This is a genomic window from Paenibacillus sp. FSL P4-0127, assembly GCF_038007325.1.
In the GTDB taxonomy this organism is placed as follows: Bacteria; Bacillota; Bacilli; order Paenibacillales; family Paenibacillaceae; genus Fontibacillus; species Fontibacillus macerans.
Genome location: NZ_JBBOWY010000001.1, coordinates 4642660 through 5104032 on the forward strand (window position 1 = coordinate 4642660; position 461373 = coordinate 5104032).

Annotated in this window: 385 protein-coding genes, 6 pseudogenes and 2 riboswitches (2 of these 393 cut by a window edge); of the genes and pseudogenes, 96 read left to right on the forward strand and 295 right to left on the reverse strand. The window is 51.8% G+C overall.

Going from position 1 to position 461373, the window contains the following annotated elements; translation table 11 throughout:
* The 11 genes from NYE74_RS20980 to NYE74_RS21030 all read right to left on the reverse strand — a co-directional run.
* Positions 1–2093 carry the 5' portion of an ABC transporter permease gene (locus tag NYE74_RS20980; RefSeq protein WP_036623288.1) on the reverse strand. 214 nt of this gene lie to the left of the window's left edge, so the window shows 2093 of its 2307 coding nt (coding positions 1–2093); its start codon is at positions 2091–2093; its stop codon lies off the left edge, out of view.
* Positions 2090–2773 (reverse strand): ABC transporter ATP-binding protein, encoded by a 684-nt coding sequence (locus tag NYE74_RS20985; protein ID WP_124332198.1) that lies wholly within the window; start codon positions 2771–2773, stop codon positions 2090–2092. The genes NYE74_RS20980 and NYE74_RS20985 overlap by 4 nt, the downstream gene beginning before the upstream one ends.
* A 64-nt stretch (positions 2774–2837) precedes the next feature.
* Complete coding sequence (locus tag NYE74_RS20990; RefSeq protein WP_124332199.1) at positions 2838–3875, reverse strand: sensor histidine kinase; 1038 nt, start codon at positions 3873–3875, stop codon at positions 2838–2840.
* A 9-nt stretch (positions 3876–3884) separates the two neighbouring features.
* Positions 3885–4571: a response regulator transcription factor gene (locus NYE74_RS20995; protein WP_124332200.1), complete on the reverse strand. Its 687-nt coding sequence runs from the start codon at positions 4569–4571 to the stop codon at positions 3885–3887.
* Positions 4572–5183: 612 nt separating this feature from the next.
* Complete coding sequence (locus NYE74_RS21000) at positions 5184–6167, reverse strand: hypothetical protein (protein WP_155620609.1); 984 nt, start codon at positions 6165–6167, stop codon at positions 5184–5186.
* 316 nt (positions 6168–6483) lie between these two features.
* On the reverse strand, positions 6484–6729 hold the full coding sequence (locus NYE74_RS21005) for an RNA polymerase sigma factor (RefSeq protein WP_155620608.1): 246 nt from the start codon (positions 6727–6729) through the stop codon (positions 6484–6486).
* A gap of 492 nt (positions 6730–7221) precedes the next feature.
* Positions 7222–7617 (reverse strand): DUF6979 family protein, encoded by a 396-nt coding sequence (locus NYE74_RS21010; protein WP_155620607.1) that lies wholly within the window; start codon positions 7615–7617, stop codon positions 7222–7224.
* A 40-nt stretch (positions 7618–7657) separates the two neighbouring features.
* Positions 7658–8338 carry a serine/threonine protein kinase gene (locus NYE74_RS21015; RefSeq protein WP_155620606.1) on the reverse strand — a complete coding sequence of 227 codons (681 nt, stop codon included), beginning with the start codon at positions 8336–8338 and terminating at the stop codon, positions 7658–7660.
* Between the two features lie 317 nt (positions 8339–8655).
* A complete protein-coding gene (locus NYE74_RS21020) occupies positions 8656–9129 on the reverse strand; it encodes an NUDIX domain-containing protein (protein WP_155620605.1) in 474 nt (157 codons plus the stop codon).
* A 144-nt stretch (positions 9130–9273) separates the two neighbouring features.
* Positions 9274–9759 carry a hypothetical protein gene (locus NYE74_RS21025; RefSeq protein ID WP_155620604.1) on the reverse strand — a complete coding sequence of 162 codons (486 nt, stop codon included), beginning with the start codon at positions 9757–9759 and terminating at the stop codon, positions 9274–9276.
* A gap of 110 nt (positions 9760–9869) precedes the next feature.
* Positions 9870–10175 carry a hypothetical protein gene (locus NYE74_RS21030; RefSeq protein WP_155620603.1) on the reverse strand — a complete coding sequence of 102 codons (306 nt, stop codon included), beginning with the start codon at positions 10173–10175 and terminating at the stop codon, positions 9870–9872.
* A 1029-nt stretch (positions 10176–11204) separates the two neighbouring features.
* Between NYE74_RS21030 and NYE74_RS21035 the strand changes: the two genes are divergently transcribed.
* The gene (locus tag NYE74_RS21035) at positions 11205–11432 is read left to right on the forward strand and encodes a hypothetical protein (RefSeq protein WP_155620602.1); all 228 of its coding nucleotides are present in this window, start codon (positions 11205–11207) and stop codon (positions 11430–11432) included.
* Between the two features lie 585 nt (positions 11433–12017).
* Here NYE74_RS21035 and NYE74_RS21040 read toward each other — a convergent pair.
* From NYE74_RS21040 to NYE74_RS21055, 4 genes are all read right to left on the reverse strand, one after another.
* Positions 12018–12644 carry a class I SAM-dependent methyltransferase gene (locus tag NYE74_RS21040; protein WP_316561530.1) on the reverse strand — a complete coding sequence of 209 codons (627 nt, stop codon included), beginning with the start codon at positions 12642–12644 and terminating at the stop codon, positions 12018–12020.
* Positions 12645–12992: 348 nt separating this feature from the next.
* Positions 12993–13091: a putative holin-like toxin gene (locus NYE74_RS21045; protein ID WP_230877161.1), complete on the reverse strand. Its 99-nt coding sequence runs from the start codon at positions 13089–13091 to the stop codon at positions 12993–12995.
* Between the two features lie 182 nt (positions 13092–13273).
* Positions 13274–13693: a hypothetical protein gene (locus NYE74_RS21050; protein ID WP_230877160.1), complete on the reverse strand. Its 420-nt coding sequence runs from the start codon at positions 13691–13693 to the stop codon at positions 13274–13276.
* A 280-nt stretch (positions 13694–13973) separates the two neighbouring features.
* Positions 13974–15140, reverse strand: coding sequence for a serine hydrolase domain-containing protein (locus NYE74_RS21055; RefSeq protein ID WP_240751716.1), 1167 nt, complete (start codon positions 15138–15140; stop codon positions 13974–13976).
* 170 nt (positions 15141–15310) lie between these two features.
* Between NYE74_RS21055 and NYE74_RS21060 the strand changes: the two genes are divergently transcribed.
* Positions 15311–15754, forward strand: a complete 444-nt coding sequence (locus tag NYE74_RS21060; RefSeq protein WP_155620600.1) for an Lrp/AsnC family transcriptional regulator — start codon at positions 15311–15313, stop codon at positions 15752–15754.
* A gap of 87 nt (positions 15755–15841) precedes the next feature.
* Here the strand turns inward: NYE74_RS21060 and NYE74_RS21065 are convergent.
* The 4 genes and pseudogenes from NYE74_RS21065 to NYE74_RS21080 form a co-directional block, all read right to left on the reverse strand.
* Positions 15842–17040, reverse strand: a pseudogene (locus NYE74_RS21065) (MFS transporter).
* A gap of 376 nt (positions 17041–17416) precedes the next feature.
* Positions 17417–18160, reverse strand: a complete 744-nt coding sequence (locus tag NYE74_RS21070; RefSeq protein WP_155620599.1) for an SDR family oxidoreductase — start codon at positions 18158–18160, stop codon at positions 17417–17419.
* Between the two features lie 282 nt (positions 18161–18442).
* The gene (locus tag NYE74_RS21075; protein WP_155620598.1) at positions 18443–18820 is read right to left on the reverse strand and encodes a MerR family transcriptional regulator; all 378 of its coding nucleotides are present in this window, start codon (positions 18818–18820) and stop codon (positions 18443–18445) included.
* Between the two features lie 194 nt (positions 18821–19014).
* On the reverse strand, positions 19015–19590 hold the full coding sequence (locus NYE74_RS21080) for a TetR/AcrR family transcriptional regulator (RefSeq protein WP_155620597.1): 576 nt from the start codon (positions 19588–19590) through the stop codon (positions 19015–19017).
* Positions 19591–19735: 145 nt separating this feature from the next.
* Here NYE74_RS21080 and NYE74_RS21085 point away from each other — a divergent pair, with 145 nt between their 5' ends.
* A complete protein-coding gene (locus tag NYE74_RS21085) occupies positions 19736–20539 on the forward strand; it encodes an SDR family NAD(P)-dependent oxidoreductase (protein WP_155620596.1) in 804 nt (267 codons plus the stop codon).
* A gap of 464 nt (positions 20540–21003) precedes the next feature.
* Here NYE74_RS21085 and NYE74_RS21090 read toward each other — a convergent pair whose 3' ends face one another.
* The 30 genes from NYE74_RS21090 to NYE74_RS21235 all read right to left on the reverse strand — a co-directional run bounded on the left by NYE74_RS21090 (position 21004) and on the right by NYE74_RS21235 (position 58278).
* The gene (locus NYE74_RS21090) at positions 21004–21282 is read right to left on the reverse strand and encodes a hypothetical protein (RefSeq protein WP_316561529.1); all 279 of its coding nucleotides are present in this window, start codon (positions 21280–21282) and stop codon (positions 21004–21006) included.
* Between the two features lie 293 nt (positions 21283–21575).
* Positions 21576–21962, reverse strand: a complete 387-nt coding sequence (locus NYE74_RS21095; RefSeq protein ID WP_155620595.1) for a hypothetical protein — start codon at positions 21960–21962, stop codon at positions 21576–21578.
* A 55-nt stretch (positions 21963–22017) separates the two neighbouring features.
* Positions 22018–23184, reverse strand: a complete 1167-nt coding sequence (locus NYE74_RS21100) for a hypothetical protein (protein ID WP_155620594.1) — start codon at positions 23182–23184, stop codon at positions 22018–22020.
* A gap of 500 nt (positions 23185–23684) precedes the next feature.
* Positions 23685–24116, reverse strand: coding sequence for a hypothetical protein (locus tag NYE74_RS21105; RefSeq protein ID WP_155620593.1), 432 nt, complete (start codon positions 24114–24116; stop codon positions 23685–23687).
* Between the two features lie 81 nt (positions 24117–24197).
* Complete coding sequence (locus NYE74_RS21110; RefSeq protein ID WP_196427533.1) at positions 24198–24962, reverse strand: DUF4367 domain-containing protein; 765 nt, start codon at positions 24960–24962, stop codon at positions 24198–24200.
* Positions 24950–25525 carry an RNA polymerase sigma factor gene (locus NYE74_RS21115; protein WP_196427532.1) on the reverse strand — a complete coding sequence of 192 codons (576 nt, stop codon included), beginning with the start codon at positions 25523–25525 and terminating at the stop codon, positions 24950–24952. Before NYE74_RS21115 ends, NYE74_RS21110 begins: the two co-directional genes overlap by 13 nt.
* Before the next feature lie 573 nt (positions 25526–26098).
* Complete coding sequence (locus NYE74_RS21120) at positions 26099–26431, reverse strand: hypothetical protein (RefSeq protein ID WP_155620590.1); 333 nt, start codon at positions 26429–26431, stop codon at positions 26099–26101.
* On the reverse strand, positions 26431–28380 hold the full coding sequence (locus tag NYE74_RS21125) for a peptidoglycan-binding domain-containing protein (RefSeq protein WP_341005169.1): 1950 nt from the start codon (positions 28378–28380) through the stop codon (positions 26431–26433). The genes NYE74_RS21120 and NYE74_RS21125 overlap by 1 nt, the downstream gene beginning before the upstream one ends.
* A 151-nt stretch (positions 28381–28531) precedes the next feature.
* Complete coding sequence (locus tag NYE74_RS21130) at positions 28532–29347, reverse strand: hypothetical protein (protein WP_341005170.1); 816 nt, start codon at positions 29345–29347, stop codon at positions 28532–28534.
* Positions 29348–29544: 197 nt separating this feature from the next.
* Complete coding sequence (locus tag NYE74_RS21135) at positions 29545–29937, reverse strand: aspartyl protease family protein (protein WP_155620989.1); 393 nt, start codon at positions 29935–29937, stop codon at positions 29545–29547.
* Positions 29938–29939: 2 nt separating this feature from the next.
* Positions 29940–30179, reverse strand: a complete 240-nt coding sequence (locus NYE74_RS21140) for a hypothetical protein (protein WP_036623350.1) — start codon at positions 30177–30179, stop codon at positions 29940–29942.
* A gap of 590 nt (positions 30180–30769) precedes the next feature.
* Positions 30770–31486, reverse strand: a complete 717-nt coding sequence (locus NYE74_RS21145; RefSeq protein WP_155620990.1) for an NAD(P)-dependent oxidoreductase — start codon at positions 31484–31486, stop codon at positions 30770–30772.
* Positions 31487–31535: 49 nt separating this feature from the next.
* A complete protein-coding gene (locus NYE74_RS21150) occupies positions 31536–32201 on the reverse strand; it encodes a DUF4386 domain-containing protein (protein WP_316561646.1) in 666 nt (221 codons plus the stop codon).
* Positions 32202–32351: 150 nt separating this feature from the next.
* Positions 32352–34988 (reverse strand): LuxR C-terminal-related transcriptional regulator, encoded by a 2637-nt coding sequence (locus NYE74_RS21155; protein ID WP_155620993.1) that lies wholly within the window; start codon positions 34986–34988, stop codon positions 32352–32354.
* Positions 34989–34995: 7 nt separating this feature from the next.
* Complete coding sequence (locus NYE74_RS21160; protein WP_196427569.1) at positions 34996–35202, reverse strand: hypothetical protein; 207 nt, start codon at positions 35200–35202, stop codon at positions 34996–34998.
* A 213-nt stretch (positions 35203–35415) separates the two neighbouring features.
* Positions 35416–36648, reverse strand: a complete 1233-nt coding sequence (locus NYE74_RS21165) for a cache domain-containing sensor histidine kinase (RefSeq protein WP_196427570.1) — start codon at positions 36646–36648, stop codon at positions 35416–35418.
* Positions 36649–36855: 207 nt separating this feature from the next.
* Positions 36856–37269: a hypothetical protein gene (locus tag NYE74_RS21170; RefSeq protein WP_155620994.1), complete on the reverse strand. Its 414-nt coding sequence runs from the start codon at positions 37267–37269 to the stop codon at positions 36856–36858.
* Positions 37256–40795 (reverse strand): PIN domain-containing protein, encoded by a 3540-nt coding sequence (locus NYE74_RS21175; RefSeq protein WP_155620995.1) that lies wholly within the window; start codon positions 40793–40795, stop codon positions 37256–37258. Before NYE74_RS21175 ends, NYE74_RS21170 begins: the two co-directional genes overlap by 14 nt.
* A 600-nt stretch (positions 40796–41395) precedes the next feature.
* Positions 41396–42343 carry an IS110 family transposase gene (locus tag NYE74_RS21180; RefSeq protein WP_249732660.1) on the reverse strand — a complete coding sequence of 316 codons (948 nt, stop codon included), beginning with the start codon at positions 42341–42343 and terminating at the stop codon, positions 41396–41398.
* A 266-nt stretch (positions 42344–42609) separates the two neighbouring features.
* A complete protein-coding gene (locus NYE74_RS21185; RefSeq protein ID WP_230877218.1) occupies positions 42610–44556 on the reverse strand; it encodes a hypothetical protein in 1947 nt (648 codons plus the stop codon).
* A 115-nt stretch (positions 44557–44671) separates the two neighbouring features.
* On the reverse strand, positions 44672–45433 hold the full coding sequence (locus NYE74_RS21190) for an HNH endonuclease signature motif containing protein (RefSeq protein WP_155620996.1): 762 nt from the start codon (positions 45431–45433) through the stop codon (positions 44672–44674).
* Between the two features lie 129 nt (positions 45434–45562).
* Entirely contained in the window at positions 45563–46201 is a 639-nt protein-coding gene (locus NYE74_RS21195) for a hypothetical protein (RefSeq protein ID WP_155620997.1), read from the reverse strand.
* 201 nt (positions 46202–46402) lie between these two features.
* A complete protein-coding gene (locus NYE74_RS21200; RefSeq protein WP_155620998.1) occupies positions 46403–47539 on the reverse strand; it encodes an SIR2 family protein in 1137 nt (378 codons plus the stop codon).
* A gap of 520 nt (positions 47540–48059) precedes the next feature.
* Positions 48060–50045 carry an RNA-directed DNA polymerase gene (locus NYE74_RS21205; RefSeq protein ID WP_341005171.1) on the reverse strand — a complete coding sequence of 662 codons (1986 nt, stop codon included), beginning with the start codon at positions 50043–50045 and terminating at the stop codon, positions 48060–48062.
* Between the two features lie 397 nt (positions 50046–50442).
* A complete protein-coding gene (locus tag NYE74_RS21210) occupies positions 50443–50736 on the reverse strand; it encodes a DUF6809 family protein (RefSeq protein ID WP_240751710.1) in 294 nt (97 codons plus the stop codon).
* A 603-nt stretch (positions 50737–51339) separates the two neighbouring features.
* On the reverse strand, positions 51340–52731 hold the full coding sequence (locus tag NYE74_RS21215) for an ABC transporter substrate-binding protein (RefSeq protein ID WP_155621000.1): 1392 nt from the start codon (positions 52729–52731) through the stop codon (positions 51340–51342).
* Positions 52732–53032: 301 nt separating this feature from the next.
* Positions 53033–54655: a response regulator transcription factor gene (locus NYE74_RS21220; RefSeq protein WP_155621001.1), complete on the reverse strand. Its 1623-nt coding sequence runs from the start codon at positions 54653–54655 to the stop codon at positions 53033–53035.
* Positions 54618–56399, reverse strand: a complete 1782-nt coding sequence (locus NYE74_RS21225; RefSeq protein WP_155621002.1) for a sensor histidine kinase — start codon at positions 56397–56399, stop codon at positions 54618–54620. Before NYE74_RS21225 ends, NYE74_RS21220 begins: the two co-directional genes overlap by 38 nt.
* 82 nt (positions 56400–56481) lie before the next feature.
* Positions 56482–57357 (reverse strand): carbohydrate ABC transporter permease, encoded by an 876-nt coding sequence (locus tag NYE74_RS21230; RefSeq protein ID WP_155621032.1) that lies wholly within the window; start codon positions 57355–57357, stop codon positions 56482–56484.
* Between the two features lie 24 nt (positions 57358–57381).
* Positions 57382–58278, reverse strand: coding sequence for a carbohydrate ABC transporter permease (locus tag NYE74_RS21235; protein ID WP_330164923.1), 897 nt, complete (start codon positions 58276–58278; stop codon positions 57382–57384).
* A 257-nt stretch (positions 58279–58535) separates the two neighbouring features.
* Between NYE74_RS21235 and NYE74_RS21240 the strand changes: the two genes are divergently transcribed.
* Positions 58536–61337, forward strand: coding sequence for a heparinase II/III domain-containing protein (locus NYE74_RS21240; protein ID WP_240751709.1), 2802 nt, complete (start codon positions 58536–58538; stop codon positions 61335–61337).
* Positions 61338–61420: 83 nt separating this feature from the next.
* Positions 61421–61741, forward strand: coding sequence for a cupin domain-containing protein (locus tag NYE74_RS21245; RefSeq protein WP_316561156.1), 321 nt, complete (start codon positions 61421–61423; stop codon positions 61739–61741).
* 148 nt (positions 61742–61889) lie between these two features.
* Here the strand turns inward: NYE74_RS21245 and NYE74_RS21250 are convergent, their stop codons facing one another.
* The 3 genes from NYE74_RS21250 to NYE74_RS21260 all read right to left on the reverse strand — a co-directional run bounded on the left by NYE74_RS21250 (position 61890) and on the right by NYE74_RS21260 (position 64755).
* Positions 61890–62882: an NADP-dependent oxidoreductase gene (locus NYE74_RS21250; RefSeq protein ID WP_316561155.1), complete on the reverse strand. Its 993-nt coding sequence runs from the start codon at positions 62880–62882 to the stop codon at positions 61890–61892.
* A 160-nt stretch (positions 62883–63042) separates the two neighbouring features.
* Entirely contained in the window at positions 63043–63972 is a 930-nt protein-coding gene (locus NYE74_RS21255) for an oxidoreductase (RefSeq protein ID WP_316561154.1), read from the reverse strand.
* Positions 63973–63996: 24 nt separating this feature from the next.
* Positions 63997–64755: an SDR family oxidoreductase gene (locus tag NYE74_RS21260; protein ID WP_036623533.1), complete on the reverse strand. Its 759-nt coding sequence runs from the start codon at positions 64753–64755 to the stop codon at positions 63997–63999.
* Between the two features lie 353 nt (positions 64756–65108).
* On the opposite strand from NYE74_RS21260, the gene NYE74_RS21265 reads away from it, so the two are divergent.
* The 4 genes from NYE74_RS21265 (at position 65109) to NYE74_RS21280 (ending at position 68754) form a co-directional block, all read left to right on the forward strand.
* Positions 65109–65693: a TetR/AcrR family transcriptional regulator gene (locus NYE74_RS21265; protein ID WP_036623535.1), complete on the forward strand. Its 585-nt coding sequence runs from the start codon at positions 65109–65111 to the stop codon at positions 65691–65693.
* A 568-nt stretch (positions 65694–66261) separates the two neighbouring features.
* Complete coding sequence (locus NYE74_RS21270; protein WP_051985485.1) at positions 66262–66981, forward strand: ABC transporter ATP-binding protein; 720 nt, start codon at positions 66262–66264, stop codon at positions 66979–66981.
* Positions 66978–67709: a hypothetical protein gene (locus NYE74_RS21275; RefSeq protein WP_036623536.1), complete on the forward strand. Its 732-nt coding sequence runs from the start codon at positions 66978–66980 to the stop codon at positions 67707–67709. The genes NYE74_RS21270 and NYE74_RS21275 overlap by 4 nt, the downstream gene beginning before the upstream one ends.
* A 121-nt stretch (positions 67710–67830) precedes the next feature.
* A complete protein-coding gene (locus NYE74_RS21280; RefSeq protein WP_036623538.1) occupies positions 67831–68754 on the forward strand; it encodes a copper amine oxidase N-terminal domain-containing protein in 924 nt (307 codons plus the stop codon).
* Between the two features lie 62 nt (positions 68755–68816).
* Here the strand turns inward: NYE74_RS21280 and NYE74_RS21285 are convergent, their stop codons facing one another.
* From NYE74_RS21285 to NYE74_RS21305, 5 genes are all read right to left on the reverse strand, one after another.
* Positions 68817–70250, reverse strand: a complete 1434-nt coding sequence (locus NYE74_RS21285) for a DHA2 family efflux MFS transporter permease subunit (RefSeq protein ID WP_316561152.1) — start codon at positions 70248–70250, stop codon at positions 68817–68819.
* Between the two features lie 333 nt (positions 70251–70583).
* On the reverse strand, positions 70584–72518 hold the full coding sequence (locus NYE74_RS21290; RefSeq protein ID WP_036623541.1) for an ABC transporter permease: 1935 nt from the start codon (positions 72516–72518) through the stop codon (positions 70584–70586).
* Complete coding sequence (locus tag NYE74_RS21295) at positions 72493–73263, reverse strand: ABC transporter ATP-binding protein (protein WP_036623543.1); 771 nt, start codon at positions 73261–73263, stop codon at positions 72493–72495. Before NYE74_RS21295 ends, NYE74_RS21290 begins: the two co-directional genes overlap by 26 nt.
* Before the next feature lie 171 nt (positions 73264–73434).
* Complete coding sequence (locus NYE74_RS21300; RefSeq protein ID WP_036623544.1) at positions 73435–74439, reverse strand: sensor histidine kinase; 1005 nt, start codon at positions 74437–74439, stop codon at positions 73435–73437.
* On the reverse strand, positions 74436–75152 hold the full coding sequence (locus tag NYE74_RS21305) for a response regulator transcription factor (protein ID WP_036623546.1): 717 nt from the start codon (positions 75150–75152) through the stop codon (positions 74436–74438). Before NYE74_RS21305 ends, NYE74_RS21300 begins: the two co-directional genes overlap by 4 nt.
* Before the next feature lie 139 nt (positions 75153–75291).
* On the opposite strand from NYE74_RS21305, the gene NYE74_RS21310 reads away from it, so the two are divergent.
* A complete protein-coding gene (locus NYE74_RS21310; protein WP_036623547.1) occupies positions 75292–76419 on the forward strand; it encodes an ankyrin repeat domain-containing protein in 1128 nt (375 codons plus the stop codon).
* A gap of 61 nt (positions 76420–76480) precedes the next feature.
* Here the strand turns inward: NYE74_RS21310 and NYE74_RS21315 are convergent, their stop codons facing one another.
* A complete protein-coding gene (locus NYE74_RS21315) occupies positions 76481–77446 on the reverse strand; it encodes an aldo/keto reductase (RefSeq protein WP_036623550.1) in 966 nt (321 codons plus the stop codon).
* Between the two features lie 119 nt (positions 77447–77565).
* Complete coding sequence (locus tag NYE74_RS21320; RefSeq protein WP_051985486.1) at positions 77566–78408, reverse strand: helix-turn-helix transcriptional regulator; 843 nt, start codon at positions 78406–78408, stop codon at positions 77566–77568.
* Between the two features lie 218 nt (positions 78409–78626).
* Between NYE74_RS21320 and NYE74_RS21325 the strand changes: the two genes are divergently transcribed.
* Positions 78627–80915, forward strand: coding sequence for a hypothetical protein (locus NYE74_RS21325; protein WP_051985487.1), 2289 nt, complete (start codon positions 78627–78629; stop codon positions 80913–80915).
* A gap of 231 nt (positions 80916–81146) precedes the next feature.
* Positions 81147–81416 (forward strand): CD3324 family protein, encoded by a 270-nt coding sequence (locus NYE74_RS21330; protein ID WP_036623552.1) that lies wholly within the window; start codon positions 81147–81149, stop codon positions 81414–81416.
* A 48-nt stretch (positions 81417–81464) separates the two neighbouring features.
* Here the strand turns inward: NYE74_RS21330 and NYE74_RS21335 are convergent, their stop codons facing one another.
* The 8 genes from NYE74_RS21335 to NYE74_RS21370 all read right to left on the reverse strand — a co-directional run bounded on the left by NYE74_RS21335 (position 81465) and on the right by NYE74_RS21370 (position 91617).
* On the reverse strand, positions 81465–82436 hold the full coding sequence (locus NYE74_RS21335; RefSeq protein WP_036623553.1) for an alpha/beta hydrolase fold domain-containing protein: 972 nt from the start codon (positions 82434–82436) through the stop codon (positions 81465–81467).
* Positions 82437–82627: 191 nt separating this feature from the next.
* On the reverse strand, positions 82628–83785 hold the full coding sequence (locus NYE74_RS21340) for a glycoside hydrolase family 172 protein (RefSeq protein ID WP_036623555.1): 1158 nt from the start codon (positions 83783–83785) through the stop codon (positions 82628–82630).
* A gap of 30 nt (positions 83786–83815) precedes the next feature.
* Entirely contained in the window at positions 83816–84649 is an 834-nt protein-coding gene (locus tag NYE74_RS21345) for a carbohydrate ABC transporter permease (protein WP_036623557.1), read from the reverse strand.
* Complete coding sequence (locus tag NYE74_RS21350) at positions 84646–85581, reverse strand: carbohydrate ABC transporter permease (protein WP_124333493.1); 936 nt, start codon at positions 85579–85581, stop codon at positions 84646–84648. Before NYE74_RS21350 ends, NYE74_RS21345 begins: the two co-directional genes overlap by 4 nt.
* Before the next feature lie 91 nt (positions 85582–85672).
* The gene (locus NYE74_RS21355; RefSeq protein ID WP_124333492.1) at positions 85673–87088 is read right to left on the reverse strand and encodes an ABC transporter substrate-binding protein; all 1416 of its coding nucleotides are present in this window, start codon (positions 87086–87088) and stop codon (positions 85673–85675) included.
* Positions 87089–87276: 188 nt separating this feature from the next.
* Entirely contained in the window at positions 87277–89058 is a 1782-nt protein-coding gene (locus NYE74_RS21360; protein WP_316561008.1) for a cache domain-containing sensor histidine kinase, read from the reverse strand.
* A gap of 8 nt (positions 89059–89066) precedes the next feature.
* Positions 89067–90674: a response regulator gene (locus tag NYE74_RS21365; protein ID WP_316561007.1), complete on the reverse strand. Its 1608-nt coding sequence runs from the start codon at positions 90672–90674 to the stop codon at positions 89067–89069.
* A 61-nt stretch (positions 90675–90735) separates the two neighbouring features.
* Complete coding sequence (locus NYE74_RS21370) at positions 90736–91617, reverse strand: ROK family protein (RefSeq protein WP_124333489.1); 882 nt, start codon at positions 91615–91617, stop codon at positions 90736–90738.
* A gap of 198 nt (positions 91618–91815) precedes the next feature.
* On the opposite strand from NYE74_RS21370, the gene NYE74_RS21375 reads away from it, so the two are divergent.
* The 6 genes from NYE74_RS21375 (at position 91816) to NYE74_RS21400 (ending at position 98832) form a co-directional block, all read left to right on the forward strand.
* Positions 91816–93285: a glycoside hydrolase family 32 protein gene (locus NYE74_RS21375; protein ID WP_036623569.1), complete on the forward strand. Its 1470-nt coding sequence runs from the start codon at positions 91816–91818 to the stop codon at positions 93283–93285.
* A gap of 219 nt (positions 93286–93504) precedes the next feature.
* A complete protein-coding gene (locus NYE74_RS21380) occupies positions 93505–94854 on the forward strand; it encodes an ABC transporter substrate-binding protein (protein ID WP_051985488.1) in 1350 nt (449 codons plus the stop codon).
* 103 nt (positions 94855–94957) lie between these two features.
* Positions 94958–95833: a carbohydrate ABC transporter permease gene (locus NYE74_RS21385; RefSeq protein WP_036623571.1), complete on the forward strand. Its 876-nt coding sequence runs from the start codon at positions 94958–94960 to the stop codon at positions 95831–95833.
* 3 nt (positions 95834–95836) lie between these two features.
* Positions 95837–96670, forward strand: a complete 834-nt coding sequence (locus tag NYE74_RS21390) for a carbohydrate ABC transporter permease (protein ID WP_036623573.1) — start codon at positions 95837–95839, stop codon at positions 96668–96670.
* Positions 96671–96699: 29 nt separating this feature from the next.
* Entirely contained in the window at positions 96700–97788 is a 1089-nt protein-coding gene (locus tag NYE74_RS21395) for a glycoside hydrolase family 172 protein (RefSeq protein WP_082207809.1), read from the forward strand.
* Positions 97789–97833: 45 nt separating this feature from the next.
* Positions 97834–98832: a LacI family DNA-binding transcriptional regulator gene (locus tag NYE74_RS21400; protein WP_124333488.1), complete on the forward strand. Its 999-nt coding sequence runs from the start codon at positions 97834–97836 to the stop codon at positions 98830–98832.
* 120 nt (positions 98833–98952) lie between these two features.
* Here NYE74_RS21400 and NYE74_RS21405 read toward each other — a convergent pair whose 3' ends face one another.
* From NYE74_RS21405 to NYE74_RS21450, 11 genes are all read right to left on the reverse strand, one after another.
* Positions 98953–99819, reverse strand: a complete 867-nt coding sequence (locus NYE74_RS21405) for a DegV family protein (RefSeq protein WP_270619632.1) — start codon at positions 99817–99819, stop codon at positions 98953–98955.
* A 163-nt stretch (positions 99820–99982) separates the two neighbouring features.
* Positions 99983–100078, reverse strand: coding sequence for a hypothetical protein (locus tag NYE74_RS33375; protein ID WP_164815198.1), 96 nt, complete (start codon positions 100076–100078; stop codon positions 99983–99985).
* A gap of 57 nt (positions 100079–100135) precedes the next feature.
* Positions 100136–100582 carry a hypothetical protein gene (locus NYE74_RS21410; protein ID WP_051985489.1) on the reverse strand — a complete coding sequence of 149 codons (447 nt, stop codon included), beginning with the start codon at positions 100580–100582 and terminating at the stop codon, positions 100136–100138.
* 235 nt (positions 100583–100817) lie between these two features.
* The gene (locus tag NYE74_RS21415) at positions 100818–103112 is read right to left on the reverse strand and encodes a GH32 C-terminal domain-containing protein (protein WP_124333487.1); all 2295 of its coding nucleotides are present in this window, start codon (positions 103110–103112) and stop codon (positions 100818–100820) included.
* On the reverse strand, positions 103109–104662 hold the full coding sequence (locus tag NYE74_RS21420; RefSeq protein ID WP_036623582.1) for a glycoside hydrolase family 32 protein: 1554 nt from the start codon (positions 104660–104662) through the stop codon (positions 103109–103111). Before NYE74_RS21420 ends, NYE74_RS21415 begins: the two co-directional genes overlap by 4 nt.
* Before the next feature lie 23 nt (positions 104663–104685).
* Complete coding sequence (locus NYE74_RS21425; protein ID WP_036623584.1) at positions 104686–106311, reverse strand: ABC transporter substrate-binding protein; 1626 nt, start codon at positions 106309–106311, stop codon at positions 104686–104688.
* 128 nt (positions 106312–106439) lie between these two features.
* Entirely contained in the window at positions 106440–107336 is an 897-nt protein-coding gene (locus NYE74_RS21430) for a carbohydrate ABC transporter permease (protein ID WP_316561006.1), read from the reverse strand.
* Positions 107337–107349: 13 nt separating this feature from the next.
* The gene (locus NYE74_RS21435) at positions 107350–108300 is read right to left on the reverse strand and encodes an ABC transporter permease (RefSeq protein ID WP_316561005.1); all 951 of its coding nucleotides are present in this window, start codon (positions 108298–108300) and stop codon (positions 107350–107352) included.
* Between the two features lie 159 nt (positions 108301–108459).
* Complete coding sequence (locus NYE74_RS21440) at positions 108460–109428, reverse strand: LacI family DNA-binding transcriptional regulator (protein WP_036623590.1); 969 nt, start codon at positions 109426–109428, stop codon at positions 108460–108462.
* Between the two features lie 180 nt (positions 109429–109608).
* On the reverse strand, positions 109609–110385 hold the full coding sequence (locus NYE74_RS21445; RefSeq protein WP_036623592.1) for an AraC family transcriptional regulator: 777 nt from the start codon (positions 110383–110385) through the stop codon (positions 109609–109611).
* A gap of 16 nt (positions 110386–110401) precedes the next feature.
* The gene (locus tag NYE74_RS21450) at positions 110402–110986 is read right to left on the reverse strand and encodes a LysE family translocator (RefSeq protein ID WP_036623594.1); all 585 of its coding nucleotides are present in this window, start codon (positions 110984–110986) and stop codon (positions 110402–110404) included.
* A 321-nt stretch (positions 110987–111307) separates the two neighbouring features.
* On the opposite strand from NYE74_RS21450, the gene NYE74_RS21455 reads away from it, so the two are divergent.
* Positions 111308–113113: a rhamnogalacturonan lyase gene (locus tag NYE74_RS21455; protein ID WP_051985876.1), complete on the forward strand. Its 1806-nt coding sequence runs from the start codon at positions 111308–111310 to the stop codon at positions 113111–113113.
* A 54-nt stretch (positions 113114–113167) separates the two neighbouring features.
* Here the strand turns inward: NYE74_RS21455 and NYE74_RS21460 are convergent, their stop codons facing one another.
* From NYE74_RS21460 to NYE74_RS21470, 3 genes are all read right to left on the reverse strand, one after another.
* On the reverse strand, positions 113168–113728 hold the full coding sequence (locus tag NYE74_RS21460; RefSeq protein WP_036623596.1) for a hypothetical protein: 561 nt from the start codon (positions 113726–113728) through the stop codon (positions 113168–113170).
* 375 nt (positions 113729–114103) lie between these two features.
* The gene (locus tag NYE74_RS21465) at positions 114104–114400 is read right to left on the reverse strand and encodes an aspartyl protease family protein (protein ID WP_036623598.1); all 297 of its coding nucleotides are present in this window, start codon (positions 114398–114400) and stop codon (positions 114104–114106) included.
* A 338-nt stretch (positions 114401–114738) separates the two neighbouring features.
* Positions 114739–115164, reverse strand: coding sequence for a hypothetical protein (locus NYE74_RS21470; RefSeq protein ID WP_051985491.1), 426 nt, complete (start codon positions 115162–115164; stop codon positions 114739–114741).
* A gap of 246 nt (positions 115165–115410) precedes the next feature.
* Here NYE74_RS21470 and NYE74_RS21475 point away from each other — a divergent pair, with 246 nt between their 5' ends.
* Positions 115411–115974, forward strand: coding sequence for an NAD(P)H-dependent oxidoreductase (locus NYE74_RS21475; protein ID WP_036623602.1), 564 nt, complete (start codon positions 115411–115413; stop codon positions 115972–115974).
* Between the two features lie 271 nt (positions 115975–116245).
* Here NYE74_RS21475 and NYE74_RS21480 read toward each other — a convergent pair whose 3' ends face one another.
* The 5 genes from NYE74_RS21480 to NYE74_RS21500 form a co-directional block, all read right to left on the reverse strand.
* On the reverse strand, positions 116246–116635 hold the full coding sequence (locus NYE74_RS21480; protein WP_036623604.1) for a winged helix-turn-helix transcriptional regulator: 390 nt from the start codon (positions 116633–116635) through the stop codon (positions 116246–116248).
* 241 nt (positions 116636–116876) lie between these two features.
* Positions 116877–118637, reverse strand: coding sequence for a dihydroxyacetone kinase subunit DhaK (dhaK, locus tag NYE74_RS21485; RefSeq protein WP_124333484.1), 1761 nt, complete (start codon positions 118635–118637; stop codon positions 116877–116879).
* A 114-nt stretch (positions 118638–118751) separates the two neighbouring features.
* The gene (locus tag NYE74_RS21490) at positions 118752–120059 is read right to left on the reverse strand and encodes a hypothetical protein (protein WP_155621023.1); all 1308 of its coding nucleotides are present in this window, start codon (positions 120057–120059) and stop codon (positions 118752–118754) included.
* Positions 120052–120609, reverse strand: coding sequence for an RNA polymerase sigma factor (locus tag NYE74_RS21495; RefSeq protein WP_036628284.1), 558 nt, complete (start codon positions 120607–120609; stop codon positions 120052–120054). The genes NYE74_RS21490 and NYE74_RS21495 overlap by 8 nt, the downstream gene beginning before the upstream one ends.
* Positions 120610–120687: 78 nt before the next feature.
* Positions 120688–121269 (reverse strand): TetR/AcrR family transcriptional regulator, encoded by a 582-nt coding sequence (locus NYE74_RS21500; RefSeq protein ID WP_036623611.1) that lies wholly within the window; start codon positions 121267–121269, stop codon positions 120688–120690.
* A gap of 172 nt (positions 121270–121441) precedes the next feature.
* On the opposite strand from NYE74_RS21500, the gene NYE74_RS21505 reads away from it, so the two are divergent.
* The gene (locus NYE74_RS21505; RefSeq protein WP_316560869.1) at positions 121442–122374 is read left to right on the forward strand and encodes a ketopantoate reductase family protein; all 933 of its coding nucleotides are present in this window, start codon (positions 121442–121444) and stop codon (positions 122372–122374) included.
* A gap of 79 nt (positions 122375–122453) precedes the next feature.
* Complete coding sequence (locus tag NYE74_RS21510; RefSeq protein ID WP_124333481.1) at positions 122454–123179, forward strand: type II toxin-antitoxin system prevent-host-death family antitoxin; 726 nt, start codon at positions 122454–122456, stop codon at positions 123177–123179.
* A 34-nt stretch (positions 123180–123213) separates the two neighbouring features.
* Here NYE74_RS21510 and sstT read toward each other — a convergent pair whose 3' ends face one another.
* The 11 genes and pseudogenes from sstT to NYE74_RS21565 all read right to left on the reverse strand — a co-directional run bounded on the left by sstT (position 123214) and on the right by NYE74_RS21565 (position 133572).
* Positions 123214–124464, reverse strand: a complete 1251-nt coding sequence (gene sstT / locus NYE74_RS21515) for a serine/threonine transporter SstT (protein ID WP_036623617.1) — start codon at positions 124462–124464, stop codon at positions 123214–123216.
* Positions 124465–124653: 189 nt separating this feature from the next.
* The gene (locus NYE74_RS21520) at positions 124654–125775 is read right to left on the reverse strand and encodes an NAD(P)/FAD-dependent oxidoreductase (RefSeq protein ID WP_036623619.1); all 1122 of its coding nucleotides are present in this window, start codon (positions 125773–125775) and stop codon (positions 124654–124656) included.
* 19 nt (positions 125776–125794) lie between these two features.
* A complete protein-coding gene (locus tag NYE74_RS21525) occupies positions 125795–126586 on the reverse strand; it encodes a hypothetical protein (RefSeq protein WP_213510521.1) in 792 nt (263 codons plus the stop codon).
* A gap of 551 nt (positions 126587–127137) precedes the next feature.
* On the reverse strand, positions 127138–127542 hold the full coding sequence (locus NYE74_RS21530; RefSeq protein WP_036623623.1) for a DUF4085 family protein: 405 nt from the start codon (positions 127540–127542) through the stop codon (positions 127138–127140).
* A 315-nt stretch (positions 127543–127857) separates the two neighbouring features.
* Positions 127858–128108, reverse strand: a pseudogene (locus NYE74_RS21535) (transposase); the annotation flags it as partial.
* Positions 128109–128470: 362 nt separating this feature from the next.
* Positions 128471–128643: pseudogene (locus NYE74_RS21540) on the reverse strand (helix-turn-helix transcriptional regulator); the annotation flags it as partial.
* 136 nt (positions 128644–128779) lie between these two features.
* A complete protein-coding gene (locus tag NYE74_RS21545) occupies positions 128780–129448 on the reverse strand; it encodes an NAD(P)H-dependent oxidoreductase (protein ID WP_036623626.1) in 669 nt (222 codons plus the stop codon).
* Positions 129449–130077: 629 nt separating this feature from the next.
* Positions 130078–130947: an ABC transporter permease subunit gene (locus NYE74_RS21550; protein ID WP_036623632.1), complete on the reverse strand. Its 870-nt coding sequence runs from the start codon at positions 130945–130947 to the stop codon at positions 130078–130080.
* Positions 130944–131927, reverse strand: coding sequence for an ABC transporter ATP-binding protein (locus NYE74_RS21555; protein ID WP_124333478.1), 984 nt, complete (start codon positions 131925–131927; stop codon positions 130944–130946). The genes NYE74_RS21550 and NYE74_RS21555 overlap by 4 nt, the downstream gene beginning before the upstream one ends.
* Positions 131924–133030 (reverse strand): hypothetical protein, encoded by a 1107-nt coding sequence (locus NYE74_RS21560; protein ID WP_051985492.1) that lies wholly within the window; start codon positions 133028–133030, stop codon positions 131924–131926. The genes NYE74_RS21555 and NYE74_RS21560 overlap by 4 nt, the downstream gene beginning before the upstream one ends.
* A 23-nt stretch (positions 133031–133053) precedes the next feature.
* Positions 133054–133572: a sigma-70 family RNA polymerase sigma factor gene (locus tag NYE74_RS21565; RefSeq protein WP_036623638.1), complete on the reverse strand. Its 519-nt coding sequence runs from the start codon at positions 133570–133572 to the stop codon at positions 133054–133056.
* A 706-nt stretch (positions 133573–134278) separates the two neighbouring features.
* On the opposite strand from NYE74_RS21565, the gene NYE74_RS21570 reads away from it, so the two are divergent.
* Complete coding sequence (locus tag NYE74_RS21570; protein WP_036623643.1) at positions 134279–134590, forward strand: YbjQ family protein; 312 nt, start codon at positions 134279–134281, stop codon at positions 134588–134590.
* Positions 134591–134975: 385 nt separating this feature from the next.
* Here NYE74_RS21570 and NYE74_RS21575 read toward each other — a convergent pair whose 3' ends face one another.
* The 6 genes from NYE74_RS21575 to NYE74_RS21600 all read right to left on the reverse strand — a co-directional run bounded on the left by NYE74_RS21575 (position 134976) and on the right by NYE74_RS21600 (position 143721).
* On the reverse strand, positions 134976–135563 hold the full coding sequence (locus NYE74_RS21575; protein WP_036623645.1) for a hydrolase: 588 nt from the start codon (positions 135561–135563) through the stop codon (positions 134976–134978).
* A gap of 29 nt (positions 135564–135592) precedes the next feature.
* The gene (locus NYE74_RS21580; protein WP_278739849.1) at positions 135593–136804 is read right to left on the reverse strand and encodes a multidrug efflux MFS transporter; all 1212 of its coding nucleotides are present in this window, start codon (positions 136802–136804) and stop codon (positions 135593–135595) included.
* Positions 136805–136925: 121 nt separating this feature from the next.
* A complete protein-coding gene (locus tag NYE74_RS21585; RefSeq protein WP_036623649.1) occupies positions 136926–137756 on the reverse strand; it encodes an AraC family transcriptional regulator in 831 nt (276 codons plus the stop codon).
* A gap of 82 nt (positions 137757–137838) precedes the next feature.
* A complete protein-coding gene (locus NYE74_RS21590; protein WP_316560868.1) occupies positions 137839–141975 on the reverse strand; it encodes a discoidin domain-containing protein in 4137 nt (1378 codons plus the stop codon).
* Positions 141976–142674: 699 nt separating this feature from the next.
* Entirely contained in the window at positions 142675–143352 is a 678-nt protein-coding gene (locus NYE74_RS21595) for a VOC family protein (protein ID WP_124333476.1), read from the reverse strand.
* A 54-nt stretch (positions 143353–143406) separates the two neighbouring features.
* Positions 143407–143721 (reverse strand): thioredoxin family protein, encoded by a 315-nt coding sequence (locus NYE74_RS21600; RefSeq protein WP_036623653.1) that lies wholly within the window; start codon positions 143719–143721, stop codon positions 143407–143409.
* A gap of 154 nt (positions 143722–143875) precedes the next feature.
* Here NYE74_RS21600 and NYE74_RS21605 point away from each other — a divergent pair, with 154 nt between their 5' ends.
* Together NYE74_RS21605 and NYE74_RS21610 are read left to right on the forward strand one after the other, a co-directional pair.
* A complete protein-coding gene (locus NYE74_RS21605) occupies positions 143876–144202 on the forward strand; it encodes a YnfA family protein (protein WP_036623656.1) in 327 nt (108 codons plus the stop codon).
* A 162-nt stretch (positions 144203–144364) separates the two neighbouring features.
* The gene (locus NYE74_RS21610; protein WP_124333475.1) at positions 144365–145366 is read left to right on the forward strand and encodes a serine hydrolase domain-containing protein; all 1002 of its coding nucleotides are present in this window, start codon (positions 144365–144367) and stop codon (positions 145364–145366) included.
* Between the two features lie 715 nt (positions 145367–146081).
* On the opposite strand, the gene NYE74_RS21615 is transcribed toward NYE74_RS21610, so the two are convergent.
* Positions 146082–146711, reverse strand: coding sequence for a YfbR-like 5'-deoxynucleotidase (locus NYE74_RS21615; protein WP_036623657.1), 630 nt, complete (start codon positions 146709–146711; stop codon positions 146082–146084).
* A 157-nt stretch (positions 146712–146868) separates the two neighbouring features.
* Positions 146869–150402 carry an S-layer homology domain-containing protein gene (locus NYE74_RS21620; RefSeq protein WP_124333707.1) on the reverse strand — a complete coding sequence of 1178 codons (3534 nt, stop codon included), beginning with the start codon at positions 150400–150402 and terminating at the stop codon, positions 146869–146871.
* A gap of 395 nt (positions 150403–150797) precedes the next feature.
* Here NYE74_RS21620 and NYE74_RS21625 point away from each other — a divergent pair, with 395 nt between their 5' ends.
* Entirely contained in the window at positions 150798–151283 is a 486-nt protein-coding gene (locus tag NYE74_RS21625) for a hypothetical protein (protein ID WP_036623659.1), read from the forward strand.
* Positions 151284–151692: 409 nt separating this feature from the next.
* Complete coding sequence (locus NYE74_RS21630) at positions 151693–151905, forward strand: hypothetical protein (protein WP_036623661.1); 213 nt, start codon at positions 151693–151695, stop codon at positions 151903–151905.
* 133 nt (positions 151906–152038) lie between these two features.
* On the opposite strand, the gene NYE74_RS21635 is transcribed toward NYE74_RS21630, so the two are convergent.
* The 13 genes from NYE74_RS21635 to NYE74_RS21695 form a co-directional block, all read right to left on the reverse strand.
* The gene (locus tag NYE74_RS21635; RefSeq protein ID WP_341005172.1) at positions 152039–153364 is read right to left on the reverse strand and encodes a gluconate:H+ symporter; all 1326 of its coding nucleotides are present in this window, start codon (positions 153362–153364) and stop codon (positions 152039–152041) included.
* Positions 153365–153787: 423 nt separating this feature from the next.
* The gene (locus tag NYE74_RS21640; RefSeq protein ID WP_036623664.1) at positions 153788–154939 is read right to left on the reverse strand and encodes a CdaR family transcriptional regulator; all 1152 of its coding nucleotides are present in this window, start codon (positions 154937–154939) and stop codon (positions 153788–153790) included.
* A gap of 118 nt (positions 154940–155057) precedes the next feature.
* Positions 155058–155966 (reverse strand): 4-hydroxy-tetrahydrodipicolinate synthase, encoded by a 909-nt coding sequence (gene dapA / locus NYE74_RS21645; RefSeq protein WP_036623666.1) that lies wholly within the window; start codon positions 155964–155966, stop codon positions 155058–155060.
* Positions 155967–155986: 20 nt separating this feature from the next.
* Positions 155987–156910: a 2-hydroxy-3-oxopropionate reductase gene (garR, locus tag NYE74_RS21650; RefSeq protein WP_124333706.1), complete on the reverse strand. Its 924-nt coding sequence runs from the start codon at positions 156908–156910 to the stop codon at positions 155987–155989.
* A 50-nt stretch (positions 156911–156960) separates the two neighbouring features.
* The gene (gudD, locus tag NYE74_RS21655) at positions 156961–158328 is read right to left on the reverse strand and encodes a glucarate dehydratase (protein ID WP_036623668.1); all 1368 of its coding nucleotides are present in this window, start codon (positions 158326–158328) and stop codon (positions 156961–156963) included.
* Positions 158329–158349: 21 nt separating this feature from the next.
* Entirely contained in the window at positions 158350–159534 is a 1185-nt protein-coding gene (locus tag NYE74_RS21660; RefSeq protein WP_240751682.1) for a glycerate kinase, read from the reverse strand.
* A gap of 370 nt (positions 159535–159904) precedes the next feature.
* On the reverse strand, positions 159905–161437 hold the full coding sequence (gene garD / locus NYE74_RS21665) for a galactarate dehydratase (protein WP_036623672.1): 1533 nt from the start codon (positions 161435–161437) through the stop codon (positions 159905–159907).
* A 364-nt stretch (positions 161438–161801) separates the two neighbouring features.
* Positions 161802–162710 (reverse strand): aldo/keto reductase, encoded by a 909-nt coding sequence (locus NYE74_RS21670; RefSeq protein WP_082207815.1) that lies wholly within the window; start codon positions 162708–162710, stop codon positions 161802–161804.
* A gap of 360 nt (positions 162711–163070) precedes the next feature.
* Complete coding sequence (gene ybaK / locus NYE74_RS21675) at positions 163071–163562, reverse strand: Cys-tRNA(Pro) deacylase (protein ID WP_036623674.1); 492 nt, start codon at positions 163560–163562, stop codon at positions 163071–163073.
* A 129-nt stretch (positions 163563–163691) separates the two neighbouring features.
* Positions 163692–164201: a MepB family protein gene (locus NYE74_RS21680; protein WP_036623676.1), complete on the reverse strand. Its 510-nt coding sequence runs from the start codon at positions 164199–164201 to the stop codon at positions 163692–163694.
* Between the two features lie 594 nt (positions 164202–164795).
* The gene (locus NYE74_RS21685) at positions 164796–165710 is read right to left on the reverse strand and encodes a transposase (RefSeq protein WP_115311196.1); all 915 of its coding nucleotides are present in this window, start codon (positions 165708–165710) and stop codon (positions 164796–164798) included.
* Between the two features lie 432 nt (positions 165711–166142).
* Positions 166143–166730 (reverse strand): nitroreductase family protein, encoded by a 588-nt coding sequence (locus NYE74_RS21690; protein WP_036623680.1) that lies wholly within the window; start codon positions 166728–166730, stop codon positions 166143–166145.
* A gap of 18 nt (positions 166731–166748) precedes the next feature.
* Positions 166749–167555, reverse strand: a complete 807-nt coding sequence (locus NYE74_RS21695; protein WP_124333704.1) for a fumarylacetoacetate hydrolase family protein — start codon at positions 167553–167555, stop codon at positions 166749–166751.
* Between the two features lie 142 nt (positions 167556–167697).
* Between NYE74_RS21695 and NYE74_RS21700 the strand changes: the two genes are divergently transcribed.
* The gene (locus NYE74_RS21700; protein ID WP_036623684.1) at positions 167698–168816 is read left to right on the forward strand and encodes a DNA alkylation repair protein; all 1119 of its coding nucleotides are present in this window, start codon (positions 167698–167700) and stop codon (positions 168814–168816) included.
* Between the two features lie 14 nt (positions 168817–168830).
* Here the strand turns inward: NYE74_RS21700 and NYE74_RS21705 are convergent, their stop codons facing one another.
* Complete coding sequence (locus NYE74_RS21705) at positions 168831–169541, reverse strand: FadR/GntR family transcriptional regulator (RefSeq protein ID WP_051985495.1); 711 nt, start codon at positions 169539–169541, stop codon at positions 168831–168833.
* 170 nt (positions 169542–169711) lie between these two features.
* Between NYE74_RS21705 and NYE74_RS21710 the strand changes: the two genes are divergently transcribed.
* The 4 genes from NYE74_RS21710 (at position 169712) to NYE74_RS21725 (ending at position 173580) form a co-directional block, all read left to right on the forward strand.
* Positions 169712–171124, forward strand: coding sequence for an FAD-binding oxidoreductase (locus NYE74_RS21710; RefSeq protein ID WP_316561707.1), 1413 nt, complete (start codon positions 169712–169714; stop codon positions 171122–171124).
* Between the two features lie 101 nt (positions 171125–171225).
* Positions 171226–172479: a (Fe-S)-binding protein gene (locus NYE74_RS21715; RefSeq protein ID WP_316561708.1), complete on the forward strand. Its 1254-nt coding sequence runs from the start codon at positions 171226–171228 to the stop codon at positions 172477–172479.
* 132 nt (positions 172480–172611) lie between these two features.
* Positions 172612–173007 (forward strand): DUF2871 domain-containing protein, encoded by a 396-nt coding sequence (locus NYE74_RS21720; protein WP_036623689.1) that lies wholly within the window; start codon positions 172612–172614, stop codon positions 173005–173007.
* 450 nt (positions 173008–173457) lie between these two features.
* A complete protein-coding gene (locus NYE74_RS21725; protein WP_265416210.1) occupies positions 173458–173580 on the forward strand; it encodes a hypothetical protein in 123 nt (40 codons plus the stop codon).
* Between the two features lie 564 nt (positions 173581–174144).
* Here NYE74_RS21725 and NYE74_RS21730 read toward each other — a convergent pair.
* From NYE74_RS21730 to NYE74_RS21765, 8 genes and pseudogenes are all read right to left on the reverse strand, one after another.
* On the reverse strand, positions 174145–175302 hold the full coding sequence (locus NYE74_RS21730; RefSeq protein WP_036628299.1) for an exo-beta-N-acetylmuramidase NamZ family protein: 1158 nt from the start codon (positions 175300–175302) through the stop codon (positions 174145–174147).
* Positions 175303–175455: 153 nt separating this feature from the next.
* Positions 175456–176037, reverse strand: a pseudogene (locus NYE74_RS21735) (PIG-L deacetylase family protein); the annotation flags it as partial.
* 200 nt (positions 176038–176237) lie between these two features.
* Positions 176238–176606 carry a hypothetical protein gene (locus NYE74_RS21740; RefSeq protein WP_170180020.1) on the reverse strand — a complete coding sequence of 123 codons (369 nt, stop codon included), beginning with the start codon at positions 176604–176606 and terminating at the stop codon, positions 176238–176240.
* Positions 176607–176648: 42 nt separating this feature from the next.
* On the reverse strand, positions 176649–177509 hold the full coding sequence (locus tag NYE74_RS21745) for a carbohydrate ABC transporter permease (protein WP_036623691.1): 861 nt from the start codon (positions 177507–177509) through the stop codon (positions 176649–176651).
* 22 nt (positions 177510–177531) lie between these two features.
* Entirely contained in the window at positions 177532–178449 is a 918-nt protein-coding gene (locus NYE74_RS21750; RefSeq protein ID WP_316560955.1) for a carbohydrate ABC transporter permease, read from the reverse strand.
* An 81-nt stretch (positions 178450–178530) separates the two neighbouring features.
* Positions 178531–179979 carry an ABC transporter substrate-binding protein gene (locus tag NYE74_RS21755; protein ID WP_124332938.1) on the reverse strand — a complete coding sequence of 483 codons (1449 nt, stop codon included), beginning with the start codon at positions 179977–179979 and terminating at the stop codon, positions 178531–178533.
* Between the two features lie 395 nt (positions 179980–180374).
* Complete coding sequence (locus NYE74_RS21760; RefSeq protein WP_036623697.1) at positions 180375–181238, reverse strand: MurR/RpiR family transcriptional regulator; 864 nt, start codon at positions 181236–181238, stop codon at positions 180375–180377.
* A gap of 122 nt (positions 181239–181360) precedes the next feature.
* Entirely contained in the window at positions 181361–182392 is a 1032-nt protein-coding gene (locus tag NYE74_RS21765) for a nitroreductase family protein (protein ID WP_036623699.1), read from the reverse strand.
* A 289-nt stretch (positions 182393–182681) separates the two neighbouring features.
* Between NYE74_RS21765 and NYE74_RS21770 the strand changes: the two genes are divergently transcribed.
* Entirely contained in the window at positions 182682–183377 is a 696-nt protein-coding gene (locus NYE74_RS21770) for a L,D-transpeptidase family protein (protein WP_124332937.1), read from the forward strand.
* Between the two features lie 64 nt (positions 183378–183441).
* On the opposite strand, the gene NYE74_RS21775 is transcribed toward NYE74_RS21770, so the two are convergent.
* From NYE74_RS21775 to NYE74_RS21785, 3 genes are all read right to left on the reverse strand, one after another.
* Entirely contained in the window at positions 183442–184464 is a 1023-nt protein-coding gene (locus tag NYE74_RS21775) for an HD-GYP domain-containing protein (protein ID WP_036623701.1), read from the reverse strand.
* 120 nt (positions 184465–184584) lie between these two features.
* A complete protein-coding gene (locus NYE74_RS21780) occupies positions 184585–184731 on the reverse strand; it encodes a hypothetical protein (protein ID WP_164815299.1) in 147 nt (48 codons plus the stop codon).
* Between the two features lie 16 nt (positions 184732–184747).
* A complete protein-coding gene (locus tag NYE74_RS21785) occupies positions 184748–185047 on the reverse strand; it encodes a Ger(x)C family spore germination C-terminal domain-containing protein (RefSeq protein WP_164815298.1) in 300 nt (99 codons plus the stop codon).
* Positions 185048–185345: 298 nt separating this feature from the next.
* Between NYE74_RS21785 and NYE74_RS21790 the strand changes: the two genes are divergently transcribed.
* The 4 genes from NYE74_RS21790 to NYE74_RS21805 are packed head-to-tail and all read left to right on the forward strand — an operon-like array spanning position 185346 to position 189490.
* A complete protein-coding gene (locus NYE74_RS21790; protein WP_036623705.1) occupies positions 185346–186941 on the forward strand; it encodes a spore germination protein in 1596 nt (531 codons plus the stop codon).
* A gap of 5 nt (positions 186942–186946) precedes the next feature.
* Positions 186947–188131, forward strand: a complete 1185-nt coding sequence (locus NYE74_RS21795; protein WP_036623707.1) for a Ger(x)C family spore germination protein — start codon at positions 186947–186949, stop codon at positions 188129–188131.
* 15 nt (positions 188132–188146) lie between these two features.
* Positions 188147–188362, forward strand: coding sequence for a hypothetical protein (locus tag NYE74_RS21800; protein WP_036623709.1), 216 nt, complete (start codon positions 188147–188149; stop codon positions 188360–188362).
* Positions 188363–188383: 21 nt separating this feature from the next.
* A complete protein-coding gene (locus NYE74_RS21805; protein WP_036623712.1) occupies positions 188384–189490 on the forward strand; it encodes a GerAB/ArcD/ProY family transporter in 1107 nt (368 codons plus the stop codon).
* An 8-nt stretch (positions 189491–189498) separates the two neighbouring features.
* Here NYE74_RS21805 and NYE74_RS21810 read toward each other — a convergent pair whose 3' ends face one another.
* Complete coding sequence (locus tag NYE74_RS21810; protein WP_036623713.1) at positions 189499–190278, reverse strand: ABC transporter ATP-binding protein; 780 nt, start codon at positions 190276–190278, stop codon at positions 189499–189501.
* A 185-nt stretch (positions 190279–190463) separates the two neighbouring features.
* Here NYE74_RS21810 and NYE74_RS21815 point away from each other — a divergent pair, with 185 nt between their 5' ends.
* Entirely contained in the window at positions 190464–191369 is a 906-nt protein-coding gene (locus tag NYE74_RS21815) for a GNAT family N-acetyltransferase (RefSeq protein ID WP_036623714.1), read from the forward strand.
* A 417-nt stretch (positions 191370–191786) separates the two neighbouring features.
* On the opposite strand, the gene NYE74_RS21820 is transcribed toward NYE74_RS21815, so the two are convergent.
* Positions 191787–193541 carry an ABC transporter ATP-binding protein gene (locus NYE74_RS21820; RefSeq protein ID WP_124332935.1) on the reverse strand — a complete coding sequence of 585 codons (1755 nt, stop codon included), beginning with the start codon at positions 193539–193541 and terminating at the stop codon, positions 191787–191789.
* Positions 193542–193778: 237 nt separating this feature from the next.
* On the opposite strand from NYE74_RS21820, the gene NYE74_RS21825 reads away from it, so the two are divergent.
* Together NYE74_RS21825 and NYE74_RS21830 are read left to right on the forward strand one after the other, a co-directional pair.
* The gene (locus NYE74_RS21825) at positions 193779–194642 is read left to right on the forward strand and encodes a class I SAM-dependent methyltransferase (protein ID WP_124332934.1); all 864 of its coding nucleotides are present in this window, start codon (positions 193779–193781) and stop codon (positions 194640–194642) included.
* 6 nt (positions 194643–194648) lie between these two features.
* Positions 194649–195413, forward strand: coding sequence for an RluA family pseudouridine synthase (locus NYE74_RS21830; protein ID WP_036628302.1), 765 nt, complete (start codon positions 194649–194651; stop codon positions 195411–195413).
* A gap of 162 nt (positions 195414–195575) precedes the next feature.
* Here NYE74_RS21830 and NYE74_RS21835 read toward each other — a convergent pair whose 3' ends face one another.
* Positions 195576–195986 (reverse strand): MarR family winged helix-turn-helix transcriptional regulator, encoded by a 411-nt coding sequence (locus NYE74_RS21835; protein WP_036628303.1) that lies wholly within the window; start codon positions 195984–195986, stop codon positions 195576–195578.
* 507 nt (positions 195987–196493) lie between these two features.
* Positions 196494–197561: a branched-chain amino acid aminotransferase gene (locus NYE74_RS21840; RefSeq protein ID WP_155620661.1), complete on the reverse strand. Its 1068-nt coding sequence runs from the start codon at positions 197559–197561 to the stop codon at positions 196494–196496.
* A gap of 134 nt (positions 197562–197695) precedes the next feature.
* Here NYE74_RS21840 and NYE74_RS21845 point away from each other — a divergent pair, with 134 nt between their 5' ends.
* Positions 197696–198613 carry a LysR family transcriptional regulator gene (locus NYE74_RS21845; protein ID WP_036623717.1) on the forward strand — a complete coding sequence of 306 codons (918 nt, stop codon included), beginning with the start codon at positions 197696–197698 and terminating at the stop codon, positions 198611–198613.
* Positions 198614–199348: 735 nt separating this feature from the next.
* On the opposite strand, the gene gyrA is transcribed toward NYE74_RS21845, so the two are convergent.
* The 9 genes from gyrA to NYE74_RS21890 all read right to left on the reverse strand — a co-directional run bounded on the left by gyrA (position 199349) and on the right by NYE74_RS21890 (position 211295).
* Positions 199349–201787: a DNA gyrase subunit A gene (gene gyrA / locus NYE74_RS21850; protein WP_036623718.1), complete on the reverse strand. Its 2439-nt coding sequence runs from the start codon at positions 201785–201787 to the stop codon at positions 199349–199351.
* 13 nt (positions 201788–201800) lie between these two features.
* Positions 201801–203786, reverse strand: coding sequence for a DNA topoisomerase IV subunit B (gene parE / locus NYE74_RS21855; RefSeq protein ID WP_036623719.1), 1986 nt, complete (start codon positions 203784–203786; stop codon positions 201801–201803).
* Between the two features lie 139 nt (positions 203787–203925).
* Complete coding sequence (locus tag NYE74_RS21860; protein ID WP_316560956.1) at positions 203926–204915, reverse strand: ABC transporter permease; 990 nt, start codon at positions 204913–204915, stop codon at positions 203926–203928.
* The gene (locus NYE74_RS21865) at positions 204908–205891 is read right to left on the reverse strand and encodes an ABC transporter ATP-binding protein (protein WP_082207819.1); all 984 of its coding nucleotides are present in this window, start codon (positions 205889–205891) and stop codon (positions 204908–204910) included. The genes NYE74_RS21860 and NYE74_RS21865 overlap by 8 nt, the downstream gene beginning before the upstream one ends.
* A 28-nt stretch (positions 205892–205919) precedes the next feature.
* Positions 205920–206726 (reverse strand): GDSL-type esterase/lipase family protein, encoded by an 807-nt coding sequence (locus NYE74_RS21870; RefSeq protein ID WP_124332932.1) that lies wholly within the window; start codon positions 206724–206726, stop codon positions 205920–205922.
* A gap of 297 nt (positions 206727–207023) precedes the next feature.
* On the reverse strand, positions 207024–207530 hold the full coding sequence (locus NYE74_RS21875; RefSeq protein ID WP_036623722.1) for a DUF4178 domain-containing protein: 507 nt from the start codon (positions 207528–207530) through the stop codon (positions 207024–207026).
* Positions 207531–207564: 34 nt separating this feature from the next.
* Positions 207565–208236, reverse strand: a complete 672-nt coding sequence (locus NYE74_RS21880) for a PspA/IM30 family protein (RefSeq protein WP_036623723.1) — start codon at positions 208234–208236, stop codon at positions 207565–207567.
* 150 nt (positions 208237–208386) lie between these two features.
* A complete protein-coding gene (gene dhaK / locus NYE74_RS21885; RefSeq protein WP_036623724.1) occupies positions 208387–210156 on the reverse strand; it encodes a dihydroxyacetone kinase subunit DhaK in 1770 nt (589 codons plus the stop codon).
* Complete coding sequence (locus tag NYE74_RS21890) at positions 210153–211295, reverse strand: glycerol dehydrogenase (RefSeq protein ID WP_036623725.1); 1143 nt, start codon at positions 211293–211295, stop codon at positions 210153–210155. The genes dhaK (NYE74_RS21885) and NYE74_RS21890 overlap by 4 nt, the downstream gene beginning before the upstream one ends.
* 177 nt (positions 211296–211472) lie before the next feature.
* Between NYE74_RS21890 and NYE74_RS21895 the strand changes: the two genes are divergently transcribed.
* Positions 211473–212510, forward strand: a complete 1038-nt coding sequence (locus NYE74_RS21895) for a PocR ligand-binding domain-containing protein (RefSeq protein WP_036623726.1) — start codon at positions 211473–211475, stop codon at positions 212508–212510.
* Positions 212511–212531: 21 nt separating this feature from the next.
* On the opposite strand, the gene NYE74_RS21900 is transcribed toward NYE74_RS21895, so the two are convergent.
* The 9 genes from NYE74_RS21900 to NYE74_RS21940 form a co-directional block, all read right to left on the reverse strand.
* A complete protein-coding gene (locus NYE74_RS21900) occupies positions 212532–213050 on the reverse strand; it encodes a CAP domain-containing protein (protein WP_036623727.1) in 519 nt (172 codons plus the stop codon).
* Between the two features lie 607 nt (positions 213051–213657).
* The gene (locus NYE74_RS21905) at positions 213658–214626 is read right to left on the reverse strand and encodes an IS1595 family transposase (protein ID WP_341005173.1); all 969 of its coding nucleotides are present in this window, start codon (positions 214624–214626) and stop codon (positions 213658–213660) included.
* 513 nt (positions 214627–215139) lie between these two features.
* Positions 215140–216150: a galactose/methyl galactoside ABC transporter permease MglC gene (gene mglC, locus NYE74_RS21910; RefSeq protein WP_036623729.1), complete on the reverse strand. Its 1011-nt coding sequence runs from the start codon at positions 216148–216150 to the stop codon at positions 215140–215142.
* A 24-nt stretch (positions 216151–216174) separates the two neighbouring features.
* Positions 216175–217686, reverse strand: a complete 1512-nt coding sequence (locus NYE74_RS21915; protein WP_036623730.1) for a sugar ABC transporter ATP-binding protein — start codon at positions 217684–217686, stop codon at positions 216175–216177.
* A 166-nt stretch (positions 217687–217852) separates the two neighbouring features.
* The gene (locus NYE74_RS21920; RefSeq protein WP_036623731.1) at positions 217853–218896 is read right to left on the reverse strand and encodes a galactose ABC transporter substrate-binding protein; all 1044 of its coding nucleotides are present in this window, start codon (positions 218894–218896) and stop codon (positions 217853–217855) included.
* 207 nt (positions 218897–219103) lie between these two features.
* Entirely contained in the window at positions 219104–219922 is an 819-nt protein-coding gene (locus NYE74_RS21925) for an MBL fold metallo-hydrolase (protein WP_051985499.1), read from the reverse strand.
* Positions 219923–220025: 103 nt separating this feature from the next.
* Complete coding sequence (locus NYE74_RS21930) at positions 220026–221006, reverse strand: substrate-binding domain-containing protein (protein ID WP_036623732.1); 981 nt, start codon at positions 221004–221006, stop codon at positions 220026–220028.
* Positions 221003–222793: a sensor histidine kinase gene (locus NYE74_RS21935; RefSeq protein ID WP_036623733.1), complete on the reverse strand. Its 1791-nt coding sequence runs from the start codon at positions 222791–222793 to the stop codon at positions 221003–221005. The genes NYE74_RS21930 and NYE74_RS21935 overlap by 4 nt, the downstream gene beginning before the upstream one ends.
* Entirely contained in the window at positions 222790–224463 is a 1674-nt protein-coding gene (locus tag NYE74_RS21940) for a response regulator (RefSeq protein WP_124332931.1), read from the reverse strand. The genes NYE74_RS21935 and NYE74_RS21940 overlap by 4 nt, the downstream gene beginning before the upstream one ends.
* Before the next feature lie 257 nt (positions 224464–224720).
* Here NYE74_RS21940 and NYE74_RS21945 point away from each other — a divergent pair, with 257 nt between their 5' ends.
* On the forward strand, positions 224721–225311 hold the full coding sequence (locus NYE74_RS21945; RefSeq protein WP_316561612.1) for a hypothetical protein: 591 nt from the start codon (positions 224721–224723) through the stop codon (positions 225309–225311).
* Positions 225312–225746: 435 nt separating this feature from the next.
* Here NYE74_RS21945 and NYE74_RS21950 read toward each other — a convergent pair whose 3' ends face one another.
* From NYE74_RS21950 to NYE74_RS22015, 14 genes are all read right to left on the reverse strand, one after another.
* Positions 225747–226451 carry an ABC transporter ATP-binding protein gene (locus NYE74_RS21950; protein ID WP_124332930.1) on the reverse strand — a complete coding sequence of 235 codons (705 nt, stop codon included), beginning with the start codon at positions 226449–226451 and terminating at the stop codon, positions 225747–225749.
* Positions 226448–227248: an ABC transporter ATP-binding protein gene (locus NYE74_RS21955; RefSeq protein WP_036623738.1), complete on the reverse strand. Its 801-nt coding sequence runs from the start codon at positions 227246–227248 to the stop codon at positions 226448–226450. The genes NYE74_RS21950 and NYE74_RS21955 overlap by 4 nt, the downstream gene beginning before the upstream one ends.
* The gene (locus tag NYE74_RS21960; RefSeq protein WP_124332944.1) at positions 227245–228531 is read right to left on the reverse strand and encodes a branched-chain amino acid ABC transporter permease; all 1287 of its coding nucleotides are present in this window, start codon (positions 228529–228531) and stop codon (positions 227245–227247) included. Before NYE74_RS21960 ends, NYE74_RS21955 begins: the two co-directional genes overlap by 4 nt.
* A 19-nt stretch (positions 228532–228550) precedes the next feature.
* Positions 228551–229534 carry a branched-chain amino acid ABC transporter permease gene (locus NYE74_RS21965; RefSeq protein ID WP_124332929.1) on the reverse strand — a complete coding sequence of 328 codons (984 nt, stop codon included), beginning with the start codon at positions 229532–229534 and terminating at the stop codon, positions 228551–228553.
* A gap of 36 nt (positions 229535–229570) precedes the next feature.
* Positions 229571–230818 (reverse strand): branched-chain amino acid ABC transporter substrate-binding protein, encoded by a 1248-nt coding sequence (locus tag NYE74_RS21970; protein ID WP_124332928.1) that lies wholly within the window; start codon positions 230816–230818, stop codon positions 229571–229573.
* Between the two features lie 748 nt (positions 230819–231566).
* Positions 231567–232481, reverse strand: coding sequence for a transposase (locus NYE74_RS21975; RefSeq protein ID WP_124332927.1), 915 nt, complete (start codon positions 232479–232481; stop codon positions 231567–231569).
* A gap of 523 nt (positions 232482–233004) precedes the next feature.
* Complete coding sequence (locus NYE74_RS21980) at positions 233005–233460, reverse strand: GNAT family N-acetyltransferase (protein WP_036623741.1); 456 nt, start codon at positions 233458–233460, stop codon at positions 233005–233007.
* Positions 233457–234644 (reverse strand): formate-dependent phosphoribosylglycinamide formyltransferase, encoded by a 1188-nt coding sequence (purT, locus tag NYE74_RS21985; RefSeq protein ID WP_124332926.1) that lies wholly within the window; start codon positions 234642–234644, stop codon positions 233457–233459. The genes NYE74_RS21980 and purT overlap by 4 nt, the downstream gene beginning before the upstream one ends.
* A gap of 435 nt (positions 234645–235079) precedes the next feature.
* On the reverse strand, positions 235080–238736 hold the full coding sequence (locus NYE74_RS21990; protein ID WP_213510533.1) for a dynamin family protein: 3657 nt from the start codon (positions 238734–238736) through the stop codon (positions 235080–235082).
* Between the two features lie 196 nt (positions 238737–238932).
* Positions 238933–240207: an S-layer homology domain-containing protein gene (locus tag NYE74_RS21995; protein ID WP_155621411.1), complete on the reverse strand. Its 1275-nt coding sequence runs from the start codon at positions 240205–240207 to the stop codon at positions 238933–238935.
* A gap of 27 nt (positions 240208–240234) precedes the next feature.
* A complete protein-coding gene (locus NYE74_RS22000) occupies positions 240235–240582 on the reverse strand; it encodes a hypothetical protein (RefSeq protein WP_124332923.1) in 348 nt (115 codons plus the stop codon).
* 93 nt (positions 240583–240675) lie between these two features.
* Positions 240676–241260: an RBBP9/YdeN family alpha/beta hydrolase gene (locus NYE74_RS22005; RefSeq protein WP_124332922.1), complete on the reverse strand. Its 585-nt coding sequence runs from the start codon at positions 241258–241260 to the stop codon at positions 240676–240678.
* Between the two features lie 20 nt (positions 241261–241280).
* A complete protein-coding gene (locus NYE74_RS22010) occupies positions 241281–242543 on the reverse strand; it encodes a hypothetical protein (protein ID WP_155621412.1) in 1263 nt (420 codons plus the stop codon).
* The gene (locus tag NYE74_RS22015) at positions 242476–243489 is read right to left on the reverse strand and encodes a hypothetical protein (protein ID WP_155621413.1); all 1014 of its coding nucleotides are present in this window, start codon (positions 243487–243489) and stop codon (positions 242476–242478) included. Before NYE74_RS22015 ends, NYE74_RS22010 begins: the two co-directional genes overlap by 68 nt.
* A 232-nt stretch (positions 243490–243721) precedes the next feature.
* On the opposite strand from NYE74_RS22015, the gene NYE74_RS22020 reads away from it, so the two are divergent.
* Entirely contained in the window at positions 243722–244111 is a 390-nt protein-coding gene (locus NYE74_RS22020; RefSeq protein ID WP_036623747.1) for a hypothetical protein, read from the forward strand.
* A 204-nt stretch (positions 244112–244315) separates the two neighbouring features.
* Here the strand turns inward: NYE74_RS22020 and NYE74_RS22025 are convergent, their stop codons facing one another.
* The 3 genes from NYE74_RS22025 to NYE74_RS22035 are packed head-to-tail and all read right to left on the reverse strand — an operon-like array spanning position 244316 to position 247587.
* Positions 244316–245509 carry a hypothetical protein gene (locus tag NYE74_RS22025; RefSeq protein WP_155621415.1) on the reverse strand — a complete coding sequence of 398 codons (1194 nt, stop codon included), beginning with the start codon at positions 245507–245509 and terminating at the stop codon, positions 244316–244318.
* A 49-nt stretch (positions 245510–245558) separates the two neighbouring features.
* Positions 245559–246533, reverse strand: coding sequence for an aldo/keto reductase (locus NYE74_RS22030; protein WP_341005174.1), 975 nt, complete (start codon positions 246531–246533; stop codon positions 245559–245561).
* A gap of 34 nt (positions 246534–246567) precedes the next feature.
* Positions 246568–247587, reverse strand: a complete 1020-nt coding sequence (locus NYE74_RS22035) for a helix-turn-helix transcriptional regulator (RefSeq protein ID WP_155621416.1) — start codon at positions 247585–247587, stop codon at positions 246568–246570.
* A gap of 190 nt (positions 247588–247777) precedes the next feature.
* On the opposite strand from NYE74_RS22035, the gene modA reads away from it, so the two are divergent.
* From modA to NYE74_RS22050, 3 genes are all read left to right on the forward strand, one after another.
* Positions 247778–248626: a molybdate ABC transporter substrate-binding protein gene (gene modA, locus NYE74_RS22040; protein ID WP_124332919.1), complete on the forward strand. Its 849-nt coding sequence runs from the start codon at positions 247778–247780 to the stop codon at positions 248624–248626.
* Positions 248627–248635: 9 nt separating this feature from the next.
* Positions 248636–249310 (forward strand): molybdate ABC transporter permease subunit, encoded by a 675-nt coding sequence (modB, locus tag NYE74_RS22045; protein ID WP_155621417.1) that lies wholly within the window; start codon positions 248636–248638, stop codon positions 249308–249310.
* A gap of 415 nt (positions 249311–249725) precedes the next feature.
* On the forward strand, positions 249726–250844 hold the full coding sequence (locus tag NYE74_RS22050; protein WP_036623922.1) for an IS110 family transposase: 1119 nt from the start codon (positions 249726–249728) through the stop codon (positions 250842–250844).
* Positions 250845–251657: 813 nt separating this feature from the next.
* Here the strand turns inward: NYE74_RS22050 and NYE74_RS22055 are convergent.
* The 11 genes from NYE74_RS22055 to nifB form a co-directional block, all read right to left on the reverse strand.
* Positions 251658–252605, reverse strand: a complete 948-nt coding sequence (locus tag NYE74_RS22055; RefSeq protein WP_249732660.1) for an IS110 family transposase — start codon at positions 252603–252605, stop codon at positions 251658–251660.
* 409 nt (positions 252606–253014) lie between these two features.
* Positions 253015–254142 (reverse strand): homocitrate synthase/isopropylmalate synthase family protein, encoded by a 1128-nt coding sequence (locus tag NYE74_RS22060; RefSeq protein WP_124332917.1) that lies wholly within the window; start codon positions 254140–254142, stop codon positions 253015–253017.
* An 87-nt stretch (positions 254143–254229) separates the two neighbouring features.
* Positions 254230–255030, reverse strand: a complete 801-nt coding sequence (locus NYE74_RS22065; protein ID WP_227872897.1) for a HesA/MoeB/ThiF family protein — start codon at positions 255028–255030, stop codon at positions 254230–254232.
* A 41-nt stretch (positions 255031–255071) separates the two neighbouring features.
* Positions 255072–255671 carry a DUF269 domain-containing protein gene (locus NYE74_RS22070; protein WP_316561729.1) on the reverse strand — a complete coding sequence of 200 codons (600 nt, stop codon included), beginning with the start codon at positions 255669–255671 and terminating at the stop codon, positions 255072–255074.
* Positions 255672–255687: 16 nt separating this feature from the next.
* Positions 255688–256098: a NifB/NifX family molybdenum-iron cluster-binding protein gene (locus tag NYE74_RS22075; protein WP_124332915.1), complete on the reverse strand. Its 411-nt coding sequence runs from the start codon at positions 256096–256098 to the stop codon at positions 255688–255690.
* Positions 256073–257398: a nitrogenase iron-molybdenum cofactor biosynthesis protein NifN gene (gene nifN / locus NYE74_RS22080; RefSeq protein WP_124332914.1), complete on the reverse strand. Its 1326-nt coding sequence runs from the start codon at positions 257396–257398 to the stop codon at positions 256073–256075. Before nifN ends, NYE74_RS22075 begins: the two co-directional genes overlap by 26 nt.
* Positions 257388–258755 carry a nitrogenase iron-molybdenum cofactor biosynthesis protein NifE gene (nifE, locus tag NYE74_RS22085; RefSeq protein ID WP_227872896.1) on the reverse strand — a complete coding sequence of 456 codons (1368 nt, stop codon included), beginning with the start codon at positions 258753–258755 and terminating at the stop codon, positions 257388–257390. The genes nifN and nifE overlap by 11 nt, the downstream gene beginning before the upstream one ends.
* 80 nt (positions 258756–258835) lie before the next feature.
* Positions 258836–260368, reverse strand: coding sequence for a nitrogenase molybdenum-iron protein subunit beta (gene nifK, locus NYE74_RS22090; protein ID WP_124332913.1), 1533 nt, complete (start codon positions 260366–260368; stop codon positions 258836–258838).
* Entirely contained in the window at positions 260365–261819 is a 1455-nt protein-coding gene (gene nifD, locus NYE74_RS22095) for a nitrogenase molybdenum-iron protein alpha chain (RefSeq protein ID WP_155621420.1), read from the reverse strand. The genes nifK and nifD overlap by 4 nt, the downstream gene beginning before the upstream one ends.
* 58 nt (positions 261820–261877) lie before the next feature.
* Positions 261878–262741 (reverse strand): nitrogenase iron protein, encoded by an 864-nt coding sequence (nifH, locus tag NYE74_RS22100; protein WP_124332911.1) that lies wholly within the window; start codon positions 262739–262741, stop codon positions 261878–261880.
* Entirely contained in the window at positions 262738–264174 is a 1437-nt protein-coding gene (gene nifB, locus NYE74_RS22105) for a nitrogenase cofactor biosynthesis protein NifB (protein WP_124332910.1), read from the reverse strand. Before nifB ends, nifH begins: the two co-directional genes overlap by 4 nt.
* A gap of 361 nt (positions 264175–264535) precedes the next feature.
* Between nifB and NYE74_RS22110 the strand changes: the two genes are divergently transcribed.
* The gene (locus tag NYE74_RS22110) at positions 264536–264754 is read left to right on the forward strand and encodes a hypothetical protein (RefSeq protein WP_036623761.1); all 219 of its coding nucleotides are present in this window, start codon (positions 264536–264538) and stop codon (positions 264752–264754) included.
* 270 nt (positions 264755–265024) lie between these two features.
* On the opposite strand, the gene NYE74_RS22115 is transcribed toward NYE74_RS22110, so the two are convergent.
* The 9 genes from NYE74_RS22115 to leuC all read right to left on the reverse strand — a co-directional run bounded on the left by NYE74_RS22115 (position 265025) and on the right by leuC (position 275707).
* Positions 265025–265303, reverse strand: coding sequence for a hypothetical protein (locus tag NYE74_RS22115; RefSeq protein ID WP_036623762.1), 279 nt, complete (start codon positions 265301–265303; stop codon positions 265025–265027).
* A gap of 39 nt (positions 265304–265342) precedes the next feature.
* Positions 265343–266014, reverse strand: coding sequence for an endonuclease III (gene nth, locus NYE74_RS22120; protein ID WP_036623763.1), 672 nt, complete (start codon positions 266012–266014; stop codon positions 265343–265345).
* A gap of 178 nt (positions 266015–266192) precedes the next feature.
* A complete protein-coding gene (locus NYE74_RS22125; RefSeq protein WP_213511105.1) occupies positions 266193–268511 on the reverse strand; it encodes an S-layer homology domain-containing protein in 2319 nt (772 codons plus the stop codon).
* A 72-nt stretch (positions 268512–268583) separates the two neighbouring features.
* On the reverse strand, positions 268584–269186 hold the full coding sequence (locus NYE74_RS22130) for a GerMN domain-containing protein (protein WP_036623764.1): 603 nt from the start codon (positions 269184–269186) through the stop codon (positions 268584–268586).
* Positions 269187–269207: 21 nt separating this feature from the next.
* A complete protein-coding gene (locus NYE74_RS22135) occupies positions 269208–270656 on the reverse strand; it encodes an N-acetylmuramoyl-L-alanine amidase family protein (protein ID WP_036623765.1) in 1449 nt (482 codons plus the stop codon).
* Positions 270657–270981: 325 nt separating this feature from the next.
* Positions 270982–271608 (reverse strand): GerMN domain-containing protein, encoded by a 627-nt coding sequence (locus NYE74_RS22140; protein ID WP_124332909.1) that lies wholly within the window; start codon positions 271606–271608, stop codon positions 270982–270984.
* A 38-nt stretch (positions 271609–271646) separates the two neighbouring features.
* Positions 271647–273185: an N-acetylmuramoyl-L-alanine amidase family protein gene (locus tag NYE74_RS22145; protein ID WP_341005175.1), complete on the reverse strand. Its 1539-nt coding sequence runs from the start codon at positions 273183–273185 to the stop codon at positions 271647–271649.
* A 479-nt stretch (positions 273186–273664) separates the two neighbouring features.
* Complete coding sequence (leuD, locus tag NYE74_RS22150) at positions 273665–274255, reverse strand: 3-isopropylmalate dehydratase small subunit (protein WP_036623768.1); 591 nt, start codon at positions 274253–274255, stop codon at positions 273665–273667.
* Between the two features lie 27 nt (positions 274256–274282).
* Positions 274283–275707 (reverse strand): 3-isopropylmalate dehydratase large subunit, encoded by a 1425-nt coding sequence (gene leuC / locus NYE74_RS22155; protein WP_036623769.1) that lies wholly within the window; start codon positions 275705–275707, stop codon positions 274283–274285.
* Positions 275708–276438: 731 nt separating this feature from the next.
* Here leuC and NYE74_RS22160 point away from each other — a divergent pair.
* From NYE74_RS22160 to NYE74_RS22170, 3 genes are read left to right on the forward strand one after another with little or no spacing between them, the layout of a single operon-like run.
* Positions 276439–277917, forward strand: a complete 1479-nt coding sequence (locus NYE74_RS22160; RefSeq protein ID WP_316561177.1) for a spore germination protein — start codon at positions 276439–276441, stop codon at positions 277915–277917.
* A 4-nt stretch (positions 277918–277921) separates the two neighbouring features.
* On the forward strand, positions 277922–279076 hold the full coding sequence (locus tag NYE74_RS22165; protein WP_316561178.1) for a Ger(x)C family spore germination protein: 1155 nt from the start codon (positions 277922–277924) through the stop codon (positions 279074–279076).
* Positions 279073–280185, forward strand: a complete 1113-nt coding sequence (locus tag NYE74_RS22170) for a GerAB/ArcD/ProY family transporter (protein ID WP_036623773.1) — start codon at positions 279073–279075, stop codon at positions 280183–280185. Before NYE74_RS22165 ends, NYE74_RS22170 begins: the two co-directional genes overlap by 4 nt.
* Positions 280186–280196: 11 nt before the next feature.
* Here the strand turns inward: NYE74_RS22170 and NYE74_RS22175 are convergent, their stop codons facing one another.
* Complete coding sequence (locus NYE74_RS22175; protein WP_124332906.1) at positions 280197–281117, reverse strand: AEC family transporter; 921 nt, start codon at positions 281115–281117, stop codon at positions 280197–280199.
* 260 nt (positions 281118–281377) lie between these two features.
* On the reverse strand, positions 281378–281932 hold the full coding sequence (gene lepB, locus NYE74_RS22180; RefSeq protein WP_255310022.1) for a signal peptidase I: 555 nt from the start codon (positions 281930–281932) through the stop codon (positions 281378–281380).
* 174 nt (positions 281933–282106) lie between these two features.
* Here lepB and NYE74_RS22185 point away from each other — a divergent pair, with 174 nt between their 5' ends.
* Positions 282107–283027 (forward strand): LysR family transcriptional regulator, encoded by a 921-nt coding sequence (locus NYE74_RS22185; protein ID WP_036623775.1) that lies wholly within the window; start codon positions 282107–282109, stop codon positions 283025–283027.
* Here the strand turns inward: NYE74_RS22185 and NYE74_RS22190 are convergent.
* From NYE74_RS22190 to NYE74_RS22210, 5 genes are all read right to left on the reverse strand, one after another.
* Positions 283015–283827 (reverse strand): carbon-nitrogen family hydrolase, encoded by an 813-nt coding sequence (locus tag NYE74_RS22190; protein ID WP_155621429.1) that lies wholly within the window; start codon positions 283825–283827, stop codon positions 283015–283017. The genes NYE74_RS22185 and NYE74_RS22190 overlap by 13 nt on opposite strands.
* A 104-nt stretch (positions 283828–283931) precedes the next feature.
* Positions 283932–284891 carry a DUF7916 family protein gene (locus tag NYE74_RS22195; protein ID WP_082207822.1) on the reverse strand — a complete coding sequence of 320 codons (960 nt, stop codon included), beginning with the start codon at positions 284889–284891 and terminating at the stop codon, positions 283932–283934.
* Positions 284892–284950: 59 nt separating this feature from the next.
* Entirely contained in the window at positions 284951–285382 is a 432-nt protein-coding gene (gene rpiB, locus NYE74_RS22200; RefSeq protein ID WP_036623778.1) for a ribose 5-phosphate isomerase B, read from the reverse strand.
* A 28-nt stretch (positions 285383–285410) separates the two neighbouring features.
* Positions 285411–286070, reverse strand: coding sequence for a ribulose-phosphate 3-epimerase (gene rpe, locus NYE74_RS22205; RefSeq protein WP_036623779.1), 660 nt, complete (start codon positions 286068–286070; stop codon positions 285411–285413).
* A gap of 103 nt (positions 286071–286173) precedes the next feature.
* Entirely contained in the window at positions 286174–287187 is a 1014-nt protein-coding gene (locus tag NYE74_RS22210) for a LacI family DNA-binding transcriptional regulator (RefSeq protein ID WP_036623780.1), read from the reverse strand.
* Between the two features lie 461 nt (positions 287188–287648).
* On the opposite strand from NYE74_RS22210, the gene NYE74_RS22215 reads away from it, so the two are divergent.
* Positions 287649–288824 (forward strand): pyridoxal phosphate-dependent aminotransferase, encoded by a 1176-nt coding sequence (locus NYE74_RS22215; RefSeq protein WP_124332941.1) that lies wholly within the window; start codon positions 287649–287651, stop codon positions 288822–288824.
* A 703-nt stretch (positions 288825–289527) separates the two neighbouring features.
* On the opposite strand, the gene NYE74_RS22220 is transcribed toward NYE74_RS22215, so the two are convergent.
* The gene (locus tag NYE74_RS22220) at positions 289528–290646 is read right to left on the reverse strand and encodes an IS110 family transposase (protein ID WP_036623922.1); all 1119 of its coding nucleotides are present in this window, start codon (positions 290644–290646) and stop codon (positions 289528–289530) included.
* Between the two features lie 1056 nt (positions 290647–291702).
* On the opposite strand from NYE74_RS22220, the gene proB reads away from it, so the two are divergent.
* From proB to mtnB, 4 genes are all read left to right on the forward strand, one after another.
* A complete protein-coding gene (gene proB, locus NYE74_RS22225) occupies positions 291703–292809 on the forward strand; it encodes a glutamate 5-kinase (RefSeq protein WP_036623782.1) in 1107 nt (368 codons plus the stop codon).
* A 29-nt stretch (positions 292810–292838) separates the two neighbouring features.
* Entirely contained in the window at positions 292839–294086 is a 1248-nt protein-coding gene (locus NYE74_RS22230; RefSeq protein WP_036623783.1) for a glutamate-5-semialdehyde dehydrogenase, read from the forward strand.
* A gap of 68 nt (positions 294087–294154) precedes the next feature.
* Positions 294155–295015, forward strand: coding sequence for a pyrroline-5-carboxylate reductase (gene proC / locus NYE74_RS22235; RefSeq protein WP_036623784.1), 861 nt, complete (start codon positions 294155–294157; stop codon positions 295013–295015).
* A 39-nt stretch (positions 295016–295054) separates the two neighbouring features.
* Positions 295055–295708 carry a methylthioribulose 1-phosphate dehydratase gene (gene mtnB, locus NYE74_RS22240; RefSeq protein ID WP_316561771.1) on the forward strand — a complete coding sequence of 218 codons (654 nt, stop codon included), beginning with the start codon at positions 295055–295057 and terminating at the stop codon, positions 295706–295708.
* Positions 295709–295816: 108 nt separating this feature from the next.
* On the opposite strand, the gene gcvH is transcribed toward mtnB, so the two are convergent.
* Positions 295817–296212 carry a glycine cleavage system protein GcvH gene (gene gcvH, locus NYE74_RS22245; RefSeq protein ID WP_036623786.1) on the reverse strand — a complete coding sequence of 132 codons (396 nt, stop codon included), beginning with the start codon at positions 296210–296212 and terminating at the stop codon, positions 295817–295819.
* Positions 296213–296410: 198 nt separating this feature from the next.
* Positions 296411–296515: riboswitch (glycine riboswitch) on the forward strand.
* Between the two features lie 3 nt (positions 296516–296518).
* A riboswitch (glycine riboswitch) is annotated at positions 296519–296648 on the forward strand.
* 111 nt (positions 296649–296759) lie between these two features.
* Here gcvH and gcvT point away from each other — a divergent pair.
* The 3 genes from gcvT to gcvPB are packed head-to-tail and all read left to right on the forward strand — an operon-like array spanning position 296760 to position 300955.
* The gene (gene gcvT / locus NYE74_RS22250) at positions 296760–297899 is read left to right on the forward strand and encodes a glycine cleavage system aminomethyltransferase GcvT (RefSeq protein WP_036623787.1); all 1140 of its coding nucleotides are present in this window, start codon (positions 296760–296762) and stop codon (positions 297897–297899) included.
* An 18-nt stretch (positions 297900–297917) separates the two neighbouring features.
* A complete protein-coding gene (gene gcvPA, locus NYE74_RS22255) occupies positions 297918–299282 on the forward strand; it encodes an aminomethyl-transferring glycine dehydrogenase subunit GcvPA (protein WP_036623788.1) in 1365 nt (454 codons plus the stop codon).
* Positions 299270–300955 (forward strand): aminomethyl-transferring glycine dehydrogenase subunit GcvPB, encoded by a 1686-nt coding sequence (gcvPB, locus tag NYE74_RS22260; RefSeq protein WP_036623789.1) that lies wholly within the window; start codon positions 299270–299272, stop codon positions 300953–300955. The genes gcvPA and gcvPB overlap by 13 nt, the downstream gene beginning before the upstream one ends.
* 952 nt (positions 300956–301907) lie before the next feature.
* Here the strand turns inward: gcvPB and NYE74_RS22265 are convergent.
* Genes NYE74_RS22265 through NYE74_RS22305 form a run of 9 tightly spaced genes read right to left on the reverse strand, consistent with a single transcriptional unit; the run spans position 301908 to position 307869 of the window.
* Positions 301908–302606, reverse strand: coding sequence for a YjjG family noncanonical pyrimidine nucleotidase (locus NYE74_RS22265; protein WP_036623790.1), 699 nt, complete (start codon positions 302604–302606; stop codon positions 301908–301910).
* Positions 302603–303523, reverse strand: a complete 921-nt coding sequence (locus NYE74_RS22270; protein WP_124332904.1) for an AraC family transcriptional regulator — start codon at positions 303521–303523, stop codon at positions 302603–302605. The genes NYE74_RS22265 and NYE74_RS22270 overlap by 4 nt, the downstream gene beginning before the upstream one ends.
* A complete protein-coding gene (locus tag NYE74_RS22275) occupies positions 303520–304401 on the reverse strand; it encodes a pentapeptide repeat-containing protein (protein ID WP_036623791.1) in 882 nt (293 codons plus the stop codon). Before NYE74_RS22275 ends, NYE74_RS22270 begins: the two co-directional genes overlap by 4 nt.
* 29 nt (positions 304402–304430) lie before the next feature.
* The gene (locus NYE74_RS22280) at positions 304431–305162 is read right to left on the reverse strand and encodes an SDR family NAD(P)-dependent oxidoreductase (RefSeq protein WP_036623792.1); all 732 of its coding nucleotides are present in this window, start codon (positions 305160–305162) and stop codon (positions 304431–304433) included.
* 39 nt (positions 305163–305201) lie between these two features.
* Positions 305202–305717, reverse strand: a complete 516-nt coding sequence (locus tag NYE74_RS22285) for a hypothetical protein (protein ID WP_051985506.1) — start codon at positions 305715–305717, stop codon at positions 305202–305204.
* 25 nt (positions 305718–305742) lie between these two features.
* Positions 305743–306255 (reverse strand): GNAT family N-acetyltransferase, encoded by a 513-nt coding sequence (locus NYE74_RS22290; protein WP_036623795.1) that lies wholly within the window; start codon positions 306253–306255, stop codon positions 305743–305745.
* Between the two features lie 13 nt (positions 306256–306268).
* On the reverse strand, positions 306269–306727 hold the full coding sequence (locus tag NYE74_RS22295) for a GNAT family N-acetyltransferase (protein WP_155620427.1): 459 nt from the start codon (positions 306725–306727) through the stop codon (positions 306269–306271).
* 33 nt (positions 306728–306760) lie between these two features.
* Positions 306761–307210 (reverse strand): VanZ family protein, encoded by a 450-nt coding sequence (locus NYE74_RS22300; RefSeq protein ID WP_036628324.1) that lies wholly within the window; start codon positions 307208–307210, stop codon positions 306761–306763.
* A 20-nt stretch (positions 307211–307230) separates the two neighbouring features.
* On the reverse strand, positions 307231–307869 hold the full coding sequence (locus tag NYE74_RS22305; protein ID WP_036623796.1) for an NUDIX hydrolase: 639 nt from the start codon (positions 307867–307869) through the stop codon (positions 307231–307233).
* 335 nt (positions 307870–308204) lie between these two features.
* Between NYE74_RS22305 and NYE74_RS22310 the strand changes: the two genes are divergently transcribed.
* Positions 308205–309452, forward strand: coding sequence for an RICIN domain-containing protein (locus NYE74_RS22310; protein WP_036623797.1), 1248 nt, complete (start codon positions 308205–308207; stop codon positions 309450–309452).
* Positions 309453–309575: 123 nt separating this feature from the next.
* Here the strand turns inward: NYE74_RS22310 and NYE74_RS22315 are convergent, their stop codons facing one another.
* The 7 genes from NYE74_RS22315 to NYE74_RS22345 form a co-directional block, all read right to left on the reverse strand.
* Positions 309576–310385: a GNAT family N-acetyltransferase gene (locus tag NYE74_RS22315; RefSeq protein ID WP_036623798.1), complete on the reverse strand. Its 810-nt coding sequence runs from the start codon at positions 310383–310385 to the stop codon at positions 309576–309578.
* A gap of 50 nt (positions 310386–310435) precedes the next feature.
* Positions 310436–310996 carry a GNAT family N-acetyltransferase gene (locus NYE74_RS22320; RefSeq protein ID WP_036623799.1) on the reverse strand — a complete coding sequence of 187 codons (561 nt, stop codon included), beginning with the start codon at positions 310994–310996 and terminating at the stop codon, positions 310436–310438.
* Positions 310997–311051: 55 nt separating this feature from the next.
* Positions 311052–311405: a DUF3139 domain-containing protein gene (locus tag NYE74_RS22325; protein ID WP_036623800.1), complete on the reverse strand. Its 354-nt coding sequence runs from the start codon at positions 311403–311405 to the stop codon at positions 311052–311054.
* A gap of 10 nt (positions 311406–311415) precedes the next feature.
* Complete coding sequence (locus NYE74_RS22330) at positions 311416–311823, reverse strand: hypothetical protein (protein WP_124332903.1); 408 nt, start codon at positions 311821–311823, stop codon at positions 311416–311418.
* Positions 311824–312348: 525 nt separating this feature from the next.
* Positions 312349–313881 carry a YcdB/YcdC domain-containing protein gene (locus NYE74_RS22335; protein WP_051985508.1) on the reverse strand — a complete coding sequence of 511 codons (1533 nt, stop codon included), beginning with the start codon at positions 313879–313881 and terminating at the stop codon, positions 312349–312351.
* 16 nt (positions 313882–313897) lie between these two features.
* Positions 313898–314473 carry a DUF1572 family protein gene (locus NYE74_RS22340; protein WP_036623801.1) on the reverse strand — a complete coding sequence of 192 codons (576 nt, stop codon included), beginning with the start codon at positions 314471–314473 and terminating at the stop codon, positions 313898–313900.
* A 126-nt stretch (positions 314474–314599) separates the two neighbouring features.
* On the reverse strand, positions 314600–315127 hold the full coding sequence (locus tag NYE74_RS22345) for a SecY-interacting protein Syd (RefSeq protein WP_036623802.1): 528 nt from the start codon (positions 315125–315127) through the stop codon (positions 314600–314602).
* 418 nt (positions 315128–315545) lie between these two features.
* On the opposite strand from NYE74_RS22345, the gene NYE74_RS22350 reads away from it, so the two are divergent.
* On the forward strand, positions 315546–317870 hold the full coding sequence (locus NYE74_RS22350; protein ID WP_051985509.1) for an Ig-like domain-containing protein: 2325 nt from the start codon (positions 315546–315548) through the stop codon (positions 317868–317870).
* On the opposite strand, the gene NYE74_RS22355 is transcribed toward NYE74_RS22350, so the two are convergent.
* The 5 genes from NYE74_RS22355 to NYE74_RS22375 all read right to left on the reverse strand — a co-directional run bounded on the left by NYE74_RS22355 (position 317845) and on the right by NYE74_RS22375 (position 323775).
* Positions 317845–318831 (reverse strand): dihydrodipicolinate synthase family protein, encoded by a 987-nt coding sequence (locus tag NYE74_RS22355; protein ID WP_051985510.1) that lies wholly within the window; start codon positions 318829–318831, stop codon positions 317845–317847. The two genes, NYE74_RS22350 and NYE74_RS22355, sit on opposite strands and share 26 nt — an antisense overlap.
* A 24-nt stretch (positions 318832–318855) precedes the next feature.
* A complete protein-coding gene (locus tag NYE74_RS22360) occupies positions 318856–320154 on the reverse strand; it encodes a hypothetical protein (RefSeq protein ID WP_036623803.1) in 1299 nt (432 codons plus the stop codon).
* Positions 320155–320257: 103 nt separating this feature from the next.
* Positions 320258–321586 carry a hypothetical protein gene (locus NYE74_RS22365; protein WP_036623804.1) on the reverse strand — a complete coding sequence of 443 codons (1329 nt, stop codon included), beginning with the start codon at positions 321584–321586 and terminating at the stop codon, positions 320258–320260.
* 43 nt (positions 321587–321629) lie between these two features.
* Positions 321630–322814 (reverse strand): sugar phosphate isomerase/epimerase family protein, encoded by a 1185-nt coding sequence (locus NYE74_RS22370; protein WP_124332899.1) that lies wholly within the window; start codon positions 322812–322814, stop codon positions 321630–321632.
* Entirely contained in the window at positions 322777–323775 is a 999-nt protein-coding gene (locus NYE74_RS22375) for a Gfo/Idh/MocA family protein (RefSeq protein WP_341005176.1), read from the reverse strand. Before NYE74_RS22375 ends, NYE74_RS22370 begins: the two co-directional genes overlap by 38 nt.
* A 709-nt stretch (positions 323776–324484) precedes the next feature.
* Between NYE74_RS22375 and NYE74_RS22380 the strand changes: the two genes are divergently transcribed.
* Positions 324485–324760, forward strand: coding sequence for a hypothetical protein (locus NYE74_RS22380; protein WP_124332897.1), 276 nt, complete (start codon positions 324485–324487; stop codon positions 324758–324760).
* On the opposite strand, the gene NYE74_RS22385 is transcribed toward NYE74_RS22380, so the two are convergent.
* The 14 genes from NYE74_RS22385 to NYE74_RS22450 all read right to left on the reverse strand — a co-directional run bounded on the left by NYE74_RS22385 (position 324753) and on the right by NYE74_RS22450 (position 343338).
* Positions 324753–325577, reverse strand: a complete 825-nt coding sequence (locus NYE74_RS22385) for a carbohydrate ABC transporter permease (RefSeq protein ID WP_036623806.1) — start codon at positions 325575–325577, stop codon at positions 324753–324755. The two genes, NYE74_RS22380 and NYE74_RS22385, sit on opposite strands and share 8 nt — an antisense overlap.
* A 39-nt stretch (positions 325578–325616) precedes the next feature.
* The gene (locus tag NYE74_RS22390; protein WP_124332896.1) at positions 325617–326576 is read right to left on the reverse strand and encodes a carbohydrate ABC transporter permease; all 960 of its coding nucleotides are present in this window, start codon (positions 326574–326576) and stop codon (positions 325617–325619) included.
* 20 nt (positions 326577–326596) lie between these two features.
* The gene (locus NYE74_RS22395) at positions 326597–328021 is read right to left on the reverse strand and encodes an extracellular solute-binding protein (protein ID WP_371860969.1); all 1425 of its coding nucleotides are present in this window, start codon (positions 328019–328021) and stop codon (positions 326597–326599) included.
* 129 nt (positions 328022–328150) lie between these two features.
* Complete coding sequence (locus NYE74_RS22400; RefSeq protein ID WP_227877117.1) at positions 328151–330238, reverse strand: alginate lyase family protein; 2088 nt, start codon at positions 330236–330238, stop codon at positions 328151–328153.
* Positions 330239–330292: 54 nt separating this feature from the next.
* Entirely contained in the window at positions 330293–331486 is a 1194-nt protein-coding gene (locus NYE74_RS22405) for a dihydrodipicolinate synthase family protein (RefSeq protein ID WP_227872894.1), read from the reverse strand.
* A complete protein-coding gene (locus NYE74_RS22410; RefSeq protein ID WP_036623809.1) occupies positions 331486–332502 on the reverse strand; it encodes an NAD-dependent epimerase/dehydratase family protein in 1017 nt (338 codons plus the stop codon). Before NYE74_RS22410 ends, NYE74_RS22405 begins: the two co-directional genes overlap by 1 nt.
* Positions 332503–333189: 687 nt before the next feature.
* Positions 333190–334080, reverse strand: coding sequence for a PhzF family phenazine biosynthesis protein (locus tag NYE74_RS22415; RefSeq protein ID WP_124332895.1), 891 nt, complete (start codon positions 334078–334080; stop codon positions 333190–333192).
* 24 nt (positions 334081–334104) lie between these two features.
* Positions 334105–334650, reverse strand: a complete 546-nt coding sequence (locus NYE74_RS22420; protein ID WP_124332894.1) for a GrpB family protein — start codon at positions 334648–334650, stop codon at positions 334105–334107.
* Positions 334651–335043: 393 nt separating this feature from the next.
* Positions 335044–335982: a toxin Cry1Ac domain D-VI-related protein gene (locus NYE74_RS22425; RefSeq protein ID WP_036623812.1), complete on the reverse strand. Its 939-nt coding sequence runs from the start codon at positions 335980–335982 to the stop codon at positions 335044–335046.
* Positions 335983–336342: 360 nt separating this feature from the next.
* Entirely contained in the window at positions 336343–337506 is a 1164-nt protein-coding gene (locus tag NYE74_RS22430) for an NAD(P)-dependent malic enzyme (RefSeq protein ID WP_227872901.1), read from the reverse strand.
* A gap of 336 nt (positions 337507–337842) precedes the next feature.
* Positions 337843–339198, reverse strand: a complete 1356-nt coding sequence (locus NYE74_RS22435; protein WP_124332893.1) for a 2-hydroxycarboxylate transporter family protein — start codon at positions 339196–339198, stop codon at positions 337843–337845.
* Positions 339199–339356: 158 nt separating this feature from the next.
* Positions 339357–340067: a response regulator gene (locus NYE74_RS22440; protein WP_036623815.1), complete on the reverse strand. Its 711-nt coding sequence runs from the start codon at positions 340065–340067 to the stop codon at positions 339357–339359.
* Complete coding sequence (dcuS, locus tag NYE74_RS22445; RefSeq protein ID WP_082207825.1) at positions 340064–341662, reverse strand: DcuS/MalK family sensor histidine kinase; 1599 nt, start codon at positions 341660–341662, stop codon at positions 340064–340066. Before dcuS ends, NYE74_RS22440 begins: the two co-directional genes overlap by 4 nt.
* Before the next feature lie 98 nt (positions 341663–341760).
* On the reverse strand, positions 341761–343338 hold the full coding sequence (locus NYE74_RS22450; RefSeq protein WP_036623816.1) for a sensor domain-containing diguanylate cyclase: 1578 nt from the start codon (positions 343336–343338) through the stop codon (positions 341761–341763).
* A 185-nt stretch (positions 343339–343523) separates the two neighbouring features.
* Here NYE74_RS22450 and NYE74_RS22455 point away from each other — a divergent pair, with 185 nt between their 5' ends.
* A complete protein-coding gene (locus NYE74_RS22455) occupies positions 343524–344345 on the forward strand; it encodes a class I SAM-dependent methyltransferase (RefSeq protein WP_036623817.1) in 822 nt (273 codons plus the stop codon).
* A 5-nt stretch (positions 344346–344350) separates the two neighbouring features.
* On the opposite strand, the gene NYE74_RS33380 is transcribed toward NYE74_RS22455, so the two are convergent.
* The 6 genes from NYE74_RS33380 to glpX form a co-directional block, all read right to left on the reverse strand.
* Complete coding sequence (locus NYE74_RS33380; RefSeq protein ID WP_371860971.1) at positions 344351–344530, reverse strand: SecDF P1 head subdomain-containing protein; 180 nt, start codon at positions 344528–344530, stop codon at positions 344351–344353.
* 442 nt (positions 344531–344972) lie between these two features.
* Entirely contained in the window at positions 344973–345494 is a 522-nt protein-coding gene (locus tag NYE74_RS22460; RefSeq protein WP_036623818.1) for a hypothetical protein, read from the reverse strand.
* 24 nt (positions 345495–345518) lie between these two features.
* The gene (locus NYE74_RS22465) at positions 345519–345986 is read right to left on the reverse strand and encodes a YdbC family protein (RefSeq protein WP_124332892.1); all 468 of its coding nucleotides are present in this window, start codon (positions 345984–345986) and stop codon (positions 345519–345521) included.
* An 8-nt stretch (positions 345987–345994) separates the two neighbouring features.
* Positions 345995–346552, reverse strand: a complete 558-nt coding sequence (locus NYE74_RS22470) for a GNAT family N-acetyltransferase (protein ID WP_230877126.1) — start codon at positions 346550–346552, stop codon at positions 345995–345997.
* Positions 346553–346645: 93 nt separating this feature from the next.
* A complete protein-coding gene (locus NYE74_RS22475) occupies positions 346646–346813 on the reverse strand; it encodes a hypothetical protein (RefSeq protein ID WP_155620417.1) in 168 nt (55 codons plus the stop codon).
* 84 nt (positions 346814–346897) lie between these two features.
* Positions 346898–347890, reverse strand: a complete 993-nt coding sequence (gene glpX, locus NYE74_RS22480) for a class II fructose-bisphosphatase (protein ID WP_341005177.1) — start codon at positions 347888–347890, stop codon at positions 346898–346900.
* 338 nt (positions 347891–348228) lie between these two features.
* Here glpX and NYE74_RS22485 point away from each other — a divergent pair, with 338 nt between their 5' ends.
* Both NYE74_RS22485 and NYE74_RS22490 read left to right on the forward strand, forming a co-directional pair.
* A complete protein-coding gene (locus NYE74_RS22485; RefSeq protein ID WP_036623819.1) occupies positions 348229–348465 on the forward strand; it encodes an RNA chaperone Hfq in 237 nt (78 codons plus the stop codon).
* A 28-nt stretch (positions 348466–348493) separates the two neighbouring features.
* Positions 348494–349099, forward strand: coding sequence for a pentapeptide repeat-containing protein (locus tag NYE74_RS22490; protein ID WP_036623820.1), 606 nt, complete (start codon positions 348494–348496; stop codon positions 349097–349099).
* A 51-nt stretch (positions 349100–349150) separates the two neighbouring features.
* Here the strand turns inward: NYE74_RS22490 and NYE74_RS22495 are convergent, their stop codons facing one another.
* From NYE74_RS22495 to NYE74_RS22535, 9 genes are all read right to left on the reverse strand, one after another.
* Entirely contained in the window at positions 349151–349624 is a 474-nt protein-coding gene (locus NYE74_RS22495) for a hypothetical protein (protein WP_036623821.1), read from the reverse strand.
* 7 nt (positions 349625–349631) lie between these two features.
* The gene (locus NYE74_RS22500) at positions 349632–350696 is read right to left on the reverse strand and encodes a suppressor of fused domain protein (RefSeq protein ID WP_036623822.1); all 1065 of its coding nucleotides are present in this window, start codon (positions 350694–350696) and stop codon (positions 349632–349634) included.
* Between the two features lie 362 nt (positions 350697–351058).
* The gene (locus tag NYE74_RS22505) at positions 351059–351706 is read right to left on the reverse strand and encodes an RNA ligase family protein (RefSeq protein ID WP_036623823.1); all 648 of its coding nucleotides are present in this window, start codon (positions 351704–351706) and stop codon (positions 351059–351061) included.
* Between the two features lie 18 nt (positions 351707–351724).
* Positions 351725–352684, reverse strand: a complete 960-nt coding sequence (locus NYE74_RS22510) for an AAA family ATPase (protein WP_124332890.1) — start codon at positions 352682–352684, stop codon at positions 351725–351727.
* A 160-nt stretch (positions 352685–352844) separates the two neighbouring features.
* Positions 352845–353627 carry an ABC transporter ATP-binding protein gene (locus NYE74_RS22515; RefSeq protein WP_036623825.1) on the reverse strand — a complete coding sequence of 261 codons (783 nt, stop codon included), beginning with the start codon at positions 353625–353627 and terminating at the stop codon, positions 352845–352847.
* 12 nt (positions 353628–353639) lie between these two features.
* Positions 353640–354869 carry an MFS transporter gene (locus tag NYE74_RS22520; protein ID WP_316560908.1) on the reverse strand — a complete coding sequence of 410 codons (1230 nt, stop codon included), beginning with the start codon at positions 354867–354869 and terminating at the stop codon, positions 353640–353642.
* 58 nt (positions 354870–354927) lie between these two features.
* A complete protein-coding gene (locus NYE74_RS22525; RefSeq protein WP_036623827.1) occupies positions 354928–355614 on the reverse strand; it encodes a FadR/GntR family transcriptional regulator in 687 nt (228 codons plus the stop codon).
* 65 nt (positions 355615–355679) lie between these two features.
* Positions 355680–355850, reverse strand: a complete 171-nt coding sequence (locus NYE74_RS22530; RefSeq protein WP_082207826.1) for a helix-turn-helix domain-containing protein — start codon at positions 355848–355850, stop codon at positions 355680–355682.
* A gap of 36 nt (positions 355851–355886) precedes the next feature.
* Complete coding sequence (locus NYE74_RS22535) at positions 355887–356078, reverse strand: hypothetical protein (RefSeq protein ID WP_124332889.1); 192 nt, start codon at positions 356076–356078, stop codon at positions 355887–355889.
* Between the two features lie 89 nt (positions 356079–356167).
* Here NYE74_RS22535 and NYE74_RS22540 point away from each other — a divergent pair, with 89 nt between their 5' ends.
* The 4 genes from NYE74_RS22540 to NYE74_RS22555 all read left to right on the forward strand — a co-directional run bounded on the left by NYE74_RS22540 (position 356168) and on the right by NYE74_RS22555 (position 361428).
* Complete coding sequence (locus NYE74_RS22540) at positions 356168–356746, forward strand: NAD(P)H-dependent oxidoreductase (protein ID WP_036623829.1); 579 nt, start codon at positions 356168–356170, stop codon at positions 356744–356746.
* A gap of 111 nt (positions 356747–356857) precedes the next feature.
* Positions 356858–357859 (forward strand): LacI family DNA-binding transcriptional regulator, encoded by a 1002-nt coding sequence (locus NYE74_RS22545; RefSeq protein ID WP_036623830.1) that lies wholly within the window; start codon positions 356858–356860, stop codon positions 357857–357859.
* A gap of 140 nt (positions 357860–357999) precedes the next feature.
* Positions 358000–359475 carry a glycoside hydrolase family 32 protein gene (locus NYE74_RS22550; RefSeq protein ID WP_341005178.1) on the forward strand — a complete coding sequence of 492 codons (1476 nt, stop codon included), beginning with the start codon at positions 358000–358002 and terminating at the stop codon, positions 359473–359475.
* Between the two features lie 24 nt (positions 359476–359499).
* Positions 359500–361428: a sucrose-specific PTS transporter subunit IIBC gene (locus NYE74_RS22555; protein WP_341005179.1), complete on the forward strand. Its 1929-nt coding sequence runs from the start codon at positions 359500–359502 to the stop codon at positions 361426–361428.
* Between the two features lie 30 nt (positions 361429–361458).
* Here NYE74_RS22555 and NYE74_RS22560 read toward each other — a convergent pair whose 3' ends face one another.
* The 6 genes from NYE74_RS22560 to NYE74_RS22585 form a co-directional block, all read right to left on the reverse strand.
* Positions 361459–362499, reverse strand: coding sequence for a glycoside hydrolase family 88/105 protein (locus NYE74_RS22560; RefSeq protein ID WP_124332885.1), 1041 nt, complete (start codon positions 362497–362499; stop codon positions 361459–361461).
* A 117-nt stretch (positions 362500–362616) separates the two neighbouring features.
* Positions 362617–364263: an ABC transporter substrate-binding protein gene (locus NYE74_RS22565; RefSeq protein WP_124332884.1), complete on the reverse strand. Its 1647-nt coding sequence runs from the start codon at positions 364261–364263 to the stop codon at positions 362617–362619.
* Positions 364264–364314: 51 nt separating this feature from the next.
* Positions 364315–365214: a carbohydrate ABC transporter permease gene (locus NYE74_RS22570; protein WP_124332883.1), complete on the reverse strand. Its 900-nt coding sequence runs from the start codon at positions 365212–365214 to the stop codon at positions 364315–364317.
* A 25-nt stretch (positions 365215–365239) separates the two neighbouring features.
* Positions 365240–366202, reverse strand: coding sequence for an ABC transporter permease (locus NYE74_RS22575; protein ID WP_227872892.1), 963 nt, complete (start codon positions 366200–366202; stop codon positions 365240–365242).
* A gap of 235 nt (positions 366203–366437) precedes the next feature.
* Positions 366438–368708, reverse strand: coding sequence for a helix-turn-helix domain-containing protein (locus NYE74_RS22580; RefSeq protein WP_341005180.1), 2271 nt, complete (start codon positions 368706–368708; stop codon positions 366438–366440).
* A 264-nt stretch (positions 368709–368972) separates the two neighbouring features.
* Positions 368973–370481, reverse strand: coding sequence for a malate:quinone oxidoreductase (locus tag NYE74_RS22585; protein ID WP_082207827.1), 1509 nt, complete (start codon positions 370479–370481; stop codon positions 368973–368975).
* 369 nt (positions 370482–370850) lie between these two features.
* Here NYE74_RS22585 and NYE74_RS22590 point away from each other — a divergent pair, with 369 nt between their 5' ends.
* Entirely contained in the window at positions 370851–372047 is a 1197-nt protein-coding gene (locus NYE74_RS22590; RefSeq protein ID WP_115311341.1) for an IS4 family transposase, read from the forward strand.
* A gap of 518 nt (positions 372048–372565) precedes the next feature.
* Here the strand turns inward: NYE74_RS22590 and NYE74_RS22595 are convergent.
* From NYE74_RS22595 to NYE74_RS22630, 8 genes are all read right to left on the reverse strand, one after another.
* The gene (locus NYE74_RS22595) at positions 372566–373759 is read right to left on the reverse strand and encodes an IS4 family transposase (RefSeq protein WP_051985743.1); all 1194 of its coding nucleotides are present in this window, start codon (positions 373757–373759) and stop codon (positions 372566–372568) included.
* Between the two features lie 300 nt (positions 373760–374059).
* Positions 374060–374212, reverse strand: a complete 153-nt coding sequence (locus NYE74_RS22600) for an ATP-grasp domain-containing protein (protein WP_341005181.1) — start codon at positions 374210–374212, stop codon at positions 374060–374062.
* 387 nt (positions 374213–374599) lie between these two features.
* On the reverse strand, positions 374600–375355 hold the full coding sequence (locus NYE74_RS22605) for a lipid II flippase Amj family protein (RefSeq protein WP_051985517.1): 756 nt from the start codon (positions 375353–375355) through the stop codon (positions 374600–374602).
* Positions 375356–375536: 181 nt separating this feature from the next.
* On the reverse strand, positions 375537–376136 hold the full coding sequence (locus NYE74_RS22610; RefSeq protein ID WP_306308149.1) for a GNAT family N-acetyltransferase: 600 nt from the start codon (positions 376134–376136) through the stop codon (positions 375537–375539).
* Between the two features lie 148 nt (positions 376137–376284).
* Positions 376285–377256 carry a glycosyl hydrolase gene (locus tag NYE74_RS22615; protein ID WP_124332881.1) on the reverse strand — a complete coding sequence of 324 codons (972 nt, stop codon included), beginning with the start codon at positions 377254–377256 and terminating at the stop codon, positions 376285–376287.
* 45 nt (positions 377257–377301) lie between these two features.
* The gene (locus tag NYE74_RS22620) at positions 377302–379005 is read right to left on the reverse strand and encodes an ABC transporter substrate-binding protein (protein WP_341005182.1); all 1704 of its coding nucleotides are present in this window, start codon (positions 379003–379005) and stop codon (positions 377302–377304) included.
* Positions 379006–379215: 210 nt separating this feature from the next.
* Positions 379216–380772 carry a response regulator transcription factor gene (locus NYE74_RS22625; protein WP_341005183.1) on the reverse strand — a complete coding sequence of 519 codons (1557 nt, stop codon included), beginning with the start codon at positions 380770–380772 and terminating at the stop codon, positions 379216–379218.
* Positions 380750–382552: a sensor histidine kinase gene (locus NYE74_RS22630; protein WP_036623842.1), complete on the reverse strand. Its 1803-nt coding sequence runs from the start codon at positions 382550–382552 to the stop codon at positions 380750–380752. The genes NYE74_RS22625 and NYE74_RS22630 overlap by 23 nt, the downstream gene beginning before the upstream one ends.
* 590 nt (positions 382553–383142) lie before the next feature.
* Between NYE74_RS22630 and NYE74_RS22635 the strand changes: the two genes are divergently transcribed.
* Entirely contained in the window at positions 383143–384045 is a 903-nt protein-coding gene (locus tag NYE74_RS22635; RefSeq protein ID WP_341005184.1) for an IS1595 family transposase, read from the forward strand.
* Positions 384046–384469: 424 nt separating this feature from the next.
* Here NYE74_RS22635 and NYE74_RS22640 read toward each other — a convergent pair whose 3' ends face one another.
* From NYE74_RS22640 to NYE74_RS22675, 8 genes are all read right to left on the reverse strand, one after another.
* Positions 384470–386014, reverse strand: coding sequence for an alpha-L-rhamnosidase-related protein (locus tag NYE74_RS22640; RefSeq protein ID WP_036623843.1), 1545 nt, complete (start codon positions 386012–386014; stop codon positions 384470–384472).
* A 42-nt stretch (positions 386015–386056) separates the two neighbouring features.
* On the reverse strand, positions 386057–386887 hold the full coding sequence (locus NYE74_RS22645) for a carbohydrate ABC transporter permease (protein ID WP_036628346.1): 831 nt from the start codon (positions 386885–386887) through the stop codon (positions 386057–386059).
* Between the two features lie 2 nt (positions 386888–386889).
* Positions 386890–387753 carry a carbohydrate ABC transporter permease gene (locus tag NYE74_RS22650; RefSeq protein WP_413773851.1) on the reverse strand — a complete coding sequence of 288 codons (864 nt, stop codon included), beginning with the start codon at positions 387751–387753 and terminating at the stop codon, positions 386890–386892.
* 11 nt (positions 387754–387764) lie between these two features.
* A complete protein-coding gene (locus NYE74_RS22655; protein ID WP_341005185.1) occupies positions 387765–389108 on the reverse strand; it encodes an ABC transporter substrate-binding protein in 1344 nt (447 codons plus the stop codon).
* Positions 389109–389247: 139 nt separating this feature from the next.
* Positions 389248–390045 carry a response regulator transcription factor gene (locus tag NYE74_RS22660; RefSeq protein WP_341005186.1) on the reverse strand — a complete coding sequence of 266 codons (798 nt, stop codon included), beginning with the start codon at positions 390043–390045 and terminating at the stop codon, positions 389248–389250.
* On the reverse strand, positions 390038–391810 hold the full coding sequence (locus NYE74_RS22665) for a sensor histidine kinase (protein WP_341005187.1): 1773 nt from the start codon (positions 391808–391810) through the stop codon (positions 390038–390040). Before NYE74_RS22665 ends, NYE74_RS22660 begins: the two co-directional genes overlap by 8 nt.
* Positions 391811–392203: 393 nt before the next feature.
* Positions 392204–395392: a type 2 lanthipeptide synthetase LanM family protein gene (locus NYE74_RS22670; RefSeq protein ID WP_341005188.1), complete on the reverse strand. Its 3189-nt coding sequence runs from the start codon at positions 395390–395392 to the stop codon at positions 392204–392206.
* A gap of 77 nt (positions 395393–395469) precedes the next feature.
* Complete coding sequence (locus NYE74_RS22675; protein WP_036623852.1) at positions 395470–395682, reverse strand: mersacidin/lichenicidin family type 2 lantibiotic; 213 nt, start codon at positions 395680–395682, stop codon at positions 395470–395472.
* 235 nt (positions 395683–395917) lie between these two features.
* Between NYE74_RS22675 and NYE74_RS22680 the strand changes: the two genes are divergently transcribed.
* The 5 genes from NYE74_RS22680 to NYE74_RS22700 all read left to right on the forward strand — a co-directional run bounded on the left by NYE74_RS22680 (position 395918) and on the right by NYE74_RS22700 (position 401361).
* The gene (locus NYE74_RS22680; protein WP_036623854.1) at positions 395918–396193 is read left to right on the forward strand and encodes a response regulator transcription factor; all 276 of its coding nucleotides are present in this window, start codon (positions 395918–395920) and stop codon (positions 396191–396193) included.
* Positions 396194–396215: 22 nt separating this feature from the next.
* Complete coding sequence (locus NYE74_RS22685) at positions 396216–398297, forward strand: peptidase domain-containing ABC transporter (protein ID WP_249732626.1); 2082 nt, start codon at positions 396216–396218, stop codon at positions 398295–398297.
* Between the two features lie 16 nt (positions 398298–398313).
* The gene (locus NYE74_RS22690) at positions 398314–399615 is read left to right on the forward strand and encodes a hypothetical protein (RefSeq protein ID WP_036623856.1); all 1302 of its coding nucleotides are present in this window, start codon (positions 398314–398316) and stop codon (positions 399613–399615) included.
* A 16-nt stretch (positions 399616–399631) separates the two neighbouring features.
* Positions 399632–400348 (forward strand): ABC transporter ATP-binding protein, encoded by a 717-nt coding sequence (locus NYE74_RS22695; protein WP_036623858.1) that lies wholly within the window; start codon positions 399632–399634, stop codon positions 400346–400348.
* Between the two features lie 95 nt (positions 400349–400443).
* Entirely contained in the window at positions 400444–401361 is a 918-nt protein-coding gene (locus NYE74_RS22700) for a hypothetical protein (protein ID WP_036623859.1), read from the forward strand.
* A gap of 71 nt (positions 401362–401432) precedes the next feature.
* Here NYE74_RS22700 and NYE74_RS22705 read toward each other — a convergent pair whose 3' ends face one another.
* The 6 genes from NYE74_RS22705 to NYE74_RS22730 all read right to left on the reverse strand — a co-directional run bounded on the left by NYE74_RS22705 (position 401433) and on the right by NYE74_RS22730 (position 408933).
* Positions 401433–402983: an MFS transporter gene (locus NYE74_RS22705; protein ID WP_036623862.1), complete on the reverse strand. Its 1551-nt coding sequence runs from the start codon at positions 402981–402983 to the stop codon at positions 401433–401435.
* A gap of 37 nt (positions 402984–403020) precedes the next feature.
* Positions 403021–404121 (reverse strand): beta-galactosidase BglB, encoded by a 1101-nt coding sequence (gene bglB, locus NYE74_RS22710; protein ID WP_115311201.1) that lies wholly within the window; start codon positions 404119–404121, stop codon positions 403021–403023.
* 141 nt (positions 404122–404262) lie between these two features.
* Complete coding sequence (locus NYE74_RS22715; protein WP_115311202.1) at positions 404263–405555, reverse strand: ABC transporter substrate-binding protein; 1293 nt, start codon at positions 405553–405555, stop codon at positions 404263–404265.
* 3 nt (positions 405556–405558) lie between these two features.
* Positions 405559–406797, reverse strand: a complete 1239-nt coding sequence (locus tag NYE74_RS22720; RefSeq protein ID WP_124332872.1) for a response regulator — start codon at positions 406795–406797, stop codon at positions 405559–405561.
* Positions 406798–406801: 4 nt separating this feature from the next.
* Positions 406802–408559: a sensor histidine kinase gene (locus NYE74_RS22725; RefSeq protein ID WP_036623868.1), complete on the reverse strand. Its 1758-nt coding sequence runs from the start codon at positions 408557–408559 to the stop codon at positions 406802–406804.
* A gap of 110 nt (positions 408560–408669) precedes the next feature.
* Positions 408670–408933 carry an oligopeptide/dipeptide ABC transporter ATP-binding protein gene (locus NYE74_RS22730; protein ID WP_341005189.1) on the reverse strand — a complete coding sequence of 88 codons (264 nt, stop codon included), beginning with the start codon at positions 408931–408933 and terminating at the stop codon, positions 408670–408672.
* A 119-nt stretch (positions 408934–409052) separates the two neighbouring features.
* Here NYE74_RS22730 and NYE74_RS22735 point away from each other — a divergent pair, with 119 nt between their 5' ends.
* The 3 genes from NYE74_RS22735 to NYE74_RS22745 all read left to right on the forward strand — a co-directional run bounded on the left by NYE74_RS22735 (position 409053) and on the right by NYE74_RS22745 (position 413153).
* A complete protein-coding gene (locus tag NYE74_RS22735) occupies positions 409053–410828 on the forward strand; it encodes a DEAD/DEAH box helicase (protein ID WP_036623872.1) in 1776 nt (591 codons plus the stop codon).
* Between the two features lie 5 nt (positions 410829–410833).
* On the forward strand, positions 410834–411946 hold the full coding sequence (locus NYE74_RS22740; protein WP_341005190.1) for a YqhG family protein: 1113 nt from the start codon (positions 410834–410836) through the stop codon (positions 411944–411946).
* Positions 411947–412106: 160 nt separating this feature from the next.
* Positions 412107–413153, forward strand: coding sequence for a hypothetical protein (locus NYE74_RS22745; RefSeq protein WP_036623875.1), 1047 nt, complete (start codon positions 412107–412109; stop codon positions 413151–413153).
* A gap of 357 nt (positions 413154–413510) precedes the next feature.
* On the opposite strand, the pseudogene NYE74_RS22750 reads toward NYE74_RS22745, so the two are convergent.
* Positions 413511–413783: pseudogene (locus NYE74_RS22750) on the reverse strand (sigma factor-like helix-turn-helix DNA-binding protein); the annotation flags it as partial.
* A gap of 22 nt (positions 413784–413805) precedes the next feature.
* On the opposite strand from NYE74_RS22750, the gene NYE74_RS22755 reads away from it, so the two are divergent.
* Positions 413806–413952 (forward strand): hypothetical protein, encoded by a 147-nt coding sequence (locus NYE74_RS22755; protein ID WP_164815232.1) that lies wholly within the window; start codon positions 413806–413808, stop codon positions 413950–413952.
* Positions 413953–413988: 36 nt separating this feature from the next.
* On the opposite strand, the gene NYE74_RS22760 is transcribed toward NYE74_RS22755, so the two are convergent.
* Positions 413989–414204, reverse strand: a complete 216-nt coding sequence (locus NYE74_RS22760; RefSeq protein ID WP_036623880.1) for a YqzE family protein — start codon at positions 414202–414204, stop codon at positions 413989–413991.
* Positions 414205–414360: 156 nt separating this feature from the next.
* Here NYE74_RS22760 and NYE74_RS22765 point away from each other — a divergent pair, with 156 nt between their 5' ends.
* Positions 414361–415059, forward strand: coding sequence for an N-acetylmuramoyl-L-alanine amidase family protein (locus tag NYE74_RS22765; RefSeq protein WP_036623881.1), 699 nt, complete (start codon positions 414361–414363; stop codon positions 415057–415059).
* A 126-nt stretch (positions 415060–415185) separates the two neighbouring features.
* Positions 415186–417225, forward strand: a complete 2040-nt coding sequence (locus NYE74_RS22770) for a methyl-accepting chemotaxis protein (protein ID WP_036623882.1) — start codon at positions 415186–415188, stop codon at positions 417223–417225.
* A 616-nt stretch (positions 417226–417841) separates the two neighbouring features.
* Here NYE74_RS22770 and NYE74_RS22775 read toward each other — a convergent pair.
* Complete coding sequence (locus tag NYE74_RS22775) at positions 417842–419824, reverse strand: hypothetical protein (RefSeq protein ID WP_213510777.1); 1983 nt, start codon at positions 419822–419824, stop codon at positions 417842–417844.
* Positions 419825–419843: 19 nt separating this feature from the next.
* Positions 419844–421889: a TOMM precursor leader peptide-binding protein gene (locus tag NYE74_RS22780; RefSeq protein ID WP_082207828.1), complete on the reverse strand. Its 2046-nt coding sequence runs from the start codon at positions 421887–421889 to the stop codon at positions 419844–419846.
* 171 nt (positions 421890–422060) lie between these two features.
* Between NYE74_RS22780 and NYE74_RS22785 the strand changes: the two genes are divergently transcribed.
* Complete coding sequence (locus tag NYE74_RS22785; RefSeq protein WP_036623883.1) at positions 422061–422165, forward strand: hypothetical protein; 105 nt, start codon at positions 422061–422063, stop codon at positions 422163–422165.
* Positions 422166–422396: 231 nt separating this feature from the next.
* Here the strand turns inward: NYE74_RS22785 and NYE74_RS22790 are convergent, their stop codons facing one another.
* Complete coding sequence (locus NYE74_RS22790; RefSeq protein WP_124332869.1) at positions 422397–423839, reverse strand: glycoside hydrolase family 1 protein; 1443 nt, start codon at positions 423837–423839, stop codon at positions 422397–422399.
* 125 nt (positions 423840–423964) lie between these two features.
* Between NYE74_RS22790 and NYE74_RS22795 the strand changes: the two genes are divergently transcribed.
* Positions 423965–424933 carry a LacI family DNA-binding transcriptional regulator gene (locus NYE74_RS22795; protein WP_036623885.1) on the forward strand — a complete coding sequence of 323 codons (969 nt, stop codon included), beginning with the start codon at positions 423965–423967 and terminating at the stop codon, positions 424931–424933.
* Positions 424934–424987: 54 nt separating this feature from the next.
* On the opposite strand, the gene NYE74_RS22800 is transcribed toward NYE74_RS22795, so the two are convergent.
* Complete coding sequence (locus NYE74_RS22800; RefSeq protein ID WP_036623886.1) at positions 424988–426037, reverse strand: LacI family DNA-binding transcriptional regulator; 1050 nt, start codon at positions 426035–426037, stop codon at positions 424988–424990.
* Positions 426038–426287: 250 nt separating this feature from the next.
* On the opposite strand from NYE74_RS22800, the gene NYE74_RS22805 reads away from it, so the two are divergent.
* The 6 genes from NYE74_RS22805 to glpK all read left to right on the forward strand — a co-directional run bounded on the left by NYE74_RS22805 (position 426288) and on the right by glpK (position 434967).
* Positions 426288–427562: an apiosidase-like domain-containing protein gene (locus tag NYE74_RS22805; protein ID WP_278739411.1), complete on the forward strand. Its 1275-nt coding sequence runs from the start codon at positions 426288–426290 to the stop codon at positions 427560–427562.
* Positions 427563–427639: 77 nt separating this feature from the next.
* Positions 427640–429511 (forward strand): beta-glucoside-specific PTS transporter subunit IIABC, encoded by a 1872-nt coding sequence (locus NYE74_RS22810; RefSeq protein WP_036623888.1) that lies wholly within the window; start codon positions 427640–427642, stop codon positions 429509–429511.
* A 645-nt stretch (positions 429512–430156) separates the two neighbouring features.
* Entirely contained in the window at positions 430157–431620 is a 1464-nt protein-coding gene (locus NYE74_RS22815) for an L-fucose/L-arabinose isomerase family protein (RefSeq protein ID WP_036623889.1), read from the forward strand.
* 53 nt (positions 431621–431673) lie between these two features.
* The gene (locus tag NYE74_RS22820) at positions 431674–432522 is read left to right on the forward strand and encodes a transketolase (protein ID WP_036623890.1); all 849 of its coding nucleotides are present in this window, start codon (positions 431674–431676) and stop codon (positions 432520–432522) included.
* Positions 432522–433460, forward strand: a complete 939-nt coding sequence (locus NYE74_RS22825; RefSeq protein ID WP_036628353.1) for a transketolase family protein — start codon at positions 432522–432524, stop codon at positions 433458–433460. The genes NYE74_RS22820 and NYE74_RS22825 overlap by 1 nt, the downstream gene beginning before the upstream one ends.
* A gap of 10 nt (positions 433461–433470) precedes the next feature.
* Complete coding sequence (glpK, locus tag NYE74_RS22830) at positions 433471–434967, forward strand: glycerol kinase GlpK (protein ID WP_036623891.1); 1497 nt, start codon at positions 433471–433473, stop codon at positions 434965–434967.
* A 136-nt stretch (positions 434968–435103) separates the two neighbouring features.
* On the opposite strand, the gene NYE74_RS22835 is transcribed toward glpK, so the two are convergent.
* Entirely contained in the window at positions 435104–435202 is a 99-nt protein-coding gene (locus tag NYE74_RS22835; protein ID WP_304363942.1) for a DUF2262 domain-containing protein, read from the reverse strand.
* Between the two features lie 301 nt (positions 435203–435503).
* Between NYE74_RS22835 and NYE74_RS22840 the strand changes: the two genes are divergently transcribed.
* Positions 435504–436700: an IS4 family transposase gene (locus NYE74_RS22840; protein ID WP_115311341.1), complete on the forward strand. Its 1197-nt coding sequence runs from the start codon at positions 435504–435506 to the stop codon at positions 436698–436700.
* A 378-nt stretch (positions 436701–437078) separates the two neighbouring features.
* Here NYE74_RS22840 and NYE74_RS22845 read toward each other — a convergent pair whose 3' ends face one another.
* The 6 genes from NYE74_RS22845 to bglX form a co-directional block, all read right to left on the reverse strand.
* Positions 437079–438131 carry an NADH:flavin oxidoreductase gene (locus NYE74_RS22845; RefSeq protein ID WP_036623892.1) on the reverse strand — a complete coding sequence of 351 codons (1053 nt, stop codon included), beginning with the start codon at positions 438129–438131 and terminating at the stop codon, positions 437079–437081.
* A gap of 329 nt (positions 438132–438460) precedes the next feature.
* The gene (locus tag NYE74_RS22850; RefSeq protein WP_316560736.1) at positions 438461–439051 is read right to left on the reverse strand and encodes a TetR/AcrR family transcriptional regulator; all 591 of its coding nucleotides are present in this window, start codon (positions 439049–439051) and stop codon (positions 438461–438463) included.
* Between the two features lie 117 nt (positions 439052–439168).
* Positions 439169–440521, reverse strand: a complete 1353-nt coding sequence (locus NYE74_RS22855; RefSeq protein WP_316560737.1) for a glucoamylase family protein — start codon at positions 440519–440521, stop codon at positions 439169–439171.
* A gap of 168 nt (positions 440522–440689) precedes the next feature.
* On the reverse strand, positions 440690–441655 hold the full coding sequence (locus tag NYE74_RS22860; protein ID WP_036623897.1) for a LacI family DNA-binding transcriptional regulator: 966 nt from the start codon (positions 441653–441655) through the stop codon (positions 440690–440692).
* Between the two features lie 17 nt (positions 441656–441672).
* Entirely contained in the window at positions 441673–445029 is a 3357-nt protein-coding gene (locus NYE74_RS22865) for a GH36-type glycosyl hydrolase domain-containing protein (protein WP_316560739.1), read from the reverse strand.
* 45 nt (positions 445030–445074) lie between these two features.
* Positions 445075–447240 carry a beta-glucosidase BglX gene (bglX, locus tag NYE74_RS22870; RefSeq protein WP_036623900.1) on the reverse strand — a complete coding sequence of 722 codons (2166 nt, stop codon included), beginning with the start codon at positions 447238–447240 and terminating at the stop codon, positions 445075–445077.
* Between the two features lie 468 nt (positions 447241–447708).
* Between bglX and NYE74_RS22875 the strand changes: the two genes are divergently transcribed.
* The 3 genes from NYE74_RS22875 to NYE74_RS22885 all read left to right on the forward strand — a co-directional run bounded on the left by NYE74_RS22875 (position 447709) and on the right by NYE74_RS22885 (position 450807).
* Positions 447709–448959, forward strand: coding sequence for a sugar ABC transporter substrate-binding protein (locus tag NYE74_RS22875; RefSeq protein WP_036623901.1), 1251 nt, complete (start codon positions 447709–447711; stop codon positions 448957–448959).
* A gap of 105 nt (positions 448960–449064) precedes the next feature.
* Positions 449065–449952 carry a carbohydrate ABC transporter permease gene (locus tag NYE74_RS22880; RefSeq protein ID WP_036623902.1) on the forward strand — a complete coding sequence of 296 codons (888 nt, stop codon included), beginning with the start codon at positions 449065–449067 and terminating at the stop codon, positions 449950–449952.
* A gap of 24 nt (positions 449953–449976) precedes the next feature.
* On the forward strand, positions 449977–450807 hold the full coding sequence (locus NYE74_RS22885; RefSeq protein WP_036623903.1) for a carbohydrate ABC transporter permease: 831 nt from the start codon (positions 449977–449979) through the stop codon (positions 450805–450807).
* 55 nt (positions 450808–450862) lie between these two features.
* Here NYE74_RS22885 and NYE74_RS33385 read toward each other — a convergent pair.
* The 4 genes and pseudogenes from NYE74_RS33385 to NYE74_RS22910 all read right to left on the reverse strand — a co-directional run bounded on the left by NYE74_RS33385 (position 450863) and on the right by NYE74_RS22910 (position 457749).
* A pseudogene (locus NYE74_RS33385) lies at positions 450863–451952 on the reverse strand (GerAB/ArcD/ProY family transporter).
* Between the two features lie 207 nt (positions 451953–452159).
* Positions 452160–453446: an MFS transporter gene (locus NYE74_RS22900; RefSeq protein WP_036628354.1), complete on the reverse strand. Its 1287-nt coding sequence runs from the start codon at positions 453444–453446 to the stop codon at positions 452160–452162.
* 414 nt (positions 453447–453860) lie between these two features.
* Positions 453861–456350, reverse strand: a complete 2490-nt coding sequence (locus NYE74_RS22905; protein ID WP_036623904.1) for a glycoside hydrolase family 31 protein — start codon at positions 456348–456350, stop codon at positions 453861–453863.
* Positions 456351–456378: 28 nt separating this feature from the next.
* Positions 456379–457749, reverse strand: coding sequence for an MFS transporter (locus tag NYE74_RS22910; protein WP_036623905.1), 1371 nt, complete (start codon positions 457747–457749; stop codon positions 456379–456381).
* A 403-nt stretch (positions 457750–458152) separates the two neighbouring features.
* Between NYE74_RS22910 and NYE74_RS22915 the strand changes: the two genes are divergently transcribed.
* Positions 458153–459031, forward strand: coding sequence for an AraC family transcriptional regulator (locus NYE74_RS22915; protein WP_036623906.1), 879 nt, complete (start codon positions 458153–458155; stop codon positions 459029–459031).
* A 254-nt stretch (positions 459032–459285) separates the two neighbouring features.
* Here NYE74_RS22915 and NYE74_RS22920 read toward each other — a convergent pair whose 3' ends face one another.
* Both NYE74_RS22920 and NYE74_RS22925 read right to left on the reverse strand, forming a co-directional pair.
* A complete protein-coding gene (locus NYE74_RS22920) occupies positions 459286–460683 on the reverse strand; it encodes an ABC transporter substrate-binding protein (RefSeq protein ID WP_036628355.1) in 1398 nt (465 codons plus the stop codon).
* 35 nt (positions 460684–460718) lie between these two features.
* Positions 460719–461373, reverse strand: partial view of an ABC transporter substrate-binding protein gene (locus NYE74_RS22925; RefSeq protein ID WP_155620398.1) — the 3' end only. Its footprint extends 821 nt past the window's final position; the window shows 655 of its 1476 coding nt (coding positions 822–1476); its start codon lies off the right edge, out of view; its stop codon occupies positions 460719–460721.

Consider the following 461373-nt stretch of genomic DNA (forward strand, 5'->3'; position numbering starts at 1 on the left):
GATATCGCATAAGCGGCGGATTCGGCCGCAACCATCCTTTTCAGCTGCTTGCCGGACATACCTACCGCACGCATCACGCCATAGTTGGCCATGCGGCTGGAAACGCTGGCGTTTACCGTATTCAGGATGTTAATCAGCGCAACCAGCGCAATCACTATCAAGAATCCGTAAACGAATACCGCCATGGCGTAATAGGCCGCGCGGGTTTCGCGGTTGGCCTGCTGCTTATCGAGCAGCCGCATTTGCGGCGTGATCAGGCTTCTGACCTGCTCGGAAATATCTGCATCGACCTGCATATCGATAATGGTGTAGTCCGAGATGCCGGTCAGCGCAGTAAAGGTAGCTTCGGAGCAAATGATCATCGATTCGCCTTTCGCTGCCACAAACGGCGTGTCGGAGAGGATCCCGGCAACCTGCACCTCATAAGCTCCACTGGGCAGCTGAAGGGTGATCGTGTCCCCTACCTTCCATTTCAACTCTTCCGAGTAACTGACGAACACCCCGTTGCCGTTTTGCACCTCACCCCTGCTGCCGGAAATCAGCTTGTCTTCTGCCCATTTAAATTGCGGGTCGTCATACGAAATCAACGTGGCCGTATTGTCGCCCTGCTTCTGGCTAGGCGGAATATCACGGTACACCATCCGTCCATATATATTTTTGATATGCGGAAGCGCCTTGACTTCTTCCATCAGGGTACGGTCAAGCAAGATGGAATCCTTCACGCCCACAATGGAAAGATCAGGCGCGTAAGGCTTCAAAGGCCGTAAAGCATGACCCATGAAGGCGATCAAAACCGAGAAACACAAGAACAGAACGATACTTAGCGCAAAAGAACCCGATATCAGCACCATACTCTTTTTATTGGAAAAAGCGTGCTGGAACCCCATCGCCGTATCCACGCGAAACCATTTGGTGTTCGCCGCTCGGTTGACGGGTTGATGATTCGCATGATTGATATTCCCGGTTACGGCCGCTTGCGGAGATACCTGCGCCGCCTTTTGGGCGGGCGACCTGGAAGCGAGCATGACCACTAAAAACCCGATCGCCGTACCGGCAGTCATAGCGGGCCAACTGACTTGAAACACCGGCATTTCCGGCAAGTACTTATAATTCAAGGCATTCAGGGATAAAACCGCCGCCCACATCACGCAGCAACCGGCCAATAGCCCGATCGGAATCCCTTTTAGGCAATACAGCAGACCCTCTCGCCGGATATACCGTTTGATTTGCTTTTTCGTGGCGCCAAGACAACGCAGCAGGCCGAAAAATTGCGTCCGTTCCAGCACGCTCATGTTAAAGCTGCTGGCGATCATAAACGTAGCGGCCATCGTAATCAGAACAAAAAGAATTCCTGCCGTAAGGTAGAGATCGATCATCGCACTGTCGTCGCTTTGTCCCAGCAAGCCAAGCAGGATCAGGTTCGTGGAGACCTGTTGATCGCCCAGGCCATACTCCGCTTTGATCTCGGATAGCGCCCGGTTAATGTTCACATTGCTTTTAAACTGGATAAAATAGTACTCCTTGGACGGTGGAAGCGCACGAATCCCCTTAGTTGACAGATACAGGCCGTGGGAGTCCGTCCCTTTCAAACTGGAGAAATTGTTGTACGTCCCGGTAATCTTATATTCCCGCTTCTGCCCGTCGCTCAAAGCAATATCTATCGTATCCCCAATGGACAGACCGAATTGCTCAAGGGCCGGCCGGTCCAGCAGAGCCTCCCGTTCGGAAGCCGGATAAGCTCCCTCTTGCACGACCAGATTCATCTGTTCGGCGATATCCTGTTCACCCCCAAGAATAGACAGCCTTTTTCCTTGAAAAACCGTATCCTCGGCCATCCCGATCCAACCCGCTACTTTCACATCGTTCCGGTTTGCGATTTGCCCGGCGGTGCTGTCCGATATCCCCGTAATCGCGGCGTGGTAATTCCCTTTTTGCCGGATGTTCTCGTTGATTTGCGCTTTCACGCTCATGTCGGCCATCCCGAAGACGGCCGCGACCAACATCACCGAGATGGCGATGCAAACCACGGTAAGCCGGTTTTTCTGCTTATGGGCTTTGGCATATTCCGCAACCAGCCCCAGATAGCTTTTCATTCGGCATACACCCCTAAATCGGTAAGCACGCCGTCCGACACTTGCAGCACCCGATCCGCCGTCGCAGCCATGCTCCGGTTATGCGTAATCATGATAATCGTCTGCTGATAGCGTTTGGACGCCGTTTTTAGCAGGGAAATGACTTCGCTGCTGTTTTTGCTGTCCAAATTGCCGGTAGGTTCGTCCGCGAGGATCAGCATGGGGCGGGTAACCAAGGCGCGGCCGATCGCCACGCGCTGTTGCTGGCCGCCGGATAACTGGCGGGGCAGATGCTTGCGCCGGTCCGTTAAGGACAAAACGGCCAGGATTTCCTCCACATACGCTTGATCCGGTTTTTTATAATCGAGCAGCAAGGGAAAGGTGATATTCTGCTCCACATTCAGTTCCGGGATCAGGTTAAACGCCTGAAAGATAAAGCCGATATTCCTGCGGCGGAAAATGGTCAGTTTTTCGTCCTGCATACGAAAAATATCGTTGCCGTCGATCCATACCGTGCCGGACGAGGGCGTATCCAGGGCCCCGATCATGTTCAGCAGCGTACTCTTTCCGGAACCGGACTCCCCGACAACCGCAACAAACTCGCCTTTGGGCACGGTAAAACTTACATTTTTCAAAGCGTTCACGGCCGTTTCGCCGGTTCCATAGGTTTTGCATACGGAATTCACTTCAAGCAAATTCAAATTCGCTCACTCCTTTCTATCACGGAGTTTACTATCCGCGGCTTACGCTCCCATGAATTCCGGCTTACGGTTTCGTAAGGTTGAGAAAACTCATCTCAAAAGCGGCGCCATTCCCAAAAGCACTAGCCACTGTGATGGTGCCGTCATGCGCTTCAACAATAGCCTTGGTCAGCGGCAGGCCCAGGCCGATGCCTTGCGTATTTTTGGAAAAACGGCTGCGATAAAACCGCTTGAAAATATGGTGGATATCTTCCGGGTGGATGCCGCTTCCGTTATCTTTGACCGTGATTTGCGTCATTGAAGGCAACTCGTTCCACTCGATGGTGATATGACCGCCTGCTTCCGTATGGTCGAGGGCGTTTTTCACCACATTGCTTACGGCTTCCAAGATCCAGCCCCGGTCACAAACCAGCTCGGCCTGCGGCGGCCCCGACAAGGTCACGGTCTTCCGCTCCAGATTGACGCGTGTTTCAAAATGCAGCCGGAGGTCATTCAGCATATCGGCGATATTTTCGGGGGACTTTTCAATCTGAATCGAACCGGCATCCCATTTGGTAATCTTCAAAAGGCTCTGGACCAGCGTTTCAATCCGGTCGATTTCCCGTTCCGACTTGATCGCAAATTCGCGTATGGCGGCCGGATCCTCGCTATCGTCCTGTAAAAGTCCGTTGTAGATGTTGAGGGCGGCAAGGGGCGTTTTTAACTGGTGGGAAATATCCGAGATTGTGTCTTTCAAAAACTCTTTGGTCTTCTGCTCCTTGGCGGCATGCGCGTCCAGTGTCGTAGCCAGCGTGTTCACCGCGTGAAACAGCTTATACAGGCTTCCTTCGCTGTCGCATTCGATCCGTGCATGGGTATGGCCCGTTAGGAAACGGGAGATTTTAGAGATGGCCTCCTCCATCAAGCGGTCCTGTCTTCTAAAATACAAGAAGCAGCTAGCCAATACACCTGCGGCGATCAACAGCGAGAGCAAGAAAAGGCCCAGATGAAGAGAGCCGCTGGACGGCCAGATCAACAGCTGGGACAAACCCATAAACGAAAACAAGATACAGGCTAATGAAATAAACAGCTTTTTAATATCTTGGTTGGTAAAAATGCGCATCGTCCCACCTCAATTCGTCACCTTCCACTTATATCCCATACCTCTGACCGTCAACAGGATTTGCGGATGATTGGGGTCCTCCTCGATCTTCATCCGCAGTCTGCGAATATAAACCGCCAGAGTGTTGTCATCGACATAGTTGCCATGCCCATCCCACAGCTTGTCCAGGATCATTTCTTTGGAAAGAATTTGATTCGGGTGACTCATAAGCAAGCAAAGCAGCTTATACTCCGCAGCCGTCAACGGTAGTAGCATCTCGTCCTTATAAGCTTGTCCCTGCAGCAGCAATACCTTGATGCCATTCGACGCTATTTCCGCATCCGCCGCTGCAAAATCCTTCGCCCTCCGCAGCACAGCATTGATTCTGGACACAAGCACGCCCAATTTAAACGGCTTGGTGATATAATCGTCGCCACCCATATCCAGCCCCATAACCATGTTCACTTCCTCGTCAGAAGCCGTTAGAAAGACAATCGGGACCTTCGAAACCTGCCGGACCTTCCGGCAAACCTCAAACCCGGAACCATCCGGCAAGGTCACATCCAATATCAGCAAATCATATCTTCCGTCCGCAAAAAGAACCTCCGCCTCCTTGACCGTCCGGGCAATATCCAAATCATACCCTTGCTTGTTCAACGAATACGAAAGCCCGTCAATCAGGCTTAAATCATCTTCAAGCAGCAGCAGCTTGTTCATTTTTTCACTTCCCCTTGTCTATCTTAGGAATATCCTATTATGATTCGAGATTGTTGGAAAATTCAAGCACTTCGTTGAAAAGAAAGATGGGCACTGTACGTGCAGTGGTCCATCAAACTTCAATATTTTACGCGTGTTCGATCTCCAGAAAATCCATCCAAACTTGTTCATAATAAACAGGCTTCGCATCCATACTAAAAAAAGTTAAGGAGCTGTAAGCAAAGTGAGTATATTTACGGAAGTTGCCCCAGCAAATCAATTACCGGAAGGAACCGAAATTCAAACCGTTGCCGATGTGATCACCCGGCAACTGCGCCATGGCTGCCCTGCGGGCGCCTAAACTGAAACTAAGGTTATAGATAACCAGTTCACCGTGTGTGAGTTGTTTCCCCTGCCCATCCGGAACGGAAAAACGCCAGAGGTGAACCGCCCCATTTGCACTGACATTCATTAAGATCGATTTCCCGTCCAGGGACCAGTGAGGTGTTACGCCTGGCTGCTTAAGCCCGAGGAAATCTTTAATCGCATAGTCGCCAACCGGATACTTGAACCCTTCGGTAAGTTCCCTGGGCTCTCCCCCTACCTTCTTCGCAGCATGAACTCGTTAAGTTATTAATTTTTCCATCTGAAAAATGAAGGTTTTACCGTCTGGTAAGAATTCGTGTCTACAGACGACTCATCATAATTGCTCCATTCATTTAGATTGAACGATTCATGACCTACCTTTAGATAAGGATACTTATACCATGAATCGTAATAAGACCCAGTAAACTTAACGCCAGGATAGAGTGCAGTCAAGGTCATTCCTATTTTTTCCTGATGATCTTTCAGCTGCTGAAAGATTAATGCTCGCTGTTCCTCAGTAATTGAGTTCCCCTGCTTTAAATCAACATATTTTGAATAATCAAATAATGTGTGGACCCTATAATCATAGGGAAATATAGTTTTCTCATTGCGTATAATTTTAAATTCGAAAGTCATATCGCCTTGAGATGTATTGTACAATCTACTGAAATTTTGTTCCAAAAGCATGCTCAGTTCAGTTTCATCCGGCATAGAGCTAATATTTGAAGGAAGTTGCAGGTGACTGAGATCTACTGTTTTTTCGCTTTCAGGAGTAACCTGCAGTTGGAAATAGGCCAGATTCTTCGAATCTTTTCCTTTATAGGCTAAAAACAATTTATCCGTTGCTACATTTTTAGGTACAGTGTACACAAGCCAACTGGAAGTATCTTTTTTATTATCTATAAAAATATCGAAATGCGGCAAAGGACTTGAGTATAATATCGGTCGTAAATATCTGTCTCCTTCAGCATTGACCAAATTGAAATCATCTTCTGACGGAATATAATTTTGGGAATCGTGATCCAAATCAATCCGAACCAATACTACAATATATTCATTACCATCAGTCGGACGGGAATTGTAGTATCTTGCTTCGGCAACCTTTCTCCATGCCTGATCCCCTCTTAAAACTTTTTCCACCGTGATGCCTATTGATTTTTTATTGTTGGAGCTTAATGTAGCATCAACAGTCACTGTTTGTCCCATAGTAGCAGGGGATTTAGACGGGTTATCTGATGAATCGGCTCCCAAAGCTTCCTCGAGAAACGCAACGATAGCCTCAGCCTGATTTGATTTATCTGCCCAACCTAATTTCTTGTTTAATTCTACTGCTGTTTTGCATCATCTAGATAAGAGTATTTCGTATAGGGTGATACATATGATAAGTCTGTTTGGGGTGCAAGTAGTCTTACAGTTTATAGATACAACCGCATAGGTCCTGTCAGGGGAAATGTCCTCCGAAGAATGTCTGAATTCACTAAGCCCTGCTCCCGAAACGAGGCCGTGCAACGTAAAATAATAGTCTCCGGAAGCTTTGGATTGGTTGATTGAAATAGCCTCTTTGCTTTCAAACGCATCCGCTAACAGCCGATCGCCCAAATGCCCGGCGATCGTGCAGCCGAATTGCAATCGATATGAGAAAAGCTTTGGGATTACGGGACGCATCCATCTTGGGCCGCAGCTTCACGGCCTTAAGAAAAGTTTCCTGATACAAATCGTCTGTATCCTCTTTGTTTCCCGTCAACTTGTAGCAAAAACCGTAAATCGACTTGCCGTGCAGCCTCACGAGCTCGATCAACTCATCAGTATCCAATTACCTTCTCCTTCCCAAATGGCCATTCATCTACATATTGTCATAACCAAGATAATTGGTTCATCTATTTGGTGCATGGTGGGCCCATAACCCTGAACTTAACCCGTGGCAAAGGACACCACTATATTTCGAGATAACCCCGCAGCGTGAATATGACACTATTAGATACTGGCGCCATCACTCCTAAAATAAAAAATGCCCCAAAACTCAACGGGAGTTACGGAGCATTAATGATATCTATTTGTAATAATGCCGACTACACACGGCATAAAGATAAGATAAGTTGGTTTCCGATCTTCTCTCGAAGATTTTACTAATATTCTGACATCCCCATGTTATTGAATACTTGTTCCTAACCCTCTTATCTTCAGTTGATTCAATACTATTATAGCTCCCGAGAATATTCCCGCTAATAACCACGAACCAATGCCTATTCCTCCTGTTGCCTTCATTGCATTTCCCAATTATTAAATAATTCAATCAGCAGAATCATCAGGGTTCATTTATGTATTTCTTCATATAAAGTGCTTTCACAACATCCATTTGGTGATTATGTGACATTCCCCTGCCATTTGTGGCCTTATTCCATAGTTCTTTAAGATCTTCTAATAGATCCGGTTGGGCCTTTATTAACTCTGTCGCCTTGATTGCATAATTTTTGTTTTTGGAGTTTCTTTTTGTATTATAAAGAGCTTTAGAAACCCCCTTGATGTAGCCTTCTTCACATAAACCTAGAAAAGCATTCTTTGGACACCCCTTCTTCTGTCCCCAAGTTCCTGCACCAAACAATTCGGATGTTGCTATATCCCAAGCCTTAGCCGGTGAATTAGTCACTCCTCGATTAAGTAGCTCCGCTGCTTTTACTGCTGCTTGCCCATACTTACTCATACTAATCCTCCCTGAGTTTACTTCGTTTATAAACCCTGTTTTATTTGCGCTCACCAAAGAATAACCCACTCACTCGCTTAGCGAACTCTTCAATGCTGAAGGCGGCCGTATCGATCCGGTTATACCAGTTGGTTACAGTTTCCAGCATCCATAATGGAACCTTTACCCCGCTAATGAGCGGATAAACGTGCTGATACGCCCAGACCAGGTGCTCCCACCTGTTGTCGTTGCCCTCTTTGATATATTCCGAAACATCAAGGACCTTTCCCCTTCCCTCTTGCAGGAGAACATTCTTAAGATGAATATCCCTTGGGTTCAGCCCTTGACTTCGCACGAACCGCCGGGCTTCCTCCACGTCCTGGATGGCTTGCTCGGGAACCGGCACACCGTGCAGAAGACAGTCGTACAACGTCATACCTTGTTCTAAACTTAAAACCAAATAGTTAGGACCAACACCATAACATTGCGGAAAATAATGCGACCCTTTTAACCGATCATAAATCCCTGCCTCGACATCCTTTTTTTCTAAAGCCTGAGCGGCATACACTTTATAAGCGTAATCAGGCGCGGCCGGATCATAAAAAACGGCAGCATCCGTACCGACGCCGATGCAGCGCAAATTTTCCGGAAACCGAATAACGGAAACTGGCTTATTGTTTTCATGACCTTCCAGTACGACAAGCCTTAATGCCTCCTCCGCCCGTTTCCAATCCGAATTCATGGCCACCCACCCCTTTGGTTTCGCCAGGAACCATTTTTTTGTTTAATGAGTGATCGCATATAACGTTACTGTGTTCACGACGTCCCACCGATTAAAGGCTTTGCCAGGAGAGGGCCGCGATAAGGTTAACCGAGTATCTATTCTCAAAGCTCACTCGATTCGCCTTCCGGGAATGCAAATTGATGGTGCTCAAATAACATATGCTTTGCTTCTTAAAATGAGTTAGGCGAAAAATCATCAACCATCCTTTCTTTTAAATCTTTCTCTAATTTGATTTCTTTCTTTATTATAACTCTGTGCTGGGGGACTTCGCCAAATCACCTTACAAAATGCGCTCTTTCTTCTTGACTTGAACTGAATATGTAATCTGGGTACTTGTTTGCGATCAGTGGTATTTGGTCTTCGGGAAAGAACTTGAGTTCCTTCATCTCTTCATTATCTGAGTTTAACTGTCCATCCTTAATCCTGCATTCAAATACAATAGCTAAGTATTCGACTTGGTGACCGTTACCATAAGTAAATCTTTGTTCTTCCCCGCCATATACTCCTATGATTCGCTCCGGTTCAATATCAAGCCCTGTCTCTTCTGATGCTTCTCTGACCATAGCTTGAGCAGGAGTCTCTCCAAGCTCAATTGCGCCAGCAATTAAGCCCCAGTTCTCTTCATTGTGTTTTCTTCCGAAAAGGATCTCACCTTGTTCATTTCTAATAATGCCAGCTACACACGGCATTAAGATAAGTTGATTTCCAATTTTCTCTCGAAGGTTTTTATAATATTCTGACATCCCCATGTAAACGCCTCCTTCATCCTCAATTATGTCGTATATTCACGAAACAACCCAACCTTAGATAGCTTCTATCCTAGGCTGGGTCATTTGTTGTCTGAGCTTCTTCCATGATTATACACCTGACAACCAAAGTGCGGTATCCTGCAATTATCTTCCATCTTCGTATCTTATTAAGGATATTCCTAGCCCTTTCTTCTGTATGCAATAACTGTAGTATTCATTCTTATAATAACATCTTCCCAAATCATATTTATCCCAATCAATTAGCCCTTTTAATAACTCATTCTCCTGGGCGTCCCATTCAAAGTCATTAAACTTAATTGGAAATTCACTATGTGGATTTTCCGTATGAAAATATATTGCATCTGCAGAACCAAATCCTGAATCAAGAATAATCCATGTTTGAAATAGTTTACTTTTGTCCTTTGTAAGAATCTCGATCTTATCTAAAAAATGAAGGTACCATTTAATATGACTCCTTCTATTTTTAGCACTATAGTCAGTAATTCCTTTCCAATCTAAATGTATATGGAAAAAGCTATACCAAGAATCATCATCAAGATAAAGAACAAAATCATCAAGTTTTCTTCCTATAAGCTTATACCTTCTTCTTAATCCTCTATATTTCTTCAAAGCATATCCTCACAGTTCAGCGTTTTTAATATTGCATTGTTTTCAGATAACCCAATACGTGAATATATGGTGTTATGTGAAGTTGCTGACTTCTTTGAAATGCTAAACATTTAATATTTTCTGATTATTTCAAAACGGGGAACTCCCGTTATTTCTTCTATTTTTTTTGGATCCATTTTTAGATGTCTCATTTTTCTTATCAGGTTACCTCTTTCAGTCCAACTTCCAAATAACTTTCCATTAATAAATCCATCTTCTCGAGCTTCCTCAATTTCTTTTGGGATCGTTATTACTTCAGATATGATTTCCCCGCACCATGAATCTAGTCCTTCATCAAACATGATTCTTGCATTTACTTGAATATCTTCTGTATATATGATTACTTCTTCTCCCTCAGAGAGTTTAAAATAATCCATTTCCGCTTTTGATATTCTCAGTCTATTAGGATTGGGTCCATTAAAATCAGTCCAGATTTTTTATTTTCATTTTTTCTCCTTGGTTTTCAGCAATTTACATTACGTTATGGTATTCACGAAACGAACCAGCCCCAGTTTGCTTATCTTGGACTGGGTCGTTTGATGACTGAGCTACTTAACCTCTCGCCTATAGTTTATGTATAATCGTTATAAAAAAATTGCATCTCCAATGAGCTGTACAAATATATATGTGAAAACAGATAGAGCATTATTGCTTCCTATGTGATCTGTACGATTCATATGCATCCCTTTCATATAAGGTTCTTTCCACGAAATCCCCCAAGCCCCGAATCGAGTGAATCTCTGCGTTCATATAATCTTCCATAAAGCTATATTAGACGCAGTGTCCCCTAATCCCTTTTTGCCGATGATGGCCTTTTTATAATTCGGTCCATGGCTTATGTTTTTGGGGTAGGCGACGAGGGTGTGCTATCAATTCGAAATTAGAAATGGTTAATCCTGTTTTTTCTTAAACGAGGCGTCCCAATATCTCCTATTTCTCAAAACATGATATAATTTTTATAAATGAAATACAAAGAACGGGGTGAATTTTAAATGCAGTGGCAAGAGGTCCGTACGATCTTTCCCGATCAATATGTTCTGCTTGAAATTCTCGATTCTCAGACTGAAGATAACATACAATACGTTAAAGATGTCGCTATTGTTCGAGCCATTCAAGACCCTTCTGAGGCAACCAAAGAGCTCTTAAAATGCAAAGATAACAACATCGTTTACCATACGGGCCAAGAGAAAATTACTATCGAGCTGAGAAAACCTCCATTCTATAGAGGCCGATAACATGCTGATCGAATATATCGATAACCTGCTGCAGACCTCTATGACGATTCGCTATAAAGGACGCTCTCTAACTGTCGATCATTTAGTCATTGATACCGGACTGCCCATTCTCTCCTCTCTTCCGATATTGCGGCACAAATCGGGATTCACTTTGAAAATGGAGACAAGCTTGTGCACAGTATTGGAATCGGCGGAGGCGAGTACTCTTTCCGGAAGCTTATCGATCAAGTTCAATTAGGTGATTACATTATGAACAATGCCCATATTGATTTTGGTGTTTTTCATGAGGATATCGATCAAATCAATGGCCTTATTGGGTTGGATGTTTTGAAGAGCGGCAATATGATTATTGACCTGCACCAGATGGAAATGCATCCTGCAACACTTAGTTGTGATTAAAAAAGGGACGCGAATTCTCCCGCGCCCCTTTTACTCAAGAATTATTTTATCAGACCATTAGAAAATGCTAGCCTCTATCAATATTCAGTTTAGACCTCATTTAACTTCTTAATGATCACCTCAGCCAATTGAACAGGAATTTAATCTTTAGCTTCCAAGTAACCATATCTGTCCGTAATTCTCGGAATTGATGTCTGATCCAAACAAATGGGTAATATGTATTCGCCATCTCTGTATTGCCAGTGCATAGCATCTTTTCCCGCAGCGTAAATATATTGTTATCCGAAGTTCAATTCCCCTTGAGTTAACCATTCATCTCTTGATATAACTTTATATCCATAATTGGGGTTATTTTCTGGATCGCTTTTTAACTTCAACAACTAATAAATTTTCGGCAAAATTTCTTCGATGAACTACAATATCAGGATAGACTGAATTATCGATCTTTCATGGGAATTGTTAGAGATAATTACATGATCAAAATAGTAAAGTCTTTTTAATGCATTTTTCAGTCTATTCTCAATGAATGTTTTATTCATCTTCTCACCTCTAATTGAATTCCGGCTAACGTCTTTGTTCAAAAAACTAACTCGTCTTTACAATAATATACCTTAACGCGTACTCCTTTATTTGGTTATCTTTGTAACATAATGTCTCTATTGTTGATCCTGTTTCAATAATATCAAACTCTACAAAATGTCTCCGTAAATCCTCTTCACTAAAGAAATGTGCATATTTATTAGTCTTATATTCGTAGGTACCTTCTTCCAATTGTCTACCTATCCCATTATTTTGGTCTTCATCCGAGAAACAAGTAAAGTACATTAGTCCTGGATGGTTCATTTGCTTCATGCAGTTCTGTATTAATTTATTTCGATCTTGCTGTAAAAATAGATGTAATAAATCAAAGCAATAGATTGCATCATATTTCTTGCTAACTTCTAAATCACTCAAAATAGATCCTTGAATAAAATTTGTGTTCTGATCCCAATTTAATGCAATTTGAATCGCATCATTCGATAATTCAATTCCATCTACTTGAAAAATCGAGGAAAAAGCTTTTGTGTTTCTTCCGTAGCCTGACCCAGGAACTAAAAGAGTTTTAACATTTTGTTTCCTAAATATATCGAGAGCATGGTATGCTGTGGGGCTTGGTTCCCTCCCCCATATCATACCTTCATCTCGATACCTCTTCTCCCAATAATCTTCCACATCGATCACCCTTAATTAATTTATTTTGATCGTCCTTGAGATGATTTTTTATGTACTTTAAGCAATTTCAGGTAAGGCTTCTTACATTCACGACCTCCGAAGGGGTTGTACGCTGAATCCGCATACTCTGCTGGCCGTGAGCTGGCAGACCCGCCTTGTGAATGCTCTTTGTACAAGTCTTTTATTGCTATTCCTGGTTTTCATTAACCTTTAGATATGGTATCATTTGTATAAGAAAACCGAGTGCGGCTAACACTCGCCTATACAATTGGCTTGGATGGGGTTACCCTCTTAAGTCAATAAAGTGATAAAACCCACCTACGGCCGGTAAACCTTAGGGTGGTTTTTTTACTTCCTCTTGTAGTTATTCCCGATGTATGTTAAAAGAAGAGCCACAACAAATGTTGCAAACAGAATCATTATAGTAATTGCTTCTTTCAACTCCATGGTCTCACCTCCTCTCGAAGGGAAACCATGCCCACCCAAGATTCAATTGTGCTTCCTCATTCTACCATATTGCCCCAAGCGACGTGAGTGTAAATCAATTCGAGATTAGAAATGGTTAATCCTTTTCTTCTTCAAGCAGGCCGTTCCGTAATCTCATATTTCTCAAAACATGATATACTTTTTCATTCTGAAGTCACCTTAATGGTCTCATTATCTTGAGTTGTACCATCGCTGCCTAAGGCTTGAACAGTAATGCGATCGTGAAAAGTCCGGTTGCCAAAGTTCCATGTTAAAGACCAGCCGTCACTTCCATCTGTGTCGTACCCAATGAGCTCTCTTTCCCCCAAAGTTTCCGTACCTGTCGGAGTAATCCAAAATAGAACGGTATCGATATTTTTAGCCTTCACATTAATGGTCAGCGTATTCACATCTTCCGGGACAATCCACCAACCGGCATTCTGCTGTAAATCCGTGGATACTTCCAAAATCTCGGCCTTCTCGTCCATGACTTGATATTGTACTGATGCAGTTTGATGATTGTTACATGCGGATAACAGTAAGGTGAATAAAAGACATATACCAGTGATGTTCATTCTCGTCATATTTTCCCTCCATTAAATTTTTAAGAACCGTACAATTATGATATCATCGAAAAACCGTCAAACCTTATAAAAGCGTTTGACGGCTCGCTACAGATAATAACCTGAAATAATCATAGCACGATTCTGGAATGCTGGTTTATTGAACTCGTTTTCCGTTTAGCTGAACGCCGAATTGTATTGCATAGTAAATTTTCATCTCAAATTACTTAGTTAATGTAATCTGACATCCATCCAGGGTCTGCATACTCCGAATATTTGTTCAAGACAACGTCCTTACTCTTTACTGAACTCCTCGAATACCCTTGTAGACAGATTCGCACAGCTCCGTTGTAAACCTGCCTGACATTCCTTCAAGCGCCGTATTGGTGAACGCTACAACACTAAGCTCCTCACTCGGATCAACAAACCAGGAGTGACCATAGGTGCCGCCCATCCGCCAAGTTCCCATTGATTCCGGTGTATTGGCATCCGCTGGGTCTTTAAGCAACGTAAAACCAAGCCCAAAGCCTCTCCCCGGCCAATAGGGCATCACAAGGTTACCAATTTGATTGGTTGTCATTTCCGTGACAAGAGCCTCCGGCAAAATCGGATTTCCTCCCTGGCGCAAAGCTTCCAGCAGTTTAAGAAAGTCTCCTGCGCTGCCAATCATGCCGGCTCCCCCGGAAGGATAAGCTGTCTTATCGGTAAACCTGTTGGGTGAAAGGAGGAATCCTGCCGTCTCCTCCACGAAGGGAACGGTATCAAAATCGTGCAAGCGCCGGGGCTCTCCAACGCTGTCGGCGTAAGCCGCAGTCAATCGGTCCGTGTCTACGGCCTTGAAATCCGTGTCCATCATGGAAAGCGGATGAGTTACAAGCACCCGAACAGCTTCACTTAGCGGCATTCCGGTAACCTTTTCGATGACCGCTCCGAGCACGTCTGTTGCTATGGAATACCTCCACATTTTCCCCGGCTCATATAAAAGCGGGACAGAAGCGAGTCTTTGCAGATTCTCTTCAAGTGTAATTCCCGCCAGATCCATGCCGTCCGATACCCCGGCAAGCTCATAAGTTCCCTTTTCTTCCTGGAAGAAACGGTAGGTTAAGCCGGCGGTATGCGTCATCAGATGGTGAACGGTCATGGAGGCATACTGTCCGTTTGGCAGTTTGGGACGAAAGGCGGGCAACCATTTTTCCACCAGATCGTTTAACTGCAATCTCCCTTGCGAAATTAATACTAAGGCTGCCGTTGACACGATCGGCTTGGTTACCGAAGCATATCTAAACAAAGCATTTTCCTGCATCGGCCGTTTCTGCTCGCGGTCGGCCCAACCAGCAGGCCTGCTGTAAACGAGGCTTCCGCCTAATGCAATTTGGACGACGGTACCCACGATCCTTTTTTCCTCAAGTGTGCGGTCAATTACCTCATTGACGCTTTTATGCAGCAATTCCAGATCTATATTTCTCATGTTCCTCATCCTCTCCTGCTGTAATTTACTTGATTATTTATAGCAAGTGTGTTTATTATATAAATAATTTCTGCTTCCTTACATAAAACAAACAAGTTAGATAAAGAAATTTCCGATGATTCTAAAGGTATTTAAAAGAAATAACTTTTAAATTAAAGGGGGCGATTTCCTTGGACGAAATCGATAAAAACATCCTGCTCCATTTGCAGAACCAGGCGAGATTATCAATGACAGATTTAGGAAAGCTTGTGGGACTGTCTCAGCCAGCCGTAACTGAACGTGTAAAACGCATGGAAGAAAAGGGGGTTATCGAGGAATACCGAACCGTCATTTCTTCGCAAAAAGTGGGTAAGCAATGCACCGCCTATATGCTTGTTCGGACTCGGAATTGCTATCCTTTCCTGGATTTTTGTCGTTCATCGCCGGAGGTCACGGAATGTTATCGGATAAGCGGTGAGCATAATTATTTATTGAAAGTCCTCACGGAAACGACCCAGGAGCTGGAGGAGTTTGAAAACCGGTGCGATCAATACGGAACCTATACGACTCTGATCGTAATGTCTTCACCGATCGCTTATAAAAATCTCATTGGAGAAACGAATTTGCTCGCATAAGATGTAATTCTCTAATCCCCAAAAAATGAATCCGCCTTTGCAGGGGATTCATTTTTTGGCTTATGTTACACATACTCGTGGATTCCTTTAGGAAGGAAAGCCATGCTTTTTAGCTAGCCAAACTGCAAGCAGGGAGGGAAGCAGCAGGATGATTAATGAGCCCGGAAGGAATCCGGCTCCAAGCGCTCGAGAAGAAACCCGCCGATAATGCCTCCTCCGCCGATTGCCACATTCCACGCGGTAACCAGCATCGACTGGGCTATATCTGCACTTTTTCCCGCAGCTTGTGCTATTGCTGTTTGCAGTAAAGTGGCTGCCCCGCCAAACGTAAGCCCCCATGCCGTAACACCAAGAATGATGATTGCGGGCTGATCCATTCCGATCCCCAAGGCTGCAGAAGCCAAAGCAAACCCCGTGATGCTGATTAAAACCAGTATTCTTAGAAAACGGTCAATCAGCATGCCTACCACCCAAATGCCGACAACCGAGGTAATTCCGAAAATAAGAAGAACCAAATCCACTCGCTGAGCAAACGCGGTCTCCGCAAGATACGGTGCAATATAAGTGTACAAAATATTATGAGCTAGTACCCAGGTCAAAACGACGAACAGAATCGGCCGTACACCGGGAATCAGGAAAACCTTGTGAAAAGGGAGCTGATCACCGGCAGGCTCACCGGCATAATCCGGCACCTTCCAGAGCACCCAGCCAATAAGGGCTGCAGTCAGTAGTGAGACAGCTCCGAAAATGAGACGCCACCCTGTATATGTTCCGAAAAACGTACCCAGCGGAACGCCCAGCGCCAATGCCAGCGGGGTGCCAACCATGGCTACGGCCATCGCTCTTCCTTTTAGCGAATCAGGCACCATGCGCCGCGCATAACCGGCCGTCATCCCCCACAGAACACCTGCCGAGACACCTGCGAAGAAACGCGCTGCAAGCGTCAGCACATAAGTAGAAGATAACGCGGTGATGGTGTTAAAAACAAGAAAGCCGATGATGCACAGCAGCAGAAGCGGCCGGCGCCTCCACCCGCGGGTAGCCGTTGTCAAAGGAATGGCGGCCAGAAGAGATCCAACCGCATAGAGAGTGACCAATTGTCCGGCAAGAGCTTCGGTGACCCCAAGATCCTGTGCAATCTGCGGCAGTAATCCAGCAGGCAGGCCTTCCGTAAGAATGCAGATGAAGCCCGCCATGGCTAAGGCCAGCAGCCCGACCCACGGAAGACGTTTGGAAGACGGCACATTTGCTCCGCATTTTCTTATAAGAGCAGTGTTTGAGTTCACGAAAAAATCTCCTTTATTTATTTTTTGCCGCTTAAAAAGCTTTGGCTTTCGTATAAGCATATATAAATAAAACATTTTTTTACATGGATGAATAAAGGAGGATGGAGCGAATTAAGAGGAAAATACTTTTATTCTTATAGAAATTCCGTGATTTTAAAGGCAAAAAGGCAGCATCGTAAGATGCCGCCTAATAAAAATCGTAATTGATGAGCTTCCTTAGGGAGAATTTCATCAAACAACCAGTCACCAATTGATTATCGACGACTGACTGCTTAACTTGCAAGGTGTTTTGATCCACGGGGCTCAGTCTCCAAAAATCTAATCGGTTTTTTAGTGCAAAGTCCTTCCGGGCAAGCTTGAACTACCTGCCCTAATTTTATAAGCTTTGAGACGTGGGGCGGACAATCAGTTCGTTAATGGTTACGTTAGTCGGCTGCTGGATAGCAAACAGTATGGTTCTCGCAATGTCGCTTGGGTCAAGTTGACTCCATTCCTGGCTGCCCAATTTCTCCAATGCCGGATAAATTGAGTTATCGGTTATGGTATCGTACAGTTCGGTCTCCACCGCGCCGGGGGAGATGAGAGTCGTCCGAATATTTTGCGTGTGTCCCAATTCAGTTCGCATACCTTCTGTTAAAATCCGTACAGCATGCTTGGTCGCACTATAAATAGAGCTTGAAGGGAAAATGATATGTCCCGCAATGGACGAGAAATTAATAATATGTCCCTCATTACGATCCTCCATATGTTTGTATACTGCCGCCATCCCATAGAGGACGCCCTTAATATTCACATCGATCATTCTCTCCCATTCGTCAACTTTCAAATTTCTGAAGAACGAAAGAGGCATTATTCCAGCATTATTAATCAAAATGTCGATTTGTCCATAGACTTTAATGGTTTCAGCTGCCAACGCTTCAACGTCAGCGCGCGAAGTGACATCAGTCACCTTGTAGCTGGCTTCGCCTCCAGCGTTACGGATTTCTTCTTGCAGCTGCTGCAATCGGTTTTCCCGGCGAGCGGCAAGCATGACTTTAATGTTGTGTTGAGCGAGAAGCTTGGCCGTAGCCGCTCCCATTCCGCTGCTTGCACCTGTAATGATTGCTACTTTTGTATTCATGTGTACTTCCCCTTTGTCCTTTTATTAGCCACTCATCGCTGGCCTGATTCTAGGTTATCAATTAGAGCTTAATATAAGTCAAGTCTCAATAATTAAATAATTCGCATAGGCAAAACCCCACAAATCCGTGGTGTTTTAGATGATGAAGGATAATAAATGGGGGCAAATGGAAAATGATTATATAAATTATATTAGAGTTTACTCTAATATATGTACCTAAAAAGACACGTCTCCATCCGGGAAACGCGCTCCTCTTTAGAGTGAAATGTTGCAAAATGGTATCTAGGGCAGCATCTTGGCCAATTCTTTTTCCTGCATGTCATAAAGTGCCAGCTTGTAATTGATTTGTTCCAAATATTTAATAGTTTCCGAGAGGTCCTTCTCCACTTTTTCCTTGTGCATAAGCATCATTTGTTTACGTATTTTAAGTGTATTCTCGCCTTCTTGATATAAATCCACATATTTCCTGATTTGGGCAAGTGGCATGCCAGTCGCTCGCAACGCCAAAATAAAATTCAACCAGTCCATACTCTCTTCGTCATACAATCGATTGCCACTCGAATCGCGCTTGACACATGGCAGTATTCCTTCCCGTTCATAAAATCGAAGAGTATATGGGGTAATTCCGGTTTTCTCCGAAATTTCTTTAATCGTGGACATCGTTATCCTCCAGTCATCAAAGTAAACTCTAACCTTTTTCCTTTATTCATTTTCTTATTACTGGCATTAATAACTGATGTTCCTTGCCCTTCGCGCCTGAGCTGAACTTTCCTCTCCCTCTAATTGGGCGGTGTGCGGTACGGAACATATAAGATTAATTATAAACAAATGTTCCCTCGGGCGGGTATTCTGGCTTAAACAAAAATCAAATCTACAAATGAGCTAATTAAACCAGCCGCATCATCTAATTCTTTTTCAGGCTCTTGATGTCCAGTAGAATTAAGTTCAAAAAGACCAATAATAAATGCAGATGCCATGGCTGTTAATTGTTTGGGTGATTTATTAATAGTGTGGTTTTCTTCTTGAGCTTTTTCCAAACACTTATGGATGATCCCAAATACTTCAAAGGCTGAAATGTGTATGTTAGCATATTGATTCTTGTCCCACTGTGTGCGGTACATTAATTGATAATGTTCTTGATTCTTTATCCCAAAATCATAAAAAGTATACAAAAGTTCATAAACAAGTTTTCTAGGATCGTTTATTTTTCCAGTTAATTTGGAAAGGAGACTTTTTAGTGTTTCAAAATTTTCAGCGACAACGGCTGCAAGTAAATCATCTTTATTTTTAAAATATACATAAACCGCACCTCTAGATAAATTCGCTTCTTTTCCAAGATCACGCATACTAACTGAATCAATACCACTTCTATCAATCATTTGTCTTGTTACATCAATGAGCTTTTGTTTTGTATCATTATTGTTTTTCATAGTGTCCTCTTCTTTAAATATATTGATTATAATTTTACAACCCCATGTTGACACCGTCAATGGAAAAGACTACTATGCATTTAAGTTGACACTGTCAACAACGAGATGTACTAATTCTATATCTTTATAAAAGGAGTTTGATATTATGCCTACAATTCTTATAACAGGCGGCCACGGAGGGATCGGGCTCGAATGCTCCAAACAACTCGCTTCTGGCTATCATCTTAACCTAGTTCTAGCAGGACGCAGCTTGGAGAGAATGGAACCCATTGCGCGAGAACTGCGCACGACCTACGGCATCAAAGTGAGTACTATTAAACCGGATACATCCTCTCTAGCTTCAGTAAGGTCAGCCGCTGCTCAGTGTCACACCATGCTCGATAATGGCGAGATCGATTCCCTTCAAGGCATCGTTTGCAATGCGGGAGTATGCCTGGGCGGGCCTGTTTCCTACAGCGTTGACGGCTACGAAGAAACATTCGCAACCAATTACCTCGGACATTTCCTATTGGTTGAATTGCTGTTTGACCGCTTAGCGGACAGTGGGCGCATTGTGTACACGGTAAGTGGAACTCACGATCCTGACACGGCGGACGGAAAAGTGATGGGCATTGCGGAGCCTGACGCGATAGCTCTTGCAAATACCGGTAAAGACGGCAAAAAGCCGATTTCCACAAGCAAGTTCTATCCAACAACAAAGCTATGTATGATACTGCATGCATATGAGTTGGACCGCCGACTAAAAAAGTCAGGCAGTTCGATCGCGTCGATTGCTCGAACGATCTTTCCCAATCAATATGTTCTGCTTGAAATTCTCGACTCCCATACGGAAGATAACATTCAGTACGTTGACGATGTTGCCATTGTTCGGGCCATTCAAAATCCTTCTGAGGCAACCAAAGAGCTCTTAAAATGCAAGAATAATAACATCGTTTACCATACGGGCTAAGAAGAAATTACTATCGAGATGAGAAAGCCTTCATTCTAGAGAGGCCGATAACATGCGGATCGAATATATCGATAACCTGCTGCAAACCTCTATGACGATCCGTAATAAAGGTTGCTCCCTGACTGTCGATCATTTAATCATTGATACCGGTTCCCTCTTTTCCTAGTCGTGGCTACCCTAGCACCCGAATAAAATTGAAGACGCGAATTCGCTCGCGTCCTTTTTAAGCAATTGTCTTTTTGTATTTGAGTCTTACCTATATTCATTCTGAAGTGAATGCGGATAACAGTAAGGTGAATAAAAGACATATACCAGTGATGTTCATTCTCGTCATATTTCCCCTCCGGCTCGCTACTAAAAATAAGTTAGTATTCTCCCACTTGAATATAATCATCACTTTTATCGAAAAAGCTTACTTTCACTAATGAAAATGAAGTCACTATCCATTAACGCCTATCTCAGTTTCACTGTGAAGCAGGGCTCCAGTGAATACCATTCTCTGACTTTTTATATGGTACCACCAGATTCTGTCTTCCCAAGGCCACTCGCCTTTTGGATACAAATAGAGAATGTAGAAACAAATCCTTAAACAGCACTTTTGTTACATCCGGTAGCAGAGCAGAAGTAACTCCGATGAAAAAATAAGGCCAAGCTTTTTGATTTTTACTGAAAAGCAGTGCAAGAACCGCTCCCGCAAAGGCGTGGTGCAAAATATCATTCCAGTTTACCCAGTCTATCGTCACAATCTCCTTAAAGTTATCAATTGTAGAAACAGTTTTCAAAAGATATTACGATTTAGGTAAATAGCATGCAGGAATATCAAGCGATTTGACATAATTTATATAAAAACGATGTTACGGTTGAAAGGAATTTGATAAGCCTAATAAAGCGGAATAAAGATCAAAAAATGCACTGCCCTCAGGCAGTGCATTCAGATGATTAGCTAGACCTGAAAACCGGTTCTTTACCAACAATTCGATTATCGAGGCCCCCCCCCCCTCTTTCCAATCTTAAAAGTGAAAATTGGTTAATTCACCTATAATGTATCCGAAAGTTCATAAATATCTTTAGAATCATTGGTTTGCAGGATAATCTTTTCATCATCCAATATAATGATTGTCGGGGACTGTTGAATATCAAAAATCTCTTTATAATCATACTTTTGCGTCTTGTCATGTACGCTAATAAAAGTCATGTTATTAATGTTCATCGATTTAAGGATTGCTTCGGAATTGATAACATTCAACATTTCATCTATTAATTCTTGATAATCTGTATTCTCGCCGTCCCAAAATACATAAATGTTATAAGATCCTTTTGGGGCAACCATATCTTGAATGACATCTGCTTTGCTTGTAGAGCACGCAGTAAGAGAATTGAGCACAAGAAAAAAGAGAAGTATTAAAAATATAGTCTTTTTCATCGAAATCACCTCAATTGAGAACTAGGGGTCCCATTTAGGACCCCTAGTCATACCTTTATTCACTAACGACAGAAGCAGTAAAATTAGGAATAACAACGTTGTCATGTAGAACAACATCTTGAGCAGGAATATCGCCAAAGTAATACAATGCCCCGATATCAATCTTTGCACTAGTTGATACTTGACAGCTTTTCCCCGCTCCAGTAATCGTTGTAATTCCTTCTAAGTAATATTGATCCAAAATATCCCCATTGTCGTTAATAATATCAAGATATTGATTCTTAATATTCCAATTTGCAGATGTTCCTGGTGATATACTATTATAGGAATTTAGCGGGAAAGTAACTCCTAATGCAAGACCTCTGTAAGAAACTTTAATGGTGACATTTTTGGGATTATTCGGATTGTCGACGGTAGGTTGAGTGGAACCTTTTGGCCCGCTTCCAACAAAAGAGTAAGTAGCGTTTGTTGAAATAATCAACGATTGATTTTTTATAAGTGTTCCACTACGGCCGTTTGGATTAGTCCAAGAATTTAGTGAACCGTACAATGGAACAAACTTGAGTTGCATAACACTACTTCCAGTAGCAATATAATTTGTATTCCAAAAAACACCGCCGTACATATAGTTTCCGTATTTATAGGATTTAACTACTGGTAAATCACCTGCTGCCGTTGGGGTGATAATGGAAGTTGGATCCGGGACGCCTTGAACCATATTTTTTTCCACACCATTTACCAACGTTTTAAGGTCGATAGGCTCGGATGCTGCAAAACGGATATAATCTTTAGTTTCAACAATATCCGTACCCTTATTCGTATCCGTGGTTTCATTCGATTGCGCTTCTTTTCGGTGGGTCAGGATGATGTTTCCGTTTGCATTTTCTTTTTTGTCAAACACCAGACGAATGAAAGCGCTGTTGCTATCATCGATTTGCCCAGTAGCAGAAATAAGAGTTGTTTGGTAGTGATCATCGACCTGTTTCTCGTATTTCATATTTTGAATAGTGTTTCCATCCAAAATGAGGTCGAGATTTTCCTCGTCTTTAATGACAACTTTCAAATCATTGTAAGAAGACGTCTTTTCATAAGTGTCAATATCATATTGATATACATTCCCAAATTCAAAAACATTGGAATCAGCAGGCTCAGCACTTACCGATATCGCACTTGAAAACATCGCTACAGCAACTAAACATGGCAACAAGATTTTTTTGAACACAGCAAAATCTCCTTTTGTTCTTGATTTGGAAAACATCAAATCGGTAAGTTGAAATCTACCCTCCCTTCCGAAATAAAATGTGGGGTTAATAAACAAGCAGAAGAACCCACTCTTGTCATCGCTTGATAAACTTAACCATGATTTGGTTTACCGCTAATAATGACGTTTATTGAAGGAAGAATGTAACACAAAGAGAAAACTTTTAACTTAGTATGTAACCTTGCGCAGAAGTATCTTTCAAAAACTTTGTACCATCCTTAACAGAAGCAGTGACTACAACTCGATACGTGTGACCCGAAGTTACATAATGCTCCTTTTCGAAGTTTGTGAGGATCTCCGGTGTTCTCTGTGTTCTCGTTTTCGATGGCCATAGATTCATGTGTGGTATTTATTTCTTTAATATAAGGTTCAATTTCCATGATATGAGTTGTGGGTATTTCCTTTGCTTGTAATAGGTTAAAATACCTATTTACAATCCAGCTGGAGGAATGTAATCCCTTTCAGTATGTGACCTCAGACGACGTTCTGGTAGCCGTCTCCAGAATTTTATTTCCGTCCTTAATCTTGGCTGTGGAAACAACTCTATACGTGTTACCTGATGTCACATAGTACTCCTCTTCCAGGCTATGTGATCCCTTACCCGTAAAAGACTCACTCCACGATTTAACTACCGACCATCTACTTCCATTTTTACGCTGAAGTTCAATGGATAGAGTCGAATCGTAAGAGTCAGGGTAATATACATTACCACTCGAAACAGCTTTTCCTGTTTTTCCAATAGATAGAGAGGAACTCAGGACAGAGATGTATTGATAGAAAGGAATTACAGCATCCTCCTGAATTGATACATTATCGCCACGAGCCTGGGTAATAGGAACTGCTACAAAAACCAACAAAACCGCCGACAACATTACAATTGTTTTTTTCTTCAACATGCATCCTCCATTCGGTTCTATTCTTTCAACTATATTAAACTCCTAATTCCCTATTATGTAACACATATGGTGAAAAATTCATTTGACCAACGTAACGCTCTCTGCCATTTTAACAAGTTCTTCCTTCCTTAATTGGGGCGAATCGCCCAAGATTAGAAATAATCGACCTTCATTTTGCCATACTAATGTAACTACATTTTTCTTCCGGACAATTAGCCCGTCATGTCCTTGAATCGTTGTATGGCTTAATTCATCAGCTTCTTCCGTATCCACGTTCATACCGCTGTTTTCGTTGTTCTGCTGAAACAAGATATAACCATCGGAATCATTCACATATTCGATAGATTTTATGTTCTGAAGGTTCTTCACTTCTTCGATACGATAACCTTCCGGAACTTCCGTTGGTACATAGGCATTTTCCCAGTTAATTTGAAGATGACTGTCTTTTAAGTGTTGAGTGCCTTGTCCTAATCGAATTTCCGTGTATTCCTCTTGCACTTGAATGAACATATTCAAAACTTTGACTCTTACCGCCTCAACGTTCAAGGCAACAGCGAATAGGAAGACAGCTAATAAGACAGCTACTTTCTTATAACTGGTTGCAAAAAAGCGTATAGTCTGCTTCAAATGATAAAAGGCGAAATGACGATTTAAACGCATGATGAAGCTTAGCTTTGTCTTTTCCGAAAGGAGGTAAAGTGGATTGTTGCTCAATTCCGTATTTTCGTCAAGAAGCATTTTACCTTCCAGTTCGGCAAAACGAATCATGAGCAATTTAATTTTTATTTTCTCATATTCTTCTTCAAGCAATTTGGAATCCATTGGGTTATTTATCTTCGGCACGAAATTTCGGCTCCTTGTGACAGTTTTCGAAAGGCCCGCTGTCTGGCACGCGCAATATACATTCGGACATGCTGGGCAGGAATATCCATAATTTCCGAAACTTCTTGATCGCTCAGTTCCATGATGTATTTGAAATATAATAAATTCCGATCCTTCTCGGACAGTTGGAACAGAGTTTGCTCAAAAGTCTTCATTTTCTCTTCATGCAGGAAATTCTCTTCTGTTGCAGCCTGCAGATCGGGAATGTGATCGGCTATATCATCAGTTAAACCTGAAAAAGAACGTTTGGAACGGCGTGCTTTTTTTCGGATATAGTCCAGACAAACGTGTTTTAACGTATAAACGATATACGATGTCCTTTTGTAACAGTCTAATGATCTCAAAAGAGGAATTTTGGGAATCAATTTCAAATAAGCATCTTGAATGAGATCATCCACAATGCCAAAATCGCCAGTAATGCTATAAGCTCTCTTTTTCATTAAAGGGTAGTACTTTAGATATAAATTCGTTATGTACTCTTTATCGTTTTCGTCTTCTACAATAGCCAAGAATATGAGAGACACTTTGTTCAACTCCTAATCGATCGACTAAATGGAATAAAATCCACCAAATAATGTTTAACAAGAAAGATAATATATCCCATATTAAGATTATACTAGATATAGTCTACATTTTTAACAATATAACTTGTTAGAGTTCAAAAGTATCCATGAAAATCTCGATTAGGCTGTTTTTCCTGACAATGATAGAATTGGCATATGTTCTTAAATAGGAGATGAGGACTTTGAACTGGAATAAGGTCTATTGATGATGTCAAAAACTACGTAAGGGATAATGTGAGCTCCTACTGGGTGAGAAAATTGCACAGATTGCAAAAGCCATTTTCCATTTCGCGAATATTTGCTCTATCGGACCAGGCAGTGCAATCACTCCGTTAATCTCTTCAATTCTACTGCTATCGTTCTCTCTTTATGATTTTGGGCATGTAAAAAAAGCTCATTCCTACTAATGGTTCAAGAGGGAAAGAGCTTTCGAACTTTCGAAAGGTTATCAAGTGTTTGAATCAGTTAGTGTTTGGTTTGTTGGTAATAGTACGATCTTGTTGTTGGAGTTCTAAAGACAGCATCCCAGAAATACTACCCAATAAAAATTATTATTCCATCTCGGTGAGTAAAAGCGATGGGCAATTCAGTCTCAATCAATTCGATTCTTTCAATAATTTTTATCCTCTTTTCCTCAGGTAAGTTCTCCTTCGCCCACTCTTTTATTTTTGATAATTCTTCTAAAACGAATGGAAAATCTTCTTCAACTAATTCGATCCCAACAGAAAATACTTTAGTCCATTTTAACCCTAATTCTTCAATTGCTGGCTCCCAACATTCTTGAAAAAAAGACTCAGTAGCTACAGGAATGAAAAACTTCTCTTCAAATTCATCTTTTGCCTCTAAAACCATAGCACTAATTGACATTACTTTTTCCCTCCAAACAATGCATCAAAAGTGTAATCAGGAAATTCTTTTCTTAATTGTTCCAAGCTATTCTCTACAGCTTGCCTTAATTCAGGAGTATCTCCATCTAATCTGAAAATGAATTTTCGAATGCCTTTAATTTGATCTAATGAAGGTATGTTTGAAGTCCCGTTTTTGGTAGCTCGTGTAGCTGTAGCTTTCACAATATTATTAATTCTTTTTCTTGTTTTATCCAATATTTGTTTATCCGTAAATTGCTGAGGAGTTTGAGCAGGTAATCCAGTTTTAGGATTGATGACATTAAGTCCCTTCGCTGCTTTATCCTCATAGAAAATACCATTTTTCAAATCAATCTCGTCTATTTCGCCAATCGGTTTTCCAGTGTGATCAACAATTTCAACTTCTTTTATTGGCCCAGCTTTAACCGTTCCCTCAGCCACATTACTCGGAGCCGGCGTCTCCAACTTTCTTTGCGTTGCCGGCACCTCATCCACTTCCGAACGCTTCAGCCACCCGGTCAGCCTTTGTCCCGCTGTACTCTTGAGCGCGCCGGAAATGAGCTTAAACGCATAGGTGAAGGTCACATCCCCGGCTCCGGCCATAGCGGTATCCAGAGCGATATTTTGGGCGCGGCCTGTGAGGTCTTGGTCGCCGTCATGCTTGAAGTCGGTTACCGCGTCAGACGCTTCGGTGGCCGTGCCGAAGATCGCTCCCGCCGTCATGGATCTAACCATCGTCGGCGATAGCTTGGAGAGGGCCGCCGGGGTTTTCACTGCCTTCAAATATTTAAAGGGTAAAAAGAACCCGACTACATTCCCGGCAGCTTCGCCAACTCCTTTGCCGTACGGATCGTCCAACGGATTTACGTAACCTTCCGGTTCCGGTCCCATAATCCATTCGGCAAGCAACTCCGGCAATCCTGCCGAGGCCGTATTGATTGCGTTCACCACAGCATTCGATCCGCCGACCATTAGGTTCGCGAAAAAAGGATTGCCGATGCCGCTTCGCTTTTGCCGCATCTCGTTTTCTTCTTTTTTCTCAAGCTCTTTTAGCTCGTTATAGATCCTGTCTTGTTCTTCCTTGGTCAAATCTGCCCAATAGGTCTGCTTCAGCCGCTCCTGAACTTCCGGATCATCGCGGTTTAGCACATCGTCCAGCGAATAGCTTCGCGGATCTACCGACGTGATATAGTATTGCGGCTCGCTCTTGGAATCCTCAACCGGTTCCACTTTCGGCATGTTAAACAGCGCCTGCCAGGTTGCCGGTCCGACTACGCCCTCCAGCCCATTCTGATCCTTCTCGTAAACCTCCCGGAATCCCTCCAACACACGTACGGTAGCTTCATCAAAATAGCCGTTCGCCTCGACCTCAAAACCCAGTTCTTGCAACCGCAGCTGCGCCATTTTCAACGGCTCAGAATAGGCCTGACCGTGCATTTGCACCGTCAGCAGCCCGCTCAGCGTTCCGAACAAGGTCCGCCACACGTTTTCATCCACGATTCCTTGCCGATCGCCGGCATTGTCCAGTCCGTATTTTTCTTTATACCGATTAACTGCTTTCAACGTGGCCGAGTCAAAACACCCGTTCGCTTCCAGTTCATATCCCAGCTCCTGCAACCTTTCCTGTAGCTTCAAGACTTCGTCGCTGTAATGCTCAGGGTCCAGAGTCAGTTCTTTCGTAAGCAGCTCCACAGTGATAGGGAGATAAATCGCTGCCCGGGAGAATAAGGAAAACGCCGAAAACGGCAAAGGAAAGACCGCCGTTTTATTCCCAGAAGTCGTCGGGAGTGCAGCAAATTTATTTAAGGTAACCGGAAGTTTTAACTGCTTCGCCTTCAAAAAGGACTCCTGCTCTTGGCGAGTATACTCGTTCGCCGCCCAGCGCAGCGTTTTCTCTTTCGTGCGCAATTCGTCGCCGATCTCCCGGGACAGCTGCCGAATCCGCTCCATCCGCCGCTCCACTTCAGATATTGCGGAGCGGACTCCCGGCTCGGAATAAGCCGAACTTGTTCTACTGGCTAACTCGGATACCCTTTTTAGCGTAACTGTGACTTGATCTCCGATCCTTTGCTCCAACCGGCGTACTTCGTCTGCGAGCCCGTTAATGCGGGCCGGATCGACCTTCAGTTCCAAGACGTTCCCCTCCTTTCCCCAACATACTTGGAAACGCAAAAAGTTGTTCAAGGGCGGAAAGCGGTTTGCGCCGAAACAAAAGGGCCTGACTTCGCTCCGGCATCATCCCCAGCATCCAGGTTCCTTTTTCTGTTCGCGCACAGGTAAACAGCGCTTCGGCCTCCTCTCCAGAAGCCAAGTGGTATCCGGCAATGACCCGGCAATCGGACTGTGGCCCAAAGGCTTCCGCTAAGTCTTCCGAGGTCTGACGATCTATCCCAAGCTTTTGCCAAAGAACCGTTGCCGCTCCTTGTTCTCCCGCACCTGCAAGCGCCAGAGCATAATTGGCCTCCGCCGCGGGTAGAGGGTAAAATGCCTCCTGCTCACAATCGCTAAGCAAAAACTGCTTCCGGAGCATGGCAATCGCTTCTTCCCGCCCGGTGCAAAGCTGGACCTCGCAAGTCTCTTCCCCAGTTAAGCGCGTGAACATCCCCGCCCGGCAATGGATAAATTCCATGGAGACTGCCCCGTTTTTTTCCACCAAGCAAGCAAACACCTGGTCCGGGAAAGACAAAACTTCCGCAATCGCGGCATAATCATGCTCTATGTATAGTTGGTCCTCATCTTCTTCCGTCAAAATATGTTTGCTCTTCAGCCGGCCGGACACCTTCTCCCATCGTTGGCGGGCCTCCTGCAAATCAAGGCCATCCAGCACATTTTCCAAACCATACAAGGTAGTGGCTCCGGAAAGCAAGCATAGGTAAAACCATTCATCTTGCGACAGCACATAGTTTGTCCTATTCATTCCACATCCCTGGCCATATAGATATTTTATGGAAAAAATACTTCACTACATTCTATCAACCCGCCGCCGGCCTCACAATTCCTTAGTTGGCATAATATCTCACAAATGATCCGTTTCACCTATATAAATGAACAAAAAGTCCGGAGCAGCATGGGGCTGCCCCGGACACATTTATGAGGATAATTTACTAATCTAGGTTAAGAAGCATCCAGTGATAAAGTTAGATGCTTCAAATCGATAACGGCATTTAATTTCATAAGAAGATCAAGTCCGAGCAGTCCGTTGATATGCCCCTGAGGGTCAATAACGCCAAAATCCAGCTTTACATCGTTCAGGCCTACTGCCCCTAGCCTTACCCCGTCAACCTGTTTCATGTAAAAGTTATGCAAACTTCCACCAATACCATAGGAAGAATGGATATAATCATCAAGTTCAGCAGCGATACCGATTGTTTCGACCGCGTCGGGGGAAATGATCGTTTCAGCAGCTCCAGTATCTAAAACAATCCGGTCGATCACCGTAGATCTTCCTCGAAATAAAATCTCTACTGACGTGAACAAAAGGCCGTTTTCAGACACGACGTTTATCATAGCTAACCCCTTAGTCCGAACAATTGTTTGATGGGGACTTCAATTTTCTCTTTACCCGTATGGTAGACGAGAATGTCGTCTTTTGCTCGAACTAACTCTCGTGTGGCTTCTACATTATCATCAAAAGCCTGAATGATTGCCATATCGTCAACATAGCGCACTTGATTTTCAATGCGCCCCTCCAAGATACGGAGTTTAACAAAACGGTTTGGGTACAGCCTACGAACTTCCTCCCACTTCAACGTCTACACCTCCAACCAACTTATTTTGTATCTCCATGATAACACTTCCCCCTAAAGCATGCTATGCAGTATGAACAGTTGAAAAACACCGGAAGGCCAAGGCTCCTACCCTATCATATTGGTTAACACTAATCCGATTGCATCATCTCGAACGTATATTATGAATTTGGAGAACTGCCCCGATCATGTTCATAAGGCTAATTTACTAATCTAGGTTAAGAAGCATCATGTCCCCGATGTTCAACCAGAACACAGACCAAAACCCGATCCAGCCGAAAAGCCCAGGGTTCGCCGGAAGCAAGGCAAGTTGCCCGCACTAGACGATGCGGGGTTCAAATCAGTGGTTGCACCTGAACCTCCAATGACTTCTCTGGAAATAGATCGCCCTTTATTACAAGCACAACTTTTATAATCAGCGCAAAACCAACGGAATCATTAAAATACAGATTAACAGCTGAGAATCATTTATTTATCGATGAAGGTTCCGATAACGTTCTTGGATTCACGAACTTGAGAGGCTTAAAATCCGGATTGGTCAAAATGCGCATCGTCCCAACTCAATCCTTCCTCGATCTTCATGCGCCGCCTCTCTATTTATTATAAATCACCGGAGTTTTGAATTCCCAACATTTCCACAGATTTTCATTTATCGCTAGTTCAGCCATAAAATAACTTACATTGATTCTGCTTGTTTTACCCGCATTGAATATGGGGCTTCTTACCGGAGATTCACAAACTTCATATGGACTTTCTTCATCATGATTGACTAAGGTATCCGGACGTACGGCAACCCATCCGACATTTCCGTCTCCTTTACCCATTTTGGCAATCAAATAATTGGCTGCCTTAACATTATCTCGATGAGGAGGAAGCAAAAGCTTTAGTAAGGATAAGATGATTTTTTCTCCCAGTGAATTTGTCTCTCCCGATAACGTGTTCGTGTAACCTGTTGTACTCATCAGAATGAGTTTCACCCTTTTGTCGGCCCTTTTCGGGACGGTCTCACAGATTCTTTTGATTGCATCAAATACCAAATAACGAGGTTTGCCGAACATCCCTTTGAGCGTAAGATTGTGACCAAGACAGGAGATAATGACATCACAATCACGTAGAAGCTGATTCATTTCAGCGTCATTTAATTCGTTGATATTCCCCTTTACGATTTCCACTAATGGATGTTCTAGCACGTCATTGGGAACAACAGCACTTTTTCGGATGAGAATCCGAGTATGGATTTGTCTTTTGATAAATTGCCTGACGACATGTTTGCCGGTAGCGCCGCTTGCTCCAAGCACTAATACTCTCATACTCCATCTCCGTTTTCATTAGATTTATTTTAGAGGTGGTTCTCACACTTTAACTTAAATTGAATCCTTTGAATATTAGAAGTATCGCGAGAAACATCTCGCAAATAGCTATTGGCGCATTTAGGATAAAGTAGACCGGGCTTGCTAATTTGATGATGTTCAACATCAACAGTAATGTAGCCAGAAGAGTCAAGGTAGACCCGATCATCCCCCATATCGAGAACCACCTTGGGATAAGTCCAATTTTATATAGGCCATAATAGAGGATCAAGCCGCCAATACTCCAGGGCAATATCATCCCTATATGATTCAGAATATCTCTGCCTTGTCTGAGCAATTCAGCGATAACTTCAAAATACGATGAGTCAGCTTGGCCGGCAGCTGCCGAACTCTGACTCAAACCTAATAAAAGAAGCAGAGAGCCTATACCGGCAAAGAGAAAGCCGGAGCCAATCATCCTGAAACCGAAATATCCCACCGCCAGACTTTTATTGTATTTTTTAATGATTGGATATAACAATACGGTTATCGTGACATACACTACAGCCATTGCCGCTTGAAAAAAGGTTGCAATCAAAACTTGCATTTCGATCTCCGACAACTTTACAAGGTAATTGGAACGCTCTAATGCAGGAACAGAGCTAAATATTCCAAAAACAAAACTAAAGATGAGCAGCAGCCCAAGATAGACTGCCGTTTTTCTGTTGGTTTGCATGACTACTCCCCTCTTTTACCTGATGATCAGCCAGAGTGTTTTACGAATAGTATATTGGCTGCAAGGCATGACTGAGTAGATACTAAAGTATGGTTCGAACTAAAAAAGGCCCAAGCCTTGCCTTTAGGCATTGCTTAAGACCGGAGTAAGTTATATCAGTCCGAGCTCTCTGGCACGTGCGATCGCTTCGGTTCGCCGTTTAACCTGCAATTTGTCAAAAATATTGCGATTATACCCCTTCACTGTACTTAAGGCCAGGAAAAGCCGATCACCTATTTCTTGATTGGAGAGGCCTTGGGCAATCAGTTGCAGAACTTCCAGTTCACGCTCGCTTAAGGCATCGATTAAAGGTTCGAAACGGATGGGGGGACTGTGAACAGCGAAATCATTGAGCTTCTGTTCATGATGCATGTTGGACAGTAAAAACCCGGTATAATCCGGCTGGATCCGACGGGTAGCCGCTTCCGTTAACAAATCAAGCATGGGCTTACCTTCGTCAACAAAAAGACGAACGAAGCCCTCATTCTCCGCCAGTGTCAAAGCATCATTTAAGCTTTCAAGCGCCCTGTCCATATTGCCTTGGACCTGAAAGGCTAATGCCAGGAGTACAAGAAACTTAAGTTGTTCGTTCTTCCATTGTTTCGCTTTCGCTTGGTCATACAAAGTACCCAGTATGGCAAGGGCCGCGCTTGCATTCCCTTGGATCATATGGATTCTTGACTGCAGAACAGGCCATTCACTAGTTTCCGGATGCTTTACGACTTCCGGAAAGTTGCCGTGATGAAGAGAAATAAGAAGTTCCAAGTGTTGAACTTCGCCCAAAAGGTGAGTAAAGGATCGTTCTTGCACTTCATGACGAGCTTTAGTTAATAAAGCTTCCGATGCTGAAATATCTTGTCTGGCGAGTTTCAATTTTGCCGCAAATAATTCACTATCGGATAACCTATCCGTATTCTCGATCTGCTTGGCTAACAGGATACTCTGCCCTATATGCTGTTCGGCTGCCTCCAAATCGTTCCATTCATAGAAGATGCGAGCCATGCCTAAATATGCGTCACAAGCGGCCGGCAGTGGCGGTTCGCCAGCTAGTTCAATCACTTGTTTATAGGTTCGCACGGCCAGGTGCAACTGATTGTCGAGCTCCTGGATCTGGCCTGTACCTAAAGTAGCCATAAGCGTAATAATTAAATGTCCCATTCGCTTGCTTATCGATAGTGCTTCAGTGTAAGCTCGTCTGGCCGCTGCGCGATCGCCCTGCAGCTGGTAGGCAACGCCTAACGTCCAGCTTGTCGCCGCGCGCACAGGCAGATTATTCGGATGCAGATGCTCCAGCGCGACGAGGGATTGGGTAATAATGGTATCCGTCTCGTTCCGAATGACTCCAAGCGTGGCCCGGATCGATGCCATATGCCCGATTAGATCATGATCTGCCTCATTGGGATCGATAGGTTTCATGGCCGCTTCGGCAGCGGATAGTTTTTGTTCGATTCCGTCCGATTGGCCGATCATCAATAAGGCGGAGGCATAAATCACCCAGAGCGACGGCCGTTCGTTAAGCGTGGACTCGTCCTGGCGCTTCAGCCAGTTTAATACAGGCTGAGCGGCGCCGCGAAAATGTAGGGGCATTCCCCTTCCTTCGATTAATGTTGCGGCCCGATCCACATCTTGAGCCGCCGCAGCGTGCTGAAAAGCTTCGATCTCAAGGTCATTCTCTTCAAACCAATGGCTTGCCCTGGTATGTAGAACGGCGATCTCCTCGGCCCCGTCCTTGTTGGCATGATACAAACGCTGTCGCAACAAATCGGCAAAAAGATGATGGTAACGGTACCAATGACGCTCGCTATCCAACGGGATAATGAAGAGGTTGGAACGCTCAAGATACGCCAGGATTTCATCTCCTCCCATCCCATTCGGTAGAACGGCATCACAGAGGGAGCCGCAAAATCGATCAAGAATGGAGGTATGAAGCAAGAAGGTCTGAACCTTTTCGGACTGCTGCATTAGGACTTCCTCCATTAAATAATCCAACACAAAACGGTGGCTGCCGGTAAAGGACGAGATGAATTGGGTCGTATTCGAACAGCCCTGCATAGAGATAGCGGCTAATTGCAGCCCGACAATCCACCCTTCTGTGCGTGCCTCCAGAGAAAATACCTCTGCAGATGATAAATTAAGCCCCATGATTTGGTTGAAAAATAACGCCGCTTCTTGCCGGGTGAAACGCAGGTCGTTTCCACGCAATTCGGTCAATTGGTTTCTTGCCCACAATTTGGCGATCGGCAACTGCGGCTCTTCGCGCGTCATGATGATCAAATGCATCTGTAAGGGTTGATGATCGATCAGAAAAGACAGGGCATCATGTACGGTTTGAGATTCAATGACGTGATAGTCATCAAGAACGAGAATAAATGGATCTGAACCGGATGATATTTCATTGACTAAAGTAGTAAGGATGTATTGGATCGGCAACGGTTGCGGAGATTGTAACGCTCTCCATACACCTTGGTCGTTAACATCAACGATGTTCTTTATTGCAGCGATAAGATGAAGGAGAAATCGCCCAGGATCATTATCACCTTCGTCCAGCGATAACCAAGCGGCCCGACGTCTGCAGTCAGCCAGCCACTCGCTGACTAACGTGGTTTTACCATAGCCTGCAGAAGCGGAGATTAGCGTTAGTTTTCCCTGCTGCCCCTCAGACAAGCGTTGGAACAAATGTGAGCGTTGAACCACTTTCGTTCGCGCTGGAGGAATATGCAGCTTTGTGGTTAATATAGGTATGTTCATAAAATTTCTACACCACGCTTTTCATTTTTACGCACCATCGAAACAGCTTCTCAGCAGAAACACCTTGATGCCATTCGACGCCATTTCCACCTCCGCCGCCCTCACCGTCCGAGCAATATCCAAATGAAACCCCTTGCTTCTTCAACGCAAACGAAAGCCCGTCAATCAGGCTCAAATCATCCTCCAACAGCAGGAGCTTGTTCATTTTTTTCACTTCTCTTGTCTATCCTTAGGTATATTATGATTCGAGATGGTGGGGGATTCAAGGAAGGTGCCAAAGGTAGCGGATAAACCCGGGAAGCTTGGAATACAAAGAAACTGTAGGAGGCAGGTATTCATTTTGCCCCGCATACTTCCGACTCTTGGAACTTTTAATAAACGAATGTTGCGCCTACTGGTATGGACCAAGCTGTCGGCTTTGTACTTGTTAAAACTTCCAGAAAAACATCCCCAGCGTATTATACAAGAAATGAGGATTCAACTGAGCCTGGATCGCTTTCAACTCAGCTTCTTTTTCACTAATTTTACGTTCATACACTTCATAAATGAGCTTCTCGATATGGGCCGTCATATTATTAAAGCTGTCCCCGAGATACCCCAATTCATCCTGGGTCCGAATCTGCACACGCGTATCAAACTGGCCTTCCCGCACACGCTTCATGCCGCGCACCAGGTTTCCCAGCGGACGCAGCATCCGGCTAATCCCGGTAATAATGATCGCCAAACAAATTAAACTGGCCAGCGCCGAAACCACCGCCACCTTGAGGATCACTTGGCTTTTGCTTTGGATTTGGGCCAGGGACACCTTACTAACCAAGGTAAATCCGACCTTTTCCGACTTTTGCCTCGTGTATATATAGGAAACCCCGTTCTCTTTACGAACCGAATTACCGATGCCTGGCATCGTCGACAAATCCGGGACCTGCCCGTTAGATCCATTCAACGAATACAAAGGTTTCCCCTCTTGATCATACAAAAACACTTCCACTTGAGTCTCGGTTCGCAGATCTTTCAAATACGCTTCAAACAAGGACGTATTGAACAAAATCAACATCATGCCATAGGTATCCAAATCCATCGACCGCATAAGCCGCCCCGCCAACACCCAATTGGAATTTTCCTGTTGCCGATAGTCCTCCCGGCCAGGCTGGCTCCAAACATATTCCCCGCCCGTCCCCTCCAGCTTACGAATCATTTGCCCGAGATATTCGGGCTTAAGACTATTAAACGAGCCGGCAAAAGAGCCAAGATTAATGACATTTCCTTTCAAATCATAAATCCGAATACCAATCATCTCCGGCGCATCCAGCCGTACCTGATAGATTTGCTCATCCAGCATCTTCTCGATTTTCATCCGTTCATACGAATCCGACCGTTCATTCTGCGCCGAAATCGCCAGACTAACCGACGGATTCAGAGTAATATAGTCTGTAATTCTGTACATATCATTGACCCTCGAATCCAGCCGAGCCAATACCTGCTCCGTCGTCATATAATATTGCCGGCTAACCTCTTCATTAAAAAGCGACAGATGAATACGGTACGTAATCAGCGCAGTCACGCAAGAAATCAATAGATTCGCAGCCGATAAGGAAATGATTAGTTTGGTGCTGAATTTGAATAATTTCTTGTTGAACGGACGGTGTTTCTTAGTCGTCATATTAGTTCCTTCGGTGGAAAAACAGGCAGACTCCGCATTAGCTCCATCTTGCATGTTTGGGCAGCGTTTTCAAATTATGTAGCATTTCGGCTACTAATAGTATACCATAGCTAAGGCAAATGGACGTCTCCTTGATAATGCCATCAAACAGGTTCTTGTCGGAATATCAGTTAACGTTGATGTATTCACGAAACGACCCAGCCATAGCTAGCTCCTCTCTAAAGCTGGGTTATTTGTTGTCAGAGTTTCTTCCATGATTATAGAGGCAACTGTTACGACAATGCCTCCATGGAGAGCTTCTTCTCGCATCTCAAAACGGAAGGGCTCTATCCCTAAGATATCCGAACTATCGAGGAAGCACAAAGGCGAATTGAGACATTTATTCACTTTATAATCATTGCTGTCTGCAACGAAAATTGAAAAAGCTGGCGCCAGTGGAGTAACCGACGCCAGCTTGCCGCTTAGGGGCTTTTTTTCAATGTCCATAAAACGGGAGCTTAACCAGTATCGACCAGCTGTTTTTTGTTTATCATTTAAAATCGTTAAAATCCTTGCTGCATCTAGAGTTAGAAGCTGTTTAGTTTCTGAGGAAGTTAAGGTAAAGAAGTTAAACAATTGCATGTGCTTTAAGCCATTGATTAATATTTTGCACCATCTGCTCCCACTGATGTTGAATAAGCGCACCGAATATCGGTTTTGTAGCTTCAATAAGGTCTTTAGCCACTTTTCTTCTACTTTGCTGATTAGATAATAGGCTGCATAATAGATCAGTTAGTTGTTGCCTACTACTAATAGCGCTTGCTTCTATCCATAGCCATTTTAACAGATGCCCCATTTTTTCTACTTTATAATCGTAATTAATTTCTGTTTTGGAGAAATAGCTTAATAACAACGTAATTTTATTATCTATAATGAAGTTATGTTTCATAAATTGATGGGTGAAAACCTCAATATCTATTGGTAAAAAAGAGTATCCCATCATAATTAATGTAGAATAGTGTTCATAAAACACTGAAGACTCAATTCTTTTTTCTTCTTTCAGCACACGAATAAATTCAAAATTTCCAAAACAGCTTACTCCATGAGACTCTCTGTAGAGTTTAAGTATCAAAAAACTATCAACAAAGAGTGAACAATTCAGTTCTTGCGCCACTTCTACGGTCCTTTTCATTAAGTCATATCTTTCATCATACTCATTATGTTGTGAAAGATGATTACCCACCAAGATACAATTAGCTCTAATCCAGTTAACAACCTCATCGATAACATTTAATGTTTGTCTTACTTCTTCAGAAGAAACCTCTGCTAACATTAATCTACCGTCAGTATATGAAATGGAGCTTGTACCACTATCAGAAATGACTTTTATCTTTCTCCATTCCTCCAATAATTCATTAAATTGCTCTTGATGAATATAAATAATACTGTATTTATTTTGAAAGCTCTCTAGTAATCTAAGATGACGAAGAGTGAAAAGCGAGGAAATATCCGCTAAGACTTTCTCACTTATTTTTGCAGTTCTATATGATAGTTTTAACTCCGCCCACTCACCTGGAGTACTCCATATATTCAGATCAGTTGCATTTACGCAATGTACCCAGGTTTCAAATATTCCTCTATTTAATAAACCCGCCATAGAACTCATTGGAAGTCTATATTTCTGATAGAAATTGCTAAATTCGTCATATTGATCTCTTACTTTTTTAAGTTCACTTATAAGTTCTTGTGATGGATTATTTTCGTCATCAAGAGCTTGAATTTCTTTAAATAGTGGCTCAGCGTAAGGGAATTTTTCTTTAAAGTTGGTAAATATGCTTTGATATGCTTCAATCCATTCTTGATTAGGCTCAGCGATAAACCTACTAAGCTCGGAGAAAGTATGAAAATAAAATCCCCAAACCTCAGAAGAATTATTCCCTTGAATCCAGGCTTTATACGCAAATTCAACTGCTTTTTCAAAATTAAAAGTATCCTTGTAGGCAATGCTAAGCAGATAATAATCCTCTACTGATCCTTTGTTTTCTAGTTGTTTTTCAGCATTAGTAAGACAATTCATACATTCGTCGGTTTTACCCATGCGATAATAACATCTAGCACTTTGTAGAATATAATTTAATTTTTTTGTTTTTCTATACAACGCACTAAAGCTTCTCAATGCTAGGCTATACCACTGAAAATTAAAGTGTATGCCTGCAACAGTATCATGCAGTAATTCAGTTTTTAGAACCATCCCATCATTATATAATTTAACAATTTCCTCGTAGTCACCCAGCATATATAAACTTTTAATCAATCGATTAATTAGAGTTTCATTTATATACCAGAATGGCAGCGTAATTATCAATTCTTTCAATTTTTTGTGGTCATCGTCTGTTCCCCTATTAACTAGGGCAGTGGAAAACTCAATCTTCAAGTCTTGATTTAAATTCAAATCTGGTATAGGGGATTTAAAGTACTGTTCAAAATTCTCGACTGCCTCATCCCAATCATGTATTAAACATGCGTAATACCCATTTATGGCACGTAAACCATTCCACTCAACTAACTCATGCTCAATATTTTTAATATACTTCACTAGCTCGATATGTTGAACATTATAATTAAGAGCATCAAGATATAAAATGTGATATTGGAGCAAGTCCTTTTCATTATCAGAAACCAAGAACTCCTTGTGTTCCGTTAACAGTTCAATCGCTTTTTCAGAAAAGCCAGCTTCTACATAGGACCTTCCAAGTAAAAGTAAGTCGTCCTTAGATAACTTATGCAATTCTGATTTTGTTAAATGACTTATTATAGCTCTCCAATCCCTTGCACAAAAACAACAAGCAATATAACTGTTAATATGCCTCTCATAGTCATCATTAAGAAGTTCAAAAAATAAAATCTGTGCTTTTGAAAACTCGCTAACTCTAAAAAAGAGCGCAGCTTTCAGCTCTTTGAATCTTTGGCTGTATCTAGGCACAAGCTCTTTTCCATCTAATTTTTCAATTATTGGGACGGCTGTGTTGTAAACCCTTTCAATATTAATAATCTCCTTACTTTTCACCTTATTTTCTAAATCACGCATTAAGGCATCCAGCTTTAATAATAGCCATTCGGCCTCATCTGGATTATCGGCTGTATCATCCAAAATACTATTTGTCATTTCAATTACAGCTTCAAAATCCGAAGTCAATAAGAGGACATGCGCTCTTAAAATGCTTAGTTCCAGCTCTGGATGAGAATCAATTAATGAAAGTGCCTGACTGTACTCTTCTTTCTTTAACAGTACGTTGACAAGAGTCTCAATACTTTCTTTTGTTGCTCCTTCAATATTTTTAGCCTCCATTGCAAATCTATAAGCATCATCTAACCTATTTGATAATAACTTCACAAGTGATTGAAGTCGCTTACAACGAGCTGTATTGTCACAATTGTTGATTGACTGTTGAAGATAAGGAATCGCTTCTTCCTGATGAGTAGTGTATAAATAAGTTTGGGCTACAATGGAATTGAGTTCACATATTACTTCTCGTGGTAGATTAGACTGTTGTAATCTTTCTAACGCTCTTTCTCTTGCTGATTCGAGCTTCCCTTCTTTTAATAATTTCTTTAGATCTTCGAAGCCTGGATTTCTTCCCATTAATAATGTTTGCAGATCACTAACAATTTGTAGAGTTTGGTGTGTATTATGCTGAATTGTTAATACTCCACTAGAAATATTCTGTATATCATTTTGAATAATTTCTAAATGACTGAGCGCTTGTAGGAACTCAGGCGACCAATGGATTCTTTTATATTCTTGTATTTTTAATAACACTATTTGAAAGAATGGGGCTAATTTATCTTGAAAGCTTGGAAACCGCTCATAGTAAGGTTCTAAATTTAACTTACTTTTATTAAATTTATCAAAAGTGACCCCTTCTAAAATCCAACGAAAAATCTCATCTCTGTTTGTGGAATCATCTAATAACTCCGAAACAATATTGTCCTCAAGTTCAACATTAGCTTTTGCATCCGCAATTACGGCTTCAAACATGTTGCGTACCATTCTGTGATAATTATCGCGAACAAGCATATCTTTTAGATCGCGATATGCCTTTGAGTTTTTCGTTCTATTTCCAACATACTTTACAAAAGATGTGAACAGTGTTTTAACTATAACCATATACAAAACCCCCTCACTAATCCTAACACTCATCAATGTCATCTACCCATACACGCAATTTGAAGTTAAATTTCACCAAAGCAACAGATTCACAGCATTTAGTATTAAAAAGAGAAAGTCATAACTATTGCCTCTTAATACCATAGTTCATCTTCACTTCTGGATGTAAATAAAGCTTCGTAACATAGAACCAAAAGATTCAAGATGGTGATATACTCTCACATTTATACGAAAAATAACTCAACGCGTTAAAGTGTGGAAGCGCGTCGAAACAAAAAGGGGGGGTGTTTGATTCTTTTTTTTCCATAATATGGGTTTATACTGAATTCAGTTCATGAAGTTCAACTTCATAGCCCATCTGTTTGATTTTTCGAATCCAGTACTCGATGGTTTTTTCACGTTTACCCAAATAGTCTGCGCCCAGTTCCTCGTAAGGCACTTTATCTCGTAGGACGACGTAGATGATCCGTAAGAGTAAATGTGAAACCGCTATAATGGCTTTTTGTTTACCCATTCGTTTGACTAGCCTGTAATATAAAGCGGATATCCGGGAGTCTTTGACCCTTATGGCGGCCCAACCGCATTGACAAAGTACGGATTTTAGTCCCTTATTTCCGCGTTGGTTCTTTTTTCGTTTTTTTTACCGTTACTTTCATGGTTGGCTGGGCATACCCCGGCCCATGAAGAAAGGTGAGCATCGGATGGAAAATGTGACATATCTGTACCCAATTCGGCCACGATGCTCGCCGCTGCATCATGTTTGATCCCAGGAATAGTGTCCAGCAACTCCATTTCCAAGCGATAAGGCATAGTCAGTTGTTCAATTTCTGTTTCCAGTTCTTGAATCTCCTGTTCTAGATACGCAATATGCTCCAGATGTCTTCGAATCATTTTCCGATGATGAAGGCGTAAACGGCCGTTTAGCGCCTCAATAAGTTCGGGAACTTTGCGTTTCAGAGACGACTTCACCATGTCACGAACCTGCCGTTCATTAAGCACTTCACCGTTGACAATGGATTCAAGTAACAATCGGCCGGAAACCCCAAAGACGTCTGACATAAAGGTGGTGAGTTTCAGATTGGCATCTTGCAATATCTTGTGAATCCGGTTCTTCTCTTGGGTCACATTCTGCAGGAGTTTCCGGCGGTATCGAGTGAGGTCACGCAAGTCGCGAATATCTACGCTCGGGACAAAACTTTGCTCGATTAATCCGCTTCGGTGTAACCGGGCGATCCACTCGGCATCGCTATAGTCGGTTTTTTTGCCTGGAACATTCTTGATGCGGGCCGGATTGGCGAGGGTCAACTTACAAGAATCCTCCAGAATGTTCCATACCGGCTTCCAGTATACCCCGGTGCTTTCCATGGCCACATGGGTACATTGTTGATCTTCGAGCCAGTCTTTTAAACGAAGTAGTTCCTTGGTGGTCGTTCCGAATGTCTCGATTTCTTTTGACGGTCTCTTGTCGAGCGGACCGTACAGAAGGCAGGCCACGATATTATCCTGATGGACATCTATACCTGCACATCGTTCCAAAATCGCATCCAAAACGAACAACTCCTTTCTGGATGTTTTAAGCAGATCATGCAACCTTGTATAAAGATGACACTTTATACTCGTACTCGTGGTAACAATCGGCGATTCTCGTGGTTGCAATTGGTCCGATTCTAACACGGAGTGTTTCTCCAAAATGTAATCGACCTATGATCCACCTATAATTATTACCTCATAAAGTGAGTGCGTGTACAACCCATATTTTTCATATATGGCGGTGGCCGCCAGGCCATATTTGATTCTAATGTACCTTAAAATAATCACTCTCTCTTATCTTCTACTTCTTTATATGTACAAAAATCATCATTAATTTTTATAATTGCAATAATAAACAATCTTAAAAATATCAAGTAATTTTGATTATGAATTCTTTCATCCTCACCACTATTTGGCTGAGTATGACTGTATTTATTTCTTAAGTCTAGTCCGTTATTGAATTGTGATTTGTTAAGTGTGTAGTTTATGTAATCTTGTTCCGGTCTCGAAAAAAGAGAACTTTCAATTTCAACCACATTTCTTTTTTCTAAATCATCAATAATTGTTCTACTGAATTTCGAATATTTCCAATAGCTTATTACATCATTCAAATATAAATCCTTAAGTATAAAAATCAGCTGTTTATTGTTAAAAACAACGTATTCGTCTTTATCAACTGACAGATACTTAAGATCTATTAGCCAGTTAACGTTCGAAACATTATAATTGGCGATTTCACTTAGCTTTAATTTTTCATTAAACAGTAATTCAAAAAAATTGTTATATTTTTCTTTAAATTTTCCATGATACCCCAAACCGCTTTGATCTGAAAAAAGTAAAAAGGTTACTGAGTTAAACTCACTACCTGAACCATAGACATATTTTTTGTCAACAATTGATGGAATGTTCTTGTAAATTAGATGTTCAGATCTTATCTCAAGAAGTTCGAAGTCAATATGCCCCTCCTCAACATATAAAGTAAATTGTTTCAATACTGATTCCAATGCTGGCATAATATTGGTACACTTTTCGAGAAAAGTTGAGTTAGCTGAAGGCATAGTTACTTTGAAGTTATGTTCATCAAATTCATTTGCAAGGTAATTTTCAAAAAACCATTCAATAACTTCCTCCAACCTTATACCAATACTAAAGAGATGGCTATAATAACCTGCCATTTGTAGTAATGAGAACGCATCCTTTTGTTCAAATGCAAAACCTTTGTTATAAGCATTTTGGGAAGATGTAAGTAGTAATTGTTCAAATACCCCCATCTCACTCGACTTATTAGCAAGAGTACATCTCATTTGTTTATCTACAAATTCAAATAGAAATATAAAATTATTTAGTAAAGTAGCATAATCGGTATTCCTCTCAATCCACTTGGTACTGTAGCTAGCAGATATTGATTGACCTTCAAAGTTTAGTAGAACCTCTTCATCTTGTGATTTGGAAAAAATGACTGTGGTTTCAATTTCCATACCAGAGTTATCTTTAAAAAATTGCTTTTCTAGCTCTTCTACTTTTCTTTTTGACTTTAATATAGTTTTCGGCGAAATTTCGAGCTTATCCTTATTACTTTGAATATTGGTAATTAGTCGTAGATAATTCAAACTAGGGTCTTCACTGTCAATATAATTACAAATAATCGTCTCTTTGTCTGAATTACTTAATTCTCTCGGAATATATATTGGATCCTTTTCTCGATGATGTTTTATTTCATATTTATCCAGAAGTATTTGGGCAGATGAGGGATTATTAAGCATATATTTTTTAATTAATTCACCAAAGTGATCTGTTATATCCTTACATCTCATTATTTCGCATAACGATCTTTTCGTAACATTTAATAGTTCACGAAATTTTTCATGTGAAATATTTTCATAGACCGATAATTTTTCTAAGAGTTCCCAAAAATCATTTTTGTAGTAAAACTCAACGACATTATAGATACTAATGATGGTATCATCGTTAATTGATGATTTAAAATTTCTAGCTGCAATACCAAAACACTTTTTAACTATTATCTTGAATCGTTCAATAAAATCAGGAGTCCATTCTTCAAAATAAACTTCATTATCAAAATACTTTTTAACATTATATATTTCAATTATGTCGTTAATATCTTCTACTACTTTTTTACCGGTATCATAATCTTTTATTAGATCCTGACATTTTTTTAGATTATATCCATAAGTCAAATCGTTTATTGAGTAAAATTTTACTCTTTCCATTTCTTCTCCTCATTTAATTTAATAAATCGCATTGCTTTCTCATTACATCCTAGTATTCCAACGCTAATAGCCCCAATGATAGCTTATACGTTACTGGATCATTATGTTGACCTATTTACTCCTCAGATTCATCTAAACTTATCTTAAGAATTTCTGTATTATCTTTGTGCCTAATGTATATTATAGCAATTGGAAAATTAGTAGGTTCTCCTCTTCCGCCTTCTAGTATCCGAACTTCTCGTGCTCCAAAAACAAAATAATCATTATCCATTAACTCATTAATTTGTTTTGTTAACTCATAGCTTTGTCTTACTCTCTCACCCGCTTCAAACTCGTTAAGTATCCCCCCTAAATCCTGAATATACTGAAAAAATCCCGAGATTAGTTCAATGTGATTCTCATTTGATAACACATCATGATCAAACTGATAACCCATAGCCCCATCAATAATCGAAATAATATCCTTACCATTAATAAGTCTTGGGAGAACTTCGGGAATATTTTCCTCTATTCTTCTAATTCTAGGTGGTTCAATTTTTTCAGTTTGCTCACTAAGTCTTCTTGCAACCCATTGTTCATGATTTTCTTTCATTTGTTTCAATATATGTTCCGTATAAGTTTCTTGCTGATCATCAATCATTTTATGATGTACACTACATAATAAAATTAGATTCTCATAAGAATCAATCAATTCTTTATCGTAATTTGAATTATATCTCGGGCCATTTACTTGACCTGAAATTATATGACATTCTTCCCCAATGACTGAGGGTGCATCTTGCGTAGTTGCTTCTATAACTAATTCAATTTTACAAATTGAACATCTATTTCCAGACCTCCCCCAGAGAATCTTTCGTGTTTTCTCGGAGATTGACATAATCTAATCACCTTCATAAGAATCAATAGTATTCGCTTAACGTATCGTGTTTCTAACGAAAAAAGGGGTTATATTGCAACAAGCATACGTTCTCTTTGGAAGTAATTATAAAGTTACAAATTTCTTCAGCTACTTAAGAAAGTCGATGATTTTAATATCCTCTAACATTCTCTTTAATTGATTCATTCTTCTAAAGGAAATGTCTACTATTTGTTCAATAATAGGTTTTAACATAAAAAACAAACTAAAAATCATCAAGCACAATGCAACTATTTGTATCATTATTAAAAAACCATTATGATCCTTATCCAGCAACCACTTGATAAATAAACTCAAAATAGGAACAAGTATTACGGTAGTTATTGTATAAAAAGGTCTTAATATATTTTCACTTACTTTTAAATTTGGTAACTCATCATCAATTTGGTTTAATAATTGTTCTATTTGAGAAATACTATTTACATTTCTTTGATTTAGAATTATTCTCAAAACATTAATATCATGTTCATAGTTTTCTTCAGTTGTACCTATATGTTTAACAGCACTTTTTCTCAATTCATAACCAAAGTATGATTCTCCAGAAAATCCACTAACAAGCAATAATATAACAAGCCATGAATTTTCATAAAACAAATAACAAATAAATAAACCGACTGTTATTAGCATCATAAAAGAGAAAATAACCCATACGTACCAGTTTAAAAATTTCGCATATGAAGTAACTCTTACATTCTGCTTTAAATAATCACTATATATTAACCACAACATATACTATCCTCCTTACAGGAATTTCATCTAGCATATAGGCATTCACGAACCCCCTCATCTTATTCGAAGGACCCGCCACGACGTAGTGATCGGATAAAATAACCCCTTTGAATATCCACTTTGTCACCGAACGGCTCGTTAGAGGCCCGATGGGTGAATTGCTATTAGACGATGTTAAAGCCATCATCGAGTTACTTTCGCCTATCTTATCAGTTTGTTAATTTCCTTAGCTTCAGTTCCCTCAACATCATGTATGTTATTAGCTCCACCAAATTCAAAACAATGGTCTGGTATAGCTGGTCTCTTTCTAATTGCCTTACGAACAACTTCCTTAAAAGCTTCCTTATCTTCATTAGAATTTTTATAATCAACGATTAGTAAACCTTTAGTGTAATCTTTTACATTTTTTGTCCAGCGAATAATTAGATCATTAATGTGATCATCCCTGAAACTGTATCCCACAATAAACAACTTGGATGCTTCACCAAAATCACAAATATCTTTTAGTGCCCTATAGTAAAATTCAAACGGATACTGAACAATTTTATCTGATTTGCCTCCACCAGTAATTATTGCCGGAATCAGGGGTAGATTTTCTTCATATATCTCTTTATAAATATCCTCAAACCCAATATCCTCACTTTTTAGTTTTGTCGCTCGGTTTCTCGAATAATCGTAAAAGAGTGATAACGAACCATGAAGATGATGTAATTCTACTTGTCTTTGAGAATCGGAATAGTACCCTTCATTTCTTTTGGGATTGAAGTCGAATTTTGAAACATTAGTATCTTTTAATTTATTTGCAGAAAAACAGAAATCCGTAAAATAATTAGTACCAAGTTTCTCTAAAAGAATTGTTTCGACCAGTAGATCATAATTTAAAGTAAAAACAAAACCCTTGGTACTTTCCCTTAGATTTCTTACAAAAAACTCTGTAAATCCTCCAAGTTTTCTTTCTATTGCATCCAGGTGTACATTCCCGTGAATGATTTCTAAAATTCTTGCTATATATTTTCTGTAAATCTTTTCAATAATTTTTTTATGATTACTTAGTTCAGGATTACTTAAGTTAAAATTTCTTAGGAAAGTTTTCCCTACTTCTGATTCAATGAATGAGTTATATTTCACTAAACTTTCGTAAGCTGATTCTAAATAAGTAAAATTAGATTCAAAATCATCAAATGATAACCCATCTTCTCCACCACATAATTGCATAAGGAAATCTCTATCTTCTTGATCTAGTTCGTCAATAAATCTCGTTGTTATGTTTCTTAGTGCGAATTCAGATGATAGTGCAACAGATAAGCCATTACCAAATAAAAATAATGGTTTTGTCATGTTTTAAATTCCTTTCTCATAACTTGCTTTAATTTCGGTATTCACGAAACGACCCAGCCTTAGATAGCTCTTATCTTAGGCTGGGTCGTTTGTTGTCTGAGCTTTCTTCCATGATTATACATTAAACATAACGGGGTGATAACCTCGATGCTTGAATATAGTATTATAAAGTGGTATAAGATGTTGGAGCCCTTCTTCAAGATACATTTATTTAACAGTTCCAAAAACAATTGTATACTTCCTTTTCTCTGAAGCACTATTTTATATATTTTAACTTTTTTTACTCCCCCTTCTGCACAAGGAAATAAATATAGTACTTTTATATATTTCAAAACCACTTTAGAGAGTCCATTCAAATAAAGAATGTCTTTATAGTTATAAATATCCAAATCAATTTATCATTGCTCTCTGATTTACTAAAATAATCATTGAACTGATTTACCTTTAAATTTTTGCCATTTTCTAGAGAAACTCACATATAAACTTTTATGACTGTAGGTCTATGATATTAAGAAAGTTTTTAATATTCTTCTTTTATTTTCACCCCTCGAACTTTAGAAGCTTTGTTTATATTTGTTGTAAGGAACTCGAATATCCAGTTATTATTACTATTTTGTCTCTCTTCTCTAGGCACTAACTGTGTGCTTACTGTTTCTTCTACTTCTTCGTCTGTGCTTTCTGCCTCTTCTTTTCCTTCGTCTGTACTTACTACTCCTTCTCTTCCTTCGCCTGTGCTCTTTACTTCTTCTCTTCCTTCGTCTGTGGTGCTTTCTGCTTCTTCATTTGTCTTCTCAGCTAAATTTATTTCTTTTTCGACTGTTTCATTCAACTCGTTCATCAATTCATCATCTAAACTAAAAGAGTATTCTTCAATGATTTTCGAAAATAAATCTGTAGCCGATAAATCTTTCAGGTCAGTTCTATGACGTTTAATAGATAAAGAAATAATTGATTTTTTTAATTCTTCTAATACTATTGAGTACGTCGGATCAACAAATGATATTCTGTGATTTAAGAGTTGTACAAAAAACTTATCTTCCTTAACTAGCGGATCATTTTCATCCTTACCTAACCAACGATGAATACAACACTCGTAGTAAAAGAGCCACTGAATATCATAAAGGCTGTCCTCTGTCAAAAGACTTTTATAATATGAAAAATCCAAGTCCCCTTTCAGAAGACTTTTTGAATGCAATATCATTGTCAATATGTTTATTATTGGATTATCACTTCTCAACAAAAGCATACTTACTTCTGCTACTATAGGTATGTTTAATTTTGCAGCAAAACTAAGCGCCCATGATACCTCAAAATCATTTTTCAACTCTATATTATTTTTAATAAGCGTATTGATAAAGTCTTCTATTCTTTCACTTTTCACCGGGTAACCTCTATATTTATAACCTTCAATAGTTTCAAATACAGTAGGGATTATTGAGGAATCTACCAATATAGATTGTAGTAAAAGGGACTCAAAAATATCCCAATTATCTTTATGAATCACTACACTCCTCAACACTTTTACAGCATAGTTTAAGATGCCTTTTTCATCTGTTTGAATCTTATATTTGAAAGCTGAACTAAAAAATTCTTTAATATCAGTATGTTGTAGTTTTGCTGATTGTTTATTATCTTTTACATTTCTTCTAAATTCAAACTTTTTAAAATAGTACAGCCACTCTGGCTCTAAAACTTGAGGTATTTTAACAATTCTGCTTTTTGAATTATTTAGATCTAGTTCATAATTCTTCAAGATTTTATTCAAAATATTTAATGCTCGCTGGGCTTCTTCTGCTGAACTAAAGTAATATTCCATATCGTCTGTATACCTATAACCTACTAAATTATCACCAAATTCTGTTTTAAATTCATCATCAATTGCAGTACCTATTATTTCCTGTATTACCAAGGAAGTCACTGCTCCAATAGGTATCCCTATAGTTTGCCCATCCTGCAAATTTCTTAGCAATTTATCAATTTCATTTCCAAGGAGAGTATCATCTTTTTGTTTTGCTTTCGCTATCTCTTTAGTATGTAACGCCCATGGGATAGAATGTGTATAAATACTTGGATAATATCTTGTTATGTCAGCTTGTAATATATATCTTTTCGAAACGAGATTATGTATTCTTTTGTTAATTTTCTCAGACATGGAAAATTTGGGTATTATATTGTCTTCTGAAATTGCTGGAGTAGTCAAAGAAAATTTTGATTTTAAAAAATGCTGATTTAGACTATCCCAATTCTTTTCGATTGTTTGAGCTAATAATATATAATGTAGCGGATGTGGGACTGCAAGATTCCTTCTGAAGTTTTCCGATTTAGGTGTTGAAAAATCTATCAATTTACACCACTTATTCAAACCCTTCTTAGACAAATTTGACTGAGTTAAATCAAGCTCATCTATACATTCACTTAACTTAGTTGTTTTAAATTCACAGGGAATCTCTTTTGCAAAATATCCCTTCGCTATTATTTTTCTTGCAATTTCATGTCTTTCTGTCATAGTTAGGCTCCTAAAGGAATTTTCTTATACATAATAAACAGGAGAAATGTTAAAATGAATTCTATTCAAATTGCTCTTAATGTTAATTCAAAGTAGATTATGACTAGTTATTGTCTTGCTTTCAAACTGATTTCCTATAACATACACTTCACGAAATTCGTGAATTAACAGAACACAACTAAATATACGAATAATCTTTCAAAAGAACTAGTTTTATTGAACTAATCTTATTCTATTATAAGTTGGAATAATATGCCGAACAAATAATTATTTGCTCGAAAATAAAAAAACTCCCGCTAAAATTAGCGAAAGTTTGAATCTGTATCATATTCACATAACAGCAAGCACATACAGTTCCCAATTTTATTTTTCAAAGCCCCAGCTTCTCTGCCTTCTATCAATCTCCCTTCTCAACCCCCTTTCCCTCCCCACAAAACACCTCCACCATCATCAAAGCCCCCATCCTAAACCCCTGGACAAAAGCCTCACTTGTAAGCATAGAACTAGTTTCCCCGTTCAAATCCAAGATTTCCTCAAGGGCTTTGAAGTCGTTCTCCGAAAAGTTTCGTTTGGCTTCTTCCATCAAATCGGAAATTTTTCTATTGAGCGGGCGATATTCGGGATCTGTGGGGACTATAAACCCTTCGGGATGCAGGTTGCCGTAATATAATTCTTCTATAATATTCTTCACTGGCTCACCCTCTTAATAATTTGTTGGGGTAATGACTCCCCTCAAGGACGAGTTTACCTCAAACGATTGCAGCAAGTTGAATTTTATGCGATATTCGCATATTGTATTTCCGCCCTCTTGATAAGCGATTTGTCCCCACCACAGACATCCATTCGTTAATTTCCATACTTAAAGGTTCAATGATACAATAAAATGTGGAAATCAATGGAGGTGGTCCCCATATCCCTATTAAAAAGAACCACCCTTTGGCTCTCTATCATAAGCATCTTAATATGCTTAAGCGACTACTTAGGAAGCGCCTTAGCCAATATCCTATTGATAAGATTCAACCCACTAATCGATTCCATTAAGTTCACTGAGCCTTTTACAAATTGGATTGTGGATGCCGGTAATACAAAATGGGTGACGAATAGTGCTTTAATCCCCCTACATTTTCCGGCTTATTTGATACACTTTGGGAGCTTCTTTTTCGCGGGGCTTGTTGCGGATTATCTGATTCACATATTGAGAAGAAAAGCAGTTACCGAATAAGCGAAGCGCCTTTGATTATACGAAAAAAGACAAGCCCAAGTTGCTCAATGGGCTTGTCTTCGTATTCCTATCCTACTTCTCCACCAACGACCCCTGCAAATTCGCCGCATTGAAGTTTGGGTCGGCTTCGACCGTGGTATCCCCCGCTGCTTTAGCCTTCTCAAGCGCGGCATTGTAGCGGGCGTTCAAATCGCTCAGTACTTTGTCCAGGTCCTGGCCGTCGAAGATGAACTTGTTGAATACATCGACTTTTTTGGCGCCTTCGACGCGGCCTTCGGTGGCGACCAGCGGGGTGGCGGGGTAGATGCCGTCCAGCGAGGTCGGCAGGAAGTTTTCGATGCCGGCGATGTCCGGGGCATTGGCTTTGGCCGCCACGGATGGGATGACGGAAACGCCGTATCCGCCTTCCTGGTAAGCGACCTGCACGTCGTCGCTGTACATCCATTCGATAAATTTCCAGGCTTCTTCTTTATGCTCGGAGTTTTTGCTCATGGCCAAATAGCTGCCGGCGATAACTTGATCGGCCCCGTTTTGCTGGCCGTCGAGCGTTGGCGGCATCGCCGCGGCCCAGCGGATTTCCGTCGGGAACTGCGTCTTGTACACGCTCGGCTCTACCGAGTGATTGAAGTACATGCCGATCTTGCCTTGCGCGAACTGGGCGCGCAGCGGGTCAATGTCGAGCGATTCGGAGCCGGGCAGCATGCTGCCGTCCGCTTTGATTTGATGCAAGGCCTGCAGCACTTCTTTATACACGGTAAAATCGAATTTGCCGGTTTGGAAGTTGAAGCCTTCGTTGCCCGTGTTCGTGCTCAGCGACACGATCGGGTAAGCGATCCGCTCAAAGCCGCTGGCGCTCTTGAAGTTGCCGGCAAACCCGTAAGCGCCGGTGTCCTTGCCCGCTTCCGTGATCTTTTTGGCGTCCTCGACCATTTCCGCGAGCGTCGTTGGCGGCCCGTCGATCCCTGCTTTTTCAAATAGATCAACGTTATAGATCAGTCTCCAGAATTGGCCGATATTCGGTAGCGTGTAGATTTTTCCGCCGACCATGTTTTTCTCTTCGATCAGGACGTTTTTGAAGTTTTCCTTCATTTCCGGCGAGATGTACTCATCGAACGATTCCAGGTAGCCGCGCTTCACCCAAGTCGGCACATTCCCCGTGTCCACCCGCAAAATGTCCGGCGCCTGGTTGCTGGCAAAAGCGATTTCCACGGACTGCACGTAGTTATCCGCCATCACCTTCATTTCAATGTCGATGTCCGGATTTTGCTCCTCGTATTCTTTGATTTTTTGCTCGATAAAATCGGTGTCGTGACGGTCGATCGTCCAATACGTAAGCTTCGTCTTGCTTCCTTCGGCCCCGGCGTTCGCGGCTGGATCCGCCTTCTCGCCCCCCGAGGAACAGGCCGCCAAGGCTCCTGCCATCAGCAAGGCCAGTCCGGATACGAACCACTTTTTGCGTCTCATACCAATTGCCCCCTTCAGATGATGTAATCGCATTCATTTCTCAATAAAAATATAAATCAACGTCCGCCCATCTCGTGAAGGAAGAAACAACTATTCAAGGGAGAGAAAACCACTTTTTCAGAGGTTGTTCAAAAAGTCGTCTTCCCATGACGAAGCAATTCAAGGAGTGGATTCGACGTCGAATCTTGAATTCAGCCGGGCCTTCCGTTGCTCACGTAGATCTATCTACGCTCCGCTACTCAGTCCCTAGCTTCATCCAACCTTCTCGGTCCTGGAAACCCGACTTTTTGAACTTGCACTTTCACTCCGTTGCACACGCGGCATATTTCATCCGAAACTCCGTCGGCGTCATCCCGGTATGCTTTTTGAACAATTCGGTAAAATACGGACGATCCTCATAGCCTAGCGATCCGGCGATATCCTGCACCTGCATCCCTTCCAGCACTAGTTCCTTCGCTTTCTCCATCCGGCAATGGGTAATATACTGGGCCAAGGTGACGCCCATTTCTTTTTTGAACAAGTTGGAAAAATAGCTCGGGCTCAAGTGCACTGCTTTAGCGCAGTCCGCTACGGACAAATTTTGCTGCAGATGGCTCTGAATGTAGGTAACGCCCCGCTCGACCAGCAGCCGCGATTCGCTCACCTGCCGCTTCCGCAATTGGGCGCAGCCCTGCCGGCAAAAATCCCGGATCAAGCCGCACAGCGCTTCAAACGTGGCCGCCTTGTTCATCTCCGCCAGCTTGCTCTCCAGCTCCTGAATCTCCTCGGCCGAACCTTTTTCCGCAAACACCCGGTGAATCGAATGCGCCAGCTCCAGGCATAACGTTTGTAAAAGCGCAGGGTTCGGATGCTTGCTGGCCGAAATCCATTCGTCCCAGATGCTGTGGAGCTGCTCCTCCGCCTTGTCCACATTCGCCGAACGCAAGCAGAACAACAGCTCCTTCTCCTTGTCATAGGAATACTGCGGCCAGGCCGCGCCCCGGCTGTCCCCCTCCCCGTACAGATACACACTGTTGCCACCGGACAAAAAGGTGTTGGCCAGCGCGGCCAGCGCTTGTGCGTACGCAGCGGACAACTGTGCCGTCTCCTGCACTTCTCCGCCCAAGCCGATCGACACGGTGTAGTCGGTATGTTTGCCGACATTTTCCCGGCATTTCTCCGCCAGCTGCCCGGCATCCAGGGAGGCCGCCGGATTGGCGACGATGACGAATTGGTTGATATTTTCGCGGAACACAATGCCCCTGGTATAGGAAGAGACGGTCTCCTCCAAAATATTCTGCACGGCAAACCGGATCAGCTCCACCTCGTTCACCGGCAATTCCGCCGTCCGCTGCGTAAACCCGTCCATCTCCGCCACCATCACCCAAAAGCCGCTGGGCTCCATCGTAATCCCGTAAAAATCCCACTGCCGGCTCTGGCTCTGCTGCCGGGTGCCATAACGGATGAGCAGCCGCATGAACTCCTGGCGCAGATAGGGCAAGCTTTCCCTTAACTTCCGCTCCATGCCCTGCATGTACTCGGTTTTGCTCCGCTCCCGCTCCAGCGCTTCCTTCGCTTTCAGCACCGTATCCAGCACGCTCGCGGGGGTAAAGGGCTTGACGATAAAATCGAACGCGCCCAATTTGACCGCCTCCTGGGCATAGGCAAAATCGGTATACGCGGTAAAAAAGATTACTTTGACCTCCGGCAGCTCCGGCAAAATCGTCCGCATCATCTCCAGCCCGTCCATCAGCGGCATGCGGATATCCGTCAGCACGATGTCGGGGCGGACCCGGCGCAGGCACTCCAGCCCCTCTTGGCCATTGGCGGCCGTAGCCGCGACCGTCAGGCCGTGCTCCTCCCAGGCAATCCGTGTGGACAGTCCGCGCACGACCGCCGGAATATCATCAATAATGCAGATTTTCATCGGTTCGATTTGATTCATCGCTTATCCCGCTTTCCATTGGAATGGTAATGACGGCCACCGTTTCCTCGGGGCGGCTGCTGAAGCGCAGCCCGGCCTCCCTGCCGTAGTACAGATTTAACCGATTGCAAATATTGGATAACGCATACCCTTTGCCGTCCGCAGGGTGCTGCAGTTTATCGTTCATTTGCTCGGCATCAAACCCAACCCCGTTGTCCGTAACCGTGATGATTAAGCTGCCGCCCCTCGCCTCCGCCGCGACCCTGATCATCCCGGAGTCCCGCTTGTCCTGCAAGCCGTGCAGGATGGAGTTTTCCACGAGCGGCTGAATGATGATTTTTAACACCGGCAAGTTTAGCAGTTCGGGCGGCGCATGGATAGCATATTGAAACAATCCCTCATAACATTGCTGCTGCAGGTTCAAATATTGGCGGGCATGCTCCAGCTCCCGGCCCAGCGTGGTGATTTCCTGTCCCTGGTTGAGCCCCAACTTGAACAACGCGGATAACGAAAGCACCATCTCTTTGACATCCTCGTATTCGTCCATTTCGCATTTCCAGAAAATCGTATTTAACGTGTTATATAAAAAATGCGGATCGATTTGCGCCTGCAGCGCTTTAATTTCCGCCTTCCGCTTCTCTTTCTCCGTCTCCTTCACTTCGCTGATGAGCTGCCCGATGCGGTCGAGCATTTGATTGAACTTCCGCCCGGCTTCGCCGATCTCATCCTGGAACGGACTTACGAACCGCGCCTGCAAATCCTCCTGCTCCACCCGTTTCATCGTTTTTTGCAATTTGAGCAGCGGGGAGAGCAGCAGCCTCGACAAGAAGCGGGCCAGCAGCAGCGCCATCAGGATGCAGCAGGCCATGATCGCCAGCACCAGCCACTTAATCTGGAGCACCGGGCCGAGCAGATCCGTTTTGGACAAATAGCTGACCAAAATCCAGTCCGTGGCAAACGCGGAGGAAGCGTAACTGACCAGCATCGTGCCTTCCGAGCTTTTATATTCGAAGTTCCCGGCTTTATTTTCCCGTAGTTGATTGATGAATTCCGGCGAACGCGTCCATTCCGGCCGTCCCTGATCTCCCAGCACGCTGGCCCCGGCGGTGTTGATCAGCAAAAAATGCGCCGCACCCGGGTTCAGCCCTTCCCGGACCACCTGGCCCAGCATCTTCTCGTCGACGTTGACGATCAGGAACACATCGGGGACATAGCTATCTGTTAGCGCTTGCATGACTAAAGTAACGACTCGGTGACTTCCGACAAACAGCTCGTCCTCATGGCTCTCGATCCACCGGGTGTCGGGATGTTCTTTGATCCGCTGATAAATGGCGGTGGAGGTAAACGGCACGCCTGCTTTGCGGATTTTGCCGCTGGAATAGAAGTCGCCGCCGGGTGTGGTGATCAGGATCGAGTCGATCGAATTTTCCGTCAGCTCGGCTTGCGTAAAAGGCCCTTGAAGCAGCGAAAAATTCGCAAAATACCGACTGCGGTTGTCAGCCTGGATATCGCGAATCGTTTGTTTGTAAGTTTCGCTTAGGGTCATCGTGGACGAGGCCACGACGATCTGCTTCAGCTTCTGATCCAGCACGTTGACGGACTGATTGAGCACGCTGTGGTTCAACTCCACGGAATTGCGCTCCATCGCCCGGGCGGCGATCAAGTAGGAACACAGGCCCGTCACCGCGATACAAAGCACCGTCAGCACAGCAAAAGAGATCCATATCCTTTTTTGCAGCGAAGTCCGGTAAATCCAGGATTTCAATGCCGTCACGCTCCCTCGTAATGTCTGCCCGCCATGATATAAGTTGAACTAATAATTGTACCGGAATGGGGGCAGCCGACGGTCAGCCCTTCACCGAACCCGCCGTCATTTGCATAAACGATTTATTGGCGAACACGTAAACCACCAGCATCGGCAGGATGGACAAGCAGGCACCGGCCAGCATCAGCTGCGGTTGCGCGGCGTCGCCCACGCCGTATTTCAGACTGGCCAGCCCCACCGTTAAGGTTTGCAATTCAGGCTGGGTCATCGTAAACACCAAAGGCAAAATATATTCGTTCCACGCCCCGCGGAAACTCCACAGGCCGGCCACGCCCAACGCCGGGGCCAGCAAAGGCAGAACGATCCGGTAATACGTGCTGTAAAAATTACAGCCGTCAATATAAGCGGCTTCATCCAATTCCTTCGGAATGGCGCGCACAAACCCGATCAGCATAAAAAAGACCGTGGCATGGGCGCTGATCAGCAAAATGATCACGCCCCAAAGCGATTTTTGCAGGTGCAGCGCCACCATTAAATCGAATTGCGGCCGGAGCACCACCGCGCCGATAGAAATAAACAACGTGCAGGATTGCAGCAGCACATAAAACCTTTTCCCGATAAAATCGATTCTCGCCACGGCATACGCGGCCATCGTCCCGATCAGCAGTGTGCCAACCGTCGTAAAAAAGCTGGTAAATACGCTGTTCCAGGTAAACCGGGCGAAATTGGCGACCTCCCAGGCCTGCGCGTAATTGCTGAATTTCCACTCTTTGGGCAGCAAGGTGGAACCCGTGGTCAACTCCAGATTCGACTTTAAGGACCCGAAAAAAGCGAGCAAAATCGGAAATAAAGTGAATGCGGCGACGATCAAAAGAAATATCCATAATAATGTGCTTGATGTTGCCTTGCGCCATGGGATGGCTTTTTTTCTTGGTGCGGCCTTGGACGCCTCTATCATATTCATCGGTTACTCTCCTCTCTGTCAGTAGATTTCGTTCAGTTTTTTCGATAGACGGAAATATAGCAAAGTGATCACCCCGACGATGACCGCCGTGGCAAAACCGACCGCACTGCCGTATCCGAACTGCTGGGCGCTGGCCCCCCCGCTGGAGACCGGGAAAAACAATTTATACAGGTAGAGGTACATGACATTGGTCTTGCCGTAAGGCCCGCCTTCCGTCAGCACCATGATGCTCTCGTACCCTTTCAGCGAAACAGTAATCGCCAGCATAATGATCATTTGCAGCACCGGTCCCAGCATCGGCACGGTAATGCTCCACATTTTGCGGATCGGTCCCGCCCCATCCAGCGAAGCGGCTTCGTACAGGTCTTCGGGGATATTTTGCAGCCCGGCCAGGAACAGCAGCATATAGTTGCCGATCGCCCCCCAAATCGCGATGATAATCGAGGTCAGCAAGGCGTATTTGGGGCCCAGCCAGTCGATGGGGGCCGAAATGATGCCGGAGGCCAGCAGCATCTGATTGATCGTCCCGTTGTACGAGTTGAACACGACGTAGAATACGATCGCCATCACGGAGGCGCTTACAATGGTGGGCAGGAAATACACCGCCCGCAATAGCTGCCTGCCCGCGAACGCCCGGTTCAAAATCACCGCCAGCACAAAAGACAAAGGAATCGTCACCAGCAGTTTCCCGCCGGCATACACCAGCGTATTGACGACCGACTGCCAAAACTCCGTATCGCGCATCAGCCTCGTGAAGTTATCCAGGCCGATAAACAAAGGTTCACCGTACCCCTGATAATCGTAAAACATGTACTTAAGCGCCCAAAAAATCGGGTACACCCCAAACACCAGCGTCAAAATCAAACTCGGCGCGACGAACGTCCAGGCATGGATTTGGCGTTTTGCGTTGTTCACTGTTTTTCCTCCTGTCATCAAGCGTTGCCTTTCTTAATCCTAAGATAAAAGTCCGCAGGCGCAAGCGGTTAGGGAGAAACCCACTGTGTTAAGGGGGGAAAATCACTTTTCAGTCGATTTGTCCCCTCCCCTTCGCTTGTTTCTCCATCCCGGCGGCTGCTTAAATCCAGTTACAATAAGAACGAGAAATGACCATCATTGAACTGGAACTATCCCGTGCCATTCAAAGTTCATCTTTCAGGAGGTTGACGAGGACGATGAAGCCTATCAACGGCAAGGGGGCAGCAGCCTCTTACGGCTTGTACAATGCGGATGAACTGGAAGCCGTGCGAAACCGTATCAGGATGAATCCCGCGCTGCAGCAGGAGTATCTGCGGCAAAAAGAGCTCTCGGAGCGTTATGCCGCCCAAGCCATGACCGCTCCACTTGAAGAGCAAGCCAATTTTCGTACGTATCCGTTTGTGTTTAAGGTGCCTGAGGGAGTCCGGCATGTTTTGGTTTCCATTCATTTCGCCGGAAAAGGGATCGCCCGCATCAGCGACATGAGACTCACGCATTCTCAGCGCGGGTTGCCCGTGGAGCTGGACAACGCGAATTTTGCGCAGGATTTGGCCCACTGGGAGGCGGAAGTGGCGGAAGGCAGCGAGCTGCGGCCGCTCCCCCTGTCCTTGGGCGCGGCGGCGTTACAGCCTTCCGGGGTCACGACGGCCAGCGGCGTGGATACTGTGGCAAGCGGTGTGGACACCACGGCAAGCGGCGTGGACACCATGGCAGGCGGTGTGGACACCACGGCAAAAGCACAGTGCGTTTACGTGGCCAATGCCTTCGCGGATGTGGACACCGTGCTGCATTACGACACGCCGATCCCCGTGCGGGCCGGCGAACATTACAGCGTCCAGATTACGCTGAGTTTGGAAGCTCCCTTAACGGTTGGCGTTTATACGGAGGTTCGTTTCCGGGGGAACGAAGGTCCGCTGGAGCGCGAAGCTTCCCTTTGTTCGCCTCCCTTCAACCGGGCCACGCCAAGCCCTTGGGCTTACTTCCTGGAAGCGGCCGGAGCGGATGCCAACCGGTTCATGGTGGAAGGCGATCTCGCCAGCGCCGAGCGCTGTAAGCAAAAACTGCTGTACATGCTGTGCGATATGATCCAGGGCATGGAGATTTTTAAAGCCACGGGTTGGCATGACGATGATATTTATGGAGCGGTCCATATCGGCAGAGGTTTGGCCGTGCTCTCGGTCATCTATCGTCAGATTGCCCCTTCCGGTGTGTTTGGCCCGGACCCGGACGAGGAAGCGATGTTGCTGGCGTTTTTCCGCTACATCGCCAATTTGATGATGGATACGGGGTATTACCGCTACGACCTTGCGGAATTCCCGGACGAAAAAGGCGGGATGAGAAGCAACTGGAACGCGGACCGGGCCACGGGCCTGGGGGTGTATGCCCTGCTGTTCCCGCAGGAGCCGAAGGCGGAGGAATATCTGGAGCATGCCTTGTCGGTGGTGGATTGGCAGCTCGATCATGTCGTGGACGATTGCGGAGCCTGGCCGGAAAATATCCGCTACCATGGCGCGGTGCTCCATCGCTATTTTCTGTTCTTTGTCCTGCTGAAACGGCTCAAGGGAGCGGATTATTTTCAGCATGAGAAGGTCAAAGGCATGTACCGTTTCCTGATCGGAACGGCCGTGCCCGCGGATCGGATGCAAGCCGGGCCGGACGGCCCCGCCGTCATGCTGACGCCTGCGGTGGGCGATGCCAATGTGCAGGAGCACTGGTTCCGGCTGCTGGGCTATGCGGCTCCTTCTTTCGTGGAGAATGACCCCAAGTTGGCCAAAGACATGATGTGGGCCTGGCGGCGCGGGGGTGCGCCTGTCCGGGATACCGGAGCTTTCCCCTACCCGCTTGCGGCCTTGCTGTTCCCCAAGCCGGATTTGCCGGAAGAAGCACCCGAATTAGGTTCGATTCATTATCCCGGGATGGGATACGTGATCTTTCGCAATCCGCAGGGCCCGAACCGGTATGAACACTACGCGATCTACGAGGCTTCCCCGCTTACGTACCATGCCCATCACGATGAAGGGCATTTCTCGATCTGGAGCAACCAGGTGCCTTTGACGCTCGATTCGGGAACCGGCGGCTACTACAATGGCGACCGGCATTGGTACGTATCCAGCGCGGCCCACAATGTCGTGCAGTTTGCCGGCCCTGCGGGAGAATGGCAGGAAGTCCCGCTGCGCAGTCACTGCGAACAGGTGGTTTTCTCCGCGGAACTGGATTATGTCCGAAGCCGGATCCCTGATCCGAACATCCGCGAATATCATCGGCATTTTGTTTTTATCAAAGCCGGATTGGAGGTCTATCTGGTCTGGGACCACATCGACGGCGAGGCCGGACAGGTATGGAACCTGCACACGCTGAGCACCGAAGCGGATATCGGGGAGCAGCACATCGAAGCCCACGGTTTGGGCGGAATGCACTTAAGCGCCGTTATCGCCGAACCGAAGCGGCCTGTGATCGTTATGGACCAAGGCGCCGTCGCCGGCAACTACCCTCTGTCGGTGCAGCAGCATTTTAAAGTATACGGCCGGGCAAACAACGATTATTTGGTGCTGCTGCATCCCCATGAAGAAGGGGAACTGAGCGTTCATATCGAAGCTATCCAATTGGACAATCCGGCTCGAACCGAAGTCGCCCCATTGGAGGATCAGCTGTCAGCCCAAACTGCCCAATTGGATGATCCGCTGTCAGCCCAAGCTGCCCATTGGGATAACCGGCCGTCGAACCAAACCGAAGCCCCCCATTCCGATCCTCGGCCGCCGCAGGTGCGCTGCTACAAGATCGTCAAACCTGACGGAGCTTGGTGTATCGTTGTAGTGAATGGGTCGAAGCGGACGCAAACTTTAAATCTAGCAGCCTTGGGATCATTGAGATTACTGGGCGGACAGAATCAGGCGAATGGAGAAAACGGAGAAAACGGCGGAAACGGCGGCGAACTTAACGGACAATCGCTGCAAATAGAAGCCAACCGCCTTTGCGTCCTGCTGCCGCAATCCGATTAATTCGAAAAGGGAGCATTTCACACGTCTGCCCCTTTTCCGTTCACATTAGTTCAACTTTTATAAATACGGGAGGAGTTAAATCTATGAGCAATATTGGAGTATGGGAAAATGCCGAACCGGGCGTGAAACGCTGCATTTTAAGAGCCGAGGACAGCCTGATGATGATGGAAGTGCATTTTGCCAAAGGGGCCGAAGGCTACGAGCATAGCCATCCCCACCAGCAGATGAGCTACTGCCTGCGCGGAAGCTTTATTTTCCGCATCGATGGCCGGGAATACTGCATTGGAGCTGGAGACACAATCAATATTCCCGGAAACGCGAAACATGGCGTCACCGCGCTGGAAGAAGACTCCGCCCTGCTGGACGTGTTTACGCCGATTCGCGAGGATTTGGTGAAGAGATAGAATTTTATTGAACAAACTACAAAAATGACCCATACAAAGTGACTTGTATGGGTCATTTATATATCGCCTCGTGAACCAATTGTTACGACGACATACGTCACACCGGACCACCGTGCAGAACCCGCTCGCGGAAGAGCAAGTTTCTACATCAGTCGCCGGCAGGCAGGAGGATCAGTTTGCCGCGGGCGTGTCCGCTCTGGCTGATGTCGAGTGCTCTACGCCAGTCCTCAAGGGCGAAAGTCTGGGCGACCGGAACGGTGAACTTGCCGTCTGCGGCGTACTGGGCGAACTCCCTGAGAACATCATAGCGGAAGGTCTGGTCTTCTCCGGTGCTGGCGCGGACGCCGAGTTCGGCGGCTGCGGCGAAGTCGCTGATGGTTAGAACACGGCGCGGATCACCACCGGCGATCCGGATAAGATCGGGTATTACGCCGCTGACCGGTGCAGTGTCCAGAACCAGGTCCACCGGCTGTCCGGCGAGCTCGGTTACCCGCTCGACCATTCCGTCACCGTACGAAGTCACTGCCGCTCCCAGCGCACGGAGCCGGTCGGCGTAAGTGTTACCGGCGGTAGCGATCACGTTGGCGCCGTGCATGAGGGCGATCTGGACGGCAGCGAAGCCCATCATTGTGCCTGCTCCGTGCACCAGCAGGGTGTGGCCCGGCCTAACACCTAGTGCTTTAAGGTGGTTGTATGCAATTGTGACCGCCATTGGAAGCGCCGCAGCTTGCACGAACTCAAGTCCTGCAGGGATGCGGACCCAATGGTCCATGATCGCCCGATCCGACGCGCCGGCGCTCGGGGCGCCGGCAAAGTCGGTGGTGCCCAGGACGGCGTCACCGATGACGACGTCGGTGACGTCCGCACCGACCGCCTCCACAATCCCGGACAGTTCCAGCCCGATACCGCGGGGCAGATTACCGGGAAATAGCCCTTTGCATATGCCCCAGTCGACCGGATTCAGCCCGCAAGCTCGCACCGTCACGCGAATGCGTCCTGGGCCTGGTTCAGGGACCGCTACCTGTTCCATGCGCAGGACTTCGGCCGGTTCGCCGTAGTCATGGAAGCGGATCGTCCGCATAGTAGCAGGGCTGGATGCTTGATAGTTCACATCTTTGCTCGACGTATCTAAATTCTCCATTTCGATAACCTCCATTTTGTTTTGGAAAATAATGTTTTTTACATCAATTCAAACGGTGTTTCTAGGGATTGATGCATGAAGGCCGTTCATAAATTCTGTTCAAAGGTGATGGCCTGACTAACCGTATGTTGGCCTTATGAGCGAAATCAGGAAGCTTTCTTCACAGTAAATCTTGATTAAATACCGGGGCCGGCGCGAGCGCATACTTCACTTGTGTCAGTTCCTCGGAAACCGTCCACAACCGCCGCGCGACTGCTTCGTCATGCGAGCGCGCACTCGATTCCACCTTCTTGGGGTAGCCGCGCAATTCGAGACTGCTTGGCCCAAAGTAATCTCCACCTCGGACATCTGACGCAGTGGCCGCATAAAGGGTCGGCAAGACACCCATTTTCGAGGTCTGGGCAAAAAGCGGATTCAGGCGCCGCATCATGCTGGAATGCCGCAGCGCATTGGTCGCTGTCCAGCCCGGATGCACAGCTACTGCCAGCGTTGATCGGCCTGCCGCAACAAGCCGGCGCTGCAGCTCGTAGGTGAACAGCAGATTCGCCAGCTTGCTCTGAGCATAGGCGCGCGCTGGCTTGTAATTCCGCTCCAAGTTCAGGTCATCAAAGTGAATGATTCCCGACCGATGCGACAAGCTGCTTACCGTCACAATGCGTGCGCCCGGCGTCGCGTCGAGCCGATCCAGCAGCAAACCGGTCAGCGCAAAGTGCCCCAGGTGATTGATTCCAAATTGCTGCTCGAAGCCCTGCGCTGTCTTCCCGTAAGGCGGCTTCGCCACGCCGCCGTTGTTGATCAGGAGATCAAGCCGATGGTAGTCCTGGCGAAAGGCCGCCGCAAAAGCGCGGACGCTCGCCAGATCGCCCAGATCGAGCGCCATTCCTACGACCTTGCCCGACGGCTTAAGTGCTTTAATTCGGTCAGCGGCAAGGTTGGCATTAGCGATACTGCGGCAGGCCATAATGACCGTCGCCCCTTTGTTGGCTAGCGCCCGCGCCGCTTCCCAACCAATCCCGCTGTTAGATCCGGTTACAATGGCCACTCGTCCGGTCTGATCTGGCATGTGGTCTTCTGTCCATGGTGTTGTCATGTGGTTTCGTCCTTCCTCCCGAACTTAGATCTGAGAGCCGCCTCCGTCCACAGGGAACTCGGCTCCGGTTGTGTAAGTCGCGTCGAACGCAAGGAATGCGACTGCTTTGGCAACCTCGAGGGGGTCACCGAAACGCAGCATTGGGATCTGCTGTCTCATCTGTTCCTTGGTCTGTTCTGCAGCTTCCTTCGGCATCGACTTCTCCATGATGCCGGTGTCGATGGGGCCGGGGCTGACCGCGTTGACACGAATCTTCCGCGGCAACAGCTCGCGGGCCAAACTACGAGTCATGGAGCGCAGCGCTGCTTTACTGGACGCGTACGCACTGATCATCGGGATACCCACTACGTTCGTGATAGAGGTGGTGAGCACCACGCCGCTTCCTGCGTTTAGCAATGGGGCAAGTTTCTGCACGGTGAAGTACGGACCTTTGGCGTTGACTGTAAGTAACTCGTCGTACACTTCTTCGGTCATCGACTCGAAGGGGACAAAGCGCGTGATGCCGGCGTTTACGAACAGGGCATCGATCGTTCCGAACTCGGCCTTTACCCGGTCGGCCAACTCGTCGATATCCGTTAACGACGCGGCGTCGCTTTGCACTGCGACCGCGTTGTTGCCAAGTTGTTCACGAGCTGAGTCAAGCTTAGCCTGGGCACGGCCGGTGATCAGAACGCGTGCTCCTTCATCCGCCAGCAGCTTCGCTGTCGCGAGGCCAAGCCCGCTGCTGCCTCCCGTGATCACTACTTTCTTGCCTGCGTATTTACTTACTGGATTGTTTTCCATTTTCATCTTCCTCCCTTGGTTTATCCGGTATATAATCTTGCTAAACTAACGGTCAATTGTTGGATAAGAAGCCCGTAGATAAATTGCACAAGCAATCACCATAATGGGTATTTACTGCTTTCACAGAACCCATTCTTTCTAGTTTTCTTGTATTGCTTTTGACGGGCGATTGACCCGACAGTGTAGTAAAATCTGCACTGTCTGTGCTAATCTTAGCTTAGCGGTTTGGGCTGCACAACCAATAAACAACCGCATTTGTGGCTTATACAACACACGAGCTTATTTGTTGTCCTTTTGCTTTCCAATAAACGCACGTTAACCAATATAATCTGAGGGAGAGGGAGAAGCGTAACATGCCCACTAATACAAACGATCCCCGTGTAAAACGGACGCGTCAACTGTTGATGCAAGCTTTTATGGAATTGCTTGAGCAGAGGAAGAAGAATGTCTCTTCCATTACCGTACAAGATATTACGTCCTACGCGACCGTAAACCGCTCCACGTTCTATGCGCATTTTGAAGACAAATTCGCATTTCTTGAGAGCTGGATGAGAGATAAATTTCAAAAGAAGCTAAAGGATGAGCTGCCTAATGCTGCTTTATCCGATATAGGGAGCCTCCGAACGCTTATTTTAATCGTTTTCGATTTTCTTTTCTGTACCCGTCCGTATATGACATTTGCTGATCGTCAATATGAAACGCTGTTTGAGGTCGCCATGCAAAAGGAACTAAATGACCTATTATTTACCTGGTTAAGCGAACAAGCGGAACCTTCCGTTTCACGAGAGACGGTGGAGACTACCGCTCTGATAGCAAGCTGGGGCATATTTGGATCGGCCGTCGAATGGAGCAGACATCCGCAAGATAGATCGGCGGAAGACATGGCGCGGGATGTTTTGGAGGTCGTTGCTGCTGGTTTAGCCCCCGTAATAGGGTAATAGTTGTGTCGCGTACAGGCGGCGCGGTTGAATTAGAACGCCGAATAAGATAGGTTTCCATATAATCGAAAAAACGCCCGGGACCGATGATACTTGGTCCGGGCGATACTTCTTAGTTCTTATACCAGTGTAGGCGTTTAAACTCTTCACCATTAATTGCAGATCATACAACTAACTTTATATCCATTTACCCAATGATTCGTTTAATTGCATTTCATACAGCTACTCCTCGTCTCATTGCCTCTTAATCGAAATATAGCGGAGTAATTGCAGGTTTTACACTTAATCAAGTGCTGTGGCGGTATTTCCGGATAAGTAACTGTACATTCTGCAACTATTCCATTCAACAATGGACCAAGAAAGCTTGAGTACGAAGCAGGTACGCTCGGATGGAGCGATCGCTTTCCTACAACTGCCGGAACTGATCCACAAAGTCACCTCGAAAACCGGGAATAGCTTTCCCTTCGGGCAATTCTAATGGATGTGTTCATTGCACTAACAGATTCTTTTGTGGTAATTGTCTGTTATGGGGAAATATCAAATCACAGGAACTAGGAGCGAAATGCAAATGGTACACCCACAAAGTGCCTCAGCAATTGAAAGATACGCTATTCTCGTATCCGGCGCAGGCAAAACTTTAAATGGCCAAAAGATTATAAATAACGTTTCTCTGGCCGTGCCCCGCAACAGCATATACGCCATCATCGGCCCGAACGGAGCAGGGAAAACGACTCTGCTTCGCCTCATGAACGGATTGTTGACCTTGGATGAAGGTACAATCCGTTATGCTAATAATGAGCATCAAATTGCTGTGCTGCTGGAGAACGACTATCTATTCGAAGCCAAAACCGGACGCGAGAACATCAGCGATTTTGGCATCTATTTTTCGCTTGACCCCGCACAAATTTCCGCGTCGCTGCAACGTTACTCCGCCATACTGCAATTGGACTCAGCGCTCGGCAATAAGGTCGCTGCCTACTCAAAGGGTATGAGAAGAAAGCTCTCCCTGTTGATTACATTGCTTAGAAATACACCGATTCTCATGCTGGATGAGTTGACTTCCGGCGTTGATCCCGAATCCAGACGAGTGATGCGCAGCGTGTTGAGCCAACTAAAGGAAGAAGGCCGAACGGTCATCCTTACCTCGCACGATCTGGCCGAGGTTCAGAAGATCAGCGACTGGATTGTAATTATGAAAGCCGGTTCCATCGTGGAAACGATGAATAATCAAGTGTTCGAGGGAGACCTTGAGCAAAGATTTTTTGATGTGCTGGAGGGGATCAAATGATGGGCATTCACCCGATCAATAAGCTCAATTTCAGAGATATCCTAAAAAGTCCTTCCTACCTGGTCATGCTCAACATCATGTTGATCGTACCGTTAAATTCCATGCTGCAAATTCTGAAAACGAACACCGGCCTGATGGAGTTTATCGTTGTCTATGTTTTTTTGATGTTGAATGTCTCCGTCTATTTCTTTTTGAATATGCTGACCATCAGTCTGATTGTGATTTCGGAAAAAAGCTCGGGGCGCTGTGAATATTACCTGGCCAACCAAGTGGATGTTCGCCGGCTTACCGGCATATACAGCCGCTCCTCCTATAGTTTAAACATCGGCCCCATCCTTTTGCTCGACATCCTTATGGCAGGTTTCGCTATGGCCAGCAATGAGACTGTGCTGCTTCATTTGTTCCAAGATGTTTCTTTTGTTTGGTTTGCGGCAACATACCTTCTCTTTACTTATCTCGCTACCAGTACATTGACCTTAATCTCCATGCTTTCTAAATCCCCGGAGCGGATCCGAACCTATCTTTCGGCCAGTTCGTTTTTGTTTATTTTTGCCGCTACGCTTCCCGCTACTTTCATTAAAAAATTTGGTTTCATTATCAATGGCGGCACCATTATTTGGTTTGCCGGCAGCACTCTGCTCGTTCTGGCATTGATTTGTGCCTCCGTACGCATATTCCTGACTAAAAAGCTAAGCAATGAAATCGTTATTCTATCATATAAACAGTAGGTTTGGTTATAAAATAATATCGTCTATCAGGCAACTTTTTCCTCCCCCATTCAATCCGCCTATGTTATATTTAAGAGAATAGTCCTATGATTTTGAAACCAAATACATAAAAGGAGACGTTATGAAAAAAATAGTTTACTTAACGCTTACGGGGTTCCTCGCTGCATTTATCGGTCTTTTCTCTTTCACAGCCCCAACTTCCGCCGCCGCCCCCGCTTCTTACACGCTTTATGTGGACGGCAAACTTTCATCGGCCAAATTCCCGACGGTTGTAGAAAAAAATGTCACCCTCATTCCGTTGAAACCGGTGCTTACCAATCTAGGTTATACCACGACCGTCGATAGCAAGACGAAAGCCGTTACGGCCACGAATTCAGACGGCTCGTCTATCACCGTGAAGACGGGAAGCAAAAAAGCCCAAATCAACGGGTCAGATGCCACCCTCCCTGCCGTGGTCAAGACGATGAACGGAACTACGTATCTTCCTTTATCGGCTATCAAGCAGTTAACCGGAAAACCGATCGGACTGGACGCCTCAAAGGCCATAGCCTGGATCGGGGACAAGCCGGCGAAAACCGTCGCGCTTCCGCCGTGGGGAGCAACCCCGAAACAAATGAAGGCGATCTTCAGCCATAAGCAGCTGATCGAGGAAGGACAAGAGGGCGATATTTATGCCCTATGGTACCAGGAAGCGCCCGATTACACGGATGAAATATACGTGTTTTATAAAAATAAACTGGCCAAATGGATGTATGACCTGCCAGTTCCCAACTATGACGAGGCCGGGTTAATCAGTTATTACGATGGCATGCTCGAAAGCTTAGTTGACAAATACGGGGAACCGGAAACCAATATCGCGGCTGCCGATAAGAACAATCAGCCAATACCTCTGGCTGACGGAGGTTACTTTATGAGCGAGTGGATCATCGGAGGCACAAAAATCACTCTGTTCTTGAAACCGGCAGACGCCGGATACGTCATGAACATACAATATGTGGATACATCCGTAGAATCAAAAGTAAAAGACGCCTTGGATGCGCTTTAATAAAAATGCTAATAAAACGCTGCTGACATTCATTTGTCAGCAGCGTTTTTTTGATTTATCGCTTAATGCGACGGATGCGCCGCTCCGTGCGACACGATGACGCGGCGGATGAACAGCGCCAGCGCCAACCCGATCAGCGTCACGATCATGGCGAATTGGAATACACCGTGCGAGCCCAATGTCATTGCTTTCGCCACCTCGGTGACCTCGTTCGGGGCCGCGGGCGCACCGAGATAGCGCTCCATGCCGTGCGTCAGGATGCTGATTGCGACGGCGGTGCCGACCGCGCCCGCCACCTGCTGCAGCGTGTTCATCACCGCGGTGCCGTGCGGGTAAAGTTCCGGCGGCAGCTGGTTCAAGCCGTTCGTCTGGGCCGGCATGAACACCATCGAAATGCCGATCATCAGGCAAATATGCAGCGCGACGATGAAGAATACCGAGGTCACCGGGGTGACGCCGGAGAAAAACCATAACGCGGCTGCCACGACGACAAGCCCGGGCAGGACAAGCCACTTCGGACCGTACTTGTCGAACAGCTTGCCCATCCGCGGCGACAGGAAGCCGTTCAGCGCGCTGCCCGGCAGCAGCATCAAGCCGGCGGTAAACGGCGAAAGCTTCATGCCCTGCTGCAAGTACATCGGCAAAACAATCATGCTGGACAAGATGATCATCATACAAGTGAGCACCAGCAGCAGCCCGACGATAAACATCGGGTACTTAAACACGCGCAAATTCATCATCGGCTCGCGCATGAACAGCTGGCGAAGCACGAACAGCGCGAGCGCAACGAGACCGATGGCGATCGAGGCGATAACGATCGGGCTGGTCCATCCAGCGTCCCCTTCCCCCGCCTTGCTGAAGCCAAACACGACGCCCCCAAAGCCAAGCGTTGACAGGATGACGGAGAGCAGGTCGATGCGCGGTTTCGTCACTTCGGTGACATTTTCCAGGTACTTCAAACCGACGAGCAAGCCGAGTACCAGGAACGGCAGCGATAGCCAGAAGATGAAATGCCAAGTCAAATATTCGATCAAAAGTCCCGCCACGGTCGGCCCGGTCGCTGGCGCAAACATGATGACGAGACCAACAAAGCCCATCGCCGCGCCGCGTTTTTCCGCCGGATAAACGACTAGAATCGTATTGAACATAAGCGGGATCAAAAGCCCCATGCCGATCGCCTGCAGGACGCGCGCGACCATCAGCATCTCGAAATTGAACGCAAGCGCCGCGATCAAGGTGCCGATAATCGAGCTCGTCACCGAGCCGACAAACAGTTGCCGCGTCGTGAACCATTGCAGCAGCAAACCGGACAGCGGCATGAGAATGCCCAGCGTCAGCAGAAAGCCCGTCGTTAACCACTGCGCCGTCGCCGCCGAAATTTGGAACACTTCCATCAGATTGCTGATGGCGATGTTGAGCGCCGTCTCACTGAACATGCCGATAAAACCGCAGATAAGCAAGGACGCCATGATGGCGCGTGTATTATACTGCTTCATAACTCCTCCTCTTCACTATACGTAGGTGTCTTTATACACGAGGAGTTTGGTGCCCCCGCTATCTGCTTATTATACATAAAAGCGCAGATAACATTTCTTATGGATTGCTGAATTTAAGGTTCAACCTAATCATCAGTGCTTGACAGTCAAGCCCACAACAGACCGTGGCCTGGAGCGAGACTAGCTATCCGGAGGCTTTGCACAATTATCCCGTTTGATCATGTGACTTGGCTTTCTGAACCAAAGGGATAATCGTGCAAAGTGGTTTGGAGAGACCCCCCATCTCCGTCATCATTTATTTTGTCAAGCACTGATTTTCGTCGTGAGCCGAATTTAAACCATCGTTTTATTGACCGCTCTGATATAGCGGGCTCTTACGATCAGAAAATACACGATCTGGACGGCGAGAAAAGCCGCCGAGGCGGTCAGCACAGGGACATAAACAGGACTCTGCGAATTCATCATCTCCATGACCGGCCCGAGCACCACCAGCGACTGAAGCGCCGCCACCGCGATCGGGATAAAAAACAAAACGGCAATCTGAATGGTCGCCGAGACGTTCATCTCCCGGCTGCTGAGCCCGATTTTGGACAGGGAGCGATACAGCGCCGCGTCGGCGGTCAGCTCCGTGTGCAATTTGAAATAGAGAAAGCTCGCCGAGGAGACCGAGAAAATCAGCGCGATAAATACACCGATAAAACTAAAAAGAGAGAAGGTTTGTTTATAGGTGTAATAATCTTCCGCCCGCGATTGCAAGAAACCTTCATGATGTCCGCTTCGGCTCCACTCGGTCAGTTCAAGGCCCAGTTTCGTTTCCGGGTCCTCCTTGCTTGGCAGCTTGCCGGAACCGGGAACCATAAAGACGGTGTTATTTTGCACGTAACCTCCCCCGGCCCGATGTTCCTGCTCCAGCCGCTCGAATACCCCATCCTGGACAACCAGCAGCTTCCCCTTATAGGATAGAAAGGCAGCCGGGTCCGTCCGGGCAACAAAATGGAACGGGTACGCCGATTCCGCAATCCGTACATCCATCGTGTTCCCTTGCGGGGGATAATCACGCTTAGTTTCCGGCGTTTGCACCAGCACCGCTTCGCTTTCGCCGAGCTGTTCCACCGCGTCGATATTCATGACCGATGCCAGGCGGTTAAACTGCGTTTGCGAAATCAGCATAGTCTCCTCTTCCCCCGCCGTGTAGCTGTTGTTTGCGATCAAATCCGCCTTCGCGAGGCGATATTCCAAGCCTGCCGCACGGAGCGCTGTTTCGATGTACGCAAGATCTTCCTCGGCCTTCGTTTTATCCCCGTCGCTGTAAGCCGTGTATCTAAAATTGAACGGGTTCCCCATAAAAGAATCCCTGATCGCCTGCTGGGAAGCCAGAACAAATCCGGTGCTCATGCAGGCCAATGCGACAACGACGGAAACCAGAAACAGCATGCGCGCGTTATCCTTCAATTTATAGCTCATTTCGGAGATCCACAGCAGATTCGTGCCCTTCCAGGCCGTCGCCCGGCTGCGCTGCAGTCTTCGGATGATCCAGACGGACAGCTGGGAATAGAAAAAGTACGTACCGGCGATGCCGCTTACGGCCGCGATCAACAGTCCGGTCTCATCGAGCTTTTTCCCATGAAGAGCCCAATACCCGATCATCAGCAGGGCGATGCCGAACAGGGAAATAAAAACGTTCGCTTTCGGTTCTTTTTTCGGCTTGCTGCTGCCCGTGAGCAAATCCAGAACTTGACGTTTCCGAATAAACATCAGCGTGAACAGAGAGATAAACAGATACAACAGCACAAACGCGCCGGCGGTCAGCAGGATCGCTTTTGCGGGCCAGTAAAAGGGCAAGTCGTCCATATCGATCATCCTGGTGCTGACGAGCAGAAACACTTTGGACAACATTAGTCCCGCCGCGATCCCCGTTACGATGGCCACGGCGCCGATCAGCATATTTTCCAGGAAAATCAGCAGGTTAATCTGCCGGGATTCTGCGCCCAGGATCGTCAGGATGCCGAACTCGCGGTTCCGCGACTTCAGAAAAGCGCTGATGGAATACAACACGAAAAAGAAGGCGAACACATAAACGATGACGGTGGCGATCGTCATGCCGGTCCGGGTCATGTTGCCCATGGGGGAGCCGGCGATGTTCGGGTGATTAATAAAGACGGCGTACGTGAAAAAAATCATGACCATAAACGCGCTGCTCAGCAAATAGGCAACATAAGCGCGGGCATTGCGGCGAACGTTGTTAAACGCGAATTGAGGAAAGTTCACGCGTATCCCCTCCCCAGAACGACAGCGTATCGATGATTTTTTGGAAAAAAGACTGGCGGTTCTCGCCGCGGTGAATTTCCGCCGCCAACTTGCCGTCTTTGATGAAGACGATGCGGTTGCAGTAGCTTGCGGCCACCGGATCATGCGTCACTAGCATCAGCGTCGTCCCGTCCTGTTCGTTAATTTCGGCCAGCGACTCCATGACCGCCCGCGAGGATTGGGAATCCAGCGCCCCGGTCGGCTCGTCCGCCAGCAGCAGCACGGGAGACCCGATAATGGCGCGGGCAATCGCCGTCCGCTGCCGCTGTCCGCCCGAGATTTCGTAGACGCGTTTGTTCAGAATCCCGCCAATGCCAAGTTTGGAGGCCGTCCGGGCCAGCAGCGCCTCCGCTTCTTTCAGCGGACGTCTGTCCAGCGTCAGCGGCAGGACGATATTTTCCGCCACGGTGAGCGTATCGAGCAGATTGAAATCCTGAAACACGAAGCCAAGCTGTTTGCGCCGAAAATGCGCCAACTCTCGTTTTTTCATATTGTACGGGTTGATTCCCCCGATTCTGACTTCGCCCGAGCTCGGCCGGTCGATGGTCGATACCATGTTCAGCAGCGTGGTTTTCCCGCTGCCCGACGGCCCCATGATGCCGACAAACTCCCCCTTACGGATACTCAGATGAATATCGGTAAGGGCCTGCGTGGCCACTTTACCGCTGTAAACTTTGTTTAACGCTTTGACTTCAAGAATATCCAAACTTAAAGCAGCTCCTTTCTGTGCTGTGTGCAAATTATATCCTAACTTTACGCCAGTTCCGCATTAGGCTGCCATCGGTTTAGGTGAACCGAACCTTACATTTGCGATAAGGTTGTGTTCGCCTTTTTGTTCGGATGGCCGTCCATCATAACGGAAGAAGACACACCCCCATTAGGATGTGCCTTCATTGGCGTGCGCTTTGCGCAGGGTCAAGCTAATCGTGGTGCCTTCGCCGGGCGCGGATTTCAGCTCCACCTCATGGCCCAGCTTGCCGGCGATTTCCCGCACGAGATACAGCCCCATGCCGGTTGATTCGCGGTACTGCCTGCCCCGCTCTCCCGTAAAATACGGATGGAACACCCGGCCTATGTCTTCCGGGGCAATCCCAATCCCTTCGTCGCGTATGCGGAGCTTGATGTACTCACCGGCGTCTTCCGCGGTTAAATGCACCGCTTTGCCGGGACCGCCCGAATAGTTCACCGCATTGGTTAAAATCTGGCCCAGCATGAAGCGAAACCACTTGGCATCCGTATACACGCGCACCTCGCTGCCGATCTCGAATTTGGGCGTGATGCCCTTGCGGATGAACAGCGTGCGGTTCTCGGCGACGGCTTCGCCGGCCGCCGCGCGCAGTCCGATGGCTTGGACGGCGAAATCCTGCTCAAAATGCTCCAGCCGTGCGGTATAGAGAACCATGTCTAGTCCTTTGCGGATCCGGTCCAGCTCCTCGCGGATGCTTTCGGCCGGCTCGTTCTCCACTTCGGAGAGCGTCAGCTGAATTACCGAGAGCGGCGTTTTCATCTGATGGACCCAACGGTTCATAAAGGTCAGGTGCTGCTCGGTCCGGCTTTGCTGCCGGTGCAGCTGTTCACGGTACAACCGCTCGTAATGGGCGGTCCGCTCATGGAAGGCTTCCGGCAGCGGAGCCTCCCCCAGCGGCGGATTGAGAAACTCCCCGGACGGCTCCTCCGCCGAAAGCTCCTTGTACATCGCCCGGTGCGTAACATACCGGAACCCCAGGTAGACGGCCAACACCGATCCGCTAAGCAGAACGCCGTACAGGACGACCAGCACCGGCCGCCCTTCGCCCGTCAGCCAGTAGACGAAAGGGACAAGCAGCATTTGCACGGTAAAAAACAGGATGAGCGAGAGCTGATCTCTCCAAAACAGCCTCATGCCGGAGGCTCCTTGGGCGGCTCCTTGTCCGCCGCGATCCGGTAGCCGGCGCCCCGGACCGTTTCGATGAGGTCTCCCGCTCCCAGCTCCCTCAGTTTCCGGCGCACCCTCGTAATATAGACGTTCAGCGTATTGTCGTCGATAAAATGCTGATCCTCCCACATCATATCCAGCAGCCGCTCCCGGCTGACGACCCGGCCGCCTTTTTCCATCAGCATGGCCAGCAGGTCGGCTTCTTTTTGCGTAAAATCAATCGTGTTCCCTTCGTAAGAGGCCATATAACGTTCCGGGTACAGCACGATCCCTGCGTATTCGAGCGTCCGTTCCTGCCCCCGGCCGGAGGCGTAAGCCCCCACGGCGCGGCGAAGCTGGCTGCGGATTTTGGCCATCACAATCTCCATGTCGAACGGTTTCGTTATGTAATCGTCCGCCCCGTTTTCTAGCGCCATGACCTGATCCATCTGACCGTCGCGCGCGGAGATGAAGATGATCGGGCAAAGCGACTTCGCCCGGATTTGCCGGCACCAATAGAAGCCGTCGAATTTCGGCAGGTTAACGTCCAGCAGCACCAAATCGGGCTGCGTTTCCAGGAACGAGTCCAGGACCCGGCTGAAATCCTCCACAACCCGGGCGTCAAAATCATATTTCATCATGGACGAGCCCAGCTTGTCCGCGATTTTCATGTCATCCTCGACAATGAGGATCGTATACACTTTTAATCCCTCTCCTTTCCCGCCGAGCAACTCTGTCTTATTCACTATACCGAACTTTTTTCCTGGCTTCTATATAAAATAAAGCCAAAAATGCCGACATGTTATAGGTGGAAAAATAGAATGCTGGAGTGAGACTACCATGAAACAGTTGCTGGGAGCAGGAGCCGCATTGCTGATCGCCGGCGTGCTGCTGGGAGCGTGCGGCAGCCGTGGGGATATGTCCGGGAACAACCCCCAGGTGGACAAAGCTGCCGCGAAGGAGACTGCAACCAATGCCGCCTCTTCCGATACTAAAGGGGCTGCCGATACTAAAGAACCAAGCGTTGCTCAAGAAAAATGCGAGTCTTTTTATCCGCATGGCGGCGGGGCGTCCGCTGCCGATATCGTGGTGGATGACGAGGGGCCGACGGTGATATTGGCAGCCGAGGATGGGATGCGAACGGAATATGGACTATCCGGCGCGGCGATGAACGCAAGCGTGGAGGCGTTGATGAAGCTTAAGGCCTGCGGAGTGGACTTGAATACGCCGGACGCTCAAGGAGAGACAGCCTTGCTGCTGGCTGTCGGAAGCAAAGCGTATGCATCTGATAGTCAGGAAGCGACCAAGTATGACGTGGTTGTGGATTATTTGCTGGAGCAGAAGGTGAACGTAAATGCCAAATCGAAAGCCGGCCAAACCGCCTATACGGTCGCTTATGCGAATCAAGATCAGCGAAACGTAGAGAGATTGGAGCCCTATGCAACCAGTGAAGAACGCGCCACGGCAAAATTGTATACGGAACTTGGCAACCTGACCTTGAAAGAGGTGAAGCGGTTGGTAGAGCAGGATCACGCCGATGTGAACGCGGGATTCGGCCAGCATGAATTTCCGTCCTTCTTCGCCGCCGTGGAGCTTGGCCGGACGGATGTCGCGGCCTATCTGATCCAGCATGGAGCCGATTTGTCCCTGCGGCCGGGCGATGAAGGCGGGATATCGGTCCTCCATTATGCGGTGTCATTTGGTAACCTGCCGCTAACCAAACTGCTGCTGGAAGGAAATTACGGCTTTGATGTCAATGAGGCGGATGGTTTGGGATGTCCCTTGTTATCCCGGGCTGTAAGCCAGTCGGATTATGAGATGGTCAGCTATCTGATCGGGCAAGGGGCCGAAGTCAACGTGACGTATTCGGACTTTGGAGAAGAACTTACGATTCTGCAAAATGTCGACGAAGATGATCCAAACGGCCTCAAAATCAAGCAACTGCTGATCGAACATGGCGCCAAGTAAATAAATGACAGCCGCTCCGCAAATCTAAACCAGACTTGCGGAAGCGGCTGTCTCGTGTTTATCAAGACTGCAAAAATGACGGGTAACGCGCTCCCGCCGCGGCTCCTTTCGGCGAAATGCGTTCGATTTCCGCCAGTTCCTCCGCGCTGAGCGTCACCTCCAGGGCGCCGAGATTTTCCCGGACCCGGTCCAGCCGCTTCGTGCCGGGAATCGGCACGATCTGATCTCCCTGCGCAAGCAGCCAGGCGAGCGCCAGTTGAGATGCCGTACATCCTTTGCGGGCGGCAAACTTTTCGATGAGAGCCACGACCTCCAGGTTTTTATTGAAGTTTTCGCCCTGAAATCTCGGGTAATAACGGCGGTAATCATCTTCGGGCAGATCGTCGAAGGAGCGGATTTGTCCGGTCAGGAACCCGCGGCCAAGCGGGCTGTACGGCACAAAACCGATGCCGAGTTCACGCAGTACGGGCAGCACCTCATCCTCCACTTCGCGGCTCCACAGCGAATATTCCGTCTCCACCGCGGTAAGCGGGTGCACCGCATGCGCGCGGCGAATTTGCTCGGCGGTCGCTTCCGATAGGCCGATATAGCGTATTTTGCCGACCTGGACCAGCTCCGCCATCGCGCCCACCGTCTCCTCGATCGGCGTATGCGGATCGATGCGGTGCTGGTAATAGAGGTCGATATAATCCACGCCAAGCGCCAGCAGGCTCGCGTCTACCGATTTTTTTACATAGGCGGGGTGTCCGTGTGCTTTCAGATCCGGCGATACAATGCCAAATTTGGTCGCAATTACGGCCTTGTCCCGGCGTCCTTTCAAGGCGCGGCCGACCAGCCGCTCATTGCCGCCGAACTTTCCCTTCATAAATTCCTCTCCGTAAATATCCGCCGTATCGAACAGCGTAACGCCAAGATCCAGCGCGCCGTGTATGGTACGAACCGACTCTTCGTTGTCCGGCATCATCATCGTGCCCAGACCAAGGGCCGACACTTCAAGCCCAAGGCTTCCGAGTTTCCTTTGTGTTATCGTATTTCCCAGCTTAATCCCCTCTTTTCCGCAGCTTTAAAAATGGATCGTTAAAACATGATCTTATTCTAAAACGCGGTTCAAAGCGCAGCCACAGTACGCTTTTACTGGTAATGGCATTAACAGGCTGACACCGGGGTATAAATGCAAAGGTGCAGGTCGGGATGATCCGTCGTAAACGCTAATGAATTAATATCGTAAACAAAAACTTGATTTTCGTCAGATCCACGGTAAAAAACCCGGGTCACCCTCTTCACTTCCACACGATGCAGCTGCCAAAGGTCCGCAAATTCAGCGGATTCCCTGGAGAGCTCGGCCACGAACTGTGCAAACCACGGGTCATGCGCATATTTGTCATAGGAAGTGCGGAAAATCGCCACCGAATGCGCCGCCATCTCTTCCCAGTTGATCAGGCGCTTTCGCATTTCCGGATCGGTGAACAGCAGGGTCATCATATTCCGCTGTCCCTGCGGCTGCGCCGAAAAGTCCGCTATACATTCATCGACCGCCCGGTTCCACACCAACAGCTCGGCCCGGTCATTGCTGATGAAACAAGGAAAAGCCATCGCATCTACAATTTCTTTCCACTGCGGTTTCACTTCCGTCGTAATCTTCGTCACCGCTTCGGGCTCGTTGGCATTCCACAGCTTGAGCAAATGCATATGCTCATCCGGGCTCAGCCTAAGCGCCTTGCCGATGCTTTCGATCACATCCCGGGATACGGCAACTTCCCGACCCTGCTCCAGCCACGTGTAATAGGTTGCGCTAACGCCCGCCAAAATCGCAACCTCTTCACGCCGCAAGCCCGGCGTCCGGCGCTGGCCGTGCGATTTTGGCAAACCCGCCTGTTCCGGCTGCAGCCGGGCCCGGCGCGATTTCAAATAATCGCCCAGCGTTTTGGCGCGGGTGCTGTTCAAGTCCGTGCTTACGAGATTACCGTTAATCCCGTTTTGGTCGAGCATGAGATCCGCCTCTTTCTCTTGACTAGGTTCGTAAACCAAATTGTATCATGGCTTTGTGCACCGACAACAGCGTTAAGGAGAGGGATGTCGCGATGAAAGCGCTATAAAAAATCCCATTTTCAAAAAATTCTCCTATATCTTTAAGCGGTCTGCCCCTAAATAATGAAGGAAAGCGCTGCAGAACGCTAAATTTGGATGTGCAAAGGAGAATGCAGATTATGCCGCAATCGTTTCAATCCATCAGCGAAGCTTTGGCGCAGCCCAAAAGCCGTTACTTTGGCGTCGTCTACGAGAACGGGCGGTTTGCCGCAAATGACGAGTTGAGTTTTTTTGGGCGCAAGCTGCCCGACCCTGAACTGACTTTCGACATTTCCAATAATAAAATACTCGTCAACGTAAACATGAACGGTTCGGTCAAATATGTTACCGTTTATAACGGCCAATATGCCAGCGACAACATTCCCGGTGTCTGGATGTGCAAAGACTTCCGCAAAACGGGGCCGTACGCTTTTGGGTTGAAGCTGGGCGGGCAGGGGGTTGACCTGGGCCGGGACGATCTCCCTTACGCCACCTCCCTGCTTGATAATTTATTCCCCGTTACCGAATACCGGTTCGGGGACGTTCAGGCTACGCTGCTCACCTTCGCCCCCATTTCCGCCGACGGTACGGCGCGCCTGCGGGGAGCGGTTTACGGCCTGCATGTGGAAAATCGGTCCGGCCGGGATGTTTATGGCGAAGTGACGCTGCCGCGCCCGGATACCGAAGAGGAGCGGTTATTCTCCGGGCCGGACTTCTGCATTTATCCCGTGGAAATGGACGATTGGGACGCAGCGAACGCTGCAGTTCCCTTTCATCTTGCTCCAGGGCAGAGCGTTTGGGTGCCGGTCGTAATTTCCCCTCCCGGAGAGCGGACGCTCCGGCTTGTCGAAGAAAGAGGCACACTCTATTGGCTTAACGAGACCTGGGCGTATTTCCGCGGCATGCTTGGGCGGCTGGAGATGAGAGACGACCCGTTCGCGGCGGAATTCCATGAACGGGCGATGCTGCAATGCTTTGGCTCGATCGCCATGGATCACCATGGCGCTGTCGCTGGAGCGAACTGGGGAACATATCCGACGACCGAGTTCACTTGGAATAAGGATATGTACTATTCCTTCCTCCCCTTTGAAACGGCCGAGCCGGAGCTGTTCAAGCAAGGCGTACGGTGGTTTTTGGAGCACGGAGTCCGGCCGCCCGGCAACCGCTATCCCGGCGGTATATCCCATTCGCTTAGCAACTCTTTGTCTTCCGTAGTCATGGCCGGTCTATACTACCGAAGTACTGGAGACAAACGCTTTTTCCTGGACCACCCGGAGATCGATTTAAGCTTTCGCAGGCTGCTGGAGGAGACGCTTCGGACCCGCAAGCAAGACGGTCCATGGCTGTTTCCCTCGGTCTGGCTGTCGGACGCCTATTCGCTCGGCGACTACCACACGGGCTCCAACGTCGTGGCCTGGGCCGCTTTCCGCCATTACGCCCGCATCGTCGGCGAGGTGTTCGGGGATACGGAAACCGCCGAACATTACCGGACCATCGCCGCGCGGATCAAGGACGATTTGCAGCGGCTCAATACGGCGGAGGGCCCTTTCGGCCTCCAGTATACGGAAGGAACCAGCGCCGGAAGCGACACCTTAAAAGACGATGCGAGCAGGTACGCCGGGGGTTACGCGGATTTCGGCATGCAGTTCATCGGCCATTTGACGAAAAGCGGCTCCATCGACCTGTTCCATCATGATGGAGAGGAATCGGATACGATTCTCATGCCGCTGTACGGGTATGCCGCCTATGACGATCCGGCGTACCGGCATTATATGCAATTTTCGCTAAGCCCCCATAATCCGACCTATAATCCGGAATCCAGGGGCATTCAGTGGGGCGATCACGCCGCCTGCACGTTTCCCGGTTACATGAGCGGTATGGGCATGATTACCGACTTCGCCTCCATGTCCGGAACGGACGGCTATTTTACGCAAATCCGCAAGCTGACCGACGCAGACGGCTCGCTCTGGTGGTGGCCTTATCTTAACGGCGCGCGATACGGAGATGTGGTCCGGCACCACAACTGCGGCAAATGCGGCTGGGCATCGGGGGTATTTTCCGGCCTGTTCGTCTCGCAGATTCTGGGAATAGCCTATGATGCTCCCGCGCACCGCTTGTCTTTTCGCCCACTGCGCGCCGCCGGTTCCTTCGCCTGGGAAGGCGTAAGGCTAGGAAGCGGCGCGTTTAACCTCTCCTACCGCCAGGAGGGGAATGTTGCGGAAGCGATCGCGGCCAACATCGGCGCCCGGGCGGTGGCCGTGCTTGTGGAGCTCCCCTGCGAACAAGCCGCAAGTGCCCAGGCGTTCATAAACGGCAAGCCCGCTAGAGACCGCGTGGAAAACGGTTATCACAACGGCTGCGCAACCGTCATTTTCAAAGCAACGATTCAGCCCGGAGAAAGCAAATCCTTTATCATTACCCTCAGATAATAAGATGATTTGCGGCACGGATTTTTGCTATAATGACAATATTAAGGGAGGTGCTTACCATTGGAGAATCTCTTAAGATTGTCCGCTACTTTGTCCACTCATGCAAAGCCTGTTATTAGGAAGGCGATACTTTGCATGGGGCGAAACAACTAGTTCATCGCCGAACAAGCTTTTCTAATATTTTGGCTTTGCACCTTATTTTTTAGAAAACTAAAATAAGGGGCGGGCAAAATGAAATATACGAATGCAACGAAAGTTTTACCCGAAAAGCTGATCGTGGAGATCCAAAAATATGTCCAAGGGGAAACTCTTTACATCCCCAAGCAGACAACGGAATATAAACATTGGGGCAGTTTAAGCGGCGGAAGACGGAGGCTGGACCGGCGAAATGCCGCCATCAGAGCCGCTTTTAGGAATGGCTGCAGTATCGAACGGCTAGCGGACGAATATTACCTTTCAACAGAAACGATCAAAAAAATTGTTTACTCGCATAAAAAATAACAAAAAGCACTGGTGAAAATGTTCCTCATCAGTGCTTTTCATATTATCTCAAAGTAAATCCAGAGCTTTAAGCAAGGCGTATTCGCTTGATTCGGCGCCTTCTCTGGAAAAATGCGCATCCGGAAACATCGGGGACAAATGATGGTACCCGGGGTAGACATGCAATTCCGTTAATACTCCATCAAAGACAAGCTGTTTTGCAAAAAGCAAGGCCTCATCGATGAATAAATCAATAGTGCCTATATTTATATAAGTGGGGGGTAATCCGGCCAACGATGTGGCCCGTGCAGGCACGTAATACTCGCTTACCTCCTCCAGACCCGGTTCATGCCCCAACACCGATTTCCAGCCAAAATAATTGCTTTGTTTGGTCCAAACGAACTCGCCCGCATACGGATGCTCCGGCCCAATACTCGTGCGGTCATCCAGCATCGGCCGCAATAATCTTAGATGATGGACCTCGAATTCCTTCCGATCGCGAATGTATAAGGCTAGACCGGCCGCCAAGCCGCCGCCGGCGCTGCTGCCGCCAAGGGCGACTTTTTGCGTATCGATTCCCAATTCCTCCGCATGGTCAATACACCATTTCAGCCCTGAATAGCAATCCTGCAATTGACTTGGCTGAACATGCTCAGGCGCTAATCGATAATAAACGGATACGCAGCAAAAACCATGCTGTGCGGCCAGCGCCGCATTCCCCGGACGATCCCCGGCCGGACTCCCCAAAACCATGCCCCCGCCATGAATCGAATAATATAACGGCATTTTAGGATGCTTTGGCTGGATTGGCTTAATGATTTCTATTCGAATATCCGGACCGCCAAAATAACTTGGCACCGCCTTTTCTTCCAACGTAACCGGGAACATCTGCGTTACATCCAGTTGCCGCATCATTTGCGCTTGATTCTTTCGCGACTCCATTAGCGTAGATGCAGTGAGATTGGTTGTCGGGATTAAATCAATCGCGCTAACAATTTCCGGATCAACCAGATGTCTGCTTCTGCTTGTTTTCTCTTCCATAGTTAATGACTCCCCGCTTTCCCTCTTTTCAGACACTCCTATTTTAAAACGTGCACAAAGCATCCAAAATATAAACATTGACTTAGAATCATTTTTGCCATAAAAGACTCGGTAAAGCGCTTTGACCCCAGCGAAAAAAACAGCGGCAAGTCCGGGCATTTCCCGGCTTGCCGCTGCTTTTAACTTTTAACTTAGAACGTGCGGTAAAACAACCTGGCGCTTTCCTTCTCCGGAATCGGCAGGCGCTGCGCTACTGGCAGCATCTGCGGAAACGCCTTGTGCGGCTCGCGCTGATACCAGTAAGCGACCGACGCATAGTCGTTCGATTGAGCGTTTCCGTGCCCGTGCTCGATGCTGAAGCGGAGCGACTTGCGGAAGATGATCGGATCAACGATATGAAAGCGGTATTGCGTCATTTTGCCGGAATAATCGTTAAACGAAATCGTGTTGCTCTCTTTCCAAGCATCGCCGTTTTCCCGGATCGGCGCGTACAGCGACAAGCCGTGGTACGGAGCATAATACTTTCCGGCGGGATAGCCCCAGGCGGCGCAGAAATAATCCTCCGTTCCCGTCCCGTGCAGGCGGGGCGGCCACGGTTCGCCGTCGATAAAGAACATATCGTCTCCCTCCCCCGGCCAACTAAAGCCCGGCATCGGATTGAGGTGGTCGATGCTTAAGTTGCAGCCCACATAGTGGCCTTCGCCCACCGCATCCAGCAGCACGTAATTGTCGTCTCCGGTCAGATTTTTCAGCTCATATACTTTTTGGTCGGCATAATTGGCCTTGTCCTGCTGATCGTGTTCCGCTTTCAGCGCGGCCAAGTCCACCAAGCCCTGCGTCGGATTCTCCCTGCGCCACGAGGCGTGGAAATAGAAGCTGTCGTCCGGCACCTCTTTTTCCACATAGTCCACGTAAAAGTACAAGATCATCTCGTCCTCGCACTCATTGACGATTTCGATCCGCGCCCCTTTGCGGAACGGCATTTCAAAAAAGCAGTTCATCGCCGCTTTGTCTTCAATCACGCCTTGAGTCGTAATCATATTGAGTGGCGCGGACACATAGTGGCTGGCCACGCCGTGCCCGACGCCGAAGAAGTCGCCGACCGGCGAGTCCACGCTCGGTTCCTGCTCATCATCCCAAAACATGCGGATCAATACTTTGCGGAACGCGTATTTGTTTTTCGCCGCGATGGTCATCCAAATATGCTGAATCACGCCCGAACCGGCGATTTCCGCAATCGCCGCCGTTTGCCCGGCCCCAATCACAATGAAGTCCCTGTTGCCGCCCGTTTGATCCCAGCTCGACAGCCGCCGGGATGTCCCTTCCTTGCGCAAGTATAACTGGTTCATACCGCTTCCTCCCACTCATTTAAAGTCAATTCAAGCCTTAATCCCCGTTAACGTAATCCCTTCGATGAAATATCGCTGCCCGATGAAAAATACGATTATCGCCGGTAGCAGCACCACGGTGGCCGCCGCCATCATCAGATGCCACTCCGCCGAATACATGCCTTTAAACTGCTGCAGACCGAGAGCCAGCGTATATTTGGTTTCGTCGTTCAAATAAACAAGCGGACCGAGAAAATCGTTCCACGCCGCCAAAAACGAAAACAAACCGACGACAATCAGCGCGGGTTTGGTGAGCGGCAGGATGATCGACCAGAATATCCGTAAATGGCCGGCACCGTCCACGTAAGCCGCTTCATCCAGATCCCGGGGGATGCTGAGGTAGAACTGGCGCAGCAGAAAAATGTTGAACGCGCCGCCGCCAAACCAAGCCGGAGCGATCAGCGGGATAAAGGAATTGGTTAAACCCACTTTGCTCCAGCCGATAAACGTTGGGATCAAGGTGACCGCGTACGGCAGCATCATGCTGGACAGCAGCAGGCTGAACACCAGATTCCTGCCTTTCCAGGCCATCCGCGCGAAGCTGTAGGCGCTGATCGAGCTGGTTACGATGACGCCCAGCACCGAAAAGACGACGATGATCGCGGTGTTCACGAAATACCGGCCAAAAGGCAGGATCGTCAGCGCCTCGCTGTAATTAGAAAATTGCACGGGATTGGGAATCCACACCGGCGGCAGCTCGAAAATTTGCCCCATATTCATCAGCGAACTGCGGACGAGCCACACCAGCGGCAGCAGGCTAAAGATTCCCCCGGCCGCCAGCACCAGGTAGATCAGTCCTTTTTCAAACCAAGCCTTGGCTCTCATCGCGCGCCATCCCCCTCGTAATAAACCCATTTGTTCGATGTCCTGAACACGACGTAGGTCAAAATCATAATGATGGCGAACAGCACCCAGGCGATTGCGCTGGCGCTCCCCATCCGCGAGAACTGAAACGCTTCCCGGTACAAATAAAACACATAGAACAAGCTGGCGTTATTGGGCCCGCCGTTGGTCATGACATAAGCCTGCGAGAACACTTGAAAGCCGTTGATGATGCCCATGATCAGGTTGAAAAAAATCGTCGGCGTCATCAGCGGAATCGTAATATGGCGCAGCTTATCGAGCCGCGTTCCGCCGTCCATCTCGATCGCTTCGTACAGCGATCTGGGAATATCCTGCAGGCCCGCGAGAAAAATAATCATCGTCCCGCCCGTCGTCCACAGGTTCATTAAAGCCAGAGAAGGCACGACCGTTTTCTCGCCGAAAATCCATTGGCTTCCCGGCAGGCCCAGCGAGCGCAGCAGTTCGTTGGCGAGGCCGAGATCGGGATTAAGCAGCCACAGCCAAATAAACGAGATCGCGATGATCGGCACGATCGACGGCAAATAAAAGATCGTGCGGAAGACCGCTTTGCCTTTCACGTTCTGATTCAGCAGTATCGCCAGCAAAAAGGAGTAGATGATGCCGGTCGGTACGCTAAGGATCACGAAATAAAAAGTAACGGCCAGCGATTTGTAAAAATATTGATCCTCGCCGCTGAACATTCGTTTATAATTGTCGAGACCCGTAAAGGTCGGTGAATTCGATCCGGTGTAGTCGGTAAAGCTCATGTACAGGCTGTAAAGCATCGGGCCCAGCGTGAAGATCAGCAGGCCCAGAATCGCCGGCATGGCAAACAGCCAGCCGTAAAGGTCTTTTCGCTTTGTATGGCGCTTGTTCCGCAACCGATTCCCGCTCCGGGAAGAGATGGTTTCCACAAGCAAATCCCCCTCCGTCGAAACGCCCTGGCGGAGGCCGCCGCCGCTGGCAACGTGCTTTACGGCGACGGCGCTTTCGCACAGCGCTTCGTTATTTCAAGTAGGTGCCCTGTACCAGCGGCTTCACTTTCGTCTCCACTTCTTTCATCGCCGCTTCGGCCGTTTTCTCGCCAAGCCACACTTGATCGAGCGCGGCCGATACCGCGGCGTCGATTTCCACGAAGTTTTTGACGTTGTTTTCCGGCGACGGCTCGGCATGCTCATAGGTGGAGCGCATCACGGCATCCTGGAAACCAGCCGGTCTTCCGGGCAGCTCTTCGTTCGCCCACTCGTCGATCAGCTGCGGATCCTCGTACCATTTATTGAGCTGCGGCATCCACAAACCTTGGTGCAAGTCGAGTACGTTTTGCGGATCGGTGAGGAATTTGGAGAACTCCCACGCCTCCTTAGGGTGCTGCGAACTTTTGAAGATGATCAGCGAGCCGCCAAGGAAAAACGTTTTGTAGTCCTTGATGACCGGCAGCACGCCGACGCCCCAGTTAATGTTGGTTTTGCTCAAATCGAGGTGGTTCCAGCTGCCGTCGATGACCATCGCCACTTTTTTGGACTGCAGCGCGGTCGCCGGAGCGGGAATGCTGCTGGCCTGCACCGGCGATGGCGAGACGTGGTGCACGTTAATTAAATCGGCTATTCTCTGCAGCGCTTCGGTCGCCTCCGGTTTGGACAACCCGAATTCCTTGCCGTCCGCCGTCAGATAATCCCCGCCGTTGGAGAGAACCATCGGCATATAAGACGACCAGCCGAGGCTGAGTTTAACGCCGTATTGCTTGATGTTCTTCGGATCGAAGCCCGGATCGTCCGGATGCTTGCCGTTCCGGTCGAGCGTCAGCTTTTTGGCCGCGTCCACGAACTCGTCCCAGGTCCACGCTTCCTCCGCCTTGGTAGGCGGCAGTTCCACTCCCGCTTCCTTGAACATATCCGCGTTGTACATCAAGGAAGGGACGACGGACGCCTGATACGGTCCGGCGCTTTTATCCTTGTCCCAGTTCCACCAGGCATACTCCAGGTAATCCTCTTTCTTGATGCTCGGATCATCTTTCATTAAATCAAAGAAGTTGTAAATCAGACCCTCCTCGCCCATTTTCAGCTTCCAGGCGGCCGAATAGCTGATATCCGGCGCCTCGTTGCCGGCGACCATGGCGTTGAGCTTCTGCAGAAAATCCGTGCCCGGAATATGGATCGGGTTGATGGTGATGTTCGGATGTTTCTGCTCGAAGGCTTTGATCGCCGATTCCACCGCTTTCTTTTCCTCCGGGCTGCCCCAGAACGTGAACTTCAGCGTTACTTTTTCTCCGTTTTTCCCGCCGTCCGCCTTGTTGTTCTCGCCGCCTTGTTGTCCCTGGTTCGCTGGCGAACCGCTTCCCCCCGTTCCGCAAGCGGTTACAAAAAGCGCCAGAATGGTTAGGAAAACAAACAGCGTTTTTAATTTGCCGGATTTTGCTTGCATGTGCTGATCCCCCCGCTTAAAAATGTAAGCGCTGCAGTCGCTTGTTTTTATTGTAGAATCGCCGCTCCCGAAAACCTATGGGACGTTTTTTCGTTTCCTGGACGATTTTTCGATCAATTCAAGATTCGACGTCGATTCCGCTCCCTGAAACTACTTCGTCATGGGAAGACGCTTTTTGAACATCCTCTTTAAGGCTTTCGATACGGGATAACCAGCTTTACCCGCGTCCCCAGCTCGGGAACGGATTCGATGCCGATGCCGTAACGGCTGCCGTAGAGCAGCTTGACCCGCTTATCGACGTTTTTGATCCCAATGTTGGCGGAGTCTTCGGCCAGCACCTCCTTGAGGCGTTCCGGCATAATCCCGCAGCCGTTGTCCTCCACGCAGAACTCGATATCGTCCCCCTGCCGGCGCCCGTAGATCGTAATCAGTCCGCCGCTCTCCATATCCCCGAACCCGTGGATGATCGCATTTTCCACCAGCGGTTGCAGGAACAGTTTCGGCACGCTGGCTTCCTGCAGCTCCGGCGCGATGTCGAAGTCGACCCGGAAACGGTGTTCATAACGGTTGGACATGATGACGATATAATCCTTCAGCCAGCCGATATCCGCGGAAAGCGGCATCGAATCCTTGCGGTTGTCCGTCGTATAATGCAGCATCCGCGACAAGCTGACCAGCATTTTGCTGACCTGCTCTTTCTCCCCGTAAACGGCCATCCAGTTGATGATATTCAGCGTATTGTACAAAAAGTGGGGGTTAAGCTGGACATTCAGCGCCATGATTTCCGTTTCGCGCTCCCTCAGTTTGACGACATAATTTTCTTCGATCAGCTGCTTCACTTTCTCGTTCATGCTGTTGAATTTCATCAGCACATGCCCCAGCTCGTCTTTCCCTTCCACCTTGATTTTGGCGTTGAAATCGCCGCCCCCGACCCGCTTGATCGCAAGCAGCAGCTTGCTGACCGGTGAAGAAATCCGCATGGAAATCAAATAGGCGAACAACAGTGAAAGCAGCAGCAGCGAAGCGCCCAACGTGATGATAAAAAAGGTGATCGTTTGTCCGATATCCTTCGTCAGCGCGCCGGGAGGAATCAGCACGACCGAGGTCCAGCCCGTGATTCCGGACACCGCGTAACAGGCGATCATCCGTTTCCCGTCCACCGTAACGTAGGAAGCTCCGCTGCCGCGGCTCCGCACTTCGGCCAGCCAGGGTAAAGACGGTTTGCTCCCGATAAACTCAGCATTCGCATGGGAAATGATCGTGCCGTCTGCGCTGGCCACCAAAAATGCCGCGCCATCGATCGGAACGCTATCCCGGAAAATATCGGCATAAACATCGTCCCGGAAATTCATCACGAGAATCGGCTTCTCCGTACCTTCCCCAGCCCGCACGATCGCATCATTACGAACGCAGGAAGGATTCATCTGCCGGACGGCGGAAAATAAATAGCGATAATCGATGTCGGCGCCGGCCAAATCCGGCAATTGGTGCATCCGGCTGTACTCATAGGTCGGAATCCAGGCCAGACGCCCCTTTTGCTCCGCCGCCCGCTTGTACAGCTCGGATTCGTAAAAATGATCCGGCGGATACGTATTGCGCGCCTTGCTTCCGTAAACGAAAGCCCGGGTCACAAGCTCCACCGAATACAGATCCCGGGATGGCGAAAAATAACGGTTCAAAATTTGCGTGACCCGTTTATTCGTCTGCAGTAGTTCGCTTTCGGCCGGGGCGGGGCCGTCAAAAATTTGAAACAAGTCGCATTCCACCATCAGGGAGAGGCTGTCGTCCTCGATGATTTTCAGCCGTTCGTCGATGAGTTGATTGTTTTTTTGCACGATTTCCGTCACGTTATCCCGGGCCAGCTTAAGCATGATATTTTTGCTTGCATAAAAGGCTCCCGTTCCCAAGGTGGCCAGAGGCAGCGTGATCAATACAATGTAGGATAAAATCAGCTTGTTTTTCAGTCTCATGGCGCCACCTACAGCAGGTCTTTCTTGCGGAATTCCTCCGGTGAAAAGCCGGTTTCCCGCTTGAAGATCCGGGTAAAATAACCTGCGTCCCTGAAGCCCACGCTTAAGGCAATCTCGGAAATTTTCCGGCTCCCGTCCTTCAGCATTTCCTTGGCTTTCTCCATTCGGAGCCGCAGCAAATATTCGGTAAACGTCAGGGACGTATGTGATTTAAAGAAGCTGCTGAAATAAGCGGGGCTGAAAAAGAACCGCCTGGCCACCGTTTCGAGCGCGAGATCCTCCATGTAATGCTCCGCCAGATAAGCCCGGCACAGCTCGATAATCCGCTCGTTTTTATGGTTTTTCCGGTCCGCGATCCCCTCGATGATCCGGTTCACATAATCGGCCGCTTTCGCCCGGAGTTCATCCAGCGTGGAACAGGCCGGAATCCGAAATTCCATCTCGGACACGATATTGCCCGCTTCCTCCCTCCGCAATGCCGCTTCATTGGCCTTAACCAAGTTGACCAGTACATACAAAATGCTGCGCTTGAACTGGGCGGGAGCAGGATAGCCGCCTTCCAGAAGCCGCCGCACCAGCAAGTCCAACGCCTCCCGCGCCTTGTCCCGATTCCCGCCCGCCACCGCGTCCGCGATGCCGGAATCGTCGGGAACCCATGGCAAAGACGGCTTTTGCGGATTGTAAGCGATTTCATTATGGATGACAAGTTTCCCTTCTCCGCAATAAAACGTAAAGTCCAGCGCATTCAAAGCTTGTGCGAAGGAACGGGGCGCTTCGCGGCGCAGATCATTAACCCCGTCGCCTACGCCGATGGATACGGTAAGTTCGAATTCCATGCGAACCTGTTCGATAAATTGAGTTAACCGCTCAATTTCCTTTTTCATCAGCCATTCCAGGGAATGCGAAGGCGCAATGACGGAGACAAGCATAGGCTCGTCTCCCTCCAGGTAAAAGGAAATGGCCGGGCCGATCGGTTCGGTGACCTGGCGCATCCAGCTCTTGAAGCTGGTTTTGACTTCGGCGAATTCCTCGCCTTGATACATCTGTTCGACCTCGGATTTGGAAAACTTGGAGATCCATACAAATCCGACCTGTCCCTGCGGGACCAAACGTTCAATTTCCCGCAGCTCGTCTTCATTCGCCGCCGACCGCACCCAGCGGCTAAGCAGATGCTGTTCGTACACTGGAATGGCCGAACTCAGCTGCTCCTTCAGGCTCGCTCCATCTTGAAGGCGCATCCGCTCTTGCTCGATGGCGGCGTCCAGCTTGTCCAGCATCTCTGCCATATCACTCAGTTCCAGAGGTTTAAGCAGGTAATCGAACGCGCCGAGCTTCAGGGCCTGTCTGGCATAATCGAAGTGTCCGTACACGCTCAGGATGACGATTTTCATCGGCTCGCTCCGCGCTTTTAACTGCTCGATCATCGTCAGACCGTCCATATTGGGCATGCGAATATCCGTAAATATCATATCAATCCGGTTGTCCAGAGCGACGCGCAAGGCCTCCTCCCCATCCTTGGCCATAAAGATCCGGTAGTCCGGCCGCAGCGTCTTGATCATGTCGGCAATCCCGCGGCGATGCCGCGGCTCGTCATCCGCTACCAGCACATGGAACATCGTATTCCTCCCCTTCCGTGATCAAGTTAGAACCAACTGATACGGCGAAAATATCGTGAACTCATGCCGACAAACCGGCAGCCTCGATGCCAAGCGCCAGCGCCCCGCACAATCCGGCATTGTCGCTAAGGCCCGGCGGTACGATATAGTTGTCCATACCGTCACGGATCGCCGGTGAAGCGACATATCCGTTTAAGATTTGGGTAACCTCCTTGCGGATGAGCGGGAACAATTGCTTCTGATGCATGACCCCGCCGCCAAGAATCACTTTTTTCGGTGATAGCAGCAGAATAACCCCCGAAATGGCCTGCGCCAGATAATAAGCTTCCATCTCCCAAGCCTGATGATTGCCCGGCAGTTCGCTTCCTTTCACACCCCAGCGTTTCTCCAGCGCGGGTCCGCTGGCCATGCCCTCCAGGCAATCGCCATGATAAGGACACAAACCACCGAAGCTATCCTCCGGGTGCCGCCGGATCAAAACATGTCCCCCTTCCGGATGGACCAGTCCGTGGACCAGCTTGCCTTCCGTGTACACTCCGACGCCGACGCCGGTCCCTACCGTATAGTAAACGCAGCTATCCAATCCCTTAGCCGCTCCCCACTTCACCTCGCCGAAAACCGCGGCGTTTACGTCGGTATCAAAACCGATCGGTACCGGGTAATTGTCTTTCATGTACCCGACGATGTCAAAGCCTGACCATCCCGGTTTCGGCGTCGTAGTCACCCTTCCGAAAGTGGGACTGGTACGATCCAGATCAATCGGCCCGAAAGACCCGATTCCGATCGCCTCAACACCTTTGCCGTGAAAAAATAAAACCGCTTGCTCCAGCGTTTTTTCCGGCGCCTCCGTCGGAAAACTGATCCGGTCCAGAATTTCCCCCTTTTCATTCCCGACCCCGCATATGAATTTCGTGCCTCCCGCTTCAATAGCGCCAATTCGCATACTTAAACTCCTCCTCTTAAAACTGCAAGTGCTTTCACAATTATTTTACTATTTTGACAAACGTTTTACCATACTGATTTTAATACCGTGATATCAATTTACATAAATACTATTTATTTAGTAAATGTAAACGTTGACAACTTAAAAACTTATGTTATTATGATTTTGTAAAACGTTTTACTAAATGGAGATGACACGATGAAAAAAGTATTTTACAAACCGCAAGACGGATGGGTCGGCGATGTGATCCCGTTCTATGACAATGGAGAGTACAAACTCTACTATCTCCATGACCAAAGAGCCGGCGGCGATTATGGGAACCATACAACGTGGAACCTGATCACCACCAAAAACGGCCTGGATTTTGAGGATCACGGCGTGGCTTTGCCAAACGGCGGCGAAACCGAGCCGGACCGTAACGCCTATACCGGTTCCGTAATCAAGGATCAAAACGGCATGTACCACCTTTTCTACACCGGGCATAATCCCAACCCTGAGTTTTGCGTGGACGGCAAGCCCTTGCAAGTTGTATTAAAGGCCACCGGAACCGACGGAATCAACTGGACCAAGGACACGAATTTCAAGCTTTATGGAGACGGCGTGATTTACGAGAAGTTCGATTGGCGCGATCCGTTCGTATTTTTCAACGAAAAACGGCGAGAGTACTGGATGCTGGTTACCTCAAGGCTGGTGAATTCCTCGGAAAAGAAAGGAGGGTGCATTGCCCTGCTCACTTCCGATGATCTCGTGCATTGGTGTTATCGGGAGCCGTTTTACAGCCCGGACAAGTACATTACCATGGAATGTCCCGATTATTTTCAAATGGGAGACTGGCATTACTTGGTCTACTCGACGTTCAGCGAAAAGTTCGTAACGCATTACAAAAAAAGCAAAACTACCGAAGGCGTATATACTTCTCCGATCCCGGACACCTTTGACGGCAGAGGATTTTACGCAGCGAAAACGGCCTCGGACGGCCGGCAAAGATATGCTTTCGGCTGGGTGCCTTCCAAGCGGGGGGCAAGCGATTACGGCGATTGGGAATGGGCCGGTACCCTGGTTGTGCACGAGGTGTATCAAAGCGATAACGGCGATTTGCTGGTGAGGATGCCGCAAGCGGTCTATGAGCATTTTAATAGTGAGACGAATCTCATCCCTGAAGCGGAGAAAAACTGCCGCCACGCCGAAAACCAAAGCGGCTTCGAACTGGAATCTCCCGACGGGCTGGCTTACCGCGTTTTCAATGAACTGTCCTCCCAAGTCCTGATCGAAGCCGAGTTTGCGGGCTGGGAAGAGACGAAAGATTTCGGCATCGCGCTGCGCACCGACAAGTTGCTTGACAAAGGTTACTTCATTAAATTCGATCCGTTCCATAACCGGATCGCCTTCGATATGTGGCCGCGAACCAAGCCCGGTTTCTTTCAATGGCAAATTGCCGGCGACAAACCGCAAATGATCGAGCTGGAGCGTCCTTTCCGCTTCGCGGAGCACAACCGGATCAGCATCAAGCTGATTTTGGAGGACGATATTTTGTGCCTTTACGTCAACGACATGGTCGCGATGACCACACGGATCTACAACTTCAAAACCGGGCATCTCGGTTTTTTTGCGAACGAAGGTGCGGTTAAAGTTCAAAACGTTAGGCTCAAGACCAAAATCAATGCTTGACAAAATAAATGATGACGGAGATAAGGGGGTGTTGTCTTTCCAAACCACTTTGCACGATTATCCCTCTGGTTCAGGAAGCCAAGTCACCCGATCAAACGGGATAATCGTGCAAAGCCTCCGAACGGCGAGTCTCGCTCCAGGCCACGGTCTGTTGCCAGCTTGACTGTCAAGCACTGATGATTAACTTTTGAACCAAATTAAAAATGGAGGGGTATTGAAATGGCAAGTAACAGAAATAGGTTAAAGGTCTTCTCTCTTATCGTCATCTCCGCATTGCTTGCAACCGCTCTCGCCGGCTGCGGCGGCTCGGCGGGCAAAAACGCCGGGAGCGGCGCGCAGGATCAGGGAAATTCATCCGAGGCGGGTTCAGGCAAAACGATTACCTGGCTGACGGCCCGGCCGGAGAACGGGGCGATCATTCAAACCGTTCGGGAGCTGGCGGACCGCTATGCGGAAGACCATCCCGGCTTCAAACTGGACATTCAAGTGACGGCGGACAGACCATCCTACTTGACCAAGCTGAGAACGCTCATCGCGTCCGGTGAAGTACCGGAATTTATCGATACGGACGCCGATCCGTACGCCCAGGAACTGGCGGATGCCGGCATGCTGGTCGATATGAAGCAGTTTCTGGAGGAGCAAGGCTTGTACGATCAGTTCTACGAACCGGCGCTGAAATACCAGGAGCTGCCCGACGGACGTCTGTACCTTCTCCCCTTGGAATACCATCTGGAGATGACTTGGTACAACAAGAAAATTTTCGCCGAAAATAACCTGGCCGTACCCAAAACGATCGACGATATGCTTGCGGTCAGCAAGGCGCTTAAAGACAAAGGCATTACCCCGATCGCCGTGGACGGGGTCGATGTCTGGCCTGTACTGCGTTATGCGGCGATGATTCCATTCCGCGCCTCCGGGAACGAATTTGCCCGGAATCTGAGCCAGGGCAAGGCCAAAATGAGCGACGAAACCGGCATGCAAGCGGCGAATTTCGTCGCCAATATCGGCCAATACTTCCAGCAAGGCTTCGCCACCACGGATTACACGACGGCCAAAAACATGTTCCTGAGCGGCGAAGCGGCCATGTACCGGATGGGCACCTGGGAAATTCCGTCTTTCGTGGAAGAAAATCTGCCGGATAACCTGAAGGGAAATGTCGACTATTTCTATCTGCCAACCATGGCGGGCGCCAAAACGCCGGATAACGAGTTTTTCGGAAACAGCGGCATCGGCCTGGCCGCCACGGCCAGCAAGTTCGACGGAACCGCCAAGGACTTCTTAAGCTATGTCCTGAAAAACTACAGCGACGTCTACGTGGCTAAACAGCAAATGTCTCCGCTCAAATTTACGATTGAAGACGAGTCCAAGTTCTCCGAACTGTTCCTGCGGATCAAAAAGGATATGGACAATTACGGTTCGGAGTTTGCCAAGCCTTGGGATACGCTGCTCGACGCCAACACGAACTCCGTCATGAGCGATTTGATCATGAAACTGGCCATGGGAGCCATGACGCCGGAGGAGTTCGCCAAACAAGTCGACGATACCATCGCTCAAAACGCCGGCAACTAGATGCCTGCGTTCAGACAAACTGCTCCCCGCCCGGTCCTCCCAAGGTCCGGGTGGGCAGCTTTCATCCTAAGTTTGTCAATCTAAACTAACGGGGAGATTCTATATGAATGTACTCAAGGACAAAAAGGCATGGCTCATATTTATCACGCCCGCCCTGCTGTTTTATTTGGGAACCGTCTTTGTCCCGATCATTCAGTCGCTGAACTACGGGTTTCAAGATTGGAACGGAATCAAGGACGCCAAGTATATTGGGCTGGGCAATTACATCAAGATGTTCCATGACCCTTATTTCTGGAATTCCGTGCAAAACAACCTGGTGTACGTCGTCATCGTCGTGCTGATGCAAGTGTTCATCGGGCTGTTTTTCGCGCTGCTGCTCTCTTACGTCAAAAAAGGAGCCGGCATTTTCAGAACGTTGTATTATTTGCCGGCCGTTGTGGTCACCGTCGCCATCGCCCAGATGTTCCGCAACTTCTATTCCCTGCAGCCGCTGGGCCTGCTCAACATGTTCCTGGGATGGATCGGGCTCGGCCACTTGCAAAACGCCTGGTTATCCGATCCGCACACCGCGCTGATCGCCGTATCCATTCCCGAAGGCTGGCGCTTTACGGGGATGTACATGGTGATTTTTTACGCGGCGCTGATCGCGATTCCGAAAGAAGTCGAGGAAGCCGCCACCATCGATGGTGTGAACGGCTGGCAGTTGATCCGTTATATCAAATTGCCGAGCATCAAGCATGTGCTGAGCCTGGCTCTCATTATGTGCACCACCGGGGCGCTGCGGGGTTTCGATATCCCGTATATCATCGGTGTCCCGGGTTCGACAACCGAGTTGGTCACAACTTATATGTACAAAAAAGCGTTCTCCACCATCCAATACGGCTACGGCAGCGCGATCGCCGTATTTATCGTCATCGAAAGCCTGCTTGCCGTCCTGATCATCCGGGCCATATTTAATTCCAGGAAAGGAGAAGCGTAACCCATGAAATCCAAAAAAACGGCTTTGTCCTTCCTGCTGTATTTTATTGTGATCGCAATCCTGATCGTGCAAATCTATCCGGTGGTGTGGCTGATGTTGTCCAGCTTCAAATCGAGCATCGAATTGACGACAAAGCCGTTTTCGCTGCCGACGGTATGGTCGTTCGCCAACTATGCCGACGTATTTCGGGAAAGTGACCTGCTGCTGTATATCAAAAACACCGCCATCGTCACCTTCAGCTGTCTGGTGCTGATCATCTTCCTCAGCGCAACGGCGGGCTTTGCCCTCGTCAAAATGAATTTCAAGCTGAATTCGAAGCTGCTGTTGTTCTTTACGGTCGGGATCATGATTCCGATTCAGGTCACTTTGATCCCGCTGTTTATTATGTACAAAGATTTCGGGCTGCTGAACTCGTATCTGGCGCTGATCCTGCCGCAAGTCGGCTTTGCCCTGCCGTTGTCGATTTTGATTTTCACCAGTTTTTACAGCTATGTGCCGAATGAATTGATCGAAGCCGCCGTCATCGACGGATGCAACATTTATCAAGTGTTTTATAAAATCATTTCACCGCTGACCATCAACACGACGGTTACGGTCGCCTCGATCAACTTCATTTTCATTTGGAACGATTTTATTTTTTCCAACACCTTTACGAACGACAAGCAATACAAAACGATCGCCGTCGGGCTTCAGGAATTCATCGGGGCGTTTGGCGCGACGGATTGGGGCCAGACGTTTGCGGCCATCAGCATCAGCATCATCCCGATCATCATCACATACTTGTTCCTGAACAAATACGTGATGGCCGGCGTGTCCGACGGAGCGGTTAAAGGATAAGAGGATAGTAGGATAAGGAGAGATCAACCATGCAATCGATGAACCAATTGTTTGGCAGAATGAACGGAAAAAGCAGAGCGATCACGGCGGAAAATCCGCGCGGCCTGAAAGGCGAAGGCGGGAAAGCCGCCGGCCCCTTGGGCGTCGCCCGGAAGGGCAAAGCCTTTATCCCGCTGGCTCAGGGCGAAACCGCCACGCTCGTTGATATCGAAGGCCCCGGCATCATCCAGCACATCTGGATGACCGTGACCGACCAGACCGAAGCCGGCTGGTTCGTGTTGCGCGACCTGGTGCTGCGGATGTATTGGGACGGTGAAGAATCGCCGTCCGTGGAAGTTCCGCTGGGCGATTTCTTCTGCAACGGCTTCGGGGCCAGAGCGGTCGTCAACTCCATGCCGATTGTGGTCAACCCGGTCGGCGGCATGAACAGTTACTTTGCGATGCCTTTCCAAAAATCCGCCAAAGTAACGGTAACGAATGAGCATCCTCAAGAGATCGAGGCGTTTTTCTACCAGTTTGATTATATGCTGGTCGATGAGCTTGCGGAGGATACGGAATATTTTCACGCCCAGTTCCGCCGGGAAAATCCGACCAAGCTCAAGCAGGATTATACAATTGTAGATGGAATTAAAGGAAGAGGGAAATACATTGGCACCTATATGGCCTGGACCTCGCTGTCCCGATATTGGTACGGCGAAGGGGAAGTGAAATTTTACCTTGATGGCGACCGGGATTGGCCGACGATCTGTGGCACGGGGACCGAGGATTACTTCGGCGGCGCCTGGGGTTTCGTGAAATACGACAACGGCAACCCGGTTGAAGAGCAGACGTACTCCACCCCATTCATGGGTTTCCCGTATTTTGCGGTAAAAGATACGACAAGAGCGCATATTTACGATGGAGCGGCTTGTCCGATGCGCGGCTTCTATCGTTGGCATATACTTGACCCCATTTTGTTTGAAGAAGATTTGCGGGTCACCGTTCAACAGATCGGGCATGACGGAAAAGCGTTGTTCGAAAGAAGCGATGACATAAGCTCCGTATGTTACTGGTACCAGACCGAGCCGCACCAAGCGTTTCCCGCCCTGCCCGGCGTATTGGAAAGACGTCCGCGCTAATCAGGGCGAAATTTTCGCAATTCATATAGAAGCAGGGGTTTAAAAATGGCTAAAAAAAGGGTTACTTTAGTTCAAGTCGCAAAAGACGCGGGCGTATCGCCCGCGACGGTCTCCCATTTTCTGAACGGTAACTTTCAGAAGATGGGCGCGGAGACGAAGGAAAAAATCAGTCTCTCGATCAATAAGTTAGGTTATCAAGTGAACCCGGTGGCCAAAAGCCTTATCACCGGCAGAATGCACACGATCGGGCTCGTCTTGTCCGACAGCACCTATGACGGAGACGGTTACTTTGAGGACTTATACTTCCTCCATTTTGCCAAAGTCATCAAGCAGCAGTTAAAGGCCTTGGGATATAAAATTATCCTGCTCGACTTTGAAGAAATATTCATGAATATCCAGATGGTCGACGGAATCATCGTCAAAGCGACCTTGGACACGGAAAAATTCATGCCCAAATTAATGGACCTCAACGTGCCGGTCATTACGGTAGGACGCCACAACTTATCCTACGGAGCGCATGTGCTGCGCGTCAACGACTATCAGAGCGGTCAAACCGGGGTAAACCATTTGTTATCCCGCGGCTATGACAAGCTGGTCATTTTGACTTATCCGCACGGCCATGTTCCCGGTTTCGACGACCGGCTGAACGGAGCCAGCGAAACCTTGCAGCAAAACGGCAAGCTGCCAACCGTCATCACCGGCGATATGACGGAAACTTTCGGATACGATACCGTGATGAACCTGGCCAAAAGCAACCAGCTGCCGCAAGCTTTGTTTTGTTTAAACGACATCTCCGCCATCGGGGCGTTAAAGGCCTGCAAGGATTTGAACCTGGCCGTCCCGGATCAGCTTGCCGTGCTGGGCGTCGACGATATGCCGACCGTCTCCGAGCTGCTGAGCCTATCGACGATCCGGCACCCCATCAACGAATTGGCCGAGGCCGCTTCCAAGCTGATGATCGAGTCCATTGAAACCGACGGCCAGCGCCTCGAACCTGTCGAAGAAGTGTTCCCGACGGAACTGATGGTTCGGCGCACCAGTTGATATTTGAATACATCTCGGCCAGATCATTCAAAAAAATCGAGCAAGGGATTCAGTTATCCCCTGCTCGATTTTTTTGGCCAGAATTGTATTTCGACAAATATTCGATTGCCAAAATCAACGCTAAACGGAACCTTTCAGCAAATAACTGACCGCGATCGTATTCGGGCCGGTATGCGAACCTATCGCACATCCCCCTTCAATTACAGCCACTTCCTTGAAATGAATATGGTCGAGCAAATGAGAGCGAACCCTTTCTGCCATTTTCTCCGCCAGCGTTTGACCGATGATCACCAGGTTCGGACAAATCCGGTTTTTTTGACTGACTACTTTTTGCAAAATCGGCTCCAGCGCCTTTTCCATTTTACCACGGTATTTTTGAACGGAACGAACCTCGCCCTTAACGATGTTTAAGACTGGACGCACTTTCAGCACATTGCCGATGAGATGTTGTAAACTGGTAACGCGGCCTCCCTTATGCAGATAATCCAACCTATCCACCAGGATTTCGATCTTGACCTTCTCTCTCACATTCTCTATATCCCCGATTACTTCATTTAGGGGCTGCCCGGCTTCAAGCGCACGTGCGGCACGAATAACCAACAAGGCATAGCTGGCCGATAAGTGCATGGAATCCACGATGTGTACCCGTCCGGCCGGGAATTCTCTGGCTGCTATATGTGCGTTTTGATTGGTGGAAGATACCTTGGAAGACATGCTGATATATAAAATATTTTTTCCGGCACTGATCTCTGGCTCGAAAATCCGGTAAAAATCCGCAGGGGACGGAGCAGCAGTTTTGGGAATAGTTCCTTCTTCCTCAACGCGACGGTATAATTCGGCTGTTGTTATCTCCAGGGTATCTTTATAGGTTTGACCCCCCAGGGTCACATAAAGCGGGACGATCCCGATATCGTATTGTTTGATCCAATGATTTGGAAGATCCGATGTGCTGTCGGCTATTAATTTTATGACATTCTTTACGCTCATTACGTTATCCCCTTTCGATACTCGGCCCATACCCTCCTCGACCCTTGTATGTTCATTGTACTCTCGGACGGATAATGATACATCGTCCAAAAGGGTAGGCTCATTCCGTACTTTCGGGCAATAGTCCCTCATATACCATCAGAAAATCCATGTTATGCTCCCTTCAGCCAAGCTTGCCTCGGGGGATATCATACATTCTGGCACTCAACGCTATGTTATCATCTACGTAAATTTCGCAAATCGATCCGTCTATGAACACTTTGATTTCGTAAGGACGATCGGGAATAAGTTCAATCGGACGTTCCAGCTCAACCTCTTAAGGGAACGTTTTTCCGCCTTCTTCCGACTGCATAATCGCCCCCCGGAAGGTTAGGCGATTCCGCTGCGGTTCCAGGGTAACGTAATAGGCCGCATCCAACGTATCTTCCGTGCGCAGCATTAACCCTACACCTTGCGTTTGCCCGGAAAATGAGACGCTGGCGGAAATCTTGCATTGATCCGGCAATTCCTCCCGAGCCGTGCAGCCGGCAAAACCGTACGGGGACTCGCAGGAGAGATTGCGATCCGCAGCGAGCCAATCCCCCGTAATGCCTTGGAAATTTGCCGGAAGCGGATTCTTGAATGCCGCATCGACCGTGTCGGGTACTTTTACGGCAAGGGTACCGTCCGGTCGCTGAACGATTTCATGGACGATCAGGTTCCCGCCCCAATCCCAGGTGTGGTAGTCCTTGCCTCGGGATTTCGGAGGATTCCACCCGAACAAATCGTCGTCTTTCGTGGGATTCCATCCGAATAGATAGCGTTACTCCCCGTCGGACACCGATTTCGCCGCATAGAAGGCCCGGCCGTCGAAGGTATCCGGGGAGTCAGCCACGGTCCCTCCAGGGAACGGCTCATCCGGTAAAACCTACCCAGGCGTTCTCCGGCCGATAGAAAAATTCCCTCATCTTCCTTCCTCCCCAAGTTTCAAGTGATCAAAAGGCGCCGTTGGATTCATGTCAGGCGCTCCCTTCTTGCCAGATCGGCTTCATATCCCATACTTCCAGCGAGGTGACAGTCAGCTTGTCGTCACCCCAGACCTCAAGCCCCATGGCATCCTTACGGCTCGGATACACCCGGGTCGTCAGGCTTTTCAATCCGTTGGCATAGGCTTCGACCATGGAACGGTCCAAATAAAGGTGCAGCTTCAGATTCTCGCCCGGCAACTCCAGCTTGCCGCCCTGGACCCCTCCGCAACTTTCCCCCGGATGCTGCGTCGTTTTCGTCCGATCGACCAAGAGCATCGATTGATTCGCATCATAATACAGCAGCGTTTCCTCTACTCCGTCCGGGGTGCGCCGGACCTTGATTCCGAATTTCCGGGCGCTGCCCGGCTCGATTTCCAATCGAATCTCAAGCATGTCGCCTTGAACCTCCCGGAGCCGTGCATTCGCTTCGGCGAGTGACTTGTCCCGAAGCGATAGACGCTTCTCTCCGCGCAGCGATTGCAATTCCTGGATCGGCTCGATTCCCAGCCGTCCGTCTTCCCGCAAATATACGCTCAGCGGCAAGCCGCCGTTATGGGCCCAACCTGACTGATACTCCAGCTCGGGCGTCCGATCGCCTTGGGCGATTGTAAAGATGATTCTTCTACCGGTTTTCAGATCCACCATTCCGCTCGGGCCGGTAAAGTGGAAATCACCGACGTCAATCAGCTGCGGCTCCTCTTGATCAGGAACGAAGGTCAGATTTTCCTTGTCAAGCTGCCCGATCCAATAGAACACCTCGACATCCGCCCCCTTTCCCACCGGGCTGACCAGCAGAAGATGTTTATTCACCCCTTGCTTGTCGGCACCAAGAGGAAGAAAGACGGGAAGCTCCCATATAGGGCCAAGATAAGGAAACTTCTGCAGATCCGCTTGATAAAACGGCCCTTTGTACGTCCAATTCAACATATCCTTTGAAGCAAACGCCAAGGCCGCTCCGCCTTCACCTTCGATTCCGGATCCGACCAGGGCATACCAGCCGTCATCGTCCTTCCAAACAAAGGGATCGCGGAAATCGCCGAATGCGCCCATGCCCTTTTTCTGCACGATGAGCGGCTCCGGATGTTTGACCCAGCGTACCAGTTCCGAGTCGCCATCCCGGGAGTAGGTGCTTCGGGCCAGCGCCACGCTCTGGTTTGGCGAAGCGCTGTCATTGCCCGCCGTAAAGAACAAGACCGGCAGGCCGTCCGCATCATAGGCCGCGCTTCCCGACCAGATCCCGTCCGGTGCAAGCCCATCCTTCTCCGGCGCGAGCGCCACAGGAAGATCGCGCCAATGCACCAGGTCTTCACTTACCCAATGTCCCCAATGGATCTGATGAAAGAAAGGCCCAAGCGGGTTATGCTGATAAAATAAATGATATTTCCCTTCAAAATAGATCGGCGCATGCGGTTCGTTCATCCAATGGGCCGGCGGGCTGACATGATATTGCGGTCGGTGCCGGTCCGCCAGCAAAGGCGTCCGGTCAAGCTTGATCTCATCGTATTTTAAGGACGGATGGACTCCTCCGTGGGTAGTATCCAACACTTCCCGATAAGCGGCGGCTACCTCCTCCGCGCTTAGGACCCGATTATAGATCTTAAGCTCGTCGATGATTCCGCTAAACATGTGCAGGCTGAATGCTCTCGCCAGCCGGCTGCTGTGATTGTTTTTACCGATGAGCAGGTCCATGTCCACAGCCTCGGCCAAGCGGGAACCGCATGGCACGGGAGCCGAGGCGATTTCGCTGCCGTTCAAATACAGCTTCATTTCGCCCTGGTTTCCATCAAACACCGCACTAACGTAAGACCATTCATTTTTGGGCAGTTCATAGCCGTCAGGGGACCAAAGTTCTTTCCATTCGCCGCTTTCGAGCCCAAGTTGAAAGGACCAAGAGCCGTGACGGAACATGCCAAGCAGATATCCTTGCTTGCTCTCCCCGTTGTAGCGGTTTACGATCGCGGCCAGTTTCCCCCCTTCCCCCCATTCATACGAACGGGGCGCTACCCATACTCCAATGCTCAGCGCTGAAAGATATGCCGGCTCCCCGTCGGAATCGTCCTCATTTAACGAATGGGCAACATAAGTCGAGTAACCGTCGAACAGGAGTCCACTGCCCAATACGCCCTGTCTCCACTGTGGATCACGCGGTTCGGTAAACTCCGCTTGCTTAAATACGTATTGAATATCATCCCGGGTTTGGGATACGCTCTCCAAAGCTTTTGCTCCGGTTCCTTCGTCAAAAGCCCAATACATCATCAGCCCCTGGTTGTCGGGTACTTGGCTCACGCGTCATTCCCCCTTGAAGGCTGCTCAACGGCACCATTAGGAAAAGGAACGGAATTCAGCGTATGGATATGAAGTGATTTCAATATAACCCGTCCCGAATTTGTGCTTATCCCAACACTCTCGATCGGAGCGTCAGGGAAAATCTGATCCGTCAGTACAACCAGTCCTCCATTTGCATACACTTCAACCGCATTGCGATCCAGCCAGATATGAAGCTTGATCTTTCCATTGTCCGGTGCCAGTCCGGCCCCATGCTCGCAAGCGAACGACGGATGGAAATCGGTCAAGCCCGAGTGCGAGCGGTCAATAAATAGCCATTCGCGCTCAGCATCGTAGCCGATCCTTGTTTCGCTTTTCCCGGAGGATTTCAAATGGATATGGACTCCGTTCCCGGACCGGATATCGATGTCCGCTTCAATTTCCAGCAAATCGTAGTTCGTCTGCAGCGTAAACGGCGCCTCCGGCATGACTGTGACATCCTCCCGGCTCATCGATGCTTGGCGCAGCTGTTCGACTTCCCGGACCGGCCTTTGCGTCAGCACCACCCCCTCGTCACGGCTCGTCAACGACAAGACCCGAGGCAACGTCATCGCGCCTCTCCAGGCCCCGGTTGGCGTCTCGCTGGCATATTTCCAGTTGCTCATCCATCCGATGATCACGCGGCGCCCGTCTTGCTCAGGCATATCCGACCAGGTCACCCCCGCATAGTTGTCTCGTCCATAATCCAGCCACAAGATCCGATCCTCAGGATTGTCATTGATGAATGTATTTCCGTCGAACTCACCAATAAAATACTGCGTTCGCGATCCTTCCGGAACGGAAGGATTATCCCCAATGCTGATGATCAGCACCCATTTGGACCGCCCGCTGTCACCCATCGGCAATTCAAAGAGATCCGGGCATTCCCATACACCGTCATGCGATCCTTCCCCTTTGCCGAATTCGCCGGTTAGCGTCCATTCAAGTAAATTTTTCGACCCATAAAAACGAGCATGGTCTCCCGCCACAAGCACCATCACCCACCGCTCGCTTTGCGGGTGCCAGAACACTTTCGGATCTCGAAAGTCAATTAGTTCATCCTCGGCGAGAACCGGGTTCCCCTCATACTTGTGCCAAGTACGGCCTTTATCGCTGCTGTAAGCCAGGCTTTGCCGCTGGCGCGGCTGTCCGGTCTTTGGACAGGTATCCGCATGGGTAAAGATAGCGGCCAATCCATGCGAACCTTCGAACAGTCCGCTGCTGTTGTTCCAGTCCACCACGCAGCAGCCGGAAAAAATAGCCCCGTGCTCATCCGGGAACAAAGCGATCGGCCTATGCTCCCAATGGATCAAATCCGGACTTACCGCATGTCCCCAATGCATCGGCCCCCATTTGTTGCTAAAGGGATGATGCTGATAAAACAGATGATATTCTCCTTCGTAATAGACCAATCCATTTGGATCGTTCATCCAGTAGGATGGAGTTGAAAAATGAAACCCCGGTCTGAATCTATCCTCATGATGCTGCCTATTTGACTCGATCATCGCGTTCATCTTGTCTGTCGTCGGCATATTTCTCCCCACCTATCGATTGTTTAATTACTTTGCAACTGTGCGTTATAGCGGTCCAGCCCCGTTTGATAGATCTCCATCAATTCGTTCAAGCCCATCTTCTCCAGCGTTTTCACATAGCTGTCCCACTGCTCATCCGCTCCGCCCTCAACAATGAATTTGCCTCTTTGGGTATTTACATATTTAATCAATTCGGGCTCGATTCGATTAATTCTGTCCAGTTCATCAGGCTCAAAGAAAATGCTCGGATAGTTTTCCTTTTCCATATAGGGATCGTAGTACTTCTCCAAATCTTTCACGCGCTGCTGAGCCCGCGGCTCCAAATCAACGACTTTCCCCAAGTCTTCAATGGTAATAACGCCGGGGCCGCCTGCGCCGGGAGCCACTTTTTGCCGAAATTCGCCGGCGGAAGTTCCCTCAGGAAGCGGCAGGTTCACCAATTTTCCGTTTCCGTCTTTCTTAAACACCACATCCAAAGGCCCCCAGTGAATCTGCGCTGCCATATAAGGTTCATACTGCTGATCGATCCATCTCATCGTGATTTCCGGATAACGGTTCTCCTTGGTAATCACGAAGGCCCCCCGTGCCGGACCGCCTCCATTGCCGCGGCCGATCAATTGATCCCCTTTCGGTCCCTTGAGCGGAGACAGTAAAGCATAATCCTGGCTTCTCTCTGATCCGACGACCTCTTCGGCTTCCCACCAAATATAGGAGCCAAGCGTTTCGTCCGTTGTTTTGCCTTTGGCCAGATACTGAGCGGCATCCTGGGTGAAAGACTCGGGGTCAATCAAGCCCTGCTTATACCACTTCTCGTGAAAATATTTCAAAGCTTCCTTATATTCGGGTTGTGTAGCGGTAAAGATCACTTTTCCGTCGCGGACGATCCGATGCTCCATGTTATCCGGAAGTCCAAAAGCTCCGAAGATGCCGCCAATGTCCATACACCACTGCATGTGCATGAAGCTTAAAGGAATTTCATCGGCTTTGCCGTTGCCGTTCGGATCCTGCGTTTTAAAGGCAAACAAGGCTTCCGTGTATTCATCCAGCGTTTGCGGCATGTTCAGGCCGAGCTTGTCGAGCCATTTTTTATTGATGACGTGGAAGAAAGGGTTGGTTCCGAGGTTATTCTCCTCCCACGACGGCAGCCCGTAGATGTGTCCGTCCGGCGCCGTGATCGCCGATTTGATGTCAGGGCGTCGTTCGAAAAGCGCTTTCAGATTGGGGGCATATTGATCGATTAAATTCTCCAGCGGAATAATTGTTCCGTCTTTCCCGTAGTTGATCAACTCGTAATCAGAAAATCCGGCGGCGTAAAAGGCGTCAGGCAGATTTCCGCTGGCCAGCAGCAAATTTTTCTTCTCGGCGTAGTCGGTGTCCGGAATGTTCTCCCACTTGATCTTTACGTTGGTTTGCTCTTCGAGACGCTTGAAAATTTCCATCTCGGAATACTCTGGTGCTAAAGCGGCTTTGGGGGATACCATCCTTAAAGTCACCGTTTCATTCACAATTGGCAAACCGGTTTTATTGAAATTCGCGTCCTGATCCGGACTCTCCGCTTGGTTTTTTGAGCCGCCCCCGCCCGAACATCCGCTTAATGCAAACGCTCCGGCCAACAGAAGAATCCCCGCGCTTTTAAATAAAGATTTCATCGTTTACATAACCTCCCTTTTGAACTTTCACCAATTGAATTTCTTTCATGAAACGTCTCCCGGATTGGTCTTATGATGCCTTGCATCGATTTCGCTGCACATCCCCCCTTTCAAGCCCGGGATCCGCATTACCCCTTGATCGAGCCGATCATCACGCCTTTGACAAAGTACTTTTGCAGGAAAGGATACAAAATCAAAAGCGGCAGGCTGGATACAATGATCACACCGTATTTGATCAACTCCGTCACCCGCATCTTCGCCGCGTAGGATTCCACGTCCACCATCATCCCGGAATTGACCTGATTTTGTACGAGAATATTGCGCAGCACTAGCTGTAGCGGGTATTTGGTCTCGTCGTTCAAATAAATCAAAGCATCGAAAAAACCGTTCCAGAAACCGACAACATGATATAGCACCATGACGGCAATGATGGATTTGGACAGGGGCAACACAATGCTCCAAAAAAATCGGGTATTGGAACAACCGTCGATCGAAGCGGCTTCCCACATTTCATCCGGAATGGTCGACTGAAAAAAGGTTCTTACGATAATGACATTAAATATCCCGCCGGCCCCGGGAATGACCAGCGCCCAGATGGTGTTCAGCATATGCAGGTCTTTGATTAACAAATAGGTAGGAATCAACCCGCCGCTAAAAAACATAGTGATCAGCAAAAACCACATGATGGCCGATCTCCCGACCAAATCCTTACGGGCTAACGGGTAAGCCGCAAACACGGTAACGGCTACTCCAATCAAGGTTCCCAACCCTGCGTAAAGCAGTGAGTTGGCATACCCGATCCAGATGGAGAAATCATTGAATATCCGTTCATAGCCATCAAGCGTAAATCCCTTCGGGTACAACCAGACTTCCCCCGAATAAATCAGATTAGGATCGCTAAATGAAGCAATCAGCACAAAATACAGCGGAAATAATACAAGCAGCATCACTAAGGTCAACACAAAATAATTGATGGCGTCAAACCAGACGTCCCCTCTGCTTTTTCTCTTCAATAATCGGTTCAAGTGAATTCCCCCCCTACCACAAGCTGGTTTCCGTCAATTTTCTGGCGACCCGGTTGACGGTGACAATCAGGATGATATTGATCACGGATTTAAACAGTCCAACCGCTGTTGAAAAGCTGTATTGCGCCTTCTGAATCCCCAATTCGTATACATAGGTCGGAATAATATTGGAAGTGGCATAGTTCAGATCGCTTTGCATCAAAAAGGCTTTTTCGAAACCGATGCTCATGATGTTCCCAAGAGCAAGAATCAGCAAGATCACGATCGTCGGCAAAATGCCGGGGATATCCACGTACCATACCCGCTTCCATTTGCTTGCCCCATCCATGATCGCAGCTTCATGAAGCTCAGGGTTGACCCCCGCGAGCGCGGCCAGGTAAATAATCGTGGAGAAGCCGGTCTCTTGCCATATTCCCGACAAAATGTACAGCGGACGGAACCAGCCTTCGTTGGCCATAAACAAAATGGGCTCGCCTCCGAACAAGGTGATGAGGTGGTTCACGATCCCGCTGTTTGGCGATAAGAAAACATTAAGCATGCCGACAAGCACGACGGTAGAGATAAAGTGCGGCGCATAAATGACGGTTTGGATAAATTTCTTGTACCGCTTGCCCAGCATTTGGTTCAGCAGGATCGCAATGATCACCGGCGCCGGAAAGCCGAACACCAGCGACAGAAAACTAAGCGTCAGCGTGTTGCTGATGATCGTCCAGAAGTTATAGGAATCGAAAAAATCAATAAAGTGTTTGAACCCTACCCATTCGCTGCCCCAAATCCCCTGGCTCGGCGAAAAATCCTTAAAGGCGATTTGCACGCCGTACATCGGATAGTACTTGAACACGAGATAGACCAGAAGGATGGGCAGCAGAAACAGATACAATTCGTAGTTGCGTTTAACCTGAACCCAAGTCTTGCGTTTCGCCTGGACTAGGGGTTGATCTACCCCGGAATCGCTTGAATTCACCTTTATGCACCCTTTCTACACAAAATATAGCAATATTGAAACGTTTCCAATTTAATTGAAACGTTTCCAATTTATCAGAAGAAAAACGTCAACCGGCTAACCCGCAAAGTGAATCTGCCGTGCAATGATGTTTTTCTCATGATCTAGAACCGTAAAAAATCAAGTCGTTTCGCCTTGCCTAAATATAACCGGTAAACGATAAACTTCCCGATCCAACGTTTCGCCTTCGATCCTTTTGAAAAGCAGCCTGATCGCCGTACGCGCCATCTCCTCTACCGGCTGCCTGATCGTTGACAATATCGGGTGAAAATAAGGATGATCCTGAATGCCGTCATACCCGATAACTTTTACATCCTCCGGAACGCGAATGCCCCGCCTGCCCGCTCTTTCTATATATTTGGCGGCAAACATATCTGTAATGGCAAAAATGCCGTCCACATCGCGAAACTCATCCAGAAATTGTTCAAAATAGGCATCGTCGTCTACAACGGGGTCCGGCTTCTCATAGACAACATAGTCAACGCCCATTGTTTTCGCCTCATGAACGAAACCCTCTCTCCGATTCATCGTTTCGCTGAAAACGGAAGTGACGCTGCCCAGAAAAGCCGGTTTTCGGACCCCCGCTTTAACCAGCTCCTTTAGCGCCAGACACCCCCCTTCAAAATTATCCGAGGTGACGCATGTGATCTTCTTGTTAAAGTGTCTGTCGATGCTGACAATCGGAATGTCTTTGCTAACATCATTTTCAATATCGTTGTACGTAATGCCGACTATGCCCGCCACTTTGTTTTGCTGCAGCATATCCAGATAATACAATTCCTTTTCGGGTTTGCCGCCGCTGTTGCACAACATGAGCTTATAACCTTCCCGATCCAACTCATCTTCAATGTAATAAGCCAGTTCGGAAAAAAAGGGATGCCAGATGCTCGGGAGCAGCAGGGCTACCATCTTGGATTTGCGCATCTTGAAATTTCGGGCAATCTCGTTCGGGATATAATTCAACTCTTGTATTGCCGCCTCCACTTTTCTGCGTGTCGCGGGTTTTACGGCGCCCGAATTGTTAATGACGCGGGAAACGGTTCCCACGGCTACGCCGGCTAAGTTGGCTACATCTTTAATACTTGACATCTAACCCCCCATTTAAGCTCTTTTATGATACTCATCATAACACCAAATTGGAAACGTTTCAATATTATTTGGAAACGCTTAATAAATTTCCGCCGAAAAAAGGAATATGGAGGCAAGGAAACAAAAACCAATATTACCCGTTATGGAAGCTGTTTGAGAAAAACGAAGTTTATCCACGATCTACCTGATATTCGAAATATATTCCCTGGCCGTTATGCCGTATACGCGTTTAAAATGCTTGTTCAAATGCGATAAATCCACAAACCCGCATGCGGCGACCGCGGCGTAGATATCCTTGTTTTTTTCGATCATCCGCTTGGCGTGCTCCAATTTGCTGTTCAAAAAGAACCGGTACGGAGAGATGCCCGTGTTCGCTTTAAACGCCCGGATAAACTGGAATTTGGTCATTCCCAGCTCCCCGCATAACTCATCAAGTTTCAGCACTTGGTCCAAATTGGCGTAAATCATTTCCTTGGCCCGGATTATGAGGCTGTCCCCTTTACCAAACATCGTACTCATTTCAATTTCGGAAAAATGATCCGCAAGCGCTGCAAGCAGCTCATAACATAGCGCTTCGTCCTGATTGCCGAAAATCGCCCGAACCAGGTTCAATATGCTTTGCTTCAGCCTGCGATTATATACGATCGGGGACGAAAACTTGACGATCTCCTTCAACCCGGCCAGCTCCATAAATAATTTCGGATGGATGTACACCATGACATAATCGATGCCTGTCCTATCCTGGGACCTTCCATCATGCACCTGTTCCGAATGAAAAAGCATCACTCCGTCCCGATAGGACGACTGGAAACTTCCGTCCAAATTGTACTGCTGGACGCCGCGCAAAGTGACGCCAAAAGCGTATTCTTCATGGCTGTGCTTCACGTATTCGAACTCGGACATACTTGCGGACAGCGCGGTGATTCCCGCCGCTTTCTTATATACGAATGTGTCCATCCCAAATCACCCCGTTTTATCTCCATATCCCCAATACCTCTATGGCAGAATAAACCAATAATACCGCTAGAGCAATGTTGGCAACCTTTTGATATTTTTGCAAAAAACGATGCAGCATTCTGCCAAACAACGCCCATGTGACAAATGCCAAAAAAGCAATCACCGTGATCGCCAGCACAAAGGCAAATATACTCAGCGAAGACTTGTAATAGGGCATAACATAGCCGGGGATCACTGACATCGTGAATAACCATATTTTAGGATTTACAAATTGCATGACATATCCGGATCTAAACGTAGCCGCTTGTGCCGCCGTATTCTCCGACAGATTCATTTTGTACACTTGATAAGCAAGGTAGAGCATATATACGCCCCCTATTATCTGCATCACCAGCAAAATTTTCGGCACGATGGTTGCAATTAAGCCGTTTAGAGCGGCGGAGGCGGACAGCAGCATGAAAAAGGCGACAGTCGCCCCCCACATGTATCGAAAAGACTCTTTAAGCCTATTATGATGGGCTATCGATAAGATAGCAATATTCGTCGGCCCCGGCGTAAAAGTGGCAATCACGCAATACGTCAGAAAAGAAATCAAGCTCATCAAGATACCTCCATGCATTTAATACATGCATGTTACACTCTCCGCTTCGTGCCGGTATAGTACGATATTGCAGGGGTAGTAACGCCTCCGCCAGTTCATCTCCCCCGCCCGCTATGTCGTTCGCAAACAGGCCCTCGCCAAATTTTCGCTTGGGGGATCAGGCAACTATTCTATCGGAACGCGGTTTATGAAATAGTTAACGTTGACACCTTTGTTGCAACCTCATGGCTAGTTCAAAAAAACGAACAGGAGGTTTTCGTATTGAGTAAGCGGTTACGCCCTTTTTGGAATCTTGCTCTCGGATTTCTTGTCGGCCTCTCCCTGGTTTGGTCCGCGTGTCTGCCCCTTTCCACCGCGTCGGCCGCAGCCCCCAGGCAAGCGGAAAAGCTTGGCCGGGGACTGGTGGCGGTGAAAGTCGGCGGCGGGGTGTTTGTAAGTTGGCGGCTGCTTGGGACCGAGGAGCTATCTGTGTCATTTAATCTGTACCGTAACGGAACCAAGGTGAATTCCAGCCCGATAACGAACAGCACGAACTATCTTGACGCGGCGGGCACGGCTTCCTCCTCGTATACGGTCCGGGCGATCGTCAACGGAACGGAGCAATCGGCCTCCCCTGCGGCCCGTGTATGGGCCAACAATTATCTTGACGTGCCGATCCAGATTCCGGCCGGCGGCACGACCCCGGACGGCGTCAGCTACACGTATAGCGCCAATGACGCCAGCGCCGGGGACCTGGACGGGGACGGGGAATACGAAATCGTGCTGAAATGGGACCCGTCCAACTCCAAAGACAACTCGCAAAGCGGATACACGGGCAACGTCTACCTCGATGCGTACAAGCTAAACGGCACGCGCCTATGGCGGATCGACCTGGGCAAAAACATCCGCGCCGGCGCTCACTACACGCAGTTTCTCGTATATGATTTCAATGGGGACGGCAAAGCCGAAGTCGTTTGCAAAACCGCGGACGGCACCGTTGACGGGACAGGCGTGACGATTGGGAACGCCGGTGCGGATTACCGCAACTCGAGCGGATACATTTTGTCGGGACCCGAATATCTGACCGTATTTAACGGACAGACGGGCAAAGCTTTAAGCACCATCGACTATGTTCCGCCAAGAGGCAACGTATCCAGTTGGGGCGACAACTACGGCAACCGCGTCGACCGTTTTCTCGCTGGCGTGGCCTATCTGGACGGCGTCCATCCGAGCATCATTATGGCGCGCGGTTATTACACGCGCACGGTCGTGGTCGCCTATAACTGGAACGGCAGCACCTTAACCCGGAAGTGGACGTTTGACAGCAACAGTTCCACCAACCCGGGAACGGCCGGCCAGGGCAACCACAGCTTAAGCGTGGCCGACGTGGACGGCGACGGCAGAGATGAAATCATTTACGGCGCTTTAACCATCGACGATAACGGAGCCAAGCTGTATAACACAGGATTGGGGCATGGAGACGCGCTGCATGTGGGGGATTTGAATCCGAACCGGCCCGGCCTGGAGGTTTTTAAGGTGATGGAAAGCACCAGCGCGCCTTACGGTGCTGCCGTATGGGACGCCGCGACCGGGCAAGTTCTGTGGGGCGTTTATACCGGCAAGGATACCGGGCGGGGCATGTCCGCCGACATCGATCCGAATTATCCGGGGGAAGAAGTATGGGCCAGCGGCGGAGTTGGCTTGTACTCGATTACCGGCAAGAAAATCAGCAGCTCCACGCCTTCGATTAACTTCGGCATCTGGTGGGACGGCGATCTGTCCCGGGAACTGCTCGACGGAGTTAAAATCGACAAATGGAACTACTCCAATAACTCCATGTATAATCTGCTAACCGGATCCGGCGTTGCTTCCAACAATGGCACCAAAGCCACGCCAACCCTGCAGGCCGATCTGTTTGGCGACTGGCGCGAGGAAGTGATCTGGCGCAAATCCGACAACACCGCGCTGCGGATCTATACCACCACGGACATCACCAATTATAAAATTTACACCCTGATGCACGATCCGGTGTACCGGCTCAGCATCGCCTGGCAGAACGTCGCCTATAACCAGCCGCCGCATACAGGGTATTTTCTCGGCAACGGCATGGGCCCGGTCACAAAACCGAATATTTATGTTGTGCCGTAAATAAGCTGAAAAGCCGGGGCGCCACGCGCTCCGGCTTACTTTAAGTTGATTTCCTTATGAAGGGGACAAGGAAACTGTCGCCGGCTCTTGAGCAGCCAGCTCCGGCCGCTTGGCAGGCAACAAATTTTCCACCGCCAAGATTTGATCAAAAAGGCCAAAAACTTCTTCCGTATCGTAAAGATTTTCGAGGACGCTGACTTCCGCCATTAAACGCCCCGAAAGCGTAGCCATGGTGAGCAGCAGAGACTGATTTTTAATCGAAAAATACCTGGAATCCACCATTCCTCCATCATCGGTTCCTTGATAACTCCCAGATTGGACAAGCCGTTTCCCGGGCGCATGCTGCAGCAAGCCGTCGGTTAATCGGCAGCAGATAAATTCGCTTAATGTCATTTTTTCACTTTTGCATTGCCGTAAAATTTCCCTGGTCTCTTCCGGGCTGAAGCAATACGCCTTTTTGACGTGTCTTCCGCCTGGCTCCGGCCTTCTGCCGTGGCTCAGATCCACGGTTTTGCCTCGGCCTCCCGCTTTGCCCGTCACCTTGAACAGAAGTTCTATCACAAAAGGCTGATCGGTATGATTTGCCGCATCTCCTCCTTGCTTAGCGCCGGCCAAAATTTGCCGACCACTCCCTTTCCGTTGCTGAACTGCCAGCAGCCAAGCCCAAGCGGAGACAACATTTAATCGGAGTTGCCCAGCTTGCGCAACTGCAGTGAATCTGTCATCGTTATTAACCATTCCAATAAAAAAGATTTTAATCCAAATAATCCCCTGTTCGTTTGACTATATGGTAAAACCCGTCACCTCCTCCTGGTTTTACTTGACATTTGTATACTTCGGGTCAATGATAGGCACTCGCCAGCCCCCGTTCGGGATTTTTCACCCTAGAGATGGGGACCATGCTGAGCGAACTGCGAAAAGCCGGTGTGCAACCAAGTCGCGCACCGGCTCTCCGCTTTAGAAACAATCAATCCGCCCTCTCGGGCAATCTTATTCCAACTTGTCCAAATCCACAATAAACCCGTTCGTCTTCAAAATATCCAAACCAAGCAAGCCCATCTCATCCATGATCTTGGTATAAAACGGTACGGTCCCACCTATTCCATAAGCTTCGTAAACAGGGTCTCCATTTTCATAAGTAACTCCGATCTGTTCCATGGCATCGGGACTGAATATGGTGTGGGATGAGCCGGTATCCAAGATAACATCTGCTATCTGTATCGTATTTCCGCGATAAGTTACAGAAAGGTTAATCGTCAGAAGATTTCGATGATCATGAATCTTCATAGGTTACGCCGCATCCTGACCAAAGGATCCGTACGCAGATGAATGACGCACTCCTCATTAGAAGTATGATAAACAAGCTGCTGCGGCCCTACGTTAAAGAATTCCCTGTTAGCCTCCCTTTCCGGTATAACCCGAACCGGAGCCATATCCGTTATGATTTTCTTCCCATTTTCCTTCCGAAAATCGAGAATAGACAACAAAACAAATTGATCTGGAAACAGCTCGCGTACTTCTTGCCATTACATTGCAAATCCTCCTTGTTCTAGGATTTACTTAATAGAAATACGATTGCTCTTATTTTATCATGCTAGGGCTGAAAAGGATAAAATGAAACTCAATTAAAACTGTCTTGCATTAACGTTTAGGTCGTATTTGGCCCCAGTTCTATTATAAGTGTAAATCTTCCAATCTCCGCTTAAGCCGTCTGCAGCGAGCTCTTGATAACTTACCGTTTGTTGTTTACCCGGCCCTAATTCATAATCGGTTAGCAACTCAACTCCATTGCGGCTGATTTCCAAGTAAACGGATGAAGTGGAGTTGTTTTTCACCCCAACCTCCATGTTTTTACCGTTTTCCGGTACGGTTGTAAACGTGCCGGTATACCCGCTGCCGCCCGATATATGAACACCATTGATCAGAATTACATCCGACGGACCATTTGCAACCTGATCATCCGCTTCCGTAATGGCAGATGCTGACGCCGCGAAAGTAAGAAACAACATAGCTGCTGTGAGAAAAAATGCAGGAACTTTTACTTTTTTCATACCCTTAATCTCCTGAAATTTCGAATATTCGAATAAATATGTAATATAAAGCCTGCTCCTTATTATACAAAATTCCCTTGAAATAAAATATGACTCAATCCAGAAAATCGGCGGTATACAGTTGGGTGGAGAAGGCCGCGTAACACTCACCTTTTGGTAAGTACCTGTACTAAAAGTGCATACTTACATATTTGCAGCCGGCGCATTATACTCAGGAAATAAATCAATTTTAAGGAGGCCAAAACCTTGAAAACTCTTGTTGTCGTCACCCACCCCAACATAGAATCATCCGTCATCAATAAGCGATGGGTGGAAGAACTTCGCAAATATCCGGAAAAATATACCGTACACGAATTGTATAAGGTTTACCCTAACGGAAACATCGATCCGAAAAAAGAACAACAACTCATCGAATCGCATAGTAACCTTGTGCTGCAGTTCCCCATTTATTGGTTTAATTGCCCGCCTCTCCTTAAACAATGGCTTGACGATGTTTTTGCCTATGGATGGGCTTACGGTTCAAAAGGAGGCGACAAATTAAAGAATCGCAAAATTGCCTTAGCCGTGTCCGCCGGAATCAGAAAAGAAGATTACAGTAAAGACGGGAGATATCGTTACACCCTTGAACAATTACTAGCTCCTTTTGAAACGACCTTCCTATACTGCGACGCGGACTACCGTTCGTTTTTTGCATTTTATGGCCAAGAAAATGCACCCGGCGGAAATGAGCCCGGTGCAGAACACGCGACACTGGTAGACGAGTTGGAAAATAGCGCGCGCGACTACCTGAATTTTATCGACAGCCTATGAGCAAAGACCGCCGGGGAAGTTCGCACCGGCGGTCTTTGGCTGTGTAAATTTTTGCCCCCAATGCGAATTCAGTGGAAAATAAGGGCAAAAAATGTCGCTATTTCGGCGATACTACCCATATGGAGTGCAATAGAGGTAATTTATGTCCTTATTTTCCCCTGTCGCCAGGAAATGTCCGCGTTCCGGACCTTTCACAGGAAAATAAAGACCAAAAATGCCGTTAATGGGGGTGAACAGGCCTAGCTCAGGAAAATAAGTACATAATGTGCCGCTATTTTGAAGCCCGATGCTCGATCGCCGATAGTGCTCCAGTAGCCGGCAAGTCCTTCAAGCTGTTGTTCTCTCCCCACTCGCACATCAGATTTAACAGCGGGAGTAGAGAACGGCCGCGTTCCGTTAAAGAATATTCAACTTTTGGCGGCACTTGGGGAAATTCCTCGCGCTGGATCAGGCCGTCGGCCTCCATCTCTTTTAACATAACACTCAGCGTTTTAAAAGAAATCGTCCCAATCCCGCGCTTCAGTTCATTATGCCGCATCACCTTGTTTTCGGCCAGCCAGTACAAGATGATCATTTTATATTTACCGCCGATTACGGACAACGTGTATCCAAAGCCGGTGTCTTTTAGCGCCACGCCGGATGGAACACAGGTTTCGCGCATCAATTACACTCTCCTTCAGGTAAAGCTTTCGCCTTAGCTTCGCCTTTGATGTTAAAGCGGTGGATGTTCGTTCGTACGCCAAGCGCCCCTAGCCCCGCCGAGTTTCGGGAGTACGCCGGAGCGCGTGGGAGTGCGCGGAGCACCCGGGAGCGCGCGGAGCACCCGGGAGTTGCGCGGGAGTACACGTGAGTACGCCGGAGCGCCCTGCGCAACCGCCCGCTTACTCCCGCGCAACCGCCGCTTACCGCATTGCGCGCGCCAGCTCCGTGAAGATGACGCCAAGCGCGTAGGCGCCGGCATCCGGGTACCCGAGGCTGCGCGCCCCAACTGCGCCGGCCCGCCCCATGCGGGCGACGATCGTCTCGGTGCGCTTCGCCCCCTCAACGGCCGCTTCTGCCGCCTTGGCCGCCGCGCTCTTCAGATCGTCGCCGGCCGCCGCGCTCCGCGCCCACGAGTCCGCGAACGGAACCAGCGCGTCGATCAGCGTCTTGTCGCCGACGACCGCACCACGGCCGAAGGAGCGCTCGCCCGTGGCCTGGATGCCCTCCACGGCCGCCTGCATCATCGCCGCGAACTCCGCGGCCGAGAGCGCCTTGCGGTCGCCGGCGTATCTGCCGGCCGCACGGAACGCCGAGCCCCAGATCGGGCCGGATGCGCCGCCGCAATGCTCCATAATGACCAGCGAGCAGGCCTCCAGGAAGCCGCCGATCGTGCCCGCGTGATGCTCGATAATCTCCGGCCACTCCCGCTTCAATTGCTTGAAGCCTTTGGCCACGCTCATGCCGAAATCACCGTCGCCGGCATGCGCATCAAGCTCGCAGAACGCGACTTCATTTTCAATAATAATCTCGCTCATTTTATCCGTCAGATAAATGATATTGCGCAGCGTAAACGCGTCGTTCCCCACCTCTGCATCCGCCGGATCGGTCTCGCAGCGGAAAGACGGCTCGCGCTGTTCCGCCCCGTCCGTCTCCGCTTCGAGCGGCAGCGGCGCGAACGGACCGCGCACCTGCAGCGCCGGCGTATCGCATTCCGCCTCCAGATACCGCTTCAACTCCTCGTCCAGCCTCATAAGCGTGACCGAAGCGCCGGCCATATCGATGCTGGTCATATAGTTGCCCGCAAACAATTTAAAAATCGACTGGCCCCGGCCGCGGATCTCGCGCACAACCGCGTTCGCCAGCACATAAAGCTCCTGCAGCGGCGAAGCGCCGAATCCGTTCACGAGCACCGCCAGCTCCTCCTTGCCGGAACCGCCGTCCAGGTTCATGTCGCGGTACAAATCGTCAACCATCTTGCGCGCCAATTCGTCCGCCGAAGCGATTTTCTCGCGGCGAATGCCCGGCTCGCCGTGAATGCCGACGCCGTATTCGATCTCTTCCTCCCCGAGCTCAAAAGTCGGTGTACCCTTGGCCGGCACCGTGCATGAGGTCAAGGCGAAGCCGATGGTGCGCGTGCGTTCGATCGCCTTTTGCGCGGCCGCCTTCACTTCGGCCAGCTCCAGCCCCGCTTCAGCGGCGGCGCCGGCGATTTTGTGCACCAGCACCGTCCCGGCCACGCCGCGGCGGCCGACCGTATACAGGCTGTCCTCCACCGCGATATCGTCGTCCACCTTCACATAATCGACCTGGATGCCGTCTTCAGCCGCGAGATGAGCCGCATTTTTGAAATTCATCATATCGCCGCTGTAATTTTTGATGATCAGCAGCACGCCCTTGCTCCCTGCGGAAGCTTTAATTGCCTGATAAACCTGAATCTGCGACGGGGAAGCGAACACATCGCCGCAAACCGCCACATCGAGCATCCCCCGCCCGACGAATCCGGCATGGGCCGGTTCATGGCCGCTGCCCCCGCCGCTGATCAAAGTGACTTTGTCCTGGTTTCGTTGTTTTTTCTTCACGATTTTGTACTTGCTGTCGAATTCCAGTTCGGGATGGACAAGCGCGAGCCCCCGCCCCATTTCCCGAACCAGCGTTTCCGGCTTGTTAATGATCTTCTTCACGTTTCAATCACCCTTTATGCTTGATTTTCTACCGCTACTAAAATGATCAATGAACGACTGAAATAATGGAAAAAGCTGTGGGCCTCGCTTCATTATACAATATAAGGTGTCCTCTCAAAAGTTATCCTCGAACGACGCCTCCGCCACGGTAAACACGGCCCCGTCAAATTTGTAACGCAGCCGGATCGACACCGGGAATTCGGCCGGCGACACCTGGATCGGTACCGACGCGTACAGGGTGTTTCTTTCCACAGAATAGCGGACGATGTTGCCGAGTGCGGGCTGATCCAGCCAAAATCCGGCGTCCTCTTCCTGGTATTCGAACGTGCGCGTTTCGCCGGCCAGCGTAAACCGGTACGTTCGCTTCCCCTCTTCCGCCGTCATGTCCGCAGTTAGCTCGGTTTCGGCCACTAACACCGGATCCGCCGCGGATACATCCGTTAAATTGCTTCTCAGCAGCTTTAGCTCCGATTCGTGAACCCCGGTGCCGTATCCGGTCGTCAAGATCACGGCCAGCACCTGTTCTCCGTCCCCTGCCGGCAGCATCGCCGCTTGCGGATAATAGGATTCATTGCTGACATTACTCCAATCGTCGAACGTTTTTTCCGCAGCCCCATACCTGACATGAATCGGCCGGATCATCCCCTTATCCCTGTGCAAAATTCCCGTTATCTTCAGACCGAGCTCCGCATCCTCCTTCAACACAACGTTTTTCCCCTCGCCGGGACCTGTTGCGGCGCCTTCATCATCCCGCGTCCCGGTTTCGTCCGTGCTTACCAGTTCAATGCGCGAGATTTTTTGCGTATCGGCGCGAATGTATACGTCAATCGTCTCCTGAAATACCGTGGGAATTGAATCTCTTAACCCCAAACGGAGCGAGTACACGGTATGCGCATCCGCGGCACTGATCGAATCGATGTACACTTCATACACCCAAGGACTGGACACGTCATAGCGTTCCAGCGCTTGTTTGACCTCCGGATTTTCCCAAATGTCCGGCGTCGGGCCGCCCCAAACGCCAAGCTGCCGCTGCAAAAGCGCTTTGGCCAGCGTCACGAGCGTGCGGTCGCTGCCCTGCTTGACCGCGTTTTCCGCGGAATTCCACCAGTCGAAATCCCCACCTTGCCCAGGCTCAAAACCGGAGCGGAACGTCCCTCCTCCCTGGGTAACTGGACCCGGGCCATTGTCGGACGAGACGGCCGTAGGCTCCGCCCTGCTGCCGAACCAGATGCCGCCGCCCAGCACCAGGAGCAGCGCCGGAACGATCACCACGACCGCTTGAATCCATGCTTTCCGAGAGCGTTTCTGTAACGCCGATGGCAGCCGCCGCTCGACCCGCTCCATCATGTCGGGCCCAAAACGCCGCTGTTTAAAAGGCGGTCTGGCCAACCTTTGATCCCATTCCGGCTTCCATTCATGCATGATCGTTCACTCCTTTCCATGCGGCGGCAAGCTTCTTTTTGGCCCGGTGAATCCTCGACTTTACCGTACCCGGCGAAAGGCCCGTAATTGCGGATATTTCATCCATGGACAACTGGTGGTGCACGCTTAGCACCAGCGGGTCGCGAAACTTGCCGGGCAGTTTCAAAACTTGCCGCCACAATTCGTCCGCCGCTTCCCGCTCCAAATATTGCGATTCGGCGGATGGCGAAGACGGAGCGGACGCTGTCCCGCCCAGCCCTTCGTCCGGCGAACGTTCCCCAAGCAGCACCGCTTTGCGTAAAAATGCCCGTCTTTGATAGGATAAAGCGGTATTGCGCGCGATTTTCAGCAACCAAGTTTTGACGGAAGCCTCCCCGCGAAAAGAGGCATAATGTTGATACGCTTTAATAAACACATCCTGCGCGACATCGTCCGCCGTATGCGTATTCCTGGTGATGACGTAAGCGTAGTTCCAAACGTCTTCCCCGTACGATTCCATCAGCATCCGAAGGCCCGATACGCTCATCTCCGCAAGATGCTCTAGCTGCATCTCCCTCAAGCTGTTCTCCTCCCCTTTACCCATACAGACTCCTCTAGGGCGGTGGAAGTTCCCAAACTGGCACAAAAATTACGCTTTCGGCTTGGGCTCGGCCAATTGTTCCGGCAAAATCAAATTCCGCTCCAGGATCAGCAGCAATTGCTCCACCATTTCCTCCGGAGTGTAAGGCATTGACCGGACCATCCACCATTCCATCAGACCGGCAACCGCCACCGCCAGAAACTGGACGAGAATCTCCGGGCTGATCCCCGGGCCGATGCCGCAATTTTTGATGATCTCCCCGATCCCCTCCTCCATCATCGCTTTCATCCGGTTTCGGAATGCGGGAACCCCTTTGCTCGTCATGAGCGTGGCATAGATGGAGGCGTTGCGCTGCAAAAATTCAAACGTACGCAGCAGCAAAGCTTTTGCGGACACCTCGCTCGGCTCCCCATCGGGCAGGCAGGTTTCATACAATAGCTGCAAATACGTTTCGATGCATTGATCCAGCAGGGCGTATTTGTCCGTAAAATGCAAATAGACCGTCCCCCGGTTCACGTTGGCCCTGTCCGCGATTTCCTGAATCGTGATCTTTTCAAAGCTTTTTTCCCCCATCAGCATGACAAAAGCTTCCATAATGGCCTGCCTCGTTTTTGCGATTCGTCTGTCCATTGCTCTCTTTGCTCCTCTTATTAGACATTTCCGATAGCATTTGTTGAATACTCAACAGAATCAAAAATATTGCCGATTGCTGCGGTATTTCAACGGATGTTAAGGTAATTGTAATCAACAAACGTTATTTTTTCAACAAGTGTTCATTCATTTTGAAGGTGAGGAGCGAAACATGAGAGTACTGGTTTACGGAGCTGGCGTTTTAGGAAGCTATTTGGCCCATGTGCTTGTGCGCGGGGGCAATCAGGTTACCGTATTGGCTAGAGGGAAACGGGCGGAGGAACTGGAGCGCGATGGCCTCGTCATCCGCCATTACTTTCAGCGGAAAACGACGGTGGATCAGGTGCGCGCCATTCGTGCGCTGGAAGCGGCCGATATTTACGACCTCATTTTTGTCGTCATGAAATATTCGGATTTTCCCGCGGTCCTGCCGATTTTGGCCGCTAACCGGAGCAGCAACATCATCATCGTCGGCAATAACACGGACGCCCGCGACATGCAAAATTACCTGAAAGAGCACAGCAATACGCCCAAAGATATCGCCTTTGGATTTCAACTTAGCGCCGGAAGCAGAGAAAACGGGCAAACCGTCTGTATCCGCGGCGGCGGCGGACAGATGGCGCTTGGCGGATTGGATGGTCCTATCCCCTTTAAAGCCGACCTTGACCTGGCGTTTGCGAATGTGAAATACAAACTCATCTATCACGATAACATCGATGCTTGGCTAAAAAACCATATCGTCCCCATTCTGGCGCTCAATTACCCCGTAATCTTCCATGAGCGCCGGATGAAGAAGATCGCCGGGGACGGCAAGCTGCTGCGGCAGATCATCGCGGCCATGGACGAAGGCTTTCGCGTGCTGGAAGCCCAGGGTTATCCCCTGGTACCGGCCGGGCAAGCTTCATTTATCCGTAAACACCCCACGCTGATGCGCCTGCTTTTAAAAATATACCACCTGCTGCCGGCCAGCCGGCTGGTCGATGGTTCGGCCTACGAAATCGCCGCTTTAAGCAGCGTCTTCCGCGAGTGGAAAAACCGGTCCAACGTCTCCACCCCCAGCTGGGATATCCTCGAAGAGCAATTTCTCGCGAAAGGTCCTTTTTGAATTTAGCTATTTTCCATTGATAATTGCCATAAAGTTAGCTAAAATAAATGCATAAATTAGCTAATCCGAGGTGAGCTTTATGCGCGTTTCTTCCACCGATATGCAGAACAATTTCGGGAAGTATTTAAAGTTTGCGGAGGCGGGTGAGGAAATCATCGTGACGAAGAACGGCAAGGATGTGGCCAAATTGACGGCGTTTGCCGGGGAGGATGACGACCCCTTCCTTAAGGAGGAAGCGGCCAGATACGAAAGCGGCGATTGGGTGACCTATGAGGAGTTCCTCGAGCTGACCGAGACATCGGAACAGCTCTTTGAGCTCATCGACGGCGCCGTGTACAACCTTGCCTCTCCTTCGTACAAGCACCAACACGCGGTGAATGAACTGCATGGTACGTTTTATCTTTGGTTTAAAGGAAAACCTTGTACACCGCTGACATCCCCTTTTGACATTACGCTGAAAAAGTCAAAAACGAATATTTGCGTCGTACAGCCGGATCTGGTCGTCATTTGCGGCAAAGATCAAATCAACCAACGCGGCAAATATATGGGCACGCCGGAACTGGCCGTCGAGGTGCTGTCTCCTTCCACGCGAAGCAAAGACTTGATCCGGAAGCTCGACTTATACCGGAAATGCGGCGTGAAGGAATACTGGATCGTCGATCCGATGAAGGAGCAAGTGACGGTGTTCACTCTGACTGACGGCGAAATCGCGGATGTAGCCTATTATTCGAAATCCGGCGACCCGTACGCGCTCTCGCAGCTTTACGAGGGCTTGCGCGTATCGATGCAGGATCTGTTCGCGTAATCCCCGGCTCATGTCAACAAAAAAGCAGGCGCCCCTAGGCTCCTGCTTTTTTGTCCAGATATGTTTCCATCGTTTTCATGCCCTCTTTGCGTTTTTTGGCATATTCCGCCGTCGCGGTGAACAGCACATCGGAAGATGAATTCAGCGCCGTTTCGAAAGAGTCCTGCAATACGCCGATGATGAAGCCTACACCAACGACCTGCATCGCAATATCGTTCGAAATACCAAACAAGCTGCAGGCCAAAGGTACGAGGAGCAGCGAACCGCCGGCCACGCCGGAGGCGCCTGCGGCAGACATTGCCGACAGTACGCTGAGAATAAGCGCCGTGCCAAAATCCACTTGAATGCCCAACGTGTGAACAGCCGCGAGCGTTAAGACGGAGATCGTCACCGCCGCCCCCGCCATATTAATCGTCGCTCCCAATGGAATGGATACCGAATACGTGTTTTTATCCAGCCCTAGTTTTTCGCATAAGCGCATATTGACCGGAATGTTGGCCGCGGAACTTCTCGTGAAGAATGCCGTTATCCCGCTTTCCTTCAAGCAGCTAATCACGAGGGGGTACGGATTTCTGCGGATGTTCAGATACACGATCAGCGGATTCACCACAAGCGCCATAAACAACATGCATCCAATCAGTACGAGAAGCAGCTTCCCGTAATCGAGCAAGGACGAAATACCGTTTGCGGTGATAGTGTCAAACACAAGTCCCATGATCCCGAACGGCGCCAATTGAATGACCCATCTGACGATTTGCGATACGGCGTCCGAAAATTGGGTGAGCAGGTTTTTCGTAGGATCGCCGGCGCCTTTTAGCGCCACGCCAAGCAGGACCGCCCATGCCAGGATGCCAATATAGTTAGCGTTGATCAGGGCGTTGACCGGGTTGTCCACCACTTTGAACAGTAAGTCCTTTAGCACTTCGACAATGCTGCCGGGCGGAGTCAGGTCCCCGCTGCCCGTAGCAAGCGACAAGCTTACCGGAAAAATGAAACTTACCACAACCGCAATCAATCCTGCCAAAAAAGTGCTTATTCCATAAAGGACGAGGATCGATTTCATGTTCGTTTGGCTGCCCTTCTTATGGTTCGCAATGGCGGCCATGACCAAGAGCAAAACCAATACGGGAGCCACTGCCTTTAAGGCGGATACGAATAACGTGCCGAAAATAGCAATCCCCGCTGCCTTGGGAACGGACAGGGCCAATACAATCCCAACGATAATTCCCAGAAATATTCGTTTTACGAGACTCATTTGATTCCACTTAAGCACTATTGTTTTCATTTTCTCCTCCGGATACCAATGTGAAAAATATAGCCGAGCACTGCCGCGACGCTGTAGCGAGTCATAGCGTTAGTTTATCACGTAATTTGGCGGTTGTGTGCATGTGGAAATATCTGTTTTATTAATTTTCACAAAATAACCATTTATTGGAATGTGATATTTTAAAAATTCCTCCGTCAGCTCGATTACTTATCGGCCTAAGGCATCTTCTACCATGTAATTCGCCAAGTCGATATCGATATCCAATCCAAGAACCAGCTTGGCCAGTTGAAACCCGATATACGGACCCATCGTTAGTCCCGATGCTCCCAAGCCATTGGCCACGTAAATGCCTGTCCAACCGGGCAAAGCGCCGATCACGGGGAGAAAGCCTGGAGTGAACGGACGAAAACCGACCCTCGCCTCCACAAAGCCGCCTTCCGCGAGCCCGGGAGCATGCTGTAGCCCTTTATTCAAGACCTCCTGCAGACCGCCCGCCGTGACGCGCGTGTCGAAGCCTTGCGGATCGTTCTCATGGGTGGCCCCGATCACAATCCGTTGGCCGCCGAAGGCCAATATATACTGATCGCCGGGCGGCATAACGACGGGCCAATGCCCCGTGTCCGCATCCGGCAATGCCAAATGAACGATCTGCGCTTTCTGATAGGTCGCTTTAAAATCTACGCCTAACGGTTTCAGCAGCGGATTGGCCCATGCTCCTGCACAGACCAGAACCGCGTCGGATTCGATCGTTTGATCCTCAACTTGGACCCCGGTAGCGGTTGAACCGGCGAATCGGATCGCGGCGTCTCCGTTCAGCAGCGTGGCGCCAAATCCGATCGCGGCGCGCAGCAGCGCATCCCGCAGAGCGCGTCCGTCGACCCGGGCGGCCCCGCTAATATGCAGAGCGGCATAGTCGTCCGCCAGCGGAGGAAACAACCGCTTCACTTCACCGGGATTCAGCAGCGTGATTTCGCCGATTTCCGGGGCATCCTGCCGGCGTTTGACAGCCAGCTTTTCCAGTTGGACAAGCTTTTCAATCTCCTTATGTAAACGAAGCGCCCCCACCCGGGCATAACCGGTTTCGGTCTCCCCGCCCTGTTCCAGCTCTGCGATCAAAGAGGGGTAAAACCGCGCGCCCTCCTTGGCTAGCCGATACCAGGCTTGGTTGCGCCGCTGCGATATCCAGGGGCAAATGATTCCGGCAGCGGCAGCGGTCGCTTGTCCCGGGTCTTTCCGGTCGACAATGATCACTTCCGCTCCCCTTTTAGCCAATTGATAGGCCGTTGAAGCGCCTAAAATTCCCGCGCCGATGACAATAAACTTTTTCATGGTTCAGCATCCTTTTGTCTTAATTCATGTTGTATTTTTCCTTACGCTGGCTGACCGCAAACAAAACGAACGATAAAATCTGCAAAAGTAACATAGGAATCGCCAACCAGAGGAAAAAAAGCGATACGATCGGCGCCAAAAGCATCACAACGGCTTCCACGCTCCGAACGTAATTAAACGGAACCAGTCTTGAATGGCCTTCCATCAATAAAGAAATGATGGCGGCCACCAGCATCATACTAAATAGAAGTGAAACATAGGCGGCGGTCACGGCCATTCGGCTTAACGCGGTGTCCTGCACCAGGAACGCAGCCAAGTAAAAAAATGCAACCACGCCCACGGCAAACATGAAAATAATCGGCTTCAGCGGGATGAACAGTTTGGAGACCGTCTCGACTACATCCGTAGGCATCGTTAATGGAGACAGTTTTTCCTTGACTCTATCAAGACGATCGATCTCCTTTTGGACAATGGATAGCAGAGTGGTAAGGACAAAAGCATCTTCCTCCGTATAATAATCCCTTAGAATTTGGCGGGCCTCCCCTGTAAAACACGAGCTCGCTTCCCCTAACTTTATGTATAAATGCTGCTTGGCCTGCGAATCTTCCGGTTTGTTGATCGCCTGGGCGATCGCGGCTTCAACCCCGGCGTACAAGTCCATCCGCCTTTGAATCAGCGACAACTTAGCCCGATTGCTCTCTTCCATCATCCCCTTAAATTCTTTATAAAGCCACACAAGGGCCATAAATGCCACAACCAAAGCCAACGCCCAAACGGGAGAATGCTGTAAATAATCTATTAATTTGTCCAACACGAACCAAACACCTCATAATCAGAGTTCTTCTGTCACATTAGCCATTATACTATAATCTGGAAACCTGTCGAACTGAACTTTTTTGGTCGCGTAAAAAATAAAATAGAGCCTCTCAGAACTGAGTCGCCTTGGAACTATCATTTCGGCTATCTAACATTTACCGGAGATTTCCCCCGTCCATGCCCGTCATCTCCTCGGTATAGACGTCAAAGGCTAGCTTCGCGGAATCCGAAGACCAGGAAATATCGGGGATCAGGTCGCTATTGCCGCCAAAAGCTTGATGCCATACGTCCCGATGTTGTGGTTTATCACAGGGTACCTCCCGCGCTCCTGCCACAGGCGCTTTGCCTAAAGACCGGTTGAATTGAATCGGTCCGCTTCGGCTCGCCCTGTTGACTTAAGTATAGATAGAGAATATCTCCGAAAAATATCCGACTTGTAACGATCCTGTAAACTGCAAAAAAACAAGCCCAGGCTCTATTCCAAGTCTGGGCTTACGCCGGCGGTTATAGTCTCCGGCCGTTCCTAAGAATCATTTAGAATTTCTCTTACGTATGTATGTCCAAGCCGCTGGCTACGATGGAGAACTCGTTTAAACCTGTTTCCGGGGACTCCAACAGTAAACAGAGTTCAAACAAGCCGGTTTCCAGCAGATAAACTTCTTCGTACAGACACAAACTACGGACCGGGTCAGCATCGCAACAGAGCGATTTCACCTCCAAAAAAGTGAGACGCGTCTCCTTTTCCTTAAAGCATTCCTGGATTACGATCTCGACGCGGCGATCCGCAGATGAAGTCATCCTTATCAGCTTCGCATTATGAAATCTGATTTTTTCTTTCAATCCTCTAACCGGCATAGGGAGACTTGGCTTTATCGCCTCATAATAGGCTTTATAGTCCTTGCAGCGCCTTTCCCATTCTTCATCCCAACTTTGTTTCCACTCATCGATCAAACCGGCCAAATCCGGCGCGGCAAATCCTGTTCCGTTTCCGGATAAACGAGATAACCGCGTACCTGCATTTGCTCATACATTTCTTTGGTAAAGTATTTCAATGATAATCCTCCTTGCCAACTCCCTCTTCCCTAAAGGCAGGGGATTCTTGGGAGCAGCCAGCTAGCGCCAATTTGTATCCAAAGTTACACCCTCATATTATCACTGCTTGAGGATCGGGAAGTGGGGGGAGAGGAGGCAGATCAACACTCGTTGTCCGGAGACTTTGCACGATTATCCCGTTTGATCAGGTAGCAGAGAGCAAGACAGGAGATTCAGCAGGAACAAATCCAGCGCCTGCAACCACTTCACCAGGGGGAGATGCGTTCCTTCAAAAATCGTGCCGACCAAAGGCTATGTTTGATGCTTGCACTTTCCGCACTCGAACAAGGGGTTATGCCGGGAGTCAGACGGCTGCACCGGGTGTAAGCGCAGCAGGGGCAGACGAAGCCGTTTGGCCACTTCATCGCGATCAGCGCCTCCATGCAGTCCTGCTCGCTTTGGTAACGGCTGCTGAATGGCTGAAGTTCCGTTCCCGTCCCGTATTGACTTCCATATCCGCTCGCCCCCGAATCAAGAACACACGAACATAGGTTCTGTTTATTTTATTATACCAAACACGCGTTCCCTTATCAAACCGAAAATCTCACCTGCACTGCCTCATTTTTTCCCCCTCTCTTTTTCTTCTCTCTTTTTTGAAACCCTTGCTCTAGCCCCCACCCCCTGCTCCCTGAAAGAGAGGGATAATCGTGCAAAGGCAAGCAGTAGGCAGGAACACCAAAGACACGATCCCTTTAGACAGCCCCTCACCTGGCGTCGATTTCTGACACTGCTCGAAACGGCTACGGTGCAAAAGGTAGATATGAGTTTGCGAAAACTCGTGATCATTATATCCGTCCATTATGCCATATCCGCCATTCGTTCCCTGATACGATACGACCGCGGGAAGCCCGCGGCACAAATCACATCGATACCCCGATAAATGGTTCTTTGGGAAACTTAAAACTCTTCAGCCAGCATGGAGGCAGACAAAATTTCGTGATTCAGCAGCTTGTAGATAATCTATCATATCAAACCATCTCTGTGACTATAAACTTGGTAAAGGTATCATTCATGTCCCTACATAATGACGTATAAGAGGAACAACGGTAAAACAAACAGTGCGCACCAAAAGAAAATCGGTACGCACTGTACAGAGTTATTCAACCCAGCGGATCACGTCATCTGCTTCTCTTCTTGTCTTAGGACGCGGAGCTTTGACACGGTACCCGAACGCAGCCATCACGCTGATTCCGTACTGATCGTTTTCCAACATCCCTGCTTCGCGTAAAATGGCGTTCACGCTGTTTATATCGAAGCCTTCGATCGGACAAGAGTCAATGCCGATGAGAGCGGCGCTGGTCATCATGTTGGCGAGAGCAATATAGGTTTGCTTTGAAGCCCAATCAAACAGCGCGCGTTCCGACTCCATCAGCTTGAAATCCTCTTCCTGGAACGACCGGTAACGGCCCATCATGTTTTTGACATTGTCCGCCGGAATTTGTTTGACCCCGGTCATTTGCCGCCAGAAGTAATCGGAATCGTATCTTGCATCCTTGCGTGCTAAAATCAACACAAAATGGCTGGCGGTAAGCAGTTGACCTTGTGCCCCCCAGCTCACGGCACGCAGTTTCTCGCGCAAATCCGGATTCTGGACAACGACAAACTTCCAGGGCTCAAGTCCAACCGAGCTTGGAGAGAGCCGGGCCGTTTCCAGAATGAAATTAAAATCTTCAGCGGAAATTTTCTTTGTCGGATCAAACTCTTTGGTGGCATGTCTAAATTCGAAGGCTGCCAATATATCTTCTTTTTTTATGCTATGGTTCACTGAATCCAACTCCTTTAATATAAATTGGCAATAGTTTATTTATCCTCCAATTAATGGTTGTTCGATAACAAAAATATATCACCTTCACATTTGGTAGTCAATTGATTCGTGCGGGCTTTTTCAGGATAAATATGACTTTCTTAAATATTGGATGACGGAAAAGTTCCAAATGGCTATACGGGATAGACTGCTGGAAGAAACAAGATGCAATGCGGAAAATTTGCGAATCCTTATTCAAACCATATTCGATTTTCTTTTGCGGAGTTTGCAGCCGTTATTCGGGAACTTGAACTCGCTGAAACCTTCGCGTGGAAGGAACTATATGCCGCTCCCGTCACGTTACGTATAAGGAAGAGAGGGAAAGCCCGTGAAATGCAAAAGTACAGTTCATTTCCGGTCAAAAGTTACTTTTTTATCGTATAGCCCTAAATGAGATGTACTTTTGCACTTCAACCGCTCTAAAATGGTAACTTAGGGAAAATAGAATGCACTTTTGCAGTTGAATCCATCAAGCCGTCCTTCTTCCCATTGTCTTCCCATAAAAAACGAACATCTGCCAAAGCTCGTACGGCGTTCAGCACAACTCCCGGAGCTGATTCATAAAGCCGCTGGCCGCACCGAAAGTTGAGTTATAAATCCTTGCGGACAAAACGGCGCAACCCAATCCAAAAGAGCACGGCTGTATAAAATATCGTGTATATTAAAAAGGCTGTCGAAGGAACCTCGCCGATACCGAACGGTCCAGTATCGCCCACCGGTATAAGTCCGCTGATATCCTCAAAGCTGAACAGCACCGCCTGCATTTTCCGCTGCAGCGCGTCGGCCGGCATGATCAACTGCAGAACTCCCGCCACATTATTCAAGGTTTGCAATGGTTCAGGCTTCAGACCGATGGATCCGGCGATTTTACCGATCATGCCGCCAAGCCAGCCCGCCCCGTAGAGCATCGTCATCACCACACCGTTCGCAACGGAGGACAAGTAGCCGGAACCGAACATGGACACGGTTACGAGCAAAGGAACAACCGAGGCAAAAAGCAGGAAAGCCTGAACCAGTACGACCGGGTCACGTGGAATTGCGGCATGGATATCGGTGATCCACAAAATCTGGCTATATAAAATCAAGGCATAAAGCACGCCCAGAGAAACGTAACCGAGCCAGCGGCCTGTATACCATTTCCACCTAGGAATCGGCCGCGGCAGCATCGCCTGCATCACCCCCTGCTCGGCCTCGCCGGCAATCGCGGAAAATGAACTGAAAATAGCCAAAAAGGCGAGCACAAAGCCGGCGAAGAAAAAACCGAGCAACAGAATGAACATCCCGGTCGTAAATTGCTGGATTAGTTCTTCGTTATTATTCGCAACTGCGCTTACGTCACCTCCGATAGCTCCGGCAATAAACCAAAATCCGATCAGAAACACGGCTGTCATCAAAAATGTCAGCAGCAGGACACGTTTGCGCAGCAGCTCCTTCCAGGTCATCGCCCAAATTATTCTCATTCCTGTTCCCCCCTGTGATTGAGCCCGGCGACAGCTTCCATGAACCACTCCTCCAGCCGTTCACGGACTCTGGCGACTTCATACAGCGTCATTCCTTGACCGATCAGCAGCGTATTAATCCAGCCTGCCTGCTCCTCGTTCTCCAGCTCCGCTTCAAGCCATACGGTATCACCCGCACTTCCGGCGCCGGTCAGGCCGGCTTCGCCTTGTTCATCGGCAGCTGCCCGAAAGCTGAAACCTGTCGTTTCATGAAGCCAAGACAGCAAAAAAGGCGAAAATCCGCCGACTTTAAAACGCCAGCAGACTCGCTTCTGAAGTACTTCGGCTACCCGTCCATGACGGAGCACCTGCCCGTTATTCAAGAGCGCCATGCGGTCGCACAGCACTTCCACATCCTCCAGCAGATGGGAGTTCAAGAAAATCGTTTTTCCCTGCTGCTTCAGCTCTTCGAGGATCGCGCGGACATGCATTCTGCCGACGGGATCCATGGCCGACGACGGCTCGTCCAGGAAAACTACCGCCGGATCGTTCACGAGAGCGCAAGCCAGTCCAAGCCGCTGCTGCATGCCTTTGGAATAATGCTTAACCCGGTCCTTCCCCCGTTTGCCCACCCCCACCCTGTGCAGCAGCTCGGGGATTCTCCGGTTCGCCTCCTGATTGTCCAAGCCGCATAGCCGCGCGTGCAGCCGGACGACCTCTTCGCCGGTCAGCCATTCCTGATACCGGTACAGCTCGGGCAAATATCCGATTTGCCGCTTCGCCTCAAGCGTACCAATGGGCGCGCCCATGATGCTCGCCTCGCCGGCCGTCGGATGGATCAGTCCGACCAGCATTTTCACGAACGTGCTTTTCCCGGCACCGTTAGGACCGAGGAAGCCGAAGGCTTCCCCTTTTCCTACAGTGATGGTGACATTCCGGCAGCCGCGCCCATTGCTGTATTCCTTGGTCAACCCGTTAGCGTCGATGGCCGCCTCGGTCATGCCTCCACCAGCTCCTTCAATTTGTTCATGAAATCAGTTTCCGTTGCGTAGGCAGAGCCACCGTCAAAATGGAACAGCTGTCCGTCTTTAATCCAGATGGCCGTACGGTCTGCCGTACTGCTGTACTCGCGTTCTTCAACAAGCACCTTGGTGCCGCCAATCGTGTGTTCATCGGTTTTGGCGCTTTTATCAACGATATACGGCATTGGAATCGATCCGGAAAGGATGCTGCTCTGCTGCAGCTGGTTTTTCAGATCGGCTGGCAAAATCGGAAGCTGCAGAACCGCCTCTAGAGCTTCTTCCACATCAACGGACGGGTCCACCGTAATTTCCGGCGCCTGCATCTGTGCCAGGGACGCCCAGTGCTCCTGATCCGTATTCAAATCGTAAGTTACACTTTCATGAAGGGTTAAGGTGATCGCTTTTCCGTCAATCGATTCCGGCAGCAGCTTCGTTGCGCCCACACGCTGCATGGCCTGATTCACTTCTTCAACATTCATCTTCATTGTGATTTCGTTTGAAGGGCTGATGTAGACTTTCTCTTCGCCGCCTGTCAGATCAGAGGGCAAAAGCTGATACCCCAGCCGGGAAGCCGCCTGCTCACGGGTAAATTCCCCTTGAACGGTTCCTCCCTTGGTTGTAAACTGGCCGAATGTATTGTCCTTGCTGAGCGTTTCGCCCGGAGCCAGCTGATAAAACAGACTTTCAAGCGTATCGCCGTCAACCGTTGCGATCTCCTGCACGCGGAATTGGTTCAAAATCGCCGCTAGCGCGTTATTGCCCATAGGGGTGGCCAGAACGGCGCCGAAGATGACGGCTGCCGCTGCCGCCGCTATCCAATTGCGATTGCGGCTTGCCCGGCGGCGGGAGTTTTTTGCCGGAGCCGGAGCTTCAGTTGTCGGCTGAGATGCCTCATTGGAAGCTGCGGCTGAAACCGCCGGCCCCGGAAGAGCACCGGCTAACTGCAGACCGTTCTGCTTACCCTGCGTGCCCCATGTCTCCCATTTGTCGTTTACCGGCTCCGTTGCCAGTTTCGTTTGCAGCCGTTCCCAGGCTTCGTGTGTTCTTTTATCCTCTCCAGAATTATGCGGGTGGGTCGTCATATTTTTTCAATCCTTTCCGATGGTTAATCCTGCCGGGCCATGGCCTTGGTGGCCGTGGCCTGCAGCTTGCGTGTCGCTCGTTGCAGCAGACTGCCGATCAGCGGCGGCCTGACATTAAGCTCCTGCGCGATCTCCGCGTAGCTGTAGCCCGAATAGCGGAGAAGCAGCGCCTGGCGGTCCCGCTCGGGAAGGCTGTCCAGCCAGGCTCTTACTTCTTCCTGATCCATTTGGCGCATAAGCGCCTCTTCTCCGGATTCCGGAGCAGCCTCCCCCTCGTACATCATTTCCTGCTTGTTTTGCAGCTTTCTCTCTCTTGCTTTCTTCTCCAGGTAATCGTATCCGATTCTTGTCAGTACGCGGTGCAGCCATGCCCCCAAGGCTTCCGGGTTGTCCGGCGGGTTCCTGTACAGCCTGAGGAATACCTCCTGCGCCAAATCGTCGGCGGCGGCTTCATCACGTACGAGGGCGGTCAGTTTTCGGTGTACGGTTGGATAATGCGCAAAAAATATGTTACGGAATGCCGAGGATTCCGGAATACTCATTTTGTGTTTGCCTCCTTTCAGCTGCAGCTATTAGAAAGACGAACCCTTTTTTAATTTTGTAGCAGGATTCAGAAGAATTTTTTCGGGTTAATCATTTTTTAGATTATATAGCAGAGCTTTGTCCACTTGTACCGGTAAAATTGAGCCTGCCCAAATACATTACGGCCGCTGTCTCAAAAGTAGCTAATTTCATAGAAAAAGGGCGATCCCCGAGCCATTTTCTATGACTCTTATGAGACTACCCTGTTACCAATAAGGTTTTCAATTTTTGCTTACTGACTTTTCTTTACTTCGTTATTCTTCTCTATATAGGTCCAAGTATAATATGCAGCCCAAAATAAGAGAGGAGCGAGTAATGCCAGGGGCCTAAATTGTTGAGGTAAATAAATTATAAGGAGTAGTCCAGCTACAAAAAAAGGAGGAAGAAGAATCCAATATTTCTTATTGAACCTTTTTAGCATATTTTGAACTCCTATGATTTACTATTTCCTTTATTTTACCATACTTCTCATTTCGGGGAGCGTAATTTTCAATTTTTTGACGTCGGTGAGATAGGAGTATGCTTCTATACAGATTTGAATATGCTTAATCTGCATTATACAATTGATGAGGGTTTATCCTAAATATCTGTTAGGGTTTACTTTGAAACCGAACCGGCCAGCCTGCGTAACAAACTGGTAAAAGTTCTTTAAGGAGGATAAACGGTATGATTATGACCACAACATCAACGATTGAAGGTTATCCTGTAAGACAGTATCTAGGTATCGTAACCGGCGAAGTAATTATGGGCGCCAACGTGTTCAGAGATTTTCTCGCCTCGATTACGGACGTTGTCGGAGGTCGCTCGGGCGCTTACGAAGGCAAGCTGCAGGAAGCGAGAGAGACCGCACTCGAAGAAATGAGACAACAGGCTTCGCGTCTGGGAGCAACGGGCATTATTGGGATAGACATCGATTATGAAGTCGTCCGCGAAGGAATGCTTATGGTTTCCGTTAGCGGAACAGCAGTGCTTGTGTAACGATGGGGTTTAAACAGCCGGTCATGGTAAATGGCCGGCTTGTTTACGTTCTAAATATTTCGCAAGATGTTCCTGATCCTGATTTCTCTCCCGTATTAGCTTGAGAAATGGTTGCTCATCCAGCGGCTCAAGCTTAACATAAGGACAAAAAATGTCGCTATTTCGGCCATCCCCCCCATTTTGAGTGAAATAGTGGCAAATGATGCTGTTATTTACTCGAATCACAAAGAAATGCCAAAGTTCTGAATCATTTATGGGAAAATAAGGACCAAAAATGCCGCTATTTTTATAGCAGGGGGATCTGCCAGCGGATTGCATCGAAAAAAACGAAAAGCAAACCGCGCCATACGACCTGCAGTTTGCTTTTAAGCAGTTTATATTAGCGTTATTTCATCGCCGCAACGATCTCTTCACTCGTCCGCACCTTGCCGAGCCGCGGGAAAATGTACTTGCACACGTATTCGTGCTCCTCCTGCGTCGATGCCGTCATGGCGTCTTCGGCAAAAATCTGCTGATAGCCGTGCTGGAACGCCTCTCTGGCCGTGGTGTCCACGCCGATCGAGGTGGAGATCCCGCACAGCACGATCGTGTCGATGCCCCGGCGGCGCAGCTGCAGATCCAGGTCCGTGCCGTAGAACGCGCCCCACTGCCGTTTGGTCACAAGGTGTGCGTTTTTCACGCCGGCCAGTTCGGGCACGATCCGTTCCCAGCCCTCGGGATATTGCACGGAGTTAAAACCCATATCCGTCTGCGGCTTCAACGCATCTTTGCCGTCCGTGAACGACAGCCTGACCAGCACGACAAAGCCGCCCTTCTCCGCAAACGCCTGCGCCAGCTTGCCGGCGTTTTGAATCACCTGCCCGCTCGTGTAAGGGGCGCTCTGACGCCCGGCGTGGGCAATGCCCTCCTGCAGATCGATCACCACCAGCGCCGTTTTCTCAACATGAACTTCCGTCACTTTTGCATCTGCCATACTAATTTCCACACTCTCCTGTCTTTTGCTTACTTCGGGACGCCCGTCATTTTGGGCCGGTCCATGGCCCGGTACACTTTAAAATATACCCAAACCGCGTTGATCAACAACAAAGCGCTCGTTGCGATGAATACGTATTCGGCGCCCAGCCAGGCCGCGATCTGTCCGCCCAACACCGAGCCAGCGAACACGCCCAGGTATCCGGCCGCCATACTGAACCCGAACACCCGGCCCGTTAGGGCATCCGGCGTGATTTTTTTGATCAGCGTATTAACCGATGGGCTCAGCCCCGCCGCCGCGACCCCCAGCAAAAACCGCAGCCCCGTCAGCTGCCAGGGGTTCGTGACGAAAGCTTGCGGGATGAACAGGATGCCGGCCGCAAGCAGTGCCGCCAGGATCACTTTGTGCGCCCCCACCCGGTCGGATAGCTTGCCGAGACGCGGCGCAGTCAAAACATTGGCCAGACCCGAAGCCGAAAAAGCGATCCCGGCCATCAGCGCCACATGGCTGGATGTTTGGGAAATCTGCTCAATGTACACCGTGATGATCGGCTCGACCGAATACAAAGCCACGCTTAAGATGAAAAAGGTGACGAACAAGGTTAGGGTCAAGCTTTTTTCGGGAATCCCGCTCCAAATTTCTTTCATTCCCGGGACCTTGTTCTCCGTCCGGACAAAATCCTCCTTGACAAAAAATAACGTCGTCAAAAAGGCGATCAACATCAGCGCGCCGATGAGAAAAAAGTCGTTTTGCATCCCGAAGTTTTCACCGATAAATCCGCCGATCGTCGGCCCCAACAGCGAACCCGCGATATTGGCCGTAGACAGCGTTCCCAAGGCAAACCCGGCGTGCTCCTTATCCGTCTGGGTGGCGATCAGCGTCGTACAGGCGGTGCTGTAACCCGTGATCACCCCCTGCAGCAGGCGAAGCCCGATCAGCACGTACACATTCGGCGCAAATCCCATGCAGCCAATCACGATCGCCATGCCCAGGCTGGCCCGCAGCAGCATCGGCTTGCGTCCGTATTTGTCGGCGGCCAGCCCCCAGATCGGCGAAAAAATCGCCGACACGATAAACGTAATCCCAAAAGCAAGCCCGGAGAATCGGGCGATTTCCCCGGCATCTCCGACGCCAAGCTGCTTGATGTACAGCGGCAAAACCGGCGCGAGCTGGCTCAAGCCAATCCCCGTCACGAACATGCCGAACCAGCACACAAGCAAATTTCTTTTCCAAATCGGCATAAAGCAAGCCTTCTTTCCGCTCGATAACCTGATGACCCGCACACGTGATCCCGTATACGTGAAATGAACAATATTGCAGGATTATTCTAACCAAAGAATTCGCATTTTTCCATGCACAATCTTATAATCCATGGACTATTTTGCCGTGATATTCCGAAGGGCTGATCCCCTCCATCCGCTTAAAAATCCGGCTGAAGTAGAATTCATCCGCAAACCCGAGCTCGCGGGCGACTTCCTTCACTTTTTTGTCCTCCTCGGCAAGCAGCTCCTTGGCTTTATCCACCTTGATTTTGTTGAAATACTCGATCACCGAATATCCCGTCGTGTTCTTGAACGCCCGCGAAAGGTAATACGTGGACAGATGAACCAGTTCGGCCAATTCCCCCAAAGTCACCCGCTGTCCGATATGCAGATGCATGTATTCGATCACTTTTTCAATTTTCAAGCTGACCGCGTGATTTTCGTTTTGCTTCTGCCGATATTGGGAAATTTCGAACAGCAGCTGGAGAAGATAGGCTTTCGAGATCAGCTCATACCCCGGCCGCTTCGAATCCCAGCTATCCACCAGCTTTTTGAAGGTATCCGCGATTTGATAGCCGTTTTTGAGCATCTGCGCATCCTGCAGCGACAGCGAATGGACTTCGTTCCCGACCGACCAGGCGCCGTCATCATAGCGGATGTTCGCATAGCTGAAATGCACGGTCAGGCAGCTTATCGGTTCACGGGCGTCAACCTCGATCGTATGTAAAACATCGGGACGGATGTAGCACAGCGTGCCTTCCTGCACCGTGTGACTTCTGTTGTCCACGATAAAACGGCCTTTTCCTCCGGTCACCAGAATCAGTTCGTGGTGCTGGAGCGTCCGGGTGATCAGGCTCCGCAGTTTCCGCGGATCGTTTGGGGACCGGCTGTTGCAGTAATGGATATAGGGAAAGACGTTTTTCAGATTCATGGCTCCTCCTTGAATTGCCGCTTCGTAATAAAACTCCCGCTCCATGAGCGGTGCACGGAGGCGGGAGTGTCTTGCATGGTATTTAACGGTACAGGTTAAGCTCGGCGATGGACCACCACCACTCCGGCGTATCTTGCGTCAGTTCGATGGTCACAAACCGGGCCGATTGTACCGGAAAGCTCTCCAAAATCTGCGGCGAACGCGATTCTTTTTCCAGAATCAGGTCCCAGGTCTCCCCGTCTTTGGATACGAGCAGCCGAAAGCCGCGGGCGTAGTCATTTTCGCTGCCGCCGGAATCCATGCTGATTTGGCTGAAGTCTTGCACGCTTCCCAAATCGAGCCGAATCCATTGGCCCGCCGTTTGCCCCGCGGAGGAAGTCCAGCGGCTGTTCTTGTCGCCGTCCAACATCGCCATGGCGTCTCCATATGTTGACGTCGTGACGGTCCAGCCCGAGCGGTCCTCCAGCGCGCCCAGATTCGGCAGAGGCGGCTTAGGCGCCGGCGAACCGAAGAGGGCCAGCTTTAACTCGGAGATCGACCACCAGCTGCCCGCCGGCGCCGTCAGGACGATTTTCACGTATCTGGCCTTCTGTTCTTTAAGCGAGACCGCCAGACTTTGCGAATTGCCCGTGCCGCTGGCGGCCGCCTCGTTCCAATCCTCGCCGTCGGCCGATACGTACACCTCGTACCCGTGCGCGTAGTCGCCCCAATTCATGCCGGAATTCATAAACAGTGTATCAAAGACCTGCTCTACGCCCAAATCGATTTGCAGCCAGTCGCCGGCCGCTTGGGTTTGTCCCGAAGACCAGCGTGTCGACAGGTCGCCGTCGATCATGCGGTCAGCCGGTTCGGAACTGGAGGATGCCGTAATCACCCAGCCTGCGCGGTCCAGGTATTGAACGCCCTTCGCGGGGTCCGGACCTTCCACAACCGTGTCCTCCAGCGGGTTGACGGCGACGAGCGCTTTGGGGTATACCATAGCGGAGCCCAATGCACCGTCTTCATTGAAGAAACGGACGGTTTTGGGCGTGTCCCCCGGATTCCAGATCTGCGCGGTGTAGACGCCGTCTTTTTCATAGACCGTTGCCGCCGGATCGTCCGCCCAAATATCCATCGTTCTTGTGCCCGTCGTTACCATGCTGTGAATGAACCAGTAGGCGTTAAAGACTTCGTTTTGCTGCATATTGCTGGTATCCCACTTGGCCAGCGCGCCTTCCGGATCGCTGATCGATTGGAACGGCCAGATGATATGCTCCCAGGTGCGTTCCGGCGTGCCGCCGAGGTCCGCGATCAGACCGGCGTACAAATCCGCCGTTTTCTGCGGATCGCGGCCGTAATAGGTCATCCATTCCGCCGGCGGAAGCCAGTGGATGCCGTAAATATGCTCCGGATCCCCGGAAAAATAAGTACCGTACAAATAGGCGCTGCCGTAGACATGCCCTACCGTCGCATGCTTATAGCCTTCCGCCCAATTGTCGCGGTCATAGTTGAACCAGTACTGCTCGGCGGCTTTTTCCTCGGTCGTAAAGCCCCAGATGCCCGCATCGCGGTAAGCGTCGTTGCCGGTTACCAAGCCCCACATATATTCGCCGACCCAGCTGAACAGCGCTTCCCCGGCCGCTTCCTGGTTGTTGCCGCTGCGGTTGTCGGCGTAGCCGCCGGCCCAGGAGTGACCTTCATAAGGATCGAAGTTGCGAAACCAAGGGAATAACTTGTCCGTTCTCGACGGGTTGGCGTAATCGCGGATCAAAAGCTCCACCATGTCCCCGTAATCCCGCAAAAATTCCTCGTCATACGCGGCGAGAACAGCTGAGGCGAAAATATAATACCCGTACGTAAAATGATGGTCGGTTAATCCGGTATTTACGCCGAATCCGCTGCCGTACGGGAACACGGTCCCCCATGTGTCGTCATAGTGGAAATAGGTCGAATGCGCCTTCTCGTCCGGCGAATACGTGTACCAGTCGGTCAAAATCGTCCGCAGCAAGGCCAGATAATGATCTTTGCGTTCAGTATCGCCGAGCTGGTCGCTGATCAAGACCGCCAGGGCGAGCGGGTGCAGTTTTTTCCCCTGCCAATAAGGTTCATCGACCATCGCTCCGTTCGCCACATCCGCGTCCAGTTGATCGAGATAGGCGGTTAATTGCGCGCGGGAATACGACGGGTCATTAGGCTCCACAAACTGCGGAATGATGCCGTAAAACCGGTCCTGCGTCGAAAACGTATTGCCTTCGCTGACTTTCAGCACACCGCGGATCGAAGGATACGTCAAATCGGTCAGCGGCGTGGCAGCGATCTTCCATTGATGCGGCAGCAGCGCCATCAGCGTCTCCGCAGAAAAGCCCGGCCGTTTCAGCTCGGTGATCGATTCGAAGCGGGTGGTTACGAGCGATTTTGCCTCATCATATTCGTATTCAACCCGCGTATCCGTAACGAAGGCGTACGCATGCCGGTAATAATCGCCCAGTTCCTCCGCAGACGGCAGCGCCGCCAAAGACAGATAGTTTTCGCCTTGTCCCAGCTTGATTTTGATCGTGTTTCCAAGCTTCATAAAGACCGTTCCCTCAGGAGCAAACACCCCGTAGTTGCGCACGAAGGTTTGCGGCACAGGCGCTCTGTCCTTATTGGTCACTTCGATGCCGATATGGTCGGCCGTCAGCATATCCCCGTCATTCAGCAGGATCGGCTGATTGTTGTCATCGTATAACCGGGTGATGACCGGCGATTGGAGGATCACGGCATCCGGGTTCTCGTAGGTATTGAAGAGGAACGGCGCCCCCTTCACAAACGTCGTGGTCATTTTGGCCGTCTCGTCATCGCTCATCACGACGCTCGCGGAAAAATCTCCATAGCCGGAAATTTTCGTGACCACGGCGGCCGGATTGATGTTGGCCGGAGACAGAATCAAATCCGGATCGCCGTCGGCGTCGATCGAGCCGCCGTCCGCTGAAGCATAACCGGCCCCAGGGTTTAAAATGTTCAGTCCCTGCTTGGTATACCGGTTTTTCAGCGGGAGCGTGATCAGGCTGTTGCCGCCGCCCAGGTTTTCGACCAGGATCGATTGCCACCAGTCGTTGGAGGGAATCGGCGCCTCGACGTCCGCGGTGCGGTATTTCGGATTTTTCGGCGCCAGCATCGTCACGTCGTTGATTTCGTAGCTGCCCGCTCCAACCTCCACCGAAGAGACCGCCGGGATGTCCGGAATGTCGTAGGTCGATTTCGGATCGCCTTCGCGGTAAGCGAATACGCCGAACTCGTACAGCGAGTATCCGTTCGTGGAACCGCGTCCGAGTCCCGCCATTTTGACGTAACGGGCCTTCGCATAGACCGGAATCGTCTCCGTTCCTCCCGATCCGGTCAGCTGCCGGTACACGGTGGTCCAGCTTTGGGCGTCATCCGACACCTGGATGTCGTAAGCTCTGCCGTAGGCGGCTTCCCACTTGAACGACACGCTGCCGATTTCGCTGGATTGGCCCAGGTCGACGTAAATCCATTCGTTGTCGGCGTATTTGGACGACCAGCGGGTATCGCCGTTGCCATCGGTGGCATTCTTGGCCAAATAGTTCCGCTCTTCCATCTTGGCTTTGTCTTCGGGCGATCTGCTAGGCTCGTCGATCTCCAGCGAAGACGCCGTAACCGGCTTGCCCAGCGCCAGGTTGACGGCCTCCGGTTTTGGCGGCGGATTGACGCCTCCGGTGCCGAATACGCTGAATTCCCAAATCGATACGCCGTAAGCCTTTTGGGCACGGTCAGTGCTGTAGACGCGGACATAGCGGCCCTGCTCCGCCAGTTTATCCACCTCGGTCAGCCCGCCTTCGCCTGCGGTTGTGGAATAGACCGGTTTCCAGTGGATTTCGTCATCCGATACCTGAAGTTCAAACGACGTGGCATAAGCATTTTCCCATCTTACGATAATCTTCGAGATGGAAGCACGCTTGCCTAAATCGACGTAAATCCATTGCGGGTCCTTTTGCCATACGCTCTCCCAACGGGTATTTTCGTTGCCGTCAACCGCCATATCCGGCGTATTGCCGCCCAGCGACGATGAACTATAGACCGGTCGGTTTAAAGAAAGTAAATAATCTCCCTCTGCGGCATAAGCCGCCGGCACGGAAAACATCGGAACGCTGCTGATCAGCAGCATGACGGTCAACGCGAAATGCACCCAGACCCTGCGAGTCTTGCGAGTCTTCCGCTTGCTCAGGAAAAATCTCCCCATATCCTCTCTCCTTCAATATTGGTCTATGGTGCTGATGTTGATGGAACCAATCAGATCTACGCTACTCGTCTTTTTTTGCGGCCTCCTCTCGCATCTCCAAAATATTTGGTTACACCCCATATTTTGGGATTTGGATAAATATACAAGTGTTTTATCGTCGCACGGTATAATGATATTAATAGAATATGTAAAAACTATCATAAAATAGGCAAAAAGAACTATTCGATTTCACTGATGATACGAACGCAAAAAAAACAGGAGCGTCCCTAACAGCAATGGACGTTCCTGTTTTTTTCATATGACCCTGCAGGTCAGTATCTCTATTCGTTTGGAATCAACGGCTCTGCAACCCGCCCGTTATGAGGTGAAAATGACTAGAATCTAAGGAAGAAAGAAGAGGCGGGAACCTGGAAAATCCCACGAAATGCAAAAGTGCAGGCGGTTTTCGTCGAAATTCCTCGAAACGGGTGGTCCAAGGGTAAAAGTGCAGTTTTATTTCGGGTCAAAAGCTACTTTTATATCGGATAGCCCTAAATGAGATGTAATTTTGCATTTCAATCGCCCCAAAATGGTGATTTACTGGAAATAGAATGCACTTTTGCAGTTGATTCCATAGTATAGTTATCGAGCTTTGTCGCTGACTTGGATAAAATGGCATGGCCCGTTAACGAAGTTAACTTAAAAAAACGCCGATCTGCTTCAAAAAGATTTTCCTGGTTCAAACCGGTTGATGTTTGCAAAACTGAACCGGCCCACCCCGGCCACCGTGACCTCCACAGGATAAAACCGCGCCTTTTTACCGTTAGAAAAAAACCATTCCCGCTGATCCCGGACGACGATCAAAAGCCCCTGTTCGTCCCCTACCGGAGTGAATTCTTCGGAAGCCTCCCGCCAGTTGGGCAGTCCGGCCGCATTCAGCTCGCTTACCAACAGCAGGGTTTCCACGGCCACGATGCCGATCTCGCTAACGCTCATCACGTCGCGAGCCGTAAACGCATGATCAATCCCGCTCGGCAAATTATGCCTGGCGATAAGCTCCACGATGTTGCCGGCCGGGTCTTCAAAATAAACGGAATGGGCGTTCCAGGAGGTGAAAAACACCTCGTCATCGCCCTCCTCCTCAATCAAAAGCACTTGGGAAGCCGCCCAGGCTTTTACTTCGGTAAATTTATTCTCCGGTACATTTAATGCGAAATGATAAAACGGCTGGTCTCCCCCAGCTGCAACTTTGAAGGTGACCAAAGTCGCCCCGGCCCGGATCGTAAAGCTGTCTTCCTCCTGTTCCGCAAGCTCGAAACCGAACCGGTCGCCATAAAACGCTTGCGTCTCCCGGAGTTTTGACGGACTGACTTCAAAGACTACGCGCTCGAAAATCATGCTCCCAACTCCTTTCCCCGGTGCAACTTCAACCTATGCTTGGCCCGCCAGGCTTTATAAGCTTTCCAGATACTCTCTGATTTGCCCCGGAGTTTTGGCGAATTTGCTGTGCAGATGGGCGAGCTTTTCCCCGTTTTTGTAGACGAGCAGGCTCGGGATGCCCCGAACTTGATTCGCTTCGGCAATCGGCTGGAACTCTTCCGCGTCCATGGCATAAAACTCTTTGTCCGGATGCTCCGCGATAATATCGCCGATAAAGCGGTCCAGGTTTTTACAATCCGGGCACCATGTCGTATCGAATTTAATAACGGTAAATTGGTCTCTTTGAGTCAGTTGTTCGAATTGTTCGGCGGATTGTACTCTCTCCATGCGGATCCTCTCCTTTTAAGGCTATAATGATTAAAATTTTATATATGTGTTGTCTCTATTATATACGATTCGGCCGGAATCACCTAGTTTTTGAGAGCCGGGTATCCGCGAACCGTGTTACAATGAGTCAAAAAGGAATGGAGATGCTCATCCGATGATCATCACGATTTTATTGTTTGTGGCCGCGGGTTTGGCGGAAATCGGCGGAGGGTATTTGGTCTGGTTATGGCTGCGTGAATCTAGGCCCCTATGGTACGGCATTGTCGGCGGGCTTATTTTGGTGGCGTACGGCATCATTCCTACGCTGCAGAACTTTCCCTCCTTCGGGCGGGTGTATGCGGCTTATGGAGGCGTGTTTATCGCATTGGCCGTGCTTTGGGGCTGGTGGGTAGACAAAAAAACGCCCGATCTCTACGATTGGGTCGGAGCCGTGATCTGCCTCGTCGGCGTGTCGGTGATGTTGTGGGCGCCACGCCATTGACGGCATGGTTCCGTGATGTGTAATGCCATGATTCTATAAATAGCGTGATACCGTAATGCCTGATAGCAAATCCCCTCGCTGGCCGCGTTATGCATGAAAAGCGGTTTTTGCCGCACCCTAAATTTAGATTACATACCGCATCAGCATAAGGAAGGTTGCCTCATGAATTTATCATCCATCGCTTCGGCCATTGCGCCGGTAAATTTAAGGAGCTGCTTAATCAGCCGGCAGGGCCGGCTGGTGTTCGAACATTACCGGGATCGGCAGACGGCCGGGCAAATCGCCAAAATCAACTCCTGCACCAAAAGCTTCCTGTCCGCGCTAATCTGCATCGCCTTTGACCGGGGGCTGCTGCCTTCGGCGGATACGCCGATAAATGAATTTTTTCCAAAATTGCTGGACGGCGATGCCGATCCCCGCAAACGGCAAATCACCCTGCGGCATCTCCTGACGATGTCGGCGGGGTTCAACTGGACGGAGTTTGGCGGGTTTAATTCGTTCCCGCGCATGACCCGGTCCCCGGATTGGGTGCGGTTCGTGCTTGAGCAGCCGATGTCCGACCGCCCCGGCGACCGGATGGAATACAATTCCGGCGCGTCGCAGCTGCTGACGGCCATTTTGGTCCAAGCCGCGGGGCTGGCGGCCGCCCGCTTTGCCGAGCTGCACCTGTTCGGTCCGCTTGGCATCGAAGAATACGAATGGGAGCAGGATCCGCAAGGCGTGCATACGGGCGGTTTCGGACTGTGGCTCCGCCCCGGCGACATGCTGAAGTTCGGGCAGCTTTATTTGCAAAGGGGAGTCTGGGAAGGCAAGCCGTTGATCTCGCCGGAGCTGGTCTCGCAGTCCGTCAAGCCGGCGATCGGCGTCGAGGCCCCCCGCCGCGGCTGTTATGCCTGGCATTGGTGGACGGATACCTGGCTGCCGGCCGCAAGCCTGGGGGAGGACAACATCACTTCCGCTTCAGATCCCGCGCGGGATGGCGGACGCTTCACCGTTTCCTCCTCCCCCGCTTTCGATTATTTTTACGCTCGCGGCTACGGCGGAAATTTTATTTACGTCATCCCGAGTCTGGAAACGGTCGTGGTGCTGACCGACGACAAGCGCAAAAGAGACCGGCCGCCCGCTGACGTATTCCGGCAATTGATTGCGCAGTATTTGTTATAACTCAACTTTCGCACCAGGAAATTGGCAAATCAGCGTTGACGTAACTGGGCGAAGCGGCTATCCGGATCCTGAGTTGATATGGGGGCTTACTGAGCTTACTGAGCTTACTGAGCTTACTGAGCTTACCTGCTTCTTACTCCAGGGTTTCTTGGTCCATTGTTGAATGGAATAGCTGCAGAATGTGCAGTTACTTATACGGAAATGCTGCCGCAGCGCTTGATTAAGTGTAAAACCGGCAATTACTCCGCTATATTTCGAAAAAGAGGCAAAGAGACGAGGAAGTAGTTGTATGAAATGAAATTAAACGAAGGATTGGGTGAATGGATACCAAAGTTAATTGTATGATTTGCAATTAATGGTCAGGGTAGAGCCGATCAAGCACACTTTTGCCCGCCATCCGACCAGGCGAAATAAATAGGCTTTGGTTCTACAAAAGTTGAGTTATAAATCCTCAATGGGTTCAACGAAATAAAGAAATGCGCGGGTGCGTAAAGAAGCGCGAAAAATCTAACGGTTGTGAGCGGCGCTATTCGGCTAAAAACGAGGGGTTACAAGATGTAACGGTTGCCAGCGAGCCTATTTCCTTTTTTTCGCAGGTAAAGGGGCTGTTTCGCCTAAATAAGCGCGCCTACAACCTTTAGAAAAGAAACCTTCGTTTTTTCGGCCGATTAAGCGCTATGACAACCGTTAGCAAGCGCGATTTCTCAAGCATGCTTCAGCTCTCCAACGCTTCCTGCGTGATCCGCTTGATGTCGATCGGCGACATGCCCCCCTCGTTCACCATGTCGGTTAAAATTTCGCTTAAGAAATAATCGACGCATTTCAGCTTGATGTTTTTGATTTTCATCAAAGCTTCGCGGTACATTTTGACGAACTCTTTTTCCGTATTCCCTCTTTGCATTTCGGCAAACGCCTCGTAGACTTGATCCAGCTTGTCGGCGACCTCCAGAATCAGCCCCTCTACGGAATCGTCCTTGCCTTCGCGCAATTGGTTGCGGAAAATATCCTTAAATTCCTCGGGGATATGTTCTTCAATAAAATGGTGGACCATGCCCTCCTCGACTTGCAGGATCAGATTGCGCAGCTCCTCCGAGGAATGCTTGACCGGCGTTTTAATATCGCCGATAAAAATCTCTCCGTAATCGTGGCTGCTCGTGATCTCGTAAAGCTTCTTCCAATCGATTTGCGCGCCATGGCGTTCTTCGATATCGGCCAGCGTTTTGGCGTACTGCACGACTTTCCAGGAGTGCTCGGCCACGCTGTGTTCCTCGAACTTGAATTTTCCCGGACAGCGATAAATTCGCTCCAATTCGTTCAGCGACCGAAAGTAAGTATGAATGCCCATCTTATCAGCCATCCTTCTCTTTAGATATATAATTCTTAGTATAGACAGAGAATGTTAACGAATAATCAAATCCGGCATGCTTCCAAAAAAAAAGAGCTACGCTCCGGAGACAATTGTATCCCCGGAACATAGCTCCGATATGAATGCATGACATCGATCATGGCCGCTGCCATTTCAAATACGGATAGCCGCCCGCGTCGATTGCCCAGGTCGATGTGAAATTCCAGCCTGAGGACGCAAACGTGGATTGCTGCTGCATTTCCGCCGTTGTTTTCGGCATGCCTTTGCCGGTGTCGGTTTGACCAGTGGCGTCCGAGTCGTAATAAGAGCCGGTGACCGCGCCGCCGTCGGTTGCGCCGATAAGACCGCCAAGCTGAACGGCGTTGCTATAGAAACTTCCGGCAGCATAGGAATTGAGGACTGCTCCTCTGTTTATGCCAAGGAGACCGCCTGCAGTGGAACTTGCTCCCGTTATGTTGGCAAGCGAATAAGAATCGGTGATCGTACCGGAATTAGTACCGACCAGCCCGCCTAAATTGGCGCCGTTGATGAACAGTTCCCCGCTGGAATACGATTCCGTAATGGAGGAGGCGGCTCCGGTTGCGCCAACAAGTCCACCCAAATAGTAAGTTGCGTTAAGATTCACGGCGGTGGCCGAAGACCTGTTAATAGTCCCTGCTGCCATGTTTCCTATGAGACCACCGGCGAACCACAAATTTTCGGATGTTCCATTAATGGTTACATTTTCCGCATGAACTCCGCTTACAGTTCCGGTGTTCATATATCCGACCAACCCGCCAACGTACATATAACCTAAAACGTTCACGTCGCTCAGATTCAGATTCGTGATGGTTGCCCCGTCGATATAACCAAACAATCCTATCGAAGCACCACCAGGACGAAGAGAGGTTAAGCGGCGAATCGTAAATCCTTGGCCGTCCAGGGTCCCCGTAAAACCGGCGTTACTGATACCGATCGGCGTCCATCCCAAGCCGCCGCTGTAGCCGCTAAGATCGATATCGCCGCCCAAAACGAAATGACCGTTTAAATGATATCTGATACTATCCAGTTGGGCCGCCGTGGTAATGACATACGGTGTATCTGCCGTTCCATCGCCCGCGGAAAAAGCTCGGACCGTAATGGGGGAACTTGCGGCCGAAGGCAGCGAACCCGCCGTGAATTGCAGCGTCACCGTAGAGTCGCCGCCCACCAATCCAAGATCGGTAAAAGAGGCCCTGCCGTCTGTCGTTTGAACGGATGTCGTCCCCGTCAACGCGGCAGTCTCTCCGCTTACGCTAACTCCGACGCTCAAGCTGTCTTTGACCGGATTGCCGTAGGCATCCATCACTTCAACGACGGGCTGAACCGCGAAGGTCTCCCCGCTGGCCACGGAACCGCTTGGCTGCGTGGCGATTTGAAGCTGCGCCGCGGCCGCTGGGGCAATCGTTATCGCGAATTCATCCGTCGGGATAACAACGCCTTCTACGGCAAACGCCAACCGCTGTAAATCTGCCTTATTCAAGGCAAAGGTGAAGGTCGCTTCGCCGTCCGTAAACAGAAGGTCCGCTTCTCCCGAAGAACCTGTTAAGATCGTACCGGCCAGCGTGCCGTAACTGCTGTCCAGCGCTTGTTCGACCCCGCTGATCGTAATTTTTTTCGTGCCGGAGAAGCCGGTATCCAAGCTGCCGTCGGATTTTTCGACCCGCAGGGTGAGATTGATTTCCGCGCCGGCAACCGAATCGCCAGGTGTGGCGCTCAGCGCCGCCCGGTATGCCGGCGCGGCTGCCGGCGGAACCGAAACCTTGACCGGAATCCGAACCGACAAACCCTGGTAAAGCGCAAAAATCGAGGACTCGCCTTCGCCAAATGATGTGAAGACCCCGTTTTCAAAGGTTATGATCGTTGGGTCCCAGCTATATAGGACCGCTTCGGTTACATCGGCCTCCGAGCCGTCACTTAGGAGCGCCTTCAGCGTCAAACGGGCCTGCTCGCCTAAGCCGTCAAATTCCAGTTTCTCGGGACTGTACACGAGTTTGGTCACCGTCGGCACGGGAGTTTGCGGAACCGAAACCTTGACCGGAATCCGGACCGTTAGCCCTCCGTATTTTGCGCCGATCCAGGTTTCGCCTTCGCCTTGCGAAGTTGCCGTCCCTTGAGCGACGGTCGCTACCGCTTCATCCTCGCTGTACCAGTCAGCCGTTTCGGTTGCCTTGACCTCCGCTCCGTTGCTCAGCACCGCCGTCAACGCAACGCTGATCTCATGGCCTACACCGTCAAATTCCAGTTTCTCGGGACTATACACGAGTTTGGTCACCGTCGGTTCAGGATCGGGCGGATCGGGCGGGTTCGTCGGTGTCGTTGAACCGCCTCCGCTATGCGACCGTCTGCCGCTTCCCCCCTGCACTTCGTAGCCCAAAATCTTCTGCAGAACCTGACCCGGCCCCTCGAAAGTAACCGGGCTGCTCAATACCGCAACGATGATTTTTGTGCCTTGCGCCAAATAAACCACGTTGTTTATGGCTCCGCTCAGAACTTCAAGCCGGCCGATTTGTCCGGACAACAGCTCCAAGCGAATTCCGGATGCGGCTACCCGGACGGTTTCAGCTTCGCCGCGGAGCTGCACCAGCGATGACTTTGCCGCTTGCGACGCGACATTAATAAGCACAAAACCTTGCCCGCCGCCGCTCATTTCGTGTTCTTCGAGAATCGCTCCCGAAAACAGATCCGTCGTGTCCAAGGTCGTATCGCCGGAGGCCACGATCCGGACTTTGCCGTCCTCTTTGTCTACGACCAGTTGATTTGCCGCCGTATTCCACAGATACACGCTGTTGATTCCACCGCCGATAACGCGAAGTTGTCCCTCGACGGTGACGCCCCACAAATGGACCTCCCCCGAGCCAATGTCCTCCGCTATCGTCAAATTGCCCTTAACGACGGTATTTTGCAGCGTAACCCCATCGGTCCGGATTGCCGCGTCGCCGGAGATTTCCGCCGTTCCCTCAGTAGGGCCATATACGCCGGGCCGATCCATGTCGCCGGATAAGCTTTCGCTTTTCTCGGCCTTTTGGATCGCCGCGAATGTGCGGTCGAGCGTTACGGCCGCCTCAGCGCGGGTGAGCGCTGTTGCTCCGCGGAACGTGCCATCGGAATAGCCGTTCATCCACCCGGCACCCACGACAGCGCCGACGGCATCTTTGCTCCATGCCGGAAGCGAGTCCGTAAACGAAGCCGCCTCAACCGCCGGCTCCAGCTGGCCCAGCCGGCCGAGCATCACGGCCGCTTCGGCTCTCGTAACCGCCGCATTCGGCCGGAGAGTTCCATCAGCGTAGCCGGTGATGTAACCTTGCCGGACCGCGGCGGCGGCAGCGGCGGCGTACCATGCCGCCGGCTTCACGTCGGCAAAAGCCAGCGTTCCCGCTTCGGCGGCCAAACCGAACCGCCCGTTCACCATCGCCATCCACTCCGCCCGCGTGACCGGCTGATCGGGTCTGATCTTCCCGTCCGCAAAGCCGGAGATGAGCCCCTGCTCAAGCCAGCGGGACAAGACTTCTTCGGCCCAATGGCCCTGCAGATCCGCGGGAAGAGCCGAAGCGGCAAGCGCGTGCCCGGAAACGGACAGCGGACTTGCGGGGATCATTAGCAGCACGGCAAGCAGGAACAGCGCTGCTCTATGTTTTATACCAATATTCATCACTTCTCTCCTTTTAGATAACTAGTATCTATTAATAATGACTATCAATAAAAAGTATAAAAAAAGGAGGTGCCAATGGGAACCATTTCCTTAAAAATTGAAACATTTTTGAATCATTCGTTCAACTACGCCGCCGCCCGGTTTTGGAGCAGTCGGCTGACTTTTTCCACAGCTTTTCTGCGGACACTTTCGGCAGTACGGTCTTCACAAAGGCGCACAAGCCTATGCTTGGCGTAAGCGGAGCGGAGCGTTACTATTTTTAACCGGTGTTTTCCTGCTGCTGCAAGCACTTTTTGGTTCAGTGTTGTATAGTATGGGTATTGGCCTATTTTTGATTGCTACAAGGAGTTCGCTAGAGTATCGGTGGATATTCAAGCAAACAAAGGAGGTTATCCATGAAAAAAAGAAACATGATACGCATCGCCATTGCGGCGTTTTGGCTTATCGGAACGTGGGGAATTCTTGCCAGGTACAGGGGGGATGTGCGGGATATTTTATGGATCAACTTGACCGGCTTCTGCGCCGTGCTCCTCTTTTTGAGTTTCCTCTTTACATATATTTTGCGCAGAATGAGGCCGAAGAAAGAAGGCTTTCATAAGATCGAATATTTATTCCCGGCGTTTATCGCCCTGATGTCGCTCTATCCGTTGCTCATGCTGGGCAGCCTCACCGCGGACTTTATTCAAGGTCCCGTGATCAAGGAAGCGGTCATCGCGGACAAATGGGACCCGCGGCGGGGCAGCGATCAAGCGAAAACGACGGACGGTGAAATATTCGATTTCGCCAGTAAAGAGGTAAACCTGGAAATCGGACGCAAATACCGGCTGAAAGTGCTGGACCGGGCAGGAATCATCATTAGCGCGGAAGAATTGCCGAAATGAAGATGGCCCAACAGGCAGCTTTACATCTTCATCCTAACCCGTTCAGCCTGCAAGCCGATATCACTTGGACCGAACGAAGGCCCTTAGGCAAGAATGCGCCGCGGATCGTTAAAGCAAGAGCCCGCCGATCAGCCGGCGGAGCTCATTGGTAAAGTGCCGAGGGAACCTGCCCACAGAACCTCCCCCCCCAAAAAAAAATAAAGGCAAAAAAGTGCGCTATTCCGGCGATATCTGCTCATTTGAGAGAAATAGAGACCATTTATGCCGTTATTTTCCTCACACCACAAGGAAATGCCCCGTTACGGACCATTCAAAGGAAAATAAGTACATAAAATGCCGCTAATATAGCTAACATGCCCGGTCTCCGGATCATAAGCACATAAAGTGCCGCTATTTTGAAGACAGGCGGTTGGCCGTATTCATTGAAGTGTCGCGCAACCCGGACAATGGATACCGGTCATTCAGCCCGGCGCAGATCCGCCGGATTCTTATCATCGGGACGCTGCGCACAGCGGTGTGGTCGCTGGACTTCATCAAGGAAGTGATCCGGGAGCTCGATCACAACAATCTGGAACAGGCGGCGGATGACCAGAAATTCGCTGCAGTACCCGAATGGGGTTAACCGCATGCGCATGCGCGGCATCCACTATGTGGACCGGCTGATCGAACTGACGGAAGCCGGGGAACAAAAGGGAACTTAGGGGCGATCCGCAGAGTCATCAGACCGAAAAAGCCGATCGCCCCGCGGCCGGCGCTTATGGCATCACCGCGTTCAGGGCCAATACCCCCAGCAATCCGCAAACCGCCAGTATGGTCGTATAAACGGACCTTGATTTGATCGCATCCAGCAGCGACAGGTTAAAGTATTCCTTGTACATCCAGAAGCCCGGATCGTTGACATGGGAAAAAATCACGCTGCCCGAGGTCGTAGCCAGCACCATCAGCTCCGGACTTGCCCCGCTCATGCCCAGCAGCGGCAGCACGATGCCGGAAGCCGTCATCACGGTAACCGTGGCCGACCCCAGGGCCAGCCGCAGCACGGCGGCGATAATCCAGGCAAGAATCAGGGGCGAAATGTTAAGGCCGGTCATCATATCCTTGATATAATCGGCAACTCCGCTGTCCACCAGCACCTGCTTGAAGGCGCCCCCGCCGCCGATGACAAACATAATGGTGGCGATCGATTTCAGCGAGGCGCCGACGCTGCCCATAATCTCCTTCATTTTGCGGCCGCGGGCAATGCCGAACGTATAGATGGCGATCAGCACCGAGATCAACAGCGCAATCCCCGATTCCCCAAAGAAAGCGATGATTTTAAAGGCGCCGGAATCCTGCGGCATCGCCATTTTGGCAACGGCCAGCACCGCCATGAGCGCGATCGGCACGAGCGCGGTGAACAGGCTGACGCCAAAGCTCGGCATTTCCTCCTCCGTAAACTCCTTGGTGTTGTACAGTCCCTCCGGAATCGCGGGATTCATGCCGCGGATCAATTTCGTTTTCGAGAAAAATATCCCCGCAATGATCGCCGAAGGAATGGCGATGACCAGCCCAAGCAGCAGCGTCTTGCCCATGCTGGCGCCAAACACGCTGGCCACGGCCGCCGGCCCGGGGTGGGGCGGCAGAAAGCTGTGCGTTGTGGACAAAGCCACCGCCATCGGCAGGCCGATATATAACAGATTTACCTTCATCCGCGAAACAATCGTAAAGACAATCGGAATCAGCAGGATGAAGCCGATTTCAAAAAACAGGGTAACGCCAAGCACAAAAGCGGTAATCAGAATCGCCCATTGCAATCTTTTTTCGCCGAATTTGGCGGTCAGCGTCATGGCGATCCGCTGCGCGGCGCCGCAGTCGGCCATCAGCTTGCCGAGCATCGCGCCAAAGCCGATAATCAGCGCCAGATGGCCAAGCTGCCCGCCGATCCCCTCTTCCACCGAATTCACCACGTCCGACAACGTCAGGCCGTTCAGCAACCCCACCACAATCGCGACAAGCACGAGCGAAATGAAGCCTTCGAGCTTAAAGCCCACCATCAACACAAGCAATAGCGCCACCCCTAGCGCAACGATTAACAACGGCATCGTCTATTCCTCCAATCGTCCATTTTGTGGTTAAGTGAGTTAATCCGGGTTAAGCATGTAAACACTTTCCGGTTTCTGAACACAAACGTATCTCCTCCTTATGCCATCATCGAAACATTTCAGTAAGCGCTTTCAACAAGACGCCTGAACAATGCGCAATTGATAGCTTCCTCTGGTTGTTACTTTTCTCGAAAAATTGCTGTGTTGCGCAAACCTCTTTACGAAATAAGTCTTATCAGGGCCGCTCCAACAAGGTCATCCCGCTCTCCGGTATAGTTAAAATATAGCAGCATGTTCCTTGGTTCACATTGTTTGCCCATCCAAAATCGGCGGCGCATTTCAGCGGGAAAATTGTGCTGCGGAACAAGGGCTTGCGTCGCCGCTCAGGCCGAAACAGCCGCGAGCGGGCCTGAGGCTCTTTCGTTACTCCTGCAGCCGTTCGAAAGTAAGCAGCAGCTTCATTTTGACGAGATCGTTGAATTTGCGGTAATCCAGCTGCAGCAGCTGGGATATTTTATCCAGACGGTAAAACAGGGTGTTTCTATGCACATGCAGCAAGCCCGCGGTTTGCTTCACATTCAGGTCGCAGTCCAGAAACGTGCGCAGCGTCAGCTTGTACTCCTCGTTAAGCGTTTGGGGGAACAACCCGTATTTTTGCAAAAATTCCGTTCGCGCTTCCGGCGGCACCATCTCAAGATAAGGAACGATTCCCCAATCATCGATAAAGCTGGCGCTCTGCGGCTGCCGTCCGAATTTTCGGCTTAAGCGTATGCAGCGGCGAGCTTCGCCGTACGATTGCTTGTACCCCGCAAGACCGCTGCGCGGGCGTCCGACACCGATACAGTAGCGGTAGCCCCGCCGGCGCAGACAAGCTTCAATTTTGCCGACCAGGGGCTGGAGGAAATCGCTTACGGGAATGGCGATAAAAAAAGCACCGTCCTCCACATAGGCGTACAGCGCCTGCACACTGACCATCGCCTTCAAATCGTTCAAGAACTGCTCCTTGCGCTCACCTGTTTTCTGCAGCATCTCCCCGTTTATCGTCTCTTCCGGCCATTTCATCTCTTCGATCTCCACGACCATCACGCTGCGTTCGGCGTTGACGTCGAGTTGCAGCGTACGGGCCGTCATCCGCAGCTTCTTTTCGGAGAATTCATACGGGCTGATCAGCTCCATAATAAAGCTTTCCAGCACCATTTTACGGAAGTGCAGCTGCTTGTTCATATGGATCTGCTGCAGGAGCGCCTCCACGTTCATCTTGATGATCTTTCCGAATCGGTACACCTCGTCGGGATTACCGGTGATCCCGACAACGCCGACAATGTTCTCCTGAAACTCAATCGGCAGGTTGACTCCGGGCTTGGAGCCCGGCAGACTCAGGCATTCCGCTTCGCCGATCAGCACCTGTTTTCTGGAGCCGAGCACCTGCAGCGCGCCTTCATGCAGACTGCCGATCCGCTCCGTTTCTCCGCTGGCGACGATAACCCCTTGGTCGTCCATAATGTTGATATTGAACTCCATGACGGACATCAATTGGACGACGATAGGCAAGGCCAGCTCGGTCGTTATTTTCATTCGAATCCCCTCCAGGCGCAAAAATAGGACAGGCCAACTATTGTTGTTACAATAGCTGGCCCGGCTCCCTGCATGATTCATCATCATTTACAGGTTCCATACCTAAATGTTCGATTTTTCATTGGTCTTGACTTGACCGAATAACCCCAAGCCCTTCCAGAATCGCCCTGAGCTTGCCTTGATTCTCCTCCGAGCAAGAGGTATTGGGCAAAATCGGCTTGCCCGCCTGGAGTCCGATCAAATTGACCGCATCCTTCGTCGCCACCGGGAAGCTTCCGAGGTTCCAGGCCATCCGCAGCGGAGCCAGCCTGTACTGCGCCTCCAGGGCCCCCTGGATGTCGCCCGCCATGAACTTGTCGTAAATTTCCACGACCAGCCGCGGCACCACGTTGGCGGTTGACGCCACGCAGCCGGCGCCCCCGTAGACGAGCGTGCTTAAAATCATGATGTCCCTTCCCGCCAGCACCTTAAATCCCTTGGCTCTGGTGCGGCGGATGAATTCGGCGGTTAGCGTCTGATCGCCGCTGCTGTCCTTGATCCCCACGATATTCGGAATTTCGGCCAGCCGCTCCAGCAGAGCGGGTGTAATGTTGTTGCCGACTTTGTCCGGATTGTTGTACAACAGTACAGGCAATGAGGTTGATTCCGCGATTTTCTTAAAATGGTCAAACAGTTCATCCTGTGTCGGCGTAATAAACATCGGCGGCAGGATCGAGATCGCCCGCGCGCCAAGCTCTCCGTATTTGCGGGCCTGCTTCATGCCCTCCCGCGTAGAGATCGCCGCGATTCCCGCATAGACGGGAACGCGCCCCGCGCTTTGCTCGGCAGTAACCGCCACTACTCGCTGTTGATCCCCCGGGTCCAGCCCGAAAAACTCGCCGTTGCTGCCCAGCGCCAAAATGCCGTGTACGCCTCCTTCGATCACATGATCCACAATACGGCGCAGCCCCTGCTCATCAAGCCGCTCTTCGCCGTCGACCGGCGTGACAATCGGGGGAATCACCCCGCGGATAAAGCTCGTATCCATTTATTCGCTCACCTCACTAATTATCGTTTGACTTCGGTATGGGCCATTTTCTCATAATGGCGGATCAGCGCCCCGTGATCGGCGGTCCCGAGGCCGTCGGCTTTGAGCGCATGCATCATTTCCAGCACGGAGGCCGTCAGCGGCAGCGGCACCCCGATTTCATGGGAAGTGTCCAGCGCGTTGGTCAAATCCTTGATATGCAGGTCAATGCGGAAGCCCGGGTCAAACTTGCGGTCCATCACCAGCGGCGCTTTCGCCTCCATCACCGTGCTTCCCGCCAGGCCGCCGCGGATCGCCTGAAATGCCTGCTCGGGCTCCACGCCGGCCTTGCTTGCCAGCACAAACGCTTCGGACATAGCGGCGATGTTGAGGGCGACGATCACCTGGTTGGACAGCTTGGTGATGTTGCCGGAGCCGACGTCGCCGGTATGCACGACCGAACCGGCCATCGCCTTGAGCAAGTCATAGCTTTGCTCGAATACTTTTTTGTCGCCGCCGACCATGACGGACAAGGTGCCGTCGATCGCCTTCGGCTGGCCGCCGCTGACCGGGGCGTCCAGGAACGGAATGCCCCGCTCAGCCAGCACCGCCCCCACTTCGCGGCTGACCAGCGGCGCGATGGAACTCATGTCGATGACCACGGCCCCCGCTTTAATCCCTTCGATGACGCCGTTTTCGCCAAGCACGACTTCTTTAACGTGCGGAGAATTCGGCAGCATGGTGATAACGGCATCCACCTGCCCGGCCGCTTCTTTGGGAGAAGCGGCCGCCTTCGCTCCGGCCGCTTGCAGTTCCTTCACCGCCTCCGGGTTGCGGTCCATCACCACCAGGCTGTAGCCCGCCTTGATCAGGTTGAGGCTCATCGGCTTACCCATGATGCCCAGTCCGATAAATCCGATTGTCTTCATCTTTGTTTCTCCTCCCGTTTTATAGTCAAGCTTCATAGTCAGCCTTCCTATCAATCAACTTTCCTATCAGTCAGCTATTTTTACAATCATCGCACCAGACAAGGACGCTTGTTGTCGAATTTCCAGCCCGGTACAAGGTACTGCATCGCCGCGGAATCGTCCCGCGCGTTCAAGCCCATGCTGTTGTACAGGTTGTGGGCCTGCTCGATCCGCTCCATATCGATCTCCACGCCAAGCCCCGGCTTCTCCGGCAGTTCGATCATGCCGCCGGCGATTTGGAACGGTTCCTTGGTAAGACGCTCGGCGCCCTCCTGCCAAATCCAATGCGTGTCGATCGCCGTAATTTCGCCCGGAGCCGCCGCGGCCACATGCGTGAACATCGCCAGTGAGATGTCGAAATGGTTATTGGAGTGCGAGCCCCAGGTGAGCCCCCATTCGCGGCACATTTGCGCCACCCGCACCGAGCCCTGCATCGTCCAGAAATGCGGATCGGCCAGCGGGATGTCCACCGACTGCAGCGAGATCGTGTGGGCCATCTGCCGCCAATCCGTGGCGATCATGTTCGTGGCCGTCGGCAGGCCGGTCTGTCTGCGGAATTCAGCCATAATTTCGCGGCCGGAATATTCCCCTTCCGCGCCGCACGGGTCCTCGGCGTAGGCGAGCACATCGTGCAGATCGCGGCATAGGCGCACGGCGTCCTTCAGCAGCCAGCCGCCGTTCGGATCAAGCGTAATGCGCGCATCCGGGAACCGCTCCGCCAGCGCGGTGACGGCCTCGATTTCCTCCTCGCCGCGCAGCACGCCGCCCTTGAGCTTAAAGTCTGCAAAGCCGTATTTGGTGTAAGCGGCTTCGGCCAGCGCCACGATCGCTTGCGGCGTCATCGCTTCTTCATGGCGCAGACGGTACCAGGCCACCTCGCTGTCCGGCTCGGAGGCGTAGGGCAGATCCGTTTTGATGCGGTCTCCCACATAAAACAGATACCCAAGCACATTCACCCGCTTGCGCTGCTGGCCTTCGCCGAGCAACGCGGCGACCGGAACGCCCAGGTACTGGCCAAGCAGATCGAGCAGGGCGGCTTCCACGGCGGTAACGGCGTGAATGGCGACGCGCAGGTCAAAGGTTTGCTGCCCGCGCCCGGCGGCGTCCCGGTCCGCAAACGCCGTCCGCATCCGGGCCAGTATCTGGTTATACGTGCCGATAGACTGCCCGATCACCAGCGCGCGCGCATCCTCCAACGTCCGGCGGATGCTCTCCCCGCCCGGCACCTCGCCGGCCCCGGTATGGCCGGAGCTGTCTTCCAGGATGACGATGTTGCGGGTAAAATAGGGGCCGTGCGCGCCGCTTAAATTCAGCAGCATGCTGTCCCGGCCGGCGACCGGAACCACCCGCATTCCGGTAATGACGGGCGTACCCTGCAGTACCGGATTCTCTTGTTTGGCTGTTTGATTCAACATCTCGATTCTCCTTTCAAGTGATCAGAGCTCCCCCGAAGCGCGCGCTGCCTCTCCCCGGTTTCCGGAGCCGTACCGCTGCGGAATGAGCATGGCGCGCAAAACGGAGGAAACGGCGTGGCGGATGTTGGCCGGCGCCTGGGCGATGGCCTGCTCCAGCGTCATCGGGGCCTGGGTAGCCCCTACCACCACGTCAATGCCGCTGTCGTACATGCCGCGGGCTTCCGCGTCAATTCCGCCCGAGACGCAAATCACCGGCTTGTTGTGCAGCTTGGCCAATTTGGCCACGCCGGCGGGCGTTTTGCCGAACGCCGTCTGGACGTCGGTATGCCCTTCGCCCGTCAGGACGAGATCGGCATCGCGGACCTCCTCCGCAAATCGCGCGGCTTCCATTACAATGTCGATTCCCCGGGCCATGCCCGCGTCCAGGAAGGCGATCAGTCCCGCTCCGAGACCGCCCGCCGCCCCGGCGCCGGCGACGCCGGCGATATCGACGCCAAGCTGCTCGCGGATGATCCCGGCCAGATGCCGCAGGCCGGCGTCAAGCCTGGCGACCATCTCCGGCGTGGCGCCTTTTTGCGGGCCAAAGACGCGCGCGGCTCCCTGCTCCCCGCAAAGCGGATTGGTCACATCGCTGGCGATCGTAATTTCGCAGCCGGCAACGCCGGGATGAAGCCCCGTCGTATCGACCGAAGCGATCCGCTGCAGTTCGCCGCCGCCGAAGCCGATTTCCGCGCCCGCCGCGTCCAGAAAGCGCACGCCCAGCGCCTGGGCCATGCCGACGCCGCCGTCATTGGTGGCGCTGCCCCCGATGCCGATGATCAGCTGCCGGCAGCCGGCGTCCAGCGCGGCCTTGATGAGCTGTCCGGTGCCGTAGGTCGTGGCCGTCAGCGGATTTCTCCGCTCCGCCGGAACCAGCGTCAGCCCCGATGCGGACGCCATTTCAATGACGGCGGCATGCCCCTCGTCGAAGATGCCGTACTCGGCGATCACGGGCTCGCCCTGCGGGCCGACCACCTCCAGTTTTCGGCATTCGCCGCCGACGGCGCTGAGGATCGCTTCCACCGTGCCTTCGCCGCCGTCGGCAATCGGAATTTTACGGATTACCGCTTCGGGCAGCACTTCCAGTACGCCCTGTTCCATACAGTCCGCCACCGCCTTAGAGCTGAGACTGCCTTTATACGAGTCGGGCGCAATCAAAATTTTCATTCCATCACTCCTACCGTCTCTCTTTGCCTGCAACCAAAATCCCCGCGGCAAAAATAAAAAGCCTAAGCTGATGGCGCTTTCATTTTTGCCGCGAACACACGGGACAAACGCTATGTAGCTTCGGATTGGCAACTTGGCTCGGTCCGCACTTGCCGTACTTTGCCGGGAATCCCGGCGCTGCCCGGACCGCCTTGTTTTATCCGCATGACTTCACTATACACTCTTGTACTGTTTTTCACATTGGTCCGCACTCACAAAGTTTTTTCGCTTTTTCCCGGTAAAATTGGGCTTTGGCACAATGCCTCGCCGGCAAAAAATAGGCCGCCTATCCCGGATAGTCGGCCCTGTTCAGGTGAATAAAGACGGCTGTTCATGTAACGGGCGCAGGATTGAACAGGCTGATTGCGTTATGCAGCCCCCAGTGCTCGGCCCAAGTTTGCTTGCGCCCGCTGGCCACGTCCAAAATGAATCTGAAAATCTCCCAGCCGACGTCTTCGATCGTGGCCTCGCCGCCGGCGATCCGCCCCGCATTGATATCGATCAGGTCAGGCCATTGCTCGGCCAATGAGTCGCGGCTCGCCACTTTAATTACAGGCGCCATCGCCAACCCGTAAGGAGTACCCCGGCCGGTCGTAAACACTTGCACATTGATGCCGGAAGCTAGTTGAAGCGTCCCGCACACAAAATCGCTGGCCGGCGTTGCGGCAAAAATCAGCCCTTTTTGCGCCGCCTTTTCACCGGGCGCCAGAACCGCCGTAATCGGGCTGCCGCCGGATTTAACGATCGAACCCAGCGATTTTTCCACAATGTTCGCCAGGCCCCCTTTTTTGTTTCCAGGCGTCGGATTGGCGCTCCGGTCGGCCTGACCGCGCTGCAAGTAGGCGTCGTACCACTCCATCTCACGGATCAGCGCCCGCCCGACCTCCTCGTTTACGGCCCGCGGCGTAAGCAGATGAACGGCGTCGCGAACCTCGGTGACTTCGGAGAACAACACCGTCGCCCCGGCGCGCACCAGCAGATCGGCGGCATAACCGACGGCCGGATTCGCCGTGATGCCGGAGAAGGCGTCGCTTCCGCCGCATTGCAGGCCGACCGTCAAACCGGAAGCAGGACAAGTGACGCGCTTGCGGCGGTTCAATCTCTCCAACCGTGCTTCCGCCATCTCCATAATCGCTTGAACCATAGGAATAAAACCTTGATAATCCTGGAGCGAAACTATTTTGGAAGCGCTGTCTTTATCCGGTATGAGACGATCCGGCTGCAGCTTCTCACAGCCTAAGCCGACAACCAACAGCTCGCCGCCGAAATTCGGATGAGCCGCGATGTTCCGAAGGGTGCGGATCGGAATTTCCGCATCAGAGGCCTGGATCGCCACGCCGCAGCCATACGTATGATGGATCGCCACCACATCGTCTACCTGCGGATATTGGGGCAGCAGTTCTTCCTTAATCCGCTTTACCGCATAATCGAGCACCCCCGACACGCACTGTACGCTCGTCGTGATCCCGAGGATATTTTTAGTGCCGACGCTACCGTCCGGATTGAGGTATCCCTCGAACGTAAAGCCTTCAAGCGGCGGCTGGAGCGGCGGCACTTTGGTGGCGAGCGGCAGCTCGCGGAGCAACGGCGGCGTCGGAAGTTCGATGAACGACTCGCTCACCCAACTGCCTCGCGGGATAGGGCGCACCGCGCAGCCGATAATTTCACCGTAACGAACGACGGCTTCTCCCTGGGCCACATCCGCCAAGGCAACCTTATGCCCTTGGGGGATATACTCCGTTAACCTAAGGCCGCAAGGAAATACGGTGCCCTCGGGCAAACCTCCCGCATTCACAATGATCGCCACATTATCTTTTTCATGAACCTTAATATACAAAGGAGCATCATTGCGTAAATCATTCATCTGAACAGCCTCCTTACTCTTCCGCATGACTTCACTATACTCCTTTGTACTCTTTTTCACATTGGCGCCCAACCCAAAGTTTTGCGGTTTTGACCAACAAAAATTTGGACTTCCGCACAATAATTCGATATCTGCAATTTGCAATCCGCGCCCGCTTAACGTTTATCCTCCCACGTTCTGAAAAAAGAAACTTTTGACCGGAAATGAAATGCATTTTTGCGGTTGAGCCGCCTATTTCGAGGAACCTCGACGAAATTCGCATGCACATTTGCACTTCTTGGGATTTCCCCCTCTTCACCCGCATCTGAATTTTATATCTCAAAAAAAACCGCCAGAGCGGTTTTGGTCCGTCCGACGGTTTTCATTAAATAATATCCAGCGGGACCTTCCGGTCCGGCGGCGGAAAAGCTTCATCGAGCGCGGCGATTTCCTCGTTGCTTAAGGTGATCCGGGCGGCCTGCGCGTTCTCCGTCACATGGCGCACGGTAGAAGCTTTGGGGATGGCGATGACGTTTCCGCCGCGGATGCTCCAGGCGAGCAGAATCTGCAGCGGCGACGCTCCGTGCGCTTCGGCCGCCCGCACCACGGCGGGATGCTCCGTCAGCCCCGTGCGCAGCTCGCCCGCCTGGGCCAGCGGCGAATAGGCCATGATCGGCATGCCGCAATCCCGCTGCCAAGGCAGCAGATCGTATTCGATGCCGCGCGAGCCGAGGTGGTACAGCACCTGATTGACGGCGCAGCGGCTGCCGTCCGCAAGGGCCGCCAGCTCCCGCATATCCGCCGTATCGAAATTGGAAACGCCCCAGCGGATGATTTTCCCCTGCTCGACCAGTCGCTCCATGCATTCCACGGTTTCCTCCAGCGGCACGCGGCCCCGCCAATGCAGCAGGTACAGGTCGAGCCTGTCGGTGCCGAGCCGTTTCAAGCTTTCCTCGCAGCTGCGAAAAATCCTGGTCCGGCCCGCATTGTGCGGATATACCTTGGACACGAGAAACACACTGTCGCGTTTCCCCTTAAGCGCTTCGCCGACGAGCGATTCGGCGCGGCCTTCCCCGTACATCTCCGCCGTGTCGATGAGATTCATGCCCAGCTCTACGCCTGCTTGCAGCGCGGCGATTTCCTCCTGCCTGCGCCGGGGATTGTCGCCGATGCGCCATGTGCCCTGGCCGAGGGCGGCCACTTCCGTACCGTCGGCCAGCCTAACGTGTCCGATGGCTGTCTCCCGGATCAAGCCGGTTTGGTCCCGGCGGCTAATATTTTCGCCTGCGTTCATCTCCGTAACCTCCATTCGCGGGTTGGACCCATTCTATTACTTGCAATAAACTTACCACACGAACTCCTCTCCTGCATTGTGCGGCGGCCCAAAAATGGTCGAATGCTCTTGCATCCCATATGGAAATAAGGTAGCATCCTCATTCTAACCCATTCAGCTTTTCAACGCGGTGGACTTGGACCGAAAAAAATAAGAGCAAAAAATGGCGTTAATTCGGCAATGCCCGTTCATTTGAGAGAAATAGAAGTAATTTATGCCGTTATTTTTCCCCCACCGCAAGAAAATGATAAGAACGTCTATCTCTATCGGCCGCTTCTTTCGGCGTCAAGACATTTTAACAAGGACAAGCGCAGGAAAATGTCAGCTAACCTCTTCCTCCTCCCGGACCAGCGGAACAAACCTACCGTTCACCTGCTCGGCCAGCGAATGCGGATCCAGTTCCATCTGCAGCCCGATTTTGCCGGCGCTGACCAGCATGGTATCCAGGCTTTCGGCCGAGCTGTCCAGGAAGGTGGGATACAGCTTCTTCATCCCTACCGGCGAGCAGCCTCCGCGCACGTAACCGGTCCGCTGCTGCAGGTCCTTTAGCGGCAGCATCTCCACTTTTTTGACCCCGGCGGCTTTGGCCGCCTTTTTTAAATCGAGCTCCGCGGCGACCGGGACGATGAACACAAAAATCGCCGTCCCTTGATGGGCGACCAGCGTTTTATAGACCTTCTCCGGCGGCTTGCCGATTTTGTCCGCGACTGCGGTCCCGTGAATCTGTCCGTCTTCCGGGTCGTACGCGTAAACTTTGTATGGCGTTTTGGATTTATCGAGCAATCGCAAGGCGTTCGTTTTGACGTCTGCCATACTTTTGCCACTCCTTTTTCTCGTTTTCTGTCTCAACTATATATCCTATCACCCTTAGACGCCGATAAACAGGTAACGATCGATTATAGTAGAAGGCTCTGTTAAATTTAAACGTTGGACTTTCCAATTTTAGTTAGAATATAGCTTTAATAGTTCTTGTACTGGAAAACTATTTGTTTTGTTCACCTCAACAAAATATGCTAACTGCCATTTTTGTGTTTCGATAGCTTGTTTGCTAGTGGGATTTTCCCATCTAGGGTATACTCTAATAGCCATTTTTCCTTTTGTAGTGGCTGTTTTAAGGATATTTTGTTTTACAAGAACTTCTTTTGGAAAAACGAATTGTCCAAATTTATTATTACTAGTAAAAGTATTGATAACCAATAAATCAGTAGCCTTTTCATATGAAAAGGCTTGGTTTTTATGATCTCCATCTTTTTCCCAAAAAGCAACAAACTGCCCTATCTTGTTAGGTGTTATTTTTGCGACTCTAAATCTAACCGATTTTGAATTTAGTTGAAACATACCAGCCCCATAATCTGAATTTTGAGCTTCTTCTCGAATAGCACTTATAGTTAAGTGATTTGGTTCATAAAAAATTTTATTTACATATGTTAACTCCTTATAAAATTCATTCACTGCTTTGTACTCCTTATTTTCTATACTACGTAATCCAATGCCTTCTTGAATAGAATGGGCTAATCATAAAATACCGTCAAAATTTTCTTGTTTTATCACGTTTCTGAACTAGCTATCCTGCTTCGTTTGGTAAAGCGAGAGTGACGAGCTTCTACGATCAGACAGAGGTGGTGTTTCATTGTTATAGACCATCAGCCCGACCTAACTCAACTGCCTAACGAATTAAAGTATTCTTTTCTTGGGGTGGGAGGCAGATCAACACTTACTGTCCGGGCGCTTTGCACGATTATCCCGTTTGATCAGGTAGCAGAGAAACAGGCAAGCTCGGGAAAAGGGAATATTTGGTAGAGAGGCGGATAGGTTTGAGATAATTTAGACGGGCTTAGGAAAAGTAATCAGGTTTAGGGGAGGTGAAACAGACCGGACAAGAGATCAAGACAGAAGATCAAGGACAAGACGCGAGGGAAACGAAAAGACCGTGATTATGCTGTAGCCTGAACCCTTCCGTCTGCAGCAACGCCGACACAGTTCATACTAACCCCTACCCATTAAGTTGATCCGCATCAAGTAACCCCCACCGTTCAAACATCACGATCAGGCCGCAGCCGCAAGGGGCTGGTTCGGTTGGCGTGCGATCAGCCGGCGGTAAGGGATCGCGGGAATCGCCACACACATGCGCAGTAACTTCTGCCGCATCGTTTCTTCCGCTCCCGGCAGTCCTCCTTGCAGGCGCAGCCGGCGGCGTCCGGTGTATTCGTTTAGGTACGCCTGCAGATGTTTCAGTCCCAAGGCTCCATACGTACTCTTCAGCGATTCCCACGCCTCTCTCACCACTTTCCGCAAGGGTGCATACAGCCGAAAGGCCAAGGGGAACAACTGTACCGCCGCTGTACGGGTATCCACATGTTCGTTGATGAAAGCGGCGAGTTCGTGACGGTTTGCCCTTTTTTCGCCTCCCCGCTTATTTGGCACCAGGCGGATTTTGACCTGTTCCAGCTCGCCCGACTCCGTGACCGTGCAGCCCGCTACGACCGCCGAGGCGTACGGATGCGAAAGCTGACACCGGGACGGATTACGCCCATACTGATCGCTGTTTACCTTCACGTCTCCGGAGAGCAGCTCCCGGGCATCGAACTCCCCCACGGCATGGCGTATTTTGTGCAGCATCGACCAGGCGGTCTTGTAGGCGACCCGGATCACCTGGCGCAGCCGCATCGCCGAGATGCCGCCCTCAAGCAGGAACAACTCCAGGGCCTGGAACCACTTCACCAGGGGGAGATGCGTTCCTTCAAAAATCGTGCCGACCAAAGGCGATGTTTGATGCTTGCACTTTCCGCACTCGAATAAGGGGATATGCCGGGAGGTCAGACGGCTGCACCGGGTGTGAGCGCAGCGCGGGCAGACGAAGCCGTTTGGCCACTTCATCGCGATTAGCGCCTCCATGCAGGCCTGCTCGCTTTGGTAACGGCTGCTGAATGGTTGAAGTTCCGTTCCCGTATTGATCTCCATGTTGCTCGCCCCCCGAATCAAGAATACATCGAACTTAAATTCCATTTATTTCATTATACCAAACGTACGTTCTCTTATCAAGCCGAAAATCTCACCTGAACCGCCGCATTTTTCCTCATCTTTTTTGTGTTTTTTCTTCTCTTTTTTTGGAACCCTTGACTTGCTCTAGCCCCACCCACTGCTCCCCGCTCCTGAATGATGGGGATAATCGTGCAAAGGCAGGCAAAGACACCAAGACACGAACGCTTTAGATGGTCCCTTTAGACAGCCCCCTCACCTGGCGTCGATTTGTGACACTGATCGAAACGGCTACGGTGCAAAAGGTAGATGCGCTGGCCTTGGTGGATCGTGACGCCTCTATTTTGACAGGGCCTAATAGAAAAACACACCCCCAATAAAGGTGTGTTTTCTATATCGTTTAATTTGCCAGTATTAAAGCGCATCCTTCCCGAAGGAACCTTCAAACAGGGAGTCCTTCAACGGACGGCGGTCGTTCGGTTGTTCGCGCTCCTGCAGGTTGTCCGGAAGCACTTCTTTTTCGCCTTGATATCCGATGGCGATCACGGCTTGAATCGCATAATAGTCAGGCACATTCAGCACTTCGCGGGCTTTTTCTTGATCAAAACCGCCCATCGCATGGGTGATCAAACCTTTGTTATGGGCTTCTAAAGCAAGATACCCCCAAGCGGCGCCCGCATCAAAGGCATGCCACCCGTTGGCTCCCCGCTCGGTCGCCGTTTGGGACAGGATGACGGCCAGGACAGGGGCTTTTGTGCACCATACGAGGTTTCCAGGCAAAATAAAAGAATGGAATTTCTCGCGGTCCTCCGGCGTGCGGGCGATAACAAACCGCCATGGCTGCACGTTCGATGCCGAAGGAGCCCAACGCGCCGCCTCAAACAGGCTGAATAGGACATCCTCGGGGATTTCTTTTTCCAAAAAAGACCGCGGCGACCAACGATTGATAAATTGAGAGGATACTTCAAAACCAGGTTTGCGCAGATCTGCGGCGTTAGCCATTTTGAACACTCCTTAAGTTTAAACTAATTTGTTTTTTAACCGTCCGATGCCTTCAATCGTCACTTCCAGCTCATCTCCGGCCTTCAGCCAGGTCTGGCGGTCCGGCGGATCGCCGAGGATGACGCCTTCGGGCGTTCCGGTAAAAATACAATCGCCCGGCATTAACGTGATGTACCGGGATATGTAGCTGATTAACTCAGCGCAGCCGAATATCATATTTTCCGTATTGCCGGACTGCCTTAACTCTCCGTTCACTCTGCATTCGATGGATAAACGCGCCGGGTCCAATTCATCGCCGGTGACAAGGTACGGTCCGATGGGCGCGAAGGAATCCAGCGTTTTGCCCAGCAGCCATTGGCTCGTTTTCATTTGCAGGTCGCGGGCGGAAATATCGTTTCCGGCGGTGTACCCGTAAACATAGGATAACGCATCCGCTTCGGAGACATTGCGCGCCTCTTTGCCTATAATGATGACAAGCTCGGCTTCATAGTCTACTTGCCGCGCCGTTGCCGGCAGGACGATGTCCTGCTTGTGACCGGCCAAGGCGTTGTTGAATTTACTGAACAGCACGGGCGAATCCGGAACAGCCATGTTGGACTCTTTGACATGGGACAGATAGTTCAGGCCCACGCACAATATTTTCTCCGGATTCAGCACGACGGACGCAAACTCAATTTCATCCTCGTCGACGCGAAAATCGCTTTGTTTATCCTTCCCGTTCACCGCCCTGAGAACAGCGGCAAAACCGCTTAAATTATAGACGGCATCTTCCGTTTTCCAGCCGATGCATAACCCGCCGCCGTTCTTGAACTGCAGCAATTTCATGGTACGTCCTCCGGATTTGTGCAGGCGCGATTCAGGCCTCTCCGGCCTTGCTGCACGTTGTAGACAAGGCTATACTGATACATTAATATTAATCCAGACAGAAATATTTTTCCAGTACTCAAGGAAGAACGGAGATTAACTCATGGCTGATACATTAAAATCGATTTATAATGAAGCGTTTTTGCGGGAATTTGGCGAAAAAGTCCACGCGGCGCACGCTCCGTTCGATCCGGAGAAATTCGTGGCCGATACGATGGATGGGACGTGGGATGCTCTGGAACTGAAAGCCAGAATGCGGAGGATTTCGCTGACGCTGGCCAACCAGCTGCCGGCGCGTTTTGAGGAAGCCGTGTCCGTGCTGTTTGCCATCGACGAATCGTGCGTCGGCTTCCCCTACTTGTTTTTCCCGGATTTCGTGGAAGTGTACGGCAGCGCGGAAGAGGATTGGCCTTTGGCCATGCGGGCGCTGGAGCGGTTCACGCCGAAATCGTCGGCCGAATTTGCCGTCCGCTCATTCCTGCTGCGCGATCCAGAGCGGATGATGGGGCAGATGGCGGCGTGGTCTCAGCATGAGGATGAGCATGTGCGCCGCCTCGCCAGCGAAGGCTGCCGGCCCCGCCTGCCCTGGGGCCAAGCGCTGCCGATGTTCAAGCGCGATCCCGCGCCGATCCTCCCGATCCTTGAGACGCTTAAGGCGGACCCCAGCATGTACGTGCGCAAAAGCGTGGCCAACAACCTGAACGACATCGCCAAAGACCACCCGGAGCTCGTGCTCGAACTTGCCCGGCGCTGGAAAGGCGCGCATCCGCACACCGACTGGATCGTGCGCCATGGCTGCCGCACGCTGATCCGCAAAGGCGGCCCCGCAGCGCTGGAGCTATTTGGTTACGCCGCGCCGTCGGCCGCCAAGCCGGTGGTCTCGTCGGCGTCGCTTACGGTGGAACCGGCCGCGCTACGCATCGGTGACAGCTGCGAGCTCCGCTATGCACTCACCGTGCGCGAAGGCGATCCGGTGAAGGTGCGCGTCGAATACGGCATCGACTTCGTCAAAGCCGGTGGCAAAACATCACGCAAGCTGTTCCTGCTGGCGGACAAAACCGTCCCCGGCGGCGCCTCCATCGGTGGAGCCCGGCGCCATAGTTGGGCGGACCTCACGACCCGCCGCCATTATTCCGGAGCCCACCGGATCACGCTGCTCGTCAACGGCGCCGAAGCCGCCGCCGCGGTGCTGCAGCTGGAAGCCGCAGCGGCAAACGGCTGAACCGATATTACGCCCTAGTCGGTCTGTTCCGCCCCGGGAGCAGCCGAAGCGCCGATCAGCGCGTTTCCGACTTTGGTCAGATGCGCGTTCATGATGTCGACCGCCCCGCGCCGGTCCTGTTCGCGAATCGCCAGGAGCATTTGATAATGCTCCTGGAACAGGCGGTGGGCCGACTCTTTTTCACTAAACAGCCAAAGGCTTCTGCTGTCCCGGATCGTCCGCGTCATCATCGCTGAAATAGTTTCCATCATTTGCTGCAGCAGCGGATTCCGCGTCGCTTTGGCGATGGCGAAATGGAAATTGACGTCGTGCACCCGGCTGGTCTCCTCATTGCCGATCGCTTCTTCCATCAGGCTCACAATCCGGGCGAGCTCGTCCAAATCCGCTTCGCTCCTGTACTCTGCGGCCAATTCAATGCTCCCGATTTCAAGGATTTTCCGTACCTGCAGCAGTTGAACCAACTCCTGGCGGTTGGCGATTTGCCGGGCTTCCATCGTCTCAAGCGCCTGGGCTCTGACGTAAGTCCCCCCGCCCTGTCTCGTCTCGATCAGCCCCCGGGCTTTCAGATGGCTGATCGCTTCGCGGACGGTAGAGCGGCCGACGCGGTAACGCTTCGCCAGGTTTTCGATCGTGTCCAGCTTCTCGCCGGGCTTCACCAGCCCGCTTTCGATGATTCGCTGCAGTTCCTCAATCATAATATCGTAATTTTTTCTGCCCAATTCCATATTTTATTCCCTCTCCAAAATCGGTATGTACACCGAATTGCTTGCTAAATAACAGTCTATACAATTTACGTAAATTATGGTAGATTTATTTTAAATTTTAAATTCATCAGATGACATGATTAGTTTGATCTTACCATATCAAGTTTGTTTTTTGAGGAGGGAATCTTTGGGTGATTGCGCCGGAAATCAAACAGCAACTGAAGCCGATCGTCGGAGAAAAGTGGTTTTTGGATAGCCCCAGCGAACTTTATGCCTATTCTTACGATGCTACCCCGATGTATCAAGCTTTGCCCGATGCGGTGATCATGCCAGCGTCCACCCGGGAAGTGTCGGAGATTCTGAAAATCGCCAACCGCCACAAAATTCCCATCATCCCCCGGGGCTCCGGCACCAATCTGGCGGCCAGCACCATCCCGGTTCAAGGCGGCATCGTCCTGAACATGAACCGGTTCAACCGGATTTATGAAATCGATACCAAAAATTTGACCGCCACCGTTGGCCCCGGCGTCATCACCGCCGATCTGCATCAGGCTGTTGAAGCGCTCGGTTTGTTTTATCCGCCCGATCCGGGCAGCATGAAGATTTCGACGATCGGCGGCAATATGTCGCAGGGCGCCGGGGGCATGCGCGGACTGAAGTACGGCGTGACCAAGGATTACATCATGGGGCTGGAGTACGTGCTGCCCTCGGGTGAAATTCTGCGCTGCGGGGGAAAAAACGTCAAGGATGTCGCCGGCTATGACATGACCCGGCTGCTGGTCGGCTCCGAAGGCACGCTGGCCGTTGTCACGGAAATTACGCTGAAGCTGCTCCCCTTGCCGGAAACGAAGCGGACGCTCGTCGCTTTTTTTACCAATCTGGTTGATGCGGCCAGGACGGTGGAAAAGATCATCGCCGCCAAAATCATCCCGGCAACCGTGGAATTTATGGACCAGGGGACGATGAAGGTCGTCGACGAATACGCGGGCCTGGGCCTGCCGCTTGAGCTGAAATCGATGCTGCTGATCGAACAGGACGGCCCCGAGCAGCTGGCTCTTCGCGATATTGAACGCATCGCCGAAATCGCCCGGGAAAGCGGCGCGGCAAAGGTGGAGGCGGCTAAAACCTCGGAGGAAGGAGCCAAGCTGCTGACCGCGCGCCGCGCCGCGTTATCCGCGTTGTCCCGAATGAAGCCGACCACGATTATGGAGGACGCTACGGTTCCCCGCTCCCGCCTGGCCGAAATGGTCGGCGAAGTGGAGCGGATCGCCGGCAAATACGGGCTGCAGATCTGCACGTTCGGCCATGCCGGCGACGGCAATCTTCATCCCACATGCATGACCGACGAACGGAACCGGGAGGAAATCGAACGCGTGGAAAAAGCGTTTGCGGAGATTTTTCAAGCTTCGATCCGGCTGGGCGGCACGATTACCGGCGAGCATGGCGTCGGCCTGGCCAAGATGAACTATTTGCACCTGAAGGTCGGCGAATCCGGCATCGAACTGATGCGGCGGATCAAGGAAGCTTTCGACCCCAACCATATCATGAATCCGGGGAAAATATTCGCGGCCGCGGAGCGCCGCAGACTGGTGGTGAAAAGATGAGCGCCGAACCGAAAACCCCAAATCGTTCTGCCGCCGACGCCTGCCCTCCGCTGGACGGTCCGGTCAAAACCGCAAACAACGGGCTGCTTGCCCGGTTTGGCATGGACGAAATCCTGAATTGCATGCACTGCGGCTTCTGCTTGCCGACGTGCCCCACGTACGTGCAAACCGGCCTGGAAACATCCAGCCCGCGGGGGCGGATTGCGCTGATGAAAGGCGTGGCCACGGGGCAGCTGCCGGTCGACCGCGAGTTTGAGCGGCACATGAACGCCTGTCTCGGCTGCCGCGCCTGCGAAACGGCCTGTCCGGCCGGCGTGCCTTATGGCGGACTGCTGGAGACGGCGCGGGAAGTCGTGCAAGAAACGAAAAACTTGACCGAAAAGCCCTCCGCGCTGCGAAATCTCGTATTTAAGCATGTGTTTCCGCATCCGCAGCGGGTTAAACGGCTGGGGAATTTGCTGTGGGGCGCGCAGGCGCTTGGGCTGCATTCTTTGGCCGACCGGACGGGACTGATCAAGATTCTGCCGCGGGAAATGGCGGAAATGCAAAGGTCGGTCGGCACCGTTGCTTCCCCTTGGAAACGCAAGCAACGGCCAAAAGCGATGAAAGCGGAAGGTACGAAACTTTATACCGTGGGGCTGTTCACCGGCTGCATCATGGACGTGATGTTCTTCGAAACCAATCAGGCGACCGCCCGGCTGCTTACGAAAGCCGGATGTGACGTCGTATTCATTGAGGAACAGGGCTGCTGCGGCGCCATGCATGCGCATTCCGGGGAAATGAGCGGAGCGAAAGAGCTGGCCAAGCGGAATATCGAGGCTTTTGAGCGGGCCGGCGTCGATTTTGTGATCAACAACGCCGGGGGCTGCGGCGCGGCTTTAAAGGAATACGGCCACTGGTTCAAAGGCGATCCCGCATGGGAGACCAAAGCAAAGCGCTTTGCCGCCAAAAACCGCGATGCGAACGAAATGCTGGCCGTGCTCCCTCCGCTCGCCTTCGGCAAAACGCTGCCGGTAAAAGCGACTTACCAGGACTCCTGCCACCTCGCCCACGGCCAGGGAGTCCGCAACCAGCCGCGCCAGCTGCTGCGCAGCATCCCGGGACTGGAGCTCGTTGAAATGCGGCAGCCCGACAGCTGCTGCGGCTCCGCCGGCACGTACAACCTCACCCAATTCGACATGTCGATGCAAATCCTTGACGATAAAATGGAACAGGTGAAAGAAACCCGCGCTGATTTGATCGTCACCTCCAATCCCGGCTGCCTGCTGCAGATGAAGCAGGGAATCATCCGGGCCGGCCTTCAGGACCGGATGGAGGCGGTGCATATCATGGATCTGCTGGACCGAGCCCTGTAAGGGTCCCATTTCCTCTACCCCCTATCTTCTCCTTTTTTTGTCATAATTCAGCCCGGTTTTCGGCATTTTTACGTGGTATAATTTTCCTTATAGATCATTAGTTAATGCCATGAATAAAGGGGATGGCTGAACATGAAAAAACTCTATTACACTTCCTTCTTCTATGCGGTTTTAGGCTTGTTGGCCGGCGTTTTTTACCGCGAAGCGACCAGGCATAACGGCTTCACCGGCGAGACCGCCTTGGCTCCGCTGCATACCCACATTCTGGTGCTCGGATTTATGTTTTTCCTCGTCGTGTTGGGATTGGGCAAGCTGTTCGGCGTGCACGAAGCGAAGTCGTTTGGAACGTGGCATGTCGTCTATAACCTCGGTTTGCTGATTACTATCGGAACGATGGCCGTCCGCGGCATGCTGCAGGTGCACGACAGCGACATCGCCTTCCTGCCTTACATCGCCGGCCTGGGCCACATGATTCTTGGCGCCGGGATCATCTGGCTGCTGGTTTTGCTCGGCAAACGGATTGATTAGCGCGCCAGACCTCGTAAGTGCAGCCGCTTCTAATGAGAAGAGAAGCGGCTGCAACCGTTTATCATTGTGCATATTGGAAATATCTAACGGTTACAGCGGCCGCTATTTTACTAAAAAAAGCCCTTTTTGCACCGCGGCCGTTTCGAGCAGTGTCACAAACCGACGCCAGGTGAGGGGGCTGTCTAAAGGGACTGTCTAAAGGGTTCGTGTCTTGGTGTCTTTGCCTGCTGCCTGCCTTTGCACGATTATCCCCATTATTCAGGAGCGGGGAGCAGGGGGTGGGCTAGAGCAAGTCAAGGGTTCCAAAAAAAGAAGAAAAAACACAAAAAAGATGAGGAAAAAATGAGGCGGTTCAGGTGAGATTTTCGGCTTGATAAGAGAACGTACGTTTGGTATAATGAAATAAATGGAACTTATGCTCGTATATTCTTGATTCGGGGGCGAGCGTACATGGAGGTCAATGCGGGAACGGAACTTCGGCCATTCAGCAGCCGTTTTAACAGCGAGCAGGCCTATATGGAGGCGCTAATCGCGAGTGTGTGGCGATTCCGGCTATTCCTTACCGCCGGCTGATCGCGCGCCAACCAAACCAACCTCTTGCGGCTGCGGCCTGATCGTGGCGCTTGAAAAGATGAGGGAAGTTTGATGCGGATCAACTTAATGGGTAGGGGTTAGTATGAACTGTGTCGGCGTTGCTGCAGACGGAAGGGTTCAGGCTACAGCATAATCACGGTCTTTTCGTTTCCTTTGCGTCTTGCCCTTGATCTTCTGTCCTGATCTCTTGTTCGGTCTGTTTCACCTCCCCTAAACCTGGTTCCTTCTCTTAAGCCCGTCTAAATTATCTCGAACCTATCTGCTACTCCACCAAATATTTTTTCTCCCAAGCTTGTCTTTCTCTCTGCTACCTGATTAAACGGGATAATCGTGCAAAGTCTCTGGACAGCGAGTGTTGACCTGCCGCCCCTCCCCCCCACTTCCCTCTCCTCAAGCTTTCAACGCCCTTCCGCGTTTCTTGTGCTGATTTTTGCCCCCTATGTGCGAATCGCTACTGTTTTGCTTCTCCGGTAAGCTGCCGGATATTCCGTAAGCAATGCTCATCCGTCCGCCGGGCTCTCTATGCAGCATCGAATTCATGCGCTACTCTCCCCGCCCTCGTGGATATAGATGGTAGTCTTCTTTTATCTTCGCAAAGGCCCGGCTCTCCTCCCGGAACCGTTCCAGCATTTCCGGCAGCGGCGCCGCGCCTTCGCGGTACAGCTTGTCGCCGCACAGCAAATCGATAAATGGCCGGGAATTTTCCTTGACCGGCGGCAAGTAAGCGAAAGCCTCGTAATTGCATTTAATCGTATATAACAGCGTCACTCCGGTTTCCACGGCCTGAAGCGCCCTTGGGTCCGTAACGTACAGCTGCACGCCTCCGCACAATTCCCCGGCAAATTTCGACGCCGCCGGTTGAAAATAAACCGGACGGAACCGTACGCCCGGCAGCCGCTTCGCGTTCATTTCCGCCGCCAAGCCTTCCGGTTCGATGAACGGCGCTCCGATCATTTCGAACGGAAACGTCGTCCCCCGCCCTTCCGACAAAATCGTCCCTTCGAACAGGCAGGTTCCGCCGTACAGCAAAGCGGTTTCAAAGCGGGGAACGTTCAGGGATGGATGTACCCAAATGCGCCCCGTTTCCGGAAACAGCATCCGGGGATCCCAACCTTCGCAAGGCACGATGTACAGCTCGGCCTTCCAGCCCTGCTGCTCGTTGGCCATCGCCGCCACTTCGCCGGCGGTCAGGCCATAACGCACGCACAGCGGGTAATTGCCGACGAACGATTCGTACCCCGGTTTAAGCACGTTGCCTTCCACCGTAACGCCGTCCAGCGGATTGATCCGGTCGAGCACGACGAATTCCTTGCCTGCCTTGGCGCAGTCCTCCAGCGCGTACAGCATCGTATAAATGTAAGTATAATACCTAACGCCAACGTCCTGGATATCGTAGACGACCACATCGACCTCATCCAGCATCTCCGGGGTCATCCGTTTGGAATCTTGGCGGTACAGGCTGTAGACCGTGACCCCGGTATACGGATCTTGATACGTATCCACCGGCGCTCCTGCGGCCAAATCACCGCGCACCCCGTGCTCCGGGGAAAACAAAGCGGCCAGATGAAAATTTTCGTGCAAAATCCGGATCGTGGACACGAACTCCGCCGTCATTCCCGCCGGTGACGTGATCAGCCCGATCCGTTTGCCCCGGAACAAATGGGCATGCGACATGATGCGATCGATCCCGTTGCGAACCATGGCCCCAGCCTCCTCATGGGAATGGATATACACGTACGGCTTATAGCCCACCGCATCCTCCCAGTTTTCCACACATAATACAGCCGGGAAGCGAAATGCGCCGGCAGCTCCCGCTGCAGCGAGCCCAGTCCGGCAAAAAAAGCAGGCGTCGACTACGATCCGGTGCGTGGCCATATGATCTTTGTGCATGCTGTTTTTAAAATGCGTGATAATGATGTTCGGCCGCACCCGGCGGATCACGTCGCAAACCCGGTAGCGCATCTCCTCGCTGTCGGCCAGCTCGCCGTCCGGGATGTCGAAAACGATCGCTTCGCCGCCGAGCATTTCCGCAAATTCGGCCGCCTCCCGCACCTTCTGCTCGCGGTATTCCGCCATATCCCGCCCGACCGGCCCCCCGTTCCCCGCCGTCAGCTCTTCCACAAGCCCATGGCCCTCATGACGCGGATGTACCCCGATTCCGGCGAAAAAGCCCCGCCCGCTCTCCTCCCGGAGCACCGGCACGGCAAAACCGGCGGCTTTCCCTTCACATGCCGCGACCACCAGCGGTGCGCCGCTGGCGGCATACTCCGGAATTTGCCGTCTCCACAGCGGGTTGTCGAAGCCGTCCAACATTTCCGCCAGCCCCTCATGCCTGCCCGGATCGTACATCTCTACCCGGTAGCCCCCCGCCAAAGCCTTCCGCTTCCTGGCGCGGATATCGTCCGGGATCGCAAAGCCGGCAAGCGCCAGGTACATCCCGCATTGCCGCGCCCGCTCCGCGTACCCGTGCCGGAGCAGACAGCCGTGCAGCCTGCTGCCCGCGGGCACGCCGGCGCATTGTTGTGCTCGTGCTGCGGCGTCCCCGGAATGTACCACGGCAGCGGCATCGGATTAAAAAACAGGACATCGGCCTGTTTTTTGCCCAAGGCCTGAAAACGCCGCTCCAGCGTATCCAGCTACTTCCGGTAATGCGCCTCGGTTTGATGATCTTCCGCCAGCACGATGCAGGTAATATACCCCGCCGCCTCGCCCAAAGGGAGATCATCTCCCGTACAGCCGCAGGCAAAGCCCCGAACCCGGCCGGAATCGTCCAGCAAAAGCCGGACCGTTTCCCGGTCAAAATACGGGTTTGACGTAAAAACGCGGTCAAAGCTGCTCTTCGTCAGCTCCTTGTAACCGTCCTTAACCGCTTCCCGGTTCCACAGATCAATCACCTCGGAACGATAGCGGTCTTCCCATGTCACCACCACGAAATCCGCACCTCCGGCCGGCCAGATTTTGTTTCGGTTTTGTTTCGGGGAGGCGCTCCCTCTCACCGCCCGCAACTGAACCTCCCTACCGACACAGAGCGTCTTCCCCTCCATCGATCAGCCTTTCACCGCCCCGACAGTAACGCCTTCCAGAAAGTATTTCTGCAAGCTAAAAAACAAAATGAACATCGGCACCGCGGATATGGCCGCTCCGGCCATCATCGGCGCAAAATACGTCGTGTTGGCGAAGCGGAAATTTTTGAGTCCCACCTGGATCGTCTGCATATCCATCGTATTCGTGACGAGAAACGGCCAGAAGAACGTGTTCCAGCTGTCCATAAAGGTCAGGATGGCCATCACCGCCATCACCGTTTTCGAAAGCGGCATTATGATTTTGGTGAAGATTTGCCATTGGTTGCAGCCCTCCACCTTGGCGCATTCCAGAATTTCGCCCGGAATCGAACTCATGAACTGCTTCGCCAGAAAAATGTTGTACACCGTGACCAGTCCCGGCAAAATCAAAGCGCTGTACGTATTTTCGATACGGAAAATGTTCACGATCAAAATATACAGCGGCACCTGGATCACCTGGTAAGGGATCATCATCGCGCACAGCAGGAGCGAAAACAGCAGCGCTCTGCCGCGGAAGCGGATTTTGGAGAAGGCGTATCCCGCCAGCGTGGCGAATGCGACGTTCGTGACCATGACGCTGGCCGCAACGATCAGCGAATTGAGCAGCCAGCGGTAGGAATGTTCGCTGTACTCGAAGAAAAACCTGTAGGAAGCGAGCGAAATTTTGGCCGGCCACAGCGAGTAGCTTAACGCTCCGGCTTCCACCGGATCGCCGAACGAAGAAATAATCATGAAATAGATCGGAAACAACGTGGCCAGCGCAAAGAGCAGAAGAACCAGCATCAGCAGCGTGTTTCGGACATGCTTTATAGATTTGTTGCCTGTATGGGTGCTGTACAACGCCATGATTTCATCCTCCTCCCGCGCTCTAGTACTCGACGTCGTTGCCCAGGAATTTAAACTGAATGAGGGAAATGCCGGCGATAATGACGGTCAGGATCAGCGATTGCGCCGCCGCTTCGCCGAATTCGAAATACTTGAACGCATTGTTGAAAATGAGCAGGCCCACCATCGTCGTGGCGTTGTCGGGCCCGCCGCCGGTCATCAGATACGCGTTCTGGAACACCTGGAACGACCCGATCACTCCCGTGACGAGCAAAAACAACGTCGTCGGTTTGAGGCAGGGGATCACGATATGCCACAGCTTCTGCAGGAAAGACGCCCCGTCCAGCTCGGCGGCTTCATAATAGCTGCCGTCAATGCCGAGCAGCGCCGCCAAATAAATGATGATGCTCGTGCCGTGACTGGACAGCCAGGCCATAAGCACAAGCGAAAACATCGCCGTGGCGCTGGACCCCAGCCAGTTCTGGTTGGCGATGCCGAACACGCCGAGCAGCCGGTTCAGAATCCCGGAAGGCATCGGATCGAAGATCCACAGCCAGACGACGGAAAGCGCTACGCCGGAGGCGACCGCCGGCAGATAATAGACCGCCTTGAACGCCGTCTGCAAACCTTTTTTCAACGGCAATATCATAATGGCTACGGCAAAGGAGAGGAATAAGGACACGGGTACCGTCAGCACCGTGTAGACGATCGTATTTTTAATCGACTGCCAAAACAACGAATCCCCGAAGGTGGCGGCATAATTGGCAAGCCCCGCAAAGCTGGAACCCAGCGGTTTGTACTCTTGAAAACTGATGATAAAGGCGCTGACGACCGGGTATGCGGTTAACATGGCGTAGACGGCCAGCGCCACGGCGATAAACGCATACGCCCAGGCCCCGTCCCCCTTCATCCTGAGTTTCTTCGCCGTTTTTGCAGGTTTAAGTTTAGCTGCCTGGGCCATAATGTCCGATCTCCTTTTCGCTCAGTATGTAAATGGATCGGATAGCCGATTGATCCGCTCACCCGGCTATCCGCAGCGAGGCTAATCGATGGCAACCCCGTCTTCGCCAAACGTTTTGACCGCTTCGTTCTTGACGGCCTCGTGCATCTCCTCCGGGGTAATCTCGCCGGCCAACAAAGCCTGCAGTTTCGGAACGATCACGGCGTCCTCGATTTTGATGGCCCCAGCGCCCAGCTCGACCGGAATATCCGGGCGGGCCGGCGCGGCATGCAACAGCAGCGTTTGCACGGCCGCTTCATTGTCCGGATTACGGTCGATCGTCATGCTTTTGGCCGCCTCTCTGGCGCTCTTGGTAATATGCGCGGCGAACAGATCGTTGTTCGTGGTGGCCGCCACTTTCCCGCTGGCAAGGAAATAAGCCGCTTTAACGACGTTCGCTTTATGTTCCGGGGTCGGCTCCTTTTTGCCGCGGAAGGTGACGTAGCCGTCGACGACCGTGCTGGATACCGCTTCTTCGCCGAGGAAGCTCGGCACCGGAAGCACGATATAATCCACCGGAATGCTGCCGGCGACCGCGCTGCCGTCGTTCGCTTTGAGCTTCTCGTTGTTTTGCTTCGCCGAGTTTTCGAACGTGGCCAGCCCTTTGCCGGTGATCATCGTCTGCCCGGTCAGGAACATATTCCAGCGTTTGCCGGCGTCAACGGAACTCAGTTCTTTCGGCATCGAACCGTCATCGATCATCTGCCGGATCGCCTTCAGCACTTCCAGGAAGTTTTTGCTCGTGTAAGCGTATTTCAAGTCTTCCGTAAAGGCGCTCTTCATCCCGGCGTTTTTGACCAAAATGCTGAGGTAATCCTTCCCGGTGACGCCGGCGGTCGCGAACACGAAGCCGTAGCGTTTCGCCGCGCCGCCTTCCTTGACGGTTCCTTTTTTGATCGCTTCGCGGAACTCGTCGTACGTCCAGCCGTTTTGCTGCACGTTTTTCCAGTCGATGCCGGCCTCCTCAAGAAACTGCCTGTTGCCGCCGAGCGCGTGCACTTCCATATAGGCGGGGAACCCGTAAAGTCCCTCGCCCTTTTTCATATATTCGAGCGGCACGGGATCATAATCGTCGATCATGTCCTGAGTAACCGTATCCGTAATGTCCATCAGCATCTCCTGCTGTACGTATTTGGAGATCCCGTCGGAACCGATAAAAGCGATGTCCGGGGGACTGCCGGCATTGACCTGCGTATCAAGCTTTTGCGTCATGTCTTCCCAACTGGCCGGTTCAATTTTTAAGGTCAAATTCGGATACAGAGCATTGAAATCTTTTTCCATTTGCGCAAAATTGCTTTGAAAATTGCCGGAAACCGGCGGAAGGAGCGCAGTGATCGTATCCTTCGCTTCCGCAGCCGTCCCGTTCCCCGAATTGCCGGAACTTTCGGAGCCGCTTCCGCTACCTGAGCCGCCGCCGTTACCGCATGCGGTTAATGCCGGCAACGACAGCGCTAAAGCCAATACGGACGCCAGCAGATGCTTTTTTCTCATCGAAAATCCTCCCCTGGGATATCGCGCTAACTCATTTGTGCGCGGATGGCCAATTTCAGATGGCCCTCGCTTTTCTTTTAAGCGCTTGCACGGATTGTTCCGCCAATCATTTTCGTGTTAGGATTTATCCCCTCCATTGTTATTTTCGCGAAATATTTTTCCATGGCGCTTCATTCTCCTCGCAGTTGGTTTCGAGATGCCCGTTTCTTGTGTCCTATATTAAGGCGGAAAATGTGACACCGTCAATAGAATTTGAAATAAAATTTCACTGTGTAATATTTTTTTGTTTTTTTACTCCTATAACCTAACAAAAAAAGACAACTTCACGTAAGGAAACCTCAAGTAAAGTCGTCTTTTAGCAATTCGTGTTGCGGGTCATGTTGCGGGCCCTGCGATTATCTGCGGTGCTTGCCGGCCAAAACGTTATGCGTCTTGGTCAGATATTTCTTGACGATGGCATAGTCCGCGCTGGCTACACCGGCGAACAGCATATCAATGACCGTCAGCATGGCGATTCTCGAGCCCATGGCCCCGCTGCGAATCGTCACCTCCGGCGTGGAGATGCCGAGCAGGATGTCGGCTTTGTCCGCGAGCTCGCTTTTATTGTATTTGGTAATGGCGATCGTTGTCGCTTGGTTCTTGCGGGCGATCTCCAGCGTCTCCAAAATCTCCGCCGTATTGCCCGAATTGGAGACGAAGATGGCGGCATCCCCCCTACCGAGCAGCGTAGCGGCCATCAGCTGGCTGTGCCCGTCGGTATAGGAGTGGCACATTTTGTTGATGCGCGAAAATTTCTGCTCCCCGTCCCGGCATACCAGGCCGGAAGCGCCGATGCCGAAAAACACGATGCGTTCGCTCTCCCGGAGCGCCTGAACGGCTCTGGCAACCTCGCCGCGGTCGAGCACGCTTAACGTATCTTCAATCGACTTCATATTGTTGCGCGAAATGTTGGCGATGATCGTGAAGAGATCGTCCCCCGGCTGAATGTCCGTATATTGATCCTTCTCTTCGTCGTCCATCGAGCCCAGCGCCGCGGAAATGCTGACGATAAAGCTGCGATACCCGTTGTAGCCCATCGTTTTGCAAAAACGGAGCACCGAAGCGTCGCTGGTCTTGCTGAGCTTGGCCAGACTTTTGATCGAGAGATGGGGAATTTCCTCCAAATTGGCCATGATGTATTCGGCCACCATGCGTTCCACCGGGGTCAGATGCTCCTTCATATCCCTGATCTTAATTAGAATATTGTCGTTGATCGCCATGAAAATACCTACTTGTTCTGATTTTTATAGCAAAACTCGCAATCATATATTAAGCGTAAACAACCCAAATTACAAGCTGAAAAAATATAAAATTCTGGAAATCCCCCTGTTTTGCTTCAGCTTTATCCCGGCAATTCAAACCGGATCTCTACGGGAGCAGTGGCGGATGCAGCTTGCGGCGTCCTTTCCGCTATTCCCAGCTCCAGCACCGCCGCAATCCGCTCCTGCGCCTTGACGCCAAAGCTCCGGCACCGCTCCAGATCGTAGATCCACTCGGGCCTGGTTCGGCGTACGCCCCAATTTTTTGCTTTGGCCAGCAGTTGAAAGTTCTGCACCAGACAGCACGCCGCGGCAAAATCCTCTTCCCGTTTGTGCGGGTCCGACTCTTCTTTCACCACGACGAGCAGGCGGGCCGGCATTGTGCGCGGAACGACCGTTTGTGCATGGGCCTCATTCATACCGCCGGTCGCAAAAATAAACCGCCAAGGCTCTCTTAACCGGTCATTCGGCGCCCAAACGGCATCGTTCAGCAATTCCAGTACGTTTTGTTCGGAAATCGGGGGTTGCAGCCCCCTCTCATGAGGCGCGCCGCCAAGAAGGGCAGTCCACTTCTGCTCCGCCGGCGTTCTTTTCCGGGCTCTTGGAGCCTTATCGAAATAACCCATATGTAAAATGCCTGCGAATCTTTCCCCTTCCCGCAACCCTATTTCCTTAAAAAACAGTTCGCTTTGAAATAGCGGGTCCGTATCCCATAACATGCCCAAACCGCGCTCCCAGCCCAGCAATTGAAAGTTTTGCATGACGCCGCAGGCGGCCGCGAAATTTTCGTCGCTTTCCCGCTCATCGGCTCCGGATTCCGCCATTACGATCAGGTGCCCCGGGATATCCGCCACCCTCCTGCTCAGGATATCCAGCATTTTGGAAGGAATCAGCTTGCCGAACCTGCTCTCTTTCGCCTTGGCCAGCATGGTCTCCGCCAAATGCCGGCGCGACTCCGGCGTTCCGATGTAAATGCAGCGCCACCGCGGAGCTCCATCGGTTTCATACAGACCCGCTGCCTGGTTTAATAGGGACTCCACAAGTTCCCGGGATACCGGAGAAACATTGAAATTCCGGATCGTTCTGCGCTCCCGGATCGTTTTCGAAGAAATCATAGTCGTACCCCTTTCGTTTTTTGTTTACTAATTAACAAAATATTTAAAATAAACTTAAGAAACCGTCTAAAACCTGGATTATTTCTTGATATGGTCTGGTAAAAAAATATTATTTCCTCATAAACTAAAATATCACAATTTTCTTGGTTCGGCAAAAATAGAGATCGGATGGCCTGCCGGACAGCCGGCGGTTAGCCGTCCCTTTGCCTCGGAAGACGCGCATAATCCCGGCGATCCCCGCTAACACTACTAACGGTTTTTTTATCAAAATGAATGGTGAATAAAAACGATGAAAAATAAAACATTGTTCATCCGGGCGGCAATTTTAACGTGGCTGCTTGGATTTACGGGAGCTTGCCATGCCGGGCCCGCCGGGGCCGATCCCGCGCTTCCCATCATCAAGGAGGAGGGGATCTATTCGCTCGAGATATATCCCCGGGAGCATCGGTTAATCGTCAAAATCCAAGGCCACAAATATAAAACTTACCCCGTTGCTGTAGGTAATCCGTCTACCCCGACGCCTGTCGGCGAATACCTGGTGACGTATAAAGGCAAAAATTGGGGTCCGGCATTCGGCCCGAGGTGGCTCGGGCTTAACGTTCCTTGGGGATACTACGGAATCCATGGCACGAACCGACCCGACTCCATCGGCCGCCACCTCAGCCACGGCTGTATCCGGATGCGCAATAGAGACGTGCTCGAGCTTTACGATCTAGTCCCGGTCGGGACCAAGGTTACCATATACGGCCATCTTCTCGGAGATATCTCGGAAAATCCGCGGGATTTGGCGGAAAGCGACGTGGGGGGAGACGTGCAGTTGATTCAATCCCGCTTGAAAAGCGCCGGCTATTTCCAAGGGGTGTGCAACGGCCGGTTTCGCGCCGATACAACGGCGGCCTTGAAACGGTTCCAGCGGGATCATCGCTTGATACAAAACGGCGTTGTTTCCAGGAAGGTTTACGAAGCTTTGGGGCTGTGGGAATAATGGGGACAAGTGTGAAAAAAGGCCGCCGCTGGCAATTCAGGGCGGCCTTTGCAATTATGTTTTGTTAAATAAAGACCTGCTCCAGCTCGATCTTCCGTTCTTTCGATAAATCGCGGAAACGCTCCTCATCGATCCGGACCAGCGGCTTGAAAATATCCGCCGGATTGTTCCATACGATCGTGACCGTTTCCCCGTTGCTCAGCCGGGCTTTCTTGCCGATGAAATTAGGAAGCAGATGGCGGGTCAACGCCTGCACCGCTTTTTCGTTCAGCTTGCCGAAACCAAGCTCGTAAGTTTTGCGCAGCACGGTCAGAAGATCTTGCCGCGAATAGCTTCCGTTCGGCTCCGTCATCCCGACGAACACGTCGGCCACGGCGACGATTTCCGCGTACGGATGAATTTCCGCTTTGCCAAGGCCTTGCGGATAACCCGAGCCGTCTTCCCGCTCATGATGCTGAAGCGCCACCAAAGCCGTCTTCTCTTCGCCCGTCGAATTCAGGATAATTTCATAGCCGTAGGACGTGTGGCGCTGCAATTCCTCCAGCTCTTCACCCTCCAGTTCGTGCTCGCGGTTGCGGAGCGACTGCCTGATCCGGCTTTTGCCGATATCGTGCAAATACCCCGCTTTGCTGATCTCGTGGCATTCTTCGGCGGAATAACCGAGCCAGGTTGCTATGTAATAGGATAATAGCCCCACCTGTAAAGAGTGGTTATAGACATTGACATCGTCTTCGGCAAAAGCGATAAGCAGCGAAACGACATCTTTATTGCGGTCAAGCACCTCGAGCATCGGCTCCAAGTGCTGATCGACAAGCGATTGGTTGAACTTGCCCGTCGTCAGCGCCTCCAGGAATATCGATTGGAAGCCTTTCAGCGTAAAATCGAAATTGTCCCTGATCCGCTCGGACTCGGACGCTTCGTTGTCCCGCAGCTCGATATCGACATAGTCGATGCTTTGGCGGATCAGAAGCGCGATTTCCTCGGTGCGAATGCTCGTTCCTTTGGGAAGAACATGCAGTCCGGCCCGGTTAAACACATCCGTTCTGAGCCGGTCTCCTTCCAGAAGCTCCATAACGTGGATTCTCAATTTTTTCCCTCCTTTCCCCGCTCATGAAACGCCGAGTATTTAAACTCAATTAACTTTAATATCGTTCGTGATTAACGTTTCATAAATAGTGCTTTAGGAGGGATTTATAAGAAGATGCCGCTACGGCCGTTGCTTTTTCCAGGGGGGATCCCCGTAGCGGTGAAACGCCCGGTTGACGACATAAACTCCCCAGGGAATCGCGGCCGAAAGAGCTGCGCTGACCCATACATGGACAGACGGCAAACGGTCCAGCACAAAGTGTTGCATGTTCATTTCCCCTTCTCTATTTCGTCTCGATCGTCGAACCAAAAATCCGCACTTTGACCCGTGCTTCCAGCTCGATATCGGCCTGTGAAAAGTAATCCCCCCCCCGGTCCCAATCGTTTTGGAACTTTTTCCACGCCGCGGGATACTCCCGCTTTAAATAGGTCCCAAGACCGATGACGTAGGACTTATATTCGAGCTGGACTTTTTCCCGCGTTCCCTTCATCATGGCGGTCAACCGCTCGGCTGCTTTCCCTTCGATCCCGGCATGCTGGGCCGGGTTCATTAAAGCAAGCCGTTCCCTGCGTCTCCTCGGCATTCCCTTCCATATTGACCTGAATTCTGAAGCGAATATGCTCCGGGTTGGGGACGTCCGCATAAATTCGGCGCCGGGAGCCCTTGATTTCATAAGCCGCGTAATCATTGCGATGCACAGAATGGCGGACTGATCCTCACATCTCTAGTTGACTGAAAATATGTTTGTTACCCTTTATTGCCATGTTGCTCCGAAATTAATCCCTCAAAAAGCGCCGCGGGACTCGCACGGTCAGAATATTTTTCCTTTCTCAAGCAAATCTTAATAGGCAAAATCGGGCTTTAGGAAGGAGGAAACGTCCATGCCGTTTTGGAGAAAATTCCTGCGCACGCTTCACGCCGGGAACGGCAAATCCGCCGGAAATTCGAGGACGGAGCAAAGCCCGCCTGAGGCAAAGGGGATGGCTTCATCCCGCAGTCTTGCGGTCCGGCTCGCCTGGCTTAAGGAAGAGCTGAAAGACTGCTCGGATATTATTTACCGCGAGTTCGTGATCAGCACCGGCCAACGCTGCGCGCTCATCTACGTCCGCGGCATGATCGCCCAGGACACGGCGCAGCACTACATTGTCAGAAGCCTGCAGCGGGAATCCGCGCAATTGAAAGACAGGAACATCTATCAATTCCTGTTCGAGGACGAAGGCCTCACCGTTTCCCAAACCAGTGTGATCCATGACCTGAACCAAGGCATAAATGCGGTAATGGACGCCGGGGCTTTGCTTTTGATCGATGGAGACGCGCGGATGCTGACCTTCTCCATTTCGTCATATCCGACCCGCGCTATTGAGGAGACGCCCAATGAATCGGTCATCCGCGGACCAAGGGAAGCATTCATTGAGGATCTGGAGAAAAATCTGACTTTGCTGCGCAGACGGATCAAACACAAAAATTTCAAAACGCAGGCCGTCACTACGGGGCGGTACACGCAAACCGATATCGTGCTTGCTTATGTTGAAGGTTTATGCAAACCCGAATTGGTCAAAGAAGTGCAGCGGCGCCTGTCGTATCTCAAAATGGACGGCGTGATGAGCTCTTCCTATGTGGAGGAGTGCATTGAAGACAATCCTTATTCTCCCTTCCCGCAAGTGCAATACACGGAGAGGCCCGACGTCGTCAGCGCCGCGCTGCTCGAAGGCCGGATCGCGATTCTTGTAAACGGGTCGCCCATGGTGCTGATGGCCCCGGTCACGTTCCCGATGCTGCTGCAATCGGCCGAAGACTATTACCAACGGTATGTGGCGGCCAACTGGATACGCTGGATCCGTTATTTTTTCGTACTCGTGTCTTTGCTGCTTCCGTCGCTTTATATTGCCATTACGACGTTCCATCCGGAGATGATCCCGGCCCAGCTGTTGATTGCCGTCGCCTCCTCCCGGGAAATCGTCCCCTTCCCGGCGCTGCTCGAAGCTTTTGCCATGGAGCTGGCCTTTGAAGCGCTGCGCGAGGCTTCAATCCGGATCCCGAAATCGATCGGGCAAGCCGTATCCATCATCGGGGCGCTGATCATCGGCACCGCCGCCGTGCAAGCAGGCATCGCCTCCGCGGCCATGGTCATTATCGTATCTCTTACCGGCATCGCTTCCTTCATCATTCCGCACTTTGATCTGGGGCTCGCTTTCCGGCTGCTAAGGTTCCCCATCATGATCCTGGCTTCGTTGTTCGGGCTCTACGGCATCGCTTGCGGAATGATCCTGATCTATATCCATTTGGTGAACCTGCGGTCCTTCGGCGTTCCTTACATGTCGTCCATCGCACCGCTGGTGACCGAAGATCTGGGCGATACGCTCCTCAGGGTGCCCTGGTGGAGAATGTACAAGCGGCCTGTTCAAATCGCGGAGCAAGAAACCCGGCAAAAAAACAATGCCCGCGGCTGGGAAAAGGAAAAAAGTGAACTGGAGTGACAAACATGCGCAGAGCAATATGCACCGCCGCGCTGGCGGTCCTTCTTTTTACAGGCGTTGGCGGCTGTTGGTCTTCCCAGGAGCTGAACAATCGCGCGTTTGCGAATGCCGTTCTCATCGATTTGACCGAAGACGGAGAAATCGAACTGTCCATCGGGTTTCCGCTGCCCAACCGCATGATCCCGGCGCAAGCCGGCGGCTCGGGACAACCCCAAGGCAGTCCGTACACTTTTGTCACCAAACGGGCAAGCAATATCAGCCAAGCTTTGCGGTTGATTCAGGTCGATCTTTCGAGAAATATTTCCTTCGGTCAAACGCGTTCCATCATCGTCGGCAGGAGACTAGCGGAGCAAGGACTCGACAGGGTCGTGGAGTTCGTTTTCCGCCAGCCCTCCTTTCGCCTGAGCGCCAACCTGTTCGTAACGCCCAATAAAGTAACGGAGATTACCAGAATTCCGTTGGCGTTTGAAAGAGTCATCGGCGATATATTGCGAAAATACATCAACAACCACTTCACTTTGGATACGACGGTCAAGGACTATAAGCTCGCTTTGTACCAGGGCGGCGACATTCTTATTCCTTTGCTGACTTTCGGGCAGCAGCCCGAGATCGCCGTGGAGGATCCTAAAAAAGACCGCTGGATGGGTACGGGGGGCGCAGCGATTTTCAGCGGCGGAAAAATGGCAAAAACGGTGCTTTCCGTAAAAGATTTAAGAGGCGCCCTTTGGATCAGCTCACAGCTCAGTACGACCACCATCACCATCGCTTCCCCAAGCGACGGCAAAGAAATCAGCTGCTTCATCGAAGGGATCAAAACAAGCATCAAGCCCAACGTCAAAAACGGGAAAGTCGCTTTTCAAATTACAAGCAGCGCGAAAGCTTTCGTGCAGACCTCCTTGTCGGAAATCGATTTGAAGGACCCGGCCGTTATTCAGCAGTTGGAAAACATTTTACAAAAAGATGTGGAAGAACGCTTGAAAAAGGTGCTCGACAAAACGCGTAAAGCCCGTTCCGATGCGTTTCTGTTTAGCCAATATCTCGATTGGAGATACCCGAAAATATGGAAAAGCATGCGGCCGCAGTGGAAACATTACTATGCGGAAGAACTGCCTATCGAGGTTAAAGTCAAAATCCTGCTGAACCGCACCGGCGGCGTTTACCGTTCGGTGGTTCAAGAAACCCATATATAGCGAGGAAAGCGCCTGATGATCTGGATCGGAACGATGTATTTGCTGATTATGCTGTTCGGTTGGCTTGCGCAGCGCAGACGGGCAGGGTTTAAAACCCGCCTGCTCGTGCTGCTCGTATCGCTCTGTTTTTTCGCTTGCGCGGAAGTGCTGTTCCTGCTGAAAGAACGTTGGAATGTACCGATGTTTATTCAATATGTCAGGGAATCCATCCAAAACTGGATGTTCGGATAATTGCGACAGGAGGCCAGAATCATGCCGAAAAACATAACCTCTTCCCAAATTTTTTCGCTCTATAATTTACAGATTTTCACCACCGTTATCGCTTTTATCATCGGGATCATGATCGCGGGCAGCAAGTATTCCACCCCCGTTGCCGCGTTGGTTGGAGGCCTTCTGGCTCTGGTGCTGGTATACCCCGCCTATAAGGTGGGAGCTTCGCGTCCCGGCGAGTTCCTCGTACAATACGGAAGCGAGCTTGTCGGCCAGCCTTTGCATCTCTGTTTTATGCTTTACATCCTGGTGATCCATATTTTTCTCGCCGCGCTCAATTTAAGGCAACTATCCGACTATTTGCTTTCCGAGTATTTGATCGACACCCCCGGTTGGGCCGTTGTCGGGATCTTCTGCATTTGCGTCGCATACGCCGTGCACTGCGGATTGTATACGATTTTCCTTGCGGCCGAAGGAATATTCCTCGTCACCGCGCTGGCCTTCCTGTCCATCCCGCTGATCGGATTTCAGGAAATGGAGGTGGACATGTTTATCGCCCTGGTGACCCATTTGACGTTGAAGGATTTGTGGGACGGCGTCTATGAAACCATGTCCATTTTCGGCGAGCTGGCCTTCCTGTTTTTGCTGTTCCCTTATTTGAAAAAACCGAGAAAAGTTTACCGGACCTATTTTTTCATCACCTGTACATCACTGGCGATCATCATTACGCATATTATCCCGGTTCTCCTTACCTTCGGCCCGAATCTGGGGGCCAACCTGATGTACCCCGATATGGAACTGGTGCGCTTCATTCGGGTCGGGTCTTTCGTCGACACGATGGACCCGATTCTGATCATACTTTGGCTGACGAGCATTTTCGTTAAAATTTCGTTTATTGTGTTTACGGCGGTAACCTGCCTGTCGCAGCTGACCCGGGTAAATGACCATAAGCCCTTTACGCTGCCCGTGATCGCCTTCATTGCGGTGTTCTCCATATGCATCGCCAGGACCCCGCCCGAGTTATACCGATTTCTGTCCACCGACTGGCCCGCGCTGATGATCTTCGCCGAATTTCTGATTCCGTCGGTTTATTGGCTGGCGGGCATCGCGCGCGGGTCGCTCAAGAAAGCAAAACCCGAAAGCCGTTAACCCGGCTTTTATTTTCTCGACAACCAGGCCCGCTCCTGATTCCAGCTCAAGCTGACCGGAATTTCGAAAAAATCGGACAACAGCGGTTCGGTCAGCACCTCACGGCTGTTGCCTTGCTTAAACACTTCGCCCCGCCGCAGCAGCAAGGTTTTGCTGAAAATCGGCAAAATTTCCTCCGTATGGTGCGTCACATACAGCATGTGCGGCGCCTGCGGTTCGGCGGCCAATTGCGCGATGCTCTCCAGCAGTCCTTCCTTGGAAATAAAGTCGAGTCCGTTCGCCGCTTCATCCAAAATCAGCAGCTTGGGCGAAGCCATCAGCGCCCGGGCGATGAGCAGCTTTTGCTGCTCGCCTTGGGAGCAGGTCTGGTAGGCGCGGCCCTGCAGATGGCGGCAGCGGAGCTGTTCCATCAATGCCGCAGCGCGGTCGTAATCCTCGGCTCCAGGCTTGTCGTACAGACCGATTGAGGCGTATTTGCCGCTGACGACCAGGTCCTCGGCTTTTTGTCCGCCGTGCAGCTTCTCCTGCAGCGAGGAGCTCACCCATCCGATCGATTTGCGCAGCTCTCTGAGGTCGACCTCGCCAAACCGGTGTCCCAAAACGCTGATCGTCCCGGACGACGGCCACAGGTAGCCGCTGATCATATTAAGCAGCGTCGTTTTTCCGGAACCGTTTAAGCCCAGCAGAGCCCAATGCTCGCCTTCCCCGATCGTCCAATCCACCCCGTTCAAAATCGTCTTCCCTTCCCGCTGCCAGGTCACTTGCTTCATTTCGATAATCGAGTTCATACATGAGTTCCTCCCGAGTAGGTTTACAGTACTCTCAAGCTACTCCGGCAGGGAAGGTTTGTCAAGCTCCGCGCCGGCGGACGGCTGCGGAATACGGATTCGCCAGCGTATGGAAATTCGGCATTAGTTCGTGCCTATTTTGCTGAAATCAGCTAGAATACTAGCGAAGGGAAGTGAGATACCATTTGACTCATACATTTACTTGGGACGATGTTGCGGCGCTGCAAAAAAACGTCGAGCAGCGGGACGGCATTTCTTTAAAGCTGAACTGGGACACCCTGCTTGCCGGCAAAGAAGACGACGGTGTGCACTTGGCCGGCTTCAGGGACGGGAAGCTCGTAGCTTTTCTCGGAAAATATTCATTTGGCGGCAGCCTGGAGATTTGCGGCATGGTACATCCGGATTACCGCCGGCAGGGGATTTTTACCGGTTTGCTGGAGCGGGCCCTGGATGCACCGACACGGCAAGCCCACGCGAAAATTTTGCTCAATGCCCCGGGCGATTCGCAAACCGGCAAGCGGTTCCTGGACAGTGTGCGCTGCCGCTTTGCGTTCAGCGAGTATCAAATGAAGCTGGAAGCCCCCGGATTTGCCGGGGAACACGCCGCTCGTACCAATGACTCCGATGTCGTCTCGGTCTCGCTTGCGTCGGCCGGAGAAGCCGGTAAAGCCGATGATGTCTTGATCTCGCTTGCCCCGGCCGGAGAAGGCGATAAAGCGATTTTACAGCAGCTCGATAGCGAAGGGTTCAAGATGGAGCCGGAAGAGGCCCGGCGCTTTTATGAGGAGATGTCCCCCGCGGAATTGGCCCAAAACGAGCTGATTTTACTAGGCGGAGAACCGGCCGGGAAAATCCGGGTTTCCCGCCATGAAGGGGAAGCGTGGATTTACGGGTTCGTCGTCGACGCAAGGCTGCGCGGCCAGGGCATCGGCAGCGCAGCCTTGCGCCACGTCATCAAGCGGGAACAGGCTGCCGGCTACGATGTTTGGCTTGAGGTCGCCTTGGATAACCCAAACGCCAAAAAGCTCTACGAAAACGTCGGCTTCCGCGTTCAGCGGTCCCAGGATTATTACGAATACGCGCGAGCGTAAATCGCTGAAGTCTGAAAAGCCGCCAAAGCAATTAGCTCTGGCGGCTTTTTGATGAGGTACTATGCCTGTCTGCCATTGTTTGCCGCTGTCTGCTGCTGTCTGCTGCTGTCTGTCACTGCCTGCCGCTGTCGCTGCTATCTGTCATTGCTGTCTGCCGGAAATAACGGTAAATTGTGGCGTTAATTTTGGATTTTTGCCCCACCCTCACAAAATAGCGGAATTTTTTATACCTATTTCTGCTAACAGGCAGGGAAATACACCTCTTTGCTCGCATTTTCCAAACATAGCGGTAAAAAATTCCTCTATTATAATAAACTTCTCTTTTTAGAGAAAATAAAGCCATTATTTACCGCTATTTCCGCGGCTTCCGCAAAAATGCAGGCGCGGCCTCCTGGCGAGGCCGCGCTTCATTTCGGCTCAGCCGCGCGAGACCGCCGAAGCCGAAGCCGAGGCATTGATCTCTCCGAACTGGGCCCGGTGCAACCGGCTGTAATGGCCGCCGGCGGCGATCAGCTCGTCATGGCGTCCCTGCTCCGAAATGCCCTCCTCCGTTACCACGACGATGCGGTCGGCATTTTTGATCGTCGCCAGCCGGTGCGCGATGACCAGCGTCGTACGGCCCGCCGACAGTTCGGCCAGCGACTGCTGGATCGCCAGCTCGGTTTCGGTGTCGAGCGCCGACGTCGCTTCGTCGAGGATCAGGATCGGCGGATTTTTCAGGAACATCCGGGCAATCGCGAGCCGCTGCTTTTGTCCGCCGGACAGCTTCACCCCGCGCTCGCCGATCACGGTGTCCATGCCCTCCGGCTGGCCTAGAATAAAATCCTCCAATTGGGCGCGCCGCGCCGCCTCCCAAATTTCCTCCTCGCTAGCCGTGAGCTTGCCGTAGGCGATATTTTCCCGTATCGTGCCGGAGAACAGGTACACTTCCTGCTGCACGATCCCGATATTGCGGCGCAGCGAGGCGAGGCTCAGGCCGCGGATATCCTTGCCGTCAACGGCGATCCTGCCTCCGTCCACTTCGTAGAAGCGCGGCAGCAGGCTGCAGAGCGTCGTTTTGCCCGCGCCCGACGGCCCGACGAAGGCTACCGTTTCCCCGGCCCGGATGGACAGACTGATGCCGTCCAGCACCTTATCCTTGCCTTCATAGGCGAAGGAGACGCGGTCGAATTCGATGTCGCCCTTCAGCTTTCCGGCATCCGCCGCATCCGGGGCATCCGCCACGTCGGGCGCGGTGTCCATAATCTCCACGTACCGTTTGAACCCGGCAATCCCTTTCGGATAACTTTCGATGATCGCGTTGATTTTTTCGATCGGCCGGATAAACACGTTGGCGAGCAGCAGAAATCCGACGAATTCGCCGTAGGACAGCTCTCCGCGGATGACGAACCAGGTGCCGCAGACCATTACGAACAAAGAAACGAGCCGCATCAGCATATAGTTGACCGACAAGCTGCCGGCCATGATCTTGTAAGCACGCAGTTTGGTCGCGCGATAAGCCTGGTTGTTTTCGTTGAACAGCGCCTTTTCGTGCTCTTCGTTGGCAAACGCCTGGACCACGCGGATGCCCCCGATATTCTCCTCCACCCGGGAGTTGAAATCGGCCAAGGCCGAAAACAACCCGCGATACGTTTTGGTCATTTTCCCGTTAAAATAAAGCGCGGCCCAGACGAGCACCGGCACAACCAGAAACGTAAGCACCGCCAGCTTCCAATTGATCGCCAGCATGAGCAGGAACGAGCCGACCAGCGTCATCCCGGCGATAAACAGGTCCTCCGGCCCGTGGTGGGCGACTTCCCCGATATTGTCCAAGTCGTTGGAAATGCGCGACATAAGGTGCCCGGTTTTATGGTTGTCGAAAAAGCGGAAGGACAGCTTTTGCAGGTGGTCGAACATTTTTTTGCGCATATTCGTTTCGATGTTGACCCCGAGCATATGCCCCCAATACGTCACGATATAGTTCAGCACCGTGTTGAGCACGTAGATCCCGAGCAGCGCCGCGGAAGCCCATACGATCAGAGACCAGTCCTTTCCCGGAAGCAGCTTGTCGACGAACTGGTTCACGGCGATCGGAAACCCCAGCTCCAGCAGCCCCGCCACGACCGCGCAGGTGAAATCCAGCAGGAACAGCTTTTTATATGGCTTGTAATACGAAAAAAAACGTCGCAGCATCTTTCTCTCTCCCCTATCAATACTGAATGAATTCAAGACATTCGGCACGGTTCGCCTAATCCGGGGGCACTTGGAAAAAAGAGTATCATAAATAGTCTATAAAATGAAGAAGTTTTCATTGACGCTGGCATGCGGACAGAAAAATAAGGTACAATAACTACCGAATCAACACGTAATAAGGACATGTTTCCCAGGAGGGAAAGCCGCTTAACGGCGGCGGAAGGAAGGATCGTAACCATGTACGTAGCAAATGACTGGAAAGATTATGAAGTGATGGATACCGGAAACGGGGAAAAACTGGAGCGCTGGGGCGACGTGATTTTGCGCCGGCCCGATCCGCAAATCATCTGGCCGATCGAGAGCGAGGACAAACGGTGGCGCGACGTGCACGGCCATTATCACCGCAGTTCCTCCGGCGGCGGCCAGTGGGAAATGAAGAAGCAGATTCCCGACCGCTGGACCGTTTCCTACGATCGGCTGAAATTTTATATTCGCCCCACCAACTTTAAGCATACCGGGCTGTTCCCGGAACAAGCGGCCAACTGGCGCTGGATGATGGACAAGATCGCTGCGGCGGGCCGGCCGATTTCAGTGCTCAATCTGTTTGCTTACACCGGGGGCGCGTCGGTCGCGGCCGCTTCCGCCGGCGCTTCGGTCGTGCACGTCGACGCGGCCAAAGGCATGGTCCAATGGGCCAAAGAGAACCTGGCGCTCTCCGGCCTTGGCGACCGGCCGGTCCGCTTCATTACGGACGACGTGTTCAAGTTCGTGCAGCGGGAGCAGCGGCGCGGCAACCGCTATGACGCGATCATCATGGACCCGCCGTCCTACGGGCGGGGCCCGGGCGGCGAGATGTGGAAGCTGGAGCAAAGCCTGTATCCGTTTGTGGAATCGTGCATGTCGATTTTATCGGACAAACCGCTGTTTTTCCTGATCAACTCTTATACGACCGGGATATCGCCAACCGTGCTGCACAACATCTTATCGATGACCGTGAAGCGCCGGTTCGGCGGGCGGATTTCCGCCGGGGAGCTGGGCCTGCCGATCACCGCATCCGGACTGCATCTGCCCTGCGGCATTCTCGGGCGCTGGGAGGAGTAAACGATGATGGATGCCGGAGCAAAACGGACGACGGGACAGCCGGAGATGGCCATCCTGTTCGAGGACAACCATCTGCTCGGGATCGAAAAACCGGTGAACGTGCCGACCCAGGAGGATGCCAGCGGCGACCCGGATCTTCTGAACCTGCTGAAGGAGGATCTCAAGCGGCGCTACCGGAAGCCCGGCAACGTCTACCTGGGGCTGGTGCACCGGCTGGACCGCCCCGTCGGCGGCGCGATGATCTTCGCCAAGACGTCGAAAGCGGCCTCGCGGCTGGCCGAAGCGGTGCGCAGCCGCCGTTTCAGCAAAACGTACGTGGCCGTCGTGCACGGCACTCCACCGCAGCGCCAGGGGCGTCTGACCGACACGCTGCTGAAGGACGAGCGCACCAATACGGTGGCCGTCGTTCCGGCCGGGACGCCGGGCGGCAAAGAGGCGCGGCTCGATTATAAAGTGCTCGGCGTGTCGGCCGAGGAGCGCCTTAGCCTGGTGCAGGTGGAGCTGCACACCGGCAGGCCGCATCAGATCCGCGTGCAGTTAAGCCGGATCGGCTGCCCGCTGTACGGCGACCAGAAATACGGCGCGGCCTTGAACAAACCCGGCCAGCAAATCGCCTTATGGTCGCTGTATGTGGGTTTTTTGCATCCGGTCGGCAAGCAGCCCGTCGACCTGGTCTCGCTGCCGCCCCGCCAGTATCCCTGGCAGCAGTGGGAGGAGCGCGTATACACCAATCTGGCGGCAATGCTTCAGGCGGGAGATAACGGTTTTTGAGGTTTGGACGGCAACAACAAGACGGCGGGATGTTTGGATTTCCGGTAATCCAAACATCCCGCCTCTATTTGGTTCGCTCCTTGGTTCGCTCCTTGGTTTGCTCCTTGGTTTGGCTCCTTAATTCGCGCCTCGGTTCGCGCCTGATTTGCCGCTGTTATGCCGTTATTTCGTACCGGAAATTTTCCCCAATAAATAAACAAGCAGCTGCTGATTGTGGGTCGAAATGCGGTCAAGCACGCCGCTCAAATAATCGTTCCTAACGGATACGCCGCGCTCTACCTCTTGCTGTCCTTTTTCCGTGATCGATATCCAGACGTTGCGCCGGTCATGTTCATCGCGGTCGCGCCGGATCAATTCGCCCCGTTCCATCCGGTCCAGCAGCATCGTTACCGCCGCCGGCGTCGTCGATAAGTGCGGAATCAAATCGGATGGCTTCAGATTGCCCTGCTGCGTGAGCAGCTCCAGCACGTTTAATTGCGACATCGTCAGCGTCGGAGCCAGTTCCTCCTCCATATGGTCCTGATAATCCTTCACGATGAGATCCAGCAATTTGGCAAATTCAGCGGTATGCAATCCTATCCCTCCCTGCTTCACATCATAAAATAAATTCGCCCTCAAAAGTGGAAATTCCTGCTTGTCCGCTCCGCCGATTCAGATGAACGCCAAAAACGGCCATCCGCGGCCGGCGGCTGCCGGGCGGATGACCGTTTTGATTCGGTTCCTCTCAGAATCATTTCACACTCTTGCCTAACTCACGCCATTTCTTTAGTTCAACTTATATGGCTTAAAACCGAGACCAGTGCTTGACAAAATAAATTATGATAGCGTTCGTGTCCTGGTATCCCTGCATGCTGCTTTGCACAATTATCCCTTTTGTTCAGAGGGTAGAGGGTGGGGGCTAATCACAAACCTATTTTCTTCTCCTGAATTTATCTTCCTCTCTGCTTCCGGATCAAATGGGATAATCGTGCAAAGCGTCCGGACAGCGGATGTTGATCTGCCGATATTTCTTGCCACATCGGTTATCGGCCTCCCTGTCAAGCGCTGATTATTAGGTTGAGCCACTTATATAGATTCGTTTTATTTAACAGCATGTCTCCAGCCGTAAGGATCACGGAACACCCCCCGCTGAATTCCGGTGAGTTCGTTGTACAATTTCTCGGAAAGCGCTCCCGTTTTGCCCCCGGAAATTTCTATTTCACGGTCTTCCCATTTCATCCAGCCGATTGGAGAAATGACCGCCGCCGTCCCTGTCCCAAACGCTTCTTCCAGCTCGCCCCGGCGGCCGGCTTCAAACAGCTCGTCGATGCCGATGCGCCGCTCCTCCACCGGAATCCCCCATTCGCGCAGCAAATGCAGCACCGAATCCCGGGTAATGCCCGCCAGGATGCTTCCGCTCAGTTCCGGTGTAACCACCTTTCCGTTCACTTTAAAAAACACGTTCATGCTGCCGACTTCTTCGATGTATTTTTTCTCCACCCCATCCAGCCAGAGCACCTGCGAAAATCCGAATTGCTTGGCATCCTCCTGGGCTTTGAGCCCGGATGCGTAATTCCCCGACGTCTTGGCCTCGCCGGTGCCTCCGCGCACGGCCCGCACGTATTGATCCTCCACATAAATCCGCACCGGATGGATTCCTTCCGAATAATAGGCCCCGACCGGCGTTAAAATCACGATAAACTGATATTCCCGGGCTGCCCGGACCCCGAGGCCCGCTTCCGTCGCGATCATAAAGGGACGAATGTACAGCGAATTCCCTTCGCCTTCGGGAACCCAGGCCTCATCCAGCTCAATCAGCTTGCAAATCGCCTCCAGGACCGGGCCGGCCTCGAGCCCGGGCATACCCATGCGGACGCACGATGCGTTCATCCGCCGCAAATTCATCTCGGGCCGGAACAAAACAACGTTCCCTTCCGGTGTACGGTACGCCTTCATGCCTTCGAACACTTCCTGACCATAATGAAACACCATCGCCGACGGGTCCAGCGATAGCGGTCCGTAAGGCACGATTCGCAGGTCGTGCCAGCCTTTTTCTTCCGAATAATCCATCAGCAGCATATGATCGGTAAAATACCGGCCAAAACCAAGCTGATCCGCAGGCGGCATCGGTTTTTTGTTTGAATTAAGCGTAATTTTCAACTGATCCATGTTTCGCATCCTCTTTTCTTATCCAATTGTGTTTTATTTACTATAACGATATCCCTTTCATTGATCAATGACATAATATCGATTATAATCATAGAAATTATCTATTATTACGATGAAAAATCGGAGGTTGCATTGTGGAGCATCGTTTGCTGGAATACTTTATCGCCTTGGGGGAAGAGCTGCATTTTACCAAAGCCGCGGACCGGCTCGGCATTAGCCAGCCTACGCTCAGCCACCAAATCCGGCTCCTCGAACAGGAGTTGGGCACTCCTTTGTTTCAACGCTCCGGTAAAAAAAATTACTTGACCCAAGCGGGACAAGTACTAATGGAGCATGCCCGCCGCGTCATTTACGAGCTGGAGCAGGCCAAGCTGGAAATCGGCCAGCTCAGCGGCATGAAGCGCGGCCACTTGAGGATCGGCTGCTCCGGCAACCATCTGCTCGAGAGCAAGCTGATCTCGTTCCATCGGCAGTACCCTGGCATCAAGCTGTCCGTGGTCGAGCTGGCCACCGAGGAAACGCACGCCGGGCTGCTCGGCAATCAGCTTGATCTCGGCGTCGTGTTTCTGCCGCTGGAGGACGAGCAACTCGTGAGCCGGCCGCTGTTCGACGAGGAACTCGTGCTTGTCGCGTCCCGCCGGCATGAACTCGCCGAGCTGCCCGAAGTGCCGCTCGAACAACTGAGCCGCATTCCGCTCATTCTGTTCCCGCCCAAATTTTTCGTGCGCCAGCTGTTTGATGCGGCCTGCGCCGCCAACGGCATCTCCTTGAAGCCGGTGATGGAGCTGTCAACCATGGATTCCCAGGTGCGGATGGCCCGCAGCAATGTCGGCGGAACGATTCTTCCCGCTTCTTACGCCTGGACGCTGGACGGTACCCTCATGGGGAGATTGGGCGACGGCTCCGGCGATGGGTTTGGCGATAGGTTTGGCGATATCGCCATCATTCCGCTTGCCGAGCCGGCTCCGCGCAAACAAGTCGGTTTGGTCTACCGCAAAAATACGTTTATGGACGCCACCCTGGAGGCATTTATCCGGCATCTGAGCGGGTAGGCCGGAACGCTTCACAGCTTCGGGCCGATTCGCCCTATTTGACATCTTAGTTTCTCTTTTTGCACTGGCGTTGCATGAAACTTTTGCTTAAGGTTTCTTTACAAGCGTTGGCTTTCGAATCGATACTGTCCGCCCGCTGGAAATCTAACGGTTGTGAGCGACGCTATTTGCCTGAATCCAAGCAAGGATTACCGGTTTTCAGCGAAATAAGCTCCATGGCAACCGTTACAATTTGAAATCAACCGTATTGGAACTAATAGCGCCTGTGGCAACCGTTAGAATATTGGTGTGCCCCGAAAATGTATTTTGCCAGATTTAAATGCAACGCTAGTGGACTTTTCGGCCTTTTTAGCCAAATAAGAACGCACCTGTGCTTTTAGAATTTGAAACGCTGTCTTTTCGGACCAATAAGGGCGTTCATGCCCGGTAGCCGCCTCCCGGTGCCTGGGCCTGGGTTGGGCGGTGTTGGTTGGAGAAATCCAATAGATTGCCGGAAACCGCTCGCAATTGGGGGCCCCATTGGAAATATCCGATCAGCCGCTATATTTGCCACTAAGTCCTCGATTCTATTGGATAGTTCCAATCACAATATCCGACTTATGGAGCTTGTCCCTTCCACACCGACTGACTGGTTAGCCGCATTCACACCGCAAGGCAAAAAGCTTCGCGCACGTTGCACAGAGAGCACATCCGCGCGCGAAGCTTTTTTTGCCGTTTCTCCAACTGGTTTGCACCTTATTCCTTAATGAAGAAATCGACGATCTCATCGTTTTTGTCGATCGGCGCCAGCGCTTTGCCAATCGATTTCCGGTCGGCGAGCGGTGCGTCTTCCGAACTGAAGTTATGCATTTGGCCTTCCTTCGTCACCGCCGTAAGCGTCGCCGGCTCTTTGCAGTGAATGCCGCCGACCAGCCGGCTGCCGTTCGGCTTGACCCGCTTGCCTTCCTTGAACTCGAACGTCTGCACGCCCTTGCCGCCCCGGCTCTGGAGCGGGTAATCGAGCAGCAGGCTGCGTTTGCCGTAGCCGAGGTCGGAAACGACCAGAATTTCGCCTTCCTCGCCTTCCACCCAAAGGGCGGCGACGACCTCGTCGTCGTCCTTCAGGTTGATGCCGCGCACTCCCGCAGCGACGCGGCCCATCGCATTAACTTCGCTTTCGGCGAACCGGATCGCCATCCCCTGCTTCGTCAGCAGCACAATTTCCTGCCGTCCCCGGCTTACCGTCACGTTCAGCACCTCATCGCCGTCGCCCAGCTTGCAGGCCGCCACCGCGCCGGTGCGTTTCGTTTCGTAATCCTTCAGCTCGGTACGCTTCACCTGGCCGCGCTTTGTCACGAATACCAGGGAGAGCTCCGCATCTTCGTCAAAGCTGCGCAGCGGCACGACGCTGACGATCCGGTCTTCCTTGGCCAGCGGAATGACGTTGACCAGCGCCGTCCCGTTGTCCTTCCATTTGAACTCCGGAATTTGATGGACCGGCAGCAGGAAATACTGTCCCCGCTGCGTGAAGATCAGCAGATTTTGCAGCGTATCGACCTCAAACAGATGTTTGATGTAGTCGCCTTCCTTCACCCCGGAGCCGTCCCGCTCGCCGCCGGAGCGCGTAAAAGAAAGCATGCTGGTCCGCTTGATATAACCTTCGTTCGAGAGCGTGACGAGCACGTCCTCCTGCGCCACCAGCACCTCCAGGTTGACCTTCAGTTCCTCCACTTCGTCCTGGATCACCGAGCGCCGGTCGATTCCGTATTTCTCGCGGATTTCCAGCAGCTCTTTTCTGATCAGCGCGATCAGCTTCTTGTCGCTCTCCAGAATGCCGCGCAGCACCGTGATTTTCTTCTGGATCTCATCCAGCTCTTTCTGCAGCGATGTGATTTCCAGATTGGTTAAACGGTACAGCTGCAAGGTCAAAATCGCGTCCGCCTGGCGCTCCGTAAAGCCAAACATCCACTGCAAATTGTTTTGCGCGTCCTGGCGGTTTTTGGAGGCTTTGATCGCCTCGATCACTTCGTCCAGAATGTTCAGCGCCTTAACGAGGCCTTCGAGCACATGGGCGCGGTCCTCCAGCTTCTCCAGCTCGTATTGCGTGCGGTAGGTTACGACCTCGCGCTGGTGGGCGATGTAGGCTTCCAGCATCGCCTTAAGGCCAAGCTGGCGCGGCGCCCGGTTGACGATCGCCACCATGTTGAAATTGTACGTCACCTGCAGATCGGTTTTCTTCAGCAAATAAGCGAGGATTCCCTGCGCATCCGCGTCCTTCTTCAGCTCCACGACGATGCGCAGCCCGTTCCGGCCGCTTTCGTCGCGGACCTCGGCGATCCCGTCCACCTTTTTCTCCAGCCGGATGTTTTCCATCGCCGACACCAGCCGGGATTTCACAACCTGGTAAGGAATTTCCGTGATGACGATCTGCTGCTTGCCGCCGCGCAGCGTTTCGATCTCCGTTTTCGAGCGCAGATAAATCCGGCCTTTCCCGGTCTCGTAAGCCTCGCGGATGCCCTCTTCGCCCATGATGATTCCGCCGGTCGGGAAATCCGGGCCTTTGATGAACAAACGGATTTCCTCCAGCGTCAGCCCCGGCTTTTCCATCAGTGCAATGCAGGCATCGATCACCTCGCGCAGATTGTGCGTCGGGATTTCCGTCGCAAACCCGGCCGAAATGCCGCTGACCCCGTTGACCAGCAGGTTCGGGAACCGCGACGGCAGCACTACCGGCTCCTTCGCCGTGTTGTCGAAGTTATCCTTGAACGGTACCGTGCGTTTTTCGATATCGCGCAGCATTTCCATGGCGATCGGCGACAATCTCGCTTCGGTGTAACGCATCGCCGCCGCCGGATCATCGTCCTGGGAGCCCCAGTTGCCGTGGCCGTCGATCAGGACATGGCCCATCTTCCACGGCTGCGCCATCCGCACCATGCCCTCGTAAATCGAAGAGTCCCCGTGCGGATGGTAATTCCCCATCACGTCCCCGACCGTTTTGGCCGATTTGCGGTACGGCTTATCCGGCGTATTGCCGGCATCGTACATCGCGTACAAAATCCGCCGCTGCACCGGCTTCAGCCCGTCGCGCACATCGGGGATCGCGCGGTCCTGAATAATATATTTGGAATACCGGCCAAAGCGGTCGCCCACAACCTCTTCCAGAAACGCCGGCAAAAAATTTTCCAGCATGCTCACATCAATTCACCTTCTATTCCTCAAACTCCGTGAAATCCACGTTTTCCACGATCCAGCGCTTGCGCGGATCGACCTTGTCCCCCATCAGCGTAGACACGCGTCGCTCCGCTTTGGCGGCGTCTTCGATCTGCACCTGCAGCATGGTCCGGGTTTCCGGATTCATCGTCGTTTCCCACAGCTGCTCGGGGTTCATTTCCCCCAATCCTTTGTAGCGCTGCAGCTCGAAATTTTTGCCGAATTCCTTCAAATAATTTTGCAGCTGTTCGTCGCTCCAGGCGTACCGCACCGTCTCCAGCTTGCCGGAACGGCGGGTGATTTTGTACAGCGGCGGCTGGGCGATATACACCCGGCCCGCATCGATCAGCGGCTTCATGTACCGGTAAAAGAACGTCAGCAGCAGCACCTGGATATGCGCTCCGTCCGTATCGGCGTCGGTCATGATGATGATCTTGGAATAATTGCTGTCTTCCACGGCAAATTCCGTCCCGATCCCCGCGCCGATCGCGTTAATGATCGCCCGGTACTCGTCGTTTTTCAGGATGTCCGCCAGCTTCGCTTTCTCCGGATTCATCGGCTTGCCCTTCAGCGGCAAGATCGCCTGAATCTTGGAATCGCGTCCCTGCTTCGCCGATCCGCCGGCGGAGTCGCCTTCGACGATAAACAGCTCGGTGCGCGTAAAATCCTTCGATTGCGCCGGCGTCAGCTTGCCGCCGAGGTTCGAGCTCTCGCTCTTCTTCTTTCCCGAGCGCATTTCGTCGCGCGCCTTCCGCGCCGCTTCCCGCGCCTTCGAGGCCTGGATCGCTTTTTTGATCAGCGTCTGGGCGACCTGCGGATTCTCCTCGAGGAACAGCGCCATCTTCTCGCTGACGACGGCGTCGACCGCGCTGCGCGCCGAAGCGCTGCCGAGCTGGTCCTTCGTTTGTCCGACGAACTCGACCTCGGACATCTTCACGCTGATGACGGCCATCATGCCTTCGCGCAAATCGTTGCCCTCGAGGTTTTTCTCCTTCTCTTTGAGCATGCCGTTCTTTCGCGCATACTCATTCATGACCCGGGTATAAGCCGTTTTGAAGCCCGTTTCGTGCGTCCCCCCGCCTCTTGTGGGAATCGAGTTTACAAAAGAGGCCAACGTTTCGGTGTAGCCCGAATTATATTGGAGGGCGACCTCCACCTCGATGTCGTCCCGCTCGGCGTAGAAATGCACGACGTCGTGCAGCACGTCTTTGCCGTCGTTCAGAAACTCGACGAACTGGCTCGCTCCGCCTTCATAAAAAAACTCGTCGAAACGGTCGGACCGCTCATCTTTTAACGTTACCTTCAGGCCCGAGTTGAGAAAAGCGATCTCCTGCAAACGTTCCGCGAGCGTATCGTAATTGAGGCCGATCCCGCCGGTGAACACGCGAATATCCGGCTTGAACGTCACCTTCGTCCCGGTTTTGTTCGTATTGCCGATAACCTCAAGTCCAGTAACCGGTTCGCCGACATGTTCAATTCCTTTATCGTCGACCCAATATTCAAACCGCATCCGGTGGATTTTGCCCTCCCGGTAAATATGAACTTCCAGCCACTCGGACAACGCGTTGGTCACCGATGCGCCAACCCCGTGCAAACCGCCGGACTTCTTGTAACCCGCCCCGCCGAATTTTCCGCCGGCATGCAGTATCGTATAAACGACCTGCGGCGTAGGAATGCCGGTTTTGTGCATCCCGGTCGGGATGCCGCGCCCGTTGTCGACAACGGTCACCGAGCCGTCCTTATGCAGGGTAATGTCGATTTTGGAGCAAAACTTGGCCAGATGCTCGTCGACGGCATTATCCACTATCTCCCATACCAAATGATGAAGACCCGACGAGCTCGTACTGCCAATGTACATACCTGGCCGTTTGCGTACCGCGACAAGCCCTTCGAGCACTTGAATGTCGTCCGCGTCGTATCCCGAAGACGGCTTGCCGGAATTCGGTCCGGCGACGTCCTCGAACAAATCGATTTGTTCCGCCATTCACGCTCCCCCTTTAACTTCTTTATGTAATCTTCTTTTAAGATCAACTTCATGATATTCTTCGTGATCAAAAGATGACTTTCTGAACTGCCTCTTAATGCATGAAATGCAAACAGATGTTTTGTGGTCCTTGTCCATTTTAATTCAACATATCCTGTTTCGTAAAGACGAGGAATGAAACTAGGAGCGCCGCGCCCCCCCAAACGGCAAGTACAATCAGTGAAAATCCGAGCGTCATTCCTTCGATCGGCGCCGGCGTCCCCGACAAATAATTCGTTAAGCCAAGGTTGACCATAAACAGATATTTGGCGCTCGTCCAGGCGGAAGCCATGTTGGATAAAATGTTCCCGGCGATCAGCGCCGCCATCATAATGACGATGCTCGCCGAAGTGCTGCGGACCAGCACCGACACCATAAACGCCAGACAAGCGACCACGACGCTGACGAACCAGATTAATCCGGTCTGCATGAGGATATATTGCCACTGCGGCACCGCGTGTACTCCCGAGATGTCCACCTCCGCGCCGTGCAGCTGAAACCCGGTAAATACGGGCATGGTAAGCCCGGCGTATCCGAAAAACAAGCCGGAGATCAGATAGCAGATGACGCAGGTCGCCACGATGATCAGCGACACGAACATCAGCAGGGCAATCAGTTTGCCGAGCAGGATTTTCCAGCGGCGGATCGGCCGGGTGAGCAGCATTTTAATCGTCCCGCTGGTTCGCTCCGAGGACACGATATCCGACCCGACGCCCATAATCAGCAGCGGAATGAACAGGGCCCCTGCATTGTCCAGAAATTCCCGGGTAAACGTCACCCCGCCGGGCTGCTGCGGATTTACGTCATGCTCCAAATAATATTTCATCTGCTGAATATAGATTTGCCGATATTTTTTCCACTCCTCCGGCACCCGGTCGCTGCCCAGCGAGTTTTGGTTGTCCGTAATCGCCTGCTGCACTTCCCGGCGCCAGTCGCTGCCGTATTTCTCCCGCTTCTCCATGGACTCGCGCAGCTGCGCGTAAGCAAACATCGGCACCAGGACGAGCAGAACGAGCAAAATAACATAAAACCGCTTTTTACGGATCATCTTGATCGTTTCATTTTTCACCAAAGGAAGAATGTTATTCAAAGCTCTCACCTTCCGTCATTTGCAAAAACAGCTGCTCCAGCGTCGGATTGACCTTTTGTACGGCCCGGACCCGCACTCCTTCCCGCACCAATAAAGGCACAAGCTCAGCTGACTTCTCCGGCTGCATCCGGGTGACCAGGGCCGACTTCCCGATCCCCGCGATAATGGCGTCATCGAGCACATGCTCGGCTTCCTCGAAAATATCGACCCCGGCTGCGCGCAGCAGCTTTGCCCCCCGCTCGCGCGGTTCAAGCTCCCAGACGACATAGTTGGTGCTTTCCTGAATCAATTCTTCGACTTTGCCGACCGTCAGCACGCGGCCCCGGCTAATGATCGCCACCCGGTCGCACAACAGCTGAATTTCGCTCAGCAAATGGCTGGACACGAACACGGCCAATCCTTCCGCCGCCAACCGCCGGATAAAATCGCGCATCTCTTTGATCCCTTTAGGATCCAGCCCGTTGGTCGGTTCATCCAAGATAAGCAGCTTCGGCCGCCCCAGCAAAGCCTGGGCGATCCCCAGCCGCTGCCGCATCCCCAGCGAATAGGTCTTCACCTTATCATTGATCCGCCCGTCCAAACCGACGATGCGAACTACCTCGCCGATCCGCCCTGCGTCTACGCCCGGCAACATCCGGGCAAATTGCTCCAGGTTTTCCCGGCCTGTCAAATAGGAATAAACCTCCGGATTCTCCACAATGGAGCCGACATACCGCAGCGCGAGCTCAGGCTCCCGCTGCACATCGTATCCGCAGATGGAAACTTGGCCTGCGGTCGGACGAATCAGGTCGACCAGCATGCGGATCGTCGTCGTTTTCCCGGCGCCGTTCGGACCGAGAAAACCAAAAATCTCCCCCTCTTTAATGTCGAACGTTACCTCATGAACAATCCATTTGCGGCGGATTTTTTTCTTAAGACCCCGTACCGACAGGACCACTTGCCGCTCATCCAACGCCGCTTCCCGATGCTGTGCCATCGCAGTAGCCCCCTTCGTTGATGTCCGTTTATTTTTGCCCGATGCTCTGCACGATCCGTGCGGCGATCGCCTCATAGCCGTCTCCGTTGGGATGAAAATGGTCGCTCGACAAATACCGGGCCGAGTTGTGCGTAAATAAATCATAGGTTGGAATCACCAAAGTTCCATTATAGGGAGCCAACGCTTTTAGCGCCATCTCATTCCAGCGCATAACCGCGTCGTCTCCAAGCTCGCGCATCTCCTTCAGGTCGGAAAACGGGTTGTACAGGCTGACATAAACCAACGTGGCCTGCGGGTTGATTTCATGCAGCTTCCCTACCGCCTCCCGGAAGAAATCCGACGCTTTCGTGATCGAGGCATGCAGTTCCGACGGCGTGGGCAGTTGTTCCCCCGAGGTCAGTTGCTCCGCCCCATTAAACAGATCGTTGCCGCCTATGGACAGCAGGATGATCCCCGACTGTCCCAGCGCGTACCTTACGCCCTGATCATCCAGCGACGCAAGCAGTTCCTCCGTCGACATCCCATTGATCCCGAGATTGTTGATGAGCATGGAGGATGTCCCTTGCTGCTTCAGCAATTCCACCGTTCTGCGGGCAAATCCGTTCCCGGTATCGTCACCGGTGCCCTTCGCCAGCGAATCCCCGATGGCCGTCACATCCCAGCTTCCGGCTGCGGCGGGCTGCTCCGTTTTAGGCGGCACAGCGCTTTCGGGGCCGTTCAAAAACGCCGGCTGGGCGATATCCAATACGGCAAAAAGGAAACCGGACAGCAGCAGCAACGTCGATATGGCGGAAAAAAGTCCGGCGACCCGCCAAATCCGAGAACTCGATCCCATCGATATCCTTCCTCCCGTTTTCGTCATATTCCGTTATTTTAACCTATCCAACTTATGTAAATAACATAAAACTTCTTGTTGGAAGATGCAAATGACCGCGGATCAACATTTATTTTATTTATTTCGAAAAGTATTTTGAGCCTCCAACATGGCTAGAGCCGCTGTGCCTTTCCGTTCAACATCACAGGAAAAGCAAAGCTATGGGTCCCCATTCGGCGATAAAAAAACTGCCGAGATTATACTCGGCAGTCTGGGCAGTGCCTCGCGCACTGCCTGAATTTATGCCTGCTTTAGCCTCTAACTGCCTCGAATGACCTTCACGTCGGCCGGAATCACTTTGGTTCCTTCATACAGCATAAACCGCCCGTTTTGCCATTCGATGCGCAGCAGCTTCCCGTCGTCGGACTGGTACTGCCAGACATGCTGCTCGCCGCCCTGCATAAAAGGGGTTCTGCCGACGACCGCAACGTATCCGCCGTACTCCTCCTCAAGATGATACAGGGTGCCGTCCAGCTCCATTTGCCCCGGGACCTCCGACGGATCGTCGAGGCGACCGTCAATCGGCAGATAGAGCTGATATTGCAGCGTCTCACGCTCCTCGATGAGCAGGTAGCCGATCCGGCTGCCGTCCTGCAGCGTCAAAACGACGGCGTTGCGGCTGCGGTTGTTTACCCGCCCGGTCACTTCATAAGATACGAGCGAAACCTCGCAAATATCTCCCGGAGCCAGCGACAGCATGCTTTTCTCCGCCAGCGGCGGCTCCGGCTTGGCGAACAGATTGCCGATTCTCTTCCAAACGCTCATCTTCGGTCAAGCCTCACTTCTTGGTTCGTCGTCGTTATTTCTTGTCCTCGTATTGCTTCATCAAAGCGGCCAATTCCGCTTCTACCTCGCTGTCTTTGTTCAGGCTGGCGAATTCCTCGTCCAGGGACTTGCCTTTCGAGGCCAGCTCGTTGCTGGCTTCCGCCTGCGCTTCCATCTGCAGCATTTTTTCTTCCATCCGCTTCAGGCCGCTGGCCGCAGTGTCCGAATTAAAACCGCCGATCGCCTTGTTGATTTCGTTCTGGGCTTTGGCCGCGTTATAACGCGCCACCAGCGTTTCGCGTTTATTTTTCATTTCCGTCAACTGTTTGCGCATTTCGTCCAGCTTGGCGCGGAGATTGTCGGCCGCCGCTTTGTTTTGCTCATAGCTGGCTTTGTATTCCGCCGCCTTCGCTTCGGCCGCTTTCTTCTCTTCCAGGGCGCGGCGGGCCAAATCGACGTTTTGCGCCTGGGCCGCCGTGTGGGCTTGCTGGGTACGTTTTTCGACGAGCGCCTGCTGCTCTTCATACAAGCCTTTGAATTTCTTTTCGATGGCGATTTGCGCGGCTACCGCTTTTTCCGCATCCTCCAGGTCCTCCTGCATGTCACGGATATATTGGTCCGTCAGTTTGACCGGATCTTCCGCCTTGTCGATCAGAGCGTTAATATTGGACATCGTCAAGTCGCGCAATCTTTTAAAAATCGACATGGTTAAATTTCCTCCCCAAATGGTTTTGCTTGCTTGATTAATGTTTACGTAGGGCGAAGGAGGAAGGTTTCGCGTTTATTAAAAATTTTTAGCACAGGGATGAAAAAGCCGCCAGAGCGACAGCTCCGACGGTCTTGTTTCGGCAAAACTTCATGCTTGCTTCAGCGCTGCCGCGAGCTCCGTGAAAATAACGCCCAGCGCGTGAGCGCCCGCGTCCGGATAACCGAGGCTGCGTTCGCCTACCGTGCCCGCTCGGCCCATGCGAGCGACGATATCCGCCGTTTGCCGCGCACCGCGCACCGCCGCCTCCGCCGCCTTGGCCGCCGCCGTCACGATATCGTCGCCTTGAGCGGCGCTCTGCGTCCAGGCATCCGCGCACGGCGCGAGCGCATCGATCAGCGTCTTGTCCCCCACGACGGCGCCGCGTCCAAAAGAGCGTTCCCCCGTCGCCTGAACTCCGCGCACCGCCGCCTGCATCAGCTCGGCCATATCGGCCGTGCTCAGCCGGTCTTTGGCGCCGGCCGCTTTGCCGGCCGCCCGGAAGGCCGAGCCCCAAATCGGACCGGAGGCGCCGCCGCAATGCTCCATGATCACCAGGGAGCACGCTTCAAGAAAAGCGCCGATCCGCTCCCCGTGGCCGGCGACGAGCTCTCGCCACTCGCGCTTCAACTGCTTGAAGCCCTTGGCCACGCTCATCCCGAAATCGCCGTCTCCGGCATGGGCGTCGAGCTCGCAGAACGGCACTTCATTTGCAATGATGATTTCGCTCATCTTGTCGACCAGGAAGATCATATTCCGCGCGTCGATCCCGTTGCCGCGAATCAAGGCGGCTTCCGCCGGGGTTTCCGCGATGTAAGAGACCTCCTCCCCGCCGCGCTTCTCCTCAAAGATATCCGCATAATCGACGCCTCCGGCGGGGCCGCTCATTGGAAAGGCCGGCGCTTCGCTCTCCGCGAACAACAAGCGCTTCAATTCAGCGTCCAGCTTCATGATCGAGACGGACGCCCCGGCCATATCGATGCTGGTCATATAATTGCCGACAAAGGTCCGGCAAATGTTCAGGCCAGGCCGCTTGACCAGCTCCCGCGTCACCGCATGATTGAGAATGTACAGCTCCTGCAAAGGCGTGGCCCCGAAGCCGTTGATCAGCAGCGCGATCTCCTGCTCCTGCCCGCCGTCGATGTGCAGATCCTTCAGCAGCGCGGCGACCATCCGCTCAGCCAGCACATCCGCAGATGCGATGCGCTCGCGCTGGATGCCCGGCTCTCCGTGAATGCCGACGCCGAATTCCATCTCGTCCGCGGCGATGTCGAACGTCGGCGTCCCCTTGGCCGGCACGGTGCAGGAGGTCAGGGCGAAGCCGATGCTGCGCACGCTGGAGGCGGCCTTTTCGGCGGCAGCCTTGACTTCCCGCAAACTCCGCCCCTCCTCTGCTGCCGCGCCGGCGATCTTGTGGACCAGCACCGTCCCGGCGACGCCGCGTCGGCCTACCGTGTAAAGACTGTCCTGTACGGCAATGTCGTCCTCGACCCGGACGTATTCCACTTCAATGCCATCCTCGCTCGCCAGAAAGGCGGCATTTTTGAAGTTCATCATATCCCCGCTGTAGTTCTTGATGATCAGCAAAGCTCCCCGCTCGCCGGCCGTCGCCTTGATCGCCTGATAGACCTGGATTTGGGAAGGCGAGGCGAAAACATCGCCGCACACGGCCGCATCCAGCATTCCCCGGCCCACGAATCCGGCGTGGGCGGGCTCATGCCCGCTCCCCCCGCCGCTGATCAGGCTGACTTTGCGCTTGTTGATCCGCTTCTTCTTGATAATCTTATATTTCTTGACGAATTCAAGTTCGGGCTGCGCCAGCGCGATGCCGCCGCACATTTCCGCCACGACCGTCTCAGCCCGGTTGATGATTTTCTTCATCGATGCGCCTCCTTCGCGGCTTTATACTGCTTGCCGATGCGGTCCGCCGTAGCGATCGCCGCAGCCACCTGCTCCACCGTGACCGGGAACGGCATCGAATGGATCGATTCCTCCGGAATGCAGGCCTTCTCGGCGACTTGCCGCAGCTCGTCGTCACTGATCGAAGCGACGCCGATATCCTCCAGGCATACCGGCAAGCCCACGGAGAGACAGAAGTCGAGCACTTGCCGCATCTCTTCATCGGAAGCGTTTTCAAGCACCATTTGGGCCAGCGTCCCGAACGCTACTTTTTCCCCGTGGTAGTAGTGATGTGTTCCCTCCAAAATCGTCAGCCCGTCGTGGATCGCATGGGCGCCGGCCAAGCCGCCGCTTTCGAAGCCGAGACCGGACAGCAGGATGTTCGTCTCCACAATATTCTCCAGCGCTTGCGTCACCTGATTGGCGTCGCAGGCCGCTTTGGCTTTGGCGCCGTCCTTTAGCAGCATTTCGTAGCACAGCGTCGCCAGCGTCAGCGCCGCGTTCGTCCCCACGGCCGGCGGACAAACGCCTTCCCGGGTTCCCATCGGCAAACTGGCATTGACTCGCGAATAAGAGTTGGACGTGGCCCGAGCTTCAAAATAAGTGGACAAAGCGTCGCCCATTCCGGAGACGAGAAAACGAGTCGGCGCCTTGGCGATCACGGTCGTATCCACCAGGACGACGCTCGGGCTTTGCTTGAAATAAGCATAATCGTCGAACGCTCCCTCCGGCGTGTACAGCACGGCGGAATGGCTGGTGGGCGCGTCCGTCGCCGCAATCGTCGGGCAGATGATCAGCGCTTCGCCCTGCGCCACGCATTTCGCGGCATCGATCGCCTTCCCGCCGCCGAGTCCGACCGTGCAAGTGCACCCCTTCTCCTCGGCGATCTGCTGCAGCCGTGCCACTTCCTGGCGCGAACATTCGCCCATAAAACCGCTTTCAACAAACGCAATTCCGAACTGCTTCGCCGTAGCGTCCAGTTTATCTTTCACGCGGGCCACATCGTCGCGATGGGCAATCAACAGCGCGGACGTTCCGAAAGAGCGGACAAAATAGCCGAGTTGAAGCAATTCGTCCTCGCCTTGCACATACTTGGTAGGGCTGATAAACGCTTTTCTCATCTTCTTTTCCTCCTTGGTTGGATCAAAATTGGATTGATGACTTCGATTATAGACGAGAAACCGCAGCTTGATAGGGGAATAACATGACAGGAAATTATAATTCCCAATCGTAAAATTTTGCACTTTCCCGGATAAATGGTATTCTAATGACATAAGTTCACCGGGAGGTGCGAAATCATGATTCAGGAGCATCTGCGCATTCATAAAATCCTTGACATGCAAAAATGGAAGCGGCTTCAAGAGTCGCTGGCGACCGTCACAAACCTGGCCATTCTGACCGTCGATTACAAGGGCAACCCCGTCACGAGCCACAGCGGATGCCGGCCCTTCTGCCAGCAGGTGCGCAAAGACCCGAATCTCCTGCGGTTCTGTCTGAAATGCGACTCCCGCGGGGGACTTGAGTCCGTACGCTCCAACTCGCCTTACGTTTATCTGTGCCACTTCAACATCATCGACATCGCCATCCCGATCTCGGTGGATGACAAATATATCGGCGCGGTGATGGCCGGTCAGGTGAGATTGTCCGATCCGGAAAACGCCCGCGAACTCGAGCAGATTCTGAGTCTGCAGGATTCCGAGCTGTACCGGATCAAACGCGCCGAACTCGGACATTTATACGACGAGCTTCCGGTCATGAGCTACGAGGAGGTCGTCAAAGTTTCCAATATGCTGTTCCTGCTGTGCAACTATATTGTGGAAGAGGCGCTGAACAAGAACCTGCTGATCGAAATGTTCGAAAAAGCGTACGGGCAAGGCGAAACTCTCAACATCTCCACCATTCTGCCCGGCTACTCGATCAAAAATATCGAATCAATCAAAAAAGAGATGACCAACGCCATCGCCGACGCCTATTTGAAAAATGCGGACTCCGAATCCTATGTTTGTGCGAACAAGGCGCTCCAGCCCGCTTTTGCCTACATTTACCGCAACAAAAGCGAGCAGGTCACGCTTAAGCAAATGGCGGAGCTATGCCACCTCAGTCCAAGTTATTTCAGCAGATTGTTCACCAAAGAGACAGGCGAGAATTTCACGACTTATCTGGCCAGATTGAAGATCAGTTGGGCCAAGCAACTGCTGGGGGTCACCGATATGCCCGTAGCCCAGATCAGCGATGAGCTGGGCTTTAATGAACCGGGGTATTTTATCAAAACGTTCAAGAAGTTCGAGGACATCACGCCGGCCCTATACCGAAAATATTACAAACCTCCGGTATAGAGCGGCGACGGGGTATAGCGATCATTTGCCGATAAATTCCTGCACCCAATACCCGTTGTAGTATCCGACGCCGATCAGTTTATAATTCGGGTTCAGTATGTTCGCTTTATGTCCCGGACTGTTCATCCAATCCCTTACGGCTTCCTTTGCCGATCGCTGGCCTTTGGCGATATTTTCTCCGGCATAAAGGAACGTGATATTGGACGCGTCCATCATGTCGAAGGGCGAGCCGTATTTCGGGGAAATATGATCGAAGTAATTGTTTTTGTACATATCGATCGCTTTGGTTTTGGCCATTTTGGTCAAATTGGTATGTATGATGAGCGGTTTCAGCCCCGCCGCGATTCGTTCTTTATTGACAAGCGCCACGACCTGGGACGCGTTTTCCGTTTGTATGCGGGCATAAGCCGCTGCCAATGATTGGTTGTTGGACGCAGCCGCATGAGCCGAGTTGCCGCCTCCGTGAACTGGCCCCAGCAACGTGGTCAGGAGGGAGATAAACAGCCCTGCCGTTACGATTTTTTTGCTCCGTTTGCCCATGACCTAAAACTCCTTCTCAGCCGGATGGGTGCCCGGCTTTTTTCTCTGTTCTTGTCACATTTTAACATATAGCCGGTCCTGATGCGCGTCCAAAACATGGAAAAATTGCTTTTTTGACGCCTATCCAATTAAACGATTGGTTGGGTAAATAGATATAAAGTTAGTTGTATGATTTACACTTTTGCCCGCCATCCGCTGAAGAGGTGTCTGGCTCAACCTTATAACCCTTGCTTGCCAGCCAAGTCGCAAACCGATCGTGGGCAAGAAACGCGGAAGGGCGTTGAAAGCTTGAGGATAGGGAAGTGGGGGGAGGGACGGCAGATCAACACTCACTGTCCGGAGACTTTGCACGATTATCCCGTTTGATCAGGTTACAGAGAGAAAGACAAGCTTGGGATAAAAAATATTTGGTGGGAAAGCAGATAGGTTCGAGATAATTTAGACGGGTTTAGAAGAAGGAATCAGGTTTAGGGGAGGTAAAACAGACCGGACAAGAGATCAAGACAGGAGATCAAGGACAAGACGCGAAGGAAACGAAAAGACCGTGATTTTGCTGTAGCCTGAACCCTTCCATCTGCAGCAACGCTTGAACTGTTCATGCTAATCCCTACCCATTAAGTTGATCCGCATCAAGTAACCCCCACCGTTCAAACATCACGATCAGGCCGCAGCCGCAAGGGGCTGGTTCGGTTGGCGTGCGATCAGCCGGCGGTAAGGGATCGCCGGAATCGCCACACACATGCGCAGTAACTTCTGCCGCATCGTTTCTTCCGCTCCGGGCAGTCCTCCGGGCAGGCGCAGCCGGCGGCGTCCGGTGTATTCGTTCCAGGTACGCCTGCAGATGCTTCAGCCCCAAGGCTCCATACGTACTCTTCAGCGATTCCCACGCCTCTCTCACCACTCTCCGCAAGGGCGCATACAGCCGAAAGGCCTGAGGGAACAACTGTACCGCCGATGTACGGACATCCACATGCCCGTTGATGAACTCGGTTAGCTCTTGACGGTCTGCCCTTTTTTCACCTCCCCGCTTATGCGGCACCAGGCGGATTTTGACCTGCTCCGGCTCGCCCGACTCCGTGACCGTGCAGCCGGCTACGACCGCCGAGGCGTACGGATGCGAAAGCTGACACCGGGACGGATTACGCCCATACTGATCGCTGTTCACCTTCACGTCTCCGGAGAGCAGCTCCCGGGCATCGGACTCCCCCACGGCATGGCGTATTTTGTGCAGCATCGACCAGGCGGTCTTGTAGGTGACCCGGATCACCTTGCTCAGCCGCAGCGCCGAGATGCCGCCCTCCAGCAGGAATAAATCCAGGGCCTCGAACCACTTGAGCAAGGGCAGATGCGTTCCTTCAAAAATCGTACCGACCAAAGGCGATGTTTGATGCTTGCACTTTACGCACTCGAACAAGGGGATATGCCGGGAAGTCAGACGGCTGCACCGGGTGTGAGGGCAGCGCGGGCAGACGAAGCCGTTTGGCCACTTCATCGCGATTAGCGCCTCCATGCAGTCCTGCTCGCTGTTAAAACGGCTGCTGAATGGTTGAAGTTCCGTTCCCGCAATGACTTCCATATCCGCTCGCCCCCGAATCAAGAATACACGAACATAAGTTCCATTTATTTCATTATACCAAACACGCGTTCTCTTATCAAGCCGAAAATCTCACTTGAACCGCCTCATTTTTTCCCATCTTTTTTGTTTATTTCTCCTCTCTTTTTCGGAACCCTTGCTCTCTCCCCCCAACCCCTGTTCCATGAACGAAAGGGATAATCGTGCAAAGGCAGGCAGCAGGCGGGGACACCACGGCACAAACGTTTAAGACATTCCCCTTTAGACAGCCCCCTCACCTGGCGTCGATTTATGATACTGCTCAAAACGTCTACGGTGCAAAAGGTAGATCCGCTGACCCCGCCGGATCGTGACGCCTCTGCATCGTTGACGCTTCCTCCGGCAATGGATGCTGCTTTACCCAGCCACATCAAGGCGAGTCTGCCGATTTTTTGCTGCGAAAGTTGAGTTATAAGTCTATAATCTTCAAAAAAGGACGCCGCTGTGGCGTCCTCAGAGCGTAAAACTATTCAAACGTTACTTCCTGCTTGCGTACTTGCGCATATCGAACGCTACGGCGGCGACGATAATCGCGCCTTTGATGATTTGCTGCCAATAAGGGCCGACGCCGACGAAAGTCAAGCCGTAGTTGATGACGGTAAAAATGAGCACCCCGGCCATGATGCCCGGCACGGTGCCGATCCCGCCGGTAGTCGAAACGCCGCCGACGACGCAGGCCGCGATGGCGTCAAGCTCGTACATGTTCCCGTAGTTGTTCGTCGCGCCGCCGGTTCTCGCCGCTTCCAGCACTCCGGCAAGGCCGTACAGGGCGCCGGCGATCGAGTAGATCAGGATCAGGTTTCTGGCCACGTTGATCCCGGAAACCTTGGCCGCCTGCTCATTGCCGCCGATGGCGTACATGTTTTTGCCGAGCCGCGTTTTATTGAACAGAACCCACACGATAAAGCAGACCGCAATCGCGATCAGGACGATATAAGGAATGGAGGAATTCCCGTTTCCGAACAAGCTTCCCGAACCGATCGTCGTAAAATCGCCGCGCAAACCGCCGATCGGCTGCGACTGGTTCGGCTCCGTGTCGAAATACAGCGAGTTGATCCCGTAAATCGCGACCATGGTGCCGAGCGTGGCGATGAACGGCGGAACCTTGAATTTGGAAACGATGATGCCGTTAATAAGGCCAAAAACTAAACCTACCGCAATCGCGATCAAAACCGGAACGAACAGCGGAAGCTCCGGCAAGTTCGGGAAGAAACGCCGCGCATAATCAGCTTCTTGCAGCATGGAAGCCGACACGACCGCCGTCAAACCGACCATCCGCCCGGCGGACAGGTCCGTCCCCCCGGTTATGAGTATAAAGGCGACGCCGAGCGCGATGATCACCCTGGTCGAGGACTGAATCAAGATGTCGCGCAGGGTATTTAATCCGATAAAGCTGGGGTCATATACGGCAATGCCAATCAATAGTACGGCCAAAACGATATATATCGCGTTTTCGGTCACAAAACCTTGAATTTTTTTCGTATTCATGATTTTCTCCTCCTCCTTTAAGCCTTAATGCTGGGCCGCCAAACGCATAACTTCTTGTTCCGTGGCCTTGTATCCATCCAAAATCCCGGTCAGGCGGCCTTCGGACATAACCATGACACGGTCGGACATCCCCAGCAGTTCGGGCATCTCGGATGAAATCATGATGATGCTTTTGCCTTGCTGCGCCAAATCCGCAATAATGGTGTAAATTTCGTATTTCGCTCCGACGTCGATGCCGCGCGTAGGTTCGTCCAGCAGCAGAATATCCGGTTCGGTGAGCAGCCATCTGGCCAGCAGCACCTTTTGCTGATTTCCCCCGGAGAGGTTCATGATGAGCGTTTTGGACGACGGCGTTTTGGTCCGCAGCTTTTCAACCATCTGGTTAACCTCGGTTTTCTTCCTCCGTTCGTCCAGCAGGCCATAAGGCTTCACGTAACGTCTGAGGTTGGCGATCGCCCCGTTTTCGTGAACGGACAGCACCGGGAAAATCCCCGTCGTGCGGCGTTCCTCGGTCAGCAGGGCCAAACCGTGCTTTTTGGCTTCGCCGGCACTGCGGATTTTCACCTGCTTCCCGTTAATCGAAATCGTACCCGATTTGATCTCGCGAAGCCCAAACAACGCTTCGATCAGTTCGGTCCGCTGCGCCCCGACCAATCCGCCGATGCCGAGAATTTCCCCTTTGCGCAGTTCGAACGAAACGTCCTTGAACGACCTTGGATCGATCGACGTCAAATTTTCCACTTTCATAACGACGCCGTTCGGTACGTTGTGCCGATCCGGAAACCGCTGGGTCAAATCGCGGCCGACCATTTTGGAGATGATCAGGTCGGTGGTCATTTCCGCCGCCGGCCAGGTGCCGATCTTTTTCCCGTCGCGCATGATCGTCACATCGTCGGAGATCCGCAAAATTTCTTCCATTTTATGTGAAATGTAAATGATGGCGACGCCGCGACTCTTCAGGTCGTTAATGATGCGGAACAGATGCTCCACCTCGACGCTGGTCAAGGATGACGTCGGTTCGTCCATCACAATAATTTGCGAATTAAACGATACGGCCTTGGCAATCTCGATCGATTGCACTTTGGAAACCGACAGCTTGCCGACGATCGTATCGGGTTGCAAATCGATATCAAGCTGCTTAAACAGCTCTTCCGTGTCCTTGTACATCTTCTTGTGATCAATGAATTGAAAAGGACCCCATCCTATACGCGGAAAACGGCCAAGCCAAATATTTTCCATCACATTGCGGAAAGGCACCGGATGCAGCTCCTGATGAATCATCGAAACGCCGAGCTTCAAGGCATCGCTGGAATTGCCGATTTCCGCTTTTTGCCCCTTGATAAAAATCTCTCCGCCGTCCGGCTTGTAAATGCCGAACAGGCATTTCATAAGCGTCGATTTGCCCGCCCCGTTTTCGCCCATCAGCGCGTGTACGGTGCCGGGTCTCACCTGCAGCGTTACCCCGTCCAGCGCTTTAACGCCGGGAAATTCCTTGGAGATGCCCTTCATCTCCAGCATAAATTTCGGTTCAGCCATCCTTTATCGCCCCTTTCTATGGTCTAATAAACTTTAGAGGCCAGTTTCGTTTCCTCCGGCATCCTATCCCTGTAAAAAGAACCGGGAGGTTCGCACCGTGTGGCGCTAAAGCCTCCCATGAACCTTATGATGATGAGAAGCGCTGCCCAGCAGGCCGCCGCATAGCTTATTTGAAGTCGGCCGCGTTTTCCTTCGTCACTTTTTGGTACGGAATCCAGACGTATTGATTGTCGGTGATTTCAAATCCGACGGAGTCTTTGTTCACTTCCTCGCCTTTGGCCAGCAGGGAGGCAAGCGTTACGGCGGCTTTACCCTGGTTCTCGGCGTCGTTGAGCACCGTTCCCAGCATCGTGCCTTGTTCAAGCGCCTGAATCGCCGGAGCCGTGGCGTCTACGCCGACAACCGGCATGTACTTGTCGCCCGTGAAGTAGCCGGCCGCTTTCAAAGCTTCGATTGCGCCCAGCGCCATATCGTCGTTGTTGGCCAGCACGGCTTCGATTTTGTCGCCGTTTGCGGCAAGGAACGCGGCCATTTTTTCCTGGCCTTTTACGCGGTCCCACATCGCCGTGTCTTCAGCGACTTTCTCCACTTTGATACCGGCGTCTTCAATCGCCTGCACGGAAAACTGCGTGCGCAGCTCGGCGTCCTGGTGTCCAGGTTCGCCTTTCAGCATGACGTACTGCAGCACGCCGTCGCCGTTTTTGTCGGCTTCAGGATGCGATTTCCAGTAGTCCACGATGATTTGTCCGGACAGGGTGCCGGATTCTTCGGCTTTCGCGCCGACATAATACACTTTGTCCCATTTCTTCATATCTTCCGGCAGCGGCTCGCGGTTCAGGAACACCACCGGCGTATCCTTCGCTTTCGCCTTGTCGATAATGACGCCTGCCGCCGTCCGGTCCACCGGATTGACGATCAGCGCGTTCGTCTTTTTCGTTAGGAACAAATCGATCTTGTCGTTTTGCGTCGGCTGCGAGTTTTGGCTGTCTACGATATCCACCTTTGCGATGCCGTCCGCGTTTTTCTCGATCGCGTTGCGGACGCCGGTCATAAACGTATCGTCAAATTTGTAAATCGCCACGCCGACGTTCGGCGTTGAGCTTCCTCCTCCGTTGCCGCCGCCGCTCGCCGAGCTCCCGCCGTTGGAGCAGCCCGCCATCGTTGCGCCCAGCATGGCCGCAGCCAACATTACCGTAGTCATCTTTTTCATTCGTATCTGACCTCCTGCATCGTTTTGGATTTCTGTAAGTTCTCCCTTGGATACGTTTTCATTATGCAACGGTTTGTGTCGTATTCGAATCTAAAATTCTGAGATGTTCTATAAAAATTCTAATGAGGTTGATGTGGAAAACGAAAAACAGCAAGCCGTTCGGAAGGTTCCGAACGGCTTGCTGCCGATTGTTTCTGCTGCCAAGGGTTAACGCATCCCTTCTGCGGCATATCTTCCCTGCTCGGGGACCGCGAGCTCTTCAAAATGCTCGGCAAGACGCCTCAGCCCGGCGCGCAAGGCTTCCCCGCCAAGCGGCTGCCCATGCCCGGTCACCGCCGACTCCGGCGAGAGCGCCGCCAAGCGCTCCACCGAACGCCCGGCCGCCGGCCAGTCCGGCGTAAAATACATCGGCGGACCGTGCACCTCCACCGTTTGCGCGGCTACGGCCAACGCCGATTCCTGCTTGACGGTGATGAAGGCGTCGCCGGCGATCAGGAATCGGTCCTGCTCGCGGAACAACGCGATGTGCCCCGGACTGTGTCCGGGCGTGTGAATCCATTTCCATTCGGGCATTCCGGGCACTTGGCCATCATCCGGCAATGGATGAACCCGCTCGCCCAAATCGATCGCCCGGTTGGGGTATAACGGAGCTACGCCCGCCATCAGGCCGCCGCCGACGGTAGGGTCGCCCTCCGGGTAATCTTTTCCCCCCGTTAAATAGGGCAGCTCCGCGGGGTGGGCATATACGGGTACATTCCATTTTTGCGCGAGCTCTTTCACGCCCCCGACATGATCGAAATGGCCGTGCGTCAAAACGATGCATGCCGGCGGCCGGTGAAAGACGGACTCGGCTTCCTCCGATAACGCTCCCGTCAAAGGCCCGATTCCGGTATCCACCAGCACCCAATCCCCTTGCTTCGCATTCCCGACGAAACAGACATTAACGATGAGCATGCGGACGCTCCATACATCTTCGGCCACCCGTACCGTATCCACCAATCCCGTGGCCAGCAAACTTCTTTCCATCGCGGATATCCTCCTAGGGCTAATAGTTACGCAGGTAAGGCGCGGTTACCCAGTAATATGCCCCGAGTCCGCCGTTTCCCCTCATTAATATAGAAAAGAAACGTCACTTGACGAAGGGAAACAGCAGCTTTTGATTTTCCGGCCACAGCATATTGTCCAGATCGATCAGCTTGGTGTCGGTCGGCAGTTTGTCTTCCAATTTCTCGCCGTGGGCCGCCTTCACCGCGGCGGTCACGGCCAAATAACCGTTGTTGAACGGATTTTGCACGACCATCGCCTGCACTTTTTCCTCCTGCAGCAGCTCCAGCATTTCCGGCGGATTGTCAAAGGCGATCATCTTTATATGACCGTTTCCCGATTCATCCACCGCTTTGCCCGCTCCGATCGAGGACTCCGCGCTTAGAGAGACGATGCCGTCCAGGCCGGGGAACCGTTTCAGCATATCCACCGTCAGGTTGTACGCCAGCGTTTCGTCCGAGCCGCAATACAAGGTATCAACGACCTTGACCCCGGGAAACCGGGCGACATAGTCGAGGAAGCCCTCCTCCCGCTGACCCGCGTTGCGGGCCCCTTTCACGAAATTGATGATCCCGATTTCACTGTCCGGACCGGTCAGCTCCACCAGGCGTTCCGCCGCCTTCTGGCCCGCTTCATAATTGTTGGTCCCGACGTACGTTTTCACTTTTGTGGACGCCACCTCCGAATCGATGGAGATGACCGGAATATTAAAATAAGATGTCCGGTCCGTCGCCTGTCCCAGCGCCTCATAGTCGGTGGCCGCCAGCACGATCGCGTCCGGCTTGCGCTTGATTGACTCCTCCATCAGCCGGATCTGGCCCTCCACGTCGTTTTCGTTATCCGGGGCAAGAAAATTCAGTTGGACATTATATTCTTTGGCTGCGACCTCCGCCCCCAGCTTCGTCGTCTTCCAATAATCGCCGCGGTCCATTTTGACGATCATATCGACAACGACCGGTTTCCCGTTATCCGGGGGCAAATTCCCGGACCCGGCGCACGAAGACAACAAAACGGCCAGCACAACCTCCAGCATTGCAAATACCGCTTTCGGCATAAGTCTGCTCATGATTCCACCCCGTCCTTTTGCGCATTCTCCGGCTTGACCGCCGGAATCGTAATCGTTGCCAACGTCCCTTCCTCCGGCTCGCTGTCGAACTTTAATCCGTAGCCTGGACCGTAATACAGCACAATCCGCTCCTGCACATTGCGTACGCCGACGCCCGAACCGGATTCGCTGCGCACCGCGCCTTTCATCAGCTTTTCCACCGTTTCCGGCGGCATGCCGACGCCGTTGTCGCGGATGCGGAATACCAGATGTTCCCCCTCCAAACGGGCCTCCACGCCGATAAAACCCGCTTCCGCCGATTTCTCGATGCCATGATGGATCGCATTTTCCACCAGAGGCTGCAGGATCAGCTTTAACGTCCGGCATTCGAGCGCCGCTTCATCGGCCACGATCTCGTACCTGAACTTGTTCTTGAAACGGATCGTCTGGATGATCAGGTAGTGCCGCACATGCTCCAGCTCTTCCTGGACGGAAATGACATGGCTGCCTTGGCTTAAACTGATGCGAAAAAAACGCGACAGCGAGGTAATCGTCGTCACGACTTCCTCGTTCCTTCCCAGCTCCGCCAGGCGCGTTGCCGAATTCAGCGTATTATAGAGGAAATGCGGATTGATTTGCGACTGCAGCACGTCAAGCTCGCTTTTCCGCTTCGCTTCCTGCTCCTGGATGATCTGGTCCATCAGCTCGCGGATCCGCCGCAGCATCAGGTTGAATCTCTTGGACAACTGCTCCACTTCATAAGCCCCGCTCACGTGGACAATCGTGCCGAAATCGCCGCGTTCAACCATCTGCACCGATCTTTCCAGCCTGCGGATCGGCTGTGAAATGCGGGCGGATACGTAGATGTTGATGGCGAGTATGATGATGATCACCGCGGGCAGGAACCAAGTCAAAAAGACGCCAAGCTCCCGCTTCGTCGTCAAAAACTCGTCCGCGTAAGCCACGCCGACGATTTTCCAGCCGGCCGGCTTCACCGTTTGAATCGTAATGATGCGCTGCTCCCCGTCGGATTCGTCGAAATACCGGCCGTAGGCGTAGTTAAGCACCGGCTCCAAATTCTCGTATTTCAATCCGGCATAGATGAGCTGCTGCTGAGGATGGTATACGATATTCCCGACCGCGTCGATAATGTAAGCGTAGCCTTTTTTGCCGAGGCTGACGCGCTGGCTGAGCTGGTCGATGGTGCGGAAATTGATGTCGATGACCAGCACGCCCTGTTTCAGCGAATTCCGGTCCCAGTATTGGACCGTTTTGCTCATCGACACGACCCAACGGTACTCCCATTTAAACAAATTTTGAATATGGGGCGGCGTAAACTGCAGCTTGCCCGGGTTCTCCATCGCGGATTCGAACCACAGCTGCTCCTGAAGCCTCGTATTTTGACGCATCGGAATTTCCGGGACATTGCGCACCAGCTTGCCTTCTTCGGTAAACAGCGCGATCGACACCAGATCCTCCCGCGTATTCAGCACCGTACCGAGCTCGTTCCCGAGCCGCTCGTCCGAAGCAGCTTCGGGCGTTGAAGCGATTTTGTGCTCCGTAAGTTCGAATACATCCTGCATCCCGCTCACGTAGAGCTCCAAATTGGAGTTCACCTGCTCGACGATTTCCTCCAGGCTAAGCTCCACATTCTTTTCGGCGGCGCGGGTAAAACGGTTGTACAGCAAAGTGCTGACCAGCACGACCGTAAGCACCGTAACGATGATGGAGGAAAAGGAGATAAGCGTCTGAATATTCCGGATATGAAAACCCCGAAGCAGCTGTTTGGCCGATTTCCACAGCCTCATGGATTTCTCGCCCCGCCGCGGTATTCTTTGGGGGAGATGCCGAATTTTTTACGGAAGCAAAAGCTGAAATAGTTCGGATCGGAAAAACCGACCCGCTCGGCGATTTCAAACGCCTTCAAATCGGTGGCGGCGAGCAAACGCTGGGCGGCTTCCATCCGCACCCCCAGCAAATAGCTTACAAAGGTCGTTTTCGTTTCCTTTTTGAAAATATTGCTGAAATAACCGGCGCTGATATGCAAATGCCGGCATACTTTGGCGATCGAGAGATCGTGGTCCCCGTAATTGGCCAAAATGTATTCCTTTGCTTCCTCAACCAGCTTGTTATAGCTGGATTGACGGTCCGAAGCGATCGAATGCTTCAGCTTCATGCAAATGTCCAAAAACCAGGCTTTCGCCTCGTCCGCGTGGGCAAATTTGGCAAATGTTCCGAGAAAACCGGGCCCCTCGCCAAACAGCTTGTCCAAATCCGCATGGCTGTCCTTGGCCACTTTGATGACCGCAGTCAACATTTCCAGCAGGTAAACCTGGAAGTCCTGATAGGATACTTTGTTGTCGGCCAATACGCCAAACATGTCCTCAAGGAGCCGCTCCAGCTCCTGATCGCTTCCCACTTTCAGGCAGCGCACCAGTTCCTTCTCTTTCAGTTCATCGACCGCCAGCGGCACGTACTCCCGGGACTCCACATCCTCGATCCAGATCACCTTGTTCCCGCCCAGGATCACCCGGTAATCAAGCGCCTTCAGCGCTTCCTCATAGGAGGTTACGGCATCGTTCAGACGGGCGGCCGCCCGGCCGGCTCCGATCGTGACCGTCAGCTTCAGAAACCGCTCCACACTGAAGCGGATTTCCTCCAGCAGCTGCAGCGTCCGGGCGGCCAGATCCTCGCTGCCCTCATGGCGCCGGATGCTCAGCAGCACCACCTCGTCATGGTGGATAAACGCTTTATCCGCCGGATGCCCTTTTACGATTTCATCGGCGATATTATAGACGGCGAACAACCGCAGTTGGGTATCGTTCGTATCTTTTAAAGATATCGAACCGCTTGCCATGCGGGTTTTATCCCCGCCTCCGTTGCCTGCCGCTTCCTTCCTGCCCGGCGCGGCATCGATGCGAAGAACCGAAACCATGTATTCGCTGCCGTTTAAATCAAGCCCGTAATGCTGGCTTTTTTCCTGGATCTCCGTTTCCCTTAGCCGCCTGGATACGAGCGAGGACAGGAACAGACTTTGGAGCACGGGGAGGTTTTTGCGGTAATGCTCGGTCAGCAGCTGCACGTTTTCCTTTTCGGCGAGCTCCGCGTCGATCTGCTCCTTCACCTTGCGCAAAATATCCGCCAGCTCCGCCGCCGAAAACGGTTTCAAAATATACTCGTCGATGCCGAGCCGGATCGCTTTTTGCGCATATTCGAATTCCTCGTAACCGGTCAGGATAATGATCTTCGTCGCCGGATAATGGCCGCGGATCCACTCGGCTAACTGCAGGCCGTTCATAAACGGCATTTGAATATCGGTAACGACTACATCAGGCACATGCTTCTCGACCATTTCCGCGGCTTCCTTGCCGTTTTCGGCCGTGTCCGCCACCGCAAACCCGACGCTTTCCCAGTCGATCAACTGCAGCAGCCCTTCCCGCACATCCTCTTCGTCATCGGCCAAAATCAACTTGTACATCGGTGGACCATCCTCTTTCATTCTCTTTCATTCTCTTTCATTCTCTTTCATCCTCTTCTTTATCCCTGGAATTCCCCCCGATTTTATCGTATCGCCCGCAAAAAGTAAATGACGCTCCGGTAAACGCGGAAGGACGAGAAGCAAGACCTTAGTCTAGTTTTATTTCCGCCTCCGGTCTGTTTTTGTATTCCCGCAAACGAAGTACCATGATAATATCAAATGGAACTGCAATCAATTCAAATGTTGGTGGTTAAACAATGTCGAATGAAACGCAAATCTACATCTTATTAAGCAATCCGAAAACCTGGGTCGCCAAGATGATCGGCCTTTATACGAGAGCCCCGTTCAATCATGCTTCCATCGCTTTTGACCCCGAGCTCCGCGAAGTTTACAGCTTCGGGCGAAAGCACCCGCTCATTCCGATTTACGGCGGGTTCGTCAAGGAAGACATTCACGGCGGCGTATTCGCAAAAGCAACCTGCGCCTTGTACAGCTGCAAAGTCAGCAAGGAAACCTATATGCACATGCGAAACTACGTGAAAAAATTCGAAGAAAACGGCGAACAGTATAACTATAATTTTCTCGGCCTTTTGGGCGTCATTCTCAACATGGAGCTAGGCGGGGAAAAATCCTATTTTTGCTCCCAGTTCGTCAGCGCCGTGTTTCAGGAAGCCGGCGTCAAGCTGCTCGACAAGTCCGCCGGGTTAACGACCCCGTCCGATCTGTCGACCTGCTCCTTCCTGAAGCTGGTGTTCCGCGGAAACCTGGAAACGTACCGCGAGCTGTACTGCTATTCCCGCAGAACCGCGGCTTCGCTGGAGCAGCATCAATTGTATGCCGCGAATTAATTCTGGCAAGCAAGCGAGCGCATAAGGGAAAAAAATGGCGTTATTTCGGCCGTTTCCCCCATTTCGAGTGAAATAGGGGAAACTTATGTCGCTATTTTTTCAAATCGCAGGGGGATGCCCGCTTTTGGCATCATTCATCGGAAAATAAGGACATAAAATTCCGCTAATGGGGATGAACATGTTCAACTCTGGAAAATAAGACCTTAAAGTTCCGCTATTTTTATAACTTTAATAGCAAAGGGCTGCACTCCCTCCGGCAGCCGGTCACCGGCCGCATATGCTCTGGGGAACGCAGTCCTTTGTTGATTTGCGGCACTTGGCACCGTACGCAAGCTTTACGGCGAAACGGCCGTTTTTGCTTTCCTCGCCGGGAAACGCCGGGAAACGCTTGCCGCCTGAAAGCTTGCTGTGCAGCCATACAGAATCGTCCGCATTTTAGGCCAGGTAAGCCTCCTTAACCTGCTCATTGGATAGCAGCCGCCCGGCTTCATCCTCCAGCAAAATTTCCCCGGTCTGCATCACGTAGCCGCGATGGGCGATCTGCAGCGCCTGAAAAGCGTTTTGCTCCACCAGCAGCACGGTCATGCCTTCCCGGTTCAGCTCCTGGATGATTTCGAAAATCTGCTCCACAATGATCGGGGCCAGCCCCATCGACGGCTCATCAAGCAGCAGGATTTTCGGCTCCATCATCAGCGCCCTGCCGATCGCAAGCATTTGCTGTTCCCCGCCGCTCATCGTTCCGCCCATTTGCCCAAGCCGTTCCTTCAGCCGCGGAAAATAAGCAAACACCCGCTCCATCCGTTGCTTGACCGCCTTTTTATCGCCTACCGAAAAAGCCCCCAGTTCCAAATTTTCCTTCACCGTCAGACGCGGGAAAATGCGCCGCCCCTCCGGCACGTGCGCGATCCCTTTCAGGGCCGCCCGGTGCGGCGGCAGCGAAGACATCTCGCTCCCGGCAAAGCGGATTTCACCGACGGTGTTCACCTGCCCGCAGATCGCCTTCAGCGTCGTCGATTTACCGGCCCCGTTCGAGCCGATCAGCGAGACGATTTCCCCTTCCTCCACCTTAAGAGAGATGCCCTTCAACGCCTCGATGGCGCCGTAATAAGCGCGGACTTCGCCCAGCTCCAAGAGACTCATGAAATCACCTCAAGCCTACGCGCTTCCGGAGCAACCGCGCTTTTTCCCAAATACGCTTCAATCACTTTCGGATGGCTGCGGATCGCCTCGGGGCCGCCTTCGGCAATCTTCATCCCGTAGTCCAGCACCAAAATATGCTCGGACAACTCCATCACCAGCTTCATATCGTGTTCGATCAAAATAATCGTCATCCCGGTATTCTCCTGGATCTGCCGGATCAGCCCGATCAGCTCCGCCGTTTCCCGCGGGTTCATGCCCGCCGCCGGTTCGTCCAGCAGCAGCACCTTCGGCTTTGCCGCCAGCGCCCGGGCGATTTCCAGCCGTCTTTGCGCCCCGTAAGGCAAGCTTCCCGCCTGCTCGTTCAGCAGCTCCGCCAGGCCGACAAATTCCAGCAGCCGGTAAGCCTCAAGCTGAGCCTGCTCCTCTTCCTGACGGAATTTCGGCAAGGAAAGCAAAGTCCCGAGCAACCCCGCTTTCAAATGAATATGCCTGCCGACCATCACGTTTTCGAGTACGGTCATGCTGCCGAACAGGCGGATATTTTGAAACGTCCGGGCGATTCCTTGGCTCGCCACTTGATGCGGTTTGACGCCCACGATCGATTTCCCTTCCAATTCAATCACGCCTTCGTCCGGCGCATAGATGCCCGTAATCATATTGAAAAAAGTCGTTTTTCCGGCCCCGTTCGGCCCGATTACGGCGGATATTTTGCCGCGGGGGAACGAAAAATCAACGCCGTCCACCGCCGTCAGTCCGCCGAAGCGTTTCACGAGACCCTTCACCTTCAAAACGGTCATTTGCCGACACCTCCGCTCTGTTGTTTGCCCTGCTGCCGGAACGAAAGCACAGGAGAAGAACGCTGGCCCCTAAGCCGCTCGCCGTCCACCTTGCGATTTTTGGCCGAAATCAAGCCGTTAGGCCTGAATATCGCGATAAGCACAAGGATGGCGCCGAATATGAGCCGCTGCATTTTGGACGGGGAAATCGAGCTGGGGATGTTGAGCACCCCTTGCAGCGTTAGCTGGTTCAGCCAATTGGTCAGCTCTGTCAGCACCTGCAAATTGAGGATCGTTACCAGCGCCGCGCCGAGGATAACCCCCGGCACGCTGCCCATGCCGCCCAGCAGCACCATCACCAAAATCGTGATCGATTCCAGCAGCGTAAAGCTGGTCGGATCGATGAACGTTTGCTTGGCGGCGAACACAACGCCCATCATCCCGGAAAACGAGGCGCCGATGGCAAAGGCGGTCAGCTTGGTCCGGATCAGCGGCACGCCCATCGACTGGGCGGCGATTTCGTTCTCCCGGATCGCCTTCCAAGCCCGTCCGAGCCGGGAATGCTCCAGTCTTTTTACGCTGAAGATGACGAGCGCCAAAATGAACACCACGATAAAATAATACTGGTTCGGAAACGTAAACTTGTAGCCGAACAAGCTGGGCGCCTGAATCGAAGACAACCCCATCGCCCCGTTCGTAATGTTCACCGGCCTATCCAAATTGTTGAAAATGATCCGGATGATTTCGCCGAAGCCCAGCGTGACGATCGCCAAGTAATCGCCTTTGACGCGCAGCACCGGCAGGCCAAGCAGCAAGCCGAACAACGCGGCCATAAACCCGCCGATTGCGATGAAGATCCAGAAAGCTCCGCCGGACAGCGGAAACAGCCCCCCGCCAATAAATTCATTCGCCTGCGGCGTCGCAAAAATCGCGTAGGTGTAAGCCCCGACGGCGAAAAAGGCGACAAATCCCAGATCGAGCAGACCGGCGAATCCGACCACGATATTCAGGCCAAGCGCCATCGCGATGTAAATGCCGCATTGCGTCGCTACCTCCATGTAGGATTGGTGCGAAGGCCCGCCCGAAGTGGCGAACGGAATGACCAGCAGCACCAAAACCGCTCCAATCGCCCATTTGACGGAGAACGGAAACGTTGTGTAATAAAGCAGCAGCAAGGAACCCAGGAGCAGCAAAAACGCAACCACGGATTTATCCGAAAAATAGACACTAGCGGCCGTAACGATCACGAACAACGAAAAAAGCGCGGCTTGCGCGGCTTTGCTGTGCCCCAGCCATACACTCAGTCGGTTCACGTAGCTTCACCTACACTTTCTCTTTGAGGGCTCTACCGAACAGCCCCTCCGGCTTGAATATCAACACCGCGATCAAAATCAGAAAAGCGACGACATCCTTGTATTCCCCGCCCAGCGTTCCGCCGGTAATCACCGACAGGTTGGCCGAGGAGAACATTTCCAGCACGCCGATAAACAAACCGCCGAACATCGCGCCCCGGATATTTCCGATTCCGCCCAGCACCGCCGCGGTGAACGCCTTCATGCCCAAAATAAAACCGATGTAAGGGTCGATCGTTCCGTATTGCTGCGCGAACAGCACGCCGGTACCGCCGCCCAGCGCGGAGCCGATAAAAAACGTCAAGGCGATCACCTTGTTGACATTGATCGACATCAGCGCCGCCGTCTCGCGGTCCTGGGCCACGGCGCGCATCGCTTTGCCCCACTTGGTCCGGTTGACGAACAGATCGAGCCCGATCATCAAAACGACGGCGACGGCCACGACGATAATCGTGTTTGTTTTCAGAAAAGCGTCGTTAAACCCGCCCCACAGCGACGACGCCCCTAGCTTGAGGTTATCGCCGTAAAGCGAGATGCCGGTCACGACGAAATTTCCGGTGCGCACATCGGCGATAAACCGCACGATATCCTGAAGCAGAAAGGAGACGCCGATCGCGGAGATCAGGGAGATCAATTTGGGAGCATTGCGGAGCGGCCGGTAGGCCACCCGCTCGATCCCGATTCCCATCACCCCCGTAAACACCATCGCCGCCGCGAGGATCAAAAAGTAAGCCAATCCGGCCGGCAGACCGCCGAGCCAGCCGGCGGAGCTCATCCCAAGCAGTACCGCCGTTCCTACAAAAGCGCCGGTCATAAATATTTCGCCATGGGCAAAATTAATGAATTCAAGAATACCGTAAACCATCGTATACCCGATCGCCACCACGGCGTAAACCGCGCCCAAAGTAAGGCCGTCCACCAATACCTGGGGAAGAGTTTGCAGGATCGTATCCATTATGGCCTAACCCCTTTTTTAGAAGTGTGTACGAGCTTATTTGGGCTGTTCAATTTCCGAAACCATCGCGCCCGGGTAAGCTTGGTTTTCAAACTTGTAGATAAACACCTTTGCGTATTTGTTGTCCCCTATATCGTCAAAGCTGACTTTCGTAGCCACCCCATCGAAATCGGCGGTCGCCCGCACGGCGTCTCGCACCTGTTCACGCGCCGGCAGCTTGCCGCCGTTAGCTTCAATCGCCTTTTTCACCCCGTTCAAAATAACGTTCATCGCGTCGTAGGAATATGCCGAATAGTTTTCGACCGATTTGCCGAATTTTTCCTTATATTTATCCGCCCAGGCCTGATTTGATTTGGTGATGTCGGTCGATACGGAGCTGTAGGCCACTTCCGTCAATTTATCCCCGGCAATGTCGACCATCCCCGAGGAATCGAGCGCGTCCCCGCCCATGATCGGAACGGTAATGCCCTTCTCCCGCGCCTGCTTCACAATAAGTCCGGCTTCCGCATACATCCCGCCGAAGAAGATGAAGTCCGGCTTTTTGCTGAGCACCTGGTTCAGAACGCCGTTGAAGTCTTTTTCGCCGACCGTGATTCCTTCGTAACCCGCGATCGTGGCGCCAAGCTCCTCGGCTGCGGTTTTGAAGGCGTCTGCCAGCCCCTGGCCGTAAGCCGTTTTGTCCTGGATGACAAAGATGTTTTTGGCGCCCACTGTTTTAACGGCATATTCGGCGCCGGCCGGCCCTTGGAAATCGTCGCGGGCGACGACCCGGTTCGCCACCTTCAGCTTGCGGTCGGTAAATTCCGTCGCCGTGCTGGCCGGGGATACCATCGGAATGCTGTATTTCTCATAAACGACCGAACTCGGAATGGATACGCCGGAGTTCAAGTGCCCCAGCACCGCCATAACCGCCTGATCGGCGCCGATCAGTTCGGCGTTGGCCACGCCTTTTTTCTGATCACCTTGATCGTCGTATGGAACATACTGCAGATCGAAGCCGAGTTCCTTGAATTCCGCTTGCCGTTCCTCCAGCGCCATTTGGCCCCCGAGCTTGATCGATTCCCCCTGGATCGCCGAACCGCCGGATAATGGCGACTGGGAAGCGATCTTGATGACGGTCAAAGCACCGCCGGACGAACCTCCGGCCGCCCCGCTTCCCTTACCGCCTTCGGTTCCGTTGCCGCCGCCGCTCGCGTTTCCTCCCCCGTTGGAACCGCACGCCGAAAGCAAACCAATGATGAGAAAAGAAACCAAGGAAACCGCTAAAGCTTTTTTTACCTTCATCCTTTAACCCTCCCAGAAATTGTATGCGTGCAGGCAACCGGCTTTAAAACCGCTTCGGTGGCCTACACAATGGTTTGCGTTTCTCACTGACCGCCTTTTATTATGTCATGTTAATGTAAGTTATTTTTACGCAAATCAGTATAAAAACCTCTACAACTCCATATTTACACGAGAAAGGCGATTTTTGTCAACTGTTTATTTCATATATGTAAGATATTTGAACAACATATGATATATATTATAACTTTTAAAAAACGAGCGCGATTTAAGTAGAAGCAGATTGAGGGGCATGGGGGTGGAGAAAAAGCATGCGGACTGTGCCGTAAAGTTAGTTGAGCACCAGCATACTACGAGAGGTGCAGAATTCTACGAAATGCAAAAGTGACTCAAAACCTAATAATCAGCGCTTGACATTCAAGCCGGCCGGCAACCGATCGTGGCAAGAAGTGCCGGAAAATGCGTTAAAAGCGTGAAGACAGGGAAGGCCGGTGGGTTGGTCGGCAGATGAACATCCGTTGTCCAGACGCTTTGCACGATTATACCGTTTGATCAGGTAGCAGAGAAGAAGATAATTCAGGAGAAGGAGATATATTGGAAAAAGGATATTTTCGGGATAGATAGATTTGTTTTTATGAAAAAAACATGTTCTAGATTATTTAGATAGTTTTGGAAAATAGGTTTAGGAGAAGTGCAGCAGACCTGACGGGAGAGATCGGACATGTCACCGGGAAAAATAAAAAAAACGTAATCAGGCTGCGGCCGCAAGGGGCTGGTTCGGTTGGCGCGCGATCAGCCGGCGGTAAGGGATCGCCGGAATCGCCACACACATGCGCAGCAACTTCTGCCGCATCGTTTCTTCGGCTCCGGGCAGTCCTCCGGGCAGGCGCAGCCGGCGGCGTCCGGTGTATTCGTTCAGGTACGCCTGCAGATGCTTCAGTCCCAAGGCTCCATACGTACTCTTCAGCGATTCCCACGCCTCTCTCACCACTCTCCGCAAGGGCGCATACAGCCGAAAGGCCTGAGGGAACAACTGTACCGCCGATGTACGGACATCCACATGCCCGTTGATGAACTCGGTTAGCTCTTGACGGTCTGCCCTTTTTTCACCTCCCCGCTTATGCGGCACCAGGCGGATTTTGACCTGCTCCGGCTCACCCGACTCCGTGACCGTGCATCCCGCTACGACCGCCGAGGCGTACGGATGCGAAAGCTGACACCGGGACGGATTACGCCCATACTGATCACTGTTCACCTTCACGTCTCCGGAGAGCAGCTCCCGGGCATCGAACTCCCCCACGGCATGACGTATTTTGTGCAGCACCGACCAGGCGGTCTTGTAGGTGACCCGGATCACCTTGCTCAGCCGCAGCGCCGAGATGCCGCCCGGGAGCAGGAATAAATCCAGGGCCTCGAACCACTTGAGCAAGGGGAGATGCGTTCCTTCAAAAATCGTGCCGACCAAAGGCGATGTTTGATGCTTGCACTTTCCGCACTCGAACAAGGGGATATGCCGGGAAGTCAGACGGCTGCACCGGGTATGAGCGCAGCGCGGACAGACGAAGCCGCTTGGCCACTTCATCGCGATCAGCGCCTCCATGCAGTCCTGCTCGCTGTTAAAACGGCTGTTGAATGGCTGAAGTTCCTTTCCCGCATTGATCTCCATGTTTGCCCGCCCCCGAATCAAGAATTCACGAACATAAGTTCCATTTATTTCATTATACCAAACATGCGTTCTCTAATCAAGCTGAAAATCTCACCTGAACCGTCTCATATTCACCATCTCATTTTCTTTTCTCCTTTTTTGGAACCCACGCTCTATCCCCCGCCCCCTGCTCCCTGTACGAAAGGGATAATCGTGCAAAGGCAGGCAGGGACACCAAGACACGAAAGCTAAAGACAGTCATCTCAGCCACTTACCTTAGCCACCTCAGTCCGGCATCCTGGAATTAAAACTAGAACCAAAGCCATAATTTTCGTCAAGCACTAATCACGATTTTGAGCCATAAAAAGTTCATTTCAGTTCCCGTTAAAATCGTCTTTTTATCGAATGGACCTTTATAAGATGCACTTTTACAGCTGCTCTCCAAGCACTCCAAGGCTCAGAACACAAAAAAGCCCCCTTCCCAAAAACAAGAGGGGAGCCGATATAAAATTAAGACTATCAGGTTCAATTACAATCCGTTCGCTTACAGCAGCGACTTGCTTAAACGATAACCTAAGCTCGTGAAGCCCAGGTGCTCGTAAAACGATTTGGCGGACATGTAATTCTCGCGTGCCGTGGACACGATCAGCTCCGAGCTGCTGCGCTGGCGTCCCCAGCTCTCCGCTTCTTCGATCAGGCGTTTCCCGAAACCGTTGCCCCGATGCTTCTCATCAACGATCAGAGCCGTAATCTGCGTCACCGGTCTACTCATATCATGGGTTTGATACTGCTTCAGAAAAGCCGTTCCGACAATAACCCCGTCCAATTCCGCCACCAGACTGCTGAACAACGGATGGTCTTCCAGCATGGATAGACGTTCCTTCAGCACGCTGGGCGTTGTCGGGTAACGAAGCTGGCGCATTAACGGAAGCATGTGTTGACAGTCGTCACAACATCCTTTACGAATGACCAAAGCCGGAGAAAGCACCTGAATACTCAATTGGACCATACCACCTTTAATAGATTTGCCGCTTCCTTCGCGCGGCTGCGAGCTGTTTCCACATCTTCTGCGGCACTCAGTGCGACTGCCATTCGTCTGCCCGGTTTGCATAACGGTTTTCCGAATATGCGCACCTGCGTCCGCGGCAGGCTTAACGCCTCGCCGATTCCCGCGATCCGGAAGTCTTCTCCCTCCCGGCCCTCTCCGCCTTTGAGCGTCGCCGACGCACCTGGCGTCAACAGCTCTACAGAAGGAACCGGGAAGCCCAAAATCGCGCGAACATGCAGCGCAAACTCCGACAAATCCTGGGTCACCATCGTGACCATTCCCGTATCATGGGGTCTTGGGGAAACTTCGCTGAACACGACGCCGTCCGGCGTGATAAACAACTCGACCCCAAACAGGCCGTATCCGCCCAGCGCGTCCGTGATTTTGCGGGCGATGCCCTGCGCCTCGCGCAGCTCTTCCTCGCTCATAAAGTGAGGCTGCCATGACTCCACATAATCACCGTCTCGCTGAATGTGCCCCACCGGCGGACAAAACACGGTTCCGGAAACCGAACGGACCGTCAGCATCGTGATCTCGCTCGTAAACGGCACAAACGATTCCGCGATGACCCTCGTGTTTTGGGCGCGCCCGCCTTCCATCGCCATCCGCCAGCACGCTTGCACGTCTTCCCGGCTGCGGCACACGCTTTGCCCTTTGCCGGAAGAGCTCATGAGCGGCTTAACCACGCAAGGCAGTCCAAGTTCGGCAACCGCCGTTTCCAGCTCCTCCAAACTGTCCGCAAACCGGTAATCCGCGGTCGGCAAGCCCAGCTTCTCCGCTGCCAGGCGCCGAATTCCTTCGCGATCCATCGTCAGCCTCGCTGCCGTGGCCGTTGGAATCACTGTAAAGCCCTCGCTTTCAAGTTCGACCAGCACTTGAGTGGCAATCGCTTCCACCTCCGGGATGATTAGATCCGGCTTCATTTGCAGAATTAGCGATCTTAAAGCCTCCGGGTCCAGCATATCGATGACATGGGCTTCATGGGCAACTCCCATGGCCGGCGCATGCTCGTACCGATCGACGGCAATCGTGCGAACGCCCAGGCGCTGCGCTTCGATCACGACCTCTTTGCCAAGCTCGCCGCTGCCGAGCAGCATGATCGTTTTAGGGCTTCTTGATGCAGGGTCCCCCCACATGATACGATAAATCCCCCTTAACGCTGAGTTAACAACCAATTAACACTCTACTCTTATTTTCAGGTTTTATGGCCAAGATTGCAATACTTCTAATTAAAATTCGGGGTAATTTTCGATAAAAAGTTACAAATCGCGAAACTAGGTTTCCACCATAACGTAATAGACCCTTTTTTAGCCATCCATTACCGGTGTGTTCCAGGTTCCTTGATTCCCAAATAGCCCAATACGGCGGTGTTGTCGCAGCTTCTGAGATAATGATAGGTTCGGAGAACCGATTCTAACGGAAATCACAGACTTTATTTGGCATTGAAGTGCATGCTTCCGGTCTTTTTCAGGAAAAAAGCGTCTTTCCTGCCCGTAGAAATAAACACGGCGTTTTTTGGAGTAAATAAGGTCGCTTCGATGCGTTAGCCTTTATAGCTAGGGCAAACCGGATTATCTTTCATAAAATGCTTCCGTTTCCTCGCGATATCGGCCCAATTGAGCCTCCGCTTTTTGCCAATGCGCCAGCTCTTCCTCGGTAACCTTCAAGCTCTTCAAACTGTCTTTCCATTCCTGCCAAAGACCCGTGAAATATCCGGCGATTTGCTGCTTGCGCTTCTCGATTTCACCGACATAATGGTCGCGGAAAACGCCCTGCATGCGGTGCACAAGCTCCTGAAGCCGCTCCGTAAGCGGGCCCTCCAGCTTGGAGCGCAGCTGCATTTTTCCCTGTCCCTCAAAAAAAGCTTTCGGATTTTTGAAATACGGCCAATAGTCTTCCGGCGGAAAATAAGCGCTGTCCAGCAGGCCTTCCGGAATTTCCGGGGTGCTCCATTCCCCGGACGGAGCCGGCGCTTCAAGCGGCATATCGAACCGTTCCCCGTTCCCGCGGGACCATTTCTCCGCTTCCCTCGCCAGCAGCCCCTCCGCCTTCCGCTCCAGGCGCAGCGTCGTCGCCAGCAGCTCGCGCTCCAACTCGCCGGAGATTTGACTAACCCAGCCGCGCATGGCGATCGCGAAGTTCCGCTTCAATGGACCCGCGCCGTCCTGAAGCAGCGATGGGTGAAAATATTCCCCATACGCATCAAGCGCCTGCAGCCTTAACCGCTGTACGACGTGGAACAGCAGCTCTTCGTTCTCCTGGTTCCATTCCCGGCCGATCTCGGCAGCCATAAATTCCTTGACCGCGGCTTCGAAAGCGGCGCGGCTGCCCGTCAGCGCGGCCAGCTTCCGTTCCGCCTGCTCCGCGTCGCTATCGGCCGCCGCGATCCATTTGGCCAGCCGCTCCTTCGTTTGTTCCAGCAGCGCGGAGGCGGACGCCGCGGCAAGGCTGCCCAAATCAACCTCCAGGAACTCGGCGAACTGCCGCCGGAACCGGGCAAAGCCGGGATCTTCGGTTGCTCCGCCTCGCTCCGCCCGCAGCGCCTGCAGGCTGGACAGCGCAAACAAGTTCGGTTCCCGGATGCCCGCTGTCTGCAGACCGTCCCTTACGTACTCGACCACCGCCGCGAGTTCTTCGTCCGACGCCGCAAGGTCCGCCGCGTTGACGACAAAAAACATTTTGTCGAGCGCAAAGCTGCCCTTCATGCGGCCAAGCTGGCTGAGCAGCTGTTTGTCGGCCCGGGAAAAAGCGTGGTTGTAATAAGTGACGAAAATAATCGCGTCGGAATTTTTCATATATTGAAATGTAACGCCCGTATGCCGCGCATGGATCGAATCCGCGCCTGGCGTGTCCACCAGCACGATCCCCTGCTCGGTCAAAGGACAGGCGTAGTAAAAATCGATATCGGCCACAAAGCAGGCTTTCTCTTCTTCCGCCGCGAATCTTCCGAACTCGGCGGCGTCCGCGACGATGCTTTGGCCAAGTACGGACTCGGCGGCTTCCCAACCGGCCGCGGCCGCTTTCAGGAAGCTGAAATGCGCTCTTCCGGCAGCCGGAATCTCGGCAGCTTCGAGGCGTCTGACCGTTTCCAGCCAGCCTTTCTCCTGCCAAGCGCCAAGCCCCAGCGCCCCGAAGGAATACGCCAAATCCTCGACCATCGCTTCGCGGCTTTTGAAGCGGATGCGGGCCGTGTTATGGCGCTGCCCTTCTCCTGGCGCCATAACACGGATGATCGCCGCGGTCGTCGGATGCGGCGACACGGGCAGCACGGCTTCGCCCAGCAGAGCGCTGGCGAAGGAAGATTTACCGGCGCTAAAGGCCCCAAACAGCGCCACGGTAAATGTGCCGCTGCGCAGCTCGGCGGCGCGCCGGGTCAGCTCCCGCACCCCCGTCCCGAAGGCGGGGTGGGGAGCCAGCAGCTCCGCCGCGGCCGCAAGGCGCGCGGCGGCCTGCAGCGCGCGCCCGCGGGCCTGCGGCGGCGGCCCGGCGGGCGCCGCAGGCGCTGCCGAAGGCGCCGTTGCCGGCGCGGGCGCAGCCGCGCTGGCGCCGGACAAGGCCGCGCCGCCGGCCGGGCGCGGCGCGGGTTCATGCACCTCCGGCAGCAGCCCGGAGGTGAGCGGCACGGGCGCGCCGAGCAGCGCGCCCAGGCGCGCTTCGCGCGCGGCCCGCGCGGCGGCGAGCTGCGCCAGCGCGCGGGCGGCCGGCAGGCGCGCCGCGAGCTCGGCGCGCCGGGCCGCAGCCGCGGCCGCTTCCGCCGCGCCGAGCGGCGACGGCGCCGCCAGCAGCGCGTCCAGCAGCGCCGCGGACGCGCGCTTATAGCGCCCGGCGACGCCCGCCGCCACCGCCGCGGCGTAGTGCAGCGTCGACTCGCCGGACAACACCGCCCCGCCGGGCAAAGCCTCGCTGATCCAAGCCTCCTCCGGCTGCGGCAGGATCGCGTCAAGCCGCTCCTCCCAGGATTCGTCCCACAGCCGCAAATGTTGGCCGACCGCCCGAAGCTCCTGGCGGACATGCCAGCCCAGCTGCGCTTCCGTCTGCTCGCCCAAGCCGCTCAGAAAATCACCCAAGCGTTTGGCTTTTTCCGCTTCCGTTTTTCCGCCTCCGCCAAACCACCCCTTCACCTTGAAGCCCGGCGCCCGGCTTTCGAGGAACAACCCGGCCCGCTCGCGCAGCGCCGGCGTCATCAACTGGGCGGAATCGATTGCTTTACCGATCCGGTTCATCCATTCCTGCCTGCGCTCCTGCCGGACGGACTCGCCGCCGGAAGCTTCGGCCCGCTCCAGCCGGGCCAGTTCCTCCTCCATGCTTGACACGTCGGTTTCGCCGCCCGCCTGCTCCAGCAGCGCCTCCCGCTGCGGCCGCTCCTTTTCCGCCAGCCGCGCCAGATGGTCCTTCACCGTTTGCGCCGCCGACATGTAGGCCCCGTAATCCAACAGCCCGGACCCCCGCGCCAAAATTTCCTTCATCGTCCGCTTCAGCGCCGGCAGCATATTGCCTTGATGATCTTCCCGCTTCAATGAAATATAAAAAATGCCCTGCATCCCGATGTTCCACACTTTAAAAGCCTGGTTCACCGATTCCCGGTACCGGGCAAAGGGCAGCTCTTCCTCCCGGTGCTTGTCGATCTGGTTTACGACCATATAAACCGGCTTGCCGTAATCGCTTAACGTTTTGGCAAAGCTCAGGTTTGTTTCCGACGATACGTGGTTGTAGTCCATTACATAAAAAACGACGTCCGCCAAATGCAAGGCGGAGTGCGTGGCAAGCTCATGGCCGGCGTCGTTCGAATCGACGCCCGGCGTATCGAGCAGCGCTCCGCCTTGATCCAGCAGCTCTATCTCATCCCACAGCTCCACGCGCGTATAATCTTTGCCGTTACGGGCATAGTCGGCGATATGCTCTACAGGCATCTCCACCGGCGGCTGGTCCGGATCGGACGAGCTTAATACCGCGCGCGGCTCCCCGCTGCGAATAAAAACGACATTCGCACTGGTCGGCAAAGGGCTGGCGGGCATCACCGGTTTGCCGCACAAACTGTTGATTAGGCTCGATTTTCCCGCCGAAAAATGGCCGCAAAAAGCGATCGTCAGCTCTTTCCGCTCCAGTTTGTCCTGAATCTCCCGCAATTCATCGGCCGCCCGGTCGTCCCCGCCTTCGCTCAGCGCGCCGCTCAGTTCCTCCAGTTTGTTCTGCATATCGTAATCGGTTGGTGCCGTAATCGGTTTCATAAAACAATCTCCGCCTTCCGCTCTGCGAAATCTAGTTTCATTTTGGAATATCAACATTTTAACATTTCATCGCCCGCTTGGGAAAGACAACATCGCACCCATAACTAAAAGCGAATACATGCAGGAATTTAGCAAAACAAAAAACCTGCAAATGTGCAGGTTTTAAGAAAGCTTAATCGTGCAATTAACGTTTTTCCTACTTCATACCGGCCAGCAATTCCACAAACTCGGTTGCTTCCGCCCCGGTCACGGGCCGATTTGGCGCAAAGCGGGTTGCGGAATCGCCCTTCAGGATTCCAGCCGCAACGGAACGCGCTATCGCTTCGGAAGCCCAATGCCCGCTCGGCACATCGCTGAACGCTGCCGCGCTGGCCGCAGGGGAAGCTTGCTTCAGCCCCGCATTCCGCACGAAATTATCGGCGACCGCCGCAAGCTGCGCCCGCGTCACGGCCAAATCCGGGGCAAACCGGCCGCCGCCGATCCCTTTCATGATCCCGGCCGTCGTATTCTGGCGAATGGCCAGATCCTCAGGCGAATTTCCGGTATCCGTATAGATGCCGGTGCCGATCACCTCGCTGAGCTTCAGCCCGTCAGCCAGTAGCGCAGCCAGCTCCGCGCGCGTCACTTGAGCATCCTGCTGCAGCGAGACCGGTGCGGCAGCTTTTTTTTTCTGCTCAAATAACCAATCGAACATCTCTTTATCGTTAAAAACAGGCACCCAGGACCAATGCTTCAAATTTCCATAAAAACGGTTAGCGTCCATGAAGGCATCGTCATAAATGGTCAGCTTGGCCTGCTTGCTGCCAAGCTGGGTCAACGCCTCGTAAGCCAGCGTACTCGTCCGGCTATCCGTAATCGGGTCATTTTGCGCGTGCACGAGCCATACCGGCACATCCGGCAGATCCTGCAGTTCCCGCTTAAACGCCTCCACGGAACCGGTATAATCGGCCACGGTGTCTTTTGCCGCAACGACAATCGAGCCGGCGAACAGCCCGGGATACTGCATCAGGAAACGGAGCGCGCCGCCGCCGCCGCTGGACACCCCTGCGACATATATCCGGTTCGGGTCCACCTTGCCGGAATCGACAAGCTCCCCGATCAGCTCCGCCTGTACCTCAAAATAATCCCGCATCCGCGAAAGTTCCTCGGCGTTGTCATAGATCTTCCAGCCGTAGTTTTTGGGAAACTGTACGGCCAGAACGGACGTATCGTAACCTGATTCTATCCAGGCTACCGCGCCTTTGTTTTCGGTAAGCTGCTTCAGATTGTCCGTACCTACCTCCCCGCCGCCGTGCAGCCATACGACCAGGGGTTGCGGAGCCGCGGAAGCGCTCAATTTTAGCCGGTAGCTCAGCTTCTCCCCGTTAGTGCCCGTATACTCCCCCGCGACAAAATCATCAACCGTCCGCGTCTTCAACGTCGTTACGGACGCTTCATTAAACGACAGTTCGGGATAACGTTCATTTGTCACGGCAAACGCGGAAACCGATCCCCCGGGCTATTTAAACGGCTTTACTTTTATGGATAAAACGCTTTCATTCCAACTTAATTCAACCCCGTCATCCGTGTAATCCGCTTGCACAGCCTCGTTGTTCTCATTCAACGGATAGCCGTCATAATTGCCGGTAATCTCGAAATCGGACGCTTTCAAATCGGCATATTTACTTGCGTCGCTCACTTTCAGATCAAACGATTCCACCATCCTTCCCGCATCGCCGATATACGTGTTCGCCGTAATCTGCAGAGGCGAAGCCGCATCGGCTTTCGCCGGCCATCCACCGGTCAATGCAGTCCCGATCGCCAAGACTAATGTTAGCATCAGAGCCGTATCTTTTTTCCTCTTCATCCTGCGTACCTCCAGTTAGAAAAGTCAACAATTTCCTTACTTTATTGAAAAACAGGCCTCGGCATGAGTCCGGGCCTGCTTTTACCTTATACTTTATGCATAGAGCATTTTGTTCATTACGTCAAACACGATCGGCAATGTTGTAAATCCGTCGCTTTCCAAAAAGTGTCCGCCATGCTCAACCTCGTAGAAATCGGCATGAATTTGCTCCATCAGTTCTTTGCTGTAGGCAAACGGGACGATCGAGTCGTCTTTTGCGGCGATAACCGCCCGCCCGCTTGCGGACCGAATTACCCGGTCATAGTCAAGCGGCTGCTCCGTGAATGCATCCAGGATCGGCAATTCCGGCAATGGTTTGGCAAACCCGGATACCAATACGATTCCGCCGATCGGTTTGGCGGGATTTTGCCGGAGCAGATATCGCAGCGTAGTAATGCAGCCCAGGCTGTGCGCCACAAAATAGGTATTGCCGTCAAGATCGGGAACCGAGGCGGACAACTGATTGACCCACGCATTAAAATTCGGCTCTTGCGGGTTTGGCATCGTTAATACAGCGACGTCCGCCCCGGCTTCCGTCAGCCTATCGCGCAGCCAAGGAAACCAGTGACTGCTAGGCGATGCCCCGTAGCCATGTATGATGTAAACTTTTTTTCGGTCCGGTGTAGGTGTATTGGACATAATCTCTCCTCCAGTTCAAATCATCTTTGATGTTTGCTGCGTAAATAATCGGCATAATTCACCATGGGTTCCCGTTCGATCAGCTCCAGCAAAGCGGCCGCCCGTTTGTCCCATTCCGCTATATTATCCTCTTCGCGAAGCAGTTCAAGAAATGGCTCGTAGAGACAGGGATGCTGCATGGCAACGGGATGCCGCCGGTCCAACAACATGGACCAGCGCACATATTTTTCGCATATTAACGGCGCGGCGGTTCCCGCAAACTCGCGTTGTTTGGGGCGAGCCTTGAGAAGCGCCGGCATCAGCTGCTTGCTTTTCCAAGCAGGATCGCCGCTTTCCTCGACATTATCCGGACTTAGGCCAAGCCCAAGCTCCAATCGATCGAACCCGGCTCGCAGCATTTCCTGACTGTCAAGATTGGTTCCAGCTTTTAAACGTCCGGTTTGGTCCGTTTTTTGGTCCCATTTGATCCGCCGAATTTGCTCCAAGGCATATTCCCGGTTGCGGTGTCTCCATACTTGCTCTGTCCGCCGGTAGAGATCCTCTATCGGCTCCTTACCGATGAGAAGACGCCAGCTCCCTTGATGGAACGCGCCGCCGCCAACCTCGATAAAGCCGTGCTCTTTCATGATATATCCCCCGATGCCGTACATCAACAGCAAAGGTTCGTAAACGCGGTAAGCCCTTCGGGCCGCCTCGCTTCCTTCCCGGGCGCGTTTCATATAAAACAACGCCATCCGGCTGATGTTGCGCGGATAAGACTCCCTCATTCTCCGCAACACAGCGTAATCCTCTTCAACCTGTTCATACTCGTCCGGTCGCTCCACCAGCTTTTGAGCGTTAAAATATAGAGGGTGCGCACTTATGGAATAGGCATCGGCAAACAAGGCCATCCGCCGCAAAAATTCCCGGTACAACAAGCCGTCCACCATCTGTTCCGCAGCCGATCTGCTGGGAAAATAACGATATTCCATACCAGCGATATGGGACATCAGCTTTAAGATCATTTCGTCTCCCTGCTCTCGCGCATAGCCGATCAAGGTATCGTCATAATCTCCGGCAGGCAGCTCTAGCCCCGGCAGCCGCAACAAAAAGTCTTCTATTAGCCGCTCGACGGGGTAATCTTTCTGCCCGGTTAAATACAGATACATTTCCCGCGTATCCTGTACATGCGCAATTGTTACCTTGGCATAATCGCCGTTGTTGTAAAGCTTGCGGTTAAACAAAAACTGTTGCCGGATGTCGTCGGTATACAGAAGCTTTTTTTTCCGGATAATAGCTGCCATTGAAAGGAAAGCCTCGGGCGGAATAAACATCCCCGGAAGTAAGTTGTGCAAGATCATCCGCTTCTGCCGCGTAGGCGGTGCCGGTTGCGTCTTTTCCTTTAACCCGCTTGATATGTACATATAACCGTTCGTCCGGGCTTTTCCACCATTGCGATGCTTCTTGATCGCTCGGAGTAAGCAAGATAGGAGCAGGCCCTGCATTTGAAATCCAGGCCGATACCTGCGATTCATAAACCGTGTTTGTCACCCATTGCTTCTGTTTGCCCAGCAAGCTGGATAGAACAGCCTGGTTTTCGATAAACGTTTCTGCCCGGTTTTCGAAAAACATCAGCTCCCCGTTCATCAGCAAAACATACAGCGTTCCGTACCTATCCATGTAACAGCTTCTATCCCAATAAATGTCCCTGAAATAGAGGCATTCAACAATCTCCTCGTCCCCATGCTTCATAACCTTGGGCAAGCCGCCGCCGGGCAGGGAAGGCCCCATGGCATCGAGCACGATACTTTGATCCTTAAGCCCACCGAATTCGTAATGCATTCCCCCGTATTGTTCCTGAAAGTCAAGCAGCGCCTCAAACACGGGAATACCGTTTTGTCTCAGCACTTGAGCAACTTCCGTCCGGTCGCGGACGGTCTCTCGTCTGGGACACTGCCGAATGAATTCCTTAACGATGCCGGAAAGTATTGATGGGTTGTTCATTATGCCTAGACTCCAATCATTTTCATTAAAAGGACCAACCGTTCCATCTCTTCCGCATAGGTTATGTTCCTCATCTTTTGCCCTTTCAGTTCCCGCCGGGAAGCCGGATGAAATATTCAGCAGCAGGCGCACATCCTCGAGGCGGTGATTCGTACTGTTTACCGCCTGCGTATGGAGTTTGGGATTAGTCATTATGTTCTTTTCGGCCTGCGGGATGCGGACAGCAGCAAGCCGGATCTTTTCCATCAGTTTGGCATCATGCGGACGACTATACGCCGAAGCCCGCCTTTGCCGTATACCGGCGTCTGATTCGTGAGTTGGGCCGGACACATTGATCAAGACGCACCGGCAATAAGCCAAACTCGCCTCCAAGGCGGAATATTGCATGTATGAGCGCTCTGCTTTAAAGATTACAGGTCTTCTTGCCGATATACATGTAAACGGAAGCAATTCTCAGCAGAAGGAGGAATTTTCCATAATGAAACTCGAATCCATGTCATCTATGCTGCGATCGGGCGCCTCCGCACAGCAGCCCCCTCCGTCCAGACTGGAGCAGCTTATGCAAATTTCCCAAAGCGGCGCGTCCGCGGCGGAGAAACGGATGATGGCCAAAGCGATGCAGATGCAAATGGAGCAGGAATCGGTAGGGACGCTATTCGCACATATCCCCGAGGTTAAGGAGGAAGTGGAGGAAAAGCCGCAGGAGGAGCCGGTGAACGGAGAAGAAACGGCGTCGAATGCGCATGGAGATACGGTCCTCATTTCCGATGCGGCCAAGCAGCAATTCGAGAGCAGCCGGCCGGAAGGCAGCAGCTCGGCGCCCGCGCCGTCGTCGGCCGATACTGCAGCATCGTCGCCAACTGCCTGATCCTTATGGGAAAGCATGGGAAAGAAGCGTTCCCCCAAAAATACATACCCTATCCTCAATCTTGAGAGTTTACCAAAAAAGATGGCGCACCAGGAAATCCTCCTGGTGCCGCCATTTTTCACTTTCATCTGCCGCAGTCTTTTCTGGCTGGGGCTGCCGTCACGATGTGCAGATCACCGCTATTTCCCCCACGGATTTCCGCCCCTAATCGAACAGCTCGCTGACCACCCTGCCGGTCTGACGGTCCACCGACAACCAATCCGCTGTCGCCGTATGCGTGTCGGTCTCGTCATTGCGGACTTCTTCGTAAATATGAATCGTCACCGCCTGCTCGTCCGCATGATCGACCTCTTGGATAAAGATGGAACCGATGTTTTGATTGTCCCGCCGGTTGTTTTCCGCTGCCGTGCTATTTTCAATCCCTGTGACGATATAAAACGCTTCTTCCTCGGTTAAGTTGACCGCTCCGTTCAAAAATTCCGCCTGCCCCTGATCGAACCTCTTCATCAACACCTCTTTATAACGATCGGCATATTCCTTGCGAGTGACTTCATAGACAAGCTCCTCATCGACGTTATATGCTTTTAATTGCTCCCGTATGCTGTCAAGATCGTATGGAACTACTTCCCCGAGCGGGATGAAGCGGTCTTCTTTAGGGTTATGTATGACGATGCGCTCACTGGCCGTGACGGCGCGGTCGACGCTGCTTTGAGAGCGGAGCAGCAGCAGATTTTGATCATCGTCCAAAGGGTAGGTGTACACATCCGTAAACCCGTTCCGGTAGGCCTCCTCTACCCCCGCCTGATCATACAGCCGGCTCAGAAACGGCGCGTCCTCGGTCCCCGAATTTTGCAAAAAGTAAGTGTCTCTCGGCTCCGCATTTGCGCCTCCGAAAAAATCCTCCTCCGGATAATCGATGGTCAGCGCGTTATCCGTAAACGATAAAGAAACGTTGCGATATAATTCATCGGCGAATACCAGCCGCTGCCCGTCAACGCGAAAATCGCCATCGATTTCCCCATTATGATGGCTAAAGCCCCGGACGATCTGTACGTTCAAATGGTATTGATCCCCGCCGCCAAGCTTCTTGACTTCCGCAATCCCCACATTCGCAGGATCATAATAGCCGATGATATACGTGCCCGGAATAATACGCTGTTGGCCTGTAATATTACCGTCGTTCGTCTGAAGCTCCGGGGAACCCGTCGTTGGCGCGGCTTCTGTCCCACCGCTTGAACTCGGCGTCGGCTCCGCAGCGGTGTCTTTTACTGGCGCCGACGCTGGCGCAGTCGCGGTTTCAGCCGCGCCTTTCTCCTCGTTTTGGCATCCTGCCAAAACTCCCGCCGCCAGCAGAACGAGCAGTGCATTTTTGAAAATTGTTGACTTGCCCTTTGTCATGTATACGATTCCTGTCCTTCCTGAACGCAAGATTGATCCGGACCGGCGGCTACGGCAGCCGATACCAGGCAAACGGCTTTGCATAGCGGAAACGGTCGCTCAGATCGTTAAGCTGCGTAAGGAGCTCCGGATCTAGATCCACGGATACGCTGCGCAAGTTATCCTCGAGCTGCTCCGGCCGCGTCGCGCCCACGATCACCGTCGAGACCGCCGGCCTTGTCATCAGCCAAGCCAGCGACAGCGCGCTGGCCGAGGTCTCGCGATCGGCGGCGAGCCGGCTCACCTGCCGCCCAAGGGCAATCCGCTCTTCATCCAAAAACCTGCCGAAGTTAGGATCGGTATCCGCTCTCGAGCCCGCCGGCGCCTCTTTAACGGAATGGTATTTGCCGCTAAGAATGCCGCCGGCCAACGGAAAATACGGGATAATATCCACGCCCTGATCCGTGCACATTGGAACAAGCTCCTGTTCGGGCGTCCGGTCCGCCAGCGAATAACTGACCTGCGTCGAAATGTATTTCGTCCAGCCGCGGCTTTCGCTGATTCCGATCGCTTTCATCAATTCCCAGGCCGCGTAATTGGAGGCGCCGATATAGCGCACCTTCCCGGCGCGGACCATGTCGTCCAGCGTACGCAGCGTTTCTTCCAGCGGTGTATACGGGTCAAACGTATGGATTTGGTACAGATCGACATAGTCGGTTTTCAGCCGTTTGAGGCTTTGCTCCAGCTCCTGCTGCAAATGCAGCCGGGAAGAACCGCTGGCGTTGGGTCCCTCTCCCCGCACTAGCCCCGCCTTCGTCGCCAGCACCACGCCCTGCCTTCTATCCGCCAAAGCTTCGCCGATGATCCGCTCGGATTCGGAGCTGGCATAAATATTCGCCGTATCGATAAAATTGACGCCGCTGTCCAAAGCCTGGTGGATCAGTCTGATCGATGTTTCCCGATCCGCGCGTTTTCCGAACGCATTTGTTCCCAGGCCGAGCGCCGAAACTTCAAGTCCGCTTGTTCCCAGACGCCGATATTTCATAATAATCCCCCTTGTCCTTTTCACGCGCCTTATCTCACAAACCGGCTTCGCTGCCTGCGATCAGTTGTCCGGTTGAGGACAAATCGTAATCCCCCAAGGAAAACAGCACGTCCCGTAGCTCCGCTGACAGCAGCGCCTCGCGAAGCAGGCCAATCCATTCCCGGTTTTCAGGTTTGTTCAGCACGACCAAGTCGACCCGCTCCGCAATCAGCGGGATGAAGTCCAAGCCGGCGATACGGGCCGGGCGTTCGCTGCCGACGCCGACATCGGCTTGCCCCAGCGCAATCCGTCCGCCAAGCCCCATATGGGTCGTTTCTTCCTGGTCGTAGCCGTTTACGGACGACGGCACAATCCCCCTGAGCCGCAGCTGCTCGTCAAGCAGGACCCGCGCGCCCGAGCCTTTTTCCCGGTTGATCAGGCGAATATCCGGACGCGTCAGGTCCTCCCAGGCCGCGATTCCCAAAGGGTTCCCCTGCTTCACGTAAAATCCCGCTTTGCGCGTCACGAAATGAAAGACAAGATAAGGTAAGGAGATGAACAATTTGCGGATATACGGAAGGTTATACTCCCCGGTATCGCCATCGTACAAATGCGCGCTGACGATATCCGCCCCGCCGTTGTACATAGCCACCAGGCTGTCCATGCTGCTGGCGAAGGAGCGCAGCGGCCTGAATCTGGAGCTTCGCTTTTCCAGCGCTTTCGCCAACAAATCAAGACCCGGATCCTGTCCCGTGATGACCAGCGGTTTTACACCTTCGTTGGCGTCAGCGCTGACTATCGGCGGCGATACGGGAGCCAACGGCGCCAAATGAACGTCCGCCGCGACGAATCCGGCGGGGCCGCCGCCGAGCCGTCCTGGCGCAGTACTGCCTGCCATGCTTCCGCTTTTCGCTTTAAGTTTATACGCTTCGAGATCCGTGGAATCCACCCGCATTTGTTTGCCTACGCGATATGCGGGCAACTCTCCTTTTTTGATCAGATCATAAACGGTTAGTTTGGATACTTTAAGCAATTTGGCGATTTCTTCGGTCGTGTAAGAGATCGGTTCGGTCATGAGTTTCTCCTTGTACACGTCATCTATGGATTGTTCCAGCTAGACTTATCTTACTGATGTTCCCGCTATATTTCAATGAACGGCGCGGTCAGGACGAATTTTATTTTTGAAATGTGCGCAAAGTCTCTATACACTTCATTATGTTTAGTATAATCTAGATATAATTAGTTATAACCAGGGAGGAAGATTCATGTTTCAACGAAAAATGCTACCTTTGCTGGCCGCGATGATGACCGCGCTTTTGCTGGTCATCTCCGGCTGCGGAAATACAGCAAACAGCGGCGCATCGGCCAATCAGGATACCGCCGCCCAGGCGGAAGCTTCCGGCGCAAATTCAAGCGCTTCCTCAAAAGTCGAACTGCTCGTTTCCGCCGCGGCCAGTCTTACCGAAAGTATGGACGAGTTAAAAACGATCTACGAAACCGCCCATAACGATGTTAACCTCACCTTTAATTACGGCGCATCCGGGACGCTGCAGCAGCAGATCGAGCAAGGCGCGCCGGCGGATTTGTTTTTGTCGGCCGGAAAGAAGCAAATGGACGCTCTACTGGACAAAGGACTTATCGATTCAGAATTATCGACAAACCTGCTGACCAATGACCTGGTACTCATCGTTCCGGGGAACTCTGCCGTTCAAATTAACGCGCTGGAGGACCTGGACCAGGCCGGGAACATCGCCATCGGGACACCCGAATCCGTGCCCGCCGGCAAATATGCCCAGCAAACTCTTTCCTATTATAAACTATGGGATAGTTTGCAGCCCAAGCTGGTTCTGACGAAAGATGTGAAGCAGGTGTTGTCCTATGTGGAGACGGGCAATGCGGATGCGGGTTTTGTTTATAAAACGGATGCCGCCGTCTCCGACAAAGTGAAGATTGCGCTAACCGCGGATCCGGCAAGCCATGACCCGATCGAATATCCGGCCGGCGTGCTGACGGGCAGCCAACATCCGGACGAGGCCAAAGCTTTTTACGAGTTTTTGCAATCCGCCGAGGCGATGGAAGTGTTTGAAAAATACGGATTCAACCCGGCGGAGTAGCGGCTCGTAATGGATTCATTATTGGTGTCGGAAAATTTTTGGTCGCCGGTCCTGTTGTCGCTGCAGGTATCGATTGCCGCAACGGTGATTGCATTTCTCCTCGGACTTGTGGTGGCATGGCGGATGGCGGCCGCGGTTTTTTACGGCAAATCGCTGCTGGAGACGGCGTTCCTGCTGCCGCTTGTACTGCCGCCAAGCGTCGTTGGCTTTATCCTGCTCGTGCTGCTTGGCCGCAACGGCTGGATCGGCCAGGCGGCCTCCGCCTGGTTTAACCTGTCCTTTGTGTTCCAGCCGCTCGGGGCGATCGTCGCCGCCAGCGTTGTCAGCTTTCCGCTGATCTATCAAACGCTGAAAACCGGGTTTCAGTCGGTGGACAAAGACGTCAAGGAAGCGGCTCGCGCGCAAGGGGCCAACGAGTGGCAGGTGCTTATTCATATCGTGCTGCCGCTCTCCTTGCGCTCGCTGCAAGCGGCTTTTATTCTCGGCTTCGCCCGCGCGCTGGGCGAATTCGGCGCCACCCTGATGGTCGCCGGCAACATTCCCGGCCGGACGCAAACGATACCGACGGCCATTTATTTTGCCGTTGATGCCGGCAATATGCCGCTGGCCTGGGCGCTCACGGGCTGCACGATCCTGCTGTCGTTTCTGCTGCTGATGCTTTCGTCCCGGCTGAAAAGCGACTAGAGCGCTCTTCAGGGTTCAAGACAAAACCCCCTCGCGGTAGCCGCCAGTTGGTTACCGCGAGGGGGTTTCTTTGCAGTGGACCGGGAATGCCAGCCGAAAACTGAAAAACCGGGCGTAAGCCGTCCCTGAGCCTTATGGCCGATTCTAGCAACGGACCATTGCGCCGTTATTTCGGCAAAATCCAGGGTTTGCAGAAGGGACGGACACAGTTGTCCTTATTGGGCATTTCAGCGCGTGATTTCGCACTAGCGCTGCATTCACTTTAGCTCAAAATTTCCCGTAAAAGCCACCCGGGAGTCTAGCTATGATGAACGTAAACAAAAGACAGCCCTCCATATTGCTACATCTCGTAGGTTAAAATGGATAGTGAAAACCAAACCATTTCAGAGCTACATAGCAAAGGAGAGCTGATACTATGCAGTCTACCACAAAATTCGTCGGTTTAGATGTATCCAAAGAAAAAATTTCGGTTGCTATTGCAGATGCAAGCGGTGAAACTCCTCGCTATTACGGGAGCATTCCTCACACCCCGGCGGCGCTGCGCAAGCTGATCAAAGAACTGGGACCGGCCGAAACGCTATCGTTTTGTTATGAGGCAGGTCCGACAGGTTACGAAACCTATCGCTGGATCACCTCCATGGGAGCCCATTGCGTTGTCATTGCTCCGTCGCTTATTCCCAAACGCCCTGGTGATCACGTGAAGACGGATCGACGGGACGCCGAGCAGCTTGCCCGTCTGTTTCGTGCAGGAGAATTGACTCCTGTCTACGTCCCGGAGCGGGAAGACGAGGCTTTGCGGGAGTTGGTTCGCGCCCGGGAGGCCGCCAAAGAGGACGCGCATCGGGCACGCCAGCGGATATTGAAGTTCCTGCTCCGCCATCAAATCGAACCGCCGGCTACGATAAAGCGTCGTTGGACCCGGAAGTACCGTTCCTGGCTGGAGCAACTGACATTCCCTTATGAGCCCATGCAAGTAGCCTTCGACGAGATGCTCCATACCTTAAATGAGATCGAGCAGCGGATGGGGCGTTTGGAAAAAGCCTTGGTTCAGCAAGCCACGGTCGGCTCCAAGGCAACTCTGATTCGGGTGCTTCAGTCCCTGCGTGGGATTGGACTACTGACGGCCGTCACTCTAGCTGCTGAGATCGGTTCATTTACTCGCTTCCGCTCCCCGGCCCAACTCATGGCGTATTTAGGGTTGGTTCCTCGTGAGAGTTCAACCGGCCTGAGTACTCGGCGCGGAAGTATGACCAAAGCCGGTAACGGGCGCTTGCGCCGATCCTTGGTGGAATCCGCCTGGAGCTACCGTCATCGGCCTGCGGTGAAAGGAGATCTCGCCAAGCGTTTGGATGGCATGCCGGCCGATATACAACTGTTGTCGTGGAAAGCGCAAGAAAGATTGCATTACAAATACCGTCATCTCATTTTTGGAAAGAACAAACACAAAAATGTGGCCGTAGGCGCGGTGGCCAGGGAGCTAACCGGGTTCATATGGGCTGTTGCTCGAACGGTGGAACAACCGGTGGCTAACTAACGCCCCTTCCGTCCCCTTTGGGGAGACGCAGGGAGCGTTGCCCCCTGCACCCCCACACTCGCCGTGAGGCGTTCCTCATTTCCAATGAGGAATAGGAAAAGTGTTGATTTGAACCTAACCGCTTGTCAAGAAAAGCGCTTGACAAGCTCACGCCTGAGCACGAGGCCCGGGAGCAAACGAAGGTTCCGGGAGAGAATTTGCGTCAACCGTTTGCACTAGGTGAGTAACTGAACGTGCGCTTCTAGCTTGCAAGAGCTCTCCTTGACGAAGGCATAACATGTGGTACCAACCCACGGATAGCAGCGTGCCGACCGTCGCTCGCATTTTTGCTCTCGCGCCACGTGCTCAGGCACCTCTCACACGGAGGGCTTGACAAAAACGTTCATAGCAACGGTTGTAACAGCAGCTATTTTGCGAAAAAAATCCACTTTTCTAGATTTATACGAAAAATAACTCAACGCGTTAAAGTGTGGAAGCGCGTCGAAACAAAAAGGGGGGGTGTTTGATTCTTTTTTTCCATAATATGGGTTTATACTGAATTCAGTTCATGAAGTTCAACTTCATAGCCCATCTGTTTGATTTTTCGAATCCAGTACTCGATGGTTTTTTCACGTTTACCCAAATAGTCTGCGCCCAGTTCCTCGTAAGGCACTTTATCTCGTAGGACGACGTAGATGATCCGTAAGAGTAAATGTGAAACCGCTATAATGGCTTTTTGTTTACCCATTCGTTTGACTAGCCTGTAATATAAAGCGGATATCCGGGAGTCTTTGACCCTTATGGCGGCCCAACCGCATTGACAAAGTACGGATTTTAGTCCCTTATTTCCGCGTTGGTTCTTTTTTCGTTTTTTTTACCGTTACTTTCATGGTTGGCTGGGCATACCCCGGCCCATGAAGAAAGGTGAGCATCGGATGGAAAATGTGACATATCTGTACCCAATTCGGCCACGATGCTCGCCGCTGCATCATGTTTGATCCCAGGAATAGTGTCCAGCAACTCCATTTCCAAGCGATAAGGCATAGTCAGTTGTTCAATTTCTGTTTCCAGTTCTTGAATCTCCTGTTCTAGATACGCAATATGCTCCAGATGTCTTCGAATCATTTTCCGATGATGAAGGCGTAAACGGCCGTTTAGCGCCTCAATAAGTTCGGGAACTTTGCGTTTCAGAGACGACTTCACCATGTCACGAACCTGCCGTTCATTAAGCACTTCACCGTTGACAATGGATTCAAGTAACAATCGGCCGGAAACCCCAAAGACGTCTGACATAAAGGTGGTGAGTTTCAGATTGGCATCTTGCAATATCTTGTGAATCCGGTTCTTCTCTTGGGTCACATTCTGCAGGAGTTTCCGGCGGTATCGAGTGAGGTCACGCAAGTCGCGAATATCTACGCTCGGGACAAAACTTTGCTCGATTAATCCGCTTCGGTGTAACCGGGCGATCCACTCGGCATCGCTATAGTCGGTTTTTTTGCCTGGAACATTCTTGATGCGGGCCGGATTGGCGAGGGTCAACTTACAAGAATCCTCCAGAATGTTCCATACCGGCTTCCAGTATACCCCGGTGCTTTCCATGGCCACATGGGTACATTGTTGATCTTCGAGCCAGTCTTTTAAACGAAGTAGTTCCTTGGTGGTCGTTCCGAATGTCTCGATTTCTTTTGACGGTCTCTTGTCGAGCGGACCGTACAGAAGGCAGGCCACGATATTATCCTGATGGACATCTATACCTGCACATCGTTCCAAAATCGCATCCAAAACGAACAACTCCTTTCTGGATGTTTTAAGCAGATCATGCAACCTTGTATAAAGATGACACTTTATACTCGTACTCGTGGTAACAATCGGCGATTCTCGTGGTTGCAATTGGTCCGATTCTAACACGGAGTGTTTCTCCAAAATGTAATCGACCTATGATCCACCTATAATTATTACCTCATAAAGTGAGTGCGTGTACAACCCATATTTTTCATATATGGCGGTGGCCGCCAGGCCATATTTGATTCTAACGGATGTAAGCGTCGTTATTTGCCTGAATCTAAGAAAAATAGCCGGATTTCAGTGAAATAAGCGCTATGGCAACCGTTACAATTAAAAATCAACGTTTTTGGAGCGAATAGCGCTTGTGGCAACCGTTAAAATGTCAGTAGGACCCGGTACAGCTTCATTACTTCGCCAATTCCTCCTTCGCCCACTCCCCGATTTCCCGGCTGTCCACCGGATATTTGCGTTCCCCCGCCGTCCGCCGCAGCCGCTCCAGTAATGTCTCGATAATTCCTTCGCTCACCTTAAGCCCTTCTCCATCCAGCGCCAGGCGCACCGCGCTGCGCCCCGAGTGCTTGCCCAACACGATGACATGGTCCGCGCCGAGCTCGGAAGGATCAAACGTCTGGTACGTCCGGCGGTCTTTCATTAGGCCGTTTACATGAATTCCGGATTCATGGGCAAAGGCCAGCCGCCCTACCAGCGGCCGCGCATCGGGGATATCTCTGCCGGCCGCGCGGGCAACGAACTCGGCCAAAGGCTTAAGCTTGTCGGGACGCACCGCGCATTCCCCGCGGTATAAATGCTTCCAAGCCATCGCCACTTCCTCCAGCGCGGCGTTGCCCGCGCGTTCGCCGATGCCGAGCACGGTCGTGCTGGCCCACTTGGCTCCCGCCTCGATGCCGGCCAGCGTATTTGCCGCCGCCAAGCCAAAATCGTTGTGGCAGTGGATTTCCAGCTCGATGTCGGGCGGGCAGGTGGCCAGCAGCGCCGACACCCTCGCATACAGCGTGCCGGGATGGTGAACGGACAAGGTATCGGCGTAGCGGAACCGCCGGATCCCTTCCTTTCGAAAAGCGCAAATCAACGTGCGCAAAAAAGCGAAGTCGGCGCGCGAAGCATCCTCGAAACCGATCGATACGGCAAGCCCTTTTTCCTGCGCGTAGCAAGATGCGCGTTTGCCCAAATCGATGATTTGGGCCGGCCCCGCCCCCAGCTTGGCGCGCATTTGGATCGGCGATACGGGCAGAGCGATGTGGGCCGAACCCACGCCCGCCGAGAGGGACGCATCGATGTCGGCGCAGTTCGCCCGATTCCAAGCCAGCAGCCGCATGGGCAGTCCCAGCGCCGCGATTCGGCGGATAGTCCGGCATTCGTCATCGCCCATGGCCGGGATGCCCACTTCGGCCTGCTCGACTCCGGCGGCGGCGAGGCACTTGGCGATTTCCAGTTTTTCCGCAGCCGTAAACGCCACGCCGGCCGCCTGTTCCCCATCGCGCAGCGTCGTGTCGCAAATCCACAGGTCCCTCATAATAGTTCCCTCCTCCCGTTGGGCATGTTCTTGATAACACATCATTCAGAAAATATTCCGATCAGAGCAGCGCCAGACCTGCAGCCTTCAAACGTTGCTGCAGCACTCGCAGTCGGGATTGCAGCGGAGCGAAACGGTATAATTGCTCATATTCAGCGTGTTGATCCGGTGCATGACATTGATGAACGGACGGCCAACCCCGGTAATCCACTTCACCGCCTCCAAAGCCGCCAGGCAGCCGGCCAGACCGGCGGTGGCGCCCAAAACGGGAAATCCGAGGGGTTCCCATTCCTGCGGGCGCTCGGGGTACAGACACGCAAGGCATGGTGTTTCCCCGGGGACGATCGTCGTCAAGGAAACCTCAAACCCGTACATAGCCGCTTCGACCAGCGGCCTGCCGGCGGCGACGCACAGGCGGTTTAAGGCGTACCGTTCGGGAAAATCGTACCTCGCGTCGATCACGATATCGGCCGCTCTTACCCATGGTCCGCTTTCCGCAAGCGTGATCCGGGCATTATGCCCTTCAATGATCACCTCGGGATTGACCCGCTTTAAGCTCTCCACTGCCGCAGTCATCCGCTCCTCGCCCACGCGGGCGGAATCCATCAGGATTTGCCGGTTCAGATCCGGCAGCCGGATTATCCCTTCATGCGCCAGGATCAGCTTGCCGATTCCGGCAGCCGCCAAATAAAGCGCCGCCGTTCCGCCCAGCCCGCCGATGCCGGCAACCATCACCGCCGCTTCCTTCAGTTTGCGCTGGCCCTCCCGCCCCAGCAGTTTGAGCTGCCGATCATAGCGGTCAAGCTCCTTCACAAGCCGCTGTTTCTCCTCCGCGCATTGCGGGCTTTCCATCTTCTTCGCCGCGTTTTGCTCCGTCGTTTCCGGCACACCGTCCCCCCTCCCTTTTTAAAAACTAAAAGATGTCCGCGTTAGCGCGCAGCCGCGACTTCCTGATGGCGATCCAGCCAATCCAGCGCCTCCCGCATTTGGCTTAACGCAAATTTCTCCAGCTTCGCCGCGGAAGTAAACGGAAAACGCAGCCCCGCCCGCAGCGTAACGGAGACAAGGATCAACCGGCCGCTGGACACGATGGCCCTGCCGAACCCTTCTCCGTTCATTTCCACCATGCTTTGCATAAGCTGCCCCGTCTCCGCCTCGAGGGCCGCCGCCAGCGCTTGAAACACATGATCGACTTGCCGCCGCAGCTTGGCGCTGGGCGTGCAATCCTGACTTAGCGCCTGCTTCTCCTCCGGAGTAAACAACAGCAGCCGGGCGATCTTCTCTTCCTCGCTTAGGCCGCTGCCCTTGCCGAAGTAATCGTAAGCATCGATCATTTGGCTAAGAGTCCGGTTAAAAGCCGCTAACAATCGCCGGTCCGGTTCCTCGATGTTTGCGGAGCTTCCCATTGTTTTCGGCAAACCGGAATCGGCTTGCGCCAGACCGAAACTTGTTGGCGCAATACCGAGACCGGACTCCTGCAAACCGGAACTTGGCTCCGGGCCCCCTTCCAAATATGTGGCTTCTTCCATGCCGATCCCTCCTTGTTTATCCCTCTTTTCGGCTCTCCCCGTTTTGCTCCGAAGCGGCCTCCTCCTCGGCAAGCAGCACCTTGCTCAGCCACATCGGCGGCTTGCCGCGCAGCATTTCCAGCAGCCTGGCGATTTGTTCCTCGATCGGAACGCCGGGCGGCACCTTTACCGGCATCATTTTCCGCCGGGTCACGCGCGCCGCGGCCGATGCTCCGATTTGCATCAGGAACACCAGCGTACAATCGCCGATCAGGGAAATCCGCACATCGATTTTGCCCGTTTCATCCGGGGAAATTTGCGCGGGAACGATCCGGTTTTCTAAAAATTTGGCGTCCCCGGGGCGGACTTCATAGACGGCAAACATCGGGCTATGTCCGAAATGGGCGTTCACATGAACGCCGTCATCCGTGGCAAACGCTACGCGCATGCTGGTTCTCCTCCCTTCGGATGAGCCGGTTGCCCGCTTTGTTGATCAGCTCCATCGTCCCGCGATATCCCACCGTCAGGGACATGTAGGCCCCAAGCTCGTCGAGGACCGGAAAACCCATTGCCATAAACGCCGCGCCGCAGCGCTCGGCCCCGTTTTTTCCGTGAGAGTTGCTGATCCAGAGGTCCGTCCCGGCCGCCAGCCGTTCGGCATCTTCCAAATCGCCAACCCAGATTTCCTCGTCCCGCCGCTGTAAATATGGCGTCTCGCAGGAGGCGACCAGACCTTGAAAGCCGACGCCCATCTCCTTTAGCCAGGAGACCGCCGAAACGAGGTGATCCGGCTCCAGGGCAACGACCGCCGTCGTCCCGGCATAATTGAAGTGGGCGTCCAGCATGCCGTCGAGCAGATTTTCCCGCTGCCAGCGATAACGCCAAGGGACGGGTTCCCCGCTGAATTCCTGCAGAAAATAAAAAAATTCGTCGCTGGCCTTAAGGCCCGATACGCCGTCAAACACCCGGTAAGGAATACCCGCCGCATTTTGCAGTCTCCGGGCGGGGCGCTCCATGCTGGGGCCGATGGCGATCGTCAATTCCGAGCGGAGCATTTGCCGGGCGGAATCCAGCGGCACCCCGCCGCGGGTAAGCGGGGAAAAGCCGGTCAGCAGATGCCCCGATAACGAGGTGGACACATCGGGCAAAGCGATGACCTCCAGTCCGAACGAAGCGATGGTTTCTTTAAGTTCCATCACGTCCGCCGCTGTCAGAAAAGAACCGGGCAGCAGGTTCACCTGGCGTTTTTCCGGCCGCTGCGGTTTGCGCCCCGTCTGCTCCAGCAGGCCGTCGATGATCGACTCGACCATTGCGCCGTACCCCGACTCCAGGGAGCCGCGGTAATCGGGCAGCGAACAGGTCACCAGCAGCGTGTCGCGGAGATTGCGCTTGCGCTTGAATGTTTTGATTCTTCCGGCGTAATCCGCGCCCGACGCCTCCGTGAGCGCGGTGCTTATGACGCCTACGCAGTCCGGACGATGCTTCGCCAGCACTGTCTCCAGCGCCTCCTCCAAATTCCGGTCGCCATCGAAAATCACGTCCATCTCCTGCAGCGCGGTCGTCTGCACCGCAATCGGCTCCCGGTAATGCCGCGTCAGCAGCGTTTTCGCAAACGCGGTGCAGCCTTGGGCCCCGTGGATGATCGGCAGCGAACGGTAGATGCCCTGCAGCGCCAGCACTCCGCCGAGAGGCTGGCCGATTTTCAGAGGATTGCAGCTTAACGGCTTATCCGTTTTGTTAATCGTCATCATGTCCCTCCCTTTCCCAAGGAGCCGGCGTCCGCACCAGGTTCCACACCGGATGCTCAAGGGCGTGCGCCGCCTGCTTGGCAAGGCGGATTAACCCGTCATAACCCGCAAACGCGGTATGCCGCTCCTGGTTAATGTCCACGAACGGGATTTGTTCCTTTAAGGCCATGTACATATTGCGTCCGCCGGCGATAACCAGATCGGCTTTGCGTTCGCGTACGGTTTTGAGGATGCGCCCGGCTCCCCCTTCGGAGATGTATACCGCGTCGTCTCCGACCCGTTCGGCGATCCGGGCGATATCTCCGTCGGTGCTTTTATTCGTGCCGACGCCAACCACCTTGATCCCGAGCTCCTGCAGCGCGGAGATCACCGACCAGCTTTTGACGCCGCCGGTATACAGCACCGCCCGTTTGCCTTTGAGCTGTTTGCGCAGCGGCGCCAGTTCGCGCATCACGCGGGCTTCCTCATGCTCGACCAGGCGGTCGACGCGCCGCTCCACTTCCCGGCTGCCCAGCAGATAGGCCAGCTGCCGCAGGGAATAGCTCGTTTCCTTGGCTCCGTAAAACGATCCCTCAAAATACGGAATCCCGTACTTCCGCTCCATTTTTAGCCCGAGGCCCAGCAGCGCCCGGCTGCATACGATCATATTGACTTTGGCCCGGTGCGCCCCGGCAATTTCCTTAAATCTCCCGTCCCCCGTTATTTTGGCATGAACGTGGATGCCGGCCTGATTTAGGAGCTTTTCGATATCCCAAATTTCGCCGGCGATGTTGTATTCGCCGATCAGATTCACGGCCGTGTCCATGACGGCTGCGGGTTCCACGGTGCCGATCACGTATTGAAGGAGCGCTTCCCCGGCCAGGCGGGTGCCTAAGTTTTTGCTGCCGACGAATCCGGGACTGTTGACGGGAATGCAGGCGATTCCCAGTTCGGCGGCCGCCCGCTTGCATACCGCGTCGATGTCTTCCCCCGTAAGCGCCGAAACGCAGGTCGAATATACAAAAACCGCCGGCGGCGCAAAACGCTTCGCGATATATTCGATCGCCGCGCGCAATTTTTTCTCTCCGCCGAAAATGATGTCATGCTCGCCCAGATCGGTCGTAAAACCGTACGCCGACAGCCGCGGCCCGCTCGACAAGCTGCCCCTCGTCCCCCAGCTATTCCCGGCGCACGCGCTGGGACCGTGAACCAGATGCGCCGCGTCCGCGATCGGAACAAGCGTAATTTGCGCTCCGTCAAACGAGCAGCCGCCCGCAGCTTCACCGGGTTTCGGCCGCGGGCACGGCTTGCTTTGCGGTTCCGCTTTGCCGCAGGAATCGCCTGTTCCCGCATAACCTGTAATACTCATCGCTTCCATCCGTTCTGATCCCTCCTGCTATCCGAATTTCCCGTCCTTGAATCCCGGCATCCTGGCGGATAACCGATTGACCCTGCGCGTTAACGCACAAGGTCAAAGCTGTGGGCCGGAGCGTCTTCATCCAACCGCTCAAGCACCGTATTTACGAATAAGGTAAGCAGATTCAATGCGCCTTGATATCCGATGATCGGATAACGCTGCAGATGATGCCGGTCGAAAATCGGAAAGCCTACCCGGAGCAGCGGCACCCCGGCCTCTTTGGCCGCGTATTTCAGATGGCTGCTGCCGATGGCCAGGTCCACCGGTTCATTAAACAGCAGGGAGCGCAGATGCCAAAGATCGCGGCCGATATGGACCTTGCCTTCCGCGCCGTAAGGGCTGGACGACAGAAGCAGACCTGCCTCCTGTGCGAATTCGGCGTCGCCGTTGGAGCAAACGATATGGACCGGCTCCATCCCCAGCTCCAGGCAAAAGCCGATCAAGCCCAAAAGCAGGTCCGGGTCTCCGGCCATCGCCACCCGTTTGCCATGCAGGTAATTGTGGGAATCGGTCAGCGCGTCGACGACCCGGGCCCGTTCCTGCAGCAGCGCTTCCGGGACCGGCCTGCCGCTCAATTCGCCGATCGTTTCCAGCAGCCGGTCGGTGGCCGCGACGCCCAGCGGCGTGTGCAGCGACTTAACCGGCTGTCCCCAAGTTTCCCCGATATATTCCGCCGTTTTGCGCAGGCTGTATTTTTGCAGCGCCAGCGTTCCCTGCGCATTCGCCGCGGCCGGCACGTCGGCCAGCCGGGTCCCGCCGTAATAATACGCATAAGTTCCGTCCGCTCCGGAATCGAAATTGCCGCTGTGATCGCCCAGCACGGTGCAGTCCGCCCCAAACAGCTCCAGGATGCGCCTAAGTTCGGAGAAGTTGCCGGTATACGGCTCGAATCCAAGCAGAACGTTCAGCTTACCGCTGCTGGCCGGATCGACGGCTTGCCCTGAGGAACGCTCATACAGGTAACTAAGAATCGCCTTCAGCATGTTGTCGTAGCCGGTGATATGCGAGCCGGAAAAGCTGGGCGTATTGGCAAAAGGAATCGGCATCCCCTCCGGCAGCACGCCTTCCTTCCGGGCGTTGCCGATAAAGGCCGACAAGTCGTCGCCGATCACCTCGGCCATGCAGGTGGTGCTCATCGCGATCATTTCGGGTTTGTAGAGCGCGACGCTCGTCTCCAGCCCGTCGATCAAATTGCGCATCCCGCCGAACACGGCGCCGTCCTCCGTCATCGAAGAGGACACCGCGGGAACCGGCTCTTTGAAGTGGCGGGCGAAATGGCTGCGAAAATAGGCGGTACACCCCTGCGAGCCGTGAATGAACGGCAGCGTTTTTTCGAAACCCAAGGCGGCCATCACCGCCCCGAGCGGCTGGCAAGCTTTGGCCGGGTTGACGACCACCGCCTGGCGGGCAAAGTTTTTGTCCGCGTACTCCTGCGACCTGGTATATGCCGCGGTTTGCAGGACCTCTTCCTCCGGGCAGGCGTTTTCGAACTCGCGTTTTCTTTCCCGCTGGCGGACGTATTTTTCGCTGTCGAACAGCTTGTTATGGTCCAAAATCGTCCTAGGTTCGCTCATGCCGTCACCTCCTCTTTTTGCCGGGTCTTCACCAAATTCCATACTGGGCTGTTGACGGCCATATCCATGTCGCGGGCGAACACCTTAAACCCGTCAAAACCATGATAGGGGCCGCTGTAATCCCAGGAATGCATTTGCCGGAACGGGATGCCCATTTTGTGGTAAACGTATTTCTCCTTCACGCCGGCGCCCATCAGATCGATATCAAGCCGCTGGGCGATCTCCTCCAGTTCGTATGCGCCTGGATCGTCCATCAGGATCGTCGCTTGTTTCAACTCGGGAATCGTTTTTAAATAGTCGTCCTTGTGGGCGAATTCATAACCGGTAGCCACGATTTCCATGCCCAGATCCTCGTAAGCGCCGATCGTATGCCGGGCCCGCAAGCCGCCGATCAGCAGCATCACCTTCTTGCCGGCGAGCCGCGGACGGTATTTGGCGATTACCGCGTCCATTTCGTCCTTATAGCGGGCGATTACTTTTTCGCAATTTTCCTGGATCGTCTCATCGAACAAGGCTGCGATCTTGCGCAAGCTTTCGATCGTTTTGGTCGGGCCGAAGAAGTTGTATTCCAAGGACGGGATTCCGTACTGATTCTCCATCACTTCGCACATATAGTTCATTGAGCGGAAGCAATGGATGAGGTTCAGCTTCGCTTTATGCGCGGTCATGATCTCCTGGAGCGTGCCGTCGCCGGACCATTGCCCGATCACCCTTAGCCCCATTTCCTCCAGCAAAATCCGCGACGCCCAGGCGTCCCCGCCGATGTTATAATCGCCGATGATGTTGACATCGTATGGCCCGCACTCCTTCAGCTCCGCCCGGCCCATCACAAAATCGCGGATGGCGTCGTTGGCGATATGATGGCCGAGCGACTGGCTGACGCCGCGGAAGCCTTCGCAGCGGACCGGCACGATCGGGATGCCCAGCTCCTTGCTCATTTTTTTGGCCACGGCTTCAATGTCGTCGCCGATCAGGCCGACCGGGCATTCCGACTGGATGGTAATCCCTTTGGCCAGCGGAAACATCTCCTTGATTTCCCGGCAAATGACCTCCAGCTTTTTGTCCCCGCCAAACACGATATCCGTCTCCTGAAAATCGCTGGTCACCTGCATCGCTGTAAAGTTGTCGATCCCCAACATACCGCTGGCATAATTCCGCCGCGTACCCCAACTGTATTGGCCGCAGCCGATCGGCCCGTGGCTGATGTGGACCATATCCTTGATCGGCCCCCATACCACGCCTTTGGAGCCGGCGTAGGCGCAGCCGCGGATCGTCATCACGCCCGGACGCGACTTGACGTTGGATTTGATGGCGCATTTGCAGTTAGTCTGCTTGTAGTCCTCCTCCATCACTTCGTAGTGGCGTTTGCGTTCCTTTTTGGCTTTCTCCGGGAAGATCTCCAGCATCTCCTCGACGAGCTTTTTCTTTTGGATCACGTCCGTCGTTCCCATTCTCCAACCTCCCGCTCCTTATTTATCTCTTAATCCGTAATCTACCGCGCGGCCGCGCTTAAAGCGCGGTTTTCATCCGTTTTACGGCCTCTTCCTCGTTTTCGATCACCCCAAACTCCATCAGCAGGTCTTCCAGCTCCTCCATGCTGATCGGCGTCGGAATCGTCAGCATGTCGTTGTGCAGAATTTTGTCGGCCAACTGCTCGTATTCGGCGGCTTGGGAATGGCTTTCGTTATACTGGGTGACGGTCATTCTCCGCAGCTCGGCATGCTGCACCACGTTATCCCGCGGCACGAAATGGATCATCTGCGTGTTCAGGCGGCGGGCAAGCTCGGTGATCAGCTCATCCTCGCGGTCCGTGTTGCGGCTGTTGCAGATTAAGCCCCCGAGGCGGACGCCGCCGCTGTTGGCGTATTTCAAAATGCCGCGCGCAATGTTGTTGGCGGCGTACATGGCCATCATTTCGCCGGAGCAGACGATGTAAATTTCCTCCGCTTTTTTCTCGCGGATCGGCATGGCGAAACCGCCGCAAACCACGTCGCCAAGCACGTCGTAGGAAACGAAGTCCAGCCCTTCATAGGCGCCTTCCTCTTCGAGGAAATTGATCGCCGTTATAATGCCGCGTCCCGCGCAGCCGACGCCCGGCTCCGGACCGCCGCATTCCACGCACTGGATGCCGCCGAACCCTTCCTGAATGACGTCCGCCAGCTCCAAATCCTCGACCGAACCCCGCTCCGCCGCCAAATGCAAAACGGTTTGCTGCGCTTTCGTGTTCAGAATCAGCCGGGTAGAGTCCGCTTTCGGGTCACAGCCGACAATCATAATTTGTTGATTGAATTTTTTGGCCAGCTGGGCCAGCGTATTTTGCGAAGTCGTCGATTTGCCGATTCCGCCTTTTCCGTAAAATGCGATTTGTCTCATAGGAATGACCTCCATTTTAGAAATTTGGTTTCATATTTGGCATGCTGCAAAATCAGTTCTTCAATCTGGCCAGGTTTGACTACCGGGATGATGCCGGCCGCCTTCAGCTTAGCTTCGGGTACTTTGCCGATGCCCGCCGAAAAAAGCACCGAACAATCGCTTAAGCTGTCGATAATTTCCTGCAGCGTCGCCGCTTTATCCCCATTGCAGCTCGCTTTGCCGTGACAATAAGCCTGCACTTTGCGAATCCCGAGGAAGGTAACATCCTGTCCGTCGGTCTCATACACCATAAATTCCTTGGCATGGCCGAAATGCAGGTTGACCCGGCCTTCGCCCCGGGAAGCGACTGCAGCTCTCAGCCTATAGCCAGCAGTTTCCGCAGGCGCTCCCGAAGCGGTGGCCGCGGGGCAAGCACACCCGCCTTCCGGCCGGCGTCCGGCAGCCGCTTTCGCCGCTTGGCGTTCCGCCAGCCGCTTCACTTTCTCCTCCAGGTCGGCTTGCAGCCGCTCCCGCGCTGCCGGGTCAAGCGGCGGCGCCGATGCAAGCCGCTCCCAAGTGAAATCGCCACTGCGATCCTCTCCCAGGAGGCCGATGGCATCGGCGCGGCACTGCCGGCAATGCCTCATGAGTTGCGCCCCCGCTCCGCCGCAAGCTTCTTGGACGGCGTGCAGCAGCTTCGGCGGCGGCGCCTCGCGGCCCTCCTGTTCGTAACGGCTGCCCGGAGCGATGATGAGCGGCATAATGTTGTGCATAAAAGCCCCTAACCGCTTCACCATGCCGGCCAGAACCGGCATATGCACGTCATTGACGCCCGGGATCAGCACCGAGTTGACTTTGACCAGCACCCCTTTGTCGCTTAGGGCTTTCAGCCCGAGCAGTTGGCGGGTGATAAGCAAGCTTGCCGCTTTCCGGCCTTCATATTTGCGGCCCGATTCTTCGTCATATACCCAACCGTAAATTTGGCTGCCGATATCCGGATCGACCGCATTGATCGTGATCGTGACATGGGCAATGCCAAGTTCAACGATTTGATCAAGGTATTTCATCAAGTTTAGGCCGTTGGTGCTAAGGCAAAGCGTAACATCCGGAACGGCGCTGCGGATCCGGCGAAACGTATCGAACGTCTTATCCGGATTGGCCAGAGGATCGCCCGGACCGGCAATGCCGACGACGGACAATTGCAGAAGCTGGGCGGCGACGCCGGCCGCTTTGCGGGCCGCTTCTTCCGGAGTCAGCACTTCACTGACGACGCCGGGCCTGCTCTCGTTAACGCAGTCAAACTTTCGGTTGCAATAATGGCACCCGATATTGCAAGCCGGTGCCACCGGCACGTGCATCCGCGCAAAATAACGGTGCGCCGCTTCGCTGTAGCAGGGGTGCCTGGTGATGTCGCTGTTTAAGATTGGGCGGACGTCCGCGCTTATGGGATCCATGCGTTCCTCTCCTTTCTTTTCCTTCAGTGTCAGCTTTCCAAATCAACGGGCCCGAATAATTTGAATAAACTGTAAAAATTTATCTATATCATAGTTTCACGTTAAAACTACGTCAATTAACGTATCACCAAATTCCGTCCATTTCGCAGCAAGTTAACAAATCGGTCAAAATTTATGTCATATTAATTAACATGCGAATCACATGGATGCGTTTACATTTCAAATTCTCAATTGCTTACATAATCATCAATGGCCGGCGGGTTGGTCAGCAGATTAACACCCGCTGCCCAGATGCTTTGCACGATTATCCCATTTGATCCGGAGGCAGAGAGGAAGATAAATTCAGGAGAAGAAAACAGGTTTGGGAGAAGCAGACCTGTTCGAGATCATTAGTTCGGGAGCGTTAGACAGGTTTGTGAGAAGGAGGTTTGTGAGAAGGAGGTTTGTGAGAAAAAGGTTTAGGAGAAGGATATTTAGGAAAAGTGAAGCAGACCTCACGGGAGGAATGGGACAAGTCACCGGGAAAAATGAAAGGACCTTGATTAGCCTCCACCCTCTCCCCCCTGAACAAGAGGGATAATCGTGCAAAGCAGCATGCAGAGCATGCAGGGATACCAAGGCACGAACGCTATCATAATTTATTTTGTCAAGCACCGATCTCGGTTTTGAGCCTATAAAATGTTTAAGCCGGAGCTCTCCAAAAGTCCAGGAAGCACAAAAAATCCCCTCCGCTTAAACCGGAGGAACGCTCATCGGCTTAAGCAAAAGGGATTCTGTTTGTTTTTCGGGGCTTAGGGAAACCGCGATCAACGCACTTTCCGAACGGCCGGAATTTCCCATTACTGGATTGTTAGCTAACGACCTCAGCAGCTTCATCGGAAGGAAGCAGGATTTCAAACACTTTTCCGTGCTGCAAAATGGTGATGCCTCTGGTTTTGTCTTTCATCACGACAACCTCCGGTTTGGCGGACATCCGTTCCAAGTAGTGCTCGGGCACTTCGCCGGAATTGCTGACGACCAAACCTTCCACTTCGCGTTCGTCATTTTCGCCTAATTGCAGATCAATCACTTGCTCAAATACATCCGAAAACTGCTCAAAGCTGTCGGTATACACCGAAATGCATTTCATAGGGTCTCTCATCCTCTACTATTGTCTTTGTCTGCTGGGTTACGCATCTTCTTTATTTTTCCTGCTTCTCGGTTTTTTCATACGTTTCTTGCCTTCCCGGCACACGTCCAGGAGCGGGCAGACTTCGCATTTCGGGTTTTGCGCTTTACAGTGGTATCTCCCGAAAAAAATAAGCCGATGATGCGTTAACGTCCACTCGTCCCTCGGCACCCGCTTCATTAGCTTTTTTTCGACCTCCAGGACGGAATCGTTCCACCCTGCCAGCCCAAGCCGTTTGCTGACACGTTCCACATGAGTGTCAACCGCAATCGCCGGGACGCCAAACGCATTGGAAACGACCACATTGGCCGTTTTCCTTCCGACCCCGGGCAGCTGTACCAGCTCCTCGTGTTCGCGCGGCACTTCTCCCCCGTATCGTTCCAGCAAAATCCGGCACAGGTTTTGAATATGCTTCGCTTTGCTGCGGAACAAACCGATTTTGCGGATGTCCTGCTCCAGCTCTTCCAACGGAACCGAAAGATAATCTTCAGGCGTTTTATACTTCCGGAACAAATCCGCCGTGACTTTGTTCACGGTCGCATCGGTGCATTGCGCGGACAGGAGCACGGCAATCGTTAACTCAAAAGCGTTGCTATGGTTCAGCTCACAGCGCGCATCCGGAAACATGGCACCGATGGTGTCCAATATATGACGGACATCTGCAGCATTCATGTCTCCACCCCTTTACCCGAGAAAAAACCGTCTTGATCCGGGAAACATCCCGCATCAAGACGGTTAATCTCACGAAAAATGATCGATTATTGCTTTTCGATTTCAACCAGCTCGTCTCTGCCTGAAATACAAAACAATTTTATCATTTTCCTTGAGCGATTGCACGGAAATCGTTGTGTCACCTTGGTGAATTTACTCTCTTCACTTTGACCGCCGTCAGGCCTTCAAAATCAATGCTGATCGTATCCCCTTCATGCAAATCGGACAACTTGATGACATTTCCGTTATTATCCAAAAACCGGGCGTCCTTCACATAAATATAGTTGCTGAAATTGTCTTTACTTATGCCGATGCGGTCACTCGAAGCATTTACATACGCTACTTCAAATTGTTTGGAGATTCTGAGGCCAAGCAATTCTACCTTGTCTTGTCTGGAATCCAGAACAGCTACAACCGGATCCCCTTTAGAGAAGTCATTAAAGGTAGGTTTTGATTTTCCGGAAATCTCCATATCCAAACTCGAGTTGTAAGGCAATCTGAGGAGTTCCCCCTCCACTTCAATTACGATCTCTTTGTTGGAAGTGTCCGCCTCCACAAACTTGCCGACGTATTTGTAAATGACCTGAACGGAAACCACCCGGTCACCCAAATAAGCGATATTAACAATTCGATTTTTAGTCAGAAGATCCTCGAGCTCATCCAAATCTAGATCATCATAATCGGAGTCGTAATACGCTTCCGTCTTATCATCCAGCGTAAACGCATGCGGTTTTCCTTCCGAGTCCATAACCATCAGGGCCTGCAGTTTAGTATCGTAGGAAACGACGGTCGCTTGTTTGAGATGCTTCACATTGCGTCCGAGAACCTCGATTCCGGTTACAACATCGGTGCTGTTCAGCGTCAGCTTGACTTGGTCCCCATTGTTCAGATCGGCGATCAGATCGTCGATGCCGGGATTGGCAATCCCGGCGATCTTAATCACAGGCTTATCGTCAAGCAGCCTCGTTTCCAGGGCACCGCCGCTTCTTTTGATCGTCAGCATGTTGGCGTCGGTGCCGATTTCCAGCAACGTCCCTTCGAGCGCCCGCTCCGTGCTTCCGGTCACTTTGAGGGAGACGAGAACGCTGTTTTTTACCGTGTATTGAACAGCAGCGCCTTTTTGCAATTCGCTTAAGCTCATCAGTTGATTTTGGTACTGGAGCAGCGCATTTTTATCGACTTCATACTTCCCCGTCGTGCCGTCTTGATCTTTAATGGTAACGGTGTTGCCGTCCGCATAAACCGCTTCGATCACACCGGTTCCATTCTTGCTTAACACGGTCGATTGAATGATGATAGGCCTGTGCTGGCCGGAGTAAGTTTCCCGTTTAACGACCATCTTGGTGTCCGGCTGGAGATTAGCCGGTTTGATCGCTTTGCCGCTTTGATCCAGGAAAACCGTGCTATCGTCATACACAATCGTCTCGGGCTCGTTACCGACGAGCAGCAGCAAGCGGTTGTCGCCAAGTATCCGCAGCATCGTTCCTTCCACGCTGTCCAACTGCTCCGCCGGATCGATGATCTCAACGTAAGCGGCCGAACCCGCCTTATCAACCGCCAAAACTTTCGTGTACAGCTTCAATTGGCTTTTGTTGATTTTGACTTCGGAATCTTTGGCGAAATAAGCGGTACGGTTGTCCAAAGCAAAGGTTTTCGTTTGTCCGTTCGCGTATAACGTCAGTCTGTCGCCTGTCAAATTGGTGACGATGCCTTCATACGCGTTCTCATAGTTGGCGCTGATATACTCACTGCCACGGCTTAAAAACGCAGCCATTTGCGCACGCGTCACTTTCCCTTGCGGGTCGAACTTTTTGCCTTCAACCCCGGTCGTAATTTTCAATTGAACCGCGACATTCACGTATCCGCGGGCATTCACGGAAATGCTCGATTGGTCGGCAAAACCCGTGGACAAGGTTGCCGAAGCTTTCGCTTCAGCGTCCTTTCCCAAGGCCCGAACGAGAATTTTGGCAACCCACTCGCGCGTCGCTTTTTTCTCGCCCCAGGATTCTTTGTCCGCCGTTGCGGCGATTTCCTCGTTCTTATCCAGCAGATTTTTGGACAACGCCAGCTCCAGATAAGGCTTGAAATAGTTGCCGACTTTCAAATCCGCCGGGACTTTCGAGCCGTTGCCCAATTGGGATTCCAGATTCATTAGCCGAATCGCCATCGTGATCGCTTCCTGCTGCGTTACGACGTCCCCCGGCCGGAATTTTCCGGCATCGCCAAGAATGATCCCTTCGGCGGCCAGCTTATATATATGTTTTTCCGCCCAAAAACCGTTCGCCACGTCGCTGAACAACGACGTCGTTGAGGAAATCGTTTGCGAAGTTCCCGTAGATGTGGAAGACATCTCATCGGCGAACACTGCTGCGCCTCCGCTGAAACACATCGCCGTTACGAGCATGGCGGAAACCGCTCTATGGGCATTTCTTCGAGAACTGCGTTTAAATGATGCCATCCAATTCTCCCCTTTTAAAAAAGTTCTCCTTGTCATGTTCGACGCGGGCAGGCGAGTTCCTTCAATTTTCCCCTAATTTCTTAACAGAGGATGATCTAATTCGACATGTCCCATCAAGGTGTCGACCTTTTCCCCGTCAACGAGCAGCTCGATGGCATTAACTTCCTGAAATTGAAACAGCGTTTTGGTCAGCGCTTCGATCGCCAGCGCCTCTCCGCCGGCACCTTGGCGCGCCTCATCAGGCAGCGACATATCGACCGTCAATACTCCATCCGCAAGCGTAGCCGAGTGAAAAACAGCTTTCTCCCAGAGAGCAAACAAGCCGGTATTTTCGCTGGACTGCAGCGTTTTTAGCGCCGCCAAATATTTGTCTTGATCGGATTCGAACGAAATTTGCCGGGTTTCCTTCGTTAACTCCAGCATGTTATCATCCGTATAATAAGCCTCGATCGATGTTGTTTGCAGCGGCGATTGTGCCTGCTCCTTCCCGTTATCCTCTCCTTGCGAGCCCTGCCCTTCATTTTGCGGAGCCGCCGCCACAGGCTCCCCGACAGCCTCGTTCGACCCTGCGTTTCCCGTTCCGGTGGTCGGAGCGGCCTGCGGTTTTTGACCGCAACCGCTGCTCAGCAAGAGCAAAACAACCAGCATCCCCATGACCCATCCTTTTCTGTTCACGGTTGTTCCTCCTTCCCGCGTTTAGTTCACGCCGAGATATTCTTTGATTCCATCGACAATTCCCTGTGCCACATTGTTCTGGAATTCTTCCGTGTATAGCAGGGCTTCGTCGTTTTTGTTGCTTAAATATCCGCATTCCAGCAGCACCGCCGGCATGGTCGTTTCACGAGTGACGTGCAGGCTTTGCGTGCGCACCTTGCGGTCCGGAAGCCCCGACGATTCCACGAGATGTTTGTGCATAACCTTCGCCAAACCCGCGCTTTCGGAGCGGGTGTAATACGTCTCAACTCCGGTCGCCGTCGCCGGGCCGGAATTCGCATGGATGGAAATAAAAATGTCCGCATTGGCATTTTCCGCAATCTTCACCCGATCCTGCAGTGTCGGATATGTATCGCTCTCGCGCGTCATCACGACGTTAATGCTCGGCCCTTGTTCCAAAAGCAGTTGCTGTACTTTTAAAGCGACGGCAAGGTTGAAGTCCTTTTCCTTTTTCTTCGTGATGCTGCTCGCTCCCGGATCTTTCCCCCCGTGCCCGGCATCGATCACGACCGTAGTCAAGCCGCCATCTGTGTCCGTTCCGTCCCCTGGAGCAATTGCTTCGGCATTCAAATCAACGATAATAAGTCCGTCATTTTCGTTTACCAGTGAATAATTCACCTGATGATTCAGGTCCAGCACGACGCGTACGGTCCAAGGATCGCTGCTGAACAAAGCGAATCTAACGCTGGACACGTCTGGAGAATCGATCACTTCCATCATACCGCTCTGATTGCTATCCATCGTTTGGCCGGTCGCAAGCGACTCGGCAAAAACGGTTTGCGGCAGATCTACCACTAGCCGGTCGGGGCCATTCATCGTAAAAATGTTCGGCGTCACGTTCTTGTCCACGTCGATCATCAAACGATTGTCAATAAAGCTGATGCCGTTGACGGAAGCCAATTCACCGCCATTTTCCGGCTCGATCGGCGTTCCCGGCTGCTCCGATTCGTTGCCCGACTCGGGGCTATCGATACTGCCGCTACCGCTGCCGGAGCTCGGACTCGTTAAATAAACCGATTTGCTGGAATTGTCCCAAGATACCGCAAGCCCCATCTGCTCGCCCACGAATCGCAAAGGGACAAGCGTGGTATCTTTGGCCAGCATGGGGGCAACCGTCAGCATGAACTCACTGCCGTTTACCGTTGCCGTCGTCTTGTTGACGGCCAAAGTGAGAATTGTTCCGGGTTGCTGTATGGTTACCGTGCCCGTCATTTTTTCCCAGTTGACGTCAAAACCAAGCTCCTCCGCGACGACACGAATTGGAATCATCACATTGCCATTTACATTTTGGACTTGTCCATTTTCGGGCAAGGTTAGCGCCCTTCCATCCAGATAAACACTGGTACTTCCCGCGGCAGCATGTCCCGTTTGCGAAAACGCAAACAATAAAATTAAAGTGAACAACATTGCCGCCAAATTTTTTTTCCTCATTCGTCACCCCTACCATCCTAGTATTTTTGCCTCATGACGGCCGATGAAACCTTACCCAAATCTTCGACATCACCAGACGACATATTAGACGCTCCGAACCTTGAAAAGTTGCGAAATTATGGCATTTTTCTGCGTATAATTTGCTACTGTTTCCTATCAAACTACTGCATTTCCTGATTTTGCGAAAAGCAAAGCCTCAAACCCTCCAAAAGAAGGTAGGCAATTTGACTCTTCGGAAGAAAAACAGCGTAAAAAAAGAGGCTCCCTAAGGTAGACGACCTTTTGGGACAGCCTCGTTTCTGCATGTAAACTTTCCAAAATTCCTTTAGCTTCCGGATCTGGTGATCGGGTGCTCAAGGTCCGCATGGCCCATAAGCGATTCGACCTTTTCTCCGCCTACGGTAACCTCGATTTGCTTCACCTCGTCGAACTGGAACATCGTCTTTTTCAGCGCATCGATGGCTAGCGCCTCGCCGCCCGCGCCGAGCCGGGCCTCGTCCGGCAGCTCAATATCGAGCGCCAGCTCGCCGTTCGCTTCGGAAAAAGCGGCGCTGTTGAGCTTCACTTTCTCCCATAAAGAAATCAAACCTGGATCGGCCGACTGCAGGGCCTTAAACGCTTCTTCATATTTGAGGTCTTCTTGCCCTTTCGGCACCTCAATCTCACGCTCGGCCGGCTTCAATTCTATAAGATCATTATCCGTAAAATAAACCTTAACCGTCAGCTTGACCTGCTCCGATGTTTGCTGCGGCCCGCTTGCATCGGTTTGGCCCGCTCCCTCGCCACCGGCACCCTGGCTGGAATCGGCCGCCGGGCCCTGGCCATTATTCGCGCCGCCTTCCGCGACGTTTGAAGCATTCCCGGTATCCGCCGGCATAGCTGCAGGCTTTTGTCCGCAGCCCGCCAGCGCCAACAGAGCGATGATCAGCAAAAGACATCCCATTTTTCTCATGCCGCTACCCCCTTGTTTATCGTTTATCTCCGACAAAATCACAGGCCCAAGTATTCCTTAATCCCCGCAACGATGCCTTCGGCAACGCGCTGTTGAAACTCTTCGCCATACATGAGAGACTCGTCGTTCTTGTTGCTGAGGTACCCCACTTCAAGAAGCACGGCGGGCATCGTCGTCTCGCGGGTCACGTGCAGACTGCTGTAGCGCACTTTGCGATCCGCCAGCCCTGTTGCCTGGACGAGATGTCTGTGCATCACGTTGGCGAGGGGGATGCTTTCCTCCCGGGTATAATACGTCTCCGAACCGCTCGGATTGGCCGGCGGATCGATGCTGTTGCCGTGGATGGAAACAAACACGTCGGCGCCTGCATCATTGGCTATTTTTACGCGATCCTGCAGCGACAACGTCACATCCGAATCCCGGGTCATTATTAAATCGAGTCCGGGCTCCTGCTCCAACAGAGCCTGTACCTTTAACGCCACCGCCAGCGTAAAATCCTTCTCTTGCCGCTTCGTTACGCTGGTCGCCCCCGGCTGGCCGCCGCCATGTCCTGCATCGATGACGACGATCAGCCTACCGTTTATTCCCAGATCGCGGCCCGGGTTTGCTGCATCCGCCGTCAAGTCAACGATGACGAGGCCGTCGCCGTTATTCGTCAGCTTAAATTGGCTGCCGCGGTTTAGATCGATCACGATGCGGACCGTCCCCGGAACTTCGCTGTATATAGAATAGCGGATTTTCGACACGTCCGGATTTCCGGCGGTCGCCAGCTCCCCTTTATTATACTCGTCCAGCGGATATTGCTCCAGAAAAGACTTGTCAAACCCGGCATTCGGAACGTCCACGACGATCCGGTCGGGAGCGGTCATTGTAAACACGTTCGGTTCAACGCTGCCGGATACCGCAAGTATCAACCGGTTTTCGCCAAAGCCCATCCCCGTAATGAGCGCCGGGCCGGTCTGCTCGTTTACCGTACCGCCATTCCCTTCTCCCTGCGGCATATCGGCGGTAATGCCTTTATCGTCGTCGTTGGAAGGGATGTATGTATTGTCTTGCTCCGGCTCATCCGCCGGCACCTTGATTTCTCCGTCCGGCGCCGCGGCTCCGCTGACATGCCCGGGCAGAACGCCGTCCACCGAACCGCCGACCGGACTGTATAAATACGCGGATTTGGATTCGTTGTTCCAGCTTACATTCAACCCCATTTGCTCGCCGACAAACCGCAGCGGCACCAAAGTCGTATCGCCCTGCAGAAAAGGAACGCCGTTCAGCTTTACCTTCCGTTCGCCCACAACGGCCGTTTCTTCGCCGATCTTCAGCTTCAGGTTGGTTCCCGCCTGTTTGATCGTCAACGTACTGCTCGCCTTGTCCCAAGCAACATCGTAGCCAAGCCCTTCGACGATCACGCGGATCGGCACCATCACGCTCCCTTGAACAATCCCGGCCTGCGCATTTTCCGGCTGCACCAGCTCTTGGCCGTCCAAATAAATGTGCGTGCCGGACGAAGCCGCGTGGCTTAATCCCGGTAGTCCAAGCAAAAAAAGCCACGCAAACAAGAAAAAGCCGATTTTCTTCATGAACCTCATCCCTACCTCACCCTAGTTAAATTTACCGACAAAAAGAATCCTCATCCGCAAAAGGCTGCTAATTACTTCCATAATATCAGAAAATAGCGCCTCCTGATAGACTTATATTTTCAAAGAGCTACAAAAACGGACATTCGATGACGCGCGAGCCGTCCACCTTAGGCCCAACGAAAAGGATAAGCGCAAAAAGTGGCGTTATTCCGGCGGTATCCGACCATTCGAGCGAAATAAAGGAATTTTATGTCGCTATTTTCTTAAGCCCGTCAGAACTCACCTGCTTTTCTGATCACTTATAGGAAAATAGGGACAAGAAATGCCGTTAAGGGGGATGAACATGCCTGGATCCGGGTAATAAGCACAAAAACCGCCGCTATTTCTGCGGCTCCCGTAAACGCGGCCGCCACCGCCTTATGAACGCAAAAAAACTCCCGGTCATAAACCGGGAGCTCCCATTCTTTGACGGCTAAAGTTTAACCGAATCTTCTTTTCTCGTAAGCTGCGATCAAATCCTCGTGCTGCAGCGTCAGGCCGATGTCGTCCAGGCCTTGCAGCAGGAATTGGCGGCGGTGCTCGTCGAGATCAAAAGCGATATTCAGGCCGTGTTCGTCCTTAATCGTCTTTTCTTCCAGATCCACCGTCAGCTTGTAGCCTTCATGGGCCGCCGTGCGCTGGAACAGCTCTTCGACTTGCTCCTCCGACAGCTTGATCGGCAAGATGCCGTTTTTAAAGCAGTTGTTGTAAAAAATATCGGCAAATGACGGCGCGATGACGCAGCGGAATCCGTAATCGAGAATCGCCCACGGCGCGTGCTCCCGCGAAGAGCCGCAGCCGAAATTCGCGCGCGAGATCAGGATCGATGCTCCTTCATAGCGCGATTTGTTTAAATCAAACTCGGAATTGACATTGCCTTCGGTGTCAAAACGCCACTCGTAGAACAAAAATTGTCCAAACCCCGTACGTTCGATGCGTTTAAGGAATTGCTTAGGAATAATGGCGTCGGTATCGACATTGACGCGGTCCACGGGACCGACGATGCCGGTCAGTTTTTTAAATGCTTCCATCGATCGATTCTCCCCTTTTTACCTTGATTAGCTCAGGACTTCGCTTTTGATTTCCCACTCGCGAACATCGACAAAACGTCCCTTGATCGCAGCCGCGGCCGCCATCGCCGGAGAAACGAGGTGCGTTCTGCCGCCGCGTCCCTGCCGCCCTTCAAAGTTCCGGTTGGAGGTGGAAGCGCAGCGCTGTCCGGGCTGGAGAACGTCCGGGTTCATCGCCAGGCACATGCTGCAGCCGGCATCGCGCCATTCAAATCCGGCTTCCGTGAAAATTTTGTCCAGGCCTTCCTTTTCCGCCTGCAATTTCACGCGGCCGGAGCCCGGTACGACAATCGCCGTCACTTTATCGGAAACCTTGTAGCCTTTGGCGATTTGCGCCGCCGCGCGCAAGTCTTCGATCCGTCCGTTCGTGCAGGAACCGATAAACACGTAGTCGATCTCGATGTCCGTCATCGGCGTTCCCGGCGTCAGGCCCATGTATTCAAGCGCCTTCTCGGCCGCTTTCCGCTCGTTGTCCGTAGCGAAATCCGCCGGATTAGGGACGCGTCCGTCGATGCTGGTGCCCATGCCCGGGCTCGTGCCCCAGGTTACCTGCGGAATCAGCGAATCCACGTCAAATTCGACCACGCGGTCATATTCCGCGCCTTCGTCAGTCGCCAGCTTTTTCCATTCAGCCACCGCTCGCTCGAACGCTTCGCCTTGCGGCACATGCTGGCGCCCGCGCAAATAGTCAAACGTCGTTTCGTCCGGAGCGATCAGCCCCGCTCTGGCGCCGGCTTCGATCGACATGTTGCAGACGGTCATCCGCTCTTCCATCGACAGCTCGCGGATCGCTTCGCCCGTATACTCAATGACGTATCCGGTCGCAAAATCGGTGCCGTATTTGGCGATTACGCCGAGGATCATGTCTTTGGCCGTTACGCCCGGTTTGCGTTTACCTACGAACCGTACTTCCAGCGTCTTGGCTTTGGCCTGCTGCAAGCATTGCGTAGCCAGCACGTGCTCCACCTCGCTGGTGCCGATTCCGAAGGCCAATGCCCCAAACGCGCCGTGCGTCGACGTATGGCTGTCGCCGCAGACGATCGTTTTCCCGGGATGCGTAAGGCCAAGCTCCGGCCCCATAACGTGAACAACGCCTTGATCGATCGTGTCCAAATCGTACAAAGTTACGCCGAAATCACGGCAGTTTTGCGACAGCGTATCGATCTGCTGCTTGGAGATCGGGTCGCTGATGTTGTAGCGGTCTTTGGTCGGAACGTTATGGTCCATCGTCGCGAAAGTCAGATCCGGACGGCGAACCTTGCGGCCGCTCAGCCGCAGGCCTTCAAACGCCTGAGGCGAAGTGACCTCGTGCACGAGATGCAAATCGATGTAAATAATGCTCGGTTTGCCCTCTTCCTGATAAATCACGTGATTATCCCAAATTTTCTCATACATCGTTTTTTTGCTGCTCATTTTTTTCACCCCACACAAGGAATCGAACCTGGAACAAAGCGGAAAGCCGGCGGTTTTACGACCAATCGGCCAGCGCTTTGTATGTTGAATTCAATATAGCACGTTCCCGTTAATTGTTCCAAGATATAATAACTATAATTGTGATAGGGTCAGCCTATAAGTAAGCCCTTATTCTTGAAATGATCCAGTCTATTGCTAGACCAACAAGCAACCAGAAGGAAAAATGAATCCCATAAAGAACGAACTGCCACAATAATTCGCTATTCATCATATAGTGCAATTTCGTCAACTCATGATTAAACCATAATAACGGTGGGCTTGTAAGAGCGAGCAACAGGTTTTTGTCATCGTATCCCGTGAGATTATAAACGCAAACAATCAACGAAAGCAGCGGCAGCCAGAAGCTCAGTTTTTTTATTAATCTCAACATGTTAATCCTCCCATCGTCTAAATTCTAGCATAAAAGGAATTTGAGGAAATCTATAGAAATGAAAAAGTGTAGGTGATTTTCACCCGAATGCCCCGAAAATCCCGTCAAATGCAAAAGCTTTTGCATTTCAATCCCTCTAAAGTGGTGATTTACGGAAAATAGAATGCACTTTTTGCAGTTGAATCTTATCGGGCAGTCCTTCTTCCCCTGAAAAACGCACATAGTTGAGATACGAATATTAATTTTTTTTTACACATATTACCTGTTAAAGTTCACGGATACGTTTCTGAGGAGGATCGCCATGGCAAGGCCGCTTGAAGCAAATGTGGAATATCTGAAGCGCACCCTTAGCCATTTTTCCGATGCCGTCTTCAAGGAATTGGATGTAGGGCAAACCGGCTTTCAAGTCATCATTGTCTATCTCTCCGGGATCGCGGACATCAATGCAATTAATGAACAAATCGTCAAACCGTTGATTCTGGCGGGGCTCGGGGACAATAAACCTGCGTATGCCCCGGAAACATTAAAGGAAGACCTGCTGCAGAAGACCGCTTCGCCGGTCGGAATTGAAACGGGCGAGTTTCTGGATAAGTGTGTTTTGGAAGTATTGTCGGGGAAGACTTGCCTGCTCATTGAAGGAATCGATGAAGCGCTGATTGTCGAGACCGCAAATTTCCCTGCTCGAAATGTGGAAGAACCCGCTACCGAAACTTTGGTAAGAGGACCGAGGCAAGGTTTTGTCGAAGACATGGCCAGCAATCTTGCCATGATCAGACGATTTGTGAAGGACGTCAGTTTCAAAATCGATAAATACCGGGTTGGAAAAAGATCTTCCCGAAACTTGGCCGTGCTCTATATCGCCGACATTGCCAATCCGGAACTGGTTCAGGACATCAAAAAAAGGATTGAAGCCATCGACATCGACGATATACAAGATAGCGGGATCGTAGAGCAATTGATCGAGGAAACACCGTGGTCTCCGTTTCCGCAGCTTCAAGCGACGGAACGCTCGGATAAAGCGGTGAGCGCCCTGATGGGCGGAAAGGTTGTCATCATGCTGGACGGCACGCCGTTCGTGCTGATAGCTCCGATGACTTTCTGGATGCTGGCCCAATCCCCGGAGGATTATTACGAACGGTTCCCGTTAGGGTCATTTTTTCGCATTCTTCGTCTAATGGCGTTGTTTATAGCAACTTTCCTGCCTTCCCTATACGTCAGCTTGGTTTCCTTCCATCCCGGGCTCATCCCGCCCGATCTGGTCATGTCCATTGTGGCCTCGCGGAAAGGCATCCCCTTTCCGGTCTTTGTCGAGGCCCTGATCATGGAAGTGTCATTGGAAATCCTGCGCGAGGCAAGCCTGCGGCTGCCCAAAGGCATAGGCCAGGTCATCGGCATCGTAGGAGGGCTTGTCATCGGGGAAGCGGCCATCCAGGCGTCGATCGTCAGTCCTTTCATGGTGATTATCGTCGGGGTTACCGCGATCTCATCCTTTGCGAGTCCGCAGTACAGCGGCAGTATCGGCATCCGCCTGCTGCGCTTCCCGGTTATGCTGGTTGCCTCGGTATACGGGCTCTACGGGGTGATCCTGTCGTTCATATTTCTGGGTGCCCATATGGTCCGGATCAAAAGCTTCGGCGTTTCTTACATGGCGCCTTTGGCCCCGATCCGATTAAGAGATCAGCAAGATACTTGGGTTCGCGTTCCTTTCAGGTATTTTAAAAAACGTTCATTAACGTTAAAAACTCAGGATGAAACATTATCCCACAGAAAAAGGAAGTAAACCTATGGCCGCTTTTATCTTTCGGTCCCGCCGCATCCGGCTGCTGCAAAAATGCATTGCCGGATGGATGGCCTGCGCCGTGCTTGCCGGTTGCTGGGACAGCAGGGAAATCGAAGACTTGAGCATCATTCTCGGCGTTGCCATCGATATGGACCAGGATATGCTTGAACTTACTTATCAGCATTTAATCGCTCAGAAAAAACAAGAAAATGCATACACCAACATAACAACGCTTTACGGGGATTCCATCCAGTATGCCTCTAGAGAACAGGCGAAACAGGTGGCTCGTGCACCCCTGTACAATTTTATCCGGCTGGTCTTGATCAGCGATCAGGCTTTGCGGAAGTGGCGGATCGACCAATTGCTGGATACGTATAACCGCTCCTACAAAACGAGCCGAAATTCGGTTGTTATGGTTGTGAAGGGCAGTGCCAAAGAAGCTCTGGCGAAGATGGGCAAACATAAAGACATCCCTTCCGTGGATTTGAGGGATCTAGCCAAAAACAGCGCTTTAAACGAAAAAATACCACCAAAGATCACGTTGGGAGACATTTCGATCCGGATTTCGCAGGGAGCCGATTTTTTAATTCAACGGCTGGATACCGGCGAAGGCGGCAATCGTCTGACAGGCGCGGCCCTGATCAGCAGCCAAACGAAGAAATTTGCCGGCTGGCTAGACGAGGAGGATATCAGCGGGATCAACTGGATGCTGGGAAACACGGAGGGGACTGTTGTTAAAGCCGAGGATCCGCGGACGAACCACGCGATGGTATTTGAAGTCGACAAAGTGAAGAGAAAACTCATCCCGCGTGCCAATGGACAGGATATCTCATTTACGGTCCGGATTAAAACCGCCCTTAATCTGAACGAGAACCGGGTTGTCTCTGTCGATCTTCTGAAGGAACCGTTTCTGCAAACGGCCAGGGAAGCGGCGCAGGAAGAAATCAAAGAGAGCGTGCTTCGGTCTTTAAGCAAACTTCGGAAGGAAAAAGCGGATGTGGCCGGTTTTCGCACAAAAATAAAAACGGACTATCCCGAAGCCTGGGATCGCGTGGAGAACAACTGGCCGGATACTTTCAGTCAAATCCCGATCGACGTTCTGGTGGATGTTGAAGTAAGGAGAACGGGAGCTTATTCTAAAGGAGCGGGGTCGCCATGACAAATCTGCCTACCATGAAACATGAAAAAATCTCCACTCTACAAACCGTTCTTACGGTCACCTCGACCGTGTACGCCGTGGGAATTGTGAGTTTGCCCAGAAGTATAGCGGAAAAGACGCAAACTCCCGATGTTTGGCAGGGACTGCTCTTGTCCAGCTTGCTGGGTTTGGTCGCCGTTTTTATCAATGTGAGCTTATGCCGGCGATTTCCCGGGGAGACGATTTATAAGATAAGTACACGGGTTGCGGGTAAATTTATCGGACACCTCATCAACCTTTCATTTATTGTATACTGCCTGTTGGTCTGCTCGCATGTAGTAAGAATGATGGCGGAATTTATCAAAGCTCTGGCCCTGGAGAGAACACCGATCAGCGCGATTCTTATCCCGTTTCTGCTGCTTGTCGGTTATTTGACCTCGGGCGGCCTTCATGTGATGGTGCGGTTGGTGGAGCTTTTTTTCCCTTTAACCTTTGTCGTTTTTTTGCTGCTGATTGTTCTCAATATCAACCATTTCGATCCGGATTATTTGCGTCCCGTTTTTCATAAGGGATGGAGGCCGATCCTTCAATCTCTGGAGGTAGTTCCCTTTTCAACCCTAGGTTTCGAATCCATGCTCATCTTAACGAGTTTCATGGTTCATCCGCAAAAGGCGTGGAAGGCGGGGGCGATCGGCTATGCCGTCGCCATGGGGCTGTATCTCCTCATGGTCACGATGGTCATCGCCTGCATGTCCGTGGAAGAAGTTTCCCGCTTGCAGTGGCCGGTTGTTTCTTTTGCCCAGCAAATCGAATTTCCCGGCGCGTTCCTGGAACGGTTTGAATTGTTGTTTATCGTTTTGTGGACGATTAAAATTTACATGACCACAGCAAATTACTATTTTTACATTGTCGCCGGACTCAGCCAACTTACGCAAAAATGGAACAGGTACATCTATTACCTTCCGTTAGTTTTACTGTTTGCCGCAGCCATGTATCCTCAAAATTTTGTGGAAATCGACAGGATGGGCCAATTAACCGGTTATTTCGGAGTCGTTGCTTGTGCTTTAATACCGCTGTTGCTGTTAATCTCATCCTTCATTTTCCGCCGAAAAGGAAGCCTCAATGCTTAACTCTCGGTGAACTAAACCAGCACGAGCAGCACCGGCAGCACGACAAACGAAGCCAGCGTCGTCCACATGATGCATCTCGACACCAGCCCGGGCGCGGCGTCAAACCGTTCGGCCAGAACGACGGCGTTCACGGCGACCGGCATCGAAGCCAAGATGAACAGGACGGAAAATAGCGTACCCGTAATGCCCAATACGATTAATGCGATATAAGCGGCAACGGGCGCCGCGGCCAGCCTCACGGCAATGCCGGCCCAAACCGCGGATCGCTTGGCGGGAGCGGCGTCCGATCTTCCGACCTTCACCATCTGCGCGCCCAACACCGTCAGCACAACCGGCGAATAAGCGGCCGCCACCATGGAAACCCCTTGGGTGATCTCCGCCGGGAGCTGCAGGTGCGTCATGCGAAGAAAAAACGCCACGGCCGCGGCATAGATCGCCGGCAGGGCAAACACCGACCGGATCGCGCTTTTTACGGAAAACTGCGAACGGGCGGCAAAATACACGCCAACCGTGTTAACGATGATCATCTGCGTGATGACATAAAGCGAAGCTTTATCGAGCCCGAGCTGACCGAAAGCGAGCAGCACAAGCGGCAAGCCGTAGTTGGCGCTGTTCGTCAGCGCCGATATAAGCGTAAGCCCGGCCGCTTCCGGCGCGTCCAGCTTCAGAAGCCGGCCCCCCGCCTTGGCAAGGCCCCACATCAGCACCAGGTTCAACAAGGAAAACCCGATCGTGCTGAACACATCGCCCGAGGAAATATGCGCGTTCATCAGCGTATCGAAAATGATCGCCGGACTCAGCACATACAAATATAAAGTCAGCAGCGGCTTGGTGTCCAAACCGCGAAAACGCGCCAGCAGCGCGCCGGCAATTACCGGAATCGAAAGCGGAACGATTACATGAAGCAGCGTAGCTAAAACCGTATGTATCATAGTTGCCGGACTCCTCTGCACGCTTGATAGTTTTGTTTTGCCCTATTGTACCCCTGTCCGCAAAAGGCGTCCAAGACCTGAAAACAATATAACTAATAGCTATTCCCTATAACTTTTCCGCGTGTATTAAGCCTGAAAGATTAGATTTGGGAAAATCTGCGGCCACCAAAAAAACAGCTCCACCAGGCAGATTCACCTAAAGGAGCTGTTTTTTTCATATGAATGTTCGTGCACGCAAGCTGCAGGTTCAACCCGCGGCCTTAAAACGAATCGATCCCCATCACATGGTCGAGCGGAATCGGCCCGATGCTGCGGCTGTCGTTGCTGTTGTTCCGGTTGTCGCCCATGACAAACACGTAACCGTCCGGAATGTCCCAGACCTGAGCGGCTCCCGCATTCATTTTTTCCTTAATATAAGGCTCGTCCAGCTGCTCCCCGTTGCGGAATACATGTCCGTCCTTCACCTCAATCGTGTCTCCCGGCAGGCCGATCACTCTTTTGACATAGAAAAAATCCTCCTGTCCTCTGCCGGATAACCAGGTAATCAAGGGATGCTCTTTAATGTCGTCCAAAAGCGTACGGCTGCGGTCGACCCGGCTGTCGAGAATGACGATATCGCCGTATTCCGGCAGCTTCTCCAGCACATGCGCAAACTTCCAGGCATAAATGCGCTGCTTGTCGTTCAGCGTCGGTTCCATTGAATGGCCGTCTACCCGGTAAGGCTGGATCACAAAAATGCCGATAATCATGCTTAACACAAATCCAAGCGCGATCGATCCGCCCCATCCGACAATTTCTTTCAACCATTTCTTCAAACGAAAGACCTCCAGAATAATAACTTTAACTTTTCCATCTATTATAACGGGGAATAGGGACACAAAACAAATTTTCCTAAATATCCCAGGTGGTTTGCGATATCGAAATCAAGCATTCTCCGCCTATATATAGTATACTTTATTATAGGAATTTCTTATAAGAGGGATGATGAAATGGAACTAAGACAACTTCTGTACACGCTGAAAATCGCCGAGGAAAAAAACTTTTCCCGCGCCGCCGACAAGCTGCATATCGCCCAACCTTCCCTCAGCCAGCAGCTGTCCAAGCTGGAGCAGGAGCTTGGCGTCAAACTGTTTCAGCGCAATACGAGCACGGTGGAGCTGACCTATGCCGGAGCAAGCTTTATTCGGCACGCGCAAAAAATTATGGACGCCGTGGCCCAGCTGCGTCAGGAAATGGACGACATCTCCCAACTGCGGGCCGGCCGCGTCGTCGTGGGCAGCATGCCGATCACCGGCTCCCATCTGCTGCCTTACGTGCTGCCCGCCTTCAAGGATGCGTACCCGGACATCGAAATCACGCTGCTGGAGGATACGTCGCTTAATCTGGAGAAGCTGACGGCCGGCGGCGGCACCGACCTGAGTTTGCTGTCGCTGCCGCTGCAGGAGCCGACGCTCGCATACGAGCCGATCGGCGAAGAGATCATCGACCTGGCCGTGCCGCCGAATCACCGCCTCGCCTCTTCCGGTGAAGCCAGAAGCGGCGTGAAGCTGGAGCAGCTGCAGGACGAACCGTTTATCGTACTGAAAAAAGGCCAGGGCTTCCGCAAGCTGACGGTCGACCTGTGCCGCGGCGCGGGCTTTGAACCGAACGTCGTATTCGAAAGCAACAACATCGAAACAGTGCAATCGCTGGTCGCGGCCGGGATGGGCATCACGCTTGTTCCCCGCTTTATCGCCCGGGCCAAACGCAGCGAGCTGATCCCGGCTTATCTGCCGCTCGCTGAGCCCGTGCCGAGCCGTACGCTGGTCATCGCCTACCGGAAAGGACGTTATTTGTCCAAAGCGGCGGAGGCTTTTATCGACACGTTCAAGGCGACGATGGAGCAACGCGACGCGGCTTATAATTCGTAGCAGCCCGGGCGGCGGTCGGCGAAAACGGGGATACGTCCGCGAACCTCATCCACGAGCGGGAGCTCGACGGCTCCGGTAACGATTTCTTCCCCTTCTCCGCCTTCCGCCACGATTTCGCCCCACGGGTCGATGATCATCGAATGCCCGAAAAAGTCCGATCCGCCCCCGCTGCCTACCCGGTTGCAGGCCACCACGTACATCTGATTTTCGATCGCCCGGGCCATCAGCAGCGTGCGCCAGTGACGGAGCCGGGGATGCGGCCATTCCGCGGGGACGAACAGGATCTTGGCGCCCTGCAGGGCCAGCGTCCGGGCCAGCTCCGGAAACCGGATATCGTAGCAGATTGACGCTCCGGCTTTCGTGCCGTCCAATTCAAAGACGACGTTCCGCTCCCCCGGCGCCAAATATTTCTCCTCCTCCATCAGCCGGAACAGATGAAGTTTGGCATAACGGGCCGTCTCTTTTCCCTCGCGATCAAAAACATACATGGCATTGTAAATTTTCCCGTCCCTCTTCTCGGCAATAGAGCCGCCGACGATATGAATGCGGTGCTTCGCGGCAAACGCCGACAGCCACTCCCGCGTCGCCTTGCCTTCGGTGTCGGCCAATTCGTCAATCCGTTCCAAGGCGTAACCCGTGTTCCACATTTCCGGAAGCACGGCCAGATCGAGGTCCGGATGCTCCCGGACCGCCCGCTCCAACAGTTCCCGCATAGCCCTGCGGTTTTCCTCCGGTTCCCCCAGCTTGATATCGCCCTGAACCAGGGCCACCCGCCATTTTCCTTGCTGTAGCTCCGCCATATTATTCACTCCTTAAGAGCACTATACCAGATATGATAGCTTGCTGCTTCACGGGCGGCAATAAGCCGAAAATTCGGCATATAGAGTCTGACAGAAAACTTCCCTTACCTGCTTCTGCCCACCATTCTTTTGATCGTGTGTCTTCTTCCTTTGATCGATAAAGCCAGTTGGTAGACGTTCTCCGGCAGCGGCGTGCCCGCGTATCCCCCATCTCCGATCGCATGGATGTCCGCGCCTGTCTGCTTCATCATCAAGGCGATCATGGCGATCGTCTGCACATCCGCCCCTTCTACCGAACTGTTCAGAAAGGAAAGGGCCAAAGTGCCCGGTTTGTACGAATGAACGAATTCCACGCAGCTTCTGACATGTTCTACCGTAATGCCGTGTCTCGAACCGGGGGCCGGCAGGGTAATCACGTCGGCGCCGGCATCGATCAGGTCCTTGATGATCTCATTGGAAGGCCTTTCGCTGAGCGGGTCGCCCAACACTTTTTCGATCGTACCGTCCTCCCACTTACCCGCGCAAATTAGCATTTGATCTCCCAGCGTTTCTTTGGCCAGTTTCGTGGCCGCGATAATTCGCTCAAAAGTCGTTCCGGCCGACGGATTGCCGCCAAGCACGATAAAATCGGCGCCGATCTCCAGCGCGCGCAGGAAGTTCTCTTTGGAAGCCACCCTGCCTTCTTTCGCTTCCACATACCGCTCGCCCGCCACTTTCGCTTCAGGGCTAGGGCATTCGAATAAAATGCCAAGCGGGACGCCGGCCCATTCTTTAACCTGGTTTAAGCTGTATGGCTTATCGGCCATTTTTCCGTGTTCCATTTCTCGAAGCCCGATATTGGCCTGCTCGTTCACCATGTCAAAACCGTTGAGCATCACCATATCCGCCCCAAATGCGGCTTGAATCTCGGCGTTCGTCACCCCGTCGACCAATCCCGCATTGATCTTGACCAGATGCTGTCCCATGATGACCCGGCCTTCGGAAGCAAAAATCGCTTCCTTCAGCTCCATGGCATTCATTTTCATGATATCGCTTTTCTTGCATGCTATCAGTCGTTTGGCCACTGTAATCTCCTCCAGATATCGTTATTTATAAGCCATCCGTTTAACACAAATATTGCTGCTCAGGTACCTTCGATCATCGCGATCCGGTCCGCATGGCGTTCGCCCTCGAATTCCGCATCCAGCCACGCCTTTACAATCATTTTCGCCAATTCGCTGCCGACAACACGGGCGCCAAAAGCCAAAATATTCGTATTGTTGTGCTGCTTGGACAACTGGGCCGAATAAGGTTCGCTGCATACGACCGCCCGGATTCCCTTGACTTTATTGGCGGAGATCGAGATGCCTACACCTGTCCCGCAGATGAGAATCCCCGCATCCGCTTGCTTCCCGGCTACCGCTTCGGCAACTAGCTTGCCGTATTTGGGATAATCGGTGGGTTCGGCGGTTTGCGGTCCGTAATCGACGACCTCATGCCCCAGCTCTTCGAGATAGGCCGAGATGACCGACTTTAGCTCCACCGCGACATGATCGCTGCCAATGGCGATTTTCATGCAAAATTCCTCCTTCGCTTTACAGCCTTTAAGCGCCGCTCTTTAATCTGCTGATAATCGATTTATAAGATTCCGGTTTGCCGAACAGGGTCGAACTCCCGAGGACAAAGCCTTCAACGCCGTATTCGGACAATTCTTCGATTTTCTCTTCCGAGATCGCCCCGTCAACGACGATCGTAAACGGCAGCCCCTTTTGCCTTTTCAAGGCGTGCAGCGCTTGGATCTTCTCGTCGACATACGGTAAATATTTCTGTCCGGCAGATCCCGGGTTCACCGTCATAACGAGTACATAATCGACCAAGCTGAGCAGCGGGTCCACGGCAGCCAGGGAAGTTCCGGGGTTCAGGGCAATACCGGCTTTGACGCCATGGGCCCGGATGCGATCGATGGTGCGGGCCGGATGTTTGTCCGCCTCGGGATGAAAATAAATGATATCCGCCCCTTTCGCGGAGAACAAATCAATGTAGTCGCCGGGGCTGTCGATCATCAGGTGAACATCGACCATCTTGCCGGTTTGCTTGCGGATCAATTCCAAATCCTGAAGCCCCATGCCGAAGTTGGGAACGAATTTCCCGTCCATGATATCGATGTGGTAAATATCCACATTCGCTGCGTCCAATGCGGCCACTTCGTTTTCCAACGATTTGAAGTTGGCGCACATCATCGAAGGACACAATAGTTTGCCCATAAAAATCACCTTCTTAAGTTGGGTAATCGATTACTCATAGTTCTTGCATTTGTAACACCCTTTCCTTAAAGGAGGTTACAAATGTCTCTTGTAGTCGCAAAAATTAAGTTGTCTTTCTTTCCACCAAATGAACCGGAACGCGTGTGTGCTGCCCATGTTTTACGGCGGAGCCGTTGATCATGTCCAGCAGGTTCGCGTAGGCATGTTTAGCCAGAATCGCCTCATCCTGGTCAATCGTGGTCAGCGGCGGATTGCAGTACTTGGATATCTGGTTGTTGTCGAAACCGACGATTTTCACTTGCTCAGGGATGTTGTAGCCCTTCTCCTGCAGCATAAGCATCGCTCCCAAGGCCAGCCAATCGTTCGTGGCGAAAATGCCGTCAAAAGACAAGTCCGCATCCAGCGCTTTCTGGATGACCTTTCGTGCACCTTCCAGATTATTGCTGTGCTCATCAATATAAACCACATTTTGTTCATGAATCGGAAAACCGTACTGCTTTAACGCTTCCTCGTAACCCTTTAGCCGCTCATTGACGGAAGATAAATTGTTCCTTTTGGTCAAGAGCAGAATGTTTTTGCACCCTTTGCGGATTAATTCCTCCGTAGCAAGCCGTCCGCCTTCAAGATGATTCGATTCGATAAAGGCCACGTTCTTGTTGATTTTGGGCCGGCGGTCAATACAAACGATGGGAACGTTTCTCCGCAAAATATCGGTCAGAATTTCCTCCTGGCCGGAGATGCAAATCAGTCCGTCCACCATCTTCCCTTCAAGCGTTTTCAAATATTCCTTTTCCTTCTCGGCGCTTTTGGCCGTATTGCATATAATCGTGGAATACCCCTCTTCAAAAAAGAGACGCTCGATTTCCTGAACGATCGCGGCAAAAAATTCGTTGCTGATATCGGGAACCAGCAAACCGATCGTCTGGGATTTGTTCATGCGCAAACTTTTGGCCACGAAATTGGTTTCATAATGGTGCTTGTTGATCACATCCATGACCTTCTTCCGCGTCTCGTCGGAAAAACGGCCGTTATCATTGATGACGCGGGAGACCGTGGCCACCGAAACGCCGCTTAGACGGGCGATTTCCTTAATTGAAATGTGGTTGCCCTTTTTCATTGCACATCGTCCCTCACTGATATCGAATTTGAGTAATCGTTTACTCACGTTTGATATCAATGTAACACGTTTCTCCTTGGAGTGTCAATGTTTCGGAGAGCAAGGATCAGCTTTATGCTTTATGCTTTATGCTTTATGCTTTATGCCTCCTAACCTGACCCGTCTGCGGGGTAAACGATTACCCAATAGATTAATATTTCTTTGTGATACTCCCCCCCATATGATCGTTCTGCAATCCATAAACGAGTAATCGATTACCCATTTATTTAACTCGTATCTTACCACCACATCTCGGGGCTGTCAAACCATAAATTCGCGGACAAGTTGCGGAAATTTATCCCTGCTTTTATTCCTCCTATACACCTCGAAATTCTCATGATAAATTATAAACATTATCATTTTTGAACCGGACCGGAGTGATCACGATGAAGGAAATCAACGAAACCATCAACCCGTCTTCCATGGCTTTCCCCCTGCCGGTTGCCGATGTCATGCAGGGGCTGCCGACCCAATTTTTCGCGGGCCTTGTGCAGAATGTCAATCAAGAAATCGCGGCGGGCCATGACGTCATTAACTTGGGACAAGGAAATCCCGACCTGCCTACGCCGCCCCATATCGTTCACGCTCTTCAGCAAGCGGCGGAAAACCCGCTTTACCATAAATATTCTCCGTTTAGAGGTTATGAGTTTCTGAAAGAAGCGGTTGCCCGGCGGTACCTGGAGGATTACGGCGTACAGCTTGATCCGGAGCGGGAAGTGGCCATTTTGTTCGGCGGAAAAACCGGACTTGTCCAGCTGCCCCAGGTGCTTTTGAATCCGGGGGACATCTGCCTGGTGCCCGATCCGGGTTACCCGGACTACTGGTCCGGCGTGGCCTTGGCCAAGGCGCGGCTGGCCTTTATGCCATTAACGGAGCAAAATGCGTTTTTGCCCGATTACAAGGCCATTCCGACCTCCGATTTGAAGCAGGCAAAACTGATGTATCTGAATTACCCGAACAATCCGACCGCGGCGACTGCTCCGCTCTCTTTTTATGAAGACACCGTGGAATTCGCAAGCCGCAACCGGATTGTCGTCGCCAGCGATTTCGCCTACGGAGCCATCGGTTACGACGGGCATCGTCCGGCCAGCTTCCTGCAAGCTCCCGGCGCCAAAGAAGTCGGGGTCGAATTCTACACCTTGTCAAAAACGTACAACATGGCCGGCTGGCGGGTCGGCTTTGCGCTGGGCAACGCCGGGATCATCTCGCTGATCAACCTGCTGCAGGATCACATTTATGTCAGCCTGTTCGGCGCGGTTCAGGCGGCGGCCGCGGCGGCGCTGACCGGTTCGCAGGATTGCGTTACGGAACTCGCCCGGCGTTATGAGTCGCGCCGCGATACCTTTTTTCAGGCTTTGGAGCAAATCGGCTGGCATGCCTCCAAACCGCGGGGCTCCTTCTTTAGCTGGCTTCCGGTTCCAAAGGATTTCACCTCCGCCGCGTTTGCCGAACTGCTGCTTCGGGAAGCCAAAGTTGCGGTAGCGCCGGGGATCGGCTTCGGGGAACACGGCGAAGGATACGTCCGCATCGGACTGCTCAGCGGCGAAGACCGCCTGCAGGAAGCCGCACGGCGAATCGGACGGCTCGGCTTGTTTTAAAATAAGTTGGACTAAAGAAGTGGCGGAGCTAGACAAGAGTACTGAATTTTTAAGTGATTAAGGAAATCCGCGGCGGGGGAGTGATCGCAAGAACATTTCCCACGGCCGCCCTAGCGAAAAACATAAGGGGGCCGGCATTGCATCAAATCGGACAAGATACATTTCTAAGCACGAAACTATGCTAACGGTTGCCACAACCGCTATTTGTCCCAAAAACATAGATTACAAATTGTAACGGTTGCCATAGCGCTTATTTCATGGAAACCCTGCTATTTCCGCTTAGCTTCAGGCAAATAACGACGCTCATAACCGTTGCTATGAACGTTTTTGTCAAGCCCTCCGTGTGAGAGGTGCCTGAGCACGTGGCGCGAGAGCAAAAATGCGAGCGACGGTCGGCACGCTGCTATCCGTGGGTTGGTACCACATGTTATGCCTTCGTCAAGGAGAGCTCTTGCAAGCTAGAAGCGCACGTTCAGTTACTCACCTAGTGCAAACGGTTGACGCAAATTCTCTCCCGGAACCTTCGTTTGCTCCCGGGCCTCGTGCTCAGGCGTGAGCTTGTCAAGCGCTTTTCTTGACAAGCGGTTAGGTTCAAATCAACACTTTTCCTATTCCTCATTGGAAATGAGGAACGCCTCACGGCGAGTGTGGGGGTGCAGGGGGCAACGCTCCCTGCGTCTCCCCAAAGGGGACGGAAGGGGCGTTAGTTAGCCACCGGTTGTTCCACCGTTCGAGCAACAGCCCATATGAACCCGGTTAGCTCCCTGGCCACCGCGCCTACGGCCACATTTTTGTGTTTGTTCTTTCCAAAAATGAGATGACGGTATTTGTAATGCAATCTTTCTTGCGCTTTCCACGACAACAGTTGTATATCGGCCGGCATGCCATCCAAACGCTTGGCGAGATCTCCTTTCACCGCAGGCCGATGACGGTAGCTCCAGGCGGATTCCACCAAGGATCGGCGCAAGCGCCCGTTACCGGCTTTGGTCATACTTCCGCGCCGAGTACTCAGGCCGGTTGAACTCTCACGAGGAACCAACCCTAAATACGCCATGAGTTGGGCCGGGGAGCGGAAGCGAGTAAATGAACCGATCTCAGCAGCTAGAGTGACGGCCGTCAGTAGTCCAATCCCACGCAGGGACTGAAGCACCCGAATCAGAGTTGCCTTGGAGCCGACCGTGGCTTGCTGAACCAAGGCTTTTTCCAAACGCCCCATCCGCTGCTCGATCTCATTTAAGGTATGGAGCATCTCGTCGAAGGCTACTTGCATGGGCTCATAAGGGAATGTCAGTTGCTCCAGCCAGGAACGGTACTTCCGGGTCCAACGACGCTTTATCGTAGCCGGCGGTTCGATTTGATGGCGGAGCAGGAACTTCAATATCCGCTGGCGTGCCCGATGCGCGTCCTCTTTGGCGGCCTCCCGGGCGCGAACCAACTCCCGCAAAGCCTCGTCTTCCCGCTCCGGGACGTAGACAGGAGTCAATTCTCCTGCACGAAACAGACGGGCAAGCTGCTCGGCGTCCCGTCGATCCGTCTTCACGTGATCACCAGGGCGTTTGGGAATAAGCGACGGAGCAATGACAACGCAATGGGCTCCCATGGAGGTGATCCAGCGATAGGTTTCGTAACCTGTCGGACCTGCCTCATAACAAAACGATAGCGTTTCGGCCGGTCCCAGTTCTTTGATCAGCTTGCGCAGCGCCGCCGGGGTGTGAGGAATGCTCCCGTAATAGCGAGGAGTTTCACCGCTTGCATCTGCAATAGCAACCGAAATTTTTTCTTTGGATACATCTAAACCGACGAATTTTGTGGTAGACTGCATAGTATCAGCTCTCCTTTGCTATGTAGCTCTGAAATGGTTTGGTTTTCACTATCCATTTTAACCTACGAGATGTAGCAATATGGAGGGCTGTCTTTTGTTTACGTTCATCATAGCTAGAATTCAGAAAAAGTCTTTTTTCGTAAAATAGCAGCTGCAACAACCGTTAGATTTCCGGCGGGCGGTTGGATCGGTTCGAAAACCTGAGCTTTTGCGGGAATTCTGCATGTATCAGGGCTACAAATTGTCTTGTGCAAGAAGTAAAATGCAAGGGCTAGTGAACATAAGGACAAAGCAGGGCGTTATTTCGGCGATCCCCCCATTTTGAGCGAAATAGAGATACTTTATGCCGCTATTTTCCCCGGCAGCAAGGAAATGTCCGCGTTCTGGGGCCACTCATAGGAAAGTAAGAACAAAAAATGTCGTTAATGGGGATGAAGATGCCTGGCTCCGGACAATAAGTACATAAAATGCCGCTATCTTGCTGGCCCAGCCGATGGTGTTCGTCGTTCGGCAGCTCGTCAGTAACACAAGCTTGAACACAAGCTCCCAGCCAACGGTGTTCGCCCTTCGTTAACTCGTTATCAAGCGCCCAATTTTAGTTTGAGCCCCATTTAGCTTTTTTCTTTGCAAAAAAGAAAGTACGGTGGTATCCTAACAGTAATCGTATTCATATCGGACATCCATACAAACGCATAGACGGGACCAGTACGAAAGACCGCGGCGCTCCAGAGAGTAAATTCCATCGGCTGAGAGAATTTACATGCTTGCCCTTTCCGAATCCTACCCCCGAGCGGCCGGCCCCAAAGCCGGACAGCGCCCCTGTTACCGGGCAATCCGAGTCGGATGAGAAACCTCATCAATAAAGGTGGTACCGCGGAAGTCACACTTTCGTCCTTTGCGTGCAAAGGCGGAAGTTTTTTTATTTTGCGGGAAAATGCGGAAAAGACCGTTTTTGCTTGATTAGCGGCTCTCATGTCCGTTACATCCTGCGGCTCGCGCAACCATCCGTTACCCGCACACACACGTTATTATTCAAGTTTTGGAGGAGTGGTCACCATGCTGCGTCGCATCGTCGTCAAAATCGGAAGCAGTTCGCTGACTTCGTCGGAAGGAGGGTTAAACCGGGACGCCGTCCGTTATTTCGCCGCCGAGCTGGCCGGTCTCATCCGGGCCGGGTACCAGCCCCTGCTCGTCACCTCCGGCGCCGTGGCCGCCGGCTTCCGCGAAATCGGCTACCCCGAGCGGCCGAAGCTGCTGCATGAGAAACAGGCGGCCGCCGCGGTAGGCCAGGCGCTGCTCATGCAGGCGTACCGCGAAGCGCTCGCCGAACATCGCGTATCCGCGGCCCAGGTGCTGCTTACCCGCTCCGATTTTCAGAACCGCAAGCGGACGGGCAATGCGAGCATGGCGATCGAAGAGCTGCTGCGGCAGGGCGTCCTGCCGATCATCAACGAAAACGACACCGTGTCGCTGGACGAGTTGAAATTCGGTGACAACGACACGCTGTCGGCCTTGGTCGCCAATTTGATCAAAGCCGAGCATCTGCTCATTTTGACGGATATGGACGGGCTTTACACCAAGGACCCGCGCCTTGATCCAAACGCCACGCGCATCGCCCGCGTCGCCGAAATCACGGGCGACCTGTACGCGATCGCCGGCGGGGCGGGCTCCGCGGTCGGCACGGGCGGCATGCGCTCCAAAATCGACGCGGCCAAAATCGCTTCGATCGGCGGCGTTCCCGTCTTCGTCGGCAAGGTAGGGGAGCCCGGCGATCTGCTGGCGGCGCTGCGGGGCGACGGCCGCGGCACCTACTTTGAAGCGCACGGGTCCGCCCTGCCGCGCAAAAAACAATGGCTCGGCTTCTTCTCCACCCCGTTCGGCACGCTGACGGTCGATGCCGGCGCCGAAGAAGCGCTCATTCACGGCGGTCGCAGCCTGCTCCCGGTGGGCGTAAAGTGCGCAACCGGCCACTTTCATACGGGAGATGTCGTGGAAGTCGTCAATCCCGGCGGGGAAGTGCTGGGACGCGGGATCGTCAATTACGACGCCGAGCAGCTGCAGGAAATTCTCGGGCTTCCCAGCGGGGAGGTCATCAAGAAGCTGGAAATCGTCCACCGTCTGGAAGTTATTCACCGGGACGAATGGATTTCGTTAAAATCATAAATCAAAGAATCATAAGGAGGCCTAAAACCATGAGTGAAGTCAGACAAAAAGCCGAGCGGGCCGCCGGCGCCGTATCCGCGCTGAACCGCCTGACGACGGAGCAAAAAAACGAAGCCCTGCTGGCCGCCGCCAAAGCGCTTGTGGACGGCAGCGCCGCGATTATCGCGGCCAACGAGGAAGATTTGCGGCGCGGCCGGGAGAACGGCACTTCTTCGTCGATGCTGGACCGGCTTGCTTTAAACGAGAAACGCATTAAAGACATCGCCGAAGGGCTGCGGCAGATCGTCGCTTTGCCCGATCCGGTCGGAGACGTGCTGGAGACGATCGACCGCCCGAACGGCCTGCATATCGTGAAGAAGCGCGTGCCGCTCGGCGTCATCGGGATCATTTATGAAGCCCGCCCCAACGTGACGGTCGACGCGATGGGACTGTGCCTTAAGACCGGCAACGCGGTCGTGCTGCGCGGCGGCTCCTCCGCCCTCGCCTCCAACCGCAAAATCGTCGAGATCATCCACGAGGCGTTAAGCGCCACCGCCAGCCCGGTCGACGCCGTGCAACTCATCGAGGACCCGAACCGTTCGGCCGTCGACGAGATGCTGAAGCTGAACGGGCTGCTGGATGTCATCATTCCGCGCGGCGGCAGCTCGCTGATCCAAACGGTCGTGCAAAACGCTACCGTACCGGTGATCGAGACGGGCGCGGGCATCTGTCATACGTACCTGGACGCCGCCGCGGACCCGGAAATGGCCGCTTCCATTGCGCTCAACGCCAAAGTACAGCGCCCATCGGTATGCAATTCGATGGAAACGCTGCTCGTCCATGAAGACTTCGCCGCCCGGCATCTGTCCGAATTGGCGGACCGCTTCAAGGAGGCGGGCGTCGAATTAAGGGGCTGCGCAGCCACGAGACGCCTCGTGGCCTGGGCGAATCCGGCTACCGAAGAAGACTATGCGACCGAGTACAACGACTATATTTTGAATGTGAAGGTCGTTCGCAACTTGGAGGAGGCGCTGGATCATATCCGCCGTTTCGGGACCAAACACTCGGAATGCATCGTTACGGAAGACCGGCAAACCGCGGAGCTTTTTCAGCGGGAAATCGACGCGGCCGCCGTGTACCACAATGCGTCCACCCGGTTTACGGACGGCTTTGAATTCGGCTATGGCGCCGAAATCGGCATCAGCACGCAAAAACTGCATGCCAGAGGACCGATGGGCTTGCCTGCGCTGACATCCAGCAAATATATCATTACGGGGAACGGGCAAATCCGGGAGTAAACCTGCAATAAGCCTGAAAAAAATCCCTGTTAGCCAATATCCATTCTCTACATCAGGAGGTAATTCCCATGAACCCGAACATATCCCTTGCCTCCGCCTCGATTTGCTTTTACGGCGCCGGTTCGATGGCCGAAGCGATCGTGCGCGGACTGATCCATAAAGGCGTCGCCGCCGCGGAGCAAATCGCCATGCTGAACCGCTCGAGCCAGGAACGGCTGGCCTATTTGTCGCAGACTTACCGCGTCTCGGCCGCAAACGAGGAAGCCGCCAAACGGCAGCATCTCCGGGAAGCTTCGATCATCGTCCTGGCGATGAAGCCGAAGGATGCCGGGGAGGCGCTTAGCGAACTCGGCCCGATGCTGCGCGAAGGGCAAATGATCGTTTCCCTGATCGCCGGTCTGTCGATTGCGACGATCCAGGCGCTGCTCGGCGGCAACATCCCGGTCGCCCGGACGATGCCGAACACGTCCTGCTCCATCGGCTGCGGCGCCACCGGGATCTCCTTCTCCGCCGAAATGTCGGAGGAGCAAAAAGCGCAGGTCTTGTCCATGTTTCAAGCGGTCGGCATGGTGAGCGTGATTCCGGAGGAACGGATGGAAATCCTGACCGGTGTTTCCGGGAGCGGCCCCGCATATATTTATTACATGATGGAAGCGATGATCGAAGCGGGCGTGGAAGGCGGGCTAACCCCCGAGCAAGCGCGCGGGCTGACGGTGCAAACGGTGCTTGGGGCCGCCTTGATGATGGCGGAAACCGGCGAAAATCCGGCCAAGCTCCGGGCCGACATCACCTCGCCGAACGGCTCGACCCAGGCGGCGCTGGAGGTGCTCGAAGCGGGCGGGTTCCGGCCGAACGTGAAAGCCGCGGTGCACCGCGCCGCCGAGCGGTCTTTGGAAATGGGCGAGGCGGTTCGAAAGTCGCTTCTGTAAGCCAAGATTCTGAATGAAGCACGAAGGAGGACGGCCTGGATGAATTTTTCGGACATTCCGTTGGAGGAAAAGCAAGCTGCGCTCAGCAAACTGCGCGGCGTCAAGGAGCAGCTTGCCGCCCGCGGCTGGCTTCCGGCCATGAGCGGCAGCTTGTCCGTCCGGGTCGGAAGCTTCGCGCCGGGCAATTATCATTTTGCGGTAACATCGGGCATGAAAGGCCGGACGAACCTTCCGGCCGAGGAGTTCCTGTTTGTGGACGCCGCCGGAACGCCAAGCGAAGCTACGAAGCTGACGCCCGGCGAAGATGCGCCGGTCCACGCGAAGATCTACCGGATGACCGGCTGCGGCGCGATTCTCCACGTGCACACCGTGTTTAACAATGTGCTCAGCGAATATTTCGGCGACGAAGGATTCGTTCAATTGCAGGGCAACGAGCTGATCAAAGCGCTGGGCATCTGGGAGGAGGACGCCGCTGTACGCATCCCGGTCGTACCGAATTACGCCGACATCGCCGAAATGGAAAGGCGGATTCCCGCCGCGCTCGACACCCGGGTTCCCGGCTTGTTGCTGCGGGGCCACGGCATCTACGCCTGGGGCTCCACCGCGTTTGATGCCGTATCCCGTCTGGAGGCCTTCGAATTTATGTTCGAAGCGTTGTACCGCTCCCTCCTGCTTCCGCGCAAACAAACGTAAATGACGCATTAAACAAACTCGCGGCCAGCGAAGCGCTAAGACACCATGCGGCAAGCAAGCCGCGCCCTCCTCGCTGCCGCGAGATTATTTTACGCTGTAACAGGCCCTTTATCTTTCAAGAAACTCCGCATAAGCTTTGGCATCCATCAACTTGGAAAAAGCGGCGGCGGGGTCTTCCCGAAGCTGAATCCGCACCATCCATCCCCCGTCGTAAGGTTCCTCGTTCACCAGCTCGGGCGCCGCTTCCAGCTCCGCGTTGATCTCCAGCACCGTTCCGCTGACCGGCGTAAACAAATCCGCCACCGTTTTGACCGATTCGATCGTGCCGATGCCGTCCTGCGCTTCCACTTCCGTTCCAAGGTCCGGCAGCTCCACAAATACAATATCGCCCAAGCGATGCTGAGCCACGTCGGAAATGCCGATTTTTACCGTTCCGTCCCCCAAATCCAGCACCCATTCATGTTCATCGCTATACCACAGATTTTCCCTAATATTGGCAGACATGCGTATTCCTCCTCTTCCGGATCTTTCTCGTTCAGATTATTCCAAACCTAGCTGTAGTGTCAATATTACTAACATAATTTATAGATTCAAAAAATGAAAGCGTTGCATAATACAAAAATAAAATATTTTTTATATTTTCATGATAAGTTTATTGACATATTTCGCGGTTTTGAGTATTAATGTAGATGTAATCAGCGGTTGAAGGCAGAGGGAGAGATTACAATTCCAGGCAATTGTAACGCCGAAGGAGCAAGCCGTTGCGGAAGCGGTGAATCTCTCAGGCAAAAGGACCTCTGCCGGACGCGTCTCTGGAGAGAATTCGTCTTTATCGACAGAAGGCGGATCACCCAAGGGGAAACCTGCTTTTTCAAAAATGCCGGAGCGCAAGATGACCGGTGTTTTGCCGCAGGGTAACTCTCAGGTACAAAGGACAGAGCCCGGGAATATCCGATTCGTTTGCCGGTCGGAATTTCTTGGCCTGTCTTTTTATTTTTTCATGATGTGTGCAGGTAAAATACGGCCCACCGCGGCCAAACGAGGTGATGAAATGTCCGAACCCGTAGAACCCCTATTGCAACGAACGCCGCTATACTCTTGTTACTCCCGGTATGAAGGCGTGCGCTGCATCGATTTCGGCGGCTGGGAGCTGCCGGTGCAGTTCAGCGGCATTCAGAAGGAGCACGAGGCCGTGCGCGAGCGGGCCGGCTTGTTCGACGTATCGCATATGGGCGAGTTTTACGCCGAGGGTCCCGGAGCGGAAAGTTTTTTGCAGCGGATGACGACGAACGACGTGAGCCTGCTGGGGCCGGGAAAAGCCCAATACACCCTGCTCTGTTATCCGGACGGGGGCGTCGTCGATGATCTGCTGGTGTATAAACGGGACGAAGGCAAATACATGCTTGTCGTCAACGCCGCGAACATCGCCAAGGATTGGGAATGGCTGTGCCGGCATCTGCCCGCCGAAGGCGTCAGTCTGCGCAACGTTTCCGCGGCCACGGCGCTGCTGGCGCTGCAGGGACCGCTGGCCGCCTCCATCCTCTCTCCCCTGTGCGAAGGGTATGATCCCAGCGTTTTACGCCCCTTCACGTTTAAACCCGCGGCCCGAGTCTGCGGCATTAAAACGCTGCTCTCGCGCACCGGCTATACCGGCGAGGACGGGTACGAGCTTTACGTTGCCGCGGAAGACGCCCCGGTCCTTTGGGACGCGCTGATGCGGGCCGCCGAGCCTCGCGGACTCGTGCCGGCGGGGCTCGGCGCCCGGGATACGCTGCGCTTTGAAGCCGGCCTTCCCCTCTACGGGCAGGAGCTGTCGCCGAGCATTTCGCCGCTGGAAGCCGGCCTCGGCCGGTTCGTGAAGTGGGACTCCGGCCCGTTTATTGGGCGGGAGGCGCTGCTCAGGCAGCATGAAGAAGGCGTACCGCGGCGGCTGGCCGGTCTGGAGATGATCGACCGGGGCATTCCGCGCGCGCATTATCCGGTGTTTGCGCCGGGCACCGAGGACCCCATCGGCGAAGTAACTACGGGCACGCAATCGCCGACGCTCAAAAAAAACCTCGGCCTGGCGCTGATCGCCGGCGCCCACGCGGCGGCCGGCACCGTGCTCGAGGTTGAAATCCGCGGCAAACGGCTGAAAGCCAAAGTCGTCCCCCTGCCGTTTTATCGCCGAAACGCATCCGCCAAGCCGTGAAAGGAGTACGAGAAACTTATGATAAAACACCGTTATTTGCCGCTGACCGAACAGGACCGGTCCGAAATGCTGGAAGCGATCGGCGTCCCTTCGCTCGAAGCGCTGTTTCAGGATATACCCGAGGAGATCCGTTTTAAAGGCGCGCTGCCGGTTTCCCCGCGGCTCGACGAATACGCCTTAACCCGGCACATGTCCGCGCTCGCCGCGCGCAATGCCGACACCGACCGTTACGCCAGCTTCCTCGGCGCGGGCATTTACGATCATCATATTCCTTCCGTCATCCAACATGTCGTTTCCCGCTCCGAATTTTACACCGCATATACGCCGTACCAGCCGGAGATCAGCCAGGGCGAACTGCAGGCGATCTTTGAGTTCCAGTCCTACATCTGCGAGCTGACCGGCCTCAAGGTGGCCAACGCCAGCATGTACGACGGAGCGACGGCACTTGCTGAAGCCGGCTCGCTGGCCGCGGCCGCCACCCGGCGCAAGCGGCTGGTCGTGGCCCGGACCGTTCACCCCGAAGCCCGCGAGGTGCTGGCGACTTACGCGCGCGGCCTGAATCTGGAAATCGCGGAGGTCGGCTGGGATGCGGGCGTTACCGACCGTAAGGCGCTGGAGACGGCCATCACGGAAGACACCGCCGCCGTGCTGGTGCAAAACCCGAATTTCTTCGGTTCCCTCGAAGATATCCGCGCCATCGGCGAGCTGATTCATGCGCGCGGAGGCCTCTTGATCGTCAGCTGCAACCCGCTGTCGCTGGGCCTGCTGGAAGCGCCGGGCAAGCTGGGCGCGGATATCGTCGTCGGCGACGCGCAGCCGCTGGGCATCGCGTCTTCCTTTGGCGGCCCGACCTGCGGATTTTTCGCCGTGGCGGACAGCTACATGCGCCGGATGCCCGGGCGGATCGTCGGGCAGACGACCGACCGTAACGGCAAGCGCGGGTTCGTGCTGACCCTGCAAGCTAGGGAGCAGCATATCCGCCGCGAAAAAGCGACCTCCAACATTTGCTCCAACCAGGCGCTGCTCGCCCTCGCCGCGTCTGTGTATATGTCGCTCATGGGCAAACAAGGCATGGCCGAGGTCGCGGAGCTGAACCTGCAAAAAGCGCATTACGCCAAAACGCGCCTGGCTTCCATCCCGGGTGTAGGCCTCCCCTTTCCGGCCCCGGTTTTTAATGAATTCGTCATCCGGCTGCCGGAAGGCGCCGATCCGCAGCAGCTGCAGCAAAAGCTGCTCGAGGCCGGATTTATCGGCGGATTTGATCTGGGGCGCAGCTACCCCGAACTCGCCGGACATGTGCTGATCGCTGTGACCGAAAAACGCAGCAAAGCGGAAATCGACCAATTCGTCAGCGTAATGGAGGAATCGATATGCGCGAAATAAATGAAACCAAGCCGGAGGAATTGCTTATTTTCGAACGCAGCCGGCCCGGAAGGATCGGTTATTCCCTGCCGGAATGCGACGTCCCCGCCGTCCCGAAGGAGGAACTGGTGCCGCCGGAAATGCTGCGCCGCGAGGGGCTTTCGTTCCCGGAAGTGTACGAGGTCGATGTCGTGCGCCATTATACCGCCTTGTCCCGCCGCAATTTCGGCGTTGATAACGGGTTTTATCCGCTTGGCTCCTGCACGATGAAATACAACCCGAAAATCAACGAGGATGTGGCCCGTTATCCCGGCTTCGCCAAAATTCATCCATATCAGCCGGAGGAAAGCCTGCAGGGCGCGCTGGAGCTGATGTACCGGCTGCAGCGGGATTTGGCCGGGATTACCGGTATGGACGAGGTCACCCTGCAGCCGGCCGCCGGGGCGCATGGGGAATGGACGGGCCTGATGATGATCCGCGCCTATCACGAAAGCCGCGGCGAGAAGCGGACGAAAGTGATCGTGCCGGATTCCTCGCACGGCACCAATCCGGCCAGCGCTGCGGTCGCCGGCTTTGAGACGGTGACCGTCCCTTCGAACCAGCGCGGCATGGTCGATCTGGACGCGCTGCGGGCGGCCGTCGGCGAAGATACCGCCGCCCTTATGCTCACCAACCCGAACACGCTTGGCCTGTTCGAGCAGCAAATCGTGCAGATCGCCGAAATCGTCCATGCGGCCGGCGGCCTGCTGTATTATGACGGCGCCAATTCGAACGCTATTATGGGGATTACGCGGCCCGGCGACATGGGCTTTGACGTCGTCCACCTCAACCTGCACAAAACGATGAGCACGCCGCATGGCGGCGGCGGTCCCGGCGCAGGTCCGGTCGGCGTCAAAAAGCGGCTCGCACCGTTTCTGCCCGAGCCGACCGTCGTCATGGACGAATCCGGCCGTTACGCCATCCGCGGCCGGCGACCGGAGGGGGCGGCAGGCTTCGCCTCGACGGTAGGCACGGGAAAGCCGTCCGTTTCGGCTGGCTCAGCTGGCTCGGTTGGTTCAATTGGTTCGCCTGGCTCGGCTGGCTCAGTTGGTTCCGACGGCCCGTGCGTCTCCCCGACTTCTACTGCCTCCATTGGCTCGCCCAGCCCAGCCCCCGAAGGCGGCTTGCCGGGTACACAAGGCTCAGCCTCCATCGGCCGGGTCAAAGCGTATTACGGCAATTTCGGCATTCTCGTCCGCGCTTACGCCTATATCCGCAGCCTGGGCCCGGAGGGACTCCGCCAGGTTTCGGAAAACGCCGTGCTGAACGCCAATTACATGATGAAGCGTCTGGCTCCTTATTACGAGATCCCTTACTCGGATCAATCGTGCAAACACGAATTCGTCATGTCCGGCAGCGGGCTGGTCCAATACGGCATCCGCACGCTCGACGTCGCCAAGCGGCTGCTGGATTTCGGCTACCACCCGCCGACCATCTATTTCCCGCTGAACGTCGAGGAATGCATCATGATCGAGCCGACGGAAACCGAAAGCAAGGAAACGCTCGACGGGTTTATCGATTGTATGATCGCCATCGCCAAGGAAGCGGAGACGAACCCAGGTCTCCTGCTGAACGCCCCGTACACTACGCCGGTAACGCGCCTGGACGAAACCGGGGCCGCCCGGAAGCCGGTGCTGAACTGCGCCTGCGGGTAGCGGAGATCAATGTGCGACACCCCAAATGCAAAAGTGCAGTTCATTCTCAATAATACAACCATATTTTTCCTTAAACCCTCTTTTCAACTGCACTTTTGCATTTCAAGCGCCCAAAAACGGATTTTGAAGAAATACCAAATGTACTTTTGCACTTGCGGCTGTTAAACAGTTAATCGAGTTCGCCCCAAAAGGCAGCTTTACAAGCCCCTTATATACTCGAACAGCGGCAGCCCCGGACGAGAAACAAAGTCCGCGACTGCCGCTTAATTACGCCACCATAGCAACGGGAGCCCATGCACGTATAGCGAAGATATGCCGAGGCACGTCCGAAGATATGCCGAGGAATGGCGCAAAGGTTAAACCAAAGCCTGGGCAAGCTTCGAAGCGCTCTTCGGTACTGTTAATTTTAATATGTTACCAAAACCTTTAACGGATTTATTTTATTTTAGCTTAGCGAATCGAAACACTGGATTAGTTCATCCTTGGTAATTTGAAGTTCGAATATTCGATTTACGAAAGGCGTATTTTTAATTTGTCCAAAAAAACATGCGGAGTGTTTGGCATAATCCCAACCGTCACTCGATCCAACTACCGTTAATTCTTTCTCATAAAATGCCGGACTCAATTGAAATCGTTCTTTGTTTCCATCCGATAAAATGCAGATCTTCCCCTCCTAGATGACGGACGCTTGGAGCGTTTCGAATGCACTATTGCAGGCCGAACACTCTACCCCAAAGCGGTATGTGTCTTTAGCACATTCGGATTCATGGCGGAAGACCTCTGCGGCTTTTGTATCTCACCGGTTCAAATAGGCGTAAATTTCGAAAACAAGATGCACTTTTGCATTTGAACCCATCAAGAGGAGCTACCCTCCCAAAAAAACAAACGGCCTGCCCGCAGAAAGCGGACAGACCGGCCGTTAAGCATTCATATTTGCGTTGCCCCGACTGCCTTACGCCCCAGCAACAAGCCCGCGAATCTGCCCCAGGCGCTGTATCTCATAGGTTGGCCGGACGCCGGAAGCATTCGGCAACTGCCGCGGATTAAACCAGCAGGTATCGATCCCGTAATCCACTCCGCCACGGATATCCGAGCTTAACGAATCGCCGACTATCAACACCCGGGTCTTGTCCGTAAGCCGCAGTTTGTCAAACGCATAATCAAAAATGCCCCGCTCCGGCTTATGGTAGCCCGTTTCCTCGGAGACGACAATCGCTTCAAAGCAGCCGGTCAGCTCCGAGCCTTGAATCCGGCTCATTTGCACTTCTTTGATGCCGTTCGTGATGATCGCCAACCGAAGGCCCGAATCGATCAAATCCCGGCAGACCGAAGCCGCGCCTTCCACCAAAAAAGAAGCTTTCCCCAAGAACTGCGTATACAGTCCGCTAAACGGGCCGACTCCGCAGCCAACGGCAAGGTCCAGCTCGCGGAACAGACGTTCAAACCGCTCCGTTCTAAGCTTGTCCTGGCCGATTTCCCCCTGTTCGTATTCGGTCCAAAGCTGTTTATTAATCGACTTATACGCCTGAGCCACTTCGTCCGTGCAGGTTATCCCCTCATGCTTTAACGCTTCGCTTAACGCAAATGCTTCCGCCTGCGAGAAATCGAGCAGCGTTTCATCCGCGTCAAACAAGATGTGCGTATACTTCAAAAGCTAGTCCTCCTCTTTACCGGAACGTACAGTTCGACCTTTGCCTTGCCCTCGGGATCGTCCGCGGGATTGTTCATGCTGAACTCCAGACAATGCCTATCGTCCGGGTCGTATTCGCTATTCGGCAGCCATCCGCCAAAAATACTTTGAAACAATATCGCAAATTTATCCAGCGTATCGTAAAAATAAAACATCGCATAAAGTCCCCCCGGCAGCGTCCTGAACTCTACTTCGGGCGGAGCGTCTTCCCGGTTCAGCGTGTCCGGCACGGTTACGCAGGCATCGTAACGGCAAGCGAATTCTTCCGTGGCGGCCGGATCGTCCAGTGAAATTCCGATAAAAGCTTGCTCCGGCGGAAACAGCCCGTTTTGGCCCGCCCACTCGCCCAGCTTCGCCCAAGCCTTATACGTCTCCAAATAGCTCCCTACATGCCTTACATAAGCCACCTCAAAAGCGGGCAATTCCTTCATCGTTACGTTCATTTGCCAAACCCTCCTCAAAAAATTACGATTCCTATTTGAATCATACAGGGAGGCAGCGGGTTCAGCTTCCTGGTTATTGCGGGAAGATAATGAAAAATTGCGGTCCTTTTGCCGCGCACGGCGAACTTCACTTGGCGTTTTGGCAAAATGCCTCTTGAACGCGGCGTTGAAATTCGAGGCCGATTCAAACCCGCATAACGCGGAAATTTCCAGCACTGTTTTATCGGTTTCCAGCAAGTAAGCCAACGCTTGGTTTAACCGCAGACGGTTCATATATGCCATGGGCGTCGCCCCCGTCACCGCCGCAAACACCCGCGAAAAGTGATATTTGGAGAAATGGGATACCTCGGCCAATTGCTCCAGGCTCAGCTTTTCGCTTAAATGTTGCAACATAAACGCCTTTACGCTTTCGATCCGGTCCAGGTAATCGCTCATGCGCTCGCTCCGTTCCAATGGGCCGGACGGACAAATTTCGGCGGCAGCTTGGTGCGCCCGTCGCCTTTTGCCGCATTCAGCTGCATTTGGGTCAAAAAAAGGCAACTCGACAGGTCAGCGCCGCGCAGATCGGCATCGCGCAAATCCGCTCCGATCAGATCGGCCATGCTAAGGTTGGCATCCCTGAGATCGGCGGCGATCAGATAGGCCCCTCTCAGGTTCGCTCCCCGCAAATCCGCCCCTTTGAGCTTGGCGCCGATCAGGTCCGCGCCGCGCCCGTAGGTTTTGCGGCGGCGGCCCGCCGTATTCTTAAGCCCGCGAAGCGCGGCGCTCCGTACCTGCTCGCTGATCTCCAGCAGAAGCGCATTCACTTTCGCGCGCTGCGCCGCCGCATCCGCCTGTTGGAGTTCGGCCGGGCTCAAACGGGTGAGCCGTTCCGTATCGTCATAAGCCATGCGGAGCCGCTCTTGAAGCGGACCGGCCGGCTCCAGCGCCAACGCTTCGTCCAAATACCAAAGCAGCTCGTGAAGCTGCCACATCACCGGAAACAGTTCATACATCAGCGCCGCGGACTCCGGGGCTTCCCGCCAGCTGATTCCGCCGAAAGTTACCTGCGATATTTTCTGCCCCGCCCCAAAGCAGTCGTAAACCGTGCAGCCCCGATAACCCCGCTGCCGCAGGCTGTCATGGACGCCGCAGCGGAAATCGTCCCGCAGATTGGAGCAGGGCTCTCCCGCAGCTTTATCGGCCGCAAAATCGACCGACGCCGCATAAGGCAGCGCCACACAGCACAGGCCAAAGCAATGCTCGCAGTCGGCTTGCAGATCAGCTCTGGTCCTGTCTTGCGGCTGCTCTTTATGAAGTTGCTCTCCGGACATTTTCCAATCTCCCCCCATTGTCTTCAGGTTTATCTTAAATAACAGCCGCTGTTTATATCAAACGTCGCTCCGGTATAATGCCTTGCTTTTTCGGACAACAAAAAGATCACGGTATGGGCCACGTCCTCCGCCGTCAACGGCTGGTTTACCAATTGATGGCTGACATACTCCCGCTTCCGCCATTCCGGAATACGCTCCATCATCGCCGTGTCCACCATGGTAGGCGCGACCGCGTTGACGCGGACATAAGGCGCAAAATTCATGGCACAGCTTTTGGTAAGCCCCAAAAGGGCCGCTTTCGAAAGTCCATAAACGGCGTCTGAGCTTCCTTCCAGGCCGGAGACGGAGGACATGTTGACGATAACCCCTTGCTTACGCTGCTCAAGCATCCGTTTTCCGAAAAATTGCGAAAAATACACGGCGCCTTTGATATTCACATCAAGCACGCTGTCGATTTCCTCTTCCTTATAATCCAGGATGCTTTTTCCAAGGTAAATTCCCGCATTGTTCACTAACCCGTCGGCGTCGCCATGCTCTCTATCCAAAGCCGCAAACAGCGCGGCCGCTTCGTCATAATGGCGTACATTCACCTTATACGTAAACAAGTTCGGGGAATCGGCAGTTCGCGCCAACTCGTGCAGCCGCTCCTCATTTAAATCGCACGCGATGACGGAGGCTCCTTCCTGTAAGCATTGCAAGGCGATTTCCTTGCCGATGCCGGAGGCGGCGCCGGTAACGATAATTTTCTGTGTCGATAACATGGTCGTTCTCCTTTGTTCAGCTTTTCCGGGCCTGCAGTTTCACGCTTTGGCGTCGATTTTTTCCCGCAAAGAGGCCTCGTTCAGACCGTTTCGGGTAAAAGCAAACTTTCGGCCGGTCGCGGCCTGAACCCGGTCCAGCACCTGGCCCAGGTGATAACCGGTATGTTCGGCCAAATGATACAACTGGTGAACCTGCTCTTGTTCGAGAGCCTGTTCGCGGCTTAAGTATTTCATCATCAGCAGCTTCCAATCATCCAGCTGGGCTTCGAACAAAGCAAGCAGCTCTTCGGCTGTCTGTCCATTAGCCGGAAAATAGTTCTCGAAACCGGGCTTTAATTGCCGCTCTAAATTTTGCAGCCTTAGGCAGCTTCTGGCGATATGCTCGCACACATGCAAAACAATCCCTCCCAGCGTATTTCCCGCCGGGTAAGGTTCGCGCCATAGAATTTCCCGTTCCACCCCTTCCAGGGCGATTTTTAACTTTGGCCAGTACATATCGCACATTCGGTGGTACGTAATTTTCAAAAAAAGTTCCTCAAACTCTCCATGCTCCACGCCGTTCATCTCCCGCGGATTTTTTTTAGGACCATCCGAAAAATTCCCGATCCAGCATGCCCATGACAAACAAAGAGTCGTACCGATCGCCGGCCTTGACGCATTCCCTCAATTTCCCTTCGATTTGTAAACCGGCCGCTTCGTAAACATGCTGGGCCCGTAAATTGAAGTCTTTTACATCGAGCCACAGACGGTGGGCCCCAAGGCCGGTAAAAACCAACGTTTTGACCAATTCCAGGGCCTCTTTTCCGTACCCCTTGCCTTTATCGACGATGACGATTCTCCTCAGTTCAATGTTATGATTGCTGCTTTCAATACCGAACAGCATCGCAAAACCAACCTGACGGCGGCTTTCATCTTCGATAATGAGGTGCAGGCAATCCTTTTGATCCAATGCTTGGAGATGCCGCTCCTTCGTCCAAGAGGTGATGAATTGCCGGTTTTGCTCATCTTGCTCGGCTGCAAGAACGAATTCAATATCCCCCGGCGTAGTTAGCCGCAAATGAAGCTTGTCCGAGACGGGGAAATCGATCTTCATTTTATACCTCCGGCTACAAAGTTAAGAAGTAATGATAAAATTCCGTATCCTTGATATATCCGCTTGTTTCGTAAAGCCGCTGGGCCCGCTCATTGGCGATGGCCGTGGACAGCTCCAGTCCTTTGGCGTTCGTCTGCAGCGCATAAGTTCTAGCCGCTTCCAGCAGCAGCTTCCCCGCCCCCTGTTTGCGGTACTCCTCCCGCACGTAAAGATCGTTGAGAACCCACAACCGCTTCATCGATATCGAAGAAAAGGACGGATACAGCTGCGTGAACCCGACCGGCGTTTGATCAGCCTCATCGATGGCCAGAAATACAACGGATTCATTCCGGGACAGCCGTTCCGACAAAAACCGTGTGGCCCCCTCCATATCGGAAGCTTGCTCATAAAAGATACGATACTCGTTAAACAATGCAGCCAGCGCCTCCAAATCCTCCGGACCGGCTTGTTTGATAGAAATAGGGGTGTTCATAAGATATTCTCCTTATTATTGTATAATACAGCTTTATGGTCTTTGCTTTGATCTGTCCTTATGTCCACGGCTCATCATCCATTCGCAGATTTTATATACTCCTAATCCCAGCCCAAAACCTAACGTATTTAAGATAAAATCGTCTACGTCAAAGCTTCCTCTTTTTAATAGAAGCTGGAGCGACTCCAACACAAAAACGCCGATTATAAAAACGGCCCATGACCTTCTCTGGTTGCCCCGAAAAACGAGCGGCAGCAGGATGCCAAACGGAACGAAGACGCCGATATTTCCAATCAAATTGACCAGCCAGATTCCAGACATAAATTCATACGAACGAAGATACAGGCCAATCGTCGAAAAGGGCTTGAGATTATACATATACGTACTATGGGACACTCTGCCGAATCCAAAAAGCATCCAGTAGATTAATAGCAGCGAATAACCGATGAGCATAATGATCGCCTTGCCGCGCACGGATCTCATCAATGCCACGATCATCCCCCTCAAGATTCCTTTGCAAGCTCCTTCAACTTCACAAACAGCAGTTCGTAATATTGGGGCGTATTGGGCGTGAAGTCGGCAAGGGACCATGATTTCGTCAAGCTGCTCGACGCTCCGTTCGCTTCGTCTATGAGGAGACCGTCCGAGGAAAGAAACTTAGTTTTCCCGCTGAGCAATCGCTGAAAATCGCTAAGCCGCACCCAAAACAGCCCGGAAATCTCCTCCGTTTGGATGCGGTAGTCTTTCAGATCGCGGCCATACTCGTAAATAAACACATGATTAAATTCCCGGTCGATTAACTGAGGCGATACGATGTGCTCCTGAGCCACCATGCCGCAATAGGTCAAATCGTCAATCGCCACCGCGATCCCAAGCTCCTCTTCCAGTTCGCGCACACCGTCCGGCACGTCCTCCCCTGCTTGCAAATGTCCGGCGCAGGAAATATCCAGCAGCGAAGGAAACACGTCTTTGTTTTTGTGGCGCAATTGAAACAGCAGATAAGGTCCTTCCGGGGTCCGCTTCCAGATCCAGCAATGAAACGTCTGGTGCCACAATCCCTTGGCATGGACAACGCTGCGGGCTTCCTTGCCTATCTTGATCCGATCCGGCGTAAAAACGTCAAAATATTCGGTTTCGTTCATGTGGTTTCTCCTTTTGTTCCATTATAACCGAAACTTTTCCCGAATGGCCTTTGCGGTTTCTTCCGGACTTAGGAATGTATTGTCATTTTGCCCACCGCCTGCGGCCCGAACAAAACGATGAATTTCATAGCTTCTCCTCCTACCTTATTCCCATGATTATACATCCATTTTCTGAATTCTATAAATCGATTTTGGAAAATATGAAAATTTTAGTTGTAAAAATATCATTTCATACCTTATAATGGAAATAACTTCATTGATAGCGCTATCATTTGGCATCTAAGATTGCCGGGCACGAAATTAGCAAGACAAACTACTAAAAGGAGTGAAAAAAAATGTTGAAGCTTGGTAAACCTCTCTACCTGTTTCTGCTGTTCACTCTCATCTTGTCTTTCTTCCCCGCCGCAGCTCCCAGCGCTTCCGCCGCAACCGATTGGAAACTCGTTTGGAGCGACGAATTTAACGGCTCCTCGCTGAATACGGCCAACTGGACCGCCGAAATCGGTACCGGCAGCGGAGGCTGGGGAAATAATGAGCTGCAGTATTACACCAACCGGCCGCAGAACCTGCAGGTGACGGGCGGCAATCTGGTTATCACGGCACAGAAAGAATCCTATGGCGGCATGAATTACACTTCGGCCCGCATCAAAACCCAAGGGCTGCAAAACTTTACTTACGGCAAAGTGGAAGCCAGAATCAAACTTCCCTCCGGACAAGGGCTGTGGCCGGCATTTTGGATGCTGGGTTCCAACATTTCCACGGTCGGCTGGCCTTATTGCGGGGAAATCGATATTATGGAACGGGTTAACCACAATCCGTTCGTAAACGGCACCGTACATTGGGATGCGGGCGGGCATGCGGATTACGGGCGGACATCCGGGAACCTGGACTTTTCCCAATATCATACGTACAGCATCGAGTGGGACTCCAAATACATTCGCTGGTTCGTGGACGGCAATCAATTCAATGAATTTTATATCGAAAATGGGACCGGGAACACCGAGGAATTCCAAAAGCCGTTTTTCATTCTGCTGAATCTTGCGGTCGGCGGCAATTGGCCCGGAAGTCCGGACGGCTCGACGCCATTCCCGTCGCAAATGCTGGTCGACTACGTTCGGGTATATCAAGCCTCGAACAGTTCATCCAACATTGAAAGCGGCGCCGTTTATACTTTGACCTCTAAAGCCAGCGGCAAAGTGCTGGACGTGACGGACGTCTCCATGGCGGACGGGGCCAAAATGCAGCAGTGGACCAATTACACCGCAACCAACCAGCGCTTCAAGGTGGAGCATATGGGCAGCGGTTACTATAAGCTGACGGCGATGCACAGCGGCAAGGTGCTGGATGTGCCGAGCTCAAGCACGGCCAGCGGCGTGCAACTGCAGCAGTGGAACGATAACGGAACCGATGCCCAGCGGTGGAAAATTGTCGATGTAGGCGGAGGCTACTATAAGCTGGTCTCCAAAGTCAGCGGCCTGGTCATGGACGTGTCCAGCGCCTCTACGGCGGACGGCGCGGCGGTTCAGCAATACACCGACAACGGAACGGATGCGCAGAAATGGTTGTTTACGAAAGTGAACTAAAACTAAGCGGCATATGATCGAACGACAAACGGGAAACCCGTGAGCGTTGAGCGGCGGGGTTCCCGTTTGCCGCTTCATAACAGCTAACAGCTCCATCACCAACACTTCCCCCCGCCTTCCATTTTATCGTGCGATCCAGTTCGTTCTGACGTAGCCGATTTTCATGCCGGCCCGCTCCATGTTTCTGTGGCTTTGCGATAAAAAAGCGCACTGGCCGACGGCCAGCTTGCAGCCCTGGCGGGATGCCTCCGCGATCCGCCGATGCAACAGCCTTTGCTGTAAGCCACGATTCCGGAATTGCGGCAAAGAGGCCGCAAAAGTGAACGATGCTATGCCGTCCTTGATATACATTACGCCGGCGGCGGCAGGCTCCTCCTTCACATAGGCCAAATAAAAATTCCAGCCGGGCCTGCCATAAAGCGCCTTGTTATTTTCGGCGACATACGGAATGCCATCGTCCGACAACCCCGTTCCCCGGCAATGAATCATGGCATAAGTCATAAACTCGTCTTCCTGAAGTTCTTTAACGGTGATTCCATCCATCTCGTCGATATGGGGAGTTTGGAGCTCTGAGAGGTATAAAGAGGTGTGAAATCCCGATTGAAAAAATCCGCGTTCGGCCAAACGGGCAAGTATATTCTGATCCACAAGCGACGGGACGAGTTCGAATTGGGGGGCTCGTCCTCTCGATTGGTAAAACTCGAGGATCGGGTCGATGAATTCCACGTCCGCAGCGGTTAATCCTTTTACGGTATTAAAAGAAGGCCAGGGCATGGTCCGGCTGTAAATGCACAAGGCGTTGCCGAACCGGCGGAGTTCAACTCCTTCCGGATTGCCCGGCCTGCGTTGAATGGCCAACATGCGATCATACATATAGTCGTTTTCAGATGAAACGATTTGTTGGATTAAAGCTCCCGACGGCAAATTGGGCATGTCCCACCTCGCAAAAAATATATTGGCGATAGAAATATCATTTTTCCCTTTTATGGCAGCACAGCGTCCAGATAACGGGAGGTCATCCCATCTCGCAAAATTTCCATATATAATTCGTCGTAAGCTTTTCCGTTAACGAGATAGCTCTGGCTTCTTCTGCCAAAGAGGCGGAACCCGGCTTTTTCGTAACACTTGATGGCCGGCTCGTTAAACTCGAAAACCCGAAGCATGATGTTGTTTAAGTTTAGTATTTTAAAGCCGTATTCGCACAACAGCTTGATGGCTTCCGCCCCGTAGCCCATACCTCTCTGCCGATCTTCGCCGATAAAAATTCCAAGCTCCGCGACTCTGCGAACCTGATCGATGGCAAACAAGGAGCAATTCCCGATCAGTTCGTCATTATTTTTCAACACAACCGCAAAATTTTGCCCTTCCCGGGCCATATTTTCGAGCACGCTTTGTTCCCGCGGCAAACTGAACACTTCAGCGGGAGAACCTATTTTCAAAGACAAAGATAAGTTATTGATCCACTTCGTGTATGTTTCGATATCCTCCGGATTCACCGGGGACAAATACAGCCTGTCCGCTTCCATTTTTTTGAAATACTTCATCTTCCGTCGCTCCTTATTTAAGTCATTCTGCAGGGATACGGTTGTACCTTCGGCTTCAATCATAAGGCACGTAATGCTTTAAATCGGTTTTGGTAATCCCCTTCTCTTGCCCTTCTTTGGTCAGTCTGTAGTTGAACTGCAGCACCTCATTGTGCGCAAAATAAACATATTCGACGTAAGGCTCATCCTTAAAGGTCACTACCGCGTAAAAAGCCGGCAATTTGATCCCCCATACGCCTTTAACCGACTTGATATCCGACTTTGCATAATGTTGTTCTTCCAGGAGATAATGGGTTACTCTTTGGGCATAGATGATTTTGTTGGCCTGAACATACACAAAAGGCGTTGCGACGAGCATAATCAAAAGGACGGCCAACCCCGTTTTAAACTTTTTTCTGATAGGAATCATTCCTTTGTTTTTAGAACCTTCTATCGAAATACTTCTCAAAAAACGCTCTGATGTATCCTTCAAATTCGGAGTTAGGTTTATAGTAGACGCCTTGGATGAGGTTTGGAATAAACCCTAGCTTTTTTTCCTCTCCCTCATATAAACTTATCCCAAACATAAACCCCGTCCTGTCCTCCTGGTTCTGATCGGGGATCAGCTTGATATCTTTGATGCGGGTAATCCATTCCGCAATTTGCTGCCGGTCTTCGATCACCCTTCTTGCTCCCGTTGAGCCATCCGCCAAAATCACTTTATCGACTTGCAAAATATCGCCGGGATAAACCTCCGACAAGGAAAGGGGGCGTAAAGGGAGTGATTCCGGCTTGCTCTGGCATCCGGGGACCAATACGAACACCAAGATGATCCATAACCGTTTCATAATACACAAACCGCTCCTCAAAGACAGATTAAGACCTAATTTTCCGGCTCAAAACTTTTTGACAAAATCATCTTCATCCTAACCCGTTCAGCTTTCCAGCGCGATGGTATTGCCCCGAGAAAAGCTGCAACCGCCAGGCTGTCTGAAAAACTCCAGCGAGAAAAACATAAAGGCAAAAAATGCCGTTATTCCAGCGATATCCGTCCATTTGGGAGAGATAGAGACAATTTATGTTGCTATTTTCTCGAACCGCAAGGAAATCCCCGCGTTTCGGACCATTCATAGGAAAATAAGTACAAAATATGCCGCTAATGGGAACCAGCATGATCATATCAGGGTAATAAGCACATAAAGTGCCGCTATTTTGAGGTCCTGCCGACCAGTTGGTCCCGCCGAAGGTTGGTCTACAGACGGTTGGTCCTACCGACGCTTTCTCCTGCCACGGTTGCTCCCGCCGACAGTTGGTTGCCGTTTCCGGTAGCCGGCAGTCAAACGCCGATTTCTGGGCGGGGCCGAATTTACTGTCTATTCCCTCCGCAAAATGAACTCCCCGGTCACCGCGTCGATAAAAGCGAGGCGCCGCTTTTCCCCACGGCGGTTCGCCGCCGTAGGATCGGATTGATACACGAGCCGGTATTCCGGCGTCTCCTGATCACGATCCAGAAACCACTTTAGACGAAGTTTCAGCTGCCCGGCATATAACCCGAAGGCCTGTTCGGGCGTAATCGCCGGATGGAATTGCCTTGAAGCAAGAGCCTCGATCATTTCATAAGAAGTCCCCATATACATGCATACGGCTTTGGTAGCAGTGCACACGCTGATCGTTACCCGTTCGAGATGAAGGGGGATGCCGCCGATATAAACCGGCAGGTAAAAAAATTCCCTGGACCGCTCCTCTTCCCTCTCGTCCTCGGCATCCATTTGCAGTTGGAGATACTTCGTATAATCCGGGAAAACCATCCGCAAAAACCGTTCCGCCACTTCCCAGCACTCGGCCCGGTTTAGCGCGGGACTCCCTTCCTCGCCACAGCCCGTATGGTGATAACCAACCAGCCGTCCCGTCGATTTTTCCACCTGCACCATAATCGAAGCTTTGCGGAAAAAGCGCAGCTTGTCCCCCCATTTTCGCTCCATATAACCTTCCGCCGACAGGGGATCCCGTTCAACCTCCTCTTCCTCTTGCGTCTTAAGTTGATAGATCCGTGTGATTCTTTCCTCATCGTCCGAACATTTTTCCAGGACATACCGGTTCATATCGATACCCAGCCGCTGCTCCCAGGACTCTTCCGAAAGAGGCGGCGCTTGCATTATGTTCTCACTCGAAGATAGCGGGCGGCTCGGCGGCAAAACATAATGATCAGGTCCGAACAGGTCGCGGCCGGTGGCCGCGTCGATCAGGGCATGGTCCGGCTCAGGCTCATAAACAAGGAGGTATTCGGATTCGCTGCCTTTTATTTCATAGATGGAAGGATGCAGGTTTAAAATAATGGGGTTCATCCGCAGACGTTGCTTGTGGTCCTCTAAAACTTGCGCTTCAGGCGCGATCGCCTCGGGCCGGCCCGGTATAGGAATCGTCTTGTCCAACCGTCCTTCCAGCCGATAACGGGTAACGTTGAAGCGGTGATCCACCGTCAGCTCGCACCCCGTTTCCGGGAGCGGCAAGCCCAAAGCTTCCTGGCGATAGGCGAACGTATACGGAATTCGTCTTTTCATCGTTTCGCAGAAGGTCAGTTTGCCAGGCTCGGGATGATATTCGGCTACAAAGGCATCCGCGGCCTTTTTCGCCAGCTTAAGCTTATCTTCATCCGCCAAAAGGCTTGCGGTTTCCGCCCCGTTATCCCCCTCCGGCCCGTTTATGCTAAACCGGGTAAGAACTCCCGTGGCGATATCCAGGGAGACTTCAATTTGCTGCTCCTCATCGCCGGGATCCTCCCAAATAAAACATCGTTCCCGCTCTTCCTCCTGGGGAACACTGTCCTCCATCTCCAGCCGGTAATGCGGGGGGACTGCGGCAATGGTTTGCGCGATTTGGCGAAGTTGATTGAAATCAATGCCCATGAGTGTGGCTTCCCCCTTACTTCAAGCGCTTCAGTTCATCGTCGGTAAAGTTTTTGACGACCTTGTCTTGCGAAAATTTTGTCTCATTATATTGATAGGAGCGGTTTCTTGGGATGGACAAGCTGTCCCAGTCCGTTTTCTTCAGAATCTTGGCGGCATATATGATCTGCCCGACATGGTAAGGGTAGTGCGCCAGCTGCCTGTTGATCGCCTCCATAACGGTGTGGCCTTCATTGCGGATATATACAATTTGCGTCAATTGATCCGGCCGGACGGAACGAATGGCGCTGAGCAAGCAATCCCAGCCTTCATTCCATTTTTGCAGCAGTTCCTCTTGGCTTAGGATATCATTTTCAAACTCGGCATCGCGGTTGCGCCAAGGTTTCTCCCCGTCGGACGTAAGAAAATCGGTCCAGCGCGAAAGCATGTTTCCCCACAGGTGCTTTACGATCGTGGCAATGCTGTTGGAATCCTCGTTAAAAGCGGCGAACCATTGGTCCGGTTCCAATTGAGCCATCGCTTTTTCTCCCAGCGTTTTATAGTAAAGAAATTGCTTCTCTACGCTTTCCAGATAGATTTGATTCACGTCCATGGGATGTTCCTCCTTCTTTTCTTTCCAGAATTTTCATATATCTTAACATAGATACCTGCTCCTGGGAAATACGATTCCGAAACGGATCAAACGGTTCTCGGCATCTGCTTTCGCCGGTATCCAGATCTACAGCTTTATGGCTTTTAACGCTTGTATTAATTCGGTAATGGAAGGGGTCAGCACGCCATTGGGATCCTGCTGCAAATCGCCAAAGTTTCCATATTCCGTATCAATCCATTCAACCGCTCCCGTTTGATTGTTAAAAACCAGCAAAATTTCGCCGATATTCGCATAGATGGAACCGATCCAGATCCGCTGCCCAAAGTCATTTCCGCCGGTCCATACGGTGTAGTTATTCATGAGCTGTTCATTGATGGTCTGGCTTGGGTCCAAACCTTGAAGCGCGATATGGAGCTTAGATTCTTTATTGAATTCAAACCAGTTTCCCCATTGATCCGTGGACGGCACCTGGGACGCATCGATAACCCCTTCCAACTCCTCAAAATAAAAACTCCCGTAATATTCTTGCAGTTCCGGATGAAGCGTAAACCCAAGCTCCCGCTCGGCCGCCGAAAAATCAACTTCTTCCGTATTTACTTGATAGGCACCTGGATAATGTTGTTGTAGAAAGTGTTGAAGTGTCTCTTTAAGCATCATATATAGCTCCTTTATTCGCCGGATAATCCCAGTATAGCATGCTTTATAGGCATACTCTGCCATAAAACGAATCGCTGCTCAATTCACGTTGGAAATACCCAATAGAATTGGAAGGCTATCTCCAAATAGCAGGGTTGATTGGATTTTTCCAATAGATTTACCCCAACATTGAAAAAAAGAGCTTGATCGAGCAAATCTATTGGATATTTCCAACCAGACGGCTGATTCAGCAGTTTCTAAGGCTAAGCTATTGGATTTTTCCAATCAGCCAAACCGCAACCCCACTTCCCCCGCCAATCCCCAAGACAAGCCCGCTTTAAAGGACGATATACGGATATTTTCCTTTGCAAATATTGCCGCTACAATGAGAAAAAATCGGCGGGTGCTCATCCGCGTGAAAGTGAGGGAGATGAAGATGTTAGCTCATCGTTTGAAGCGGAATGGCGGCGTTTCCTGTTGGTTGTTTAGGCTCTGCATCGCGCTACTGTCCGCGGCATTGCTTCCCCTGTGGCCCCTGGCTTCGCTTCCCGCCGCATCGGCCGAGTCCTCCTTGACCATCGACACGCCTGCGGACGGCGAGGATGTGGACGTCGGGACGATCACCGTATCCGGCCGTTATAGCGAAGCTTACGCCATCAAACTGATCGTAGGCGGCACCGAGCAGCTCGATACCCGGATGGAAGGGGAAAGCGGCGCGGAATCGGGCACATGGTCTGCCGAACTGGACACAAGCCGGTATGACGGGGAGATCACTCTGGTCGCCAAAGGAACGAACAGCACTACCCGTTATGGCGTGACCAGCGCCCCCGCCGTCATCACCGTAAACAATCCGGACGCGGTGAAGCCGGTCGTGACCATCATCAGCCCGCGCGACGGGGAGAAGGTCAAAGGTTCCGGCACGACGGTTCAAGTCTTTGTTGCCTCCCCAAACCCGTTGACGAAAGTGGAGGTGAGAATTAACGGAGGTGCGTGGAAACGGGCGGGGAAATCCGGAAAAGTATACAAGTACAACTGGAACACAAAAGGCCTCGGCAACAAAACCTCCAGCATTGAGGCCAGGGCCGTTGATTCGCGGGGGAACATCGGCCGCAGCTTAACCGTCTATGCTTCCACCGGCAGCGGAACCCACGAGGATATTACGCTTGCAAAACAGGATCGGGCCATGTGGATTTGGGAAAAAGCGGCCTACAACCTGTTCCTTAACCCGGGTTCGCGGACCGCGCTAAAAGCGTTTGCCGACGACACCTCCACCTTCGATTCGGATCCGATCACCACTTTTTATGTCGGCGTGTTCCCCTATGGCGGGGTAGACATCCTGGAGGAATATCCGGAAAAAGTCCGCGATTTCGTGCGGTGGGCGCACGACAACGGGTACCAGGTTCATGCCTGCATCGCCGGCGGTACGACTCCTCCATATTTGGGAGCGCTTACACCATATCACGAGCATGCGATCCGCGAGATGGAAAAAGTGATCAACTACAACATCTCCGCCGCGCCGGACGAACGCTTTGACGGCGTCAACGTGGATATTGAACCTTATATCCTGCCCGAATTCGGAGCCGAAAAGCCCTCCGTTCAGCGGCAATATCTGGATGTCCTGCAAAAAATGATCGACCGCCGGGACACCGCCGGCATCGATTTGCCCTTCGGGCCGGCCATCCCGCGCTGGTTCGACAGCAGCGCGAGCTCCAGCGATATTACGTGGAACGGCGAAACGAAATGGCTGTCCGAGCATGTCCAGGACATCAGCGACTATATTTCGATCATGGATTACCGCGATACCGCGGACGGCAGCGCCGGCATCATCGCCCAGGCGCAAGGCGAACTGGCCTACGCCAACGCGATCGGCAAGCCGAATTCCGTCGTGGTCGGCGTGGAAACGCTCGATATCGCAAACAGCGGCGATCCTGAAACGATCACCTTCCGCGAAGAGGGACGGACTTACATGGAAGCGGAGCTCGACAAAGTGTACGCGGCGTTCAACGGCAATCCCGCGTTTGCGGGGATCGCCATGCACCACTACGATTCCATCCGCTGGCTGCCTTCCGTCTGGGGACCGGACGGCCACTTGTGGCGCGTCAAGCCGGAGGATACCTCGCCCCCGTCCGCGTTGAGCGGAGATCCGGAGGCGGCGGCGTTCGATTATCAAAGCATCAATTTAAGCTATGGCCGGGCCACGGACGACTCCGACATTGAGCATTATTTGATATACCGCAGCACGGAGCCGGATTTTACCGCGGATGAAAGCAGTCTCGCCGGAAGCTCGCGGAATTTGACCTACGTGGATTCGGGCCTGCTGCCGGATACGACCTATTACTACAAAGTTGCGGCCATGGATATCAGCGGAAATGTCGGTCCCGCCACCTCCGCAACCTCAAGCGCGACGGCATCCACGTATTTGCGGCCGATGATCATCGGCGATATGGATGTGGTCTTTAACGGAACGCGCGCCGAGGTGTCGCTGCACATCGTCGACCTGGAAACCGGCGATGGCGTGACCGCCGCCGTATACGGCCGGTTTACGCAAAGCGGAGGCCGATACATCGAAATGCGGACCGACGCGGACGGTTTGGCCACCGGAAGCTCCGAGGCGTTGACCTTTCCTTCCGGCGAAGCCGGTTTCTGGCCGCAGCGGATCGTGGCCCCCGGCTACTATTGGGCGTCCGCCTACGATGAGCGGCGTAACGCGACCGCCTCGTGGTCCAAGACGGCTTTCAGTACAACGCCTGATCCGCAATAACCTGCCGGAGCGTTTCGATTTCCACGCGGGTCATTTCATATCCGGCGATATCATGGGCGGCTTCCTCCGGAATGACGCCGGACAACGCCAGGCACCACAGCATCCGCAAAATGTATTTGTCCATCGGCTGCATAAACGTACGTTCGGCATAGGCGTCAACCCGCGAGGATAGCGCCAGAAAGGTTTCGAAATTCCCCTCTGCGAACGTCCGCATCAGATCGCGCTGGATGCCCGGGAACGCGGCGCCCAATCCGACCAGGGCGCTGCGGGCCCCGCGCATCAGCGAGTAACCGAACATCCGGTCCTCTCCGGTGATGAGCAGCTTCTCCGGGAACTCGGACGAAATCAGCGTGGATACGTCCTGCAGCGTCATGACGCTGTCGAGCGTGGCCACTTTGATGCCGAGCGTCCGGGGCAGCGCGAGCAGTTCCCGCAGCACTTCTGCGGAATACGACACGCCCCCGGCCTCGTCATACAAATAAAAAAGCACCAAAGGGCAGCCGAACCGGGACAGCTTGCAATGATAGCTTACGATCGCCTCATCCCGTTCCCCGGGGGGCAGCCCCTTGAAAATCGCCGGCGGGAACACGAGCAGGGCGTCGGCCCCCCAATGAATCGCATCGGCGGCCATGCCCAGGCTGTCCCGTTCCCACTGGCGGATTTTCATGCTCCCCAGCAGCCGGTTGTCGGGAATCGCTCCCACCCCGGCGATCAGCAGTTTTTGTTCGCCCAGCGCGGATTTCCAAACCTCCAGCACCTGCTTGCGCTCATGCCGATCCAAATGCAGCCCTCTGCCCGTATGCGCCCAAACGGCGGCGCCGGCGATCGGCTGTTCCGAAAGATACTGCGCGTAGGCTTCCTGCGCTTTCGCGTGGATTTGTCCCGTATAATAGCGGGGCACGGGCACGGCGGGGATCAACCCCCAAGTACATGCGTTTTTCACGGCATCCGTGTTATTCATTCGTACAACCTTCCTTTTCTTTTTCTACTCCAGAAAAAAAGCGCGTCCCCGGTCCCGATACCAATTCGTCACCTCAAGGAATGAAGCTGTTCCGCTGCGGCCGGCGATTTCGCCCGTTTCGCGCAAATGAAGCATCCAAGCAACCAATCCTACATCGGGATGGAAAAATAATTCATGCAGCGCGCGCTGCGTTTTGGAGCCCCGCTTCATGCTGTAGGCGTCGCCCGGCAATTGAAACAACGTATGCATCTGCAGGCTCGAAACGCCGCGCAGCGCATATTCCAGCGCCATTTTGCCAGAGTGCACGTCGCCCGTTCCCGACAGGACGGGCACGGGGAACGGCAGCTCGCCTTGCAGCTCCAGCCGGCGCAGCCCGGACAAAATCCGCAGATTGCGCGCGCTGAGGTCCGGTCCGCCATAGGCCGCCCCGGCTTTACCGCCGCCGGCAGCCGGACGGCCGGAGTCGTACAGCCGGTTCGCGTAAACGATATAATCCGCCCCGGCAGCCCCTTCTTCCGCCAGTGTCCTTACCGTCCGCAATTGGAACTCGTCATCGAACAGCGTGTTCATCAGCTTGATGCCCAGCCGTATATCCCCGTCCGGCAGCGCCGACCGGATCGCTTTCGGCACCTCCCTGAGCCAGCGTATAATCGCCGGGCGCTGGGCGGCCCGGTCAGAGCCGGCCAAAGTCGGGCTGAAATCTTTCTCCAGCTGAAGCGGACCGGCTTCGCCGGCCTCCTTCCAGACTTGCGCCAAGCGCCGCGTTGTATAACGGTATTCGTCCAAACGAAAATCCTCGCTTATGGCAGGCAGATGGTATTTACAGGACGGCACGACCACGGTTCCCCGTTCCCGCCCGAGCTGCAGCGCTTCCCGAACGAAACTCAAATACTCGTCAAAACTGCCGTGCCAGCCCCGGCCTTGCCAGGTTACGTTCCAGCCCGGCTCTCCCGTTTCTTTGCCGACGATCCGGCCCACTTCCATCCGCGTTTCCTTGACGGCCCATTCCTTCATCGAGCGTTCGCCCTGCTCGTCCTCCGCGATGACCGTTTTGAGCACAACGAAGCCGAGGCCCGCTTCCGCATCGGCTTGGACCTGGTAAGCGCTGAGCGACAATTGGCCCGAGGCTTTGCCGAAAGGATTTTTGATCGGGCGCGGTCCATAATGTGAAGATACATCCAGTCCGTATTGTTCGAGCAAATAGCGTTCGAGCCGCTCCGGCAGCCCCGTTTCGCTGAACCGTTCGTAATCGCGGCGTATCCGCACCGCGTCCTCCCGTGAAATCCGCGGCGGACCGGCCGGCAAAATAAGGCGGTTAATCATCCTCATCCCCTCTGTTATTAGGTTCTTGAAGATGTGTATTCAGAAATGGCCGGCCGTATCCTTGTTCCGGCAATTTTTTAACATTTGCAACCAATTCGGCGGTTTACTCCGAACGGAGATTTTCCAGGTTGAGCGCATAAATTTGCCTTGGCCGGCCGCGCCCCACCGGCTGTTCCTCGCCTACGATCGAGGCGATGCCGTACTTTTCGAGCGCGGCCATAATCCGCCGCGCGCTGCGCAGCGTAATGCCGAAGCCCTCCGCCAGCTGTGCGGCGGTCAGGGTCGAAGTGCCCAGCCGGCGGCAGAGCGAAATCAGCTTGTTGATCGTGCCGACGCTAAGCCCCGCTTTTTTCGCCAGGGAGATCAGCTCCGGGTCTTCGCTGCGCGCCGAATATTTTAAAGTCAGCTCCGATCCCAGCGGCCCGTAAACGAGACCGTCCTGCATCATCAAAAAGCAGTTGCCCCCGCCCCCCGCCTTCGCTTTCTGCAGCGCTTCCCGCGCTTTTCCTTCCGCTTCGTTGGCCGTCCGACCGAGCCCGATGCCGATGCTGGCGTTCCACTGCAGCCGTTCCATCACCTCCAGCAGCAGCGGGGCCTCCTGAAATTTCCGGGTCACCTGCTCAATGATACCGTGCGTCGTAATAAAAGAGGCTTCTCCCGAATCGTTCCATTTGATCAGCGACTGCGTCGCCTCGCCGAAATCGACCAAAATTTGCTGGAGCACGATTTTTTTGCGCTGGATATCGTATTCGGAGACCGCCTCCTTAAGCACCCGCTCATAATGGTCGATGCTTAAAATGCCGATGGCGATTTGCGTACGGCTAAGCCGCAGGCTTTTCCCTTCGAGCAGCGCCCGGCTGAGGCAGTCGCGGATCGACGAGCGGGTGGGGATGACGCGGAACGCGGGAACGCCCAGCTCGGACAGCTGCTGGTAAACCGAGGTCACACAGGTGACGGTGGCGGTTACGCGGCCTTTTTTCCATAAATCGTAATGAAAAGCGACCAGGTCGTCATGACGGATTCCGGAAGCGTAGGATTTCACGTGGATTTGCCGGCGCGTTAAGCCCAATTCGTCAAGCTGTTCGGCCAGCTCTTGCGTTTGAAGCACATCGACGCTGATGCGGACCTCCTCGTCAAAGGCCGCCGGCCGCCGCCGGAAAAAATCAAACAGCACCTTGTACAGCGCGGTTCCGGAATAATGCACATGCACCATCGGCAGCCCGGGATCGCTATCGAGCGCCAACCGGTAAGGGATCGGACCGGTAAACAGCAAAATATCCGCCCGTTCCCGCACGCCGGCGACGACGTTCAGCGTATCCTGCTCGTGCGGATAAGGCGCGGGGAACATGGACAACTCAGGAAAAACTTCGCCCGCCTGCAGCACCGTTTCCACCAGATCGTGCGGGCCAATCACCGCCACCTTCATGTTCATGACGGCCTTCACCTCCGTTTGAGGCTTGTAAGGGCTTTTCGGTTCAGGCAGTCGTGCGGGACAAGTAATCCCTCACTTCGGCGTACGACTGCCGCGTTAGCTCCAGAACATCCTCCCCGAAATATTCAAAAGAAATAAACCCGCCGTAACCTTGAGCCCGCAGCTCCTTCAAAATGGAGCGGTGGTCCGCATCGCCCTGCAGTACGGGAACCGGCTTGCTTAACGCCCAGTTGTCGCGGTTCCAGCGGTAGTCCTTAAAGTGTACATGCGTGATGGAGCCGTAAAACCGCTTCAGCACCGGCAGCGGATCAAGCCGGTCGACAAACAGATTAAAGCCGTCGTAAATCAGCTCAAGCTCCCCGGGTGGCCAGGGTTGGTTGGGTTGGTTGGGTGGCCTGGGGTGTCTTATTTGCCTGGGTTGCCCTACTTGCCCAAGCAGCGCCGCAAGGGAGTCCGCCGTATCGGCGAACGTGCCGTTGTGGATTTCCACCGCCAGCTTAACTCCCTGCTCGCGGCAAGCGTTTAGCGCTTTATCCAAGCCGATAAAGGCCCGGCTCCACTGCTCGCCGCTCGCCTCCCGCGAAGCCAGGTGCCCCGCGAACGTACGGATTCGCGGGCAGCCGATCGCCGCGGCCCACTCCGCCGCTTGGCTGATGCGGGTTACATCCCGTTCGGATTCGCTGTCGCTCCGGGAAAAATACGTGTAATCGCTGATCGCCGGAACGGCCAACCGATGCCTGGCAAGGAGCCGGCGGAGATCGGCGGATGTGCCGCCTCGGTGCGCGAAGTCTTCGAGATGGCCGATCCACAACTCGGCGCCTTGCAGCCCCAACTGCTCGCACGCGGCGAGCACCTCCTCCAGCGTCAGCGATTTCAGCCCCGTCGAGCAGAGGCTGAACTTCATGTTGCTGCCGCCGGGCTCAAGGGAAATTTGGGGGAGCGGGACATCCAGCATATCCAACGTGATTGGTACGTCCGGCGTATCTTGCGTGTTCGGTGCACACGCTGTATCCAACGTGTTCTGTGCACACGGCGCACTCTGCGTGTCCGGTACACACGCTGCATCCCGCCCATTCGGTTCACACCGCGCATCCTGCGTGTCCGGTACACACACTGCATCCTGCGTGTCCGATGCCCCCAGTGTATCCGGCGGCGCATCGACTAAATAGCGCTGGTGATCTTCATGGGGCTTACGGGCTTCGCACAATTTGTTCCACCCCCGTTTCATGCGAACAGTACACCGCTTCGAGCGCAGCGATGACGGACCGGGCGTAAGCGCCGGAGCAGTCCGGCTCCGCATCGCGCTCAATCGCCTGCAGCAAATCCTGAAGCTGGAGGCAAAACGGGGCTGCGGAATCGCCGCGATTGCTGCCCGCAACCGGCTCATACCGCCCGTTCCGGCTGATCCACAGCCCTCTGGCGGAAATTAACTTCGCCATTCCGCCGGTGAAGATCAGCTCGGTTTCGTCTTTGGCCACGCCTTCGTACCCGGACTGGACGATGACCGCCCCCAGGCCGCTTGCCGTCTCCGCAAAAACCACGCCGCTTCCTTCCACATCGCCGAACCTGCCTTCATAACTGAGGTTGGCTTTTACCTTGCGGATGCGGCTGCCGGTGAGCCACTGAATTTTGTCGATCGAATGGGCGCCAAGATTCATCATGATTCCGCCTCCGGCCTTGGCCTTCTCGAAAAACCAGCAGGGCCGGCCGCCGCCAAAATAAGGCAGGTGCCGCGTATCGTGGATCGCCACCAACTTTCCTAGCCGACCGCTGCGGATAAGGGCTTTGGCCCGCAAGTTAGACGGCAAATAATGCTGGGTGTGGCCGACCATCAACTTAACCCCGGCCGCGCTTGCGGCGGCCAAGATCGCGTCGCACTGGGCCACGCTCAAGGCCATCGGCTTCTCCAGCAACAGATGGCAGCCGTGCTCCGCGCAGAAAACGGCGCATTCTTCATGCAGATAATGCGGCAGCGCAATGATCGCGATATCCGGCCGCTGTTCGCGGATCATCTCCCGGTAGCCGGCGTAGAAGGCGAGGCCGTATTTTTCCGCGGCCGCACGGCCTTTCGCCTCATCGATATCCGCCACGGCCACGGCAGTTAACCGCTCCGGACCCATCTGTACGATCGCCTCCAAATGATTTTCCGATATGATGCCCGCCCCGATCAGGGCCACCCGGCAGGCCATCCTGTTCCCTCCCCGGCCAAAATATATATGGTTACGTTGCGGTTCCCGACTCGCTCCATGGTATAATTCATGCACAGTTCATGTGGTATGGTTCATGCTACATTTCACAATACCGCTCCGGTGCGGCTCATTTCTCAACTCGACCGGCCTTTGAAGCTTTGCGGCCCGTTCTAACGGACTCCAGCGCCGCTATTTCGCCGAAACCACGAGTTTTCAGGATGTAACGGTTACCAGAGGACACCAGAGACCTTATTTGACACTAGCGTTGCATTAACTTTTGCTAAAAATTTCCCAAAAAAGCCCCCCGGAAATCTAACGGTTGTAGCAGTTGCTATTTTACGAAAAAAGGCCTTTTCTAAATTCTAACGGTTGTAAGCGTCGTTAATTGCCTGAATCTAAGCCCAAATAGCCGGATTTAAGTGAAATAAGCGCCATGGCAACCGTTACAATTTGAAATCAACGTTTTTGGAGCAAATAGCGCTTGTGGCAACCGTTAGAATATTGGCATGGGCTAGAAAATGTATCTTGTCAGATTTAATGCAACGCTAGTGCTTATTTGCCATTTAAACGCACTTTTCCCACTCTTTTTATGAGCCCCAAAAAAATAGCGGCAATTTATGGCCCTATTTTCCAAATCGCAGCATGTTTACGCCCTTAGCGACATTTTATGTCCTTATATTCCAACGAAAGGTGCAAAGTGGTCATTTCCATGCAATTCAAAGAAAATAGCGGCAAAAATTACCTCTATTGCTCTCAAAATGGGGAACATCGTCAAAATAGCGACATTTTTTTCCGTTATATTTGGCTTGAATCGCGCTCACATTACTTAATGCCGGCGAAGCTGCTGTCCCGGCAGAATTACTGCCCCGGCGCCACTTCACCGGCCCTACTTATTCTCTGCGAAGCTGTTGCCCTGGACTACTTCCTCTGCCCTGCTTATCCCAGCGGAGCAGCTTCCCTGATGAAATTCTCCCGGCCTACTTAATCCCCGCAGAGTTGCTGCCCTGCACAAAATATTTCTCCGCGAACAAAAACACGAGCAGGATCGGGATCAGGCTCATCAGCGCGGCGGCGACCATGTACTGCTCGTTTCCCGACCATTGGCCGGCCATGGACAAAATGCCGATCGGCAGGGTGAAGTTTTCTTTGGAGGTGAGGAAGATCGCCGGGGACAAAATTTCGTTCCACTTCGTCATAAACGTGAACACCGCCAGCGTCGCGAAGGTCGGTTTGCACATCGGCACAAAGATGCGCAGGTAAATCTGGAACGGGTTGCAGCCGTCGAGCCGGGCGGACTCCTCGTAATCGCGGGGGATGCCGAGGAAGGCCTGACGCATCAGGAAGATCCCGAACGGCTGGGCCAGCCATTCGATAATCCACAGCGGGGTCAGCGTATCCAGCATATGCAGCGATTTGAAGATGACAAACTGCGGAATAATGAGCACGACCGGCGGAATCATCATCGTCCCGAGCACGACGAGGAACAGCGTGTTTTTCAAAGGAAATTTCAGTCTGGCAAAAGCGAACGCCACCATAGAGCAGGAAATCAGCGCGCCAACGACCGACAACACCGTGATGATGGCGCTGTTCAGCGTATACTGCCCGAACGGCCCCATTTTCCACACTTCGGCATAATTGCTCCACTGCACGGGCGAAGGAATCCATTCCGGGGGCACCTGTGTATATTGGGCATAACTTTTCAAGGAATTAAACAGCGTGGTCAAAAAAGGCGTTAGCATCACCAGCGAGCTTAATATCATCACCGCATATCCCACGGCGCCCCGCCAACGGTTCCATTTCATGCGCCGGCCCCCCCTTCTTTCCCGCTTCGGCGTCTTTTCTCATTCGTAATGCACCCACTTTTTCTGCAGCGACATTTGTACGGCCGTCAGCAAAAACAGGATGACGAACAGCACCCAGGCGATCGCCGAGGCGTAGCCCATGCGCAGGAACGAGAAACCTTCCTGATACAGGTAGATCATCAGCACCAGGCTGGCCTTGTTCGGACCGCCCGCGGACGAAGCGTCCAGCGCCCCGCCGGTCATGACGTAAATTTGCTCGAACGCCTGAAACGTCGAAATCGTGCTCATGATCAGCACCAGAAACGTTGTGCCCGAGATCAGCGGCACCGTGATCCGGCGGAACTTTTGCAGCGTGCCCGCGCCGTCGATTTCCGCGGCTTCATAGACATCGGAAGGGACGTTCTGCAGACCCGCCAGGTATATGACCATAATGTAGCCGATCCCCTTCCACACCGCGATCAGCACGAGCAGCGGAATGACGAGATGCTCATCCTGCAGCCATTTTTGCGGCGTCAGGCCGATGGTTTGCAGCAGCGCGTTGGCAAAGCCGAACCGCGGATTGAACACTGCGTCGGACACGTACATGATGACCGTCCAGGAGGAGATCACCGGCAAAAAATGCGCCAGCCGAAAAAACTTCAGCCCTTTGAGCTTCTGGTTCAGCGCCACGGCCAAAATCAATGCCAGCACCGTCTGCAGCGGCACGAACAAAACCGTAAAATAAACGGTGTTCCCCAGCGCTTTCCAAAACACCGGCTCACTTAGCAGCTTCCGGTAATTGTCCAGCCCCGTCCACTGCGGCGGGTTCAAAATATCGTACTTAGAAAAGCTGAAATACAAAGAAGCGAGCAGCGAGCCCAGCACAAACACGATAAAATGCACGAGATAAGGGGTCACCATCAGGAGTCCCCATTGGCCGTCGTTGTTAAGCCGTTTTGGGCGGACGCGGGCGGACTTCTGCCCGCCTTCGGTCCGCACGGTTTCCGTTTTTTTCAACATGCTTATCACGCGCTTTCCGTCTAGTTCTTATAAAATTCATCCAGCACCTGCTGCACGTCCTTATCCGCCTGGCTCAGCGCCTCGTCGACGCCGATCTCGCCTTCAAACGCCCGGTTGACGCTGTCGCCGAACTTTCCGACCCATTCGCTCCAGACCGCGTTGACGTCCAGCGTCCCGGCGAATTCGAAGCTGTCCAGGAACGCCTGCTTGTTGTCGGGTTTGCCGCTTAAAAACCGCTCGGAGTTGGCCGCCGATTTTTTCACCGGAACCGCTTCGCCGAGCGACGCCCATTCGTTTTGCACCTCGTCTTCCGTCGCCCAATATTTCACCCATTCCCAGGCCGCGTCCCCTTTGGCGCCTTCCGCTTGCTTGTTGATCACCCACGAGTTGGCGATGACCGGAGCAAACCGTTTGCCATCCGGCCCCTTCGGCAGCAGGGTCACATCGTAGTTCAACCCCGCGTTGTTGGCGTCGATCGTACGGGCGTATATGCCGATCCGCATCGCCGCCGCTTTGCTCGGGAACGGAGCCATGTTGCTCTGGAAGCTTTTTAAATCCGAAGGCGCCGTGAACCATTCGCGCTGCATGCCGTCGACGATCCATTCCATCGCCCGCTTGTTTTCCGGCGTATTGATAATGGACTTCGTTAACGTTTCGTCGAGCACGCCGCCCCCGTACGATTTCAGCACGGTCATCCAGCCTTCGGTAATGCTGAAGAACGTCAGGCCGTACTGGCTGATTTTGTTTTTGTCGAAAGCGGCATCGGTCGCATAAGCTCCGGCGGAATCCTTCGTTAGCTTTCCGGCGGCCGCCTTGAGATCATCCCAGGTCCAATCCTCGGTCGGGTAGGCGACGCCGGCCTCATCGAACATGTCTTTGTTATAGTACAGCACCGCGATCTGGATGCCTTGCGGGACGCCCCAGTATTTGCCGTTTACGTCTTTGTTGAAGTCGAGCCCGTAATAGTCGTCCTTGCCCAGATCCCGATCGATCAGTTCGGTCAGATCCTTGAGCACACCGCGCTCCGCGTACTTCGGCACGAACACGCCGTCGGACAGCCAGACATCAGGGGCGCTTTCGGCGGCGATTTGGGTATCGAGCTTTTGGAAAAATTGATTGTACGGCGAAGATTCCGTTTTGATCTTAATGTTTGGATGCTTTTCCTGGAATTTGCCGATCAGCTCCTGCATTTTGGCGTCCGTCTGCGCGGAAGAATAATACCCGAGCCGAAGCTCCACCGTTTCCGCAGCCCCGCCTGACCCCTTCTGCCCCTGGTTTTGCTGCCCGGCCTGCCCGCCCGGTCCGCCGCTATTTCCCGTGGCCGCCCCGCTTCCGCCGCCGCCCGAACAGGCTGATATGAACAGTGCGAATAGCAACGAAAAAGTAAATAAAAGACCCGCCCGTTTACTGTTCAGCCGCTTGGTGTTCAGCCGTTTCATGTTCATCCCCCCAGCTCGAATTTCCACCCCGTGTCATTTTTTTCTATAGTGTCCATGGCTAGTGTGGTTTCCTTATTTTCAAAGTACTTGCATTCTTACTAAAGGTGAACGTCCTTAAAACGACCTAAAAAATTTTCAAACCTTCACGGTGTAGGTCCGCACGGAGTCGCCGAGCGCGGCGGATTTTCGCACCAGCAGCACGTCGCCGCTCAGATGGACACCGGCAAACCGGTAGCCGCGCGGCCCCTGATGGGAGAACAAAACCGCATCTTCCCCGCCGTCTTCGCCTTCGCGCGCCACCGATAAGGCCGTAGCCAGATGCGGCGCAACTTTGCTGCCGTAGCTGTCCAGCACTTCCAGCTCCCGCACCGAGGGCGCGGCTTCTTCAGCAGTCCTGGCCGGATACAGCACCGTCACGAATTTGGTGAAGCCGCTCCCCTTTTGCCGGAAAACAAGTCTGCTCGAGAAGGTTTTCTCGTTGTAATTCCGGGAAATCCAGCACGGCTCCGCCTCCATCTTCACTTGTCCCAGCGGGATCAAGCGCAGCAAAGGTCCGCTTCCGTTCGGGGAGCAGGCTTTGGCAAGGCCGTCCTCCTCAAAGCTCACCTCCAGCCCCTCGGCAAAATGAAACGGGAGCCTATAGTCATGCACCGTCTCGCCATGCGCCCGGCAAGTATCGACCACGATCCAGTAATCCGGTTTGACGAACAAAATTTGCCGCAGCACCTGCACCGGATGCGGCAAACGCCAGTACCCGTCATGCCCTGCCTGCGCATAATTGTATTCCGGCGTGAGCCGCCGCCAGGCATCAAGCGGGCGGGCCGGGTCCCGCCATTTCCAGGAGTCCACGTAGGTTGAAACGGTCCTGCCGTCGACGGACAACGTATTGTGCTGAAGCGACTCCTTAAAATATTGGCGGTACGCATTTTCCATGTACGTGCAGCGCCCGGGATCGGTCAGGAACTCCCGGCCGTAGGCGAACAAATTGATATGCAGCAGGTCGTCGTGTCCGTGCGCCCGGATCACGTCCATATGCCCGGCGTCGAACGTCAAATAGCGGGCCGAGCGGCGCCAGTCGCTGCGCATAAAGACATAGCCGCTTTGCTCCAGCCCTATTGAGACAAATTCCGGATCCCGGGCCGGAAGCCGCTCGTAACCGGCGAAGCCTTTGGGGCCGAAAAACCAAATTCCTTCATAATCGAGAGTTTCGTACCCTTGCGACTTCAAATCACCGCGCCCAAACAAAACCGCGCCTCGCGCCAGCACATCGCGGATGTCCGTCGCGTCGCTGTCGCTTAAGGCCGGCTGACGCCCGTTCGGCTGCACGAGCGCCAGCGAAGCGGTGTACATCCGGTTCAAGGTGTCCTTCAGGACGGGCGGCAGCGGCACACCGTTCAACTCCCCGAGCCACACCGACTCGAACAGACAGTGCAGCACCTCGTGGTGGTACATGCTGCACTGCTCGTTATGCAGCCCGTCTTCGAACACCTGCAGCGGGCACATCTCTTCAAGCCGCCGGATCGCCGTCCTCAGCCGCTCGTCCGCACCTTCAACCTCGGGGAACAGCAACGCCAGCTGAAACAAACCGTTCGTCTCCAAAAACCCCCAATTGCTCTGTCTATCATGCGGCGTATAGGCGAGACTCAGGTACATGCCGTGCCGGCGGACCGCTTCCTTGAACAACGCCTCCTCCTCTTTCCCCCAAAGCCCGGAGACGCGGACGCAATAGTACCCCTTCAACCAGTGCGTGATCCGGATGCCGCTGTCCAGCTTGCGCCAGGTGTCTTTTACGTTATAGGCCCGGTTAGCGCTGGCCCGCACTTCTTCCTCAGTCAGCGGGTTTTGCGTCATCCAATCCTTCAGCAAGCGAATATAGCCTTCCGCAAACCGCTCTTCCCCGGTGAGCCAATAGGCTTGCCCCAGCTCGCCCATATATCTCGCCCGGTTCAGCATCACCAGCCACTCCAGGTCGCCACGGTGGCGGTAATTCCAGTCGATCCGTCCCGGAAACACGACCTCCTCCTCGCAGCGCTCCATATCCCAGCGATGGGTGAAAATAAACGTGTTCCGGCAGGCCAGTTCGGCACGGTGAATCACCTCCCGCACTTCCTCCGGCCAATGCTTGCGGCAAGCGTCCGCAATAAACCCGCGATCCTCCTCTTTCCAGTAAAAACGCCTCGCCTCCAGAGCTTTCTTTCCCGCCGCGGTATCGTTTGGCAACACCGGCTTCATCCGCCTCCTTTTTCGTAGTTAGGCTTTTTGCCCGAAAACGGCAGCCTACGCTTCATTCAGCCATTCGGCCAAATGCCGCAGGACAAACTCATCGTCGTTAAGATCAGGATATGCGCGATAGACGCGTTCAATCTCTTCAATTTGTCCCGGCGACAATTGTTCGTCCGGATTGAGGCACCAGTTGCCCGCCAGCAGCCCTTGCCGCCGCAGCACTTCGTGAATGCCGGGAATGCAGCCCTGGAACCCGTTCGCCGCGTCAAAAAAAGCCGCATTCGCGTCGGTGATCCCGACTCCCCGGCTCAGCCATTCGGCGGAAGGGACTTCCCCCCGCTCGCGCAGCGCGATGATTTCCTCCAATAGCTCCACCGCCTTCGACGTCCACACCGCCCAGTGCCCCAGAAGGCCGCCGGCGATTTTTTTCTCCGTCCATTGTCCGTCCGCGCTCCGGAACCGGTACGCCGTCAGCAGATCGGCCACAATGTTGTCGTCGTTGCCCGTGTATAGCGCAATGTCGTCTCCGCGGCTCGACTCGCATACCGCGCGAACGACATCCAGCGTCTGGTACCGGTTGAACGGCGCGATCTTGATCGCCTTCACTCCGGGAAGCTCCGCCAGCTCCCGCCAAAACGCATAGCTGAGCCGCTTGCCGCCGACCGCCGGCTGCAAATAAAAGCCAAACACCGGAATGACCGACGATACCTTTTCGCAGCGGCGGATCAGCTCCGCTTCGCTCAAGTCTATGAGCCCGCCGTTACTGACCAGACCCAAGTCGTAGCCCAGCCCGGCGGCCGTTTCCGCTTCGCGCACCGCTTGCCCGGTCGGCCCGCAGATCCCCGCCACTTTAATGAACGGGCGGCCCAGCCGCGCCCGCTCCACTTCTTCGGCGGCAAGCCGCAGCACCGGCTCATACAGATCGATCCCCGGTTCCCGGATTTCGAACTGCGTCGTATGCACGCCTACGGCGATTCCGCCGCTCCCGGACGCTATATAATACCGCGTTAACGCCCGTTGTCTCCGTTCATCGAGCCGGCGGCCGGCATCGAGCGCCAGCGGGTGGGCCGGAATCACGGTCCCGCGATGCAGCAGCTGGTGAATTTCGGGTTTGAGCGACGGGAGGTTTTGTGGCCCGTTATATCCGATTAAGACAGATTGGCTGGATTGATTGAGTTGAGTGAGTTGATTGGATTGATTGGGGTGATTGGGGTGCGCGGGCAGCATGCTTTGTTTACTTTCCTCCATCAAAACGCACCTGCCCGTTCCTGAAAATGCGTTGGCTTGCTAAGCGTCTCTCCTCCGGCTTCCACCCATCCCGCCGTCCATTCGATCATCTGCCGGAGCGATACCCGCGGATAACCCAATTGGGCATGGGCGGCCGAGGCGTTGCTAAGCAGCGCGGTCGGCTGCTCTTCGCCGGTGAAAACCGGCTTCACGCCAAAGGCATCGCCAAACCGCTCGGCCAACCAGCGCACCGATACCGATTCCGGGCCGGTTACGTTCAGCGTGACCGGAGGCGATACGCAAAGCAGCAGTGAACGGATGGCCATTTCGTTGGCATCCCCCTGCCAGATCACGTTGACCATTCCCATGTTCAGGTCGATGGGCCTGCCTTCCTTGACCGCCTTGGCAACCTCGAGCAGCACGCCGTACCGCATATCGATTGCATAATTTAAACGGAAGTTTAATAGCGGAGTCCCGTTTTTCCGGGAAAAATATTCGAATACCCGCTCCCGCCCCAGGCAGGACTGCGCATACTCGCCGACAGGCGACGGCGCGGTCTCCTCCGATGCCCCGCCAAGCTTAATGTCGGTCAGCGGATAAATGTTCCCGGACGAAAAAGCCACGATCCGCGAGGTTTTGTACTTTTCGGCCACCCGCCCCGGCAAATACGCATTCATCGCCCAGGTGAAATATTCGCGGCCGGTCGTCCCGAATTTATTGCCGGCCATGTAAATGACGTTTTGCGCTTCCGGCAAACCGGCCAGCGCTTGCTCATCAAGCAGATCGGCCGCCAGCGTAGCGATCCCGGCCGCTTCCAGTTCACTTCTCATGCAGCCGGTCGAAAACCGGGACACCCCCGTGATTTTGGCCGTTTTACCGGCCGCCGCCAGCCCCCGCCGGAGCAGCTTCGCCAGGCTCGGTCCCATTTTGCCGCCGACGCCCAGGATCAGAAAATCGCCGTCCAGTTTGGCCAGGTCCCGAACAAGCCGGTCGGACGGCTCGCTTAGACGCTGCTCCAGCTCATTTACCGTTTTCACAGCTCCCACCTCTTCCGCGCAACTGTTTTTTTCAAATCCTGCTGCGTTACCTTTATGTTAGAAGCGGCGGGAATACGAGACAACGACCATATATCGTCCTAAATTGCCTGTGCTGTGTGAGGCCTTGCGAACTTCTCCTTATGCGCGTGTTGGTGGTCCGGGGCAGGTGTGGGTGGCTGTCGGCCGCCTGGCGGCTCCATATTTCGAGGCGGACTTCCCTAGTGCAAAACCAGTGCGGAAACAGTGCTAAACCCTAACGGACAGGAAAGACCTTATTTGCTCGTTTCCCGGGTATTTCCCGCTGTAACGGACCCGGAAGACCTTATATGGCTCCGGATAAGTCTATTGGGAAGAATTATAGGGAATAAGCACTAGTGTTGCATAAACGTTGATTTCAAATTCTAACGGTCGCCATAGCGCTTATTTCACTGAAATCCGGCTATTTTTGCTTAGAATCAGGCAAATAACGGAGCTCATAACCGTTAGAGTTTTGAAAAGGGCCTTTTTCGGAAAATAGCCGCTGCTACAACCGTTAGATTTCCTGCAAACCTATTTTTATAAGCCTTTGCGGGAAAACTGAAATGTATCAAGGCTACAAGTTGTCTTGTGCGCGAGCTTGAGTTTATGCAACGCCAGTGGGCAATAAAATCATCTGGGTCCGTTAAAACTTTAGCGTTTCCGGCTCCTTTATTCCAGATCGACTTCCATTTCTTTTACAAACACTCCCGTTCCCGATATAAAAACGTCCATACTGCCGCCATTGCGCACCGCTCTCACCCAAACTCTGCCGTCCCTGCCTATTTCCTGGCCTTGTTCAACCGCAAATTCCAGCAAAGGCAGCCGCTCGTTGATATACTTCAGGTAATACGCCCCCATCACGCCGGAAGCCGTGCCGGTGACCGGATCCTCCACCGTACCGGAAAAAGGCGAAGAAAAATGCCGCGCATGCATCATGGCCTCCCCGTCGTACGTTTGAAAACAAATCGGATGTACGGATGACCGCGGATTTTCGGCCAAAATCTGAGGAAAATCCTCGTTACGGGGCTGCATGGTTTTAAACTTGCTTAACTCCTTGATAGGAATCAACAACGTCCATGTCCCTGTGCTGCCGTACACGATCGGTTTGGAAAGATCGAGCTCTTCCTTAGTCAAGCCGATGGATTCGGCCAACTTCCGTACATCCCCTTCAAACGGAATAAAGCGGGGAGCGTCTTGCTGCATTGTAATCAAAATCTGTTCATCCTTGTTTTCAAAAGAAACGGGCAGCACGCCGACATTGGTTTCGATATGGAAGTTGTTTTTGTCCTCCAGCAACCCCCGGGTTCTAAGGCAATATAACGCGCCGACCGTCGCATGACCGCATAAATTCATTTCGTGTCCGGGCGTAAAATACTTTAGCCTTAAATCCGCTTTGTCCGACTTCAGGACAAATACGGTTTCATTGAACCCGACTTTCCCCGCAATGCGGAGCATGTCGTCTTCGTTCAAGCCTTGGAAGTCCAGCACCACCCCAGCCGGATTTCCTTGATTGACTACGGATGAAAAGGCATCATAATGCAGAACTTTTACTTTCTTCACGTTTTCTCCTCCGAACATTCCGGTTTACGCATCGGATTCACCCGGCTGCCATCCGGTTTCTTGCGCCCAGAGATGGGCCCGGTGCAAAATCTCCCATACGATGGGGCCCTTGCCTTCCACATACTTGGAACGGTCATGCGCGAACCATTTCATCAGCCGATGCTTTTCATCGGCGTATTTCCGGCCATCCTCTGGATGCTCTCTTAAATAATCTCTAAAAAGCAACGTCATTTGTTCCGCAAAACTCCCGGCGCGCCTTACATGAATATGAGTTCTTCTGCTCCCGGGCACTTCGCGAAAATAGCGTTTGGACTTGTCCGGGTTATCGCTTCTCCATTGAAATCCCAATGATTCGATTTTATCTCGATAGCTGAGTTCATCCTCCAAAACGGCAACGGATACCTGGATATCTATAATCGGCTTGGCGTCCATTCCTGCAATCGACGTCGAACCAACATGATCGATGCGTAACGCCGTTTCTTGAAGCGTATTTCTCAACCTGGCGCCAAGCTGCCAAAATAAATCTTTCCATACCGGATCATACTTGGCTATTTTCCATTGGTCCTCCATGTTTAACAGCTCCTTTTTTTTACAACTCCTTTAATCTACCTTGTGCCGCCCTTCTCATATACAATTCCGAATTCCACTCAAACCCATATTACTAGAGGGGCGGAAGTCCCCTTACATCCGGTTCCAGCATATTTCGCCAACGATTTCACCCCAAATTTGACCATCAGATGCGGCCAGGCTTCTATTGCTCAGAATAATTCCAGGTTTTATAGTAATCTTAGTCTATGGTATCACGAAAAAAATATTTCTCTAAGGCTATGAGAGCGTAAGAGAGCAAATTGGTCTGCATAACGAAAGAAAGCGGCAAGCCCTAGCTCAAGAAATGTCTTGAATGCAAGGTTTGCCGTCTTTTCGTTACACTATTGCTACAGCATGTTTGCTGATAGGCTTGTTTTAATCATTTGCTATATCATGAATATATACAACCTCTTCGTTCGCCATCATATTTACCAGTTCTGGAGAAGCCCAATATTGGCCGTTGTATTCAACAACATCACCCGATGCTAGATATTTCAGCAAGGTGGCTGCATCCCCTGGACTATAGGGTACCCATCCTTTAAGATCTAAAGTGTCATTAGATTTTTTAGAAGAAGAATTTTTTTGGGCTGCAGCTCTTTCTTTAGCTTCCGCTTCGGCCTTTGCCTTTGCTTCTGCTTTTATCTTGGCATCCAGATATACGTCAGCAACTTGTACATACGACAATAAATCTGTTTTTGCTTTATGTTGTTTAATCTTTTTTACACTTGCTTTTGCCTCGTTAATTTCGGTTTGTTTGATGGATTTTTTGACAGCCGTTTTTTCTGATGATGTAAATAATGAATCCACCTTCTTGGTTGCTGCCGAGATTTGTTTGAATTGACTTTCAGCCTCATTTATTTTAATCGTTAATTCATCTACAAAGGCCGGCTTAGCCGACTTCAATGCCTCCAGCTGGCTTTTGCCGGACTCTATGTCAGGTGACTCCACGATGGCTCCATTCTCGTCGAACAGATTATCTATGCTCTGCTTTAAAGCATACATCTTATCTACATCGCTTATGTCCGAAGAGGCTTTGGCTAATAGTGCGGAAGCTTCGGGAGAGAGCTCTTTATTATCATAGGCTGCAAATAATTTATGTACTCTTTGGATCATATCTTTGTCAATCGGATCAGCCAGATTCTTTTTTTGTTCGTCTTGATAAAGGGTGTTTACCTGTTCTTGAATACTAGAAATATCTGCTAGGATAGCCATCTCTTTTTTCACTTTATCATCGTTAATTTTCCAAACCATAAAACCGGCCACACACACTACTATTAAAGCAAATGCAATAGCAATGATTGGCGCTTTCTTCATGTTCCATTCTCCTTATAATGATGTAACTAGCGCGAGGCGTCACTACAAGCCTGGCAGTCCTATCTCAATGACTTAAGACTCTCGGACTCCCAAGGATTTATAGGTAAAAAGTAATAAATTAACATTACCAAATATTTTCTAGAGCTGCAAGAGACGACTTCAAAGTTTCATCAGTAAAATACGATAAACGAAAACGACCCATCCTTAGATACTCATATCCCAGGTTGGGTCGGTTGCGGCCTTAAGGCTTCTGCCATGATTATACCTTGAACAACCATGGGGCGACAGCCTCGCTTATTTTTTTATTTTTAGCCGACATCACTTGCCATTTCCGAATATAGTCCGGATTTTAGCCCGCCGTCACTTTATATCGACAAGCGAATTTTTACGCGCTACGCCGCTGTCTACGGCAGCTTTGGCCACCGCCAGCCGGATTCGTTCGACCACACGGGAATCAAACGCATCCGGGATGATATAAGTTTCGCTTAGCTCAGACGGATCAATCACGGAGGAGATCGCTTCCGCCGCCGCCAGCTTCATCGCGTCGTTGATGTCCGTCGCCTCGCAATCAAGCGCCCCGCGGAAAATCCCCGGGAAGCAGAGCACGTTGTTGATCTGGTTCGGATAGTCGGAGCGGCCGGTCGCCATCACCTTGACATAAGGCGCGGCAAGCAATGGATCGATTTCCGGCGTCGGGTTGGCCATGGCGAACACGATCGGATCTTTGGCCATGTTCCGCAGATCGTCGACTTTCAGCACGTTTGGAGCCGAGACCCCGATAAACACATCCGCTCCCTTGATCACTTCCGACAATGGTCCCTGTTCATTGTGCGGATTCGTATATTCGGCAAATTCGCTCCAGTGCTGGTTCTCGTACGCCGCGCTGCGGTTGATGGCCCCTTTGCGGTCGACGCCGATCAAATTAACCGCGCCCGCCTGCAGCAGCATTTTGGAGATGGAAATGCCCGCTGCTCCAACGCCGTTGATGACGATTTTGACCTCGCGGATATTTTTTTCGCATACCTTCAGCGCGTTCAGCAATCCCGCAAGCACCACGATGGCCGTTCCGTGCTGATCGTCATGGAATACGGGGATGTCCAGCTCCGCTCTGAGCCGCTCCTCGATGACAAAGCAGCGGGGCGAAGCGATATCCTCCAGGTTAATGCCGCCGAAGGTTGGAGCCAGAGCTTTGACGATCGCTATAATCTCCTCCGTATTCTTCGTATCCAGGCAGATCGGAACGGCGTCCACCCCGGCAAACTGCTTGAACAGCGCGGCCTTGCCCTCCATGACCGGCATCGCCGCCTTCGGTCCGATATCCCCCAAGCCAAGCACGGCCGTTCCGTCCGAAATGACGGCGACGGTGTTCTTTTTGGTCGTAAGCTGGTAGGCCTTTTCCTGGTCCTCGGCGATGGCCTGGCAAACCTTGGCGACCCCCGGCGTGTATACCTTGGAGAGATCCTCCTTGCTCAGAATCGGATGCTTAAGCGTCGTTTCCAGCTTTCCGCCCTCATGCAATTGCATAATTTCCAGCAGCCGCTCCACGATATCGCCGCTGCCGAGCTTTTGTGCCGCGGTTTCGATAAACTCTCTATCCTCCTGATATTGCACCGAGATCTTCACTTCGGCCTCCGCCATCCCCTGTTCGTTCGGATCCTGAAGCTCGACTTGAAGCACGGTTCCTTGATACGTCTCCACAATGTTCACCAAGTTTGCCATATAGTCGCTGCCGCTTTTGTACTGCACGCGCAGCGAAAACAAATAAGAATGATCCAGCGTTTGATTCATCGCGGGTCGCCTCCATATCGAATGTTGTATTTTTTATGACAATGTTCCTATCCAATCAATAAATCCTTAAGTTCAGCCTCCCCAGACGGAGATCAGCAGCGTAGCCGCGACAACGGTCAGCGCCCCGCCGATCCGGGTGGAGATTTGCGCAAAAGGCATCAGTTCCATCCGGCCCGATGCGGAAAGAATGGCCACATCGCCCGTTCCCCCGAGCCCGCCGCGGCAGCCTGTCACGATGGCGGCTTCTATAGGGTACATCCGGATCCATTTTCCGACTATATAGCCCGTCACAATCATCGCGGCGATTACCGACGCACAGACGAGCACGTAAGGTATGGAAATGAGCGCGGCCACGTCTTCCAACGGGATATACAGAATGCCGAGGCCAACCATCAGCGGCCAGGTCAGGGTGCCGGACACGAACTTGTAAAGGTGGTACGCGCCTTGTTCGATTTTGTACGGAAGCAGCTTGAAAATTTTCAGCAGCGCCGCGCCAAAGATCATCAGGATCGGGCCGGGTATGCCGACGTAGGGCGACAGCAAACTTCCGGAGATGAACAGGCTGCAGGCAAAGAGCAGGCCGCCGCCCATCAGCGGGAAATCGATTTTTTCCGCATCGTAATGGCTTCCGCCAAGCTGCTTGCCGCCCTTCTCCCGGACAAGAACGCCATTGCCGGTAATCGACGGGTTTTTGTCGGCCATTTTCTTCAAAATGCCGGCCCCGATAATCGCGAAGACGTTGCCGATAACCGCGGCCGGAATCATCTGCGCCACGTATTGCCCCGATTCACCGCCGAGAATCTGCGAGAAGGCGATCGATAAAGGCAGGATGCCCTCGCCTACGCCGCCGCCAATGATCGGAACGATAATGTAAAAAAGCGTATGGTGGGCGGTATAGCCGAACAGCATGCCCACGACCAGCCCGACCGCGACGGCGGCCGCCGTACCCGCGATCATCGGAATGAAAATCCGGATAAACCCGCTGATCAGCGTCTGGCGGTTCATCCCGGTGATGCTTCCCGCCACCAGGCAGGCGATGTACAAATAAAGAAAGTTGGACGTCTTCATCAGCGTGTGCACGGCGTCAACGACCGGAGGATTCAGCACGTTCCAAAACACGAGGAACGACGGAATCATCAAGGACAAAATCGCCGGACCGCCGATGTTCTTGAGCAGCGGGAGCTTAAACCCGAGATGGCTCAGCAGCACGCCCATAATCATGATTACGGCCAAGCCGCCAATCATGTCGTTCGGCAGCTGGCCGACGGCGGCGGCAGCGACTATAACGAGGGCCAGCACGATGTAAACCGGCAAAGGAATCACACCGATCTTTACGCTGAGCACTTTGGACAGCAAACCTTCCGCCTTGTCGGCGGGCTGTGACTTCGGTTCACGCGAAATGGCCTGCGTCTGTACAGTTTTTTCCATAGGGGAAATAGGCCTCCTTTGATTAAATTCAGCCTCATCATAGCTTTTTTGTAAGCGCTTTTGTTTTTATGTAGATATTGATCGAATTTTTAAAGTTTTTAAAGTAAGCGCTGTCACAAAACAGACAACCCCCCTTGCTCGCGCAAGGAGGGCTTGCTTTATTGCAAATATTTCGTGATTTGGATCTTTCCGTGCGGCGTTATTTTGTACTTCTGCACCGGCCTGCCTACGGTCCCGTAGATCAGCTCCATTTCGAGGATGCCCCTGGCCTCCAGCTCGGTCAAATATTTGCCGGCGGAAACCCGGGAAATCCCGGTCGCCGCGGAGATATCCACGCTTGTGAAGCCATTGGCGGAAGCCGCTTCGATCGCGTTCCATACGGCTTGGAGCGTCTGGCGGGTGAAGCCTTTGGGCAGCGGCTGGCTTTGGCCTTCGTCCGCGGCGGCATGCGTGATCGAGTCAAGCTCCGACTGGACGATGCTGCCCGTTCTCTTGAAAAGCGCGGCCCGCTTGCGATACGCGTCCATGGCCAGGCGAAAGCGGTTGAACTCAAAAGGCTTGATCAAATAATCAACCGCCCCATTGTTCAGCGCCTGCCGGATGCTGCTCTTGTCTCTGGCGGCCGAGATGACGATCACATCCGTAGGCAGCGCTTTGCGGCGGATTTCGCTCAGCAGCTCCAGCCCGCTGCTTCCCTTCATGTAAATGTCCAGCAGCAGCAGGTCGTAATGCGCGGAATCCAGCAGGCCGAGCGCCTGCTCGGCGGATTCGGCCCAACCCTCGGCCCGGAAGTCCTCAATCTGCTCCAAATAAAATTTATTCATTTCAGCGACCATCGGATCGTCTTCAACGATGAGTACATTAATCATGAGTCATGAGTCCCCCATGCTTTTGCTTCATACGGTATGCGTACGATAAATTTCGTTCCCGAACCTTGCGCACTTTGGCACCAAAGGCGCCCGCCCAGTTTGTTGACGCCGCGCATCACCAGGTACAAGCCGATGCCTCTGCCCTTGCCTTTGGTCGAAAAGCCCTGCTCGTAGATCCGTTTGATCATCTCTCCCGGGATGCCCGCGCCGTTGTCGCTAACCGTCACGGTCAACTGTGAGTTTTCATGGGAGAAGCCGACGGAAATATCTTTGTTTTCTTCGCCCGGCTCGGCCTCCAGCGCATTTTCCAGCAGATTGCCCACAATGGTGACCAGCTCATGGGCCGTTTCCGCATTGGCGCATTCCGGCAGCACGTCCTCTTCGAGGATACGCATCTTCACGCCGGCTTCCCGGGCCCGGCTCAGCTTGCCCAAAAGAAAGCCGGCCATCACCGGGTCCTTCACCTGCTTCACAAGCATCCCGGCCTCCGACTGAAAATGCCGGATGGTCCCGCTCAGGTATTCCTCCAGGCGATCGTAGCGCCGCATATGGTTCAAACCGGCCATCACATGCAGCTTGTTCATAAATTCATGGGTCTGAGCCCGCAGGGCTTCGACATACAGCGAAACGCCCGACAACCGCTCCATCAGGACGTCGATTTCGGTCTTGTCCCGAAACGTGGCAATCGCGCCCTGGGTTCGCCCGTTCACCTTGACGGGCACAACATTGGCCAGCAACGTCATTCCGTCCTGCTCCATCTCCATGTCGTTCAGCGGCTCCCCGGTCTCCAGCACCTTGTCCATACGCAGCAGCGGGCAAAGCTCCTGCGAGCGGCCGCCGGCTTCCGTGATGCCGATCAGTCTGCTCGCTTCGGCGTTGATCAAGGTGATGACCCCCAACGCATCCACGGCGATAATGCCTTCTTTGGCGGATTGCAGCATCGCGCTGCGCTCCTCCAGCAGCTTGGCGATTTCGTCCGGTTCCATGCCGAACATCATCCGCTTGAGCCGGCGGGCCAGCAGCACCGCCCCGGACACGCCGAGCACGCCGCCGGCAGCCATCCCCAAATAAATAATCCAGCGGTTCTGCCGCACGGCCGAATTAACATCGTTCAGCGCCAGCCCGACCGCAACCGCGCCAACCGGCTTGCCGCCGACGATCACCGGAGAAAACGCTCTCACGGATTTCCCTAAGGTTCCCTTGGCGATGGATACGGATTCCTTCCCATTTAGCGCTGCGGCTTCATCGCCGCCGATAAAGTGCCGCCCGATCTTCGCCGGATCGGGGTGGGACAGCCGGATGCCTTGCCCATCCATAACGACGATGAACTGCACCCCGTTCAGCGTACGGATTTCTTCGGTAAACTCCTGGACAAGTCCGGCGTCCGCCTGGCCGTTCAGCGCGCTCAGAACGGTTGGATCCCTGGAAACCGTGCGGGCGATCGTAATCGCTTTATGCTCCAAATCTTGCCGGGTCAGCCCGGAGATTTTCATATTAAACAGCAAATATACGGCCAGCAGGACCAATGCCAGCACGGAACAGACCATTAAGGTGATCGTCGTTTGCAAACGCAGCGTTCGGCCGAAGAATTTCATATTTCGCCATCCTTCGAAGTTTTCTTTGATTATACTCCGTTATTTCGCCAAAAGTCAGTGAAGGTTATGTGAATCCGGCTATCCGGCGTAAGGCGCCATCATTCCGCGGCGATCGTCCGGTCACGCCCTTCGCGTTTGGCACGGTACAAAGCCATGTCCGCGGCCTGCAGCACCTCGTCGCGGCTTACGCCATGCTCCGGGGATAACGAGATGCCGATGGAGACGGTAATCTTCCCGGCAAAGGGGGTTGGGGCCGCGCTTATCGTTTGTCGTATTCGTTCGGCGATCCCGTACACCTCGTCCATATTCCGTTCACGAAGGAGGATGACAAACTCCTCCCCGCCATAACGGGAACATACCGCTTCTGGAGGACTGGACTTCGCGATGACGTTGGCGACCGTTTTTAAAACTTCATCGCCGGTTTGGTGGCCATAAGTATCGTTTACCGCCTTGAAGTGGTCGATATCCAGCAGCAATACGGCATACCGATCCCCCTTTTTGTCCCATAAATCCAGGCTGCGTTCCATTTCTCTGCGGTTGAACAGCCCGGTTAACGGATCGGTGATCGCTTCCTGCTGCAACGAAGAAGTTTGTTTCGCCAGCGTTTCGGCGGCCGCTTTCATCATCCGGTTCAATTGATCGGCTTCCCGGTTCCAATGGGGTTTGAATTCCTGCAAAGACACATCTTGACCGGCGGCAATGACTTTCGTAATTTTATACAATCGGGCAAAAGGCGCGGCGATTTTAGCGGCAATAAATCCGGCAAGAATCAACATGACCGCGACCGGAACGAGCATGCCCCGGATCAGGTGAAGCAGGTTGTCGTTGACATCGGCCATAATCGATCGCTCGGAAGTCTGCATGACAATGACCCAGCCGTTGGTGCCGACTCTCGCGTAACCCGCCAAATAATCATCGCCGCGCGTATTTCTCAAATGCAGTTCACCGCTATTGCCTGCCCGAAATTGCCGCACAATCGTGTCAGGCACCTTTTCCCCCACCCGGCTCTGATCCGGATGGTAAAGCAGCTTGCCCGCGGAATCAACGATATAGGAATAGGAGTCCGTTTCATTGCCCGCATTGGAGCCAAAAATACTATGCAGGATATTATCCTTCTCCAGGTAAATCGTCCCCCCGATCATGCCGCGATAACCGCCCAGTTCATCAAAAACCGGCTCGCTTATAAAAACGATCAATCGTCCCGTAGGACTCACATACGGCTCGGAGATGTAGGATTTTCTGCCGTTTAAAGCTTCCAAAGCCCATTTCGTCGTTACCCGTGCATTGTTCATATTGCTGCCATAAGGGGAAACAGCTCGAAATTGCCCGGTTTCAGCGGTCCAAAATACGGAATTGAAATACGGGCTGCTTTGCCGGACAAGATCGAAAATGTGCTGTAACTCCTCTTTGTTGGATATATCCATGGTGCGGATTTGCGAAAGATTGGTTACGGAATGAAGGGTTTTTCGCATCGAAAAAAACAGCGCCTCGGTAGTAACCGCCATCTTTTGCGCCGATGATAAATTGTGCGACATCGTGTTTTGGAAGAGAGAATGTTTTTCGTTATTATATTGGGTGTATGTCATGATGGACATGGTGATCAGAATGGAGAAACAAACCATGGCGGACAAGACTACGGAAAGACTGATTTTTATCGGTTGTTTAGGGATATGCATGAAGCCGGATTCCTACTCCTCGTTGATAATTTAACCTGCTGCCAAACTGTTATCATAGTACTTCAGAAACGCGCCCGAGTCCATACACCATGAAGCAATGCGGCAAAACCTCTTGGTGCATTTTTTCCTTTCATTCTCAATAAACAACGTGTAAAATATCCCATTAAAAGAAGCGAGGTGGAATTATGGAAGAGGATGAGAAGAAGGAGATTTTGAGTTACTATAACGAGGGCGCCGAGATTGGCAGATTGCAAAGGGGAATCGGCAAGCTTGAATGGGAGCGGACCCGGGAACTAATCTCCAGATATTTGCCTGCGCAAAAAAGCGTGATATATGATATCGGAGGCGGGATCGGCTTGTATTCGTCCTGGTTGTCCGGCTTGGGTCATGAGGTTCATTTATTTGACCTTGCCCCGCAAGAAATCAAATACGCTCAAGAAAACAATCCGGAGATATATCAACTCGAAGTGGCTGATGCAAGAAACATCAACAGGGAATCCAAAAGCGCCGACATGGTGCTGCTGATGGGGCCCTTGTATCACTTAACCGGCGGGGATGATCGTCTGGCGGCGCTCGCCGAGGCCAAAAGGCTCTTAAAACCGGGCGGCATCCTTATCGCCAGCGTCATCACCAGATTTTCTTCCACCTTATGGGGACTATCCGTCTTCGGCCAAAAAAATGATTTTATCCTGGAGCAGGACTTTTTTGAGATGATCGGCAGGGAATTGGATCACGGACAACATGTCCGGCCGGAAAAATACCCTTATTTTATTTCCAGATCCTTTTTCCATATCCCTGGCGAGCTAAGGCAGGAATTAACGGATGCCGGCCTTATGAATATTGAGATTTACAGCGTGGAGGGCCCCGCCTGGATCGTGCCCTCATTTGAAAAAAAATGGGACGATCCCGAAGCCAAAGCCAAATTGCTGGAAATCGTCCGCAAGGTCGAGCAGCAGGAGTCGTTGCACGGCATAAGCCCGCATTTGTTGGGCGTGGCTTTTTGTTGAACTGTTTACTCCATACTTAATTTGATCGTATCCACCAAACTTTTTGCTTCCTTCAGGGAATATTCCCCGCCTATGCTGAAGTCTCCCGATGTCAGTACTTGCTGTATAGTCGGGGAGGTAATTAATTCTTCATCGCAGTAGATGGACAATTCTTCGCCTAGCAGTTTTTGCGTGATCTCTTCCAGCTTTTTGGGTTCTTAAACCGCCCGCTTATAAAATATTCCTTGCCTGTGGGGCCGTTAGATACCGAAACCGAACTCATGATCGATCACAAAATTGCCAATGACCCTTCGATTCGTGAGTTCCGCGTGCAGCGTGAGGATTGAAATCCTCTCGGAGTATCTTTTAGGCGAAACATAAGAGCAAAAAATGGCGTTATTCCGCCGATATCCACCCATTCGAAAAAAATAGTGGAAATTTATGTCGCTATTTTCTCAAATCGTATCGAAATGCCCGTGATCCGGACCATTCATAAGAAAATAAGTACAAAAAATGGCGTTAATGAGGATGAACATGCCCATATCCCGATAATAAGGACATAAAGTTCCGCTATTTTTGAAGCTGCTATTGGTCGTTCCAGTAGCCGGCCGTAAAGCACCGCTTTCTAGCTTAATCCCTATCTTGTAGTTAATTACATAGAGAGCCCAATTCTTGTTCCAATTCATCATTTAACATCTTGGTATTAATCAGCTGACGTATTAAGGCAGCATTCACTGTGCTCCTGTTTTCTTTCAGGTAATTTAGCAGCAGATTTGCTTTTGTTTTTCGGTTCATCAAATAATACGCCACGTACCAGATTTCAGGGCTCGAGACGGGAATGCCGTCCCACGTCCCCACATGACTCACCGGCAGCCGCAGCACTCCATGATCCGTATGTAAGGCGAAATAACCTATGAATTCAATATTGAGCGAATCTATTTTGATCCGGTACTGGCTGGCAAATGGATGGTCTCCGCTTTTTTGTTCCGCCCAGTCATAGTCTTGGATGGCTTCGATTAGCGTTTCTTTTGCGCAATCCACGGTAATATCCCAATCATTTACGGCATCAACCAATTTCAAATCGTACAATACCGCGCTGCCGCCCAATGAATATGTAATGTTGCATTTTTCCAACCTTTCGATAATCGGAAACAGCTCATGGGGTCTCATCAAGTGCCCTCCCTATTAATTCATCTAACTAACGCTTGAGACAGGTTCCAATTCAACAGCCAATGCAGGCTCCTCCATCCCGCCCATGTTAAAGACTCCCGCGGCGGCTTCGCTTCCCTGCCGAATCATTTGCATTAAATACGCTTGATATGCATTTTGGGAAATAACGACCCGGTCAAGACGATAAACATCGACTGTGCTTATATTTCCCGCAAATTCGCCATTACGAACGCTGATGCTTTCATACGTCCCAGGTTGCCCGGTTTTTGGGAAGATCTCATCATGGAAAATATCCATGAATTCGCGGTATAATTCCGCAGTCTCCCAAAATCCGAAAATATGGGCTTCCAGTACATCCCCCTTGCGTTTCCATCCGCCGATTTGAGCGATGAACCCCGGCACTTGCGAAAGCAAGCTCCAGCGGGACTGGGCTTGCGAAAAAGCTTCTTTTTTTGCACTAGCTACCGTACAGGTAACCCATTTTATTAACATAAAACACCTCAAGTTAAAGAGATCCAATAACGTTGTATCTCAACTCCGCCGACGACCGCCTCGGAAGCCAAAATGCCGTTGTTTTTTTGAATCGCTTTTGCCGATCCGATATTATCCTTGTCGCAAGTTACCAAAGCGCGCGATATTCCCATTGATTTGGCATGGATTAATGCCTGTTTCAGAATCTCCGTGGCGTAACCCTTTTTTCTGGCCGAGGGTCTTATTCCATATCCGATGTGCCCGCCGATGTTAAGCAGGGAATCGTTTAGTCTGTGTCTGATATTTGCCGCGCCGACCACTCTCTCATGATCCTCAACAAGCCAAAACGTTGAACTGTTTACCGTCTTTCCATCTTCTACCGGGCCGTCCCTTAAAATGATTAATCGCTCCAGAAATGAACCAAAATCTTCGTAATCGAATCTCAGCACAAAAGGAACCAGCTTCTCTCCGGTTTCCTTCCATTCCTCGATCATTTCGATGTATTGGCTTTGATATGCTTTGGCCGGTTCAATTAACGCGAGATTGTTCATCATAAACCGTCCTTTCTTGTTCAAGGCTTCTTCCATGATTATACATCACAAGACCGATGAGAAAATAAACAAAAAAGCCAGGAGGCTAAAATCCTCCTGACCCAATCCTATCATCCATCCCCCAATCCGCTAGTACAGCCGTTCCTCGCCCGTTTTCGGATTTTTAAAAGCGGAGCGGTAATCGTGGGCGCTGAAATCTTCGGCAAATTCCGTATCGCTGTCCCCGGATTCCCGGGTTTTGTTGATTTCCGCCGTTTGGTCTTCTGCTTTGGCTTGCTGGTTGGGCTTATGATCCATTCGAAAAAACACCTCCTAGGTTGCGATCTCTTCGCACTTTAGGATGCACTTTCCATTCCCGTTTATGCATAAAGGGGGGATTCGTCAGATCACCATGGCTCTATCGAATAAATCCCCATCGCGTCCGGCCTGCTCCGCAGGATGATGAACGGTTCGGATAAACCGCATCGTCCCGGTTTTGGCCCGCAGCACCATGGAATGCGTTTCGGCGCGCTGGTTCGTCAGGTCCCTTACCCCGCCCAAAAAATCTCCATTAGTTATGCCGGTTGCGGCAAAAATGACATCGTCGTTCCCCACCAGATCTTTCATCAATAATACCTGATTGGGGTCGGCAAGTCCCATCGCGATGCAGCGCTCGTATTGTACCTGGCCGTCCGGCATTAACCGGCCCTGGAATTCGCCGCCCAAAGCTTTCAGCGCAGCAGCGGCCAACACGCCTTCCGGCGCGCCGCCCGAGCCAAGATAAAGATCGATGCCCGTTTCCGGAAAAGCGGGAGCCATCGCCCCGGCGACATCGCCATCGGGCAAAAGATTAATCCGCACACCGCACTCGCGCAGCGTGTCAATCAACGTTTGATGTCTCACGCGGTCAAGCACCATTACGCTTAAATCGGATATTTTCTTCCCCAGCGTTTCGGCGGCTTTAGCTAACGTAACTTCCACAGGATCAAGCAAACTAAGCTTCCCTGCCAATGCAGGCCCTACTGCCAATTTTTCCATATACATGTCGGGCGCGTGCAGCAAATTGCCTTTCGGGGCGATCGCGATGACCGACAAAGCGTTGCTGAGGCCGTTTGCCACCAGCGAAGTGCCTTCCAGCGGATCCACCGCTACGTCAACCTCCACGCCATGCCAGTTCCCCACCTTCTCTCTGATGTACAGCATCGGAGCCTCATCCATTTCGCCTTCGCCAATGACGACGGTTCCCTTAATGGATAAGGAGTCGAGCGTGCTTCTCATCGCCGAGGTTGCCGCATCGTCAGCGCTGGTCTTATCTCCTCTGCCAATCCATGGCGCCGATTGCAGCGCGGCCATTTCCGTAACGCGAACGACCGCCAACTCTAATTCACGGTTCAAACTAGTTTCCACCTTTCTTTATCCATCAAGGTTTAGGTAATTTTTTGTAGTTCCACTATAATACGAATCAAGTCATTTAAGAAATTAATATATTTTACTGTGGATATAGATGAGATTTATAGACCCAAAGATCCGGGCTAATTGCCGCAGTTAAAAATTCGACAAAAAAAGGCCGCGGCCGAATCGTTATATAATTACTCGCGAATTGTCAATAGGCCGAAAAATATTGCCCTTGACTTTTCATAAAGGCCGTACGGGGCTTGACAGCCGTGTGCTATATTTAAAGTGAGATTCCGCGGAAGAAGTCGTCTATTTTTAAGAAAGGAGAGGGATCAGAGATGCTTGAAAATCGCGGGGACAAGGAGTTCGCTCAGGATCAACAATTATACTTCCTGTGGAAAGATCGGCGGGAATGTACGGTCATCACCAAAAATGGCGTCCCCCTCAAGGGAACGGTTGAATTATTCGATAAATATGTCATCTTGTTTCGCACGCTCTCCGGTAAACAGAGCATGATTTACAAACACGCATTATCCACGATCATTGCCGAACCTACAAATAAAACTACCAGTTAACTCTCTAACGAAACACAGGAGGCGTTCAATGTTTCAGTACAGCAATCAAACTTATGAAGGAGTAAACTTTGGCACGCAAGATTTAAAATACGGCGAACTCATCGGCTGCACATTTAACCGCTGCTCATTTTCTAACGGATCACTGGACGAGATTGTGTCGGGCAACTGCCGTTTCGTGGAGTGCAATTTTCGCGGGGCGTCTTTAAACGGCTCCATTCATAAAGAATCCGCTTTTGTGAACTGCAACTTTCACGGCGCCGATCTGTTTGTTGCCAAATTCGACACATGCAAAATGACCGGTTCGGATTTTTCCGGCTGCCATATGGATGGGATTACGATTCTGCAAGGTGATTGGTCCTATACAAATTTACGGCATGCCCGTCTGGTAAAACAGGACTTGCGTGGGGTTAAATTTTACGAAGCGGACTTGTCCGGAGCCAACCTGGAGAAAGCCGATTTAAGAGATTGCGATCTGACCATGGCCGTGCTTGCCAAAGCAAAACTGCAGGGTGCCGACATCCGGGGAGCCAACATGGAAGGCGTGGATTTCAAGACCTTTGATGTTACCGGGTTAAAAATGGACAGGGAACAGTCCGTTTTGTTTTCGCTTTGTTACGGAGCCAAGATAGGTTAAACTGGGGCAGCTAAAATTCCCCCGGGCGGCAAGGCCGCTGGGGGTACAAGATTAACGGTGCGCTCGATTTTCTATACGCTTCGGGAATGCCAGCCGCCTACGGACGTTGGACCGGATATAGTAATCCCCATCGTTCTTATGCTGCCGCAGCAACCGTTCATAGACCTCCAGCAAGCGGGGATCGTTTCCCCCGCCGAGCGCTTGCAACGCGGTGTGTTGCACCCGGATTTCCGGGTCATCCAGCGCCTTCGCAAAATCCGCTATATGGGCGGCCTTCATTTTGGGGCTGGACCTCCCGGCCTGATAAACGGCCTGAACGCGAAAGTCTTGATGGGAATGCGTGAAAAAAGGCAGCAGCGGCAGCATTTCCACGCCGGCATCGTCCAACATGTACGCCATAAAGCGGAACGCCTCCGGATTCGTTTCACGGGGCAGCAAATGGACGATCTCCGCGGTGAAGCTCCGCGCCCTTCCGGCATGAACCATTTTATGAATTGCAGCGCCGGCAGCCGCTTCCCTAATCAAGCGCTCTCTATCCGATCGTCAAGACAACGTTCCCTTCCTGATCCTTGATATGCGTTTTTACGACTTGAATAACCATTCCTTTTAACGAAGAAAGCTTAACCGTCGCTGCCTTCGGCTGCATTTGCCCGGCGAGTTCGGCGACGGACGCCTCGTCCAGCCGCAGCACAACCTCATCTTCCCCGGCTTCGAATCCGGCCTGATCCCCCGGTTTCAGGACGACCTGGATTCCCTGGCCCACCAGAGTAAGATCCTTGCCCTTGAGGATCCGGCCCCGGATCAGCTTCCCGACAACCCCGGCCTGCTTCGCTCCAAGCGTAAGCGCAGCCGGCGTTTTGCCGAACAAGCGGTTTTTCCCCGGTTCCCAGGCGAGCTGATCGACAAACAAAAAGCCGGTGCTCGAGCCGTCCCGCTCCATTCCGTTTTGCACCGCTTCAGCAATCGCCGGAACCTCCAGCACGGAATCGCGCGATAAATCCGTGACGAGACCGGGCAGATGCCCCTCGCACGCCTTCAGCATCCCCCGCGTATTCCACGCCTGCATTGCCTCCAGCTCATCGCCCGTAATGCCGATCATTTGCAGAAACTCGACCTTCCCGTTCGGCGTATCGATCTCCGGAAGCTCCGGGTCCCAGGTAAAAGCCAGCGCGGTCAGCTTCGTATCGTCGCCGGCACAGATCGGACCGTTGGCATCCAAATAATCGCCTGCGCGGAACACATTTCCGCTTCTGAACACGTACCGCCCCATATTTTGCAGCAGATTCAGCGCCCAGGCCGGCGGCTCCTCCTCATCCTCCCCGCGCGTCAAGCGGAAGGTCAGCTCGAAGCCGTATCCACTGTACTCGGCATCCTCGGACTCCTTCCCGTACAGCTCGGAGAAACCGAAAGTGACAAAATGCCAATGCGGAACCGGCTTTTCCGCCTTATAGGCGCTGATCCCGTCCAGCGGGTCCGGACCTCCCAGCACATATTTAATCAGCGTGCCGTAATGCTTCGGCTCCTGATCCCCGTAAATCTGCTGCATTTGCGCCTCTATAGCGTCCCAGCCGGTCGTAACCACTTCTTCTTCGCTCATGTTCGATTCCTCCAAAAATAAACTCGATTCCTTGAACGTCATTATGTATAAAGCCAAAATCAAGAGGCAGGATTCCCCGTTTTCCGCAGACGAACCCTAAAGAAGGAAGGGATTTCCATAGCCCGCTGATGTATCAGTATAAAGCTATACGCTATGTATAATCAATGAAAGCAATCGTACGGAACAAGAATAGCTCCCTTTGGCCTATCCCCGTTTAGTTCGTGTTCCCTATGTAAAATTCGTATCAGGCAGTTCCAACGGCTTAAGCTTGTGAAAAACCATGTTTTAGGATTACATGATAAACCCTCCTCACTATTTCGGCCTATGCTTCTTTCTATCCCTTGTTGCTATTGTTCGCCCCTTCAGCCCGCTTGACCGTCCGGGGCCAATCCGTTCGGCTCGACCGGCTTGCTCAGCCAGTGCTCATCGGTTTGCACATGGTTTTGGCGCACGAACTTAGCGGCGGAACGTTTGAAGTCCTCATAGGCGAATGCCGAAGTCAGACGCACGACATATCCTTCCTGCTCGCCGCCGCAGCGCGACCGCTTCGTGTAGCACGCTTTGGCCGCCTCCTCGCTCCAGGGTCCGCGGTACAGGACAGGAACATGAGGAATGCCCAGCTTGGCCGCCCAAGCTTCGGTTTCATCCCAGGACAGGCAAATGTTGCGCTCGTTCCACACCGAAAAGAGCATGAAGTAGCCGGGCAAGGATGAATACGCCAGCGAATGTTTGGCGTACACGTTTTCCCCGCACAGCCGGTAACCGTCCGGGATCAGATAACGGATTCCCCCATGCAGCGTTTTGACGTAATGCCGGGAGGGATGGTCTTTGCTGTCCAGCGATCGGGCGTGCAGAAAATCCGCATACATCGTCGTATTTTCCCCGTCCATTTTCTCGGTGATAACCACTTCCCGGCCGGCAAAATGCGCGGTGCTCCGCAATATTTTATCGTCGTCCGTATAGCTTCTCGACCAGGGCAGGTGCAGCGTTTTCGGATATTTCATTCTCATGGAAATCCCCTTTCTCTTCTATTTGCCGTACGTGTCCGCTTCCGCGAAGAAATACAGCTCCGCCAGCAGGTGCCCGCCCAGCAAATGATAAATCCTGGACGCTCCACTATCCCCGCCGTGCAAAATCTCCATATGGAAGCTGACCATGTTTACGACGCGCAGAATAAAATCATCGTCATATCCCAGCTCCTTCAGCACATGGCAGGCGATCCCCGCCGATACATGCTCGTGGCCGTAATACGAATAATAGCCCCGGGCCGGCTTCCACACCTTGCAGAACGGTTTGCCCGCATCATGGAACAGCGCCGCAAGCTGCATTTGAAGCAGAAATTCCCCTTCATAAAAGGCGTTGATATATTCCAGCACGGCGTAAGTGTGTTCGGACAGCGTTTTGGAATGGTGCGGATTCTCCTGATCATAACCGAGCATCGCCGCGAAATAAGGAGAAGCGCGCAGATACCCGAACAGCTCGTCATGGTCCGGTTTGCTTGCCAGCAGCCGCTCCAGTCCGGCCCTGTCCAGCTTTACGTCCGCTGGCGTGTGGACGAGATGCAAACGTTCGAAGCCTTCGCCCAGAACGGGAAATTCAAAGTTTTTGGCATACTTCTCCAGCACCTTGTCTTCGATCTTGCGTTTTCTCGCCCGAATCCTTTCCCTGGCGATCTCGTAAGGAGTGGCGCAGATATGGCATTCTACGGGGACATCCTTGAATTTTTGCAGAAATTGCACCCGCCGGTCCCGGCCGATATTGGTCGCGTCGAACACGACATTTCTTCCCGCCGCCAACGCTTGTTCGACCTCCGCGTGGGCCTGCTGAAACACCAGGTACGTGTTTTTTTGCCTGGCTTCGCTGCCGAACAATCTCTCCCGGATGGAATCCGTCGTCACCAGCACGGCGCGGTGCCGCTTGCAGCACTCCTTGGCATAATGGCTTTTGCCGCTGCCCGGAATGCCGGCCAGCATGTGTACGGTACTCATCGTCATCACCTCCTTTCAACATGTAATATGATGTATATCGGCAAAAAGTTGCGGAATGTGTGCAAAATACGCCTATTTTCCCATAACAAAAAGGCGGACAAATGCTATAAACGCATTAATCCGCCGATAGGGAGCGAAGCCGTTTTATGCCCGGAACGCGCTACTGCACAAGCGACAGCCAGGCCCGCTGATTTCTCCAGTCGACCTGCACGGGGGTTTCGAATAAAGCCGACAACCGCTCGCCGTTAATCACCTCCGGGGTTCTTCCGGCGGCAAATATGCTGCCCCTGCGAAGCAGCAAGGTGTGCGTAAATTCAGGAAGTATCTCCTCCACATGATGCGTCACATACAAAAGCGTGGGCGCATCCTCCTGGTTCGCCAGTTTGGCGATCGCTTGCAGCAGCGATTCCCTGGACAAAATGTCCAGTCCGTTGCAGGCTTCGTCCAAAATAAGCAGCTCCGGCGAAGCCATCAGCGCTCTGGCGATCAGGAGCTTTTGTTTTTCGCCTTGCGAACAGGTTTGGTACCCGCGGTCGACGAGATGCCCGCAGCCGAGCGTTTCCATCAGGTGCACGGCTTTTTGAATATGCTCTTCCGCCGGCTTATCGAATAACCCGATCGATGCGTGCAGCCCGCTGATCACCAGATGCTGCGCTTTTTCGCCCGGGTGAATCCGTTCCTGAAAGGACGAGCTTACCCAGCCGATCCGTTTGCGCAGCTCCCGCAAATCGACCGCCCCGTATCTTTCCCCCAGCACGGAAATCTCTCCCTGCGTCGGCCAAAGATAGCCGGTGATCATATTCAGCAGCGTCGTTTTTCCCGAACCGTTCAATCCCAGGATCGCCCAATGCTCCCCTTTGCGGACCGTCCAGTTGATGTCTTTTAAAATGATTTTTTGCTCGCGTCTCCAAAGAACGTCTTTGATCTCAATCCGATTAGTCATAACCAGTTCCTCCTATGCATTTGGGGTAATCGATGCTTCGATCGCTGCCGGCTTCAGCCGTAACGCGGCATCCGTCGGAAGAAACGCGGCGAGCAGACCGATCAGCGGCAGGTAGGCGCAAATTTGAATGACGAACGTAATGCTCGTATGGTCGGCCAAAGCGCCGAGCACGACCGATCCCAAGCCGCCGAGGCCAAAAGCGAGGCCGAAAAACAGCCCCGAAACGGTGCCCACTTTCCCCGGCAGCAGCTCCTGCGCGTAAACGATAATCACGGAAAAGCCCGACAGCAAAATAAATCCGATAAAAAAGCATAACACCGCGGACCAGAACGGATTGGCGAAAGGAAGCAGCATCGAAAAAGGCGCCGTGCCCAAAATCGAGAACCAGATCATGTTGCGCCGGCCGAACCGGTCCGCCAGCGGCCCTCCGGCAAAGGTCCCCAGCGCTCCGGCGATCAGCAGCACAAACAGCAAAACTTGCGCTTGCCCCGTGGTTAGCCCGTGTTTTTCAATGAGGTAAAACGCATAAAAACCGGTCATGCTGGCCATGTATACGAATTTTGAAAACAGCAGCATAATCAGAATTCCGATGGCGTAAGCCACTTTCGCTGCGGGCAGGCGGTTTTCCCTTGGAAGCGTCTCTTTTTTCTTTACGGCTTGCCTCTGAAGATACCCCCGATACCAACGGGCAACGTAAATTTGCACGATAATCGCGGCCAGCGCGGCCAACGTAAACCATATGATCCCAAACTGCCCGAGCGGGACGAAAATCAAGGCCGTAAACACCGGAGCCAAGGCCTGACCGACGTTTCCCCCGGTTTGAAAGATGGATTGGGCCAACCCTTTGCGGGGTCCGGCCGCCAGATGAGCGACCCGGGAAGCTTCCGGATGAAGCACCGAAGAACCGACTCCAATAAGCACAACCGACAAAATGACCTGCCAAAAATCGGAGGCGAAGGCCAAAACAACCATCCCGAGCAAAGAAAACACGACGCCGGCGGGCAGCAAAAAAAGTTTCGGTTTCGCATCCGTGTATAACCCGATCAGCGGTTGAAACATGGAAGCCGTGATGTTCAAGGTAAAGGCGATCCAACCGATTTGCGTATAACTCAACTGCAGCGATTGTTGCAGAACCGGAAATATCGCGGGAATAACGGATTGAATCGAGTCGTTCAGCAGATGGACCAGGCTGACCGAAAATAATATGGAGTATACGGTGGCTTGCCATGTTAAAGATTTCATTGTACTCCTCCGATCATTAACATCTTATCATCAGATGTTTGAACACAAAAAAATTAGGTTACAGCTCGGCAATCGTGCCTTCCAGATTAAGGAGCGTCCACTTTACGGCAAGCTCCGGGTCCTGCTGCTTGATCGCCTCGTACAGCTGCTCGTGATAGTAAGAATGCGGATCATGCGAACCGTACTCCTTGTTTAATTTGCGCAAAGCGTCGGACAGCACCTCGGAAAAGGTGCGGAACAAATCGATAATCACGCCGTTTTTGCTAGCGAGCGCCACGGCCATGTGAAACTCGATATCGGATTTGGCGTAGAGCTCCCGGTCGTTTTGCTGCAGGGCCAAGCCGCGCTCGTCCAAATGTTTGCGCATATTTTGCAGATCCTCTTCGTCGCGGCGGAGAGCGGCCAACCGGGAAATCTCCAGCTCCAGCATCTTCCTTGCCTCGTACACCTCCATGAGCTCCGCGCGATGCAGGCGCTGCACAAGGGGCTCCTGGATAACCGGACTGGCCTTGAGATAAGTCCCGAACCCTTGTTTCTTCTCCAGCAGTCCGGCGTGCACCAGGACGCGGATCGCTTCCCGGATCGTGGACCGCCCTACCCCGAACATCTCCATCAGCTCCGGCTCTGTCGGAATTTTATCTCCGGGCCGGATATCCCCCGTCGAAATTTTAAGCTGCAATTGATTGACGACATCATCCACAAGCTTGTGATGGCTTATCGTCTTAAACGAAAATTTATCATTCATCTGATCATCTCCTGTTTATGAAGTTTATCACATGGGTAAACATCGCACAACAAAAAATTCCAGACTTATGGACGAAGCAATCCTTTGGCCGCTTCCGCCCAGAATTGTCCCGGCGTTTGTCCCGTCCATTTTTTAAAGGCGCTGTGAAACGCGCTTGGTTCCGAATAGTGAAGCAGGTAGGCGATCCCGCTGATCGAGTATTCGTTTTGGTGCAAATGGGCCTCGGCCATCTCCATGGGTACGCCGGCGGACAAATCGTTGTAGGATGTGGCTCATGCGGACGATGAGATGGTACCGGCATCGAAAGAAGCTGCCCGGCAAAAATGCTGAAAGTCCAATCCTTTGCGGGCCATCGCTTTCATGATCGGATACAGAATAGAAATCGCAAACCCCTCAGTTTCCATACAACAGCCGCCCCTCTTTTTGCGTAAATCCTCAACAATTGTTCGTTTTTCATCATTCAACCGGCTCCCCGGCTGCTGTATGCTGAAAATAAGTTCTTAATCAAGATAATATCACACATATCGCATCCCATCGTTAGGAGGTACCAACGTTGAATGTTCTTGTCATTACGGGGCATCCCGACCCGCAAAGTTTTTGCTCCGCCTTGTCCCATGCCTACATGGAAGCCGCCGCCTCGGAAAAAGGCGCAAACGTCCGGGAACTTGATTTAAGCCGCATGTCATTTGAGCCAAACTTAAAATACGGATACCGGAAAAGAATGGAGCTGGAAGAGGATCTGCTCAAAGCGCAGGAGTTGATTCGCTGGGCGGATCATCTCGTCTTCGTTTACCCGATCTGGTGGGGGACGATGCCGGCCGTGCTTAAGGGATTTTTCGATCGCGTGTTTTTGCCCGGCTTCGCTTATAAGTACCGCGACAATTCCCCGCTTTGGGATAAGCTGCTGAAGGGGAAAACCGCGCATTTGCTCGTCACTATGGACACCCCGCCCTGGTACAACCGGTGGATATACAGGCGGGCTGGGCATCGAGTGATGAAGCGCAATATTTTAGGCTTCTGCGGCATCAAAACGGTGCGCATTACGGAATTCAGTCCGGTGTCATCCTCGACGGAAGCCATGCGCGCCAAGTGGCTCGAGAAATCAAGGAAGCTTGGAGCATCGCTTGCTTGAACTCTTAACAGGGGCCGTTGATCCAAGCTTAGCCTCATGGAACAGAAATGAGTATAATGGTGAAGAAGCCTATTATATTCATGGTGAGCTGTTCGATAGAGGAGTTATATTATGATAAAAACGATTTCTGATATCTCCCGCATGGCGGGCGTGGCCAAAAGCACGGTTTCCCGTTATTTGAACGGCGGACCGGTCAGCGAGAAGACGCGGCGGAAAATTGAGCATATCATCAAAGAGCAAAATTATGTCCCCAACACCTTTGCCCAAAGCCTGAAAGCAAAGAAAACCAATTTTATCGGCACGGTGGTTCCGCGCCTCGATTCCTTTGCCACTTCGCAAACCTTGATCGGGATCGATGAAGCACTGCGGAGCAATCATTACCAAATGCTGATTTCGAATACGAGTCAGGACATGGACCGGGAAATTGAAGCGATCTATGATTTTGCCCGGCAAAAAATCTCGGGTATTATCCTGTTGGCCGCTCAAGTCACGGAAGCCCATTTAACGGCGATCAAGCAGATCGACATCCCCGTAATTCTGGTAGGGCAGAAAAATGATCAAATTCACAGCCTGATTCACGATGACAAACAGGCCGGGCGGCTGATGGGGCGGCATGTCTTAAGCAAGGGCCACCGGAAGATCGTCTATTTGGGAGTTACCGAAAAAGATGAGGCTGTCGGCATACGCAGAAAGGAAGGCATTGAAGAAGCTTTGGCCGCCTGTCCGGACTGTGAGGCAAGCTACCTGGAGACGAGCTTTAAAATGTCCGACGCCGTGCTTACGGCCTCCCGGCTGCTCGAAGAGACGCGGCCTTCCATCATCGTGTGCGCCACCGACAATATCGCGCTTGGCGTAATTAAAGCGGCCCATTTAAAGGGGATTCGGATTCCCGAAGAATTGTCGGTTACCGGCTTTGGCGGATACGATATCACGGAAATCATCCACCCTGCCCTGACGACGGTGAAATACCACTATTATGAGGCGGGGAAAAAAGCGGCCGACAACATCATCCAGCTTGTGAATGAGAAACCGGTGGACAAGCTGACCTTGATGGACGTTGAGCTCATCGAGCGGGAGAGCGTTGACAATTTATTATCCAATCCGTTATTATAGTCTCACAGGAACCGGTTCCATCTTGAAAAAGGTGGGCCGGATAAATTTTGGCATCAACTGGAACCGGTTCCGATATATTTTTTCATTGATCTGGAACCAGTTCCGGACCGGTTGATCCCAAGTCAGAATGGAGTACAGCAATGAAGATGACGAGAGAAGAAAAATACCGGCTGATTGCTCAGGCGAAACCCGGCGAATTGGCGGAACTCCGGCATAAAGTCAATCGCTGCGTCTGGCGGCAAAGCTACCACATCCAACCCCCGACAGGGTTGCTCAACGATCCGAACGGCTTTTCATACTATCAAGGCGAATATCACCTGTTCTATCAATGGTTCCCTCTCGGGACCGATCACGGGATGAAATATTGGTACCATACCAAGTCCGCCGATCTGGCCGCCTGGGACAGCGCGGGAATCGGCATTGAACCCGGGGGCCCTTACGATTCGCACGGCGCCTATTCGGGCAGCGCCATTGAAAAGGACGGCCGGTTGTATTTGCTGTATACGGGAAATACGCGGGATGAAACGTGGAACAGGCATCCTTACCAATGTTTGGCCTGGATGAATGAAAGCGGTTTAATCTCCAAGCTTGAACAGCCGGTGATCTCCTCGGTTCCTCCCGGGTATACGGACCATTTCCGGGATCCGAAGGTTTGGAAATCGGGGGACGATTACTACTGCGTTTTCGGCGCCCAAAGAGAAGGCCGTACGGGAGCCGCGGTCTTGTACCGGTCCAAAGATCTGCTCCATTGGGAGTTTAAAGGAGAGATCAAAACCCGGCTGCCTCGTTTCGGATACATGTGGGAATGCCCGGACTATTTTGAATTGGATGATTCGGGAGTTTTGCTGTTTTGCCCCCAAGGCCTGGAAGCCGCTGGGGACAGATTCAACAACATCTACCAGACGGGTTATGTGATCGGAAAACCGCTGGATCCGTTAACCCTGGAATTCGATCACGGACCGTTTGAGGAGTTGGACCGGGGGTTTGATTTTTACGCGGCGCAGACGATGCAAGCTCCCGATGGGCGGCGCCTCCTGGTCGGCTGGATGGGGCTGCCGGACGTGGATTACCCGACGGACGCAAACGGCTGGTCAGGCTGCTTGACGCTTCCCCGCCAACTCACGCTGCGGGACGGGAAGCTGATCCAGCAGCCGGTGCCGGAGCTCGCCAAGCTTAGAAAAGCGATGCGCAGCGCCGAAGTTGCCCTAAACAACGAGACAAAACGCCTCGACGGTTTCGAAGGCATCTCCTGCGAACTGATCTGTGAAGTTGCAATTGGCGATGCCGAAGCGGTTGGACTCGAGTTTCGCGCCGGCGGCCGGGAGAAGACGGTTCTGAAATACGACGGAGCCGCGAATCAAATCATCCTCGACCGCTCCTTATCGGGCAAGGCCCTGGACGAGATCAACGGAAATATCCGCCGCTGCCGCTGCCGCATGGCCGCGGGCAAGCTCAAATTTCATCTTTTCGTGGACGCGTCCTCGGTTGAAATTTTTGTCAATGATGGTGAGGAAGTGTTTACAAGCCGCATCTTCCCGGATCCCGGGAGTACGGAAATACGCTTGTTTTCTTACGGTGGAAGCGCGGAATTCCGTGTCCTCAAATGGGATATATAATTTTTGGAAAAGGGGACGAAAGCCATGTCGGAAAATCAGCAAATTGCTAAAGAAGTGATCCAGGCGGTCGGCGGCAAGGAAAACATCGCCTCTATCGCCCATTGCGCGACACGTTTGCGGATCATGGTGCTGGATAAGGACAAAATCAAGCAACAGCAAGTCGAAAATATCGATAAAGTCAAAGGCGCGTTCTTCAACTCCGGGCAATATCAAATTATTTTCGGGACAGGAACGGTCAATCGAATCTTTGAAGAAGTCGAAAAGCTTGGCATTGAGAGCACCTCGAAAGAGAATCTGAAGGCCCAGGGAAAAAAACAGGGCAATCTATTCCAGCGCGCGATCCGCACCTTCGGCGACGTATTTGTTCCGATCATTCCCGTACTGGTGGCAACCGGGCTGTTCATGGGCCTGCGCGGTTTGCTGACCCAGGAGTTGATCCTTGCCTGGTTCGGGGCGGCTCCTGAGGATATATCGCCTAACTTCCTGTTATTTACGCAAGTACTTACGGACACGGCCTTTGCCTTCCTCCCGGCCCTTGTGGCCTGGTCCGCGTTCAGAGTTTTCGGCGGAAGCCCGGTGCTGGGGATCGTGCTTGGCCTCATGCTGGTCAATCCGGCGCTTCCCAATGCCTACAGCGTGGCGGACGGTTCCGCCCACCCGCTGGTCATGTTCGGCTTTATTCCGATTGTAGGTTATCAGGGTTCCGTATTGCCGGCGTTTTTTGTCGGCTTGCTGGGAGCAAAGCTGGAGAAGTTTTTGCGCAGACGCATTCCGGAAGCGTTGGATTTGATTTTAACGCCGTTTATTACCTTGTTGATCATGATTTCGCTGGGATTGTTCGTGATCGGTCCGGTGTTCCATTCCCTGGAGGAGTGGGTGCTTCATGGAACGGTGAGCGTGCTTAACCTGCCGTTTGGCATCGCCGGTCTCGTGATAGGCTTCCTGCACCAAATTATTGTTGTTTCGGGCGTTCATCATATTTTCAATTTCCTGGAAATTCAACTTCTCGAACAGAGCGGCAGCAATCCTTTTAACGCCATTATTACCACGGCGATGGCCGCCCAAGGAGCGGCGTGTCTGGCCGTAGGCTTGAAGACGAAAAACATGAAGCTCAAGGCGCTCGCCCTGCCGTCCTCGCTGTCGGCTTTCCTGGGGATTACCGAACCCGCCATTTTCGGCGTTAATTTAAGGTACATGAAGCCGTTTATTATGGGGCTGATCGGCGGAGCGGTCGGCGGTTTCCTGGCCTCGTTCTTCCATTTGGCCGGATCGGGCATGTCGATTACGGTCATCCCGGGCACGCTTCTGTACCTGAACAGTCAGCTTCCGATGTACATTTTGTCCAACGCAGCGGCGATGGCCGTCGCCTTCGCATTAACGTGGCTCTTTGGTTATAAAAACGAAGCGGTCAAAGAAGAAGGCGGGTCCGCAGCTTCTCAAGCCGCGGCGGAAGCGCCGGCCGCCAAGCCGGCCCCAGCTATTGATAAGCTGGAGATCCCCTCCCCCATCACGGGCAAGGCCGTATCCATCACGCAGGTCCCGGACCCGGCATTTGCGGAAAAGCATATGGGGGAAGGCATCGCCATCGAGCCGACGGAGGGTAAAGCGTTCGCACCTTTTGACGGAACCGTGGCCCATGTGATGGATAAAAGCAAGCATGCGGTTATTCTTGAACATGAGAGCGGCGTGCAACTGTTGATCCATATCGGCATCAATACGGTAGGATTAAAAGGAACCGGGTTTACGGCCCATGTGAACACGGGGGACAAAGTAACCAAAGGGCAGCTTCTCATCGAGTTTGACATGGATGTAATCAGAGAAGCGGAACTTCCCGTGGTTACCCCCGTGCTCATCCCTTCCGGGCTCGATTCCGTCGAACAGGTTATTCCTTCCGGGGAAAGAAACGTAACGGCGGTTCAGGATCATGTAATGACGGTAAATTTGAAAAAATAAATGTTATTCGTATTTCGGGGCGGCAAGCGGTTATAACTGCTTATCGCCCTTGTTATTTTCAATCACGCCCGCAAGCAGCGCCAGCACCAGCCCTTGGCCCCAGCCTTGGGCCCATTTCTTGTCCACGCCGAGATAGCCTTCAATGTCCTTCATGACCGCGGTGCCGCCCGAAACGCCCTGCACCCGCCCGTTGGCGGCGATATTGGCCAAAATCCCGTCCAGCGCTCGCTGTACATATTTGCCATGCAGCGGATTGCCTTGCATCACCATCGCCGCCGCGATGCCCGCCGTCGCCGATACCTCGCCGTACGATTCCGGGTGGTCGAGCACGGTGCCCCAAAGGCCATCCTCACGCTGCAGCTTTTTGATGGCGGCGAGCTGATCGCGCAAGGAGCTTCCGATATGCATAAAAGGCGGATACAAATAAGCTTCCGGCAGCACCTTTCCCACCCGGGACATCGTATAAGCGGCCCAAGCGTTGGCGCGCCCCCAGTAAATGCCGGACATGTGATCTTGGCTGATGTTGTTGTAGCCGTGGTACCAGAGTCCGGTGTCCTCGTCCTGCAGATAGTTGATATGCCAATAAAACTGGTGCAGCGCATCATCGATAAGCGCCTTCTCGCCCAGCTTCACGCCGGCGCGCAGCATAAAATACGCCGCCATAAACAAGGTGTCCGCCCAGCACTGCTCGGGGAAATCGTTATTCGCCGAAACCGTATGCTGGAGCACCCTGTCCCCAAAGCGCAGCGCCTTGTTCTGCAGATAATCCGCCTTGCTCAAAATCAGTTCAAGATATTTCCGGTCCTCCGTTTGCTCATACAGCGTTAGCAGCATGTGGCCCATCGCGCACGTGTTTACCGTCCACACCGGAAGTCCGGCCTCGATGTACTCATCGCACCACTCGGCCATCCGCTCCAGATAGGCCTGCTCCCCGGTGGCTTCGAACGCCCGGCTGATCCCGTAATAAGCGACGCCGCACGGCCAGTCCCAAGTCAAATCCATGCCGAAGGTGTATTCCGCCACGCGCCCGATGATTTGCATCAGCTCGGACGGGTCTGCATTCAATTTCATCGTTCCATCCTCCATAACCGGAGCCCTGCAGGACCTTGCAAGGCTCCGAAATAAGTTTTAATGAATCGTACGCACAAATCTGAAAACGGTTGCAATCAAATGCTAATGAGCCGGCTTTTATTTAAACTTCCCCGCATCGATCGCCGCCTGCTTTTCGTCCAAAATTTCTTGATACCCGGCGTCAAGATACGTTTTCTTGGCCGCCTCGTAGGTGGCGTCGAACTCGGCTTCGGGCGCGATGGCAATCTTCACGTACAGCTCCTGGAAAAGCGAATTGAGATCGGCCTTGTATTCGTTCACCTTCTCCAGTACGACGCTATAGAGAGCGTCCGGCGTGCGGAATTCCGCATACTTGTCGTAATAGGCCAATGATTGTTCGGCCAAAGCTTCGTAACCCGGAGGCGACATGCTGCGGAGGTAGGCCTCGCGCATTTTTTGCGGATCGTCGTATTTCACGGTTTCGATGACAAGGCACCAGTAGTCTTTGTTGTTGTTTTGGGAAAGGGCCGATCCGCCTTTAAAATCCGCGTTTTTCACGGCAATGCCGTCGGCATCAAGCGTATAATTCTGGCCTTCGACGCCGTTCTGCAGGAAAAACAGATTTTCCGGCTGGCTCATCCATTCCAGGTACATCCAAACTGCGGCTCGTTCCATATCGGTGGTTTCATAGTTGATGCCCATAATCATGCCGAATGGCCAGTAGGCGCGTCCCTGCGGCTTGCGTCCCTCCGGCGTTATGGCCTGAGTATCCAGGACGGCGAATTCCGCATCCGGGTTGTTCTTCAGCGTAGCGGAGATGACGTCGGTATTGCTTGAGAGGTAGAAAAAGTATGTCCCGGTCTTGCCCGCGACGAACTCGGCCTTGATTTTATTGTCGTCATCGCGCAGATAAAATTCCTTGTCAATCAAACCGTTGTTGTATTGATAGTTCAGGTTGCGCAAATAGCGCTCGGTGTCGGCGGTGGTCAGATCGGCAACCCCGAGATCGGAGTACAGCGCGCGGTATTTCTCGTCGACCGGCCAATCGCGGAAGGGGTAATTAAAGGTATAGTTGTTCTTCTTGAGGCTTTCGCCGCCGGCGCCAAGACCGGCTTCCTTCCACTTCGCAAGCATTTCGTTAAATTTCTCAAGCGAAGTCAGGTCCTCCAATTTCATGCCGACCTTCTCCACCCAATCCTTCCGGATCAGCGCCGTAAAGCTGTCCAAGCTCGGACGCTCGCCGAAGAAAAACACGTTTTCGCCTTCTACGGCGCCATATTGTTTAATGGTGTCGCCCATGTTCTTCCAATACGTAGGGGCGTAATGGGCAATTTCATCCCAGTTCAGCTCCTGCATGACGCCCTCGCCATAGTAGGCCAGCGCCTGCGGCATATCGTAGTGGAAAATGATGTCCGGCGCTTTATGGGAGGCCAGCAGCTGCTCATAGTCCGTAACCTCGTTGCTGCGGGTGATCGGCACGTACTTAAGGGTGACGTTATACTTGTCGCCGAACTCTTTTTGTATCCAGCGCGTGTAGTAATTGTCGGTCACGTTCCAGCCCTCGAACGCCCGTTCATAAACCGGAATTTCCAAAGTGACGTTTTCGGGAAAACCGGACGAGTAATCCGGATAATCGCCCCCGGCGCTGTTGTTCGCGGCTGGAGGCCGCTCGGAGGAATTGCCGTTCGGATTCGCGCTTTTGTTGCCGCCGTTCATGCAGCCTGTCAGCAACCCCAAGGTGACAAATAAAGCCAAACACAAAGAAATGATTTTCTTCTTGCCCATAGCTTACTTCCCCCCATGAAATATGTTTGAACCTTCAATTGCCAAATGCTGTTATTCCTTGACGGCCCCAAGCATTACCCCCTGGACAAAATATTTCTGAATAAAAGGATAAATGCAAAGGATCGGCAGGGTCGCGAATACGACGCACGACGCCTTCAGCACCTCGGGATTGCTCAGCGATACTTGCGTGGCCTCCAGCTGAAAGCTTTCGCTCGCCTGGATGACCAGGTAATACAATTTAAGCTGGAGCGGCCGTAAATCGACCCGTTGCTTAATGTAGAACAGCGCGTCTTGATAGGCGTTCCACCGCCCAACGGCGTAAAAGAGCGACAGCGTTGCAATGATCGGCTTGGAAAGCGGCAGAACGATGCTCCATAATATCCGGAAGTGCCCCGCGCCATCGATTCTCGCCGATTCTTCAAGGCTGGTTGGAATGCTGTTCGCGATCGCCGTCTTCATAATCAGCAGATTAAACGCGCTGAACGCTTGCGGCAGAATCAGCGCCCACCAGGTATCAAGCATGCCGAGATTGCTGATCAGCATGTATTCGGGAATGATGCCGCCGCCAAAGTACAGGGTAAACATAAAGAGGAAAGTCAGCGCCGTGCGTCCCTTCAGCTGCTTTCGGGAAAGCGGGTAGGCCGCGCAGATCGTAATAATCATGCCGAGGATGGTGAACAGGACGGTCACAACCACCGAAACATACAAGGATCGCAAAATGCTGGCGTCGGCGAAAATTTTCCCGTACGCTTCCAGGGTAAACCCTTGCGGCCAGAGAAACACCTTGTTCGCTATTACAAAGGCATCGTCGCTTAAAGATTTCGCCGCGACGTGAATGAACGGCAGCAGGCAGACCAGCGAGGCCATGATCAATGCGAAACGGATCAGCACATCCCAAATGTCAAATCGCCGTTTGCGATGCGCCGCCAGCGTGTTTGTGGCTGCTTTCATATTTCGCCTCCTTTCTATAGAGCGTCTACAATAGACCGTCTTCGCCGAGTTTTTTGGCGATACGGTCGGCTAGCAGCACAAGCGCAAGCCCGATGACGGACTGGAACAACCCGAGCGCGGTCGCGCGGCTGAAGTTGCCGCTTTCGATCCCCCACCTGTACACCAACACCGGGATGGTCGTTGTGAACTCCGTAGTGGCTTTGTTCTGCAAGGCAAAAATCCGCTCGAACGAGCCCTCCATCACCCTGCCCAGGTTCATGATCAAGAGTGTAACGATGGTCGCGCGGATCGAGGGCAGGGTGACGTTCCAGACTTTCCGCCAGCGCCCCGCGCCGTCCACGGTCGCCGCCTCGTACAGCTCCGGGTTGATACCGCTCATGGCGGCCAGGTAAATGATCGTTCCCCAACCCATGCTTTGCCAGACGCCGATCGCCAAATAACTGATCAGCCAGTTGGTGTCCTCCTGCAGAAACGGGATACGCGTGCCGCCCATCATCTCGATGACATTGTTGACCACGCCGTTGCTTTCGCTCAGCAATTGATAAGCGATCGCGCCGATAATAATCCAGGACAAGAAATGCGGCAGATACAGCAGCGTCTGATTAATCCGCTTGAACTTGACGCTTTTGATCTCGTTCAGCAGCAGCGCGAGCACGATGGGCATCGTGAAGCTGAACAGCAGGTCGAGCGTGTTGAGCAGCAGCGTATTGCGGACGGCGCGGCCAAAATCATGTTTGGCGAAGATTTCGGCAAACACCTCAAAGCCCACCCACTCGCTGCCCCAGAACCCCCTGGCGATTTTGTAGTCCTTAAAGGCCAGCACCAGCCCGGACATCGGCGCGTATTTGAACACCAGCACAAACGCCATGGGAATCAGCAGCAGCAAATAGAGCTGGCTGTCCCGCCGGAGATAATAAGCGAATCCCCGGCTGACCGCTTTTCGGTCCGCTAAAGCGGGTTCATTATTTGAAGCGCTTTCAACTTTCACAGGTTCACCTCCCCTTACGGTATGGCCTTCCTCAAGCCATTGCCGTTCAAACCGGCAGGCGGCCCAAGCCGCCATCGGCAATGGCGAGTTTGTGTCTCATCATACCCTTCCCGCTTCGGATCGGTAAATCATGAGTTTTGATTTTTCTTATCATTTTTGATTGTTGCCCCACATTTCTTTGTCCGTTCCGAAAAATAATCAATTTTTAATCATATGAGCAAAAATGGCGCGGTTTTCAGGGCGATGTCCGGCATTTGGAAGCCTTGTAGCTGCTTGGGGGCATCCCCTCGTATTTGCGGAAAAAACGGTTGAAGCTTTGAACATTATAGTAGCCGACCTCCGCGGCAATCTGCTTCATGTTCAGCTTCGTCTCCAGCAGCAGCCGCTTCGCTTTTTCGATCCGCAGCAGGTTGATGTAGTCGATTAGACTTTTTCCCGTTAGCTCGTATACGATCTTGCGCATATAGGAATAACTGATGCCGATGTCCTTGGCCATCTCTTCAAACACGATTTCCTCGCAAAAATGCGCTTCCAGGTAGCGGATGATTCGCTCCCCATACCCCGTTTCGCCCGGGTTCCGCGCAAGGTACTGAATAATATCGCCGAAGAACTCGCGAAGATATTCCTCAAGCTCGTCAAGCGTGTCTATAGAGGCGATCGCGGAGTAAATGTTTCCCCTCCCCGCAAAAATACGCGCGGTGCTGATTTGATTTTCCCTGAGATGTTTGATGGTAACGCCGATCAATTGATTATAGATGAACATGATATTGTCATAGGAGATATACTGAGCGGATTGAATTTCGTTTCGGATGAGCGCAAGCTCGTTCATGATGCTGTCGAGATCGCCGGTATCCAAATAGTTGAGAATACGCCTTTCATTGTTCGCGGGGTAAATATAATTAATGCCTTGTTCGGCATCCTGCCTCCAAAACGTGATTCCGCCGCCGCCTTCGATCATGCGGTGCTTGATCACTTCCATCGCTTCCACCACGCGGTCTTGAAGCATGGAGCTCGTTTCCGCCCGGCCGCTGACGCCGATCGTTACGGAATGGCCGAGCAGCTCCGCCGCTTTGCCGCCAATCGCAGCGAGCGCTTCCTTGATTCCGTCTAAGCCGCGTTCATGTTCCTCCTGCCCGTAATTGATTACGATGGCGAAGCAGCCCTCCCCTTGGTAGGCGCAGCGCGCATGAACCCCCGCCGGAAACAAGCCGTCGCATTTCGAGATGAGGAGGTACCGATGGTAGCTGCGCGTCTCCGGGTTGGTTTTGTTCACGTACCGCCTGTAACGGTCTATGGAGACGACGGCAACCAGAAAATATGGCTCCGGGAACATTTCCGCGGCCGGTTTCGTCACTTCCCCCCGCAATAATTGGTGAATCGCCAGGCTGCGGGTATCCTGTTCCCGCTCCTGCAGCAGCTTGTAGAGCTCCTCTTCTTCCTCCTGCATCCGCCGGAACGCCGCGTCAAGGAAAGCAAGTTCACTTTTGCCCGCCACCCCCAGGTTGCCGCGGGCGCGCACGGCCCGCACCAGCTCGCGCAGCGGTTTGGACAGCCATGTCGCCAGAAAAACGGCCAATATGGATCCGATGAAAATAAGGACGGCGGTCAGCAAAAGAATACTGCGCTGCAAAGCGCGGGTTTTGGCCATCAGTTCGTCCAGCGAATAAATGCTGACATTCCACCACCCGAACAGGTTCGAGCGAGACCATGTGTACAGCAGCCGCTCGTTCCCGAGCTCATGGAACGCATATCCCTCCTTCGCCCCGCTTTCCAAAACCTCTTGCATAAACGGCTGCTTCGCGCCGTCGCTGAGCAGCAAGGTTTTATCATTGTGCGAGATGATGGTGCCGTCCGATTTCATGAGCAGGTAGCCATGTCCGCCCGGCTCCGCCGAACGCAAATACGCCCCGATTTGCTTTTCCCGCAAATTGACCACGATCGTGCCGCGCGTCGTGGTGGAAAGACGGTTTAACGGCAGCACATACGAAACGACGGTTTCCCCTGAAGCCATCCGGCGGGGATACCAGACGCCGCTGATCCCCCGGCGTCCGGCAAGAGCTTCGTCCATCCATCCGATCGGCTCGTACCGGTCCAGCGTCGTAATGCCTTTGTCGGTGGAAACCACATAATCCGCACCGTTAAGATAAAAATAGGACGAGTATACGCCGTCCACCCGGTGATTCAAATTCACCAGTTCCTTAAGCACCGACAACGCACCGCTCACATTGTTGTAATTTTCATTAAGCTCGGCGAAGGTCTCAAAGCTGCGAATACGGTCGAAGATGCTGGTGGCGGCCAGGCGCACCGTGTCTTGGGCCAGGTTGTTCAGCGCATTTTCGTTCAGCTTGCGGTTGGCGTTCAATCCCGCTAATGAAGATTCCGCGATGGCGTCTTCCGAATTGCCCATAATCTGCGCCCCGCTGTACCAGGTCAGGATTGTCACGGGAACTGCCATGACGCAAAACAGGATCAGCCCCAGTTGAAGCATCATCGGAATTCGTTTCATTTTTCCCCTCTTCCCATCATGGATTTGCCGTTGAAGCGTTACGTTCAACTCGCGAATAGATATAAAAGCGCTTACACAAACGTGCGCATCTGGTTCTTCCTTATGCCGAAAGCCTTTGTCCTCATGTGAGCTTCACCGAATACACACTGGTAAATTATACAACAAAAGGTGCCGGATTTTCATCCAACACCTTTTTGCTAATGCGTGTAAAGGGTTACAAAAGAAACGGTTAATCATTCGCTATTCGTTAGCGGCAATGGTTGTCTAGTGCACTGCCTCCAACGGCCAAGTTTCTTTTAGCCCCAGCGTCCGGGCTGCGGAAGCATGAAGCTCGCGAATAAGCTCCGGGTTATTCGATAGTGACGCACCATAAGAAGGAATCATGGCTTTAATCTTCGGCTCCCATGCATGGATATGTTCCGGGAAGCATTTTTGGATGACCTCGAGCATGACGGAAACGGCGGTGGAAGCGCCCGGCGATGCCCCAAGCAACGCGGCAATGGAACCGTCGGCGGCGCTGATCACTTCCGTGCCGAATTGAAGCGTGCCTCTGCCTCCGGCAGCCGTATCTTTAATAATTTGCACGCGCTGGCCGGCCACCAGCAGATCCCAATCCTCGCTTTTCGCGTTCGGAACGAATTCCCGCAAAGCTTCCATGCGTTTTTCTTTAGACAACATTACCTGCTTGATCAGGTATGTGGTCAAGGAAGCGTTTTTGGCGCCCGCCGCCAGCATTGTGACGAGATTATGCGGTTTGACGGAAGTGATCAAATCCAACATGGAACCGAATTTCAAAAACCTTGGCGAGAAGCCGGCAAACGGTCCAAACAGCAGCGATTCTTTGTTGTCGATAAATCGGGTGTCAAGATGCGGCACGGACATCGGAGGAGCGCCGACCGGAGCTTGGCCGTACACCTTGGCATGATGCTGCGCGACAATTTCCGGGTTCTGGCATACCATAAACAATCCGCTTACCGGAAATCCGCCAATCCCTTTTCCTTCGGGAATACCGGACTTCTGCAGCAGATGGAGGCTTCCTCCCCCGCCGCCGATGAAGACGAATTTCGCCGTATGGCGGGAAACGGCACCGCTCTCGACATTCCGTACCTTCAATTCCCACGAGCCGTCAGCGGTACGTTTAATATCTTCCACATGGCGGTTAAACTGGATATCGGCGTTTTTACGTTTTAAGTGATCAAACAATATGCGCGTTAATGCGCCGAAATTAACATCCGTACCGGCTTCGCTTCTTGTGGCTGCAATAGGCTGATTGGACGTCCGGTTTTTCATCATCAGCGGAATCCATTCTTTTAGCTGGTCCGGATCGTCGGAAAACTCCATCCCTTGGAACAGCGGGTGGTTTGAAAGCGCTTCATAACGTTTTCTCAAAAAGGTGACATCTTTTTCCCCTCGTACAAAACTCATATGAGGCACCGGCACGATAAAATCTTTAGGATTGCGAATCAGCTTGCTGTGTACGAGATAAGACCAAAACTGTTTGGAAACCTGAAACTCTTCATTCACTTTGATCGCTTTGCTGATATCAATAGACCCGTCCGGCTTCTCGACGGTATAATTCAACTCGCACAAGGAGGAATGCCCCGTCCCCGCGTTGTTCCATTCGTTGGAGCTTTCCTCCCCTGCTATGGCGCGCCGCTCGAAAACCGTAATTTCCCAGTCAGGCGCTAATTCTTTCAGCAGTGACCCCAAGGTCGCACTCATGATTCCGGCACCGATCAAGATAACGTCTGTTTTCGTTTGTCCGTTGCTCATTTTATCAGTCCTTATAACCTAAGATTTGCAGAAGGAGGCAGGCGCTCCTGCTTTAGTCGTGCAGCAAGCCAGGAAGTGGTATAGACACATAATTATTTTTGCAGTTAATTATATCATAGTGCATCCCCGCAAAAATGGACAAAAAATATTATTTATCCGCTTAATAAACGATAGTTATAAGGTGTTTTTGTGTGTAATCCAGAATAGCGGCACTTTATGCACTAGCGTTGCATAAAACCTAACGCGAATAATCAAATATTAGTTAAATATGGGTAATTATGATCATTTTTCATGGAAAAAGCATAAAAAATCTCCTATTGTAAAGAGGTAGGTACGTTGTCCATAACTCTCTACAAAAGGAGACCATCCATGGATAACGTTAAAGCTAAAACGGTCATTCGTCAACTGATTTCCTTACTGCCCATCGATGTGCATCAACGTTTACTCTTCGACCATTACACCAAGAAACTTACCACGATGAAAGCGATCATGCTCTTCATCAATGCTCAGTTGAAACAATGGTCATCTTACGGTGAAATGGAAATTGCACTTCGTGCTGAGCCGAAACTTCAGCAGCTTCTACAGTTGGAGAGTATCAGCGGCTCGCAATTATCCCGAAAACTCGATCAGATCCCAACGGAGCTGTTGGAGTGGATGTTTCAGCATCTGGCATCACAAACACAGCAACGTGCTTGCCACCAGGGCCAGAGCGGGAAATTGCACATCATTGATTCTTCCAGCATTCGACTGCCGCTTCAACTTGGAAGTTGGGCCAAGATGTCAAATAAGAGTAGCGGCGTCAAGATGCATCTGCGCCTCGTTGTTACAGCTCCCGACAAGCTATTTCCTGATGCCATGATCCCCAGTTCGCTCAATGTAGGGGATCGTGCGGGGGCCGTTGAACTGGTCGTCCCCTCGGATGCGATTTATGTGATGGATCGCGGTTATGATGATTATGCCCGGATGGATCAATGGGTCCAGGACAACATCCAGTTTGTGATCCGTATGCGAGATCGCGCGCTTGCCACCGTCATTGAGGAGTATCCTGTTCCGGAAGGCTCGAACATCACGCGGGACGCCAAGGTTTGCGTGGGCAGTTCCTTCCGATCCATGGAACATTCCGTTCGTTTGGTGGAGTTTTATGACGAGCAGGAACGGACTTATCGTATTTTTACATCGGTATGGGATAAGACCGCTGAAGAAATCGCGCAGATCTACAAAAATCGCTGGCTCATCGAGTTGTATTTTAAATGGCTGAAGCAACATTTGCGATTGAAGAAGCTGCACAGTCATAAACCACAGGCTATTTGGAACCAGTTATTCTTGGCTTTAATTACTGCCTTGCTCGTGGAGCACATCCGGCACAGCACCCAAACGGCAAAAACAAACTGGCAAGTGCTCCGGATTCTCCGCGAGTATTTGTACCGTTCATGGCGATCCTTTCGAACCGAACTGGATCGGAAACCCAGTCGAAGTAGTCCGGGGAGACGTCCGGGGTCAGGTCCCAAAGCGTTATCGGTGCGCACAATGGTTGGGATAATTAAGCCAAGCAAGTTCAAGGAATAATATCCATTATATACATTTAATGGGACATCGCGACCTACGCATTAGGTAACCTTGACTTTTTGGTCTTAAGCTTAAAAAATGACTGTAAAAAAATCCATTTATAGTTTCAATAATCCAAATGTGGGTTTTGCTGAAAATTGATGTTAGTGTTCTTGCAACGCTAGTGCACTTTATGTACTTATATCCGGAACCCAAGTGTTTTCGCATCCATTAGCGGCATTTTAAGCACTTATTTCTCCATGAATGGTATAGAACGCGGGAAATTCCTAGAGATTCGAGAAAATAGCGGCATAAATCTCCTCTATTTCTTTCAAATGGACGGTTACCGCTGGAATAACGACAGTTTTTACCCTAGCCATGCAAACAACCTGACATGAAAAGTTAAAATTATGGTCTAATTGCTATTTTGGTAATTAATGAAATATATTTACAGGTTTATTTCGGTCTTAGATTCAAAAAGGAGAATGTCCGCGGAGAAGTGGCACAGTTTTCCTTTTAATGGAAATATGCAGTTCGACCTATCGCACGATAACTTTCTTTTGAACCGGTTGCGGCTCACGGGGAGCCGGCAAGCGCTGCCTGCCCTTAGAGGTGCGCGACGGCTTTCGTTCTAGCGCCTGTAGTAACGCCGCCCACGGATAATGGGCATAGATGCGTATCAGTTTAAGGACCTCCCATGCAGTCTTTGAGGTCGCGGTCTGAAGGCGAACGAGCGTGCAGAGCGCAAATGCAATGAGCACTAAGTACAACTGATTCCAGATGCCCTGTGGTGAGTAGCTAAACACCTTCACCATCCGCAAGTGCTGCTTGATCCATTTGAAGAACAGTTCGATGAGCCAGCGATACTTATACATCTGTGCAATTTCCACTGCGGGGACCTCAAAGCAATTGGTAATCAGGAAATACTCCTTCTCTTCTTCGTCGCGAAAGACGATGAGCCGCAACCGGCGACTGCATTTGTTGAGGAGTACTTTGCGATCCGACACGATGAAGCTCCGATCGGCTTTGGGGATCCGGAAGTCCCGTGTCACGACGAACTGCGTATTCTCGCGAATGCGGGAGACAAAGTTGATTTTGTTCGCCGGCTGGTCCCATCGTTCAAAGTGTTCATGCTTTTGGAACCCGCGGTCCATGACGTGAATGGCCTCGGGGTCGGTCACGAGCTCAAGCGACAATTCCGTCTCATTTACATCTACGGTGCTGGCGATTATTCGGTCGGGATAGACGAGTTTCGCCGGATCCGCGACCACCACGCGCGTATGCATTTTGACTCCGTGTTTGCTTTTGGAGTAATTCGCCCAACTGGCCCGCTGCAAGGGCAGCGTCAGCTCGGTCGCATCCAGAAGGCATAGCTTTTTCCCACCGGGCAGTTTGTCTAGTCGATCCGGATGGAGATGCTGAATCGCTTGGACCAATTTCACAAATACAGCTTGTAGCGTATCGGTGCACAGGGTGTTCGTTTTCCGGGACAACGTCGATGGGCTGATAGACGAAAGCCCGGTAATTGCTTGCAACGGCACATGCGCCTGCAGTTGTTCGGTGATCATGTCGTACGACGTGGCGCCGAGCAGTTGGCCCGCGACATGCAGTTGAATGGTGTTGCCGGTGAAGAGCTTCTTTGCCCAGTGATCGCCCAGAAGTGAACGGAAATCTTGAAGCTCCAGCAACTTTAGGCATTGACAAATGGTCGATAAATTCGGTACGTTATCCATGGGAATTTCTCCTTTTGTGAGTGTGACGGATAACGTGTGCCACACTTCCACATTAGGAGAATTTTTTTTACTTGGGAAGACCAAATCCTGGAAAGTGTTTGAACTTTTTCGTTCCCTTTAATTCCTAACGTTTTATGTTAGATTTTACGCATGGCTAGTGCAGTTTTTACCCTTATTTTTTTCACAGCAGTTTTCCCAACAGTTTTTCTCAGCAGTATCTTCGGACAGCCCATATTCGAGATATCGATATTATCTGATTATTCGGCCTGCAGCCCATCAACTTACTAGATCTTTAATCGATTAATAAATCGTGCTACACTCACCTTCGGGTAATCCCGAAACCTGTCCATCTCCAACTTCAATTACGATCCACCCCCCTGCTTCGGTTTTAGCAATATCCATCGTAAAAAAGTTGCTTCTAATTTGCTTGGCAATTTCCAAAAAATCATCCATATTCACTTTATCCTCAGCGTCATAAGGGGCTTCATCCCAATACTCAAACCTATGAACCAACCTTATTTAAGAAAAACAAACGATATACTTATTTCATTGAATTCTTGCCAAGTCCGCCGCGGGTACTCTATTCTTCCCCACATGGCCTCTTCTTCATAAATAATATATTTATTGAATAACCCTTGAACGAGTTCTCTTAACCAAACGCTCTTTATCCCACGGTCAACATGTGTTTTCCCCTCAATAAAAGCATAGACCAGGTAGGTATTATCTTGTGATGCAAATTGGATTTGGGGGAATAACTTGACGTCCCTATAGATTTTCAAAAATTGTTCCACCAACTTAATTTGATAGGGAGAATCATATTTCAAAATATACTTTTAACGCTCAAAAAATCTTAATCGCAAAACTGATAAAATAGGCGGCGGGTATTAATAAGAATTGTGCCAGTAAGGTTCCGAAAAAACGCGAAATCATCAGCAGCAAATAGATTTTCCCTAACTTCTCTTTGTAGACCGCATTATTGCAAGCCTTATCCGTAATTAATCCTATCTGCGGATCTATAAAAATCGTCAACAATATCGTGGCCATACCGTTAATTAGCCCGGATGACTGTGATGCGGATGTGCTCAATTCAGGAACCAAGCGCGCTGCGTAGAGGGAAGATATAACACCAACCGTATAAATAGCCGTTACCAAAACATTCAAAAGAATAAATCGCTTTGGAATCCCAAGATACCGGAACCCTGAAAGGCGGAACGACGGCTTTTGAATATAATGCCTTGTGTTTATCAATTGACCTATTGTCACACTTGAAATCAACTTTGGCAAGGACCCTGCGATTTCAAACTTAGATATCACCCGCCCCCATAAGTTAACAAGTGTAGGAAAAAGGAGAATACCTAATATTGTGCCAAAAGATGAGGCAACTATGATAATCCTCAAATATCCTAAAACATCAAAATTCAAGTCAACCTTCCCATAGTCTATAAACTTTGCCGTCATTGGTGCTTGAATCAGATTAGCTGTCCGGGAGATCAGGACAGTAATCCCCAGTAATGAAAGTGCTACAGCAAGTTTGTTTATTTTAACCCCAGCTAAACGTAATGCGTAAGATGAAGTTTCAACCATATGTATGATCATAGTTAGTATAAAAACAGCAATTAAATTATGTACCTGAATCCATATTCCTCTTGCAAAGCACTATAATCGTCGGTCAGAAATTCAGGCGGATTGGGTAATCTCTGAACGGCCAAGGGACGACGCCAGTCGTCCCGCCGTGAGAATTCAGGGCTAAGCGATGTTCATGCCAACTGCGAATAACTTACACATATCTATATTTTGCGATCACTTCTCCCCACGGTGCCAATCCATCTTCTACGAATCCTGCCTTTAAATAAAGCCTTCTTGCTCTCTCATTCTCAGGTTTATATCCCAAAATCAGTACATCCGTTCTATCCTGGCGGTTTCTTATCTCTTCAATTATTTTGCAAACGGCCATAAATCCGTACCCTTTACCTTGAAAACGCCGATCGATCATAAAACGATACATCCAATAATTATTATCATCCGGATCAATTCCATATAGCGCATACCCAATCATTGTCTCATGCTTATATACAGCCATACTCGAAAATCCATGCAAAAACTGCGCTTCAGCAATGGAGTACACATTGGGTGCTATAAATTGCCGCTGCTCTTTTCCCGGTCTTAATGCTGCACATTCTTCCCAATTATCTTTGTTAATACTGAGTAATCTAATCATCGGAACCCTCCAATTTGTAGAGAGGCCCGCTCCTGGCTCTCTACCTAATATAATGCTTTCACCGACAAGCCAATTATTAAAATACAATGGATATTTCTCATACCACATCACACCTTTCAAAAATTTCACATTGGTTTTCTTTAACGTTGCTGCATTCACAAAAACGCCCCAGCCTTTAGATGCTCTTATCTAAGGCTGGGGCGTTTGCCGTCTGAGCTTCTTCCATGATTATACATCTTTCAACCCGGGGGGCGATAGTCTTTTATCGTTCCTGGCCGATGCTGGCTGTGTGCTAATTGGCTGTGTACTAATATAGCTTCGGCAGCTTATCCAAAGTGATGGCGTAATCGCTGTGATATGCGCTGCGAAGTTCCTCTTTGGTGGTGAACTTTTCCGTTTTGCCAAAATCGTTGGACCAGGTCATAAACCACAGCCATGGGATTCGCGATTCGGACAAACTCCGGACGCTTGGAATCGGCCCGATCTCTCCGAGAGCGGCAAGTTTTGGAGTCGGCGTAATGCGAACCAATTCCTCGTACTCCTTGCTCAAGTCCGTATGCTGGTGAGCCGGAGGATACAAATCCCTGGAAATGATATCAACCACTTCATCCCCGACATAACCTTCGGACAGCGGCGAATTCCATACCCAGATCAGATTCGTCAAATCGTGATGATTCGTATATCTCTCGTACATAATCCGGTACAACTGCTTGGCTGCTTCCGGGCCTTTGCTCCCCCACCAGAACCAGGTTCCTTCCGATTCATGGAAAGGACGCCACAAAATCGGAATCCGTTTGTCGCGGAATTCCCGCAAAATTTCGGCCATGTAGTCCATGTCGGACAGCAAGGCCTTGTATTCCGCGGTACCTTCCACAATCGCCTTCGTCGCGTCAAAGTCCGTATGTTCCGCGTAAAAGCTTTTATCCCGGCCGCTGAGCGGAGAAAACCAATGCCATGTGAAAGTAATCAGGCCTTGCTTCTTTTCCGCCCATTCCCAGGCCTTTTGCAGTGTATCCTTGTTCTCGGCGACTTCCAGCAGGCATTCCTCGCCGCTGTCTTGATAATTGATGTTGGGAGAGTAGCCCAACAATTCGAAGCCGCAGAGCGCCGGCAATTTCCCCGTTGCTTCACGAATGTAATGCAGCTCCTCCTGCGCGATCGTCTGCGTGTGCTGTCCCGTAATAATGCCTTTTCCTCTAATTTCGCCGAAATAGTTCAGTACCGACCTTACTTCATCGGAAGCTTTAGGGTTGCATGGCGCCGTATTGATCGTTTGCATCGTATCGTATCCTGCCTTTCCGTTCACCGGATTTCATTCAAGCGGCTAATTGCCGCTCCAAAGTTTGACACGGTCCTTGACGTATTGGCCAAAAGCTTCCTCCATCTCTTTAACGCCCGCTTTTTCCAACTCCGCCATATAATCATCCCAGATTTTATCGAACTGTTCCGGCTTGGCCATAATGGCTTCCGGAATCCGTTTCCATGTAATATCTTTCATTTTGGCCATAAGGATCGCGGCCTTGCTGTCGCTTGGCAGAGCGATATTGTAAACCGCGCCCGCCTTTCTTTCCGGGAACTCTTCCTCTTTCGGGAACAGGTCTCTCCAGTGTTCGACGTTATAAGCCGCCAAAGCTTCTTTTTCAGGCTCACTGTAGGAAGCGGCCAGAGATTCGCCGTTGCTCTTCGTAAAGTAGTTTCCGGTGGAATCCTTGATTCCGTCGCCGTAATGGACCGTGAGGTTCCAATACAGCCCAAGCCCCGACTCCTTCATGTAGGCATTGCCTTCACTGTCCATTTTGTCCTGGATTTCCTTGGGCACGATTCTTTTCCCGTCCTGAACAATGTAGTCCTCGCCTTCGATCCCCCAGTTGATAAGGATCTGTCCTTCTTCGGAGGCAAGGTAATCCAGGAATTTGATTGCCGCTACGGGATCCTCGCACTTGCTGGATATCGCTATGCCGTAACCGCCGTCAAAGCCGGCCGGCCAGAAGCTGGTGTCTTTGTACTTCTCGGACATCGTAACCGGATAATGACCGTAGGTCTGATCGAATTTGCCGGCCGATTTCAGCGCCTGCTGCGACTCGCCATAGTCCCATGCCGGATCGATCAGGCCGAGCACCCGTCCGGAAGCGACTTTGGCTTTAAACTGGTCCGTCTTTTGCACAAAGCTTTCCGTATCCAGCAGACCGATATCGTTCATATGGTTCAGCCAGCGGAAATATTCCCGTTCCTCCGGACGGCGTAAGTGGTATGTCACATCATATGTTTCCTGGTTGACGTAATATTCGCCGTCGTCCGGCGCGCCTGTCGTAAAGAAGCCCATATTCGTCACCTGATACATATGCCAATCATCCGCATTAAGCGTTAACCCAATATTTTTGTTGCCGTTCTCATCGGTCGGGTGTTTGGCCAAATATTCCTTGATGACTTTCTCGTAATCCTCTACCGTGCGAATTTCAGGATAACCCGCTTCCTTCACGACGCGATGCTGCAATTGGAATCCGTATTCGGCTTTGAATTTCCGCTCGTCGACCGAGGACCATGTCGGAATCGCGTAAATCGCTTGGTCTTCCAGACTGTATTTGGCGCGAACGATCTTGTCGCCCAACATTTTTTTGATGTTCGGAGCATGCTTCTCGATCAAATCCGTCAGGTCGAGAACCGCGCCCACGTCTACCAGCTTGCCGAGATCCGCCTTGGCCGCGATCAGATCGGGAACCTCCCCGGTTGCGGCCATGATCGATACCTTCTGCACGGGGTCCCCTACGGCAAATTCGGCATCCAAAACAACGCCCGTTTTCTCCGTAATGACCTTTCCAATTCGGTCTTGCATGTCATTCCAGTTGGCACTCGGATCCTCGGAAAAATAGGTCAGCTTAATGGGACCCGAGCCGCTGCCGCCCGAATTCTTCCCCTGATCCGCATCTCCTCCATCCGCAGAATTGTTGCCGGCGCAGCCAACGAGCTGGCTAAGCAAGAGAAGCATCGCCAGCAGCGAAGCTGACGTTCCTTTTATATGGTTCTTCATGATGATACAGCACTCCCCTTTTTAATAATAGGATTGAACCCTCAGGCGGCTTGCTTTTCAGTCCGCTGCCGGTTTGGCTTTTTAGTGTTATCGCTTTCATCTATTGATTCCCCCCCTCTCTGCTATCATCCTAATGCAAATGCCGGTTTTGAAACATATCGCGGATTTCGCACAATTTCATTCTAAAATCTACAATGTTTTCAGAAACAATCATGATTTATCATTTTTCTGATACGAGGAGGGCGATCGCCCCGCTATCTTTTTAAATTTGTTGTGAAAATAATTCACATTGGAATATCCTACCTTCTCAGCCACCTCATATACCTTCATCCCCTGCGCCAGCAGTTCCTTCGCTTTTTCGACCCGAACTCTGTCGAGATAAGCGTTGAAGTATTCCCCCGTGTAGTTTTTAAAAAGCTGGCCCAGGTAAGATCTGCTGTAATTAAACAATCCCGCCAGCATTTCCAGCCTCAGATTTTCGTGGTGATGGCGGTCTATGAAATCGAGCATGCGCTTCATTTCGTTGTCCCGGCTGGTATAATCCGCGCAGCGGGCCAATCTTTCCATAACTGCGGCCACATAGCCGACAAGATCCCGGATATAGCGCTGACCGTAAATGCCCGCCAGGAATTGGGCCGGTTCCCCTAGATAACCGGATTCCGACCAGAGGCGAGGGGGGATCTTTCGAATCGTTTCATTGGCTAAATAAAAGAACCGCTCGCGAATCTCCGTTTCTCCCTTCCCTGTAATCGCCATTTGCGCGGCAACGCCGTCCAGAAAGGAATGGATCGCTTCCGCATGTCCGACGTCAACCAAATAATAGAGACGAAAGGCCGCCTCCTCTCCGTCCGGCAAGGATGCATCGGCAGCGACGGAGGCCGCCGTCCGGTAGCTTTCCGGAGTCCCCAATGTCAGCAGTTTCCCCTTGTCAAAGAAAAAGCTGCGCTCCAGCAGGGAACGCGCGGTACGGAACGAATTTGTGATCTCCGGCAGCGCCCGGACCGTTTCGCCCGCCGCTGCAGCCATCCGGGCGCGAATTTCTCCGGACAACAGCTGCAGGTCTCTGTACAGCTCGGCCCGGCCGAGGTCTCCTGCCGGAGGTTTGCCCAGAAGCAGAACGGTATAAGGAGCAAAATAGAGAACAACGCCTTGGCCATCCGAGGCATATGATGCCGCCAACCGATCGCGGAAGCTGCGAATTCGCTCATCCTCCTCCGGATGCAGACCCGGAAAAGCGATCAATACAACTTGATACGTCATCCAATTGATTCCAAGCGATTCAGCCAATTCATCCAAGGAAACGCTTCCCCAATCATGCGAGCTTGACAGCAGGGAATACACCGCCCATTCCCGGGAATGGACCTCCTGCTGCCCCCTCTTCTCCTGCAGTTTTGCGGAAAGCTGACCGTGAATCTTTTGAAGCAGAGCAGCCAACTCTTCTTTGTTCACCGGCTTGAGCAGATATGCTTCAACACCGTATTGGAGCGCCCGGCGGGCGTACTCGAAGTCGGCGTAACCGCTGAGCACGATTGCATGAACGTCCCAGCCTCGACGGCGGATTTCTTGAAGCAGCTGCAGCCCGTCCATGCCGGGCATACGGATATCGACCAGCAGTACATCGGGGGTCTGCTCCCCAAGAACACGGAGTGCCTCGTTTCCGCCCGCCGCCATTCCCATAATTTCGAATCCCAGCTCCCGCCACGGGATCAAGGTTTGCAGCCCAAGGCGCAGTTTCGGTTCATCATCAACAATCATCACTGAGAACATTCGGTTCCTTCCCCCTAGGTATGCAAAATGTAATTCGGGTACCTTCTCCCTCCTTGCTTTCAATCGAAAGTCCCGAACCTTTGCCGTAGGTAAGCTGCAGGCGATCATGCACGTTGCGGAGCCCGATCCGCCGTCCGGCTTCCTCCGGTTCCATCAGCTGCCTTTGCAAGGACTGCATCTTCAAAGGAGAGATTCCGGCCCCGTGATCGCGAATCTCTACGAACACTTCGCCCTCTCCGCCAAATTCCGTTCGGATGGTGATCAGCGTCGGGCCCTCCTCCTTCCGCTCCAACCCGTGAAGAATCGAGTTTTCAACGAGCGGTTGGATGATCAGAGGCGGCAGTTCGATCTCTTCGGTGCCCGGCGCAATCTCCAGTTTATATTGAAGCCGGTCCTCATACCGGAACTTTTGCAGCTCCAGGTAGCAAAGCACCATATTGAGCTCCTCGGAAAGCCGGATTTTGCCGCTGCCGACCTCCAGACTATGGCGGATCAAGCTGCTAAGCTGCCAGACCGCTTGCGCCAGATCCTCCTCCCCCCGAAGATGCGCTTCCATCCGGATCGATTCGAGGGTATTGAAGAGGAAGTGGGGGTTGATCTGGCTTGCAAGCATTTTAAACTTGATCTCGTTTTGCTTTTGTTCCAGCAACCGCTTCTGCCGGTTGCTCTCTTCCACTTCGCGCATCAACTGGCTTACCCGATGGACAAGAGCGTTGAATTGCCTGGAGAGCTGTCCGATCTCATCCTTTCCGTCCAGATCAAGATAGGTATTCCAGGATCCGGCGCCAACTCTGGACATATGCTTGCTTAACCGCAGCAGCCGGCTCGTTATGAGAGACGCCGAGGCATGGACCAGCAGCACCGCAACAACCAGGCAACCTCCTATAACCAAAGTGGCCAGCCGGATCACCCCGTTCGCCTCCCGAACGATATCCGACACCGTAAACACAGAAATGACCCGCAGCCCATTCCAACTGCTCTCCGGGATCAGACTGGCGATAACGACTTTGGACGGCTTTCCGTCCATGACGACATCGAAGCTGCCGTCTCTTTGCGTCAGCATGCTGTCTCCGGCGTTCACTTCGCTGAGATTTTTGCCGTATAAATTCGGCCGGTTGGCCGCCACGATATTATTCCGGTCGTCCACAATCATGGTCGAAAACGATTCTTGAGCAAGGATGGAATTGAGCATTCCGGTATTGACATTGATGACCAGTACGCTTTCCTTGCGGGGCTCCTCCAGACTGATTTTTCGCACCAGACTTAAATAATACTTCTGGTCCCGCTCATCCTGGATATATACCCAGCCGGCAAGTCCCTTTTTACTAAGCGCCATCCGGTACCACTCGGCTTGCTCCGTCCGGGCGTCCGGCTGCATGAATTCCCAGTTATTCAGCATCGTCGGGTTGGGCGTGTAAAGCCGAATGGCTTTGATCTCTTTGTACAGCCGCATATAATCCCGTATGTCGGAGTATTGGCGGTATGTCTGAATAACCTCAATGTAGCTGCCATAGCTGCGGCTCGCCACGGATTTCATACGGCTGTCGTTTGAAAGGCGATAGGAGATGTCAAGCGGCACCTTGATAACCTCCTCCGTTCGCTTCCGCACGCGGTCTACATTATTCGCGGCCTGTTCGAAGGCATCCATGACCATAATTTCGCGCAACTTGCCCGTTAAATATATCCCGCTGGCCAGGAGCGGGAGCACCGCAACCGTAATAAAGGCGAGCGACAGCTTCTTCCTTAGCTTCATGTCGTTTAGTATTCTGACAAAGTTCATCTTCCGGCCTCCCCCAGTCTTCAGAAGTTCCCTAAAAAAGCCCATACCAACGACACCCGAAAAAGGGACCGGTATTAAATATCATTCGAAGAAAGCGAACCGGCATCGTCAGGACGTTTTTTTGTTATTCTATCCTTTAATTTGTTATGTAATTTGTTATATTTATACTAGAATAATGTACTCCCAACCGTCTATATTAGTCAATGTAATGCCGCATATCCAAAATTTTCGGATAAATATATTTATTTTTTTGTTATCTATATTGTTATTATTTGTTTGGTGAATTCTTTTCGAATTAAAAGGCTCTATTGATTCCAGGATGCCGGACTAAGGTAGCTGTCAATAGCGTTCGTGTCTTGGTGTCCCTGCCTGATACCTGCCTTTACACGATTATCCCTTTCGTTCATGGAGCAGAGAGCAGGGGGTGCTAGAGCAAAGGTTCCAAAGAAGAGAGAAGAAAAAACAAAAAAGATGAGGAAAAAATGAGACGGTTCAGGTGAGATTTTCAGCTTGATTAGAGAACACATGTTTGGTATAATGAAATAAATGGAACTTATGTTCGTGAATTCTTGATTCGGGGGCGGGCAAACATGGAGATCAATGCGGGAAAGGAACTTCAGCCATTCAACAGCCGTTTTAACAGCGAGCAGGACTGCATGGAGGCGCTGATCGCGATGAAGTGGCCAAACGGCTTCGTCTGCCCGCGCTGCGCTCACACCCGGTGCAGCCGTCTGACTTCCCGGCATATCCCTTTGTTCGAGTGCGGAAAATGCAAGCATCAAACATCGCCTTTGGTCGGTACGATTTTTGAAGGAACGCATCTCCCCCTGGTGAAGTGGTTCCAGGCCCTGGAGTTGTTCCTGCTGGAGGGCGGCATCTCGGCGCTGCGGCTGAGCAAGGTGATCCGGGTCACCTACAAGACCGCCTGGTCGATGCTGCACAAAATACGCCATGCCGTGGGGGAGTTCGATGCCCGGGAGCTGCTCTCTGGAGACGTGAAGGTGAACAGCGATCAGTATGGGCGTAATCCGTCCCGGTGTCAGCTTTCGCATCCGTACGCCTCGGCGGTCGTAGCGGGATGCACGGTCACGGAGTCGGGCGAGCTGGAACAGGTCAAAATCCGCCTGGTGCCGCATAAGCGGGGAGGCGAAAAGAGGGCGAACCGTCAAGATCTAACCACGTTCATCAATGGGCATGTGGATGTCCGTACATCGGCGGTACAGTTGTTCCCTCAGGCCTTTCGGCTGTATGCGCCCTTGCGGAGAGTGGTGAGAGAGGCGTGGGAATCGCTGAAGAGTACGTATGGAGCCTTGGGACTGAAGCATCTGCAGGCGTACCTGAACGAATACACCATACGCCGCCGGCTGCGCCTGCCCGAAGCGGAAGAAACGATCCGGCAGAAGTTGCTGCAGATGTGTGTGGCGATTCCGGCGATCCCTTACCGTAAGCTGATCGCGCGCCAACCGAACCAGCCCCTTACGGCTGTGGCCTGAAAGAAATCCTTGAATAGTACAGACGTTACTGCAAACGGATTCAGGCTCAGCAAGATCACGGTCTTTTGTTTTTCCCGGTACCTTGTCCCATCCCTCCCGTCAGGTCTGCTTCCCTTCCCCAAAACCTGACTAATGATCTCGAACATAACTGCTTCTCCCGAACATTTCTTCTCCTAGATATATCTGCTTCTCGCAAATATATCTCCTTCACCTGATTATCTTCTTCTCTGCTTCCTGATCAAACGGGATAATCGTGCAAAGCGTCAGGCCAATGGATGTTGATCTACCGACCAACCCATCAGCCTTCCGTTTCCTGAAGCTTTCAACCCTTCCGGCACTTCTTGCCACGATCGGTTGCCGGCTTGACTTTTAGGACCGGGATCGTCCATTTCTGGAATCCTGGGTCCTTCAAGCGGGAAATCATTCAAACAAAATATTTGCGGATAAAATAAGTGGGTGTGCAGCTCCATGCATGGCAATAGCTGTTGATGAGATTGCTTCCGTATGGGGATAGTTTTTTCTCCTGGGGGTTGTAAACCTCCCAGAATGTGTCGGCACCGTCTTTGACCATTTCCCCCCAATAAGCCCGCATTTGCTCCAGCGCTTTTTCTTTGTTTCCTGTGACAAGCAGCGCTTCAATCAAATGATGGTACATGTAAGGGGTGTTCGGCCTGATCGCCGGCGGCTTTTCAAACAGCCGGTTCATAAGCGCATCATTGTCTTTGGGTTCCAGAACCTCGGCCAATGCCATCCAGATTTGCGAGGCCCATGAGATTTGGCGGTCCCTCCCGCTGATAAAGAAACCATGACCCGGATCGTATAATTGCGTTACAGCCGCCTTGCTTAGTAAATGAATTCTCTCTACAATGAGTTCCGCTTCATTTTTGCGGCTAAGCTCGCGCGCCAGCACCATCGCCCGTTTGAGGCAATAAATAAATATGGCTTGCGCCGAGGCTTGTTTGTTCAGCTCCGGATGCCAATCCACGAAGCACCACCAGGACGGGTCGTCCGTGACAAGATCATCGGCTCCGACCTTAAGCCATGCCAGATCCAGCTGTTCAAGGGCAACCGGCCACAGCTCCTGCAACAGCTCCTTGTCCCCCGATGCCGCGTAATAGTCGTGCAGTACAGCGACAAAAAACAACGAATAATCAAACAACAGCGTGTCATCGACATGCGGTTCGGGATTTTCAAACAGGCAAGCGCCTACTTCCCCTTTATCCAGCGTCATACCGGCGAACAGATACAGGCATCTTTTAACCAGATCAAAGTTCCCGAAAGTTACATAGTTCGCCAGCGCTTGCAGCCGCAAATCGCCGATCCACAGCCGCCGGTCCCGTTTCGGACCATCCTCGAATACGGTTTGCATGCAATCCTGCAGCGTTTTGATCCCGATACGGTCCATCGTGGCCACATCTTTCGGCAAATCATCGGGCAGCGGCCTTAATCCTGCCGGATCAGCCGAGCTTACACTTGTACAATAAATCTTCTCAAACGCGGCCTTAAACTTTGGCGAAGTCTCCTGAACGATGACTTTCAAATACCGGAACGCGTAACGTCGCGGAAGCTTCAGTTCGCAAGGCAGCACGTCGATATTGATCACTTCGTCCTGCAGCCAGGACCGGCTGATCCAGCCGTTGTAATCGTCGAAATTTTCCGCGACCTCGCACGGCATTTCACCGAAGATCAATTTAAGTCGGAGCGGCGCGTCCTGCGGGCTGCCCGTCGCTTTTATTTTGAAGGTCACATAGCCCACCTGGTGATCTCCAAAATCGAGGATAAAGCTTTCGCCGCTATCAAACGGTTGATCCAAAACACGCTCATAGGAACCTAAAGATTCCTTCCTCCAACCTTGGAACGCTGCTTCATCCGGGTACACCGCAATAACTTCTTGCGGATAAACGCTTGTTTCCAACAGCTCTGGAATCAGATTTTGCGCCTTCTCAACCCATTCCTGACGTATTCCCACTTTCTATTCAACTCCTGTACCTTAATAGGAATAGCTTACAAATCAGCCCTTCACCGATCCAGAGACCATGCCGGAGACAATTTGTTTGTTAAATATTACAAACAGCAGCAGCATCGGGATCGTAATAATCAAAATGTCCGCAAACAACAGATTCCATTGGGACACAAATTGGCTCGTAAAATTGTACAACGTCAACTGAACGGTTGCATTGTCCGATCCGGGAAAGAAGTACAAGGGATTCGTAAAATCGTTAAAGATAAACACGGACTGTGTAATGATGATCGTGGCGGATACCGGCTTGAGCAGCGGCAGGATCATCTGGAAAAACAGCCGGTATTTGCCGCAGCCGTCGATGACGGCCGCCTCGTCGATTTCCCGGGGGATGCCGGCGATAAATCCTCTATACAGGATGACGCAAAACGGTAAGCCAAGCGCGACTTCGACCGCGACGATGCCGGCCATCGTTTTAAACAAGCCGACCAGGTCCAAGACCCAAATCGTCGGAACAATCGCCGGAGGAATTATAAGCCCCGAAAGCACAAGGAAATTGATGTAAGGACTCGCTTTGTCATTACGCCGCTGCAGGATAAAACCTACCATGGCGCAAATGATGACCAAAATAGCGATCGAAAGCACCGTCATCACCGTACTGTTGTAAAATGCCCGAAGCAGCATGTAATCTCTGGCCTGAACCACTTCCTTGATGTTCCCCCATAAATGAATCCGCGAAGGCCATTGCATGTTTAATAAAGAGGCTTCCTGCGAGTCCTTCATGGCGTTGACGATGACAAAATAGAGCGGAACCCAAAACAACACGATCGTGCCCAGCACCGCCAGTAGCTCAACCGTGAATTGTCCGGCTTTGCGTCTCATACTCATAGGCTTACCTCCTTCCTGTTAAGATACAGGCTAAGCGGGAAGGCGAGCAGAGACACGAACAGGAACAAAATGACGTTGCCTGCCGTGGCCAGACCGTAGAATCCACCCTGATATTGTTTGTAGATGATGGAGGCGATCACGTCCGTTGTAAACCCGGGGCCACCCTTCGTCATCGCCCAGATCAAATCAAAGGAACGCAAGCCGCCGATGAACGAAAGAATGATCACCGAGTTCATCGCAGGCCGGCTAAGCGGAACAATGATGTTCCAGAATTTATTCCAGGCGCTGCCGCCATCGATCTGCAGCGCCTCATAATACTCCTCCGGGATCGACAAGATCCCGGCGACAAAAATAACCGTGGCAAAACCTACGCCTTTCCAAACGTCGACGAACGCGACCGACAAAAGCGCGAGCTTCGTATTTCCGAGCCAGTCCGGTCCGGTGATGCCGATCGCCTGCAGGGCCTGATTAATCACGCCCTGGGTCGGATGCATCATCGTGCTGAAAGCCACGCCGACCGCGATCGTACTGACCAGCGTCGGAAAAAACAGCACGGATTGCAAATAGCCCTTGGTTTTGATTTTGGACGTAAGGAACGTTCCGAGCAGCAGCCCCAAAACCACTTTGGCAGCGCAAGTAACGAGCGCGTAAATCAGCGTATTTTTAAAACCGATGCTTAAAGACGATTCCTGAAAAAAAGTAACGAAATTTTCGAGTCCGATAAACTCCCAATCCGATAACGTCCAGCGTGTCAAACTAAAGAAAAAGGAAAGCGCGGTCGGTATAAGAAAAATAATGGTGTATACGATGGCTGCAGGCAACAAAAAGGTATAGGAATAGGTCTGTTTCCATAACTTCATCATGATTCGGTTTACCAGCCTTCTAATCCGAGCTGCTGGGCTTGTTTCTTGACATCCTTGTCATAGTTCTCCGCGCCCTGTTTGGCACTTGTGATGCCGGAGCCGACTTCAGCCGTAATTTGCGGCAGATTCGGGCCTTTGATCGGGCTTACAAATTCCAGTGCGGGAGCTGTCGTTTCCTCCGATTCAAAATAAGGCAGCATGTCCTTGACGACTTGAGCGACGCTGTCCGGTATTTCAATTCCTTTTACCGGCCACGGACCGGTAGGTTTTGAGGCATTCATCCATGCGGAGATGCCTTCCGGCGTCGTGAGGAATTCAAGGAACAGCTTGGCCTCCGCGGCGTGTTTGCTGTTTTTGTAAGCATAAGCCCCGCCCGGCATCCAGATCGTCAAACCGTTCGACTCCGCGGCATCTCCCGGCTGGGCAAAAAATCCGATGTCGCCGATTTGGTCCGGGAAGTTTTGCTCCAACGCCGGAACCGCAAAGGACAGCATCGGATAATGTGCCCCTTTTCCTTCGGCCAACATTTTCAGCCCCGCATCATAAGTGGTGGCCTGAAAATCTTTGTTCATAAATCCTTTTTCGTTCACTTCCGACAATTTCTCAAAGCTTCGCAAAGCGGCGGGAGTATCCGCGTATTTGGCCTTATTGGCTGTATAATTTTCGGCAAACGACGGATCTTGCTTTTGTACGTTGTAGTAATCGGCGAGCACGATTAACTGAGCCGTCCAACTGTCTTTGTACGATCCGATCACCGGAGTGATGCCCGCTTCCTTGATTTTTTCGTTGTTATCCATGAGCTGGGCCCAGGTTTTCGGAACGGACAAACCGAGATCGGCATAGATCTTTTTGTTATAGAACCAACCGCCCCCCATCGTGGAGCCCGCCGGAACGCCGTATACTTTTCCATTGACCGTTACCGTCGGCTTGTAGGACTCCATCACCTTGGCCATAAAAGGCTCGTTTGTCAAATCCGCAAAATTCTTTTCAGGAGCGAGCGATTGCAGCAAGGAACCGGAATTATAGAAAATGACATCATTTAAGTCCCCGGTGGCGATGCGCGTTTTCACCAGATTGTCGCCTTCGGAACCGCCGGGACGTGTCTCGTGTTCGACCGTAATGTAAGGATATTTTGCTTGAAACGCTGCGATCACCGCTTTGGCAGCGCTTACTTGTTCTTGCGTATTATCCGTCAGCAGCGAGATGGTTACAGTTTCCTTCGCAGCGTTTGTTCCGTTATTTCCGGAAGCAGCATGGTTTGCATCGTTTTGTTTATTTCCGCACGCGGCCATCAATCCGACCATGATCACGGCACAAAGCAATGCGGCGGCGATTCTTCTCGGCTTACCCATTGGGCCTTCCCCCTGAACAGTTATAGTTTTGTGTACAGAGCCCGGGTTCTCTGTTGCTTTTATTTTAAATTTGACTTGCCCTGCCAGGTACTGCTTCTTTTTATAGATTTCTGTCCGTTTTTTTTTTGGACGGAGCCTATTAATGATTGTTTCTCGCCTCTTGTTCCTCTTTAAATTGACCGGGAGTCACGCCGATATGCTTCTTGAAAATTTCCGAGAAATGCCGGTACGTATGATAACCGACGCGCTCGCTGACTTCATGGACTTTATATCCTTTCAGCAGCAGCTCTTTAGCCAGGTCCATGCGCAGCCGGGTCAAAAATTTGATATAGCTCTCCCCCATCTCCTCCTTAAATAGCGAGCTTAAATAAGCGGCATTCATGCCGACATATTCGGCCACTTCGTTTAAGGATAGATCTCCGGATGCGTTTTGTTCGATATAAGCTCTCGCTCTGTCGATCGCTCCCTGTTTGGCGTTGCCGTCGGCTTCGGCTCCCGCTCCGGATTTGGAAACGCTTCCTCTTTCCTCGACCTGTTTTCTTAACATCACCATTTCCAGATCCGCTTCGATTCGCGACAACACTCTTTGGATGGAGCTCTGGATGCTTTCCACGGTGACCGGTTTTTCCAGATAGTCGATCACCCCAAGCTTAAGCGCCCGCTTCACGTATTCAAATTCATTAAAACCGCTGAACACGATACAGTACGTATCAGGCGCTTCTGCCATAATCTCTTCAATCAGCTTTAGTCCATCCATACCGGGCATGCGGATATCGGTAAACACAATGTCCGGAGTTTGTTTGCGGACTATCTCCAGCGCGGACAAACCGTCCGAGGCCGTTCCGGCCAGCTCAAGACCAAAGCCGTTCCAATCGATCAGGTGCCGCAGCCCCTGGAGCACAATATATTCGTCATCAAAAATCACAACCTTATACATCGAGCTTCACCTCATTGCCGTTTTGTTGAATCCGCAGCTCAACCCGGGTCCCCGAGCCTGGCTTGCTGTCGATGATCAGTTCGCTCGCCTCGCCGTAAAACCGCTTAATCCGCTCCTTAACATTGCGCAGTCCGTAGCCTTGTTCCGTTTGCTCCATATCCTCGATCCCGACGCCGTCGTCTTCGATCACAAAGGTAAGAAACCCGCCTTCCATGGCCCCCTGAAGCGACACGGTGCCCTCTCCTACTTTCGGCTCCAGCCCGTGGTAAATAGCATTCTCAACCAACGGTTGCAGCAGCAGTTTCAAAATTTCCATGCTCTTGATCTGGCTGGGAACGTCTTCAATATATTTAAATCGATGATTGTATCTTATATTTTGGATGGTCATATAATGTTCGATGTGCTGAAGTTCTTTATAGACCGGAATCGTTTCTTTGCCTTTATTTAAGCTCAATTTAAAACTTTCGGACAAGGAAAAAGCCATCTGGGCAACATCTTGATTGTTCTGAATCGTAGCCATCCAATAAATCGAATCGAGCGTATTGTACAAAAAATGCGGCTTGATCTGCGCCTGCAGTGCTCGCAATTCGGCTTCCCGCTCCTTCAGCTCGGTATGGACGAGCCGCTCGCTAAGCTCTTCATTTTCGGAGGCCATCTTTTTAAACGTCTGCCCTATGGCCCCTATTTCATCATGCTCAAAAGTTTCGCCGAAATCCCGTTTCCCTTTGGTCCAGTCCAGCATCATTTTCTTTAACTGGAGCAACGGGCGCGTTATGCTGCCGGAGATAAAATAGGACAACACCAAAGCGACGAGCGCGATCATGGAAGAAATAATCGTCGTAACCGTTCCGATCTGCCGGGACTGCTTCAACAACTCGCTCAATTTAATGATATGGAGAAATGTCCAGCCCGTCGTTTCATTTTTGAAATCCACGACCATGTAACCTTGTTTTTCAAGCCGCGGATAAAGATCGTTTTTTCCCCCGGCTAGGCCATTGAGTTCGATATAGGAATTTCGCGGATAAATAACCTCCATGAGTTCCGAGGCTGAAGTTAATACGATGTATTCTCCGGCCTGTTTGTCCGTCTCCGTAAAAATGGAATCAAAGATCGATTTGGAAATATTGATGATGAGAATGCCGATCGGTTCACCGCTGATATTTTCGGAATCCCGGAACAGCTTGACCGTGGAGAAAGTATAAGACGTATCCCCTAATACGTTATCGGGAAAAAACTCGACTTGACCTTGGGATTCAACGGCCTTGGCGTACCATGGCGACAATTTGATCTTCTCTCCCTGGCCGTCTCCCTCATAAACCCCCAAATTATCGGAACGTCCTAAACAATGGGCCTTAAATTGCAGATCAACCAGACAAATCGAATCGACATACCGGGAGTTGATAAACAAATTGTTCACCATCTTTTGGAGTTGGCTTAAAATCTTCTCATGTCTGGCGCCGTCGCTCGCTTCATCCGGATTTTGACTCGCCCGCAGTTGGTCGCGGATTTCATCGTTCAAAATAACGGAGCGGTTCAAATTGACGATGTTGCGGAAGATGAGGTCGGCCGCCTCGCTGGATGACCTTAGGTGAACCTGGTCCGTTTTTTTATTCGTTTCCAGCAGCGTATCCTTCGCAATGTTGAAGGAAAGGTAGCCCAACAGAAACAGCGGCGGAATCGACAATACGATCATCGCGGCAAGAAAGCGGTTACGAATCTTTTTAAACCGGATTTTTGAATAGAACTGGTGCAGTTTCTCCTTCATCTGGATCGCCTCTTTCCTTCCGCTAAATCTATCTTATTGTATACGATATTGTGAAGAAGACTCAATGGAGGACAATTGCAAATTGCATCCCGAAATAAGCTTTAACAAATTTCAGCGATCTTGTGTGGACAAAGTGTATGGGTGCAATCGCTCCGAACAAGTAAATAAAGAAACCGCCCGGAACGAGTTCTGGGCGGCATACAAGACTTATATTTTACGTATAGGGCACAGGAGACGCAAATCTGGCTACGTCCAATCTCCTTGATGTACTCATGACCACGTTCCCTTTGACACCACCAATGTTAATGACGTGCTCCCTTACTATGTTGTAGAGATCACCAGACAGCTAGTGGCTATCTTGAAAAACAAGTATTGTACCGTGAATAAAATAGCCTATCTTAATGACCTCGTTTGGACGAGCGGCTCTTGAAGCGATAAAATTGAAGGGAAATCTTTATCTGAAGCAAGACGGAGCATTTGATATCCTATCCCGGATAGACCTAACCATAGTCCCTGAATGTTTGAGCACTTAGTGATACCTGTCAAGTACTCTCCTTTGCTCTGATAGTAATTTACAGCTTCCCTTCCATATCCTCGGGCCATTTCAACCCATTCTTGCCGATTCAAGCATTTTCCCGCCAGAAGTAATAATTCTAAGTTTCCAAGATCGCCATGGCACAAACAATGACTTTTGCCGAAACCGTATCGAATCGTCGTCGCTACTGCCTGTTCAATTTCGTTTGTAACTTGATTGACTTGTGAAGATCGTAAAAATGGAAGACACATCGTCAAGCCAAGCCCGATTCCACTTGCTCCGTGACACCAATTAGCCAGGGTGGTACCAGCTTCGCAATCAACCCAATTCCCCCATTCACTCGAATAATGAGAACGAACATATTGAAGTGCATTTTCTGCTGTCTCACGATAAGCTTCCTTTCCTGTGACCGCTGCAAGACGGAAAAGGGCCCAAGCAATTCCCATGCTTCCATGTCCTAAACCTACATAAACATCTGATAACACGCTTGACTGCCAAAAGTATCCTTTATCACTTTTTTGGGCATTTTTAAGCAAGTGATCTCCATACATAGAGGCAATCTCAATCTCCTGCTCCGAACCACGTATCTTTGATTCGTTGAGGAGGACATGAATAGCTCCAGCTGCCCCCCCAAGTAAATCATAGAATGTGTCCTGCTCTACACTTCTACTCAAATTGTCCAATAGATTTAGACGATGCTGTTTCCATTCTTTATTTTCCCCCATTATATTTTCCAGTTGGGTGATAACATATAGTACGGAAGCCTGTCCATAAAAAGAAGATGGAAATTTAATGGTCATTGGAAATTTCTCTAACGTCGATTGAAATGCCGCCAGACTATATTTCTTAAAGTGTTGTTTCTGCGTTATTCGATATAAATGCGCAAAAAAGAGCGAAATGCCGCCTGTACCATCATATAAGCCCCCCCTTAGTCCAGACATACCTAGTTGCCCCAAATAATTAGGATTCAATCCTATCCAAGTTGCTGTCCGTTCGTTACGACTCAATATAGCTTCCTTTACCAGCTGTTCGCCTATTCTGACTGCTTCATTTAAAAATTGATCCGACTTAATAACCGACTCTTTGGTCGTATCCATATTAGCTGCCTCTGGTTCAACAGAGTGAATTTTTTTGCTTAAAGATGAGCCAATAATAGATTCAGTAATCCATTTAGCGTACAATTCAATTTTTTCAGGAGTCAGAGATAACAGCTTCTGTTTAGTATGATCCATGGCAGTTTCTTTAAAAACATTATCAATCTTCCGGGCACGGCTATCCCACAAATGATGAGAGTCGGGGAACGAATAAAAATAAGGAATATCCCCTATACGCAAATCCTTTATCTCTGAAGAAATAAGCCTATCGTCAAGGTAGGAAAACCACATTCTATCGAGCAAACGTTCATAGTCAAGGGCATCTCTTCCATAATCGGGATGTGTTAATTCAAGAAGAAAATTCATATAAAATTGGGAGGTTCGCAGAAGGATACGTACTGGAACTTTAGAAAATATCTTTAATGGTCCATCGGTGCTGAGCATTTCTTCTCTGTTCTCGATAAAGAAATAACAAATATCCCTGTAGCCATTTACATAATCGGTTAAGTAATCAGCAGCTGATATGGTTGTGCCGTTCAATGATGGTAAGTTGTGACTTGATGTAGTGATATGCCGCGCCCGAATATAGCGCATATTATCAGTATTCATATCTACAACCTTTAACACATTGTAGGGAATTAATTGCTCCCTATCGTTTAGACCACTTAACTCAATTCCCAATCCTTTTTCGTCCTGATGAAAAAGGATTGGTAAGAATGATGTCCCTATAGGAGAATTACGTATTGCAAATTGAGCTTCTACATCGGCTGAATCAGGAACATCTTGCTTAACTTGGTTATGGAACAATGTCTCCAAATCAATAAGCATTGGATGCTCTCCGCAAGCAATAATGTTTTCACTGTGGAAATCCGCACCTTCCAGGAGATGAACGACTCCTAAGTAAGCACCTAATCGCCGATAAAAACTCCGAATTTGGTCCTTAGTCTCACATTGTTCCGCTCTCACAAAGGCTTCATATCCATACTCTTTTCGATCTATAATTGGGACTCCTTTAAACTCAGGATAAAACCCTTTACTATTTATCCAACTTAAAAAAGTGTGGAATGCATGAGAAACAGCCAGGGACTTGGGCTTATACATAAAAGATTGACCAGATTTAAGTTGAAAGCGCATTACAGTTTTTCCGCCCTTGTGAGAATCTCCTAAATCAGCCTTTATCGCAATAAGAGGGCTTTCTTCTAGTTGAAATGTGTCCTTCAGCACCTTCCAATCCTGAATAAATCGTGTTATTGCTTCTTCTATGACGGTAACAAACATGACCGTCCGTTCCGAAAGTAATCTGGCAAACATAGCATACTCTAAAAAAAACAATCGAAGATTACCGTTGTCAACCATGTGTTTTTCTACAAAATTTGAGAACCGTTCTTCCGGAGTGTCACCTGCCAGTTCCTGCATTGCCTTCGCAACATGTAATTCCAGGACAAAGGAACGCCCTGCTATTTTACATAACTGGGATGTCAAATGCGGTAGAATTGATGATATTAAGAGGGAAGTACTTATATATTTTCCTTGTGCATCAATGGATGCCAATAAATTTTCCAACTTCATATTTGCCCATAACAAAAATGGTCTTACTAGAAGTTCGATCGAACGTTGTTCATTTTCTTTTATCTTTATTTGGCAATTCAATTCCAATGCTTCCTCTAGTACCGTTAACCAATCTGCATTGTAATCCATAATAGCTGGAAGACAGCTCTCGTTCCATTTTAAAGCCTGTGTGGTCTGTATTAACGATCCGAAAATTAATTCATTAACTCCCAATGACTCAAGCTTAGCTTTTCTTTTCGCTTCTGTTTGAACTAGAGCAAACTGAAACCATTCCTCTAGAGCCGAATTATTTTGCTGCTGGGAAAAGGCACGGGTAATTTCATGATTATGTAACAATTGCAACCGCTCATGTACAAAAAGTGAACGTAAAAATTGTTCCTTCATCTAAGCGCTCACTCCTTATCTAAATAATAAAGATGGGGTACGTAATTAATACGTACCCTTCTAGCAGCCTATTTTCCTTAGTGCACCGTTGTAGGGAAGCAAAATAATCCTGAAATAATGGTAATTGGAATAGTAATTGTCGGAGTAGCTTGAGGTTCAACCAGACCGCCGTGTACTCTTGCCAATTCTTCCGCACCTACTTCTACCAGAGCGTCACCAGCAGGATGAACAACATCCGCAGAGCGGAAGTTAGGATTCTTCCAAGCCTTTACCAAATCTTGCGTTGTCATATAGCAACCTCCTTTCATTTATTTTTTACTTCTATTCTAATATATTACAAAAAAAGATTTGTTTGCACTTCATAAAGCTGCAGAAATGTCTTTGACAATAAATGAAAATAGTTGGATAATTATTATTACAAGTAAATAATGGTATTATTATGTATTTTTATCGTATACAATTTTTAAATTTCGACACAGCTTTTTATTTAAATTTATTCATAGCTCTATAGGAGGTTGAAAGGGGTTGGCGAAATTATCTTGCAGGGAACAAGAAGTCGCAATTCTTGTGGCACAAGGACTTAAAGATAGCGAGATATCAAAGATGTTAGGTATAAGTATGCGACGTACCGGTGAAATTGTAGCTTCTATTAAACACAAATGGAATATTAAAACAAGAGCTGAACTTGCGATAGTCGCCCATTATTTTGGGCTGGTCTGCATAACGAATAATTTGGAGGTGATTCCAGCTGAACATATTCAAAAAAAAGATTCCTTTCATCGAACAGATGGAACACAGTGAATGCGGCCTGGCTTGTCTAGCAATGATATTGGGTTATTATGGGTACAATACAACTCTGCCGGAAATGCGAAAAAAATTTGGGGAAGCCCCCTCTGGAGTAAACATGCATCAACTTCAAATGATGGCTCTTGAATATAAATTGGAATGTAAAGGATACAAGATAACTACAGAGCAACTAGATCGTATGAAGCCCCCTCTCATTTTATTTTGGGACAATAATCATTTCGTTGTGATGGAGAGATTTGGGAAATATAAGGTGAGCATACTAGATCCGGCTAAGGGACGGTACGGAATTAATATAAAAGAATTGGGTGAAAAATTTTCAGGTTTTGTTCTTTCACTTACCCCCGGAGATCTTTTTACACCGAAAAAAAGGAAGAAAGAGTTTTTTTTTATTTTGTCCGTACTCAAAGGATGGAAACTGCTTTTTTCTATCATTCTTGTAGCCTTGTTCTTACAGGCCTTAGGAGTATTCATTCCTCAATTAACACAGTGGTTCATAGATGTCGTAATAGGAGGACAACATCAAAATTTATTATTTCCATTTAGTGCAGCTATCGGCCTATTATTTTTGTATATTTTAGGATTTCATTGTTTAAGGGGATGGCTTATTGCAAAGCTGCAGTCCAAAATAGATACAACGATGATGACACAATATATTGGACGACTTTTTATGCTCCCTTATAACTTTTTTGAAAATCGAAAGGGAGGCGAACTTGTTTTTCGAGCAAATTCTAATATCCTAATCCGAAATGTTCTTTCAAACCGTGTTGTTTCTATTATAATTGACTGCCTTTCTTTTATTACCTTTGCAGCATTAATGTTAAATAAAATGGTTAGTATGGGTATAATTGTTATTATTATAGGGATTTTCATGCTTGGATTCATTTTTTTAAGTTCATACATTTCGCAAAGATTATCCCGTCAGGAAGTTTCCACTCAAACTGAACTGTACGGATTTTTATCCGAAAATATTCAGAATATTACTGATTTGAAATTATTAGGGGCAGAAAGGGATGCCGTTGCAAAATGGAAGTCAATCTTTGAAAAGCAACTAAAAGCAACTGAAAAGCGAAACGTTTGGACATCGATATTAAGCTCCAATTCGGTTAGTATTCAATTGACGCTCCCCTTATTTGTACTATGGCCAGGGGCTTATTACGTACTTGAAGGTAATGCAACCCTAGGAAGTTTAATGGGTTTTCAAGCATTGGCTGCCTCTTTTATAGTTCCTATTGTTTCTTTGGGGCAAACCTATTCTGATATAGTGAATGTTCGAACCTATATTCAAAGATTACAAGATGTTATTGAAAGTCCACCTGAATATACAGGAGAAAAGGTACCTTCTATATCTTTTCAAGGTCACGTTGAATTTTGTGATGTTTCCTTTAAATACAATAAATATGGTAATGAAGTTCTAAAGAATATTTCTCTCAATGTACGTCCGGGTGAACGGTTAGCTATTGTTGGAACGTCGGGATCTGGAAAAAGCACACTCGCCAAATTGTTGCTTGGTCTATATGAACCAACCGAAGGTTTTATCAAAATCGATGGAACAATGTTACATCTATGGAATAAGCAAGAGCTTCGAAAACGAATTAGTTCCGTGGTACAAGAATCTCGTTTATTTAATTCAACTATCGCAGATAATATAAGAATGCATCATAACGATATTACGTTGGACATGATTGTTCAAGCTACGAAACAAGCAGCCATTCACGATGACATTATGAAGCTTCCACTAGGTTATCAAACAATGGTATCCGAAAACGGATTTAATTTTTCCGGAGGTCAAAGACAAAGGCTTCTCCTCGCTCGTGCATTGTTACATCAACCTAAAATCCTTGTACTGGATGAAGCAACCAGTTCATTGGATTCGGCTTCGGAACAGCTTATTTGTGACTCTTTAAGTCATATTCAATGCACTCAGATTATTATTGCTCATCGCTTAAGTACTGTTCGACATGCTGATCGTATCGTAGTTCTTGATAATGGGAAAATAATTGAGGAAGGAACCCATCAGGAATTATTACACTTAAAAGGGCAATATTACAATCTCTATACTTCACAGGAAGAAAAGCAATCATTCTCACCAATTTCTTAACAGGAGAAAGATTAGAATGAGTTCAAGTTTTAAGCTTTACGCATCCGTTTATCTCATTCGGATCAAGTATATTTCATGGCGCGATATCGTTTTAACGCTGTTTCTCCTTCTTTTACTGCTCCGCGGGACATATCAATTCACTACGGCGTTAGCCGAAAAGGGCTTCTCATCCACATTTATAACGGGCTGTTGGGGGCTAATAGGGATGACCGTTGGAATTGGTCTGTTTGCCGGGAACCTGATGATGGCGGAAATGCGCTTCTTATGGTCGCTTGGACGAGGGGCTCGTTTTTTAACCTCATATATGATCTGGAAAAAGTCCCCCTTTGTTCTTGTGCTTGTTTGGATGCTGCTGGGTCAGTTGCTTTGGTCACCGTCATATAGTTTCGGACAAGCATTCCTAATGCTGTTGCTCGGACTCTCCTTTGCAGAACTCGGTGTTTATTGCTTTGTGGCACTTTCGGGAATGGCGAGAGAGCGAACAGCCGGATCGCTATCGTTAGCCCTGCTGTTATTGACAGTACTGGCGCTTAATATTTCATTGATGATGCTGCCCATGATACCTGCGGTTCGGCTGATCGTTGCAATCGCCGTTACCTTGCTGCAATACATCGCCGCTTTTCAAGCGTCACGCTTCTCCTGGCCGCGAATGATAAGCGCAGCCCCGCCGGCTGAATCCGGCGCCAAACGGCATATCCTGTCCCGCTATCCGTTACTTCGTAAAGAGGTATATTTTCTAACCCGCTTCAAAGATATGTTTCCTTTTCTTATTGCCGTTTGTTTATTACAGCTCTTTACCTACTATTCAGCAGTTGATACCCCGATAGTTGTCCCGGTAGGCGCGGCCTTGATGGTCTGGCTGGTCAGCGACGTTTGGGTTATAAGAAGCTTCGTAGCCGAAGGCAGAGGAATAGCACTATACACCGTTACCTTGGGTGCTTGGAATAGAGGATTATGGGCAAAATGGCTTTTTTATGGGACAGTAGGCATAAGTATGTTCATCGTTCATACCTTAATCTGGGGATTTCGCTTAGACTGGACTTGGACGGCATGGTCGTTTTTCGAGTTATTAGCGCAGTGCCTGCTGCTTACTTCCACATTTGTTTCATTCAGTTTACTGGCTGGATATCATCTTACAACTCAAGGGCGTATTTCGCTGCCCGCTCAGCTTTTAATTACAATCTGCATGTTTTTGCTCATCTATTTACACCAAGCGCATCAAATACTATTCATAATCGTCTCTATAACCATACAATTTGGATTTTATCGACTTTTACGCCAGGTACCTGAAAGTCTTCCCGGCAAGTTTTCAATGTAAGGAGAGATCAAATAAGATGCAGACAAACTTAGCGCTGTCCTTGCAACTGCAGCAAGTCAGCTATGCTTACGAAGATAAACGCATCCTGCATGGCATCGATTGGACCCTACAGGGGGGAGAAATTACGGTACTGCTCGGTCCCAACGGCGCAGGTAAGACGACGCTGTTGCATTTGCTGGCAGGGATGAAGCCGGTCCAGCAAGGCAGCATTTTGCTGGGCCGGCAAGCGGTTCATTGGCAGGACCAACAATATAAAAAACGCATCGGCTATATGATGGAGTTTCCGTTTCAGTATCCATTTTTGACCGTAATCGAAATGATGCGGCTTATCGGCCAACTGCGCCGCGTCTCCCCTGATCAACTGGAGGAGCGAATACGGCACTGGCTCAAGCATTTTACATTGGAACCGTACAGCAACTACGCGATTGGCGCTTTGTCCCAAGGAACGGCAAGGCGGGTTGCACTGGCATCCGCATTGCTGCACGAACCGGATATCCTTCTTTTGGATGAGCCGACCAACGGACTTGACCCGGATCAAGTCATAATCGTGCGCGATACATTGCAGCAATACTGTGCCCGAGGTGCTCTCATCCTGTTATCCACTCATATTATCGGGCTAGCGGAAAAACTGGCGAATCAAGCCGCCATATTGCGAAATGGACGTATTGTATATGCCGGCAAAGCCACGGGGGATTTGGAGAGTCTCTACGTGGCAAATAAAACCTCACAATAGGCCCAACAGATCATTCGACAAATTCCATTTTTATGTTAATCTGGTTGTTGGTAAATAAACCCTGCAGATCTAAAAAGAATGGAGTAGAGAACCGAGTGAGAAAAATAGCGATTTTAGTGTTGGCGGTTTGTTTGACGTTGGTGAATGTAGTCCCTTCCCCGGCTCATGCGAATAATGAGCAAACCAAAGCGCTATGGGTTTGGGATTTTTATGAAGCGGCTTCCGATTCCAACAAGATTACACAGCTGCTGCAGTTTTTAAAGGAAAATGACATCAACTTATTGTTTATCGGGACAAGAAAGACGTTGGAGGATCAGCCCGCAACTTATGAGGAATTGATCCAAAGAGCGCATGAGGACGGAATACGCGTGTTCGCGCTTGTCGGCAGAGCCAACTGGGCGCTGGAAACCCATCATCGCGAAGCGCTGCAGGAACTGCGCCAAGTGATTTCCTATAACGCGTCCCATCCGGCCAGCAAATTTGACGGAATTCAGTATGATATTGAACCGCACACCTTACCCGAATATTTAAACAAAAGAGGCTCCGTTTGCTATCAATACATCCAGGTTCTGAAGAAAATCGCGAATGAAATTGCCTCAAGCAAGGAGAATTTGGAGTTCAACGCAGCGATTCCGTGGTGGTATGCAACGGGGCAAAATCCGGTCATCGTGCAAACCGGCGGGGAGAAAAAGCCGCTAAGTTATTTTGTATTGGACATCGTGGACACCGTATCCATCATGGCCTATCGCGACACGGCCGAGAAACAGATCCGCGCAACCCTGGCGGAAACCGATTATGCGGCCAAATTAGGCAAAAAGATTTATATCGGCGCGGAGACCAATTCTCCGAACGGCGGCACTATCACGAATGAAATTACGTACTACAACAAAGGCCTGAAATATATGAATCAGCAATTAAATACCGTGACGGATTTTTATGCGGACCATGACGGGTTTGGCGGAGTCGCCATCCACGACTACCCTGCACTTATCCAAATGATGGAAAAGAATTGACAGACGGTTCGCCGCAAAATAAACAGCCTGCAGCCGGCAATGACGCCGCTGCAGGCTGTTTAACTGCTGGTTTAGACAATTACTTTATGTTTGGTTTCATGACTATCTTGTTTCTCCTTATACTTCAACAGATTTTCATACCCTACCGTGTTGTTTCCCCATGTTTTTTCATATTCCCAACCGGTTAATTGTTCAAAAACTTTGCGGGCTTCCGGTGCAGCCTCTTGTTTAGACCCGCCGTTTTTCAAGCGTTTAATTTCATCCAACAAAATGACATGATTTTCTTTGGTTAATTTGTAACGATAGGAGATGATTAGGCCTCCCGCCAAAAAGAAGAGCGTACCGAACAGCAAGATGGAAATAATCATCGTTACCGCTGAATCCGGCTGCGATGTTTGTCCGGATACAAACCCCGCTTCCTGCAAGGCCACGCCTACCAAAAAGACAGCCAGCGCCTGCGTTCCCTTTCGGATCAAGCTCATGACACCGGCGAACACCCCTTCACGTCTTTGCCCGGTTAAAGCTTCATCCACATCCGGAATAAAGGCATAATTGTTCCAGGGAATGTAGTTCAAACCGCCGCGTCCCAACCCGCAAATGCCGATCATAAGGAACAATAAAGCAGTGCTGTTTAGCGTTCCGGTGAACTTTAAGACGATAAATCCGACAATCCCTGCGATAAAGAGGGAAATTGCCGTTCTATACGCCGGGGCAGGATTCAATTTAATCGTTAAAGTAAGCGCAATCCATACGCCGAACAACTGCATGACATACATAAAGGTCAATAGGTTGGATGCGGCTACGGCGCTTTGCATAAGGGCAAAAACAACAAAATAAGTAAACACCGCGTTGAATACATCCTGGCTTAAATATCCGCCCAAATACATCCCCAGATGGTGGCGGAATGTTTTTACCCGCAAAGTCGAGAATAAATCCGCATAGATCTTATGAACATTTTGTAAAAAGGTTCTTTTATCAATGACTTCCTCTTGCGGGATTTCATCGAAAGGACGTTCCCATGTATTTCTGTACAGCAGCAACAATACCACTACAAATATGACCGTGAAAATAATACCTGAGTACAGGTAGGTAAGTGGATCATCCTTACCCAAGGCTTCCACAAGCCGGCCGGGAATAAATGCGGCGAATACGGCCGAAGCCTGAGCGACAAACATTCTGGCGCCCGTAAACTTCGAACGTATTTTATAGTCGCTGCTCATCTCGGCGGCAAGCGTATCATAAGGAATCAAAATCATCGAATACACAATTTCAAACAAGATGTAGGTTAATAAGTAATACCAGTAACCGAAACCGGAAACCCAAATCGCTGTATAGACAAGGACAAGCGGAACGGCTGCCAGTATAAAGAACTTGCGTCTTCCAAAGCGGCGGCCCAGTTTGGTTTTATGAAAATTATCCGTAATGTATCCCATAGTCGGCGCCGCAATCGCATCAACAATCCGGGCAATCGCAAAAATAGAACCGGCTTCCACGGCAGTGAGGCCGCAAAAAGTCGTTAAGAAGAAAAGCAACCATGCCGCTGTCAGAGCAAAGGCGCCCGCCCCTAAGAAATCGCCTAACCCATAGGACATATAATTAATAAATTTGGGTTGTCTAACCACTTTACTCCCCTCCATTTTAACCGCTTTCACTTTGGCGTTAGATATAAGTATGAAGATATTCCGACAGGCACAGCACGGCAAGCGATTGTCCATAAGGCATGGCGGTCGTTCTGATTCCCTTGTAAAATTCCAGGGTGTCGCCCATGCCTGTTCCTACGGATACTTTTTGCAGCGCCCCTTCTTGATTAATTTCAGCCATGATTCCGCGAATAGCCTTGTGGGCGGCTTCTTTATATTCCTGGCTGACATACCGCTTATGAACGGATTTTAGAATGCCATAGGCAAATCCGGCTGTCGCCGAGGCTTCCAAATAAGAGGTCGGATCATTGATTAAGGTATGCCATAAACCGCTTTCATCCTGGTAATCGGCAAGAGCTTCAATTTGTCTGTTTAATGTATCAATCAGGAATTCGCGGAGAAAATCTCCCTTTTCCAATTCCAAGATCTCGATCATCTCGGGAATCGCAATGGTGATCCAGCAATTTCCTCTTGCCCAAAGCGCTTCGGCGTAATTGTGTTTTCCTTCAAAGGTCCAGCCGTGATACCATAAACCGGTTTTTCTGTCCGTTAAATATTTGATATGAATGAGAAACTGCTTTTTGGCCTCTTCCAGGTATTCAGGTTTATTCAGCAATTTCCCGATTTTCGCCAGCGGCAGCACGGTCATCATCAACGTGTCGTCCCAAAGCTGATTTTTGTTTTCCGGTCCATAAGTCATATGCTGCAATCCGCCCTCTTTTGTGCGAGGCATATCATGCATGACCCATTCCGCCCAATCCTCCAAGTAGGGCAGGTAGGTCCGGTTTCCGGTATCTTCATACAAAAAAGCCAGCGTTAACAGCGGCGCCATCGTATTGACGTTTTTCGGCGGCGCCCCTTCCCGGATTCTGGCATGGAACCATTCATTTATGATTTCCAGCGCTCTTTGGTCATTGGTTAATCTCCAGTATTTATAAATTCCGTATAACCCTACACCTTGCGGCCAGTTCCATACATGCCAGCTTTTGTCGTCCACAATCAACCCATCAAAATTAAGCAAAAATTCACCGCTTTGGTCCTTGATTTCCGTAAGATTATTCATTAATAAATGAATGGAATCAACGACCTCTTGCTTGGCGATCGCCCTTTCCTGCAACACAGTAATCCCTCCAAATCATGATCTCCATCCGCAACATTGTGACCGCTTTCACTCACACCATCATTGTAGAGAAAATGCTTTCATGGAACCATAAAAAAAACAGAGGTTTACGTTTAAAAAACCTACTTGTTTGCAGGACGATTACTTATTCTTGTCTAAAATCATTTCCGCTTGCTTTCTAAAGGAGCGTGCTCCCTGTTCCGGGGTAATTTTCTTAAATAAAATCCGCTCGGACAGATCGTCAAGCGCTTTCATGATTTCCGCATTGCCCAGCGGGTCGATCGGATCGGTAGTGCGTACATGTTGGGATGCCTTTTCAACGTAATCAAAGATTTTGGTGTCAACTTCGGACAATTCCGGTTTGATTTCTTTCATCACCTTTGCAGAGACCGGAACGCCCCGGTCGCCTTTGATCAACATGTTGGCATCCGTATTATTTACAAAGAAATCGATAAACTTGGCCGCTTGTTCTTTTTGCGTTGAGCTCTTGGGGATCGAGAAGAACATGCTCGGCCTTAAAAATAAAGCCGCCTTGTCCGCATGCTCGGGAGGCAGATGGATGGATAACGGCGCTGCGGCCGATTCGGCAAATCCTGAATATTGGTTGGACCAATTCCAACTCATGGCGGCATTCCCTTTTACGATAAGATCATCGTTAATTCCTGTGATATGCGCTTGAACGTCCGGAGTCGGGAACGCTTTGGCGTCAACCAACCGCAGCTGCCGTTCAAAATAATCGGCAAATAACCCATCGTCCGAGTAGCCAAGGCCTGTCCCGTCTTCATTGTAAAGCCGCGAGCCTTGTGTTCTTAAATAGTACGGAAAAAATACATCGGCAGGGTACATTCCATTTGTACCATACACGCCGGCGGCATCATGGACAGCGATCGCGATTTGCTCAAAGTCATCCCAAGTCCAGTTTTCATCGTCCATTTTGGCACCCGCTGCCTGCATCAGATCATCATTTGTAATCACCGAAAGAACGTTCGACCCAAGCGGGAAGCCATAAAGTTTCCCGGCCAGCCTTCCTCCGGAGATCGCGTTTTCGTCAATGGAGCTAACATCAATCGTGCCGTCTTCTATGTACGGGGTTAAATCCTCCAGTTGGCCGGTTGCGCCGTATTGAAACAAATAAGCTCTATCCATTTGAATCACATCCGGCAACCCGCTGGCGGCCGCCCGCGGGGCAAGCTTCTTCCAATAATCGTCCCAGCTGGCGTATTCCGCCACAATTTCTACATTGGGATGTTCCTGCTCATACATTTGAATCACTTTCATCGTGTAATCATGTCTGGATTGCACGCCCCACCAGGCCACGCGCAGGGTCGCTTTTTCATTTTCTTTACCGCCGTTGTTTCCCTGATGGCCTGCATCGCAGGCAGCCATGGAAAGGAACAATATAAACAACATGAATATCAAACCGGACTTTCTCAAGCTCTAGCCCTCCCTTTTGCGATATTCAGACGGCGTACAGCCGGTATATTTTTTGAAAACCTGGCTAAAGTATTGGGGATTGTCGCCAAAACCGACGATTTCCGCCAAGGTTCCGACCTTCACGTCATCCATTTTGGCAATATGCTTCACGGCTTTTTCAATTCTTAGCTTAGTCAGATATGTTGAGAATCTCTGGCCGGTCTCCTGTTTAAACAGTTTTCCGAGGTAATCCGGATTCATATATAAAATCTCATTGGCCACCATTTTAAGCGATAAATCGGGATTGCCCAGGTTCTCCGTTAGAACTTCTATTACTCTGTTGATCACGGAAGAATGCTTTGACTTGAAAGCCAGGACATCTTTTCGCGTGATAATGCTTCCTTCTCCCAAATAAAAACGGTGTTCCAAACATTCCATAGCCTCACGGTACAGCTTCCCGGCGTTGTGGAGATGATCCCCTTCGCTTATGGCGACGGTGGTATCCTTTTTGAAATATTGGCAGGCAAGTTCTTTAATCCGTTCGATTTTTTGCCGCAATTTTTCTGCGTCATGATTATCCTCGATCAGAAACAAGGCATTTTCGCCCATATTCATACTTAACAGGACGGAATCAAAGATCTCGGCGCCGATATTTTTGATAGCAAATAAATGCTCATAAGAAAACGAACCTTCCGGCTTAAAAAGCACGAGTCTTACGCGCTGATGATGGATCTCTACGTCGAAAAGCTGCTGATAGAAGGATAAATCGTTGTTTGAATAGTTCCGGCCGGCCAAAAATTCGGTTAACAGATGCGCTTTAATCAAGGGCTGAGCTTGTGCGTATTTTTCCTGAAGCTGGCTGACAAGGGTATCCTGAGCCTTTTCTTGCTCCAAGTCATGAATGATCTCCTGAAGCGCGGCTGTAATTTTATCCTCGTTGCACGGCTTCAACAAATAATTTTTAACCCCATAACGCATAGCCGTTCTGGCATATTCAAATTCACTGTATCCGGACAATAGGATAAATTTCATGGCGGGAAATTCCTGATGCGCCTTTGAAACCAGACTAAGTCCGTCCATGCCGGGCATTCGGATATCGCTGATCACAATATCCGGTTCAAGCCGGGCCATCTTTTCATACGCATCGATCCCGTTTTCCGCCGTTGCCACAAGTTCCGTGTCCAATGCTTCCCAATCGACGATACTGGAAATCCCTTGGACAATAATCTGTTCGTCATCCGCCAACAACACTTTATAAGACATCCTATCACCCCGTTTGAACAGGCAGTATCACCGTAATCGCGGTCCCTTTTCCCGAAAGATTTTCAATGCTTAACCCATATGGTTCCCCAGCGTAAAGCTTGATCCTGTCATCGATATTGTTCAATCCTATTCCGGTGCCTTTAGGAACGATTTGGCCTTCTTTTACTTTTTGGAGTATAAAGGGATCTATGCCTGGCCCATTATCTTCGATCCGGATCAATAGCCTGTCCGCTTCCTGATCAACTTGCAACTTGATAACCGACAAACCGACGGAAGGCTCAACGGCATGCTTAAACGCATTTTCCAGCAGCGGCTGCAATATTAATTTGGGAATCTTGTATTTTTTAACGTAAAAGGGAACATCCATGTGAAATTCAAACCGCTGGCCAAACCGGTACTTTTGAATGGTTAAGTAACTGTTGACCATATCGATTTCATCCTCGAATGTAACGAAATCCCGGTTGAAATTTGTGGAGTATCTCATAAGGTGGCCCAATGCTTCCACCATGCTTGAAATTTGCCGCTGTTTATTGGTTTTCGCCAGCCAATTAATGGACTCCAATGTATTGTATAAAAAATGCGGGTTAATCTGAGCCTGAAGCGCTTTAAATTCAGTTTCCTTGACCAGGAGCTGCTTAGCGAAGTTCTCCTGAATCAACTCGTCGATTCTGTGGATCATGGTTATAAAATTCCGGTAAAGAATCCCTACCTCGCCTTGATCAACCATCGCGGGCTCCAATAAATCCACGGCGTGAAAGTTCCCCCTTTGAACCTCCCGCATGGTAAAGGCCAATTCTTGAATGGGGTCCGTAATTTTTCTTAAAAAATTAAAACCAAGGGAAATAAGAAAAACGAACATAAACATAAAAACCAGCACCAAAGTATACTTCGCGGCAGTGATTTTGGAAAACATCATGTGAAACGGAATCAGGCTCCAGTAGGTCCAGTCCTTAAAGCCGGTCGTAATATGATTGACAAAAGTTCTTTCCCCATGAACGCGTTCAATGCTGTAGCCCTGATCATTTGGGGCCAAGAAATGATAATCTTTTACCGCATCCATTCCTTTTTCCGAATAGAAAACCCCATTTCCATCCGTAATCACAATATTTCCCGCTATTTCTCCGCGAGGTTTCGGTAAACCGCTTACAATCTTGTTTAAATTAACGCGGACAAGCAGTTTGCCGATGTTCTCAAAATCCAGGTTCCCGTAAGACCGGATCAGGCGGACAGAAATAATATCCCCATTATATCCGGCCAACTCCATCCAATAGTTTTTGCCTTCATACGGGTCCGCCTGGCTCAGCGCAAGCTCCTTATCCTTCTTCTTTAAAGGGCTTGCGCCATCCCCGGCTGAAAATTCCCTTCCTGCCGAATCGTATAAATAAATCGCATCGATGCAAGTTTCCTGATCCGCGTATTTTTTCAATTCGTCGCCGATTTTCTGTTCAAGGCGATAGAAATCATAGCCTGTTACATTTTTTTGCAGATCCAACAACATTTTTTGAATAGACGGATCAACCGCGATGTTGTAACTAACTTCTTCCACGCTTTCAAGCTCCTCTTCGATGCGGTTGGACGACATCATCAACACTTGCGAGGATTTGGCGTAGATTTGCTCATCATAAAGGGAAAAGGCATATTGAAGGCCTCCCAATACAAGGACCAGCGTTGTCATCATAATCAAGGTAATCGTTAATAAGAGCTTTACGTTTAGCTTCGCATTTTTATAATAACTCGCAATGCGCGACCATATCTTTTTCATGGGATATAATAGCTCCCTTGGCTAATCCAATTCTATTTGTTATAGTACGTAAAATTCTAAAGCTGTTATATGATGCAATTCACTCACCTCGCCGGCAGCGGCCTCCCTGCCTATTTCACCAGATGGCAGGCCGCAAAATGGCCTTCGGAAACTTTTTTCCGTGCCGGTTTAACGGTCCTGCACGTTTCCGCCGCAAAAGGACAGCGCGGATAGAACGCACACCCGCTTGGCGGATTGAGCGGAGACGGGATCTCGCCCTGAATGGATAGTATTTTATAAGAGTCCGGAAAATAGGATGCCGTGAATCGGTTCCACCTCATTCCGCCGAAGCGCAAACTTCCGCCTATGTTATGAACCGCCTCTTTTTCGTCCATACTACACTTACATCTGCCAAGCCTACTTTTTGAGCAAAGAAACAGTTCGCCGCTTCATCTCTTCCCGAGTCGAAAAAACCAAGTCGGATGTACAAGCACAAAAGGGAGGTTTTATCATCATGTTTGCTCATCCCCCCGGCGATTCCCCAAGCTTGATCAAGAATCCGCCCCCGCATGCCGAGGTCCCGGTCGAATTCGACCGGAGCTGGTTTGGCGAGCTTGCGGCCCGGCAGGAAAAAGGCGGGCCCTGGGACGATTGGAAGCTGTTCAATCTTGCCCTTGAGGCGGAAACCGCTTCTTTGGTCACGAGCTTTGAGGAAATGCAGTGCCTGAAGCATCTGCAGCAGGTAACGCCGCTGCCCCACCAGACCGAAACCGCCCGCAAGGTGCTGTTTGAAATGCGCGGGCGCGCCATCCTGGCCGACGAGGTCGGCCTGGGCAAGACGATCGAAGCCGGTTTGATTTTAAAAGAATACATCGTCCGCGGGCTGGTCCGCAAAGCGCTGATCCTGGTGCCCGCTTCCTTGGTGCTGCAGTGGGTGCGCGAGCTCAATCAGAAATTCGGCATCCCTGCCGTCGCCCAGAAAAAGGAACACTCTTGGCATAACGACATCGTCGTCGCCTCGATGGATACGGCCAAACGCGATCCCCATAAATCGATCCTGCTGAGCAATGAATACGACATGCTGATCGTCGACGAAGCGCACAAGCTGAAAAACAAAAAAACGACGAACTATCAATTTATGCTGCAGCTGCGCAAAAAATATTGCCTCCTGCTGACGGCGACGCCGGTGCAAAACGACCTGGACGAGCTGTTCAACCTGATCACGCTGCTCAAGCCCGGCCAGCTCGGAGGGCAAAGCGAATTCGCGGCCAATTTCGTCGTGGACAAACGCCTGCCGAAAAACGAGGAGCAGCTAAAGGGAGAGCTCTCCAAAGTGATGATCCGCAACCGCCGCGCCGACGGGGAGCTGGAATTCACGAAGCGGATCGTCCGGAACATCGACGTCGAACTGTCGCCGGAAGAAAAAAATCTGTACGACGGAGTCACTTCCTTCGTCAAAGACCAATATCAGGCGGCCGGCGGCGATTTGAACAGCATGCTCTCGCTCGTAACACTCCAGCGCGAAGTATGCAGCAGCCGCGACGCCGTTTTCGTCACGCTCGTCAACCTGTCGAAGAAGCTTGCTCCCGATTCGCCCCTGCGGGATAAAATCTGGGACATCGTCGACCTGATCCGGCAGATCAAGGCCAACAGCAAAGCCGAAAAAACGATGGAACTGATTCGCGAAATGAACGATAAGGTCATCGTTTTTACCGAATACCGCGCCACTCAGGAATACCTATTGAACTATTTCCGCGACCGGGACATAACGGCCGTTCCCTACCGCGGCGGAATGAACCGCGGCAAAAAGGACTGGATGATGGACCTGTTCCGCGACCGCGCCCAGGTGATGATCGCCACCGAAGCCGGCGGCGAAGGCATCAACCTGCAGTTTTGCCATCACATGATCAACTTCGATTTGCCCTGGAATCCGATGCGGGTGGAGCAGCGGATCGGCCGCGTGCACCGGCTGGGGCAGCAAAATGACGTCAAAATCTACAACCTGTCCACCAAAGGGACGATTGAAGAGTATATCGTGAACCTGCTGCACGAAAAAATCAACATGTTCGAAATGGTTATCGGAGACCTTGACGTGATATTGGAGCGGTTTGAGAAGGAGCATTCCCTGGAAAAAAGCATTTACAAAATCATGCTCGAATCCAAAAGCGACGAGGAAATCGCCAGCCGCGTCGATTCGCTCGGCCGCTCGTTCCATTCGATCAAATCGGAGCTGGACGTGCAAACCGGCGATAACGGAGGCGGCGATCTGAAACAGCTGTTGGGAGGTTGACCCGTATGACGATGACGAGCGAGCAAATCCGCAAGCTTGTGATGACGTATCTTGAAGCAACCGAGTGCCAATTTCTCGAAAAATCCCCCTATCATGTCACCGTTAAGCTGTCGCCCCGGGCCGACCGCGATTTGACGAACCGCCCTTATTATTGGGGGTTTATCGAACGCACCGGGGCCGAGCCGGAGACGATGTCGTTTTCGTTCATCTTCGACCCCGAGCGGCACCGGGAGGCCGAAGCCGGGCAGGCGGCCGGGCCGAAGCCGGGCAGGGGCGCTGCCGCCGGGCCGAATGCCGGCAAGGGCGCCGCGGCCGGATTTAGCGGCAGCGGTCCGGCAACCGCAGGCGCTGCGCCAGGGTCTGGCGGCGCCGGCGCTCAGGTAAACGCGCCAGGCCCCGGCGGCGCTGCCGGGGCCGGACCGCTGCCGGGCCAGTCGGGCCAGTCGCTGGAGGATACCCTCCTCGGCCGCTATTACGGCCCCGTGCGCCCGTTGCCGATCCTGGGACCGGGCCGCATTCAACGCGAGGAGCTGACGTTCGGCAGCTCCCGGCTAAGGCAGATCTTCGAGGCGGCCAAACGGGGCGGCCGCTACGTCTATCTGTTCGAGGAGCCGGGGACGCGCCAGCGCCTGGCCCTGCTTCCGGCCGCTTACGAACCGTGGCTTGGCGTCTGCTTCAAAGTCGAGTTCTGCTGCGACATGAAGCGGGAAGAGCTCCATTTCTTCGGCGTCTCTCTGCTAAGCGGAAAAATCGACGAAGCCTTTGACAAAAGACTATCCGGCGCCACGCTCGTCCCGCGCCTTCCGGAGAACGTCCATATCGAGCCGACGAAGCTGACCTTGGACGCGGGCCGGGCCGCTCTCGAAGATCGGTTGTCCGAACTTCTCGGCGCCTGCGACAAGATTTGGTCGATCCAGGCCAGGGAACGCCTGCGGGACGAGTTGGAGATTATCGAAGCTTATTACAAGGATCTGCTCAAAGACCCGGATGAGGAGCGGAAGCAGGCGGCCTTGAACCAATACGAAGCGAGGCGGGAAGAAATCCGCTGGCAATACGAGCCGAGAATTGTCGTATCCGCCTTGGGCTGCGGCATCTTTCACCTGCGTTCGCAGCGGTGACCAGAAATAGACCGATCTCGCTAAAAGACCGCAAAAATAGAAGCTGGACAAAGGCTCAAAGCGCGACAGGTTGCAACAACCTTTTTGCCCCGGCTTCGGTACAATGGACAAGCAATCGCAAAAGCTGACCACTCCCATCCCATATATAGGAGGGCGAACGATGTTTGGAACCATCCCCCGAAACATCACGATTACGCTGAAAATTTTATGCAGCATCGGACTGGCTTGCGCCGGCGGACTCGCACAGCCGGGAGAAGCCGCCGGCTATGCCGCCGCTTTAGCCCCGGGCGCAGCTTCCGAACCGGCCGCCGGCCTTCAAACGGCCGACAATGCTCCCGAGCAGCTCCGTATTTTTGCCGAGGACGCGATACGGAAGCTGGCGCAAACCGAACCGTTCAACGCCTGGCTTGGGGCAAAAACCGTGATCGAACCGCTTGGCCCGGGAACGCACAGCTGGCTGGTCACCGTTCTCCCCGGCGGATCCGGCGGCGATTCGCGCTTGAACGGTTACCTGATCATTTCGGCCACGTCCAATGGCCAATACAAACTGGTTGAATACGGGCTCGGCGCGCATAACGTGTTTGCCCCTTCCTTGCTGAAGGCCGCCCTAAAAAATAGCGAACTTGCCGCGGAGATGACGCCGGAGCAGCTCAGCCAAATCCGCGTTACGCCGCTGTATGCCGGCCCCGCCCTGGCCGAATGGATGGTCCGCCTGCCGGATGACGAATCGCCGCGGTTCATCCACGCCGCGGACGGGGAATGGCTGCCCGAAACGGCGGACACCTGGGACAAGCAAGCCGCCCTTTATCAAGCCCCCCGGCTCGCAGCGGGCAGCGGCCAGGCGGAGCTGGCTCCCGGCGAAATCCATTACACCGCAAGCCGGTTTAATCCTTACGACAATTTGCTGTGGATGACGCAAGGTCCGCTCCCGGTCAAGCAGGAAACGTTCATCCGCAAGCTTCAATCCAGCAAGCAGCTGATCTTCGCCGCATCGGGCCCGGAACGCACTTATTCGATTCCTATGCCGATATATGGGTACCAGACGTGGCAGGATGGCGCATCCTCCGGGACCGATGCCGCAGCCGGCGGCACCTCCCTGAACGGCCCCGTATATGTATTAACCGGCGAAGGCCCGTCGATCCGGCTTATCGCTTTGGATGCTCTGCTGAAGTCGCAGCCGGGCAAGTTCGTCGCTTATCCCGGTTAAATGAGCAAAACCGCCGAAGAAATTTCCTCGGCGGTTTCTTTGATATCGAAACGGGAGTAAGCTTGCGAAATTCTCCCTTCCCGCGAAAAATAGCGGAACTTTTTGTCCTTATTATCCGGAGCCAAGCATGTACAGCCCCATTAACAGCATTTTTAGTCCCTATTTTCGTATGAATGGCCCGGAACAAGGGCATTTCCTTGCAATTCGAAAAAATAGCGACATATTTTTCCTCTATATCGCTCAAATGGACGGATGTCACCGGAATAACGGCCTTTTTTGCCCCTATGTTTGTCTCGGAAGCTCCTCAGGCGAAACGCTGGTTCCTCCCCTCCGCAAATCCGCAAACCGCATAACCGTTTACGCCTTTCTGCGTTTTCTCTGGTAAACAGGCGGTTCAGCCAGCTTGATATAGAAATCGGTAATGTTGCCGTAAGCGTCGGATTCAATGTGGCAGCAGCCGGTCAGCATCATTTTCAGCATCTCGCGGCCGCGCTGCACCCGTGATTTGGCCGCCGAGTACGAAATGCCCAGGTGGCTGCTAAGCTGCTTCTGCGACATGCCCTGCAGCTCGGACAGCTCCAGCGCTTCCCGGTAAATGTCCGGCAGGCGGGGAATCGTCGATGCGAAGCAGGTAGAGGATAGCCTGCGGAGATTGAACACCGATTATATTGACCTGTATCAAATTCATAATCCCGACGTAGCGAGCCGTCTGCCCGAAGAATATCCGTTTTGGTCTTTCATGGAGGAAGACGATTCGATCATCCGCAAAGCCCCGCAAAAAGCCGGCCGGCATAACTAAAGGGTGCGCGAACATCGCGTACCCTTATCCGTTGTTCTACCCCTCGCCGGAAGAGGAATGCTCCTTTTCCTTTTTCCGTTTTACCGGAAGCTGCTCTGCCCATAAAGATACTGAAAAAGGAATCATCCCGAACCAGCGGCGTGTCCACGGTTCCTTCGGCCTGGAACGTTCCCGCCGGACTTCCCTGGGGGTTTCTACGAAATCGACAACTTTTTCGGTAATGTACTTTACCAGTTCATCGCCTTTGGCCATGCTAAGCTCTCCTTTTTTTGATATGCTCGCCTTTGCTTATCTCTAGTTTGCTCCGGGAAGCCGTTCCCTAAACCCGCCTTCGGCGGCGGTACATGCATGATTTGGGCACGGGAAGTTCAATCTATAAAAGAAATAAAACCTGAAAAGGGGAGTACCATGAAAATACGGATACGGTATCCGCTGGCGGGTCTGCTTATCGTCTCCCTTGCCCTCGGTTTGTGCGGAAGTCCCGCTGGTGCGGATGACAAGGATCTGCGGCACGTTTTTCCGGAGCCGGTCATCCTGATCGATGCGGGACACGGCGGCATTGACGGCGGTACCTCTTACGAAGAAATTATGGAAAAAGACATCAACCTCGAGATCGGCCGCCGGCTTTACGTCGTGCTGCGAAGCCACGGATACCGGGCGATTCTGAACCGGACGGGCGATTACGCCCTCAGCGACGATAACCGCTGGTCGCGCAGCCGTTCCCGCCATATGAGGGATCTGGCCCAGCGCAAGGAGCTGAGCGAGCAGCTTCCCGCTTCCATCGTCGTCAGCCTGCACGTGAACTGGGGCCGGAACAAATCGAAACGGGGACCGCTTGTCCTGCACCAGAACGAAGGGCGCAGCGCGCTGCTGGCCGCCTCCATTCAGAATGCCTTGGAACGGTTTTACAATCTGAACAGAGCTTCGATCCCTGAGATCGGCAAACCGTTTTACCTGCTGAAGCATGTCGAATCGCCTGCCGTCATCGTTGAAATGGGCTTTTTGAGCAATGCGGAAGACCGCGCCCAGCTGATTAGCCGGAGCGGCCAGCAAAAGATCGCCGAAGCGATTTACACCGGCATCGCCGAATATTTTACGGTGATGTAGGCTCCTTTTGGGTTAAATTTCCACTACATAACTCCTGCTCCGCAACCGATATATCTTTTCGTTAGCAGCTATAGAAAAAGAGAAGCATAGGGGAGTTGAAAAGTAGTGAGAGGAAAACCATCAGGAATGGCCGGAAAGATCAAATCTGTTTCATTGCGCGTGAAAATACCCTTTTTCGTCTGTTTATTGGTGATCGCGTCTTTGCTGGCCGCTTCCATTCTGACTTACCGGGAGGCGTCCAGCGTGGCGCTGAGCAAGAGCAAAGATGAAATCAACGTGATGGCCGACCGGCTGGGAGGCGGATTGTCGACGGCCGTCCAACTGCAGCAGCAAGCCACCTTCCTCATATCGGAGCACAATACGTTCCGCAGCCTGCTAAAACTAAGAGAATCCGGCGAACTCACGGATAAACAATTTTTCTCGTCAGCCAATCCTTATCTGGACCAAGCGAACGCAATTCTGAAAAGCAGTTTGGAAGGAACCGGGGACATCGATTCCTATTTGCTTACGGATGCCAAAGGGACGATTGTGGCCGGAACAAACGTGAAAAATATCGGGCAATCGCGATCGGACCGCGATTACTTTAGCGAAGCGCTCAAAGGTCAGCCTTACATCAGCGACGCCATCGTATCGAAAAGCACCGGCAAGCTGCTGCTCGCTTTTGCCCAGCCGATCAAGGATACGGACGGCAAAGTGCTGGGCGTTTTCGTAACGACGATCGACAGCCAGTTCTTTTTCAGCACGTTAGGCGAAGTTTCCATCAACCGGGAAGGCAGCATCGAAATCGTCAGCCGCGGCGGAACGGTATTATATAATTCCAAAGACCCTTCAAGAATCGGTACGGTCATTGCTGAACTCGCAGGTTCTGTAAAAAACACGGGGAGTCAAGAAATCGAAAAAACCAGTCTCGAAATGAACAACGAATACCTGCGGATCAACCGGATTCCGGGCCCGGACTTAACCGTTACGGTCGTCGATTCTTTGGACGACATTAAGCAGCCGATTAAGGTGATGCTGCGCAATACCGCTATTTTAACCTTTGTGATCATTCTCGTGGCTGTCGGCTTCGGCTTGTTGCTTTCCCGTTACATCGCGAAGCCGCTGACGCAATTAACCCATCTGTTCCGGCAAATGGCTTCCGGCGATCTTACCGTTAACGCGGACGAGGACCGCTATGAAGGCGAGCTTAAAATATTGGCGGGCAGCTTCAACCAAATGGTCGGCCGCAACAAGGACTTGATCCGGAATATGAACAAAACGATCGAGGTGCTTGGGACAAGTACGAAGGAGCTGGAAGCTTCCTCGAAGCAAACGGCCGTATCCGTCAGCGAAACGTCGGCCACTTCGCAGGAAATCGCCAAAGCGATGGATTCTCAAGCCCGGGAGACGGAACATATCGTGGACAAATTTTTCGGTTTCGGGGAAAGTTTCGAGTCCATGAGCTCGAAAGCTCAATCCGCCAAAGAGCGTTCGGAGGAAATCGTCGGCGTGTTCCATACGAGCAACGAAGTGGTGGACGAATTGATCCGCATTAACGAGCAAAACGAAGAACAAGTGAACAAGATTTCCGAGATGACATTCAAGCTGCAAAAAAGCTCGGAGCAAATCAACAGCATCACGGGCGCGATTGCCGAAATTGCCGCACAGACCAACCTGCTCGCGCTGAACGCGTCCATCGAGGCGGCGAGAGCCGGCGAGCACGGCCGCGGCTTCGCCGTCGTGGCGGCGGAAATCCGCAAGCTGGCCGAGCAAAGCTCGCGGCAGTCCGCTCATATTCAAGGTATCATCCAGGAGAACCTCGCGTTTGTGGAGGATAATTACCAAAGCGTGGCCCAGATTCAAAAGATCGCAGCCATGCAGGACCAGTTTGTCGGCCAGACGCGGCAAGCTTTTAACGTTATCTTTGATAAAACCGCCGACATTGCCGACCAGATCAAAAAGATGGCGGAAGAAGTCGGCCGCCTGGAAAGCGACAAGGACGAAGTGCTCGGCTCCGTCCAAAGCCTCTCGGCATCGGGCGAAGAGGTCTCCGCTTCCGTCGAGGAGGTTTCGGCCACGATGACGGAGCAATCGGCAACCGTCCAACAGCTCGCCGGTATGGTGCAAACCATTGACGGGCTGGCGAAGGAACTGACCAAGGCGGCGGCGCAATTCAAAGTGGAGTAGCGGCGAATACGGCTGGGGCCGAAAAGGTACGGCGGTTACAGCTGTGGCGAATAGGCAGTGGCCGATACGGCCGCAGTGAAATACGGCTGCGGCGAATAGTCCTCCGGTTACGGTCGTCGCTATGAAATACTTCTCCATCGAGTTGATCGCAGCGAATTTGATCGCAGCCAGTCCAAACCATGCCGCAGCCCGCGAAACGCCGCGCGGAAAGGCCCTACGGTACTATCCCGCACCCTGGTAGAATACACAAAAGAATTGACCTGCGGTATGCCACCTTTAATACCTACGTTTTATCCCGCACCCCTGCACAATGCACCGCAGAATGCCCTGCGCCCCCCTGCCCCACCTAGTATTGCGCCGCAGAATACCTGCGGTATGCCACACAGAATACCCATGCGGAAGTGCACCGTACCCTGCGAAATGCAAAAGTGCATGCGATATTCGTCGAAATCCCCCGAAACAGGTGGTTCAAATGCAAAAATGCAGTTCATACCCAGCCAAAATTGTCTTTTTTATCGAATGGCCCCAAATCAAATGCACTTTTGCATTTCAAACGCTCTAGAGAGGAAATCTGGAGAAAATCAAATGCACTTTTGCAGTTGGTTCATTCAAATGTTCACGATGTTCCACCTACCCGAAGCGACACGCCAAATACAGCCAGCTCTTTCAGGAACGGCTCCACAGCAAGATCTACCACGTTTAGATGATACCCGTCCTTCCTCACAACCTGCAGCGCGTCGAACAAGACCTCCGGTTGGAACGTTTCATCAATGCTGTCGATGTCAACAAGAACGGGAGCATCCTGTTTCAACTGCACAGAGGGAATCTCCAGCACGTTGGCGGGCCGGCAGACCGAGCCCGGTGGATCTTGCGTATTTTGCGCCATCATTAAAGCGGCTCGAAGGGCATTCCGCAGCGCAAATGTGTGATTAAGGCCGACACCGCCGTACCAAGCCCCGCCCGTTCCCGCCCAAAACACCGGAAACCCGGACACGGCTTCTCCCAAGCCGATCACCGGTTCGCCCCGCATGATGTTTAAAACTTGCAAGTAGTAGCGGCAGTGCTTATCTTCCACGTTCCCCAGCCGAACACAGGCGGCGGACGGCACTAGCTCTTGCGACTGCTTGTGCACCTGCTCCTGCCCCCGCTTCCCCTCATGCTCCCGCTTCTGCTCATGCTCCCGTTCGGCCGCCTGCTCCTGCTCCCGCTTCTGCTCGTACACCCGCTCTTCCGCCTGCTCCTGCGCTCGCTTCCCCTCACACTCCCGCTCTTCCGCCTGCACGCGGGTCTGTCCGCAGATCCGCCTGCGCAACGTTTCGCACAAATATGCTTCCAACCCCCGGCGGAGCGCCTCCGCCGCCGTCTCCCCCGCACCGATGCCGATAACCCCGCCGGTTTCGTCCAAAAGCGCTTCGGCCAGCCGCGATACATATGCTTCGATTCCGGTCAGTCCCGCTTCCCGGCGCGCTTCCTCATGCGTCAGTCCGGCGCAAACGAGGTCCGGCAGCAAGCTTGCGGGACCTTCCGACAACGGATCGGCTGACTGCACACGGCATTGAGCGAGCGGCAGCTGGCTTAAACCGCCCTCCTCCCAAGCGTGGAAAATCCCGATTTGCCCCGAGGTCAAGCGGCCGAAGTAAGAGAACCAGCCAGCCGGGAGGCTGCCTTCAAAGATTGGTTCGATTCCGCACTTAGTAATTTGCTTAAACGGTTGGTCGGAAGTCTGGTCAGTCGGGTGGTCGGAGGTTTGCTTGATCCGCTGCTCAGAGGTATGCTTGATCCACCGCTCAGGGCTTTTCTTGATCCACTGCTCAGGGCTTTGCTTGATCCACCGCTCAGAGGGTTGCTTGATCCACTGCTCAGAGGTTCGCTCAAACCAATGATCGGAAATTTGTTCGAGCCGCCGCCAGGAAATTTGCAGATTTTCGATGGGGATCCCCTTCCGTCCATGCGCGAACGGATGAGGGAAAAAAGCATGCCAGCCGCCTTCCAGTGTCTCCAAATCAAGCAGGTAGACTAAATTTCCCTCCCCCGCCCCACTCTCTCCCGCAATATACCGCAGCAGCCGGGAGACAAGCGCGTTGGCGAGCAGCGCGCCCGCCGCCACAGAAACCGGCTGCCGCTGCGGGCCTCGGCAAAGCGCAGTCTCGTGCAGCCTGCGCCAGGCCGACTCCCAGCCGCCTTCCAGGCCGGGCTGTACGAACGGGCCCGCCACCCCCGTCCGATGCAAGCAGACGGCGGGCAGCAGCGCCTTATTCTCTTCCCGGCAAGCCTGCTCAAGCAGCAGCAGTTCCCCGGGCTCCCCCTCCTGTGACGCATAAAGAATCGTTTGATGCGGCCGCACGGCATTCCGCCAGCCGGCAGCATCTTCCTGCCCCAAGACAGCTTCCCGCAGCTTCGCCTCGGGAGCCGCTTGGCGGGCCCCGCGCAGCCATTCGGCCAGAGGCTTCCGATCGGCGGAGGCCGAACCGGTCATGCACAAGTGGAAATCGGTGAACCCGGACCGGGTCAAAGCGGACAGAAGCGAAAAGAAAACCGGTCCGGAGCCAACGGCCAGGATGTCATCCGGCCGCACTGTTTGAAGCCGATGTGGACTCAAGTGGTCATTCCTCCTTGGTTTACACAAAAGGATGCGGATGCGGGTTAAGCTGCTCCAGCGTTAACGGTTCCGCCGCGTATCCGAGCTCCGCCGGTATCCTCAGCACTCTTTCCAGCCCGTTCAGCCGGATGAGCTGATGTCCAAACGTTATCGGCAGCATACCCGGGATCAACACTTTGACGCAGTGTAAACGATGGCGCGAAATTTCCGGAGACGTCTGGTCGATCACGATCACTTCGAGATTCAACCGTTCGAAGATTTGCAGGATGTCCTTCAGATCTTCCGTCAGATCGGAATGGCCGGCCTTCCGCCTAAATTGTTCCGCAAACGTCCGCATCGGCCGCCGGCCGCCCAGCAAAAAATCAAACCTTTCCTCCGCTTGCGGCAAACCGTTCAGCAAGGCATGATCCTCCATCTGCAGGACCAAATCGGGGTCATGGAACATGTCCGGCAACTCGTCCAGCCGCTCCGCAAACCGTTCGTTTAACGCAGCCGCCAGTCCGCCAAGCTCATGCACAGCGCTTTTCGCCGCCCGTGCCGGGTCAAGGTGAGAACCCGCCGCACAGATCAGATTCATGTTCCGAGGCTCCCTGCTTTTCGCCAGCGCCAAAATGGCCGGTATCCGGTTTTCCATCGTCATGTCAAACAAATAAACCTCATACCCGGCAACCGCTTGAAACCTTTCGATCATCAACCTTAGTTCCCGATCTTCCGCGGAATCGGGGTCCAGCCGCGGGACGGGCAATTGTCCATACCAGGTGATGAGAAACGCGTCGCGCTCGGCCACCTCCAAAATCCCGTAGAAAATAGCCTCCTCCAGGCTCCCCCCCAAAGCGCACCCGTTGGAACCTTCCTCGACAAAGCTCTCCCCGTAATTCCAGCTGTAATAGGCCAAGCACTCCGGAACCAATATAGGACGCCGCCGCAAAAAAGAATACCCCCAAACCCAGCCCATGGCGCGGTCCGGGTCAAACGGTTCGAACGGAAAATCCGGCGCCGCATACCGTTCCGGCTGATATAACCCCACTGTGGCGGGATCGAGCGCTTCCTCGGCGATCCGGTTATAGCTTTCGCGCACCATCGTGCGTTTGCTCCGCTGAACGAAACCGCAACGCCGCTCCAATCCTTCCAAAATGGCGGTCAGCCCGCTTTCCGCAAAACGATGGCTATGGCCCCCCGAAACCTCGTCTCCCGTCATCAACGAAGGCATATTCACATATGCCCCGGCAAACGGGGAAACCAGGTCAATCGACGCTTTGTTAAACACGCCCGTACGGGGGTCCAAATAGTCATGAATAAGCCCATCTTTCAGGTCGTCGATTCGGCGGGAGCGGTAACTGTCCGCGCTCGCTTTGGGCCTTGGCGCAAGTTCGATCCATGCCGCCAAGGCGGAATCGGCGGGAAGTTCTCCGCACACTTCGCATAACGGATCCGGCAGAACATAATGGAGCGAGCTCTCCAGCGTCTCCAGATTAACGATATTCAGATGATCCTGCGAGCGGGCTTTTTTTCCGCTAAGAACAAGACGGCACTCATTCACGGCGATATAAGCCGCATGAGCAAGCCCCGAGTACGAAGGAGGCGCTTTGGCGGAAGTTTCCTCCGGTTCGAGCAGCGAAAACAGCGAGGCCATGACATCGCTGCCGTCACGTCCGGCAATCTCCCGCCGCCGGTCCGCGCACCGGCAACACCCTCCTGTCTCCGGATGAACCAAAGGCCCAATCACCGCCTCACTCCCGGAAACAAGGCAGCGCAGCCAAGGGACGCCTTGTTGCCGCAGCGCTTCTTCCGCGTTGAGATCCGCCGCCGGATTTTCGCCGCCGCAAATCCATACGATAAGCCCCGTCTCCTCCGGCAAACCGCCAATCCGTCCACTAGGTTCACTAGGTTCATTACGCTCATTACATTCACTACGTCCGTTTTTCCATACGGCCTCATTTTGCGCGGACAGCTCTTTATAAACCAACTCGGCCAGCAGGCCCTCGCCGATCACCGCAACCGTCCGGCGATGCCGCCCGGAACCTTCGGCAGCGTCTTGCGGATTGCCGCCCTCCAACCTTGTCATTGTAAATCCTCCCATTTAAGTTCGCCTGTTTTATCCCTAATTTATGTTCCGGGCGTATGTATCGTTACGCAGAAAAATTAGTCGATGATTAGAATCGTTACATTCGTCCAATCCAAATTGGTCTATGCTCAATATATTGGTGTTGTAGCAAAGCAAAGGAGGTGGCGAACAATGAGCGCATTTAGCTGTGCAGGTTTCGGTGGTTTCACTAGCACTGGCGTTATTCTCGTGCTTTTCATCCTGTTGGTTATCGTTTCTAGATCCCTGTTCATCTAACCGATCAGCTGCCGGCTTGAAACCGCCTATGCATGCACTTCAAGCCGCCATGACGTTCACACCGTTCGCACGAACAACCGCAGCGTCAGCAACCGATAGACGCCGCTCCAAGCGTGGTCAACTCCTAGCTTCCGGACGGGGCGGCGGCTTTTAGAGAATCAATGGAACAAAAATAAAAACCGCCAAAACCTTGATTTCACAAGGCTTTTGGCGGTTTTTGGTTTTCCGGCTTCAACGCTTCAGGCTGCTGCCGTTGGTCGCGATGACCTCTTTGTACCAATAAAATGATTTTTTGCGATAGCGTTCAAGCGTGCCGGAGCCGTCGTCATGGCGGTCGACATAAATAAAGCCGTAACGCTTCTTGAGCTGGGCCGTCGAAGCGCTGACCAGATCGATACAGCCCCAGGTCGTATAACCCATCACTTCCACGCCATCCGCAATGGCTTCCGCCACCTGTACGAGGTGATCGTTCAAATACTGAATGCGGTAATCGTCTTCCACCGTTTTCTCTCCGGCTTCGTTCACGATCAGTTCATCGACCGCTCCCAGCCCGTTTTCCACGATAAACAGCGGTTTTTGATAACGGTCGTAGAAGGCGTTCAGGACGATGCGCAGCCCTTGAGGATCAATTTGCCAGCCCCATTCGCTGGATTTCAGATACGGATTGGGAACCCCGCCGAGGATGTTCCCTTCGCCGGCGGCGAGTTTCTCCGGATCGGCCGTCTGGCACACGCTCATATAGTAGCTGAACGAAATAAAGTCAACGGTATGCCGCAGAATTTCTTCGTCGCCGGGCTCGAATTTGATTTCGATTCCGTTCTCTCTGAAGAAACGTTTCATATATCCCGGATATACGCCGCGGGCATGCACATCGCCAAAGAAATAGTTCCGGTGTTCAAATTCCATCACTTTAACCACGTCATCCGGATTAGGCGTAAGCGGGTAGGTCGGCATGCTCAGAATCATACAGCCGATCTCGGCCTCCGGATCGATCTCGTGGCATAGTTTGACCGCGGAAGCGCTGGCCACAAGCTCGTGGTGCACGGCTTGATAAAGATCCTGTTTGCTCAGCTTGTCCTTCGGTGTGTAGATGCCCCCGCTCATAAACGGCGCCTCGAGAATCGAGTTGATTTCATTAAACGTTAGCCAGTATTTCACCTTTCCCTTGTACCGCTTAAACACCGTAGTGACATAACGCTTATAGAAATCGACCAGCTTCCGGTTGACCCAGCCGTCGTATTCCTTCGACAAATGCAGAGGCGTTTCATAATGGGACAAAGTGACCAGCGGCTCAATCCCGTATTTCAGGCATTCATCAAACAGATCGTCGTAAAACTGCAGCCCTTTTTCATTTGGTTCCGCCTCGTCGCCTTTAGGGAATATCCGCGACCAGGCGATTGAGGTGCGGAACACTTTAAAGCCCATCTCCGCAAACAGCTTGATGTCTTCCTTGTAACGGTGGTAAAAATCGATGCCCACCAGCTTCATATTGTCGGGCGTCGGCGCTTCCGTTACCGGGCCAAACAGCCCTTTGGGCGTTACGTCCTGCACGGATAAACCTTTGCCGTCTTCGTTATAGGCGCCCTCCAATTGGTTGGCCGCGACGGCGCCTCCCCATAAGAACCCTTCCGGAAACCGGATTTCACTCCCGGTTTTGCTGCTGCTGTTACTCATTTGCACCACACTCCAATCATTCCATAATTTTATGTTACACTTATTGCGAGACATCCTTTATTTTTAGCCTAAATGTTGGAACGGGTTACATGTCAACTTTAACTTTTTCGGAAAGGGATATTTGCATGTCAAAGTTTGAACAGATCATGAGACTATCCGGCTATTCCCGGGCAACGGTGTCACGGGTGATCAATAATTCGCCGAATGTGAACCCGGACACGCGGGAGAAAATATTGCAAATTATGAACCAGCTCGACTACGCCCCCAACCGCAACGCCGTGGCGCTGTCGAAAGGCCGGACCCAGCAAATCGGGATCGTCATCGAGCACCTGCACGAAACTACCATTTCCTTTTTGAACCATTTTATACAAGCTGCTGTGGGTTATGGATTCCAGACCATTATCTATACTTCTCAAGGGGATAAGGCGAAAGAGCTGCAGGCGTTTGAAGATTTGCGGAGCAAACGGGTGGACGGCCTGCTGATCATGACCTGCGTGAATGACCCGGGGAAACTGTCCGCCTACTGCCGTTATGGGCCGATCATTTCCTGGCAGCGGATGCGGGCAGGCCAGATCCCTTCCGTGGCGATGGATCAGGGCGAGGGTTACCGGCTGGGGCTGGAGCACTTGCTGGCTAAAGGCTTTACGCGCATCGCCAACGCTTTCGGAAGGCCAAACAGCTTGAATACCAAAAGCCGCAGGCTGGCGTTTGAAGCCGTCATGAAGCAACGCGGCCTGCCGGTAAGACGCGATTGGTACCGTTACGAGGTCTACGGCATGCTTGACGGCGAACAAGCCTGGCGCTCGCTCGCCGCCATGAAGGAAGCGCCCGAAGCCGTCCTCTGCGCCAATGATTACGCGGCCGCAGGCATATTAAACGAGGCCCGCCGCCAACATCTGGCGATCCCCGGGGAGCTGGCCATTATCGGCTTTGACGATACCGATTTGTCCGCCTCCCTGGGCATAACCACCATTCACAATCCGATCAAGGAGCAGGCACAAAATGCCTTTTATTGGATATGGAACATCATTGGCGACGAACCCTTGGAGCCGTTATCCTTAAGCTATCGGCTGGTTGAACGCCAAACGAGTTAAAGCGGGGTAATTTGCGGTTGAGTTGTACCGGGAGAGAGAGACTTGGCGGAAAACTTACCCGCGCTCTCCCCGCACCCCGTTTTGAGCCGTACAGGACCCCCGCTCAATCACTTCCGTGTTGACCAGAATTTGTACATTTTGATCTTTCCGGCCGCCTACCTTGCGCAATAACATGTCCATTGCCGTCTTCGCCATGATGTCTTTCTTGACATGGATCGTCGTTAACTCGGGACTGATCACCTTGGCCTCGCGGATATTGTCAAACCCCATGACCGCCACCTGCTCGGGCACCTTGATGTTCAGTTCCTGGAAAGTTTTAATCGCGCTGATGGCCATGTAATCATTTTCGCAAAATATAACCGAAGGCAAATGCTTCATGTTCTCCACCGCTGTTTTAAAAGAGTCCTGCGACAGCAGCGACATCGGGTTCATCGCAAAGGTCAGATTCTCAGCGATATCCATATTCCCCTCTTGCAACGCAGCCATAAATCCTTCCTTGCGTTTGATAAAATTGAAAATCCGCACTTCCGACTCGATGTAGCCAATGCTTCGGTACCCCAAAGCGATGAGATGTTTCCCCGCCTGATAACCTCCAAGGTAGTTGTTAATGGCAACAAAACTCGCGTCGATATGCTCGAAGCAAGTGTCCAGGATGACCAGATTCGGATGGATCGATAAAACGCTTTCGATCATCTGCGCCGGCAAATTCGTGCCGAGCAGCAAAATTCCCGCGGAGGGCTGTTCATTTTCGAGCTGCTGAATCTCTTCTTTCAAGCTTTGGATCGGGATGGAAGAAATAATCAGCGTGTGGCCCTGTTCTCCGGCATAGGACGTTAAATGATGAATGAGTTCGCTGAAAAACGGCTGGGATTCGTAATGCTCGGTGACGATATCCACATTTTTGCAGGCGATAAATCGCATCACGGAGCTGTTTTTGGCCGAGACTTTATGGGTTTTAAACGTCCGCGGGGTATACCCGTTGGCCCTGGAAATTTCAAGGATATGCTGGCGCGTCGCTTCGCTGACGCCGGCTTTGTTGTTGAGAGCCAGGGAAACGGCCGCTTTGGAAACCCCCGCGAGTCTGGCGATATCATCTATTTTCATCAATACCACTCCTAATTTAAAAGACTGTGTAAATTATAACACTATTATACACAAAAGTTTACGACATAAACTTAACTAAACTTAATTTTTGTTTATAAAAAAATTATTTGACTAAATCTCCTTCCGATGCTAATATTCAAGGTGAAAGCGGATTATTTTAGTTAATTTATCATTTTATCGTTTATAGTTTATATAAAATTAAATAAACTATTGTGTTTTTTCAGAGTCAAGAAAGGGCAGGTGATCTAAGGTGAACGTATCCATCGCTAAAAACCGGAGAACCTTTACGCTAAACGAAAAGCCTTTTTTCTATTTGGCGGACACGGTATGGAGCATCTTCACCAACGCCTCTTTGGAAGAGTGGGCAGAATATTTGGATTTTCGGAAAACGCAGGGCTTCAACGCACTTCAAATCAATGTTCTGCGTCAATGGGACGCCAGCGAGTCGGATATCCGGATCGATCCGTTTTTGTTGAACGAAGACGGTTCGTACGATTACCGCAGCTTAAACGAGGCGTATTTCGACCGGGCGGAACAAATGCTGGACATGGCCGTGCAGCGCGGTTTCATTCCGGCTTTGGTGCTCCTGTGGTGCAATTATGTGCCGGACACCTGGGCGGAGATGTTCCAGAAAGGCAATAAAATGCCGCTGGACTGCGTCGAGCCATACGTCAGATATGCCGTAGAGCGCTTCTCCAAATTCAACCCGATCTACTTGATCAGCGGGGATACCGACTTTCCGAGCGAGCGGGCCAACGCGTATTATCGGAAAGCGCTTGAAGTGGTCCAAGCCGTTAATCCGGATAGCTTAAAAACGTTCCATATTCAAGGCAGGTTGAGAGATCTCCCGGAGGAGTTCGAAAATCATGACGGGCTTGACTTTTATATGTATCAATCCGGGCATAACTCGCAATTTCAATATATGGGCCATGAAATCGCCGGGCATTTTTACACGCGTCCGCGTACGCGCCCTGTCATTAACGGCGAGCCCTGCTATGAACAAATCAGCTACAGCCGCAACGTGTACGGCAGGTACTCCACGTTCGACGCCAGAAAAGCCGCATGGCAAAGCTTGCTGGCTGGCGGAGGCGCAGGAATCACCTATGGCGCGCACGGAATCTGGAGCTGGCATAAAAAAGGCAAAAAGTTCGGCATCGTTGAAGGGGAAGGATTTGACGCTCCTTACGACTGGAGGGATGCGCTGCGGTTCGAAGGCGCCTGGGATTACGGCTTTATCAAATATCTGTTCGAAAGCTATAACCTGGCAGGTCTCCCGCCGGCCGACATCGTGCTGAACGAAACTCCGGAAATACGCGCCGCCGCGAATGATGAAACCATCGTTTTGTATATTCCGGTAAACACCAAGGTCCGCTTGAACGCCGACGTCAGCGGCTACTCTTTTACAACGATCGATCTGGAAAACAAAAGATTTGCCGTCACGGAGGTTGTAGTTAGCGGCGGGAAGTCCGTCATTCCGATGCACTGTTTTGAAAAAGACGTGGTTGTCATCGGCCAACGAAAATGAAATCGCTTGCCCTTTTTTGGCCTTAAGGAAAGCGCATACAGTTTGAGTAAGCATCATTACCTCAAGGAGTGAGTAAAGTGAATTACGAAAAAACAGCAAAAGAAGTCCTCAAATCGGTGGGCGGAGCGGAAAACGTAAGCAGCGTCATTCACTGCATGACCCGTTTGCGCTTCAAACTCAAGGACAGCTCCCTCCCGGACAAGGAACAGGTCAAACGGATCGACGGGGTCATCACCGCCCTTGAAAGCGGCGGACAATTCCAGGTCGTTATCGGCAACGATGTGCCGAAAGTCTACGCCGAGTTGACGAAATTGCCGGGGATATCGGCGGAAGCCGGCCCCGTCGAAGAAGAAAAGAAAGGAAATTTATTCAGCCGTTTTGTCGATATTATCTCGGGCGTGTTCATGCCGGTGGTCGGCGTGCTGGCGGCGGTTGGTATTCTTAAAGGTCTGCTCTCCTTGTTCGTGACCTTCCATTGGTTGACCGCGGACATGGGCACCTACAAAATTTTGTACGCGACAGCCGATGCTTTGTTTTATTTCTTCCCGATCTTTCTCGGCTTCTCCGCGGGCAAGAAATTCGGCGGAAATCCTTACTTGTCAGCGTTGATCGGGGGCGCTCTCGTATACCCGACCATGGTTGCGGCATTTAATGAAGGCACGGCATTAACCTTCTTGAATATCCCGGTGGTTCTGCTCAATTACACTTCATCGGTTATTCCGATTATTATCGGGGCTTATTTGGCGGCAGTTGTCGAAAAATTTATCAACAAGTATATGCCTTCATCGATGAAAATGTTTTTTGTACCGCTGTTGACTTTAATCATCGTCACGCCGGTTGTCTTCCTTGCCGTCGGACCCGTGTCCACGTTCGTCAGCGACCAATTGGCCGCCGGCAGCTTGTGGGTTTATGGTTTGAGCCCGCTTATCGCCGGCCTCCTGCTGGCCGGATTCTGGCAATCCATCATCATCTTCGGGCTGCACTGGGCGTTTATTCCGATTCTGATCAATAATATCATGAACAAAGGATTCGATCCGATCAACGGCATGCTGTTTTGCACCATCTTCGCCCAGACGGGGGCCACATTCGCTATTGCTTTGAAAACGAAAGACAAACGTCTGAAACCAATCGCCACCTCGGCCACGATTGCCGGGTTTATGGGGATTACGGAACCGGCCATTTACGGCGTTACCCTGCCGGCGAAAAAGCCTTTTATCCTGGCTTCCATCGCCGGGGGTCTCGGCGGCGCCGTCGCGGGCATGTTTGGAACTAACAACTACTACAGTATTGCGGGAGGCGGTGTCTTTGGCATCCCGATGTTTATCGGTCCGGAAGGCGTGGACAAAGGGTTCATCGGACTCCTGATTTCAGTGGTCGTGGCTTTTGTCGGCGGTTTTATCTTAACTTATCTGTTCGGATACAAAAACGCCGCTCCGGCTCAAGCCGATAGCGGGCACCGTGCGGCGGACGCCTCTGCCCAAAAGGAGCAAGGAACGAGTGAAATGACTGTTTTCAGCCCATTGGATGGCGAGTGGATTCCGTTAAGTGAAGTGCAGGATGAAGCTTTCTCCAGCGGAGCGATGGGTAAAGGCGCGGCGATCGTTCCTACGGCAGGCGCTGCTTATGCCCCTTTCTCCGGAACCGTGCACACGGTGTTCAAAACGAAACACGCCATCGGCATGATTTCGGAAGAAGGCGCTGAAATCCTGATTCACATCGGCATTAACACCGTCAAATTAAAAGGTGAGCACTTCACTGCTATCGTCAAAGAAGGAGATACCGTCAAAAAAGGCGACAAGCTGGTCGAGTTCGATCTCGAAGCAATCCAAAGCGCCGGATACGATATGACGACATCCGTTCTCGTCTCCAACACTGCCGATTATGCGGAAATCAGCGTCAAGGAATACGGGCATGTACGCCCGGGCGATCCGCTTATTTTCATTAAATAATCAAGCTTTGGGGAAGCAAGCCGCTTGCTTCCCTTTTTATTTATGCCCGCATTTGCGGAGCCGCGGGACACCTTCAATAGCGTAAATGAGCGCCGAAAAAAATCTAACGATTGTGAGCGGCGCTAATTGGATAAAAATGAGCAAATACAAAATGTAACGGTTGCCAGCGAGCTTATTTTCCGTTTTAGCGGCAGTAATGAGGCGGTTTCGCTTAAATAAGCGCGACTGCAACCGTTAAAAGAAGAAACCACTGCTTTTTCGCTGAATAAGCCCGATGGCATCCGTTAGAGCGAAAAAACGTTCCAGATAAGTTTGATCCTTTGAGATTAGCCCGTTAGTCAAGCACCGATTTTTTGGTAAAGCCAGTAAAGCCAACTACTTTCGCAATACGACCACATCCCCCGCACGATTGAGAACGCACAACCCAACCCAGCATAACCCAACCTAATCTAAACTAAACTTAACTTTATATAATAATTTAATTTATTTAAGCTAATTTCAACTAAAACATCCATTGACTCCGCTTTCTTTCGGTGTTAACATGACGATATAGAGATTAATCATCTCTAAATATCTAATATTAGTTTAGTTTATTTTAGTATCTTTATCCCCTAGTTTATTTCACGTCGAGAGGAGATGCAGATTATGAAAAAACTGAAATTGGGCTACGCCCCTACCCGGCGCTTCGTGTTCAGCGCCGAAGATGCCTTTAAGTATAAGGTGGAAATCCGCAAACAGATCGAAAGCTTCGGCATGGACATCGATATCGTCGATCTTGAGGGACTTAATGAGGAAGGGCTGCTCTATGACGACCATATCAACGCGGAACAGATCATCAAACGCTTCAAGGATGAAGAGGTGGACGCGGTCTTTTTCCCGCACTGCAACTTCGGCACCGAGGATACCGTCGCCCGCGTCGGCAAGGCCTTAGGCAAGCCGGTTCTGCTGTGGGGTCCGCGCGACGAAGCGCCGCTGGCCGACGGCATGCGCCTGCGCGACACGCAATGCGGGATTTTCGCCACAGGGAAAGTGCTTCGCCGCTTCAACGTCCCGTTTACGTATGTCACCAACAGTTGGGTGACGGACCCCGTGTTCGAACGCGGCTTCACCAACTTTATCGCCGCCGCCAATGTGGTGCGCCAGTTTAAAAGCCTGCGCATTTTGCAAATCGGTCCCCGCCCCTCTTCTTTCTGGACGATGATCTGCAACGAGGGAGAATTGCTGGAAAAATTCGGCATTGAAATCCATCCGATCACCCTGGTCGATATTCAGCTTCGCAGCAAAAAAATCGCCGCCGGAAACAGCGCGGAACTGCAGGAAACGATCGATTACATCAAAGAGAAGCTGGACTACAGCGAAGTGACCGAGGACGATATTCGCCGGATCGCCGCCCTTAAAGTCGCCATGAAATCGTTCGCCCGGGAAACCGGCAGCAGCGCGATCGCCATTCAATGCTGGTCTTCGCTGCAGGACGCGATGGGGATCATGCCCTGCCTGGCCAACGCCATCTTGACCGACGAACAGATCCCGGTGACCTGCGAAACGGATATTCACGGAGCGATCACTTCGGTCATGGTGCAGGCGGCGGCGATGAACACGGCCCCCACCTTCTTTGCCGACATTACGGTGCGCCATCCCGAGAACGAAAACGGCGAGCTGCTGTTCCACTGCGGCAACTTCCCGGTATCGCTGTCCGTGGAGGACAAACCGAAGCTGAGAAAGCACTTTTTGTTCGACGACCATTCGCCGGGAACGCACGAAGGCGAAATTCGCGGCGGCGGAATGACGATCGCGCGCTTCGACGGGGATCACGGCGAGTATTCCATTTTCCTCGGCAAAGCTCGCGGCATCTCCGGTCCTTACACCCGCGGCTCCTATGTATGGGTTGAAGTCAACGACTGGCCGCTGTGGGAAGAAAAGCTGGTCAAAGGACCGTATGTGCATCATTCCGTCGGCATCCATGCGAACGTCATCCCGGCCATTTATGAAGCATGCAATTACATTCCCGGTTTGACGGCCGATCCCGTAGACCCTACGGAACAAGAAATTCAGCGTTGGCTCCGCGGGTCCGACCTGGCGCAAAAGAAGTCTGCCGGCATTCCCAATTGAGATGATGTACGACAGCACCGGACAATCCATTTCAAGGAGGACATAAGGAAACCATGAACATTCAAGAACTGAAAATCAAAGCCGCGCAAATCCGGATGGACCTTCTGACCATTATTCACCGGGCCAAAACCGGCCACACCGGCGGGTCGCTCAGCAACACCGACATTTTGACGGCCCTTTATTATGAAATTATGAACATCGATCCAGCGAATCCGAAATGGGATGAACGCGACCGTTTTATCGCCAGCAAAGGCCATTCCGTCGAATCGCTCTGGTGCATTTTGGCCGATCTCGGCTTTTTCCCGAAAGAGGAGCTTCTAACTTACAGCCAATTCGGCACGCGCCTGATCGGCCATCCCAACAATAAGGTACCGGGCATCGAAATGAACACCGGCGCTTTGGGCCACGGCCTGCCGATTTCGGTCGGCATGGCGCTCGCCGCCAAACGGGACGGACGCTCCTATCGCGTCTTCTGTCTGATGGGCGACGGCGAACAGGCCGAAGGGTCGAACTGGGAAGCGGCCATGGCCGGGGCCCATTACAAGCTGGATAACCTGGTCGGAATCATCGACCGCAACCGGCTGCAGATCAGCGGTCCCACCGAGGACGTCATGGGGCTTGAGCCTTTGGAAGAAAAATGGGCCGCCTTTGGCTGGCACGTCGTTTCCATCGACGGCAACGATATGGACGAACTCGTTCGCACGCTGCGTTCCATTCCCGAAGCCACGGGCAAGCCAACCCTCGTCATGGCCAATACGGTTAAGGGCAAAGGCGTTTCCTTTGCGGAAAATGTGCCGGCATGGCACCACCATGTGCCCAACGACGAACAGCTTCGCTTGGCTCACGCCGAACTGCAGGCCTACATCGAAGAATTAACGCAGAAAGGAACGGTGCATGAATGATGAACACAATTCCGAATCGTCAAGTAATTTGCGAGACGCTGCTGGAACTGGCCAAGGAAGACCGCGATATTATGGTACTGGCGAGCGATTCCCGCGGCTCGGCGGCGATGGCCCCTTTTGCCGGCACCTACCCCGAGCAGTTCGTCGAGGTCGGCATCGCCGAGCAAAATATCGTCGGCATGGCGGCCGGCCTGGCCCACAGCGGCAAAAAGCCGTTCGTCACTTCGCCGGCCTGCTTCCTCAGCATGAGAAGCATTGAACAAATCAAGGTCGACGTCGCCTACTCCCGCACCAACGTCAAGCTGATCGGAATCAGCGGCGGCATAAGCTACGGCGCGCTGGGCATGTCCCACCACTCCGTACAGGACATCGCCGTCGCCCGGGCCATTCCGGGCCTGGCCATCGTGCTTCCCGCCGACCGCCACGAAACGAAAAAACTGACCGAAGCGTTGGTGAAATACGATGGCGGCGTGTACGTCCGCATCGGCCGCAACCCGGTCGAGGATGTATATGAGTCCGGCGACTATCCGTTTGAAATCGGTAAGGCCGTAACGATGAAAGACGGCAAGGACGTCACGATCATCGCCGCCGGCGAAACGGTGCGCGTCGCCTTGGACGCCGCCGCAGCGCTGGCTGCGGAAGGTGTCTCCTGCCGGGTGCTCAATATGCACACCATTAAACCGTTGGATGAAGCAGCGATTATCGCGGCGGCAAAAGAAACGGGAGCCATCATCACGGTGGAAGAGCACAGCATTTACGGCGGACTTGGCGCGGCCGTCGCGGAAGTTGTCGTTCAGAACCATCCCGTTCCGATGAAGGTGCTCGGCATCCCGGACGAACCGGCCATTGCCGGCAAGACGGCCGAAGTGTTCCGGCATTACGGCATCACCGGGGACAACATTAAGCAGGTTGCGCTTGATTTGATTAGCAAAAGATAAGGTGAGGCCGATGGAAGCAAAGCAAAAATATATTTTGGCGGTGGACCAAAGCACCTCGGGCACCAAAGCTTTGTTGGTCGACCGTCAGGGGAAAGTGACCGCCCGCTCCTCTTTGGAGCACAAACAAATCTATCCCCGCCCCGGGTGGGTGGAACATGATCCGCTCGAAATCTACGACAACGTAAAAAGCTGTATTCGCGAGGTTCTGCGGCAGGCCGATGTCTCCGCCGCGGAACTCGCGGCTTTAACCGTTACGAATCAGCGCGAAACCGCCGTGATGTGGGATAAGGCCACTGGGCGTCCGGTATACAACGCCATCGTCTGGCAGTGCCAAAGAACGGCCGAAACTTGCGAGCGGCTGAAGGACGAAGGCCATGAAGAGCGGGTCCGCTCCAAAACCGGACTCCTGCTGGATCCTTATTTCTCCGCGGCCAAATTTAAATGGATGCTCGACCATGCGGAGGAAGCCCCCCGCTTATTGCAGGAAGGCAGGCTGCTTGCGGGCACTATGGACAGCTGGCTGGTATGGAAGCTGACCGGCGGCAAGGTGCACGCTACTGATTACACCAACGCCAGCCGCACCTCCCTGTTTAATATTCACACTCTGCAATGGGATGAGGAAATGGCCGATCTGTTCGGAGTCCCCATCTCCCTGCTTCCCGAGGTGAAAGCCTCGGATGATATCGTCGGTTACACCGGCGATGACAGCCTCTTATCCTCCCCCGTTCCCATCGCCGGCATCATCGGCGACTCCCAAGGCGCGTTGTTCGGCCATTTGTGCTTCGCACCGGGAACGGCAAAAGCGACGTACGGCACGGGAACCTCGGTCCTGATGAACGTGGGGAATGAACCTGTTGACGGCGGCGCGGGGCTCGTAACCGCCATAGCCTGGGGCGCTGGCGGAAAGGTTACGTATGCTCTGGAAGCGGTTATTCGTTCGTCCGGAGACAGTATAAAATGGACTCGGGACAATCTGGGTTTGTTTTCGACCTTTGAGGAATTGCAACAATCGATTGACGGGCTTTCCTCCAATGAAGGCGTTTACTTGATCCCGGCTTTCGTCGGGATGGGCGTCCCCTACTGGGACCCTAACGCACGGGCGGCCATTGTCGGCATGAACCGGGGAACGGGCAAAGCCCATATCCTGCGCGCTGCGCTGGAAAGCATCGCATACCAGGTGCGCGACGCCGTGGAATTTATGGAACAGCGATCCGCGATGCCGCTGCGCGGGCTGCGCACGGACGGCGGCGCATCGTCCAACCCTTGGCTGATGCAATTTCAAGCCGACATTCTCGGGCAGGCAGTGACGCGTTCCACTTGTCCCGAACTTTCGGCCATGGGCTCCGTTTATCTCGGCGGCATGGCGACCGGTTTTTGGAGCGGTTTGGACCAAATAAGCGCCGACGCGGATCTTTACGAGACATTTCAGCCCGTCATGAGCGAGCAACTTCGGGAAAGCAATTATTCCGGCTGGAAAAATGCCGTTCGCTCCGTTATAAGACAGTAACGCCCCAGTCCATCCGCTTTCTTATTACGCAAACAAGACCGTTGACATGGCCCCCCGGATCATTGTCAGCGGTCTTTAGATTTATTAAAGCTGGCCGGGCTGTATTTTCACGGCGATGACCGGTTGGGATGCGGAATTACCCGGCTATTTCAGCCGGCTCGAACGTGCCGTCGCAATGACCCCGCACTATGATCGAATGTCCCCAAAACATATCGCCGTCATTAAAGTAGAGCAACTCCAGCGACTAAATAAGGGCATAAAGTGTCTTTATTTCGGCGATCCCCGGCCATTTGAGAGAAATAGCGGCGATTTATGGCGCTATTTTCTTAGGATCGTCAGGAAATGCCCGCTTTCTGATCGCTCACCCGGAATAGGTACATAAAATGCACTAGCGTTGCATAAAACCTAACGCGAATAATCAAATATTAGTTAAATATGGGTAATTATGATCATTTTTCATGGAAAAAGCATAAAAAATCTCCTATTGTAAAGAGGTAGGTACGTTGTCCATAACTCTCTACAAAAGGAGACCATCCATGGATAACGTTAAAGCTAAAACGGTCATTCGTCAACTGATTTCCTTACTGCCCATCGATGTGCATCAACGTTTACTCTTCGACCATTACACCAAGAAACTTACCACGATGAAAGCGATCATGCTCTTCATCAATGCTCAGTTGAAACAATGGTCATCTTACGGTGAAATGGAAATTGCACTTCGTGCTGAGCCGAAACTTCAGCAGCTTCTACAGTTGGAGAGTATCAGCGGCTCGCAATTATCCCGAAAACTCGATCAGATCCCAACGGAGCTGTTGGAGTGGATGTTTCAGCATCTGGCATCACAAACACAGCAACGTGCTTGCCACCAGGGCCAGAGCGGGAAATTGCACATCATTGATTCTTCCAGCATTCGACTGCCGCTTCAACTTGGAAGTTGGGCCAAGATGTCAAATAAGAGTAGCGGCGTCAAGATGCATCTGCGCCTCGTTGTTACAGCTCCCGACAAGCTATTTCCTGATGCCATGATCCCCAGTTCGCTCAATGTAGGGGATCGTGCGGGGGCCGTTGAACTGGTCGTCCCCTCGGATGCGATTTATGTGATGGATCGCGGTTATGATGATTATGCCCGGATGGATCAATGGGTCCAGGACAACATCCAGTTTGTGATCCGTATGCGAGATCGCGCGCTTGCCACCGTCATTGAGGAGTATCCTGTTCCGGAAGGCTCGAACATCACGCGGGACGCCAAGGTTTGCGTGGGCAGTTCCTTCCGATCCATGGAACATTCCGTTCGTTTGGTGGAGTTTTATGACGAGCAGGAACGGACTTATCGTATTTTTACATCGGTATGGGATAAGACCGCTGAAGAAATCGCGCAGATCTACAAAAATCGCTGGCTCATCGAGTTGTATTTTAAATGGCTGAAGCAACATTTGCGATTGAAGAAGCTGCACAGTCATAAACCACAGGCTATTTGGAACCAATTATTCTTGGCTTTAATTACTGCCTTGCTCGTGGAGCACATCCGGCACAGCACCCAAACGGCAAAAACAAACTGGCAAGTGCTCCGGATTCTCCGCGAGTATTTGTACCGTTCATGGCGATCCTTTCGAACCGAACTGGATCGGAAACCCAGTCGAAGTAGTCCGGGGAGACGTCCGGGGTCAGGTCCCAAAGCGTTATCGGTGCGCACAATGGTTGGGATAATTAAGCCAAGCAAGTTCAAGGAATAATATCCATTATATACATTTAATGGGACATCGCGACCTACGCATTAGGTAACCTTGGCTTTTTGGTCTTAAGCTTAAAAAATGACTGTAAAAAAATCCATTTATAGTTTCAATAATCCAAATGTGGGTTTTGCTGAAAATTGATGTTAGTGTTCTTGCAACGCTAGTGCATAAAATGCCGTTAATGGGAATGAACCAGCCAGGCCAACGGATAATAAGTACAAAAAGTGCCGCTATTCAAAAGTCCGGGGGAGCGGTTGACCCAGCAGCCGACTGTTAAGCGCCGATTTGTAGATTGAGCCATGTTTCAGATGTAACAAGAAACCCTAACGCACTCGTTAGGGTCAACTTTTGATATGGAGATGAAATATTCGCTGGAGCTTAATACAGTGTTTGCTCGGCCTCGGGGGTAAAGAGGATCAATTCGTCGAACCGGCCGTCGCGAATCTTGCTTGCCCAAGCGGGATCGGCCAACAAAGCCCGGCCTACGGCCACCAGATCGAATTCTCCACGTTCCAGCCTTGCGATCAACGCGCCGATGGCTTCAGCTCCCGCATCCTTTCCGTCCGGCTTTGCAAAGCCGCCGTCCAGGCCAACCGATCCGACCGTAATCGTCGGCTTCCCCGTCAGCTTTTTGACCCATCCGGCCAAATTCAGCTCGGAGCCCGCAAACTCGGGTTCCCAGAAACGGCGTGTAGATAGATGAAACATATCAACCCCGGCCTCGGCCAAGGGCGCCAATATTTGTTCCAGCATTTCCGGCGTTTCAGCCAGTCTCGCCGTGTAGTCGCTCATCTTCCATTGCGAGAAGCGCAGCCCGATCGGAAAATCCGGGCCGACAGCGCGGCGGCTGGCTTCGATGACTTCCACCGCAAACCGGGTGCGCCCGGCGATGTCGCCGCCGTAACGGTCGTTGCGCGGGTTGGTCTTTTCCCAGAAAAATTGATCGATCAAAAATCCGTGCGCGCCGTGGAGCTCGATGCCGTCGAAGCCGATCCGCTTGGCTGCGGAGGCCGCCCGTGCGAATGCCTGAACGATATCGGCGAGCTCCGCTTCCGAATAATCCCCGACATGGCCCCGCTCTCCTATATGGGCAAGCTGCGGGATGATCCGTCCGCCCGCCTCATGCACCGCGGCCGCTGCGTTAGCCCAGCCGGCTAATGCGGCTTCGCCGAAAAACCGCGGTATGTTCTCCATATGGGACGTATCCGGATGATCGATCAGCGTACCTCCGGTTACGATCAGTCCGACGCCGTTTTCCGCCCGGCGGCGGTAGTAAGCGGCCATATCCGGACCGGGCACGCCGCCCGGTGCAAATTGCCGGGTCATCGGCGCCATTACAATACGGTTAGGCAGCGTCATATTCCCGATGGTGAACGGTTGAAACAAAGCTTGGGTGGATTGGGTGGATTGGGTGGATTGAGAATAAGTCATAAAAAACCTCCAAATCAATTTTTATGGTTGTTTCTTCTTGGCCCGATTTTCTTGACTCCCCGGTCAAGAAAATCACAAAAAAATATGCTTTTCCGCACCAGCGCTAAGCATCACCACCTTTACCTTGCTTTTAGACCGCCACATACTTGACCGCGCAGTCAATAAAAACACAAAAAAATTAGACACCCCGATCTTGCAGTTCCGACGAAGAGCTTAAGCGGATTTGGCACGCTAACTACCTATGTCGCAGAGTGAAGGTCCGGCAACTTCAACCATTCACTCCACAAATCAGCATTCTGGGGCATTCTTGGCCTGACCCCTCCAGTCCATCAAGCATTTTCCGATGCCAGCAGGGCAATAGTCGAACGCAGCACCGCATCGATCCGCTCCCGGGAAGCGCCCGACTTCTCCATGACCTTCGCGCCGTTAAGCATGTTATTCAATAAAGCGGCAAGTTCCTTGCTGGTCTGGCGCGTCGTAATCATCTGCCGCTCCTGGCCGCTGCGGATGACCCTCTCAAAGATGCGTTCGACTTGTTCGGACATCAACTCAGCCTCGCGGTTGACCTCCTGATCGTCGGCTCCAAATTCCAGCACGGTATTGACCATAAAACATCCCCGGCGCATGGCCTCTTCATGCGGATAAAGCGCAGCTTCGCAGATGGACTCCAGTTTTCGCAATGGAGGCAGCTCCTCGGAGGCCAACTCTTCCAGGATGGCTACGCTCCGTTCGCGATACAGCGCCAGCGCTTTTAAAAACAAGTCGCGTTTGTCCTTGAATACGCAATATAAACTTTGCTTCTTCACTTGCGTCGTACGCGTCAAATCTTCATAGGAAGTCGACTTGAAGCCTTTCACCCAGAAAACTTCCATAGACTGGCACAGCGCACGATCGACATCAAATTCCCTTGGTCTGCTCATGGATGCATCATATCAATTCTTGAACGCTAAGTCAACAACTATTGACGGGGACCAATCGCGTATCATTTAGAGTCCTTATAGAATGGCACCGAATCGTAATGATTCGGTGCCATTTTTTTATTGAATGTAGAATACTTCTCTTTCCAACAATACCTCAGGTTTTTGGCCGATCGGATCACTGTGGAAATAATTGCGAATGACGCCATCTTTGACATAGTTGGCAATGGACACCATAATCATCCCTTGATCAAGTGCCAGATAGGCTTTAGCAAGTTCTCCTGTTTCTACATTCACAGAATCATAGAACCCGTATTTGCCGTACATATTCAACTTTTTGAAAGTTTTGATGTTTTCCCGCACAGCATCGGGCGCATACTCCAGAGCAAGAAATGCAGCATGCGCAGTTACGGTCGCTCCGTCTTTATAGCCTGATGTACCCAGCGGTGTTGCCGCAAACTCACTGTATCCGGTCGGCGTTGCAGAGGGAGAGAACCCCCACGCAGGATAGCCTTTTTCCTTGGCATAGGCGATTTGCAGCTCTACATGACGTTTATTGTTTAATCCCAATGCTTTTGTGCCAAACTCTTTTTCTTTCAATACGATTCCGGGCATAAGTCCTTCAAACATGCTTCCTCCCCAACTTGGCACAAACTTTACGCCATTGTATTCATAGTGCCCCTCGAAAACGGTCACTCCATCATACTGCGCGTTTTGTCCTTGCGGAATCTGAGCTTGCCAATCCCATTCTTTCGGCAATGTACGATACATTTTCCACCAATGATCCTTAGGTACGTCGCCTTTTCCGATGGCAATATAGCTGGCCACGCGCGGTTCCGTGTAAAACATTCCGTAATGATGATCGGTCAGTTTGCCTTGAGCGACATCATAGCCGCCGCGGAATTGGCCGACTTCCGGATCATATAACGGTGCATAATTCATGTTCTCAACCAGCTTGCTTGTTTGCCCGCGCAGTTCTTCATACGCTTGCCCGACGACAATTAAACCTGCGGAAAGCCAGCCGTTATCCACCTGAGAGATAAATTGCCCCCAATCTTTCTTAATGGAACCGTCATCCGTGTTATACCAGTTGTAGAACAAGCCGTTCCATTTTTCCAGCTTTTCGAGCGTATTTAAAGTGGTTTGAATGCGCTTAACTGCTTCTTTTTTTGAAATAATGCCCAATTCATGCGCTGAAACCGTACTCATCATATACATGCCGATATTTGTCGGCGAGGTATGCTTTACTTCTTTGATTCCGTCTTCCGTAACGCGCACCTCATCATAAGTCATTCCCGTTTTCGGATCCGTATGGTCCTGAAAATACTTATAAGTCTTGATTGCAATCGCTTTCAGTTCTGCGCGAAAAGCAGTTTGATTTCCGCCAATACTGGCTGAGGCCAGCGGAGTTACCATCAGATTTGCTAAAAGGCCAACGATCAACATGAAACTAATGAGTCTTCCTTTTTTCATTCATGTGCTCCTCTCGAATTTTATTTTATCGAAACGTTTCACCAATATATTATCATAAAGATCTACACGGACAAATCTTCAATTTCCACATAAAAAAACGCCAAGCGGTCATACGAGAACAGGACTCTTTGGAAACCGCTTGGCGTATATAGGCGTTGACGCGCCGGCTTATGCTTTTCCCACCGAATCGCCGTTGACCAGCGTCACGTATATTCGTTCGTGCTCGACCGGTTCGCCGGCCAGCACCTTCAGCAACTGCTCGGAGGCCAGCGCCCCCCACTTGCGTTTGGAGTAATCGATCGTCGCCAGCCGCGGCACCGTGTATTCGGACAATTCGATGTTATCGAAGCCGATCACGTGAATATCCCTGCCGATCACATAGTCGGTATGCTTCACCGCATCGTAGAGCCCGATCGCCATCTCATCGTTCAAGCAAAAGACGGCCACGGGAGAAGTGTATTCCCGAAGGATCCGCTTGGCCGCCCGTTCCCCGTCGGCTTTGTTGAAATTCCCTTCGATTTCAACCAGCTCCACTCCGTCGAAACGGTCCGCCGTCTGCTTCACCGCCTTCAGCCGCTGCTTCGAATCGTACGAACCCTTCGGGCCCGTCACGACGTAGAGCTTGCGGTGACCCTGCTCGATCAGGTGCTCGACGGCCAAAGCGGCGCCCGCCTTGTTGTCCAGCAGCACTTGATTGATGTTGGGGTGGTCCAGCTCGCGGTCGAGCACCACGATTTTATGCCCGAGATCGGCGTATTTAAGCAGCTCCTCGCTGGAAAACGTCTCATCCAAAATGATCGCCCCGTCGACCATGCGCTCCGGAAGCAGACGATGGGACTGCTTGCCGCTGCACACGACCATGTCGTATTCCTTCCGGCTCAGCACCTCTTTGACGCCGTGCAGCAGGTCGCCATAAAACGCGCCGCTGAAGTCGGTTAAATATACGCCGATAATTTTGGACTCCCGGGTTTTTAAGGATCGCGCGGCAGCATTGGGCACATAATTCAATTGTTCGGCGACGGCGAGGATTTTCGCGCTCGTCTCGTTCGTGACTTTCGGGCTGCCGTTTAAGGCGAGGGATACCGTGGAGATGGAAAATCCGGCCTGTTTGGCAATGTCCTTAATGCTAACCACAAAATTTCTCCCCTCAATTACATAAAGATTTCAACGACGTTATGATCCGTGGTCCCCGCCGACGCAAAATCCTGCCGGCGGAGGCGAACCCCGCCGCTGCGGTAATATCCGGGGTTCTCCCGGACAGGAACGTCCCGGCCGTTGATCCGCACCCGGCGTCCCTGGCCGTCCATGCGGTAAACGAAGCATGTCGGGACGCCCATCAGGGCGAAGTCGAACCGCAGCCCGTCGAGATGCGGCGGGAGCACGGGATCGATGACGAGATCTTCCCCATGGCGGCGGAGGCCTAAACAGTTGGAAATCAGCTGATTCATGTAGATCCCCGGGCCGCTGGAGTAAATCCGCCAGCCGCCTTTCACCGGCACGGCGCCGCGCCGCAGTTCGTCAAACCGCTCGTCCGCTTCGTAACGGGTGGCGAATTTGCCGTCCGAGCTGCTGAAGTACGTATTGCTTTGCCGCAGTTCGGCGTTCGGCACGGCCTCCTGCAGGCCGACCGGATTGATCATATGCAATCCTTTCCAGGCTTCCTCGGCTTTCCCCAACTTAGCCATCGCTTCGATGAAGCGGATATGGGCGTGCACGTACTGCAGCCCGATCTCCCGTCCGAAGTTGGCAGCCTGTTCCGCTCGTTTGAAATGCGCGCTGACGCCGCCCCGGTAGTTCGCCGGCCGGTCCATCAGGCGCACCCCGTCCGGATAATACAGCTTTTCCTTGATCAGAGCGTAGTGCGCTTCCGCCTGCTCGGCGGTCAACAACTCGGCGATCATACTGCGCGTCATCGGCAGCAGGCGGTAGCGGATGCCCGTTTTCGTATCCGCCGGATGCAGCATCAACTCGGCTTGCCCCGGCTCTTCCATGTACACGAACCCCGGAATCACTTCGCTGTCCAGCATGTATTTGTTAAAATCGCGTTTGATGCCCGCCGCCAGGTCCGCGAGCTCGTCGGCCCAGGCCTGCTCCTCAGCCGGCAGCGCCTCCGCCAGCCCGCGGAACGTTTGGTACGTCAGCGCCACCGTCCAGCTGCTGATCATGTACCGTTTGAGCTGGGCGTTGGCCGGTTGAAGCGTATCGTCCCAGTCGCCGTCCCCGTAGGACGACAAAAACGTGTCGTGCAGGAAGCGGCTGCGGATGTAGCCGATCTCCTTCTTCGCATGTTCGCGGATCGCCGCTGTTTCCGCAGAAGGCTCGAAGCCTTCCTTTAACGTATACGGAACTTCCTCATTGAGAATCCCGTAATCCCCGGTGGCCGCCAAATAATCGCCCAGCACTTTCAGCGGCCATACGATGATGTCGCCGTGGCTTTCCTCCTGCTGGATCCGGAAATAACCGTCGAACATGAACCATTGCGGCCAATTGCCGTCCTCCTCGTATTGGTGCGCATACACCGTTTTGAGGATGTCCTTGACCACCCCATATTTTTGCGTAGCCAAAAAATATTCCGCCGGTCCCTGGCAAACGTCGCGCGTTCCCCAGGCCGCCCCGCCGTACTGCTCCAGCCCGTGGGGCACGGAGAAGTGCACCAGCATGTTATGCGTGTACCACCAGGCGAGCGCGTTCAGCTTTTGCAGTTCCTCCGCGGCTTCGCCTTCCGCCGTCAAACGGAACCCGTTCATGACCCGGCCCAGAAAATCGCGGTAACGCGCGATCTCTTCCCGCTCCCCGCGGCCGGACAGCGGCGGTTCGCCGCCGTTCAGCAGCCCTTGCACGGTCAGCGTCCATTCCGCGCTTGGCTCCGTTTCCAGCACCACCAGCGAGGAACTGCCCGGCTCCGCGCCGGGAGCCAGCTTGCTTTCATCAAATACTTGGAAGTCCGTGCCCGCAACGTGCATCCGGTAGGCCAAATCCGGATAAACCGCAGCGGAAATGGCCGCGCGGTCGGCCCGGAACGTCAGCGTTCCTTCCCCTTGCTCCATCCGGTACGGCAGCAAGAATTCATGATCGTTCATGACGATCTGGTTCGTCACCAAATACCGGTAGGCCCGTCCCTTGGCGGAAGCGACGCGCAGCGTCAATTCCGGCGCTTCCGCCGCCGTATGGTTCGTCACGATGATCGTGTCGTCCGGCGTTTTATACGTCCAGCGCGCATAGTTGAAGCCCATCTCGAACATCGAAGGCATCGTCAGCAGCCGGTAAACCCCGTCCATTTCCACGTAGATCCGCTGCCCCGACGCCTTGGAAACGTTCAGCGCGTTCCGGACGTTCGAAACCAGTTTGTGGAACGATGTATTGCCGACCGCGATTTGTGAATTAAAAACGCCGTACATATAGGAGGTCGTCGTGATGACGTCCGCGTTCATCCGGTCATTGCCGCCGGACATCAGGATGATGCCGTGCGGGCGCTCCACCCGAAGCTCTTTTTCCTTCAGTACGACATGCTCATGCGTATCCGTGAAAAAAGACAGCAGCGTCCCGTTCTCGCGCTCCTCATGATGCCGGTGCGGGAACAATGTTTCGAGTTCGGCTTCATCCATCGGCTCGGTACCGAGCGGCTCGCCGATCGCCGCAGCCCGCGATGCCGGCACCGCCGCAGCGGCGGCATTCGCCGCCGAAACCGCGGCCGCTTTGGATTCAACATTGCGCCAAGCATCCTCTATCAGCTCTTCGTGCTCCAGCGCCTCGATTGCCGCGGGATGGTCTTCCTGAATCAATCCGTAAAACACGAACCGTGCCTCTCCGGACAAGATTTGCCGTTTCGACTGCAGGGCCGTGTACGCAAACTCGTATTGATAGATATCGCCCGCCAGGTCCGGCCGGGCCAGCGCTTCAGGCCGGTCGGTTTCCTTGTACGATAGCCCGAAAAACTGAAATCCGTCGGTCGAAAACCCGATGGCCCCCGTCAGCGAACCTTGCTGCAAATACGGGAATTTCCCCCGTTGCGGCTGGTTTTGCCGGGAACAGACAACCATTCCCCAGCGCGCGTGCCGGAAGACGGCGTGGTCGATGTATTGCGATAAGTACGCTTCATTGCTGCGCACGGCCCCTTGTTCGGCGATGCCGACATCCTGGCCGTATACGACATCGATCTCGTACGGGGTTTGCCCCGCCAGCCGGACGTCCCAAAACCAAACGCCCCGCGGGTCCAGCGTCAAAACGACCCGGCAGCGGATGCCCGCGGCCTCGCCGTCCCAAACAGCCGCCTCCGCGCCGCTTTTCACCCGGCCGTTCGAGCGGACGCCGAGCAGGGGAAGCGCTTGGATGCCTTCCGGCCGGTGCAGCCGCAAATAAAGATTGTTCAGCGAGCCTTCCACCGGACCGGACAACAGCTGGTTGATCATCGTTTCCCGGTATTTCATTTCGTACATATCGCCGCTATTCCATAACGCAAAGGCCAAATCCCCCGCTTGAAGGACCGTTTTCGCCTCCATTTCCGCCATAATCCCCACTCCCTCATTCATTTATTTCTATAGGCTATAAGCAAGCTATAAGCGCAGACTGAAGCGCAGGCCCGCCGCGTCTCTGCTGTTGGGTCCGACGTAAACGAGAAAATCCCCCGCGTCGCTTGCAAAAGTCAAATCGGCATGATGGTAACGCAGCTGCGGCTCTGTCAGCGCAAACGCCACTTCCCGGGCCTCCCCCGGCTGCAGCAGGATTTTGCGGAAATCCTTCAGCTCTTTGACCGGACGCACCACATCCCCCGCCAAATCGCGAACGTACAGCTGCACCGTTTCTTCGGCAGCCACGGCTCCGGTATTGGTCACCTTCACCTTGATCGTCAGCGGCCGGTCCGGGGTCATTTCGGGCGACGACAGCTCGGGTTCGCCGTAAGCGAACGCGGTATAGCTCAGACCGTATCCAAACGGATACAACGGTTCGTTGGGCATGTCCAGATACTGCGACACGTAACGCACCTGCGCGTCCGGCGCATCCTTGGGGCGGCCGGTATTGAAACTGTTATAGTAAACCGGGATCTGTCCCGCCGCATAGGGAAAAGACATCGTCAGCCGGCCTGCAGGCTGCACGTCGCCGAACAGCAGGTCGGCGATCGCGTGGCCGCCTTCGCTGCCGGGGAACCAGGCCTCGAGCACGGCATCGGCGCGGTCCGCTACGCCGTGCAGGTCAAGCGGCCGGCCGTTGAACAGCACGGCCGCCATCGGCTTGCCGAGCTCGGCGAGACGTTCGATCAGCGCCAGCTGCGCCTGCGGCAGCCGGATATCTCCCCGGCAGCCCGCTTCGCCGCTCATCTCGGAGCTTTCGCCCAGCGCCAGCACGATGACGTCGGCGCCTTCCGCCGCCCGAAGCGCCGCTGCGAGCTGCCGGGGGCTGGCCTCCTCGATGCCGCAGCCTTCGGCGACGGCGATACGGCCCGTGCCGATCTTGGCGGCGATGCCGTCGTGCAAACGGACCGCGGCCTCGGTCGACCCATGCCACGACCACGGCCCAAGAATGTCTCCGCTTTGGGCGAACGGACCGATCAGCGCGATGGATTGATCGCGCCGCAGCGGGAGCACCCCTTCGTTTTTTAGCAAAACGCAGGATTTCGCCGCCAGCTCGCGCGAAACGGCCCGATGCTCGCCGCAAAACACGATTTCCGCTTCCCGCGCCGGATCGGCTCCGCGATACGGATTGTCGAACAATCCCAGCTTTTGCTTGAGCTGCAAAATCCGCAGCACGGCTTCGTCGATCAGCTTTTCCTCGATGACGCCGTTTTCCGCCAGCTCCGCCAAATGCTTCATATAGCAGGTCGTCATCATTTCGATGTCGATGCCCGCTTCGATGGAGCGCAAGGCGGCTTCCTTCTCGTCGGCGGCGGCGCCGTGCGGAATCAGTTCCTTGACGGCGCCCCAATCCGAAATGATCACCCCGCCGAACCCCCATTCCTCGCGCAGCAGCCGGCGCAGCAGCCGTTTGTTGCCGGTCGAAGGGATGCCGTCCACCGTATTGAACGAGGCCATGACCATTTCGCAGCCCTCATCCAGCGCGGCTTTGTAAGCCGGCAAATAGTATTCGCGCAGCTGCCGTTCCGACAGGTCGACCGTATTGTAGTCCCTGCCTCCTTCCGCCGCGCCGTAGGCGGCGAAATGCTTGACGCAAGCGGCGACGCGGCTCGTGTCGTTTTGCAGGTCCTTGCCTTGAAAGCCCCGCACAAACGCCCGCGCAAATTCTCCATTTAAAAACGGGTCCTCCCCCGTCGCTTCCATAACCCGCCCCCAGCGCGGATCGCGCACCAGATCGGCCATCGGGGCGAACGTGACGTGAACGCCCGAAACCGCCGCTTCCCGGGCGGCGATTTCGGCGCTTCGTTCCGCCAGCTTCAAGTCCCAGGAACAACCGATGGCCAGCGGAACGGGAAAAATCGTTTTGTAACCGTGGATGATATCGGCCATGATCAGCAGCGGAATGCCCAAACGGTTTTTACGCAAATGAGCCTGTTGAACGTTGATGGCTTCCTGCGCCCCCGACAATCCGAGCACCGATCCCGTATTCCGCACGGTTTCCTCGGAAACGCCCAGCCCCTCCATCGGGCCGGTGATTTCTCCTTCCGTCTTGGCCCCTTCGAAAAACGGCACCGCCAATTGCAGCAGCTGGCCGATTTTTTCCGCAAGCGTCATTTGCTCCACATAAGTCTCGATAGGTTGCCGCTTCATTTCATCCCCACCCTTATTCATACTTAACGATATCACAAGATAATCGAAACGTTTCAATTTACGGAATAAGTGGATTATATATCGAATCCTCGAATACGTCAATTTCAATTGAATGCGATTTCATAAACTGTCGAAACGTTCTAATATAATCAATTTAACATTTTAAGAAAATTTATATTGCCGAAAAAAATCTATTGAATACGATTACATTCTGTTTTATAATGAATCGAAACGTTTCACTAGCTTCTCGTTTACGGATAAAACAATCTATCTTCATTGAAATCGAAACGTTCCAAGAGAACCGTGCCGCTTGCATTGGCACACCATTAGTTTACGACAAGGGGACGACTTTCACTCGAAGGCAAGGAGGTGCTTATCCCGTCAGCTAGTTTACAAGCTTTTTTGTATAAATTCACTTCTGGAATCCTCATATTACTTACAGCAATTATTGAAGAAAGGACGATCCTTATGTGGAAAAAAACAGCAACGACTATTTTGGCAAGCTCGCTGGTTCTCGCCGGCATTCTTACCGGTTGCGGGTCAAACAACAACACGGCTTCCGGCGGCACCAAGCAGGTAGAAATCAGCGTGTGGGCGATGGGCGATGAAGCCAAAGCGCTGCCGCAAATTGCCGGCGATTTCATGAAGGAAAACCCGGACATTAAGGTCAACGTTCAGGCCCTGCCATGGTCCAATGCGCACGACAAGCTGCTGACGGCCGTCGCTTCGAAGAAAGGGCCGGACGTCATCCAGATGGGAACGACCTGGATTCCGGAGTTTGCGGGCGCCGGAGCCTTGCTTGATTTGACTTCCCTGGTGGATCAATATCCCGAGTTCAAAGAGGATCAATTTTTTACGGGTGCCGTGAACACGACAAAGTACGACGGGAAAATCGTAGGGATTCCGTGGTATACCGAAACCCGCGTGCTGTTCTACCGCACCGACCTGCTTAAAGAAGCGGGGTACGATCAAGCCCCGAGAACCTGGGAAGAGCTGCGCGCCGCCGCCAAAAAGCTGGCTGAACGCGGCCAAGGCAAATACGGCATCAGCATCGACATGAAAGAGCAATCGCTGGCGTTTATGTTCGCCCGCCAAAACGGCTCCAAGCTGCTGGACGACCAAAACAAACCGCTGTTCAACCAGCCCGAGTTCGTGGAGGCCGTTGAATATCTGGACGGATTCTTCAAGGACGGTTCGGCTCCTGTCGACGCGGGGTTGGACGCGGTGCAGGGACTTAGAGGCGATGGCATCGTTCCGATGTTCATCAGCGGTCCTTGGAATATCAACTTGATCCAAACGCAAGCCCCGGAACTCGAAGGAAAATGGGCGGTCGCCCCGCTGCCGGCCAAAAAGAACAACATCTCGGCGTTGGGCGGCTCCGACTTGTCGATATTCCAATATACCAAACATCCGGATGAGGCATTGAAGTTCATTCAATATATGAGCAAACCGGAAACGCAGGTCAAGTGGATGCAGTTGACCAAATCGCTTCCGACTAACGTAAAAGCGTGGGAAGACCCGTCGTTGAAAGACGATCCGAGCTACCAGGCCCTTAAGCAACAGCTTGAGCATTCCGAACCGATGCCGCTATTGACAAGCTGGGAACAAATTGCCCAAACGTATTTGAAGAGCTTTGAACGCATCGTCCGCGGAGGTGCCGACGTCCAAAGCGAAATGGACGTTTTCAACGCCGAAGCGGAGAAAATCCTGAACAAATAACAGCAGCCGCGATACCGCCGAAACCCGCCGGGCAGCCTAGGCTGCCCGGCAAACCGCGGTTTGGCCTAGGTTTAAGAAGCGCATAAATAAAGGAAGTGATTCTCAATGAAAGGCTTATCGCAAAAAAACGCCCCTTATGTATTCGTTGCGCCGACTTTGATTCTGCTGGCATTATTTTCGCTGCTGCCGATCACCATCGCGCTCGTCATCAGCTTTACCGACATGGATATGGCCGGACTGGCCGACTATTCGAACATCAGCTTCATCGGCTTCGACAATTACAAGGAAGTTCTGCAAGATCCTTCTTTTCAAAAATCGATTTTCAACACCTTGTTCTACGTTATCATCGGCGTTCCGCTCGTGATCGTCATTTCCCTCATGATCGCTCTGTTGATCAACGCCGGAAGAGCCCGCATTTTCAAAGCGTTCCGGGTTATTTTCTATATGCCGTCGGTCACCAACGTCGTGGCGGTCGCCGTCGTCTGGAGCTATCTGTACAACCCGTCGCTGGGGCTGCTCAACTATATTTTGACTTCGCTTGGCCTGGGGCCTGTCCCTTGGCTGCAGGATCCGGTCATGGCGAAAATTTCGCTGATCATCCTGGCCGTTTGGCGGGCAATCGGCCTCAACATGCTCATCTTCATCGCCGCGCTCAAAGGCATCTCGAAGACGTATTACGAAGCGGCGCAAATCGACGGAGCCAGCGCGTGGCGGCAAACCTGGTCGATCACCATCCCCCTGCTGCGCTTTGCCATCTTCTTCGTGTCGATGACGACGATGATCGGCTGGCTGCAATTCTTCGAAGAGCCGTTCGTCATGACCAACGGCGGTCCGCTCGACGGTACGCTGTCCGTGGCCCTGTTTATTTACAATAACGGTTTTCAATTCAGTAAATTCGGATATGCCGCGGCAGGATCCTTTATTTTGTTTTTTGCGATAATCCTGATTACGCTCGTGCAATACAAATTCCAAAATAAGGAAGCGGATGTCTGATGCCATCCCGGGAGGTGTATACGCATGAAAACCAAAACCTCTGGCGATAAAACGCTGCAATGGCTGTTTGGTATCCTGCTGGGCGTGCTTGGCCTGCTGATGCTGCTGCCGTTCGTTTGGATGATCTTGTCCTCGTTCAAGACGGAAAGCGAAGTGGCGCAAATTCCGCCAACGTTGTGGCCGCAGCAGTTTACCCTGAACAACTTCCGCGAGCTGTTTGAAAATATGCAGTTCGGCATTTATTTGCGCAATACGTTGATCATCGTCGTCTTTTCCTTTCTCGGATTGTTCCTGAACGCGCTAGCCGGCTTTGCTTTTGCCAAATACCAGTTTAAAGGCCGGGACGGCTTGTTCTACCTCGTGCTGGCCACCATGATGATTCCCGGTCAGGTCACGATGATTCCGGTCTATCTGATCCTGAACATGATGAGTCTGACCAATACGCTGGTGGGGATCGCGCTTCCGAGCATGGTTGGCGCCTTTGCCATCTTCCTGTTCCGCCAGTTTATGTCGACGATTCCCGACGAACTGCTGGAAGCGACCCGTTTGGACGGCGCCGGAGAGTTCCGTATCTTCCTGCAAATCGCCTTGCCGATCTCCAAATCCATCCTGGCTGTGCAGGGAATCTTGGCCTTTATCGCCGGCTGGAACAGCTTCCTCTGGCCGATCATCATCGCCAACGACGAGAAGCTGTATACGCTGTCGGTCGGCTTGCAGCTGCTAAAAGGCCAGTACGCGGGAAATTTCGCGCTGCAGATGGCGGGTTCGGCATTTATGGTCGTACCGATTATCATCATCTTTATCATTTTCCAGAAACACATCATCGAAAACTATTCGATCTCAGGGATGAAATAACCCCGTCCTGGCATGAGAAAAACCGCCGGAGAAATCCTCCGGCGGTTTTTTGATATCACATCCCATCTTTCTCCTGCACTCTATTTGGTTTTAGAGCCCCCAGTTTGCCGCGGATCCATGCCGTCAGGAAGAGAATAAAGCCGAACACTACCAGCGAAAAATCGAACCAAACATGACTCGTCGCCAAATAATGAGCAAAATCAGCAGCGCCGGAAAGGCCCCAGAAGCTCACGACCAAAGCCAAAAATCCAAGCGGAAAGGCAAGCGCCCGATAATCCTTGAGTCCAATCCATTCGGCCATTCCCGTCACCGCCGCATAGAAATACGCGGCCAATTCGATAAACGTCCCCGGCAGCCATACAGCCAGCAGCAAGGCGTCAATGTGCTGAAAGAACTCACCGAGTCCAATATAACGAACGACTTCGATAAACGGATAGTTTAATGTACCGGCATACTCGCCAAAAAGAAAAACGGACACAAGTCCGGACGCCGCAAGTGTAATCATTTCCCCAAACCAGGCCGTCAAAACGAAAAACGCCGCTTTCCGCTGATTCGACAATAACGGGAAATACAATCCCAACAAAAGATAGCCGGAGAACCAGGTGAACGGAACGATGGCTCCCTTAAGCGAAGGAATCGGTCCGTTCCCCATGATCGGCAGAGCGTTTGATACGTTCCATTCAGGGATGGTGAGAATACTCAGCAGCGCGAACACTACGATCGTAACCGGCAGAAACAGCTGGGCCAGCCGCCCCAGCACCTCCCCCCCTGACCGCATACGCCACAAGAAACATTATTCCGCCGGCGGTGACTAGGGAGGGGGAATTCTCCAAAAATACGGAGGAAATAAAATCGCTGTAAATCCGTAGAATAACGCTGGTCAGGTAAGCGGTGTAAAACACGATGATAAGCCCCGCCGCTTTACCCGGCAGCTTTTCTAACACCCGCTTGCTGTAAGCGATGCTTGTCTCTCCCGGAAACATGCGGCCGAGCTGCAGCATGGCCAGCACGAAGGCGATACCGGCCAGGTGCGACCACACAGGCGACAGCCATAAATCCCGCCCCGCAGAAATCTTCCCTTTTTCCGCCATCCGCAAGCCCCCCGTCAACATAATAGCCGAATAGCCGATATGTGATTTGCACATTTTTTCCTTATTACGTTATTTTAGCCAAAAAAATCCCGATTTCATTTCATTAAAAAAGGCGCTCCCCAACACTTCGGGAACGCCCTTCTTGAACTAAATGCCTTTAAAATGTATTTGTTCATCCACACCTTAAGGAGGCTTTCGAAAAAATCCGAACTGGGGCCATACTCTTGATGACGTATGACCCGTATTACGAATGGCACTGCTTCAAATCCCTGAACCCTTGACGGTTGGATGATCCACTTGCGCACTTTCTTGAAAATCCCTCCGATAGAACAACCCGATCAAGACAGCAATTGTCGTCATAGCCGCAGCCAGCAAATACACTTGTACCATTCCAAAACGGTCCGCATACCAACCCAGGAACAATAAAGATAAACCAAAGCCAAGGTTCGTAAGCACGTCAATCCCTGCCATTACTTTGGGGAGCTGAGCCGCCGGAGCACTTGTTTGCAGCAAGGTACGGCGAATAATCCCGGCCATTTGCACCGGTAATCCGGAGACGGCAAAAAGAACAAGCGCAGCGGCCGGAATCGTATTGAGAGCAAACACTACCGTAATCAGCACATACACGAACAATGCTCCCAGCATGTACAAATAACTGTTTTTTTGCAACCGTTTGACCAAACCAACAACAACCAGCCCGCCCAGAATCATCCCGGAGAAAAAGGAAGCATTCATAAACCCCCACCAGCTTGCATCCTTATGCAGCACCTGAGTTACATACGCCAGAATAAATACACCAAGCCAGGAGGTTCCCCCAATGGTGTCTATACTGTCCACGATCATCAGAGAACGAATGCGGCGGTTATGCCAAATAATCCGCCATCCTGCCCCAAGTTCTTTCCAATGCGAGCCCTTTGATTCGGCTGCTGCCGGCGGCTGAGTCGCGGGTATTGGAGATTCGGAGCCGGATTCCCGATCATCCAGCGGATCACGAATGAATGTAGTGACCGCTGCAGCCAACAAATAACAACAGGATGCGATCAAAAGCGTATTCAGTGAACCGAGCCAGGCTACAGCAATCCCGCTGAGCGCCCATCCTGCACATTTAACTACCTGATCGCTGACGGCTACCAAGCTGTTCGCGCGCATGAGTCCCTCACCGCTGGCCAAGCGGGGGACAAGCGCATTTCGCGCCGGGTTGGTCCAGCCGTCCAGAAAGGACATGCCAAACACCATCACAAAAATGAAAAGAAACGACCCTTGCCCGGGGTTGGTCCACAAGTAAAGAAACAGCAGTGTAAAAATGATAAACTGCCCTAGTTGGGAGAACAGCAAAATCCGCGTGAGCCTGAATCGGCTGAGAACTATAGGTGCGACCAGCCCGCTAACCACTTGGGCTGACAAACGGAACAGCGGAATCAAAGTGGTCTGCATTAAAGAATTGCTAGAGCTGAACACCAATACCGTTATACTCAACATGTAGATAATATCTGCAACATTGGAGATCGTCTGAGACCCCCACAGATAATAAAAAGACCGCTTGATCAAAAAAATTACCCCTTTCTTTTGCTTAGCCTTGCTGATTTTCAATTCCTTTATATGTAAATTCTATAAAATCCTTAAATTTCCTTCTTTTATTCATAAAGGAAATTTATTGACCACTCTAAGATTTTGTCAGTCCTATGTACATAAGCAATAAACTAAGTCCTCAGCCAAACAAAAAGGCTCGTCATTGCCTTAGAAACTACAAACAGAAAAACCACCGGAATCCAGTGAAACTTGGAATCCGGTGGTTTTTAGCTGAAATGAAATTTATCGTAGCGGCTTGTCATCTAAATCTGGATTTGTCATATTAATTCAAACATGTAAAGAAATCGGCACATTTAAAGAGCGAAGAAAACGGATGCTGACGAATCCGGGCGGGGAGCCTCGGCCGGCGATCGTCCCAGTCCAGTTCGCCAATTAAATGGAAATTAAGTCCTTTACACTGAAATTAACATGAAGATCATAATTTTCACCGAGATTCGGATATTTTATTTTAGCTATTCTTTGCTCGGTGTCAAAATACCAGCCTTCTTCGCTTAATTCCCATTGTTTTTTATCCAGTAACATGGGCAGCTTAATATCTTTTAAGCATATTTGGACCGGGGCTACATCTCTGCATATTAAATCGATATTAATTTCTTTAGGTTGTTTGTTATAGTTACCTTCTTTTTCAAAAGTAATTTTAACTCCATCCGTTTTTTTCACGGATACTAAGGTTTTTAAGTATTCGCCATTTTTATAATTATTAGTAATACCATCATCTTCATATAATACAAAGCTGGATTCCTCCGATGGTTCTATTAAAAATTTAAGTTTATCAATCGAATCGTGATGAATATTCATTAAGCCTTCACTGATCGGGATAATGGCTCCACTTCTAATGAACATAGGAATTGAATTTAATGCAACTTCTACTTCAATAGTTTGCCCTCCTTCATAGACCTGTTTGGTATTCCAATCAAACCAAGCGGCTCCTTCCGGAAGGTACACCTTTCTTGTTTTTGCCCCCCTTTCAAGGACGTTGGCTACTAATATAAAACTTCCGAACATAAAATCAAAGCTTTCTTCAGACACTTTTTTATCATTTTCAAATTCATAAACTAAAGGTCTCATGACCGGATCACCTTCAGTTGATGCTTCAAATAGCAGGGAGTACAAATAGGGTACTAATGTATATCTAAGCTTTATAGCTTCCCTAATATATTTTGTATAGGATGGATACATCCACGGTTCTGTAACGGTATTATCATTGTTGCAGGAGTGTATGGAGAATCTTGGCTGAAAAATTCCGTTCTGAACCCATCTTACAAATAGCTCCGGCTCAGGTGCCGGACCATAAAAGCCTCCTATGTCGCAGCCTTGATTGGCAACTCCTGACAGTCCCATTCCAAGTATTACGGGAATATTGAATTTTAAGCTCTTCCAGCTTGTACTGTTATCTCCGGCCCAGGTTTGGGCATAACGCTGAATTCCCGCAAATCCGGCTCTGTTGATGATATATGGTCTTGTATTTGGATCTGCTTCCGCTATGGTTTCTTTTGCCGTAAAAGCCATTAGATTAGGCATGATTGGCCGTAAAGCACTCACTTTTTGCTTCATACCTTCAAAATGACAAACAGCTTCGGAATTGTTTATTTCATATTCATTGTTATCATTCCATATCGATGTAATCCCAAGTGAAACTAAAGCTTGTTTTAGGTGCTTTTTCCATAATTCTCTTCCTTTAGGATTGGTAAAGTCCACAAAGGAAGCCGGGCCTCCCCAATATCTGTCAATTTGTGACTTTTCTTCTTTTTCATCCTTTATGTAGGCCCCCGCTGCGGCAAATTCCTTGTATAAAGGGTGAGAAGTCAGCATACCGGGTTTTACGTTGGGCGCTAGACAAGCCCCTTTTTCCTTTACTTGACCTACAAATTGTGCAGGATTTGCGAACCGATCAAAATTCCAGTTAAAAACGTATCTTTTATTATTTTCTCCTGTCGTATATCCTGATGACATAAAGAAACCGTCACAAGGAATTCCTTCTGCCTTGCATTTATCAAGAAACTGCAGAATAGCTTGATCCGAGTTTCTATCCAATTCCGTATAATACATGGTTGAACCCATATATCCCAAGGAATACTTTGGAGGCAGTGCAGTTTTTCCCGTTAAATCCGTGTAGTTTCTTATAACATCCTTTATTTTCGGGCCATAGATAAAGAATACGTCCAGCTCTCCGCCGTCGGCGCAAAAGTAACTATACTTATTCCAATAACCGCTTCTCTCACATCCCATATCAAAAACGGAATCAAAGGAATTATGATAAAATATTCCGCTGGCTATGCTATTTTTTTTGTTAAATTTGATATAAAAAGGTATATGCTTATAGAGCGGATCTGTATGCTCTGAATCATATCCTACAGTATCAACATTGTGCATTCTTAATCTTTTTTTCTTCTTGTTTAGGTAGCCTGTTTTTTCTCCAAACCCATAGAAACAATCTTCGTCATCCATACAGGAATAATGATAGAGTCTTCCGTGAGCATCTTTTACATAGGATTTTTCTTTCAAGTCGGAATGCAACACATTGCCTTCCTTATCTGTAATCTCTATAGCAAAAGGCTCTTTGTATATATTTACTTTTAATTTTTTGGTAGATAGCCGAATATAAGTGCCTAAATCCTCGTATTTGCTTCCAACTGCCCGTACTCTCTTTCTTTCCTCGCTTAGCAAGCCATCCATTTTGTCTTCCCACGCAGTCATAATCAGGGAATAGGATGCTTCCTCCGCAAATTCTTCATCAAAAGTACAACGAATTCTTACAATTTCATCATTTAGTAAGACAATTCTATATTTAGCGGCATCGGTATCAATATTTAAATAGTTATCGTAATTTTTTATACTTATCATTTTATTGCTTATTTTCATTGGTTTTCCCTCCTAAAAGTCAATCAAACTATTGGATCGCTTTAGCTTCTTTTCTTGCGCTTAATTCCGCTAAAATATGCTTATATTTATCATCTGTTAAATTATACAAGAATACAAAAGTCAAAATAGCAATTCCTGCTCCAATAGCCGGGTACAGAAGCATTAATGATTTTATTCCAGCTAATGTTTCGGCTGATTGCTGAACATTAGGAATGTATCCAATCAGACTCAAAACCACTCCTGGAATAAATCCGGCTAAAGCTTGTGCAAGCTTTCTGCAGAAGCTAAAAGTAGAATAAATAATTCCTTCGGTTCTTTCTCCTGTTTTCCACTCGCCGTATTCGACGGCATCGGATATAAATGCCCAGGTCATACCGTTCATGAAAGCCGTTCCAAACCAGGCTATAGAAGAAAATGTTATAAATACAGCTTTATTTCCGGGAAGCATGTAATTTATTAGATCGCCGGCCACCCATATGCCCAATCCTGCTAAAAAAGTAGCTTTCTTTCCGATTTTTTTAACGACAAGCGGCATTACAGCAACGCCTATCAATGAACAGCCGATACTTACGAAATTTAAAGTTGCTGTTAAGTTTGCATTACCGAGGACATATTGAGCATAATATACCATCATACCTACCTTCAGATTGTAAAAAGATATGGTTAATAAGCTCATCAGATTCAAGATCATTAGCGGTTTATTTGAGAAAAGCACTTTAAACATTTTGCTTATAGGTTCTTTTTTCTTCTCCGGAGCGTCAACTCTTACATGTTCTACCGTATATTTATAGCAAATTAAATGAAAAACCGTACCAATCAAGGCCATTAATCCCATGACTACCGGATAACCTACTTTGGAATCGGAAAAATTCAGTATTAGAGGTATTACGGCTACCCCTGTGATCAGTACGGCCAAATTGGAACCGGCCTGTCTGAAGGAAGCCAGCTTGGTTCTTTCTACTGAATCTTGAGTCATCGCTGCTGCTAATGAACCATAGGGTATATTTACAAAAGAATAGGCTAATCCAAACAGCATGTAGGTAATATAAGCAAAGGCTATTCTTCCGGCCATCGATAGATTCGGAACTAAAAAGCATAGTACCGTAGTGATTGCCAGAGGCAGTGTGCCGTATAAAATAAACGGCCTGAATTTTCCTCTTTTCCCTATTTTCTTTCTGGAGTCTACAATCGTTCCGACAGTTACATCTGCAAAAGCGTCAAATATTTTTGATATTAAGAAGACAGTTCCTCCAACCACCGCCGGAATATTAAGCACATCCGTAAAGAACTTCAGCAGATATGATTGCCCTAAATCAAACATAAACCCATTTCCCAAATCCCCAAATCCATAAGCAAGCTTTTCCTTCAAAGGCAATTTTTGTTTTGGATTGCTTTCCATACATAGCCCTCCCGAAAAATATGTTTTATATATTCTGATGAAATAGGCTGCATTTCATCCAAATATCTGGAAATGCCTTTATTAAAGCGCTTACTTGTTAGCGCTTACTTTATGGTTTGAATTTTTCAAGCACCATCTGCGCCATAGCAGGCTTTTGGCTTAATTCCTGTTCCACAATTGCAATTAATTTCACAAACATGTTTTTAATTATAGATAAATGACGATAAAAAAATATGTTTTAATTGCTTCAAAACTTGTAAAAATTGCTGTAGTAAAATATCATACAGCTCATCTTCACATGTAATTATTATTCTATTCGCCTGTTACAACGTTTTTCAGTAGAACTCTTCAGTAATCTTAGTTACAATTTATACAAGTCATTGTGCTGAAAAGGGGACCACGAATGAAAAGAAATTTGCATAAGTTTTTTACCCGCAAATATATGATTTCCAGCGATTATGAGGTTTTTCACTTTTTAAACTCCGATATTCCTTTGTTGTATTTACATCATCATGATTTTTATGAGATTTATTTATTTATTTCCGGAGACATTACTTATTTGATCGAAGGCAAATCCTACGATATAAAACCGGGTGACATTATATTGATTAATACAAAGGAGCTCCACCAAGCAGTTATTAATAGTATGAAAGTCCCCTATGAACGGATTGTACTTTGGATAAACAAATCCTTTCTCCAAGAATTATCATCCCAAGAAACGGATCTTACTTTATGCTTTGAAAGCGTTAAAAAAAGAAATGTAATAAGAGCGGACATTGAATTTCAGCAAAATGCGAAGACACAGCTCAATAAGCTGTTAAGTCTTGAAAACCACCAAGGGTTAGGCAAAGATTTGCTATATAAGGCCTATATTGCGGAGCTTGTCGTAAACTTAAGCAATCTTGTTTTGAACGACACATCAAACCTGGATATTTCTGTAAAGAAGAGCATTCTCATCGATGGGATAATTGAGTATATTAATGATCATTTAGAAGAAGACATCTCCATTGATGAACTTTCCAAACAGTTTTATCTCAGTAAATTTCATCTATCCAGGGAATTTAAAAAGCATACAGGCACCACTATTCACAGGTATATGGTGCAGAAGAAATTAATTAAAGCAAAAGAGTTAATTCTTAAAGACTATCCAATAAATAGTGTTTACAAACAGTCAGGCTTTGGCGATTATTCAAATTTTTTTAGAGCTTTTAAGAATGAATACGGTGTTACTCCAAAGCAGTTTTATGAACTGATGGTTGCGTCAAATTTGAATAAAAATTAACGATATAAGCGGTGATTACATTCTCTACAGCCTTGACTCCATTGAGGCCGTTAAGCTGGCTGCGATCAAGGGACACGGTGCTGCATTTCTGCCGTATTTGTCCATAAAAAAAAAGAGCTGTACAACATACAGCTCAAGCCTTGATCCGGATCTCCCATACAATCGATTTCAATCATACTTCGGCACTCTCTCCTCATTCGGCTCTGCTACTTCCCTCCATCTTACACAGTATTCAACTCAAGTTTATTGGGCTATCATTTCTTTACAGATTGATCAAGCAGCGTTTGCGCTTCGGACTTTACGGTTGCTACCGCATCATCAAGGGATTTTTGCCCTTTTTTCACAAGCTCTAGTTCTCGGCTTAAGACCGCCGCAAAATCGTTGAAGAATGGATCAGGCAGCTTGTACCAATCGTCACTACGCCTTGGAAATTTTGATTTTAACCGATAGAACGGCTCTAAACTGATTCCTTCATAGTCCTTCATAAATCCTGATCGACTTAATAACAGTTGCTGACCTAACAACAATTCATTAGATTCAGAGCTAGCACGAGCATAATCTTCACCGCACACATACTTAATAAATTCCCATGCGGCATCTTGATGGACTGATGCTTTATTAATGGCGAATATATCACCTGGTGTTACATAAGTTGATGTAGGATCAAGAGGATCGACGGGTCCGGCGGCAATCCCAAGTTCAAAGGGGACATCATCGTTCACATCATTCTTGAAATGATCCATAAGTGCTAGCGACGTTACCGATCCAATATGCATAGCAGAACGCCCCATGAGAAATGGTTGGCTGTCATAAAACTCCTCTTTCGTTCCACGGGTGAATAATTCATCCATAGAATTAAAAATAGCTCCCGATTGGCCTGCCTCAATAGCAGTCTGAATCACTTTCTTCCACGCATCTGTATCTAAGGTCACCTGCATCTTATCTGTGTTCACGATCGACAATCCTTCAGCCCGGCTCATCTTATCAATCAGTGTAACTAGATCCATAGGGGCTTCATACACATCTCCACCGCTATATCCGTAAACTCGTGTCTGTTTATCCCCTTCAGTAGGAAAACGGCGGGCAAGCTCAATGATGTCGTACCAACTCATTCCATCAGATGGTAACTCTATGCCATTTTTCTTGAACAGGTCTTTGTTATAAAATATCGCCTTGCTTGAGAATGACGGAGTAAGCCCATACAATTGACCACCGCCTAGTTCACGAAACTGATCAACTAAACCAGGAACGAACCCATCTAGATTATAGTTATCTCTAGCACTAAGCGAATCAAGTTCAGTCAGTACTCCATCGTTAATTTGTTTTTTAAACTGATGAGCATCCAGAATCAAGATATCCGGCTGTTCTTCACGGATAAACTCTGCATACACCTCTTCCTTCGTCTTGTCCCCCATATCCTTGTAAATGTCCGCATCACTGATGACTTCAAATTGGATATGATCATTAAGCGTCGTGAACGAATCTCCATATTGCTTGTAGAATAATTCCGAATCCTGATAGATGACCTTAAGCGTAGTCGTCTCTTGATTCTCCTTTGGTTCAATCGGACCCTTAGATTCACTTGTACAACCTACTAGTACCAGGCAACTAATAACAAGCATCGTAAGTACTTGCAACCATGTTTTGTTCATCATCGACTCCTGTCTCTGCTCAACATGCAGCATAGTCATTTAAAAGGTACTGTCTTGAAATCATCCCAATGGATGGTCATGTCTTCCGTTGCCATGCCCTTGTCCGGCTCTGAACTCCCATTTTCTCCATTAACTGTCCTGACAAGGACTGCTTCATCAAGGGCAGCTTGCGCATCTCGTTGAATCGTCTGTAGTGCGTCATCAAGGGATTTTTGAGACTTCTCTACTTGGGTCAATTCACGATACGAAATCTCCTCATATCTTTCTTTGAATTCATCCGTAATAATACTACTATTAGGATCATCATAATAATTACTTAGCGGCAAAGAGGTTAAGTGATAGAATCCATCCAAGTTAATTCCATAATAATCGCTTGTTTGACCCATGCGTGAAGGTATACCATGATCAGGTCTTCTCGCCAATTTGCTGGCAACCTTATCACCCTGCATAAACTTCAACAATTCCCATGCGGCATCTACATTGGAGGAATTGGCACGAATCGCATATACATAGTCATTATTCATATTCAGATCTCTGGTTATTTCTCGGTTGGACGGGTCTGCTGGACCAACCACCATACCCACCCTAAATGGCTTAACCCCTGATTTATCACTTTTTATATAGTCAAGTACACTATAGGCCCAGCTAGGTTCATCAGTGATCAACATCGCTTGCCGCCCCTTAGCAAAA

What these genes read in the sequence shown, in the direction of transcription:
- NYE74_RS20990 (WP_124332199.1), bottom strand. Translation starts at nt 3,875, where the DNA reads ATGCGCATTTTTACCAACCAAGATATTAAAAAGCTGTTTATTTCATTA.
- NYE74_RS20995 (WP_124332200.1), bottom strand. Translation starts at nt 4,571, where the DNA reads ATGAACAAGCTGCTGCTGCTTGAAGATGATTTAAGCCTGATTGACGGG.
- NYE74_RS21010 (WP_155620607.1), bottom strand. Translation starts at nt 7,617, where the DNA reads ATGAGTAAGTATGGGCAAGCAGCAGTAAAAGCAGCGGAGCTACTTAAT.
- NYE74_RS21015 (WP_155620606.1), bottom strand. Translation starts at nt 8,338, where the DNA reads ATGAATTCGGATTGGAAACGGGCGGAGGAGGCATTAAGGCTTGTCGTA.
- NYE74_RS21020 (WP_155620605.1), bottom strand. Translation starts at nt 9,129, where the DNA reads ATGGGGATGTCAGAATATTATAAAAACCTTCGAGAGAAAATTGGAAAT.
- NYE74_RS21030 (WP_155620603.1), bottom strand. Translation starts at nt 10,175, where the DNA reads ATGGATTATTTTAAACTCTCTGAGGGAGAAGAAGTAATCATATATACA.
- NYE74_RS21045 (WP_230877161.1), bottom strand. Translation starts at nt 13,091, where the DNA reads ATGGAGTTGAAAGAAGCAATTACTATAATGATTCTGTTTGCAACATTT.
- NYE74_RS21050 (WP_230877160.1), bottom strand. Translation starts at nt 13,693, where the DNA reads ATGACGAGAATGAACATCACTGGTATATGTCTTTTATTCACCTTACTG.
- NYE74_RS21055 (WP_240751716.1), bottom strand. Translation starts at nt 15,140, where the DNA reads ATGAGAAATATAGATCTGGAATTGCTGCATAAAAGCGTCAATGAGGTA.
- NYE74_RS21070 (WP_155620599.1), bottom strand. Translation starts at nt 18,160, where the DNA reads ATGAATACAAAAGTAGCAATCATTACAGGTGCAAGCAGCGGAATGGGA.
- NYE74_RS21075 (WP_155620598.1), bottom strand. Translation starts at nt 18,820, where the DNA reads ATGTCCACGATTAAAGAAATTTCGGAGAAAACCGGAATTACCCCATAT.
- NYE74_RS21080 (WP_155620597.1), bottom strand. Translation starts at nt 19,590, where the DNA reads ATGAAAAACAATAATGATACAAAACAAAAGCTCATTGATGTAACAAGA.
- NYE74_RS21085 (WP_155620596.1), top strand. Translation starts at nt 19,736, where the DNA reads ATGCCTACAATTCTTATAACAGGCGGCCACGGAGGGATCGGGCTCGAA.
- NYE74_RS21095 (WP_155620595.1), bottom strand. Translation starts at nt 21,962, where the DNA reads ATGAAAAAGACTATATTTTTAATACTTCTCTTTTTTCTTGTGCTCAAT.
- NYE74_RS21120 (WP_155620590.1), bottom strand. Translation starts at nt 26,431, where the DNA reads ATGTCAATTAGTGCTATGGTTTTAGAGGCAAAAGATGAATTTGAAGAG.
- NYE74_RS21125 (WP_341005169.1), bottom strand. Translation starts at nt 28,380, where the DNA reads ATGGAGCGGATTCGGCAGCTGTCCCGGGAGATCGGCGACGAATTGCGC.
- NYE74_RS21130 (WP_341005170.1), bottom strand. Translation starts at nt 29,347, where the DNA reads ATGAATAGGACAAACTATGTGCTGTCGCAAGATGAATGGTTTTACCTA.
- NYE74_RS21135 (WP_155620989.1), bottom strand. Translation starts at nt 29,937, where the DNA reads ATGATAAACGTCGTGTCTGAAAACGGCCTTTTGTTCACGTCAGTAGAG.
- NYE74_RS21145 (WP_155620990.1), bottom strand. Translation starts at nt 31,486, where the DNA reads ATGAGAGTATTAGTGCTTGGAGCAAGCGGCGCTACCGGCAAACATGTC.
- NYE74_RS21150 (WP_316561646.1), bottom strand. Translation starts at nt 32,201, where the DNA reads ATGCAAACCAACAGAAAAACGGCAGTCTATCTTGGGCTGCTGCTCATC.
- NYE74_RS21155 (WP_155620993.1), bottom strand. Translation starts at nt 34,988, where the DNA reads ATGAACATACCTATATTAACCACAAAGCTGCATATTCCTCCAGCGCGA.
- NYE74_RS21165 (WP_196427570.1), bottom strand. Translation starts at nt 36,648, where the DNA reads ATGACGACTAAGAAACACCGTCCGTTCAACAAGAAATTATTCAAATTC.
- NYE74_RS21170 (WP_155620994.1), bottom strand. Translation starts at nt 37,269, where the DNA reads ATGCAATTGTTTAACTTCTTTACCTTAACTTCCTCAGAAACTAAACAG.
- NYE74_RS21175 (WP_155620995.1), bottom strand. Translation starts at nt 40,795, where the DNA reads ATGGTTATAGTTAAAACACTGTTCACATCTTTTGTAAAGTATGTTGGA.
- NYE74_RS21185 (WP_230877218.1), bottom strand. Translation starts at nt 44,556, where the DNA reads ATGGAAAGAGTAAAATTTTACTCAATAAACGATTTGACTTATGGATAT.
- NYE74_RS21190 (WP_155620996.1), bottom strand. Translation starts at nt 45,433, where the DNA reads ATGTCAATCTCCGAGAAAACACGAAAGATTCTCTGGGGGAGGTCTGGA.
- NYE74_RS21195 (WP_155620997.1), bottom strand. Translation starts at nt 46,201, where the DNA reads ATGTTGTGGTTAATATATAGTGATTATTTAAAGCAGAATGTAAGAGTT.
- NYE74_RS21200 (WP_155620998.1), bottom strand. Translation starts at nt 47,539, where the DNA reads ATGACAAAACCATTATTTTTATTTGGTAATGGCTTATCTGTTGCACTA.
- NYE74_RS21205 (WP_341005171.1), bottom strand. Translation starts at nt 50,045, where the DNA reads ATGACAGAAAGACATGAAATTGCAAGAAAAATAATAGCGAAGGGATAT.
- NYE74_RS21215 (WP_155621000.1), bottom strand. Translation starts at nt 52,731, where the DNA reads ATGAGACGCAAAAAGTGGTTCGTATCCGGACTGGCCTTGCTGATGGCA.
- NYE74_RS21220 (WP_155621001.1), bottom strand. Translation starts at nt 54,655, where the DNA reads ATGAATCAAATCGAACCGATGAAAATCTGCATTATTGATGATATTCCG.
- NYE74_RS21230 (WP_155621032.1), bottom strand. Translation starts at nt 57,357, where the DNA reads ATGATAGAGGCGTCCAAGGCCGCACCAAGAAAAAAAGCCATCCCATGG.
- NYE74_RS21240 (WP_240751709.1), top strand. Translation starts at nt 58,536, where the DNA reads ATGAAGCCTATCAACGGCAAGGGGGCAGCAGCCTCTTACGGCTTGTAC.
- NYE74_RS21245 (WP_316561156.1), top strand. Translation starts at nt 61,421, where the DNA reads ATGAGCAATATTGGAGTATGGGAAAATGCCGAACCGGGCGTGAAACGC.
- NYE74_RS21250 (WP_316561155.1), bottom strand. Translation starts at nt 62,882, where the DNA reads ATGGAGAATTTAGATACGTCGAGCAAAGATGTGAACTATCAAGCATCC.
- NYE74_RS21255 (WP_316561154.1), bottom strand. Translation starts at nt 63,972, where the DNA reads ATGACAACACCATGGACAGAAGACCACATGCCAGATCAGACCGGACGA.
- NYE74_RS21260 (WP_036623533.1), bottom strand. Translation starts at nt 64,755, where the DNA reads ATGGAAAACAATCCAGTAAGTAAATACGCAGGCAAGAAAGTAGTGATC.
- NYE74_RS21265 (WP_036623535.1), top strand. Translation starts at nt 65,109, where the DNA reads ATGCCCACTAATACAAACGATCCCCGTGTAAAACGGACGCGTCAACTG.
- NYE74_RS21270 (WP_051985485.1), top strand. Translation starts at nt 66,262, where the DNA reads ATGGTACACCCACAAAGTGCCTCAGCAATTGAAAGATACGCTATTCTC.
- NYE74_RS21275 (WP_036623536.1), top strand. Translation starts at nt 66,978, where the DNA reads ATGATGGGCATTCACCCGATCAATAAGCTCAATTTCAGAGATATCCTA.
- NYE74_RS21280 (WP_036623538.1), top strand. Translation starts at nt 67,831, where the DNA reads ATGAAAAAAATAGTTTACTTAACGCTTACGGGGTTCCTCGCTGCATTT.
- NYE74_RS21285 (WP_316561152.1), bottom strand. Translation starts at nt 70,250, where the DNA reads ATGAAGCAGTATAATACACGCGCCATCATGGCGTCCTTGCTTATCTGC.
- NYE74_RS21300 (WP_036623544.1), bottom strand. Translation starts at nt 74,439, where the DNA reads ATGAGGCTGTTTTGGAGAGATCAGCTCTCGCTCATCCTGTTTTTTACC.
- NYE74_RS21310 (WP_036623547.1), top strand. Translation starts at nt 75,292, where the DNA reads ATGAAACAGTTGCTGGGAGCAGGAGCCGCATTGCTGATCGCCGGCGTG.
- NYE74_RS21320 (WP_051985486.1), bottom strand. Translation starts at nt 78,408, where the DNA reads ATGCTCGACCAAAACGGGATTAACGGTAATCTCGTAAGCACGGACTTG.
- NYE74_RS21325 (WP_051985487.1), top strand. Translation starts at nt 78,627, where the DNA reads ATGCCGCAATCGTTTCAATCCATCAGCGAAGCTTTGGCGCAGCCCAAA.
- NYE74_RS21330 (WP_036623552.1), top strand. Translation starts at nt 81,147, where the DNA reads ATGAAATATACGAATGCAACGAAAGTTTTACCCGAAAAGCTGATCGTG.
- NYE74_RS21335 (WP_036623553.1), bottom strand. Translation starts at nt 82,436, where the DNA reads ATGGAAGAGAAAACAAGCAGAAGCAGACATCTGGTTGATCCGGAAATT.
- NYE74_RS21340 (WP_036623555.1), bottom strand. Translation starts at nt 83,785, where the DNA reads ATGAACCAGTTATACTTGCGCAAGGAAGGGACATCCCGGCGGCTGTCG.
- NYE74_RS21345 (WP_036623557.1), bottom strand. Translation starts at nt 84,649, where the DNA reads ATGAGAGCCAAGGCTTGGTTTGAAAAAGGACTGATCTACCTGGTGCTG.
- NYE74_RS21355 (WP_124333492.1), bottom strand. Translation starts at nt 87,088, where the DNA reads ATGCAAGCAAAATCCGGCAAATTAAAAACGCTGTTTGTTTTCCTAACC.
- NYE74_RS21360 (WP_316561008.1), bottom strand. Translation starts at nt 89,058, where the DNA reads ATGAGACTGAAAAACAAGCTGATTTTATCCTACATTGTATTGATCACG.
- NYE74_RS21365 (WP_316561007.1), bottom strand. Translation starts at nt 90,674, where the DNA reads ATGTTCCATGTGCTGGTAGCGGATGACGAGCCGCGGCATCGCCGCGGG.
- NYE74_RS21370 (WP_124333489.1), bottom strand. Translation starts at nt 91,617, where the DNA reads ATGCGAATTGGCGCTATTGAAGCGGGAGGCACGAAATTCATATGCGGG.
- NYE74_RS21375 (WP_036623569.1), top strand. Translation starts at nt 91,816, where the DNA reads ATGAAAAAAGTATTTTACAAACCGCAAGACGGATGGGTCGGCGATGTG.
- NYE74_RS21380 (WP_051985488.1), top strand. Translation starts at nt 93,505, where the DNA reads ATGGCAAGTAACAGAAATAGGTTAAAGGTCTTCTCTCTTATCGTCATC.
- NYE74_RS21385 (WP_036623571.1), top strand. Translation starts at nt 94,958, where the DNA reads ATGAATGTACTCAAGGACAAAAAGGCATGGCTCATATTTATCACGCCC.
- NYE74_RS21390 (WP_036623573.1), top strand. Translation starts at nt 95,837, where the DNA reads ATGAAATCCAAAAAAACGGCTTTGTCCTTCCTGCTGTATTTTATTGTG.
- NYE74_RS21395 (WP_082207809.1), top strand. Translation starts at nt 96,700, where the DNA reads ATGCAATCGATGAACCAATTGTTTGGCAGAATGAACGGAAAAAGCAGA.
- NYE74_RS21400 (WP_124333488.1), top strand. Translation starts at nt 97,834, where the DNA reads ATGGCTAAAAAAAGGGTTACTTTAGTTCAAGTCGCAAAAGACGCGGGC.
- NYE74_RS21405 (WP_270619632.1), bottom strand. Translation starts at nt 99,819, where the DNA reads ATGAGCGTAAAGAATGTCATAAAATTAATAGCCGACAGCACATCGGAT.
- NYE74_RS21420 (WP_036623582.1), bottom strand. Translation starts at nt 104,662, where the DNA reads ATGCCGACGACAGACAAGATGAACGCGATGATCGAGTCAAATAGGCAG.
- NYE74_RS21425 (WP_036623584.1), bottom strand. Translation starts at nt 106,311, where the DNA reads ATGAAATCTTTATTTAAAAGCGCGGGGATTCTTCTGTTGGCCGGAGCG.
- NYE74_RS21440 (WP_036623590.1), bottom strand. Translation starts at nt 109,428, where the DNA reads ATGTCAAGTATTAAAGATGTAGCCAACTTAGCCGGCGTAGCCGTGGGA.
- NYE74_RS21445 (WP_036623592.1), bottom strand. Translation starts at nt 110,385, where the DNA reads ATGGACACATTCGTATATAAGAAAGCGGCGGGAATCACCGCGCTGTCC.
- NYE74_RS21450 (WP_036623594.1), bottom strand. Translation starts at nt 110,986, where the DNA reads ATGAGCTTGATTTCTTTTCTGACGTATTGCGTGATTGCCACTTTTACG.
- NYE74_RS21465 (WP_036623598.1), bottom strand. Translation starts at nt 114,400, where the DNA reads ATGAAGATTCATGATCATCGAAATCTTCTGACGATTAACCTTTCTGTA.
- NYE74_RS21470 (WP_051985491.1), bottom strand. Translation starts at nt 115,164, where the DNA reads ATGAAAAAAGTAAAAGTTCCTGCATTTTTTCTCACAGCAGCTATGTTG.
- NYE74_RS21480 (WP_036623604.1), bottom strand. Translation starts at nt 116,635, where the DNA reads ATGCGCGAAACCTGTGTTCCATCCGGCGTGGCGCTAAAAGACACCGGC.
- NYE74_RS21490 (WP_155621023.1), bottom strand. Translation starts at nt 120,059, where the DNA reads ATGCATGAATGGAAGCCGGAATGGGATCAAAGGTTGGCCAGACCGCCT.
- NYE74_RS21495 (WP_036628284.1), bottom strand. Translation starts at nt 120,609, where the DNA reads ATGCAGCTAGAGCATCTTGCGGAGATGAGCGTATCGGGCCTTCGGATG.
- NYE74_RS21500 (WP_036623611.1), bottom strand. Translation starts at nt 121,269, where the DNA reads ATGGACAGACGAATCGCAAAAACGAGGCAGGCCATTATGGAAGCTTTT.
- NYE74_RS21505 (WP_316560869.1), top strand. Translation starts at nt 121,442, where the DNA reads ATGAGAGTACTGGTTTACGGAGCTGGCGTTTTAGGAAGCTATTTGGCC.
- NYE74_RS21510 (WP_124333481.1), top strand. Translation starts at nt 122,454, where the DNA reads ATGCGCGTTTCTTCCACCGATATGCAGAACAATTTCGGGAAGTATTTA.
- sstT (WP_036623617.1), bottom strand. Translation starts at nt 124,464, where the DNA reads ATGAAAACAATAGTGCTTAAGTGGAATCAAATGAGTCTCGTAAAACGA.
- NYE74_RS21520 (WP_036623619.1), bottom strand. Translation starts at nt 125,775, where the DNA reads ATGAAAAAGTTTATTGTCATCGGCGCGGGAATTTTAGGCGCTTCAACG.
- NYE74_RS21550 (WP_036623632.1), bottom strand. Translation starts at nt 130,947, where the DNA reads ATGAGAATAATTTGGGCGATGACCTGGAAGGAGCTGCTGCGCAAACGT.
- NYE74_RS21555 (WP_124333478.1), bottom strand. Translation starts at nt 131,927, where the DNA reads ATGACCGAGGCGGCCATCGACGCTAACGGGTTGACCAAGGAATACAGC.
- NYE74_RS21560 (WP_051985492.1), bottom strand. Translation starts at nt 133,030, where the DNA reads ATGACGACCCACCCGCATAATTCTGGAGAGGATAAAAGAACACACGAA.
- NYE74_RS21565 (WP_036623638.1), bottom strand. Translation starts at nt 133,572, where the DNA reads ATGAGTATTCCGGAATCCTCGGCATTCCGTAACATATTTTTTGCGCAT.
- NYE74_RS21570 (WP_036623643.1), top strand. Translation starts at nt 134,279, where the DNA reads ATGATTATGACCACAACATCAACGATTGAAGGTTATCCTGTAAGACAG.
- NYE74_RS21575 (WP_036623645.1), bottom strand. Translation starts at nt 135,563, where the DNA reads ATGGCAGATGCAAAAGTGACGGAAGTTCATGTTGAGAAAACGGCGCTG.
- NYE74_RS21580 (WP_278739849.1), bottom strand. Translation starts at nt 136,804, where the DNA reads ATGCCGATTTGGAAAAGAAATTTGCTTGTGTGCTGGTTCGGCATGTTC.
- NYE74_RS21585 (WP_036623649.1), bottom strand. Translation starts at nt 137,756, where the DNA reads ATGAATCTGAAAAACGTCTTTCCCTATATCCATTACTGCAACAGCCGG.
- NYE74_RS21590 (WP_316560868.1), bottom strand. Translation starts at nt 141,975, where the DNA reads ATGGGGAGATTTTTCCTGAGCAAGCGGAAGACTCGCAAGACTCGCAGG.
- NYE74_RS21595 (WP_124333476.1), bottom strand. Translation starts at nt 143,352, where the DNA reads ATGATTTTCGAGCGCGTAGTCTTTGAAGTCAGTCCGTCAAAACTCCGG.
- NYE74_RS21600 (WP_036623653.1), bottom strand. Translation starts at nt 143,721, where the DNA reads ATGGAGAGAGTACAATCCGCCGAACAATTCGAACAACTGACTCAAAGA.
- NYE74_RS21605 (WP_036623656.1), top strand. Translation starts at nt 143,876, where the DNA reads ATGATCATCACGATTTTATTGTTTGTGGCCGCGGGTTTGGCGGAAATC.
- NYE74_RS21610 (WP_124333475.1), top strand. Translation starts at nt 144,365, where the DNA reads ATGAATTTATCATCCATCGCTTCGGCCATTGCGCCGGTAAATTTAAGG.
- NYE74_RS21615 (WP_036623657.1), bottom strand. Translation starts at nt 146,711, where the DNA reads ATGGGCATTCATACTTACTTTCGGTCGCTGAACGAATTGGAGCGAATT.
- NYE74_RS21620 (WP_124333707.1), bottom strand. Translation starts at nt 150,402, where the DNA reads ATGAATATTGGTATAAAACATAGAGCAGCGCTGTTCCTGCTTGCCGTG.
- NYE74_RS21625 (WP_036623659.1), top strand. Translation starts at nt 150,798, where the DNA reads ATGAAAAAAAGAAACATGATACGCATCGCCATTGCGGCGTTTTGGCTT.
- NYE74_RS21635 (WP_341005172.1), bottom strand. Translation starts at nt 153,364, where the DNA reads ATGCCGTTGTTAATCGTTGCGCTAGGGGTGGCGCTATTGCTTGTGTTG.
- NYE74_RS21640 (WP_036623664.1), bottom strand. Translation starts at nt 154,939, where the DNA reads ATGAAAATAACGACCGAGCTGGCCTTGCCTATCGTCGTCCAATTGATG.
- dapA (WP_036623666.1), bottom strand. Translation starts at nt 155,966, where the DNA reads ATGGATACGAGCTTTATCCGCGGGGTGATTCCCCCGATTGTCACGCCG.
- garR (WP_124333706.1), bottom strand. Translation starts at nt 156,910, where the DNA reads ATGAAGCTTGACTATAAAACGGGAGGAGAAACAAAGATGAAGACAATC.
- gudD (WP_036623668.1), bottom strand. Translation starts at nt 158,328, where the DNA reads ATGTTGAATCAAACAGCCAAACAAGAGAATCCGGTACTGCAGGGTACG.
- NYE74_RS21660 (WP_240751682.1), bottom strand. Translation starts at nt 159,534, where the DNA reads ATGAAAATTTTGATTGCGCCCGACTCGTATAAAGGCAGTCTCAGCTCT.
- garD (WP_036623672.1), bottom strand. Translation starts at nt 161,437, where the DNA reads ATGAATGATTTACGCAATGATGCTCCTTTGTATATTAAGGTTCATGAA.
- NYE74_RS21670 (WP_082207815.1), bottom strand. Translation starts at nt 162,710, where the DNA reads ATGAACGCAGGCGAAAATATTAGCCGCCGGGACCAAACCGGCTTGATC.
- ybaK (WP_036623674.1), bottom strand. Translation starts at nt 163,562, where the DNA reads ATGGCAGACGTCAAAACGAACGCCTTGCGATTGCTCGATAAATCCAAA.
- NYE74_RS21685 (WP_115311196.1), bottom strand. Translation starts at nt 165,710, where the DNA reads ATGGAGATCAATACGGGAACGGAACTTCAACCATTCAGCAGCCGTTAC.
- NYE74_RS21690 (WP_036623680.1), bottom strand. Translation starts at nt 166,730, where the DNA reads ATGGCTAACGCCGCAGATCTGCGCAAACCTGGTTTTGAAGTATCCTCT.
- NYE74_RS21695 (WP_124333704.1), bottom strand. Translation starts at nt 167,555, where the DNA reads ATGAAATTGCTGCAGTTCAAGAACGGCGGCGGGTTATGCATCGGCTGG.
- NYE74_RS21700 (WP_036623684.1), top strand. Translation starts at nt 167,698, where the DNA reads ATGGCTGATACATTAAAATCGATTTATAATGAAGCGTTTTTGCGGGAA.
- NYE74_RS21705 (WP_051985495.1), bottom strand. Translation starts at nt 169,541, where the DNA reads ATGGAATTGGGCAGAAAAAATTACGATATTATGATTGAGGAACTGCAG.
- NYE74_RS21715 (WP_316561708.1), top strand. Translation starts at nt 171,226, where the DNA reads ATGGACGAAATCCTGAATTGCATGCACTGCGGCTTCTGCTTGCCGACG.
- NYE74_RS21720 (WP_036623689.1), top strand. Translation starts at nt 172,612, where the DNA reads ATGAAAAAACTCTATTACACTTCCTTCTTCTATGCGGTTTTAGGCTTG.
- NYE74_RS21725 (WP_265416210.1), top strand. Translation starts at nt 173,458, where the DNA reads ATGGAGGTCAATGCGGGAACGGAACTTCGGCCATTCAGCAGCCGTTTT.
- NYE74_RS21730 (WP_036628299.1), bottom strand. Translation starts at nt 175,302, where the DNA reads ATGGTTCGCAACGGGATCGATCGCATCATGTCGCATGCCCATTTGTTC.
- NYE74_RS21745 (WP_036623691.1), bottom strand. Translation starts at nt 177,509, where the DNA reads ATGGCGTTGTACAGCACCCATACAGGCAACAAATCTATAAAGCATGTC.
- NYE74_RS21750 (WP_316560955.1), bottom strand. Translation starts at nt 178,449, where the DNA reads ATGGCCCAGGCAGCTAAACTTAAACCTGCAAAAACGGCGAAGAAACTC.
- NYE74_RS21755 (WP_124332938.1), bottom strand. Translation starts at nt 179,979, where the DNA reads ATGAGAAAAAAGCATCTGCTGGCGTCCGTATTGGCTTTAGCGCTGTCG.
- NYE74_RS21760 (WP_036623697.1), bottom strand. Translation starts at nt 181,238, where the DNA reads ATGGCGATCAACGACAATATTCTAATTAAGATCAGGGATATGAAGGAG.
- NYE74_RS21765 (WP_036623699.1), bottom strand. Translation starts at nt 182,392, where the DNA reads ATGATTTCTTCGAAAACGATCCGGGAGCGCAGAACGATCCGGAATTTC.
- NYE74_RS21770 (WP_124332937.1), top strand. Translation starts at nt 182,682, where the DNA reads ATGAAAAATAAAACATTGTTCATCCGGGCGGCAATTTTAACGTGGCTG.
- NYE74_RS21780 (WP_164815299.1), bottom strand. Translation starts at nt 184,731, where the DNA reads ATGCAACACTTTGTGCTGGACCGTTTGCCGTCTGTCCATGTATGGGTC.
- NYE74_RS21785 (WP_164815298.1), bottom strand. Translation starts at nt 185,047, where the DNA reads ATGCCGAGGAGACGCAGGGAACGGCTTGCTTTAATGAACCCGGCCCAG.
- NYE74_RS21790 (WP_036623705.1), top strand. Translation starts at nt 185,346, where the DNA reads ATGCCGTTTTGGAGAAAATTCCTGCGCACGCTTCACGCCGGGAACGGC.
- NYE74_RS21795 (WP_036623707.1), top strand. Translation starts at nt 186,947, where the DNA reads ATGCGCAGAGCAATATGCACCGCCGCGCTGGCGGTCCTTCTTTTTACA.
- NYE74_RS21800 (WP_036623709.1), top strand. Translation starts at nt 188,147, where the DNA reads ATGATCTGGATCGGAACGATGTATTTGCTGATTATGCTGTTCGGTTGG.
- NYE74_RS21805 (WP_036623712.1), top strand. Translation starts at nt 188,384, where the DNA reads ATGCCGAAAAACATAACCTCTTCCCAAATTTTTTCGCTCTATAATTTA.
- NYE74_RS21810 (WP_036623713.1), bottom strand. Translation starts at nt 190,278, where the DNA reads ATGAACTCGATTATCGAAATGAAGCAAGTGACCTGGCAGCGGGAAGGG.
- NYE74_RS21820 (WP_124332935.1), bottom strand. Translation starts at nt 193,541, where the DNA reads ATGCTGCGACGTTTTTTTTCGTATTACAAGCCATATAAAAAGCTGTTC.
- NYE74_RS21825 (WP_124332934.1), top strand. Translation starts at nt 193,779, where the DNA reads ATGTACGTAGCAAATGACTGGAAAGATTATGAAGTGATGGATACCGGA.
- NYE74_RS21830 (WP_036628302.1), top strand. Translation starts at nt 194,649, where the DNA reads ATGGATGCCGGAGCAAAACGGACGACGGGACAGCCGGAGATGGCCATC.
- NYE74_RS21840 (WP_155620661.1), bottom strand. Translation starts at nt 197,561, where the DNA reads ATGGATCAGTTGAAAATTACGCTTAATTCAAACAAAAAACCGATGCCG.
- parE (WP_036623719.1), bottom strand. Translation starts at nt 203,786, where the DNA reads ATGGCGGAACAAATCGATTTGTTCGAGGACGTCGCCGGACCGAATTCC.
- NYE74_RS21865 (WP_082207819.1), bottom strand. Translation starts at nt 205,891, where the DNA reads ATGGCACAGCATCGGGAAGCGGCGTTGGATGAGCGGCAAGTGGTCCTG.
- NYE74_RS21870 (WP_124332932.1), bottom strand. Translation starts at nt 206,726, where the DNA reads ATGGGATCGAGTTCTCGGATTTGGCGGGTCGCCGGACTTTTTTCCGCC.
- NYE74_RS21875 (WP_036623722.1), bottom strand. Translation starts at nt 207,530, where the DNA reads ATGAGCGTTTGGAAGAGAATCGGCAATCTGTTCGCCAAGCCGGAGCCG.
- NYE74_RS21880 (WP_036623723.1), bottom strand. Translation starts at nt 208,236, where the DNA reads ATGTCGATTTTTAAAAGATTGCGCGACTTGACGATGTCCAATATTAAC.
- dhaK (WP_036623724.1), bottom strand. Translation starts at nt 210,156, where the DNA reads ATGAAGAAAATCATCAACCGGGCTGAGACGGTCGTGGCGGAAATGTGC.
- NYE74_RS21890 (WP_036623725.1), bottom strand. Translation starts at nt 211,295, where the DNA reads ATGAGAAAAGCGTTTATCAGCCCTACCAAGTATGTGCAAGGCGAGGAC.
- NYE74_RS21895 (WP_036623726.1), top strand. Translation starts at nt 211,473, where the DNA reads ATGATTCAGGAGCATCTGCGCATTCATAAAATCCTTGACATGCAAAAA.
- NYE74_RS21900 (WP_036623727.1), bottom strand. Translation starts at nt 213,050, where the DNA reads ATGGGCAAACGGAGCAAAAAAATCGTAACGGCAGGGCTGTTTATCTCC.
- NYE74_RS21905 (WP_341005173.1), bottom strand. Translation starts at nt 214,626, where the DNA reads ATGGAAGTCATTGCGGGAACGGAACTTCAACCATTCAGCAGCCGTTTT.
- mglC (WP_036623729.1), bottom strand. Translation starts at nt 216,150, where the DNA reads ATGAATACGAAAAAAATTCAAGGTTTTGTGACCGAAAACGCGATATAT.
- NYE74_RS21915 (WP_036623730.1), bottom strand. Translation starts at nt 217,686, where the DNA reads ATGGCTGAACCGAAATTTATGCTGGAGATGAAGGGCATCTCCAAGGAA.
- NYE74_RS21920 (WP_036623731.1), bottom strand. Translation starts at nt 218,896, where the DNA reads ATGAAAAAGATGACTACGGTAATGTTGGCTGCGGCCATGCTGGGCGCA.
- NYE74_RS21925 (WP_051985499.1), bottom strand. Translation starts at nt 219,922, where the DNA reads ATGGAAAGAAGTTTGCTGGCCACGGGATTGGTGGATACGGTACGGGTG.
- NYE74_RS21930 (WP_036623732.1), bottom strand. Translation starts at nt 221,006, where the DNA reads ATGAGCAGACTTATGCCGAAAGCGGTATTTGCAATGCTGGAGGTTGTG.
- NYE74_RS21935 (WP_036623733.1), bottom strand. Translation starts at nt 222,793, where the DNA reads ATGAGGCTGTGGAAATCGGCCAAACAGCTGCTTCGGGGTTTTCATATC.
- NYE74_RS21940 (WP_124332931.1), bottom strand. Translation starts at nt 224,463, where the DNA reads ATGTACAAGTTGATTTTGGCCGATGACGAAGAGGATGTGCGGGAAGGG.
- NYE74_RS21945 (WP_316561612.1), top strand. Translation starts at nt 224,721, where the DNA reads ATGTCGAATGAAACGCAAATCTACATCTTATTAAGCAATCCGAAAACC.
- NYE74_RS21950 (WP_124332930.1), bottom strand. Translation starts at nt 226,451, where the DNA reads ATGAGTCTCTTGGAGCTGGGCGAAGTCCGCGCTTATTACGGCGCCATC.
- NYE74_RS21955 (WP_036623738.1), bottom strand. Translation starts at nt 227,248, where the DNA reads ATGACCGTTTTGAAGGTGAAGGGTCTCGTGAAACGCTTCGGCGGACTG.
- NYE74_RS21965 (WP_124332929.1), bottom strand. Translation starts at nt 229,534, where the DNA reads ATGGATACGATCCTGCAAACTCTTCCCCAGGTATTGGTGGACGGCCTT.
- NYE74_RS21970 (WP_124332928.1), bottom strand. Translation starts at nt 230,818, where the DNA reads ATGAAGGTAAAAAAAGCTTTAGCGGTTTCCTTGGTTTCTTTTCTCATC.
- NYE74_RS21975 (WP_124332927.1), bottom strand. Translation starts at nt 232,481, where the DNA reads ATGGAGATCAATGCGGGAAAGGAACTTCAGCCATTCAACAGCCGTTTT.
- purT (WP_124332926.1), bottom strand. Translation starts at nt 234,644, where the DNA reads ATGTGGGGGGACCCTGCATCAAGAAGCCCTAAAACGATCATGCTGCTC.
- NYE74_RS21990 (WP_213510533.1), bottom strand. Translation starts at nt 238,736, where the DNA reads ATGAAACCGATTACGGCACCAACCGATTACGATATGCAGAACAAACTG.
- NYE74_RS22000 (WP_124332923.1), bottom strand. Translation starts at nt 240,582, where the DNA reads ATGAAGAGGAAAAAAGATACGGCTCTGATGCTAACATTAGTCTTGGCG.
- NYE74_RS22005 (WP_124332922.1), bottom strand. Translation starts at nt 241,260, where the DNA reads ATGTCCAATACACCTACACCGGACCGAAAAAAAGTTTACATCATACAT.
- NYE74_RS22010 (WP_155621412.1), bottom strand. Translation starts at nt 242,543, where the DNA reads ATGGCAGCTATTATCCGGAAAAAAAAGCTTCTGTATACCGACGACATC.
- NYE74_RS22015 (WP_155621413.1), bottom strand. Translation starts at nt 243,489, where the DNA reads ATGGAAAAGATCCGGCTTGCTGCTGTCCGCATCCCGCAGGCCGAAAAG.
- NYE74_RS22020 (WP_036623747.1), top strand. Translation starts at nt 243,722, where the DNA reads ATGAAACTCGAATCCATGTCATCTATGCTGCGATCGGGCGCCTCCGCA.
- NYE74_RS22025 (WP_155621415.1), bottom strand. Translation starts at nt 245,509, where the DNA reads ATGACAAAGGGCAAGTCAACAATTTTCAAAAATGCACTGCTCGTTCTG.
- NYE74_RS22030 (WP_341005174.1), bottom strand. Translation starts at nt 246,533, where the DNA reads ATGAAATATCGGCGTCTGGGAACAAGCGGACTTGAAGTTTCGGCGCTC.
- NYE74_RS22035 (WP_155621416.1), bottom strand. Translation starts at nt 247,587, where the DNA reads ATGACCGAACCGATCTCTTACACGACCGAAGAAATCGCCAAATTGCTT.
- modA (WP_124332919.1), top strand. Translation starts at nt 247,778, where the DNA reads ATGTTTCAACGAAAAATGCTACCTTTGCTGGCCGCGATGATGACCGCG.
- modB (WP_155621417.1), top strand. Translation starts at nt 248,636, where the DNA reads ATGGATTCATTATTGGTGTCGGAAAATTTTTGGTCGCCGGTCCTGTTG.
- NYE74_RS22050 (WP_036623922.1), top strand. Translation starts at nt 249,726, where the DNA reads ATGCAGTCTACCACAAAATTCGTCGGTTTAGATGTATCCAAAGAAAAA.
- NYE74_RS22060 (WP_124332917.1), bottom strand. Translation starts at nt 254,142, where the DNA reads ATGAGGGACCTGTGGATTTGCGACACGACGCTGCGCGATGGGGAACAG.
- NYE74_RS22070 (WP_316561729.1), bottom strand. Translation starts at nt 255,671, where the DNA reads ATGGAAGAAGCCACATATTTGGAAGGGGGCCCGGAGCCAAGTTCCGGT.
- NYE74_RS22075 (WP_124332915.1), bottom strand. Translation starts at nt 256,098, where the DNA reads ATGCGCGTAGCGTTTGCCACGGATGACGGCGTTCATGTGAACGCCCAT.
- nifN (WP_124332914.1), bottom strand. Translation starts at nt 257,398, where the DNA reads ATGACGATTAACAAAACGGATAAGCCGTTAAGCTGCAATCCTCTGAAA.
- nifE (WP_227872896.1), bottom strand. Translation starts at nt 258,755, where the DNA reads ATGGAAGCGATGAGTATTACAGGTTATGCGGGAACAGGCGATTCCTGC.
- nifK (WP_124332913.1), bottom strand. Translation starts at nt 260,368, where the DNA reads ATGAGCGAACCTAGGACGATTTTGGACCATAACAAGCTGTTCGACAGC.
- nifD (WP_155621420.1), bottom strand. Translation starts at nt 261,819, where the DNA reads ATGGGAACGACGGACGTGATCCAAAAGAAAAAGCTCGTCGAGGAGATG.
- nifH (WP_124332911.1), bottom strand. Translation starts at nt 262,741, where the DNA reads ATGAGACAAATCGCATTTTACGGAAAAGGCGGAATCGGCAAATCGACG.
- nifB (WP_124332910.1), bottom strand. Translation starts at nt 264,174, where the DNA reads ATGGATCCCATAAGCGCGGACGTCCGCCCAATCTTAAACAGCGACATC.
- NYE74_RS22115 (WP_036623762.1), bottom strand. Translation starts at nt 265,303, where the DNA reads ATGAAATGCATTTCGGTGTATACCGACAGCTTTGAGCAGTTTTCGGAT.
- nth (WP_036623763.1), bottom strand. Translation starts at nt 266,014, where the DNA reads ATGAATGCTGCAGATGTCCGTCATATATTGGACACCATCGGTGCCATG.
- NYE74_RS22125 (WP_213511105.1), bottom strand. Translation starts at nt 268,511, where the DNA reads ATGGCATCATTTAAACGCAGTTCTCGAAGAAATGCCCATAGAGCGGTT.
- NYE74_RS22135 (WP_036623765.1), bottom strand. Translation starts at nt 270,656, where the DNA reads ATGAGGAAAAAAAATTTGGCGGCAATGTTGTTCACTTTAATTTTATTG.
- NYE74_RS22140 (WP_124332909.1), bottom strand. Translation starts at nt 271,608, where the DNA reads ATGAGAAAAATGGGATGTCTTTTGCTGATCATCGCTCTGTTGGCGCTG.
- NYE74_RS22145 (WP_341005175.1), bottom strand. Translation starts at nt 273,185, where the DNA reads ATGAAGAAAATCGGCTTTTTCTTGTTTGCGTGGCTTTTTTTGCTTGGA.
- leuD (WP_036623768.1), bottom strand. Translation starts at nt 274,255, where the DNA reads ATGGAAGCATTTAAAAAACTGACCGGCATCGTCGGTCCCGTGGACCGC.
- leuC (WP_036623769.1), bottom strand. Translation starts at nt 275,707, where the DNA reads ATGAGCAGCAAAAAAACGATGTATGAGAAAATTTGGGATAATCACGTG.
- NYE74_RS22160 (WP_316561177.1), top strand. Translation starts at nt 276,439, where the DNA reads ATGGCAAGGCCGCTTGAAGCAAATGTGGAATATCTGAAGCGCACCCTT.
- NYE74_RS22165 (WP_316561178.1), top strand. Translation starts at nt 277,922, where the DNA reads ATGGCCGCTTTTATCTTTCGGTCCCGCCGCATCCGGCTGCTGCAAAAA.
- NYE74_RS22170 (WP_036623773.1), top strand. Translation starts at nt 279,073, where the DNA reads ATGACAAATCTGCCTACCATGAAACATGAAAAAATCTCCACTCTACAA.
- NYE74_RS22175 (WP_124332906.1), bottom strand. Translation starts at nt 281,117, where the DNA reads ATGATACATACGGTTTTAGCTACGCTGCTTCATGTAATCGTTCCGCTT.
- NYE74_RS22185 (WP_036623775.1), top strand. Translation starts at nt 282,107, where the DNA reads ATGGAACTAAGACAACTTCTGTACACGCTGAAAATCGCCGAGGAAAAA.
- NYE74_RS22190 (WP_155621429.1), bottom strand. Translation starts at nt 283,827, where the DNA reads ATGGCGGAGCTACAGCAAGGAAAATGGCGGGTGGCCCTGGTTCAGGGC.
- rpiB (WP_036623778.1), bottom strand. Translation starts at nt 285,382, where the DNA reads ATGAAAATCGCCATTGGCAGCGATCATGTCGCGGTGGAGCTAAAGTCG.
- rpe (WP_036623779.1), bottom strand. Translation starts at nt 286,070, where the DNA reads ATGGGCAAACTATTGTGTCCTTCGATGATGTGCGCCAACTTCAAATCG.
- NYE74_RS22210 (WP_036623780.1), bottom strand. Translation starts at nt 287,187, where the DNA reads ATGAAAAAGGGCAACCACATTTCAATTAAGGAAATCGCCCGTCTAAGC.
- NYE74_RS22215 (WP_124332941.1), top strand. Translation starts at nt 287,649, where the DNA reads ATGGCTTTCCCCCTGCCGGTTGCCGATGTCATGCAGGGGCTGCCGACC.
- NYE74_RS22220 (WP_036623922.1), bottom strand. Translation starts at nt 290,646, where the DNA reads ATGCAGTCTACCACAAAATTCGTCGGTTTAGATGTATCCAAAGAAAAA.
- proB (WP_036623782.1), top strand. Translation starts at nt 291,703, where the DNA reads ATGCTGCGTCGCATCGTCGTCAAAATCGGAAGCAGTTCGCTGACTTCG.
- NYE74_RS22230 (WP_036623783.1), top strand. Translation starts at nt 292,839, where the DNA reads ATGAGTGAAGTCAGACAAAAAGCCGAGCGGGCCGCCGGCGCCGTATCC.
- proC (WP_036623784.1), top strand. Translation starts at nt 294,155, where the DNA reads ATGAACCCGAACATATCCCTTGCCTCCGCCTCGATTTGCTTTTACGGC.
- mtnB (WP_316561771.1), top strand. Translation starts at nt 295,055, where the DNA reads ATGAATTTTTCGGACATTCCGTTGGAGGAAAAGCAAGCTGCGCTCAGC.
- gcvH (WP_036623786.1), bottom strand. Translation starts at nt 296,212, where the DNA reads ATGTCTGCCAATATTAGGGAAAATCTGTGGTATAGCGATGAACATGAA.
- gcvT (WP_036623787.1), top strand. Translation starts at nt 296,760, where the DNA reads ATGTCCGAACCCGTAGAACCCCTATTGCAACGAACGCCGCTATACTCT.
- gcvPA (WP_036623788.1), top strand. Translation starts at nt 297,918, where the DNA reads ATGATAAAACACCGTTATTTGCCGCTGACCGAACAGGACCGGTCCGAA.
- gcvPB (WP_036623789.1), top strand. Translation starts at nt 299,270, where the DNA reads ATGCGCGAAATAAATGAAACCAAGCCGGAGGAATTGCTTATTTTCGAA.
- NYE74_RS22270 (WP_124332904.1), bottom strand. Translation starts at nt 303,523, where the DNA reads ATGAGCGATTACCTGGACCGGATCGAAAGCGTAAAGGCGTTTATGTTG.
- NYE74_RS22275 (WP_036623791.1), bottom strand. Translation starts at nt 304,401, where the DNA reads ATGTCCGGAGAGCAACTTCATAAAGAGCAGCCGCAAGACAGGACCAGA.
- NYE74_RS22280 (WP_036623792.1), bottom strand. Translation starts at nt 305,162, where the DNA reads ATGTTATCGACACAGAAAATTATCGTTACCGGCGCCGCCTCCGGCATC.
- NYE74_RS22290 (WP_036623795.1), bottom strand. Translation starts at nt 306,255, where the DNA reads ATGAAGATCGATTTCCCCGTCTCGGACAAGCTTCATTTGCGGCTAACT.
- NYE74_RS22295 (WP_155620427.1), bottom strand. Translation starts at nt 306,727, where the DNA reads ATGAACACCCCTATTTCTATCAAACAAGCCGGTCCGGAGGATTTGGAG.
- NYE74_RS22300 (WP_036628324.1), bottom strand. Translation starts at nt 307,210, where the DNA reads ATGAGATCCGTGCGCGGCAAGGCGATCATTATGCTCATCGGTTATTCG.
- NYE74_RS22305 (WP_036623796.1), bottom strand. Translation starts at nt 307,869, where the DNA reads ATGAACGAAACCGAATATTTTGACGTTTTTACGCCGGATCGGATCAAG.
- NYE74_RS22310 (WP_036623797.1), top strand. Translation starts at nt 308,205, where the DNA reads ATGTTGAAGCTTGGTAAACCTCTCTACCTGTTTCTGCTGTTCACTCTC.
- NYE74_RS22315 (WP_036623798.1), bottom strand. Translation starts at nt 310,385, where the DNA reads ATGCCCAATTTGCCGTCGGGAGCTTTAATCCAACAAATCGTTTCATCT.
- NYE74_RS22320 (WP_036623799.1), bottom strand. Translation starts at nt 310,996, where the DNA reads ATGAAGTATTTCAAAAAAATGGAAGCGGACAGGCTGTATTTGTCCCCG.
- NYE74_RS22325 (WP_036623800.1), bottom strand. Translation starts at nt 311,405, where the DNA reads ATGATTCCTATCAGAAAAAAGTTTAAAACGGGGTTGGCCGTCCTTTTG.
- NYE74_RS22330 (WP_124332903.1), bottom strand. Translation starts at nt 311,823, where the DNA reads ATGAAACGGTTATGGATCATCTTGGTGTTCGTATTGGTCCCCGGATGC.
- NYE74_RS22335 (WP_051985508.1), bottom strand. Translation starts at nt 313,881, where the DNA reads ATGGGCATTGATTTCAATCAACTTCGCCAAATCGCGCAAACCATTGCC.
- NYE74_RS22340 (WP_036623801.1), bottom strand. Translation starts at nt 314,473, where the DNA reads ATGGACGTGAATCAAATCTATCTGGAAAGCGTAGAGAAGCAATTTCTT.
- NYE74_RS22345 (WP_036623802.1), bottom strand. Translation starts at nt 315,127, where the DNA reads ATGCTTAAAGAGACACTTCAACACTTTCTACAACAACATTATCCAGGT.
- NYE74_RS22350 (WP_051985509.1), top strand. Translation starts at nt 315,546, where the DNA reads ATGTTAGCTCATCGTTTGAAGCGGAATGGCGGCGTTTCCTGTTGGTTG.
- NYE74_RS22355 (WP_051985510.1), bottom strand. Translation starts at nt 318,831, where the DNA reads ATGAATAACACGGATGCCGTGAAAAACGCATGTACTTGGGGGTTGATC.
- NYE74_RS22360 (WP_036623803.1), bottom strand. Translation starts at nt 320,154, where the DNA reads ATGATTAACCGCCTTATTTTGCCGGCCGGTCCGCCGCGGATTTCACGG.
- NYE74_RS22365 (WP_036623804.1), bottom strand. Translation starts at nt 321,586, where the DNA reads ATGAACATGAAGGTGGCGGTGATTGGCCCGCACGATCTGGTGGAAACG.
- NYE74_RS22370 (WP_124332899.1), bottom strand. Translation starts at nt 322,814, where the DNA reads ATGAAACGGGGGTGGAACAAATTGTGCGAAGCCCGTAAGCCCCATGAA.
- NYE74_RS22375 (WP_341005176.1), bottom strand. Translation starts at nt 323,775, where the DNA reads ATGGCCTGCCGGGTGGCCCTGATCGGGGCGGGCATCATATCGGAAAAT.
- NYE74_RS22380 (WP_124332897.1), top strand. Translation starts at nt 324,485, where the DNA reads ATGCAATTCAAAGAAAATAGCGGCAAAAATTACCTCTATTGCTCTCAA.
- NYE74_RS22385 (WP_036623806.1), bottom strand. Translation starts at nt 325,577, where the DNA reads ATGAAATGGAACCGTTGGCGGGGCGCCGTGGGATATGCGGTGATGATA.
- NYE74_RS22390 (WP_124332896.1), bottom strand. Translation starts at nt 326,576, where the DNA reads ATGTTGAAAAAAACGGAAACCGTGCGGACCGAAGGCGGGCAGAAGTCC.
- NYE74_RS22395 (WP_371860969.1), bottom strand. Translation starts at nt 328,021, where the DNA reads ATGAACATGAAACGGCTGAACACCAAGCGGCTGAACAGTAAACGGGCG.
- NYE74_RS22405 (WP_227872894.1), bottom strand. Translation starts at nt 331,486, where the DNA reads ATGGAGGAAAGTAAACAAAGCATGCTGCCCGCGCACCCCAATCACCCC.
- NYE74_RS22420 (WP_124332894.1), bottom strand. Translation starts at nt 334,650, where the DNA reads ATGGAGGACCAATGGAAAATAGCCAAGTATGATCCGGTATGGAAAGAT.
- NYE74_RS22425 (WP_036623812.1), bottom strand. Translation starts at nt 335,982, where the DNA reads ATGAAGAAAGCGCCAATCATTGCTATTGCATTTGCTTTAATAGTAGTG.
- NYE74_RS22430 (WP_227872901.1), bottom strand. Translation starts at nt 337,506, where the DNA reads ATGCAATTGCATGAGGGCGGAAAGCTGGAAACGACGCTTAAGCATCCG.
- NYE74_RS22435 (WP_124332893.1), bottom strand. Translation starts at nt 339,198, where the DNA reads ATGGAAAAAACTGTACAGACGCAGGCCATTTCGCGTGAACCGAAGTCA.
- NYE74_RS22440 (WP_036623815.1), bottom strand. Translation starts at nt 340,067, where the DNA reads ATGATTAATGTACTCATCGTTGAAGACGATCCGATGGTCGCTGAAATG.
- dcuS (WP_082207825.1), bottom strand. Translation starts at nt 341,662, where the DNA reads ATGAAATTCTTCGGCCGAACGCTGCGTTTGCAAACGACGATCACCTTA.
- NYE74_RS22450 (WP_036623816.1), bottom strand. Translation starts at nt 343,338, where the DNA reads ATGCATATCCCTAAACAACCGATAAAAATCAGTCTTTCCGTAGTCTTG.
- NYE74_RS22455 (WP_036623817.1), top strand. Translation starts at nt 343,524, where the DNA reads ATGGAAGAGGATGAGAAGAAGGAGATTTTGAGTTACTATAACGAGGGC.
- NYE74_RS22460 (WP_036623818.1), bottom strand. Translation starts at nt 345,494, where the DNA reads ATGAGACCCCATGAGCTGTTTCCGATTATCGAAAGGTTGGAAAAATGC.
- NYE74_RS22465 (WP_124332892.1), bottom strand. Translation starts at nt 345,986, where the DNA reads ATGTTAATAAAATGGGTTACCTGTACGGTAGCTAGTGCAAAAAAAGAA.
- NYE74_RS22470 (WP_230877126.1), bottom strand. Translation starts at nt 346,552, where the DNA reads ATGGAAGAAGCCTTGAACAAGAAAGGACGGTTTATGATGAACAATCTC.
- NYE74_RS22475 (WP_155620417.1), bottom strand. Translation starts at nt 346,813, where the DNA reads ATGGATCATAAGCCCAACCAGCAAGCCAAAGCAGAAGACCAAACGGCG.
- NYE74_RS22485 (WP_036623819.1), top strand. Translation starts at nt 348,229, where the DNA reads ATGCTTGAAAATCGCGGGGACAAGGAGTTCGCTCAGGATCAACAATTA.
- NYE74_RS22490 (WP_036623820.1), top strand. Translation starts at nt 348,494, where the DNA reads ATGTTTCAGTACAGCAATCAAACTTATGAAGGAGTAAACTTTGGCACG.
- NYE74_RS22500 (WP_036623822.1), bottom strand. Translation starts at nt 350,696, where the DNA reads ATGAGCGAAGAAGAAGTGGTTACGACCGGCTGGGACGCTATAGAGGCG.
- NYE74_RS22505 (WP_036623823.1), bottom strand. Translation starts at nt 351,706, where the DNA reads ATGAGAATGAAATATCCGAAAACGCTGCACCTGCCCTGGTCGAGAAGC.
- NYE74_RS22510 (WP_124332890.1), bottom strand. Translation starts at nt 352,684, where the DNA reads ATGAGTACCGTACACATGCTGGCCGGCATTCCGGGCAGCGGCAAAAGC.
- NYE74_RS22515 (WP_036623825.1), bottom strand. Translation starts at nt 353,627, where the DNA reads ATGACTAATCGGATTGAGATCAAAGACGTTCTTTGGAGACGCGAGCAA.
- NYE74_RS22520 (WP_316560908.1), bottom strand. Translation starts at nt 354,869, where the DNA reads ATGAAATCTTTAACATGGCAAGCCACCGTATACTCCATATTATTTTCG.
- NYE74_RS22525 (WP_036623827.1), bottom strand. Translation starts at nt 355,614, where the DNA reads ATGAATGATAAATTTTCGTTTAAGACGATAAGCCATCACAAGCTTGTG.
- NYE74_RS22530 (WP_082207826.1), bottom strand. Translation starts at nt 355,850, where the DNA reads ATGGAGATGGCCGAGGCCCATTTGCACCAAAACGAATACTCGATCAGC.
- NYE74_RS22545 (WP_036623830.1), top strand. Translation starts at nt 356,858, where the DNA reads ATGATAAAAACGATTTCTGATATCTCCCGCATGGCGGGCGTGGCCAAA.
- NYE74_RS22550 (WP_341005178.1), top strand. Translation starts at nt 358,000, where the DNA reads ATGAAGATGACGAGAGAAGAAAAATACCGGCTGATTGCTCAGGCGAAA.
- NYE74_RS22555 (WP_341005179.1), top strand. Translation starts at nt 359,500, where the DNA reads ATGTCGGAAAATCAGCAAATTGCTAAAGAAGTGATCCAGGCGGTCGGC.
- NYE74_RS22560 (WP_124332885.1), bottom strand. Translation starts at nt 362,499, where the DNA reads ATGAAATTGAATGCAGACCCGTCCGAGCTGATGCAAATCATCGGGCGC.
- NYE74_RS22565 (WP_124332884.1), bottom strand. Translation starts at nt 364,263, where the DNA reads ATGGGCAAGAAGAAAATCATTTCTTTGTGTTTGGCTTTATTTGTCACC.
- NYE74_RS22570 (WP_124332883.1), bottom strand. Translation starts at nt 365,214, where the DNA reads ATGAAAGCAGCCACAAACACGCTGGCGGCGCATCGCAAACGGCGATTT.
- NYE74_RS22580 (WP_341005180.1), bottom strand. Translation starts at nt 368,708, where the DNA reads ATGAAACGAATTCCGATGATGCTTCAACTGGGGCTGATCCTGTTTTGC.
- NYE74_RS22585 (WP_082207827.1), bottom strand. Translation starts at nt 370,481, where the DNA reads ATGAGCAACGGACAAACGAAAACAGACGTTATCTTGATCGGTGCCGGA.
- NYE74_RS22590 (WP_115311341.1), top strand. Translation starts at nt 370,851, where the DNA reads ATGGATAACGTTAAAGCTAAAACGGTCATTCGTCAACTGATTTCCTTA.
- NYE74_RS22595 (WP_051985743.1), bottom strand. Translation starts at nt 373,759, where the DNA reads ATGGATAACGTACCGAATTTATCGACCATTTGTCAATGCCTAAAGTTG.
- NYE74_RS22600 (WP_341005181.1), bottom strand. Translation starts at nt 374,212, where the DNA reads ATGGATGATTTTTTGGAAATTGCCAAGCAAATTAGAAGCAACTTTTTT.
- NYE74_RS22605 (WP_051985517.1), bottom strand. Translation starts at nt 375,355, where the DNA reads ATGATCATACATATGGTTGAAACTTCATCTTACGCATTACGTTTAGCT.
- NYE74_RS22615 (WP_124332881.1), bottom strand. Translation starts at nt 377,256, where the DNA reads ATGCAAACGATCAATACGGCGCCATGCAACCCTAAAGCTTCCGATGAA.
- NYE74_RS22620 (WP_341005182.1), bottom strand. Translation starts at nt 379,005, where the DNA reads ATGAAGAACCATATAAAAGGAACGTCAGCTTCGCTGCTGGCGATGCTT.
- NYE74_RS22625 (WP_341005183.1), bottom strand. Translation starts at nt 380,772, where the DNA reads ATGTTCTCAGTGATGATTGTTGATGATGAACCGAAACTGCGCCTTGGG.
- NYE74_RS22630 (WP_036623842.1), bottom strand. Translation starts at nt 382,552, where the DNA reads ATGAACTTTGTCAGAATACTAAACGACATGAAGCTAAGGAAGAAGCTG.
- NYE74_RS22635 (WP_341005184.1), top strand. Translation starts at nt 383,143, where the DNA reads ATGGAGATCAATGCGGGAAAGGAACTTCAGCCATTCAACAGCCGTTTT.
- NYE74_RS22645 (WP_036628346.1), bottom strand. Translation starts at nt 386,887, where the DNA reads ATGAGACGCAAAGCCGGACAATTCACGGTTGAGCTACTGGCGGTGCTG.
- NYE74_RS22650 (WP_413773851.1), bottom strand. Translation starts at nt 387,753, where the DNA reads ATGAAGTTATGGAAACAGACCTATTCCTATACCTTTTTGTTGCCTGCA.
- NYE74_RS22655 (WP_341005185.1), bottom strand. Translation starts at nt 389,108, where the DNA reads ATGGGTAAGCCGAGAAGAATCGCCGCCGCATTGCTTTGTGCCGTGATC.
- NYE74_RS22660 (WP_341005186.1), bottom strand. Translation starts at nt 390,045, where the DNA reads ATGTATAAGGTTGTGATTTTTGATGACGAATATATTGTGCTCCAGGGG.
- NYE74_RS22665 (WP_341005187.1), bottom strand. Translation starts at nt 391,810, where the DNA reads ATGAAGGAGAAACTGCACCAGTTCTATTCAAAAATCCGGTTTAAAAAG.
- NYE74_RS22670 (WP_341005188.1), bottom strand. Translation starts at nt 395,392, where the DNA reads ATGAAGGAACAATTTTTACGTTCACTTTTTGTACATGAGCGGTTGCAA.
- NYE74_RS22675 (WP_036623852.1), bottom strand. Translation starts at nt 395,682, where the DNA reads ATGACAACGCAAGATTTGGTAAAGGCTTGGAAGAATCCTAACTTCCGC.
- NYE74_RS22685 (WP_249732626.1), top strand. Translation starts at nt 396,216, where the DNA reads ATGATATTGGGTTATTATGGGTACAATACAACTCTGCCGGAAATGCGA.
- NYE74_RS22690 (WP_036623856.1), top strand. Translation starts at nt 398,314, where the DNA reads ATGAGTTCAAGTTTTAAGCTTTACGCATCCGTTTATCTCATTCGGATC.
- NYE74_RS22695 (WP_036623858.1), top strand. Translation starts at nt 399,632, where the DNA reads ATGCAGACAAACTTAGCGCTGTCCTTGCAACTGCAGCAAGTCAGCTAT.
- NYE74_RS22720 (WP_124332872.1), bottom strand. Translation starts at nt 406,797, where the DNA reads ATGTCTTATAAAGTGTTGTTGGCGGATGACGAACAGATTATTGTCCAA.
- NYE74_RS22725 (WP_036623868.1), bottom strand. Translation starts at nt 408,559, where the DNA reads ATGAAAAAGATATGGTCGCGCATTGCGAGTTATTATAAAAATGCGAAG.
- NYE74_RS22730 (WP_341005189.1), bottom strand. Translation starts at nt 408,933, where the DNA reads ATGGACGAAAAAGAGGCGGTTCATAACATAGGCGGAAGTTTGCGCTTC.
- NYE74_RS22735 (WP_036623872.1), top strand. Translation starts at nt 409,053, where the DNA reads ATGTTTGCTCATCCCCCCGGCGATTCCCCAAGCTTGATCAAGAATCCG.
- NYE74_RS22740 (WP_341005190.1), top strand. Translation starts at nt 410,834, where the DNA reads ATGACGATGACGAGCGAGCAAATCCGCAAGCTTGTGATGACGTATCTT.
- NYE74_RS22745 (WP_036623875.1), top strand. Translation starts at nt 412,107, where the DNA reads ATGTTTGGAACCATCCCCCGAAACATCACGATTACGCTGAAAATTTTA.
- NYE74_RS22760 (WP_036623880.1), bottom strand. Translation starts at nt 414,204, where the DNA reads ATGGCCAAAGGCGATGAACTGGTAAAGTACATTACCGAAAAAGTTGTC.
- NYE74_RS22765 (WP_036623881.1), top strand. Translation starts at nt 414,361, where the DNA reads ATGAAAATACGGATACGGTATCCGCTGGCGGGTCTGCTTATCGTCTCC.
- NYE74_RS22770 (WP_036623882.1), top strand. Translation starts at nt 415,186, where the DNA reads ATGGCCGGAAAGATCAAATCTGTTTCATTGCGCGTGAAAATACCCTTT.
- NYE74_RS22780 (WP_082207828.1), bottom strand. Translation starts at nt 421,889, where the DNA reads ATGACAAGGTTGGAGGGCGGCAATCCGCAAGACGCTGCCGAAGGTTCC.
- NYE74_RS22785 (WP_036623883.1), top strand. Translation starts at nt 422,061, where the DNA reads ATGAGCGCATTTAGCTGTGCAGGTTTCGGTGGTTTCACTAGCACTGGC.
- NYE74_RS22790 (WP_124332869.1), bottom strand. Translation starts at nt 423,839, where the DNA reads ATGAGTAACAGCAGCAGCAAAACCGGGAGTGAAATCCGGTTTCCGGAA.
- NYE74_RS22795 (WP_036623885.1), top strand. Translation starts at nt 423,965, where the DNA reads ATGTCAAAGTTTGAACAGATCATGAGACTATCCGGCTATTCCCGGGCA.
- NYE74_RS22800 (WP_036623886.1), bottom strand. Translation starts at nt 426,037, where the DNA reads ATGAAAATAGATGATATCGCCAGACTCGCGGGGGTTTCCAAAGCGGCC.
- NYE74_RS22815 (WP_036623889.1), top strand. Translation starts at nt 430,157, where the DNA reads ATGAAAAAACTGAAATTGGGCTACGCCCCTACCCGGCGCTTCGTGTTC.
- NYE74_RS22820 (WP_036623890.1), top strand. Translation starts at nt 431,674, where the DNA reads ATGAACATTCAAGAACTGAAAATCAAAGCCGCGCAAATCCGGATGGAC.
- NYE74_RS22825 (WP_036628353.1), top strand. Translation starts at nt 432,522, where the DNA reads ATGAACACAATTCCGAATCGTCAAGTAATTTGCGAGACGCTGCTGGAA.
- glpK (WP_036623891.1), top strand. Translation starts at nt 433,471, where the DNA reads ATGGAAGCAAAGCAAAAATATATTTTGGCGGTGGACCAAAGCACCTCG.
- NYE74_RS22840 (WP_115311341.1), top strand. Translation starts at nt 435,504, where the DNA reads ATGGATAACGTTAAAGCTAAAACGGTCATTCGTCAACTGATTTCCTTA.
- NYE74_RS22845 (WP_036623892.1), bottom strand. Translation starts at nt 438,131, where the DNA reads ATGACTTATTCTCAATCCACCCAATCCACCCAATCCACCCAAGCTTTG.
- NYE74_RS22850 (WP_316560736.1), bottom strand. Translation starts at nt 439,051, where the DNA reads ATGAGCAGACCAAGGGAATTTGATGTCGATCGTGCGCTGTGCCAGTCT.
- NYE74_RS22855 (WP_316560737.1), bottom strand. Translation starts at nt 440,521, where the DNA reads ATGAAAAAAGGAAGACTCATTAGTTTCATGTTGATCGTTGGCCTTTTA.
- NYE74_RS22865 (WP_316560739.1), bottom strand. Translation starts at nt 445,029, where the DNA reads ATGGCGGAAATGGAGGCGAAAACGGTCCTTCAAGCGGGGGATTTGGCC.
- bglX (WP_036623900.1), bottom strand. Translation starts at nt 447,240, where the DNA reads ATGAAGCGGCAACCTATCGAGACTTATGTGGAGCAAATGACGCTTGCG.
- NYE74_RS22875 (WP_036623901.1), top strand. Translation starts at nt 447,709, where the DNA reads ATGTGGAAAAAAACAGCAACGACTATTTTGGCAAGCTCGCTGGTTCTC.
- NYE74_RS22880 (WP_036623902.1), top strand. Translation starts at nt 449,065, where the DNA reads ATGAAAGGCTTATCGCAAAAAAACGCCCCTTATGTATTCGTTGCGCCG.
- NYE74_RS22885 (WP_036623903.1), top strand. Translation starts at nt 449,977, where the DNA reads ATGAAAACCAAAACCTCTGGCGATAAAACGCTGCAATGGCTGTTTGGT.
- NYE74_RS22905 (WP_036623904.1), bottom strand. Translation starts at nt 456,350, where the DNA reads ATGAAAATAAGCAATAAAATGATAAGTATAAAAAATTACGATAACTAT.
- NYE74_RS22910 (WP_036623905.1), bottom strand. Translation starts at nt 457,749, where the DNA reads ATGGAAAGCAATCCAAAACAAAAATTGCCTTTGAAGGAAAAGCTTGCT.
- NYE74_RS22915 (WP_036623906.1), top strand. Translation starts at nt 458,153, where the DNA reads ATGAAAAGAAATTTGCATAAGTTTTTTACCCGCAAATATATGATTTCC.
- NYE74_RS22920 (WP_036628355.1), bottom strand. Translation starts at nt 460,683, where the DNA reads ATGAACAAAACATGGTTGCAAGTACTTACGATGCTTGTTATTAGTTGC.